The following is a 454,548-nucleotide window of genomic DNA, read 5'->3' on the forward strand; positions in this document are numbered from 1 at the left end:
TCGGACTCGGGGTACTACTGGCTCCGCCAGGGGCAGGTCGTCCGAACGCGCGGCGCCAACGGTCCAGCAGCGTAGGGGGCTTCGTCAGCGGGAGCGGCTCGTCGGGGGTGTTCTCGGGGTGGGGCGGGTCGTGCGTCATGGACGGTTCTCCGGAGAAAGGGTGGGAGGGCGTGCGGGTCACCGCGGAGATCAGATGGAGTTCGGGCGGCTGCCGCCTCGTCCACAGGTGTGGACGCTCGCGCGCTGCGCGGGGCGGTGGCCGGCGGGCCGGGTGACCGGAAGGGTTCCGGTCACCCGGCAGCGGTTGCGGTCAGCCGCCGTCCCGATCGGTCTCGGCTGGGGCTTCGAGTTCGGCCCGGAGGATGTCCATCACCTCGGTCAGCCGCTTGCTGCCGATCGTCAGCCCTTTGGCCTCAACCGCCGTTCGGACGACGACCCGGGTGAGCTTGCCCTGCTCAGCGGCCGCAGCCCGGCCGATCTCCACGAGTACCTCAAGCGGGGCGCCGGGCGGACGGCCACCGCGCGGCTTGCCCTCCGCAGCCTGGGAAGGCGATTCCGGCGACTGGCCGGATACAGCGATCGGCAGCCCAGTGATCCGACCGGGCTGAACCACTAGGTCGGCAGGCCGAACGCCCTCGGCCGGAGCCTCGGCAGACGGGCCAACCGCGGTGGCCGGCGCCTTGGCGGGGTGGACGGATGTGGTGGCCGGTAGTTGCGGCACGTGCGCTGAATCGGGGTCCGGATGGCCGGCAGCAGGCTGTGTGACGAGTTCGTGGATCTGCCGCATCAACACGCCGAAGGCCACCATCGCGGCGGCCGGGGGAACCGCGGCGACCACGTAGTCGAGCAACGGCACGCTACCGATGTCGCGAGTGCCGGTCACCCCGGCCACGTTGAGCCCGATGGAGCCGACTGAACCGATGGCGGTGACGCCGATGGCCCATTTGTCCTTGACGCGGCGCAGGCCCGCACGGAGCATGAGCAGCTCGCCCGCGACGATGAACGCGTCCAGCGTCGCGGGCCACGCCCATCGGCGGGTCGGCGAGTCACGGAGTCCATGCTGGGCGGCGACGTCCGCCAGGTGCGCATACGAGAGCCAGAACGCACCCGCGGTCAGGGCCACGATGACGACGCCGGCCATACGGAGCACGTACTGCTCCACGGTGAGCTTCGTCTTCGCCGGCTGCTCCAGGCCGGGCTGGTCGCCCCGCAGCGGGCGTTGTCGGTGACGGGACACGAGAGGGATCCTCAAGCGGGGTTCTCCTGGGGTAGTAGTGGGGTGCGTCTTTGCCGTCTTGACCGTTGCAGGCACAGGTCAGAGCAGGTACGGCAACCGCCTCTGCCATCCGTCCTGGCGGGTGCCGCCGACGCCGTGTTCCGAGCCGGAACACGACATCGGGGCGTCCTGGCGGGCCTGACCCGGGGTGGACCGTGTCCCGATTCGGGACAGAGGCGTTGCGTCTTCCGTCCCGGAGGGCAGAGCTGTGACCTGCGGCGATACGGCAGGACGGCGCGGGACGGCGCAAGACGGATGCGGGCAGCGTCTTGACGGCAGGCTGCGATTACGGATCGCTGTGCCGTCTTAGCCTCGGTTCCCGTCTTGGCTGCATGCCGTTTGACCTGCGAGATCACGGCAGGGACGGCAAGTACGGCAACAAGAGGAGCAGGGGTTCAGCCTGCGTCGAGACCGCCGGGCGGGGCGTTCACTCAGTGAACGGCAGGTGGTTCACCAGGCGGAGCCGCCTGAGTGTCCACCGGGTGGACGGTGGGGCAGTACCGGCGCCAGGCATCGAGGAACTTGTTGCGCATGTAGCCCTTGCGCTGGGTCCGGTCGGCCATGCGCACGTTGCCGGATTTGATCTCGTACGTGCGCAGCATCCTGCTCAGCTCACGCGCGGCCAGTCCGCCGCGTCCCCACTCCGCCCACGGAGCCTCGGGGTCCTGGCGCAGGTGGTGGAGGAGTTCCTCGGTGGACAGGCTGTCCACCTCGCGCTGGGAGTAGAAGACCCGGCGGATGTCGGCGAGGATCCGCGCACCACTGGGGTGGTCCTCCTCGGCCGCCTCTTCGGCGGCGACCATCCGCACACAGGCGACCCGCGCCAGCCGGGGCCAACGTCCACCGGCCAGGTCGGCGACGATGACCAGAGGCTCCCAGGTGTCGGCGGCGCGGTCCTCGACCGGCATGTCCGGCTCCAGGTTCGCGGCCTCGTCCAGCAGCGGCCTGGCCCACGCGGCGATGCGGTCGCGCAGATCATGCAGGGCCGGGATGTCGCGACGGGAGCGGAAGGGCTTGACCTTCTCGCCCTCGGCCCTCCGCCGCATGCGGATCACGATGGCCCGGTCCATCACCGTGTCGGGCAGGTCACCGATCCCCGCAATGGCCGCCATGGCGAAGGTAGCGAAGCGGTGCGGGGTGTGGTCGTTGCCGACGACCCGGGTGACGTACCGGTTGCGTTGGTGGCCGGCGTTGAGCAGGCCACGCATCTCCTCATTCTTCTCGGCCATCTTCGGGGTGCCGAAGATGGTGTCGGCCTCGTCCACCAGGAGTGTGGGCGGGTTCTCCTCGGTGATCGACCGGAAGATGGCCGCCGGTGTGGTGTTGATGGTGAGCATCGGTTCGTGGACCGTCTCGGTCAGCACATCCAGCAGCCGCGACTTGCCGCACCGCTTCGCCGGCCCCACCACCGCCAGGCGTGGGGCGTGCTGCCAGGCAGGCTGCAAGTGCGTCGCCGCCACCCACAAGGTGATCGCGTCCAGGGCTTCCTGCGAGGGCGGGATCACGAACTGGGCGATCTGCGCACGCAGTTCATCCAGCAGCTTCGAGCCGTGGGTCGGCTCCGCATCGGGTATCGCATCCGGGCCGCTCGGCGTCTCCGCCTCGTCGGCGCTACGGGCGTCCGCATCGCCGCTGAGGTCCGGATCGGCGTCGTCAGCCTGCGTGGCACGCAGGTGGGCGCCGGGCCGGCCGGGGACGGCGGTTGCGGGCCAGGTTGCCTTGGCGGGGGCGGAATAGGACTCGGGGTTCTCGGGTTGCACTCGGCAGCTCCTCGTCTGGCGGTGGCGGGCTCGCACGCCCTTGCCGCCGGGTTGGTTCTTCCAGGGCCGTTCGGGGGTGCTCGGGCCTCCGGCGTTGCACCGCCGGAGGCCCACCCCTTTCTCGCGGGCGCCAGGCCATCGCGAGGGAACACGGACCGTACGTCCACACCCGGCAGCAGTCCAGCGTTTCTGTGTCAGCTCAGCGCAGAACGGGCTGCTATGACTCCCCGCTCTCACGCGGCCAGGCCCGGCAGAGCCAGCAGGTCGGCGGTCACCACCCGGTAGGCGTTGCCCAGCCGCAGCACCTTGCACGGGTACTGGCCGCGCTTCGCCAGCTCGTACCCCTTGCTCCGCCCGAGCCCCAGCGCCCGATTACCCGTCTCCAGGTCAACGGCGGCGGGAAGCTCCAGCAGCTCCTCTCGACTCATGCCCTTCACTCGGCCGGCGAGTTCGTTCTCGCGCATACGCGCTCCATCCATGACTGAGCCCTCGGCGAACACGGCAATCGCGCTCGTCTCCAAGCCATGGAATCAACGTTAGGGAAGTTAATGTGTCCTCATGACACAACACGGTTGGGATGCTGGAGGGGACGAGGACGACGTCCCGGAGTGGGTGGACCAGGTGATGGCAACCGTGGCCGCCGAAGTCCGCAGACGAAGGAAGGAGCTAGGGATGAGCGCCCAGGACCTGGCGGACCGCTGTGAGGAGATCGGGCACCCGATCCCGCGCAACGTGATCGCCAACATGGAATCCGGCCGCCGAGCCAACCTGCCCCTGGTCGACGTCATCGTCCTCGCCGAAGCCCTGCGGACCTACCCGATCTGCCTGCTCTACCCCGTCGGCTACGTCGACCGAGTCCAGCGCCTTCCCCTTCAGCACTCCGAACCGGCCTGGGATGCCATGCGCTGGTTCACCGGTGACAGCGAGGACTTCGGCTTGGAAGACGACATGCTCCGTTCCTTCCGTGCCCACGTCCGCCACCAGCGCGCCGCCCTGGCCGCCCTGAAGGGCGAGAAGCACGAGCGCTGGAAGGCCGAGACGGCACCCAACCGGGCAGAACGCGAGGAAGCCGTACTCGCCCAAGCCGACTACGCAGAAAGGGCGTTGGAAGCCAAGTATCGGCTCCGCAGTGCCCGCGCCTTCATCCGCGAAGACGGCGGCACCCCACCGCACCTGCCACCGGAACTCGCCGACGTCGACCCACCCGAGACCGACCCCAGTACCACCGAGGAGAACGATCTTTGAAGGGTTCCACCCACCGCCGCTGCTGCTGCCGCGACCCCCACACCGGCAAGCCGCTCGGCAAGAAGTGCCCCAAGCTCTCCAGCCGCAAGCACGGCTCGTACTCCATACGCCAGGAACTCCCGCCCCGCGAAGACGGCACCCGCCGTTCCTTCAGCCGCGCCGGCTACGAGTCCCTCAAGGACGCGCAGGCCGACCTCGACCACGTCCGCTCCCTGCTCGCCCTGGCGGAGAAGGACGACCCCGACAGTCTTCAGCGCCTCGTCGACATGCTGGAGGAGGTCGCGGTCGAGAAGGCTCCACTCCCGGCCATCGAGGAGACCCGACGCCGCCTAAGGGCGGGCCTGGCCCTCCGTGGCAGCCTCACCGTCGGTGAGTGGCTCGACCAGTGGTTCGCCGCGAAGAAGCGCCGCAAGACCACGCTCAACGGTTACGCCTCCCACATCCGCGTCCATCTGAAGCCGCGCATCGGCCACGTACGCCTCGACCGCCTCAACGTCGGCCACTTGGTGGAGATGTTCGACGGGATCGCCGACGACAACGAGGTCATCGCGGCCGAGAACGAGGCCCGCCGCGAGCAGATCGCCCGCTGCAAGCCGAGTAAGCCCGGCCGCCCCGTAGGAGCTGAGCAGAAGCTGCTCGCGATCGAGCGGGCCAAGCTGGCGGAGATGAAGCCGTTCCGGAAGATCACCGGCCCGGCATCCCGTCAGGCGATACGCCGAACCTTGCGCGCGGCCCTGAACTCCGCGATCGCCCAGCAGCTCATTACCTTCAACCCGGCGTCCCATGTCGAGTTGGAGTCCGGCAAGCGCCCGAAGCCACTTCTCTGGACCGATGAGCGAGTCCGACGCTGGCGCGCGACGGGCGAGATCCCCGGCCCGGTGATGGTGTGGACCCCGCAGCAGTTCGGCGCCTTCCTCGACGCAGCCGAGGGCGACCGCCTGTACGCGATCTTCCACCTCATGGGTACCCGCGGCCTCCGTCGCGGCGAGGCGGTCGGCCAGGACTGGCACGAGATCGACCTCGACGCCGGCCTCATCACGCCTGCCAAGGAGATCGTGGTGGATGGCTGGGATCCCTACGAATCCGAGCCCAAGACGGACGGCAGCGCCAACACGATCGCGCTCGACAGCACGACCATCATGGAGTTGCGCGATCACAAAGTCCGCCAGGAGAAGGAGCGCGCGCAGTGGGGCGACGCCTGGCAGGACACGGGCAAGGTCTTCACCAAGGAGGACGGCTCCTGGCTCCACCCGGAGACCGTCTCCGAGACTTTCCGCCGCATCCTTGCCACGACCGACCTGCCGCCCATCACCCTGCGGGACCTACGCCACGTCGCCGCGACGCTCACGCACGGAGGTGGCGGCGACATCCACGCGGTAAAGGAAACCCTGCGGCACTCCACCATCGCGCTGACCTCGGACACGTACACGAGCCTGCTCCCCGAGTTGGACCGGGAGATCGCCGAAGCGGCGGCACGTCTCATACCTCGTGCTCGTCAGCCTCGGTGAAAATGCCAGCACGTCACGCCTCGACCGACCGCATGATGTTCACATGAAGGATGAAGGTGCCGAGCGAGTCGTGCTGTTCACGCTGGATCGGGTAACCGAGTGCCTCGTTCTTACGAGATCTGATCGTAAAGAAGCGCGAATCCCGCTGCAGCATCCTCCGTTTGAGGACAGCAGCGCGCTCGCCAGGCTGCACCTTGCAGCAGAGACCCTTGATGCTGTGGTGGCTGAAACGCTCCGCGGAGACTCGATCTACTTCGAGCTTCCTACAGCAACCCGTGTTGAACCGCTCGATGGTCGCCTCATCGTGTACCTCGACCAAAACAAGTGGAGCGAGATCAGTAACGCTCTGCACTCACCGGAAAAGGTCAGCTCCGAGAACCGTCGGGCATCTGCACAGCTACTCCAATGGGTGCAGGACAGGCTCATCGTGTTGCCGGCATCCGCCGGCCATTACGCCGAGACAGGCAAGAGGTTCAGCACCGAGAAGCGCTACGACCTCGCCCTGACCATCCTGCAGCACAGTCGTGGCTGGCAGATGCGAGATCCGCTCCAGGTCAGGCGCGAAGAGATTCAAGATGCTCTGTCCCGGCACACTGACGCCGAAAGTACACGTCAGGCACCCAACGTATTCACCCTCACCCCCGACTCTCTGTACGGCGCAGCACGTGGTTACACGGCCTACGCAGCTCCAGACCGAATGCCTCCGGATCTCACTCTGGCGATGGAGGCGTTCATGAATGCCGCAGTCTCCATCGACACCATGCTGGACAGCGCGCGTGTGGAGCCAGGTCCCGACACTGGTTGGGCAGCCAAGAACCAACACTTCAGCGACTGGCTGGATGGGGAGTCCCGGGATTCACAGCAGAAGAGGAAGACGATCGACGCGTTCCTGTTCGCTGACATCGGCGGTGAGCTGGCCGAGGCCGCGGCTCTGGCAGGAATGCCGGTTACCCAATTCCGCTCATGGGCAGAGAAAAGGGTCATGAGCGACATTCGTGCCCTTCCGTCACTCGGCCTCTTTCGCGAGCTGTTTTATGGCAGGCACATCAACAAGGGCACCAGGTGGCGCCCGAACGACTGCACCGACATGGTGTACCTGTCGTGTGCCGCCGGGTACGCCGACTTCGTCGTCTGCGAGCGGCACATGCGCGAACATCTGGCACACGGCCTGAGACGCGTAGCAAGCTCCACGCAGGTGTTCCGCCACCTCCACGAAGCGGCTGACGCCATCGCAGACCAGCTCGCCCAGTCATGATCGCCTCCTTGTGGCAACGACGCTCGGTATGCCTCCACGCCCTCCCACCTCTCCCGCTCGGCGCACCCGCAGTGTGACGGGCCGCAGCGACTTGAATCAGAAGGCGGCCTCTACGGGGCGATGGGGCGGGAAAGCTGTCGTACGACCAGGTTCTCGATAGCGTCGATGACTGCACGAGTGTCAAGCCTGCCGAGTAGATCAAGGTCGGCAAGCGGACCGCTGCCAGTCACGGTGAGCACTGCCTCGTCATTGACACGAAGGCTCCCGCTGATCGAGTCACCGGAATACCCGGGCAGGCGCACAGTGAACGTTGCCTGGGTGAGGTGCGCCAAGGGAGGACCGAAGTTCGGGTCGATCTTCTCGCACTCGCGGTCTGACACAGCCGATTCGTCGTCTTCACGCCGGTCAATGCGCTGGCTCAGGGTCAAGCGGGCTGCAGCCGCAGCTCTGCTGGCACACAGTTCGACAGAACGCAGTGCTTCCACCGCTCGCTCACTGCAATCGTCATGTCCTCCGGTCTTGCCCAGCTGCCACACCGCCCTGATCAGGTCCCCAAGAACAGGCAGGGTGGGGTGGGTGCGTTCATCATCGAGCAGACCGTGGCCAGGCAGAGCCTGATCTTCGATGGCGGCAAGGTGAAGGTAGGTGCCGTCAGTCCACCAGTCCGGACGGATCTTTGAGGCAGGATCGATGGCGCTCAAGGGATTCCCCACTCGAAGCATGGTCGTCGCCTGGGTGAACGCCACCGCTCCGCTGAGGATGCGTTCACTGGCCCACACGGAGCAGCTGATCGTGGAAAAGGTGCCGTGACACGGCACGATCGCGCCGTGTCTGGACGCGTACACGACCGCGCCCTGAGCTGGCCGCGAAATCGCCGAGAAGGCAGCGAAGCTGATCCCCCGGTCGCGCCCGACAGTTGCCGAACCGTCCGCCCAAACCGCAGCCGATCCGCAGGCCACAGGCACATCCGCTCACGCATCGCTCACGCACGACCCCGAAAACGAAGCAGCGCCCGACCCGACCGTAGCCGACTCGGACGCTGCATTGCAGGTCAGAGGGGGTAACCCCCGCCTACCACCGGTAGGCCCTGTGGGACTCGAACCCACAACCAATGGATTAAAAGTCCACTGCTCTGCCAATTGAGCTAAGGGCCCAGGCGATGTTGCCACCCCGAGCATAGCCGGACACGGCCGCGTCTCCGATCGGGTATCGGTGTCACGGCCGCGTCGGCGGTGGCGTGCGGCGCTCGAACGAGCCCTCGCGCGCCGCAGCACTACGGATCCACCGGGCCGAAGCGCTACGGATCCACCGTCTCCCAGGTGACCGGCGAGACCTGCGGCAGCATGAACAGCACGTACGCGTTCCAGCCGGCGACCAGCTTCGTGTACGCCATCGAAGGCGTCGGCGCCGGCCCGCACTTGACCTTGTAGCCGCGCAGCGAGCCGTCGCCCATCCGCACCAGCACGTCATCGCAGCGGTCGAGGTCAGCGTGCCCGAGGAGTTGAGGGTGAGCAGGTCACCGTTGCCGTCGGGCAGCCCATCCGCCCCCCGTGGTCATGGCGGGCGGGGCTGCCGTGCAGCAGCTTCACCGAGCCGCGCACCTCCCGAGGGCCGCCGACACTCAGCTCACCGCGCGCCGCACCACCTGCCGTAGACCCGGCCCCGGCCGTGCACCCCCTCAAGAGTGGGCTGATCCTACGGCTCCCCGCGCACCCGCCACACAGCAGAGCGCCGTGGCCCGGACAGGACCACGGCGCTCGCCGACACTCACTCAGGATCAGCCGTTGCGCTTCCAGCGCGGCTTGTCCTCGCGGCGCCCGAAGGAGCCGCCACCACGGTGGTCGTCACGACGCCCGTACGGGCGCTCGTGGCCGCCGGAACGGAAGCCGGGCCGGTCGTCACGGCGGTCGCGGTTGAAGGGACGGTCGCTGCCACGGTGACCGCCGCGCTCGTCCCGACGCTCGAAGGAACGCCCACCACGGTCATCCCGACGCTCAAACGAACGCCCACCACGGTCATCCCGACGCTCGAACGAACGCCCACCACGGTCATCCCGACGCTCGAACGAACGCCCACCACGGTCATCCCGACGCTCAAAGGAACGGCCACCGCGGTCATCCCGGCGCTCGAACGAACGCCCGCCACGGTCATCGCGCCGCTCGAAGGAACGGCCACCACGGTCGTCCCGACGGAACCCACCACGGTCACCGCGGTCGCCACGCTCCCCGCGGTCGTCCCGACGCTCGAACCCGCGCTCGCGGTCACGGTCCCGGTTGAACCCACCACGGTCGTCGCGACGCTCGAAGCCACGCCCACCACGGTCACGGTCGAACGAACGCTCGCGGTCGCGGTCCCGGTTGAACCCGCCACGCTCGCCCCGCTCGCCCCGCTCGTCCCGCCGCTCCCGACGCTCGTACGACGCCGAAGCCTCCGCACGGTCGTCACGGACCCGCTCGGCCCGGTCCACGTCCTGCGCCGCCGGCTGCTCGGGCACCGCCACCTCGACGGCCTCCGCCTGCGCCTCGGCCACCGCGGCCTCGGGGTCCTCGCCGCGCTCGCGGGCCACACGGGCCACCAGCCGGTCGGCCTCCTCGCGAAGCTCGGCGGCACGCCGCTGCGCCCGCTCCAGCTGCTTGGTGAGCTGAGCCACCTCACGCTCGGCCTGCTGGGCGGCGTTGCCCGCGGACTCCGCCTGCACCTCGGTCATCGAACGGGCGCCGGTGATCTCGGCGACCTCCGGATCGAAGGCGGCCCCGCCCTGGATGATGTGGCGCGAGGCGTCGACGCCCGCGTCCTCCATCAGCCGGAAGATCTGACGCCGCTGGTGCGGCAGCGACAGCGACACGACCGTGCCCGTACGCCCCGCACGCGCCGTACGGCCCGCCCGGTGCAGGTAGTCCTTGTGGTCACCGGCAGGGTCGACGTTCAACACGAGGTCGATGCCGTCGACGTGAATACCCCGCGCCGCCACATCGGTCGCGACGAGCACATTGACGTACCCGTCCTTGAAGTCGGCCAGCGTCCGCGTCCGCGCGCCCTGCGTCATACCGCCGTGCAGCGCGTCCGCCTTCACACCGGCGTCACGCAGCTGCTCCGCGACCCGGTCGGCACCCAGCTGGGTCCGCACGAAGATGATCGTCCGTCCCTTGCGGGAGGCGATCGCGGCCGTGACCGGCGCCTTGTCCTTCGGCTTCACGATCAGGATGTGGTGCGACATGGTCGTCACCGCGCCCTGCGCCGCGTCGACCTCGTGCAGAACCGGGTCCTTCAGGTACCGGTCGACGAGAGTCTTGATCTCGTTCTCCATGGTCGCGGAGAACAGCATCCGCTGGCCGCCCGGCGGAACCTGGTCCAGCAGCTCGGTGACCTCGGGCAGGAAGCCCAGGTCGGACATCTGGTCGGCCTCGTCGAGCACCGCGACCTCGACGTCCTCCAGGGAGCAGGCGCCACGGTTGATGATGTCGCGGAGACGGCCGGGGGTGGCCACGAGCACATCCACGCCGCGCTCCAGGGCGTAGATCTGGTTCCCCATGGACGTACCGCCGCAGACGACCTTCATCTTCAGGCCGAGCTGGTCGCCGTACGGCTGGAGCGCGTCCGCGACCTGCATCGCGAGCTCACGGGTCGGGGTGAGGATGACCGCACGCGGCCGGTGCTTCTCGGTACGGCCGCCGGACAGACGAGCCAGCGTCGGCAGACCGAACGACAGCGTCTTGCCGGAGCCGGTACGGCCACGGCCCAGGATGTCCTTGCCCGCCAGCGCGTCCGGGATGGTCGCGGCCTGGATCGGGAAGGGGACCGTCACGCCGTTCTGCGCGAGCTTGCGCACGACACCCTCGGGGAGACCGAGGTCCCCGAAGGTGGCCTCGGGAGCGGCGTCCTCGACGGCCGCGTTCTCCGCGTCCTCGGGCACGACGACGTGATCAGTACTGGAAATGGACATGCGTATGCGAAACCTTCCGGAGTCTCGTCGGCACGCGCCCGTCAACTCCGTGATTCGCAATACGACCGCCTCAATGCGGTCAGCCACGGCAAGGGAGAGTACGCGCCACACGGCGCGCTCTGCAGTGGCGCCGGGCAAATGGGATCAAACGATCTACCACCATACGCACCCCCAGCCCCCCAACGCAAACCGACCGCCACCCCTGTAGGCAACGTCACTTGCACCAGCACGCCAACCCCACCCAGCAGGCGCCCCCGATCACCACCCCCCGACACCGCCCCACCGTCACGCCGGCGCCCCCGCAGCCGGCGCCGGCTCCCGCTGAGCGAGCTGCGGCCCCGTCTCCTCATGCGCCGAAGACGACGGCTCGGCCTGCGTCGGAGTCGGCGAGGCGGACGTCGGCTGCACCGTCGGCGTCGGCTCCGGATCCGGCGTCCGCGTGGGCGTCGGCTCAGCCGGACGCGTCGGCTCCGGCTCCTCGCTCTGCCCCGGCCTCTCCGGCCCGCCCGCCGCAGGAGCCGACGCGCTCACCTCCGCCGACGGCGAAACCGAAGCAGACGCCGACTCCCTGGCCCCACCCTTCCCCTCGTCCTTGCCCTTGCGCTTCTCACCGGCCCGCTTGCCGTCATCCGCACGCGCCCCCTGCCCCGACCCGGCACCCGACACCGCCGAACCACCATCGGGCGCCTCACCGCCCCCCTGCCCGGCGGAACGCGACGGCTTCACACCCCCACCTCCGTCGTCATCGCCCACACTCATGCAGCCGGCGGCAGCGGCCACGGCCATGACCGTGACGGCCAGACGGACGGGTACGTACAAGGGGCGCACGGAAGCCACCTCCAAGGGCGGGCGAAGAAGTCAACCTGCCCAACTCCCGCCGCCCACAAGAGGACACGCGCCCCGCACCACCCACTCCCCGGCGCCCGATCACCCATACCCGAGCGCATGCAACCGAGCATCGTCGATCCCGAAGTGATGCGCGATCTCATGCACCACAGTCACCTCGGTCTCCTCGACGACCTCCTCCCGCGTCTCACACATCCGCAACGTCGGCCCCCGATAGATCGTGATCCGATCCGGCAGCACACCGGCATACCACTCCCCGCGATCGGTCAGCGGCGTCCCCTCGTACAGCCCGAGCAGCTCCGGATCATCCGCAGGCGGCTCGTCCTCGACGAACACCGCGACGTTGTCCATCAACCGCGTCAACTCCGGCGGAATCCGGTCCAGCGCCTCGGCAACCAGTTCCTCGAACTCCTCGCGCGTCATCTCCAGCACAGGCCCATTGTCGGGTACGACACAGCCACCAACGAGCCGCCGACAGCCCCGCATATCCACCCCCGCACTTGGGCATACGGGACCAATGGCCCGCGTCCCCGCCGCAGTCATGAAAATCTTCCGCCCCCTCCCCAGGGCCCCGCGCGCCCTCGCCCACCGCTACGCCACCCGCCGCCCCCTCCCCACCCCCGAACTCGTCACCCAGCCCCACCCCTGGACCCGCACCCTCGGACTCGTCACCGTCGTCCTTCTCGGCGCCTGGCTCGGCCTGCTGATCGTCGGCAACGTCCGCGTCCCCGTCGGCCCCATGAACACCACCATGACCCTGCGCCCGTCCCTCACCGGCGGCACAAAGATCAACATCTCCCCGCTCGGCGCCCTCCAACTCGACAGCCACATCGCCCCCGTCCGCCTGGACGTCAACGTCGACCAACTCGACCCCGCCCGCGCCCAAGCCCTCGTGGACCACCCCGAACGCCTCTCCGGCCTCCAGGACGAAGTCACCCAGGACATCACCCACGGCACCCGCGACCTGGCCCTGCGCTCCTGCGTGGCCGTCGTCTCCGGCGCCACCGCCCTGGGCCTCGCCGTCTACCGCCGCCCCCGCCGCGCCCTCGCCGCCGGCGGCCTCGCCCTCACCCTCCTGGCGGCCTCGGGCGGCACGGCATTCGCCACCTGGAACCCCGAGTCCGTCCTGGAACCGAAGTTCTCGGGCCTGCTGTCCTCCGCCCCGTCCCTGGTCGGCAACGCACGCAGCATCGTCACCGAATTCGACGTCTACCAAAAGGAATTGGCCCGCCTGGTCACCAACGTGACCAAGCTCTACGACGCCACCTCCACCCTCCCCGCCTACGCCCCCGACCCGTCCACGATCCGCGTCCTGCACGTCTCCGACATCCACCTCAACCCGGCGAGCTGGAAGATCATCGCCTCGCTCGTCGACCAGTACAAGGTCAACGTGATCGTCGACTCCGGCGACACCATGGACCACGGCACAGCCGCCGAGAACGGCTTCCTGGACCCCATCGAGGACCTCGGCGCCCCCTACGTCTGGGTCCGCGGCAACCACGACTCACGAGTGACCCAGCGCTACCTGGAAGGCCTCAAGAACGTCCACGTCCTGGACGACGGCAAGGCCAAAACCATCGCCGGCCTGCGCTTCGCCGGCATCGGCGACCCCCAGTTCACCCCCGACCGCTCCACCGTCCCCGGCGGCGACGCCGCCAACGAACTGGCAGGCGCCCGCCTGGCCACCTCCCTGCGCGACCAGAAAGCCGCCGGCACCCCCGTCGACGTCGCCATCGCCCACGAACCAGTGGCAGCACGCCACACAGACGGCGAAGTCCCCCTCACCCTCGCCGGCCACGTCCACCACCAGGAAATGGAACTCCTGCCATACGGCACCCGCCTCCGCATCGAAGGCTCCACAGGCGGCAGCGGCCTACGCGCGGTCGAAGGCAAACACCCCGACCCCATCCAGACCTCGATCCTCTACTTCGACCGCGACACCCGCCGCCTCCAGGCCTGGGACGAGATCGAACTCGGCGGCCTCGGCCTCACCACGGCAGAGGTACGCCGCCACCTCGTCGAGGAGAACCAGCCAGGCACACCCGACTCCCCCACCCCGACTCCGAGCCCCTCTCCGTAAACCGTTTTGGCGATACCTCCCGCCATCCCATATGCTTCTCACGTCCCCGACGCGCTGAGAAGCGCCCAGGCGGGCCGATAGCCCTCATCGTCTAGCGGCCTAGGACGCCGCCCTTTCAAGGCGGTAGCACGGGTTCGAATCCCGTTGGGGGCACGCAGTACGGTGTGCGACACTGTCGTACACATCGCTTGGTCCTGTGGAGCAGTTTGGAGTGCTCGCCACCCTGTCAAGGTGGAGGCCGCGGGTTCAAATCCCGTCAGGACCGCAAAGGCTTTACAAAAGGCCTTGACGGCTGGGTAGCTCAGTTGGTACGAGCGTCCGCCTGAAAAGCGGAAGGTCGCCGGTTCGACCCCGGCCCCAGCCACCGTCAGGACAGCCCCTCCGGGATCTCCCAGAGGGGCTGCTTCCATGTGCTCCGCGTCGCGGACCCCGCTCCACCGCCGGAGGCAAAACCGCCGGAGGCAAAAGCGTTCGCCATGGATTTCGCCGGGATGAGATCCTGGATCGCGTATGTCTACGCAGCCTGCCCCCGCCCTCGGCCCCCTCGCCCCCCGTCTGACCGAGCTCTCCCTGCGCGATGCGCATCGGCTCGGTCGGCGGCTCGAAGGTGCGCGCAAGATCCGTAAGCCGGAGGCGCGGGCCGCCGTGCTCGCGGAGATCGAGGCGGAGATCGCCAGGGGTGAGGAGCGTATCGCCGCGCGGCGCACCCGTGTGCCCGCCGTCAGGTATCCCGAGCAGCTGCCCGTCAGTCAGAAGAAGGACGACATCGCGGCCGCGATCCGTGATCACCAGGTGGTGATCGTGGCGGGTGAGACCGGGTCCGGTAAGACGACCCAGATTCCGAAGATCTGTCTTGAGCTCGGGCGTGGTGTGCGCGGCATGATCGGGCACACGCAGCCCCGCCGTATTGCCGCTCGTACGGTCGCGGAGCGGGTGGCCGAGGAGCTGGACACTCCGCTGGGCGAGTCGGTCGGCTGGAAGGTTCGTTTCACCGATCAGGTGAATCCGGACGCCACGTTTATCAAGCTGATGACCGACGGCATCCTGCTCGCCGAGATCCAGACGGATCGTGAGCTGCGTGCCTACGACACGATCATCATCGACGAGGCCCATGAGCGGTCTCTCAACATCGACTTTCTGCTCGGGTATCTGGCCCAGCTGCTGCCGAAGCGGCCGGATCTGAAGGTCGTCATCACGTCGGCGACCATCGATCCCGAGCGTTTCTCCCGGCACTTCGGTGATGCGCCGATCATCGAGGTGAGCGGGCGGACGTATCCGGTGGAGGTGCGCTACCGGCCTCTCCTCGAAGAGGACGGCGATGACGCGGACCGGGATCAGATCACCGCGATCACGGACGCCGTCGAGGAGCTGATGGGTGAGGGGCAGGGCGACATTCTGGTCTTCCTCTCAGGGGAGCGGGAGATCCGGGACACGGCGGACGCCCTGACGAAGAAGCAGTACCGCTTCACCGAAGTCCTGCCGCTCTACGCCCGTCTCTCGCACGCCGAGCAGCATCGTGTCTTCCAGCCGCACACCGGTCGCAGGATCGTTCTGGCGACCAACGTCGCCGAGACCTCCCTCACGGTGCCCGGTATCAAGTACGTCATCGACCCCGGCTTCGCCCGGATCAGCCGCTACAGCCATCGCACGAAGGTCCAGCGGCTGCCGATCGAACCGATCTCCCAGGCCAGTGCCAATCAGCGCAAGGGCCGCTGTGGGCGGACGAGTGACGGAATCTGTATCCGGCTGTACTCGGAGGACGATTTCCTCGCCCGCCCGGAGTTCACGGACGCGGAGATCCTGCGGACGAACCTGGCTTCCGTGATCCTGCAGATGACGGCGGCCGGTCTCGGCGACATCGAGAAGTTCCCGTTCATCGATCCGCCGGATCATCGCAACATCCGTGACGGTGTGCAGCTCCTGCAGGAGCTCGGTGCGCTGGATCCGTCGCAGAAGGACGTGCGCAAGCGGCTGACGGACACCGGTCGCAAGCTGGCTCAGCTGCCGGTCGACCCGCGGCTGGCCCGCATGGTGCTGGAGGCCGACCGGAACGGCTGTGTCCGCGAGGTCATGGTCATAGCGGCCGCGCTCTCCATCCAGGATCCACGGGAGCGTCCCGCCGACAAGCAGACCCAGGCGGACCAGCAGCATGCCCGTTTCAAGGACGAGACGAGCGACTTCCTCGCGTATCTGAATCTCTGGCGGTACATCCGTGAGCAGCAGAAGGAGCGCGGTTCGTCGTCGTTCCGCCGGATGTGCAAGCAGGAGTATCTGAACTTCCTGCGCATTCGCGAATGGCAGGACATTTACTCCCAGCTGCGGACGGTTGCCAAGCAGATGGGCATCCACCTCAACGAGGACGACGCCCCCGCCGACCGTATCCATGTCTCTCTGCTCGCCGGTCTCCTCTCCCACATCGGTATGAAGGATGTGAAGGAGTCCAAGGACTCCGGCGCCGGCGCGCGCAAGGACGGCGGCCGCAACGAGTATCTCGGTGCCCGCAACGCGAAGTTCGCGATCTTCCCGGGTTCGGCCCTGTTCAAGAAGCCCCCGCGCTTCGTGATGTCGGCGGAGCTGGTGGAGACGAGTCGCCTGTGGGCCCGGGTCAACGCGAAGATCGAGCCGGAGTGGGTGGAGCCGCTCGCCGGGCACCTTCTCAAGCGCACGTATTCGGAGCCGCACTGGGAGAAGGACCAGGCGGCTGTGATGGCGTACGAGAAGGTCACGCTGTACGGCGTTCCGATCATCGCGCAGCGCAAGGTCAACTACGGGCGGGTCGATCCGGAGGTCAGCCGCGAGCTGTTCATCCGCAACGCCCTGGTCGAGGGTGACTGGCGCACCCACCACAAGTTCTTCGCGGACAATCGCAAACTCCTCAGTGAGGTCGAGGAGTTGGAGCATCGTGCGCGGCGCCGGGACATCGTCGTGGACGACGAGACGCTGTTCGACTTCTATGACCAGAGGGTGCCCGAACACGTTGTGTCCGGCGCGCACTTCGACTCCTGGTGGAAGCGCAAGCGGCACGAGCAGCCGGACTATCTGGACTTCGAGCGGGAGATGCTCATCCGGGAGTCGGCCGAGGCGGTCACCAAGTCGGACTATCCGGACTCCTGGCGTCAGGGGCCGTTGAAGTTCCGGGTCACGTACCAGTTCGAGCCGGGTGCGGACGCGGACGGTGTCACGGTCCACATCCCTCTTCAGGTGCTGAACCAGGTCACGGACGAGGGTTTCGACTGGCAGATCCCGGGTCTGCGTGAGGAACTGGTGACGGAGCTGATCCGTTCTCTCCCCAAGCCGATCCGCCGCAGTTACGTGCCGGCGCCGAACTATGCGAAGGCGTTCCTGGAGAAGGCGGTGCCTTTGCAGGAGCCGCTGACGGTGACCATGGCGCGGGAGCTGAGGCGCATGGTCGGTGTCCCGTTCACGGCGGACGACTTCGACTGGTCGAAGGTTCCGGATCATCTGCGCATCACGTTCCGGATCGTCGACGAGCGGCGTCGCAAGCTGGCCGAGGACAAGGATCTGGAGGCTTTGAAGCTCCGGCTGAAGCCGAAGGCGCGCAAGGCCCTCTCGCAGGCCGCGGCGGCCACCGCGTCCCGCGAGGGCGGCGAGTCCCTGGAACGCGAGGGTCTGGCCGACTGGACCATCGGCACGCTCACCCGTGTCTTCGAGACCCGGCGGGCCGGCCAGCCGGTGAAGGCGTACCCGGCGCTGGTGGACGACGGGGACACGGTGTCGGTCCGCCTCTTCGACACGGAGGCGGAGCAGGCGCAGGCGATGTGGAAGGGCACGCGTCGGCTGATCCTGCGCAACATCCCGGTGAATCCGGCGAAGTTCGCGTCCGAGAAGCTGACGAACGCCCAGAAGCTGGCCCTGTCGGCCAATCCGCACGGCTCGATCCAGGCGCTCTTCGAGGACTGTGCGATGGCGGCGGCGGACAAGCTGATCGGTGACTTCGGGGGGCCGGCGTGGGACGAGGAGTCGTATCGGAAGCTGTACGACCGGGTGCGGGCCGAGATCGTCGACACGACGGTCCGTACGGTGGCGCAGGTGCAGCAGGTCCTCGCCGCCTGGCAGGCCGCTGAGCGCCGTCTGAAGGCCGTACGCAGCCCTGCGCTGCTCGCGAACCTCACGGACGTACGGAAGCAGCTGGACGCCCTTGTACGGCCCGGTTTCGTGACGGAGGCGGGTCTGCGGCGTCTGCCCGACCTGATGCGGTACCTGATCGCGGTGGACCGTCGGCTGCAGCAGATGCCGACGAACGTCCAGCGCGACACGACCCGCATGGAGAAGGTCCACGAGATGCAGGACGAGTACGCCTGGCTCCTGGAGCAGATGCCGCAGGGCCGTCCGGTCCCGCAGCAGGTTCTGGACGTGCGCTGGATGCTGGAGGAGCTCCGCGTCAGTTACTTCGCCCATGCGCTCGGTACGGCGTACCCGATCTCCGACAAGCGGATCGTGAAGACGATCGACGCGCTGGCGCCGTAACGGGGCGTGTACGTTGGGTGAGTTCGACCAGGGGGCTCACCCTCCTGTACAGTCTCTTCTCGCAGCGCAACGCAAGAATCGCGCAGCGAAACCTGGTCCTGTGGAGCAGTTTGGAGTGCTCGCCACCCTGTCAAGGTGGAGGCCGCGGGTTCAAATCCCGTCAGGACCGCAGCGAAGGAAGAAGGCCCGCACCCCCTGGGGTGCGGGCCTTCTTCGTGTCCGGGGGCCTGGGCCTGGCAACTAGGCCCTGAACGCCCCCGGCGGAGCTCCGCGCCACCTTGACGGAGTCACATTCGCTCGGTACCCAGAACTCAGGGCACCTTTCCGCGTGACCCCCCGGAGGTGGCGTATGGCGGCATCGGCTAGGCACGAGACGCGGGCACTTCTCCGCGCGCACCTGGCGGCCGCCTCCTCGTATCGGCATCTCACCCGCCACTGCCCGATCTGCCATCACCTGTTGCGGCTGGCGATGGCTTCTCCTCCGCGTACCGCTCGGACAGTCCCGGACGAGGTCGTCGAGGACGAGACGCCGTCCACCGCGTGACCGTCGCCGGCGCCAACTGCCGCCTGTCATGGGGGCTCTGGAGCACTCGGCTCCCTGTAGCGCACATAGGCCGGGGGCAACAAGCACTGTGGCATGTGACGGGTGTCACCGCATGAGTTTCTGGAAGTGCGGTACTTACACCCCACCTACAACTGGTCAATTTAATATGTGCAATTGCACCAGCTTCCAGGGGTCGCCCGCCGCGCCCCCGTGACCGTCCAGGGCGCGTCCACAGGAGACCCGACACCCCTCCCCAGAGTCCGACAAGCCCGCCCACAGGAGTGCCGGCCGGCACACGGTCCGCGCACAAAAAAGATCGCGCTGGACCCGGCGGAGTCCAGCGCGATCGACGACGCACCCTTGTTGCGTGCCTGCAGTGCTCTGTTCGGCTTGGGCGTGGGCTCTGTTGGGGCAGAACCCGCGTCGCTTGGAGCTAGGGTTCGGGCGCCGCGGCAGTTGGGGGAACTGCCGGTTTGCCCGGGTTATGCAGTTGTTCAGGCCTCGCTGCGCTGCTGCGGGATGCCCGCCAGCAGAGCGCGGACCTCGGCCTCGCGGTAGCGGCGGTGCCCGCCGAGCGTACGGATGGACGTGAGCTTCCCGGCCTTCGCCCACCGCGTGACCGTCTTGGGGTCGACGCGGAACATGGTGGCGACCTCAGCCGGGGTCAGCAGCGGCTCGGCATCAGGGGTGCGAGCGGTCATGAGCGGCCTCCTCGGGAGAACCGAACCTTCTCGGTTCTTTCCTCTAAATTCTGCACCTTGACCCGCGTTGCCCGAAATGGCGGACGCGAGTCGAGTCGGTTATAGGACGAACGGCTTGTCCTCGGCACTACAACTACACCATCTGTCCAGCCGCGTCGGCCAAACCGATGGAATTGCCCTCCCAGGTGTTCATCAGCGACGGAAGCCGATGGACCATGCCATAGCGGACAGTCACGCCACTGTGACGATCAGTCACAGTGGCGTGCAGGAGTCTCAAGACCCCCCAAAGCGTGCAATGTCGAGAGAGAGCCCTCCCCGGACTCCTTGTCCTATTTTGGCACGAGGAGGGGTTACCGGCGCAAGGGCCGCGTACGTGCGGTCCGTCACGCTTACGCGCGTTGAAGCACTCTTGACGGATACGCCCGGATCGGACCCTACGTCCGTTGTTGACGAGACATCAGGAACCTCAGTGCGAGCACGAAACCCCAAAACGGGCGTCTCGTCAAACGCCAGTTCGTTACGTCACACCGGTTCCGCCCGCCGGCCCCTCGCCCCGGATCACCCGGCGGACCGCTCAGTTCGCCGACCGCCGGTCCCGCACTGCCCGCCAGCGCTCCACGAGCCGCCCGTAGGCCGCCCCCGCGGCCGCCCCGTCACCGTGCCGCAGCGCCTCGATGCCGTCGGCCACATCGGCCGCCGAGTGATCGTCCTCCAGGTCGCCGGCCGACAGGGTGTGCACCAGGCCGCCGTAGTCCAGCTCGACCAGCGAGCGCGGATGGAACTCCTCCAGCCAGCGCCCGACGTCCACCAGGCCGTCGATGAGCGGCCCCTCGTCGATGGCGTCCCTCAGCGTCCTCAGGGCCCGCGCCACCCGCCGCCGGGCCTGCACCATCGGCGTCCGGTAGCGCAGCATCGGCGGGATCTCGGCCGAGCCCTTCTCGAAGCGCCGCTCCTCGTCCGACACCAGCACGAACCAGTGCAGGGGCACCTGCCAGGTCGAGGTGCGGATCCAGGGCCGGGCGTCCGGGTTGCGGGCCAGCCAGCGCTCGTAGTCCTGAGCCGCCTGGCGCCGTACGAGGGGCGGCAGCACCGCGTCCAGGACCGGCTTGGGCAGCTCCTCGCCCAGCTCCCCGAGCGCCTGCCAGCCCCGCAGCCGGGTCCGCCACGGGCACACGCACAGCACCCCGTCGACCTCCAGCACGAAGGCGTCGCTGCTCTCGTGCACCGGCACCGCAATGGGCGGGGTGGGCAGCAAGTCGGCGAGGGAGCGGCGCAGTTCGTCCTGGTACGAGGGGCGGTCGGGGCGGCGGGCGTAGCGGGCCCAGTGATCGCGCTCGGGCTCCGGGAAGGCGGCCAGCGGTTCGTACACGCGCAGATAGGTCGCGTACGGGACGACCACCGAGGACACCTTGGGCACGCCTGCTCTCTCCCCTGCCGTCTGCCGGGAAAACCTGCGGGACCCGCTGACAAACCAGCGGGAAAACTATGCAAATCGTCGCACGGCCTTACTCCAGGAGTAGGTGATCCTGAGCACTGCGGGATGGGTGGGCGCTCGCGGGTCTAATCTCATGCTCACAGCCCCCGCCACCCGTACGGGAGCTCGCTCCGATCGCCGCAACGTACTCAGGAGTCACCACAGTGACCGACGTAACACACGGCGTCCTGCACACCCTCTTCCACTCGGATCAGGGGGGTCATGAGCAGGTCGTGCTCTGCCAGGACCGCGCCAGCGGCCTCAAGGCCGTCATCGCCATCCACTCCACCGCCCTGGGCCCCGCGCTGGGCGGTACGCGCTTCTACCCGTACGCGACCGAGGAGGAGGCCGTCGCCGACGCCCTGAACCTCGCGCGCGGGATGTCGTACAAGAACGCCATGGCCGGGCTCGACCACGGCGGCGGCAAGGCCGTGATCATCGGGGACCCGGACCGGATCAAGACCGAGGAGCTGCTGCTGGCCTACGGCCGGTTCGTGGCCTCGCTGGGCGGTCGCTACGTCACCGCCTGCGACGTCGGCACGTATGTCGCCGACATGGACGTCGTGGCCCGTGAGTGCCGCTGGACGACCGGGCGCTCCCCGGAGAACGGCGGCGCGGGCGACTCCTCCGTGCTCACCGCCTTCGGCGTCTACCAGGGCATGCGGGCCTCCGCCCAGCACCTGTGGGGCGACCCGTCGCTGCGCGGCCGCAAGGTCGGCATCGCCGGTGTCGGCAAGGTCGGCCACCACCTGGTGGAGCACCTGCGGGCGGAGGGCGCCGAGGTCGTCATCACGGACGTGCGCGAGGAGGCCGTGGGCCGGATCCTCGCGGCCCATCCGACGGGCGTGACGGCCGTCGCCGACACCGCGACCCTGATCCGCGTCGAGGACCTCGACATCTACGCCCCGTGCGCGCTCGGCGGGGCCCTGAACGACGACACCGTGCCGGTGCTGACCGCCAGGGTGGTGTGCGGCGCGGCCAACAACCAGCTCGCCCACCCGGGCGTCGAGAAGGACCTCGCCGACCGCGGGATCCTCTACGCGCCCGACTACGTGGTGAACGCCGGCGGTGTCATCCAGGTCGCCGACGAGCTGCACGGCTTCGACTTCGAGCGGTGCAAGGCGAAGGCCGCGAAGATCTACGACACCACGCTGGCCATATTCGCACGTGCGAAGACGGACGGGATTCCGCCGGCCGCCGCGGCCGACCGGATCGCCGAGCAGCGGATGGCGGAGGCGCGCGGGGCACGCTGATCCGCCTGCGTCGCGGGGCCAGCCCGATAACACGGGTTTGGCCGGTACCCGTCGGTGGAAGTTGGAGAGAACTCTCACTTCTACCGGCGGGTCGACCGCCGATAAGTGGTTAAAATCGCGGTTGACCAGCGAGGACAGGGCACCTCGAAGGTCCTGTGCACACGCCTGTGCTGCGGGCGACGTACCGTATGGGCGCGGGCTCAGGTACCGTGGAAGCCCTACGGACCGGCCTCTCCACGGAGAGTCCGTTCCGGATCATGAACGCGTGTCAGACTCTGGGGCCGTCGAGCCCCGTCGTTGAGGGGGTCGAGCCATGGGGCGCGGCCGGGCCAAGGCCAAGCAGACGAAGGTCGCCCGCCAGCTGAAGTACAACAGCGGTGGGACTGACCTCTCACGCCTGGCTGAAGAGCTGGGCGCATCGACATCGAATCAGTCGCCGAACGGCGATCGTTTCGAGGACGATGAGCAGGACGACGACGACCTGTACTCGAAGTACGCCGACCTCTATGGGGACGACGACGAGGATCAGGACGAGGACCCCTCGGAGCAGCGTCGCGGCGCTTGACCTTGCATTGAGCACTCACCCGGTCGGTGACCTCGGTCACCGACCGGGTTCTGTGCTGCCTGCGGGGCTTCAGCTCGCGTAGTCGCCCACCAGGGCCGCGCCCGACTCGTGGTCACCGCGGTCGGTGATCTCGCCGGCGACCCAGGCGTCCACGCCTCGGTCGGCCAGCGTCGCGAGGGCCACGTCCGCGGACTCCTCCGGCACGATCGCGATCATGCCGACGCCCATGTTCAGGGTCTTCTCCAGCTCCAGGCGCTCGACCTGACCGGTCTTGCCGACGAGGTCGAAGATCGGGGCCGGGGTCCAGGTGGAGCGGTCGACGATCGCGTGCAGGGTGTCCGGGATCACCCGGGCCAGGTTGGCCGCGAGGCCGCCGCCGGTGACGTGGCTGAAGGCGTGGACCTCGGTGGTGCGGGTGAGGGCCAGGCAGTCCAGCGAGTAGATCTTGGTCGGCTCCAGCAGCTCCTCGCCGAGGGTGCGGCCGAGCTCGTCGATCCGTGCGTCCAGGGCCAGGCCGGCCTCGTTCAGCAGGACATGGCGGACCAGCGAGTACCCGTTCGAGTGAAGACCGGACGCCGCCATGGCGATCACCGCGTCACCCGTACGGATGCGATCCGGGCCCAGCAGCCGGTCGGCCTCCACGACGCCCGTACCGGCGCCCGCCACGTCGAAGTCGTCCTCGCCCAGCAGACCCGGGTGCTCGGCCGTCTCACCGCCCACCAGGGCGCAGCCGGCCAGCACACAGCCCTCGGCGATGCCCTTGACGATGGCGGCGACCCGCTCGGGGTGGACCTTGCCGACGCAGATGTAGTCGGTCATGAACAGCGGCTCGGCGCCGCACACCACGATGTCGTCCATGACCATGGCGACCAGGTCGTGGCCGATGGTGTCGTAGACGCCCAGCCGGCGCGCGATGTCGACCTTGGTGCCCACACCGTCGGTGGCGGAGGCGAGCAGCGGGCGCTCGTAGCGCTTGAGGGCGGAGGCGTCGAAGAGGCCGGCGAAACCGCCGAGGCCGCCGAGGACCTCGGGGCGCTGGGTCTTCTTCACCCACTCCTTCATCAGCTCGACCGCGCGGTCGCCCGCTTCGATGTCGACGCCCGCGGCTGCGTAGCTGGCACCAGTTGTCTCAGACATGGCTAATGAGAACCTTCGTGTCGTACAGCAGGTATTGCGGGCTGTCTACGGACGGCGGATCGCGTCGGCGGCGGCCGTGGCGGCCGGGCCGGCGGCCAGCTCCGTCTCCAGCAGCTGCTTGCCGAGCAGCTCGGGGTCCGGGAGCTCCATCGGGTACTCGCCGTCGAAGCAGGCGCGGCACAGGTTCGGCTTGGCGATGGTGGTCGCCTCGATCATGCCGTCGATGGAGATGTACGCCAGGGAGTCGGCGCCCAGCGAGGTGCCGATCTCCTCGATCGTCATGCCGTTGGCGATGAGCTCGGCGCGGGTGGCGAAGTCGATGCCGAAGAAGCAGGGCCACTTCACGGGCGGCGAGGAGATCCGGATGTGGACCTCGGCGGCGCCCGCCTCGCGGAGCATGCGGACCAGGGCGCGCTGGGTGTTGCCGCGCACGATCGAGTCGTCGACGACGACCAGACGCTTGCCCTTGATGACTTCCTTCAGCGGGTTCAGCTTCAGGCGGATGCCGAGCTGGCGGATGGTCTGCGAGGGCTGGATGAACGTACGGCCGACGTACGCGTTCTTGACCAGGCCGGCGCCGAAGGGGATGCCGGACGCCTCCGCGTAGCCGATGGCGGCCGGGGTGCCGGACTCCGGAGTCGGTATCACCAGGTCGGCCTCGACCGGGGCTTCCTTGGCCAGGCGGCGGCCCATCTCCACGCGGGAGAGGTAGACGTTGCGGCCGGCGATGTCGGTGTCGGGGCGGGCCAGGTAGACGTACTCGAAGACACAGCCCTTGGGCTTCGCTTCCGCGAATCGGGAGGTGCGCAGGCCGTTCTCGTCGATGGCGACGAACTCGCCCGGCTCGATCTCGCGGACGTAGCTGGCGCCGACGATGTCGAGGGCGGCGGACTCGGACGCGGCGACCCAGCCGCGCTCCAGGCGGCCGAGGACCAGCGGGCGAATGCCCTGCGGGTCGCGGGCGGCGTAGAGGGTGTGCTCGTCCATGAAGACGAGGCTGAAGGCGCCCTTGACCTGCGGGAGGACCTGGTGGGCGGCCTCCTCGATGGTCAGCGGCTTGCCGTCCTCGTCGACCTGGGCCGCGAGCAGCGCGGTCAGCAGGTCGGTGTCGTTGGTGGCCGCCACGCGCGGCGTGCGGCCGCCTTCCTGCTTGGGCAGGTCGGCGACCATCTCCGCGAGCTGGGCGGTGTTGACGAGGTTGCCGTTGTGGCCGAGCGCGATGGAGCCGTGCGCGGTGGCGCGGAACGTCGGCTGGGCGTTCTCCCACACGGAGGCGCCGGTGGTCGAGTAGCGGGCGTGTCCGACCGCGATGTGACCCTGGAGCGAACCGAGCGAGGTCTCGTCGAAGACCTGGGAGACGAGGCCCATGTCCTTGAAGACGAGGATCTGGGAGCCGTTGCTGACCGCGATTCCCGCGGATTCCTGGCCCCGATGCTGGAGGGCGTAGAGCCCGAAGTACGTGAGCTTTGCGACCTCTTCGCCCGGAGCCCAGACACCGAAGACGCCGCATGCGTCCTGGGGGCCTTTCTCGCCGGGGAGCAGATCGTGATTGAGTCGACCGTCACCACGTGGCACGCCACCGAGTGTAGGCGAGATCGACCACTGGTCCGAATTGGGGAATACCTGATCAGCGCTGCCGTAAAGGATCACTCAGCGGCGGTGGCGTTGATGTGCTCGCCGTTTTCGCTGGTCAGGACGAGATTGCGGTGATCCAGTTCGTACTTCACCGTGCCGTCGAAGAGGCCCAGGAGAGTCTTCTCCGTATTCATGAGTGAGGTGTCGCACATCATGCGCGTGGTGGACGCGGTGCCGAGCGTGATACGGCCGTCGCGGACCGTCGCCTCGGCCTTCACCTTGTTGCAGCCGAGGCTGCCGCCGACCTGTCCGGTCTTCTCGTCGAAGGTGAGGTGGGCCTTGCCGTCGGTGTCGGGGCTGGTGATGGTCCACTTCGTGCCGTAGAAGGGGGCCGCCTCCTGCTTGGTGAGGGTGACGCGGTCGCCGTCGGCCGTGGTGAGGGTCAGGCGATCGCTCGTGAGGGAGGCGGTGAGGTCGCCGTCGGAGAGGGTGCGGGCGAGGCTCTCCTCGAAGGCCGGGGGGACGCCCTCGCAGGCCATCTCGGTCGCCCTCATCCGGTCGAAGGTGACGTGGTTGTCCTCGAAGGCGGCTTCGGCGCCGAAGTTGTTGCAGCCGAGGTTGCCCTTGACCTTGCCGCCGTCGGCGATGCGCAGGTAGGCGTCGCCCGGCGCCTTGCTCCTCTTTCCGTCGACGGTGATGTCCTCGACGGCCCAGTGGACGCCCGTCGCGGAGGCCGACACGCCGGCACCGACCGAGTCGCTGCCCGCCTTCTCGCTGCCGCAGGCGACGGCGAGCGGGAGGAGGGTCAGCGCGGTGAGGGCGGCCAGTCGCTGCTTGTCCATGCCGAGTGTGTTCATGCCGGTGGGACGGGAGGGACACGGGACCGGTTCCGCTCGGTTCCGCTTGCCGGCCGTCACGGTTGCGCTTGCCGGCCGTCACCCCATGAGCGGCAGCAGCCCGCCCAGGTCGGCCCGCTCCCCGCTCGCGCTGACCTTGGCCTGCGCGAGGGCCTCCCGCCACCCCGTCCGCCCGGTCGCGAGCCGGATCCAGGTCAGCGGGTCGGTCTCGACGACGTTCGGCGGGGTCCCCCGGGTGTGCCTCGGCCCCTCGACGCACTGCACGACCGCGTACGGCGGGATCCGCACCTCGGTCGAGCCGCCGGGCGCCTTGGCGGCGAGGGCGTCGGCGAGGAGGCGGGTACAGGCGGCGAGGGCCTGACGGTCGTGGGGGATGCCGAGGCCGGGGACGGCCGCGTTCAGGTCGTCGGTATGGACGACGAGCTCGACGGTACGGGTGACCAGGTAGTCGGCGAGGGTCATCGCGCCGGTTCGGGCGGCGAGGAGGCGGTCGCCGGGCGCGTCCGCGAGCCGTTGCCTCAGGCGTTCCTCGGTGCGGGCGTAGAGGGCGTCGAGGTCGGGGCTGGCGGCGGCCAGGTCACGGGTGCCGTCGGCGATGTCACCGGCGCGGGCGGCGGTGGCGAAGGGCCACTCCAGGAGGGTGAGCTCGGCCTTCGCCGGCTCGTCCCGGTCGAGGTTGCGGCTGACGGTCTCCACGGCCATGGTCACGTGCGCGGCCAGGTCCCGTACGGTCCAGCCCGCCAGGCGGGTGGGGAGGGCGAGCTGCTCGTCCGTGAGGGTGCGTACGGCCTGCCGTACGTTCCCGAACTGGGTGAGCACCGCGGCGCGGATCTTGGCGGGGTCGTAGGTACGGGCGCGCTTCTTGGCCGGGGACATGGCGGCAGCCTATGCGGGCTGCGATGTTGTCGTGGGCACCTCGAAGGTCTCGCGGTTGCGGGGGACGCCGATGCCGCGCCAGGTGAAGGGGACGCCGCGGGCGGTGTCCGGGTCGGGGCCGTCCATCAGCTGGAAGTGGAGGTGGGGCTCGGTGGTGTTGCCCGAGTTGCCGCAGCGGGCCAGCGGCTGTCCGGCGGTCACCCGGTCGCCCTCGCGGACGGTGAGCGAGCCGCGTCGCAGGTGGGCGTAGAGCGCGTAGGTGCCGTCGCCGAGGTCGAGGATCAGGTGGTTGCCGACGATCCGCCTGACGCCGGCCAGGTCGCGCACGGACGCCTCCACGGCCATCAGGTACAGCAGCGCGGGCAGCGAGGTGCGGCTGAGGTGGTCGCGCTGGCTGTCGACGGCCCGGACGACGGTGGCGTCGGCCACGGCGAGGAGCGGGGCGCCGAACGCCGGGAAGGCGTCGGCTCGGCGGGCGAGCGGCCACAGCATGCGGAAGCCGGGACGGGTGTCCGGCTCGGGCTCGGCGACGACGTCGATGGCGTAGGTCTGGCCGTAGGCGTGGGTGCCGTGGCTCGGGGTGCGGTCGGCCGGGCTGTTCAGCGCGAGCCAGCGGCCGGTGACGGGCGGGTCGACCTCGACCGGTTCCCGGGCCGCGCGGGGACTGTCCGGTGCGCCGCCCCACCTGTGGGCCACGACGAGGATCAGGTAGGACAGGGCGATCGGCGCGAAGTTCCACCACCAGGGATAGCCCAGGTCCAGTGCGGCGTGGGCGATCACCAGGCCGATGAACGTCAGCTGCAGCAGGCGGTAGACGATCTTGACGAGTTTGCGTGCGGACAACGTTCCCCCAGTTCGGTTCGGTTACGGGCGGGCCGCCGACAGCGCCACCAGCAGCGGTACGACCCGCCCCGGCGGCACCTCGTAGCGGCCGCGGCCGGTCGTGTGGAGCCAGCCGGTGCCGGTGAGCTGGCGCAGGTGGTGGTAGATCTGGCCGGTCGTGCCGATCTCCTCCAGTGCGGCCAGTTCTGCCGCGGTGCGCCGGCCGCCGATGACCTCGCGCAGCAGCCGCAGCCGCACCGGATGGCCGAGCGCCGCGAACGACTCGGCGGCGCCCGCCCAGTCGTCGTCCAGCAGGCCCTCGGTCAGCGCGCCGTGCTGCCACTCGTACTGCTCCCCGGTCGGCAGCCGAACGGCGCCGGTGAACAGCACTCCTCCGTCGGCCGCTTTCAGCTGCGCCAGCTGCTCCTTGAGCCCCTGCAGGGCCCAGAAGTCACCCTCGCCGAGGCGGGGGGCGGTGTGCTGCGCGTTCTCCAGCGCTGCCAGCCGTCGCTCCAGGTCGGCGACGCGTTGCTCGAGTTCCACACCTCGATATTACGGAACTACGTAATTACGTGCAAGCAGAGAATCGCGCGCGGACCGGCGCACGACGAAGCCCCCGCCCGGCGGACCGGACGGGGGCTTCGGGGGTACGGAACTCAGGCGAGCAGCGCCGGGATGGTCTCCTCGTGGGCCTTCCGCAGCTCCTCCAGGGTGAGCGCGAACTCGCCCTGGAGCTCGACACGGTCGCCGTCGACGACACCGATACGGGTGGCCGGCAGGCCCCGCGCACCGCACATGTCGTTGAAGCGGACCTCCTCGGAGCGCGGCACGGCGACGACCGCACGCCCCGCCGACTCGGAGAAGAGGAAGGTGAAGGCGTCGAGCCCGTCCGGAACGATCAGGCGGGCGCCCTTGCCGCCGAGCAGCGCCGACTCGACGACCGCCTGGATCAGGCCGCCGTCGGACAGGTCGTGCGCGGAGTCGATCATGCCGTCGCGAGAGGCGGAGATCAGGATCTCGGCGAGCAGGCGCTCGCGCTCCAGGTCGACCTTGGGCGGCAGCCCACCGAGGTGGTCGTGCACGACCTGCGACCAGGCCGAACCGCCGAACTCCTCACGCGTGTCGCCGAGGAGGTAGAGCAGCTGGCCCTCCTCCTGGAAGGCGACCGGCGTACGGCGCGCCACGTCGTCGATCACGCCCAGGACCGCCACCACCGGCGTGGGGTGGATGGCCGCCTCGCCCGTCTGGTTGTAGAGCGAGACGTTGCCGCCGGTCACCGGCGTGCCGAGCTGCTGGCAGGCGTCCGCCAGTCCGCGCACCGCCTCCGCGAACTGCCACATCACCGCCGGGTCCTCGGGCGAGCCGAAGTTCAGGCAGTCGGAGACCGCGAGCGGCTTGGCGCCGGTCGTGGCGACGTTGCGGTAGGCCTCGGCGAGGGCCAGCTGGGCGCCCGCGTACGGGTCCAGCTTGGCGTACCGGCCGTTGCCGTCGGTCGCGATGGCGACGCCGAGGCCGGTCTCCTCGTCGATGCGGATCATGCCGGAGTCCTCGGGCTGGGCGAGGACGGTATTGCCCTGCACGAAGTGGTCGTACTGCGAGGTGATCCACTTCTTGGAGGCCTGGTTCGGGGAGCCGACCAGCTTCAGGACCTGGTCCTTCAGCTCCTCGCTCGTCTCCGGCCGCGGCAGCTTGTTCGCGTCGTCGGCCTGGAGCTCGTCCTGCCAGGACGGGCGGGCGTACGGGCGCTCGTAGACCGGGCCCTCGTGCGCCACGGTCCGCGGGTCGACGTCGACGATCTTGCCGCCGTGCCAGTAGATCTCCAGGCGGTCGCCGTCGGTGACCTCACCGATGACGGTGGCGATGACATCCCACTTCGCGCAGATCTCCAGGAACCGGTCGACCTTCTCCGGCTCGACGACCGCGCACATGCGCTCCTGCGACTCGCTCATGAGGATCTCCTCGGGCGAGAGCGTCGAGTCACGCAGGGGTACGTCGTCCAGGGTCACGCGCATGCCGCCGGAGCCGTTGGAGGCCAGCTCGGAGGTGGCGCAGGACAGGCCCGCCGCGCCCAGGTCCTGGATGCCGACGACCAGCTTCTCCTTGAACGCCTCCAGGGTGCACTCGATGAGGAGCTTCTCCTGGAAGGGGTCGCCCACCTGGACGGCGGGGCGCTTGGAGGGCTTCGCGTCGTCGAAGGTCTCGGAAGCGAGGATCGACGCGCCGCCGATGCCGTCACCGCCCGTGCGGGCCCCGTACAGGATGACCTTGTTGCCCGCGCCGGAGGCCTTCGCGAGGTGGATGTCCTCGTGCCGCATGACGCCGATGGCACCGGCGTTGACCAGCGGGTTGCCCTGGTAGCAGGAGTCGAAGACGACCTCGCCGCCGATGTTGGGCAGGCCCAGACAGTTGCCGTAGCCGCCGATGCCGGCGACGACGCCGGGCAGGACGCGCTTGGTGTCGGGGTGGTCGGCGGCGCCGAACCGCAGCGGGTCCACGACCGCGACCGGCCGGGCGCCCATCGCGATGATGTCGCGCACGATGCCGCCGACGCCGGTGGCCGCGCCCTGGTAGGGCTCGACGTACGACGGGTGGTTGTGCGACTCGACCTTGAAGGTGACCGCGTAACCCTGGCCGACGTCCACGACACCGGCGTTCTCGCCGATGCCGACGAGCATCGCGTCGGACTCGGGGGCCTTCTCGCCGAACTGGCGCAGGTGCACCTTCGACGACTTGTACGAGCAGTGCTCGGACCACATGACCGAGTACATGGCGAGCTCGGCACCGGTGGGCCGGCGGCCGAGGATCTCGACCACGCGCTCGTACTCGTCCTTCTTCAGGCCGAGTTCGGCCCAGGGCAGCTCGACGTCGGGGGTCGCGGCCGCGTGCTCGACCGTGTCCAGTGGCGTCCGGCTCATGCGTTGACCAGCTTCTTGAGGATCGAGGTGAAGAAGGGGAGGCCGTCGGTGCGGCCGGTGCCGATGAGCGGCTCCACGGCGTGCTCCGGGTGCGGCATCAGGCCTACGACGTTGCCGGCCTCGTTGGTGATGCCGGCGATGTCGTTGAGCGAGCCGTTCGGGTTGAAGTCGAGGTAGCGGAAGGCGACGCGCCCCTCGGCCTCCAGCTTGTCCAGCGTGTACTGGTCGGCCACATAGCGGCCGTCCATGTTCTTCAGCGGGATGTGGATCTCCTGGCCCTGCTCGTAGTCGCTGGTCCAGGCCGTGCCCGCGTTCTCCACCCGCAGCTTCTGGTCGCGGCAGATGAAGTGCAGGTGGTCGTTGCCGAGCATGCCGCCGGGCAGCAGATGGGCCTCGGTGAGGATCTGGAAGCCGTTGCAGATGCCGAGGACCGGAAGGCCGGCCTTCGCCTGCTCGATGACGGTCTCCATCACCGGCGAGAAGCGGGAGATGGCGCCGGCCCGCAGATAGTCGCCGTAGGAGAAACCGCCGGGCAGCACCACGGCGTCGACCTGCTTGAGGTCCTTGTCCTTGTGCCAGAGGGCGACCGGTTCGGCACCCGCGAGGCGGATCGCGCGCTGGGTGTCCCGGTCGTCGAGGCTCCCCGGGAAAGTGACGACGCCGATACGAGCGGTCACTTCACGGCCTCCGCGACTTCCTCCACCTTGACGGTGAAGTCCTCGATCACGGTGTTGGCGAGGAAGGATTCCGCAAGATCGTGGATGCGGGCGAGCGCGGCCTCGTCGACCGGCCCGTCAACTTCCAGTTCGAAACGCTTTCCCTGACGTACGTCGGAGATGCCTTCGAAACCCAGCCGCGGCAGTGCGCGCTGCACCGCCTGGCCCTGGGGGTCGAGGATCTCCGGCTTGAGCATGACGTCGACTACGACGCGTGCCACTGGCACTCCCGGTGTGTGGTGCTGAGCAGGTTCCTTCAGACTACCCGCACAAAATTTCTACGCGAGTAGAGTTGTAGGAACCTACGTGACAGCCGTCACGATGGGGTATCGAGGGGGCGCGTTCACGAAAAGTTACGGGAAAGATCCCCGATCAACCGCAGATAGCTATTGCGCTCGGACACGCGGACAGATTTAGTCGGGCTTCACATTGCATTGCCGGGCACTGTACAAATGAATTGGCAAAAAGCCGAAGACTCGGCACGTCATCCCAGCTGAGCTGTATGAGGTGCCGGACGAAGGGACCGATATTCGTGGCGCAGAAGGTCGTGGTCACTCTCTTTGACGACATCGACGGCTCAGAAGCGGCGGAAACGATCGCCTTCGGACTCGACGGCAAGTCGTACGAGATCGACCTGAATGAAGCCAATGCCAAGAAACTGCGTAAGGCGCTCGCGCCGTACGTGGAGGCCGGCCGCAAGCGGTCGAAGTCAGGCAAGGCGTACAAGCAGACGGAGGTCGCCCCGGACCCGGCGGCCGTCCGGGCCTGGGCCCAGGCCAACAAGCTGGAGGTGCCGGCCCGCGGCCGGATCCCCAAGAAGGTCTACGAGGCGTTCGCCGCTGCGCGGTGACGCAGGCCGGGATGGCGGCTCAGGGCCCGTCAGCGGGCCCTGGGGGCAACCGACTTGCGCTACCCCCCTGCAGATCAGCTAATGTCTGGGGCACGCCGCAGGGCAGGGCCGAAAAGCCCAGCTCGCGGAGGCTTGCGGGTGTAGTTCAGTAGTAGAACATCCCCCTTCCAGGGGGAAGGCGCAGTGTGCAATTCCTGTCACCCGCTCTGCACCGCCGTATGGACCACTGAAGTGGATCAGGTAGGCTGGTGCTCGCGCCGATCGGTGAGAGCCGGTCGGAGGCAATGCGGACGTAGCTCAGTTGGTAGAGCGCAACCTTGCCAAGGTTGAGGTCGCGAGTTCGAGCCTCGTCGTCCGCTCTGGTGAAAAGCCCCGGTCCAGTGGACCGGGGCTTTTTCATGTGCCCCGACCGTCCGCCTGACATTTGTCATGCGGAGAGGTGACAGCGCGCACTGCTTCACGCCTCCGGTTGCCGGGACGCTGGTGTCATGAACACAAGCGAACACGAACACGTGATTGAGGTCACTGACCTGCGGCGTGTGTACGGGGGCGGGTTCGAGGCGGTGCGCGGAATCACGTTCTCCGTGGCCCGCGGGGAGATCTTCGCGCTGCTCGGCACCAACGGCGCGGGCAAGACGTCGACCGTCGAACTGCTGGAGGGACTCGCCCGGCCGGCCGGGGGGCGGGTGCGGGTGCTCGGGCACGATCCCTACGCCGAGCGGGCCGCCGTACGGCCCCGGACCGGGGTGATGTTGCAGGAGGGCGGCTTTCCGTCCGAGCTGACCGTCGCCGAGACCGCGCGGATGTGGGCCGGGTGTGTCAGCGGGGCGCGGCCCGAGGGTGAGGTGCTGGAGCTCGTCGGGCTGGCCGGGAAGAGCGGCGTACGGGTGAAGCAGCTGTCCGGGGGTGAGCGGCGGCGCCTGGACCTGGCGCTCGCGCTGCTCGGGGAGCCCGAGGTGCTGTTCCTGGACGAACCGACGACCGGCCTCGACGCCGAAGGGCGCCGGGACACCTGGGAGTTGGTGCGGGGGCTGCGCGACGCCGGGACGAGCGTGCTGCTCACCACGCACTACCTGGAGGAGGCCGAGGGCCTCGCCGACCGGCTCGCGATCCTGCACGAGGGGCGCATCGCGGCAGCCGGGACACCGGCCGAGGTGACCGCCGCCCAGCCGTCGCGGATCTCCTTCGAGCTGCCCGAGGGCTACTTCCTGGGAGACCTGCCGCCGCTCGCCGAGCTGGGCGTGTCCGGGCACGAGGTCGACGGGCGGGTCGTACGGCTGCGGACGCGGCAGCTGCAACAGGCGGCCACCCGGCTGCTGGTGTGGGCCGAGAGGGCCGGGGTGGAGCTGCGGGGGCTGGATGTGCGGTCGGCCTCGCTGGAGGAGGCGTTCCTGGGGATCGCGCGGGAGGCGTCCGGCGGTTCTGTCGATGCGAAGGAGTACGTGGCATGAGGGGGACGGTGACCACGCCCTTGGGGCGTGTGGCGGCGCTCGGGCGGGCCGAGTTGACGCTGTTCGTGCGGAGCAAGGCCATGATCGTCGCGGCGGTGTTCGTGCCGCTGGTGCTGCCGTTCAGCGTGCGGTCGGTGGTCGAGGACATGGACCTGAAGGAGTCCGGGCTCAGCGTCGGGCTCGTGCTGCTGCCCGGAGCCATCGGGTTCTCGCTGCTCTTCGCGGTGTACTCGGCGCTCGTCAACATCCTCGTAGGGCGGCGCGAGGAGCTCGTCCTGAAGCGGCTGCGCACCGGTGAGGTGCGGGACGTGGAGATCCTCACCGGGGCCGCGCTGCCGGCCGTCACCGTCGGTCTCGTGCAGTCCCTGGTCCTGGCGGTCGGCTGCACCGCGCTGCTCGATCTGCCGGCGCCGAAGGCGCCCCACCTCGCCGTCGTCGGACTGCTTCTGGGGCTGGTGCTGTGCGCGGCCCTGGCCGCCGTCACCTCGGGCTTCACGCGGACCGTGGAGAGCGCCCAGGTGACCGCGCTGCCGCTGGTGATGGTCTCGATGATCGGCTCCGGGATCACCGTCCCCCTGGAGGTGCTGCCCGACCGGGTGGCCTCGGTCTTCGAGCTGTTCCCGCTGTCACCGGTGATCACGCTGGTGCGCGGCGGCTGGACCGGGAACCTGTCGCTGTACGAGGCGATCGGTCCTGTCATGACCGCGCTGGCCTGGACGGCCCTGGGCGTGTTTGCTGTACAGCGGTGGTTCCGCTGGGAACCCAGGCGCTGACATACGGGGAGCGGGGACATGCGCAAGGCGGGGGGCTGGTGGCGGCGCAAGAGCACGCCGGCGAAGTTCGAGACGTACGTCCGGTGGTCGTTCCACTCCCTGGCGGCCGTCGAGGTCCTGCTGGTCGGGCCGTCCGTCGTCGCCGGGGTCGGGGTCGAGCTGGGCGGCTGGGTGTTCCTCACGGTGTGCGTGCACGCGACGCTGTGCTGCCTGACCATCTCGCGGGCGCTGAGCTGGGTGCGCGGCCGACGTGAACAGCCCGTAGGACTGCTGTGGACGCTCGGCGCCGTCAGCGCGGCGGTCGCCACCGCGGCACTCGCCGTCACCCAGTACGGCCCCGGCGGTGAACGCGTCGACTCCGCGGCGGGCGGGATCTTCAGCGTCGTGCTGATCTACGGGGTGGGCGTCCTCGTGATCGGGGTGCGCAGCCGGCGCCGCGTCATCGCGACCGTCGGGAGCTTCGCCCTGGGAGCGGCACTCATGGCGCTCGCCCTGGGTGTGCCTGCTCCCGTCGCCGTGGTCGGTGCGCTGGGGGTGCTGGTCGGCGGCGGGGTCGTCGCCGCCAGCTCCGTCTTCTCGGTCTGGCTGGTGAACGCCGTCTACGAACTCGACGATGCCCGCGACACCCGCGCCCGGCTCGCCGTCGCCGAGGAGCGGCTGCGGTTCGGGCGGGATCTGCACGACGTCATGGGGCGCAATCTGGCTGTCATCGCCTTGAAGAGCGAGCTCGCCGTGCAGTTGGCGCGGCGCGGGCGGCCCGAGGCCGTGGAGCAGATGATCGAGGTGCAGCGGATCGCGCAGGAGTCGCAGCGCGAGGTGCGGGACGTCGTACGCGGCTACCGGGAGGCCGATCTGGGGGTCGAGCTCGCCGGAGCTCAGGGCGTGTTGAGGGCGGCCGGGATCGACTGTGAGGTGACGGCCGAGGACGCGGCCGGGCTGGCCGCCGAGGTGCAGTCGGCGCTGGCGTGGGTTGTGCGGGAGGCGACCACCAATGTGCTGAGGCACGGGGATGCCGGGCGGTGCGGGGTGGCAGTGCGGGTGCTGGAGGGGCGGGTGGTGTTGACGGTGGAGAACGACGGGGCTGCCGGTGCCCCCCACGGGGGTGGGGGCTCCGGGCTGGCGGGGCTGCGGGAGCGGCTCGCGGCGGTGGACGGGACGCTGGAGGCCGGGTGCGTCGGGGAAGGGGTGTTCCGGCTGGTGGCGGAGGTGCCGGTGGTGGGAGCGGGCGTGCGGGGGGTCACCGTATGAACGGCGGTACGACCGGGATGAACGGCGGTGCGACCGGCCCGGTACGGCTGCTGCTCGCCGACGACGAGCATCTGATCCGGGGGGCGCTGGCCACGCTGCTCTCCCTGGAGGACGACCTCCTGATCGTCGCCGAGGCCGCCACCGGGCCGGAGGCGCTGGCGATGGCCCGGGCGCACGAGCCCGACGTGGCCGTGCTGGATCTGCAGATGCCGGGAGCGGACGGTGTGAAGGTCGCCACATCCCTGCGGGCGGAACTGCCCGGCTGCCAGGTGCTGATCGTGACCAGTCATGGACGGCCCGGGCATCTGAAGCGGGCCCTCGCGGCCGGTGTGCGCGGGTTCGTCCCGAAGACCGTCAGCGCTCAGCGGCTCGCGGAGATCATCCGTACCGTGCATGCCGGAAACCGTTACGTCGATCCCGAGTTGGCCGCCGACGCCATCGCCGCCGGGGACTCGCCGCTGACCGCGCGGGAGGCCGAGGTGCTGGAGCTGGCTGCCGACGGGGCGCCCGTCGCGGAGATCGCGGAGCGGGCGGCGCTGTCGCAGGGGACCGTGCGGAACTATCTGTCGTCCGCCGTCTCGAAGCTCGGGGTGGAGAACCGCCATGCGGCAGTGCGTCTCGCACGCGAGCGAGGTTGGGTATAGTTGCTCTCGCGCCACGGCGCACTGCGGACGTAGCTCAGTTGGTAGAGCGCAACCTTGCCAAGGTTGAGGTCGCGAGTTCGAGCCTCGTCGTCCGCTCGGGAAACAAGACCCCGGTCCACTGGACCGGGGTCTTTCTTGTGCTGTCAGCTCCAGCTCGTGCCCGTCAGGCGTTCGTACGCCTCCACGTACTTCGCCCGCGTGGCGTCCACGACCTCCTGCGGCAGCGGTGGCGGGGGCTGCTCGCTCTTCCTGTCCCAGCCGGACTCCGGCGAGGTCAGCCAGTCGCGGACGAACTGCTTGTCGTACGACGGCTGCGCGCGGCCCGGCTCCCACTGGTCAGCCGGCCAGAAGCGGGAGGAGTCCGGGGTGAGGACCTCGTCGGCGATGACGAGCTCGTCGCCCTCGAAGCCGAACTCGAACTTGGTGTCCGCGAGGATGATGCCGCGGTCACGGGCGATGTCCCGGCCCCTGGAGTACACGGCGAGGGTCGCCTGGCGCAGCCGGGCGGCGGTGTCGGCGCCGACCTGACGGGCGACCTCCTCGTAGGAGACGTTCTCGTCATGCTCGCCGACCGCGGCCTTGGTAGCCGGGGTGAAGATCGGGGCGGGAAGTTCCGAACCGTCGACCAGGCCCTCGGGGAGGGCGAGGCCGCAGACGGTGCGGGACTCGTTGTACTCGACCAGGCCGGAGCCGGTGAGGTAGCCGCGGGCCACGGCCTCCACCGGGACCATCTGGAGCGACTTGCACACCAGGGTGCGGCCCGCCCAGTCGGCGGGGGCGCCGGCGGGCAGCTCGGTGCTCAGGACGTGGTTGGGGATCAGATCGGCGGTCTGGTCGAACCACCACAGGGAGAGCTGGGTGAGGATCCGGCCCTTTTCGGGGATCTCGGTCGGCAGCACCCAGTCGAATGCGGAGATGCGGTCGCTGGCGACCATCACGAGGTCGCCCGCCTCGTTCTGGTACAGCTCGCGCACCTTGCCGGTGTGCAGGTGTACCAAGCCCGGAACCTGGATCGGCTCGGGCTTTTCTACGAATCCGGACACGGTTCCTCCCCGTGGTTCTGTCCAAGTGGCTCGATTCTCCCGTATGCCGGAGATCGGTCATGGACGGGGGTGCCCTCAGCAGGGCTCAGTCACGTTTGCAGATGCGGTCCAGGAGGTTGGCGGTGGCGCGCTGGACACGGGCGTCGACGTGGCCCGGGCGGTCCAGTGCCGGGGACCAGGCGAACGTTCCGGACGCGAAGACCAGGGCGCCCGAGGGGGCGCGGTAGAGGGACGTCTCCTGGTGGCGGACGACGCCCTCGCGGTCGGTGTACGGGGAGTGGGCGAGCAGGACGCGCTCCTCGTGCTCGGGCAGCGGGGCGCGCGGGAAGTAGCGGTCGGCCTCGCCCGCCACCAGGCCCGGGATCTCCTCGCCCTCGTGGGCGCCGGTCGCCTCCCACAGCCAGTGGTCGGCGTTGCGGACGATCAGGGGGTGCGGCTCGGGGACGTGGCCCGCGTACTGGATGCCGATCAGTTCCTGCTCCGGGCGGTCGATCTCCCGCCAGAGCACCGGGCGGCCGGGGCCCTTGCGCTTGCGGCAGGTGAGCAGGCGATCGGGGACGCCGGACGGGGAGGGCGCCAACTCGACCTGCCAGTAGAGGGAGTTGGCGGAGAGGAAGACCAGGGAGGTGCCGTTCTCACGGGCGAGTTCCGTGGTGCGGCGCATGTTCGTCGACCAGTACTCGTCATGGCCGGGGAAGACCAGGCCGCGGTAGCGGGTGGGGTCGACATGGCCCGCGTGCAGGTCGCGGGCGTCGGCGTAGGCGAGGTCGTAGCCGTAGCGCTCGGCCCAGCGGATGAAGTCGTAGGCGTGGCCGACGTGGAGGGGCAGGCCCGCGCCGGCGTACGGGCGGTCGAAGGAGACGGTCGTCGCGGCGTCGGCCTCGCCGAGCAGCCGGCCGTCCTCGTCCCAGGCGTGGTAGAGGCTGGCGCCGGTGCGGCCGTCCTCGGGGTAGAGGTTGTAGGCCTGCCAGGTGACGTCGGGGAGGAGCAGGAGCAGGTCCGCGGGGTGGTTGTCGCGGACGGTGAAGGGGATGTGGGAGCGGTAGCCGTCGGCGGTGGTGAGGACGGCCACGTACGCGCCGATGCTCCAGTAGGACGGGATCTGCAGACGCCAGGACAGCCACCAGTGGTGGCAGGAGACCGTGCGGTCGGCCAGGAGCGGCGGGGGCTGCACGATGCCGGAGAGGCGGGGGCTAGTGGTGATCTTGGCGGCGCCGTCGCCGCCGTAGTGGCCGATGCGGTAGACGTCGACACCGAACTCCTGGGGCGGGTCGACCGTGATGTGGAAGTCGACGGCCTCGCCGGGGGCGACCGCGCCGGTGGAGGTGAAGCCCTTGATCTGGCGGTGGACGTCGTCGGCGGACCGGGGGCCGGCGCTTCGCGGGGCCGGGACCCTGGGGGTGTCGGCCGTCGGGGGGTGAGCCTGGCCGTCGACGTACCAGGGGACCACCTGGCCGGTGTCGTCGAAGTACGTCACGTTCCCGCGCAGCCAGGGGACGGGGCCCTGGCCGAAGGGGTCCGTCACGGCGTGCGCGAGTGCTCCCGACTCCCAGCGGCGGATCTGCTCCGACCCCATGGCCCTACCCCTCCCTTGATCCCCCGTGGTTGTGCGTTGAGCGTCGTTTGTGGTGCGCGTGTCCTGTGTGCTTGCGGTTTCTGTCGTGCGATGTGGGCTCTTGTATGTCTGTCGTATGTCGCAAGCCCTTGCCATATGCGCTATCGATCCCAGCACATCACATTGCGCACGCATGCTGTCACTATTCGTTGCGAATTGGCCGAAAGTGGAATCAGGGGTTCCGGCCGCTTACTGCCGTCCGTGGTCAGGAACGGTCGGACAGGGACGTCATTCAGACCAGTCGTACCGGCTTTTCCGGGCGTATCCCCGACTCCAGCAGCCAGGCCCGCAGGGGCGCCGGGTCGCCGTCCTCGATGAGGCTGAGGACTCTGGGGGTCAGGTCGGCGGCTCTCTCGCCCTTGATGAGGAGCGTGGGGCCGTCGAGCCAGTCCAGGCCCGGGGCCGCGCCGGCCGTGTCCATCGCGGCGCAGCACACCATCGCCGTCACGTGGTCGGTGAGCAACTCGCGGCCGGTGCGGGGCGGTTGGAGCGGGAAGAGAGGGAGCGCGCCGGTGTCGAGGAGGGTGGCGCCGGGTGCGGGGGACGCCGTGTGCTCCGCGGGGGTCGCCGCCTCTTCGCGGGCCAGCTCGGCGGTGAGGACTGCGGCGAGAGCGGAGCTGCGTTCGGTTTGCTGGCCGTCGGCGGGGGAGTCCTCGGCCATGGACGCGTAGGGGGGTTTGGGGGGCTTGGGGGGCTTGGAGGAGTTGGAGGGGTTCAGGGGCTGCGTGGGAGGGGTGTCGTGCGGGGTGCTGGGCTGGGCCTCGGTGGCATGCGGGCCGCCGGCCTCAGCACCGGTGGCTTGTGCGTCGGCAGGCCGGGGGGCGTCGGCGTGCGCGTCCGTGGTGCGGGGGCCGGTGGCGGGGGAGGCGGTGGGCTGGGTGCCGTGGGCGGGCGAGGCGGTGGGCTGGGTGCCGTGGGCGGGCGAGGCGGTGGGCTGGGTGCCGTGGGCATCCGGAGCTGCGCCGCCAGTATGCGGAACCGTCGGCTCGGAGCCGTCGGCGTGCGGGGCCGAGGTGTGGGGTAGTGGGGGGTCCGGAGGGGTCGACAGGTGGTCTATGACGCGGGCCAGGGTCGGGCCGTGGGTCTCGGGGCGGGTGTTCTCGGTGGTGCGGCGGACGCCGAGGGTGTCGAGGACGCGGTGGAGGCGGGCCGCGTCGGTGCGCCATTTGCGGTCGACCACCTCCTCCGGGTACTCCGGCCAGTCCACCGGGGACCAGTCCGCACCGGCCTCGGCCGGGCCCCCGTGGAAGAGGCGGGCGGCGAGGAGTGAGGCGGCCTCGTCGACCGCGCCGGGCTCTTCGAGCAGGTCACAGGCGGGGCGCTCACCCAGCCGGGAGGCGAATCCCTCGGCCAGGCGGTCCCGGCGGGACAGCTCGGTGAGGGCGGCGACGACACCCGCGTCCAGCCGGGACGGCCACCGGCCCATCCGCCAGGCCGGCAGTGCGACGCGCGTGAGCAGCCGGTCCCAGCCCGCGTACGCCAGCCCGACCTGTTCCTGGGCGACGATGCGCAGCCCGTAATCCACAGCCTGTGCACGCTCGGCCGCCGCGGCGGCCACGCCCCGCTCCATCTGGGCGGCGTGCTCCCGGCAGCTGCGCAGCAGCAGCCGGGCCACCCAGCCCAGGCCCGCGCACACCGCCCGCGACCCCGGGCAGCGGCCGCGCGTCGAGGCGACGGCCACGGCGGCGTCCAGGCCCCGGACGAAGCGCCGGGCCTGGGCTATGTCCGGGTGAGCGGAAGGTCCCGTACCGGCGACGACCGGGGCGAGGACCGCGCGCAGCTCGCCGACGCGCATCCACCACAGGAACGGGGAGCCGATGACGAGGACGGGGGCGACCGGCGTACGGCGGTGGGCTCCGCGCAGGCCCCCGCCACCGCGCAGGGCGTGGAGCTCGTCGCGGTCCTCGGGCGGGGGCGGGCCGTGGGACAGGTGGGTGCGGTCCTCCAGCCAGCTGTCGCAGTCCGGGGTGAGCGCTATCTCGGACGGGGCGGGGACATCGAGGCGGTCGGCGAGGTCGCGCACCAGCCGGTACAGGTCCGGCGCCTGCTCCTCGGCGATCGGGACCGTCGGGCTGACGGCGGGGCGGGCGCGGGCGACGACCAGGGCGATGCCCGCGGCGGCGAGCAGGACGAGGACGGCGACGGGGGTCACGGCCCAGCGGGCGGCGTCCCAGCCCGGGCCGACGAAGTGGCCGGTGGAAGCACCGGCGAGCAGCACCACGGCCACCGCCGCGGGCAGCAGCGCCACGGCCAGCGCCCGGCTGCGGATGCGCAGCACGGCGAGGGCCCGGGCGCGCGCGGCCTGCGCACCCGCCTCCACACCCATACCGGTCACGGCCGGACCTCACCCCCTCCGCGCTGCCCTGGCTGTCCGGACTGTCCTGGCTTTGCTCACTCCCCCACTGTGGCACCCACCACTGACATCGCAATGCCGGTGGGCCAAGTGCCGGAACGCTTGCGCCGCACCCTAGTTGGGGCTTCGGCCCACGTCAGCCGGATGGGGCATCGGTCACTCGATGGAATGGCTTTGGGGAGAGGTGGATGACGGACAGCGAGGATCAGGCCCCGGATCCTGAGACGGATCCGGGGCCTGCGGGGTTCATCGCGCGGCGGCCGACGGGGGTGTGGACGCGGCCTGGTTATGCGCCCGTCGCCGCCTTCGCGGCGATGTCCGTGCGGTGCTGGGAGCCGTCGAGGCGGATGCGGGCGACGGCCCGGTACGCGCGGTCGCGAGCCTTGGTGAGGTCCTTGCCGGTCGCCGTGACGGACAGGACGCGGCCGCCGGCGCTCACGATCGCGTCGCCGTCGCGCTTGGTGCCGGCGTGCAGGACGTAGGCGTGCGGGGCGTCCTCGGCGGCCACCTCGTCGAGGCCGGTGATCGGGTCGCCGGTGCGCGGGGTGCCGGGGTAGTTGTGCGAGGCGACGACCACGGTGACCGCGGCGTCGTCGCTCCAGCGCAGGGGCTCGATGTCGGCGAGGTTCCCCTTGGCCGCGGCCAGCAGGACGCCGGCCAGCGGGGTCTTCAGACGGGCCAGCACGACCTGGGTCTCGGGGTCGCCGAAGCGGGCGTTGAACTCGATGACCCGCACTCCGCGCGAGGTGATCGCGAGACCGGCGTAGAGGAGACCGGAGAAGGGGGTGCCGCGGCGGCGCATCTCGTCGACGGTGGGCTGGAGGACCGTTTCGAGGACCTCTTCCACCAGCTTCGGGTCCGCCCACGGGAGGGGGGAGTACGCGCCCATGCCGCCGGTGTTCGGGCCCTCGTCCCCGTCGAGCGCCCGCTTGAAGTCCTGGGCGGGCTGGAGCGGGACGACGGTCTCGCCGTCGGTGATGGCGAAGAGGGAGACCTCGGGGCCGTCGAGGTACTCCTCGATGACGACGCGCTCGCAGCCGGCGGCGTGCGCCTTGGCGGCCTCGATGTCGTCGGTGACGACGACGCCCTTGCCGGCGGCGAGACCGTCGTCCTTGACGACGTACGGGGCGCCGAAGGCGTCGAGGGCCTCGGCGACCTCCTCGGGCGTGGTGCAGACGTAGGAGCGGGCGGTCGGGACGCCGGCCGCCGCCATCACGTCCTTCGCGAACGCCTTGGAGCCCTCGAGCTGCGCGGCCTCCCCGGACGGCCCGAAGACCGGGATGCCCGCCTCGCGCACGGCGTCGGCGACCCCGGCGACGAGGGGCGCCTCCGGCCCTACGACCACGAGGTCGGCGCCGAGCTCCGCGGCCAGCGCGGAAACGGCCTTGCCGTCCAGGGCGTCGACCTGATGCAGCTCGGCGACCTCGGCGATGCCGGCGTTGCCGGGGGCGCAGTGCAGCGCGGTGACGTCGGGGTCGAGGGACAGGGAACGGCACAGGGCGTGTTCGCGGGCGCCGCTACCGATGACGAGGACCTTCACGGGGGTCAGCCTAACCGGGTTTTTGTGCGGGGCGATGAGCGGCCGGGGGTTGGTGACCTGTACGTTCCTCCAAGGACCGGCACCGGCCCAGGCCCCGGGCCCCGCTACTCGTTCATGAACTCCTCGACCACCGTCGCCCCCAGCTCCCGCACGATCAGCTCGTGGCCGGACAGGGCCGACTCGTTGAGGTCGGGGTCGTCGTCCTCGGGGATGTCGTCCTCAAGGGCGACCGGGGGCGCGGACGGGGGCGCCGGGGCGGAGGAAGGCCGGGGTGCCGGGGCGGGGGCAGCGCTCGGCGCCGAGGCCCCGGGAGGCGGGGTGGGTGCCGTACGCGTCTGCTGCGGAGGGGCCGGACGCTGGGCGGGCGTACCGCCACCGCCGTAACCGCCGGCGCCGCCACCGCCGTAGGCACCGCCTCCGCCTCCGCCACCGCCGAAGCCGGGGGAGCCGCCGCCCGGCGGGGGAGCCGAGCCACCGCCCGAAGGATCGACGATCGCCTCGATCTTCCACTGGACGTTGAACTGTTCGGCCAACGCCTGTCGCAGGACGTCCTCGCTGCCGCTGCTGGCGAAGTTGTCGCGCGCGCCGGCGTTGACGAAGCCGAGTTGGAGGGTGGTGCCGTCGAAGCCGGCCACCTGGGCGTTCTGGCTGAGCAGGATCCAGGTGAAGCGGCGTCGGTTCTTGACCGCCTCCAGGATGTTCGGCCAGAGCATGCGGGGGTCGAGGCCGCCGCTCGGGGGTGCGTAGGCGGATGCCGGGGCCGCGGTGGGAGCGGGTGCGGTCGCCGCGGGCTGCGGTGCGGGTGCGGGAGCGGAGGCGGGAGCGGGGGCGCCGCTCGACGCGGCCGGGGGCTGGGCGCCGCCGCCCGCCGGGGTTGCCGTGGGCCAGCCGCCGGGCCGTCGGCCACCGCCTGCGGGTGCGGCGGTGGGCCACGCGCCGGGGGCCGAGGCGGACGGCGCCTGCTGGCTCGCGGCGGCGGGAGCGGGCGTGGGGGTGGGGGTGGGAGTCGGGGCCGGGGCCGGGGTGGGCGGCTGGGCGGGCGGCTGGGCGGGCGGAGCCTGGGGAGGCTGCGGCCGCTGACCGCTTTGCGGCGAGTCGCCCGGGGCCGAGGGCGCGGACGGGGCCTGCCCCATGGGCGCACCCTGCCCCGCCGGTACGGCACCGGCAGCCGTACCGCCACCGCCACCGCCCGTCGTATCGCCGGACGGCGCCCCCGCGGCCCGTACGGCAGCCCGGGCCGCGGCGGCCCCGCCACCCGGCGGAACGGGCGCGGCGGCCGCTCCCCCATGAGCGTCGGGACCGGGCACATAGCCCATCGCGGGCATGCCGCCGCCCGCGGAGAAGTTGACGCCCCGCTCCAGCCGGTCGAGGCGGGCCTGCAAGGAACGCTCGTCCCCGTACGCCGCAGGCAGCAGCACGCGCGCGCAGATCAGCTCAAGCTGCAGCCGCGGCGAGGTGGCGCCCCGCATCTCGGTCAGTCCCGCGTTGACGAGGTCGGCGGCCCGGCTCAGCTCGGCGGCGCCGAAGGTGCCGGCCTGGGCCTGCATCCGCTCCAGCACGTCGACCGGGGCGTCGATGAGCCCCTTCTCCGCCGCGTCCGGCACGGCGGCCAGGATCACCAGGTCCCGCAGCCGCTCCAGCAGGTCGGCGACGAACCGCCGGGGATCGTTGCCGCCCTCGATGACACGGTCCACGACCTCGAAGGCGGCGGCGCCGTCACCCGTCGCGAAGGCCTCCACGACGGAGTCCAGCAGCGAACCGTCGGTGTACCCGAGCAGAGAGGTGGCCATGGCATATGTCACACCCTCCTCCCCCGCTCCGGCGAGCAGCTGGTCCATGACGGACATGGAGTCACGCACGGACCCCCCACCCGCGCGCACGACGAGCGGCAGGACGCCGTCCTCGACGGGGATGTTCTCGCGCCCGCACACATCAGCCAGGTAGTCCCGCAGGGTCCCCGGCGGGACCAGCCGGAATGGGTAGTGATGGGTACGCGACCGGATCGTCCCGATGACCTTCTCGGGCTCGGTCGTGGCGAAGATGAACTTCAGATGCTCGGGCGGCTCCTCGACGACCTTCAGCAGGGCGTTGAAGCCGGCCGACGTGACCATGTGGGCCTCGTCGATGATGTAGATCTTGTAGCGGCTGCCGGCAGGACCGAAGAAGGCCTTTTCCCGCAGCTCACGCGCGTCGTCGACACCACCGTGCGACGCCGCGTCGATCTCGATGACGTCGATGGAACCCGGCCCGTTGCGAGCCAGGTCCCGGCAGGACTGGCACTCCCCGCACGGGGTCGGCGTGGGGCCCTTCTCGCAGTTCAGACACCGCGCGAGAATCCGCGCACTGGTCGTCTTGCCGCAGCCGCGCGGCCCGCTGAACAGGTACGCGTGATTGACCCGGTTGTTCCGCAGCGCCTGCTGCAGCGGGTCAGTGACATGCTCCTGCCCGATGACCTCGGCGAACGACTCCGGGCGATAGCGGCGGTACAGCGCGAGAGACGACACGCATACGAGGTTATAGGCGCCCACCGACAACGGGCCCCGCCCGAAGATCCAGCCCCCGGCCCTGCCCCGGTGCACCGGCCCCGGAACCGCCCCGCCATCCCCTCACCCCGGAACGCAAGCGCCCCCCACGCACCCGCCAGAGCCAACCTACCCTTGCTGCCTTCCGGCCCTGGGGGAGTTCAGTCAGATAGCGCCGCGTGAGGGGCTCCGCACAGGTTACCTGATGTCGGCCGGAGGGAACGAGTTCGCGAGCACTCCTCTCGGTCATGTAATGTTTCCGGCGGAGGATTCGCCTAGAGGCCTAGGGCGCACGCTTGGAAAGCGTGTTGGGGGCAACCCCTCACGAGTTCGAATCTCGTATCCTCCGCCAGTGCCTCACCGGGCACGATGTCGAAGGGCCCCACCGCAAGGTGGGGCCCTTCGACGTTGTCCTCAGACCGCGTTGTCCTGGTTTTTGTCCACAGCGGGTGTTTCCGGGGTTCCCCAGATGGCATCGGCGATCTTCCGGGCCACGTCCTTGAGCATGGCGTCCGGCACGTGGAGGTACCGGGCCCGCATGCTCGCGGAGGTGCCCGGCTCCCAGCCCATGATCTGGTCGATCACGCGGGCTGGTACTCCGAGCAGCATGAGCACGGTGGCGGCCGTGTGCCGGGCGTCGTGCAGCCGGCCGTTCCGAACCCCCGCGTCTTCCAGCAGCCGCTTCCAGTCGTGATAGTCCGTGTTCGGGCTCAGCGGGCCACCGAGCGGCTTGGTGAACACGTAGTCCGACTCGGTCCACAGGTCGCCGGCCGCCTTGCGCTCTCGCTTCTGCGTCTCGCGGTGTGCACGGAGCATGGCGACCAGCGGGCCCGGCAGGGGCACGGCGCGGCGGCCCGCTCGGGACTTGGTGTTCTTGGTCTCACGCCGGACCTGCACTTTGCCGGGGCAGTACCCCGGCTTCCGGCCGCACGGCGAAGCTTCCGGGCAGCCGTGCTCGTACCTGGGACGCAGGCGGTTCCGACGCAGCTTCAGGTACTCGTTGTCCAGGTCGACGTCAGACCAGCGCAGTCCGAGCGTCTCGCCCTGGCGCAGTCCGAGGGCGAGAGCGAGCATCCAGCGGGCGCTGTTCCGGCGTTTGTTGGCTTCGAGCAACAGGCACTGAACCTCTTCCACGGAGTACGGCTCTACCTCGGATTCGTCCTCTTCCATCCGGGGCGGTTTCGCCAGTGCGGCGGCGTTCTTCGCCGCGTAGCCGCGCCGTACCGCCTCCCCCAGCGCGGTGCGCGCGGTGCGATGGGCCTGGTGAGCCGTACCGGCCTTGCGCTCCCCGTTCGCCTGCATGCGGCGATACAGGCTCTCCAGGTGCTCGGGCTGCAAGCGGTCAAGGCGGTGCTTGCCGACACCAGGCACGAGGTGAACGCGCACGGCGACCTCGTAGCCGTCGTAGGTGTTCTCGCTGACAGTCGGCTTGGCGATGTTCTCAACCCAGTGCTGAAGCCACTTCTCAACCGTCCACGCCTTGCCCGGCTGTTGCGCCGAACCCGCGTCGCGCTGCTTCTCCAGCTTTTTGACTTCCTCAACCAGGTCATCGCGCGTCTTGCGCGTCAGGTGCCGACGGTAGGGCTCCCCGTTGTCCTTGTAGCCCATCGGCACACGGGCGTGCCATCGGCCATCCGCCCCGAAATAGATCGCGGATTCGCCGTTGGCGCGGCGGGTGCCCTTCTTCTTCTCTGCCACAGGCAGCGCTCCTGTTTCGTGGTGTCGGGATGGGGACCGGGGCGGCGGGCTGTCCTGTCCGGGAGTGCCGCCGCCCCGGGTGTCGTCAAGCGGCGTGTTTGGCCGCGCGGAGACGAGCGACGTAGGCGGCCGGGGCGTCGGCGGGGACGCGGCGGAGACGGCCGACGGGTACGGACTCCAGCTCTCCGGAGCGGATGAGTGCGTAGCACGTAGTCCGGCCGATCCGCAGTCGCCGGGCGGCCTCTTCGACCTTGAGGAGAACCAGTGTCGGGTCGTCGTGTTCAGCGGTCGCGAGGGTGCCGTGTTCGTTCATGCAGGGATCTCCCTGGGGTGAGGAGAGACGGGCCGGGTGGTGGTTGGAGCCTGCGTCTGTCCGAGGTGCGGATTTCTGCGTCACCGCGTCACCTGCGTCACTCAGGCTTGTGACCTGCGGGTTTGGGGTGACGCAGAACGTTGGGGGTGCGTCACCCGTGACACAGGCTGTCCGTCACGCGTGACGCGGGTGACGCGGAGTGACGCAGGCAGCGGCCGTCTGCGTCACGGCCGTATGCCCAGGTCAAGCGTCGTTTTCCGAGACCCCGTGACGCAGGTGACGCAGCGTTTCCCACTTAGGAAAAAAGAGGGGGTGTCTGTGGTGGTGCAGCGCGGCTCAGGACGTGAAGAAGGAGCCGCTTCGCGGCGCGTCCCCGCAGGGCGGCGGCGCCGCCGAACAGCAAGAAGAGCACGCCGGGCCCGGGGTGCTCCTCTTGCTTGTGCCGTCGGACGTGCCGGTCAGAACGACTGCTGCTCGTGCGGGACCGAAGCGGGCGAGCGGGCCATCTCGATATAGCGGCCCTCCCTGGTGCGCCCCGAGTCGATGAGGACACCCCGGGCAGCCAGGGTCGGCTGGAGACGCTTGAGACGGTCGGAGAGGACTTTGCCAGTGGTCGGCCACCCCTTGGGCAGGGGACGGAAGTCCTCGCCCGCGTAGAGACGGGTGAGGCAGTGCAGCCACTCCGTGGAGGTCATCCGCTGCTCTGCGCCCGGCTCAATGTCTGCGGCGTGCCGGAGGACGGTCTGCGCCAACAGGTCGCCCTCAATGACGTCGTCGTTGAGGTCGTCCAGACTGGCCCGGTAGGCAGTGAGCGCCCCAAGGCCGGTAGCCGCGTCGAGCTGCGCGCACAGGTGCGCGAAGTCCGCCATCCGCAGGTCCGTTGGCGTCTCCGCCTCAACCGCACGGACCTTGACCGTCAGGTCCAACAGAGATCCGAGGACGACGGGCAGAACCTCTGCATACTCCGCCCACAGTTCCGCCTCGGTGCGCCGCACGCAGGGCCGCTCCAAACGCAACGGCAGGAGCCGTTCAGCCAGGTCGGGGCGGATGACTCCGACGTCGATACCGGTCAGGAGCAGGGGGCGCCGGTAGCGGGCCCGGAATACGTCCCCGTCGGTGAACAGGGCACGCTTGACGTTCTCGGCTCCGGTCACGATGCAGCACATGGCGTCGGACAGGTCCGGGGTCATGTGCGAGAGGTTGTCCAGCGCCGTGACCCATCCGGCGGCCACGGCCGCAATCAGGTTCTCCTCATCCTTCGGGGCCCGGCGCAGGTCGCCGCTCATCCCTTCGATGATCCTGACGAGCATCCGGCCGCCGGTGGACTTGCCGGCGCCCTGCGGGCCGGTGAGGAACGGGGCAGGGACGGGCACAGACGGTTCGAGGCAGCCGATCAGCCAGGCGATGGCCAGGCACTCGGTCTCGGCGGTGGCGAAGTTGCACAGCCGCAGCAGCAGATCGATGCCCTTGCCGTCGGTGTCCCGGGCGGGCAGGGGAAGTTCGCCGGTGAGCTGGGTGCGCCGCCAGCACACCTCACGCGGATCGGGGATGGCGATGTCCCAGCCGGTGGGGTGGATGCGGACGGACCGTCCGTCGGTGCGGCCCAGGTCCAGCCACGTCGCCCCGTCGAGTCCGGGCGCGACGCGGATGTGCACGGGCTGTACGTCCTCGGTCAGCGCGAGTGCTTCGATCAAGTCCAACGCCTCCTTGAGCGCGGTCCCGTTGAACACGCCGAGTCCGTCCCTGAACAGGCCGACCATGAGTTCCTGGCGGTGGCTGCCGGTCGTGCCCTGGGAGCGGATCGGGCGGGCCACGGGGTGGCCGTTCCGTTGCGCATACACGGTCCCGTCGGCAGTGCGGAAGTAGCGGAAGTGCGCTTGCGCGTAGTCGGTGATGACCTCGCGGGCAGGGTTCTTCTCGTCGTCGGACATGTCACAGTCCCAACGTGGTGCGGGCGTTGGTCCACGCATCGGTGCAGTGGCGGGGGGATTCGCCCTTGGCCTGAGCGGCGGTGAACAGCCGGGAGACGTGGGCGTCGGTGAGGCAGCCGCACCGGCCATGGGTGGACAGCACGGCGAGGAAGGTGCGGTACACGGTGGCGTGGACGGTGCTGCGGGCCTCGGTGATGCGCTGCTCTGCCATGGCGATGCCACGATCGAGGTACGTGGGCATGCGATGCGGGCACTCACCCTGCCCGCCCGTCAGGGGCACTGTGAGCGTCTGTGGCGCCCTGCGGGCCGGGGACGGCTCCTTTACTGCCAGCGTGCGCACAGCGTCTGGGAGAGCGGCCGTGGCGCCGGTTCCAGGCCGGAGCCAACGGGCGTATGCCATAAGGGATTTGATGTCGACGCCGGGCCGGACTGCGTTCGATGACGGCATGGTGCCCCGGTAGATCCAGTGCTCACCCCGCGTCGTCGGCACCGTGCGGGTGGCGGGCAGGGTCTCGCGGGCCCATGCGATGGCAGCCGCGTTGTCCAGGTCGACCACGGTCAGCCCGGCTCCGCCGGGGTGGTAGGCGACGGCCACCGCCTCACGCCACACCGGCGCCCACACGGGCGAGGTGAGGACGTGCGGGTCGGTGGTCGCGGCGGCCCACGCGTGGCACGGCGCGGGGCACCGGCAAGGGCCCGCCGTCTTCATGTTGGGTCGGCCACCGCAAGCGCCGTCCTTGCAGGAACGGCAGTTACCGAACGGAACCTTGCCCCGTCGCAGGGGCAGAACCGGGACACCGGCCTCCGCGAGGTGCAGCGCGGTGCGCAGGTGGTTCCCGTCCGGGTAACTCCCGCCAGCGGGCCGCCGGGCCTTGCAGTCAGGTGTCATGCTGTAGGTCTCCTGTTCTGCTACGTCGGGATTGGGAGACCGTGGGCGGCGGGCTGTCCTTGTCCGGGAGTGCCGCCGCCCACGGGCGTAGCTAGCCGTTGAAGTGGTTGCGCTTGAAGATCGCTTTGCGGATGTGGAACGTGTTGCCGCTCTTGCTGTCGCCGGTGGGCTTGAAGATCTGCACGGCGACGTATCCACCGAAGATCACGGCGGCGAGGGTGATGAGCTGAGTGATCAGCGCCGTGAGGGCGGTGATGAACGTAGTGAGCAGCAGCAGTCCGCCGCACACGGCAAGGAACCCGATGCCCCCGAGGGCGACGTTCACGGCCGCGCGGGAGACGGGAGGCTTGGCCGCGACCGGTTCGGGCTTCGCGGGTTCGAGGGTGTAGCCGGTGACCACGCGGCCGTCCGGCAGGACGATGCTCGCCACCGCCGGGACGGTGCCCGGCTGGACGGGAACGAGCGGCGTCGGCGCGACGGCGGCGCGCGTGATCGGGGTCGGGTGGTGGACTTCCACGGCCCGTTCGGCGGGCGCGTGGCGGACGGGTTCGGGGTACATGCGGAATCCTTTCCGAACGTGGGGCAGGGAGGCTCAGACACCCCCTTACGGGAGTGCTGTGGAGGGGGTTTCAGGGGGTTGACCTGCGGTGCCTCCCTACCTCCCTGAGTGATCATTCGTGCAGGTCAGGGCCAGGGAGGCAGGGCAGGGAGGGGTTCAGGGAGTTCTCCCTGCCTCCCTGCCCCGGGCGGGGTCGGCTCCCTGTCACTCGGCGGCGGAAGCGGAACCGTCGCCGTCGCGGTTGGCGAGGGCGCGGGCGAGGCGGTCGCGGCCCACGACCATGACGCCGTCGGACTTGTAGGGCTCTGCGCCGGTGCCGTCCAGGACGCGCTTGAGGTCGAGGAACGACCACTTGCCGTAGGCATCCGGGTTGAGCACCGCAAGCCGCTTGAGGACGTCCTGGGTGCGTACCCGCGTCGCGTCGCCGACCACGGTGGCGATGTCGGTGAGCGGGTCGCGCTCCTCGCCACGCTCGATGGCGTGCAGGGTGGTGACGCCGTCGCGCAGGGCCTTGGCGCGGTCGGTGATGGCTTCGGCCGCGTCGTCGTCGATGTAGTGCGTGCGCACCGTGATGGAGGACTGTCCGGCCGGGATGGTGATGCCGTCGGAGGCGACGACCAGGGTTCCCCGATCCAGGCCCGGACGCAGCAGGTTCGGCGCGGCCCCACCGTCGACAGCCTTGTCCCCCAGCGCCATACGAGCCTGAGATTCCGTACCCAGCGCGAGCGAAGCCCGCGTGTGGGCGCCCTCGCGCACGAGCTTGGGCAGGTTCTCGTTCGTCGGGTCCTGGGTGCCCTGCCACATCAGGACGTTGACCGCACGCCCCTGGTTGTGGATCTTGCGGACGGCCATGAAGTACCGGGAGTTGGCCTTCGAGCCGCCGTAGGGGCGCTTGTCCTCGTCCTTGGCCGGGCACATGAACGCGACCTGCGCCTCGTCCACCAGCACGATCAGCGGCGGGAACACCGTTCCGGGCGGTGCCTGGATCCGGCGGTTCATCTCGTCAACCGCGCCTTCGACCATCTCGGTCACCTGGATCACGTGCTCATCCGTCGGCCCCTGGATCAGCGTGGTGGCCAGGCCGTCGAACATGGCCCAGTCGCCCACGCCCTTGAGGTCGCCCATCAGGAACTGCACCGACTTGTCCAGCGACAGCCACAGCGCGAGGGAGCGCAGAGCGACGGTCTTGCCCTGATTCGACAGGCCAGTGATGAGCAGATGGCGCTGATACAGGCTCAGCGCTGCCGCGTCGCCGCGCAGGTCCTGACCCCACGGGGCGCGACCCTTGGCGTAGTCGGCGGTCATGGTCTCGTCGGTCACCAGCGGCGACGGGCCGATCGGCTCATCCAACGCGCCGGAATCGGCGATCCACAGCCGGACCGTGCGGGCCGCTTCGGGGATGGTGATGAAAACCTCGTGCTCGTGCCGGGTGAGGTTCTCCGCCAGCTTGCGCCGCCGGTTCTGCACCTCGTTCGTCGACACTCCGGAGGGGAGTGTGACGTCGACCTCGACACCGCATCCGGCGATCCGGATCGGCCCGAGCATGCCCGCGCCGGCGTCGCCCATCTCCTGGATGGCCTTGCGCAAGGCGGGGATGCCCAGGTCGCGCAGGGCCTTGACGACGATGGACGGGGTGATCGGCTCGCCCTCGCCGGAGCGGACGTTGTCCGGCAGCGCCCACTGTGGTGCGGCCTGCTGGTGGGCGCCGACCGACCACAGCCCGAGCAGGGTCACCAGCGGGCCGATGACGACCGCGTACGGCCACACGATCTGCACGATCCGGATCAGCGTGCCAATGAACTCGATGGTGGCCGCCAGCGGGGTGATGACGTCGGTGACGTCGTGGTTGTTGATGGCCATCACGACCCCGAGCGCGACCAGGACGCCGATGCTCATGCCGACGCCGACCCCGACACCCTTGGCCACGTCGAGGGGGGAGTGCAGCAGGTCCATGCGGCGGCGGTGGCGGGCGTCGCGGAAGCGCTGCAACCGCTCCTCCCACTCCTCGGCAACCTCGTAGTTGCCGGTGGCTTCAGCGGCGCGGAGCATCCGTTCGTAGCGGGCGCCGGTCCGGCCGTCCCAGGTGCGGCGGGCCACGATCCGGCCCCCGTTCACGGTGTAGAGGCCGTGCCGGGCGACGGCGCGGGCGGCGGTGCGGGTGCGCTCGTGGGTGACGGCCGTGCGGATGGCGCGACCGGAGCGCACCCACAGCGGCACGGGTGGGACAGGGGCGGGGTCGGGGACCACGGTCAGCGTGGTCACGGTGCCCGCATCGGCGGGAGGTTCGGGGTCCTTGTGGAGGCGTACGACGTTCTCGGACATGCTGGGCGTTCTCCTGACTGCCCCGATTGGGGCGGGAGTTGAGGGAGAGCGCCGGGGTGGTCGGATCCGTGGCAGGGATGGCCCCCCGGCGGCGGGTCAGCGGCCCTGACGGGCCCGGTTCTCGATGTCGCTGAGCTGCGACGGCTCGGTACGCGGGCCGTCGACCCAGCAGAACGGGCCGATACCGGCGGCGGCCGTGAAGACGCGAATCGCAGCCCCGGACGGAGCGTCCGGCAGTGCGTAGACGCGGCCCCCGGCGAGGGAGGCCAGCAGTCGGGCGCCGTGGTGCTCGCACCCGTCGGCGCCGGCGTTGACCGCGTCCAGCACGGTCACCACGACCGGGCCGACACAGGGCGTGGGGTCTTCCGGATGGGCGGCGGGGCAACGGCGTTCCACGCTCACCACCACTTCGACGCCTTCTTAGGCACGATGTGGGGGTGGCCGTTGACCATGTGGTCCACGCACTGCGGGCAGTCCTCGCGGGGCTTGAGGTGGCGGTGTGCGCGCCGGTCGTGGGCGTGCTGCCAGCACTGCGGGCACTCGCCCGGAGGCGTCTCCGTGCGGGCCATGGTCACCACCACCCCGACGACTTCTTGGCGGCCTTGGCCGTCGCGTGCTCGTTGACGATGCGCTGCCGCTCGGTCCGCAGGGCGGTGAGTTCGGCGGTGAGCCGGATCTGGGCGGCGTTCCAGACGTTCTCCAGCGCGCGTTCGGCGCGACCGGTGCTCTTACCGCGCACGACCCGGTAGGAGCCGCCGGCCAGAGCGCCGACGACCTTGCGCCGCTCTGCGCTGTTCAGCGGCCACATCTCCTCGTTCTGCACCGCTTCGAGCATGCGTTCCGTCTTCTGGATCTCACGGTCCAGACGGCGGGTGTTGGGTTTGCCCATGGTCAACCTCTCGTGGAAAAGGCGCCGTTGAGGCGTGTGTTCAGGGGGCGGGCCGTCGGGGCCCGTCACGTCATGCACCAACCGGAGTCACAGCCGGAGTCCCATTCGTCGAACGGCAGGGTGTCCACGCCGTCCGGGATGGCCTTGCGTAGCGGCCGGTTGAACCGGGTCAGCCAGACGTGGTCTTTGCCGAGTTCGTCGCGGCGGCGGTTGAGGAGTTCTTCGAGCTGGCACGCGCGCTCGAACAGCTCGGGTTCGTTGCGGCGCATGTCGTGCCAGGTCTCTGGGCGGTGGAACGGGCAGAACCAGCACGACGATTTCGGCGGCACCGGCAACCCGGCTTCACGGATGATGCGGGCGCAGTCGATACGGCGGATGCCGCGTTCCAGCAGCGGGTATTCGATGCGCTCGTGCGGCTCGCAGCGCCGCTTGTTCGCCCGGTCGATCTCGTCGAGACTGATGCCGATCCCGACCGTGGCCGGTGCGTCCTTGCTCGCCCCACGGCGTTTGAGTTCGTCCCCGACGACCTTGATTTTGAACTGCGCCGTGCACGATCGGGTGCCGGGGGCCCCGTTGGACATCCGCACCGGGATCTTCAGCGACCGCGAGCCCTCCCGGGTGAGGTCCTGATACAGCGTGCGGACCTCACCCGAGCGCTTCATCACCCGGTCCAGCACGACCAGTTCAAGGCCGTGAGCTTGGGCGTAGGGGATGGCGTACTGGCGCAGGTAGGCGAGGGTGCCGGGGTGTTCGGAGTCGTCCCCGACGTTCGCCATGAGGAACGTGCGATAGTCCAGCTCGCCCCTGGCCGCGAGGACCAGGGCCGCCATGGACTGCACGCCCCCGCCGAAGCTGAACGACTTCACCGGCGTGGTGCCGACGCTACTCATGCCGCCACCCGCTTCCACGCGGCCCGCAGGCGGACCTCGGATGCGGAGTGGCCAGCCGCGCGGAAGCGCGTAGCCATCTCACGGTAGGACAGGGCCGGGGTCTCGCTGTGCCGGATCTCGTCGACCAGCGCGTCAAGGGCCGCGTCGGTGAGCGCGGGCGCCGTCTCCAGCGCCGCGACCGGCTCCACAGGACCCCAGACCGGGAGTTCCCAGCGGGGTGTGACGCCGGGCGTGACGCACCTCGTCACGCTGGTCAGCGCCCTGCCGGTGTCCTCGCCCTGCCGTGCCGTCTCCAGCGTCGACCATGCCCCCGCGAGGGTCTTGGCGGTCTTGGCCTGGACGCGTGCGACGCGGGCGCCGGAGTGCGTCACGGCCGTCAGCCGGGTCTCCTCAGTGTCGGCCTCAGCGCGCAACCGGGCGCGGGCCACGGCCGCCTCGTCGCGGGCCTCCTGCTGGATACCCCGGATCGCGTCCAGTGCGAACGGGGTGAGCGCGGTGCGCTCCCACAGCCCGTGCACCAGCCACAGGGCCTTGGCTGCGATCGGCAGCCACGCCACGGCCAGCCAGGCCCCGGCGGATGCCTCAGCGGTCAGGGCGTGCGCCACCAGGACGCCGGAGGCGACCAGGCCGAAGAACCAGCCGACGCCGGTCACCACGCGGTTGTGGTCGCCCTGGGCTGCGAGGCGGCGTTCGTAGGCGAGGGTGGCCAGCCAGCCGCCGTCGATGCCGAGCCCGACCACCAGAGCGACCGGCCACGGCACCGCCGTGCCGAGCCACATCACGACAACGGCCAGGGTGAGCACCATGGACACCGCCGTCATCGCGACGGCGGGAAGGACGGTCTTGGCCTTCACGCCGCTTCCCCCGTCCCCGACCGGCGGTCGCGCACGGCACGCAGGAACGGCACGGTGCGGGTGAGGGCGTCGGCGTACAGGGCGTCCCAACCGGCGATGTCGTCACCGGCCTCCGCCTCCGTACGCAGGTCGGCGAGGATGTCACGGGCCGCGTCCTCACGGGCGGCACGCTCGGCGTCCGTCTCAAACTCCAGCGGGCCCCGGAACAGGTCGACGTCGATGCCGAGCGCCAGTTCCGCAAACTCGATGTCGCCGTGCGCCTCCTGGCCAGCGACGAAAGTGCGCATACGCATGGTGGATCTCTCCTCTTGGAACGTCGGGAAGGGCGCGGGGCGATCGGCTGTCCTGTCCGGGAGTGCGACCGCCCCGCGAAGAACGGGGGTCAGACGGTGGCGGTGATGAGCGCGGCGACCAGCAGCCACAGGTGATGGAAGGACTGGTCAAGCGCGTAGGCGCCGGTGCCGATGTGCGGGTTGTCGTCGCGGCCGGCGCGCGGGGCACCGAGCCGGTAGACCTCGCCCTTGCCGGTCACCCGGGCCAGCCACGCCAGCGTGGTGCGCCGGTCGGCCCACCAGTGCGTGACGGCGTCAACGCCGAGCCCGGCGACGATGCCGAGCACCGACAGGCGCAGATCCAGCAGCCAGACGACCGGCAGCAGGACGGCGACCTTGGTGGCGGTGAGAGTGGCGACGTGCCGGGCGTCCGCGAGGCGGCCGACCCAGCCGGGACGGCCCTTGTGCGCGGACTGGTGCGAGGTCTGCACCCAGTGATCCCCCACGCTGTGGGCGACGTACAGGGCGATGAACACGGCGGCGAAGACGGCAGAAGCCATCGGGGCAACTCCTGATTCGAGGTGGAAGGGCCAGCGATGGTTCAGCCGTTGCGGACGCGGCCGGAGACGGTGTTGGCGGACACGCTCAGGTGCCGGGCGTTAGAAAGGCGGACGTCGCCGGAGACGCTGTGGGCACTGATGTGCCCGGACGCGCCGTTGGTGGCCTGCACCTCGATGTCCCCGGACGTGGTGGCCAAGGTGGCGGCGTGGCCGTCGTACAGGTCGATGCCAATGTCACCGGAGACCGACTGCGCGGTGATCTGCTCGGTGACGCGGCCGACGTGGATGTCGCCGGAGGTGGTGTTGGCCCGCAGCTCCCGCACTCCGTCGGCGTCCAGGTCACCGGACACGGAACGGAACTCGATCCGGTCGACGTAGCCGAAGACTTCGGCGTCGGCGGACTGCGAGACGACCGCGAGGGAGGAGTGCGGGGGCAGGCACACCGTGGCCTCGATCGGGCTGACGGTCTGCATGCCGTTCATGCCGCCGGAGACGACGCGGCCGTTGATGATGGTCACGCCCGTCATCGAGCCGTAGACCGTGCCGACGTTCTGCACGATGTGGTTGCCGTGACGGCTCTGCACCATCACGTTGCCGGGCATCTCCGGCACCTCGATGCCGAACGCCTGCCCGTTCTGCGTACTGCGGGCCCGGTTGACGGCGTCGGCCGCCGGACCGGTGGCGTCGTCGGTGCGCAGCACCACGCGGGCGGCGGTCAGACTGTCGAGCACCTGGACGCGGACGCTGCCGACCGGCAGCGAGAGGCCCAGCACGATCGGGCCGGAGGTCTCGGAGACGAAAACGCGCTCGGTCATGGATGAACCCCTTGACTGTGTCGGGATGGAGACCGGACGCGGCGGGCTGTCCTTGTCCGGGAGTGCCGCCGCGTCGGGCATGGGGCCGAAACCGCGGGAAGCGGCAGGGCAAGTGCCCCGGCAAGGGAGTCGAACCCTGCCTACGACCATCGGGGCGGTGATGTGGTGTCTCCTTCGGGAGCGTGCTCCCGTTCCAGGCGTATGGAGACGTGAGACCTCTCGGTCTCAGCCCTCCGGTTGACCAGGGATCCGGGTCCCTCGGCCCGCTCTGTCCCGGGCCCCTTGTGGTGCACCTCAGCCGCCCGAAAGCGGCTGAGAACGGCGCTGCAACGGCAGCACCTGCACTCTTGCACTCATGTGCAGGAGTGACATGTACGAGAGTGCCCAACTCATGTACATGAGTCAACCCGCCGCGCGAAATTCGTGCGACGGGCCAGGGCTCAGGGGGCGGGCTGCTCAGTCGCCCGCAGGGATCCGGTACTCCAAAACGAACTGGTCAGCGGCCATGAAGGTGTCGCAGACCTCGACAACCCGACCCGCTTCAGATTCCGCGTTCCGAGTCAGGTGGATGATGGGCGAACCGGGGCTCAGACTCAGGGCGGCAACCTCCTGCTTCGTTGCCAGACGGACGCGGACCGTCTCCGTCAGCTCTTTCAGCGTGTGCCCGTGCTCCTCCAGCCGGGCGTAGATGCCACCCCCACCGGGGTTCTCTTCGAACAGTTCGGGGATGTCCTTGGCGATGTCCCACGGGAGGTAGGAGGTGGCTTCCTCCGTCGGGGTGCCGTCGCTGAAGTAGAGGCGGCGCCGTGCCAGCACCTTCTCACCGACCGGAACCGACAGCCTCTTTGCGATCTCTTCCGGCGCCTCGATAGGCCCGACGTACAGGACACTGACGCTCGGCGTACTGCCCGCCTGCTCCGCCTCAGCGAGGTACGCAGCCTTACCCGCCGTCCGGTGCGACCGCCGGAACCGGTCCGAGGACTTGCGGCTGACCGGAGGGCGCCTCTTCACGTAAGACCCCTTGCCGTGCCGCGTCTCGATGAGGCCTGTAGCGCGCAGCTCGGCGAACGCCTTGCGAACCGTTCCCTGGGACGCGGCGTACTTCTTCATGAGGTCGGCTTCACTGGGTACCTGGTCCCCCGGGGCCAGGATCTTTTCCTTGATCTGCTGGACCAGGTCGTCAGCGATCTGTAGGTACTTTGGTTTCCCCGAGTCTCGGGAAGACGTGGGCATGTCCTTCTGTTCCTCCTAAGCTCCTGTACATAAGCAACGCTACCCGGAGGGCGCGTCAATGCCGCTTCACTCGGTTTCGGTCGCGGGCGTGGTCGTACGTGATGACGGCCGTGTCCTGGCTATTCGGCGCGCGGACAACGGCACCTGGGAACCTCCCGGCGGGGTCCTTGAGCTGGACGAACGTCCGGAGGACGGTGCCGTGCGGGAGGTGCTGGAAGAGACCGGCGTTCGCGTCTCGGTGGAGCGTCTGACGGGCGTCTACAAGAACATGACCCGGGGCGTCGTCGCCCTTGTCTTCCGATGCCGGCCGGTCGGCGGTGTGGAGCGCACGTCCACCGAGTCGACCGCCGTTGAATGGCTAACCCCTGAAGAAGTCGAGAAGTGGATGGGCGAGGTCTACGCCGTGCGCGTCCTGGATGCGCTCGATGCCTCCGCTCCCCATGTACGAGCGCACGACGGCCGCCACCTGATTGAGACGGCTCCGCCGCAGGCCTGATCAACGCGACCTTGTCAGGCCCTAGCCATAGGTCGAGACTCGTTCCGTGGTTCGACAGCTGGTGAGCTTCACCAAACCGCGGTTCATCCCCCGGGATACCCCACAGCTATCCCTCGAGGTATCCCCAGGATGGGTCTCCGGGATAGCTGATCGGGATAAAGACGATGTAAGGAACGGGCTCTAGGCCGGCTCAGTCGTCGGGCAACAGCCACTCGTCGTCTTCGAGCTTCGGGCTCACGATGCTCTCGCCGTTGGACAACAACACGCGGAACCTCAGGTGCTTGCGTTCCTCGGGGTCCGTCAGCCGTCCCGTAGGCAGGTAGAACGGGTGCGTCACGCCATCGAGGGCGGGAACGACCGGGGGTTCGTCATGACCCGCATGGAACCTCTTGCCCTTGACCAGCTCCGGGTTCTTGGACTTGTACCACCGGGGATACGCCACCAGCTCGATGCGCTCGACCTTCACGGGGGTCGTTCCGGCGTTGCGGAACCGCAGGATGAACATGTAGTCGCTCGCCTCGGGGTTCCGCTCGGTACCCGTCCGCACGCCGGCCCGGAAGAGCGACACCTTCACCTTGGGACGGACACGGCGGTACGTCAGGGCCGTGAAGATGACGTTCGTGGCTGCCGCACCCGCAGCAGCGATAGCGATACCCCGGGCCACCCAGTCGGGTTCCATGGCTACTCCTCCTCGCCGCTACCTCGTTCCGCTTCGATGTGGCTCATTCTCTGCTCCACCAGCCTCCTATTCTCTTCCATGAGCAGCACCGCGTCTTCTACCCCCTTGTTGAACGATGCGACTTTTCGCTGAAGCCTCCGCCCTGACATCCATCGGGAACGCTTCCGGTATCCGTTCGCAAGCCTGACCTCGATGGCGTAGCTCTGGATGTTCGGCAGGATAAGATCAGGCCCCTTTATCTCCCACCACAGTCCGCCGAACGGGGTGAGATCCTTCTCCAGAGCATCATGTTGGAAGTCGTAGATTTCCGGACTAGCCGATGAGCCCACTCTGAACAAGGCGCCGAAGCTGCGCGTGCGCCGGAGCTTCGACATCACAAGAACCCTGCGAACCTTGGTTTCTGTGGGGCTCTTGCTCTTGACGTGAACATAGAAGCCGAAGGGGCGTGACGGTTCCCCCGTGATGGGGTTTATGTCTGGGTCCCCGATCATGGGGCCCCACTTGGCACTGATCTTCAAGCGGGGGTGCAGGCGCCTGTACGTAAGCGCCGAGACAAGCATGTTGGCCCCCGTGAAGAGGGCACTGACAGACGCGATGAGGATCGCTATGACACCCGTGGACATGAGCCAAGGGTGCCCAGCAGCAGGCCCGTTGCCCCCCGACTTGAGGAACCTCAGCGGTTGGCCCTCAAGCGCCCGTACGACCAGGCCGGCTAGCGGCTCCCGCCGTCTGTCTGTCCGTCCCGCAGCTCCCTCTCCTGCTGCTCCATGGCGTCGTCAAGGGTTGGCGCTTGCTCCTGCTGACGTCTTGCGCGGTATGCCTGGTTCACGAGGTACCGGTCCTCAGACGGAGGAAGAGGGACCGGACAAGGCAACGCTTGAGGGCATGGTGGAGCTTCTAGACCTCAAGTGCATTCCCGACGGAGACAAGGATGGGGTCTCAACAAGACCACAGATAGGCTCCGAGAGAACGGCTGCAAGGGGTCGACCAAGACCCTCGAAGACGCTCAGCGCACACGAAAGATCCGCTCCAACCACCAGATCGTTTGTGACGGATCTTGCGGATCAAGGTGAACAGGAGAAGCAATATGAAGGCAATTGAAACGCAGTACGCAGGATGTAGGTTTAGGTCGCGACTGGAAGCCCGTTGGGCCGTTTTCTTCGACGCGCTAGGTATCGAGTGGCACTACGAGCCAGAGGGCTTTGAGACAGCCTATGGCCGCTACCTCCCAGATTTTTGGTTACCAGAATCGAAGGCTTGGATTGAGATCAAGGGCGGGAAGCCCACAAAGCGAGACGTAGCGAGATGTGCTGAAGTAGCACGCGAAGAGTGGGGCAAAGGCCATCGCTTCAGGATCGTGACGGGAGACATCCCACGCTCACTCGTAGTTGCACCCGAAACGGGACCTATGGGAATCATGTGTCTCACATGGACAGCCCTCCCGAAAGGGGATGTCACCTTGCCCGAATTTGGTGCACCTAGAGAATTTGCTCCGATCACTCACATAGGGGATGAAGGGTCTGAGCAAGGTTTCGCAAGGGCGGGGTGGGTGCCGGTACATGAAGACGTTAAGGAACTTACGCAAGCTCTCGCCAAGGCCCGATCAGCACGTTTTGAGCATGGGGAGCGCGGATGAATGGAGAATGACTTACAGGCTCTACGTGGCGGCTCATCGACGGGCGACCAGGGGGAGGGTTTATGACCGCCGAGCAGTGGCCGCAGATTCGTATCTGGCTCTGGGTGGACGAGCATGGGCAACCGCAGGCCCGCGCTTCACCCAGTAGACGGCGTGAAGCACCGCAGCATCGAGCTGCCGCAGAACCCTCACCTAGTCATGCAACTTTTAGGACGAGTGCGGGGTGCCGTCCGTGCTTTGACCGGAATTGACGATGGCGAAGAGGCGCGGCTTGCTCTACGGAAGCAAGTCACAGCAGAACGGGAGCAGCGCTCAGCCGACACAGGCTCCACATCGGGATGGCGCACCACACCGGCCGAGGGAACGCCACCCGCTCAGGAATCGAGTCAAAGCATCCGCACCGTGTCAGGCGGCCTTCCAACGCTCGGCAGGCGTAGCCGCTGACTGCCCTGACTGGCAATTGGGTTGGCGTATTCAAACCCGTACACCAACGGCACAAATTCCGCTCAGGGATTGTTAGAGGTCACGGCCCTGAGAAGCGATAGGCACTTCTTTCCGAAATCGGTCAGGATCCACATCTCTGTATCCGAGCCGTCATCCGGGGGAAGTCTTCCAATACCGTCATCCTTGACCATTCCGGCTGAGGTTAGCCGCGCAATAGAGGCATCCAATACCGCACCAAAGCCAGGAAGTTCGCTGAGGATTTCCGGACGCCTCCACCCTGGCCAGTGCGCCTCTGCGTAGCCCTCGGGCGTCAGCCCAGTGGGCTGGTCAAGTACCTGCATCACCTTGACTTCAGTCGCCTCGATTTCAGCAAGCCCCCTTACATAGATAAACTCGGCATCCACCATGGTCTCATCCCGGACGCCGCGACCAAGGCACCTACCCAGTGCAATGATCTTCTCCTCAAGGGGCGTCTGCATCGCGGCCTGAACGGTTTCTGACATGAGGGTCAGCAGCTCGGGGCTGGTCTCAATTGTGTGAACCATCCGGTCTAGCGAAACTCCCGCTTCATCCGATCCAGCCGAAAGAGCGCTTAGCGCGCGCTGCTCCCGAATCGCGCGAACCTTGTCAAAGGCTCGGACAAGGTAGGGATCGATGAATTCTTTGGCGACCCCTGCGGCTACCCCAGCCACAGGGTCAGCCGCTCCGACTGCTCCCACCAGCGCGCCCGTAGCTGCCTTGACGGACGTCTCGCTCGAAGATTTGGACGGACCCGATCTTTGTGTGTCGTCGCTCACACGGGCGATCTTAAGCGGATCCACACGGCGCCGGGCCCCACTTGCCGAAGCTCATGCAACAGACCGTCCGGGCTATCGCAAGGCAGGCTCACTACCTGCCGACTCCGCTGGTCGAGGCTTGGCCGTGAGGGCAGCCGTGTGGACTACTGCCAACCGCACGGCTCTGTACGCGCGCCGCTGTGCAATCGCTGTGACACCACTACTGGCCTGGTTGGCGACCCCAAGTACGCCGGCGGGCGGAGAGCCGTACAGCCATAAGCCCCTCGGAGTGGTTCTCGAAGCAGTTTCCGTTTCGTTTATCATCGTATACGGCCGTCCTAAAGCGTCTGAACCCAGTGCGCGCGATTTCCGTATTGCGCTGGACGCAGAGGAAACGCCCAGATCACGCTAGGACAAGCACTAACTAACAAACCCGCCCTCGCGTCGATGTATCCGCTCACCCTTTGCGCGGAAGCGCTAGAAATTCGTGAACCAAATCAGCGAAATCCTTGTTTGCCATCATGGCGTGATGAATATCTACAGCCTCACCAAAACCGACCGGTATCTTCAGAAGCCATTCCAGCTCACTTGCTCTCAAGTCCCTACGTGTTACCCATACGGGAACCGGTTCCTCCCACCTCCAAAGTTCGCACTTACCTCCACGAGCCCACATCCTCGATATGATGGCCGCCTCATAAGCCCCGCGATAGATCTCACGGAAATCTCCATGCGCGATTTCGTGCGCAATCTTTCGCACGCTTTGCTGAGTTCCGCGAAAATATTCGGTCACGCGATCGGCATTATCATCACTGGACCACCCAAGATCAATAAGCGCTTGCCCAAATACGTCCGCACCTACTTCGTCGATACCGGCCCTCCAAGCCGCAAGGAAGTGCTGGTAGGCAGAGTTGAGAACTTCAGGCTCACCATCAAGCTGAACTTCGCTGAACTCGCCCGTACTAGTCAATGAAATGTAGTTGATCGCAATACTGCGAGTTCCCGAGATGCCAGCCTGTCCGACAGCTTCCCAATAGGCGCTATCGAGATCAACGACTTTCATGGAGCGCCTTTTCAACTCTCCGAGCATGCATAACCTAATCACCCGCTCCGAGACCACGTGAACGTCATATGCGGACCGAAACAGCGAAGAGTAGAACGCTCGTACGACATTCCTGTAGACATTGCGGCCCTGATCAGAGAATTGCGCAAGGGTAGCTGCACACAACTCCGCCTCCGGATGAGGCGCCGACGTTGACCCCCGACCCCGTCCCAGAGCTTTCCTGACGTTTTTAGGCATAAGTCCTAAGTGTCGCCATCGCTCCAATTGGTATGGACTTACCGCGTAACCGCGCCTGGCCAGGGCGGCGATGATCTGCACGTCGGCTCGACTGACGGCACCTCTCGGCATGACCCGAGTTTAGAACCCCGCGAAGGTTATCTGTGGAGTTCTTCGAGCCCTCCTTCAATGGCTGTGGCAGCCCAGCACGGGGCCGGGTTGCCAGATGGAGGGGATGTCACATGCTCGACTGCTGCTCTGACCGAGGTCCGACGGACTCGGAGGCAGGTGCAAAGAAGGCGTCAAGCCCGAGGGAGCCTCAGCTCACTGGGTGCCCGGCGAGGCTGTCCCACCACATCGAATCTCGAAGGGAACGATTCAGGCGTCGGATGGGCATGCTGATGCGATCCGCTGCCGACGAAGCGGTTCGGATGGCAGTCAAGGTGCTCTGCGGCGGACTGGGGCTACTTGCGGCCTACGTGTGGACCCACCGCTGACCACTCGGGCACTCATGCGCGGAAAGCCAGGGCCCTGAACCGCCGCTCGTTGTCCTGGTCTTTGTCCAGCGCGCTGACGTCCGCCACCGTTCACTGCCGTACGCGCACACCGTCTGACCTGCTCCGCGAACCCCTACGTACGCCCCCGTACGGCCGCGCGGACAGTTGGAAAGCGTGTTGGGGGCAACCCCTCACGAGTTCGAATCTCGTATCCTCCGCCAGTGCCTCACCGGGCACGATGTCGAAGGGCTTCACCGCTTGCGGTGGAGCCCTTCGGCGTTGTCCGTCTCAGTTTCCGTCTCCGTTGGATTTTTCTTCCCCCTGGCACGTCGGGCACCACACCGTCGTCCGGCCGCCCACCCGGGAGCGGCGCAGCGGGGTGTGGCAGCGGGGGCAGTGGGGGTTGGGGGTGTCGCGGTGGCCGGTGAGCCAGGTGGGGTGTGGGGGGACTCGGCCGGCGGTGACCGCGGGGCGGAGGGTGCGGCGCATCTGGGTGTACAGGCGGCGGCGTTCGGGCTCGGTGAGCGCGTTCGCCGGGGTGGTGGGACGTAGCCCCGCCCGCCAGAGGATCTCGTCGGCCAGGAGGTTGCCGAGGCCGGCCAGGACCGACTGGTCGATCAGGACCGCCTTGACGCGGCCCCGGTGGGACGCGAGCGCGGTCTCGAACTCCTCGCGGTCCACCGTGAGGGCGTCGGGGCCTTGGTTCCGCAGCAGACGTGCGACGTCGGAGTGGTTCTCGGCCAGCCACAGGCCCTGGAGTTTGCGCTGGTCGCGGTAGCGGAGCTGGCGGTCGCGGGCGACGGTGAAGAGGACGCGGTCGTGGGGGTCGGCCGCGTCGTCGGGGTGGGCGCAGAGCAGTCGGCCGGTCATGCCGAAGTGCAGGGCGAGGGTGGGGCCGCCGGTGTGGGCGAGCAGCCACTTGCCCTGCCGCTCGGCCCGGGTGATGCGCCGACCCTCCAGCGCGTCCCGCAGCCGGGGCGCGCTCACGCCGTGCAGTACGCCCGTGTCACGCACGTCGACCCGTCGGATGACCCTGCCCTGCGCGCAGGACTGGAGCACGTTCCGGAAACCCTCGACGTCTGGCAGCTCAGGCATGGCGGACCGCCTTCAGGAGGGGGAGGCATATATTGGCCGGCTGGGGTTGGCGGGGATTCGCGTGTATTTGCGTGTATTTGGTGTTTGCCCCGGTTTGGGGGGCATTCACCCCACGGGCCCCGCTCAGCGCCTCTTGAACTCCACCGGCCCCGCGTTCATCTGCACGGTCCCGTCGACGTGCAGGACCGGTCGGCGTTCCGTCATGCGGCCGCTGTAGGCCTCGACGTGGTGGATGGCCGCTCCGTCGGGGACCGTGAAGTCGACCAGGGCGATGGCCACCCAGTAACGGGTCGACGTGTTCTCGAAGAGCGGCACGGTGACGGTGGAGCCGCGCCCGTCGGTGACGACGACCTTCGCGCCGAAGCTGCGGAAGGACCCGAAGCCGTTGCTCACGGCGCTGTAGGCGCAGAGGAGGACGTAGCCCTGCTCGTCGGGGCGCACGATACGGACCGTTTCGCAGCCCGGGACGCGGGCGTCGCCGTCGAGGTGGATGTACGGCGGCTTCTTCAGCGAGCCGAGGTTCTTGTAGTAGACGACCTCGGCGCCGTCGCCCTTGTGCCGGGGGCCGGACTTCACGACGCTGCCGGGTGCCTTCTCGCCGCGTATCGCCTGGGAGGCCGGCACGAACAGGGCGTAGAGGTCGAGGTCGGCGCCTCGTCTGCGGCGCTGGTCGCTGCCGCCGTCCCACTCCAGGGTCGCCGTGACCACCAGCTCGCGGTCCGCCTTGTCCAGGCTCATCGAGACCTGGCTGCCCTTGTCGAGACTGATCGTGCCGAGCGGGGGCTTGCGCGGGCTCATGGGGGGTGGAGTGGGGGCCGCCGTCGTCTGTGGCGGGACAGACCGGCCGGGCTGCTCCGGCCGCGCAGACTGCTTCGGCCCCTCGGGCACATCCATCACAGCCACCGCCTCCGTCACAGCCCCCACCTCCGCCACCGTCTCCGCCTCCGCCACCTCTATGCCGAAGTCGGTGGCGAGTCCGGCCAGGCCGTCGGCGTAGCCCTGGCCGATGGCGCGCAGCTTCCAGGTCTCGCCCCTGCGGTAGAGCTCCAGGAGGAGCACGGCGCGTTCGCCGCCGGTGAGGGCGGGCGGGCGGAAGTCGACGGGGGCGGCGCCGAGTTGGGCGGCGCGGACCAGTACGTCCTGCACGTCGCGGAAGGTGCGGCTCGCGTCGTCGGGATCGCAGCTGCCGACCAGGACGACCCGGTCCACGTCCGCGGGAAGCGCGGCCGGGTTCATCTCGATGCGCTCGGGATCCGAGGTGTCGGCGGCGAGGTGCCGGACCGCGCCGGACTCGGCGGACGGCTGGTTGTAGAAGACCAGGTCGTCGTCGGACCTGACCTTGCCGTCCGCCGCCACCAACAGGGCGCTGAGGTCGACGGTGCCGCCCGCGGTGTGCAGTTCGGCGACGAGCGGCCCGGAGCCCACCACGATGTTCCCGCCCTTGCTGAGCTCCGGCATGCCGCCCCACCCCTCGAAAACCCCCGACGATGTCCCACCACCCTGCCACTCAGCGCGGCTCCCGCACCACCGCCGTCTCCCCAGCCGCAACGCTGACCGATCCCGGCAGCGCCTTGCCCGTCAGCAGTTCGGTGGCGTCCGGCGCGACCGCGACATGGGCGGGCCGGTCGGTGTGGTTGATCAGGAAGAGGTAGTCGGCGTCCGGACCGCGCCGCAGTACCGCCTCCACACCCTGTGGAGTACTCCGTACCGGCCGCACCCCCGCCTCCGTGCGGACGCGGTCCAGCAGACCGGCCAGCGTCGCCGGGTCCGGGAGCGTGGCCAGATACCAGGTCACGCCCGTGCCGTGGCGGTGGCGGGTCACCGCCGGTATGCCGGCCAGCGGGCCGGTCGTGTACGCGGCGATCGACTCGGCGCCGCACAGGCGCACCCGCTCCGACCAGAGGGTCCCCGTACCGCCTCCGCTCAGGCCCACCGACTCCCCCGGCAGCAGCGGGAACAGCTCGTCCGTCCGGATGCCCAGCGCCTCCCGGAACGCGCCCGGGTAACCGCCCAGCCGGACATGGCAGTTCTCGTCGACGGCGCCGCTGTGGAAGCCGACGGCCAGGGTGCCGCCGCGCTCCGCGAAACCCCGCAGGTTCGCCGCGCCCTCGTCGTCGACCAGGTACACGCTGGGGGCGAGGACCAGACGGTAGGCGGACAGATCCGCGTCCGGGCGTACGAAGTCCACCGCGACGCCCGCGCGCCACAGCGGCTCGTACCAGGCGCGGACCAGGTCCTGGAAGCGCAGCTCGGCGCTCGGCTGGGAGGGGAGTTCCATGGCCCAACGGGCGTTCCAGTCCCAGACGATGGCCACCTCGGCCGTACCGACGCTGCCCCGCACCTCCGCGAGCGCCCGCAGATCCGCGCCCAGTCGCACCACGTCACGCCAGATCTGGCTGTCGGTACCGGCGTGCGGGAGCATCGCCGAGTGCCACTGTTCGGCGCCCGCCTTCGCCGCCCGCCACTGGAAGTAGGCGATGCCGTCCGCGCCCCGGGCCACATGGGCCAGGGCGTTCCGCCGGAGCTCGCCGGGGCCCTTCGCCCTGTTCACCGGCTGCCAGTTCACGGCGCCCGTCGAGTGCTCCATCAGCAGCCAGGGGCCGCCCGCGAGGGAGCGGACCAGGTCGCCGCTGAGCGCGATGTCGATCTCCGACTCGGGGTCGGTCGACTGGAGGTAGTGGTCGTTGGAGACGATGTCCAGCTTCGGGGCCCAGCGCCAGTAGTCCAGCGCGTCGAAGTTGTGCATCACCATGAAGTTGGTGGTGGCGGGGGTCTGGGGGGCCGCCTCCAGCAGCACCCGGCGCTCCGCCTCGTACAGGGACAGCAGCTCGTCGCTGCAGAAGCGGCGCCAGTCCAGGCGGTGGGTGGGGTTCGGAACGGCGCCGGTGGCGCGGGGCGGGAGGATCTCGTCCCAGTCGTAGTACGACTGGCTCCAAAACCGCGTGCCCCACGCCTCGTTCAGCGTCGCCAGGTCGTCCCCGTACCTGGCCCGGAGCCACACCCGGAACGCCCTCGCGCTCTCGTCGCAGTAGCACTCCGCGTTGTGGCAGCCGTACTCGTTGTGGACGTGCCACATCACGACCGCCGGATGGTCCGCGTACCGGTCGGCCAGCGCCCGCGCCATCCGCAGGGCGGCCGCGCGGTAGGCGGGGCTGGACGGGCAGAACGTCTGGCGGCTGCCGTACGACAGTCTCCTGCCGTCCCTGTCCACGGGCAGCGCCTCGGGGTGGGCGCGGAAGAACCACGCCGGGGGCGCCGCCGTCGGGGTCGCGAGGTCGGCGGCGATGCCGTGGGCGTGCAGCAGGTCGAGGACGCGGTCCAGCAGGGAGAAGTCGTACGCGCCCTCCTCGGGCTCCAGCAGCGCCCAGGAGAAGATGCCGACGCTGACCATGCTGACCCCGGCCTCGCGCATCAGGCGCATGTCCTCGGCCCAGACCTCCTCGGGCCACTGCTCGGGGTTGTAGTCGCCGCCGTAGGCGATGCCGGGGACCTTCAGTTCCCGCTTCATCGGGCGGCCCCCGACGACAGCAGGCGGCGTGTCGTCTCCACGCCCCACGCGTCCAGGGACAGCAGGCGGTCGCTGGACGCCATCAGACCGCCGGTCGCCTCGACATGCGCGGCCCACCGCTCGCGGGTCTCCACCGCCGGACGGGCCATCAGGCAGTCGGGGTCGTTGATCCAGAGGCGGCCGTGCTGCCACTGGCGGCCGGCGCCCGTGAACTCGGCCGGGTCCTGGCCGGGCTGGCTGTAGTCGTCGGCCTCGGGGCGGCGGTGCGGGGCCGTGTCGGGGCTGACCCGCATCGCGTCGAACAGGCCGAGGGACGCCAGCAGGGGCGCCCCGCAGCCCAGCAGGTAGGCGTCCGCGCCGATCGCCTCGCGGATCAGGGCGATGCCCGCCCGGTACGCCGTCAGCGCGTCCACATGGGCGTCGTGCCGTACGCCGTCCAGGGCGCCCGCGTACAGGAAGTCGACCTTGAAGTAGTCGTAGCCCTCGGCGCGCAGCGTCCGGAAGACCTCGGTCAGATACGCCGCCGCCTCCGGGTGCGTGGTGTCCAGGACGCGCAGGTCGTGGCCCCAGTTGCGGCCGGCGTGCGCGAAGCCGCCCGCGGGGTCGCGGACCAGCCAGTCGGGGTGCTCGGCGGCCAGGTCGCTCGCCGGGTCGACCAGGAAGGGGGCCGTCCAGATGCCGGCCCGGCGGCCCCGCGCGCGGATGGCGTCCGCGATGCCCGCGCGGGAGCGGAAGCGGCCGGAGAGGGTGAGCCAGTCGCCGAGCGCCTTCTGGTAGCCGTCGTCGATCTGGACGACGTCGATGGGCAGGTCGAGGGTGTCCATCGCACGGAGGTTCTCGTGGATGTCGTCCTCGGTGACGGCGGTGAAGTACTCGTACCAGGAGCACCAGACGGTCGGTGCCGGGCGGGGGACCGGCAGCGCGAGGCTGTCGGCCCAGTCGCCCAGCACCGACTGGATGCTCGTACCCGTCCACTCCCGCACCGGGCCGTCGGCGCTCACGTCCGCCCGCCCGTCCCGTACGGCCAGGCGGATCGACGGCACCTCGCGCGTCGGGTCGACGGCCGCCCACAGGCGGACCGGTGAGCCGTCGCCGGGGTCGAGCGCGAGCAGGCCCTCGCCCTGGAAGGTGCCCTCCGGGACGGTGACGCCCGGGCGGTAACAGACCGTCGCCCAGTTGTCGTCGGTCGGGCGGTAGGGCTTGTCGCCGAGGGCGTAGGCGCCGCTGGGGCTCCAGGACTGCCAGCCCTCCTCGTGGACGCGGGCACTGGCCTCGTCCACGGGCACGGAGGCGACGGGGGTGAAGGGGTGGTGCACGGTGGTTCTCTTTCGGACGGGGCCGAGGTCAGCCCTTGTTGGCGCCGAGCGTGAGGCCGCTGACGAACTGGCGCTGGAGCAGGAAGTACACGATCAGGACCGGGACCGCGGTGATCAGGGCGCCGGCGGCGATCAGGTTGGGATCGGTGAAGTACTGCCCGGAGAGGTTGTTCAGCGCCGACGTGATCGGCATGTTCTCGCCGGTGGAGATGAGGACCAGGGCCCAGAAGAAGTCGTTGTAGATCCAGATGGAGAGCAGGGTCGCCAGGGCCGCCATCGCCGGTTTGCACAGCGGCAGGGTGATCTGCCAGTACAGCCGCCACACCGAGGCGCCGTCGACCAGGGCGGCCTCGGTCAGCTCGTGCGGGAGCATCTTCATGTAGTTGCTCAGCACGAAGGCGCAGAAGCCGGACTGGAACGCCACGTGGATGAGGACCAGGCCGAGCGCGGAGTCGTACAGCTTGCCGCTCATCGTGATGCCGGGCAGGTCGACGAGCAGGTACAGGCGGTACAGCGGGGTGATGATGACCTGCTGGGGGAGCAGGTTGCCGGCGGTGAAGACCAGGAGCAGGAACAGGTTGACGCGGAAGTCGAAGCGGCTGACGTAGAAGGCGACCATCGACGACAGGAACAGCGTCAGCAGCACGGCCGGCACCGCGATCAGCATGGTGTTGCCGAAGTAGTGCGTCATGTCCGACTGCGTGAACGCGTTCGTGAAGTTCTCGAAGGTCAGCGTGTCGGGCCAGGAGACGTAGCCCTTCTCGGACGTCTCGGAGTACGGGCGCAGGGCCGCGTAGACGGCCCAGAGCAGCGGGGCGAGCCAGGCCAGCGCCATGGACGCGAGGAAGACGTGCAGCAGAATCCGGGCCGGGCGGACGGGGGTGCGCTTCTTGACTGCGAGGGCCGTGCTCATGCGCGCCGCTCCTTCCGGAAGGTGGCCACCAGGTACGGGATGATCACGGCGAGGGAGATCAGCAGCAGGACGACGGCGATGGCGGAGCCGTAACCGATGCGGCTGGACTCGCCGATGATGTTGTTGGTGACCAGGATCGACAGCAGCTCGGTGCCCTCGGCGCCCTTGTTGAAGACGAAGACCAGGTCGAAGGCGCGCAGGGCCTCGATGATGGTGACGACCAGGACGATGGTGTTGGTGGGGCGCAGGGTGGGGAAGATGACGTTCTTGAACGTCTGCCACTCGCCCGCCCCGTCCAGGGCGGACGCCTCCCGCAGCGCGGGGTCGACGCCCTTCAGGCCGGCCAGGTACAGGATCATCATGTAGCCGGTGTGGCGCCAGGAGGCGGCGATGAGGATCGCCCAGAGGTTGAGGTCGGGGTCGCCGATCCAGTCGATGTACTTGCCGGGCTCGTTGGCCCCGATGAGGCTGTTGATCAGGCCGGTGTCGGGGTTGTAGACGAGCTGCCAGACGAAGCCGATGACGGCCATCGACAGCACGACCGGCAGGAAGAACGCGGTCTGGTAGACGCGGCTGAAGCGGATCTTCTTGTCCAGCTGCACGGCCAGGAACAGGCCCAGCGGCGTCGGGATCAGGATCAGGACCACGAACCAGACGACGTTGTGCTCGACGGCCGGCCAGAACTGCGGGTTGTTGGTGAACAGTTCACGGAAGTTGTCCAGCCCGACCCACTTGATGGCGTCGAAGCCGATACCGTCCCAGGTGGTGAAGGCCAGCGCGATCGAGGCGAGGGCGGTGACCCAGACGAGGGCCACGTGCAGGATCGTCGGCAGCCCGGCCATCAGGCCGAGGGTGAGCCGGTCGCGGCGGGTCAGCAGGCGCCTGTGCCCCTGCGGGACCCGCTTGGTGTCCGATGCGGTGCCCGGAGGCGGCACGGCGGCCGCCTCCGGGGACTTCGTAGGGGTGTTGGTCGTCATCTGGATCAGCCGGACGCGAAGATCGTCTTCTTCTGGCGCTCGATCGACGAGAGCAGGCTGTCGATCTGCTTGGGGTCGCGGATGAACTTCTGCAGCGCGGGCTGCATCACCGTGGAGGTGAAGTCCGGCCGGCTGTCGCGGTCCATGAACTGGGTCAGGGACTTGGCGCCGGAGATCATCTCGTACGCCTTCTTCTGCAGCGGGCTGTACGAGGAGGTGTCGGCCTTGGTGGAGGCCGCGACGACGTTCGGGTCGGACTTGAGGTAGCTCTCCTCGGCGGCCGGGGAGCCCAGGTACTGGAGCAGCTTGACGGCACCGGCCTTGTTCTTCGGGGCCTTGGAGAGCATGAAGCCGTCGGTGGGCGCCTCCACGGTGTCCTGGCCGTAGGCCGGGTCGATCTCCGGGAAGGCGAAGAAGTCGAGGTCCTCGCGGTCGGCGGCGTTGGTGAACTGCTGGCCCACGAAGGTGCCCAGCAGATACATGCCGGCCTTCTTCGACGCCAGCGTCTGGGCGGCGTCCTGCCAGGTGCGGCCCACGGCGCCGTCCTGGTGGTAGGGCAGGATCTCGGCCCACAGGTCGAAGACCTTGCGCACCTTGGCGTCGGTCCAGGAGGCCTTGCCGGCCATCAGCTCGACGTGGAAGTCGTAGCCGTTGGTCCGGAAGTTGATCTGGTCGAAGGTGCCGAGCGCGGGCCAGGCGTCCTTGTCGCCGAAGGCGATCGGGACGAGCCCGTCCTTCTTCATCCGCTTGCACAGGGCGACGAAGTCGTCCCACGTGGTGGGAACTTCGTAGCCCTTCTCCTGGAAGACGCTCTTGCGGTAGAAGAGCGCCCACGGGTAGGTGTACAGCGGCACGAAGTAGTACTTGCCGTCCTCGCCCTTGCTGAGCTTGTGCATCGCGTCGGGGAAGTTGCCCCCGATGGTCTTCCACACGTCGTCGATCGGCGTGGCCAGTCCCTTGGCCGCGAAGAACTGCATGCGGTAGCCGGCGAACCAGTTGAACACGTCGTCCGGCGTGCCCTGCAGATACGAGTTGATCTGCTCCTGGAAGGTGTTGTGGTCCTTGGTGTTCACGTCGACCGTGAGCCCGGACTCCTTCTTGAACGCCGCGTAGATGTCGGCGAACGCCTTCTTCGGCACCGCGTCCGACGCGTTGGACCCGACCGTGACGGTCTTCGGGTCACTCGCCGTGCCGCTGCCGCCACAGGCACTGAGCAGCGGGACACCGGCGCCGAGAACCGCGGCGCCGCCGATGCCGCGCAGCAGGGTGCGGCGGCTGGCGGAGGGGAGGGAGAGGCCCGAGGGGGAGGTGTGGTGCATCTGCGGCTCCTGAAGGCAGGGAACGGCCGGGGCGGTGACGTGATCTAGTCCCACGTAATCGACCAGAAACCAACTTGACCGAACACGGTGGCGCAATAACAGCCGCATGTCAGGTCATGCGTCAAGAGATGTCGATCGCCGTTTCGGAAACGTGACCGATATCTCGAACGGATGTGCAGAAGTTGAGATGATCGAAGTCGGGTACGGCGACGTGATCGCGCCGCTACCTTTCCGCCATGACGACATCGAGTACGCCCGCACCCGTGCCCTCCGTGGCCCTGCGCGGCCGTTCCGGCGCGCTGTGGCTGGAGGACGGATCACTGGTGCTGGAGCAGGACGGGGTGCGAAGACGCATACCGCTGCCGGCCGTGCAGGAGGTCCGTACGACGGACGGCCCGCGCGGCGTGGCCGTGGTGCTGACGGCCCCCGAGGGGACGAGCCCCACGGTCTACCGCCTCGCCCACCGCAGAGCCTTGGAGGTGGCGGTCTTCAGCGCCACCGTGAACGCCGCGCTGCCGGTGCGGGAGCACCGGGACGGGGCCGAGCTGGTCGTGGTGGAGCCGGCGGAGCCGGCCCGTACGGCGTTCTGGGCGTCCGGCGACTTCCAGCTGTGGGCCGTGATCGGGCTCGTGGGCACGGCCTGGCTGGCCGGCCTGGTGACCCTGGCCGCCCACGGCGACCTCATCGGCGTCCTCCTCTGGGTCCTCGGCACGAAGCCGCTGTTCATCGGCCTCCTCCTGTACGCCCTCTCCGCCATCGCGCTGTACGACCGCGCGATCCTGCGCCGCCGGGGCGTCACCGTCCTCGCGACGTACTCGCACCTCGCGGGCAAGAAGCGGCTGTACGGGTTCACGGACCTGGACGGCGTGGTCCGCCACTGCGAGCCGGACAGCGCGGCCGAGCCGGTCGGCACCGACCCCAGGCGTGTGCAGGTCTCCTACGACCCGCGCAACCCGGACCGGGTCAAGGCCCGGCTCCCCTTGCGCACCTGGGTGCTGCGGACCCTCGGCGTGCTCGTCTTCGGCACGCTCTTCCTCTACGCCGGGCTCTACATGGTCCCGTACCAGCTGATCCAGGTGCTCTTCTGACAGGCGATCGCCAATGCGCGAGGCCGGTCGCCTACCGGACGGTCACGCTCCTGGTCACACTCACCTGGTCGATCTCCGACGTCCGCACCGTCACCTTCATCTCCCAGGTCCCGGCGACGGGCAGGCTGACGAAGCTGTTGCCCCAGTAGCCGCCCTTGTCGGCGAGCTGGGCGTCGAGGGGGCCGATCTGCCGGTCCCGGAGGGTGAAGGACAGACGCAGCTCGGGCACGATGGCGATGCCGCCGTCGGGGCCGTAGACGAGGGCCTCGACCGAGTTGTCGCCGACCCGGCCCGGGTCGAGGGTGATCTGCACCTTGCCACGGCCGCCGGGGGTGCCGACGTCGAACGGGACCGTGGTGACGGACGCCCCGACCACCGCGGGCGCCCCCGCCGCCGCCTCGGCCTGCGCCCGGCCCGGCAGGGTGCTGGTGAGGACCGTGGTGACCGCCAGCACGGCGGCGCCGACGGCGACTTCGGCGAGGACGGAGCGGCGCAGGGCGCGGCGGACGGCAGGGTGGGGCGCATGGTCGTCGTCCGCCGACGCGGCAGCCTTGGCCGCCTCGGGCAGGGGCGGGCCGCCGACCGGTTCCGGGACCTTCTCCCGTACGACCGTCCCGGCGTCGACCGTCGCCAGCCGCGCCGTCCAGCGGCGGGACACCGCCGCCGCCCCCAGGAGCAGGGCCACCGCGGCCAGCTTGAGGAGCAGGAGCCTGCCGTACGTCGTGCCGGTGAGCGCGTCCCAGGAGCCGAGGCCGCGCCAGGACTGGTAGACGCCGGTGACGACCAGGACCGTCACGGAGGCGAAGGCGAGGCGGGAGAAGCGGGTGACCGTGGCCGGGGTCGGGTGGGCCCGGTACAGCGTGCCGAGCAGGGCCGTGAGGCCGCCCAGCCAGACCGCGGTGGCCAGCAGGTGCAGGGCCGAGGACGTCATCGCCGCGGGGACCTGGATGCCGGCGGAGGCGTGCTCGCCGGCGGCCCAGGTCAGGGCGAGGCCCACGGCGAGGGCGGCGCCTGCCCAGCCGGGGGGCTGACGGCGCCGCGACAGCCGTACGAGATGGACCGCGATCACCAGCAGGAGGGCCAGGCGGGCCAGCAGGACCGCGCCCGGGCGGCTGGTCAGCGTGCGGGTGAGGGAGTCGACGCCGAGGGACCCCAGGGGCCCCTCACCCGTCTCGTACGAGGCGCGCAGCACCAGCAGGGCGAGCGTGGCGGCGAGGAGGGTCCACCAGCCGGCCCTCAGCAGCCTGGCGAGCGCGGGGGTGTCCGGCGGGCGGCAGACCGCCATGAACGTCGCCGTGCCGATGAGCAGCGCGGCGGCGAGATAGGCCAGGTAGCGGGCGATGTTGTAGAGGCCCTTGGTCGCCGGGTCCTCGGTGGGGCCGGTGTCCACGGTGGCCGTGGTCAGGGAACGTTTGCCGACGGAGAAGGTGAAGGCTCCCGACACCGGGTGGCTGTCGGCCGACACCACCCGCCAGGCGACGGTGTACGTCCCCTGGGCGAGCTTCGCGGGCAACGTCACCCGGGCCGTGTCGCCGCCGCCCCGCCCATGCTGCGGCTCGCCCGTGCGCAGGCGGCGGCCGTCCGGGTCCAGGACGCGGAAGGAGTCGTCGAGCAGACCGACGGACTCCGTGAAGGTCAGGGTGAGGTGGCGGGGGGCCGACTTGAGGAGGCTTCCGTCCTCGGGGTCGGTGGCGCGGAGGGCGGCGTGGGCCGACGCGGGGACCGTGCCACCGAGAAGGAGCAGGACCAGCAGGGGGCCCAGCAGCACCAGCCGTTGAAGTCGCCGCCGCGAGCGGACTCGGCACCGCGATTGTGGTCGGTCATCGCACCCCACGTCAGTCACATCTCCGTCGTCGGACTTGCCGCCTCGCAGTTACGTACGGATCCGAAGCGTTCCACGCTCACCCGCACACCTCGAACCAGAGCAGCTTCCCGGCCCGACGAACGAAGGTTCCCCTCGCCGAGGGACACGCGCCCCAGCAGTCGGCGTATTGCTGTAGGAACCGGAGCCCGCGCCCCCTGTCGACGTGCGTCGGGGCGAGCGGGACGTGGTCGTGGGGTGGTCGGCCGAAGGGAGCGGGAATGCGGGGGTGGCTGTCCCAGACCCCGACGCGCAGACGTCCGTCGGCGAGCGCGGTGAGACGGAGCGATGCGGGGCCGTTGGTGTGCAGGTACGTGTTCGTCACCATCTCGGAGGTCAACAGCTCGACAGCTTCGACGATTTCGGGTCTGCCGTGGCTGGCGAGCACCGACCGTACGGTCATACGTGCGACCCGTGCCGCGCGGGGGCCGTGGGGCAATGAGTCTGCAATTGCCCCGTGTGGGTTACAAGAGCGCCGCGTCGCGGCCCGGAAGGAGGCGCCTTGCCACCCACCAACAACCCCACCCTCCGCCAACGGCGTCTCGGCGCCGAACTGCGCAAACTCCGCGAGCGTGCCGGGTTCGCCGTGACCGAAGCCGCGCACCTCGGGGTCAACCAGGGGCGCGTCAGCATGATCGAAACCGGACGTAGCCCCGTCAGCGCCGATCTTGTCCGAGCTGTGGCGTCCGCCTACGACTGCTCGGACGAAGCACTCATTGACGCCTTGGCAGCGATGACCGGACGCCGGGCGCGAGGCTGGTGGGAGGAGTACCGCGAGCATGTACCCGCCGCACTCGTCGACCTGGCCGAACTGGAGCATCACGCGTCCGCGCTGCGCGTGGCACTCGTCATCCACATCCCGGCGCTCCTGCAAACCACCGACCATGCACGAGCCCTCTTCCGGTCAGTGGTGCCGCCGATGCGGCAGTACGAAATCGAGCACCGCCTCACGCACCGCATCAAGCGGCAGGGCCTTCTGCATCGGGCGGATCCGCCCCCGTACACAGCGACCATCCACGAGACGGCGCTCCGCATGGACTTCGGCGGCCCTGTCGTCACCCGTGGTCAGCTCAAGCACCTGATCGACATGAGCGAACTGCCCCACGTCACGGTCCGGGTGATCCCTTTCGGCACGGACCGTTTCCCCACCACCGGCCAGTCCTTCGACTACATCGAGGGATCTGTCCCTCAGCTCGACACGGTCCAGCTGGACTCACACCACGGCGCCTGCGAATTCCTCGATGCTGAAGCACAGTTGAGCAAGTACAGGGCCGTACTGGACCGCATGGAGTCCTGTGCGCTCGACACCGCCAAGACGCGCGACTTCATCCACCATCGCATCCAGGACCTGTGAGGGAACCACCATGCAGACGCTCCACTGGCAGAAGTCCACCTACAGCGGCGACGGCTCGAACTGCGTCGAGATAGCCACCACCCCCACCACCATCCACATACGCGACTCCAAGAACCCCACCGGCCCGCACCTCACCCTCCCGCCCACCGCCTGGGCGCACTTCCTCTCGCACACGGCGGCCATGAGGCGGTAATGCAGTACCGCGGCCAGGCCGGCGGCAAGGCCGACCGCCAGGTTCCTGCCGAACCCCAGGCTGCCGCGCCGCAGCTCCCAGGCGACCGTGACCGCTGCGACGATGGCGAGGAAGGCGACATCGTCCACGCTCACCACCCGTTCGGTGGTCCACCGGAGCAGACACGAGATCAGCATCAGTGAGCCGATCGCACAACAGGCCAGCGCCGCCGTGCGGAGCAGTCGGCGGGCGAACGGAGCGCGGGCCCGCGCCCAGGACGCGGCGAACTCCTTGACGTCGTCGCCCACGACGTCCTGGGGCGTGCGGCCTGCGGCCACCGCGACCTCCAGATGAGCGGAGAGTTCGTCGAGCATCTCCCGGACCGATGCGTCGTCGATGCCCCGGTACTCCCAGTTGCTGCGGCAGACCGCGAGTATCTGCTGGTTCGTCATGGTGCGCTGGTCCGTCACGGTGCGCTTCCCCCTGTAGATTCCCTGTCGTTCAGAACCCGCTCCACACACCCGCTGAAGGCGTGCCATACGTCCCGGCCGCCGGCCAGTTCGGCGCCTCCCGCTTCGGTCAGGCGGTAGTACTTGCGTGGAGCGCCACCGCTGGCCGACGGGGCGCGGTACGAGGAGACGAGCCCCTCCCGCTCCAGCCGGGCAAGCAACGGATAGATACTGCCTTCGCTCACGAGGTCGAGTCCGTTGTCGGCGAGTGCCGCCACGAACTCGAAGCCGTAGCGCGGCCGTTCGGCGATCAGCGAGAGCAGGACTCGACGGCGTGGACAGGCGCCGGCCTCCGGTCACCACGTCGGCCGAGCCGACACCCCGCCGTCCACCACCAGGTCGTGCCCCGTCACCCACGACGCCAGCCCCGACGCCAGGAACACACACGCGTCCCCCACGTCCTCCGGCCGCCCCAGCCTCCCCGTCGGCGCCGCTCGTTCCCACCTCCGCACCCCCTCCGGCCACGCCTCCTCCAGCCCCTGCCGGTCGATCAGGCCCGGCGAGACCGTGTTGACGCGGATGCCGAAGGGGCCGTACTCCAGGGCGGCCGAGCGGGCGTGCATCACCACCGCCGCCTTGGAGGCGGAGTAGTGGGCGTGCAGGGGTGCGGGGCGGGTCGCCTCGATGGAGGCGATGTGGGTCACCGAACCGCCGTCGGGCTGCTCTCGCATGATCTCGGCCGCCGCCTGCGTGCAGGCGAACACGCTCGACAGGTTCGTGTCCACGACCGCCCGCCAGTCCGCCGCGGTCATGCCGCCCAGCTCCTGCGTCGGCTGCACGCCCGCGTTGTTGACCAGCGCGGTCAGGCGCCCGCCACCCCACTCGGCGGCCTCGGCGACCAGCCGTCGGCACGCGTCCTCGTCGGTCAGGTCGGCCTGCAGGACGACGGCCCGGCCGCCCAGCTCCCGGATACCCCCCTCGGCTTCGGCCGCCGCCCGCACCGCTGTACGGCAGTGCAGCACCACCGCCGCCCCCTCCTCGGCGAACCGCACCGCGATCCCCCGCCCGATGCCGCCGCCCGCGCCCGTGACCAGGGCGACCTGTCCTTCGAGGAGTCCGCTCATGGGCGGCACAGTTGCGCGATCCGGGCGGCTTCGGAGGGATAGCGCGCCGTCAGTTCGGCCAGGTCGCCGTGCTCGTAGCCCTCGTAGGTGAAGCCCGGCGCCATCGTGCAGCCGAAGAAGGTCCAGGACCCGCCCCGCACCACCCGCGCGCCCATCCACGTTCCGGCGGGAACGGTGAACTGGATGTGCTGGCCGTCCAGCAGGCGGGGGCCGAGGACCGCGGTGCGGGACGTGCCGTCGGGGGCGAGGAGCAGGAGTTCCAGGGGGTCGCCGAGGTAGAAGTGCCAGATCTCGTCGGACGGCAGGCGGTGCAGGGCCGAGAAGTCGTCCGAGGTGAGCAGGACGACTATCGCGGAGCCCTGCGGCCGGCCGTCGGGCAGCTCGGGCCCCGCCCAGGTGCGGCGGAACAGCCCGCCCTCGCGCGGGATCGGCTCCAGTGCGTAGTGCGCGACGAGGTCTTCAGGGGTCACGCCGGGAAGGCTACCTCCCGGGGGAGGAAGGCCAGTTGGGCGTTCTTCTGCGGGATGTACACGTCCGGGAGGTCGACCTCCGGCAGCACGACCGCCGGGCCCGCCGTGAAGCCCTGCCGGAGGAAGCGGGCGACGGCCTTCTCGTTGCGCACGTCCGGGTCGACCACGACCCGCTGCCGGTCCAGTACGAGGAAGACGTACGACGTGATGACCGTCAGGAGCGCCGAGGTCCAGCCGGGCCGCGCGCCCTCGGGGCCGGCCGGTGCGAGCAGCAGGTGGACGCCGATGTCGCCGGGTCGGACGTCGTAGCACTCGCTGACGCGGTCGGCCTCCGGCTCGTAGGTCTGGAGGAGCGCGACCGGGTCGGCGTCCCGCAGGACCAGGAAGGCGTGATGGGTGTCGAGGGTGGCCATGTGGGCGTAGATCTCGGCGACCTGGTCCCGGGTCAGGCCGTTCATGCCCCAGAAGGAGGCCCGTTCCTCGCTGACCCAGCCGTGCACCACCTCGGCGTCGGCGTGCGGGTCGAGGGGCAGGATGCGGACGGTGCCGAAGCCGTCGACGGCCTGTGCGTGGACGGGCGCACGGTCGGTTTCGCCGGCGGAAGCACGCACGGCCGTGGGCAGCTCAGACATCGGACTCCTTCTCGAACTGGGTGAAGTCGGTGACGACGGGGACCAGGTCTCCCTCCAGCCACAGAGGGAGCTGGTCGCGGTGGTGGGGTGAACCGGGGACTCCGCAGGCGCCGAGCGGCACCACCCAGAGGCTGGCCTCGCGGTCGGCCAGGTCCCAGACGTAACGGGCGGACGGGCCGCGCGCGCTCAGGTCGGTGAGGCCGGGGACCGCGGAGGTGCACAGCACGCAGTCGTGGTCGCCGGAGAGACTCGGTTCGTCGTAGGACGTGGTCGGGAGCGCACGCCAGGGGGCCAGGCGGTGGGTGTCGCCCCAGGTGCCGGTGGGCGGCTGCGCGGCCACCTCCTCGACCGCCGCGCGGACGGTCTCGGCCCGGTCGATGCCGTACAACTCCTCGGCGCTCAGCAGGTGTTCGAGGGCGAAGCCGATGCGCGGGAGCAGGGCCAGCCAGGGGAGGAGGACCTCCGGGTAGGCGGGCGCGACGGACAGCGCGGCGAAGGCCGGGTGCGCGGCGAGTCGTCGTACGACCGCGCTGCGCACCGCCGCGTACAGGGCCGCGGCCTCGCTGGTGGCGTCCATGCGGCGGTCCCAGGCGAGGAGGATCCGCCGGATGCGGGCGGCCTCGGGGGTGAGGGTGCCGATGGCGCTCAGGAGGTCCAGCAGGGGGGCCGCGGAGGCCAGTTGGGTGTCCATGTGGATCGCCGGCATGTCGGCGGCCGTCCAGTGGTCCTTCTCCCCCAGCAGGGCCGTGATGCGGTCGGCGCGGTGCGGCGGGGCGAACTCGACGCCGAGGGGGGTGGCGAGGCCGCGCTGGTTGGCCATGGCGGCGATGCCGTCGGTGAGGCCGCCGCGGGGCGGCTCGTGCCAGCCCTGCCAGTCGTGCCCGGGCTCCCAGGCGGGCACGAGCCGGGTGCGGTTGGCCGCGGAGCGCACCGGCACCCGTCCGGCGACCCGGTGCAGCAGGCCGCCCTCGGTGTCGGCGGCCTGGAGGACGTTGACGGGCTCGGCCCACAGGTCGACGGCACGGTCGACGTCGGCGACCCGGCGGGCGCGCAGGAGCGGGAGGAGCGCGCTGAAGCCCAGGTCGGCGGTGACGCGGGGTGGGTAGCGCAGGGTGATGGCGAGGGGTGGGGCGTCGGCGTCGGGAGCGTCGGGGAGGGCATCGGTCAGCCCACTGGAGAAACCTTCCGGCAGCCCCTCGGGGCCTCCGATGATCACCGGTCCCCGTGCCGTCTCGATCACCTCGACCTCGACCGGCTCCTCCCCCGCCACCTCCACGACCTCCGTGTGCCGCGCGGCGCGCCGCCACACCCCGTCCGGGTCCAGGGCCTCCACCCCGGCCCCCGTGCGCCGCAACCGCTCCCGATACAGGTCCTGGTAGTCGGCCATGGCGTTGGTGATGGCCCAGGCGACCGTGCCGGTGTGGCCGAAGTGGGCGATGCCCGGGACGCCCGGGACGGCGAGGCCGACGACGTCGAACTCCGGGCAGGAGAGGTGGATCTGCTGGTAGACGCCGGGCTCCTCGATGAAGCGGTGCGGGTCCCCGGCGATGATCGCGTGCCCGGTGCCGGTCCGCTCCCCGCTCACCAGCCAGCCGTTGCTGCCGGAGGTGCCGGGCCCGTCGGTGGCGAACAGCCCGACCGCGTCGGCGCCGAGATGCCGTACGACCTGCTCGCGCCAGAGCTTGGCCGGGAAGCCCGCGAAGAGGATGTGGACGCCGAGCCAGACGCCGAGCGGCGTCCAGGGCTCCCAGCGGCCGGGGACAAGGCCGGTCCGGGCGAACTCCGGTGTGCGGGCGGCCCCCTCGGCCAGCCCCTCGTTCACCCCGTCGACGTACGCCCGCACCCAGGCCGCCGTCTCCGCGTCCTGCCCCTCCAGCTCGGCGAAGCAACGTCTCGCCGTGTCGTCGAGGCGGGCCCGTCTGACGAACCGGTCCCAGGGCAGGGCCTCGGCGCCGAGGAAGGACGCGGACGTGCCCTGCGCACGGTGCCGTTCGACCTCCAGCTGCCAGGCCCGGTCGAGGGCGGTGACGCGGCCCTGCACACGGGCGAGTTCCCTCGCCCCGTCCGCGCGGAGATGCGGGATGCCCCAGGCATCGCGGAAGATCTCGCCGGTCACCTGTGTCCCTCCTTTGCTTTAGGTTAGGCTGTCCTAAGTCATTGGTGCGGGAATCGTACGCGAAGGGTGAAGACGCGATGGGGCAGGGGCACGGCTGGGAAGGCGCGGTCCTGAAGCTGCTGCGCGCGAAGGACTTCGTGTTGACGGTGACGGGTGCCGAGGACGTCACCGAGCACTACCGCCGGGTCCACCTCACGGACGGCGGCATGCTGGCGGCGACCGGCGTCCACCCGACCATGTGGGTGCGCCTGTGGTTCGACAACGCGGGCAAGCCCCACCAGCGCGCCTACACCCTGGTCGACCCGGACCCGGCGGCCGGCACCTTCAGCCTGGAGTTCGCCCTGCACGAGGGGTGCGCCAGCGACTGGGCGCGGGCGGCCAAGCCCGGCGACACCATCGAGGCGACCATCCACGGCACCGGCTTCACCGACCCCGACCCCGCCCCCTCCCACGTCTTCGCCGTCGCCGACCCGGCCTCCCTCCCCGCGCTCAACTCCCTGCTCACCGCCCTGGGCCCGGCCCCGGCGACGGTGTGGTTCGAGGGCGAGCGGGACGGCCTGCCCTTCCGCACCGACCCCGCCCGCCACGACATACGGACCCTGCCGAGGCACGACGCCGGCGCCCACCTCGTCGCCGAGGTGAAAGAGGCCCTGCCTGACCTCCTCGACGGCACCCCCGACCCGTACGTCTGGATCGCCTGCGACACGGCGACGACCCGGGCCCTCACCTCGTACGTCCGCAAGGAGCTGGGACTGCCGAAGCAGCGGGTGAACGCGCTGGGGTACTGGCGGGCCTGAACCGGCCGGGCGCCCGGCCCGCCGTGCGCACAGCCCTGCCTGAGCGCAGCCCTCCGTGCGCGCAACCCTCCCTGCGCGCCGCCGCACTACCCCTCCCCCCGGCCCGCGCGCGGCCCGGCCCGCGGCGCGGCATGATCGGGCCATGGACGTCACCCTTCACCTCGCCCAGGATCCGGAAGCCGACGCGCTCCTCGGAAGGTCTCCGCTCGCCGCGCTGGTCGGCATGCTGCTGGACCAGCAGGTGCCGATGGAGTGGGCGTTCAAGGGACCCCGGACCATCGCGGACCGGCTCGGCGCGGACGACCTGGACGCCCACGACATCGCCGCCCAGGACCCGGAGGCGTTCTCGGCGCTGCTGTCGCAGAAGCCGGCCGTGCACCGCTACCCCGGGTCCATGGCCAAGCGGATCCAGCAGCTCTGCCAGTACCTCGTCGAGCACTACGACGGTGACGCCGAGCTCGTCTGGAAGGGCGTCGACGACGGCCGGGAGCTGCTGCGCCGGCTGGAGGAACTGCCCGGGTTCGGCAGGCAGAAGGCGCAGATCTTCCTCGCGCTGCTGGGCAAGCAGCTGGGCGTACGGCCCAAGGGCTGGCAGGAGGCCGCCGGTTCCTACGGCGAACCGAAGTCCTTCCGCTCCGTCGCCGACATCACCGGGCCGGAGTCGCTGGCCAAGGTGCGGGCGCACAAGCAGGAGATGAAGGCGGCCGCCAAGGCGGCGAAGGCGGCCCGGAAGTAGCGTCAGCCGAGTGGCCCGCCCCGAATGGCGGGCCGGGCGGCCTCGTTCGCAGCATGGACCATGAGCGAGGCACCGACCGGCTCACCCTGGGGCCGGGACTACGACGACCGCCGGGTGCACTCCGGCCGCCCGCCCGGGCCCGGGATGTCCCACCCGCCCGGGCCGGGGCCGGCCCATGAGCCCGAGCCGGCCCTTGAGGGCCCCCTGCACGCCCTGTCCCGCGCCGCCTGGCAGGTCGTCCTGGCCACCGGCGCCGCCTCCCTCGTCCTGGGCGTCCTGGTCCTGGTCCGGCCGGGCGCCTCCCTCTTCGCCGCCGGTGTCCTCTTCGGCCTCTACCTGCTGGTCAGCGGCGCCTTCCAGCTGGCCGCCGCCTTCGGCACGCACCGGACGACCTCGCTGCGCGTGCTGGCCTTCGTCAGCGGCTCCCTGTCGGTCCTCCTCGGCCTGTTCTGCTTCCGCCGCCCGATGCAGTCGGTGCTGCTGCTCGCCCTGTGGATCGGCATCGGCTGGCTCATCCGCGGCATCACGCAGACCCTGGCCGCCGCCTCCGACGTCTCCATGCCGGCCCGCGGCTGGCAGCTCCTCCTCGGTGTCGTCACCTTCGTCGGCGGCATCGTGCTGATCGACGCCCCGATCCAGTCGGTCACGGCGCTCACGCTGGTCGGCGGATGGTGGCTGGTGGCGGTCGGCGCCGTCGAGATCGTCACCGGAGCGCGGATACGAGGGCGGGCCCGCCAGGTCCCGCACGAACTGTGACACCCCCCGCGCTCCGGTACGCCGTGCGGGCGGATCTGCCGCCCGGCGCGATGAAGGCCGTACGCCCGCCGGGGAGATGACTTTCCGTGAGTACCGCACGAAGCCGTGTCCGCAGCCGCGCCTGGCTGCGCGTCCTCGTGCTGCTGCTCGCCCTGCTCGTACCGGGCGCACACGCCCAGGCGCACGCCCTGCCCGTGGCGGCCGGTGTCGTCGGCGAGGTCGCCGAGTACGACGTCCTCGACACGGCCGTACGGCCACCTGCCCGCGCCGACCGGCGCAGCACCGTACGGCTGCGACCGGGCCCGGTGCCGCAGCCGCCACCCGGGGTCCCGGTGTGCCCGGCCCGCCCCGTGCCGCCCCGGGCGCCGTACGTCCCGCACATCCTGCGCACTGTGGTCCTGCGCTGCTGACAGACCCCGCGACGAGGTCCGCCAGTACGAGACAAGGAGCACAGCCATGCCCACTGATCCCTACGCCGTTCTGCGTGCCCTGCTGCGCGCGGAGGCCGTGCGCAACTCGCCGAAGCCGCAGGTGCGGAAGGACAAGCCGCAGCAGCCCGCGCAGGAACGCCGGCGCGGCTGACTTCGCCGCGGCGGAGGCGGGGCCCCTGCCGGACCCACCGCCTCCGCCGCGCCGTCCCGCATTGTCCACAGCCTGTGCATACCGGCCCGCGGGTACGTCCTTCCGGGTCTGCGCCACGCGGAAGACACCGACCTCTTTCGGGCGAACGGGGCGCGCGGTCTGCGGGAGGGGGTCGCGGAGCGCCCCGTCCGCCGCCGCGGCCCGCCGCTCCGGCGTCCGTTCGGGCCCGTTCCGGCTTCCGATCGGGGTCCAGTTCCCTCGCCCGTCACCGGTTCGCCCCGCTTTGTCGCAGCTTTTCCAACGCCGCACTCCGTCTCCATGGCTGCGCCCGGAACGTCTTGACCGGTAGGCTTTCCGTGTGATCTTCAAGCGCATCGGAAACGGCCGGCCGTACCCCGACCACGGCCGGGAAAGCACCCGGCAGTGGGCGGACGTCGCGCCGCGCCCGGTCCGCCTCGATCAGCTCGTGACGACCAAGGGCCAGCTCGATCTGGAAACCCTGCTGGCCGAGGACTCGACGTTCTACGGCGACCTCTTCGCGCACGTCGTGAAGTGGCAGGGCGACCTGTATCTGGAGGACGGCCTCCACCGCGCGGTGCGCGCGGCGCTGCAGCAGCGCCAGGTGCTGCACGCGAGAGTCCTGGAACTGGACTGACCCCGGGCTAACGCACTCGGGCGTCAACCAGTTGGCCCTTTCGGGTCGGACTGAGCGGGTCGAATGATCATCTAGTAGGCATCACCGCCCGGGCGCACTACGCTGCGCCCATGAGCATGCTGACTCCCCCGGGCATGGGCGGCCAATACCGGATCAAGGGGGACAAGTACCCGCGGATGCGCCCTCCCCGGCGGCGCGGGAGGCTCGTCGTCCTCGCGGTCGCCTCCGCTGCCGTACTCGGCATGATCGGCTGGGGCACACTGCAGCTCATCGACGTCTTCACCGGCGGCGGCAGAAAGGCTTCGGCAGCCGGCCCGAAGGTTGACTGCGGGACCGGGGCCACTCCCTCGGCCACCTCCCCGGCGGCGCTGCCCAAGCCGGGCGGGATCACCGTCAACGTCTTCAACGCCACGACCCGCAGCGGACTCGCCAAGCAGACCGCGGACGAGCTGAAGAAGCGCGGCTTCAAGATCGGTGACGTGGGGAACGCGGACAAGAAGTTCGACAAGAAGGTCAAGGGCACCGGGATACTGCTCGGCCCGGCCGCGTCCTTGAACACCTCACTGCCCGTCCTCGCCACCCAGCTCACCGCCGCCGAGCTCCGCACCGACGCCGCCCGCAAGGGCGCGGACGTCGACCTGATCCTCGGCAACGGCTTCAAGGAGCTGACGAAGAAGGCGGACGCCGACAAGGCACTGACCGCGCTGGCCGAGCCGAAGCCGACGGCCACTTCTTCGAAGAGCTGCTGAGAAGCGCCCCGTCAGGGGCGCTCAGGGGAGCGGGGCGGTATCGATACGCGGCTCAGCCGCGTGGGCGCCACCAGCCACAACGGACCGGCAGCCGCCGCACGTCCCTACGGCGCTGAAGCGCTATGCCGCCCGCGCGTTACTCGGCCGCGCCGTAAAGGCGATCCCCCGCGTCCCCCAGCCCCGGCACGATGTACCCGAGCTCATTCAGGTGGTCGTCCACGGCCGCCGTCACCACCGTCACCGGCGTCCCCGCCAGCTCCCGCTCCATCAGCTCGACCCCCTCGGGGGCAGCGAGCAGCACGACGGCGGTCACGTCGTCGGCCCCGCGCTTGATCAGCTCCTGGATCGCCGCGACCAGCGTGCCACCGGTGGCGAGCATCGGGTCCAGGACGTACACCTGACGGCCGGAGAGGTCCTCGGGCATGCGCGTGGCGTACGTGGAGGCCTCAAGCGTCTCCTCGTTGCGGATCATGCCCAGGAAGCCCACCTCGGCGGTCGGCAGCAGCCGGACCATGCCGTCCAGCATGCCGAGGCCGGCGCGCAGGATCGGCACCACCAGCGGGCGGGGGTGGGAGAGCTTGACGCCGGTGGTGGTGGCGACCGGCGTCCGGATGTCGACCGCTTCGGTGCGCACGTCCCGCGTGGCCTCGTAGGCGAGCAGGGTGACCAGCTCGTCGGCGAGCCGACGGAAGGTCGCGGAGTCGGTGCGCTGGTCGCGCAGCGTGGTGAGCTTGTGGGCGACCAGAGGGTGGTCGACGACGTGGAGACGCATGTCCACAACAGTAACGGTGCTCGCGTCCCCCTCGCGCTGGCATCAAACCGCCCATCGGAGGGAAAGTGGGAGGGACGTACCGGGGGTGGTGAGCCTATGCCTGATCCTGAGTCCCCAGAGGATCCCACGCAGGACACGCCGGAGGAGACCGACGCCGCGCGCCGTCGGCGCCGGGCCCAGTTCCTGCGGGATCTCGCCGAGGCCCGCGAACTGCGGGACCGCGTCCAGCCGCGCCGCGCCAAGGTGGCCCGCCTGCGCCACGCGATGCGTATGCGAACGTTCCGCTGGTAGGGCGAGGTGCCGGGGAAGATCACGGTCCTCGGCCGCGTTGCAGCGGTGGACGTGCGTGGACACCTGGAAAAGCCGCGTACGATCCGCACGTGGCGGCAACGACTGTGCTGGTGAGTCCTTCACGGACATGCTCGCGGAGCCCCTGGGGCCGACGCGATCAAAACTGCCGGACACAGGGAGCCGAAGACGTCCCCTGAACGCATTGTTTCTGCCACGATTCCGAGTGGGTGGGGCTCGGACCCGAAACCGTCCCGCCCAAACCTCCGCCGGGGGGACCCCCAACCGGCACGCCTATGACCAGTGGGAGAGTCACGGTGTACTTCGCCGCACTGCTCGCGCGCACCGAAGACGGGTGGGAAGCGAGCGACACAGAGCTCGACGATGTGGAGACCCTGTCGGATCTGGCCGACCTGGCCCGTGAAGCCTCACCCGAGGACGACACGGTGCTCGTGCTCATCGAGCAGGAGGACGCGTGGTTCGGCGTCGTCCGCGTCGACGGCGAGGACGACCCTCGTATCTACGTCTCGGACGCCGCCGCCGCTGCCCGCAGCAGCTACGGCGAGATCCTGCTCACCGACGAGTTGCTCGGCCGGGAACCCGGCGACGACGGCCCCGACCTGGACGCCCTCGACCTCGACGGCACGGAGGAGCCGGACGGCGACTCCGACGACGACGAGGACGGCGGTACCGCCGAGGCGGTCCCGCACAGCCCCGTCGGCGACGCCGAGATCCTCGACGACCTCGGCGTCAGCGAGAAGGAGCTGAAGGCCCTGGACGCCGACGACGCGCTCAACGCGATCGCCGAGGCCCTGGGCGCCTCGGAGGTGCTGGAGACCGTCCGCTGACCCCGTTCGAGAGGGGGCCGGCGCCCGAGATGCCCGACCCCGTACGCGACCGCTGGCGAGCCGCGATGCGGCTCGCCCTGGCCGAGGCCGAACTGGCCGTCCGGGGCGGGGACGTCCCCGTCGGCGCCGTCGTGCTGTCCGCGGACGGTACGACCGTGCTCGGCGCCGGCCACAACGAGCGCGAGGCGACCGGCGACCCGACCGGCCATGCCGAGGTGCTCGCGATCCGCAGGGCCGCGGCGAAGGCCGGCGAGTGGCGGCTGTCCGGCTGCACGCTCGTCGTCACGCTGGAGCCCTGCACCATGTGCGCGGGCGCCATCGTGCAGTCCCGTGTGGACCGGGTCGTCTACGGCGCCCGCGACGAGAAGGCCGGCGCGGCCGGCTCCCTGTGGGACGTCATACGCGACCGGCGGCTCAACCACCGGCCCGAGGTGATCGAGGGCGTTCTCGCCGACGAGTGCGCCCGGCTCCTCACGGACTTCTTCCGCACCCGGTGAATACCGATTTCGGAGCAGGGCCCACCGTGCTGTAAGGTCTCCCTCGGTAGCGTGTCCGAGCGGCCGAAGGAGCTCGCCTCGAAAGCGAGTGTGGCGCAAGTCACCGAGGGTTCAAATCCCTCCGCTACCGCTCAGGAGAGTGGCCCCCGACCTGCTTTCGCAGGTCGGGGGCCACTGTCGTTTCCGGGGCCGGGCGGGACGTGGCCTTCGCCGAGGGTGCCTCGCGTGTCCGTAGCGGTACCACGCCCCGCCCCATGGCGGCCCTCCGCGACCTCGCGCGAACCGGCCACGCTCGCCGGCTTCTCGATCTCGGAATCCGAGAATCCGTGAGCCTCGCAGATCCGTGCAGTGCAAGGACATGATCCTTTCGGCGTTCCCCCGCTCGGCGAATTATTTCCGCAGACGCCGCAGACACGAGACAGCGGAATCCAGGGGGAAACAGACACATGGAAAAGATTCAGCCACTCGACCGGATCGGTTCTGCCGTCGGGCGGGTCCTGATGATCTCCGGCATGGCGTGCAGCGTACTGCTGGCCGTGAACAGCGACGAGGTAATTCGGAATGAATCCCTCCGCTCGGATCAGGCGTCAGTCGCCGTCCTTGACCCCGGATGGGACTGACCGGTCCAGCGTCCATTCGCATTTCACGAATGCCCCGCGGCGGAAAACACCGCCGCCCTGCACACGCCCGAGGAGACAGACAGATGACCGTGACCCCCGTCCACCCGGCCGAGGCCACTACCGGCCCGGAGATAGAGCTGCGCAGCCGCATCACGGTTGAGCTCGTCGACCACGCCGCCAGCGACATCGGCGTGGTCCGTGCCGCGCGAGTGTCCACCGCCGGCGAGCGCGCCCACCGCGAGGAGCGCGGCGACGACTACATCGGTGGACTCATCCGGTACCTGATGCGCAGCCGCCACGGCAGCCCGTTCGAGCACAACTACATGACGTTCCTCGTCAACGCGCCGATCTTCACGATCCGGCACATGATGCGACACCGCACCTGGTCCTTCAACGAGGAGAGCGCCCGCTACAAGGACCTGGAATCGGTCTTCTACGTACCGGACAGCGACCGGCTGCTGAAGCAGGAGGGCAAGCCGGGCCACTACCAGTACGTCCCCGGCACCGAGGAGGACCACGAGTTGGTCACCACCTCGGCAAGCACCGCCTACCGGGCCGCCTTCCGCGAGTACCAGCGCATGCTCGACGCCGGCATCGCCCGCGAGCTGGCCCGCACCGTGCTCCCGGTGGCCACGTACTCGACCGTGTACGCGACGTGCAACGCCCGCTCGCTGATGCACTTCCTGTCGCTGCGCACCAACCGCGCCGACGCCACGTACGTGTCCCACCCGCAGCGCGAGGTGGAGATCGTGGCCGAGCAGATGGAGAGCGAGTTCGCCCGCCTCATGCCTCTCACCCACGCCGCCTACGAGAGTTACGGGCGCGTCAGCCCCTGATCTTCCCGGAGGAGGACGCATGCGTATCACCGTGTACGCCGGATCGGCACTGGGCAACCGGCCGATCTACCGGGAGGCAACGGAACAGTTCACCCGCGAGGTGGTCCGCGCGGGCCACGAGATCGTCTACGGCGGCGGTGCCGTCGGGCTCATGGGCGTGGTGGCCGACACCGCGCTCGCCGAGGGCGGCCGGGTCACCGGCGTCATGCCCCGGTCACTGGTGGACGCCGAGGTCGCGCACCGCCGTCTCACCGAGTTGCACGTCGTGGATTCGATGCACGAGCGAAAGCAGCTGATGGCGGATCTGGGCGATTGTTTCGTCGCCCTTCCCGGCGGTGTCGGGACCGTCGAGGAAATCCTCGAGGTATGGGCCTGGCTGGTGCTCGGACACCACCAGAAGCCGGTGACCCTGCTGAACGTCGGGGGCTATTGGGACCGTCTCGTCCGCATGTCCCAGCGGATGGCGATGAGCGGATTCCTGCGGCCCGAGGAAGAGGGCTCCCTGCTGCCCATCGCGAATTCCGCGGAACTCTTCACCGCGCTCGGCCAGTGGAAGCCCCCGCCACCGCGCTGGGGATGAAAACGGAGTGAATAGGAGTGGAATAAGTGACAGTCAATACGGCCGATTCGCCGGTGACCGTCCTTGACGGATACGTCCCCGTCATCGATCTCAGCGGTGCCCGCTCGGGGGACCCACAGCGTCGCGTCGAGGTCGCCAGGACCATCGACGAGGTGTGCCGCACCAGCGGCTTCCTGGTCGTGGTCGGCCACGGAGTGCCCGAGAGTGTGATCTCGGAGATGTACCGGGCCACCCGCGAGTTCTTCGCGCTGCCGATCGAGGAGAAGAACAAGCTGCTGGCCGACCCCGCCGACCCGCTGATGCGCGGATTCGGGCGGAAGGGCAGCCTGGCGGCCTCCAACGCGGACGCCTCCGTCCCGCAGGAGCGCGCCCTGCCGGACATCTCCGAGACGTACACCTACAACCGGCTGGGCGAGCCGACGGCCGTCGACGCGCTCCCCGCGGACGCCGACCCGCGGCTGCGGACCGCCAACCGCTGGCCGGAACTGCCGGGCTTCTCCGAGGCGTACCGCGCCTACTACGCGGCCATGGAGACGCTCGCCACCGAGATCATGCGGCTGTTCGCGCTCGGCCTGAACCTGCCGGAGCACTGGTTCGACGACAAGATCGACCAGCACATGACCAACCTGACGGCGAACTACTACCCGCCGCAGCCGGTCGCCCCGCTGCCCGGCCAGCTCCGCAAGGGCGTCCACAGCGACTGGGGCAGCCTCACGATCCTCTACCAGGACGAGGCCCCCGGCGGCCTCCAGGTCCTGGACCGGGCCAACGACACCTGGCTGGACGTCCCCGTCGTCGAGGGCTCGTTCGTGATCAACATCGGCGACCTCATGGCGCGCTGGACCAACGAGGCATGGGTCTCCACCGTCCACCGGGTCACCAACCCCAGCCGCGCACAGGCCCACACCGAGCGGTACTCGATGCCGTTCTTCCACCAGCCCAACTACGACGCGCTCATCGAGTGCATCCCCACGTGCACCGGGCCGGACAACCCGCCGAAGTACGCACCCGTGCGCTCGGGCGAGTACATCACCGGCAAGTTCCGCCGCGCCTACGGCGACTGACCAGGCGTCATCCACAGTAGAGACAGGAAGTCATGGAGCAGAGCACACCTGCGCCGACACAGCGAAAGGGGTTCCGGGAGGCCCTCGGGCTGCCGGATCTGACCGGTAACCGCCGGTTCCTCACAGCGAACATCATCGACAGTCTGGGCAACGGACTCGTCCTGGCCTTCACCGTCGTCTTCTTCGTCAAGACGACCTCCTTGCCCCTGGTGGAGATCGGCGCGGCGCTGACCCTGGGCCGCCTGCTCTGCCTGCCGGTCCCTGTCCTGGTCGGCCCGCTGCTGGACCGCTTCGGGTCCCGGGCGGTCGTCGCCATCGGCAACGTCGTGTCCTGTGTGGGCTTCCTGGGGTGCCTCTTCTCCAGCCAGGCATGGCACATCGTGATCGCCCAACTGCTCGTCCAGACCGGCTCCAACGTCTACTGGACGTGCAGCCGTGACCTGGTCGTGCTCGCCGCAAAGGACGGCGAGCGCACCCGGTGGTTCGGCCTCATCGGCTCGCTGCGCAACATCGGCGGCGGGTTCGGCGCGGCGGCCGCGGCCATCGCCCTGGCCGTCGCCGACACCGCCGGCCTGCGGGGCGTGGTCCTGGGCAGCTCGCTGGCGTTCCTCGTCGCGAGCTGGCTGATCGCGAGCTGGAAGCCCGCCGGGTCCGACGCGGCCGCCGTCGGCGGGAAGTCGGTGGGCCGGTCCGCGCAGGACCGCCCCTCCGGTGGCTACCTGGACGTCCTCAAGGACGGCGCGTACATGCGGCTCGTGGCCGCCAACCTGTCCTTCGTCTTCGCGGCCATGGTCCTGCCGGTGCTGCTGGCCGTCTACGTCACCGAGGCACTGGACACCGGCGCCTGGATCGCGGGCGCCCTGGTCGTCCTCAACATGATCCTGGTCGCCCTGGTCAACACGGTGGTCACTCGCTGGACGGAGAACCGTCGGCCGGCCCGGGTGCTGGCGCTGGCCGCCGTGACCAACGCCGTGGCCTTCGCGATCTTCGGCGCCCTGGCCGTGCTGCCGTCCTGGGCCGTGGTGGCCGGTCTGATCCTGGCCACCCTGGTCTACACGGTCGCCGAGGTGGTGGGCACCCCGCCGTCCAACGTGCTGAGCGTGTCGCTGGCGCAGGAGCACATCCGGGGCCGTTACCTGGCCGCCTTCCAGCTCTCCTGGACCATCGGCGGCGCGCTGGCGCCCGTCGTGCTCACCGCCCTGCTCGACGTCGGCCCTGTCTGGCCATGGGTGTTCCTGGCCGTGGCGAGCGTGCTGGCGGTGCCGCTGAGCCTGGGCCTGCGGGAGCCCTCCGCCGAGCCGGAACCGGCGCCGGCAGCGGCGAACTGACCGCGCTCACCGGACCCGCCCACCGGATCCCCGGGCCGCCCGGCCCGACCGCCCCGCCTCCATCCCACGAACGTCAACACGAGGAACGGCTCATGAGGAAAGTTCTGATCATCGAGGTACTCGGCACCGCGGGCGAGGACCTGCTCGACGCCGCGCAGGAACTCGGCGTGGAGGCGATCGTCGCCACCCACGAGGACGTCTACGAGGACTACAGCCCCGAGGTCAAGGCGAAGATCTCCGAGGTGGTCTTCACCGACTTCTCCGACCAGGACAAGGCGGTGGAGCAGCTCACCGAGTACGCGCGCGAAGCCGGGGTGAACGGCGTGGTGGCCTGCTGGGAGTTCCTCTCCCCGGTCGTCACCCGGCTCGCCGCGGCCCTGGGCCTGCCGGGCCACCGGGTCGACCTCGCCGACGCCTGCCGCAACAAGCGACTGATGGCCGAGGTGTTCGGCGAGGCCGGCGTCCCCGCACCGCGGACGCTGACCGCACACTCCCTGGCCGAGGCCGAGGCCACGATCCGAGACAGCGGCCTGGAATACCCGGTGGTCGTCAAGCCCGCCGAGAACGCCGGTTCGGTCGGCGTCTCGGTCGTCCACTCGGCGGCCGAGCTCCAGGAGGCGTTCGAGTCGGCCGGGGCCTGGCCGGTGGAGTTCCCGCACGGCATCCCGCTCGACACCACCGTGCTCATCCAGGAGTACCTCGGGGGCAAGGAGTTCAGCGTGGAGTCCGCGGTCCACCGCGGGACCATCCACCACCTGGCCGTGACCGAGAAGTTCACCACCGACGACGCCGCCCGGGCCGAGACCGGGCACACCGTGCCCGCCGCGCTGGCCCCCGCAGCCCGGGAGGCCGTACTGGACACGGTGGAGAAGGCCCTGAAGGCCCTGGGCTTCACCGACGGCATCGCCCACCTCGAACTGAAGCTGCTGCCCGAGGGCGTCGCGAAGGTCATCGAGGTCGGCGCCCGCCCGCCGGGCGACCACATCATGAAGCTCGTCCGCCATGCGCTCGGCGTCAGCGAGCCCCGCGCGTACCTCCAGATAGCCCTCGGCGACACGCCGGACCTCACCCCCACCCACGACGGCGCCGCCGCGATCCGGTTCTTCACCCCGCCCCGGGCCGGCATCTTCAAGGGCCTGCACGGGCTGCCCGAGGACCCGGCCGTCATCGAGACGGTCCTGTACCGGGAGCCCGGCGACGAGTTGAAGGACGCCCGCGACAACCTCGCCCGGGTCGGCCAGGTCATCCTGCGCGCCGACTCCGCCGAAGAGGTCAACCGGCTGGCCGACGCGCTGCTCACGGCCGTCACGGTCGAGGTCGAGTGATGAGACGGATCGCGTTCCTCCGCTCCATCGAGGTGCAGCAGGCCGCCCCCTACCTGGACGCGCTGCGGGACCTCCCGGACGGAGCCGAGGCCAGGCTCTTCTACACCGACGGCCACTGCGGCCCGGAGGACTTCCCCGGCACCGCCGAGCGCCTGAAGCCCGACATCACCCCGGACGAACTGGCCGATCGGCTGCTCGAATGGGGCGCCGACGGGGTGATCTCGCTGTCCATCCCGGACGAGCACGCGATGCGGGACGCCCTGGTGAAGGAGCTGCTGGCCGACGCGGGCGTGCCGGTGGTGATGACCGGTGCCGACGCCACGCACCTGCTCTCCGACAAGTGGGAGACCAAGCGGCTCCTCACGGAGCACGACCTGGTCACCCCTGAGGGCCTGCTGATCGACGGCGACCTGCTCAACAGCCGGGCCCTGCCCGTCCCCGCCTACGCCACCTTCCTGCGGTGGAAGGCCGCACAGCTCGGCTACCCGGTGCTGTGCAAGCCGCTGTGGGACTGCATGGGCAACGGGATCTCCTTCCTGGCCGGTCCCGAGGACCTCGACCGGTACCTGCTCAACCCGCACGACGGCAACGTGGTCATGGAGCGCTGCGTCAGCGGAGACCTGTGCTCGGTGGAGATCCTCGGCCGGCCCGGCGACTACCTCGTCCAGCCCCTGTGCTGGATGGGCCCGGCCGGCGGCGAACCGGAGTTCGCCTTCGGACAGCTGCGCTACTCGGCTCCGCGGCCCGCCGCCGACGCCGCCTTCGCCCCGGTCGCGGAGCGACTCACGAAGCTCTGCACCCGGCTCGGCGTCCACGGCGCCGTGGACGTGGACATGATCTACAGCGGGGGCACCTACCACATCCTGGAGATCAATCCCCGGGTGTCGGGCGCCACTTCGCTGTCGATCGCGGGCTCCTCGGTGAACACGTACGCCCAGCTGGTGAAGTTGCTCGACGGCACCTGGAGTGCGGCACAGGCCGCGGCCTCGGCCCACCGCCGGCTGGCCTTCCAGTTCCCGGTCGCCGAGCTGACCGCCGAACGGCTGGCGGCGGCCCGGGCCCGGCTGAACGTGGTCCGCGCCAACGACTTCCACATCGGCGGCCGCACCCACCCCAACATGCTCATCACCTGCGAGTTCGCCGATGCCCCGGCACTGGGCGCGGCACTTGACGGACTCCAGGCCCAGCACGGCCTCACCACCCCCGACGTGATCGCCGGGATCAAGGAGCTGACCGCCCGCGCCCTGGCGGAGCGGCAGGAGGAGGCCCACCGTGTGGCGTGAGCGGCTGGGGCTGCGCTGGACCGTCCACGGGAACGGCTCGGCGCCGCTGCCCGGCGCCTCGGTCATGCCCCACGAGCGGCTCAGCTGGTCCCGGACCGCGGGCATCGGAGCGCAGCACGTGGTGGCCATGTTCGGCGCCACCTTCGTCTTCCCCATCGTCATGGGCCTGGACCCGAACCTGGCCATCCTGATGTCCGGGGTGTCCACCGCGCTGTTCCTGCTGGTGGTCCGGGGCAGGGTGCCCAGCTACCTGGGTACCAGCGCCGCCTTCGTCGGGGCGGTGGCCGCGATCCGGGAGGCCGGTGGCGGCAGCGCCCTGGTCACCGGCGCGATCATGGTGTCGGGCCTGGTCCTGGCCCTGGCCGGGCTGCTGGTGCACCGGGCCGGCGCCACACTCGTCCACAGGCTCTTCCCCCCGGTTGTGTCCGGTGCCGTGGTGCTGCTGATCGGCTTCAATCTGGCGCCGGTGGTGGCGGAGATCTACTGGCCGCAGGACCAGTGGGTGGCCCTGCTGACCATGGCGGTGGTGCTGGCCGGCGGAGTACTGCTGCGCGGCTTCTGGGGCCGGATCTCGGTCCTTCTGGGCCTGGTCTTCGGCTTCGCCCTGTCCTGGGTGCTCGACCGGATCAGCGGCCCGCTGACCGGACCGGACGCCACCGGCAAGGTCAGCGAGCACTTCCGGGTGGACTTCGACCCGGTCGCCGCGGCCGACTGGTTCGGCCTGCCCTCGCTGCACGCACCGGCGTTCTCCACCTCGGCGGTCCTGCTGGCCCTGCCCGCGGTGATCGCGCTGGTCGCCGAGAACACCGGGCATGTGAAGGCCGTGGCCGAGATGACCCGGAGCGACCTGGACGGCTCGCTCGGTCGTGCCCTGGCCGCCGACGGGCTGGCCACCGCCCTCTCGGCGAGCGCCGGCGGCTCGCCCACCACCACCTTCGCCGAGAACATCGGGGTGATGGCCGCAACCCGGGTGTACTCCACCGCCGCCTACTGGGTGGCGGCCGGCACCGCAGTCCTGCTGGGCCTGTGCCCGAAGTTCGGCGCACTGGTGGCCGCGACGCCCGGCGGGGTGCTCGGCGGCATCACCGTAGTGCTGTACGGCATGATCGGGCTGCTCGGGGCGAACATCTGGGTGAAGAACAAGGTGGACTTCACCGAACCGGTGAACCTCGTGCCGACGGCCGCCGGAATCGTCGTCGGCATCGGTGGGGTCACCCTGGACGTCACGGACAGCTTCTCGCTGTCGGGGATCACCCTGGGCACCCTGGTCGTGCTGCTGGGCCACCACCTGCTGCGGCGCGGCTCGGGGGCTCCCGCACCTTCCGGCGACGACGTCAAAGAGCAGAGGAAGCAATTCGTATGAGCATCCATCAGGCGGCAGTGACCCCGTCCGGCGCGCGGCTGCGCTGGGTCGAACTGCCCGGCGCCGACCCGGTCCGTGTGTATGTGCACGGCCTGGGCGCGATGGCCTCGGCGTACTACGCCCGGACCGTGGCCCACCCGTCGCTGGCGGGCCACCGCTCCCTGCTGGTCGACATGCTCGGCTTCGGCCTCAGCGACCGCCCGGCGGACTTCGACTACAGCCTGGAGTCGCACGCCGACACGCTGGCCGTCGCCCTGCGTTCGGCCGGGGTGGCCCGGGCCGACGTCATCGGGCACAGCATGGGTGGCGCGGTGGCCATCGTGCTGGCCGAACGGCATCCGGAGCTGGTGGGCCGACTGGTGGTGGCGGAACCCAACCTGGACCCCATCGCCCCCGCCCGCAAGCCCGGCAGCAGCGGCATCGGCACCTACTCCGAGGCCGAGTTCCTCGACCGCGGCTTCGCGGAGACCCTCGACCGGGTGGACCCCGGCTGGGCGATGACCATGCGGCTCGCCGATCCGCTGGCCCTGCACCGCAGCGCGGTCCGGCTGGCCGCGGCGACCGTGCCGACCATGCGGGAGATGCTGACCGGGCTGCCCGTACCGCGCACCCTGCTCTACGGGGAGCGGGGCGAGGCCCCGGGCCGCGAGGAGGAACTGGCCGCTGCCGGCGTGCGGGTGCGGGAGATTCCGGACGCCGGGCACAACATCATGCTCGACCAGCCGGAGGCGTTTGTACGGGCCACCGTCGAGGCCTTGACGCAACCGGCGGACAGGCCCTGAGCGGGTCCGGCGAAGTCAGGTGCGCTTCGGCGGCGCCACAAAGGGACGCGGGGCTGTATGGATGTGCGGCGGAGCCGCTGGCCGACACCGCCGGCGCAGCGCTCAGGCCCCGCTCCTGGCCAGCTGGTAGCCGAGTTGGAACCGGGTTTCCACGCCCAGTTCCTCCTTCATGCGGGCCAGATGGGAGGCGTAGGTGCGCTGGCTCAGACCGATCCGCTTGGCGATGACGGCATCGCTTTCGCCCTCGATCAGACCACGCACGATCATCTGCCGCAGCTGGCCGGTGATCTCCACCGACCGCTCCGGGGTCCGCTGGCCGGTGAACTCCGTGGCCCGCTGCCAACTGCGGTCGAAGATGTCCGCCAGGAACCCGACGACCGCCGGCTCCCGCACCATCACCGCCTTGTTGCGGTCGGCGGAGGCGGGCAGGAAGGCGGTCCTGCGGTCGACGATGATCAGCCGTTCGAAGAACTCGTCCAGCGTTCGCACCTGGGCGCCGAGCCGGGTCATCTCCTCGACGAACTCCCGGGTGGGGCCCGCGTGCCAGGCCGTGTGCTGGTACAGGGTCCGCACGGAGACGCCCCGGGAGAGCGCCGCCCGCACGTTCGCCCGCACCGCGTTCAGGGTGTTGGCCGGGCGGCCCCCGCCGGGCTGAGCAGTGATCAGCTCCTGGGTGCAGTAACTGACCGCGTCGTCCACACAGGCGCTGATCAGCGCCTTGCCCTGGAGGTACGCCACGGAGTCGCCCTCCACGACCGGAGTGGTGTTCCCCTGGAACTCCGCGATCAGCGGGGACAGCGCCTCGGACAGGTCGCCGGCCTGTTCCAGCAGTTGGAGTGCCGCCGTCCGCCAGGTGGCCCCCAGCCGTGCCTCGGCCAGTTTGGGGTCCACCGGGACCAGTCGGCCCGGTTCGGTCTTGCTCTCCACGAGCAGACCGAGGGCGACCAGCCGGTCCAGGACGTCCGGGGGAGCGTCCCCTGGGGGGCGTCCCCCACGCAGACAGGCCGCGTACAGCTCACGGGCGGACGCGGTAAGAGCGGGGAATCCGGGGGCCGCCCCAGCGGTCGAGGGCAGCGGTGCGATCTCCGGCATACCAGTTACCTCTAATCCTACGAATGAATCAGGCACATCATTCCGGCCCACCGCCCGAACGCTAGGTGTTAAGTCGATCACGTTCAGAAGTCTGCTGACCTCCAGAAACCGGTCGATTCGGGACAACAGCCCCCACCGTCGACATCTTTCCGACCCTTCCCTCTTCGAAAGTGAGGCATCCCCATGGCCGCGAACCCCACGACTCGCGCCTATCTCGCGGGCAACCCGCCCGCGGAGTCCCTCGCCCTGCAGTGCGCCTCCGACGAGTTGCTGCGCTCCGCGCTCGGCGAGGGCTACCTGACCCGGCCGGCCTTCCTGGACCGGACGGTCGCCGAGGACCTCGGCGACCGGCTCAGCCGGCTCTACGACATCCTGCTCTCGCTGCCGGCCCGCCTGTACGACGGTGACATCCGGGCCCTCGCGGCCGCTGTCGGCTGGTCGCCCCTGCAGATCGAGACGGTCCTGCGGCCCGACGGCACCCCGCGCCGGGTCCCGCGCATGGCCCGCTCCGACCTCTACCAGGAGGCGGACGGCTTCAAGCTGCTGGAGCTGAACGTCGGCAGCCCTCTCGGCGGGTTCGACACCCAGTTGATGAACCACGCCATGCTGCGCCACCCGCACGTGGCCGAGTTCGTCGCGCGGGAGGGCCTCGACCACATCGACACCCTCCGGCTCCTGGTGGAGATGTGGCACGAGGAGTTCCCGGAGGTGGACTTCGACGCCCGCCCCGTGGTCGCCCTCGTCGACTGGCCCAACAGCTTCCCCACCCTCGAACCGCGCCTGAAGGTGATGGCAGGGATGCTGGACGCGCACGGCATCGAGGCGATCCCGTGCCACGCCGGCCAGGTCGAGGACCGCCCCGACGGCCTCTACGTGCACGGCCGGCGCATCGATCTGGTGCACCGCTGGTTCGTCATCGAGGACCTGCTGGGAGGCGACGACACCGAGCTGGCCGCCCCCGTCCTCCGGGCGGCCGAGGAGGGCCGGGTACACCTCTTCGCTCCGCTGGAGGTCGAGCTCTACGGCAGCAAGGGCTGCCTGGCCCTGCTCAGCGACGAGGCCAACCGGCAGCACTTCGACGCCGCCGAGCTCGCCCTGGTCGAATCCTTCCTCCCTTGGACGCGGATGCTGCGCGAGGGCAAGGTCGACGCCCCGGACGGCGAGCGGGTGAACCTGCTCGACCACGTCCTGGCGCACCGCGAGGAGCTGGTCATCAAGGCCACCGCCTCACACGGCGGCCTCGACGTGCTCGCCGGCTGGCGCACACCGGCCGACGAGTGGCGGGCGAAGGCGGAGCAGGCCCTCGGCGGTCCGTACATCGTCCAGCGCCGGGTACGCCCGGTGACCGAGGAGTTCCCGGTCGGCGACGGCTCCGGCCGCACCGAGCCGGTGGTCCTCAACTGGGGCGTGTTCCTTGCCGGTCACGGCTATGGCGGCTCCTTCATCCGCGGGATCGCCGACCCGGAGGCCGGCGTGGTAAGCCTCGCCAACGGCGCCCGGTTCACCACCAGTTTCCACACCCAGGCGTAAAGCTGTGCCGCACGACAGACCCCTTTGATTGCGTTTGTGCAGGTCAGAGGGGTCTGATCGGATGGAGCCCAGGGGAGCGGAACCCCTGACATCCCCTCTTGCCGCGCGTCACGCCGTTGATCTCCCCGAGAGGCGCGAAGGCTACACTCACCGCTGGCAGCAGGGGCCTCTTTCGGCCCTTTCGACTCATTCGGCACAGCAGCCACAGGGGAGGCCGCGATGGCGGTGAATTCGAAGAAGGTCGCCGTCTACGTGCTCGTGGTCTTCGTGCTCTACGTGATCATCACTGACCCGAAGGGGGCCGCCGGCTACGTCGAGATAGGGTTCGAGGGCATATCGGACGCAGCCAAGGCCATCGGTGACTTCATGACGTGGATCGCCGACGGAGGCGGCAGCTAGGGCCTGCCCCAGGGAGTACCCATGATCCGCCACTTGGTCCTCTTCAAGCTCAACGATGGCGTCGAGCGCGACGACCCGCGGGTCGTGGAGGGCGTCGAGGCCTTCCGCTCGCTCGACGGGAAGATCCCCGAGATCCGGCACTGGGAGCTCGGCTGGAACATCAGCGACCGCCCCATCGCCTACGACTTCGCCATCAACTCCGCCTTCGAGGACGCAGCCGCCCTACGCACCTATGTGGAGCACCCCGAGCACCAGGCGGGCGTCGCCCTGTGGCGGGAGTTCTCCACCTGGGTGATCGCCGACTACGAATTCTGAACCTCGGCACTCCCTCGGCACGCCCGGACCCACCCGTAGCCCTCCGCCGGAACGGCGGGGGGCTTTCGCGTGTCTTGCGCACCGATTCGTCCCCAACACGGAATTATGCGGTACTTGAACACAATGAACTGTCTTGTGATGCTATGACCGCTTTTGACGGATGAGTTGACGGATCACGAGGTGGAGTTGACCGTGCCGGCCAGTACTGCGCCTCAAGCCTCGACACAGGAGGAGTCCCCCACGCCCACGCCGCCCCGCAGCCGCGGCGCGGACACCCGAGCCCTCACCCAGGTGCTCTTCGGCGAGCTCAAGCAGCTGCAGCCGGGCACGCCGGAGCACAACCGCGTGCGCGGGGCACTCATCGAGGCCAACCTCCCGCTCGTGCGCTACGCGGCCGCCCGCTTTCGCTCCCGCAACGAGCCCATGGAGGACGTGATCCAGGTCGGCACCATCGGGCTCATCAACGCCATCGACCGCTTCGACCCGGACCGGGGCGTGCAGTTCCCCACGTTCGCGATGCCGACCGTCGTCGGCGAGATCAAGCGGTACTTCCGGGACAACGTCCGCACGGTCCACGTCCCGCGCCGGCTGCACGAGCTGTGGGTCCAGGTCAACAGCGCCACCGAGGACCTGACCACCGCCTTCGGGCGGACCCCGACGACCGCCGAGATCGCCGAGCGGCTGCGCATCACCGAGGACGAGGTGCTGTCCTGCATCGAGGCCGGGCGGTCGTACCACGCCACCTCACTGGAGGCCGCGCAGGAGGGCGACGGGCTGCCCGGACTGCTGGACCGGCTGGGCTACGAGGACCCGGCCCTGGACGGCGTGGAGCACCGGGATCTGGTCCGGCACCTGCTGGTGCAGCTCCCCGAACGCGAACAGAGAATCCTTCTCCTGCGCTACTACAGCAACCTCACCCAGTCGCAAATCAGTGCGGAACTCGGGGTCTCCCAGATGCACGTTTCGAGGCTACTCGCGCGTAGCTTCCAGCGGCTGCGTTCGGCGAACCGGATCGACGCGTAACCGCAAACAGGAGCGACCGGTAACCGGCGCGAGCGAATCCCTCACCAGGGCGGATCCCGACAGTTCTGCCCCGAAAGACCGTCAGACCCCCTTTATCCAGGGCGGATTCAGGTCTCACATGTCGACATGTCACTACAGCGTGTTGCCGACATGTGACATTCTTCGGGAAGCGCGTTTGCCGCGGCTTCGGCTCCGGTATTCAGGTGAAGGCTGGCGTTCCTCGATCCGGAGCGTTCGCCGCGACCGTCCCGCGACCCAAAGGGGGTGGCATGTCCGCAGACCAGGGCAGCTCGAAGGTGCTCACGCTCACGAAGAGCGAGTCCGCGCCCGACGCCGCGCTCGACGACGTTACGGCCCTTGAGGCCCTCCCGGCCCCGGCCCTGCCGGCCGCTGACGTCCCCGCCTTGCCGGCTTCGGCGAACATCGACACCCGCACCCTGTCCCGCTCCCTGTTCCTGCGGCTCGCCGCCCTGGACGAGAACAGCCCCGAGCGCGCCTACGTCCGGGACACCCTGATCGAGCTCAACCTCCCCCTCGTGCGCTACGCGGCGGCCCGTTTCCGCTCGCGCAACGAACCGATGGAGGACATCGTCCAGGTCGGCACCATCGGCCTGATCAAGGCGATCGACCGCTTTGACTGCGAACGGGGCGTGGAGTTCCCGACGTTCGCGATGCCGACGGTGGTCGGCGAGATCAAGCGGTTCTTCCGCGACACGTCCTGGTCGGTGCGCGTCCCGCGCCGCCTCCAGGAGCTGCGCCTGGCCCTCACCAAGGCCAGCGACGAGCTCTCCCAGAAGCTGGACCGCTCGCCGACGGTGATCGAACTCGCCACCGTGCTGGGGGTGTCCGAGGAGGACGTCGTCGACGGCCTCGCGGTCGGCAACGCCTACACGGCCTCCTCGCTGGACTCCCCGGCCCCGGAGGACGACGGCGGCGAGGGCTCCCTGGCCGACCGGCTCGGCTACGAGGACAGCGCCCTGGAGGGCGTGGAGTACCGCGAGTCACTGAAGCCGCTGCTGGCCAAACTCCCGCCCCGCGAGCGGCGCATCATCATGCTGCGCTTCTTCGCCAACATGACCCAGTCGCAGATCGGCGAGGAGGTCGGCATCTCCCAGATGCACGTCTCCCGGCTGCTGACCCGGACGCTGGCGCAGCTGCGCGAGGGCCTCATCTCCGACTGACCCCTTCCGGCCCCTTCATAATTGACGGAGCGTCAGCCACCATGGCCGGATGCTTCGCTCACCGTGGACGACCTGGACACATGGCCGTCGGTGCGCCCTGATCGGCGCGTCGGCGGCCGTCGTCTGCCTGGGCGGCGTACTGGCCGCATGCGGGGGCGGCGGCGGTGGTGACGGGTACGTCGCGACGGGGGCCGCGGGTGGGCCGCCGCGGGTGTCCGGTACGGCCGTTGCGCCGACCGGCGAGGTGACGCTGGTGCCGCTCGACGAATCGACCGGCGGCGAGGGCTCGGACTTGGGCGGTACGGCTCGGAGCAACGCCCGCGGACGGTACGGGAGTCAGGCGCCGGCCTCCCCCGAGCGGACGGCACGCGCCGCGCCACGCCCGAGCCGGGCCGTCGGACCCGCGGCGACACCCACCCCCACCGACTCATCCGCGCCGCCCAGGAGTTCACCCGCGCCTTCCGCGCCCTCCGCGCCGCCGTCGCCCGCCGCGCCCGCGCAGCTGACCGTGAGCGAGCCCGCGCGGGAACCCACCGACCAGCGCTGGTGCGAGAAGGTGACCGTCGCCTTCCACAACTCCGGGGGCACAGCCGTGCGTTCGGGCACCGTCACCTTCGGCACCCACATCATCGGCGCGCTCGGCATCGACTGGGCGACGGTCGAGTCGACGCACGAGCTCCCGGCGCCGATCGGGGCCGGCGCACGCGAGGAGAGGACCTGGACGGTGTGCGTCGAGGCGTGGCGGGTGCCGCTGGGCATGCACATCGAGACGCGGGACGTCTCCGTGCGGTGGGAGCAGTGACCGTACGGCCTACTTGAGCGCCAGCCAGGCCACCGCCGCCACGACCGCGACCACGGCGATCACGCCGACGATCAGGCCGATGCGCGGGCCGGAGGAGGCCTGCTGCTGCCGGCCCTGCGGAGCCTCGTCGACGAACGCGCGGAACATCTGGGTGCTGCCTGCGGGGTCGTGGTTGCCCTGGGGGCCCTGGGTGTTAGCCATGCCTGGAGACCCTAGCGAATCCGCTCGTTCGGCCCAAGTGGGGGCTCCGGCCCCGCACAGGGGCACACAGAACCCCCTCCACCTGCACATTTACGGTCGCAATACTTGCCTTTGCCAAGTTTTTGCGGCGCTCCCGATCCATTTTGTTTGCCTGTAACAACCAAGCGCTTCTATGGTTGCCCTAAGCAACAAACCGCGGAGGTGTGATGGCCGAGCAGGCGCAGTACGAGGAGCTGGTACGTCAGTTCAGCGCCTTCGGTGCCGTGAAGCGGGAGATGGGGCGGGTTCTGCCGTCCGACTGCCCCGCCGGCTCCGCCGCCGTACTGACGTTGCTGAACAGCCACGGCGACATGCGCATCAGCAAGCTCGCGGAACTGCTGGCCGTGGACATGTCGGTCACCAGTCGCCATGTCGCCCATCTCGTCGAGCGCGGCTGGATCGAGCGGTCCGCCGACCCCGCGGACAAGCGCTCACGCATCCTGCGCCTCACGCCCGCGGGCGTGGCGCAGGTGGACAGCCTGTCCCGGTGCACCACGCGGATGCTCGCCGAGCGCCTGAGCGACTGGACCGACGACGAGGTCGCACAGCTCACCCGGCTCATGGCACGGCTGAGGTCGTCCTTCGACGAGCAGTCCCCCCGTACACCCGCGACCACCCAGTAGGAAAAGGAAGCCCATGGCAACGACCACACCAGCCGGTGTGCGGGCCCACGCCAAGCACTCGGGGGGCCCGTCCGGCGGCGCCCCGATGTCGCACCGGCAGATCATGGAAGCGCTGACCGGGCTGCTGCTCGGCATGTTCGTGGCGATCCTGTCGTCGACGATCGTCTCCAATGCCCTGCCCGACATCATCAAGGACCTCGGCGGCGGCCAGAGCGCCTACACCTGGGTGGTCACCGCCTCGCTGCTGGCGATGACCGCGTCCACCCCGCTGTGGGGCAAGCTCGCCGACCTCTTCTCCAAGAAGCTGCTGATCCAGCTGGCCCTCGTCGTCTTCGTGGCGGGTTCCGCGCTGGCCGGTCTGTCGCAGAACGCCGGGATGCTCATCGCGTTCCGCGCGGTGCAGGGCATCGGCATGGGCGGCCTGTCCTCGCTGGCCCAGATCATCCTCGCGGCGATGATCTCCCCGCGTGAGCGCGGCCGGTACAACGGCTACCTCGGCGCGACCTTCGCCACCGCGATGGTCGGCGGCCCGCTGATCGGCGGTGTCATCACCGACACCGACTGGCTGGGCTGGCGCTGGTGCTTCTACGTCGGCGTGCCCTTCGCCGTGATCGCGCTCATCGTGCTCCAGCGCACCCTGCACCTCCCGGTCGTCAAGCGGAAGGTCAAGGTCGACTGGGCGGGCGCCTTCTTCATCACCGCCGCGGTCTGCCTGCTGCTGATCTGGGTGACCTTCGCCGGTGACAAGTACGACTGGCTGTCCTGGCAGACGTACGCCATGACCGGCGGCGCGCTCGCGCTGCTGCTGGTCTTCGTGCTCGTCGAGTCCAGGGCGAGCGAGCCGATCATCCCGCTGCGTCTGTTCCGCAACCGCACCATCACCCTCGCCTCGCTGGCCTCCCTGTTCGTCGGCGTCGCGATGTTCGCGGGCACGATCTTCTTCAGCCAGTACTTCCAGCTGGCCCGGGACAAGTCGCCGACCATGTCCGGCGTCATGACGATCCCGATGATCGTCGGCCTGTTCGTGTCGTCGACCGTCTCCGGCCGGGTCATCACCCGCACCGGCCGCTGGAAGGCATGGCTGATCGCCGGCGGTGTGCTGGTGACCGCGGGCCTCGGGCTGCTGGGCACGATCCGCTACGACACCGAGTACTGGCGCGTGGCGATCTTCATGGCCCTGCTGGGTCTCGGCGTCGGCATGATGATGCAGAACCTGGTCCTGGCCACGCAGAACCAGGTCGCCCCGACCGACCTCGGTGTGGCCAGCTCGGTGGTGACCTTCTTCCGCTCCCTCGGCGGCGCCATGGGCGTCTCGGCGCTGGGCGCGGTCCTCAGCCACCGGATCACCGACTACGCCGAGGACGGGCTGACCAAGCTCGGTGTGCGGGGCTCGTCGGGCCACGGGGAGATCCCCGACCTCGACGCGCTGCCGGCGCCGGTGCGCACGGTCATCGAGAGCGCGTACGGCCACGGCGTCGCGGACGTCTTCCTGTACTCCGCGCCGATCGCCTTCCTCGCCCTCGTGTTCGCCCTGTTCATCAAGGAGGTCCCGTTGAAGACCAAGGGCGCCCTGGCCCAGGCCGCCGAGTCCGCGGCGCCGGAGGCCGCCGAGGCTCCGGCCCGGGTCGCCGCGCAGGAACGGGTCCCGAGCTGGGCCGACACCTCCGCCGAGACCGAGGCCGCCCCCGAGGGCAACCAGCGGCTCGCCGCCGTCGCCACGGTGGCCCGGGCCGGGGAGCCGTCCGGCGGAGCGTCCGGCGGCGTCCCGGTGCGCGGCTTCGTCCGCGGTGCCGAGAGCGCGCCCGTGCCGCAGGCGGCGGTCACGTTGATCTCGCTGGCCGGGCGGCAGCTCGGCCGGTCCGTGGCGCAGGCCGACGGCGCGTACGCCGTGGACGCGCCGGGCGCGGGCTCCTACGTCCTGATCGCCTCCGCCGACGGTTTCCAGCCGCAGGCGTCCACGATCGTCGTCGGCGGTGACGAGCCGGTGGCGTACGACATCCTGCTCAGCGGCACCAGCGGACTGAGCGGTGTGGTGCGCACGGCGCAGGGCGCGCTGCCGGTCAAGGACGCGATGGTGATCGTCACCGATGTCCGCGGGGATCTGCTGGCCACCGCCGCCACCGGTGAGCAGGGCGAGTTCTCCTTCGCCGAGCTGGTGCCGGGTGCCGTGACGGTCGCGGTGAACGCCGCCGGGTACCGGCCGCGCGCCCTGCCCGTCGAGATCGGCGGCACCGGGGTCACCCGGATCGAGGTCGACCTGGAGGCCGGAGCCCAGGTCCAGGGCGTCGTACGGGCGCCGCACGGGCCGCTGGCCGACGCCCGCGTGACCCTGGTCGACGCGGCGGGCAACGTCGTCGGCACGGCCACCACCGGCGCGGACGGGGCGTACGCCTTCACCGACCTGGACGGCGGCGAGTACACGGTCATCGCGACGGGCTACCCGCCGGTGGCCACCGCCCTGACCGTCAGCGGTCGCGGCGTCGACGACCACGACATCGAACTCGCCCACCCCGGCGAGTAGTTAGAACCCCGGCCCGTGGCGGGAGGCGCGCTCTGAGCGGAGGTGCGCCCCGCCACGGGCCGGTCTCAATCGAGGAGCTTTGTGAGATGGGACTGACCGCGAGGATCCGTACCCGGGACGGATGGGCCGTGTCGCACGCGGTCGTCACGGTGACCGACATGACCGGAGCACAGGTGCTGCGCGTGGAGGCGGACGCGGAGGGAGCCGTACGGGACGCGAATCCGCTGCCCCCGGGGGCGTACACCGTCATCGTCACCGCCGTCGGCTACGCGCCCGCCGCCGCGAGCGCCATCGTCACCGCGAGCGGCCGGGCCGAGGTCGGCACGGTGACGCTGGCCCGGCAGGGCGGCACCGAACTGCCGCCGCCGGGGCCGTGGACCGTCGACCCGGCGCACTCCAGCGTGGCCGCCGTCGCCCAGCACCTGGGCATCTCCAGCGTGCACGGCCGGTTCACCCAGTTCTCGGGCGCCATCGAGATCGCCCCGGACGATGTCACCAAGTCCCGGGTGGAGGCGGTGATCCGGGCCGACTCGATCGACACGGGGAACGGGATGCGGGACGGGCATCTGAAGTCGCCGGACTTCCTGGACGTCGAGCGCTACCCCGAGATCGCCTACCGGTCGACGGGGATCACGGCCGCCGCGGGCTCGGACCGCTGGACCGTGCACGGAGAGCTGGGCATGCACGGCGTCGTACGGCCGGTGGACCTGGACCTGGCCTACCTCGGCACCGGCGCCGACCCGTGGGGCGGGACGCGGGCGGCGTTCCGGGCGACGACGGAACTGCACCGGGACGACTTCGCGATGAACTACAACCAGGTCGTCCAGGCGGGCATCGCGGCCATCGGTACGACGCTCAAGGTGGAGCTGGACATCCAGGCGGTGCAGGGGGAGTCCCTGCCGCCCGGCCTCTAGGCTGAGGCCATGGCACCGAACATCGCGACCAACACGCGCGTTTCGCTCGAAGAGCTGCTGGACTTCGTACGGCCCCGGCATCGCGCCATCCTGCTGACCCGGCGCGCGGACGGCAGCCCGCAGGCCTCGCCGTTGACCTGCGGGGTCGACGACTCGGGGCGGATCGTGGTCTCCACGTATCCCGAGCGGGCCAAGACGCGCAACGCCAAGCGGGATCCGCGGGTGAGTGTCCTGGTCATCAGCGATGACTGGAACGGACCCTGGGTTCAGATCGACGGGACGGCCGAGGTCGTCGACTCGCCGGAGTCCGTCGAGCCGCTGGTCGAGTACTACCGGAACATCGCCGGGGAGCATCCGGACTGGGACGAGTACCGGGAGGCGATGGTGAAGCAGGGCAAGTCGATCATCCGGGTCACGCCGGAGCGGTGGGGGCCGGTGGCCACCGGTGGGTTCCCTGCGCGGCTGGTTCAGGGGGACTGACTCTTCTCGACCATCGCCTCGATGCCCGCCACCAGCAGGTCCAGGGCGAACTCGAAGTCCCGCTCCCACATCTCCTCGACCGTGTCGCCGCCGCGGGCCGCCATGAGGTCCGCCGAGCCCTGGACCATGTCGGCGGCTTCCGGGGACTGGGTCACCACGCTCATGGCGTGGTGGAAGTAGCCGTCCGGGGTCATGCCGAACACCGCGCTGCGGGCGATGAAATGGCCCTCGATCGTGCCGAAGCCGTACACGAACTGGAAGACGGCCGAGATGGCGGCCACCAGACCGTGCGTCGGCAGCCCGGTCCTACGGATGATCCGCTGCACGACCCGGGAGAAGGCCAGGCTGTTCGGGCCGATGTTGACGTAGGTCCCGATCAGCGGCGACAGCCACGGGTGGCGGACCAGCAGCGCGCGGTATCCGCGGGCCAGCGCGCGCAGCTGGTCGCGCCAGTCCTCGCCGTTCTCCGGGTCGGGCAGGGCCAGTTCGCCGAAGGCGGCGTCGAGGGCGAGTTCGAGGAGGTCGTCCTTGGTGTCGACGTACCAGTAGACGGACATCGCGGTCACGTTCAGCTCGGCCGCCAGCCGCCGCATGGAGAACTTGGCCAGCCCTTCGGCGTCCAGCAGCCGGACGGTCACTTCCGTGATGCGGTCCCGGTCGAGCCCGGAGGGCTGTCCCCCGCCGCGTCCGCCCCGCCGGGCCCTGTCCTCCAGCCAGACGCTGGTACGCGCCGCCCGTCCGGCTGCCCTCACCATGGCGCACCTTCCTCGACTCCGTTGACTGATCAGGTTGCTAGGTCTCAGGCGAAGTCTGCCCTCTCCGCCCGCCGCAGCAACGCAGCGGCGACCAACCCCCCGAGCAACACGGCCACCGCCCCCACCAACTGACTGGTCGCCAGCCCCGAAGAGAACGCGTCCAGGATCCGCTCCTTCTCGGCGGAGCCGTCCGCCGAGGACAGGGCCGCCGGCAACGAACTCGCCGCCACCGGAATCAACGCCGCGAACCGCGAGTTGAGCACCGCGCCCAGCACGGCGACCCCCAGCCCGTTCCCGAACTCGGCCAGCGTGCCGTTGATCCCGGCCCCCACCCCCGCCTTCTCCGGCGGAATCGCACTCATGATCGCGTGGGCCATGGCCGGGTTGGCGATCGCGCAGCCCACCCCGATCAGCACCAGCCCGAGCAGTGTCCCGGCATAACCGCCGGAGGCGAGCGTGGCGATGGACACCAGGCCGAGCGACATCAGCACCATGCCCGACGCGATCGACACGGGCGTCCCCAGCTTCGCCGTCCACTTCGCCGACAGCCCCGAGAAGTTCAGCACCACGACGGACAGGGCCAGCGGAGCAGTGCGCAGACCCGCCTCCAGCGGGCCGTATCCGAGCACGAACTGCAGGTGCTGCGTGAGCAGGAACAGCGCCCCGCCCATCCCGAAGACGATCAGCACGGCACCCGCGACCGCGCCCGTGAAGCGCCGGTCCCTGAAGAAGTGCATGTCGAGCATGGGGTACGGGATACGGCTCTCCCAGTACGCGAACGCGGCCAGCACCGCCACCGCCACGGCCGCCGTGAGCAGTACCCGGCCCGACGTCCAGCCGTGCTCGGGCCCGGAGATGATGGCGTACACCAGCGAGCTCATACCGATGGTGGACAGGAGGGCCCCCAGCAGGTCGGGGCGGTCGCCGCGGGGGTTCTTCGACTCGGGCACGAGGGCCACGACCGCCACCAGGCCGAGCGCCACCACCGGCAGGTTGATCAGGAAGATCGCGCCCCACCAGAAGTGGTCGAGCATGACACCGCCGACCAGCGGACCGGTCGCGAAGCCGAGGGCGTTGACCGCGCTCCAGATGCCGATCGCCTTGGGCTGCTCCGCCGGGGAGAAGATCTGCATCGCCACGGCGAGGGTCGTGGTCAGCAGCAGCGCGCCGCCGACTCCCATGCCGGCCCGCGCGGCGATCAACTGGCCGGTGGAGTCCGCCAGTCCGGCGACCAGCGAGCCCACGCCGAACAGGGCCAGGCCGGCCAGCAGCATCTTCTTACGGCCGTAGCGGTCGGCGGCGCTGCCCGCCGTGAGCAGCAGGCCGGACTGCACGAGCGAGTAGGCGTTGATCATCCACTGGATGTCGGAGGTGGCCGCGTCCAGCTCGCGGGTGAGCGAGGGGATGGCCACGTTCAGGACAGTGTTGTCGAGCAGCACGGTGAGCTGGGCGAGACAGATGACACCGAGGATCAGCCAGCGCTGGGGGTGGCCCTGGGCCGGGGGCGGGGCCTGAGCGGCCGGGCCCTGACCGGCCGGGCCCTCACCGGCCTGGGACTGTTCCTGGGGGGACGTCGTCATGCTGTACACCGTAGAACAGTTCCCATACGGCGTACAACGCGGTTATGGGAAGGGGCGGTGGCGTGGGCCACCGCCCCTTCTCGGGAGACCGTCAGCTGTCGCTCTTGGGCTGCGTCAGGTCGTAGAAGGTGGTGCCGTCCACGGTCACCGACTCGAAGTTCTCCTGGACCCAGGAGCTGATCTGCGAGGAGGTGCCGCTGCTGCTGCCGCCCATGCCACCGCCGCTGCCGCTCGCGATGAAGTAGTGGATCTCGCCTTCCGCCACGTACTTCTTGAACTCGGCCGGCGTCGGGGACGGGTCGGTGCCGTTGAAGCCGCCGATCGCCATGACCGGTTCACCGGTGGAGAGCTGGTAGCTCGCGGCGTTCTGGGCGCCGATGGCCGCGGCGGCCCAGGTGTAGTCGCTCGCGTTCTTCTCCAGCAGCTCCTTGGCCTCGTCGCCGACGCTGGCGCCGTTGAGCAGACCGCCCATGCCGCCGGCGCCGCCCGTGCGGCCGCCTTCGCCGGTCTGGCCACCGCCGGGCATGCCCCCGCCGGGGAGCGTGCCGTTGGCACCCGGGAAGCCGTTGCCGTTCTGCTGGTTCTGGCCGCCCTGCGGGTTCTGGCCCTGGGTGTTGCCGTTGCCGTTCTGCTGACCCGGCATACCGCCGCCCGGGAAGCCTCCGCCACCGGGACCGCCCCCGCCGCCCGGACCACCGCGTCCGCCCGAGACCGCCGGACCCGCGGTGACGATCGAGCCGGTGTGGCCCTCGTTCACCGTGGTGAGGGTGTACGCGGTCGGGCCGGCCAGCGCGGCGACGAGGCCCAGGCCGACGACGCCCATGGTCAGTTGACGCCCGAGCTTGGTGACGAAGATCAGGCCGAGCGCGGCGGCGAGGCCGCCGACCAGGACCAGCCACTTCAGCCAGGGCAGGTAGTCGGAGGAGCGGTTGAACAGGACGTAGCCCCAGGCCGCGGTGGCCGTCATCGCGCCGGCCAGGGTGAGCGACGCCCAGACCTTGTCCCGCCTCTCCCAGAGCAGCGCCGCGCCCATGCCGATCAGCGGGGCGATGTAGGGGGCGAGGGCCACCGTGTAGTACTCGTGGAAGATGCCCTGCATGTAGCTGAAGACCAGCATGGTCGTGACCAGCGCGCCGCCCCAGACGAGGAACGCTCCGCGTGTCACGGACGTACGACGGGCCTTGCGGGTGGCTACCAGGCCCGCGACCAGCAGGATCAGTGCGGCCGGGATCAGCCAGGAGATCTGGCCGCCGATGCTGGAGCTGAACAGCCGGTCCCAGCCGGTCTCGCCCCAGTTGCCGCCGCCGTTGCCGCCACCGCCGCCGACGCTGCCGGTCTCCTCGCCGTTGAGCCGGCCGAGGCCGTTGTAGCCGAAGGTCAGCTCCAGGAAGGAGTTGTTCTGCGAGCCGCCGATGTACGGGCGGGATGAGGCGGGCCACAGCTCGACGATCGCGACCCACCAGCCGCCGGAGACGACGATCGCGGCCAGGCCCGCGGCCAGCTGGCCGATCCGCTTCTTGACACTCACCGGGGCGCAGACGCCGTAGACGAGGGCGAGCGCCGGCAGGATCAGGAAGGCCTGGAGGGTCTTGGCGAGGAAGGCGAAGCCGATGGCCGCACCGGCCCACACCAGCCACTTCGTACGGCCGTCCTCCAGGCCCCGGATGACGAAGTAGCAGGCCACGGCCATCAGCAGGGCCAGCATCGCGTCCGGGTTGTTGAACCGGAACATCAGCGCCGCGACGGGGGTGAGCGCGAGCACCGCCCCCGCGATCAGGCCGGCCGCGGGGCTGAACCGGCGGCGGACGGCCGCGTAGACGACGGTGACCGTGCCGACGCCCATGAGGACCTCGGGGAGCAGGATCGCCCACGAGCTGAGGCCGAAGAGCCGCACCGACAGGGCCATCGGCCACAGGGCGGCCGGGGGCTTGTCGACGGTGATGGCGCCCGCCGCGTCCAGCGAGCCGAAGAAGAAGGCCTTCCAGGACTGGCTGCCGGCCTGGACGGCCGCCGAGTAGAAGGAGTTGGCGTAACCGGAGGCGCTCAGGTTGTGGAGGTAGAGGAGGAAGGTGGCGAGCAGGAGGCCGAGGAAGGCCGGGCGCACCCAGCGCGGGTCCTCGGGTCGGCCGCGCCACAGCCGCCGTGCGAAGGGCTGCTTGGGTTCACCGGAGCCGGGGGCGGGTGCGACGGGCTCCGGTGGGGGAGCCGCCGGGGGCGGGCCCCATGTGGTGGGACTCGTACCTCTGGGGTGAGTGGTCTCTTCGTAGTGGGTGGTCATCGGAAGTCCCTCGGGTCGGTGTCGTGCGGGCGCACCGGCTGCAGCTGCACGGTGGCGTCCCGCCAGGTGCCGTCCGCGGCGTGCTGCGCCACGGGGCGCTGCGGCAGCGGCGGGTAGGTCTGCTGGTCGAAGGTCCGGGCCTGGTCGAAGGTCCGGGCCTGGTCGAAGGCCCGGGTCTGGTCGAAGGTCCGGGTCGAGTGCGTCGGCGAGGACGGATCGTGGGAGGCGATCACCATCGAGTCGGTGTCGCGTCGGTCCGGGAACACCCACGCCCGGAAGAGCAGGAAGCGCAGCACGGTCGCCGCGAGGTTGGCGGCGATCAGGACCGCCAGTTCGGTGGAGTGGGCGGGGTCGCTGCTGGCCGCGTTCAGGGCGGCGAGCGAGCCGCTGGTCAGGACGAGGCCGATGCCGAAGACGACCAGGCCCTGCGCCTGGTGCCGGACGGCGCCGCTACGGCCGCGCACCCCGAAGGTGAGGCGCCGGTTGGCCGCCGTGTTGGCGATCGCGGAGACCAGCAGGGCGAGCGCGTTGGCGGTCTGCGAGCCGGTGAAGACGCGGAAGCCGCTGTAGAGGAGGAGGTAGAACAGGGTGGACAGGCCGCCGACGACGCAGAAGCCGACGAGCTGGCGGGCCAGGCCCCTGGGTACGTCCTTGATCTCGCGGTCGCGCGGGTCGTCGCCGAAGGGGCGGGTGAGCCGGTCGAGTGGCAGCGAGCCGCCGGCCAGGGCCTTGCCGACCCGCCACACGCCCTTGAGGTCGTCGGTCGCCGTCTTCACGATGTGCACCGTGGAGTTCGGGTCGTCGACCCAGTCGACCGGGACCTCGTGGATCCGCAGTCCCGCCCGCTCGGCGAGCACCAGCATCTCGGTGTCGAAGAACCAGCCGGTGTCCTCCACCAGCGGCAGCAGCACCTGGGCGACGTCCCGGCGTATCGCCTTGAAGCCGCACTGGGCGTCCGAGAAGCGGGCCTGGAGCGAGCCGCGCAGGATGAGGTTGTACGAGCGGCTGATGAACTCCCGCTTGGCGCCGCGCACCACGCGCGAACTGCGGCTGAGCCGGGAGCCGATCGCGAGGTCCGAGTGGCCGGAGATCAGCGGCGCCACCAGGGGCAGCAGAGCGTTGAGGTCGGTGGACAGGTCCACGTCCATGTAGGCGAGGATCGGGGCGTTTGAGGCGGACCAGACGGTCCGCAGTGCCCGGCCGCGGCCCTTCTGCTCCAGCCGGAAGGACCTGACCTCCGGGATCTCCGCCGCCAGCCGCGACGCCACCTGGGGGGTGGTGTCCGTCGACGCGTTGTCCGCGATCGTGATGCGGAACGCGTACGGGAAGGTGCGCTTGAGGTGATCATGCAGTCTCAGCACACACGGCTGGAGGTCCTTCTCCTCGTTGTAGACGGGGATCACTACGTCCAGGACAGGCGTACCGGCGTCTCCGGCCGGGAGGTGCTCCCGCGCCGGCAGGGTGCCGGGAGAAGAGTCGGTTCGCATGGGACCGACTTTCGTCAGGCGCCCTGTTCCGCCCATGTGGTGACGCTGTGCTGTGCCTGTGAGTGCTGTTGCCGGCTCATTTCGGGGCTCGGCGGCGCGGGGAGCGCCGGCAGATGCACCGTGAACACGGTCCGCCCGGGCACGCTGTCGACGGTCACGGCACCGCCGTGCGCGGTGGCCACGGCCTGCACGATCGCCAGTCCGAGGCCGGTCGAGCCGGTGGCACGGGAGCGCGCGGAGTCGCCGCGCGCGAACCGTTCGAAGACGTGCGGGAGCAGTTCCGGTGGGATGCCGGGGCCGTTGTCCTCGACGTCCACGCACAGCCAGGGGCCACGCGGTTGGACACGGGCGGTGACCGTCGTCCCGGGTGGGGTGTGGTTGCGGGCGTTGCCGAGCAGGTTGACGAGGACCTGTTGCAGCCGTGCCGCGTCCGCCGCCACGAGGGCCGGTTCGTCGGGCAGGTCGAGGCGCCAGTTGTGGTCCATGCCGGCCGCCCGGGCGTCGCTGATGGTGTCCACGACGAGCGGGACGAGGTCGGTCTGCTCGAACTGGAGGGGGCGGCCGGCGTCGAGCCGGGCGAGCAGGAGGAGATCCTCGACGAGGAGGGTCATGCGCCCGGCCTCGGACTCGATACGCCCGAGGGCGTGTTTGGTGTCCGGCCCGACCTCTTCCCTGCCGCGTCTGGTCAGTTCGGCGTACCCGCGGATGGAGGCGAGGGGGGTGCGCAGCTCATGGCTGGCGTCGGCCACGAACTGGCGTACCCGCATCTCGCTCTGCTGGCGGGAGTGCAGGGCGGCATGGACGTGGTCCAGCATGCGATTGAGCGCGGCGCCGACCTGGCCGACCTCGGTGTGCGGGTCCGTCTCGGACTCGGGGACGCGTTCGCTGAGGTTCACCTCGCCGGTGTGCAGGGGGAGTTCGGAGACACGGGTGGCGGTGGCGGCGACGCGGCGCAGGGGGCGGGTGGCCACGCCGACGATGACGGTGCCGGCGATACCGGCGGCCACCAGGGCGGCGGCGGTGACGCTGGCTTCGATGATGACGAGGGTGTTGAGCGTGCTGTCGACCTCGTCGGTGGGCAGGGCGACGTAGTAGCTGTTGCCGTTGAAGGCGGTCCGGTACTCCACCCGGTATTCACCGAGGCCGGGGATGTCGACCGTGTGCTGCTCGCCGTCCTGGGCGACGGTGTTGAGCGCGGTGCGCGCGGCCTCGCTGAGGTCCTTGGCCTTCATGCCGCTGATGTCGGTGTTGTCGTCCGACTTCACACCGACCTTGGCGTTGGTGATGGTGCCGTTCTGGACCTGGGCGATGACCGTCCCCGCCTCCGAGCGCGGGCCCCGCTCGACGAACGCGCTGAGGTCGAGGGTCGGGGCGCTCTTGTCGTCGTCGGCCTTGGGGTCACCGCCGGGAGGCTTGCCGAACCCGCTCGCCCGCCCGGCGACATCGCTCAGCTTGGCGCCCAGCTGCTCGTAGAGATGCGAACGCAGGGCCAGCGTCGTCACCGTACCGATCACCGCGCACACCACGGCGATCAGCACCACGGACGCGACGACGAGCCGCGTCCGCAGGGTGCGCGGCTGCCCCACCCGCCGCTGCCGCTTCTGCGCACGCGGCCGTCGTCGCCCGCTCATGACGCGGCGGGCTTGATCAGGTAACCGGCCCCACGCCGGGTGTGGATCATCGGCTCGCGCCCGGCGTCGATCTTCCGGCGCAGGTAGGAGATGTAGAGCTCGACGACATTGGCCTGCCCGCCGAAGTCGTACGACCACACGCGGTCGAGAATCTGGGCCTTGCTGAGCACGCGCCGCGGATTGCGCATCAGGAAGCGCAGCAGCTCGAACTCGGTGGCGGTGAGGTGGATGGACTCCCCGGCCCGCGAGACTTCATGGCTGTCCTCGTCGAGCGTCAGATCGCCGACGACCAGCACGGAGTCGGACCGCCGGTCGGCGGCACCGGAACGCCGGATGAGCCCGCGCAGCCGGGCGACGACCTCCTCCAGGCTGAACGGCTTGGTGACGTAGTCGTCCCCGCCCGCGGTAAGCCCGGCGATACGGTCCTCCACGGCGTCCTTGGCCGTCAGGAACAGCACCGGCACGTCCGGCAGCTCCCGCCGCAGCCGCCCGAGGACGGCCAGCCCGTCCATGTCCGGCAGCATCATGTCCAGGACGACGGCGTCGGGCCGGAACTCCCGCGCGGCCTGGATGGCACCGGTGCCATCCCCCGCGCTCCGGATCTGCCAGCCCTCATAGCGAAGGGCCATGGACAGCAGTTCGGTGATCGACAGCTCGTCGTCCACCACAAGCACTCGGACGGGGCTCCCGTCCGGCCTCAGCAGTTCGGTGCGCCCCTGGGGCGAGGTCGTGGTCATAGTGGACACCTTGTCGGCGTCCTCTTAGAGCGCGCTTTCCCCAACCTGTGATTTTCCTGAGAAACGCACAGGAGGCTCTCAGGCAACGCCTGGGAAGTCCTTGGCCGACGATGCCACCGGTCTGCGGTAACGGGTCCTCCTGGGGTACGCCCCTGGTCAGGCAGCCGTACTGCCGACCATGAGGATCTTGATGGCGATGCTGCTGCCGTCGATCTCGTAGGTGGCTCTGTACGCACCGACGCGCAGCCGCCTCAGCTTGCTGGTGCATCGAGACTCCTCGGGATGTCGAGTTCCGCCCAGACGGTCTTGCCCACGGTGAGCTTCTCGACTGCCCACCGATCGGCGTACGTGCGGACGAGGAGGAGCCCGCGGCCGAACTGTTCGTCCGGGGTGGTGGTACGGGCGGTCGGGAATCGTTCACCCCTCGGGTCGCTGACGGCCACCCGGAGCGCGGCGCCGCTGAGGGACGTCTCGACGCGGAACAGACGGTCCCGAAGACAGCCGTGCAGTAAGGCGTTCGTGCACAACTCGCTTGCCAGGAGGGCTACGTCATCGGCGAGGGCGGGATGGCCCCAGTCGACGGCGAGTTGGGCGACGTGTCTGCGGGCGAGGGGGATGTTGCGGGGGTACGGGGTGTAGCTGACGGTGTCGTAGCGGTCGTAGGCCTTGGCCGTGCCTTTGACTTTGCGGTTTCCGGGAGGGCAGGAATCGGTCACGGGATCCTCCGGTGGGCTGGTGGGGGGTTGGGGTGGCTCCGCCGTGTGGGCAGCACGGTGCACTTCCGCCAACTGGTGCCGCTTGGTGGGCGATTGAGTACCCACGGTAGGCACATATAGGGTGCGGCAGCAATCGAACGTCGGCAGAAAATTCTCTGCCGAAGTTGTGAGGTGCTCGCAGGGGGCTACAGACTGAGGCGTCTCACTAAGGGGGATCGCTGTATGGGCAACAACCCTGACCGCGGACGGACCATCACGACCGTGCTCGGACGCAGGCTCGGCGGAGAGCTGCTGCAGATGCGGGAGGCGTGCGGTCTACGGCAGATGCATGCCGCCGAGGCGCTGACGGCGTCCGTCACGAAGGTGGCGAAGATCGAGCGCGGGCAGGTGCCGATGCGCGATCCCGACGTCAGGGCACTGTGTCACCTGTACGGCCAGAGCGACGAGGCCGTGATCGGCAAGCTGCTGGCGCTCGCGAAGGCGGACCGTGAGCGGCGCAAGGCGCACGGCTGGTGGAACCAGTACCCACAGTTGCAGGCGATGGTCGAGTACGTCGCACTCGAGGACATCGCCACCAACATCCGCACCTGGCAACTAGCCATCGTCCCAGGCCTGTTGCAGACGGCGGATTATGCGCGGGCGCTCGCCGTCGGCAACGGTCACTGGGAGGACCCGGACGAGATCGAGCCGTTCGTCGAGTCCCGGATGGCCCGACAGGCACGGCTGGACGGCGAGAATCCCCTGGAGCTCTGGGCGGTCGTCCACGAAGCGGCCCTGCGTCAGCTGGTCGGTGGGCGGGACGTCATGCGGGCGCAGTTGGAGCACCTACTGGATTTGGCACGGCGACCGAATGTGAAGCTGCAGGTGCTTCCGTATCTCGCGGGTGCCCATCCAGGCATGACCAGTGCCTTCACCATCGTGTCGTTCACCGAACCCGGCGCGCTCGACGTGGTCCACGTGGATACCGCCTCGTCGACCCTCTGGTTGGAGAGCAATACTGATGCCGACCACCACAACGGGCTCTTCGATCGCCTCACGCGGCTGAGCCTCGCGCAGCGCAACTCGGTCAGACTGATCGACGGGATCCTGAAGGAGATGTAGTCGGCGTGCCCGCATACGAGTTCGTCAGGTCCACCTACAGCGGCGGCAACGCCGGCCAGGAGTGCGTCGAGGTCGCCCGCAACGTCCCCGGCACCGTCGCCGTCCGAGACTCCAAGGACGCGGACGGACCGATACTCCAGCTCACGCAGGGAAGCTGGACGGCCTTCCTTCGTTCAGTCTCACATCACGGCTGAACGCCACCCGGCGAGACCGTCTCGCAGGGCCCAGCGGTCGGGGTGCTCCCCCGCTCGAACCCATTGCTGTGCTCGACCTTGGCGATGTGCAACGAGTAGCGCTCGTACCAGTGCGCACGCCCCTGCGCCTTGGCCGCGCGGTGCTCCGCATGGTCGCGCCACTGCTCGATCCCGGCGAGGTCCCTGAAGTAGGCGACCGTGATCGCGAGACCGCCGGGGGTGCGGGCGGAGTCCTCGCCGAGGAAGCCGGGGATCTCCTTGACGAGTTCGCCCATGCGCTGGGCGGTCGCGCCGTATCCGCCATCACTCTCGGTGCGCAGGGAGGTGAACACGACGGCGTAGTACGGAGGTTCGTGAGCAGGAACGGGGACAGGGGCGACAGGCGCAATGGATTGATCGCTCATGTCACCTACAGTCGGCTCCCGCACCACACGGCGTCCAGGTCCCTTGCCGAAAGGGATCCCGGAGGGATCCAACTCTTTACTGTCACCACCCCATCTGCCTGCCGTGCGCAGGTCTACCGGAAGGGGATGTTGAGCCAGTGGCTGCCGGGGTCGGACAGCAGAATCCGGTGAACGCTGACCATGTCCTCGTACCAGCTGCCGAATTTCTCGTTGTCGCGGCGGCGCAGACCCCCGCGGGCCAGGCAAGAGGCCCGGTGAACCGGCGGTGAGCCGTCGCTGCCGACGGCCCGAACGAAGCAGTGGGAAGTTGCTGCCACGTGCAGCCCGAAGTCGACACGAACACGATCGCAGCCAGCACCTCACGCGCTGCTGACGCTCCGTCACTTTCGCCGTGTTGCGTGATAGCCGTCAGCATCGAGATACTTCCGCCTAAAGGTGAACGGACCGGGAAATGAGGCGGTTTCTCTTCCCGACGGGGCATATCGGATTGTGTGCGGCGTTCCGACCGCAACCGCGAGAGCGACGGCGTCCTGGCCAGCGAGTTGGGAAAGAAAAGGCTGGACGGGCGACTTTACAGGGATATACTTTCATCCGTCTCCGGCGTGCAGAAGAAGGGGAATATGCGACGCGGCCAGTTTCGTTGACGCGCAATCACTGTGTGTATCCTCGTCAACTCGCCTATCGCATCTGCGTCGCCAGAGCACGACATTTTCAACCGTGACGACATGACCAGTCGTTGGATATATCGGTAGGAAAGATGAGGGGGAAACCATGAAGCGCACCATTGCCGTTGCCGTCGGCGCGCTGTCTCTGGCCGCTTCCGGCGTGATCGGCTTCAGCGCCGTCGCACAGGCGGAATCCGACCAGCGCGACACACGCGCCGGCAAGTTCACTCTGTATGAGCACGATGACTTCGAGGGCCGCCAGTGGAGCTTCTATCCGGACAACAACTGCTGGAAACCGAGTGGCTCCTGGGCGAGTTCGATGAAAAACGGCTCGGACCGGTGGGTGTGGCTCTACAGCGGGGAGCGCTGCACCGGCGACGCGGGCTACGGTGCGAGGCCTCACACCACGGACGATGACCTGACGGACAACGACTGGGACAACAGGACGAGGACTGTCAGGTAGCCTCCGGGCCGAGTGATCAACGCCCACGTCTCACCATGAAGGGCGCGGAAGTCGATTCGAGTCGTAGCGATGTAAGGCGGGGTGTGGTGCCTGCACCAGTGCTGCACCCTGCACGGTGTGAGTAGAGCACGAGGAGTACAGCGTGTCCGTTCGGCTCTGGGGTGCGGCCCTGCTGCTCGCGGTCGCGGCCGTGGGGTGTTCCACGTCGGGGTCGGATTCGCCGTCCGGGCCGCAGCAGGCAGGCGGCGGCTGGGAAAGCGGGACCGTTCCGCTGCCGGGCAAGGAGGCGCGGGAAATCACCGTGCCGTTCGATGAGTACAACATCTCCCCGGCGGACGCCATACGGATTGACACGGCTGAGGACTCCCTGGTCGGCGAGTGCATGCGGGAGCGGGGCATGAAGTGGACAGTGGCGCCGCTTCCCCCCGAGCGCGATATCGCCCCGCCCAATCGCCGCCGCTACGGCGTGGTTGAGCCGGACGCCGCCCGGGTCTTCGGCTTCCACAACCCGCAGGACAGACCATCCGTAGTCCGGCGCAACAAGGAACTCGACACCCGGGGCCGCAAGATCTCGCCCGAGGTTCGGCGGGCCGCGTACGGCGACGAGTCCAAGCCCGGCCCCGGCGGCTGTCTCAAGAAGGCCCGGGATCAGATGATGAAGGGGGCACCAAAGATCAACGTGTCCCTCTTCAACAAACGCAGCGGGCAGACTTTCGAGGCTTCCCAGCGCGATGCGAAGGTCGAGCGTGTCTTCCGCTCCTGGAGCGCCTGCATGAAGGAAGCAGGCTTCCGCTACAAGGATCCGCTGGCTGCCGCCACCGACGAGCGGTGGGGAACGGACCAGCCCTCCCGCAAGGAGATCCGTACGGCCCAGGCGGATGTGCGGTGCAACGAGAAGACGGACCTCACGGCCATCTGGATGGCGGCGGAGAAACGTATCCAGGACGACGTCATTCGCGAGCATCCCAAGGAATTTCGGGCGCTGAAGGTGACCAAGGACGTACAGCTCAAGGCAGCCCGCCGCATCCTCGGCTGACGACAAAAGACCTGACGGACAGCGGCTTCGACAGCAAGACGAGCTCGGTCAAGCTGAGCTGGGTCATCCCGACGCATCCGGATTCGAGATCGGCGTCCGGCCTGAACCACGGGCGCGGCCGTCGGCCCGCTCCGCGATCCAGCCCGCCATCGCCCGTACGCCGAGGAACGTGTACGTGCCGGGTACGGGGTCCAGGTAGAGGGCGAAGTCCTCGCCGCTGAACGGCTCGGCGGGGAAGCTCACTCCGGCACCCGCGTACGACGTGGCCAGCACGTTGAAGCCGTCGACGAGGAACAGCGTAGAAGCGCGAGTCGATCTCCTCCTGCGGCGCGTCGGTGGCACGGTCCGGGACCGTCTTGCGTCCGGTCGCTCCTGGAAACACAACCACGTCCGCGACGATGAGGGCCGCCGTGCCTCCCAGTCGGGCGATGCGGGTTCAGCTGAAGACGCCGGTCAGAACAACCCGTCCTGCACACTCCCCTCCCGTGCCCGGAAGTCCCGCACGGGCACAGCCAATTCACCGTCCCCACTGACCCCACTGACCCCACCGCCCGCACCCGTCGGCACCAGTTCCCACCCCCTCATCAGCCGCGTATCGAGCACGACGACCCCGCCACCCGTCTCCACATGGAGATCCGGCCCCGCAGCCGCCACCAACCGCCCGCTCACCGCCCCGCCCGCGACAAGCTCGGTCACCTCCCCGACCGCGGCCGGCAGCTCCGCCAGCCCAAACACCCGGCCGTGGTCGACCGGTTGGCAGGGCTCGCGGGTGAGGGACTCCGGCCAGTCGGGCAGGGCAACCGCCCTGGCGTGCAGGTCCGCCACCTCGGCCGCCCGCTCCGCTTCCGAGCGCGGCAGCGATGACCGCACCGCCCGCTTGGCGCCGTACGGAATCCGGTCCGGCACCCGTAGTGCCGCCCGCAACAGTTCCTCGGCGCGCCGGGCCGCCATCAACGGGCCGGCGCCCAGCCAGCTGAAGCAGACCGCCCCCTGTTCCAGCAGCCGGGCCGAGCCCCGCTCAAGGGCAGTGATGCCGACCTTGGTTATCCCGGGGCCGAACCACGCCAGATATACGTGGTACGGGCGCGGATCGTCCGCGATCGTGTCCGCGGCCACCGAATGCGCCCGGTCCAGCCGCGCACACTCCTCGCACCGCGCCCCCGTACTCCGCCCCGGCACGACCGCCCGCACCGGACACGCATGCCCCCGTGCCCCCACGCATGTCCGCACGCCCCCTTCCGCGACCCCGAAGGCCACCCGTTTCCCCCAGGTCAGCGCGGAGCGCCGACCTCCGTCCCACACCAGCTCAGGGCCGGCCGCCGACCATCGCAGCCCCGAGCATCTCCATGCCTGTGCCATCGCTCTTCGAGCCTAGGGGCTGCCACTGACAACGCCGCCGACAACGCCCCTTCAGTGACCGACTCGGCCGTCTCAACCGGCTTCCGCGGCAGCCGGCTCCGGCTCTCCCGCCACGGGCACCACACCGGACGACGCCACCGCGCCCGCACCCCGGCCCCGCCCCGCCAGCCGGCACCCCCAGCAGTCCGCATGCCCTCCCCGCGCCGCCAGGTCACGCGCCCCCATCCGCCACTCACCGCGCGGCCGGACGGCCGGAGGCTTGCCCCATCCGGTCAGGTGCAGGGCCCAGGTGACGAGGACGCTCGCCGCCAGGATCACCAGCCCGCCGCCGATCAGCGCGCCCGAGACGATGCATATCCCCGCCCCCAGCACGGCGGAGCCGATGGTCGCGATGGCGGTTCCGGTCCACCCCGCGACCGTGTGCCCCTCGTCATACTGGCTCACGTGCCCACCTCCCGAGAATCCCTCACTTCGTAAGAAGTTTAGAGGCTAAATCTCTCATCAGCTAAGGTAATCAGGAAAATGCCAGCCACGCCGCGCCCCACCGCCACCCCCGCCCAGGCGCTGGAGGCGATGGACTCCCTCATCGCGGCCCACCTGCTCGGCCAGCAGGAGATGGCCCAGCGGCTGGGCCTGAACATCACCGACCTGCTCTGTTTCGCCTGCGTCCTGAAGGCCGGCGAGAACCTGCTCACGGCGGGCGACCTCGCGGAGCACGCCCACGTCACGACCGGCGCGATGACCGGCATCCTCAACCGCCTGGAACGCGCCGGCTTCATCACCCGCCGCCCGGACCCGGCCGACCGCCGCCGCGTCCGCGTGGCCGCCGTCCCGGCCGCCGTCTCCCGCGTCGAGGCCCTCTACGGCCCCTACTACGGCCGCCTGAACGACCTTTTCGCGTCCTACTCCGCCGACGAGATCGCCGTACTCACCGACTGGTTCACGCGCACGACGGGCCTCGCCCAGGCCTATATCGACGAACTGCGCGAGAAGGAGGACCAGAAGGACAGCAGGAAGGACAGCAGGAAGGACACGGACAGCAAGACCGCCAAGAGCCGTGCGAAGAACAAGAACCAGGCCTGATCACCGGCGGCCGACGACCCGCGCGTCCTCCCGGGCGTCGTAGTCCGCGCGCGCCCGCTCGACCTCGGCCAGATTGACCGACCACTCCGAGAGCGCGGCGAACAACGGCGCCAGGCTGCGCCCCAGTTCGCTGATCTCGTACTCCACGCGCGGCGGGACCTCGGGGTGATAGGTGCGCACGACCAGCCCGTCCCGCTCCAGCTGCCGCAGCCGCTGCGTCAGTACCTTCGGCGTGATCGTGGCGATACGGCGCTCCAGTTCGACGAAGCGCTGACGGCCGTACTCGTGAAGTGCCCACAGGATCGGGGTCGTCCAGCGGCTGAAGACGATGTCGACGACGGGGGCGATCGGGCAGGCGCTCTCGGGATCACCGCCGCGCGGGGCCCGCTTCCCTGTGTCCTCCGTCACAACTACCCCTGTTCGCCAATACTTTCCTCTAGGTACCTACTACCCCCACAACAGTAGCGTCGCCGTACGAGATCCGCACTCGGAACGGAGACCGATGATGATCGTGGTGACCGGAGCAACCGGCAATGTGGGGCGGCCACTTGTGCGCGCCCTCGTCGAGTCTGGCGAGCAGGTGACTGCGGTCTCCCGCCGGATCTCCGCAGGAGATGTGCCGGCCGGAGCCCGCCCTCACCGTGCCGACCTGACCGAGCCCGAGCGCCTGAAGCCCGCCCTCGACGGAGCCAAGGCCCTGTTCGTGCTGACCTCCGGCGACTTCCTGGCGGTCGGCGGCGACCTCGGTGCGGTCCTGGATGCCGTACGAACCTCGGACGTGCGGCGCGTGGTCCTGCTGTCGTCGCAGGGCGTCGGCACCGGGGACCACCCCTCGGCCCTGGAGGACGCCGTCCAAGCATCCGGCCTGGAGTGGACGATGCTGCGCCCGGGCGGCTTCCACTCCAACGCCCTCCAGTGGGCCGACATGATCCGCGCGCGGCGAGAGGTCGCCGCTCCCTTCGGCGACGTGGCCCTGCCGACCGTCGACCCGGACGACATCGCGCAGGTCGCGGCCGTGGCGCTGCGCGAGCCGGGGCACCAGGGCGAGGTCTACGAGCTGACCGGCCCGGCGCCCGTCTCGCCCCGGCAGCAGACGGCCGCGATCGGGGACGCCCTGGGCGAGGCGGTCCGCTTCGTCGAACTGACCCGCACGGCGGCCCGGGAGCGGATGCTGGCGTTCATGCCGGAGCCGGTCGTCGAGAGCACGCTCGACATGCTGGGGGCTCCACCGGCCGCGTTGCGGCGGGTGAGCCCGGACGTGGAACGCGTCCTCGGCCGGCCGGCCCGTACCTTCGCGGACTGGGCGGCACGCAATGTCAGTGACTTCGCATAGCCCTCCGTCCAGGATCCTGACCTGACCGGCCCCCGGCAACACCCCTTTGTCACCCGCCTGTTGATGTCCTGTCGATTGCCCAGGTGAGGGCGGTGAGGATCTTGCGAAGCGTCGGTTCGGCCGCGGCCACGGCGGTAAAGTCCCCGGCATGAACGCTCGGCTGACACTGCTCAGCACGGTGGCCCCCGGTGTCGCGGAAAGCGAGGTCTTCCGGCTGGCCCTGCACCATGCGGTGGGCGAGCTGGGTGCTCTGGGCGGGATGGTTCATCTGCGGGGGCCGATGTCCGCGCTGCGTCTGGTCTCGGCGGCCGGGCTCCCGTCCGGCCTCACCCGGCCCTGGGAGATCATCGACGAGGAGGGCCCGCTGGCCCCGGCCCGTGCGCTGCACGAGGGCAACGGCGTGTGGGTTCCACTGAGTTCGACCAAGACGGCCGAGACCTCCGAGACCGCCGAGACCGCCGAGGCGGCCGAGACGGCCGACTCACCGGCCGCCGGCTGGCCAGGCACCGGCCTCGCCGCACTGCCGCTGCACAGCGGCGACCGCAGCACCGGCGCCCTCACCGTCCTGATGGGCGACGGAGGCGAACCGAGTCCCGGGCACTGGGAGTTCCTCCGCGCCGTCACCGCCTGGACCGAGGACCGTATGGTCCAGGCACCGCCACCGACCGAGCCCTGGCTGCCCGCGCAGCCGGAGCAGAACGGCGAGCGCCTGCGGCAGGCGCTGAAGGAGCTCAGCGTCGGCTCCTGGGACTGGAACATCCGCACCGGCGAGCTGATCTGGGACGAGGCGTCCCTGGAGCTCTACGGCACCCGCCCCGAGCACTTCACCGGCAAGGTCGACAGCTGGATGAGGATCGTCCACCCGGACGACCTGGCGGCGGCGCTGGCCGCGACGGACCGGGCGATCCGCAGCGGCGGCGTCTACGAGACCGAGTACCGGGTGCGCAAACCCGACGGCACCTGGGGCTGGACGCAGGCCCGCGGCCGGGTGACGTACGACGACAACGGCGAGCCCCAGCGGATGATCGGCGTGGGCTGGGACAGCAACAAGCCCCGCTCCGCCCGTGACGCGCTCGGCCGCGCCCTGCGCCATATGAGCGACGGCTTCCTCGCGATGGACGACGACTGGCGGATCACCTTCGCCAACCTGGAGGCCGAACGCACCCTGGGCTTCTCCGAGGCGGAGCTGATCGGCCGGCTGCTGTGGGACCTGCCCGCCGCCGAGCAGGTGCCCGGCCTGGAGATCCGCTGCCGGCAGGCCGCCGCCGCGGAGAAGTCGGTCAGCTTCGACGTACGGCTGCCGAACGGCCGCCTGTGCCACCTCCGGCTGGTCCCGGGCCCCGACGGCCGCACGATCTACTTCACCGACGTCACCGAGAAGCGGCGGCTGGAGGAGGAACGCAGGTGCGCGGAGCGCGCCGCCGCCGAACGGGCGACCCGGATAGCGGCGTTGACGACGGCGCTCGCCAAGGCGACGACCTCGAAGGACGTGGTACACGCGGTCGCCCGCGGGGTGCTGCCGCCGTTCGAGGCGACGGGCCTGGTGGTGCAGGCCGTGGAGGGCGACCGGCTGCACACCGTCGGATCCGTCGGCTACCCGGACGACGTCCTCACCCTGCTCGACGGCCGCGAACGCACCCGGTCCAGCCCGCTGTGGGACGCGATCCTGGCCGGCGCTCCGCTGTTCATGTCCTCCCCGCAGGAGTTCGCGGCCCGCTACCCCGAGCTGGCCGACCTGCCGGCCCGGGCCGGCAAGCAGGCCTGGGCGCTGCTGCCGCTGACGGCCTCGGGCCACACCTTCGGCATCTGCGCGGTCACCTTCGACCACCCGCGCCGCCTCACCGACGAGGAACGCACCCTCCTGACCGCGACCAGCGCCCTGGTCGCCCAGGCCCTGGAACGGGCCCGCCTCTTCGACGCCGAACACACCCGGTCCCGCGAACTCCAGCGCAGCCTGCTCCCCCGGGACCTGCCCGACCTCCCCGCGTGCACGGCCGCCGCCCGCTACCTCCCGGCAGGGCAGGGCATGGACGTGGGAGGCGACTGGTACGACATCATCCCGCTGTCGGGCGGCCAGGTGGCCCTCGTCGTCGGCGACGTCATGGGCCACGGCCTGCCGGAGGCGGCGACGATGGGCCGTCTGCGCACGGCGGTCCACACCCTGGCCGACCTCGAACTGCCGCCCGACGAGATCATGAGCCACCTCAACGACATCGTCGGCGCCATGGGCGAGGAGTCGTACGTGACGTGTCTGTACGCTCTCTACGACTCCACCACCCGCGTCTGCACGATATCCAGGGCCGGCCACCCGCCCCCGGCCCTGCTCCACCCCGACGGCACGGTGGTGTTCCCCTCCCTCTCGGCCGACCCGCCCCTGGGCGCGGCGGCACCCCCCTTCGAGACCACCGAGATACCGGTCCCCGAGGGCAGTGTGCTGGTGCTGTACACCGACGGCCTGGTGGAGTCGTCGAAGCGCGAGATGGACGAGGGCATGGCGGCACTGGCCGACGTACTCCGCGCATCTCACGCGGACGGCACGGCGGCGGACCTGGAGCACCTCTGCGAGCGGGTCACCTCCGCCCTCCTCCCCGCCGACCACCAGGCGGCCGACGACGCGGCCTTCCTGCTGGCCCGCCTGCACGCCCTGCCCACCTCCCACATCGCCTCCTGGCCCCTCCCCGACGACCCCAGGGCAGCGGGCCTGGCCCGCGGCCTCATCCGCGACCAGCTCGCGGCCTGGGGCCTGCAGGCACTGACCGCCACGACCGAGCTGCTGGCGAGCGAACTGGTCGGAAACGTCATCCGGCACGCCAGGGGCCCACTCCGCCTCCGGCTCCTCCATGGCGCCGACCTGATCTGCGAGGTCTTCGACGGAAGCCTGACGATGCCGCGGATACGCCGCGCGACGGAGACGGACGAGGGGGGCCGGGGACTACAGCTGGTCAGCGCGCTGTCGCAACGGTGGGGGACGCGGTACACCCCCACGGGTAAGTGCATCTGGACGGAACAGGCTCTGCACCCGCCGGAGCAGGGGCACGATGGACCGGCGGCCGACCCGCTGGAGCGCATGTTCCTGGGCATGGCGGGCCCGGGGGACGACTTCGACGGCGACCTGGACGCGCTGACGTTCTGGGACCAGGAGTTGTAGGGGCGGCGGTTGACGGTACAACGACGGGGAGGCCCGGAATCGGTCCGCGCCCCCTACGCGGCACCCACGGTCAGGGAGTAGTCCACGGCAACGGAGAAGTCCTGTGCCTGACCGCGAATCGCCAGTGTGTGCTTCCCGCGTTCCAACGGGGGCAACTGGACCCACAGGCCGCACCCGGTGGCAGCGAAGCGTTCGTCCGTGCCCGTGACGGGGTTGCCGGCGACGCCCTGCACGGAGATCGCCTCTCCTCGGATGATTTCCGAGTCGACCTTCTCGCCGTCCAGGACTGCGGAGCCCTTGGCCGTGCTCATGAAGTCGGCGCAGTCCGCCGGGTCACTCATCAGGTTCACCAGGGGCACCGCGACAGGAACCCCGGCAGGGATGCCGCACGTGCGCTCGACCCGAGTGCCGAAGGTGCCCGCCAGGAACCACACGTCCTGCGGCTGGTTGCGCGCGCACTCGCTGCCGTCCTCGTCAGCGACCGGGTTGGTCCGCTCGGGTTCCGACATCGCCCAGGTCCACCACCGGCTCTGCAGATCCGCGGGAGAGAGCCGGGCTTGCGCCGACGCCGGTGCGGCCGAGCCGGGCGCTGCCGACGCCTGCTCCGTCTCCGTCTCCGCCGAGCCCTCCGACCCCCCGGACGGGCTGCCCCCGCATCCCACCAGTGCCGCCAACGCCATGGTGACGAGTGCCGCTCCGCCGGTCCTGACCTTCATGGCTGCCCCTTGCCCCTCCCGTGCCGCACGAATGCCACGACCCCCCGGTCGCCGTGCGGTATGCGCGGCCACCCTATCCGCGAACCACCTTCTTCCGGACCGGCCGGTGACGCTCGTGATCGCGGATCCCTGGAGGCCGTCGTTGCCGCCGTCATCGCCATCACTCGGAGCAGGACCGCCTCCGGTCATCACATGGCGTGAGTGCCGGACAGGATGGCCACGGACCAGTGCACATCAGTGCCGTCAACCTTCACGGACAGGTGCTTCTGTTCGCTGGGCTCGGTGTGGACGCGGCCGATGGTGACCGGGTCACCGCATGTGATCTCGGAAGGGTCTGAATCTGGAAAGCCGCCGGTTCCAACTTGAAGGGGACAGGGCAGGGCCTCGTCTTCACCACGAAGAACGGCACCCCCATCGAGTCCCTGTAGCCGTCTGATCGGCTCCCCATCCGTGCCTCTGCCAAAGTCCTCTCTGCGTCAATGAGTAGGTCCCTATAGGCTTGCGTTTGCCGGTCGATCACAGGATCCAACTCTTCCCGCAGCGCGGTCAGCTCCTCCAAGGCCCGCTCTTGCTCCTCTACTGCTGCGTTGAGCTTTTCCATCACCTCCTCCCGCCCGCTAGTGTTGCTGTCGCGGAGAAAGTCTAGGACAGTTTCGAGCTGACCAGCAGCAACGTCAATTCTCCCATTTAGAACGTTCACTTGCGACTGCATGGAGAGGATCTCTGGATCCGTGAACCTAAAAAGGAGCTCGAATACCGCCTTCCGCTTTGGCTCGTAGTAACTGTCTCGACTGTCCGCGATATCCCTATTGATGGCATACTGTGGAACATATACGAACTTGAAAATATCACCAAAAGTAACACGACTTCCAGGCTTACTGCTTCTACTTTTCTGAGCAGCGGCGCGAACGTCGTCGGGGAATCCGAGCTTTTCGAGGAGGAAGCTATTGAAGCTGGACTCTCCGTCTCCTACGGAGTGGTCGGGGAGCCTTTCCCCAGTAGTCAAATCAGTTACTCGTACGTTCTTGCTCTTCTTTGCGTCCAGGCTGCGCACGATGAGGAACTGCTCTTTGCCGATACTGACGTCGATGGCGACATCGTGAACAGCTTCTGTTGCTACCGGTGCGAGCCGCGCCTCCCCTGCCGCGAACCCGTACTTGATGAGTTCAAGTAGAGTGGTTTTTCCCACTCCTGTGGGCCCCTCAAGCACCGTCAGGTCGGATCCGAACTCGTATCGAACCTGCCCCTCAGTGGTGTACAGAGAGAGTTCATTGATTCGAAAGTTCAGGGTCATTTGATTACCTGCCGATGCGGACGATCCATCAGGGTTTCGAGGCGCTGGTAGATGAGGTCTTTAAGGGCATTCCCAGTCTTGCCTGCTGACGCAGCGGCGATTGCTTCACTACGCTCGCTCAGCGCCCTCCAGTCGCGGGTCTTACTCATCTGCTCTGCGAGGCGCCGGCCCTCCTTGGTCGGAGCCAGAGCAACACTCCCTTTTCTCCCCTTGGTATACCGTAAAAGCCCACGACCCACCAAGGCGCCAATCACTGCATAGTATCGATCATCCCACGGCCCATATTTATAGCGCATCATCGGCGCTTCAACTTCTGTGGGGGCAGCTAGTTCCTCAGGGGAAAGATTAAGGCGACGATCAGATGCTGAGAGATCGTCAAGAACCTGCGCCGCCAAGGCTGGGTACCGAAGCAGAAAGTCCAATTTGGCAAGCTTCGTCAGACCATCAAGTTTCCCCGCATGTCCGGCCGCCTTGGATACTGCGTCTACGAGAAGAAGAACACGCGCCTGGTGATAGGCGAGGTCTTCTCTAAGTAATGCGAGCTTCAGATCATCGTAAGCAGAAGTCATGCCGCGCTCCCGCGGTTCTCTTCGCGGAGCCTGTCGAATTCCTCTGCCACATCGAATCGATCGCTGAACCATACCTGGCAAGCATTAGCGAGCTCACTGATTCCCCCAAGCAAGAGATCAGGATCCATCCCAGCAGGAATCCTCTCGGCGGGAATGGAGTCAAGTTCATCTTGTAGAAGGCGCCAGAACTCAAATCCCCAGATAGCTTGTGCACGTAGCGATGGAGTGTCAACCTTGTCACTCACTCGCAAGAGCAACCGCCGCAGTCTCTCGCGGTCGGCGAGCGCTGTGGGATCACCGGTTAGGCGGTCACGCCAATAACGCTGGTAATCCTTCCGCAGTTGCTCGCCGCGCTCAATACTGTTATCTGAGCACTGCCCCCTTTTCATTTTGATGGCCGCTCGACTCAACCTCACAGGAGACCCAAGGGACTCGTACGCGACAGGATTCGCGACGGCAGTCATGACGACGAGGTCGATATCCTGCATCGTGACTATGCGACCGGAGAGCTCCCTCTCCTTGTCAGCCGGCGTAGGCGGCCCTCCTCCGTTCACGAAGGCGAGCACTGGTGAAATGACTGCGTTGACTCGCGGTCCAGCGGCGCGCATACGGGTGTGGAAAATTCCGTAAACGGCATTCCATACGGATTCACAGGGTACGTCGTAACCCAGGTAATCCACGACGGGTTTCGCAAATTTACTCGGAGCAAGAAAACCAATATCCGCTCGCCTGGTCAAGCCGTGACGGATGTCCAACATAGAGAGGAAGCGCGCAACTTCCTCTTTTTGAGCTTCAGCGGATATCTCCTTGACATCCCCGTTTTTCCATTCAGGTGGGAGATGTTTTTCGCCGTGCGTATGAATAGCCGTGCGTAGTTTCGCAACCAACGTGGCATGTTCACCATTGACAGTGATCTGCTTGTCAGACAGTCGCATCTCACGAAGAGATTTGGTTACCGCCTCAAGGTCCTGAGGATCGCCGCTTAGGAGACCACCACTAGTTGCCAACCTGCAGGTCGGCTTCTCCTTCAGCGCCCGCCATCGCAGGAACAGGTGCGCCAGGCCGCCCTCATCGGCGAGCTGGTTCACGGTTCTGTACGCATCCATGGATGCGTCTCTGTGTTTGGCGGAGACGAGCTCTGCGGCGCCGCCTCGCATCGCAACCCAATCCTCGTGATACTCACAAAGGATTCGTCTGTCCTCGTCGTCGCTCAAGCGCTTGTTCGGCCCAAGGGCATCGAGGTAGAGCTGCAGGCCATCCGCAGCAGCCATCGCAGCCTGCCAGTCATAGCGGTCATGAGTGTTGGCCCCCGAGTCATCAGGTTGGGGTTCAGTGACCACCAGTTCTGCGGCCGTCGCCTCGGACTGCTCTGACGACTCTGACAACGCGCCCCCACACTGTCTCGGAGTAACAGTGGGTAGATCTTGGCACGCGACATAGCACAGGCGCAGCAGTCCGTGCGAAGACGACCTTGGATCAATCTGCAAGAGCATCTGTTCGGTGACCGCGCATCAAGCGGGTGCTGCGGATGCGATCAGCCGAGGTAGGGCCGCTCCCGGTGTTCCAGGAAGTGACGGATCCGGAGCCGCTGCGTGTGGTGCATCGGCAGCTGATCGATCTCCTCCGGCTGGATGAACCGCAGCTCCGTTGACTCGTCCGAGATCGCGAGCCGGCCCCCGACCACGCGGGCGGTGAAGCAGACGTTGAACTGCCTGCGCACTTCACCGTCCGAGTAGGCGATGACGTGGCGAGGGTCGGTGTACGTGCCCACGAGCCCGGTGATCTCTACGTCCAGTCCGGTTTCTTCCTTCACCTCGCGGACGGCCGTTCCTGGGAGTGAGTCGGTCATTTCCATGCCGCCGCCTGGCAGCGCCCACAGATCGTTATCCCTGCGGCGTTGAAGGAGTACGCGCCCTTCGTCGTCGGTGACCACGGCGGAGGCGGCGACCACCAGGCTGTTCGGCTCCGGTGCCGCTGGGTCGTTGTAGTACTCGGTCCGTGCCATAGTCACCCTTCTCGTATCGGCGTCGCGGTTTCCCACACCGCGTCGAAGCTGCTGGCGTAGGTGTCGAACATGCCGCCCTTCCCGCTGCGTCGGAGATGCCACACGGGAGCGCCGTAGGCGTTCACTCCCCAGACATGAGCATTGACCAGTGCTTGGTCATCCGCACGATAGATCGAGTTGTAGAGCGTGGTGGCATGGGTGCGCACCTCGATGCCAGGTACCCCGGCAAGCGGGCGGTAGTGCATGAGGGCGAGTCGGCAACGGGACTCGATCCCGTGGCCGAACCTCTCCTCCGCGCCGCGCTGTTGGACGTTCGCACTGTCCGGGTCGCCGATCGCGATACGGACCGCACACCCGTCGTCCGCTCGCTGTCGCAACAAGTCGTTGAGCCGCGGGTACGCCTCGTGCAGGAAGACGGCGGCGTACACCAACACGTCGATGTGCTCCTGAGCCTGGGTCAGCATGTCCACGAAGGTGGACACGGGGACGTCCGCCCGCTGGTCGTAGAGAGCCACAAGTTCCGGACTGACGGCGCGGGCAGGGCGTGCCTGCCGGAGCGCGGGCCATAGAGCGTGCACGTCTTCTCCAAGTATTTCCGCTGCCAGCATGGCCGTGGCACGGCGCGGCGTACGCCCCAGATTGACCCATCGCTCAACGGACTTGGGATCGACTTCGACCTTGCCCGCAAGGGCGGCGTACGTCCAACCGCCGGCCGCCATGGCAGCACGTAACCTCTCGTTCGGCATCCCAATCTCTCCTAACACTCAGGGACGGCACTAGGGACGTTCTACCCGACGCGGGACGTCCCGAAGTGGGGTTTGTCGGTGGTTCCGACGTCCTGGTGGGCGACGGGATGCTCGTCCGCATGGCGAGCAACCAGCAGACCAGGCCAGGCATCGGTGAACTGGCGAAAGACACTGCCAGTGGACGAATCGGCGTCGTCATGGGTGAGGTCGGCGCCCGGGTGCAGATAAGGCCCATCGGTGGCGGCGTCGAGTGGGACGCTCGGCCGGACGACGTGGTGGCACTGACAGCGCGCGAGGAACTGAGCGCCCGCCTTTCCATCAGGAACGGCAACAGCCGGGACGGGCTGTGATGCGCGCCATCGGCCGGTACGCGGGGGTTCTGTTCATCATCATGATCAGCGGGTCCTGTGACCTGGTGATCGGCATGGCCCTCGGTATCGGCCAGTAGACCGGTCGCCCCGAACGGGGTGCCACCTTCCTTGGGCTCCCCCTCCCCGTTCGGGGTCGGCCTTCCATTCCCCGGTCGTCATAGGCCGTGCCTCGGCGACCGATGCGGGCGCAAGTGCCAGAGCACAGCGACACTCAAGGAGTATTCGCATGACGGCAACGGCCAACGACCAGAGGACCGGCCGCGCGGTGGCTGGTGAGGAGCTGTTCGACAGCCTCACCCACTTCGTGATCGTCCACAACGGGCAGTCCCGCGAGCGGGCTGAGCGGATCGCGGACCAGGCGGTGGCCTTCGTGGTCACCGCTGCGAGCGCCACCGTCCCCATGGTCCCTTCGGACGACGTGGACCTCGGCCTGCACGCGCTCATCCTGCACACGAAGGAGTACGCGGAGCTGTGCGAGCGGTACGCGGGCCGCTTCCTCCACCACAACCCGAAGCCCGGCGGCGGGCCCCGCGACCCTGAGAAGGTCATTACCTCGGCGCGAGCCATGAAGGCGGCCGGGTTCATGGTCTTCGATGACTTGTGGACCGTGGACGGCAGGAACCTCGCGCAGTGCGACTCGGACTGTGGCCGTCCGTACGGTCAGGCGTAGCACACGACAGCAGCGACGCGGCCGGCCTCGACTCGTGGTCGGCCGCGTTCGCCCGGAAGGAGAAGCGAGTTGCCCGGCTCAACGCCTGAACTGCCGATCGTGGTGCTCGACGCGCTCATGCCCACGGCTCAGCGCCTGGTCCTCAATCGTCGGGGTTCCATGGTCTGGGAGGTGGAGGGTCCTCGGGGCCACCACGCTGTGAAAGTCGGCTATCCGATCGAAGCCACGGCCGACTGGCCCGCCCAGCCCTGGACTGCTCTTGCGCCTGCGCGCGAGGGTGTTGTGCTGTATCGCCTCGGCTTCACTGACTTCGCGTACGGCGAGTGGGAAGACGGGACGTGGAACTTCCAGCCATGGCGCGAAGGGCCGGACCTGTACCAACTGTGGGAGCCGTGCCGTAGGCCAGACTCCTCCATCGCACCGCACACCAGCGTGGCGCTGGGCTGCGTCGAGGCGCTGGCCGAACTCCATGCCAAGGGCTGGGCACACGGTGACGTACAGCCCGCCCACTTCATCGTCGGGCCGGAGCGGACGCACCTCATCGACCTCGCCCTTGCGCGGGGCGGACACGTGCCTGAGAGCTACGACTTCCCGTTCCGCGGCTGCCTCGTCCACTACGAGGCACCGGAGATCGCCCGGAGCGTACTCGACACCGGAGAGGCCGAGCCGACGCCGGAAGCGGACATCTACGCACTCGGTGCTTCCCTGCTGATCTCAGCCACGGGCTGGCGGGCGGTCGAGTATCCGGATGGCGCTCCGCGCCCTGTGCAGCGAGAGGCCGTGGCGAACGGTCGGCGTCGGCCAGTGAGGGCTCCTGATGAGCTAGGCGATTTGATCGACGCGATGCTCAGCCATGCTCCCGAGGATCGGCCCACCATCTACGAGGTGGGTAAGGCCCTGAGCTGATCCCGAAGCCTCGGTTCATCCGGCGCCTCTCGCGCGGCTGAATCCAACTACAAAAGACCGGACCACCGCTCAGCCTGGACAGCAATGCGGGGTGGTCCGGTCACGGAAGCCCTGATCAGGACCCCGGTGCCGATGGTATCGGGGTGGTTGGCATGCTCGAACGTGGGTGCGGCTGCGACAACCCCGGCCTCTTGTTGTCGAGTCAGAGGGGATGACTGTTGCAGTTCGGCCAATTGAAGCCCAGCTCGGACCTGAGCCACCGAAAGTCAGCCACGATGGCGGGGGTGCCGACTGAGCACCCGTCACGTGTGTTTCCAGCAACCCCCTACCAACCTCAGCCACGCTTCCTTCATGCGTCACGGCCCTCGTCTCCATCCCGGCCTGGACGTTGTCGACTTGGCCGCCTGACGCCTGGGCTCTGCCTGCGCCTCGACGGTCATCCGGCTGTGGAGCGTGGCCGGTTGGGCGGCGTGGCCGCACTTGGTCGGTCTCGGCCTGGTCCTGGTGCTCGGAGTGGTCGAGTTGCTTCCTGGTCCAGCTGTCCGCCTTGGCGATGCTGCGCGCTGAGCGGCGGGGGGCCGCCGGAGCGGTGGCGGAGACATGGAGCGGTGGCGGCCACGGGCCGCCAGCGCGCGCGGCCCGCCGCAGGCGGGCCGCCTTGATCCAGTAAAGAAAGTCTGCACAGCTCCGGCGCCCTGGGCTCGTGGCCGGTCGCGGGGCCATGCGCTGACCTCGCCTTACCATCCGTTCCGCTACTTCGAAGCCGCTATGACCTGTTATGGCCGTATTAATGGCCATTGGTTCTGACGGTCGGCGGAACTTATCCACAGCCTGGGGGCTGCACAGTTCTCGTGATGAGCAAGGGCAGCACCCGCCACCCGGCGTTATGAATTCTGTATGCACTGGTCTGCGAGATGAGGGCCACGGTGGCAAGACTCCGGCGCGAAACCAGCGAGATGCGGCAGGAAGTGTTCCAGCTCAGGGCTGCGGCTGCTGGGCCTTCTTCAGGGCCTCGACTTCCCGGCGCAATTCCTGGTGCGCCGCGCTGAGTTCGCGAACCTCGTCGCGCAATGCGATGAGCACTTCGGTGAGGGATGGCTCGGCGGCTTCGGGGCTGCCAGCCTCCCCCTCGCGGGAAATGCCGTACGCAATCTTCGCGCCTCCGGACACTCCATCGCCGGGCTTCCCCTCTCCGGCCTCATCGCCCGACTCGCCTCGACCCTTCTTCGCCAGGTACCAGGCCGGCTGGGGCTGCGCTGGTCGGACGTGGACCTTCACGAAGGTGTGCGCACCGTTCGGCAGGCCCTACAGCGCGTCGGCGGCGAACTGCTGATCGTCACGCCGAAGACTCAGCGGTCGGCCCGTCGTGTGGCCCTGCCCTCTGCGTGCGTGACGGCGCTCCGTGCTCAGCGCGCCCAGCAGATCGCCGACCGGAAAGCCGCCGGTTCCAACTGGAAGGGGACAGGGCAGGGCCTCGTCTTCACCACGAAGAACGGCACCCCCATCGAGCCGCGCAACCTGAACCGGTCCTTCGAGGCGCTGTGCGTCCGCGCCGGAGTCCGTAAGGTCCGCTTCCATGACCTGCGCCACACGTGCGCGTCCCTGCTTCACGAACAGGGCGCCGACGCCCGCATGATCATGGAAGTCCTGGGCCACAGCTCGATCCGCGTGACCATGGACATCTACACGTTCGTACGGCTCGACTCCCAGCGCTCCGCCTTTGATCGCGTCGGCGACGCGCTGAGGGCTGACGGCAACGATCCGGACGATGATGACGGCGCGGCCGGTGCCCCTGTAGCCGTCTGATCGGCTCCCCATCCGCCCTCTGAGGCGGTTGCCGTCAAACACGGCCGTCAAGGCAAAAGCCAGAGGCCCTGTAGATCACTCCACAGGGCCTCTGGTCTGCTGTGCACTCGGCAGGATTCGAACCTGCAACCTTCTGATCCGTAGTCAGATGCTCTATCCGTTAAGCTACGAGTGCTTGTTCTGTTTTCCCGCCGCTCCCGGCCCTTCCGGCCCGCTCGCGGCGACAGGAAGAACATTACATGACTGCCGCCGCCATGTGAAATCCGTTTGCCGCACCCCTTGTGACCTGCGGAAACGCCCCGAGGAGCCCGCGCAAACAGCGAAGCCCCGGTCCAGTGACCGGGGCTTCGTGATCAAGCGCGGAGGCGGAGGGATTTGAACCCTCGATGGGCTTTAAGGCCCAAACCGCATTAGCAGTGCGGCGCCATAGACCGGACTAGGCGACGCCTCCAGCACAGCCGCTCGCGCGAGCGCGAGTGGTGCGTGCAGATGATGACACAGTCGAGCGCGGTGTCACCAATCGCCCCCCACGGTACTAGGCGGGGAGGCCGCAGGGCAAAGCCCTTCTCCGGCGTGGGCGCGGGCGCAACGTCCGAGGGTGCGCGGCGTTAGTCAGGTCATGTTGCAGGTCAACCGTTCCGCCCGTGCCGCCCGTGCCGCTCGTGCCCCTCGGGGGCGAAATCTGCGGCGGGTTCTCTTCGCCGCCGCCGGTTCCGTCGTCGCCGGCACGTCCCTCGCCGCCGTGCCCGCACCGGCCGCGGCGCTGCCCGCCCTCACACCGCCGTCCCTCACACCGCCGTCCCTGACGCCGCCGTCCCTCCAGGGCCCGGGCCGGTCCGGTGATCACCTCACCGTGACCGTGCGGAACGGCGGTGGCGGCGGGCCGGACCGGACGTACGAGCTGTACTGCCATCCGGGCGGCGGCGATCACCCGGACGTGGGCGGGGCCTGTGCCGCGCTGGAGCGAGGCACCCGGTGGGGCGAGGACGCCTTCGCTCCGGTACCCGAGGGCAGCTTCTGCACCATGCAGTACGGCGGGCCGGCCACCGCGCATGTCACGGGGACCTGGGCCGGGCGCCCCGTGAACGCGCGGTACGACCGCACGGACGGGTGTCAGATCGCCCGGTGGGACCGGCTCGTACCGCTCCTTCCCGACCTGCGGCAGAAGGGGCAGTCGTGATCCATGCCCCCGTTCGTCGGGGAAGCAGGGGGTCCGGTACGTGTTCGTACAGGCTTTCCAAGGGGGAAGCACCGGCTCCGTAAAGGTCCCGCGAAGGTCTCGCGAAGCCGGAAGGAAGCTGGCAGGGAGCTGGAAGGACGTAGGCACAGGCGGTCATACGTTCTGGGTCACTTCGTCGTGCGACCTCCCTCTCATCCGGCGTCGCGAGCGCAACCCCAGCCCTTAGACTCCCTCGCGTGACACGCCGCGGGCCGGTTGGCAAGATGGCCCGAGCGGTCGGCAAGGTGCGGTAACAGGGAGGAAGCGTCTCGTGAGCAGCAGGCCATCCCGAGGCGCTGCTCGCCTCGCAGCCATACTCGACGCGCTTCCCGATGCGTTGGTGCTGGTCAACGCCAATGGGACCGTCGTCAACGCCAACACCATCGCGCTGGAGACCTTCGAAGCGCCCGGGACCGCGTTGGTCGGGCGCGGGCTGCTCGATCTGCTGCCGCACTTCGACTCCAAGCTGATCCCCGGATCCATGCGGCGGCCCGACCACATGGACCCGCAGGGGCGGACCAAGCCGACCCGGATGATGGCCCGGCGGACGGACGGCAGCGAGTTCCCGGTCGAGGTCACGTCCGCGAATCTTGAGAACGGGCAACAGGCCTACGACGGCTACGGCTACAGCGGTGACGAGCTGCTCATGCTCGTCGTACGGGATCTGACCGGGACCGTCGACACCGAGGCCGAGCTGGCGCGTTCGCAGCGGCAGACCGAGATGATCCTGCGGGCCGCATCGGAAGGCGTCGTCGGGACCGACACCGACGGGCGGATCGTGCTCGTCAATCCGGCCGCCGCTCAGATACTGGGTTACCGGGCCAGCGACCTGGGCGGGCGGGAGCTGCACACGCTCGTGCTGCACTCCCGTGCCGACGGGTCTCCCTTCCCGTACGAGGAGTCTCCGCTCGCCGACACCCTGCGCTCGGGGCGCAAGCACCGGGTGCGTGGGCAGGTGCTGTGGTCCAAGTCGGGCGACAAGGTGTCCGTCGACCTGACGACCGCGCCCGTTCGCGACGGTGAGCAGCTCGTCGGCGCCGTGATGACCTTCACCGACCGTAGGCCCTACGACGCCCTCGCCGAGGAGAAGGCCGCCGCGGAGCAGCGGCACGAGGAGGAGCTGGAGCGGCTCGCCGAGGAGCACGCCTCCGAGCTGACCGCCCTGCGGCAGAAGCATGTGACGGAACTCGAGGAGCTCAAGGAGCGGCACGAGGAGGAGCTCGCCGCGGGCGAGGAGCGGTACGCCGCGCTCGGGGAGCGGGAGAAGGACCGGTACGAGGCCCTCGCCGGACGGCACGAACAGCTGCTGACCCTGCTCGGGCGTTCGCTGCGCGGTCCGCTCGACGAACTTCGCCGTGAGCTGTCCGCGCTCGCCGCGGATGACGCGGGGCAGCTGTGGCCCGAGGCCAATCAGGTGCTGCATCACCTGTCGGCCGGTTACTCGCGCATCACGACTCTGATCGACAACGTCCTCCAGTACCAGCGCCTCGACTCGGGTGGCGACGGGATCACCCGTACGAAGGTGATGCTCGACGCCGTCGTCGCCGCCGGTGTCGACGGGGCCGTCGAGCTCATCGGGCCGGGGCGGGTGCAGTTCGCCGTGCACGCCCCGCCCATCGAGGCGGAGGTCGACCCGCAGAGCCTCGCCACCGCGCTCGCGCATCTCGTCGCGGATGTCGCCGGCGTCGACGCGACCGGCAACTCGCCCGTGTCGGCGGGCGGTTACCTGGACAACACCGTCGTCGTCGCGGCGGCCCAGCGCGGTGAGGTCGTACGGATCGAGGTGCGCGGGCCGTACGCCGGGGGAGACCCGGTGCACGAGCCGATCGTGCGCGGGATCGTGCGGGCCCACGGCGGTGTGCTGCAGACGCACGAGGTGCCGGGGATGAGCGGGAACGCGTACGTCCTCGAAGTGCCCATCGGGGGTGGGGCCGGGGCCGTGCCCGCCGCTCCCCCTGCGGCCGAGGCCGGTGACGGGACCGAGGGTGCCGCCGTGACCGACGTGACCGCCGAGCAGGGTGCCGGTGGCGGGCGGCGGCGGGCCAGGCGGTCGTCCGTCGACGCCTTCCTGGACAGCGACGCGCCCGATGCCGACGCCGAGGGCGGCACCGCGGCCGGTGATGCCGAGGGTGGTGCGGTGCCTACCGGGCGGCGGCGCAGGCGCGCGCCCGCGCCCGAGCTCACCCAGGGAGACGCCGGAGCCGAGGGCTCCGGCGGTACCGGACGGCGGCGTGGACGGCCGGCCGAGAGCAGCGGGGACGGGGTCGCCGAGGGCGCCGTCGTCACGGCCGCCGAGCATGCGGCGGGGACCGCGGCCGCCGGGAACGGCCTGGGCGGGACCGTACCGCCGCAGGGCGTGCCCGCGCCGCCCAGTGGGCGCCGTGCCCGGCGCGACGGCGGGGAGCAGCACGCTCTGCCGCCCGCGTTGCCCGCGGCCGGTGAGGCCGCCCAGCCTGTTCCCGGGGCCGGTACGGCCGCCTCGGGCGAGACTCCTCAGCCGACCGGGCGTCGTCGGCGTGCCCTGGCCACCGCCGCCGAGCGCGGTGCCGCGCAGGCCCAGGAGGCGGGCCCCCGTCAGGTGTTCGCGCTGCCGCCGGCCGAGGCGGACCGGACGGTCGACGCGACCGAGGAGCAGGGCGGGGCCGAGCCGGCTTCCACCGCCGCTCCGGCGGCAACTGCGGGTGCGGGTGCGGCAGCGCCGGGGACTCCCGTGACTCCGGGTGCTCCGGTTCCGGTGCAGGCTCAGGTTCCCGGCCAGGGGGCCCCGGGTGACGTGCTCGCCGACGAGGGCCGGCACGATGCCGTGCCGCACGACCAGGCCGGGGACCACACCCCGCCGCAGCCGCATCCCACCAGCGCGCCGACCGGCCGCCGCCGACGGGCCGTGGCCCAGCCGCCTGCGGAAGCCGCCGGGACTCCTGCGCAGGGGGTGCCCGCACAGGCTGCCGCTGGTCCGGGTGCTGCGGGTGCTCAGAGTGCTCCGGGTGCTCCGGGTGCTCCGGGTGCTCCGGGTGCTCCTGCGCAGGCGACTCCGGGGCAGGGCGTCCAGGTGGCCGTCCCTGGTCAGGCCGTGCCCGGTCAGGCCGTGCCCGCGGGGGCGGTTCCCGTGCAGGCGGTTCCGGCTGGGCAGGTGGCTCCAGGGCAGCCGGTTCCGGGACAGCAGGGTCAGCCCCAGCCTGTGCCTGGACAGTCTGTGCCTGGACAGCCGATGCCCGGACAGCCCGCCCAGGCCGCTGCGCCGACCCAGCCCGCACCGACCCCCGCCGTCCCGGGCCAGGCCCTCCCCGCCGAGGCGGCCCCCGGTCAGGCCGTCCCCGCGCAGGGCACCCCGGCGCAGGGGACCCCGGCCCAGGGCGTTCCGGCCCCGCAGCCGTGGCCGGCGGCCGACGGCACGCCCGGCGCCGGGACAGCCGTACCGGCCGGTGGCGCTGCCGCCACGCCCGTACCGCCGACCCCGAGCGCCCCCCAGCAGGCCCAGCCTCAGCAACCGGCGCAGCCCCAGCCGGCCCAGGGCACCCCGGCTCCGGGGACGCCCCTGCCTCCCGAAGCCGCGGCGGCGGGCGCGGCCGGCCAGCAGCAGCGTGCGGCCCAGCCCCTGCCCGCGGAAGCCGCGGCCCCCGCCGCTCCCGCCGCTCCCGGTGTCCCGGCCGCGCCCGTCGACCCGAACTCCACCCAGGGCCGGGCGATCAGTGTGCGGACATTGGGGCAGGGCGTGCCGTTCACGCGACAGGCGGCTCAGGTGCAGCAGCCCGCGCTGCCGTCGGCCACGCCTCCCCCGCACCAGACCGGCGGCGGTGGACGGCGCCGCAAGCTGGGTACGCCGCCCGACCCCGCCACGCGGACGGGTGCCTCGGCGGAGCAGGCGGCGCGCCCGCATCCGCCGGCCGAGCAGCCGGTGCCGGCACAGCCACAGCCGCAGCCGTCGCTCGGCGGGCAGGCCCAGCCGTCGCTGGCCGGGCAGTCGCGGCTGGCTCCGATGACCGAGGGCGCCGGGCGGTCGTACGCCATAGGCGCGCCGGACGAGAACGCCGCCGAGGGACCCGAGCCGCTGGACGGGCCGGGCGGTGCCGTCGAGGTCGCCGACACCCCGCGTCCGCAGCCGATGGACGACGAGCTGCCGCCGGAGCCGCTCGACAACCCGCGTCGGCTGCTGGTGTGGCCGGCGCCGGACGTCACCACGCAGCAGGCGCTCAGCGATCGTGGCTACCGTCCCGTCATCGTGCACTCGCGCGAGGAGGTCGACGCACAGATCGCGGCGTTCCCGGCCGCGCTGTTCGTCGACCCGCTGACCGGGCCGATCACCCGGACCGCGCTGCAGTCGCTGCGGCAGGCGGCGGTGGCCGCCGAGGTACCGGTGATGGTGACGGCCGGGCTCGGACAGGCCTCGCGGGAGGCGGCCTACGGCGCCGATCCCGCCGTACTACTGAAGGCGCTCGCCCCGCGGGACAGTGAGCAGCACCCGCCCCGCGTGCTGCTCATCGAGGAGCACGCGGAGATCGCGCTGGCGCTGACCGCGACGTTGGAGCGGCGCGGGATGCAGGTGGCGCGGGCCGCGAGTGATGCCGACGCGGTGACGCTGGCGGGCGACTTCCGGCCGAACCTGGTCGTGATGGACCTGATGCAGGTGCACCGCCGCCGGGCCGGGATCGTGGACTGGCTGCGCGCGAACGGGCAGCTCAACCGCACCCCGCTCGTCGTCTACACCGCCGCCGTCGACCAGGCCGACCTGCCGCGGCTGGCGTCGGGTGAGACGGTGCTGTTCCTCGCCGAGCGGTCCACCAGCGCCGAGGTGCAGTCGCGGATCGTGGACCTGCTGGCGCGGATCGGGACCAACTGACGCCGGCCCCGGGGACGCACGTCAGGGCGCGATGATCCGGCGCGCCGCCTCCTTGATCGAGGCGCGCAGCCGGTCGCGGTCGGGGTCCTCGCCGCCGACCAGGATGCGGCTCATCTGCGGCACGACGGTGGCCCAGTTGGCTATCGCGACCAGCAGGAACAGCAGGTCCTGGGCCGGGATCGCGTCGGTGATGACGCCGCGGTCCTGGCCGTCCCGGACCGCGGCGACCTTGTGGGCGTAGTGGTCCTGGCGCTCGGTCTCGTCGGGCAGTTCGGTGAAGCCGTACTGGATGCCCTCCCAGTAGAGGAGGCGCAGCAGTTCGGGGTGGGCGGCGTGGTAGTCCATCAGCCGGTCCAGCCAGCCCTCGATGTCGTCCGGGTCGACGGGGACGGCCGCCGCGAGGTCGACCATGCACCGGCCGAGGACCTTGGAGAACAGCTCCGCCTTGTTGCCGAAGTAGGCGTAGATGAGCTGCTTGTTGGCCTTGGCCTCGGCCGCGATGCGGTCGATACGGGCGCCGGCGATGCCGTAGCGGGCGAACTCGGCGACGGCCGCGTCGAAGATGCGGGCCTTGGTGGCCTCGGGGTCCCTTACTCCCATGGGATCAGGGTAGCGGGTAAGTAACCAACTGTTTGGTTGACAGAGAATTCGGCGGCGGAGCAGACTGTCGACCGTGCCAACCAACCAGTTAGTTGCTAGAGCGGGCTCGAAGGAGTCCGGGTTCGAAGGAGTTCCTCCGCTCATGCCGTCGACCACCACAGCTCACCGTCTCCGGGCGTCGGCCCCTCGGACGGAGACGTCCCGCCTCTTCCTTCCCCTCGTCGCCCTCTGCTCCGCCGTCACGGCCGCCAACATCTATCTCGCGGCCCCGCTGCTCTCGGTCATCGCGCGCGACTTCGGCACCGCTCCCTCGGCCGTCGCCTGGATCGCCTCGGTCGCGCAGTTCGGGTACGCCGCCGGTCTGCTCTTCTTCGCCCCGCTCGGCGACCGCGTGAGCCGCCGTCCGCTGGTCGCCGTCCTCTCGCTGGCCACGACGGCGGCCCTGGCCGTCGCCGCCGCGGCGTCCGGGACCACCGCGCTCGCGGCCGCCGTCCTCGTCGCCTCCGCCGCGACCGTCGTCCCGCAGCTGCTGGTCCCGCTCGTCGCCGAACGCGCCCCCGCCGACCGCCGCGCCCGCCATGTCGCCGCCGTCATCGCCGGACTGTTCACCGGCATCGTCGCGGCTCGCGTCCTCGGCGGCCTCGCCGGACAGGCCTTCGGCTGGCGGTGGGTGTTCCTGGGCGCGGCCGTCCTCACCGGCGTACTCGGCCTGCTGACCGCCGCCGCCCTGCCCGCCGAACGTCCCCGCCCCACCGGCGGCGGCCTCGGCGGTCTCCTCTCGGGCCTCACCGCGATGCCGGGCCTGGTGCGCCGCTCCCCTGACCTGTGGCGCGCCTGCATACGGCAGGCCGGCATGTACGGCGCCTGGAGCGCCCTGTGGACCTCGCTGACCCTGCTGCTGACGGGGCAGCCCTACGCCCTGTCGACCGCGACCGCCGGGCTCTTCGGCCTCTTCGGGCTTACGGCGAGTGCCGTGGCACCGCTCGCGGGCGGCCTGGTCGACCGCTTCGGCGCCGCCAGGGTCGTACGGTCCGCGTATCTGCTGGCCGCCGTGTCCGTGCCGCTCTTCTGGCTGGGCGGGCAGGTGATGGTCGCGCTGTTCGTGGCCGCCGTCGTCATCCACGCCGCCCTGGTCGCGTCCCATGTCGCCAACCAGACCCTCGCCCTGACGACCACGTCCTCCCCCGCGACCGCCAACAGTGCCTACGTCGTCGCCGGTTTCGCGGGCGGCGCCACCGCTTCGGCCCTGGCGGGCTTCGCCTTCGGGCAGTGGGGGTGGGGCGGGGTTGTCGCGGTCGCGGGGGTGTGGCTGGTGCTGGGGTGGGGGCTTACTGGCGTACGGCGGTGAGCCGTGCGGTAGTGAGTCGTGCGGTAGTGAGTCGTGCAGTAGCGAGCCGTGCAGCGCTGAGTCGTACAGCAGTGATTCGTACGGCAGTGTTCGTATGGCGGTGAGTCCCACAGCGGTGAGCCGTACGGCGGTGAGTCCCACAGCCGTGAGCCGTACGGCGGTGAGTCCCACAGCCGTGAGCCGTACAGCGCTGAGCCGTACAGCGTGAAGGCGTCGGTGGCCGGGACGAGTCCACCCCGTCCCGGCCGCCGTACACCTCTCAGAGCTTGGTGACGTCCAGGCCGCCCTCCGCGTACTGCTTGCGCAGCACCTTCTTGTCGAACTTGCCGACGCTGGTCTTCGGCACCGCCGGGATGACCGTCCAGCGCTCCGGGAGCTGCCACTTGGCGATCTTGCCCTCGTCGGCGAGGAAGGCGCGCAGGGTCTCGAAGTCGGCGGTGGCGCCCTCCTTGAGGACGACCGTGGCCAGCGGGCGCTCGCCCCACTTGTCGTCGGGGACGGCGACCACGGCGGCCTCGGCGACGTCCGGGTGGGACATCAGGGCGTTCTCCAGCTCGACCGAGGAGATCCACTCGCCGCCGGACTTGATGACGTCCTTGGCGCGGTCGGTGAGGGTGAGGAAGCCGTCGGGGGAGATGATGCCGACGTCGCCGGTCTTCAGCCAGCCGTCCTCGCTGAACTTGTCGGCGGGGCGCAGCGGTTCGCCGTCGGGGCCGTTGTAGTAGGCGCCCGCGATCCAGGGGCCCCGCACCTCCAGCTCGCCGGCCGACTCGCCGTCCCAGGGGAGGCGCTCGCCGCCGGGGCCGGTGAGGCGGGCCTCGACTCCCGCCGGGAAACGGCCCTGCGTGAGGCGGTACGCGAACTCCTCCGCCGTACCGACCGCGTGGGCCGGCGGGCGGGCGACCGTGCCGAGCGGGGAGGTCTCCGTCATGCCCCAGGCGTGGCAGACCCGCATGCCCAGCTTGTCGAACGCCTCCATGAGCGAGGGCGGGCAGGCCGAGCCGCCGATCGTCACCTGGACGAGGGTGGAGACGTCCCGGGGCTTGGCGGTGAGCTCGGCGAGCAGGCCCTGCCAGATGGTGGGCACGGCCGCCGCGTGGGTCGGCTTCTCGCCCTCGATCATCTCGGCGAGGGGCGCGGGCTGGAGGAAGCGGTCCGGCATCAGCATGTTGACGCCGGTCATGAAGGTGGCGTGCGGCAGGCCCCAGGCGTTGACGTGGAACTGGGGGACCACGATCAGCGATGTGTCCTGGTCGGTCAGACCCATCGACTGGGTCATGTTGACCTGCATGGAGTGCAGATAGACCGAGCGGTGGGAGTAGACGACACCCTTCGGGTCGCCCGTGGTGCCGGAGGTGTAGCACATCGAGGCGGCCTGCCGCTCGTCCAGCTCCGGCCAGTCGTACGTGGTCGGCTTGCCGGCGATCAGTTCCTCGTACTCGTGCACCTGGGCGGAGGCGTCCGCGAGGAGGGAACGGTCACCCGGCCCCGACACCACCACGTGCTCGACCGTCTTGAGGTGCGGGAGCAGCGGGGCGAGCAGGGGGAGGAGGGAACCGTTGGCGATGACGACCCGGTCGGCCGCGTGGTTGACGATCCAGGCCAGCTGCTCGGCCGGGAGGCGCAGGTTGAGGGTGTGCAGGATCGCGCCCATGGAGGGGATCGCGAAGTAGGCCTCGACGTGCTCGGCGTTGTTCCACATCAGGGTCGCGACCCGCTCGTCGCCGGTCACGCCCAGGTCCTCACGCAGGGCGTGTGCCAGCTGGGCCGCACGTGCACCGACCTCGGCGAAGGAACGGCGGTGCGGCTCGGCCTCGCCGGTCCAGGTGGTGACCTGCGATGTGCCGTGGATCGTCGACCCGTGGGTCAGGATCCTGGAGATCAGCAGCGGTACGTCCTGCATGGTGCTCAGCACGGCGTCCTCCCGGGGCGACATTGCCTACGCGGTAGTAAGGGCTGCGGAGATTCTGCGCGCATACCGCGCGGTATGTCACTAGGGTCGGCCGATCGATCATGTCACGTTGCGTTCATGCGGTTGTGCCGGTAACGGAGCCGTGCCTCCCCGCTAACGGACCAGCCCCAGCTCAGGGTCCTCGCGCAGCTTCCCGAGGGCTCGTGACACGGCCGACTTCACCGTGCCGACGGACACCCCGAGCACCTCGGCCGTCTGGACCTCACTGAGGTCCTCGTAGTACCGCAGGACGACCATCGCCCGCTGCCGTGCCGGTAGCCGCATGATCGCCCGCCACATGGCGTCGTGCAGCGCCTGCCGCTCCGCGGGGTCGTCGTCCTGGCTGGGTACGGGCTCCGGCTCGGGCAGCTCGTCGCAGGCGAACTCGTCCACCTTGCGCTTGCGCCACTGCGAGGTCCGGGTGTTCAGCAGCGCCCTGCGCACATAGCCGTCGAGCGCGCGATGGTCCTCGATGCGCTCCCAGGCGACGTATGTCTTCGTGAGCGCGGTCTGCAGCAGGTCCTCGGCGTCGCTCGGGTTCGCGGTGAGCGACCGGGCGGTACGCAGCAGCACCGGCTGGCGGGCCCGCACATACGACGTGAAGGAGGGGTACGTCGCGTTCGGGAAGGTCTGCCTCGCTGATGTAGCGGCGTCGGAAGCGCTGGTGCAGACGGGTGTGGTCATGGCTCCACGCTATGAGCGGCCCCTGCCTCGGCGGATCGGCCGCAGGTGCCGAAGCAGCGTCCGCCTCAGGTTGTAGGGGTGGGGCTGACTCCACCTCCTGAAGGTGGACGAGCGAGGGACACCTCATGCGGGATTACCCCTGGGGGTCACCCATCGGCACGGCAGGGTCAGGGCCGTCCGGCGGTGGGAGGGTCAGGGCCGTCCGGCGGTGGCAGACCCCGGGCCGTCCGGCGGTGGCAGACCCCGGGCATCCATCGGCGGGAGGCCCAGGTCACCACCCACCGGCGGGAAGGCCCAGGCGCCGCCCACCAGCGGGAAGGCCCAGGTCACCGCCCGCCAGCGGAATGGCCGTGGTCGCCCACCGGTGGGAAGGCCCGGTCGCCACCCACCACCGGCGACGAGGCCCAGGTCACCACCCACCAGCGGGAGGTCCGCGGTCACCCACCAGCGCTAAGGTCCCGGCCCCACCAACCGGCGGCAGGACCAGCTGTCCCGCCCGCGACAAGGCCCAGGTCACCCGTCGGCAGTAAGGACCAGCCCCGACGTCGGCACCCCCGTGCCCGCCGTCACCAGCACCCGGGCTGCCCCGGCTATCTGGTTCACGGACGTCCCCCACACCTGCTTCACCCCCTCCGCGATGCCGTTCATCCCGTGCAGATACGCCTCGCCCAGCTGCCCTCCGTGGGTGTTGAGCGGCAGCCGCTCCGCGGCGACGAAGTCTCCGGCCTCCCCCTTTCCGCAGAACCCGAACTCCTCCAACTGCATCAGTACGAACGGCGTGAAGTGGTCGTACAGGATCCCCACGTCGATCTCCCCCGGCCCCAGCCCCGCCGTCCGCCACAGTTGCCGCGCCACCACGGCCATCTCCGGCAGGCCGGTGAGGTCGTCCCGGTAGAAGCTCGTCATCTGCTCCTGCCCGCGGCCGGCGCCCTGGGCCGCCGCCGCTATGACGGCCGGCGGGTGGGGCAGGTCGCGGGCCCGGTCGATGGACGTGACGACGAGCGCCTGGCCGCCGTCCGTCTCCTGGCAGCAGTCCAGCAGCCGCAGCGGCTCGACGATCCAGCGCGAGGCCGCGTGGTCGGCGAGGGTGATGGGTCTGCCGTGGAAGTACGCGGCCGGGTTGGTCGCCGCGTACCTGCGGTCCATGACCGCCACATGCCCGAACACCTCCGGCGTCAGCCCGTACGTGTACAGATACCGCTGGGCCGCCATCGCCACCCACGACGCGGGCGTGAGCAGCCCGAACGGCAGCGACCAGCCGAGCGCCACGCCCTCCGCCGACGGCTCCCGATGCTGCACTCCCGAGCCGAAGCGCCGCCCCGACCGCTCGTTGAACGCCCGGTAGCAGACCACCACCTCGGCGACCCCCGTCGCCACGGCGAGCGCCGCCTGCTGGACGGTCGCGCAGGCCGCCCCGCCGCCGTAGTGGACACGGGAGAAGAAGGACAGCTCTCCCATCCCGCAGGCCTGGGCCACGGTGATCTCCGGGCTGGTGTCCATCGTGAACGTCACCATCCCGTCCACGTCCCCGGGCGTCAGCCCCGCGTCGTCCAGCGCGGCCCGCACCGCCTCCACGGCCAGCCGGAGCTCGCTGCGGCCCGAGTCCTTGGAGAACTCGGTGGCCCCGACCCCGACGATCGCCGCCCGCCCGGCGAGGGCGTCCCGCGCACGGACGCTCATGCCGGGCCCGCCGACGGGACTGTGGCCGTCGTCCCCGCCGGGACGGTGACCGTCACCGTGCCGGTCACATGTCTGCCGATGCTGTTCGCGCCGACCACCCGTACCGTCGCCGTGTCGTCGTCGACCTCCTCGACCGTGCCCCTGAGCACCATGGTGTCTCCCGGGTAGTTGGGCGCCCCGAGCCGTATGGCCACCCTGCGCAGTACGGCCGTCGGTCCGAAGTGATCGGTGATGTAGCGGCCGACCAGGCCGTTCGTCGTCAGGATGTTCATGAAGATGTCGGGGGAGCCCTTCTGGCGGGCCAGCTCCGCGTCGTGGTGCACGTCCTGGTAGTCGCGCGAGGCGATGGCACCGGCGACGATCAGTGTGCGGGTGATCTCCAGCTCCAGCGGCGGCAGTTCGTCCCCGGCGTTCATACCGTCTCCTCCCGGACCCGCCAGATCGGCAGCACCAACTCCTCGTCGTACTCCTGGAATCCGAGTCGCACCGGCAGTCCGATCCGGACCTTGTCGTACGGCACTCCGGCTACGTTGCCGATCATCCGCACGCCTTCCGCCAGCTCGATCAAGCCGACCGCGTAAGGAGGGTCGAAGGCCGGGAACGGCGGGTGGTGCATCACGACGTACGAATAGACCGTGCCCTCGCCGCTCGCCTCGACCGTGTCCCAGTCCAGGCCGCCGCAGGCGTTGCAGCCGGGCAGCCAGGGGTGGCGCAGGGCGCCGCAGCCGGTGCAGCGCTGGATGAGCAGTCTGTGCTGCCGGACGCCCTCCCAGAAGCCGGCGTTGTCGCGGTTCACGACGGGGCGCGGGCGAGAGGGCTGCTTCCGCGCGCCTGGCCGACCTGCCTGACGCCGGGGTGCGTACTTGAGGATGCGGAAGCGGTGAGTGCCCGCGAGGTCGGGGCCGGCGCGGATGTCCATGCGGGTCGTGACGAAGTAGCCCGTGCCGAGCTTCGTCGTCTTCTTCTCCGACACCGACTCGATCACCGAGTCGAAGGAGATCTCGTCCCCGGGCCGCAGGGGCCGTAGATAGTCCTGCTCGCAGTCCGTGGCGACCACCGAGGTGTACCCCGCCTCGTCGAGCAGACCGAGCAGCTCCTCGTACGTCTGGGTGCGTCCCGTATGGCCGGAGAGGCCGCCCATGGTCCACGCCTGGAGCATGGTGGGCGGGGCGATCGCGTCCGGTCCCGAGTACGCCGGGTTGGTGTCGCCCATGGCCTCGCACCAGTGCCGGATCATGGGCGCGTTGACGGGGTCCTTGCCCACGCCGGCTACAGCGGCCGGCCGGCCCTCATAGGCCTTCAGCCGTGTCTCCAGCTCGTCGATCGCTTCCCTGTCATGGCTCAGCCCCAGCTCGTACTTCACCGTCGCCCCCTCGTCCTCATCGCCCCACGGCGCATCGCGCTGACACTTCTGGTACACCGCGACCGCCGATCCGGTTCCCACGAGTTCGGGGCCAGCCGCTGCACTGCCACGAAGCCCCTACGAAGGTTTCTGACTGTCCGTCAGATAGCGCACGCTGTCAAGGCCGCCCGGAGACGCCTGAAAACGCCTGCGCGGCGGCACCGAAGTACCGCCGCGCAGACGCGTTACACCCCACAAAGCACACCCACACAAAGCACACCCACACAGAGCACACCCACACAGATCGAGAGGGCCGGTGCATGAGCACCGGGGCACCGACCCTCTCAGCTCACCTCAGCTCACCACCACAGCGGCGTGAAGTGGACGGCCGCGTTGTCGTCGCCCTGGTTGACGGACGTGGACGCGGAGCCGTTGACCTGGGCCGTGCTGCTCCGGTTCGAGGGCGGCGGCGAGCGGAATGGCGGAGACCGCGGCGATGACGCGGGCGGTACGGATGCTTGCCATGTCGTTCCTCCAGAACAGGTACGCCCAGGCTCCCCGCCGGGCGCACACGTGGTGCATGAAGCACTGCTCGTTCCAAGGCAGTTGGTCGACCGCCCCGGAGTCGTACACGACGTCGCGAGATCAGAGTTGCCCACCGAATCCCCGGCGAACCACCCTGGAAGCCGCTATTCGCCCTGAAGCGTGATGACTAGTCGATAAACCATTTTCGTCACTTCCAGCCCCCGGACCCGGGTAGCGCGAAGAGCTCCACCCAAGCCCCACCAGGGGCGAAGCACCCGCCGCAGACTTCCGGACCCATCCCCCCCCGACCCGCGAATCACCGACGGAGCACCCGAGTGCCCCTTTCCTTTTTCGAACATTCGTACGAACATAGAGGCATGGCCACCACCGACCGGCAGGCCACGACGCTGGCCCTCGCACACGCCCTGTCAGCCGCCGAACGCGGACTGGCCGTCATCCCCCTGTCCCGGACGAAGCTCCCGGCCCTGCGCTCCCCGCACCGCGACGACCCCGCTCCCGCCCCCTGCCACGGCGAGTGCGGGCGCTTCGGGCACGGGGTCTACGACGCCTCCACCGACCCGGCCCGCATCCGCGAACTCTTCGCGGCCGCCCCCTGGGCGACGGGCTACGGCATCGCGTGCGGACTGCCCCCGCACCACCTGATCGGCATCGACCTCGACACCAAATCCGGTACGGACTCCTCGGCCGCCCTGCGCGTACTGGCCCTTCGCCACCTGTTCACGATTCCGCCGACGGTGGTCGTCCTGACCCCGAGCGGCGGCCGCCACCTCTGGCTGACCGGCCCGCCCGACGTCGTCGTCCCCAACTCGGCGGGACGTCTCGCACCCGGCATCGACATCCGAGGAGCCGGTGGCTACCTCGTGGGCCCCGGCTCCCGCACCGACCACGGCGTGTACAGCACCGCTCCCGGCACCTCCCACATCGCCCCCGCGCCCTGTCCGCGCGCCCTCCTGCGCCTGCTCCTCCCCCCACCGCGCACCCACCACCCCACGCCCCCGTCGACCGGCGGACACGGGCAGGGGCTCGTCCAGTTCGTGCTCGCCGCCCACGAGGGTCAGCGCAACACCCGTCTGTTCTGGGCGGCCTGCCGCGCCTACGAGGACGGCATCGGCCCCGCCCTCGTCGAGCCCCTCGTCGAGGCGGCCCTCAACACCGGCCTGACCGAACGCGAGGCCCGCGCGACGATCGCGTCGGCGGCGCGGATGATGGGGCACCGGCCCTGACGGGGACCGGCCCGGCGTCCGACAGGCCTCGAAATTCAGGGGAGATCGATGCACCGCCGCCCTAGGGTGCCGACCATGTCGCTGACCCGCCTCGTCCTCATGTCCGGCCGCTCGATCGACCTCTCCGAGCTGTGGCTCTCCTCGACGTACGGCGGGATGCTGGAGGGCTACCCGTGCAAGCTGGTCAACGAGATGAAGATCAAGGGCCTCCTGCGCGCCGCCGAAGAGGCCCACCCCGCCACGCCGGTGCACCTCGTCCCGCCGCCCCGCGACTACCCCGACCAGTACGCCGGCGCGTTCGGACCGGTCGAGGTGATGCCCGCGGTGGCCTGCGTCGGCGCCTTCCGCTCCACGGCCCTCGACCGCGACCACGACCCGATCCTGTACCGCTCCGCCCTCACGATCATCTGGTTCCAGCCCACCCCGCACGTGCCGTCGGGATGCGACGCGGAGGAGGCGCTGCGGGAGGTTCCGTGGGAGGAGCTGGCTCGGGACTACGAGCTCTAAATACGGCCCGTGGCGGGAAACAGCGGCAAAACACGAAAAGTGGAGGGAAAAACGGCTTCGCGCGCAGGCAAGCAGGTATGCCAGGGTCGGTCGATGAGCGTTTCCCAACGTGAGCTGCTGCGCGGCAGTTCGACCTCACCTGGGCGTTGTCGAGTACCACCTTGACCGGCTCCGGCCCGAGGAGTTCCTCTGGGAACCGGCACCGCACTGATGGACGGTACGCCGGGCCGCCGACGGCACCTGGGTGCCGGACTGGGCCGAGACCGAGCCCGACCCCGTCCGGGTGCCGACCATCGCCTGGGTGAGCCGGCACATCGGCTTCTGGTGGAGCGTGGCCGCCGACCATCTGCGGGGCCGCCCGCCCAGGGAACGGACCGACATCACCTGGCCGGGCGGCGGAGAGGCCACTGTCGCCTGGCTGCGCGGCCTCCGTGTGGACTGGCTGGCGGCGCTGGGCCGACTCGACAACACGGACCTGGACGCCACGGCGCCGTTCCCCTTGGCCGAACGACCCCCAGTACACCGTCACCCACATGATCGGCTGGGTGAACGCCGAGCTGATGAAGAATGTCGCGGAGATCGGACAGCTGAGGCTGCTGCGGACACAGCGATCGGCACGCTGATCCTCACCACCGACGCTGGGTGAAGGGGCATTCCCGCGAGATGTCCCATCCGGCAAAGGGCGCCAAAATGGACAGCAGGGCAGTAGGGCAGTAGCTGCTGTTCGCTCTGGATCGGAGACGCCATGACGGACCTCAAGCTGGAGCAAAAGCGCTCGCTGTCGCGCCTTGAGGCGGCCGATCAGCTCGAGGCCCTCGCGACGGCGCTACGGCAAGGCGGGGATGCCGAACTCGCACTCGATCCATGGAAGCTGAGCCTGCGGATCCCCGCCGACCTGCGCGGCGAAATCGAGGTCGAGGTCAGTGAGGGCGAGATCGAGCTGGAGATCGAGTTCAAGTGGCCGACCGCATCGGCCGCCGGGACGTCGCCGGAGGCGGCAGCAGGGGCGGAGAAGACCGGGGACAGGCGGAAGAGCGCGGCTTCCCGTCCCAGGCGAACCGGCACCGGCGGAGGCAGAACGGCCAAGCGGACCGCCGCAAAGAAGTAAACGCCACGAAGTCCTGAGACGTGCCAGGAAGGGGCGCCGGAAACCCGGGCACCCCTTCTCACCTGGCCTTATGTCGCCTGACAAGCGGTGGGTGTGGGATTTGAACCCACGGTGACTCGCGCCACGACGGTTTTCAAGACCGTTCCCTTAGGCCGCTCGGGCAACCCACCTCGGCCCCGGCCCACCTGGGGCGGAGCGGCTACAGCCTACCGGCCTCCGGCGTCACGCGGGGGCCGTGGTCCGCACGGGGCCCACACCGCCGCACGACCCCCACGGGCCGCCACAGTCCAAAGGGGGTCTTGACCGAACCACAGGGAGGCCTGAACCAATCTCAGAGCGGCACGCCCGTGGGGTCCTTCACCTTGGGCAACTCCCGCATGGTGCGAACCGGTGAGAGGAGTACCGGGAAGACGCTCAGTGTCATGCCGGCTGCCCCGATCCACAACGTGGCCGTTGCCCCGAACACAGAACCCGAGGCCCCACCCACGACTCCGCCCACAGGAATGCCGCCCCAGGACACGAAGCGAGCTGTCGCACTCATCCGACCCAGAAGGCGGTCCGGTGTGAGGGCCTGTTGAAAGCTTGCTTGAGCCACGAAGCGGACGACTCCGCCCAGCGAAAGGGCCGCGAGTCCGAGCGCAGCCACATACACACTCCACCCCGGTCGCGCCAAGGGCATCAGAACTGTCAGCGGGCAGGTGACGAGTGACGCCAGCCAGATGACCGGACCTTGTCCGATCAAGTTCGAGACTTTGGTGGCCAACAGTGCACCCAGTAAGGCACCGCAGCCCATGCCCGACAGAATGAGCCCGATGCCGAAGGATTCAAGCCCTGCCTCCCTTTCCAAGAAGACCAGCAACATGGTCTGATACATAATCAGGAAGAGGTTGAATACCGCGTCGCCCAGCATGATCGCGCGCAGGGCGGAATTCCTGAGAACGAACTTCAGCCCCTCCTTGATGTCCCGCCCCAGTCGAGAGCCCTCGCTCGGCTCCGGCGTCTGTTCACGCTTGCGGATACGGATGGCCAGGAGACCGGACATGGCCATTCCGGCGGAACTCGCCAAGAGCGTCACCGGGGCTCCGACCCAGCCGATCAGTGGCCCTGCCACCGCCGGCCCGCCGATACTGGTCACCGAGCGTATTGCCGAGAGCTTCGAGTTCCCTTCCACAAGATTTGCGCGTCCCACCAAGTGCGGTAGATAGCTGACGTACGCGACATCGAAAAAGACGGTCAGCACTCCGTGAGTCAATGCGGCGGCGCAGAGCAACCAGATCGTCAGGACGTCTGCCCACCACGCCAGCGGTACCGTCAAAAGGACCAGCGCCCTTGAAAAGTCGGCTCCTATCATCACCGATCGCTTGCGCATACGGTCCACCCACGCGCCCGCCGGCAGCCCGACCAGGAGGGATCCTGCCGTGGTCATCGCGGTCAGCAGTCCGACCTGGAACTCATCGGCCTTCAAAGCCACGATGGCGACGAGAGGCAACGCCAGAAAAATGATGCGGTCGCCCAGCTGGCCGAGCGCGGTGGCGGCGAACAGACGCCCGAAGTCCGGATCGCGTAAGAGGCCGAGCCGGGACGGAATCGACATTCGGGTCACCTTTCTGTCGCTGCTACGGGCGGTCGACTGCGAATTCGTAAACCACTTCCCGGCGCGCGTCCGGAATGACGATGTCGGCGGTTTCCACCGGACGTCCGTCGGTGTCGTAGATGGTCCGCTCGATATGGAGCACCAGGTCTCCGACACTGATCCCCAAAAGGTTGGCCTGGGGCTGGGTGGCACGAGCGGGGCGCGGCAGCTCGACCACGGTCTCGACGACCACGCCGATCGAGCGCATACGCTCGACCACTCCCTTTCCCGCTAGGGGGCCCATTTCCGGCAGGACGATCGGCGTTCCGTCCGTGATGGCCATCGGCTCCCAGGACGCGGAAAGCTGGACGGGCTGGCCGTCGGCGAGGAACTCGTAATGGGTGTTGGCGCAGAGACCTCCGGGGCTGATGGCGAGCCGCTCGGCGATTGCCTCAGGTGCGGGGACGCGCACCTGGCTGTGGGAATCCCAGGCGTTGGCCCTGCCCCGCTCCGTTGGTGTGCCGATGCCGGAGGAAGCCCGGCGTTCGCGGTGCCGGGAACGGACTATCCGCAGACGCTCGCGCGGCACACGGACGTAGGTGCCCGACCCCGCCCGGCCTTCGAGAAGGCCCTCGGCGATCAAACGGTCCACGGCCCTCTGCATGACGTTGCGCCCGACCCCGTACTCCTGGGCGAGTCGTACGCGCGACGGCAGCCGCTCCCCGATCTGCCACTCTCCCGCGAGAATCCGTACGCGCAGCACGTCGGCCACGGCAAGGTACGGCGCCTCTCGGGGCATGTGGACTCTCCGGTTGCTCTGCTGCACGGCCGCGGGTGATTCCAGGCGGCGTTGGCAAGCTACTGCAGCGGACGAAAGCTACTGGAGTAGAAATACGTTCGGTGCTTGGCAGCGGAACAGAGCAGCGGAACAGAGCGGACTTGTCGCTCAGGACTCCCCACTCAGGACTCGTCGCTCAAGCGGACTCCGTTGGTGGCGGTGTCGAAAACCGGCCGGTACTTGTGCCATTCCGCGTCCGGCGCGGAGAGGTAGATCACGTACTGCGTGCCGTCGGCGCTCGCGAAAGCCAGTTCCGCCGCCCGGTACTTACGCGCCCGGCCGTCGAAGGTGAACTCCCAGTACCCGGCGGGCCGTCCGCGGAAAGTCGTCGCGGCCATCCTCACCCGTTCATAGCCGGGATTGTCGCGACGGGTCTGCTCCTCCTCCGTCTCCCGCCAGTGCCGTACGGGATCCGTGCCCGCGAACTCGACGACGTTGACCCGCAGGCCCACCAGTTCCGACGGGTCGATGTAGACGAGCTCACCACCGGGCAGCGTCTTCCTGCTCCAGCCGTCCCGCACGGGCACGGAGAGGCCGCTGCCCACCTTCTGGAGGTGGTATCCGGCGGGGAGCGGCGGCGGGGTCGTGGTGCTGGGAGAGGGGGTGGCGGCGTCGGCCCCGGACGCCTGCGTACGCCGCTGGTCCGCCCTGCCGTCGAGCCACCACAGGGTGCCGCCCGCCAGGCAGGCGGTGAGGGTCACCGCCAGGGCCGACAGCAGTACCGTACGGCGGCGGTTGCCGCTGCTGTTCCGTCCGGAAGGGGCGGGCTCGCCGGCACGCTCCGGCCGTGTGGGCGGATCGACGCGGGCGGTTCGGGTGCCGGCCACCTCGCCCAGGCGGCGCTCGACCTCGTGCACGTCCATGCGCCGGCCGGGGTCCTTGACCAGCAGCCCGTCGATCACCGGGGTCAGGTCCCCGGCGTTGCGCGGAGGCTCGTAGGGGTCGGTGACGATGGAGTACGCGGTCTCGATCGGGGTGTCGCGGCGGAACGCGTCCCGCCCCTCGACCGCCTGGTACAGCGTCGCCCCGAGGGCCCACAGATCACTGGCGGGGCCGGGCTCGGTGTCTGCGCTCCGGAGGCGTTCGGGCGCCAGGTAGCAGATGGAGCCGATCAGCTCGCCGGGCTTGGTCAGTGACGACGTTCCCGACTCCATGGCGATCCCGAAGTCGGTGAGGACGATCCGCCCGTCGTCGCCGAGCAGGACGTTGGCGGGTTTGACGTCCCGGTGCAGAACCCCGGCACTGTGGGCGGCGCGCAGGGCCGCGGCCATGGCACAGCCGATCCGGGCGGCTTCGGCGGGCGGCAGCGCACCCCGCCGCTTCAGGACGTCGCTCAGTGTGACGGAGGGTATGTACTCCATGACGATGCAGGGCAGGCCCTCGTCGTCGAGCACGTCGTGCACCACGATCACGTTCGGGTGGGTGATCCGGGCGGCGCTGCGGGCCTCGCGGCGGGTGCGCTCGTAGAGGGTGCGGATCTCGTCGTCCTGCAGGTGGGGCGGGATGTGCAGCTTCTTCAGAGCAACGTGGCGGCCCAGCAGCTTGTCCTCGGCCCGCCACACGGTGCCCATGCCGCCGCTGCCCACCCGCTCCACCAGCAGGTACCGGTCGGCGACGAGCCGCCCAAGATCGGACACCGCGAGACCGTCCCCTTCTCTGTGTCCCTGTCGCGTGGTGCTTCCCATTCGCGAACAGTCGAGGTCGAGAAGGCACGATAGTCCATCCGAGTGGATCGACACGGTAACCGGTCGCTCAACGGCCGTCGGCGCGCCTTCCACTGGTCCCCGCAAGGCGGGGACCAGTGGAAGGGGGACCAGAGGAAGAGAGGGGCACGCGCGCGTCGGGTCCGCTCTTGTCGGAGTGCGAGGTACGCGCGCGTGGCCGGTGGCGTCAGCTGTCGCCCGTACGTGAGCCCAGGGTGAGTTCGACCGTGCGGGACTGGCCGTCCCGTTCGTAGGTGATCGTGACCCTGTCGCCGGGCTTGTGGGTCCAGATCTCGCCGATCAGGGTGGGGCCGGAGTCGATCACCCTGTCGTCGAGCTTGGTGATGACATCACCGGGCTTCAGACCCGCCTTGGCTGCGGGGCCGCCCGCCTCCACCGCGTCCGAGCCTCCGGCGCCCTGCTCGATGATCTTCGCGCCGTCGGTGGTGTCCTCCAGGGAGACGGACGCACCGATCTTGGCGTAGACCGGCTTGCCGGTCTTGATCAGCTGCTTGGCGACGTACTCGGCCTGGTTGATCGGAATGGCGAAGCCGAGGCCGATCGAGCCGGACTGGCTGGTGCCGCCCAGGCCGTTGGCGGCGGACTGGATCGCGGAGTTGATGCCGATGACGTTGCCCTGCGCGTCCAGCAGCGGGCCGCCGGAGTTGCCGGGGTTGATCGAGGCGTCCGTCTGCAGGGCGCTCATGTAGGAGGCGTTGCTGCCGGTGCCGTCGCTGGAGGCCACCGGGCGGTTCTTGGCGCTGATGATGCCCGTGGTGACCGTGTTGGAGAGACCGAAGGGGGCGCCGATCGCGATCGTGGAGTCGCCGACCGCCACCTTGTCGGAGTCGCCGAGCGTCAGCGGCTTGAGGTCCGAGGGGGCGTCCTTGAGCTTGATGACCGCCACGTCGTAGCCCTGCGCGTGGCCGACGACCTCCGCGTCGTACTTCTTGCCGCTCGGGAAGGTCGCCGTGAGCTTGCCGCCGTCGACCGCGTCGGCCACCACATGGTTGTTGGTGACGATGTGGCCCTCGGTATCGAAGACGAAGCCGGTGCCGGTGCCGCCCTCGCCGCTGCTGCTCTCCGCCTGGATCGTGACGGTGCTGGGCAGCGCCTTGGCGGCCACGCCCGCGACCGTGCCCGGGTCGCGCTTGATGTCGCCCCCGCTGTCGGCGGCGGAGACGGTCGTCGAGGAAGTGGTGTCCTCGTTCTTGGCCAGGGTGTAGCCGAGGCCGCCGCCCAGGCCGCCCGCGACCAGCGCGGCGACGAGGACCGCGGCGAGCAGACCGCCGCGCCCGCGGCCGGACTTCGGCGCCGGCTGCTGGTAGGTGGCACCCCAGCCGGATCCCGCACCGGCACCGCCCGCACCGAAACCGGCACCGCCTGCGGCGGCACCGTGGTCCCCGTACGGCGGTGTGCCGGGCGGCGGCGGGGGCGGCCAGGAGGCGTCGGGGGCCGAGCCCTGGGCGGCCGGCGGCTGAGCCCCGTTCGCGGCCCCCTGGTGGGCGATCGGCGGGGCGGCGATCGGCTGGGCGGCGATCGGCTCGGCGGCGGTCTGCTGGTCGGCCGTCGGCTGGGCGGCGATCGGCTCGGCGGCGATCGGCTGGGGCTCAGGGGAGGCCGGCGGCTGGACTCCGTTCGCGGACGGCTGAGACCCGTTGGAGGCCGCCGGTGCGGCGTACGGCTGGGTGCCGTTCGAGTTCGCCGGCGTGCCGTTCGGCACCGGCGGGGGTGGGGCGGTGGGGGCGGCACCGCCCTCGTGAGCCGGGTGCTCCTGGGACGCCGGAGCAGCGGGAGCATCCACCGGCACGGGGGGTGCGGACGGGGCCGGGGGTACCGCGGCGCCCTCGTTCTCGGTGCTCACAGCTTCTCTCCTCGATCCACGGCTGTTGTCTTCGGTCGCACTCGGTCACGCCCGTTCACGCTTGTCCACGGCCGGTGCGCTCAGCTGTACATGCGCTTTGTGCATGCCTTTTTGTATGCCGTCAGCTTTTCCCACGGGCCGTCAGAGCACCATAAGCGGTGGCTGTGGGTCCGCGGCCACTCTTTATATAGGTCATGTGTGACTAAACGGGCGCAATCCCAGAGCCCTCACGACTCCTCCCGGTCGCACGTCTACCCACGCGCGGTGGCACCATGACGCGGTGACCCACGCACGGCAGCACCAGATCCAAGTCGTCGCCCACCGCGGAGCCTCCGAAGACGCTCCCGAGCACACCCTGGCCGCGTACAAGAAGGCGATCGAGGACGGTGCGGACGCCCTCGAATGCGACGTACGCCTCACCGCGGACGGCCATCTCGTCTGCGTTCACGACCGCCGCGTCAACCGTACGTCCAACGGCCGCGGCGCGGTCTCGGCCCTGGAACTCGCCGAGCTCGCCGCCCTGGACTTCGGCTCCCGCAAGAACCGCGACTCGTGGAAGAACCGCGCCGAGGAGCCGGACTGGGAGTTCCGGCCGGAGGACCCCGAGGACACCTCGGTCCTCACTCTGGAGCGGCTGCTGAAGCTCGTCGCCGACGCGGGGCGGCGCGTGGAGCTGGCGATCGAGACCAAGCACCCGACACGCTGGGCCGGGCAGGTCGAGGAGCGGCTGCTGCTCCTGCTGAAGCGGTTCGGGCTCGACGCACCCGCCTCGGCCGCCACGTCACCGGTGCGCGTCATGAGCTTCTCGGCCCGCTCGCTGCATCGCGTGCGTGCCGCCTCGCCGACGCTTCCGACGGTCTATCTGATGCAGTTCGTCTCACCCCGGCTGCGGGACGGACGGCTGCCGGCGGGCGTCCGTATCGCGGGCCCCTCCATCCGGATCGTGCGCAGTCACCCGGCCTATGTGGAGCGCCTGAAGCGGGCCGGCCACCAGGTGCACGTCTGGACCGTCAACGAGCCCGAGGACGTCGACCTCTGCGTCGAGCTGGGCGTCGACGCCATCATCACCAACCGCCCGCGCGCGGTGCTCCAGCAGCTCGGCCGCTGACCCGCGCGCGTCCCGAAGCAGACCCCGCACGACCCGCGCGCCCCCAGGCAAACCGCGCACCGGAAAACCCCCTAAACCTCACCAACCCCTGTCCGACCTCTTGACCCGGCAACCCCTCCAACCCCATCCTCCACTCTCGGCCACACCATCGAATTCCAGCCATCTCGATTACGGGGAGTGCTCCGGCGCGTTCGGTCCGTATTCGATCGTTGCGAATGCGTCCCCGGGCGTTGATTGGCCGGTTTCCGGTACAGGCCAATGGGGCATCCACACCGTGGCGTGGGGCAAAGGAGGTCTCGGGGGTGGCGTTGGTGGTGGCACAGGAGGTGCCCACGTCGTCGAGCATGGCCGTACCCCATGGCCCTGCGGGCGTGGGGGAAGCGAGACACCGTATGCGCTCTCAGTTGCGCATGGGTGGCGTTGCGGAATCGGTCATCGACGACGCCGTACTGATTCTTTCCGAACTCTTGAGCAACGCGTGCAAACACGGCCGACCACTGGGTGACGCGCTGGCCGGGGACGGCGACGTGCGGGCCGCCTGGCGTGTGGACGCGAGCGGCAGGCTCACGGTGGAGGTGACGGACGGCGGCGGGCCCACCCGCCCTGCTCCGGCCACGCCCTCGGTCACCGCGCACGGCGGCCGCGGGCTGAACATCATCACCGCCCTGGCCGACGACTGGGGCGTACGGGACGACGCCCGGGGCGAGGTCACCGTCTGGGTGGTGGTCCACGGGGACGTTCATGATCCGGACGCCGGGCACCGCCGCGACGACTTCGCTACGCGCGTCGCAGCGCCGACGGTGGGCGCGATACCCGGCCTCGACTTCGCGGACGCCTTCGACGACCTGGACTGAGAGTGCCGGGTCCGGCAGCGGGTCCGCAGGCGGCCCGGACCGCTCGGCTCCCGGCACGACCCGGTGGGTTGTCCACAGGCTCCCGCCGGTCATGGCGTGAACGGCTAGGCTCGCGCCCGTACGAGACGAGCCGTAACCGGGAGACACCCACGATGGCCAAGAAGCGACCCCAGACCAAGGCCAAGCGCCCGCAGCTCAGCGATGGAGCCCGCGCCGCAGGCGCTCATGGAGACGTTCCGGTTGTCGGCGCACGCGAGCCCTGCCCCTGCGGCAGCGGCCGCCGCTACAAGGCCTGCCACGGCCGGGCCGCCGCCCAGGCGGTGACCGAGCTGGTCCAGCGCCCGTTCGAGGGACTGCCGGGCGAGTGCGACTGGGTGGCCCTGCGCGAGCTCGTGCCTGCCGCCACCGTCGAGCTGACCCTGAAGGGCGGTCTCCCGGAGGGCGTCCCGTCCGTCACGCTGGCCACCGTCCTGCCGATGGCCTGGCCGGCCCTGCGCCGCGACGACGGCTCGGTGCTGCTCGGCCTGCAGAACGACACGGCGTCGGGTGACATCAGCCGCGACCTCGCCGACACCCTCCAGCAGGCCCTCACCGCACAGCCCGGCACACCGGTCCAGGGCCGCCGCGCCCCGGCCGACGGTCCGCGGCTGCAGGATCTGCTCGACCCGGATGGCACGTTCGAGCCAGTTGTGCACAAGGGCTTCGAGTTCTGGGTCCCGGACCCGGAGAACGCCACTCCGGAGGTGGCCGCCTCCCTGGAGCGGGCCAACGCCGCGGCCATCCCGACCGTGAAGCTGACCGGCGTGGACGCCGCCTACTGGTGCGAGACGTCGGACAAGAACCACCTGCGCTGGGTCATGCCGCACCCCGAGGAGCAGCTTCTGGACGCCCTCGCCCGCCTGCACGCGGCGGGGAGGTCGAACCTCGGCGAGGGCACCCGGCTCGTCGGTTCCTTCCGGGCGCACGGCCTCACGGTGCCGGTCTGGGACCTGCCGAGCGGCGTCGGCGCGGAGGACGTGGAGAAGCCGGCCGCCGAGTTCGCCGAGCGCCTCGCCGCGGCCCTGGCCACCGACGCTCCGCTCACCGCGGACGAGCGTCGCGCGCGTGGCGGTCTGACCAACCGGCAGGTCACGCTCAGCTGACGCGGGAGGCGGGGATCGGGTTCGGCTGACCGACCGTTCAGCCGAACCGGCCCCGTTCGGGAGTGGTGAGTCCGATCACAACTCCCATGCGGAGCAAGGGAATCCGTGACTGGAAAGCCCGGATCGAATTTGCGAACCGCCGATCTCTTGTTACCGTTCCAGTAGCCCGGTTGCTGGTGCATCCCCCGTCGCCAGCAACCGGGTCTTTTCCTGTGCGGGTCCCTTTACGGAACGACCCCGCATGTCAACTGCCGGTAGGCGCCCCGGAATTGCTCACGAGGAGTTGCTCGCGGACCGCAGCAGCAGCGCCCCGCGCCCGGCCCGCTCGGCGAACTCCGCGACCGCCGTGTAGGCGTCCCTGTCGCCCCGCACCCGCTCCCGGGGCGTCTCGCACGTCCCCGGCTCGTCATCGGCGGCCACGACGCAGCGCATCTGCAACGTGCGTCCGCCTGGCCCCATGAGGCTCAGTACGGAGTCCAGCGCACCGCCGGTCGCGTTGCGGAAGTAGGAGCGCGCCCACGTCTCGTCGCCCTGGGTGAGGACACAGGTCTGCGCCTCGACGCCCTCCGGCGAGGTGAGCTCCGGACCGCACCGGACGGCGGTGGCCAGGCCCAGGTCGAGCAGCAGCGGGGAGCCGGTGGGCTCGGCGGAGGACGCCTTGGCGTCGGGGGAGGACGCCTTGGCGTCGGCGGCGGAAGGACGTACCGAAGGGCGCACGGCCGTACGGGACGTATGCCCGGAGGCGCGCTCCTCGTCGTCCGCCGGTCCCGCCGACGCCACGGCCAGCGGCAGCGCGACCGCGCATGCCACGCCGCCGGCGAGGGCGAGCAGACGGACTCTTGAAGAGCTTGGACGGCGGGTCTGAGCGTGACGCGGCATACAGCGGAAGATAACGACCACGCACGCGTGCGCCGTTCCACGCGCGCCGGAGACCCCTAGAACTCGGGCGCGCTCACACCCGTACGAGTGAGGGCCTCGACCACGGCGTCGACCACCGCCTCCACATCCGGCACCCACGGGGAGGCCGAGCCGGGCAGCGGGGCGCACTGCCAGCTGATGGTGCCCTGGCCCGTCTCCGACGGCGGCAGGGCGATGTAGCCGCCCTCCCCGTGGAAGCGGAGGGAGCCGGGGACGAAGTCCTTGGCGTAGAGCAGCTCGCCCAGCTGTTCCATGGAGTACGGCTTCACCAGGATCGCCCAGCGGGCGGGCGAGGCGACGACCGGGCCGAGGCGCATGCCCATGCGGTCGAGTGCGGTGAGGGCGTGAGCGGCCGGCAGGGCGGGGAGGCTGACCGCGCAGGGGGCCTGGCCGCCGGTGGCGAGGATGATCGGCGCCGTGGGCCGGTTGGTCCACCACCAGCGCACCATGCGCTCGTCGGTGGTGGCCGCGAGGAGTCCGGGATCGAAGGGGTGCGCGCCGGGCACCGTGCACTCCGGGTTGGGGCAGCCGCAGCGGGAGTGCCCCTGCGATTGCGTCGTCACGCCCGGGAGTACCGGCCAGCGCCATTCCGTAGCGAAGGTCAGGGCCGCGCTGATCAATTCAGGCTGCCCGTCGCCGCGCAGGAGCCTGCGTCGCCTTCCGAGGATCTCGCGCATGAGCGCTCGTTCCTTTCCGTTGCACCGCTGGCAACACCGTGGTCCACATCACACCATGTGTCGATCACTTCACTGTGCGTACCTGTTGGCGCATCACACCCCTGCCACGAGCAAGGGGAACCCCTATGGGCCGAGCGTTGGCTGCTTCCGCGGCAGCCTCGTCCATACTGCATCCATCAAAAGCATGGGCGTGGCGTGGGGTGGCGAAGTCTGGCGTTCTGCCGTCCCGCGTATTTCTCTTCGCCTCCGCCACGGGAGGATGGGGCACGGCCGTCGGTGGCTAAGACGCCCGGGTCCGTCACCAGGTTCCGGGTGGTCGTCAACCACCCCTGGCCTTCACCGAGTACGTACCCATCACGACCGCTGTGACGCTCCGTCGAGCGAAACCAGTCGACCGCAATACCCCGTTCCCCGAGGCAGTTTTAAGCCAACTTTGCCTTAACGCAAGAGGTCTACGCCGAGTGCTCCGGTTACCCACGGACACCAGGAATCCCGGCAGGACAATGCTGGACATCCCCTCACGAGTGCGTGTACATGTGGAGACACTGCTAGCGGCGCAGAATGACATGGGGGTTTGCGATGCTTTTGAGCAATACGCACCGGTCGGAAAGCCGGACGCCATGAACGCCCCTCACCCTCCGAAAGTGGCCGGAATCGATTCAACGGTTCCTTCGCCCGCACACACTGTCGCGCCCGCGCACGCGGCCTCGGGTACCTCGGCGGTCCCGCCACCAAACGCACCCGGGGTGCTGCTTCAGGACCGTCTCGCCGGCTGGGTCTCGGACCTCACGACCCTCCACGAACTCACCGAACGCCTGGCCCGCACCGACGCCCTCCCCGAAGCCCTCCAGGAACTGCTGCGCGCCGGAGCCGCCCTCGTGGGCGCCCGGCGCGGTCTCGTCGTACTGGAACCCACCGACGGCCTGGGCCCCGACACCACCATCGGCCTCGGCCTCGCCCGGGCCGACCTCGGTCACATGGAGACCGTGCCGCGCAGCTCCCTGTCGTACGGCAGGATCCTCGACGGACTGCCGGGCTGCGACGGTGAGATCGCCCAGCCGGACCTGTTCGCCGAGGACGGCCTCGACCCCCGCCACCGCGAGGTGGCCGCCCGCCTCGGCTACGCCGCCAGCTACGCCCTCCCCCTGTCCACCAGGACGGCCGGCCGCCTCGGCGCCGCCGTGTGGCTGTACGACGAGCCCGCCGAACCCAGCGAGCGCCGACGCCACCTCGTCGGTCTGTACGTCCGCTACGCCGCCGAACACCTCGCCCGGCTCCTCGAAGTCGAGCGCACGCGCGCGTGCATGCGGACGATGGCCGAGGAGCTGCTCCCCTCCCGCCTGCCCCGCATGGCCGGCGTCCAGCTCGCCGCCCGGCACCGCACCGGCCCGCGCGGGGGCGGCGACTGGTACGACGCGCTGCCCCTGCCCGACGCCGCGCTCGGCCTGGCGGTCGGCTCGGTGACCGGCTCCGGGCCCAGCGCGGTCGCCGCGATGGGACGGCTGAGGGCGTCACTGCGGGCGTACGCCGTCATGGAGGGCGAGGACCCGGTCGCGGTCCTGTCCGATCTGGAACTGCTGCTCAGACTCACCGAGCCCGCCCGCTCCGCCACCGCCCTGTTCGCCTACTGCGAGCCCGCTCTGCGCAAGATCACCCTCGCCGGTGCCGGACACACCCCGCCGCTGCTGATCGGCGAGCGGCGCACGGAGTACGTGGAGACCTCCGTGTCCGCGCCGCTGGGCATGCTGGCCTGCTGGGAGGCGCCGAGCGTGGAGCTGACGGCCGAAGCCGGAGAGACGGTTCTGCTCTACACCGACGGGCTGCTGCACCGCACCGGCGACCCCACCGACCGCGCCTTCGCCCGGCTGCACTCGGCGGCGGCCGGGGTGCCGAGGGCCCTGCGGCGAGATCCGGACGCGGTCGTCGACCATGTCCTGCGGACGGTCCTGCCGGACGGGCGGGACCGGGCGGACAGCGAGGAGGACGTCGTACTGCTGGCGGCTCGGTTCGAGTGAGGCGGACATAACAGGTTCGGTGCCGTCGGCATAGCAGCTCGCCGTAACAGTCATTCTGGCCCTGAGCCCCCTTCTGTACGACCGTACGATGGAGGGGGTCCAGTGCCGTATCGAGGAGGATGACCGTGGCCGACGAGCTCACCCCGGCAGCAACTGATCCTGCTGCTACCGCAGCGGGCCCGGAAGAGAGCGCCGAAGAGCCCATCAAGCAGCGCAAGAACGGCCTGTACCCGGGCGTGTCCGACGAGCTCGCCGAGAACATGAAGTCCGGCTGGGCCGACACGGAGCTGCGCGACCTGGCGCCGATCCCCCAGGCCGGCGAGACCGCCGCGCGGCGCTCCGCGCTCTCGGCGCGCTTCCCGGGTGAGCGTCTGGTGATCCCCGCGGGCAACCTGAAGGTCCGCTCGAACGACACCGAATACCCCTTCCGGGCGTCGGTCGAGTACGCGTACCTCACCGGCAACCAGACCGAGGACGGCGTGCTCGTGCTGGAGCCCGTCGCGGGCGGCCACGAGGCCACGATCTACCTCCTGCCCCGCTCCGACCGGGAGAACGGCGAGTTCTGGCTGTCCGGCCAGGGCGAGCTGTGGGTCGGCCGCCGGCACTCGCTCACCGAGGCGGAGAAGCTGTACGGCATCCCCGCGTCCGACGTGCGCGAGCTGGCCGGCAAGCTGCGCGAGGCGACGGGCCCCGTGCGGGTCGTCCGCGGCTACGACGCCGGCATCGAGGCCGCGCTGACCGACAAGGTCACCGCCGAGCGCGACGAGGAGCTGCGTGTCTTCCTCTCCGAGGCGCGGCTGATCAAGGACGAGTTCGAGATCGGCGAGCTGCAGAAGGCCGTCGACTCGACCGTGCGCGGCTTCGAGGACGTGGTGAAGGTCCTCGACAAGGCCGAGGCGACCTCCGAGCGCTACATCGAGGGCACGTTCTTCCTCCGCGCGCGGGTGGAGGGCAACGATGTCGGCTACGGCTCCATCTGCGCGGCCGGCCCGCACGCCTGCACGCTGCACTGGGTACGCAACGACGGGCCGGTGCGCTCGGGTGATCTGCTGCTGCTCGACGCGGGCGTCGAGACGCACACGTACTACACCGCCGACGTCACCCGCACGCTGCCGATCAACGGCCGCTACAGCGAGATCCAGAAGAAGATCTACGACGCCGTGTACGACGCCCAGGAGGCCGGTATCGCGGCCGTGCAGCCGGGTGCGAAGTACCGGGACTTCCATGACGCGGCGCAGCGGGTGCTCGCCGAGCGGCTCGTCGAGTGGGGGCTCGTCGAGGGGCCGGTCGAGCGGGTGCTGGAGCTCGGGCTGCAGCGGCGGTGGACGCTGCACGGGACCGGGCACATGCTCGGGATGGACGTGCACGACTGTGCGGCCGCGCGGACCGAGACGTACGTGGAGGGCGTGCTGGAGCCCGGCATGGTGCTGACCGTCGAGCCGGGGCTGTACTTCCAGGCCGACGACCTGACCGTGCCGGAGGAGTACCGGGGCATCGGCGTGCGGATCGAGGACGACATTCTGGTGACGGAGGACGGGAACCGGAACATGAGCGCCGGGCTGCCTCGGCGGTCGGACGAGGTCGAGAGCTGGATGGCCGCTCTGAAGGGCTGACGTCGGATTGATGGCCGGGTACCGAAGGGGTACCCGGCCATCGTCGCGGTCTGGGGGTGGTGTGTGGCCGGTCGCGCAGTTTCCCGCGTCCCTGGCGGCGTCGGGGTGGACCTGCATCTGGATGCCGACGCCGGTGACGGGCGTCGTGCGGGGCTGGAGCGTGCCCTGCGCGATGCCGTTCGGGACGGGCGGCTCGCCCCTGGCGCTCGGCTGCCCGCCACCCGTCGGCTCGCGGACGAGCTCGGCGTCTCGCGGAACACCGTCAAGGCCGCTTACGACCAGCTCGTCGCCGAGGGGTACCTGACCGCGCGGCAGGGGTCCGGTACGCGGGTCGCCTCGCTGCCTCCCGTCGACGCCGAGCCGCCGGAGGCCGCCGCACGCGCGCGTGAGCCGCGTTTCGATCTGCGGCCGGGGAGCCCGGACGTGGGGGCGTTCCCGGCGGCTGCCTGGTTGCGGGCGCTGCGGCGGGCGATCGCCACGGCGCCCTCGCTGGCGTACGACTACGGCGATCCGCGCGGGCGTATCGAGCTGCGGACCGCGCTCTCGGGGTACCTGGGGCGGGCGCGTGGGGTGATCGCGCCGCCGGAGCGGATCGTGATCACCTCCGGGTATGTGCAGGGTCTGGCGCTGCTCACGCGCGTGCTGGAGGGCGGGGCCGTCGCCATGGAGGATCCGGGGCTGCCCTTCCACCGCGAGGTCGTGCGGCGCAACGGGGGCGTCGTCGTGCCCGTGCGTGTCGACGAACGGGGAGCGCGCGCCGAGGAGTTGGGGGACTGTACGGCCGTGGTCGTGACGCCCGCGCATCAGTACCCGACCGGTGTGACGCTCCACCCCGAGCGGCGGCGGGCGCTCGGCGACTGGGCACGCGCGCGTGGCGGGCTGATCGTCGAGGACGACTACGACGGGGAGTTCCGCTACGACCGCCAGCCCGTCGGGGCGTTGCAAGGGATGGCGCCGGGGCAGGTGGTGTATCTGGGGACCGCCTCGAAGACGCTCGGGCCCGCGCTGCGGCTCGGCTGGATGGTGCTGCCGCCGCACCTGGTCGACGCCGTCGCCGACGCCAAGCTGCACAGCGACCATCACACCGAGTCCATCGGGCAGTTGGCGCTCGCCGAGCTGATCGACAGCCATGCGTACGACCGGCATGTGCGGGCGTGCCGACTGCGGTACCGGCGGCGCCGGGATCAGCTGCTGGACCGGCTGGGAGCGCGTCGGCAGGTGCGCGGGATCGCGGCCGGGCTGCACGCGCTGGTGGAGGTCGACGACGAGGCGCGGGTGCTGGCGCGGGCGGAGGCGGAAGGGCTCGCGGTGGGGCGTCTGGGGGAGCACTGGCATGCGCCGGAGGGCGGGCAAGGGCGGCGGCAGGGGCTTGTCGTGGGGTACGGGACGCCTCGGGAGCGGGTGTATCCGCAGGCCTTGGCGGCGCTGGGGAAGGTGCTGGACGGGGCCTGAACTGGGCCCACTGAGGTGGAGGCCTGAACTGGGCCACTGAGACGCCCGTAATTGGGCCACTGAGATGCCTGTGTATTGGGCCTGTCGAGTGGCCCATGGCGGCTCTAGCGTCGTCGGCATGACAACCCGCCTCCTCCCGCCCGCAGGCCCGCGACGCGTCCTGGCGTCGGCCCAGTTGGCCAACTCGATCGGTGACGGCGCCTACTACGTGACCTCGGCGCTGTACTTCACCCATGTCGTCGGCCTCGCACCCGCGCGGGTGGGGCTCGGGCTGACCGTCGCATGGGCGGTCGGCTCGCTGGCGGGGGTGCCGCTCGGGCGGCTCGCCGACCGGCGCGGGCCACGGGGCACGGCGGTGCTGCTCGCGCTGGCGACGGCGCTGGCGGTGGCCTCCTTCCTCGTCGTCCGTGGCTTCGTGCCGTTCGTCGTGGCCGCGTGCGCGTACGCGACCGCCCAGTCGGGGCTGGCCGCCGCCCGGCAGGCGCTCCTGGCCGGGCTGGTGTCCGCCGGGGAGCGCACCGGGCTGCTCGCGTATCTGCAGTCCACTCTAAACGCGGGGCTGGCGGTGGGGGCGGCGCTGGGCGGGCTGGCGCTGAACGCCGGTACGCGGGAGGCGTATCTCGGCGTGTTCGCGTTGGACGCGGTGAGCTTCGTCGTGTGTGCCGGGGTGCTGACGAGGCTGCCGGTGGTGGCGCCCGGGCCCGTGCGGACCCATGACGCCCTCGGCGTCCTGCGTGACCGCCCGTACGCCCTGGTCACCCTGCTCAACACCGTCCTGCTGCTGCGGATGCCGCTGCTCAGCCTCGGGCTGCCGCTGTGGATCGCCGAGCGGACGGACGCGCCGGCGTGGTCGGTCTCCGCGCTGTTCGTGCTCAACACCGGGGCGGTGATGGCCTTCCAGGTGCGCTTGGCGGGCGGCGTCACCGGGCTTTCGTCGGCCACGCGCGCGGTGCGGTGGTCGGGGTGGCTGATGCTGGCGGCGTGCGCGGTGTTCGCGCTGTCGGCGGGAGCCTCACCGTGGGTGGCCGCCGGGGTGCTGGTGGCCGGGGCCGTGCTTCAGGTCGTTGCCGAGATGGGGCAGTCGGCGGGGTCCTGGCTGCTGTCCTTCGAGCTGGCTCCGGCGGATCGGGTGGGTGAGTACCAGGGGTTCTTCGGGACGGGGGTGACCGTGGCGCGGACGCTGGGGCCGCTCGTGCTGACCTCGCTGCTGGTGGGGTGGGGGACGCCGGGCTGGCTGCTGCTGGGCGCCTTGACGCTGGCCGCGTCGTACGCCATGGGGCCGGCGGCGAGGTGGGCCGCCGGCACCCGGGTGCGGCACGAGCTCACGCAGCCCGTGCTCGCGAACTGAGCGGCGCCGGAAGCGAGTCCAGGAACAGCGCCCCCGCGAGCAGTCCCGCACTCCCCCGCGGGCTCCACGCGCGCGCGTGCAGGTCGGCGTCGAGGGCGGCCAGTGCCGCCGCGCCCGCCTCGGTGGCCGTACCGCCCGCCGCCAGGACCCCGCGGGCGCCCGCCTGGACGTGCCGCAGGCCGAGTGGGCCTGCGGTGTGGAGGAGTTCGGTGTCCTGGAGGGTGGACATCACGGTGAGCAGGGCGTCCAGGCGGGCCTGCTCCTCCGTGGCGCCGGCCGAGCGGGCGATGGCCAGCGCGTCCAACGCCCGCCGTACGTGCGGGAATCCGGCCCGGGCCTCGCCCCGGGCGCCGGCGGCGCCGTACTTGGCGGACACCGAGGAGCCCCGGGACGGCCTGCGCGGGGCGCGCTTGTCGGTGTGCGCGGCGATCCGCTTGGCGGTCGCGGCGACGTCCCGCGCACCGGCCCGGGGGTCGAGCGCCGTCGCGGCGACCAGCAGGCCGAGCGCCCACAGCGCGCCCCGGTGCCCGCCGCCCGCGAGACGCACCGAGTGCTCGGTGCACCTGCCGATCGCGCCGAGTTCCGTACGGAGCCCGGGCGTCGGCTCGCCCGTGCGCCAAGCGACGGCGGCCATCGCCGCGAGGCCCGGCGTGAGCGCCTTGGCCGACCAGCGCAGCATGCGGTGGTCCCGGTGGGTGATGCGGGCGCCGAGGTCGCGGGGGTCGGGCAGGCCCGGCTTGGGAGCCAGGGCCAGCTGCCCGGTCAGCGCGGTCACGGCCGCCCGGGCCAGCGCCTCGTCCTCGCGGCTGCTCATGGCCGTAACCCCTACGAGGAGGCCGAGGCCGACGGGGCGTCGCTGGGCGGGGTACCGGTCGGCGCGCCACTCGGCGGCGTACCGCCCTCGCCACCGCCCTCCCCACCACCGCCGCTGCCCGCGCCGGTGTTCTCGGCGTCGGGGTCGATGCCGAGGGTGAGGAAGCCCTTGTAGCCCTGGGACGGGTCGGCCTTCTTGACCGGCTTGAGGGTCAGCAGGCCGCTGGAGGCGCCGCCGCCGTCGTACACCATGTCGTTGTCGAGGGTGGTGTAGCTGCCGGAGTGCTTGAGTAGGGCTCCAGCGTGAAGATCTCCTGGGCGATCCCGTCGTCGAAGAAGAGGCGTTGTCGTCGGCGGTCGAGCCGTCCTCGCTCTCCGCGGGCGCGGAGCCGCCGGGGTTGGCCGTGGTGTAGCCGGAGTAGTAGCCCCAGGCGTCGCAGTGCCAGATCTCCACGGCCGCGCCGGGGACCGGGGTGCAGCCGTCGGTGGCGTCGACGACGGTCAGGCGCAGCGTCAGCGGGACGCCGCTCTTGCCCTCGGTGATGTCCTTTCTCACCAGGGCGCCGTCGAGGTAGTAGGGGCTTCGGTGACGCTCGACATCAGCGTCATACAGGCGCCGGAGCTTTCCGAGGCGGTCGAGGTGGCCGTCGTGGCGGTGTCGTTGGTGGTCGTTCCGGTGTCGGCGGTGGTCGTTCCCGTGTCGGCGGTGGTCGTTCCCGTGTCGGCGAAGGCCGCCTGGTAACGGGCGACGGCGAGCCCGCCCGCCGCGACCGTGCCTCCGGTCACCGCGATGGCGCGGCGCCGGGTGATCGACCTGTCCCTGTGGTTTGTCGGCCTGTCCCTGTGGTTTCCCGTCATGGCCAGGAAATCAGGGACGTCGGCCATCAGCAGCTTGGGATGGCGCTGTGCGGTGCCTGTGAGTCCTCAGGAAGCTGAAGCCGGCAGCGCTACACCGCCACCAGCGGTGCGTCCTCCCGCCACTTGAGGATCTTGTCGAAGCTCACCACGGCCCCGCTCCGGCCCGGCTTGTTGCCGATCTGGACGTGGTCGGCGAGTTGCTCGATGAGACACAGTCCCCGGCCGTGCTCGGCCTCGGTCGCCGCCGGGCGGGGCGCGCGGTGCGGGGCGGTGAAGCCGGGGCCCGAGTCGGCGACCTCGATGTGGCACTTCTCGCCGTCCAGGTACGCCGTGACACGGTACGCCTCGCAGGTGCCGTCGGGTGCGGTGTCGCCGCCGTGTTCGACGGCGTTCGCGCAGGCCTCGCTGAGGGCCACGGAGAGGTCGTACGACACGTCCGGGTCGACGCCCGCGGTCTCCATGGTGCCGAGCAGCAAGCGCCGGGCGAGCGGCACGCTCGCGGCTTCCCGCCGCAGATGGAGTGACCACCAGATGCTCATGCTCCAGCCTCCTGGCCGCGGCTCGACATACCGTTACGTATTGCCCCGAGTGCCCGGGTGTAAGCACATCATTGACGTGATGCCGCCCATATGGCCGATGCGCCCACACGGGAATCGGTGTATGTGGGGGCGACCCACACCAGAGGGCGACCTTCCGGTCGTACGCCCCCTATGCCCCATACACACTTGAACGCCCGTACCTCATCTTGCGGACCTGCCGTATGGCGGTCATAAGGCCAGTGGGATGATGAGCCCGCCATGACTGCCCCCCACCCGCGCACGGTGCGCTCCGGAAGGGATCTGCGGATCTTGCGGGCCGCGGTGTTCGCCGCGGTCTGCGTCGTGCTGGCCGCGGTCGGCCATGTGCTGGGCTCCTGCGCCCCGATCCCGCTGTGGACGCTGGGCGCGGGCTTCCTCGGGGCCCTTGTGGTCACGGTGCCGCTGGCCGGACGCGAGCGCTCGCTGGCCGGGATCGGGGCGCTGCTCGCGGTCGGTCAGACCGTCCTGCACACGCTGTTCGGGCTGGGGCAGCACGGGACGGCCGCCGGGGCGTCCTCCGCCGCCACGGCCGACGCCACGCTCGTGCAGCAGGCCGCGCGCCTGGTGTGCGGGACCACCGCGGCGGCGATCAGCCCGGCCCAGGCCCAGCGCATCCTCACCGAGGCGCGACTGGGCCCGGCCACGGGAGCACACGCCTCCCACCAGTCGGCGGACGCCGCGTCCGCCGCCCCTGACTCCATCGCGTCACTGCTGCCGTCCCTGCCCATGGTGCTCGCCCACGTTCTCGCGGCGGTCGTCGCGGGATGGCTGCTGCGGCGCGGGGACATGGCCCTGCTGCGGATCGTCGAGATGTCCGCGCTGTCGGCGCACTCGGTCGCCGAGGGGGCGTCCGTACGATCCCTGCGCGGGGCGCTCGCGCTGGTGCGCGCCCTGCGTGCCGGGCTGCCGGGCGCGCCCGAGGCGGGCCCGCGTTTCCTGCGCACCGTGCCGCCCGCGCGGCCCGGGCCCCGCACCCTCGCACTCCAGCACACGGTGATCAGGCGCGGCCCGCCGGCCGGTGCCGCACTCGTCCTCGCCGCCTGACGCGACGCGACCTCCACTCCACTGCGTGGGATGAGGGCCGCCGTCGTGCGGCACGCGCGCGTACCCGGGTCCTCCGATCGATGGGCGCCTGTTTCCCGCCCGCCCGATCGAGGCTGATCGGGCCGGATCCGGCCTGATCCGGCCTGATCGGGCACCCCTGCGCACGCGTACTCCTCTTCACCACCGGAATTCCCGAATCTCACTCACAGTGGAGTGCTCAGCATGAAGGTCTCTCGCATCGCCGCCGCCGGCACCCTCGCCGGCACGGCCGTGCTCGCCTTGTCCGTCCCCGCCTTCGCCCACGTCAGCGTGCAGCCCGAGGGAACGGCCGCCAAGGGCGGCTACGCGGTCGTCGACTTCAAGGTGCCCAACGAGCGCGACAACGCCTCGACCACCAAGCTTGAGGTGACCTTCCCGACCGACCACCCGCTGGCCTCCGCGATGCCGGAGCCCGTCAACGGCTGGGAGATCAAGGTCACCAAGTCCGAGCTGGACAAGCCGATCGAGATGCACGGCGAGAAGATCACCGAGGCCGTCTCCAAGATCACCTGGACCGCCACCGGCGACGGCATCAAGGCGGGCTTCTTCCAGAAGTTCCCGGTCGCCATCGGCCAGCTCCCCGAGGACACGGACGAACTGGTTTTCAAGGCGATCCAGACGTACTCCAACAAGGAGGTCGTGCGCTGGATCGAGGTGCCGCAGGACGGCCAGGAGGAGCCGGAGAACCCGGCGCCGGTGCTCGAACTGTCCGCCGCCGAAGAGGGCCACCACGGCTCGTCGTCGTCCGAGGAGGCCGACGACTCCGAGGACGCCCAGGCCGCCTCCGCCAAGACCTCCACCACCGAACCCGCCGACAGCAGCGACACCACCGCCCGGGTCCTGGGCGTGGTCGGCATCGTCGTCGGCGCGCTGGGCGTGGCCTACGGCGTGCTCGCCGGCCGTCGGCGCACCAACGCCTGACGCCTCTTAGGCGCACGGCGCGCGCCGGGGCACGCCCCCGGTGCGCGCCGGAGCACTCACAACTGGGAAATTTCTATGCGCAAGAAGACCTTCGCCGCGGCCGCCCTGCTCGCCGCCGCCACCCTGACCCTCTCCGCCTGTGGCAGCGGTGACGACGGCAAGCAGCCCGTCACCGTGGTCTCCGAGGAGGCCGGCTCGGACAAGGCCGCCATCGTCCTCGACAAGCCGTTCGAGAAGCCGGACCTGGTCCTGACCGACACGAACGGCAAGAAGTACGACCTCCGCAAGGAGACCCAGGGCAAGCCGACGCTGATCTACTTCGGCTACACCAACTGCCCCGACGTCTGCCCGCTGACGATGAACAACATCGCCGTCGCCAAGAAGCAGCTGCCCAAGGCGCAGCAGGACGAGCTGCGCGTCGTGTTCGTCACCACCGACCCGGAGCGCGACACCGCGTCCGCCCTCGGCAAGTGGCTCAAGGGCATCGACCCGCAGGTCGTCGGCCTGACCGGTGACTTCGACACCATCCAGGCAGGCGCCCGCACCCTCGGCATCTCCATCGAGCCGCCGCACAAGGACAAGAACGGCAAGATGGTCTCCACCCATGGCACCCAGGTCGTCGCGTTCTCCCCGAAGACCGACAAGGGGTACGTCCTCTACACCGAGGACGCCCAGGTCGACGACTACACCAAGGACCTCCCCAAGCTGATCAAGGGGGCGAAGCCGTGAGGCGGTTGGCCCCGGTGACCGCGGTGCTGGCCGGAGCACTAGTCCTGGCGGGCTGCGGGACCGACTCCGGCTCGGGCTCCGGCTCCGGCTCCGGCTCCGGCTCGGGCTCCGGCACGGGTTCGGGCTCCGGTGATTCCCGGGCCGAACTGTCCGTCAGCGGCGCCTACATGCCGCAGCCCGTCTCCGACTCCATGGCGGCCGGCTTCCTGACGGTCACCAACAAGGGCGGTACGAAGGACGAGTTGACCTCCGTCACCAGCGACATCGGCGAGGTCACCGCCCACGAGACCGTCGGTTCGTCGATGCGGGAGGTCAAGGACCTCGACGTCCCCGCGCACGGTCAGCTCGTGTTCAAGAGCGGCGGCAGCCATCTGATGTTCGAGAAGCTGAAGCGGAAGCCGAAGCAGGGCGAGAAGGTGACCGTCAAGCTCCACTTCACCGAGTCCGGCACGGTCACGGTCGAGATGCCGGTGAAGTCCGCGACGTACAGCCCGAAGACCGGACACTGAGGGAGAGACCGCCTTGACCCAGACCATCGCCCCCCGCGTCCGGACCCTGGTGCTGCTGCTCCTGGCCGCCACCGGCCTGCTTCTCGCCGGTGCCGGGCCGGTCTCCGCGCACGCCGCGCTGACCGGCAGCGACCCCCGGCAGGGGGTGGTGGTCGACAAGGCCCCGGCACAGGTCTCGCTGACCTTCTCCGAAAAGGTCGCCCTGTCCGACGACTCCCTGCGCGTCCTCGACCCCAAGGGCAAGCGCGTCGACCGCGGCGACCCCGCCAACGTCAGCGGCACGACGTACGCCGTGAAACTCCACAGCGGCCTGCCCGACGGCACCTACACCGTCACCTACCAGGTGGTGTCCGAGGACAGCCATCCCGTCGCCGGCGCCTACACCTTCTCCATCGGCGCGCCCTCGCAGACCACCGTCTCCGTCTCCGGCCAGACGGCGGGCGGGGGGATCGTCGGCACGCTCTACGGGATCGGGCGGTATGTGTCGTACGCCGGCTTCATCCTCCTGGTCGGCGGCGCCGCCTTCGTGCTCGCCTGCTGGCAGCGCGGGGCCGGCGTGCGGGCGGTCCAGCGGTTCGTCGTCTCCGGATGGCTGGCCCTGACCGCCGCCACGCTCACGCTGTTGCTCATGCGGGGCTCGTACACCAGCACCGGCAAGGTCGGCGACATCTTCGACCTGGACCTGCTCGGGCAGGTGCTGCAGACCAAGACGGGCGCGGCGCTGGTCTCCCGGCTGCTGCTGCTCGCCGCCGCGGCGCTGTTCATCGCGGTGCTGTTCGGGGCCTACGACAAGCGCGAGGACGACGAGAAGCGCGACCTGACCTTCGGGCTCGCGATCGGCGGAACCGTCGTGGCGGCGGGGCTCGCGGCGAGCTGGGCGATGTCCGAGCACGCCTCGACCGGGCTCCAGGCCGGGATCGCGATGCCGGTCGACGTCGTCCATCTGATGGCCGTCGCCGGCTGGCTCGGCGGGCTCGCCGCCCTGCTCGTCGCCCTCTTCCGGGCGCCCGCGGACACACCGGTCGAGGCGTCTGCCGTACGGCGGTTCTCGCGCGTCGCATTCGGCAGCGTGCTGGCGCTGGTCGCGACCGGGATCTACCAGTCGTGGCGGCAGCTCGGGTCGTGGTCGGCGTTCACCGGCACGCGGTACGGGCAGCTGCTGCTGGTCAAGATCGGGCTCGTGGTGCTGCTGGTCGGGATCGCGTGGGTCTCACGGCGGTGGACTGCGCGGCTGGTGGACACGGCCGTGGTGAAGAAGGCGGACGCCGCCGACGAGGGTGAGACGGAGGCAGGTGACGGCGAGAAGGAGCACGCCGCCGCCCGGACCGGTACCTCCGCCTCCGGCGAGAAGGCCGCCTCGACTCCCGTCTCCGGCAAGAAGGGCGGCGACTCCGAGCGCGCCGCCCAGCTCGCCCGGCAGCAGGCCGCCATCGACACGGCACGGCGGAAGCAGCAGCGGGACGCCGACCCCAACCGGTTCGGACTGCGCCGCTCGGTGCTCGCGGAGGCGGGCGTCGCCGTCGTCCTGCTCGCCGTCACCACCATGCTGACGTCGACCGAGCCGGGGCGTACGGAGGAGCAGGCCAGGGCGGCCTCGTCCGCCTCCGCCGACGCGTCGGCGGCCGGGGCGCTGACCCTGGACATGTCCTTCGACACCGGCGGCGAGGACGGCAAGGGCGTCGTACGGCTCGACCTCGATCCCGCGCGCGTGGGCGGCAACGAGATGCATGTCTACGTGCAGCGGCCCAACGGCCGCGCCTTCGACATCCCCGAGGTGAAGATCGCCTTCACCCTGGAGTCCCAGGACATCGGGCCGCTGCCCGTAGTCCCCGACCACATCGCCACCGGACACTGGTCGGCGAGCGGGGTCCAGATCCCGATGGCGGGCGAGTGGAAGATCGCCGTGACCGTGCGGACCTCCGACATCGACCAGACCACTGTTTCCAAGAACGCGCAGATCGGCTGAACCCCACCATGGCTGACCAGTCCATTCCGGAGGCCCGTACGCCCGCGACGCCACGTGATGGCGAGACGCCGCTCAACGGCGAGACGGCACCCCATGGCGAGACGCCGCTCCATGGTGAGACGGCACTTAATGGCGGCGTTCGCGAAAGCTCCTCCCACAAGGAGGGCATCTCGCGGCGGCGGCTGCTCGGGACCGCCGGTGCCACCGGGCTGGTGCTCGGTGCGGCCGGCGGGGCCGTCGGATACGCCGCCCGGCCGGCCGAGGCGACGCCGCTCTCCTCGCTGGGCGCCGATCAGGTGATGTTTCACGGGAAACATCAGCCCGGCATCCTCCAGGGCCTCCAGGCACGCGGCCACCTCATCGCCTTCGACCTGGCGGCGGGCGCGGGCCGCAAGGAGGCGGCGGCACTGCTGCGCCGCTGGTCGGAGACGGCACGGCGGCTGATGGCGGGCGAGCCGGCACAGCAGGACGACACGGATGTCGCCCGGGACGCCGGGCCGTCGTCGCTGACGATCACCTTCGGCTTCGGGCACAGCTTCTTCGCCCGGACCGGCCTGGAGAAGCAGCGCCCTGTCGCCCTGGACCCGCTGCCCGACTTCTCCTCCGACCAGCTCGACAAGGCACGCAGCAATGGCGACCTGTGGGTGCAGATCGGCGCCCATGACGCGCTGGTCGCCTTCCACGCCCTGCGCGCGATCCAGAAGGACGCGGGTCAGGCCGCCAAGGTGCGGTGGCAGATGAACGGCTTCAACCGCTCGCCTGGGGCCACCGCGCACCCGATGACGGCTCGCAACCTGATGGGCCAGATGGACGGCACCCGCAATCCGAAGCCGACGGACGCCGACTTCGCCGAGCGCGTCTTCGTGCCGGAGTCCGGCTCCAAGGACCCGGCCTGGATGGCGAACGGCTCCTACGCCGTCGTACGCCGCATCCGCATGCTTCTCGACGACTGGGAGCAGCTCTCGGTCAAGGAGCAGGAGGACGTCATCGGACGCCGCAAGTCCGACGGGGCGCCGCTGTCCGGGGGCACCGAGACGACCGAGATGGACCTGGAGAAGACGGACAAGGCCGGGAATCTGGTCGTTCCCCTCAACGCCCATGCGCGCATCACCCGGCCCGACCAGAACGGCGGGGCGGCGATGCTGCGACGCCCGTTCTCGTACCACGACGGCATCGACGCGGACGGCGTGCCCGACGCGGGGCTGCTCTTCATCTGCTGGCAGGCCGACCCGCTGCGCGGCTTCGTCACCGTCCAGCGCAAGCTCGATCGCGGTGACGCGCTGTCGAAGTTCATCCGGCACGAGGCGAGCGGGCTGTTCGCGGTGCCGGGTGGGGCGGCGGAGGGCGAGTACGTGGGGCAGCGACTGCTGGAGGGATGACCGCGACGGCGGGCTCATCCCTTGCGGCGGCCGGGTGACATGTGCGCCCCGCCTTTCGCAAGGCCCATTAGGGTGAGGTCATGCCAGCGAGCTATGCCTATCTCGGCCCCGAGGGCACCTTCACCGAAGTCGCCCTGCGCACGCTTCCCGAGGCCGCGACCCGGGAGCTGATCCCCTACGTGTCCGTGCAGTCCGCGCTCGACGCGGTACGCGTCGGCGAGGCCGAGGCCGCGTTCGTGCCGATCGAGAACTCCGTCGAGGGCGGCATCACGACCACGCTCGACGAGCTCGTCGCGGGCGCGCCGCTGATGATCTACCGCGAGGTGCTGCTGTCGATCACCTTCGCGCTGCTGGTCAGGCCCGGCACCCGGCTCTCGGACATCAAGACGGTCTCGGCGCACCCGGCCGCCCAGCCGCAGGTGCGCAACTGGCTGCGGAAGAACCTCCCCGACGCCCACTGGGAGTCGGCCGCCTCGAACGCGGACGCCGCGCGCCTGGTCCAGGAGGGCCAGTACGACGCCGCCTTCGCCGGTGAGTTCGCGGCCGCCCGGTACGGCCTGGAGGCCCTGGAGACCGGCATCCACGACGCCGAGAACGCCCAGACCCGGTTCGTTCTGGTGGGCCGGCCCGCCCGGCCCGCGGCCCCGACCGGCGCGGACAAGACCTCCGTCGTGCTGTGGCAGCGCGACGACCACCCCGGCGGGCTGCGCGACCTCCTCGGCGAGTTCGCCACGCGCGGCATCAACCTGATGCTGCTGCAGTCCCGGCCGACCGGCGCGGGCATCGGCAACTACTGCTTCTGCGTCGACGCCGAGGGACATATCTCCGACCGCCGCGTGGCCGAGGCGCTGACGGGGCTGAAGCGGATCTGTCTGGAGGTGCGGTTCCTGGGGTCGTATCCGCGCGCGGACATGAAGCCGGGGGGTGTGCAGCCGCCGCGTCCGGGGACGTCGGACGAGGAGTTCGTGTCGGCGGCGGACTGGGTGGCGCGGTGCCAGGACGGGCGGTTCTGAGCGGCGGTGTTCGCCGGCCCGCAGGCGGTGGCTTTCCGCCAGTCCTATCAGCTGATTGTCGTTATCCACAGGGGTTATCCACAGGTCCCCTTCTCGACCTGGGGACAAGTCGACAAGCAAGCGTGACCCTGTCGACAAATCCGTCTCCAGACCCCTTCGGTGTCCACCATCACGCAAGTCACCCTTCGTCCACTCTTTTCCTTTGAGTAATCCTTTGGGGCGACCGCTTTCCACTCGAAAGTAGGGCTGAAGAGCGTTTGTCCTGGGAATCCTCCAGTTGCTCGACAGGTTGCGGAGTGATCAATTCCGAAGTCCACAGTCCATCCACACAGCCTGTGGATAACTCTTGGCGGGCTGGGGATCACTGTGGACAACCGAGGCCCAAGTCCCGTTCTCCACAAGGGAATCGAGTCAACCGGCCGCCTCGCACCTTACCCGTCCCAGGTAGTGAGACGCCTTTTATTGACACGTTTCGCAATTCCCCCATAACGGCACGTAAGCCTCAGTTCGGAATAGTGAGTCGTGGGCTGTCACCCCGCCCCGGTAGCCTTGAGCGCGTGATTGACCTTCGCCTGCTCCGTGAGGACCCCGACCGAGTGCGCGCCTCGCAGCGCGCCCGTGGAGAGGACGTCGCGCTCGTCGACGCCCTCCTGTCTGCCGACGAGCGGCGCAGGTCGTCCGGCGTCCGCTTCGACGAGCTCCGTGCCGAGCAGAAGCAGCTCGGCAAGCTCATCCCCAAGGCCTCCGGTGACGAGAAGGCCGAGCTGCTGAAGAAGGCGAGCCAGCTGGCCGCCGACGTCAAGGCGGCCGACGCCGAGCGCGACGCGGCCGACGCCGAGACCCAGGAGCTGCTCCTCCAGCTCGGCAACCTCGTGCACCCCGACGTCCCGGTCGGCGGCGAGGAGGACTTCGTCACGCTGGAGACGCACGGCGAGATCCGCGACTTCGCGGCCGAGGGCTTCCAGCCGAAGGACCACCTGGAGCTCGGCACGCTCCTCGGCGCGATCGACGTCGAGCGCGGCGCGAAGGTCTCCGGCTCGCGCTTCTACTTCCTCACCGGTGTCGGCGCCCTGCTGGAGCTGGCCCTGGTCAACGCCGCGATGGCCCAGGCCACGGCGGCCGGCTTCACTCCGATGCTGACCCCGGCGCTGGTCCGCCCCCAGTCCATGGCGGGCACCGGCTTCCTCGGCCAGGCCGCCCAGGACGTCTACCACCTCGACAAGGACGACCTCTACCTGGTCGGCACCTCCGAGGTCCCGCTCGCGGCGTACCACATGGACGAGATCATCGACGCCGAGAAGCTCCCCCTGCGCTACGCGGGCTTCTCCCCCTGCTTCCGCCGCGAGGCCGGCTCGCACGGCAAGGACACGCGGGGCATCTTCCGTGTGCACCAGTTCGACAAGGTCGAGATGTTCTCCTACGTCGCTCCCGAGGACTCGCAGGCCGAGCACCAGCGTCTGCTGGAGTGGGAGAAGCAGTGGCTGACCTCGCTGGAGCTGCCGTTCCGCGTCATCGACGTCGCCTCGGCCGACCTCGGCTCCTCGGCCGCCCGCAAGTTCGACTGCGAGGCCTGGATCCCGACGCAGGGCAAGTACCGCGAGCTGACCTCGACCTCGGACTGCACCGAGTTCCAGTCCCGCCGTCTGTCGATCCGCGTCCGTGACGGCAAGCAGGTCAAGCCGCTGGCAACGCTCAACGGCACGCTGTGCGCCGTACCGCGCACGATCGTGGCGATCCTGGAGAACCACCAGCAGGCCGACGGCTCCGTCCGGGTCCCCGAGGTGCTGCGCCCGTACCTGGGCGGCCGGGAGGTCCTGGAGCCGGTCGCGAAGTGAGCGCCGATTTTCCGTACAGACTGATCGCGACCGACCTCGACGGAACGCTCCTGCGCTCCGACGAGTCGGTCTCGCAGCGCACCCGTGACGCCCTCACCGCGGCCACCGCGGCGGGCGCCGCGCACATCGTCGTGACGGGCCGCGCGGTCCCCTGGACGCGGCACATCCTCGACGACCTCGGCTACCGGGGTCTCGCGGTGTGCGGCCAGGGCGCGCAGGTGTACGACGCCGGCGAGCACCGCCTGCTGACGTCGGTGACCCTGGACCGCCAGCTGGCGGGCGTGGCGCTGGCCAAGATCGAGGCGGAGGTCGGGCCGCTGTTCCTGGCGGCGAGCCGCGACGGCCTGGACGGCGACGTCCTGGTGGGCCCCGGCTACGCGGTGACGGGCACGCTCCCGTCGACCCCGTTCACGGACGCCTCGGATCTGTGGACCGCCCCGCTGAACAAGATCTACATACAGCATCCGGAGCTGTCGGACGACGAGTTGGCGGAGGCCGCACGGCAGGCCGCGGGCGGTTTCGTCACGGTAGCGATGGCGGGCGAGGGCATCGTGGAGCTGCTGCCGCTGGGCCTGTCGAAGGCGACGGGCTTGTCCCTGGCCGCCCGCAGACTCGGCCTGAAGGCCGCGGACACCATCGCCTTCGGCGACATGCCCAACGACATCCCGATGTTCGCCTGGGCAGCCCGGGGCGTGGCCATGGCCAACGCCCACGAGGAGCTCAAGACGGTGGCGGACGAGGTGACGTCCTCCAACGAGGAGGACGGAATCGCGGTCGTGCTGGAGCGTCTGCTGGGCTGAGGCAGCCTTGCAGCCGCGGACCGTGCGTGGCTGGTCGCGCAGTTCCCCGCGTCCCTTTCAGGTGGGCACAGTCGCGTTCGCAGCCAACCTCTGCTTGCAGCGCCGGCGCCTTCCGAAGGCACCCCAAGCCCTGCAGTACGGCCATGCCAAAGTGGCAACGTCTCGCGGAGGATGCACGGATCGAACGTGCGCGAGCCTTTCAGACCCGACCACGGCTGCATGTGATCAAACACAGTGCAGACCGGTGCCTTACCACTCGGCCAATCCTCCGGGTGGGCGGCCCACGCGAGAGCGACATCGCGTGCTCGAAGCGGCCGCCCCGGGCAGCACCCCGTGCGGTACGGACTCGACGGAGGGGTAGCGATTACTCCGGAGTCCGCCGCCGGCTGCCCTGTCGGGAGCTCGACGTACTGCCGTGCATGGACATCGTCGAGCTCCTCTCCCAGAATGTGGCGCCGAACTCACCGTCCGGCGGTGTGGACACAACCACTGTGCCGGTACGGCGAGTTGGGCGCCACCGATTAAAACCAAGGCCAAAGTCTGCGGCTACCGGCGGCGCCACCTGCGCCGACGCCCCTTGCTGAAGAACCACCCCGCAGGCGGTTCGTCCGAGCGCCACGGCTGCGGCTCCGGCTTCTCCCGGCGCCAGCGCGCGGCCAGCATCCGGGCGCGGGCGGACGGTTCGGAGGTCTCGGCCGACCGTATGAAGTCCTCGTCCAGGACGACGTCGTCCCAGGCGTCCTCGCCGGACCGCGCGTGACCGTGGTGGTGCGACGACTCGTCTGCCATCCCCGTTCCTCCCAGCCTTCCGCCCCGTGCATCCTCCCTTTGCCCAGTGTGCCCGGGCAGAGGTGAAGCCCCCGTCAAGAGCGGGCCCGTGCGAAGGCCCGCTCCCTCACTCCTCTCCGGCCAGCGTCAGCGACCGCAGCTTCTGACCCGCGTACCAGGTGGCGAGGACGGTGACCACCGTCAGCAGCACCGTCGCCGTGGGCAGTGCGACGTCCGACGTGACCATGTCCCCGCCGGCGACCTTCTGCGCCACGGCCAGCGACCACTGCTGGACGCTGAGGGTGCGCGCGCCTTCCACGAGGGAGCCGAACAGGGCCTCCCAGACGAGCGCGTAGACGAGCCCGAAGACCACCGCGTGCCGCGACACCGTGCCAAGCAGCAGGAAGATCGCCGCGTAGGCGATGGAGGCGACCAGTGCGGCCACCGTGTAGGCGACGGCGATCTGCTGGCCGTTGCCGTTGAGGATGAAGCCGGCGATGAAGGTCGGCAGCGCCGAGAAGACCATCGTCACGGCGATCGCCACGATCAGTTTGGTGAAGATGATCGTCGGCCGTTTCACCGGCTTGGACAGCAGGTACACCACCGAGCCGTCGTCGATCTCCGGTCCGATCGCGCCGGTTCCCGCGATGACGCCGATGATCGGCACCATCGTGGCGAGGGCGAGGCCGCCCAGCAGGTCGGAGGCCGTCTGGTCGTCCGCGCCGGCGAGGCCGCGTACGGCCACGGCGATCACGATCAGCAGCAGGGGCAGGGCGCCGAGGATGAGGGCCCGGCGACGGCCGAGCAGGGCTCGGTAGGTGAGTCGGGCGACTGTGGGGTCGTACATCTTCGGCCTCCTACGCCGCGACCAGATACGAGAAGACGGACTCGAGGGACTCGTCGGACGGCGAGACCGTGAGCAGACGGATGCCGTGGTCACGCGCCACCTTCGGCAGCAGGGCCGTGAAGCGGCCGAAGTCGACGGCCTGGATGTGCAGCGCGCCCTCGGCGAGGTCGACCTCGATGCCGGACGTCGACGGGTCGGCGATCAGCGCGGCCGCGAGGGCGCGGTCGTCGCTGGAGCGCACCAGGTAGCGGTGCGGGCGGTCGGTCATCAGACGGCGGATCTTGCGGAAGTCGCCGCTGGCCGCATGCCGTCCGGCGACCACGACCTCGATGTGCCAGGCGAGTTGCTCGACCTCCTCCAGGATGTGCGAGGAGAACAGCACGGTACGGCCCTCGTCGCCCATGCGTCGCAGCAGATCCATGAGCTGCATGCGCTGGCGCGGGTCCATGCCGTTGAAGGGCTCGTCGAGCAGGAGCACAGACGGGTCGTGGACCAGGGCGCTCGCCATCTTCACGCGCTGCCGCATGCCCTTCGAGTACGTCGAGATCTTGCGGTCCTGCGCGTACTCCATCTCCACCGTGGCCAGCGCCTTCTGGGCCGCCTTGGCGCCCAGGCCGTGCAACTCGGCGTTGGCGACGACGAATTCGCGGCCGGTGAGGAAGTCGTACATCGCCTCGTGCTCGGGGACGATGCCGATGTGCTGGTAGATCGCCTCGTTGCGCCAGACCGGCTGTCCGTCGAGGGTGACGGTGCCGGTGGAGGGGGCGAGGAAGCCGCCCATCATGTTGATGAGGGTGGACTTTCCGGCGCCGTTGGGGCCGAGGAGGCCGGTGACGCCGGGGCCGATCGTCATGGTGATGTCGTTGACGGCGACCACGTTGCCGAACCAGCGGGAGACGTGGTCGATCTGGAGCGTGGTCACAGTCCCACCTTCTTGTAGCGGCGCATCAGGAGGCCGTAGCTGGCGGCGATCAGGCCGAGGACGGCGAGGAGGTAGACCAGGCCTTCGCCGTTGCCGGGGCCGACGCCGCCGGGGAAGGCCGAGCTCGCGCCGAGGAACGCCGACTGCAGGCCGTCGATCAGCGTGATCGGCGAGAACAGGCCGATCCAGGCGATGGCGGCGCTGCTGCCCCCGCCGTCACCGAGGGACTGGGCGTCGGCGATGGCCTGGAGCGTGGAGACCGCGCCGTAGGAGATGGTCATGACGGCGATCACGGCCGCGATGCCGAAGCCACGGCGCGGGGTGACGGACGCGATGACCAGGCCGATACCGGCGAAGAGCAGCGAGAGCAGAGCCACCGAGACGAGTCCCTGTGCGAATCCCTTGGTCTGGTCGGCGAAGTCGAGCTTGGCCAGCAGCGCGCCCACATAGAGCACCAGCAGCGGGGCCGCGGTGAGGATGAACAGCGCGGAGGCCAGCGCGGCGAACTTCGCCCGTACGTAGTCGGCGGTCTCGATGGGCCGCGAGAAGTACAGCGGTACGGTCTTGAAGCGCAGGTCGCGCGAGACGGACTGGGGTGCCTGCGAGGCGACGTACAGGCTGATCACGGCCTGCATGATGATCGCGTAGCGCGTGTAGTCGACGGGCAGGTCCTTGGCCTTGGTGGCGACCGCGACGGCCACCATGATGGCCGCGGGCACGCACATCACCACGAACAGCAGCATCGGCAGCACCTTGGACTTCACCGAGCGGCCGAGGCCGTAGGCGCCGCGCAGGGACTGCGAGTAGAGGGAGCGGGTGGCGTAGGAGCGGCCGAGGCGGGGGCCGTCGTAGGTGCGGTAGCCGATGTTGTGGATGCGGGTCTGGTCACCCGACGACGTGACGGGTGTCCGCATGGGCTGCTCAACTGCCATGGCCGACCGTCTCCTTCCGCTGTGCGTCGGTGCTCTGCTCGCTGTTGGTGAAGACCTCTGCGATGTGGTGCCTGCGCTGTTCCATGCGCACCAGGCCGAGTCCGAGGTCGGCGACCACGTCCCGCACCAGGTCGTAGGTCTCCTCGCCCTGCGCCGTGAGCAGCAGGATGTGGCCGGCGCCGGGGAGGCCGCCGCTGCCGTCGAGGACGTCCACCCCGCGCGCGTGGAGCGCCTCGCGCACCGCGCGGGTGCCGTCCGGGTGCTCGTCGGTGTCGGTGACCTCGATCGCGAGCGTGGTCGTGGTCTGGGTGAAGTCGGTGGTGGAGCTGGAGCGCAGGAGCTTGCCGCCGTCGATGACGACGACGTGGTCGCAGGTGCGTTCCAGTTCGCCCAGGAGGTGGGAGGTGACCAGGACCGAGATGCCGAAGTCGGTGTGGATGCGGCGGATCAGGCCGAGCATCTCGTCGCGGCCGACCGGGTCGAGGCCGTTGGTCGGCTCGTCCAGCAAGACCAGCTGCGGGTCGTGCACCAGGGCCTGCGCCAGCTTCACGCGCTGCTTCATGCCGGTCGAGTAGCCGCCGATGGGTCGGTAGCGCTCCTCGTACAGACCGACGTGGCGCAGGGTGTCCGCGGTGCGCTCGCGCGCGGCGGTGGGCGGCAGGCCGGACATGCGGGCCATGTGCACGACGAACTCGGTGGCCGAGACGTCGGGCGGCAGGCAGTCGTGCTCCGGCATGTACCCGACCCGCTCACGGATGGCGGCGCCCTTGGTGGCGACATCGAGTCCGAGCACTTCGGCACGGCCCTCGGTGGCGGGGGACAGACCCAGCAGGATCTTGATCAGTGTGGACTTGCCGGCTCCATTGGCTCCGACGAGTCCGGTCACACCGGGCCCGACGTCCACGGAGAGCCGGTCAAGCGCGGTCACCCTGGGGAACCGCTTGCTCAGGCTTTCGGTCGCGATCACAGTCACGCTTCGAAGGTAGTGACGCGGACCACGCCGGTCGTCACCCCGCAGAGCTGTATTGAGGTCAGACTCCAGATGTACGGGACCCTAGGGGTCACCCTGAGGTCGAACAACGCGGCCCTGGTTTTCCACATCGGCCGGCTTTTCCACAGCCCCGCGGCAGCGCTATTGACGCAGCCTCTAACAACTGTCACATTCGCCAGTGTCAAGTTACGGGCACGTACCGCAGTCGACGTGGACAGGTGGGGCGGTGGCATGACTTCAGCGGTGACACGCGAGCTCTCCGCAGAGTTGCAGGGGTTCAGGGCGGTCCAGCGGCTGGCGTACGAGTGCGCGGAGGCCGTGGCGGCGAGGCTGGAGCCGGGCATCACCGAGCGCGAGGCGGCGCGCATGCAGCGCGCATGGCTGTGCGAGCGCGGTGTCCGGGACTGGTTTCATCTTCCCTTCGCCTGGTTCGGGGACCGCACGGCGTTCGTGAACTTCCGCGTGCCGCTGCAGTTCTTCCCCACGGGCCGCCGGCTGGAGCCGGGGATGCCGTTCATCCTGGACATGGCCCCGGTGTACGACGGCTACACGGCCGACATCGGCTACTCGGGCTCCCTCGGCATCAACCCCGTACAGGACAGGCTGCTGGCCGACCTGGAGGCGCACCGGGAGCTGATCCTGCGCGAGGTGCGCGAGCGGCGGCCGCTGCGGGAGATCTACGAGGACGTGGACCGGCTCATGGTCCGCCAGGGCTATGCCAACCGGCACCGCGCCTATCCCTTCGGCGTGATCGCGCACAAGGTCGACCGGGTCAGGCAGCGCCGCTGGTCACCGCATGTGTTCGGGTTCGGCACACAGTCCCTGAAGGGCCTGGCGAGCGACGCGCTGCACGGTCACCGCGAGGGCTGGTCCCCGCTGTGGTCGCCGTACCGATTCTCCGACCACCCGCCGCGGCCGGGCCTGTGGGCGGTCGAACCGCACCTGGGCTTCCGGGGTACGGGGGCCAAGTTCGAGGAGATCCTGGTCGTCACCGACTCCACGGATCCCGAGGAGAGCGCCTTCTGGCTGGACGACGATCTGCCGCATGTGCGGCGCTGGGCGGAGGAGAAGTGACGGTGCCGGTGACTCTTCAGGGCGCGCGCGAGCGCCGGGTGCGGACCGGTGGGGTCGAGCTGTGCGTCGCCGAGCTGGGCGATCCCGGCCAGCCGACGGTGGTCCTGGTGCACGGCTATCCGGACAGCAAGGAGGTGTGGTCCGAGGTCGCGCCGCGGCTGGCGGACCGCTTCCATGTCGTGCTGTACGACGTCCGGGGCCACGGCCGGTCGACCGCGCCGAAGCCGCTGCGCGGCGGGTTCACGCTGGAGAAGCTGACGGACGACTTCCTGGCGGTCGCGGACGCGGTCAGCCCGGACCGGCCGGTGCATGTGGTGGGGCACGACTGGGGCTCGGTGCAGTCCTGGGAGTTCGCCACGGTCAAGCGCACCGAGGGCCGGATCGCCTCCTTCACCTCGATGTCCGGCCCGTCCCTGGACCACCTCGGTCACTGGATCAACAAGCGTCTCAAGCGCCCCACCCCACGCCGGGTCGGTCAGCTGCTCGGCCAGGGCGCCAAATCCTGGTACGTGTACGCGCTGCACACGCCCGTGCTGCCGGAACTGGCCTGGCGCGGCCCTCTCGGCAAACGCTGGCCGAGGATGCTGGAGCGCTTCGAGCAGGTGCCCGGCGGCACCTACCCGACCTCGTCGCTGCCGACGGACGCCGCGCACGGCGCGTGGCTGTACCGCGACAACGTACGGGCCCGGCTGCGCCATCCGCGCACGGACGCGTACGCGCACGCGCCCGTGCAGCTCATCACGCCTCTCGGTGACGCGTTTCTGTCGGAGCGGCTCTACGACGAACTGGAGTCATGGGTCCCGCAGTTGACCCGCCGCACGCTCCCGGCGAAGCACTGGATCCCGCGCACCCGCCCCGACCAACTGGTGGACTGGATCACGGAGTTCGTGACGTCCGTGGAAGGCGGACGGCCGGACGGGGTGACGGCGAGCGGGAAGTACGCCGACCGCTTCGGCGGGCAGCTCATCCTGGTCACCGGCGCCGGCAGCGGTATCGGGCGGGCGACGGCGTACGCGTTCGCCGAGGCCGGCGCGCGCGTGGTGGCCGTCGACCGGGACGCCGAGGCCGCGGCCCGCACCGCGCAGATGTCCCGGCTGATCGGCGCCCCCGAGGCCTGGGCGGAGACGGTCGACGTCTCCGACGAGCAGGCCATGGAGAAGCTCGCCGAGAAGGTCGCCACCGAGTACGGCGTGGTGGACGTCCTGGTGAACAACGCCGGGATCGGCCTGTCCGGCTCCTTCTTCGACACCACCCCGGAGGACTGGAAGAAGGTCCTCGACGTCAATCTGTGGGGCGTCATCCACGGCTGCCGGCTCTTCGGCAGGCAGATGGCCGAGCGCGGGCAGGGCGGCCATATCGTCAACACCGCGTCGGCGGCGGCGTACCAGCCCTCAAAGGCGCTGCCCGCCTACAGCACCTCCAAGGCGGCCGTACTGATGCTGAGCGAGTGCCTGCGGGCGGAGCTCGCCGACCAGGGCATCGGTGTCACCGCGATATGCCCCGGCTTCGTCAACACCAACATCACCTCGACCGCGCGCTTCGCCGGAGTCGACGCCGAGGAGGAGAAGCGGCGGCAGAAGAAGACCGCGCGGCTGTACGGGCTGCGGAACTATCCGCCGGAGAAGGTCGCCGACGCCATCCTGCGGGCGGTGGTGCGGGGCGATGCCGTCGTTCCGGTGACGCCTGAGGCGCGGGGGGCGTATCTGATGTCCAGGTTCACGCCGAAGGCGCTGCGCAGGATCGCGCGGCTGGAGCCGCCGCTGTGAGCCACGGAGATCAGGAAGATCACGGAGGGGCGTGACCGTGGAGCGGGACAAGGGCAGCAGCGGAACTCGGGCGCGAGGCAGGGGAGAAGGCGCGACCGAGAAGCGCGGTGGGGTCAGCCGCGTGGCCGAGGACCCGGCTTCGCCCGCCTACCGGATCGAGGACCTCGCCCATCTCAGCGGCGCCACCGTCCGCACCATCCGCGCCTACCAGGACCGAGGCCTGCTCCCCCGCCCCGAGCGCCGTGGCCGCGCCAACGTCTACTCGGACGTCCACCTCGTCCGCCTGCGTCAGATCGCCGACCTCCTCGACCGCGGCTACACCCTGGCCTCCGTCAAGGAGCTCCTGGAGGCCTGGGACGCCGGTCGCGGCCTGGGTGGGGTGCTCGGGCTGGTCGCCGAGGTGGACGGGCCGTGGACCGACGAGGAGGCGGTACGCATCTCGCGTGCCGAGCTGGACGAACGGTTCGGCGGCACCCCGGACGACGCGGCGGTGGCCGAGGCCGTGGAGCTCGGCGTATTGGAGCAAGTCCCCGGCGACGAGGACTCCTTCGTCGTACCGAGCCCACAAGAGCTCGCCGTGGCAGTCGAGTTGCACGCCGCCGGAGTCCCTCTCTCCGCGATCTCCGACCACCTACGGGAGTTGAGGGGCCAGGTCGAGCACATCGCTGCCCGTTTCCTGGAGTTCACCACCGAGCATGTATTCGCTCGCTATCTCGGCGGACCGCTCCATCGGACGGACGCCGACGCGGCCGAGGCGGCCTCTCTCGTACGACGGCTGCGCCCACTCGCCCAGCAGACCGTCGACGCGGAACTCGCCCGCGCCATGCGCCTGTTGGCCGTCCGGCATCTGCGTCAGCACCTGGGCGCCGACGAGTCGCCGGAGCCTCGGAATCGGACGCGGAACGTGTCCATCCCCGCCGAGACAATGCAAGCCGTGGAGAGCCTGGTTGGCCCGGAGCAGGCTGCGACGTTCATCGCACTGTCGGCTGAACGGGAGGTACGGGCAAGGACCTTGGACCAGCTCGCCTCAAGTCACAGACCGTCAAATGATGTTGACGAAACCCTTTGAGCCGATGGCTCGTTGTCCACAGATTCGCCAATTCCCCTGTGGATAACCGCACTTGCTTGTGGATCAAACATCGGTTGCGAAATCGTTCGCGTGATTCCTGTCGCTCCCGGCAGGCTGGTGTCATGGACGAAAGACGCACCGTGAAGGTGTCGAAGTACCTCTCGAAGCACCTGCGCCACCAGCCCGAGCGGATCGGGCTCACGCTCGACGAAGGCGGCTGGGTCGAGCTCGACACTCTGATCGCCGCCGCGGCCGTGCATGGCTTCCGGTTCACCCGAGAAGAGCTGGACCAGGTGGTCGCCGCCAACGACAAGCAGCGCTTCGCGATCGAAGGCACCCGGATCCGCGCCAGCCAGGGCCACAGCATCGACGTCGATCTCGGGCTTCCCCCTGCGACACCGCCGCCGTATCTCTACCACGGCACTGTGGCCCGCAACCTGGACGCGATCCGCAGGGACGGCCTCAAGCCCATGAGCAGGCACGACGTGCACCTCTCGCCCGACCGCGAGACCGCGACCCGGGTCGGCGCCCGGCGCGGCCGCCCGGTGGTGCTCTCCGTGGACTCCGGTGCCATGCATCGCGACGGCCATGTCTTCCACGTGAGCGCGAACGGGGTGTGGCTGACGAAGGCGGTGCCGCCCGAGTATCTGCGCTTCCCCGAGTCGCGCTGACCGCCCGTTCGCGCTGACGACCCATTCGCACTGACCGTCCATTCCGCACTGACCGCACATTCGCGCCGACCGCCCATCCGCGCCGACCGTCCATCCGCGCCGACCGTCCATCCGTGCCGACCGTCCATCCGACATGATCAGTGGTATGGACCAATTGCCCACCGCCGAAGCCGCTGTCACTGCGCTACGCGCCATCGCCGCCGAGTACGCACGCGAGATGGAGGTGAGCCATGACATCGGCGCCGACCAGACCTCCCGCCGCACCGCCGCGGGCATCGGCGTCACCACGGACCCGGACGGCTCGCTGCCCCATGAGGCCTACGTCGAGCTGGGCGGCCTGCCACGCGTGAGTGTGCGGCTCTACCCGGAGGACGACGCGCTGATCACCGTGGAGGGCGTCGAGTGCCCCGACGTCCGACGGAACGACGTGCCCGCCTTTGTCCGCTCCCTCTTCGACGGCCTCGCCTATGTCAAGGCACGCCGCTTCCCGCCGGGCTACTTCCTGATCGTGCCGCTCCCGGGCGACCGGACGCACCGTGAGTACATGCCCTTGATCCACCTCAGTCCGTGGCTGAGCAGCCGCGTGCGGTGACTGTTTCACGTGAAACCCGTCCGGCCGCATAGGCTCGGCATATGAGTCTGCGCCTGAGCACCGTGATCCTCCCGTACCGTCGCTGGTCCGAGGGAGGCCGCGAGGCGTGGGGACGCGCGGAGCAGCTCGGCTTCCACGCCGCGTACACCTACGACCACCTGTCCTGGCGCAACTTCCGGGACGGGCCGTGGTTCGGTGCCGTGCCGACGCTGACCGCCGCCGCGGCCATCACCGACCGTCTGCGGCTGGGCACGCTGGTGACCTCGCCGAACTTTCGCCATCCGGTGCCCTACGCCAAGGAGCTGATCTCCCTCGACGACATCTCCGGCGGGCGCTTCACACTCGGCGTCGGCGCGGGCGGCTCGGGCTTCGACGCCACCGTGCTCGGCCAGGAACCGTGGACGCCGCGCGAGCGGGCCGACCGGTTCGCCGAATTCGTCCAGCTTCTGGACCGGCTGCTGTCCGAGGACTCGGTGTCGTACGAGGGCGACTACTACTCGGCGCACGAGGCGCGCGGCATCCCGGGCTGTGTGCAGCGCCCCCGGCTGCCCTTCGCGGTTGCCGCGACCGGGCCGCGCGGGCTGCGGCTCGCGGCGCGGTACGGGCAGGCGTGGGTGACCACGGGCGACCCGAAGCTGTACGAGAACGGCACTCCTGAACAGTCGGTTCAAGCCATTCGTGGACAGGCGGAGAAGCTGGCCGACGCCTGCGCCGAGATCGGCCGGGACGTTGCCGCGCTCGACAAGATCCTCCTCACCGGGTTCACCCCGGACCGGGGCCGTCCGCTGGAGTCCCTCGACGCGTTCGTCGACTTCGCGGGACGCCACCAGGAACTGGGGTTCACCGAGATCGTGGTCCACTGGCCGATCCCCGACTCGGACTTCGCCGCCGACGAGAAGGTCTTCGAGCAGATCGCCATGGAGGCGTCGGCGCAGCTGCGGTGAACAGCGACGTCCGCAACGGCGCTGGTGAGGGCGGTGCCGACGGCGTCCTCAAGGGCGAGATCTCCTCAGGCACCGCCTCAGATGTGCGGACTCCCGCACGGCCGTGCAGGCATATGCGGGAGAATGACCGGGTGACCTCAGCGACTCGACAGCCCGAGACCCCGGCTTCCTCCAAGCTCTCGACTTCGCTCGAGCAGGGAGAAACCCCCACCGTCCGCCCCCGGCTCATCGCCACCGACCTGGACGGCACCCTGCTGCGGGACGACAAGTCGGTCTCCCCCCGCACGGTCGCCGCGCTGGCCGCCGCCGAGGAGGCGGGCATCGAGGTCTTCTTCGTCACCGGCCGCCCGGCTCGCTGGATGGACGTCGTCAGCGACCACGTCCACGGTCACGGCCTGGCGATCTGCGGCAACGGCGCCGCCGTGGTCGACCTGCACGGCGGCCCCGGCTCCCACCGGTTCGTGAAGGTGCGGGAGCTGGCGCGGGAGAACGCGCTGGACGCCGTACGGCTGCTGCGTGACGCGGCGCCGGGCACGATGTACGCGGTGGAGCAGACGTACGGCTTCCACCAGGAGCCGGACTATCCCAAGCTGCACATGGAGACACCGGACGAGCTCGCGTCGGCCGAGGACCTCCTGGCCGCGGACGGCCCCGGTGCCGGCGAGCCGGTGCTCAAGATCCTCGCCTACCACCACACCCTCGATCCCGACGCCTTCCTCACCCTCGCCCGCCTCGCCATCGGCGACCGCGCCAATGTCACCCGCTCCAGCCCCAGCGCTCTGCTGGAGATCAGCGGCCCCGGCGTCTCCAAGGCCAGCACGCTCGCCCTGTGCTGCGCCGAGCGCGGAATCTCGAACGAGGAGGTCGTGGCCTTCGGGGACATGCCGAACGACGTGGAAATGCTGACGTGGGCGGGCCGGTCGTACGCGATGGGCAATGCCCACCCGGATGTCATCGCCGCCGCGTCGGGGCGGACGGTCGCCAACAACGAGGACGGTGTGGCGGTCGTGATCGAGGAGCTGTTGGCCGAGCGGTGCTAGAGCCCGCGACGCCGGCATGATCCGCCGGACAGGCCCTGGGCCTACCCGAGCCGCACCCCCCGCGCCGTCAGCCACGGCACCGGATCCACCGCCGAGCCCATCTCCGGAGTGACCCGCACCTCGAAGTGGAGGTGCGGCCCGGTGGAGTTGCCGGTCGTGCCCGACTGGCCGATCCACTGCCCGGTGTCGACCCGCTCGTCCTGGTCGACGGCGACGGAGGCGAGATGGGCGTACTGCGTGTAGTAGCCGCCCGCGTGCCGGACGACGACCTCCATGCCGAAGGCGCCCGCGCACGCCACCTTGACCACGCGCCCGTCCCCGACCGCCCGCACCGGCGTGCCGATCGGCACGGCGAAGTCCTGCCCGGTGTGCCGGTTCGCCCACCGCAGCCCGCCGCTGCCGAACGCCGCGGACAGCGCGTACGACTCCACGGGGGCGACCCACGCGCTCGGGAAGTCCTTCTTCGACTGGTCGAGCCGGACAGCACCAGGGCAGGAGCCTGCGGCCACGGCAGCATCGGCCTTCCCCTGCAACTGCCATCGCGCCTGTTCGAGCTTCTGCTCGATACCCTTCTTCAGCTCGGCGAGCTCGGCATTGCGTTTCTCCAGGCCCTGCCAGGCCGCCGCGGCCTTGGCCTCGTCCGCGGCGAGCCGTTTCTCGGCGCGGCGGCTCTTCTCGATGGCGTTGTTGACGACAAGGCTCGTCTGCGACAGGACATGCTGACCGCGCATCAGCTGGTCCGGGCTCTTGGCCAGGAGGATCTGCGCGGTGAGCGGCATCCCGCCGCCGCTGCGGTACTGGGCGCGCGCGATCCGGCCCAGGTCCTCGTGCAGGACGCCGATCTCCCGCCGCTCGCGGTCGAGCAGCGCCTCGATCCGCTGTGCCTCCGCCCGCTGCACCTCGGCCTCCTGCCGCCCCTCCTCGTAGCGCTGTGTCGCCAGAGCGGCGTCCTCGTACAGCTGCACCACCTGCCCGCTGAGGGCGGAGTCGCCGCCGGTTCCGGTGCCGTTGCGGCTCGGGGTGCCCTTGCCGTCGCCCATGGCGTGGGCGGGCCGGGCCATGGGCACGACGAGCGCGCACAACAGCGCCGGAACGACCAGGAGACGACGGCGACGTGAACGCATGTCAGCGATCGTGGCCCGTGGAGCGGGTCGCGGTCCTGTTCAGGTCGTACGCCTGGGGGACGTGTTGCTGCGGACGGGTCAGTACGGATGTTGACGCGAGCGGCGGCGGCACTGCGCCGGCACTACGACGCCGCCACCAGCAGATCCGCCTGCTCCTCCCGCTTCACCATCTCCCGCAGCGGCCCGTCCGCAGCGGTCAGCTCCGCGAACGTCCCCCGCTGCACCACACGCCCCTCCGCCAGGACGACCACCTCGTCCACGGCCTCCAGGCCGGCCAGTCGATGGGTGATGAGCAGTGTCGTACGGCCCTCGGTGGCGGCCAGCAGGTCGGCGGTGAGGGCGTCTGCGGTGGGCAGATCGAGATGCTCGGCGGGCTCGTCGAGGAGGAGGACGGGGAAGTCGGCGAGCAGTGCGCGGGCCAGCGCGAGCCGCTGCCGCTGTCCGCCCGAGAGCCGGGCCCCGTGCTCGCCCACGAGCGTGTCCAGGCCGTCGGGCAGGCTGTCGGCCCAGTCGAGCAGGCGGGCCCGCCTGAGCGCGTCGCGCAGTTCGGCCTCGGTGGCGTCCTTCTTGGCAAGGAGCAGGTTCTCGCGCACGGAGCTGTCGAAGAGGTGCGCGTCCTGCGCGCACAGCCCGACGAGCCGCCGTACGTCGTCGCCGTCCAGGGCGTTCGCGTTCACGCCTCCAAGCGTGTACGAGCCCGCGTCCACGTCCAGGAAGCGCAGCAGCACCTGCGCCAGGGTCGTCTTGCCGGAGCCGGACGGGCCGACGACAGCGATCCGGCGGCCCTCCTCCAGGGTCAGGTCCACGCCGGCGAGCGCGTCCCGGTCCTGACCTGCGTGGCGTGCGGTCAGGGCCTTCACCGCGACCGGGAAGGGCGACACGGGCGCCTGCCGGGGCCGCTCCGGTTCCCGTACGGGCTCGGGCGTGTCCAGCACCTCGTACACGCGCTCAGCGCTCTTGCGCACCCGCTGCCGGTACTGCACGGCGAGCGGCAGCCCCAGGACGGCCTCGAAGGCGGCCAGCGGGGTGAGCACGACGACGGCCGTCGTCACGCCGCCCAGCCGCCCGTCGGCGACCGCCTGGGCACCCACGAGGGCGGTGGCGGCAACGGTGAGCCCGGAGATCAGCGCGGTGAGTCCGTCGCCGAGCGCGGTGGCGGTGGCGGCCCGTGAGGCGATCCGGGTGAGCGTCCCGTCGGCCCGCCGCGCTTCGGCCGTACGGCTGGGCAGGGCACCGGCCACGGTCAGCTCCGCGGTGCCGGTGAGCAGATCCGTCACACGGGTCGCGAGCGCTCCGCGGGCCGGGGCCAGCCTGTGCTCGGCGCGTCGGGCGACCGCACCCGTGACGAGCGGGACTCCGGCCCCGGCCGCCAGCAGACCGACCGCCAGCACGGCACCGGCCTCGGGCAGCAGCCAGGCGGTGAATCCGACGGCGCCGGCGGACACGACGGTCGCGGAAGCGGCGGGGAGCAGCCACCGAAGCCAGTAGTCCTGCAGCGCGTCCACGTCGGTGACGAGCCGCGAGAGCAGATCACCCCGGCGGGTACGGCGCAGTCCGGCGGGCGCCAGCCGCTCCAGGCGCCGGTACACGGCGACCCGGGTGTCGGCCAGCATCCGCAGCACCGCGTCGTGCGACACGAGCCGCTCGGCGTACCGGAACACGGCCCGTCCAATGCCGAAGGCCCGCGTCGCCGTCACGGCCACCATCAGATACAGCACGGGCGGCTGCTGCGAGGCCCGCGAGATGAGCCAGCCGGAGGTGGCCATGAGCCCGACGGCACTGCCGAGCGCGAGGCTCCCGAGCAGCAGCGCGAGGGCGAGGCGACCACGCCGGGCACCGGACATCGCGCGGACGCGGGCGAGGACACCACGTGCGTCGGTCGTGATCGGCACGGACTCGGCATCGTGGGCAACGGAACCGCCGTGCACGCCGGGCTCGATCACACGGCCGACGGACGCCTTGTGCACGTCCTCCGCCGGCACGGGCGCCGCGGCTTCCGCGAGCCGCACCACCCGATCCGCCACCCCCAGCAACGCCGGCCGATGCACCACCAGCAGCACCGTCCGCCCCACCGCCAGCCTCCGTACGGCCTCCACGACCTCGGCCTCGGTGGCCCCGTCGAGCGCGGCCGTCGGCTCGTCGAGCAGCAGCACGGGCCGGTCAGCGAGAAACGCCCGGGCCAGCGCGAGCCGCTGCCGCTGCCCCGCGGACAGCCCGGCCCCGTCCTCACCCAGCACGGTGTCGACACCCTGGGGCAACGCGTCCACGAACTCCAGCGCCCCGGCGTCCGCCAACGCCCGTCGCACGGCAGCGTCATCGGCCTCAGGACGGGCCAGCCGTACGTTCTCGGCGATCGTCCCGGCATACAGGTGCGGCCGCTGCGGCACCCAGGCGATACGCGAGCGCCACTCCTCCAGATCGAGTTCGGCGAGATCGACTCCCCCGACCAGGGCTCGCCCCTCGGTCGGGCACACGAACCCCAACAGGACGTTGAGCAGCGTCGACTTGCCCGCACCGCTCGGCCCGACAAGCGCGACCGTCTCGCCGGGCTCGACGACGAAGGAGGCATTCGAGACGGCGTCGGCGGACCGTCCGGGGTAGCGGACCGAGACCCCCTCGAACGACACCGCCCCCGTCGGCACCGCCGCGCTCCCCGACGCCGGCACCGAAGTCTCCAGAACCTCGAAGATCTCCTCGGCCGCGGACAGCCCCTCGGCCGCCGCGTGATACTGCGCGCCCACCTGACGCAATGGCAGATATGCCTCGGGCGCCAGCACAAGGACGACCAGGCCGTCGTACAGATGCATCTCGCCGTGGACGAGCCGCATGCCGATCGTCACGGCGACCAGCGCCACCGAGAGCGTCGAGAGCAGCTCCAGAGCGAAGGACGAGATGAAGGCGATCCTCAGGGTCCGCATGGTCGCCCTGCGGTACTCGCCGGTGATCCGCCGGATCGACTCGGCCTGCGCCTTCGCCCGCCCGAACACCTTCAGGGTCGGCAGCCCGGCGACCACGTCCAGGAAGTGCCCGGACAGTCGGGACAGCAGCCGCCATTGACGGTCCATATGAGACTGCGTGGCCCAGCCGATCAGCATCATGAAGATCGGGATGAGCGGCAGGGTGCCGACGATGATGGCCGCCGAGACCCAGTCCTCGGTCACGATCCGCGCCAGCACTGCCACCGGCACGACCACCGCGAGCCCCAACTGCGGCAGATAGCGCGAGAAGTAGTCGTCGAGGGCGTCGACTCCGCGCGTGGCGAGGGCGACCAGCGATCCGGTCCGCTGTCCGCTCAGCCAGCCGGGTCCCAGCTCGGCCGCCCGGTCGAGCAGCCGCCCGCGCAGTTCCGACTTCACCGCCGCGCTCGCGCGGTGGGCGGCGAGCTCGGTAAGCCATGCGACCAGGGCGCGACCGATCGCGACGACGACCAACAGCAGTAGGGGAGTGCGGAGTTCAGCAGCGGACATCCCGTGCTGGAATGCACCCACCACGACCTCGGCGACGAGCATCGCCTGCGCGATGACCAGCCCCGCACCGACGGCACCCAGGCCGACGACCGCGATCAGAAAGAGGCGAGTGGCGCGGGCGTATCGGAGAAGACGCGGATCGATCGGTTTCACGTGAAACATGCCCTTCGGTCCAGGGCGGGGTGTTTCACGTGAAACATCGTCAAACACCCCACCCGCAGTGGACTCAGTGCGTGGCCCCCGCAGCGGCATCCGCGGCGATGTGCTGCGTGCCGATCCGCTTGCGGAACACCCAGTAGGTCCAGCCCTGGTAGAGCATGACGACCGGTGTGGCGATCACCGCGCACCAAGTCATGATCTTCAGGGTGTAGGGGCTCGACGAGGCGTTGGTGACCGTGAGGCTCCACTCGTCATTGAGCGAGGACGGCATGACGTTCGGGAAGAGCGTCAGGAAGAGCATCGCCACGGCGGCCACGATGGTCACGCCCGAGAAGGCGAACGACCATCCCTCGCGCCCGGCCTGGTTCGCAAGCAGAGCCACCACCAGCGCGGCCACGGCCACCACGAGCGCGACCAGACTCCGACCGTCGCCGTTCTCGATCTGCGTCCAGAGCAGGAAGAGCAGCGCCAGCCCAGCGGCGGCGAGACCGACCCACAGGGCCAGAGTCCGCGCCCGCTCCCGGATCTCGCCGACGGTCTTGAGCGCGGTGAACACCGCCCCATGGAAGGTGAACAGCGTCAGCGTCACCAGACCGCCGAGCAGCGCATACGGGTTGAGCAGGTCCAGCACACCGCCGACGTACTCATGGCTCTGGTCGAGCTTCACGCCCCGCACGATGTTGCCGAAGGCCACGCCCCACAGGAACGCCGGAATCAGCGAGCACCAGAAGATCGCATGCTCCCAGTTGCGCTGCCAGTTCTCCTCGGGCCGCTTGGCCCGGTACTCGAAGGCGACGCCCCGGACGATCAGGCAGACCAGGATGAGAAGCAGAGGCAGGTAAAACCCGGAGAAGAGCGTGGCGTACCACTCGGGGAAGGCGGCGAAGGTGGCGCCGCCGGCCGAGAGCAGCCACACCTCGTTGCCGTCCCAGACGGGGCCGATGGTGTTGATCAGCACCCGACGCTCGGGACGGTTCCGGGCGAGCAGCTTGGTGAGGACGCCGACCCCGAAGTCGAAGCCCTCCAGGAAGAAGTAGCCGATCCACAGGACGGCGATCAGGACGAACCAGACGTCGTGAAGTTCCATGACTGTGCAGCTCCCTCGGCCTAGTACGAGAAGGCCATCGGCTTGTCGGCGTCACGGGAGTCGCCGCCGATCTTCGTGGGCGGGTTCAGGTCGGCCTCGGTGAGCTCGGGCGGGCCGGCCTTGACGTACTTCACGAGCAGCTTCACCTCGACGACGGCGAGGATCGCGTAGAGCGCGGTGAAGACGATCATCGAGGTGAGGATTTCGCCCTGGGAGACACCGGGGGAGACCGCGTCCCGAGTGCGCAGGACGCCGTAGACGACCCACGGCTGGCGGCCCATCTCGGTGAAGATCCAGCCCCAGGAGTTGGCGATCAGCGGGAAGGCCAGGGTCCAGATCGCGATGCGCCAGTACCACTTCGTCAGCTTCGGACCGAGCGCCTTCTTCGGGAAGAGGACCAGATGCGGCACCTCGTCGTCACCGACCCTCAGGTGCTGCGGCAACATGAACTTCTTGCGGGTCAGCCACAGCCCGATCAGGCCGATGGTGAACGACGCCATGCCGAAGCCGATCATCCAGCGGAAGCCCCAGTAGGCGACGGGGATGTTGGGCCGGTAGTCGCCGGGCCCGTACTTCTCCTGCTCGGCCTTGTTGACGTCGTTGATGCCGGGGACGTACGAGGTGAAGTCGTCCTTGGCCAGGAAGGACAGCAGGCCCGGGATCTCGATCGCGACCTTGTTGTGGCCCTTGTCGACGTCGCCGACGGCGAAGACCGAGAAGGGCGCGGGCTTCTCGCCGTCCCACAGCGCCTCGGCCGCGGCCATCTTCATCGGCTGCTGCTCGTACATGATCTTGCCGAGGACGTCGCCACTGATCGCGGTGAGCATGCCGCCGATGACCACGGTGACCAGACCGAGCCGCAGCGAGGTCTTCATGTCGCGGATGTGCTTCTTGCGGAGCAGGTGGAAGGCGGAGATGCCGACCATGAACGCGCCACCGGTCAGGAAGGCCGCCGAGAGGGTGTGGAAGGCCTGGGCGAGCGCGGTGTTCTGGGTCAGCACGAGCCAGAAATCGGTGAGCTCGGCCCGCCCCTTCGCCTCGTTGATCCGGTAGCCGACCGGGTGCTGCATCCACGAGTTGGCCGCGAGGATGAAGTAGGCCGACAGGATCGTGCCGATGGAGACCATCCATATGCAGGCCAGGTGGATCTTCTTCGGCAGCTTGTCCCAGCCGAAGATCCACAGACCGATGAAGGTGGACTCGAAGAAGAAGGCGATCAGAGCCTCGAAGGCGAGCGGAGCGCCGAAGACGTCACCGACGAAGCGGGAGTAGTCGGACCAGTTCATACCGAACTGGAACTCCTGCACGATGCCGGTGACCACACCCATCGCGATGTTGATCAGGAAGAGCTTGCCCCAGAACTTTGTCGCCCTGAGGTATTTCTCCTTCTCCGTGCGCACCCAGGCGGTCTGCAGACCGGCCGTGAGGGCGGCAAGCGAGATCGTGAGGGGGACGAACAGAAAGTGGTAGACGGTCGTGATGCCGAACTGCCAGCGCGCCAGAGTCTCCGGCGCCAAAGCCAGGTCCACGTCGCCGCTCCTTAACTACGCTTGTGAAAGCGTTCACATTCACAAGCAATTATGCAGCACGCCTTTTCGGGCTTCGAAGGGGGGTCCCCCTTGCCTCAACCCCTTGGCCGCGACCTTCAACATATTGTTGAATCTGCGGCATGCAGACACAGACACCGCTACAACTACGGATCTCCTGGCCCGCGGGACACCTCACCGCGACCCTCGACGACACCCCGACCACGCAGGCCCTGGTCAAGGCCCTGCCCCTCGTCTCCACCGCCCGCACCTGGGGCGAGGAGGTCTACTTCGACACGGGCGTCGCCGTTCCACGTGAAACCAACGCCCGGCAGGTCGTCGATCCGGGCACGGTCGCCTTCTGGACGGACGGCGACGCGCTCGCCCTCCCCTATGGGCCCACGCCGATCTCGCGAGGCGACGAGTGCCGCCTCGCGAGTCCGTGCAATGTCCTGGGCCACCTCGACGGCGACCCCCGCCTGCTGGCGACGGTGCGCGACGGCGACCCCGTGCGCGTGGAACTGGTAGACGCCTGACCGCGCGCGGAGAACTCGCAGACGCCTGACCGCGCGCGGAGAACCCGTAGACGCCTGACCGCGCCCGCGGAGCCCTAGAGCTCCTTCCGGAAGCCTTCCACCACCTTCAGGAAGATGTCGTTCGCCTCGACCTCCCCGACCGTGACCCGCACACCCTCGCCCGGGAACGGCCGGATCACCACGCCCGCCTGCTCACACGCCTGAGCGAAGGCGACCGTGCGCTCCCCCAGCCGCAGCCACACGAAGTTGGCCTGGGTCTCGGGCACCGTCCAGCCCTGAGCGCGCAGCCCGTCGACCACGCGGTTGCGCTCGCACACCAACGAACCGACCCTGCCGAGCAGTTCGTCCTCGGCGCGCAGCGAGGCGATGGCCGCGTCCTGCGCGAGCTGGCTCACGCCGAAGGGCACGGCCGTCTTGCGCAGCGCCGCCGCGACCGGCTCATGGGCGATGGCGAAGCCGACACGAAGACCGGCGAGGCCGTAGGCCTTGGAGAACGTCCGCAGGACACAGACGTTCGGGCGCTCGCGGTAGATCTCCACACCGTCCGGCACCTCAGGGTCGCGAATGAACTCGCGGTACGCCTCGTCGAGCACCACCAGCACATCGCCGGGCACCCGGTCCAGGAACCGCTCCAGCTCGGCCCGCTTCACGACCGTGCCCGTCGGGTTGTTGGGGTTGCAGACGAAAATCAGCCGGGTCCGGTCGGTGATGGCGGCGGCCATCGCGTCCAGGTCGTGCACATCACCCGGCGTCAGCGGCACCTTCACGGACGTCGCACCGCTGATCTGCGTGATGATCGGGTACGCCTCGAAGGACCGCCAGGCGTAGATGACCTCGTCGCCGGGTCCGGCGGTGGCCTGCAGCAGCTGCTGGGCGACGCCGACCGAGCCGGTGCCGGTGGCCAGGTGGGAGGCCGGCACACCGAAGCGCTCGGACAGCTCGTTCATCAGCGCCGTGCACATCATGTCCGGGTACCGGTTGAAGGAGGCGGCAGCCGCGGTCACGGTCTCCATCACGCCGGGCAGCGGCGGATAGGGGTTCTCGTTGGAGGACAGCTTGTAGGCCACCGGGCCACCGGCCGCGGCGGGCTTGCCCGGCTTGTAGGTGGGGATACCCTCCAGCTCGGCGCGCAGCTTGGGGCTCGTCTCGCTCACCGCAGTCCTCCTCGCGACCACCGGCGGCCCATCACCACCGCCGGCTCCAATACTCCTCACCTTATGAGGATTCGGCGTCGATGCGTACAGGTGCGACGCCCCCGGCTTCAGGCCCCTTCTGTCACACCAGCATCAGGGGCATCGCTGTACGAAGGTGTACGAATTGGGGGGCGCGTCACACATATATCTATGCGCCGGTGGTTCACGCCGTGGCGCGCATCCCTCGTGAAGGTGAGTTGAGACCTCTTCGAAACATCGGACAGTTGGCAGGCCCATGCGTGCCGACAAGTCACGTCCTACCATTGGATCGTTCAACTACCTTGTTTTCAAAGGGATTTGACGCCTGATGACCTTGCAGAAACGTGCCTGTCAACGGCTGCATATGCGTCCGCACTACCCCACCGCATGAGCCCTACTATCGGCTCGCCATGACAGCAGCAGGGAAGCACCAGGTGAGCCGCGCGGAAACCTCACGTCGAGGCAGTCGGCCCGGCCGGGCGGGCATCAGAGACGTGGCCGCCGCCGCCGGGGTCTCCATCACGACCGTCTCCGATGCCCTCAACGGCAAGGGCCGGCTCCCCGACGCCACCCGACGCCATGTCCGCGAGGTCGCCGACCGGCTGGGCTACCGGCCCTCGGCCGCCGCCCGCACGCTCCGTACCGGCAAGTCCGGCCTCATCGGCCTGACGGTGACGACTTACGGGGATGAACCTTTCACCTTCACCGAGTTCGCGTACTTCGCCGAGATGGCCCGCGCGGCCACCTCGGCCGCGCTCGCCCGCGGCTACGCCCTGGTGATCCTCCCCGCGACCTCGCGCCATGACGTCTGGTCGAACGTCGCCCTCGACGGCACGGTCGTCATCGACCCGTCCGACCAGGACCCGGTCGTCAGCGAACTGGTCCGGCAGGGCCTGCCGGTCGTCTCCGACGGCCGCCCGGCCGGCTCGCTCCCCGTCACCGCCTGGGTCGACAACGACCACGAGGCCGCCGTCCTCGGCATTCTCGACCACCTGGCCGACGCGGGTGCCCGCCGGATCGGACTGCTGACGGGCACCACGACGGACACGTACACCCATCTGTCCACGACCGCGTACCTGCGCTGGTGCGAGCGGGTCGGCCAGGACCCGGTGTACGAGGCCTACCCGGCGCACGATCCGTGCGCCGGGGCCGTCGCCGCCGACCGGCTGCTCGCCCGCCCCGACCGCCCCGACGCGGTCTACGGCCTGTTCGACCCGAACGGCACCGACCTGCTCGCCGCCGCCCGCCGCTACGGCCTGCGCGTACCGGACGACCTGCTTCTGGTCTGCTGCAGCGAGTCCACCGTGTACGCCAACACAGAGCCGCCCATCACCACGCTCTCCCTGAAGCCGCGCCGCATCGGCACGGCCGTGGTCCAGCTCCTCATCGACGCGATCGAAGGAGTCGAGTCGGACCGGCCGGTCGAGCAGGTGATACCGACCGAGCTGATCGTGCGTACCTCGTCCCAGCGACGCCCGCCGCGTACGACGGTCAGCCCGCCTCGGTCTCCCGAGGAGCGGTAGAAGCAGGTCGGGGAGCGGCAGCAGCAGGTCGAGGAGGGACCGGAGCGGAGTCATCGGACGGTCGAAGCCCTGCCCAATCGGGGCGAAAGCCGCGGTGGACAGGAGTCCTGCTCCGATTCACCACCCCTGGGTCATCACATGGCGCGATCGGCATTCCTATGATGGGCCCACGACACCGCGGGCCGCTGCGACCAGGCAGTCCGATGCGGTGCAGCTGCGGCGCGATGGTGGAGGGGTCTGATGACTCAGGGGGCCGGTCAGGGACCCGAGGTGGAGCGGACGGCGACGTTGCGCGACTTCCGGGTGCCCGCGTACGTCCACGAGACCGGTCCGTACGGCCACAGCACGCACCCGGGCGAGGTCGCCCCGCCTCGCGAGGAGGTTTACCCCGAGGGGTACACACCGACCCAGCGCGACCTGCCGGTCATCAACCGCGGTGACACGGTCCAGGTGCACGTCGACCCCGCCGCCGCGCCGGCCCCCCAGTCGGTGGGCGGTCCCGGCCCGCTGTTCGTCGTCGGCGATGTGCACGGCTATCTCGACGAGCTGGTGGCCGCCCTCCAGGAGAAGGGGCTCATCGACTCGGCGGGGAACTGGTGCGCCGGCACCGCCCGGCTGTGGTTCCTCGGTGACTTCACCGACCGCGGCCCGGACGGCATCGGCGTCATCGACCTCGTGATGCGGCTGTCCGCCGAGGCCGCCGCGGCCGGCGGCTACTGCAAGGCCCTGATGGGCAACCACGAGCTGCTGCTGATCGGCGCCAAGCGGTTCGGCGACACCCCCGTCAACTCCGGCGCGGGCACCGCCACCTTCCAGGCGGCCTGGCTGCTCAACGGCGGTCAGAAGACCGACATGGACCGCCTCCAGGACCACCACCTGCAGTGGATGTCCCGGCTGGACGCCATGGAGCAGGTCGACGGCCATCTGCTCGTGCACTCGGACACCACCGCCTATCTCGACTACGGCGACTCGATCGAGGCGGTCAACGACACCGTCCGCGAGACGCTCACGCGCAATGACGCCGACGAAGTCTGGGATCTGTTCCGGAAGTTCACCAAGCGCTTCTCCTTCCGCGACGAGGGCGGCGCCGACCATGTGCGTTCGCTGCTCGATACGTACGGCGGCACCCGCATCGTTCACGGCCACAGCCCCATTCCGTATCTGCTGGGCGAGGTCGGCTCCGAGGACGGCGAGGACAGCACCGGGCCCCTGGTCGAGGGACCGCATGTCTACGCCGACGGCCTCGCCATCGCGATGGACGGCGGCGTGACCATGGCCGGAAAGCTGCTGGTCCAGCAACTTCCCCTGGATATCTGAACGTTCACCGGGCAGACGTCCCCGTATGACGCAGTGACGGAAGACGGCGCAGGCCAGGGCCCAATTTTGGCAAACCCCCTGTCACCGTGTGCCGTCACCGCTCTACCATCGGCTTATCCGTAGCAGGCTCCCCTCCGTTTCTGCCCGACGGCTCGTTGGCATGCGAGCCCCAAGCCCTACGGAGCATCGGGGGATGCACATGAACAGCGTTCCGCAGCACCTGCACAGCGAGGACCGCCAGGAGTACGAGCGGATCCTCGATGAGGCGCTGCGCTCCGCACCACACCGCCCGGAGCTGGCCGCTGTCGGACAGCGGCTCAACGCCGAACAGCTGCGCACCATGGCGCTCAACGCCACCGCACTCATCACGGCGGCCGCGGCGACCGAGTACCAGCACTACGTGAAGGTCCGCGAGGAACTGCGTCAACCGGCGCCGTCCACCCCGTCGTCCGCCCGCGAATCCGGCTCGGCCGAGTCGGGCTCGGGTGCGATGGGGCTCGCCACCACCATGGGAGAAGTCGCCGAGACAGCCGGCCCTGGCGTCACCGCCGTCGTCGCCGTCCTGGCACCCGTCCTCGCGGGCACCGCCGCGGCGATCTTCCTCCTCGTCGGTTACATCCTGAAGATGTTCGACCCCGAGCCGGCGTTCGCCCAGACGATGCTCACCACCGGATGGGTGTTCGGTGCCATCGCCGCGGCCGCGATCCTGGTCGCCGCCGTCGGCCTCCTGCTCACCGCCCTGCGCAACCGGCCCGCGTTGGACGCCGGGCCGTACGGCGAACTGAGCGAGGAGGTGGCCCGGGCCAGGGAAGCCTGGCGGGATGCCCTGCTGGAGCGCGGGATTCTGCCCTTCCTACGGGAGGCGCTCGCCGACCCCGGCACGGCGTCGGCACTGCACCACACGCCTCCATCGGCACCGGCCGGCCGTATCCCGCACCTCGGCTACGGCCGCCCGGGTTTCAGCAGCCCGGACGACGGAGCCTCCCCGGGCCCGCGCCCCAGCTTCACCAGCCCGGACTACACCAGCCCCGAATTCGGGGGGCCGGAACACCAGCCGGAGTGAGGCCGGCCGCAGTCGCCCCTCGGCTTGCACCCCACCGTGAGGAGGCCTCCACCAGGGGTCCCTCCTCCTCGGTGGAGCCCCGGGGAACCTCCCGGGGAGGCGCAAGCCGAAGACCGGGCCCTGGCATCTTTCGTACGGTGCTACAGGCGCCGGATGATCTGCGCCTCCACGCGTTCCACCAGCGTCCGGCTGAAGGCGTGCACGAGGGACAGATGGAACAGGGCCGGCGCCAGGGGTGCCCATCGATGCACACGGTCCTCCCGCAGCAGGTACTTGACCACGGGAGCCGGCCGGAAGGGCACGTACTCGATGGTCTGGTGCTCCCACCGGTCGGCGACGCCCCGGCTCATCCGCTCCTGGAGATCCGAGCTCTTCAGTTCCTTGAGCCTGGCGTGGAAGTGCGCGCTCCAGTGGCGTTTGTCGATGTCCAGCACGAACGCGAGCAGTTCGAGCGTGTACTCGTGCGGCTCCAGGGACAGTTCCTCCCGCATGCCCCGACGGGCCACCGCGTGCAGCTCTGGTGCACTCCGCCCGGAGGAGTCGATGTGCCGTGACAAGCCTTCGTTGACGGAGGAGTTCCACACGCCCGGCGCCATGCGTACCCGGTCGCTGCGCTGACTCACCACCAGCATGTCGTCGGCGGTGACCACCGCGATGTTGACCGCGAAGCTGCACTGGAGGAAGTCCGGCGCCTGAAGCGGCCTCTCCGGATCCAGGTAGCGGGAACGGGGAGTCGTGCCGTCGGGAAGCCGGCGGTCGAGCTGCTGAGCGGCCAGGAACGTGTAGTAGTCCGTTGCGCGCAGCCGCAGATGGACCTCGGGCGTCTCGTCCAGAGCGGTACGGGAGATGTCGACCGACTCGACCGCGTAGCGCGGTCCGTTCCACAAAGGGGTGCGCCCCTCGGCCCGCAGCCGCTCACTCTCCTCGACGATCTCCTCGCGCCAGCCGGCCATGTCCGACGGCAACTCCACCTCGCCGTCGAGCACATGCACGTACACCGCCTCCGGGGGTATCGGCTTGTCGCCGTCTCCCTCGACGATCAGCGCCGACGTCTGCAGCGGCCCCAGCGAGAACGTGCGCCAGGCGGGCCCGGACTCCTCCCTGCGCCCCAGGCTGCGCAACGCACTGGCCGACCGCCTGCGCAGCCGGTACCAGACGTCCTGAAGGGGCTGTTGGAACAGCACCGCGAACAGCATGCCGATGAAGGCGCCCACCACTCCGTTGGTGACATCGATCCCACTCACACGAGAGACACTAGAGATCTTGATCCGACCGAGCGGCGTCGTGCTCTTTCCGTGACCGGACGGGGGACTTACCGCGCGCACCGGGCAGGGGCGCCGTCGTATGCGTGGCCCCCCTGCCCGGTCGGTACTCCGCTCAGTCGGCGAGCGGCAGATACACCCGGTTGCCCGCCGCCGCGAACTCCTTCGACTTCTGCGCCATACCTTCCTCGATCTCCTCCTGACTGCCGCCGTGCTGCCGGCGGATGTCCTGGGAGATCTTCATCGAGCAGAACTTCGGCCCGCACATGGAGCAGAAGTGAGCCGTCTTGGCGGGCTCGGCCGGGAGGGTCTCGTCATGGAATTCCCGTGCCGTGTCCGGGTCCAGGGCGAGGTTGAACTGGTCCTCCCACCGGAACTCGAAGCGGGCGTCGGACAGGGCGTCGTCCCACTCCTGCGCACCGGGGTGCCCCTTGGCGAGATCGGCCGCGTGGGCGGCGATCTTGTAGGTGATGACGCCGGTCTTGACGTCGTCACGGTTGGGCAGGCCCAGGTGCTCCTTGGGCGTGACGTAGCAGAGCATGGCCGTGCCCCACCAGGCGATCATCGCGGCACCGATGCCGGAGGTGATGTGGTCGTACGCCGGGGCGACGTCGGTCGTCAGCGGGCCGAGCGTATAGAACGGAGCTTCATCGCAGATCTCCTGCTGAAGGTCGATGTTCTCCTTGATCTTGTGCATCGGGACGTGTCCCGGGCCCTCGATCATGGTCTGTACGTTGAAACGCTTCGCGATCCGGTTGAGTTCCCCGAGGGTCTTCAACTCCGCGAACTGCGCCTCGTCGTTGGCGTCCGCGATCGAACCCGGCCGCAGGCCGTCGCCCAGCGAGTATGTGACGTCGTACGCCGCGAGGATCTCGCAGAGCTCCTCGAAGTTCTCGTACAGGAAGCTCTCCTTGTGGTGCGCCAGGCACCACGCGGCCATGATCGAGCCGCCGCGCGAGACAATGCCGGTCTTGCGGTTGGCGGTGAGCGGCACATACGGCAGGCGCACGCCCGCGTGGACCGTCATGTAGTCCACGCCCTGTTCGGCCTGTTCGATGACCGTGTCCTTGTAGATCTCCCAAGTCAGTTCCTCGGCCTTGCCGTCGACCTTCTCCAGCGCCTGGTAGAGCGGCACCGTGCCGATCGGCACAGGGGAGTTGCGCAGCACCCACTCGCGCGTGGTGTGGATGTTGCGGCCGGTGGACAAGTCCATGACCGTGTCGGCGCCCCAGCGGGTCGCCCAGGTCATCTTCTCCACCTCCTCCTCGATGGAGGAGGTGACGGCGGAGTTGCCGATGTTCGCGTTGACCTTCACCAGGAACCGCTTGCCGATGATCATCGGCTCGATCTCCGGGTGGTTGACGTTGGCGGGAAGCACCGCCCGGCCCGCGGCGATCTCGTCGCGGACCACTTCGGGAGAGACGTTCTCCCGGACGGCCACGAACTCCATCTCGGGGGTGATCTCACCGCGGCGCGCGTAGGCGAGCTGCGTGACCGCCTTGCCGTCACGGCTGCGACGGGGCTGGCGCGGTCGTCCGGGGAAGACCGCGTCGAGGTTGCGCAGGCCGCCGCGTGGCGAGGTGTGCTTGATCCCGTCGTCCTCGGGACGGACGGGACGGCCCGCGTACTCCTCGGTGTCGCCGCGGGCGACGATCCAGTTCTCCCGCAGCGGAGCCAGGCCCCTGCGGACGTCTGTCTCGACCAGTGGATCGGTGTACGGGCCCGACGTGTCGTACAGCGTGACCGACTGCCCGTTGGTGAGGTGCACCTGTCGGACCGGCACCCGAATGTCGGGGCGTGAACCCTCGACATACGCCTTGTGCCAGCCGATGGACTTCCCGGCCTCCTGGGACTTGATGTCCTGGACGGAGGCAGGCGTGCGTGCGTCCCTGTTGGTCATGAGACCTACTCCCTACGCCGGCATTACCCGGTAACAGGTTCGGCGGTCGACGCAGCGGCTTCCGTCCGCCGACGTTTCGTGTGAAACATCACTCGTGATGGGTGATGTTTCATGTGAAACATCGCTGGGACGGAGGTCAGCGCCCTCTCAGCCCGGTGCTCCGAGCTCCCGCGTGTACAAAGGTGCCTCCACGCTAGCGTCAATTCTGGCGCGGTGAACAGGGGGCCCCGGTCGTTCTTGCGATGATCGGTCGGTGACCACGACGCATGAACCTCCGTACCCACCGCCCGAGCCGCCCGGCGGATCCGGCCCCGGAAACGGCTTCGGAAGCGGCCCCGCGCGGGGCAACGGCCGTACCGACGGCCGCGGTTCGGTGATTCCCGGAGCCAGATACGAGGGTGGGTACGGCCGTGCTCCGGGAGGCGGCCAGGACGGTCACGCGGCTGGATCCGGCGGCTGGCACGAACACGGTCCCAGCTCCGGCGGGAGCCGGGAGCACGGGAGCGGGCCCGGTGGCGGGCACGACCGTGAGCCCGCCCCCGGAGGCATGCACGACCACGGCCCCGAGTCCGGCGGCTCACCGGCGCAGGGACCAGATCCGGGTGGCGGGCACGGTCACGATTCAGGCGGCGGTCATGGACACGGTCCCGGATCCGGCGGCCGGCACGGCGGCGACAGCGGTGGCGGGCACGGACACTCGCACAGTCATGCCCACGGTCCGGCCGCCCCTGTCTCCCAGCACCTGCGCAAGGTCATCGCGGCGGTCCTGATCCCGTTCGCCGCGGCGGTGGTGGTGGGGCTCGCGGTGCTGTGGCCGGGCGGTGCCCCGCCGCACGAGCGCACCGGGGTCGGCTTCGACCGGCAGACGCAGCACGCCACGGTCACCGAGGTGGTCGAGGTGAGCTGCAAGACCGCCGGCGCCTCGGGAGTGCCCCCGACCGGCGACACCTCCACCGCCGAGGGTTCCGCCGCCGTGCAGCGGGAGAACGGCACCTGCAAGAAGGCGACGATCCGCGTCGACACCGGCAAGGACAAGGGCCGTACGTTCACGGAGATCGTGCAGCCCGACCAGTCGCGGCAGTTGCACGAGGGCCAGGAGGTCGTGGTCGCCTACGAGCCCTCCGCGCCCAAGGACCTGCAGTACTCGGTCACCGACGTGAACCGGCGTGTTCCGTTGGGGGTGCTGGCCGGCATCTTCGCACTCGCCGTCGTGCTCGTCGGGCGGATGCGGGGCGTCATGGCGCTGGTCTCGCTGGCCATCAGCTTCCTGGTGCTGAACTTCTTCATCCTGCCCGCGATCCTGCAGGGCTCGAACCCGCTGGTCGTGGCGGTAGTGGGGTCGAGCGCGATCATGCTGATCGCCCTCTATCTGTGCCACGGCCTCTCGGCCCGTACGTCGGTGGCGGTGCTCGGCACGCTGATCTCACTGCTGCTGATCGGCGTTCTCGGCTCGGCCTTCATCGACTGGGCCGCGCTCACCGGCAACACCGACGACAACACAGGCCTCATCCACGGGCTGTATCCGTCGATCGACATGAGCGGTCTGCTGCTCGCGGGCGTCATCATCGGTTCGCTCGGCGTCCTCGACGACGTGACGGTGACCCAGACGTCCGCGGTCTGGGAGCTGCACGAGGCCAACCCGACGATGGGCTGGCGCGGGCTGTACCGGGCGGGCATCCGTATCGGCCGTGACCACATCGCGTCCGTCGTCAACACGCTCGTCCTGGCCTATGCGGGCGCCGCACTGCCGTTGCTGCTGCTCTTCTCGATCGCGCAGAGCAGCGTCGGCACGGTCGCCAACAGTGAGCTGGTGGCGGAGGAGATCGTGCGCACGCTGGTCGGCTCCATCGGCCTGGTCGCCTCGGTGCCGGTCACGACGGCTCTCGCGGCCCTGGTGGTCTCGGCCGACCGGCCGGGGAAGGGGGCGGTGCCGGCGGGCACCCAGCCGGTCCCTGCGGGCGCACAGCCGACCGCGGGGCGCGGCGGGCGGGGGCGACGGCGGAAGCGGTGACGGGGATCCGGCCGCGACACATGCGGTGACATGCCTTCGGCAGCGCCGGAAGCGGTGGCAGGCACCCGACAGCGCCGGAGGGGGTGGCAGGCACCCGGCCGCGACGAATGCGGTGGCAGGCACCCGACGGCGGCGCAAGCGGTGACAGGCCCCGCCCGCGACGGAAGCGGTGATGGATCCGGCCGCGATGGAAGACACGGATCCAGCCGCGACCTCACGCGGCCAACCTCACCCATCCGGCGCAACGGGGCACGCCCGGCGCAGAAGAAGCGTTCCCGCACGCCCCCAGAGCGCGGGGCAAAGCGTTACGCCACCCACCTCGCTGCCGTGACGCATCACCCCGCGCTCTGCTCCTCCGCCAGGATGCGGTCCAGGGCCTCGTCGAGGTGGGCGTCGAAGTCGGCGAGCGCGCCCTCCTGCCCCAGCGGCACCAGCTTGTCGGTGCGGTCGAGGAAAGCCACCAGCGGCGCCACCGAGGAGCGGAACAGGGCCTGATCCGCTCCGACCTGCAGGCGGATCAGGACGTCGCCCAGCGTGTCGGAGCCGGCCGGCGAGACCCGCACGTCTCCCTCCCCGCATGGTCGGCCCACGCCATCGACCAGCAGTTCGCGGCCGAAGGCCCAGGTCACCGGGGCATCGCCGGGCAGGTGGAAGGTGAGTCGGACGGCGTAGGGATCACAGGTCTCGTAGCGCAGCTCCACCGGGATGCGGAAGGAGAGCTCCTCGGAGACGAGAAAGCTCATCATGACCTCTGCCTGTACGGAATCGCGCATCGCCTACCCCGTCGTTTGCCGTCGACTGGCCGGGAACGGACCCCGACACTGGTGGAATCTTGCTGAACGTACACGAGAGATCACAAGGAGTGAGTTTTCAGATACTGATAGAGATCGCCAGCGACCCCAGGAGCCGACCGACCTCCTCCTGCAGCTGTCGTGCCGCTGACATCAGACGGTCGGCCTGATGGGCGGGCAGTGAGATGGCCATCGTCCCGGCCGTGGTGCCGACGGTGATCGGAATCGCCGCGCACACCGTGCCGAGCGCGTATTCCTGACGTTCGGTCACCGGCTCCATGCGACGGGTCCGTTCGAGGCGTCGCAGCAGGGTGCGGCTGTCGCGCACGGTGTAGGGGGTGATGGACTGCACCGGATGGCGGTCGAGGTGGTCCCGACGGGCCTCCTCGTCCAGCTGGGACAGCAGGCACTGACCGATGGCGTGCGCATGGCCGGTCTCACGGAAGTCGGCCCATTCCTCGACCGCCGGATTGCCCGGGGTGTCGGAGACACACATGACCTCGATCTCGCCGTCGCGGTACTGGGCGTAGTAAACCGGGACACCGATGGCATCACGCCATTGGGCGAGCGCGTCGGCAACCGTGCTGCGACGTTTCTGCTGGGCTCCGCTGCTGCCCAGCCGAACGGCCGCGTCACCGAGGAAGAACAGCCCTTTGTCGCGGCGCAGATAGCCCTCGTGCACCAGGGTGCGCAGGAGGTGGTACGCGGTCGGCAGTGCGAGGCCCGTCTCGCGGGCCAGTTGCTTGGCGGGGGCGCCGTACGGGTGCTCGGCGACACATTCCAGCAGGCGCATGGCGCGCTGGACGGATCCGATGAGTGTCGTGGAGTGCGGCTGCTCGCGGGTGGTGGGGGAGGCCTGTCGCGGTACTTGGGGTACGGCGGAGCTGGGCCGTTCGCGGGGTGCGTGGGGGTCTGAGGGTGCGGTGTCAACCGTGGCCAAGGGTTACTCCCGAAGCGCGAGGGGGGCATCCCGTGCCGGGAAACACGGGAGGGGGTGTACGCCGCTCGCGGGGTCGTCCCCGCGTCGATTTCCGGACTCTATTCGTCCGCCACCGCTTGCAGACGCCCTGTCCGGAAAACTTCCCTCGCCCGAGGGAACCGGTGATTCCTGTTACCGGCCGCCGGTCCCCACGGCCCTCACCAGTCGCTGCGCGACGACGAACTCGATGTGAACTTCCGTACGACGTAAATCAGTCCACCGACCAGCGCCACGAAGACCAGCACCTTGAAGAGCAGTCCGATGACGAACCCGACGACGCTGGCGATCAGCCCGCCGAACACCACCAGGGCGATGACAGGCACCGCGATCCACTTCACCCACCACGGCAGTCCCGCGAAGATCTCACGCATCGCCCTCGTCCTTACTTCTCCGCCCGTCGCTGCGGGTCCTGATCCGATCCTTCGGAATCTGCTGATTCACTGCACTCGATGCTAGGACCGGCAGGTGCCCCGGCGGGGGCCTCGCAGCCCTTGTCCTCCCCTGATCGATCCCCTAGGGAACCCCGAGGCCAAAGGTCAGCTTTCCGGCGGAGAGAACACCACGAGCACCCGCAGGTCCTCGCTGATGTGGTGGAACTTGTGGGCGACTCCGGCCGGCACGTACACCACGCTGCCCCGCGCGACCTGCGTGGTCTCCATGCCCACGGTGATGTGCGCGCGGCCGCTCACAACGAAGTAGACCTCGTCCTGGTTGTGCGGCTTCTGTGGATCGTGCTCACCGGCGTTGAGCGCGTACAGACCGACCGACATGTTCCGCTCTCGCAGAAACTGCAGGTAGGCGCCCTCATTGGCGGCGCGCTCCGCCTCCAGTTCATCCAGCCGGAATGACTTCATCGCTGTCGTCCGCCCTTGTCACAGTGCTCATGGCCGATTTCGTCTGCCACGATCAGACACATGATGAATTTCGTAGTCAAGACGATCGCCAACGCGGGCGCCCTGGCGGTGGCCGTCTGGCTGATAGACAAGATCACCCTGACCGGTGACAGCACGGGCAAGAAGATCGGCACCCTGCTCCTCGTCGCGCTGATCTTCGGTCTGGTGAACTTCGTGGTCAAGCCGATCGTGAAGCTCCTGAGCCTGCCGCTGCTCATCCTGACGCTCGGCCTGTTCACCCTGGTCGTCAACGCGCTGATGCTGCTGCTGACCTCGTGGCTCGCCGACAAGGTCGACCTGAGCTTCCACGTCGAGGGCTTCTGGACCGCCGTCCTCGGCGGCCTGATCATCTCGATCGTCTCGTGGGCACTCAACGTTGTCCTGCCCGACGGGGACTGAGCGCCCGATGACCTACCGCGTCTGTTTCGTCTGCACCGGCAACATCTGCCGCTCCCCGATGGCCGAGTCCGTCTTCCGCGCGCGCGTCGTGGAAGCCGGGCTCGACGGCCTGGTCGAGGTCGACAGCGCCGGCACCGGCGGCTGGCACGAGGGTGACCCGGCCGACCCACGCACCGTGTCCGTCCTCGAGGAGCACGGCTACGACAGCGGCCACACGGCGCGGCAGTTCCAGCCGTCCTGGTTCGCCCGCCTCGACCTCGTCATCGCGCTCGACTCCGGCCACCTCAAGGCCCTGCGCCGCCTCGCGCCCTCGCCGCAGGACGCGGCCAAGGTGCGGCTGCTGCGTTCCTACGATCCCGCCGCGGGCGACGACCTCGACGTGCCGGACCCGTACTACGGCGGCAGGGACGGCTTCGAGGAGTGCCTCGAGATGGTGGAGGCGGCCGGCGCGGGCCTCATCGCGGCGGTCCGCGAACAGGTGGAGGGACAGGCGGCATGAGCGGTACGAATGCGCAAGGACTGTCTTCTTCGCAGGGGCCGGCTCCTTCGGAGGGACTGCCTCCTTCGCCGGGGCTGTCTTCTTCGCAGGGGCCGGCTTCCGGTGGCGGCGACGGGACGCGCGCGGTGCGGGCCGGACTGCCCGAGCCGGTCAAGCACGAGCCGGCCCTGCCGGGTCCGGTGTTCGCCGCCCACTACCACCTGCCGGGCGAGCCCACGGGGCCGTACAACTACGGCCGGGACGAGAACCCGACCTGGACGCACCTGGAGCGGGCCATCGGCGAGCTGGAGGCGCCGGGGGAGGACGGCGCCGAGACGCTGGTCTTCGCCTCGGGCATGGCCGCCATCTCCTCGGTGCTCTTCTCCCAGCTGCGCGCCGGGGACGCGGTCGTCCTGCCCAGTGACGGCTACCAGGCGCTGCCTCTGACACGCGCGCAGCTGGAGGCGTACGGCATCGAGGTGCGCACCGCGCCGACCGGCGGGGACGCCCAGCTCGGCGTCCTGGACGGGGCGAAGCTGCTGTGGATCGAGACGCCGTCGAACCCCAGCCTCGACGTGTGCGACATCCGGCGCCTCGTCGAGGAGGCCCACGCGCGTGGTGCCCTCGTCGCCGTCGACAACACGCTCGCGACGCCGCTCGGGCAGCGCCCGCTGGAGCTCGGCGCCGACTTCTCGGTGGCCAGCGGCACCAAGCAGCTGACGGGACATGGCGACCTGCTGCTGGGATACGTCACCGGCCGCGACGCCGAGGCCATGGCCGCCGTACGTCGCTGGCGCAAGATCGTCGGTGCGATCCCGGGGCCCATGGAGGCCTGGCTCGCGCACCGTTCCATCGCCACGCTCCAGCTGCGTGTGGAGCGGCAGAACGCCAACGCCCTGGCGGTCGCCGAAGCCCTGCGGGACTGGCCCGAGGAGCTCGGGGTGCGCTATCCCGGCCTGCCGGGCGACCCCTCTTACAAGATCGCCTCGCAGCAGATGCGGCGCTTCGGATGCGTGGTGTCCTTCACGCTGCCCACGCGCGCGCGTGCCGAGCGTTTCCTGCACGCCCTGCGGCTCGTCGACGACGCGACCAGTTTCGGCGGAGTGCGCTCCACGGCGGAGCGGCGTGGACGCTGGGGCGGCGACGCCGTACCGGAGGGCTTCATCCGCATGTCGGTCGGTGCCGAGGATCCCGACGACCTGGTGGCGGATGTGCTGCGTGCGCTGGACGAATCGGCTCAGTGACCGGGTACGCGCCTGCGCCCGTCATGTCCGGCTACGTCGAACGGACGGTCCGAGCCTCCCCCCTCGTGGCTCGGACCGTCCTCGGTTCCGCGCGCGAAGAACCGCGCGAACAAGGCTAGTTGACTCTCTGTCAGTGTCCAATCACAGTAGCGACAGCGACCTATCGACATATTTATAGTTGGGCCCTGCCCTGGGGGTGGGGAGAAGGGCGGGAAAGGGGAGGGTGTGGGATGGATCTGGCCTTGTTGCGCACCTTTGTGACCGTGCACCGGGCCGGCTCCTTCACCCGTGCCGCCGCGCTGCTCGGACTGTCGCAGCCGGCCGTGACCTCGCAGATACGCACCCTGGAGCAGCAGCTGGGCCGCCCCCTGTTCCTGCGGCAGGCCCGCGGAGTGACACCGACGACCATCGGCGACGAACTCGCCCACAAGGCCGCGCCGCATCTCGACGCCCTGGTGGAGATCGCCGAGACGGGTCTCGACGACGAGTCCTCCTTACGGTCCCTGCACCTCGCCGGCCCTCCTGAGTTCACCGCCGAACGGGCGCTGCCCGCTCTCATCGAGCTGACCGGCGAGGACGGCCAGGGCTTCGCGCTGCGCGCGTCCTTCGGCACCGCCGAGGAAACCCTGGAGGGGCTGGCCGCCGGGCATCACGATCTGGCCATCAGTACGGCCCGCCCGCGCGGCCCGCTGCTCACGGCGACTCCGCTCTGCGACGAGGAGCTTGTCCTCGTGGCCGCTCCGCGCTGGGCCGACCAGATCGGCCCGGAGAAGCCGCACCGCAGGGCGGCGCACCCGCTGGAGGACATCCCGGTGGTCGAGGTGCACGAGTCCCTGCCGTTCGTCTCCCGTTACTGGGCTTCGGTCTATGACTCCCGTCCTGCCGCTCCGGGCACCGTGATCGTCCCCGACCTGCGCGCGGTCCTCGCCTGCGCGGTGGCGGGGGCGGGGCTGGCCGTGCTGCCCCGCTACCTGTGCGCGTCCGCCCTGGAACGCGGCGATGTCGTCACCCTGCACGATCCGCCAGTGCCTCCGCTTCGGACGTACTTCCTGGTGGTCCGCACCGGCACGCTGGCGATGCCGCACATCGCGCGGGCCCATGAGTGGTTGCTGAGAACGGCCTGCGACTGGGCCTGACGAGCGGCTTCCGACCGGGCCTGACGAGCTCCTCCGCACTGGGGCTGACGCGCTCCTCCTCGCTGGGGCCGAGGAGCGGACCCCGACTGGGGCTGACAAGCGGCCTTCCACCGGTCCTGACCAGGCCATCCGCAGCCATCACACCGTGAGCTCGACCGGTGACGTTTCGCGATGTTTCACGTGGAACCAGCCGGGCCACATTTCTCCCATGACCGTCCGACCCGTGGTCAAGCGCACCGCCCGCGCCGTTCTCCTGGACGGCGACGATCTGATCCTGATCAAGCGCACCAAGCCCGGCATGGATCCCTATTGGCTCACTCCCGGTGGCGGGGTCGAGCCGACGGACACGACTGTGGTCGACGCCCTGCACCGCGAGGTGTACGAGGAGCTCGGCGCCAAGATCACCGACGTGGTGCCCTGCTTCGTCGACACCGTCGAGCACATAGGCGAGGACGGCGGAGCGACCGGTGTGAAAGTGCAGCACTTCTTCGTCTGCCACCTGGAGTCCATGGACCCGTCCTTGCGGCATGGGCCCGAGGTGGAGGAACCCATCGGCGAGTACGAGATCGTGCGGGTGCCGTTCACCCGGGTCGGGATCGCCTCCGTGCATCTCGTGCCGCTGTCGCTGCGGCACTATCTCGACGGGAACATCGAAGGTGTCCGCGCCATGCACGCTCCCGACCTGGGGTGACAGCCGGCCGGAAGAACTCCCGGCGAGGAGGTCAGCCCTCGGCGGCGACGAGCTCCTCCACCGAGTCATGGCGTATGCGGTCGGACGGAATGCCGATGTCCCTCAGCGCGTCCACACCGCTGCGGATCATGCCGGGCGGTCCGGAGACGTAGGCGTCGTACTCGTTCCAGGGCCCGTACTCGCGAATGGCGTCGGGAAGCTGGAGCAGTCCATGCCGGTCCACCACCGGGCGGACCTCCAGCCAGGGGTGGGCCTGCTGGAGCCTGAGCATCGTGTCGATGTCGTAAAGGTCATGGTTGGAGCGGGCGCCGTAGAAGACCTCGACCGGTCGCCGCTCGCCGTGCTCGGCGACGTCCTCCACCATTGCCTTGATGGGCGCTATGCCGGTGCCTCCGCCCACGCAGAGCAGACCGCTGTCGGTGGTGTGGTCCACGGTCATCGAGCCGGCGGGCGGACCGAGCCGGATGATGTCCCCCGGCCGGGCGCGGTGCACCAACGCGTTGGAGACCCAGCCCGCTGGCACGGCCTTCACATGGAACGTCAGCAGGCCGTCGGAGCGGGGCGCCGAGGCGAAGGAGTAGTGCCGCCAGATCCGCGGCCACCAGGGTGTCTCCAGGCTTGTGTACTGCCCGGCGAGGAAGGGGTAGGGCTGGTCGGGCCGGACGGTGAGGACCGCGACGTCGGAGGTCCTGAGTTCGTGGGAGACGACCTCCGCGTACCACCAGGCGGGGGCGCGCAGTTCATCCGCTGCCGCCGCGTCGATCATGACCTGGGAGATCGTCGTGTACGCCCGTACCCAGGCGGCCTCCGTCTCCCCGTCCCAGACGCTGGAGGCGTACTTGCTCAGCGCGCCGATGAGGCACTCGCCGACCGCCGGGTAGTGCTCGGCCCGGGTGCCGTACTTCCGGTGGCCGCGGCCGAGGTTCTGCAGATAGTCGACGAGGACAGGGGTGTTGTCGATGTGCTCGGCCGCGGTGAGCAGCGCTTTCAGCAGCCGGTCGCGCTGGGTGTCCATCGCGGCCGGGAACAGGGAGCGCAGGTCGGGGTGGCGTACGAAGAGCAGCGCGTAGAAGTACGAGGTCACCTTGTCGGCCACGGGGGCGACCTCGGACATCGTCCGGCGGATCAGGACGGCGTCCGGAGAGGCTGCCGGGGCCGGAGCAGGGCGCTGGGCGGGCACCCGCAGCTGGGCGGGGGGCGGTGCGAGCGGGGCGAGTCCTGATGTCTCCGGCCGTGCCGTCGTGGCCTGCGGGGAGGAGGCGGGCCGTGCTTGGCCTGCGGTCGGGGCGGGGGCGGGCGGCGACAGAGCGGGCGATATGTGGCTCGGGGCGGACATGGCGGGGGCCGATAGGGCAGTCGGTGCCCCTTGCTCCGCAGTCGGCGCCCCTTGCTCCGTGGTCGGTGCCCCTCGTCCCGGGCTCGGTGCCTCTCGTTCCTGGGTCGCCAGCTCCTGGGTCGCCGGCTCCGGGGCCGTTGCGCCGTCGCCCGTGTGGTGCGCGCCGTCGGGGCCGGCCGTCGTGCCGGGATGTGTGCCGTCGTGCTGGGCCGGCGGGGCCGCGGCGTTGCCCGTCGCCGTCCTGCCGACCGGGCGCATCGCGGCAAGGCGTCGCCCGTCGGCCGCCTCCTGTTCGCTGCCCGGAGTCGTCACCGGCTTCTTGCGCGGCGTGAACCAGCCGCCCCCGCCGCCGGAAGTGCCGTTGTCGGCCGACGTGGTGGTCGGAGCGTCCATGGTGTGCCTCGCCTCGAACATCTTTCGGTCGGTCTACGCACTTCCTCGATCGGAAGGTGCCTGATTCCCCCGCGACGGCTTGCTTTCCCAGTTCGTTGCCGCGACCCGATACGGCCATTCAACCCGTATTCACACTCGTTACGGACATGTAAGGCAAGAGTGTGACATTGGCCGCAGTGCCCTCACCGCAGCATCCCACCGCGCGTGGGCGCCTCTGCCGCATACCCGAGAATGCGGGTCTTCGATCTCTCCGTCCCGTTAGGCTGCATTACCTTGCGCTCGATCCGAGTTGGGAGTGTGCATCACAGCTCGGACACGAACCGGAGTCGACCATACCGGCCGCTGCCCCGATCACAAGTCCCCCCTTCCCCCCTTACGAATTGGGCGAGGGCCGAACGAGCAATTCCTTCAATTACCCGGCGTTGCGCACCAATTCATAGGCTTCCCACAGATCCATCCCCATATAAGAGTGGGTGGAGAGCCCGGCCAGATGGCGGTCCGCGTTGACCGCGACGGAGACCGGGACGGCGCCGAACAGGTCCTTGTCCGACAGTGAGTCGCCATAGGCAATGCAATCGGCCCGCGTCACACCGAACTCCTCACAAAGCCGGTCGGCGATCCGGACCTTGGCCGCGGCGCTGAGAACTCCCGCGGGGTCCACAGGCTGGGCGAACGGTACGGCCGGAAAGCGGGAACCGTAGGCCGCGTGCGCGCCCCAGCCTGTCAGTCGCTCCACGAAGAAGGAGGGCGAGAGCGATACGACGGCGCAGTAGTCGCCCTGTCCCCTGATCTCCGCCCAGACCTCACGGATCCGGGCCAGCCAAGGAGCGCCCTCGAAGGCGGCCGTCACATGGGCCTCGGTGAGATCCGCCCAGAGCGCGTGCACCCGCGTCGCATACTCCGGAGGCCCGATCAGCCCCGCCGAGATCTCCCGGTCGAGCGCCACCGTCTGCGCTTCCAGTCCGAGTTGCCGCGAGATCTCCACGGGGGCGGAAGTGCCGTGCAGGAGCGTGCCGTCGAGGTCGAAGAGGTGGAGTCTCGTCATGGGCCATGAGGCTAATGGGCCCTGCTGTCGGCCCCTTTGCCGGAGATCGGAAACGGTTCGACGATCGCCACGCATCTCGGCGAGCATTCGCCGACCGACTTGATGGACGCTCTGTGTTCGTCCATGTTTCACGTGAAACACCCGGCGTCTGTCGGCATGCTGTGCCGGATCGACCATGACATGGCCAAAAGCTCGTACGTCTACCCGGAAACGGCTGGACGACCAGGGCAGTCGTCAGACAGCCTGACCTGCGTGCCGACTCCTTCCCTCGCCGCTCTGCCCATCCGCCGTCTGACGCATCGCGACGTCACCGCCTGCGCCGACTTGTCCGAGGATCGGGGCTGGCCCCGTGAGGAACACAAATGGGGGTTCCTCCTCACCGCCGGGAAGGGTTACGGCATCGACGACCCGGACGGTGGGCTCGTCAGCGCCTGTGTCGTCACCGAGTACGGACCTCAGCACCGCCCCGATCTGGGGGCCATCGGCATGGTCCTGGTCGCCGGGCGGCATTCCCGCCAGGGCATCGGACGCCGGCTGATGCGTCACGTCCTCTCCGCGATGGGCCCGACACCGCTGACGCTGCATGCCACGCCGTACGGCCGACCGCTCTATGAGGAACTCGGCTTCAAGGTCACCGGCCGGGCGGAGATGCTGCGCGGGCACTTCACGCCCGGCACCTCGGGGTCCGCAGTCGCCACACGTGCGGCCACCGCCGAGGATCTCAGCATGATCCTCCGGCTCGACGAGGAGGTGTTCGGCGCCGATCGCACGCACATCATCACGCGGCTGCCCGCCTTCGCCGACCAACTGCGCGTCGCCGAGGAGAACGGGCGGATCATCGGATACGCGGGTGCCTGGCCCAACATGGACACACAGGTCGTGGGCCCGCTGATCGCCCGCGACACGGAGACCGCGAAGGCACTCATCGCCTCCCTGGCCGCCCACACCGACCGCCCGTTGCGCACCGACATCGACGTACGCCACGAGGAGCTGCTGACCTGGGCGAAGGAGCGCGGTCTGGTCTCCGTCGCCTTCAACGCCGTCATGACGCACGGCATCTCGGAACTGCCCGGTGACTGGACGCGGCGGTTCGCTCCGCTGACGGTGGCGGCGGGCTGAGGCGCTTCAGGGGAAACGCCGGTCCCTTGGGGGACCGGCGTCTTCCTCGTCGATATGGACGTGTCGTCAGGCGAGTGCCTCGACCGCAGCCGCCGCGAACTGGTGGTCCTGCTCCGGCGCACCGCCGCCGACACCGATCGCGCCGATCAGTCGGCCGTCTCGATGGATCGGCACGCCTCCCGCGATGAACAGCAGCGGCCGATCGAGCGCGGTGGGCAGCGTGTGGAAGGGGCCACCGGGCTGTACGGCGTCGACGAGATCGGCGGTGGGGGTGTCGAGCTGGAGTGCCGTGTAGGCCTTGCGGGTGCTGGTCTCCCCGGCGATCAGCACGGCTCGGTCGTTCCGCCGGAACGCGAGCAGATGGCCTCCGGCGTCCAGGACCGTGACGCTGACCGTCACCCCGGCGGCCTCGGCGGCCCGGTGGGCGGCGGCGACGAGGACGTCGGCGTCCTGGATGGTCAGAGGGGTGACGGCGGTGGCGGTGCTCATGGTGGGGGTTCTCCTTACGGTGTGGTGCTGAGGTGGACGGCGAAGTGACGGGGGACTGTCACGGAGCCGGATGTGCGGGGGCGGCCCTGACCCCGCACCGGGCTCGGCTCAGTGGTGTACAGCGGTTCGCTGCTCGGCGGGCGTGGTGCCGCTGACGACGGTGCTGGGTGCTGCGCCGTCGCGGCGCTCCAGTGCGGCCGAGAGGAATGCGAGCAGCAGCGCGGCCGCGGCGAGGGCGGCGCCGACCCAGTTGGGGGACGTGTAGCCGAAACCGGTCGCGATGACGAGGCCGCCGAGCCAGGCGGCCAGTGCGTTGCCCAGGTTGAAGGCGCCAATGTTCACGGCCGAGGCCAGCGTCGGGGCGCCGTGTGCCTGGTCGAGGACGCGCTTCTGCAGCGGGGGGACGGTGGCGAAGCCCAGGGCACCGATCAGCGCGATGGTGACGGCCGCGAGGACCTTGTTGTGTGCCGTCAGCGTGAAGAGGGCGAGCACGACGGCGAGGGCACCCAGGGAGACGTACAGCAGGGGCATCAGCGCGCGGTCGGCGTACTTGCCACCGATCAGGTTGCCGCCGACCATGCCGAGTCCGAAGAGGACCAGCAGCCAGGTGACGGAGCCATCGGCGAAGCCGGCGACATGGGTCATCATCGGCGCGATGTAGGTGATGGCCGCGAAGACGCCGCCGAAGCCGAGGACCGTCATCGCCATGGCGAGCAGGACCTGGGCGTTCTTGAAGGCGGCCAGCTCATGGCGCAGGTGGACGCCCTGGGGCTTGGGCATGTCGGGGACAAGCTTGGCGATCCCGGCCAGGCCTACGACCCCGAGGGCGGCGACGATGCCGAAGGTGACGCGCCAGCCGGCGGACTGCCCGACGAACGTGCCCAGCGGGACGCCGACGACATTGGCGACGGTCAGGCCGGTGAACATCATCGCGATGGCTCCGGCCTTCTTGTCCGGGGCGACGAGGTCGGCCGCGACGACCGAGCCGATGCCGAAGAAGGCACCGTGGGCGAGCGAGGCGATCACCCGGCCGATCAGCATCACGGTGAAGGCGGGGGCGAGAGCGGACAGCAGGTTGCCGGCGATGAACAGGACCATCAGCAGCATCAGCATCCGCTTGCGAGGGACCTTGGTGCCGAGCACGGTCATCAGGGGAGCGCCGAGGACCACGCCGAGCGCGTAGCCGGTGACGAGCAGCCCGGCGGTGGGGATGGAGACCCCGAAGTCGCCCGCGACCTCGGGCAGCAAGCCCATGATCACGAACTCGGTCGTTCCGATTCCGAAGGCCCCGATCGCGAGGGCCAGAAGCGCGAGAGGCATGAAGGGGGTACACCTTCCCAAAGATTGCAGGAGCGCTTAGCGACTCCTGACAATACTTGCGCACGCGTCATACTTGCAAGCGCGGGCTATTGTGACCCTGCTCTACCTGGCTTCAGCCCGCTCCGGAACGGAGGAAACCCCATGACCGCCACGGACCCCGCGCTCACCGCCCTCGCCCAGGGCTGGTGCGCCCTCTCCCTGCTGCACGGCAGGATCGAGACGCACATCGAGCGCGCCCTGCAGGCCGAGCACGATCTGAGCGTGCGCGAGTACTCCCTGCTCGACGTGCTCAGCCGCCAGCACGACGGCGAGGGCGGCCACCTGCAGATGAAGCAGGTCGCCAATGCGGTCGTCCTCAGCCAGAGCGCCACCACCCGACTGGTCACCCGCCTGGAAGACCGCGGCCTACTCTCCCGCTACCTCTGCCCCACCGACCGCCGCGGCATCTACACCGACGTCACCGAAGCGGGCCTCGAACTCCTCCAAGAAGCTCGCCCCACCAACGAGGCCGCCCTGCGCGAGGCCCTCGACGAGGCCGCGAAGAATCCCGAACTGGCCCCGCTGGTCAGGGCCGTGGAGTCGCTGCCTACGCCCGCATAGGGTGCGAGCATGGGAGATCTTGAGATACGAGCAGCCGTCGCCGATGACGTCCCCGCGATCGTTGCCATGCTCGCGGACGACCCCCTGGGCGCCCAGCGCGAGTCACCGGACGACCTGACCCCTTACCTGGCCGCGCTGGAGCGGCTCAGCAACGACCCGAACCAGCATCTGGTCGTCGCCGTCCGTGAGGGCCGCGTCGTAGGCACGCTCCAGCTCACGGTCATTCCCGGCCTGTCACGGCGCGGCTCCACCAGATCGATCATCGAAGCCGTACGTATCCACGCCGACGAGCGCGGCAGCGGCCTCGGTACTCAGCTCATCGAGTGGGCGATCGCCGAATCCCGGCACCAGAACTGCCAGCTGGTGCAGCTGACCTCCGACAGCACCCGTACGGATGCCCACCGCTTCTATGAGCGGCTGGGCTTCACGGCTTCGCACGTGGGCTTCAAGCTCCAGCTGTGACCCGGCGGAGCGCCTGTTTCACGTGAAACAGGCGCTCCGCGGACAGTCAGAGCGAGTCGCTCCCCCGCCATCCGTCGGGATCCACACCGCCCGGCACGGCAGCCCCCTCGTCGTACGGCTGACGCGTGAAGACGAACGACCCGAGGTCCAGATGGTCCACCGTCCCATCCGGGCGTCGTACGGCTGTCAGAAGCTCGCCGGCGTAGTAGCCCTCCAGCCCCGTCCATGTGCCGTCACCGTTGGCCCGGAACCGCGAACGGCGGCCCTTGCCGGACAACGGCTCCAGCGAGACGAGTCCGTCGGCCGTCAGACGCAGGGCGAAGGCATACGTCCCCCAGTACCACTGGCCCGCCAACTCCAGGGCGGCGTCGTCGACTTGGGGCATCGGCCGCCAGGGCTCGGGAATCCGCGGCTCGGCCTCGGCCACGATGCGGACGAGGTCGGCCGCGACCGCGGAGACCAGCGGACCAGAGGTGCAGTTGGCCAGCACCACGGCCGCGACGTCGTCCTCCACGCTGATGGCCAGACTCGCCAGGAAGCCCGGCAGCGACCCGCCGTGCCCCACAAGGAGCCGTCCTTCTCGGTGCTGGATCTGCATACCGAGGCCGTACGCCGCACCATCCGCCACATCGGCAGCCTCGGGCGGCGCCGCAGGCGTTCGCATCTCCCTCACGGTGTCGGCGCGCAGCACCCGGTCGTCGCCCTTGGCCAGGAAGACGGCGAACCGCGCCAGGTCGGCCGTCGTGGACCACAGCTGGCCGGCGGGTGCCATCCTGCCGAGGTCCTCGACCGGCTCGGGAAGCATCACGTCGGCCCAGGGATGCACCGCCCAGCCTCCGGCGTGCGGCGCCTGCGGTCGCGTACCTGTGCGGTTCAGGCCCAGCGGTTCGAGCACTTCACGCCGGAGTACGTCCTCCCACGGAGCCCCGCGCAGCTTCTCGACCAGCGCGCCCAGCAGTGTGTAGCCCGGATTCGAGTAGTGGAACCGGCGGCCGGAAGGGTGCAGGAAGGGCTGCTCACCCAGTACGTCGGACAGCTCGGGCCGTAGCGATCCAGCGGTCCGCTCCCACCAGGGTCCCGGCGACTCGGCCGCCAACCCACTGGTGTGCGCAAGCAGTTCGGCGATGGTGGCCTCCCCCGCGCCGGTCCCCGAAAGATGCTTCTCGAGCGGGTCACCGAGCTCGAGCAGGCCCTCGTCGCGCAGCCGCAGGACAAGAACGGCGGTGAAGGTCTTGGTGATCGAACCGATGCGGTACTGCACGGTCTCGTCCGGCGCGTGACCGCCCACCGAGGTACGCGAACCGTGCCACACCGTCCGTCCGTCCCGCACGACCGCGGCGACTAGGGAGGGCGCACGCCCTTCGGCCTGGGCCACAGCGATCCGATGCAGCAGCGCCCGGCTCGTGGCGGGAAGCAGCTGTTCCTGAGATGTCGTCATGGCCCCAGTCCACCCGGTGGACTCTCGGGAGTCGAGCGCATATCCCCCCGGTGGGATGGATCAGGTCTGCGCCATGTCCACGAACCGCGAGTAGTGGCCCTGGAAGGCGACGGTGATCGTGGCCGTCGGACCGTTACGGTGCTTGGCCACGATCAGATCGGCCTCGCCCGCCCGGGGCGACTCCTTCTCATAGGCGTCCTCGCGGTGCAGCAGGATGACCATGTCGGCGTCCTGCTCGATGGACCCGGACTCACGCAGGTCGGAGACCATCGGCTTCTTGTCCGTACGCTGCTCGGGACCACGGTTCAGCTGGGAGAGCGCGATGACCGGGATCTCCAGTTCCTTGGCGAGCAGCTTGAGGTTACGGGACATGTCCGAGACCTCCTGCTGACGGCTCTCGGCGCGCTTGGAGCCGCCGGACTGCATCAGCTGGAGGTAGTCGATGACGACGAGCTTGAGGTCGTTGCGCTGCTTCAGGCGGCGGCATTTGGCGCGGATCTCCATCATCGACAGGTTCGGGGAGTCGTCGATGTAGAGCGGGGCGGCCGAGACGTCCGGCATCCGGCGGGCCAGTCGCGTCCAGTCCTCGTCGGTCATCGTGCCCGAGCGCATGTGGTGCAGGGCGACCCGGGCCTCGGCGGACAGCAGTCGCATGGCGATCTCGTTGCGGCCCATTTCGAGGGAGAAGATGACGCTCGGCAGGTTGTGCTTGATCGACGCGGCTCTGGCGAAGTCCAGCGCGAGGGTCGACTTACCCATGGCGGGACGCGCGGCGATGACGATCATCTGGCCCGGGTGCAGGCCGTTGGTGAGCGAGTCGAAGTCCGTGAACCCGGTGGGAACTCCAGTCATCTCGCCGCTGCGCGAGCCGATCGCCTCGATCTCGTCGAGGGCGCCCTCCATGATGTCGCCGAGCGGCAGATAGTCCTCACTGGTGCGCTGCTCGGTGACCGCGTAGATCTCGGCCTGGGCGCGGTTGACGATCTCGTCGACATCGTCGTCGGCCGCGTATCCCATCTGCGTGATGCGGGTGCCGGCCTCCACCAGGCGGCGCAGCACGGCGCGCTCATGGACGATCTCTGCGTAGTACTCGGCGTTCGCCGCCGTCGGCACCGTCTGGACGAGGGTGTGGAGATACGAGGCGCCGCCGACCTTGTTGATCTCACCGCGCTTGGTGAGCTCGGCGGCGATGGTGATCGGGTCGGCCGGCTCGCCCTTGGCGTAGACGTCGAGGATCGCCTGGAAGATCGTCTCGTGCGCGGGCTTGTAGAAGTCGTGGCCCTTGAGGACCTCGACGACGTCCGCGATGGCGTCCTTGGAAAGGAGCATGCCACCGAGGACGGACTGCTCGGCGTCGAGGTCCTGCGGCGGTACCCGCTCGAAGGCCGAACCACCACCGTCCCACTCGCCGTTTTCCCGGCCTCGATCATGCTGCTCGTCGCGACCTCGGCCACCGTCGCTGCGTCGACGGGAGGCGGGCAGACGATCACTGGGACCGCTGTCGGCCCACGGGTCGTCCAAGGGCTCGGAAATGCTCACCGAGCCACCTCCTCCCGTCCGCCGAGCGGACCTCGCCGTGCCCCTCTGTTCTACGGCACGCCACTGACAAATGAGACGCCCAGCTCCGGTTCAGGCTCGTCGGTTTTCTGACGGTTTCACGACCGACGGACGGAGTGGGCGCCGGACAACGGTAGGCCCGCAGGCACCGTCAGCCAATCTGGTTATCCACAGGCCATGTGGACGACGGCCCGGATGCTGTGGAGAAGTCCGCAAAACCTGTGCACGACGCGGTGGACAGCCCTGTGAACAAGCCCTGGGCGATTGCCAGAAAACTCGCTTGACCTGCATCTTTGCCATCCACTGGCTGTGCAGAAGAAAAACTTCCCCAGTCGGACCAAGATCGCTTCGAACGGTGCTCGGAAGCACACAGCACGAGACGACAAGTAAGGGTCAGTACCTGATTGCATCTCTTACCTGTGGACGGTTAGATTGGTGGCCATGACACAGGCTCCCGCGACCCCCAAGGCCGCCCGGCGACAGCACGACCGAGAGATCGTCGCACTGGCCGTACCGGCCTTCGGCGCCCTCGTCGCCGAGCCCCTCTTCGTCATGGCCGACAGCGCGATCGTCGGCCATCTCGGCACCGCACAGCTTGCCGGTCTCGGGGTGGCCTCGGCCCTCCTCATGACGGCCGTCAGCGTCTTCGTCTTCCTCGCCTACGCGACCACGGCGGCCGTTGCCCGTCGTGTCGGCGCCGGTGATCTCCCGGCCGCCATCCGCCAGGGCATGGACGGCATCTGGCTGGCCCTCCTCCTCGGCGCCGCCGTAGTCGCGGTCGTCCTGCCCACTGCGCCGTTCCTCATAGAACTCTTCGGCGCCTCGGCCACTGCGGCTCCCTATGCGACCACCTATTTGCGGATCTCGGCACTCGGCATCCCGGCCATGCTCGTCGTACTCGCCGCCACCGGCGTCCTGCGCGGACTCCAGGACACCCGGACGCCGCTGTACGTCGCCGTCGCCGGCTTCGTCGCCAATGCCGCCCTCAATGTGGGCCTCGTCTACGGCGCCGACCTCGGCATCGCGGGTTCGGCGTGGGGCACCGTCATCGCTCAGTGCGGCATGGCCGCGGCCTATCTCGTGGTCGTCGTCCGGGGAGCCCAGGAGCACGGCGCCTCCCTCCGCCCCGACGCGGCCGGGATCAAAGCCTCAGCGCAAGCGGGAGTACCACTGCTGGTCCGCACTCTCTCCCTGCGCGCGATCCTGATGATCGCCACGGCCGTCGCGGCTCGGCTCGGAGACGCCGACATCGCGGCGCACCAGATCATCCTGTCGCTGTGGAGCCTGCTCGCCTTCGCGATGGATGCCATCGCCATCGCAGGGCAGGCCATCATCGGGCGGTACCTCGGTGCAGGCGATACCGAGGGCGCCCGGGCCGCCTGCCGCCGCATGGTGGAGTGGGGCATAGCGGTGGGCGTCGTACTGGCCCTGCTCGTGGTGATAACCCGGTCCTTCTTCCTGCCGTTGTTCACCAGCGACACGGTCGTCCAGGACACGGCCCTGCCGGCTCTGATCATGGTCGCGCTCTCCCAGCCGATCTGTGGAGTCGTGTTCGTCCTGGACGGCGTCTTGATGGGAGCGGGCGACGGCCCCTACCTCGCCTGGGCCATGGTGCTCACGCTGGCGGTGTTCACTCCGGTGGCCCTACTGGTTCCGGCGGTCGGCGGCGGCCTCACCGCGATCTGGGCCGCCATGACGCTGATGATGACGGTGCGCATGCTCACTCTCTGGCTGCGCACTCGCTCGGGCCACTGGATCGTCACGGGCGCGACGCGCTGACTGTTTCACGTGAAACACGCCGTTTCACGTGAAACGGACCCGATCCACTCTCTGCATCAGCGAACTCTGCATCAGCGAAGGGGCCGCACCCGGACGGGTACGACCCCTTCATTCAGCTGTTCAAGCCGAGCGCAGCGATCAGGCCGCGACAACCTCGATGTTGACCTTGGCGGCAACCTCGGGGTGCAGACGCACGGACGTCTCGTGGGCGCCCAGGGTCTTGATCGGCGCACCGAGCTCGATGCGGCGCTTGTCGACCTCGGGGCCACCGGCAGCCTTGATCGCGGAGGCGATGTCGGCCGGGGTGACGGAACCGAAGAGGCGACCGGCGTCGCCGGAGCGGACGGCCAGACGGACCTTGACCGCCTCGAGCTGGCCCTTGATCTGGTTGGCCTGCTCGATGGTCTGGATCTCGTGGATCTTGCGAGCACGACGGATCTGCTCGACGTCCTTCTCGCCACCCTTGGTCCAGCGGATCGCGAACTTCCGCGGGATGAGGTAGTTGCGAGCGTAACCGTCCTTGACGTCGACGACGTCGCCCGCGGCACCGAGGCCGGAGACCTCGTGGGTGAGGATGATCTTCATGAGTCGGTCACCCTTCCCTTATCGCGCGGTGGACGTGTAGGGCAGCAGCGCCATCTCACGGCTGTTCTTGACGGCCGTGGCGACGTCACGCTGGTGCTGCGTGCAGTTGCCGGTCACGCGGCGGGCACGGATCTTGCCGCGGTCGGAAATGAACTTCCGCAGCATGTTCGTGTCCTTGTAGTCCACGTACGTGACCTTGTCCTTGCAGAAAGCGCAGACCTTCTTCTTCGGCTTGCGCACAGGCGGCTTCGCCATGGTGTTTCTCCTGTGTGATCAAGAAGTTTGGGTAACGACCCACCCTCGACCAGGACCGCCCCGAAGGGCGGGAGCCCAGGTCTAGAAGGGGGGCTCGTCCGAGTAGCCGCCACCGCCGCCGGAGCCACCGCCCCAGCCGCCGCCACCGCCCTGCTGGCCACCGGCGGGAGCGCCGGTCGCCCACGGGTCGTCGGCCGGAGCGCCGCCGCCCTGCTGGCCGCCGCCACCGGGGCCACCGCCCCAGCCGCCGCCACCCTGGCCGCCACCGCCGCCGTAACCGCCCTGGCCACCGCGGCCGGCGGTCTTGGTGACCTTGGCCGTGGCGTTGCGCAGGCTGGCGCCGACTTCCTCGACGTCCAGCTCGTAGACCGTGCGCTTGACGCCCTCACGGTCCTCGTAGGACCGCTGCTTCAGCCGGCCCTGCACGATGACGCGCATGCCTCGCTGGAGCGACTCAGCGACGTTCTCCGCCGCCTGGCGCCAGACCGAGCAGGTGAGGAAGAGGCTCTCGCCGTCCTTCCACTCGTTCGTCTGGCGGTCGAAGGTGCGGGGAGTGGACGCGACACGGAACTTCGCGACCGCCGCACCGGAAGGGGTGAAGCGCAGCTCGGGGTCATCGACAAGATTGCCGACGACCGTGATGACGGTCTCGCCTGCCATGGGGGAACCTCTCGGCGGGTTTGCTGCTGGCTGCTTGTGCTGCTACTCGATGCCCGAGATCAGCTGAGCGGGAGAGCTCAGTGGGTCTCGGGACGGAGGACCTTGGTCCGGAGGACCGACTCGTTCAGGTTCATCTGGCGGTCGAGCTCCTTGACGACCGCAGGCTCGGCCTGCAGGTCGATGACCGAGTAGATGCCCTCAGGCTTCTTCTTGATCTCGTACGCGAGACGACGACGGCCCCAGGTGTCGACCTTCTCGACCTTGCCGTTGCCCTCACGGACGACGGAGAGGAAGTTCTCGATCAGGGGGGCGACAGCGCGCTCCTCCAGATCGGGGTCGAGGATGACCATCACCTCGTAGTGACGCATGTGGAACCCACCTCCTTTGGACTCAGCGGCCACGGTCGTTCCGTGGCAGGAGGGTTGTGATGCGTACGCAACGGTATCGGCCGCCACTGACAATCGGGGGCCGGCTGGCGGTTTCCCCTGCGTGGACTGGGCGGACTCCCTGGCATGGCCTGGGCAGACACCGGTGCAGACGGTACAGAGTACCCGCACACGTGCTTCCGGTTGAAATCAGCCCGGGGAGCCCGCCACTCTGTACACATCGGGTGTGTATGGCGCTACGATGCGCCGCCTTCCGCAGGAGGTGCCATATGGCACAGGCAATGCGACCCAACACCGTCGGAGGCCTCTTCGCCACGGACGGAAAGCCCCACCCCCTCCAGGACACCCTGCTCGCGGTGACCCTGGTGCTGGGCATCACATCCTTCGTCGTGGCCCTCATCGACGACGACCTGCACTTGCTCAGCTCCTGGACCGGCCTGGTGGGCATCCTCACCGGCGCCTACGGCCAGTGGATCTCGGAAACGACCCGTGAGCGCTTCGGCCTGATCCTGGGCCTCGGCGCCGCCGGTGTCGGCTTCTTCCTCGGCATGGCGCACGGCGGTCTCTTCGGCGGGGTCTTCGGCTGACGCCAGGGACACCATCCCCCGAACACACACAGAACACCGCCTCGAACGGAACCGAACACCTCGGCGGCCCACAGGCCGGGGCGAAGCTTCCGTACGCCCAGTCGGGGTGCTCCGAAGGCGCAGTAGGCTTCGGCGCGAGAGCCGGAGCCCCTGTACCCATGGGGACACACCAGCCCGAGGAGCGCCCCGAATGAGCCTGACCCTGAGGACGATCAGTCGCGAGCAGCATCTGGCATACATCCAGAGCCTGCCGTCGGCGAGCCACATGCAGGTCCCGGCCTGGGCGGACGTGAAGGCGGAGTGGCGCTCGGAGAGCCTCGGCTGGTTCGACAAGAGCGGTGAACTGGTCGGCGTGGGTCTCGTCCTCTACCGGCAGCTGCCCAAGATCAAGCGCTACCTCGCCTATCTGCCCGAGGGCCCGGTCATCAACTGGTTCGCGCCAAATCTGACCGACTGGCTGGAACCGATGCTCGCGCACCTCAAGCACCAGGGCGCCTTCTCCGTGAAGATGGGCCCGCCGGTGATCATCCGGCGCTGGGAGGCCTCCTCCATCAAGGCGGGTATCCAGAACCCGGACGTGAAGCGGCTGCGGGACATCGAGGCCGACTTCATCGAGCCGCGCGCATTCGAGGTCGCCGACAAGCTCCGTCGTATGGGCTGGCAGCAGGGCGAGGACGGGGGCGCCGGCTTCGGCGACGTCCAGCCGCGCTACGTCTACCAGGTGCCGCTGGCGAACCGGTCCCTGGAAGAGGTCCACAAGAACTTCAACCAGCTGTGGCGGCGCAACATCAAGAAGGCCGAGAAGGCCGGCGTCGAGGTCGTCCAGGGCGGCTACCAGGACCTCGCGGAATGGCAGCGGCTGTACGAGATCACGGCCGTGCGCGACCACTTCCGGCCGCGCCCGCTGTCGTACTTCCAGCGCATGTGGACGGCCCTCAACACCGAGGACCCCAACCGCATGCGGCTGTACTTCGCCCGCCACAACGGGGTGAATCTCTCGGCGGCGACGATGCTGATCGTCGGCGGGCACGTCTGGTACTCCTACGGCGCTTCCGACAACATCGGCCGTGAGGTCCGGCCCTCGAACGCGATGCAGTGGCGGATGCTGCGTGACGCCTACGCGCTCGGCGCGACCGTCTACGACCTGCGCGGCATCTCCGACTCGCTGGACGAGACCGATCACCTCTTCGGCCTGATCCAGTTCAAGGTGGGCACGGGCGGCCAGGCCGCCGAGTACCTCGGCGAGTGGGACTTCCCGTTGAACAAGCTGCTCCACAAGGCGCTCGACATCTACATGTCGCGTCGCTGACCTCGCGTTCCCTGCTTCGATACCGTCAACTGCTGCACCGTCGATAGCTTCCATATCTCTGATACACCGCAGCCACGAGAAAGGTTCCAGGTCCGGCCATGGCGCTCACGCTCTACGTCGACACCGCGCGCTGGCGGGCGCACCACAAGCACGTGCAGGAGCAGTTCCCGGGACTCGTCCCGGTCTGCAAGGGCAACGGCTACGGGTTCGGGCACGAGCGGCTGGCGGAGGAGGCCACGCGCCTGGGCGCCGACGTCCTCGCCGTCGGCACGACGTACGAGGCCGCGCGCATCAAGGACTGGTTCGGCGGTGATCTGCTGGTGCTGACGCCGTACCGGCGCGGCGAGGAGCCGGTGCCGCTGCCCGACCGGGTCATCCGCTCGGTGTCGTCGGTGGACGGCGTGTACGGCCTCGTCGGCGCCCGCGTCGTCATCGAGGTGATGTCGTCGATGAAGCGGCACGGCGTGAGCGAGCGCGACCTTCCGCAGCTGCACGCGGCCATCGAGAACGTCCGGCTCGAGGGCTTCGCCATCCACCTGCCGCTGGACCGCACCGACGGCTCGGACGCCGTCGAGGAGGTCATCGGCTGGATGGACCGCCTGCGTGCGGCCCGGCTGCCGCTGCACACGATGTTCGTCAGCCACCTCAAGGCCGAGGAACTCGCCCGCCTGCAGCAGCAGTTCCCGCAGACCCGTTTCCGCGCCCGCATCGGCACCCGGCTGTGGCTGGGGGACCACGAGGCCACCGAGTACCGCGGCGCGGTCCTGGACGTCACGCGCGTCTCCAAGGGCGACCGTTTCGGATACCGGCAGCAGAAGGCGGCCTCCGACGGCTTCCTGGTGGTCGTGGCGGGCGGTACGTCGCACGGGGTGGGCCTGGAGGCCCCCAAGGCCCTGCACGGCGTCATGCCGCGCGCCAAGGGCGTCGCCCGGGCCGGGCTCGCCACGGTCAACCGGAACCTTTCTCCCTTCGTGTGGGGCGGCAAGCAGCGCTGGTTCGCGGAACCGCCGCACATGCAGGTCTCGATCCTGTTCGTCCCCGCGGACGCCCCCGAGCCGAAGGTCGGCGACGAGTTGGTCGCCCATCTGCGGCACACCACCACGCAGTTCGACCGGCTCGTCGACCGCTGAGCGCCCGCCGCTCGGCAACGCCGTAACAGCGAAAGGCCGTACCCGGAGGACGTTCCGGGTACGGCCTTCTGCGTGCGCCCTATCAGCCCTGTTCGCTCAGAGCGAACCTTCGGCTGGGCCCCGGCTGCCCCACTCCACCTGCGGCCCGTCGAAGTGCGCCGCGTGCCGTGGTGGATGGGCCGCGGAGCCGATCACGAACACATCTTCCGCCCGGTCGAGGACACCGCCCGAGGGGTCGTCGTCGCCGGCCCGGCGCACCGGATCCCGTTCCGGCATCAGGATGTCCCGTACGACGAGGGCGCACAGGTACAGCGTCCCCAGCAGGTGCACACCGATGGCCCAGTGGTAACCGTCGGCCGGCAGCCCCTTGTGAGCGTCTCCGCTGGTCGTGTACGCGAGGTACATCCAGATCCCGAGGAAGTACGCCACCTCGCACGCCTGCCAGATGAGGAAGTCCCGCCACCTCGGCCGGGCCAGCACGGCCAGAGGCACGAGCCACAGGACGTACTGCGGCGAGTAGACCTTGTTGGTGACGATGAAGGCCGCGACGATCAGGAAGGCCAGCTGGGCGAGGCGCGGGCGTCGCGGTGCGGTGAGCGTGAGCGCGGCGATACCGGCACAGCACAGCAGCATCAGCAACGTGGCAAGTGTGTTGACGGTCTCGGTGCTCAGCGGGTCGCCGGAGTTCTGGGCCATGATCAGCCAGAAGGAGCCGAAGTCGACGCCGCGCTCCTGGCTGAACCGGTAGAACTGGGACCACCCGTCCCAGGCGAGGAGCATCACCGGAAGGTTCACGACCAGCCAGGCGACGACCGTGCCGCCCAGCGCCTTCCCGAAGTCCCGCCACTTGCCCGCGCGCCAGCACAGCACGAACAACGGGCCGAGCAGGAAGACGGGATACAGCTTCGCGGCCGTGGCGAGCCCCAGCAGGACACCGAAGGCGAGCGAGCGGCCGCGGGACCACATCAGCATTGCTGCGGCCGTCAGGGCGACGGCCAGCAGGTCCCAGTTGATGGTCGCGGTCAGCGCGAACGCAGGCGCCAGGGCAACCAGCAGGGCGTCCCAGGGGCGCCGGGCGTGCGTGCGGGCCACGCAGACGGCGATGACGGCCGCACAGACCATCAGCATCCCGGCGTTGACCATCCAGTACCACTGCTCCTGGTCCTGGATGCTGCCGGTACCCGGCGTGAGCCAGGAGGCGACCTCCATGAACACGCCGGTCAGCACCGGGTATTCGAGGTACTCCATGTCGCCGGGAAGCTTGTCGAAGTAGGGCACGAGCCCGTCGGCAAAGCCACGCCCCTGGTAAAGGTGCGGGATGTCCGAGTAGCAGGCATGGGTGTACTGCGAGCTGGCGCCGAAGAACCAGGCGCCGTTGTAGCAGGGTGCCTTCTGCACCAGACCGAGGGCGAACATCCCGATCGCCACGAGCGCGACGATCCGCACGGGAGTCCACCAGGACGTCCCGAGCAGGGCGCGCCGTCCGATGGGGCCACCGATCAGCTCACTCCCGCGCGCGGCAACCTCGTCCTCCTGGGTCGGCCGCACCGGGTCCGGCTCGTGCACGCTCGTGGGCGTCGTCTCTGCACTGGGCATGGGGCACATCCTGCCGTACGTGTCTGAGAACGGTGCGAGGACGATGGGGGTGCGACGCGCCGAGTGTTTCACGTGAAACCGACGTTTCACGTGAAACAACCTGCCGTAGGAGGCGCGGCCAGGGATCAAGCAGGTGGTGAGCCGGCCGAGCGGCAGGGACTGAGCAGCCGTACAAGCGGCAAAGGCCGGTGGCCGGCACCCACGTCGTAGGTGCCGGCCACCGGCCTTCCGCGTCGGGCGAACCCGCCCGTCAGCCTGACGGTCCGCCGAAGATGCCGCCGTTGCCGTTGGCATTGCCTCCGGTGTTGTCCGTCTCCGTCCCGGTGGGCGTCGGCGAGGAGGTCACGCCCCCGTCCGTGCCCGCCGTGTCGGCCCCGCCGTTTGTGTTGCACTGCCAGCCGAAGGTGCAGGACTCACTGGGCGTGGGCGACGGGGAGACTTCCGTCTCACTGGGCGATGCGCTCGGCGACGGGGACGCCGACTCGCTCGGCTCCGGCGTGAAGGACGGCGTCGGCGACGGCGCGCCCACCGCGTCATGGATCTCGCCGATCTCCTCGGCCTCCGGGAAGCCGGGGTCGCTCTTGCCCTCGAGCGCAACCTTCATGTACTCGGTCCATAGCTCGGTGGGGATGTCACCACCGTGGATGGAGTCCTTGCCGGCCGTGCCGTTCATGGAGAGCAGCCTGTGGTCCTTCGGGTTCTCCCGGAACATCGCGACCGCGGTCGAGAGCTGCTGGGTGTAGCCGACGAACCAGGCCGACTTGTTCTCATCGGTGGTACCGGTCTTGCCGGCCGCCGCGCGGCCCAGGGCCTTGGCGTTCTGAGCAGTGCCGTTCTCGATGACGTTCTCAAGGACGTCCGTGACGTTGTTCGCCACGTTCTCCGGCATCGCCTGGCTGACCTTCGGCTTCGTGAAGCCGGAGAGCGGCTGGCCGTCCTTCTTGACCTCAAGGACCGAGTACGGGTCGGTGTGCTTGCCGGACGCGGCGAAGGTCGCGTAGGCGTCTGCCATGCGGATCGCGCTGGGGGTCGACGTGCCGAGCGCGAAGGACGGGTTGAGCGTCGCGAAGCTGTCCTTCAGGATGCCGGAAGCCTGCGCGACGTCCCGCACCTTCGACATCCCGACGTCCCAGCCAAGCTGCACGAACGGCGTGTTGATGGACTGCTCCATCGCCTTGCGCAGAGTGATGTAGCCCCATGGACGCGGGCTCTCATTGCGCTGCAGGAAGACATTGTCGTCCTTGTCCAGGACATAGCTGCCGTCCTGGTTCCTGACCTTGAGCTTGTCGTTGCCGTTGTACTTGCTCATCGGCGACAGCGGGCCGTTGCTGTTGTACGTGCCGTGCTCCATGGCCGCGGCCAGCACGAACGGCTTCCACGTCGAACCGACGGGGACACCCGAAGTGTCCGCGTTGTTGGTGAAGTGGTTGTTCTCGTAGCCGGCGCCGCCGTAAAGGGCGACGATCGCACCGTCATTCGGCTTCACCGACGCGGCACCGAACTGGACGTGCTTGTCCAGCTCGCGATTCTCCGGGTCCAGTCGCTCCTTCTCGATCTTCTTGACGGCCTTGGTCAGGGCTTCGACCTTGTCCTTCTCGAAGGTCGTGTAGATCTGGTAACCACCCTGGTCGAACTCGGTCTGTGAGACGTTCGAGTGGTTGAGGACATACCTCTTGGCCGTGTCGACCAGGTAGCTGATCTGGCCGGTCATGCCCTTGGTCGCCTTGAGGCCCTGAGGCTTGGGGTACTCCTTGATGGCCTCCTGGTACTGGGCCTCCGTGAGACGGCCGTCCTTGCGCATCTCATTGAGGATCCAGCTCCAGCGCTCCTCGGAACGCTCGCGGTTCGCCTGAGGAGTCGCCGACTTGTCGAGGTTCTCGTTGCCCGCGGGGTCGTAGTACGTCGGGCCCTTGAGCAGCGCGGCGAGGAAGGCACACTCGCTCGGCGTGAGCTTGACCGCGTCCTTGCCGTAGTAGGTCTGGGCGGCGGCCTGAATGCCGTACGCGCCACGGCCGTAGTACGAGGTGTTGAGGTACCCCTGGAGGATCTCGTCCTTCGTGAGTTCGCCACCCACCTTTATGGAGATGAACAGCTCCTTGAACTTCCGGGAGAGCGTCTGCTCCTGGCTCAGGTAGGTGTTCTTGACGAACTGCTGGGTGATGGTCGAACCGCCCTGCGTGTCACCGCCTCGGGCCATGTTGGCCAACGCTCGGGCGATGCCCATGGGGTCGATGCCGGAGTCGTCGTAGAAGGTCTTGTTCTCGGCAGAGATCACCGCGTAGCGCATGGCCTTCGGGATCTTGTCGATCGTGATGTTCTGCCGGTTCTGGCCGCTGCCCGTGGCGACCATCTGAGTGCCGTCTTTCCAGTAGTAGACGTTGTTCTCAGACTTGGCGGCCGCGTCCTCCTTGGGGATGCCGACCATTGCGTATCCGATGCCCGCGACGGCCACCAGACTGCCGAAGAAGCCGATGAACAGGCCGGCGACCAGCCGCCACGACGGCACCCAGCGCGCTGCGCCGTACTTGCCCGCGCGCGGATAGTCGATGAACCGCTTGCTGGAGGGCGGGGCCGCGCGCCCTCTGCCCCGGCCGGGACCGTTCGGCCCGCCGGGCGCGGCACGGCGGCCGCCCCGGCCCGGGTCGGCCGCTCTGCGGCGGCTGCCCGTACCTCTCTGGGCCGCGCGTCGTGCCTCGGCGCGGCCGCCATAGGCACGTTCCTCGCCTCCCGAACCGTAGGAACCCGACTCATACGAGTCGGAAGGAGATCCGGTGGCGCCTCGCGGTGCCGCTCGGCGGCCGGAGGACGAGCCGGCCTGGCCGCGTCGGGCCGCGGCACGTCCGCCTCCCTGCGGCTGCGGCGGTTTGCGACGGTGCTCGCTCATCGAACGACTACTCCTCGGGCAGGCGCACCCCTGGGCGCCTGGCAACGGCGGCTGATTTCCGGTCCCCCCGAAGTACGGATGCGGTCGGTTCCGCATTCACCCGTACTGCACCAAGGACGACGACGCCCTCAGGTGTCACTCGGTTCCCGGTGGTGTGCATGGCGCACAGACTACGCACCGCCAAAGCCCGCCTAGCAACCGAACTTCACCCCAAATCAGGCAACTCGCTCCACATGAATCGTTGATGTGATCCCGTTCACCGTTCCTCCACTTGTCGCGTCCGGAAGGTCGTTCTATCGTCGTGATGTATCGAGTCGATACATCAGCGCGAGATACGACGAGGAGGCGAGGGGATGAGCCGACGTTCGGGGATCCTCGAGTTCGCCGTACTCGGACTGCTCCGCGAGTCCCCGATGCACGGCTATGAGCTGCGCAAACGACTCAATACGTCGCTGGGCGTCTTCCGCGCCTTCAGCTACGGCACGCTCTATCCCTGCCTCAAGACGCTGGTCGCCAACGGCTGGTTGATCGAGGAACCAGGGCACACCGCCGAGGACGCGCTCGCCGCACCGCTTGCGGGGCGCCGCGCCAAGATCGTCTATCGATTGACGGCGGAAGGTAAGGAGCACTTCGAGGAACTGCTCTCGCAGACCGGCCCCGACGCGTACGAGGACGAGCACTTCGCTGCCCGATTTGCCTTCTTCGGACGCACACCACAGGACGTGCGCATGCGCGTACTGGAGGGCCGCCGCAGCCGGCTGGAGGAGCGCCTGGAGAAGATGCGCGCCTCACTGGCCCGCACCCGGGAGCGCCTCGACGACTACACGCTTGAGCTCCAGCGCCACGGGATGGAGTCCGTGGAGCGCGAAGTGCGCTGGCTGAACGAGCTCATCGAGAGCGAGCGGGCCGGGCGGGATCTGAGAGGTTCCGCCTCCGGGGAGCCCGACTCGCAGGACACCACATCTGGAGCGCCGGGCGGCCTGCCCCGGCCGGGGGACGCCTCCCGGCCGGATACGCCCGACGACACCGCCACGTGAGATCCACTCGGACCTCACTCGTACACACAGGGAGCAACCGGAATGGGTTCGGTTCGCGTAGCCATCGTCGGCGTGGGCAACTGCGCCGCCTCGCTGGTTCAGGGAGTCGAGTACTACAAGGACGCCGACCCGGCGTCCAAGGTCCCCGGCCTGATGCACGTGCAGTTCGGCGACTATCACGTCCGTGACGTCGAGTTCGTCGCCGCGTTCGATGTCGACGCGAAGAAGGTCGGCCTCGACCTCGCGGACGCGATCGGCGCCAGCGAGAACAACACGATCAAGATCTGCGATGTCCCGCGCACCGGCGTGACCGTCCAGCGCGGCCACACCCTCGACGGTCTCGGCAAGTACTACCGCGAGACCATCGAGGAGTCCGCCGAGGCCCCGGTCGACATCGTCCAGGTCCTCAAGGACAAGCAGGTCGACGTCCTCGTCTGCTACCTGCCCGTGGGCTCCGAGGACGCGGCGAAGTACTACGCCCAGTGCGCCATCGACGCCAAGGTCGCCTTCGTCAACGCCCTGCCGGTCTTCATCGCCGGTACGAAGGAGTGGGCGGACAAGTTCACCGAGGCAGGCGTCCCGATCGTCGGCGACGACATCAAGTCGCAGGTCGGCGCCACCATCACGCACCGCGTCATGGCGAAGCTGTTCGAGGACCGCGGTGTCGTCCTGGACCGCACGATGCAGCTGAACGTCGGCGGCAACATGGACTTCAAGAACATGCTCGAGCGTGACCGCCTGGAGTCCAAGAAGATCTCCAAGACGCAGGCCGTCACTTCCCAGATCCCCGACCGGGAGCTCGGCGAGAAGAACGTCCACATCGGCCCGTCCGACTACGTCGCCTGGCTCGACGACCGCAAGTGGGCCTACGTCCGCCTCGAAGGCCGCGCCTTCGGTGACGTCCCGCTGAACCTGGAGTACAAGCTCGAGGTCTGGGACTCCCCGAACTCCGCCGGCGTCATCATCGACGCCCTGCGCGCCGCGAAGATCGCCAAGGACCGCGGCATCGGCGGCCCGATCCTGTCCGCGTCCTCGTACTTCATGAAGTCCCCGCCGGTCCAGTACTTCGACGACGAGGCCCGCGAGAACGTCGAGAAGTTCATCAAGGGTGAAGTCGAGCGATAGCGAGACCAGTTGCGGCGCGCTGAGCACAGTGCGCCGCACCGGAACGCTCCTGCCAGAGCTGCCGAGGGTCCCCGGGTTGTACCGCCCGGGGACCCTCCCCATATGTGAGGCTGGGGCCCATGTCCGTCGTACGCGACCTGCGGGTCCTGCTGCGCTTTGGGAACTTCCGACGCCTGCTCGCCGTACGCCTGCTCTCACAGGGCGCCGACGGCGTCTACCAGACCGCGCTCGCCACGTACGTCGTCTTCTCCCCGGAGAAGCAGACCTCAGCCGCCGCGATCGCCTCCGCAATGGCGGTACTGCTCCTGCCGTACTCCCTGGTGGGCCCTTTCTCCGGCGTCCTGCTGGACCGCTGGCGCCGCCGTCAGGTCCTTCTGTACGGCGGTCTGCTGCGCACCGTACTGGCCTCGGCGACGGCCGTCCTGATCCTCACCCCGGTCCCCGACTGGCTCTTCTACGTCTCCGCCCTGTGCGTCACCGCCGTCAACCGCTTCGTCCTGTCCGGCCTGTCCGCCGCACTGCCACGCGTGGTCGACGAGGAGCGGCTCGTGATCGCCAACTCCGTTTCCCCGACCGCAGGGACGCTCACCGCGATCGCAGGTGGCGGTCTGGCCTTTGTCGTACGGCTGGTGATCTCGGACTCCGACGCCGCCGTGGTGCTCCTGGCAGCCGTGCTCTATCTGTGCGCGGGCCTGGCGTCGCTGCGCATGTCACGGGAACTGCTGGGCCCCGACCTCGAGTTGGTGCAGCCACGCCTCGCGGCGGCCCTCTCCGGCACCGCGCGTGACCTGGTGGCAGGCGTACGGCATCTCGCCACGCCGCCGCGTCGACAGGCTGCCTGGGCGCTGTTCGCGATGACCCTGATGCGGTTCTGCTACGGCGCTTTGCTGGTGATGCTGCTGATGCTCTGCCGGTACGCCTTCTCCACGAACACCGAGGACGGACTCGCGCTGCTGGGCCTGGCGTTGGGGGTCTCCGGCGCCGGCTTCTTCGCGGCGGCCGTGGCGACCCCCTGGGCGGCGGGACGGTTCGGCGCCGGCCGCTGGATCGTCGCGTGTGCGGCGGCTGCCGCTGTCCTGGAGCCCGCCCTCGGCCTTCCGTTCGCCACAGCTCCCATGCTGGCCGCGGCGTTCGTCCTGGGCCTGACGACGCAGGGGGCGAAGATCGCGACGGACACGATCGTGCAGACGTCGGTCGAGGACGGCTTCCGCGGCCGGATCTTCTCCGTCTACGACGTGCTGTTCAACGTCGCCTTCGTCGGTGCCGCCGGAGTCGCCGCCCTGATACTGCCGCCGGACGGCCGTTCGACGCCGCTTGTCGTCACAGTCGCCGTTATCTACGCAGCAGTTGCTGCGGCTATGGCCCGCTTTGAACGTCGGTGAGTGTCACATCAGGGCTACAGAGGCAGTCCTGCCTACAGAGTTGTCAGTGGGGCCCGATAGCTTACGTGCGTCTTATATCGCGCATTGTTCGCGATCACGCATCCATGTTCTAGGGGGACCCCCAAGTGACAACTCCGCCGCCCCAGGGCAACCCGTTCGCCCAGGGCCAGAACCCGTACGCCCAGGGCCAGCAGCCCTACGGCCAGCCCCAGGGTCAGGCCCCGTACCCGCCCCAGGGTGGCTACCCGCAGCAGCCGGGACAGCCCGGGTTCCCCCAGCAGGGCGCGGCGCCGTACGCGCCGGTTCCGCCGGAGCGGCCGAAGCGTGGAATCAAGCAGTACCTGCGCATGGGCGCCATCGCTCTCGGCCTCATCTTCGTTGCCGTCGGTTGGTACATCGGGAACGACGACACCAAGAAGCTGGCTGTCGGCGACTGCCTGACCAACAACGGGACCGACACCTCCGTTGAGATCGAGCAGCTGGACTGCAGCGACGCCAAGGCCGACTACAAGGTGCTCAAGAAGGACGGCACCACGAGCGTGTCCACGCTCGCCTGCCAGTCGGTCAAGGGAACGACCGCTGCCATCGAGTGGACGGAAGGCAGCGACTCGTTCGTCCTCTGCCTGGGAGACAACAAGTAGAGCCTGCACATACGAGGGGCGGTGTTTCACGTGAAACACCGCCCCTCGGGCGTCCGGGCCCGGTCATGTTTCACGTGAAACATGACCCCGCCCTCACAGCCGCCTCAGGCCTGTCCGGCCCACCACTCCTTGAGCGCCGCCACCGCCTCGTCGCGCTCCATCGGCCCGTTCTCCAGCCTCAGCTCCAGCATGTGCTTGTACGCGCGGCCGATGACCGGGCCAGGCCCGACGCCGAGGACCTCCATGATCTCGTTTCCGTCGAGGTCGGGGCGGATGGCGTCCAGTTCCTCCTGCTCCTGGAGCTGGGCGATCCGCTGCTCCAGGCCGTCGTAGGCACGGGACAGCGCGGCCGCCTTGCGCTTGTTCCGCGTGGTGCAGTCCGAGCGCGTCAGCTTGTGGAGGCGGTCGAGGAGCGGCCCTGCGTCACGGACGTAACGGCGAACGGCGGAGTCCGTCCACTCTCCGGTGCCGTATCCGTGGAAGCGCAGATGAAGCTCGACCAGACGAGAGACGTCCTTCACCAGCTCGTTGGAGTACTTGAGCGCCGCCATACGCTTCTTCGTCATCTTCGCGCCGACCACCTCGTGGTGGTGGAACGAGACCCGGCCATCCTTCTCGAAGCGACGGGTGCGCGGCTTGCCGATGTCGTGCAGCAGCGCGGCCAGCCGGAGGGTCAGATCCGGGCCGTCCTCCTCCAGCGCCATCGCCTGCTCCAGGACGATCAGCGTGTGCTCGTAGACATCCTTGTGCCGGTGGTGCTCGTCGCTCTCCAGCCGGAGGGCCGGCAGCTCGGGCAGCACATGCCCGGCAAGCCCGGTGTCGACGAGCAGCGTCAGGCCCTTGCGCGGGTGATCGGAGAGGACCAGCTTGTTCAGCTCGTCCCGCACCCGCTCCGCCGAGACGATCTCGATGCGGCCGGCCATCTCCTTCATGGCCGTCACCACCTCGGGAGCCACCTCGAAGTCGAGCTGTGCCGCGAAGCGCGCCGCCCGCATCATCCGCAGCGGGTCGTCCGAGAAGGACTCCTCCGGCGTACCCGGGGTCCGCAGCGCTCGCGCCGCGAGGTCCTCCAGTCCGCCGTGCGGATCGATGAACTCCTTCTCCGGCAGCGCGACGGCCATCGCGTTCACCGTGAAGTCGCGTCGGACGAGGTCCTCCTCGATGGAGTCGCCGTACGAGACCTCGGGCTTGCGTGAGGTCCGGTCGTACGACTCCGACCGGTAGGTCGTGACCTCGATCTGGTAGCCGCCCTTCTGGGCCCCGACCGTGCCGAAGGCGATGCCGACCTCCCACACGGCGTCCGCCCACGGACGCACGATCTTCAGTACGTCCTCGGGGCGGGCGTCGGTCGTGAAGTCCAGGTCGTTGCCGAGCCGACCGAGCAGCGCATCCCGGACCGACCCGCCGACCAGGGCGAGTGAGAACCCGGCCTCCTGGAAGCGGCGGGCGAGGTCGTCGGCGACAGGCGCGACCCGCAGCAGTTCACTCACCGCGCGGTGCTGCACCTGGCTCAGGACACTGGGCTCTTCTTCGTTGGCGTTCGGCACAACAGAAGAGGGTACGTGGCCCCGGCGACCGTCAGCTCCTCCATTAAACGTGCACACTCCGCGCACAGACGGCTACGCCGATACGGGCACAAGGGCTGCCCTTGCGACGCACGGGAGCGCTCCTTCTTATACCCATACATAGGGGACAGGTCGACGGCTGGAGCCGATCTTGTGGCGCACTCCGCGGCACTTCCCCTCAGCGCGCATCGTTACCATGCGTGGACGCACATTCCGACGACCACTGACGACGACAAGGGACGGACGAGCGCGTGGCCGAGGCGGCAGACTTCCAGGGAATGAGTCCCTCACCTGCCCGCCGGTGGCTGCGGCGCACCGGAGCTCTGCTCGCCGGGGCGCCTCTGCTGGCCGGCCTGCTCCAGCTGCCCACGGCCGCCCCCAGCCACGCCGCCGCGCAGGACTCCGTGAAGGCCGCCGGCTCGGACACGGTGGCCGTCGCCGTGGACTCGCTCACCCCCGCGGTCCCCGGTGAAGACGACACGCTGACCGTGTCCGGCACAGTGACCAACAAGGGCAAGCAGGCGGTCACCGACGCGCAGGTGGACCTGCGCGTGGGCCCTCCCCTGAACAGGCGCTCCGACATCGACACGGTCGCCAAGCGCACGGACTACCAGGAGGGCCTCGACGGAACCCCGGTGGGCGGGAAGTACGTCAAGGAGTTCTCCAAGCTCACCCCGGGCGTCACCCAGCGTTTCAGCATCTCCGTGCCGGTCGACAAGCTGGACCTCGGCGGCGACGGCATCTACCAGTTCGCCGTCTCCCTGTCCGGTGAGACGTCCGCGCAGCCGTGGGACCACGTGCTCGGCATCCAGCGGACGTTTCTGCCATGGCAGCCCGACGAGGCCGACACAAAGACCCGGACGACGGTTCTGTGGCCGCTCGTCTCCACCGCCCACATGACGGCGCAGACGGGGTCGAACGAGTCGCAGACGCCGGTCTTCCATGACGACGACCTCGCCAAGGAGATCGCCCCGGGCGGCCGTCTGCAGCAGCTCGTGTCGCTGGGCAAGGAACTCGACGTCACCTGGGTGATCGACCCCGACCTGCTGGCCTCCGTGGACGCGATGACGGAGAACTACCGCATCCAGGGCGAGGGCGACACGACCACGGCGGGCACCCACCAGGCGGTCGCCAACCAGTGGCTGGCCGAGCTGCAGAAGGCGGTGCAGGACAAGGAGGTCGTCGCCCTGCCCTTCAGCGATCCCGACCTGGCTTCCCTGGCCCACAACGGCACGAACGTCAACGGTTCGCTGAGTCACCTCAAGGAGGCCACCGACGTCGCCAGCGACACGGTCGACTCGATCCTCCATGTGAAGCCGACCACCGAGTTCGCCTGGCCCGTGAACGGCGCCGTCGACCCGTCCATCGTCAAGGTCGCCACCTCCGCCGGTGCGGACAAGGTGATCGCCCGCAGCGACAGCCTGGTGGAGACGGGCGGCCTCCCCTACACGCCGTCCGCGGCCCGCCCCATCGGCGGCGGCACGACGGCGGTCGTCGCCGACGCACGGCTGTCGACGCTCTTCGAGCGCAACCTGACCCGGGCATCGAGCTCGACGCTCGCTGTGCAGAGGTTCCTCGCGCAGAGCCTGGCCCTCAACCTCCAGGCAGACAAGCAGCGCAGCATCGTCGTCGCCCCGCAGCGGATGCCGACGGCGAGCCAGGCCCGGACGATGGCCGAAGCAGTGACGGCCCTTCAGGGCAGCACGTGGTCCCAGTCCCAGGAACTCACGGCCGCGGCAACGGCCAAGCCCGACGCCGGCGCCACCACGAAGGTGCCGCCGGCGTCCAGGTACCCCTCGTCGCTGCGCAAGCAGGAGCTGCCGCGATCGGCCTTCGAGCAGATCGCGAGCACGCAGAACAAGCTCGACCACTTCAAGGTGATCCTCACCAACCAGTCGCGGGTGGTGACGCCCTTCGGGCGGGCTATGAACCGCGAGATGTCCACCTCGTGGCGGGGCCGCTCCGCGGAGGCGGCCGACTACCGCAACAGTGTCGAGGCGTACATCGACTCCCTGGCCAGCCAGGTCACGCTGATCGACAAGTCGGAGACCAAGCTCTCCGGACGCAGTGCCTTGATCCCGGTGACCGTGCAGAACAACCTGGTCCAGGGCGTCGAGCACCTGGTGCTGAGGCTCACCTCCACCAGCCCGAGGCGCCTCGAGATCGACGGCGAGGCCTTCTCCGAGCAGCGCGTCGCGGTCTCCGGCGGACACAGCCAGACGGTGAAGTTCACCACGTCGGCTCAGGCCAACGGACAGGCCGAGGTGATCGCCCAGCTGTACACGGAGGACGGCCAGCCGTACGGCACGCCCGTCAGGTTCGACGTGAAGGTCACCGAGTTCACGGCCACCGTGATGCTGGTCATCGGCGGTGGGTTCCTCCTGCTCGTTCTCGCCGGATTCCGTATGTACACGCAGCGCAAGCGGGCGGCGGCCCGTGAGGCCGGGGCGAACGGCTCCCAGGGGGCGGGCGAGGACGACGGCGACACGGAGAACCCGGAAGGCCCCGAGGACCGTCTCACGCCCGAGGACATCCTCGAGGAGGAGTCCGGCACCGGAACCCGGGCAGACGCTGGGGAGCAGCCGAGTGACCCTACACCGGACACCGCAGCGGAAAGCGCCGACCCGTCCGGCACGGGTGAGAGAGTGGACCGTTGAGCGATGTCGTGGCCGGTGGGCCCGGGACGATGAGGTGGGGTAACCATGAACGCGCCGTACGACGGTGACCGCGGCCAGGCCGCGGGCAGCTCGGGGCACCCCGAAGGCCCGCCGCCCGAGCACGGCCAGGTACCGCCGCAGCCGGCGGACATGTACCTCCAGGACGCCTACGACCAGGACCCCTACCGGGCACAGGACCTCTCCGCCCAGGACCCGGTCGCCGAGGCGCTCTACGACCGTGCCGCCCACCCGCCGCCCCCTCCGGGCACGTACCAGCAGCAGCCGTTGTACGCCCAGCCTCCCCAGTCGCCGTACGCCCCCGACCCGAACGTGTGGGCCCAGACCCCGGCTCCCGAGCCGGACGGCGCGACCCAGTACCTGCCGTACGGCGACGACCCCCGGACGACCCAGTACGTGGGCGTCGACGACCTCGTCACGCACTCCGCCGAGGAGCGCCAAGGACACGACGCCTTCGCACACCTCTTCCGCGACCAGCAGCAGGGAAGCGGCCACCCCCAGTATCAGCCGCCGATGGTTCCGGGGCCTTCCCCGGCACCGGTCGAGGGCCAGTACCCGGCGCCGACGCCACCGCCCGCGGACGAGGCCCCTGCCGCGACACCCGCTCCCGCCCCGGCGGCTCCGGCGAAGAAGGGCGGACGGGGCGGCGGTCTGCTGAAGTCCAGCGCGGTGATGGCGGCGGGGACGATGGTCTCCCGCCTCACCGGGTTCATCCGGTCCGCGATGATCGTCTCGGCGCTCGGCCTCGGTCTGCTGGGCGAGTCCTTTCAGGTGGCGTACCAGCTGCCGACGATGATCTACATCCTGACCGTGGGCGGCGGCCTGAACTCCGTGTTCGTCCCTCAGCTCGTCCGCTCCATGAAGGAGGACGAGGACGGCGGTGAGGCGTACGCCAACCGGCTGCTGACCCTGGTCATGGTGATCCTCGGCGGCCTCACGGTGCTCGCCATGTTCGCCGCACCGCTGCTGGTCCGGGCGTTGTCGACCCCGCTGGCCAACAACCCCGCGGCCAACGACACCGCCGTCACCTTCACCCGGTACTTCCTGCCCTCGATCTTCTTCATGGGCATCCACGTGGTGATGGGGCAGATCCTCAACGCCCGCGGCCGCTTCGGCGCGATGATGTGGACGCCGGTCCTGAACAACCTCGTGATCATCGTGACGCTCGGCGCGTTCCTGTGGGTGTACGGCACTGCCGAGCACTCCGGCATGAAGGTCACGAACATTCCGCCCGAGGGTCTTCGGCTGCTCGGCGTCGGCGTCCTGCTCGGCCTCGTCGTCCAGGCCCTGGCGATGATCCCCTATCTGCGCGAGACCGGGTTCAAGCTGCGGCTGCGCTTCGACTGGAGGGGCCACGGCCTGGGCAAGGCCGCGATGCTCGCCAAGTGGACGATCTTCTTCGTCCTGGCCAACCAGGCTGGCGCCCTCGTCGTGACCCAGCTGGCCACCGCCGCGATCACGGACTCCGGCGGCATCGAGGGCATCGGCTACAGCGCCTACGCCAACGCCCAGCTCATCTGGGGCCTCCCGCAGGCCATCATCACCGTCTCCCTGATGGCCGCGCTGCTGCCCCGGATCTCCCGCTCGGCAGCAGAGGACGACACGGGCGCCGTGCGCGACGACATCTCCCAGGGCTTGCGCACCACAGCGGTCGCGATCGTGCCGCTCGCCTTCGGCTTCCTGTCGCTCGGCATCCCGATGTGCACGCTGATGTTCGGCTCCTCGGGCACCAGCGAGGCGACCAACATGGGCTACATGCTGATGGCCTTCGGGCTCGGCCTCATCCCGTACTCCGTGCAGTATGTGGTGCTGCGCGCGTTCTACGCCTACGAGGACACCCGCACCCCCTTCTACAACACGGTCATCGTGGCAGCCGGAAACGCGGCCGCCTCCGCCGTCTGCTACTTGGTACTCCCGGCCCGCTGGGCCGTGGTCGGCATGGCCGCCTCTTACGGCCTGGCCTACGCGATCGGCGTGGGCGTCGCCTGGCGCCGGCTGCGCAAGAAGCTGGGCGGCGACCTCGACGGCACCCGGGTGCTGCGGACGTACGCCAGACTCGGTATCGCCTCGGTGCCCGCGGCGCTGCTGAGCGGTGCGGCCTGCTACGGGGTCTCCAAGACCCTCGGTCAGGGCGTGCTCGGCTCCTTCGCCGCCCTGCTGGCCGGCGGAGCCGTGCTGCTCGGGGTCTTCTTCGTCGCCGCCCGCCGGATGCGCATCGAGGAGCTGAACTCGCTGGTCGGCATGGTCCGCGGGCGTCTGGGTCGCTGAGGCGGGGGTACGCGCACAACCATCGTCCGCCGCCGTGTGTCGTGCATAGCGGCGGACTGTGGGCACAATTGGTTTCGGCGTCGGACGGCGCGCACTGAGTCGGACGGCGCGCAACGGATGGGGAGGCAGGAACGACGGTGGCGGAACGGAGCACGGCTGCCGTCGACGTGGCAGACAACAGCGGCGACGAGTCGCTGACCGCTCAGGCGGACCAGTCCACGGCCGACGGGGTGGCCAAGAATCGGGAGCGGGACACGGACATCGACGAGGCACAGGGGAGTGGCGGGACCGAAGGTCCCGGAAAGGCCTCACCGCCCGAGCTGCACAGCGGCCACAAGCTCGCCAGACGCTACCGGCTCGAGGAGTGCGTCACCCGTCTGGACGGTTTCAGCAGCTGGCGTGCGGTCGACGAGAAGCTCCGTCGTGCCGTCGGCGTCCACATCCTGCCCGCGGACCACGCGCGGGCCCGTTCCGTGCTGGCCGCGGCCCGCTCCTCCGCGCTGCTCGGCGACCCCCGCTTCGTCCAGGTGCTCGACGCCGTCGAGGAGAACGACCTCGTCTACGTCGTCCACGAATGGCTCCCCGATGCCACCGAACTGACCACGCTCCTCGCCTCCGGCCCGCTGGAGGTGTACGACGCCTACCAGATGGTCAGCCAGGTGTCCGCCGCCATGGCCGCCGCCCACCGCGAGGGCCTCGCCCATCTCCGCCTCAACCCGAACGCCGTACTGCGCACCTCGACCGGCCAGTGGCGCATCCGCGGCCTCGCGGTGAACGCCGCGCTGCGCGGCATCAGTTCGGACACGCCCCAGCGCACCGACACGGAGGCCATCGGCGCACTGCTGTACGCCGCGCTCACCCAGCGCTGGCCATACGAGAACGACGCCTACGGCCTCTCCGGACTGCCCAAGGACGTCGGTCTGATCGCTCCGGACCAGGTGCGCGCCGGCGTTCACCGCGGCCTGTCCGAGCTCACCATGCGCGCGCTGGCCAACGACGGCGCGACCGCCTCCCGTCACGAGTCCGCTTGCACCACGCCGGAAGAGCTGGTGAAGGCGATCGGCGAGATGCCGCGCATCCGCCCGCCGGAGCCCGCGTACACGGCCCCGCCGGAGTATCAGCGCACGACGTACCAGCAGGGCACGTACGGACGTCAGACGCCGCACCCGGGCGTCACCCAGCCGGTACCGGCCCCGCCGCCCCCGCTGCAGAGCCGCACGGGCAGGGCGCTGAAGTGGGGCGTCTCGGCCCTCCTGATCGCCGCTCTGGGCCTTGGCAGCTGGCAACTGGCGGACGCGCTCATGGACCAGGGCAACAACTCCGACGACACGAACCAGACGCAGACGACGGACGACAGCGACAAGAACAACGGCAAGACCAAGCCGGTCCAGCAGATCAAGATCGAAGACGCGCGGGAGTTCGTCGCGAAGGGCGGAGCCCAGGCGCCCGAGGACGTGGCCAAGACGTACGACGGTGACAGCTCGACGTACTGGCGCACCAAGAGCTTCGTCGACGGGCCGGACATGAACCCCGCCTACAAGCCGGGTGTCGGCATCGTCTACGACCTCGGATCGGCTCGCACGGTGTCGGCCGCGTCGATAAGGCTGCTGTACCCCGGCGGCCACACAACCGTCACGCTCTACGCGGCTGACTCCCTGACGCCGTCGTCGCTGGACTCGATGGAGAAGATCGGCACCGTCACGACGAACGGCACCAGTGCGACGGTGAAGGCCACCAAGCCGGTGAAGACCCAGTACGTTCTCGTGTGGCTCACCGCGCTGCCCTACGCGGACGGAGACCAGTACAGCGGCTCCGGGTTCAAGCAGGCCATCACCGACCTGAAGTTCACCGGCTAGAGCTCACCACATCCAAGGGGGAGGGGGTCCGATGGCAGACGGCACCGCACACCGCGACGCGAGCGACCGGGACCTCCTGGCCCGCCATGTGGAGGGTGACCCCGACGCCTTCGGTGAGCTCGTACGGCGCCACCGTGACCGGCTGTGGGCGGTGGCCCTGCGGACGCTCGGCGACCGCGAGGAGGCCGCTGACGCCGTCCAGGACGCCCTAGTCTCCGCCTACCGGGCCGCCCACACCTTCCGGGGCCAGTCGGCCGTCACGACGTGGCTGCACCGCATCACCGTGAACGCCTGCCTGGACCGCGCCCGCAAGGCTGCCTCCCGCAAGACATCTCCGGTCGATGACACCGAGCGGCTTGAGCAGCTGCTGGAGCCGCACGAGTCGGCCTCGGCACCGGCCGAACGCAACGATCTGCACCGCCAGCTGCTGGAAGCACTCGGCACGCTTCCGCCCGATCAGCGGGCGGCGCTCGTCCTGGTGGACATGCAGGCGTACCCGGTCGCGGAAGCTGCCCGGATCCTCGATGTGCCGACCGGCACGGTCAAGAGCCGATGTGCACGCGGCAGAGCCAGACTCCTGCCCCTCCTCACCCATCTGCGGCCGGAAAGCACCGGCGACGGCAAGGATCCCGGCGAGCGACGGAACCGGACGCAGGGGACATCCGTCCCACCGGCAGCGGATCCGCGTGCTACGGATCCACGTGAGACCGGCTCGAGTGATTCAGCTGCAGTGAAGGGCGGAGGTGGGCGAGCGTGACATCCACGACGGACACGGCCGGGCACCCGGACGTCGCCGAGATCTCCGACCTCACCGAAGGACTTCTCTCCCCGTCCAGGACCGCCGACGTACAGCGGCATCTGGCCGAGTGCGAGCTGTGCGCGGACGTCCACGCATCGCTGGAGGAGATCCGGGGACTGCTCGGCACGCTGCCCGGCCCGCCGCGTATGCCCGCCGACGTCGCGGGGCGCATCGACGCTGCACTCGCCGCAGAGGCTCTCCTCAACGCCACGGCGCCTGATGACATCGACGCCCCGACGCTCGCCGGCACAGCCCGCTCGATCTCCGACGCGGACGACAGCGTGCATGTTTCACGTGAAACATCGGCAGCCGCAGACCGTCCGGCAGGCCACGCCCGCTCCTCCACCACCGGCCCAGGCCGCAAGAACCGCAAGAAGGCCGGCCGACGCAAGGTCGCCGTCCTGAGCGCCGCGTTCACGGCCGCCGCCTTGGGCCTCGGCTCCGTGCTCCTGACCTCGCTGATGGGTGGCTCAGGGGCCGGTCCCACGGCTGGCGGAGGGCAGACCGCCGCCGACACGTTCTCCGCGGCGAAGCTGGAGAAGCAGGTCACCGATCTCCTCGCCAAGAGCGACAGCTCCCCAGGCGGCACCCGCAAGCCGGAACGCAGCATGGGCATGGAAGGCGGAGCTGACACCAAGAGCCCTCAGGTCTTCCGCAAGGTCACTGTGCCCGAATGCGTCCAGAAGGGCATCGGCCGCAACGAGGCGACGCTCGCCGCCGAGGAAGGCATCTACAAGGGCAAGCACGCTCTGCTCGTCGTTCTGCTCGATGCCTCCGACGTCACCAAGGTCAACGTCTACGTCATGGACGCGACCTGTGTGAAGCACCCGTCGTCCGCAACGGCCAAAGTCCTCCTGAAGGAGTCCTACGCGCGTCCCTGAGGAACCGGCGGTTTGTCGCCCTGCGGCGCGGCAACCCCATACGGTGTGGCGTCACCGTGTGCCCGGACACAGTGGGAATGCGGGCCCCTTAGGATCCGTTGGGTGGGGTGAGTGTTCTGACAGGGGCTCCCCCGGTCCGACGACGCAGTCCAGAGACGAGGAATCAAGCCGTGAGCGACGTCCGTAACGTGATCATCATCGGCTCCGGGCCCGCCGGCTACACGGCGGCGCTCTACACCGCGCGCGCGTCGCTGAAGCCGCTTGTGTTCGAGGGTGCTGTCACCGCCGGTGGTGCACTCATGAACACCACCGAGGTGGAGAACTTCCCTGGCTTCCAGGACGGCATCATGGGCCCCGAGCTCATGGACAACATGCGCGCCCAGGCCGAGCGCTTCGGAGCCGAGCTCGTCCCGGACGACATCGTCAACGTCGACCTGAGCGGTGAGATCAAGACCGTCACCGACACCGCGGGCACCGTCCACCGGGCGAAGGCCGTCATCATCGCCACGGGCTCGCAGCACCGTAAGCTCGGTCTGCCGAACGAGGACGCGCTCTCCGGACGCGGTGTCTCCTGGTGCGCCACCTGCGACGGCTTCTTCTTCAAGGACCAGGACATCGCCGTCATCGGCGGCGGCGACACCGCGATGGAGGAGGCCACCTTCCTCTCGCGCTTCGCCAAGTCGGTGACGATCGTCCACCGCCGGGACACCCTGCGCGCCTCCAAGGCGATGCAGGACCGCGCCTTCGCCGACCCGAAGATCAAGTTCGTCTGGGACAGCGAGGTGGCCGAGATCCAGGGCGACCAGAAGCTCTCCGGACTGAAGCTGCGCAACGTCAAGACCGGCGAGCTTTCGGACCTGGCGGTCACCGGCCTCTTCATCGCGATCGGCCACGACCCACGGACCGAGCTGTTCAAGGGCCAGCTGGAGCTGGACGAGGAGGGCTACCTCCAGGTCGATGCCCCCTCCACGCGCACCAACGTGACCGGTGTCTTCGGCGCCGGCGACGTGGTGGACCACACCTACCGCCAGGCGATCACAGCGGCCGGCACCGGCTGCTCCGCGGCCCTCGACGCCGAGCGCTTCCTCGCCGCCCTCGCGGACGAGGAGCAGGCCGAGCCCGAGAAGACCTCTGTCTGACCCCCATCCCGCCCCACGCACCAACAGTTAAGGAGCCCGCCGTGGCCGGCACCCTGAAGAATGTGACCGACGACTCCTTCGAGCAGGACGTCCTCAAGAGCGACAAGCCTGTCCTGGTGGACTTCTGGGCCGCCTGGTGCGGACCGTGCCGCCAGATCGCTCCGTCCCTCGAGGCGATTGCCGCCGAGTACGGCGACAAGATCGAGGTCGTCAAGCTGAACATCGACGAGAACCCGGGTACGGCCGCCAAGTACGGCGTCATGTCCATCCCGACGCTGAACGTCTACCAGAACGGCGAGGTTGCCAAGACCATCGTCGGCGCGAAGCCGAAGGCCGCGATCGTCCGCGACCTTGAGGACTTCATCGCCGAGTGACGTTTCACGTGAAACACGAATGGGCCAACCCCCTCGGGTTGGCCCATTCGCTTTTGAGCGACTATCCACTCCAGAGCGGCAACTCGTCTTAGAGCGGCCTCAGCGCAGGTTCCTTCTGTACGGCCCCCAGCAGCCGGTCGATCGCCATCTCCACGTCTTCCTTCCACGACAGCGTGGTCCGCAGCTCCAGCCGTAGGCGTGGAGAGGTGGGGTGAGGGCGAACCGTCTTGAAGCCCACGGCCAGAAGATGGTCAGCGGGCAGAACACACGCAGGCTCCTTCCAGCGCGCGTCTCCAAAGGCCTCAATCGCCTTGAAGCCCCGCCGCAGCAGATCCTTGGCAACCGTCTGGACCATCACTCGGCCCAGCCCCTGGCCCTGATAACCCGGCATGATGAACGCGGTCATCAGCTGCACGGCGTCCGGTGAGACGGGGCTCGTGGGGAACGCCGTGGAGCGAGGGACGTACGCCGGAGGCGCGTAGAGCACAAAGCCCACCGGTACGTCATCGACGTAGACAACCCGGCCGCAGGAGCCCCAGTCCAGCAGGACAGCAGAGATCCAGGCTTCCTTCTCCAGGGCGGCCGTGCCGGCTTTTACCGCGGCTTCACCGCTGACCGGGTCCAACTCCCAGAAGACACACGCGCGGCAGCGCTTGGGAAGGTCCTGAAGGTTGTCCAGCGTGAGCGGTACGAGCCGACGCCCCATGAAGGCTGTTCCTCGCTTCCTTCGCCCGCGGCGTCGCGAGCGGCTGTCAGGGCGCTTCGTTCCCTGAGCAGGCTGCCGACGAACCCGCCGATCGCGCCCAGCCCAAGACCTGCGCTCACCAGTCCGGTGCGGCTCACCGTTCGCATGGACCCCGCCTCCCCTTAGAGGTCACCAGGTGGATGCGCCATACCCGAACGCATCGTATCCACGATGTGATTCCATCGATACCGCCAGAAAGCAAAAGAGCGGGCCGAGTTCCGGACACTCCGGACACGGCCCGCTCAGCCTGGGCCGGGGATCAGCCCCGGCCTGCCAGGCCTCAGGCTTCCGTCTCCTCCGCGTCCTCGTCCAGAAGACTCTTCTGGAGAGCCAGCTTCTCGCCCGGGGCGAGCGTGCTGAGGATCCGCTCAAGGTCCTCCGGGGAGGCGAATTCGACGGTGATCTTGCCCTTCTTCTGACCCAGTTCGACCTTCACCCGCGTGTCGAATCGGTCCGAAAGACGGGTCGCGAGCTCGGACAGCGCGGGGGACGGCACCGAGCCGGCCCGCGGCCCCCTTGAACGCTGGGTCTTCTGCGGTCGGGAACCCATCAAGGTCACGATCTCTTCGACAGACCGGACCGAGAGCCCCTCGGCCACCACTCGGTAGGCCAGCCGCTCCTGCTCCTCCGGGTCCTCGACGGAGAGAAGCGCCCGGGCATGCCCGGCGGAGAGCACCCCGGCGGCCACCCGGTTCTGGACCTTGGGCGAGAGCTTCAGCAGGCGCAGGGTGTTGGAGACCTGCGGCCGGGAACGGCCGATCCGGTCCGCCAACTGGTCATGCGTGCAGTTGAAGTCCTTCAGCAGCTGATCGTAGGCCGCGGCCTCTTCGATCGGGTTCAGCTGAGCGCGGTGCAGGTTCTCCAGGAGCGCATCCAGGAGGAGCTTCTCGTCGTCGGTGGCCCGCACAATCGCCGGGATCGCCTCAAGGCCGGCTTCACGGCAGGCCCGCCAGCGCCGCTCGCCCATGATCAGCTCGTACCGGGAGGGGCCGATCTGCCGTACGACGATCGGCTGAAGGAGACCGACCTCCTTGATGGAGGTGACGAGCTCCTGCAGCGCGTCCTCGTCGAAGACCTCGCGCGGCTGTCGCGGGTTCGGTGTGATCGCTTCGAGGGGGATCTCCGCGAAGTGGGCGCCCATGGGAGATGCGGGCGCCTCCGCGGGGCCGTTCAGCGACGGCTCCTCGGTTTCACGTGAAACAGGCGGCAGTGTGGCTACCTTCGCCGCAGCCACCCCCCGGTCGGTCAGCACCGGGACAGCGGCCGGGGACGGAGAAGCGCCCCCCACTGCGGCCGGGGGCATCGTCTTCTCCGTCGGGGCAGCAGGGATCAGTGCGCCGAGACCACGGCCCAAACCCCTCCGTCGCTCGCTCACTGGATCCCCTCCACCATGCTCGGGTTGCTCTGGGCGCCGATGTGGGCGTGCGTCGGGTCATAACTGACTCCCACACCCTTCAGCGCGATTTCTCGTGCCGCCTCAAGATAGGACAGGGCACCGCTCGATCCTGGATCGTAGGTCAGCACCGTCTGCCCATAGCTAGGCGCCTCGGAGATACGGACCGAGCGAGGAATGCTCGTCCGCAGTACCTCGTCGCCGAAGTGGCTGCGCACCTCGTCCGCAACCTGGGATGCAAGCCGCGTCCGACCGTCGTACATGGTGAGCAGGATTGTCGATACATGCAGGGCGGGGTTGAGGTGCCCCCGCACCAGGTCGACGTTGCGCAGCAGTTGGCCCAGGCCCTCCAGCGCGTAGTACTCGCACTGGATCGGGATCAGGACCTCCTGCCCGGCCACCAGCGCGTTGACCGTCAGCAGTCCGAGCGAGGGCGGGCAGTCGATGAGGATGTAGTCCAGCGGCTGCTCGTAGGCCTGGATCGCCCGCTGAAGTCGGCTTTCGCGGGCCACCAGGGACACCAGCTCGATCTCCGCACCGGCGAGATCGATCGTGGCAGGAGCACAGAAGAGGCCCTCGACATCGGGGACCGGCTGGACGACTTCCGCGAGCGGCTTGCTCTCGACCAACACGTCATAGATCGAAGGGACTTCGGCGTGATGGTCGATCCCCAGAGCAGTGGACGCGTTGCCCTGCGGGTCGAGATCGATGACCAGCACACGGCCGCCATGAAGAGCCAGCGACGCGGCAAGGTTGACGGTCGTCGTCGTCTTACCCACGCCCCCCTTCTGATTGGCGACCACCATGACGCGGGTCTGCTCGGGCCGTGGCAGGCCCTCGCCGGCGCGGCCTAGAGCCTCCACCGCCAGTTGGGCAGCACGACCGATGGGAGTGTCGTCCATCGGGGGCGGTGTTTCACGTGAAACATCCTCCCCCATCGACTCGGTACGGGGGCCGGGGACCGGATCGGTCATCGGTCCCGCGATGTTGGCGTCGGACCGCAAGGATTCACTCTCCTCGACTTCAGGCTCGCAATGAACAGAGCCTCCCATGTCTTCGGGGTCGTGAACCAGTGAGGCCTGGTGTTCTGTGGAGAAATCCACCTCTGTGGAAAACTCCGTGCCCCTCAAGGGGGACGCAGTGTCATCGAAGGGACCCTCTCCGAGAGAGCCGAGAGGCTTTCGGTCGCGAGGTTCGGCCGCAGCCCGGCCGCGACTGATGATGCCGTGCAGCAGTGAGCGACGTTTCACGTGAAACACGATGCACAGCAGCCGTGGCCGAACTGCCGCGACACTCCGACCTGCGTGGGTTTGGCAGCTTGTGTGGAGTACGTCTCGTCGTCAGGACGGATCAGCGGCGACGGCGTGCTCGACCCGTCCGGGCCGCCTTCGCCCGCTTCGCCGCAAAGCGCACACCACCCGGGCTCTCCCCGACTTCCACCCGCACGACCGTCGACAGCGGATCCACGACGCCCTCACCCACATGCAGGATCGACGTCTCCACCGCACCCAGCTTGCTCAGGGCGGCGGCCGCGCTCTTCAGCTCCTCTTCGGCGGTATCGCCCTTGAGGGCGAGCATCTCACCGTAGGGACGCAGCAGCGGGATGCCCCAGGTGGCCAACCGGTCCAGCGGTGCCACCGCACGGGCGGTCACGACATGCACCGGCTGCAGCTTCCCCATGACCTCTTCGGCGCGACCACGGACGACCGTCACATGATCCAGCCCCAGCAGCTCCACAACCTCCGTCAGGAAGTTCGTACGCCGCAGCAGGGGCTCCAGCAGCGTGATCTTCAGGTCCTCCCGGACGAGCGCCAGGGGAATGCCGGGCAGGCCGGCACCCGAGCCGACATCGCATACCGTCACCCCCTCGGGAACGACCTCGGAGAGCACCGCACAGTTCAGCAGATGTCGCTCCCACAGGCGGGGCACTTCTCGCGGGCCGATCAGGCCACGCTGCACACCCGCCTCGGCGAGCAGTTCGGCGTAGCGGACCGCATCAGCGAAGCGATCACCGAACACCTCACGTGCCTGCTCGGGCGCAGGGGGGAGCTCCGCTGCCTCCGTCACGGGGACCGTCCTTCCGTACCGCGCCGGCGCACCGAGCGCCGACACCAGAACCACCAGAACTATCAGGCTGACAAAGTTCGGCCCCGCCTGCGGGCAGACGGGGCCGGGGGAATGTTCGGGCCGATCAGGCGGGAAGCACAACGACGAACCGCTGCGGCTCCTCGCCCTCGGACTCGCTCCGCAGGCCCGCGGCCTTGACCGCGTCGTGCACGACCTTGCGCTCGAACGGAGTCATCGGCTTCAGCTTCACGGGCTCGCCGGAGCTCTTGACCTCAGCGGCAGCCTTGGCGCCCAGTTCGGAGAGCTCGGCGCGCTTCTTGGCGCGGTAGCCGGCGATGTCCAGCATCAGGCGGCTGCGGTCCCCGGTCTCCCGGTGCACGGCCAGGCGCGTGAGCTCCTGAAGCGCCTCCAGCACCTCGCCGTCACGCCCGACCAGCTTCTGCAGGTCTCGGCTGCCCGTGTCGCTGATGATCGAGACAGCGGCGCGGTCGGCCTCGACGTCCATGTCGATGTCGCCGTCGAGGTCGGCGATGTCGAGCAGACCCTCGAGGTAGTCCGCCGCGATCTCGCCCTCCTGCTCCAGGCGGGTCAGGGTGTCTGCACCCTCGGCGGCGGCGGAGGTGGTGCCTTCCGTCACGGGATGGGCTCCTTCTTACTTCTTGGACGGGGACTTGGGGCGCTGCGGACCGCCCTTGCGCTGCCCGGACTGGGCCTTGCTGCGGGCGCCGCTGCCGGGCTTCGGCCCGGCCTTCTTGGCAGCGCCGGGCTTGGCGTCCTCGGGCTTGGCGTCCTCGGGCTCGTCGGACTTCTTCAGCGACATCGGCTCGCCGGCCTGCTTCGCGCCGCCGGACTGACGCTGGGACTTGCTCTGACGCTTCGGCTGCTGACGCTTGGGGGCGGCAGCGGTGGTCGGCGTGCCGTCCTCGGTCATGGTGGCCACAGCGCCCTCGCTCTTGGCCACGGTGCCGTCGGCCTGCGCGGCGAGACCCGCCTTGCTCAGGCCGTTGATGAACTTGCGCTCGTACTCGTTACGGTCACGGCCCTTAGCGACGATCGCCTTGATGATGACGCGCTCGCTACGCTTGCGGGCCTTGCCGTGGTGCGTGACGTGCTTGGTGAGACGCTCCAGGTACGCGGCCTGAGCCTTGGAACCCGGGGTCGGGTTGTTGTGGATGACGTACATCTGCTGGCCCATGGTCCACACGTTGGTGGTCAGCCAGTAGACCAGGACACCGACCGGGAAGTTGATACCGAAGACGGCGAACATGATCGGGAAGATGTACATCAGCATCTTCTGCTGCTGCATGAACGGCGTCTTCACCGTGGTGTCGACGTTCTTCGTCATCAGCTGGCGCTGTGTGTAGAACTGCGACGCCGACATCAGGATGATCATGATCGCCGTGACGATGCGGACCGTGGTGATCGAGGCGTCGAGCGCCGCGGCGTCCGCGGCACTGTCCGTGAAGGTCGCGGCCAGCGGGGCGCCGAAGATGTGCGCCTGCTGCGCACTGGCCAGCAGCCGCTCGTTGATCACGCCAACGGTCTCGTTGTTCGCGATGCTGTTGAGCACGTGGTACAGAGCGAAGAAGAAGGGCGACTGCGCCAGGATGGGAAGGCACGAGGAGAGCGGGTTGGTGCCCGTCTCCTTGTACAGCTTCATCATCTCTTCGGACTGACGCTGCTTGTCGTTCTTGTAGCGCTCCTGGATCTTCTTCATCTCCGGCTGGAGCGTCTGCATGGCCCGCGTCGCCTTGATCTGCTTCACGAAGAGCGGGATCAGGCAGATACGGATCAGGATCACCAGAGACACGATGGACAGGCCCCAGGCCCACCCGGTGTTATCGCCGAAGAGGGCGCCGTACACCTTGTGGAACTGGACGATGACCCAGGAGACGGGTGTCGTGATGAAGCTGAAGAGGCTGGCAATCGTGTCCACTAATCATGCTCCTTGGGCATGGGACGGGGTCTCTGCGGCCGGGCTCGAAGAAACATTCTCTTCGGTGGCCGTTTCGGCGGCGAAGGGCCCGCCCTTGCGTGCGCGCAAAGCGTTGCGCAGCATCTCGTGCCACCGTGGGCGCTTGCGCGGCGGGACATGATCCACGCCACCCAGCGACCACGGGTTGCACCGCAGGATGCGCCAGGCGGTGAGCGCCGTGCCCTTGATCGCACCGTGCCGGTCGATGGCCGTATAGCCGTAGTGCGAACACGACGGGTAGTACTTGCACACCGGCCCCAGCAGTGGACTGATCGTCCACTGGTACAGCTTGATCAGAGCCAGCAGCGGGTACTTCATCGCGCGCCCCCTCCCAGCAGCCGCTGCAGAGCGGCATCCAGGTCTCGGGCCAGCTGTGCATGGTCGGCGTCACCCGCACCGGGCAGCGCTCGTACGACTACCAGGCTACCGGGGGGAAACAGGTCGACTCGATCGCGCATCAGATGGCGAAGCCTGCGCTTCACCTTGTTGCGTACGACCGCGCCGCCCACGGCCTTGCTCACGACGAAACCCGCACGCGTCGGGGGAGCGCTCTCCCCAGGCGCGTGCGGGTCCGTGGCACCGCTACGAAGATGGACGACGAGGTGCTGGCGTCCTGCCCTGCGTCCTCGTCGTACCGCGGTCGCGAAGTCCTCGCGCCGCCTCAGCCGGTTCTCGGTGGGCAGCACGACGTCATGACCTGACCGGGATCAGGCGGACAGACGGGCGCGACCCTTGCTACGGCGGGACGCGAGAATCGCGCGGCCGGCACGGGTGCGCATACGCAGCCGGAAGCCGTGGGTCTTCGCGCGACGACGGTTGTTCGGCTGGAAGGTGCGCTTGCTCACTCGGGGGCTCCAGAAAAATTCGGTAGTGGCGGGGTGCCGTCCTGGCTGTCACCGTGCGCCCACGAGTAGCTCGCAGTTACGCCCGAGTGCACCGCTTCCCGATCACCTGACGCGATCTGTGCCCATCGGAGGCAGGCGGCAGCAGCCATCGACAACTCGACCTGGTTACGGTACGCGCGGCTACGCCATCCGGTCAAACCGAAGGTCACGGAGAGACACTATCCACAGGCTGGGGACAACAACTTGAACCGCACCCGCCGCCCTGACTACCGTGACTGAACTCCGATTCGTTCCCTTGTCCCCCTGATTCGGGCTCCACCCGATTTGAAATCCCGACCCGTCCCACATCACACGTTCGTGGGACCCGTGAGAGAGCGTGCCCTGTGGCTGACGTACCTGCCGATCTTGCCGCAGTGTGGCCACGAGTGCTGGAGCAACTCCTCGGTGAGGGCCGCGGCCAGGGGGTCGAGGCGAAGGACGAGCACTGGATCCGGCGCTGCCAGCCGCTCGCGCTGGTCGCCGACACCGCCCTGCTCGCCGTACCGAACGAGTTCGCGAAGGGCGTACTGGAAGGCCGCCTGGCCCCGATCGTCAGCGAGACCCTGAGCCGCGAGTGCGGCCGGCCGATCCGCATCGCGATCACCGTCGACGACTCCGCCGGCGAGCCCCCGGCCCCGCCGGTGCCTCCCTCCCCCAAGCTCTCGACCTCGTTCGAGCAGGGGGGACCCCCATCGCCCCAGCCGCGCTACGAGGAGCCCGAGCTCCCCTCGTACGAGGGCTATGGCCGCCACCGCGGCGACGACCACCTGCCCGGCACCTCCGCCGACCCGCTGCCCACCGCCCGCCCGGCCTACCCGGGCGAGTACCAGCGCCCCGAGCCCGGCCCCGGCAGCTGGCCGCGCCCGACCCAGGACGAGTACGGCTGGCAGCAGCAGCGCCTCGGCTTCCCCGAGCGCGACCCGTACGCCTCGCCGTCGCAGGAGCCGTACAGCCAGGACTCGTACTCCCAGGAGCCGTACGGCTCGCCTTCCCAGGACTACCGCCCGCAGCCGATGGAGCGGCCGTCGTACGACGGGCACCGCCCCGACTATGAGCAGCACCGCCCCGACTACGAACCGAAGCGGCCGGACTACGACCAGCCACGCGCCGACTACGACCGGGACGCCCGCCGCGACCTGCCCGAGCCGCCCCCCGGTTCCGGGCATGTCCACCGCGGCGGCCCGGTGGGCGCGAACCTGCCGACCACCGGCGCCCCCGGCCCGCTGGCCGCGCAGCCCGCGCCGGCGTCCGGCCCCGGCGAACCCACCGCGCGTCTGAACCCGAAGTACCTCTTCGACACGTTCGTCATCGGCGCCTCCAACCGCTTCGCGCACGCGGCCGCGGTCGCCGTCGCCGAGGCACCGGCGAAGGCCTACAACCCTCTCTTCATCTACGGGGAGTCGGGGCTCGGCAAGACGCACCTGCTGCACGCGATCGGGCACTACGCGCGCAGCCTCTACCCGGGCACCCGCGTGCGGTATGTGAGCTCGGAGGAGTTCACCAACGAGTTCATCAACTCCATCCGCGACGGCAAGGGCGACAGCTTCCGCAAGCGCTACCGCGAGATGGACATCCTGCTCGTCGACGACATCCAGTTCCTGGCGGACAAGGAGTCGACGCAGGAGGAGTTTTTCCACACCTTCAACACGCTCCACAACGCGAACAAGCAGATCGTGCTCTCCAGCGACCGGCCGCCGAAGCAGCTGGTGACGCTGGAGGACCGGCTGCGGAACCGTTTCGAGTGGGGTCTGATCACCGACGTCCAGCCGCCCGAGCTGGAGACGCGCATCGCGATCCTGCGCAAGAAGGCGGTGCAGGAGCAGCTCAACGCACCGCCGGAGGTGCTGGAGTTCATCGCCTCCCGTATCTCGCGCAACATCCGCGAACTGGAGGGCGCGCTGATCCGGGTGACGGCGTTCGCGTCGCTCAACCGGCAGCCGGTGGACCTGGGCCTGACGGAGATCGTCCTGAAGGACCTCATCCCCGGTGGAGAGGACTCCGCGCCGGAGATCACCTCGACGGCGATCATGGGCGCTACGGCCGACTACTTCGGCCTCACGGTCGAGGACCTGTGCGGCACCTCGCGCGGCCGCGCGCTGGTGACCGCCCGCCAGATCGCCATGTACCTGTGCCGGGAGCTCACGGACCTGTCGCTGCCGAAGATCGGCGCGCTGTTCGGCGGCCGCGACCACACCACGGTCATGCACGCGGACCGCAAGATCCGCAATCTGATGGCCGAGCGGCGCTCCATCTACAACCAGGTCACCGAGCTGACCAACCGCATCAAGAACGGCTGACACAGCCGGCCGGCGGAGCCGGTCGTACGGCGCTGAGGGCGCCCCCGGAGGAGGTTCCAGGGGCGCCCTTCGTCATGTCGCGGTCGTCGGCTGTTCGAATACTTGCCGGGTTACGGCCACTCTCCACAGATTCGGCGACTTTCTCCCGTCCACAGCCTGGGGACTGGGAAGTTGTCCATACGGTGTCCACAGGGGGGCCTGTTGAAAGACGATCAGACCAGGTCAGCTGCATGTGGATTCGTGGACGAACGATCTCCACAGTCTGTGGACAGAACGGTGATCCACAGGCTGTGCATCAAGTTGTCCACCGGCAACCCACAGGCTGAGGCCCGTTGTCCCCAATGATCCCCGGCTTCTCCACACCGCTGTCCACTGTTCGGCAACATGACGCGCCTTCTCACCGGGGCGAGTGAAAGGCGTCACACAAAGGTGCCTGGTTGGGCTGTGGGAAAGGTGGGTAAAGCTGGGGACGGCGCTGGGGAGAAGTCGCCTCAGGCTGTGCATGGGGTGTGCAGAACTTTCTGTTCTCCACAGAGACACCCGGTTGTCCACTGCTTCCACCCACAGGCCCAGTGGACAAAATCTCCGCTCTGAGCTGGGCAAACGTGGTTATCCACGGTATCCACAGGCCCTACTACTACTCCCAACCAGAGAGAGCGGGGAATTCGTTTCGAAGCGGGGCCTGTGCACAACTCGCCGTCCGGCTCCCGGCTGCCCCTCGTCACGACTTGACCCCGAGAGGCACCTACTGTCAGTGCGGTGCGTCAGACTGGTCCCCGGTGTCCTTCCCCTCACCGGGGCTCACGACACCGAGTCAGACGACGAAGGCGAAGCAGGGCGCGAACGCCGGCAACAGCAGGAGGCGGCTTACGGTGAAGATCCGGGTGGAACGCGACGTACTCGCGGAGGCAGTGGCCTGGGCGGCGCGCAGCCTCCCGGCCCGTCCGCCGGCGCCTGTCCTCGCCGGCCTCCTGCTCAAGGCCGACGAAGGTCAGCTGAGCCTGTCCAGCTTCGACTACGAGGTCTCCGCGCGGGTGAGTGTCGAGGCGGAGGTCGAGGAGGAGGGCACGGTCCTCGTCTCCGGCCGTCTCCTCGCGGACATCTCCCGCGCTCTCCCCAACCGTCCGGTGGAGATTTCCACAGACGGTGTACGAGCGACGGTGGTCTGCGGCTCCTCGCGGTTCACACTCCACACCCTGCCTGTGGAGGAGTACCCGGCGCTCCCGCAGATGCCGAACGCGACCGGCACGGTCCCCGGCGAGGTCTTCTCCTCCGCCGTGCAGCAGGTGGCCATCGCCGCCGGCCGTGACGACACGCTGCCCGTCCTCACCGGTGTGCGCATCGAGATCGAGGGCGACACGGTGACGCTGGCGTCCACCGACCGCTACCGCTTCGCGGTCCGCGAGTTCCTGTGGAAGCCGGAGAACCCGGAGGCCTCCGCGGTCGCGCTGGTGCCCGCCAAGACGCTTCTGGACACCGCCAAGGCGCTGACCAGCGGCGACAGCGTCACCCTGGCCCTGTCGGGCTCGGGTGCGGGTGAGGGCCTGATCGGTTTCGAGGGCGCGGGCCGGCGTACGACGACCCGTCTGCTGGAGGGCGACCTCCCGAAGTACCGCACGCTGTTCCCGACGGAGTTCAACAGCGTCGCCGTGATCGAGACCGCCCCCTTCGTGGAGGCCGTCAAGCGTGTGGCCCTGGTCGCCGAGCGGAACACCCCGGTGCGGCTGAGCTTCGAGCAGGGCGTGCTGATCCTGGAGGCCGGCTCCAGCGACGACGCACAGGCTGTGGAAAGGGTCGACGCCCAGCTGGAGGGCGACGACATCTCGATCGCCTTCAACCCGACGTTCCTGCTGGACGGCCTGAGCGCCATCGACTCCCCGGTGGCCCAGCTGTCCTTCACGACGTCCACGAAGCCGGCGCTGCTGAGCGGCAAGCCGGCGGTGGACGCGGAGGCGGACGAGGCCTACAAGTACCTGATCATGCCTGTCCGCCTGAGCGGCTGAGCAGCCGACAGTTGTCCACAGGCCGTGGAGCAGTGATCCCCGGCCTGTGGGAGAACCGCAGGTGAGGGTCTACGTCTGAGCGCGTATGCCCACGGATGTGCGCGTGCGTCCGGGTTTAGGCTCGTACGTGGGTACGAAGGTGCCACACACGCCACAGCAACCTAAGGAACAACTGATGGAGCTCGGTCTCGTCGGCCTCGGCAAAATGGGCGGCAACATGCGCGAGCGGATCCGCCGCGCGGGCCACACCGTCGTCGGATACGACCGCAACCCGGACCTCGCGGATGTCCACAGCCTGGAAGAGCTTGTGGGCAAGCTCTCGGGCCCGCGCGTGGTGTGGGTGATGGTCCCGGCCGGTGCCCCGACCCAGTCGACCATCGACGAGCTCGCCGAGCTGCTGGAGCCCGGTGACGTCGTGGTGGACGGCGGGAACTCCCGTTGGACGGACGACGAGAAGCACGCCGAGCAGTTGGCCGCCAAGGGCATCGGCTTCGTCGACTGCGGTGTCTCGGGCGGCGTCTGGGGCCTGGAGAACGGCTATGCGCTGATGTACGGCGGCGACGCGGAGAACGTGGCCAAGGTACAGCCGATTTTCGACGCCCTGAAGCCCGAGGGCGACTTCGGTTCGGTGCACGCCGGCAAGGTCGGCGCGGGGCACTTCGCGAAGATGGTCCACAACGGCATCGAGTACGCGATGATGCAGGCTTACGCCGAGGGCTGGGAGCTGCTGGAGAAGGTCGACTCCGTGACCGACGTCCGGGAGGTCTTCCGTTCCTGGCAGGAGGGCACGGTCATCCGTTCCTGGCTGCTGGACCTCGCGGTGAACGCCCTCGACGAGGACGAGCACCTGGACAGGCTGAAGGGTTTTGCACAGGACTCCGGCGAGGGACGCTGGACTGTGGAAGCCGCCATCGACCACGCGGTGCCGCTGCCGGCGATCACCGCGTCGCTGTTCGCGCGGTTCGCCTCCCGCCAGGAGGACTCTCCGCAGATGAAGATGATCGCGGCGCTGCGGAACCAGTTCGGCGGCCACGCGGTCGAGAAGAAGTAGCCCATCGAGACGAGAACAAGTAATCCACACCCTGGGGATGCCGGCCCGGCACCTTCAGGAGTGGCCCAGTTGTCCACAGCTGGGGACGGTTGAACCACAGGTTGGGGGAGGTCGGCGAACGACCATGCACGTCACGCATCTGTCGCTGGCCGACTTCCGCTCGTACGCCCGGGTCGAAGTTCCGCTGGACCCGGGCGTCACCGCCTTCGTCGGCCCCAACGGCCAGGGCAAGACGAACCTCGTCGAGGCCGTCGGCTATCTCGCCACCCTCGGCAGCCACCGCGTCGCCTCCGACGCCCCGCTGGTGCGCATGGGCGCGGAGCGGGCGATCATCAGGGCGCAGGTGCGGCAGGGCGACCGGCAGCAGCTGATCGAGCTGGAGCTGAACCCCGGCAAGGCGAACCGAGCCCGTATCAACAGATCCTCGCAGGTCAGACCACGTGACGTGCTCGGCATCGTGCGGACCGTCCTGTTCGCCCCGGAGGACCTGGCGCTGGTCAAGGGCGACCCCGGCGAGCGCCGCCGTTTCCTCGACGAGCTGATCACCGCCCGCTCCCCGCGGATGGCGGGCGTCCGCTCCGACTACGAGCGGGTCCTCAAGCAGCGCAACACCCTCCTCAAGACGGCCGCGCTGGCCCGCCGCCATGGCGGCCGCACGATGGACCTGTCCACCCTCGACGTGTGGGACCAGCATCTCGCGCGCGCGGGCGCCGAGTTGCTCGCCCAGCGCCTCGACCTGGTCGCGGCGATCCAGCCGCTGGCCGACAAGGCGTACGAGCAACTGGCCCCCGGCGGCGGCCCCGTCGCCCTGGACTACAAGCCGTCGGCGCCCGGCGAGGCGCACACGCGCGAGGACCTCTTCGAGCAGCTCATGGCGGCGCTCGCCGATGCCCGCAAGCAGGAGATCGAGCGTGGCGTCACCCTCGTAGGACCTCATCGGGACGATTTGGTTCTCAAACTCGGTCAGTTGCCCGCCAAGGGGTACGCCTCGCACGGCGAGTCCTGGTCCTACGCACTGGCGCTGCGTCTGGCGTCGTACGACCTCCTGCGGGCCGAGGGCAACGAACCGGTGCTGGTCCTCGACGACGTCTTCGCGGAGCTGGACGCCCGACGCCGCGAGCGGCTGGCCGAGTTGGTCGCGCCCGGCGAGCAGGTCCTGGTGACCGCCGCGGTCGATGACGACGTACCGGGTGTGCTGTCGGGGGCGCGGTACGCGGTGTCCGAGGGGACGGTGGAGCGCGTATGAGCGACAGCACCTCCGGGAGCCCCTCCGAGAACGCCCCCAGGAAGACCCCGGAACCTTCCGGCGTGGACCTGGCACGCGTGGCGCTGCGGGCGGCCAAGGAGCAGGCCCGCGCGCGTGGGGACGCGGCGCGGCAGAAGAAGCAGGCGCGGCGCGGGGGCCTGCGCTCCGGCGCGCGGGCGGACGGCCGCGACCCCATGGCGCTCGGCGCCGCCATCAACCGCTTGATCACCGAGCGGGGTTGGGAGACCCCAGCCGCGGTGGGCGGTGTGATGGGCCGCTGGCCGCAGATCGTCGGCGACGACGTCGCCAAGCACTGTGTACCCGAGAAGTACGACGAGGACGAGCGGATCCTGGTCGTGCGCTGCGACTCGACGGCATGGGCGACGAACCTGCGGCTGCTCGCCCCGACGCTGGTCGCCCGCCTCAACGAGGACCTCGGCCATGGCGCGGTGCGGCAGATCAAGGTGCAGGGCCCCGGCGGTCCTGCCCGCCGGTTCGGCCCTCTGCGTGCTCCCGGCAGCACCGGGCCCGGCGACACCTACGGGTGACCGGACCGGTCGGCTGCAGCAGCGCCCGGCGCCCGGTCCGCCCTCCGGCGCATCGTGTGACCTGCGTTACTGCAGCGGGCGAGCCGCGCCTGCCGAGCCGTCGCCACGGCGGTCTCTCCAGTCCCGTCGGCCACAGGTGAGCGACATCACATCAGCAGTCGTCGGCGGTCCCGGCGTACCGGCGCTGACCTCCCCGTCGTACAACCGCACGCGGTTGCGAATCACTACCTGACTCCGAAGTAGCCAAGGGTTGACGGCCGGAAGCGCTGAGTGGCTCCCTGAGCCTCTTGGAGCCCCCATCCGTATATCGGGAGTCGGCCGAGCCGGGTTCAGGGCGGCACATGAGGACTCAGGTACCGGCAAACCCCCATCACTGTCGGCGCAACCGGTAGACTGGAGGCCAATCCCGCCCCAATCGTGGGGACCGTCCGGGAAAAGCTGAGCAACGCTGATCAAGGCTTACCAACGCAACATGCCGCAGCCGCTCCGGCAACCCGCCGACGAGCCTGGCTCGTGCTGTGCCAGAAAGGGCGCTTCGTGGCCGATTCCGGCAACCCCAACGAGAACATCCCGTCCACCGACGCCGGCGCCAACGGCGCGGTGACCTCGTCGAACGGCGAGGTCACCGCCTCGTACGACGCCAGCGCCATCACCGTCCTCGAGGGTCTGGACGCGGTCCGCAAGCGACCCGGTATGTACATCGGCTCGACCGGTGAGCGAGGCCTGCACCACCTCGTGTACGAGGTCGTCGACAACTCCGTCGACGAGGCGCTGGCCGGGCACGCGGACACGATCGAGGTCACGATCCTCGCCGACGGCGGTGTCCGCGTCGTCGACAACGGCCGTGGCATCCCGGTGGGCATCGTCCCGTCCGAGGGCAAGCCGGCCGTCGAGGTCGTGCTGACCGTGCTGCACGCGGGCGGCAAGTTCGGCGGCGGCGGCTACGCGGTCTCCGGTGGTCTGCACGGCGTGGGTGTCTCCGTCGTGAACGCGCTGTCCTCGAAGGTCGCCGTCGAGGTGAAGACCGACGGCCACCGCTGGACGCAGGACTACAAGATGGGCGTCCCCACGGCGCCGCTCGCCAAGCACGAGGCCACCGAGGAGACCGGTACGTCGGTCACCTTCTGGGCGGACGGCGACATCTTCGAGACCACCGACTACTCCTTCGAGACGCTCTCCCGGCGCTTCCAGGAGATGGCGTTCCTCAACAAGGGTCTGACGATCAAGCTCACCGACGAGCGCGAGTCGGCGAAGGCCACTTCCGGGGCGGACGAGGCGGGCGCGGACGAGACCGCCGAGGTCAAGACCGTCACGTACCACTACGAGGGCGGCATCGTCGACTTCGTGAAGTACCTCAACTCCCGCAAGGGAGACGCGGTGCACCCGTCGGTGATCGACCTGGAGGCCGAGGACAAGGACAAGAGCCTCTCCCTCGAAGTCGCGATGCAGTGGAACAGCGGTTACAGCGAGGGCGTGTACTCCTTCGCCAACATCATCCACACGCACGAGGGCGGTACGCACGAAGAGGGCTTCCGCGCGGCGCTCACCAACCTGATCAACAAGTACGCGCGCGACAAGAAGCTGCTGCGGGAGAAGGACGACAACCTCACGGGTGACGACATCCGCGAGGGTCTGACCGCGATCATCTCGGTGAAGCTGAGCGAGCCGCAGTTCGAGGGCCAGACGAAGACCAAGCTGGGCAACACGGAGGCGAAGACCTTCGTGCAGAAGGCGGTCTACGAGCACCTCAACGACTGGCTGGACCGCAACCCGAACGAGGCGGCGGACATCGTCCGCAAGGGCATCCAGGCGGCCACCGCGCGCGTGGCGGCCCGCAAGGCCCGTGACCTGACGCGTCGTAAGGGCCTGCTGGAGACGGCGTCCCTGCCGGGCAAGCTCTCCGACTGCCAGTCGAACGACCCCACCAAGTGCGAGATCTTCATCGTCGAGGGTGACTCCGCCGGCGGTTCGGCCAAGTCCGGCCGCAACCCCGAGTACCAGGCGATCCTCCCGATCCGAGGCAAGATCCTCAACGTCGAGAAGGCGCGGATCGACAAGATCCTGCAGAACCAGGAGATCCAGGCGCTGATCTCCGCCTTCGGCACGGGCGTGCACGAGGACTTCGACATCGAGAAGCTCCGCTATCACAAGATCATCCTGATGGCGGACGCCGACGTCGACGGCCAGCACATCAGCACCCTGCTGCTGACCTTCCTGTTCCGCTTCATGCGGCCGCTGGTCGAGGCCGGGCACGTGTACCTCTCCCGTCCCCCGCTGTACAAGATCAAGTGGGGCCGGGACGACATCGAGTACGCCTACTCGGACCGCGAGCGCGACGCGCTGATCGAGATGGGCCGTCAGCGCGGCAAGCGTGTCCGCGAGGACTCCATCCAGCGCTTCAAGGGTCTCGGCGAGATGAACGCCGAGGAGCTGCGCGTGACCACGATGGACCAGGAGCACCGCGTCCTCGGCCAGGTCACCCTCGACGACGCCGCCCAGGCCGACGACCTGTTCTCGGTCCTGATGGGTGAGGACGTCGAGGCCCGCCGCCAGTTCATCCAGCGCAACGCCAAGGACGTCCGCTTCCTCGACATCTGAGTCGGTCTCAGCTGACCGCACCAGGAAGGACCTTCACCAGCAATGACCGACGAGAACACTCCCGTCACTCCTGACGAGGGACAGATCCTGCGTGTCGAGCCCGTCGGGCTCGAGACGGAGATGCAGCGCTCGTACCTCGACTACGCGATGTCCGTCATCGTCTCGCGTGCGCTGCCCGACGTCCGCGACGGCCTCAAGCCCGTCCACCGCCGCGTCCTGTACGCCATGTACGACGGCGGCTACCGCCCCGAGCGCGGCTTCTACAAGTGCGCCCGGGTGGTCGGCGACGTCATGGGTAACTACCACCCGCACGGCGACAGTTCGATCTACGACGCGCTGGTCCGCCTCGCGCAGCCGTGGTCCATGCGGATGCCGCTGGTCGACTCCAACGGCAACTTCGGCTCTCCGGGCAACGACCCGGCGGCGGCCATGCGCTACACCGAGTGCAAGATGGCGCCGCTGTCGATGGAGATGGTCCGTGACATCGACGAGGAGACCGTCGACTTCACGGACAACTACGACGGCCGCTCCCAGGAGCCGACCGTCCTGCCGGCCCGCTTCCCGAACCTGCTGATCAACGGCTCGGCCGGTATCGCGGTCGGCATGGCGACCAACATCCCGCCGCACAACCTGCGCGAGGTCGCGGCCGGTGCCCAGTGGTACCTGGAGAACCCCGAGGTCTCGCACGAGGAGCTGCTGGACGCGCTCATGGAGCGCATCAAGGGCCCCGACTTCCCGACCGGCGCCCTGGTGGTCGGCCGTAAGGGCATCGAGGAGGCCTACCGCACGGGCCGCGGCTCCATCACCATGCGCGCGGTCGTCGAGGTCGAGGAGATCCAGAACCGCCAGTGCCTGGTGGTCACGGAGCTGCCCTACCAGGTCAACCCCGACAACCTCGCGCAGAAGATCGCCGACCTGGTGAAGGACGGCAAGATCGGCGGCATCGCGGACGTCCGCGACGAGACGTCGTCCCGCACGGGTCAGCGCCTGGTCATCGTGCTGAAGAGGGACGCGGTCGCCAAGGTCGTCCTGAACAACCTCTACAAGCACACGGACCTGCAGACCAACTTCGGCGCCAACATGCTGGCGCTGGTCGACGGCGTCCCGCGCACCCTCTCCCTGGACGCGTTCATCCGCCACTGGGTGACGCATCAGATCGAGGTCATCGTCCGCCGTACGCGCTTCCGCCTGCGCAAGGCAGAGGAGCGGGCGCACATCCTGCGCGGTCTGCTGAAGGCCCTGGACGCGATCGACGAGGTCATCGCGCTGATCCGGCGCAGCGACACCGTCGACATCGCGCGTACGGGCCTGATGGACCTCCTGGAGATCGACGAGATCCAGGCCAACGCCATCCTCGAGATGCAGCTGCGCCGACTGGCCGCCCTGGAGCGCCAGAAGATCATCCAGGAGCATGACGAACTCCAGGCGAAGATCACCGAGTACAACGAGATCCTCGCCTCGCCGGTCCGCCAGCGCGGCATCGTCAGCGCGGAGCTCGCCGCGATCGTCGAGAAGTACGGCGACGACCGCCAGACCAAGCTGATCCCCTACGACGGCGACATGTCCATCGAGGACCTCATCGCCGAAGAGGACATCGTGGTCACCGTCACCCGCGGCGGCTACGTCAAGCGCACGAAGACGGACGACTACCGGGCGCAGAAGCGCGGCGGCAAGGGCGTACGCGGCGCGAAGCTGAAGGAAGACGACATCGTCGACCACTTCTTCGTCTCGACGACGCACCACTGGCTGCTGTTCTTCACCAACAAGGGCCGGGTGTACCGAGCGAAGGCGTACGAGCTTCCCGACGCCGGCCGTGACGCGCGCGGGCAGCACGTCGCGAACCTCCTCGCCTTCCAGCCGGACGAGGCGATCGCCGAGATCCTCGCGATCCGCGACTACGAGGCGGCGCCGTATCTGGTGCTCGCCACGAAGGCGGGTCTGGTGAAGAAGACGCCTCTGAAGGATTACGATTCGCCGCGCTCCGGCGGTGTCATCGCGATCAACCTCCGTGAAATGGACGACGGTTCCGACGACGAACTGATCGGCGCCGAGCTCGTTTCGGCCGACGACGATCTGCTTCTGATCAGCAAGAAGGCGCAGTCGATCAGGTTCACGGCCACGGACGAGTCGCTGCGTCCCATGGGCCGCGCCACGTCGGGTGTCAAGGGCATGAGCTTCCGTGAGGGAGACGAGCTGCTCTCGATGAATGTTGTTCGACCCGGTACGTTCGTGTTCACTGCCACCGACGGCGGGTACGCGAAGCGGACCGCCGTCGACGAGTACCGCGTCCAGGGTCGCGGTGGCCTCGGTATCAAGGCCGCCAAGATCGTCGAGGACCGCGGCTCGCTCGTTGGCGCGCTGGTGGTCGAGGAGACCGACGAGATCCTCGCCATCACGCTGGGCGGCGGTGTGATTCGTACGCGAGTCAACGAGATCAGGGAGACGGGCCGTGACACCATGGGCGTCCAACTGATCAACCTGGGCAAGCGCGATGCCGTGGTCGGTATCGCTCGTAACGCCGAGGCGGGACGCGAGGCGGAGGAGGTCGACGGCGACGTGGCCGTCGACGAGACCGCCGAGGGTGCCGCGACCACCGGCACGGACGAGGGTGAGGCACCCTCGGCCGAGTAGCACGAGGAGTGAGTCATCGTGAGCGGAGCCACGGGCGCCGGATCGTCCGGTACCTCGACCGGTCCCACGGCCGGTAAGGACACCGACGGCGGCGGCCGTGGCTCCGCCGCGGGTGCGACAGATTCGCACACGACCCAGCTGAAGGCGATCAAGTCGCCTCCGAAGGACTCACCCTCGCCCGACACACCTGGATCCCAGGGGGGAACCGTGACGGACACCCGAGGCCCGCAGACCCAGCATTACGCGGCCGGCGCGGGCTCGGCTGCCCCGGGCGCCCAGCCGCAGCCCGCGCCGACCGGGGCGCAGCAGGCGGCCCCCGCCACGTCGATGTCGCCCCTGCCCGGGGAACGGCCGCAGCAGTCCGCAGGGCCCTACCACCCGCCGCAGGCCTACCAGACGCCCGCTCCGGCGAGCGCCGCGGTACGCCGGCCGCGCACCGGCGCGGGGGCACGCACCACGCCCCGAACCCGTAAGGCCCGGCTGCGCGTGGCCAAGGCCGATCCCTGGTCAGTGATGAAGGTCAGTTTCCTGCTCTCCATCGCGCTGGGCATCTGCACGATCGTCGCGGCCGCCGTCCTGTGGATGGTCATGGACGCGATGGGCGTCTTCTCGACGGTCGGCGGCACGATCTCCGAGGCGACCGGCTCCAACGAGTCGAACGGCTTCGACCTGCAGTCCTTCCTGTCGCTGCCGCACGTGCTGATGTTCACGTCGATCATCGCGGTCATCGACGTCGTCCTCGCGACGGCGCTGGCGACCCTCGGCGCGTTCATCTACAACCTCTCCGCCGGGTTCGTGGGCGGCGTCGAGCTGACGCTGGCCGAGGACGAGTGACCTGCTGTTGAACCGCGGCTGACGGTCCCCCGACAACGGATTTTGGGACTACCCCGGTCGTGCGCTAATCTTCAGGAGTCAGCGCGCGGGACATTCACCGCAGAGCGCGGCGGGGCTATAGCTCAGTTGGTTAGAGCGCATCCCTGATAAGGATGAGGCCACAGGTTCAAATCCTGTTAGCCCCACAGCGAAAAGACCCCCGGTCCACAGGACCGGGGGTCTTTTGACATCGCCGGTGGACACCGACAGGCGGGGCCGCGTCAGGTGGCGTGGTTCGGGCCGTGGAGTGGTTCGGGCCGCGGAGTGGATCGGGTCGTGGAGTGGTTCGGAAGGCCGACCGGTCAGCCGCTGCGTGGCCTCCCGCTGAGCGCTGCAAGCGCCTGCTTTCGAAGCCCCGGTAGGCCTAGGCTGTCCGGATGACCTTGGAATGGGAACAGGTAATCGTTCACTCGGTGGATCCGGTGGCCTTGGGGCAGTGGTGGGCTGAGGCTCTTGGGTGGGTTGTGGTCTATTCCTCCGATGAGGAGTTCGAGATCCGCCCGGAGCCGGATCGCCTGCCAGGGTTGGACTTCGTCCGGATCGATGAGAGTAAGAAGGCCAAGAGCCGGCTGCATCTCGACTTCAGGCCAGATGACCAGGCCGCCGAGGTGGCTCGCCTGGAGGCTCATGGCGCGAAGCGTGTCGACATCGGCCAGGGTGACCAGTCGTGGGTCGTCATGGCAGACCCCGAAGGCAACGAGTTCTGCATTCTTGGCCAACGGCGTCAGTGAGAACCCCTCCACCGGGATAACCCCTCCACCGGGAGCCTCACGGAGCCCGGTTGTCAGTGCCGGATGAGAGCCTGACGGCATGATCGTCGAACGGGCATACGCGCATGTCGCCGAGGGCGAGCTGGGGGAAGGGAGCCCTTGGCCGTGGTCGGTGCCGTGCGTGCGGCAGCTGCTGGATGACGGCCTGAAGTTCACCGCGCCGGTGACGTTCCTGGTGGGGGAGAACGGCTCGGGCAAGTCGACCCTCGTCGAGGCCCTGGCGGAGGGGTTCGGGCTGGACTCCTGGGGCGGATCCGCGGGCTACCGGTATGCCAGTGCGCGCGAGCCTTCCGCTCTGGGCGGCCGCATGAGGTTCGAGGCGACGGCAGCCGGCCGCCGTATGCTGCGCGGGCCGCGCACGCGCCGCAGAGGCTTCTTCCTGCGGGCGGAGACCGCGCTGGACGCGCTGGGCCGGGAACGGGAGACGGGAAGGCTGTCCGGGGCCGTGGACGAGATGAGCCACGGGGAGGGCTTCCTGATGGCCTTCCGGGAGCGGTTCCAGGAGCCGGGGCTGTACGTCATGGACGAGCCCGAGGCCGCGCTGTCCTTCGCTTCCTGCCTTCAACTCGTCGGGCTGCTGCATGAACTGGGGCGTTCCGGCGCGCAGATCATCTGCGCCACGCACTCACCTGTGCTGACGGCGCTGCCCGGCGCCGAGATCATCGAGGTGGGCGACCATGGAATGCGTCCCGTGGAGTGGCGGGATCTGGAACTCGTCGACCACTGGCGGCGTTACCTCAACGACCCGTGGGCCTATCTCCGGCACGTCGTCCGAGCGGGATGAGCTCCGCCGAGGGTCCGTCGTCATGAGCGGTGCTGTGTACGCAAGCTCGCGGTGACGGTGCGGGGCCGGCAAAAGAGGGTTACGGCATGGGGTGTGCCCCGGATTCAGCGCTGGTGCGGGACCAGGGGCTGGGCCGGGGAAGCGGCGGAGAGGCACTCGCCGGGGGCCGAGGCGGACGTGGCCGCCTCCGTGTCCGTGAGCGGGCGGTGCCGGCAGCCGGGGGTCTTGCCGTGGGCCTCGGCGCGGATGCGCTGCTTCATCGTGGGAGGCAGTGACCTGGTGTAGGACCAGGCCCAGTGGGCCATCGCGGGCACCGGTGCCGTCAGCTGCGCGCCGCGGTCGCCGTCGTCGCTGTCGCTGTTGCGCGCCGCGCCGGTGTGCGGTACGGCCGCGGCGGCGGTCGGCGTGAGGAATCCGAGCGTGGTGCACAGCGCGAGGAAGGCGGTGACGATGGTGGTCCACAGGTTCATGACCTTGTTCCGGGTCATGGCCCCTCACTTTCGGGTTGGGCGATTTGCGTACTTTCCTCATGATGTGTATGAGGGCCGAGAAATCATGGACCGACGCCCGTGGCGCGTCGATCTTCAGATGAACAGCACTCGAATGGGTGCATGAAGCCCGAAAAGTGCAGGAAAGCCCAGGAAGGTAGAGGAAGGGGAGAAAAGTCACCCTCTGTCGAGGTGTGATCACCCTCCGATCGGAGCGGCCGGCTCCGCTCCTACTGCGGTCCATCAGACGGAAGTTGACCTCCGACGCAGGTCACCGATCGATATCGGTCGGTGTGTATAGTCGGGCGCCAGAGGTCCCCTACGTCAAGGAAAGACGAGGTCGCGCGGTGAAGAAGCTTCTCCTGGTCGCACTGGCCGCCATCGGCGGGCTCCTCGTGTACCGCCAGATCCAGGCGGATCGCGCCGAGCAGGATCTGTGGACGGAGGCGACTGACTCCGTGCCCACGGGTTCGTGAGTCACCCCAGCGGATTCTGAACAGACCCCGGCCGCCTCGCGGTCGGGGTTTTGTGTGCCCGGGCCCGTGGAGTGTCGTGGTTTCCGGTTGCGGGAGCGGCCCGGAGGCCTTAGCGCCGGAAGTTTCGGACGGTCGTACGGATTGCGTGGGTGACGCGTGGCCGGGCTGGGCAGGATGGGCGACGGTCCCATGGTCCGGCGACGACGAGGGGTGGCACGTGATGAGGCGGCGGCGTACGGCGCGGTGGCGCGGCGCGAAGGAGCGGCGCTGTCATCCCTCGGCACGCGCGCGTGCGGCCGTCGTAGGGGCGCTGCTGCTGGGTACGACGGCTGTTCTGCCGGGCCGGCCGGCGCTCGCGGCCGACACGCCGAGCCCCTACGCCTTCGCCCCCGACGCCCGGCCCGTCACGGGCGCGGCGAGCGCCAAGGATGCCGCCCTCCTCACGCCCGGCGCCACGTACAAGAGCTCCCTGCGGAGCGGCGGAAAGACCTACTACCGCCTCAGCCTCGACGCCACCTCTGACGCGTACGTCTCCGCGACCGCCATCCCCGCCCCCGGCAGCACCGCCTCGGACGGCGACGGCATCAAGGTGACCGTGCAGGGCCCCGACGACCGTGACTGCTCCCGCGACACCGAGACCTTCGGTGTCGCCCACAGCCCACGCCCGATCGTGGCGTGGGGCGCGCGCGAGGTCTCCGCCCACCGCTCCTACTGCCGGCGGGGCGGCACCTATTACGTGATCGTCGAGCGCGTGGGGACGGCGAACGCCACGTGGGACACCTGGGACCTGGAGCTCTTCGCCACCTCGGAGCCTCATCTGAAGCAGGCCGGCGCGACCCGCGCCCCCGAGGCCTGGAACTCCGCCTCGCCGACCCCCCTCACCGGCGAGGTCGTGCGCCGGGAAGGCGGCGCGGGCTTCGCCTCGGCGGTATCCGTCGGACAGGGCGTCTGGAGTTCCGACATCGCGCCCGGTGGGACGCTCTTTTACAAGGTGCCGCTCAACTGGGGCCGACAGTTGTACGCCACCGCCGAACTGGACAGCTCGAACAGCGGCGCCGGCTCCACGGCCGGCGCGCTGAACCTGTCCCTCTACAACCCTGCGCGCGGCCTCATCGACGACGTGAGCGCCCACTACAACGGCAGGCAGAAGGCCGCCGCCGAACTCCGCCCCCTGCCGCCCGTCGCCTACGAGAACCGGTACGACGGCCTCGCCCGATACAGCCGTATGCGGTTCGCCGGTTCCTACTACCTCGTGGTGCACCTCTCCGCCGAAGTGGCCGAGACGTACGGCGACGGGCCTTTTCGGCTGACGTTGCGCGTGCGGATGGAGGGCGCGACGGAGGCCGGTCCGGGTTACGCGGGGGAGTCCGAGCCCAGGGGCGTCTTCGAGGTTGCGGCAGGTGACCTGGGGGTGGCTGCGGGGGGCCAGGGCGGAGAAGGCGGGGGCGACGGGGGCACTGCGATGACCGTGCTCGCGGTGAGCGGGATCGGCGCGGGAACCGTGCTGCTGGGGGCGCTGGGGGTGTGGACCGTCGTGGCGCGGCGGAGGCTTCGGGCCTGGTAGGCGGGCGGTGGCCGGCATTGGGGTTCGAGGGGCGGCGCGATGTCCGGATTCGGGGGCAGGCGGCTCCGCCGCTGTAGGTGGCGTGGTGGGTGCTGGGCGGGCTCAGGGGTAGCTGGCGCTGGGCGGGCTCAGAGGTAGCTGGCGCTGGGTGGGGTCAGGCGTGGCGGGCGCTGGGATGTGGTTGGGCTTGAGGGCTTGGGCGCCGCAGCGAGCTCAGATGTGGGCCAGCGCCCAGAAACCCACGGCGTAGCAGGCCAGGGCCAGCAGCAGGAGCGGCACTGCCACCTTGGCGGGCGGTCCCGGGCGGCGTGCGCGGTCGCGGGCGGAGCGTCGGGCGGCGCGGTGGCCGCCGCGGCGGTGCGGCTGCGAAACCCGCGGTGCCGAAGGTGGAACCTGCGGGCTCTGAGCGGTGTACGAAGCAGTAGAGGCATCGACGCGATGGTCCGGCACCGGCGTCGGTGGCTGGGTCGGGTACTGCGGTGCGTGTGCTTGAGGGGAGGACAGGACGTGCGTGTTGTCGTAGGGGGAGGCGGGGGCGGGGGGACGGTTCGCGCCCTGTGGCTGGCCTGTCTGTCTCTGTTCCTGTGTCTGCCTTGGGGGTGGCGCCTGTGGTCGGGGTGGATGTGGCGCGTGCGAATGCGGCGGGGGTGTTGGGGTCTGAGGGGAGGAGGCGGTGGCCTGAGGCGGTGGCGGTGGCGGCGGCAGATGGAAGCTGCCGGTGTCCGACATGCTCGGAGGCTGGCGCATATGCGGTGCGGATGTGGACTCGGACGATGTGACGTCCGGGGCCGGGGCCGGCCCTGCCACGCCCTGGCGCGGATCGCTCGGGGCGGTGCCCGATCCGGTGCCTCGCAGAGCAGAGCCGGTGGCGGTCGCCACCGACCCGGTAGCTGTCGGCGCAGAGCGATTGTCACCCGGCAAGAAGCCGGTGCCCGTTGTCACAGAGCCGGTGTCAGCACTCCCCGCCGAGCCCGAGCCCGAGCCCGGGCCGAACTGCCGGGAGTCACCCCTGCTCTCCTCAAGCCCAGGCGCCGGTTTGAGCGGCCCGCCCGGCCCGAACCCTGGTGGCAGCGGCCCGATCTGGTCGAAGATCTCGATCAACTCGTCGTCGGGGCCGGGTTCCGGCAGCAGCTCGGCGGCCGAGGCAAGGGCCTTGCGCGCTCCCGTGGCCGTGCGGAACCGCGCGTGAGGATCCGGCTGCAGCAGCGAGGCCACGACCTGCCACAGCGGGTCGGGAATGCCCTTGGGAGCCCTGGGCGTTCCGTGCTCGGTGAAGTACTGGACGAGCGCCTTGGCGTCCGGTTTGGCGCCCTCCAGCAGATACAGCGCGACCAGCCCTACGGCGAACAGGTCGGCGGGGAAGTCCGGTTCCGCGCCCATCAGTTGCTCCGGCGCGAGGTAACCGGGCGTTCCCACCACGAGGTTGGTCTCGGTCAGGCGGGGCTCGCCCAGCCGCATGGCGATGCCGAAGTCGGACAGACGCAGTCGCGGGCGGCCTGTGCCGGTGGCTTCGAGAAGCACGTTGGCGGGCTTGATGTCGCGGTGGACGACACCCTCCGCGTGCACCGCGGCCAGCCCGGCGAGGAGCTGGTCGAGGAGCGTGCAGACGAAGGAGGGCGGCAAGGGGCCGTAGTCCCCGATGAGATGGACCAGCGAACCGCCGGCCACCAGGTCCATGGTGAACAGGACCTTGTCGTCGTCGGCGGCCCAGCTGGCGGGCGCGAGCACATGGGGGTGATCGATCCGCAGGGCCTGCTCGCGGACGAACCGCAGCAGCGAGTGCGCGTCGCTCTGCTGCAGCACCTTGGCGGCCACATACCGGCGGCGGCGGTGGTCCCAGGCACGCCAGACGGCGCCGACGCCGCCGCGTCCGATCGGGTCGACCAGTTCGTACCGGCCGGCGAAGACCTCACCCATGGCTGTGCGTCGCTCCTCCCCCTCCGCTTTCCCCCTTGCTTCCCCCTCGACGAGCGATACGACTCCCCCTCGCTCACTCCCCTTCGCGGTTCCCCCTGGCATTTCCTCGGTAAGAGACCCGCCCCCGTCGGGATCTCACCGTGACGGCCAGGCCACCCGCGTGACCTCGCCAGTGGGCCGCACGCCCCCGTGTCCCCCCCCACGACCTTGGCCGTCGGCCCGGCTGCCGAACCCCCTTCGGTGACCGGGCCTCGGGTTCAGTTCTGGTGGGACTGGTAGTGCGCGACCGCGTCGGAGGTGCGGCCCGCGCCGTACACCCGGAGGAACTCTGCCAGTTCCGGGTGGCTGGGGGCGAGGGTGTCCGCGGCCTCGAGGATGTCTCCGGCGGCCGCCACCGAGCGCAGCAGCGACTGAATCTCACGGACCACCCGCTTGACCGTGGGCGCTCCCGAACTGCTCGTCGTCTGTGTGGTGTTGCTGAGCACCGACCCCCCCTGCGACTTCTTGATCTCCTCCATGCGATCGGTGGCCTCGGCGGCGCTCACGCTGCCGTCCGCGACCTGCCCCGCCAGGTCCTGCAGCAGCTGCACCCGCTGGACCACGGCGGGATTGCCGATCTTCGCCCGCTGGCCGCTCATCAGCTGCGACAGCATCGGTGCGGACAGTCCCAGTACCCCCGCGAGACGAGCCTGGTTGAGACCAAGATCGTCGATGAGCTTACGGAAGAGCGCCCCCAGCGGCTCTCCGTACCAGTTCCGCTGCAGTTCCCGCGCTCTTGCGGTCGCTTCCTGCTGTGCGGCGTCCATTGCGTCTCCCCATCGCTTCCCCAAAAACCGCGGTTCGCTGTAGCGAACCACGCCGAGCATCTTACGGAGAGTGGTCGTTCATCGGGACCCCTAATCTTTTTGCGAGATACCGGGGGCGACCCGGTACTCTGGTCTGCGACGCCCGCCGGAGTGTGGTTCTTCCGGTCGGACGCTCCTCTTCGGGGCCTTAGCTCAGTTGGTAGAGCGCTGTCTTTGCATGGCAGATGTCAGGGGTTCGACTCCCCTAGGCTCCACACCTCGGACCGGTCAGACGCCCTCGCGGGCCTCTGGCCGGTTTTCGTATGCCCTGATCGCCCTAAGGGCGCCACTGGAGTGACCTGCGTCACGTCGCAGGGAGAGGGTGCCGTTGCGGATGTTTGCGCAAATTTGGCGGTGGCGTGAAGTCCGGGTGGTGGTTGCGCAGGCGGCCGACGCGACGCCGGGGTGGCGCGCTCCAGTGGGGAGACCTTGTGTGAGCTGGCGAGAAAGCGATCAGGTAATCAGATGGATGCGCTCCGTCAAGAAAGCGTGTGCGGGCCTTGCACACACAGGCCGTTGCAAACGTCATCGTGGGCGGAGGGCGTAAACAGGCCCCGTTCCGAGGCCGCCGGGGGTGTTCCACGTGAAACATCGCCGTGGGGCGGGAGACCTCAAGTCTCCCGCCCCACGGCGTAGTTCGACGTGCAGGCCGTCACCGGCCTTCACATCACGGGCCCTCGTCGCGCCGGGCCGCTTCCTCCTCGGCCTCCTTCTCCTCGACCTCGGGGTCGAGGACCGACTGGCCGGTGCCGTCCACCGAGGTGAGACGGCCCGACTCAGGGACCTCGGTCGCGGCGGGAGGCTCGACCAACCAGTCCGGGTTGGCCTGCTTGTCCCACCACTTCCAGGCGGCGAAAGCACCGCCCGCCAGAGCGCCGAGCACCGCCAGCGTCTTCACGGCACGGCCGGCCTTGGCGCGCCGCTGATGCTTACGGGCCAGCTTCTGGATCTCCTTCGGCGAAATCTGACCGCGCAACGCGGCCAGCGCGGCGGCACCGCGCGCGGCGGCCTCGCCCTTGACTGGCCCGGCCGCGGCCATCGCCTGCTCAATCCTCGGCCGGGAATAGTCGGCAGCCTGCCGGGCTGCCTGCCGGGCTGCCTGGCGGGTACGGGCGGCGGCCTCATGAGCGGCCTGGTCGACCTTCGGCGGCACATGCGAACGCGCCTGAACCAGGCGCGGCGCGACATGCGTGCCGTACTGCAGGCGGGCCTGCGCGCGGGCCTGCTCGGTGGCCAGCGACACCTTCGGCGCGAGCCGTACGCGTGCCTCGTGTGCGTAGTGGGCGGCCCTGTCCTTGGCGGTGTCGGCGTAGGGCGCCACCACTTCCGCGGCGTGCAGCACGCTGCCCTTCGCCGAGCCGGTCGCGGCGCGCACGCTGTCGATGCGGGTCACGGGTTCCTCCTCCTCGGTGGCGTACGGTATTTCGACTTTCCACCCTTTTACGGATCATGCCTGTCCGACCGCTCCGCGGCATATGAAGACAGGCATATGGGTGCCGATGGAGTTGATCGAGTGCAATAGCGGATCAATGCGGGGCAACGGGAGCTTGTCGTCGACAATGCCACGGATCGGCGCGCCGCGCCCCCCGTCCCGTGACTACTCGAGCAGTTTTCTGCAAGGGGATCGGCCCAGCCGCACACCGATGAACGAGCGTCGGGCGACGTACGCCGCCGTCCATGCGAGGATCGGGGGGTCACAGGAAGACAACGGAAGGCAGATCGTGGCTGAGCAGCTCTACGCCACCCTGAAGACCAACCACGGCGACATTGAGGTCCGGCTCCTCCCGAACCACGCGCCGGAGACGGTCAGGAACTTCGTCGAGCTCGCCAAGGGCGAGCGTGAGTGGACGAACCCCGCCACCGGCGAGAAGTCCACGGCCAAGCTCTACGACGGCACGGTCTTCCACCGGGTCATCAGCGGCTTCATGATCCAGGGCGGTGACCCGCTGGGCAACGGCACCGGCGGTCCCGGCTACCAGTTCAAGGACGAGTTCCACCCGGACCTCTCCTTCGACAAGCCCTACCTGCTGGCCATGGCCAACGCCGGACCGGGCACCAACGGCTCGCAGTTCTTCATCACCGTCTCCCCGACGACGTGGCTGAACCGCAAGCACACCATCTTCGGTGAGGTCATCGACGGCGCCAGCCAGAAGGTCGTCGACTCCATCGCGACCACCCAGACCAACCCGCGCACCGACCGCCCGCTCAACGACGTCGTCATCGAGTCGGTCGTCATCGAGGAACGCCAGGGCTGAGCCCGATACCTCCCGCAGGGAACCAAACGCCCCGCTCATCCGTAAGGATGAGCGGGGCGATGCGTGAGGCGTGCATCGCGTACGACGACCTAGGGGACCCCATGGACCAGCCGGCAGGCAGCTCGCAGGACGCACAGAGCCTGCCCGTCTGCTACCGCCACCCGGACCGCGAGACCGGCATCAGCTGCACCCGCTGCGAGCGGCCGATCTGCCCGGAATGCATGGTCAGCGCGTCCGTCGGCTTCCAGTGCCCCGAATGCGTGCGCAACGGCTCCGGCACCGGACACGCCCCCAGCGCCTCCCGCCCCCGCACCCTCGCCGGCGGCACCGTCACCACCGACCCCCGCCTCGTGACCAAGGTCCTGATCGGCATCTGCCTCGCCGTGTTCCTGGCCCAGCTGTCGATGGGCGACCCCTTCACCGACCGCTTCGACCTCATGGGACGCGCCTACGTGTCGGAACTCGGTGACTTCGAAGGCGTCGCGGAGGGCCAGTGGTACCGGCTGCTGACGTCGATGTTCCTGCACGGCAGCTACATCCACATCCTGTTCAACATGCTCAGCCTGTGGTGGATCGGCGGTCCTCTCGAAGCCGCTCTCGGCCGGATCCGCTACATCGCGCTCTATGTCGTCTCCGGCCTCGCGGGCAGCGCGCTCACCTATCTCATCGCGGCCCAGAACCAGTCCTCGCTCGGCGCCTCCGGTGCCATCTTCGGGCTCTTCGGCGCCACCGCGGTGCTCATGCGCCGACTCCAGTACGACATGCGCCCGGTCATCGCCCTGCTCGTGATCAACCTGATCTTCACCTTCGGCCTGGCGCAGATCGCCTGGCAGGCGCACATCGGCGGCCTGGTCGCGGGTGTGCTCGTCGGCTACGCCATGGTCCACGCCCCGCGCGAGCACCGCACCCTCGTGCAGTACGGAACCTGCGCGCTCGTACTGGCCGCCGTAGTGCTCTTGACGCTGCTCAGGACGGCTCAGCTCACCTGACGTACCCGGTTGTCCACAGCGTGTGGCGGATCTTGTGCACGCTGTGCGGGAACAACTGTGCCCCCTGTCACTGACCCGTGTTTCCGCAGGTCAGGCAGGGGGCGAACAAGTTTTCGGGAGTCGGTGTCGACCGGTAGTTCCGTCACACCGGCGTCAACGCTCGGCGGGTTATCCACAGATCGTCTTTCTTTTTCAACACTGTGGAAAACGGCTGTGGATAACTCAGTGGATAGCCCTGGGCAGAGCTGAGTTCACCACGACGGAACCGCCTCTTCGCCCGCTACTTCCACTGTGTGGAGACGCCGAATCCGGCGGCGATGAAGCCGAAGCCCACGACGATGTTCCAGTTGCCCAGCGCGTCGATGGGCAGTGAACCGTCGGTCACATAGAAGACGACGATCCAGGCGAGGCCGATGAGGAACATGGCCAGCATCACGGGGGCCACCCAGGCGCGGCTGTTCAGCTTGATGGCGGTCGCCTGCTTCGACGACGGCGGCGTGTAGTCGGCCTTCTTGCGGATACGTGACTTCGGCACGAGGGTCTCTCCTGTCGATGCGCTGCGTGGCCGCGCAGGGAACTGTGGCTGGCTCGGGGCAGCGTACAAGGGGACTCTGATTGCTCCCCCGGGCGTCCGTTAGCGTAGTGCTTCCGTGGCGCTGAAGGAGATAAGGGTACGTTGAGCAATTCTGCCGACTCTCCCGGGACGGGATCCAGTCCTGTCCGCAACCGCTTCCGGCCGGTGCGGGTGCTGACCGCGGCTGTCTTCGCTCTCGCGGGTCTCATTTTCTTCACCAGTTTCAATACGGCCAAGGGCACCAATATCCGTACGGATGCCTCGCTCCTGAAGCTTTCGGACCTCATCCAGGAGCGCAGCCACGAGAACCGCGAGCTCAACGAGTCCAATGCGGCGCTGCGCGGTGACGTCGAGGCGCTGGCCGAGCGGGACGACGGCAGTACCAAGGCCGAGGACGACAAGCTGGCGGCGCTGGAGAAGAGCGCGGGCACCCAGAAGCTGACGGGCGAGGCGATCACCGTCACCCTCAATGACGCCCCGCCGGACGCGACCGCCAAGCTTCCGGGTTATCCCGAGCCGCAGCCGGACTACCTGGTCATCCATCAGCAGGATCTCCAGGCGGTGGTCAACGCGCTGTGGGAGAGCGGTGCCAAGGGGATCAAGGTCATGGACCAGCGGCTGATCTCCACCAGCGCCGTGCGGTGCGTGGGCAACACGCTGATCCTGCAGGGCCGGGTCTACTCACCGCCGTACAAGATCACGGCGGTCGGTGATCCGGAGAAGATGCAGAAGGCGCTCGCGGCGTCTCGGGCGATCCAGAACTACATGGTGTACGTCAATGTCTACGGCCTCGGCTGGAAAGTGACCGAGGACGGGACGGTGACTCTGCCGGGCTACTCGGGCACAGTGGATCTGCAGTACGCCAAGCCCGTGGAGTGAGTCTTCTCTGGAGCTGCCGGTGCGTGTCGTCGTCAGGACCGTCAGCGAACTGTTCATCACCGCCGGCACCGTGATCGTTCTTTTCGTCGTCTATGTGCTCTTCTGGACCGGCGTGAAGGCCGACAACGTCATGGACGACCAGATCGACCAGTTGCAGGAGCAGTGGGCACAGGGAGCCGTACGGCCGACGGCTCCGGCAGCGGGGGGCGCCGTGAGCCCGGGGGAGAGCGCCGACGCGAGCCCGCCGGAGCCCGCTCCCTACACCGCGGACGAACCCTTCGCGATCATGTACATCCCGCGCCTTGGTTTCACGTGGAACAAGCCGGTCCTCGAAGGCACCGCCACCAAGACCCTCAAGAAGGGCCTCGGCCACTACGCGAACACCGCCCAGCTCGGCCAGAAGGGCAACTTCTCGGTTGCCGGTCATCGGCGGACGTACGGCGATCCGTTCAAGGACTTCCCGAGGCTGCGGCCGGGCGATGCGGTGGTGCTGACGGACGGAACGACCTGGTTCACGTATCGGATCGACAAAGGCCCCTACAAAACGCTGCCCACGGACATTGAGGTGATCGACCCTGTGCCACGTAAGTCGGGGTACACACGTGAAGGCCGCTATCTGACCCTGACCACGTGCGATCCGGAGTGGGGGCACAGTCATCGGTTGATCGTGTGGGCACATCTGGACTCCACACAGCCTGTGGAGGCCGGGAAACCGGAGGCGTTGCGCCGTTAGTCTGTTGGCTGTACGGCGTGAGTCTGGTGCCGTGGTGCGACGGAAGGGACGGCATGTACGGCTGGATCTGGCGGCATCTGCCGGGGAACGCGTGGGTGAAGGCGCTGATTTCACTCGCGCTGGTCGTGGCCGTGGTCTACGTCCTCTTCAACTACGTCTTCCCGTGGGCCGAACCGCTGCTGCCCTTCAACGATGTGACGGTGGACAACCAGTGAGCGCGCGCATTCTCGTCGTGGACAACTACGACAGCTTCGTCTTCAACCTGGTTCAGTACCTGTACCAGCTGGGCGCCGAGTGCGAGGTGCTGCGCAACGACGAGGTGTCGACGGCACACGCCCAGGACGGCTTCGACGGTGTGCTGCTGTCGCCGGGACCGGGGACGCCCGAGGAGGCCGGGGTCTGCATCGAGATGGTGCGCCACTGTGCGGCGACCGGGGTGCCCGTTTTCGGCGTCTGCCTGGGGATGCAGTCGATGCAGGTGGCGTACGGCGGTGTCGTGGACCGTGCGCCTGAGCTGCTGCACGGCAAGACGTCGTTGGTCGAGCACGAGGGCAAGGGCGTCTTCGCGGGTCTGCCGACGCCGTTCACGGCGACGCGCTACCACTCGCTGGCCGCCGAGCCGGCGACCGTGCCGGCCGAGCTGGAGGTCACGGCCCGCACGCACGACGGCATCATCATGGGCCTGCGCCACCGTGAACTGCCGGTCGAGGGTGTGCAGTTCCACCCCGAGTCGGTGCTGACCGAGCACGGGCACCGGATGCTGGCCAACTGGCTGGTGGAGTGTGGCGACCAGGGCGCGGTGGCGAGGTCGGCGGGGCTCGCCCCGGTGGTGGGCAGGGCCACGGCGTGACCGCGCTGCGCCCCGAGCGCGAGTCCGGCGCCGCTTACGGGGACTCCTTCACGGAGTCCTACGGCGACGTCGGCGACCAGGGCACCTCGTACGGGCAGGAGCCGTACGAGGCGTCCGGTGCGCTTGGGGAGTGGCACGGCGCGGCGGGCTACGTCGCTCAAGGGCAGGGCAACGACGGCTACGGCACGAGCGACGGGTACGGCGGAGAGGGGTACGCGGAGCCGTACATACCCCCCGTGGACGACGAGACCGTGGCGCTGCGGATACCGGATCCACCCGCAGGCGAGTCCATAGCGGCGTCTGCCGCCTCCTCAGCCCCTTCCGCCACAGGAACCACCGGAACCACCACCGGCGGCCGTGCGGCCCGTAGAAAGGCCGCCAAGCGGCGTCACGGGCGTCATGGGGGCTCCCGTCGGGCGGCGGAGGCCGTCGACAGCGACTCGGAGGCGTCCCAGGCCCCCCTGTCGCGTGTGGAGGCCCGCAGACAGGCCCGGGCGCGCAAGCCCAGCCCCGGGGTGTTCGCCAGCCGGGCGATCGGGGAGGTGTTCATCACCACCGGTGTGCTGATGCTGCTGTTCGTGAGCTACCAGCTGTGGTGGACGAACGTCCGGGCGCATGCGCAGGCGGACAAGGAGGCGAGCAGCCTCCAGGAGGACTGGGCGAGCGGCAAGCGCAACCCGGGGGTCTTCGAGCCGGGGCAGGGCTTCGCCATCCTCCACATCCCGAAGCTGGACGTCGTCGTCCCGATCGCGGAGGGCATCAGCAACAAGAAGGTGCTCGACCGGGGCATGGTGGGTCACTACGGCGAGGGCAAGCTGAAGACGGCGATGCCGGATGCCAAGACCGGCAACTTCGGGCTGGCCGGGCATCGCAACACTCATGGTGAGCCGTTCCGGTACATCAACCGGCTCTCCCAGGGTGACGCGATCGTCGTGGAGACGCAGGACAAGTACTTCGTGTACAAGATGGCGTCGATCCTGCCGGTGACGTCGCCGAGCAACGTGAGTGTGCTGGATCCGATTCCGCCGGGGTCGGGCTTCACCAAGCCGGGCCGCTACATCACGCTCACCACGTGTACTCCGGAGTTCACCAGCAAGTACCGGTTGATCGTCTGGGGCAAGATGGTCGAGGAACGGCCGCGCAGCAAGGGCAAGCCGGATGCGCTCGTCAGTTAAGGGCAGATGAATAGTGGCAGCGACCACCGACGGCACGGAAGAGCACACGGCGGCGCCCGCGTCACGGCGCCCCCCGGCACGCCGTCGCGGCATGGGCCGGATCGCGATGGCGGTCAGCGTCTTCGGCGAACTCCTCATCACGGCGGGTCTGGTGCTGGGCCTGTTCGTCGTCTACTCGCTGTGGTGGACGAATGTCCTCGCCGACCGCGCGGCGGACAAGCAGGCCGACAAGGTCCGTGACATCTGGGCCCACCAGGACGACGGCTCCGGCCGCCCGGCCACGTTCGACTCCAAGGACGGCATCGGCTTCCTGCATGTGCCCGCGATGAGTGGCGACGAGATCCTCGTCGAGAAGGGCACGACGTCGAAGATCCTCAACGACGGCGTCGCCGGCTACTACACCGACCCGGTCAAGGCGACCCTGCCCACGTCCGGCAAGAAGGGCAACTTCTCTCTCGCCGCCCATCGGGACGGGCATGGCGCGGAGTTCCACAACATCCACAAGATCGAGAAGGGCGACCCGATCGTCTTCGAGACGAAGGACAAGTGGTACGTCTACAAGGTCTACGCCCTCCTTCCCGAGACCTCGAAGTACAACGTGAAGGTCCTGTCCGCCATCCCGAAGGAGTCGGGCAAGACCAAGGCGGGCCACTACATCACCCTGACGACCTGCACGCCGGTGTACACGAGCCGGTACCGCTACATCGTGTGGGGCGAGCTGGAGCGGGTGGAGAAGGTGGACAAGGAGCGGACGCCGCCGGAGGAGCTGCGCGGCTGACGGATCGGTCCGGCCAAAAGAAAAGTCCCGGAACCTTTCAGGTTCCGGGACTTTTGCGTGGCGTAGGGACTCAGTCCTCCGTGCGGGCGGACGTTCCCGTCACGCCGCCGAAGATCCCGCCGTTGTTGCCGCCCCCGTTGTTGCCGCCTCCGTTGTTGCCGCCGAAACTGAGGGTGGTCAGCGTGACCTGGGTGTTCGCCGGGTCGTCGACGTCCTGGCCGGCCTTCGGGTCCTGGTCGGAGACGAAAGCGGTGTCGCTCTGGTCGCTGCCGTCGGCGAACTGGATGTTGGTGAAGCCGTTCGCCTGCAGGATCTGCTTGGCCTGGCCCACCGTCTGACCGACGACGTTCGGCACCTTGGTCTTCTGCTGGGCCTGCTTGCCGATCTGGATGGTCACCGTGGAGTTCTTCTCGGCCTGGCTGCCCGCCTCCGGCGAGGTCGAGATGACCTTGCCGACCTGGTTCGGGTCCTGCGTCTCCACTTCGACGCAGTTGCCGACGAGGTTGTTGGCCGTCATCTGGGCCTTCGCCTCGTCACAGGACTTGCCGAGGACGTCCGGAACGGTGGACTTCTCCTTCTCCTTGGCGACGGTGAGGGTGATCGTCGAGCCCTTCTCCTGCTCGGTGTCGCCCTTGGGATCCTGGCTGATGACAATCCCTGGAGTCCGGTCGGACTCCTGGGCCTTCTGATCGACCTCGAAGCCCTTGTCCTCAAGCTCGGCCTTGGCCTTCTCGAAGGTCAGGCCCTCGACATCCGGCACCGTCTCCTTCGGGGCGCCGGTCGACACCACGATGTTGACCGTGGAGCCCTTGTCGACCTTGGTGGGGGCGTCAGGGTCCTGGTCGCAGATCTTGCCCTTGGGCTGGTCCTCGCACTCCTTCGGCGTGACCGTTCCTATTTTGAGCTCGGCGTTGTCGAGAAGCGTCCTGGCGCTTTTCTCGTTCTCGCCGATGAGGTTCGGCACGGCGACCTGGTTGTTGCTCACGCCCTTGCTGTCGAACACCCACTTGCCGATCAGGACCGCGCCCACGAGGACCAGCACAGCGGCGACGACCAGCAGGATGGTCGAGGTGTTGGACTTCTTCTGCCGGCGCCGGTCGACGCGGTCGTCGTAGCCGAAGCCGCCCTCGTCGGGGTTCATGGGCGGCAGCATCGACGTGGCGCCCGCGTCCGTGGCGCGCAGGGCCGTGGTCGGCTGGTCGTCGGGGTAGCCGCCGTAGCCCACCGAGCCCATGGCGGCCGTGGCGGCGACGGGCTGGCCGTCGAGGCAGGCCTCGATGTCGGCGCGCATCTCGTCGGCCGACTGGTAGCGGTAGTTCGGGTCCTTGACCAGGGCCTTCAGTACGATCGCGTCCATTTCGGGCGTGATCTCGGGGTCGAAGACCGACGGGGGCTGTGCCTCTTCCCGCACGTGCTGGTACGCGACCGCGACCGGGGAGTCGCCGACGAAGGGCGGGCGGACCGTGAGCAGCTCGTAGAGGAGGCAGCCGGTCGAGTACAGGTCGGACCGGGCGTCCACCTGCTCGCCCTTGGCCTGCTCCGGTGAGAGGTACTGCGCGGTGCCGATGACGGCGGCGGTCTGCGTCATCGTCATGCCGGAGTCGCCCATGGCGCGGGCGATGCCGAAGTCCATCACCTTGACCTGGCCGTTGCGCGTCAGCATGACGTTCGCGGGCTTGATGTCGCGGTGGACGATGCCGTTGCGGTGGGCGTACTCCAGGCCCTGGAGGATGCCGATGGTCATCTCCATGGCGCGCTCCGGGAGCAGCTTGCGGCCGCTGTGCAGGAGCTCACGGAGTGTGGAGCCGTCGACGTACTCCATGACGATGTACGGGATCGACACGTTGTCGATGTAGTCCTCGCCCGTGTCGTAGACCGCCACGATCGCGGGATGGTTGAGCGAGGCGGCCGACTGGGCCTCCCGGCGGAACCGGGCCTGGAAGGACGGGTCGCGCGCGAGGTCCGCGCGCAGCGTCTTCACCGCCACGGTGCGGCCGAGGCGGGTGTCATGCGCGAGGTAGACCTCCGCCATGCCACCACGACCGAGCACCTGGCCCAGTTCGTACCGGCCGCCGAGGCGACGCGGCTCTTCCATAAGCTACCTACCAGCCCTCTCCGTCGGTCCCGCCTTCACCCTTGTGGGTTCGGCGGTGTGCCGTCCGGGCATACCGTACCCGGCTCATCTTGTGTGACCTGGCCAAGCCCGTAACCCGATACAGGACCGGTATCGCAACGTGCACCGATGTGAAGGGGACGTGAGCGGGGTCACTTCTTGTCGTTGATGACCGCCTCCATGACCTTCTTCGCGATGGGGGCCGCGAGGCCGCCGCCGGAGATGTCGTCGCGGTTGGCGTTCTCGTCCTCGACCACGACCGCGACCGCGACCGGCGCGCTGCCGTCACTGAGCTTGGCGTAGGAGATGAACCAGGCGTACGGCTTCTCGCTGTTGTCGACACCGTGCTGGGCGGTACCGGTCTTGCCGCCGACGGTGACGCCGTCCATCTGTGCGCTCTTGCCGGTACCGTCCTGCACGACCGTCTCCATCATCGACTGCAGGATCTGAGCGTTCTCCGGCGTCAGCGGCTGGCTCAGTTCTTCCGGCTTGGTCGTCTCGATGGGGTCGAAGTTCGGCGCCTGCAGTTCGTCCACCATGTACGGCTTCATCAGCTTGCCGTCGTTGGCGACGGCCGACGCGACCATCGCCATCTGGAGCGGGGTGGCGGCGGTGTTGAACTGGCCGATGGAGGACAGCGCGGTCTGCGAGGGGTTCATGTCGTTGGAGAAGACCGACGCGTTGGAGCGGACCGGCGTGAACTGCTCCGAGGTGAAGCCGAACTGCTTGGCCGTCTCCAACATGTCGTCGTTGCCGAGGTCCGATCCGATCTTGCCGAAGACGGTGTTGCAGGAGTACTGCAGGGCGACCCTCAGCGTCGCGTTCTTGCAGGGGATGTTGCCCTCGTTCGGCAGCTCGGTGGTGGTGCCCTCCATGACCCAGGGGTCCGGCGACTTGGTCTTTTCGTCCGCGCTCTTGTACAGGCCGTGCTCCAGCGCGGCGGCCGCGGTCACGACCTTGAAGGTGGAGCCGGGTGGGTAGACCTCACGCAGCGCCCGGTTGAGCATCGGGTCGTCCGGGTTGTTCTTCTTCTGGAGCTTCTGCCAGGCCTTGGTGTCCGTGCTCGTGGAGTTACCGGCGAACGACGAGGGGTCATACGACGGGTAGGACGCCAGGGCCAGGATCTTGCCGGTGGACGGCTCCAGTGCCACGACGGCACCCTTGCCGCGTTCCTTGAGGCCGTTGTACGCCGCCTTCTGGGCAGCGGCGTTCAGGGTGGTGACGACGTTGCCGCCCTGCTGGTCCTTGCCGGTGATCATGTCCAGGGTGTTGCGGAAGAACAACCGGTCATCGTTGCCGGTGAGGATGCCGTCCTCGATGGACTCCAGCTGGGTGGCGCCGAAGGCCTGGGACGCGTATCCCGTGACGGGCGCCCACATAGGCCCGTTCTTGTAGGTGCGCTTCCACTTGAAGTCGCTGCCCGTGGTCTCCACGGAGCCGGTGATCGGATTGCCGCCGACGATGATGTCGCCGCGTGGCTGGGCGTATCGCTCGATGGAGATACGGCGGTTGTTCACGTTGTCCTGCAGCGCGTCCGCCTTGACGTACTGGAGCCAATTGTCGCGGATGAGCAGGGTGAGGATGAGCAGTCCGCAGAAGATCGCGATTCGGCGCAGGGGCTTGTTCACGGGCGGACCACCTGGGTCATCTCGGCGTCGGGGTTGGAAACGGGGGCCGGGGCCGGGCGGCGTGCGGTGTCGCTGATGCGCAGCAGGATGCCGATGAGGGCCCAGTTGGCGATGACGGAGGAGCCACCGGCCGCGAGGAACGGCATGGTCATACCGGTCAGCGGGATCAGTCCCATGACGCCGCCGGCGACGACGAAGATCTGCAGGGCGAAGGCGCCGGACAGGCCGACCGCGAACAGCTTGCCGAAGGGGTCGCGGGCCGCGAGTGCGGTCCGTACGCCGCGCTCGATGATCAGGCCGTACAGCAGCAGCATCGCCATGACACCGGCCAGCCCGAGTTCCTCGCCGAAGGTGGAGAAGATGAAGTCGGAGTTGGCGGCGAAGCCGATGAGGTCGGAGTTGCCCTGGCCGAGTCCGGTGCCCATGACGCCGCCGGAGCCGAACGACATGATCGACTGGCCGATCTGCTCGCAGGCGCCGGAGGTCTTGTAGCAGCTCCAGGGGTCGAGCCAGGCGTCCACACGGGCCTGCACATGGCTGGCGAACGAGGCGACGCCGACGGCACCGGCAGCCGACATCAGCAGACCGATCACGATCCAGCTGGTCCGTTCGGTGGCGACGTACAGCATGACCACGAACATGCCGAAGAACAGCAGCGACGTACCGAGGTCGTTCTCGAAGATGAGGATGAGCAGGCTGACGGCCCAGATCGTGATGATCGGGCCGAGGTCACGGCCCCGCGGCAGGTAAAGGCCCATGAAGCGACGGCTGGCCAGGGCCAGGGCGTCGCGCTTCACCATCAGGTAGCCGGAGAAGAAGATGCCAATGATGATCTTCGCGAACTCGCCTGGCTGGATGGAGAAACCGGCGACGCTGATCCAGATCTTGGCGCCGAACACGTCGGCGCCGAGCCCCGGGACCAGCGGCAGGAGCAGCAGCACCAGCGCGGCCACCATCGAGATATAGGTGTAGCGCTGCAGGATGCGGTGGTCCTTGAGGAAGACCAGGACCACGACGAACAGGGCGAGCCCCACGGCCGAGTACATCAGCTGGTTGGGTGCGGACGGGCTGAAGACGCCGTAGAGGTTCTCCGCGAGCTGCTGGAGCCGCTGCGACTGGTCCAGGCGCCAGATGACGACCAGCCCCAGCCCGTTCAGCAGCGTCGCGATCGGCAGCAGCAGCGGGTCTGCGTACGGGGCGAACTTCCGTACGACTAGATGGCCGATGGCCGCGAGCAGGCCGAGCCCGAGGCCGTAGCCCGCGAGGCCGGCCGGCACTTCGTCGTTGATCGCCAACCCCACGTTGGCGTAGGCGAACACCGGAATGACAACCGCGAACACCAGCAGCGCCAGCTCGGTGTTGCGCCGGCTGGGCGCGCCGATGGCGCCGATCGTGGACGTGTGGTGCGTCGGCGAGTTCGTAGTACTGCTCATCGTGTGACGGGGCCTCTCACGGCTTGCCTACTGCGTACCGCAGTTCGAGACGACCTTCTGCTCTTCCTCCGAGAGAGTGGGGCCGGGGTTGGGCGTCGCAGTCGGTGTCGGGGAGGTGGAGGTGGACGGGTCGGGGGACTTGGACGCCGACGGGTTCGGTGTCGGTGTCGCCTTGGACGTGAGGGAGGTACGGGTGGTTCCCGTGGTGCCTCCGGCCTCGCCCTCGCCCGTCTTGGAGTTCTGCTCGCTCTCGGCGGCCTGCCGCTCGGTCCGCTTCTTGCACGCGGAGGCCTGCACGGCGAGTTCCTCGATCTTCGCCTGGGCGTCCTTCAGACCGCCCTCGGCGATGGTCGCCTCGACCAGCTTCTGCTGGTAGGGCGGCAGGTACTTGAGTTCGATCTCGGGGTGGTCCTTCTCCACCTTCGACAACGAGACCCAGGCCAGGTCCTGGCTGATCCCCCGGTACAGGGCGACGTGTTCCTCGTTGGCGCCGACGTAGTACTGGGTCTGCGTCCAGCGCCAGCCGCCGTACAGGCCGCCGCCGATCACCGCGAGCGCGAGCGTGATGTAGAAGGATCTCTTCAGCCACTGGCGGCCCTTGCGGGGCTTGACGAAGTCGTCGTCGGTGTAGTCGCCGAAGCTGCCGGCCGGGATGTAGCCGGTGGTGTCGCCGGAGCCGGGCGGGCCGAACTCGCCGCCGCCCTGTCCGGGCACCTGGCGGCCGAGCCCGGAGGCGCGTCCGGCCGGGGTCTGCATGATGCCGTTGTCGTGCAGGTGGTTCTGGTTCTCGGCGACGGCGCCGACCACGACCGGGGTGTCGTGCAGCTGTCCGGCGAGGGTGTCGCCGGTGTCGAGGTCGAGGACGTCGGCGACGATGACGGTGATGTTGTCGGGGCCGCCGCCGCGCAGCGCCAGCTCGATGAGCTGCTGCACGGTCTCCTGCGGGCCCTGGTAGCTGGCGAGGGTGTCCTCCAGGGTCTGGTGGGACACGACGCCGGAGAGGCCGTCGGAGCAGATCAGGTACCGGTCGCCGGCGCGGACTTCGCGGATCGACAGGTCGGGCTCGACGTGGTCGCCGCTGCCCAGTGCGCGCATGAGGAGCGACCGCTGCGGGTGCGTCGTCGCCTCTTCCTCGGTGATGCGGCCCTCGTCGACCAGGCGCTGCACCCAGGTGTGGTCCTGTGTGATCTGGGTGAGGACGCCGTCGCGGAGCAGGTACGCGCGCGAGTCGCCGACGTGGACGAGGCCGAGGCGCTGACCGGTCCACAGCAGGGCCGTGAGCGTGGTGCCCATGCCTTCGAGCTGGGGGTCGTCCTCGACCATGGAGCGCAGCTGGTCGTTGGCGCGCTGTACGGCCGTACCGAGCGAGGTGAGGATGTCGGAGCCGGGGACGTCGTCGTCGAGGGCGACGATCGTCGAGATGGCCTCCGACGAGGCGACCTCGCCCGCGGCGGCGCCGCCCATGCCGTCGGCGATCGCGAGCAGTCGGGGACCGGCGTATCCGGAGTCCTCGTTGCCCTCCCGGATCATGCCTTTGTGCGATCCGGCGGCGAAGCGCAGTGACAGACTCATGCGCACCTCGCCTGTCGGCTCCGGGTACATCCGCACGGTGCCCACCCTCCGGTCGGGAGCGCGCCGGGGCCCGTCGTGCGGTCCACCGCTGCGTGCTCGCTCCGCTCGCTCATTGTCGTACTACTTCCGCAGCTCGATGACGGTCTTGCCGATGCGGATCGGCGCGCCCAGCGGAATCGGTGTGGGGGTCGTCAGCCGCGTTCGGTCGAGGTACGTGCCGTTGGTGGAGCCCAGGTCCTCGACGATCCACTGGCCGTCGCGGTCCGGGTAGATCCTGGCATGCCGGCTTGAGGCGTAGTCGTCGTCCAGCACGATCGTGCTGTCGTGCGCCCGGCCCAGGGTGATGGTCTGGCCCTGGAGCGCGACGGTGGTGCCGGTGAGCGTGCCCTCGGACACGACCAGCTTGGTGGGGGCGTTACGGCGCTGGCGGCCGCCGCCCTGCTGGCCGCGCTGCTGCGGAGGCGCCGCCTGACGGGCGGCCTGCTGGGGCCGTGCGGCCTCGCGGCGCGACCCGCGCTGGGTGACGCGCGTACCGAACAGGTCGCTGCGGATGACCTGCACGGCCACGATCACGAACAGCCACAGGACGGCCAGGAAACCCAGCCGCATGACCGTGAGGGTCAGCTCTGACATTGCCCCCGCTTCACCCTTCGGCTTGCCTATAGATAACGGTGGTGCTGCCCACGACGATCCGCGAGCCGTCGCGGAGCGTAGCGCGGGTGGTGTGCTGCCCGTCCACCACGATGCCGTTGGTGGAGCCGAGATCCTGGATCGTCGAGGGCGTTCCGGTCCGGATCTCGCAGTGCCGGCGGGAGACGCCGGGGTCGTCGATCCGCACGTCGGCCTCGGTGCTGCGGCCCAGCACCAGCGTGGCGCGGGAGATCTGATGGCGGGTGCCGTTGATCTCGATCCAGTAGCGGGTGCGCCCGCCGGCCGCGGGGGCCGGGGGACGCTGGCCGCCCGCGGGCTGCGGGTAGCCGTAGCCGCCGGGGCGACCGCCGGGCGGCGGCGCGGCGGGCATGGGCGGCATGGGCGGGGCGCCCGCGGGCGCGGCGGCCGGCGGATAGCCGTAGCCACCGGGCCGCCCGGCCGGGGCGGCGGGTGCGGGTGCCTGCTGGCCCTGCTGGTCGGTGGAGCCGGCGAGCGTACGGCTGCGCACGCGGTACAGGCCGGTGTCGAGGTCCTCGGCCTTCTCCAGGTGGACCCTGATCGGGCCCATGAAGGTGTAGCGCTGCTGCTTGGCGTAGTCGCGGACCATGCCGGCGAGCTCGTCGCCGAGCTGGCCGGAGTAGGGGCTCAGGCGCTCGTAGTCCGGCGCGCTCAGCTCCACGATGAAGTCGTTGGGGACGACCGTACGGTCGCGGTTCCAGATGGTGGCGTTGTTGTCGCACTCGCGCTGGAGCGCTCCCGCGATCTCGACGGGCTGGACCTCGGACTTGAACACCTTGGCGAAGGTGCCGTTGACCAGACCTTCGAGACGCTGCTCGAACTTCTTCAGGACTCCCATGGGGCACCTCCTCCGTCGCCTGCTTCGTCCTGCACCCCGCCGGGCGGGTACTGCCTTACCTGGTACTGCTTACTGATCGTATCCACGCGCCGGTCAATCGGCTGGTTCCCCCTGTCGGCCCGGTCGACGGGTGTCGACGCCCTCGAAGTTCCCTCTGGAGCTCCGCTTCGAACTCCTCGGGTGCACAGTCCTGCCATGGATCGTAGAGGCGGCCGAAGACCAGTGTCCCGCACCTGACTGTGGACCCCGACCGGCTCCTGGGGAGATCGGTGCTACCGGTACGAGGTTGATACGTGAACCGGTCCTCGTCGATACGGAGCGGAGGGCGCCGCGGGTTCGGGCGGCGCCGGGCGGACGGCGCCGACTGCGCTGGTGGGCGGCTGCCTGGCCATAAGGGATGTGAACCCACCCTGGACGGCGTGCTAATGTTCTGGGTGTCGGAAGGCGCCAGGCCCCAAGGGGCAGAGAGCCGGAGGACACACCCAATGCGCGGGTGGCGGAATAGGCAGACGCGCTGGATTCAGGTTCCAGTGCCCGCAAGGGCGTGGGGGTTCAACTCCCCCCTCGCGCACCCTCGAAGAGGCGGCATCGTAATCAACGATGCCGCCTCTTCTGTTGTGTTCGCCACCTTGGCCGGCCCGGTACGGCGTCGTCCGGCGCCCGTGCCCTGTGATGAAGCTCTCAGGTCACGGCAGGGCTCAGCCGGCCGCGATGACCGTGGCGAGGGTCACTGCGGCGGGCAGGGCCTGCGCGAAGAGGATGCGGCGGTTGGCGGTGGCCGCGCCGTAGACGCCCGCGACGAGGATGCAGGACAGGAAGAAGATCTGGACGCGGTGACCGGTCGGGTCGTCGGCGATCAGACCCCAGACCAGGCCCGCGGCCAGGAAGCCGTTGTAGAGGCCCTGGTTGGCGGCCAGCGCCGCGGTGGAGCGGGCCAGCTCGGCGTCGAAGCCGGAGAAGCGGCGGCCCGGGCCGCGCTGCCACAGGAACATCTCCAGGACCAGGATGTAGGCGTGCAGCAGCGCCATGAGGGCGACGAGGACGACAGAGATCAGATGCATGCGGTGATTGTGTCGGGGCGGGACGTGGGGGCGACCGGGGGTGGGCTGCCTGCGGCCGTGGGGCGGTTCTTGGGCAGCCGGTCGGTCTTTCGGCTGAGCGGCTCGGTTCGAGAGCCGTGAACGGTGGCCGTTCGGCCGAGGTGGCCGCTGTCGCCTCGGCGCGAGATTGGAGCTCCCCTTCCCCAGGAGCCCACCGATGCCACCCGAGTCACTCTCCTTCGTCGCCGGAGTCCGGCCCGGCGCTTCCGTCCTGGCCCCCGCACGGCACGAGCCCCAGCTTCTCCAGGGCGGCCGTGAGTCGTCCGGCCGGGGCCCACGCGCACGTGTCCGTGTGCGCCGGGACGTGCTGTTCTGGCTCGGCTGCGCGGGGTTCGCGCTGTCGCTGGCCCTGGTCACGACCCTCACCCCGCACCGGATCTGGGGCGCCTGTGCCGCCGTCGGGTACGCCGTCGCGGCGGAGCTCGCCCGTCGGGCGCCGCGCGCCTGGAGCGGGCGCAGTGCCGTCGCCGCGCTGCTCGGAGCCGTCGTTGTCCCGCTGGCGCTGATGGTCGCGGCGGGTGCCGCGCAGGCGGAGGTGCACGTCGTCGAGCGCTCGGGCGGACTGCTGCTGCACTCCGGCAGCCCGTACCTGCCGCATCCGGCCGGCGTCGACGACTACAACCCCTATCTGCCCGGCATGGCGCTGTTCGGGATACCTCACGCGCTGTTCGGCGGAACGCCGCTCGCGGATGCCCGCGTGTGGTTCTGCGCGGCGTTCCTGGGGGCCATGCTGGTCGCCGCGCGGGGATCGGGCCGTCACTTCCTCGGGCGGGGTGGCACTTGGGGCACGGCGCACGGGGCGCCGAGGGCGAGCGCGGTGCTGTTCCTCGCGGCCTTTCCGGCCGTCGCGCTGCCGCTGGCCGTCGGCGGGGTCGACCTTCCGGTGATCGGGCTGATGTGCCTGGGTCTTGCCCTGGCGGGCCGGGGCGGCTCCGGTACGGCGGCCGGGCTCGCGATGGGGGCCGCGGCCGCGCTGAAGTGGACGGCGTGGCCGCTGCTGCCGGTGGGGCTGGTGCTGCTCGCGGTGACGGCGGGGCGGCGGGCGGGCCGTGCGGGCCGTGGTGGTCGCCGTGCTGGTGGCGGCGTTGGCCGTGGTGCCGGTCGCCCTCGCCGATCCGCACGCCTTCGTCGAGCACGTGGTGCTCTTCCCGCTCGGTGAGGGCGGGGCGCGTTCGCCGGCGGCCAGCCCGCTGCCCGGGTACCTGCTGGCCACGTACGTTCCCGGCGGCCACGTCCTCGCCATGGCCGCCCTCGCTGCCGCCGCCGTCGGCGTTGCGGTGTCGTTGGCGGTACGGCCGCCGCGGACCGTGGTCGCCGCGGCTGACCGGCTGGCGCTCGGGCTGGGGCTGGGGATGTGTCTGATCCCGGCGACGCGGTTCGGGTACCTGGTCTATCCGCTGGTTCTGGCCGCCTGGTTCCGGCGTGCGGAGCTTGTGACGGCTGCTCGTCGGGTCGGGCGGTCGTTGGTGGTCGGTCGTGGCTGAGGGGTGGCGGGGCGGGCGTTGCCGGGGAGTGCCCGGGCGTTCGGGCGCGGTGCCGGCCCGGGTCACCGCGCTCGCGGTGGCCGGCCTGGTCGTGGCGCTGTGCCTGCCGTCGGTGGGACAGCAGGCGGCGGGGGATGCGCCGAGGATCCCGAGGATCTCGACCGGTGTTCCGGATCGGGGAGGCGGCGACTCCCCGTGAGGGGTCGGGACCGACTGCCCGTGAGGGGTTGTGACCGGCTCCTTGTGAGGCGTCGGGATCGACTACCCGTGATGACCGGCTCCCCCTGCGGCGTCGTGACCGACGCCCAGGCACGCGCGCGTGCGGCTCGGGCCGTTGAAACGGGACCCACGCGCGCGTGCGGCCACCCTGCCGCGCTACGCCGCGAGCCGCTGGGTCAGCTGCCTCGCCTTCGAGGCGGCCTCGTCGAGGGCGCGCTCGCGGGAGGCCTCGAAGAGGGGGACCAGGCCGGCCATCTCCGGGTTGGCCGGGGCCATCGTGAGCTCGGGGACGATGAAGTCGACGTCAGCGCCGAGGAAGTCGGCCAGGACCGCCGACAGGTAGTTCTGCACGTACTCGTAGCCCTCGCGCGGAGTGCCCGGCCCATAGGCGCCGCCGCGGCTGGCGACGACGGTGATCGGGGTGCCCTTGACCGACTGGGTGTCGCCCGCCGTACGGCCGAACAGGACCACGTTGTCCAGCCAGGCCTTCAGCGTGGACGGGATCGTCAGGTTGTACATCGGGGCGCCGATCAGCACGGCGTCCGCGCGCTCCAGCTCCTTGATCAGCTTCACCCGCTCGGCGAAGGCGGCCGACTGCTCCGGCGTGTGCGTGGCCGGATCGGAGAAGCCGGCGGTGTGGGCGTGGGCGGTGATGTGCGGCACGGGGTTGGTGGCGAGGTCGCGGTGGATGACCGTGCCCTCTGGGTGCTCTTGCAGCCAGGCCCGGCGGAAGGCGTCGGTGACGGCGCGGGAGGAGGAGGCGTCGGTCGGGAAGACCGAGGAGTCGATGTGCAGGAGCGTTGCCATGGGGTTCTCCGGGTTCTCCGAAGGGACGGGAGCGGGCAGGGACAGCTGCCCGCAGGGACTGAAACTTTGTACCTGACTATGGATAACACAGTCACTTACTTTTTTTCATTCCCCTACGGCAACGCAGTACCCTGAAGGGCATGGCGGGTGAGCGGAGTCACGACGTAGCGGCGTGCAAGCGGGTCGACGGCGGCATCAGCCGGGTCTTCCAGCTGCTCGGAAAGCGCTGGACCGGCCCGATCGTGTCCGTCCTGGTCACGGGGCCCGCGTACTTCGTCTCCCTGCGCCGGGCGATTCCCGGCATCAGTGAGCGCATGCTCTCCGACCGGCTGACCGAACTCGCCGCCGCCGGACTGGTCGAACGCGAGGTGCACGAGGGCCCGCCGCTGCGGGTCGTGTACCGGCTGACGGAGGCGGGGGCCGCGCTGGAGCCCGCGCTGACCGAGCTGGGTGAGTGGGCGAAGAAGTATCTGCCGGACGACGAGCGGCCCGAGGGCTGCTGAGCCGTCGAGGGGCGTGGGCTCCCAGGGCCCGGTCGAGGGGCCGTGGGGCTCCCAGAGCCCGGTCGACGGACCGTGGGCTGCGATTTCCACAACCGGGGAGTTGTCCACAGGGTCTGACGCGTTTCGGCCCCCGGTTGTACCGTCGGCACGAGTTGATGTTCGTGCGTGAGCGGGGGAGGCGGTCGCGATGACCGAGGTCGGTGCACAGGCTGCGGCGGAGGCGGCCGTGGCGGTGTCGGAGGCGCCGTCGGTGTCCGTGGCGCCGTCGGTGTCCGTGGCGCGTCGGCTGCCCTGGGTGCGCGGCTTCGCCGAGTGGCCCGGTGGCGGCTCGCCCAAGGAGGAGGGCAAGGCACTGCGCGGGCAGGTGCCGCGGGACGAGCACGCGCTCTTCGACCTCGACGCCGCCCGCCCCGACGCCGTGGCCGCCGTCGAGGAGTCCAACCTCGGCCGGCTCCCCGAGCTCACTCCGATACGGGTGGGCCGGATGGCCGCGACGCCCTTCGCCTTTCTGCGCGGCTCGGCGGGACTCATGGCGTACGACCTCGCCCGCACCCCCGTGACCCGGATCCGCGCCCAGATCTGCGGCGACGCGCACGCGGCGAACTTCGGTCTGTACGGCGACGCGCGCGGCGGACTGGTCATCGATCTGAACGACTTCGACGAGACGCTGTACGGCCCCTGGGAGTGGGACCTCAAGCGGCTCGCCACCTCGCTCGTGCTCGCGGGCCGGGAGGCGGGCGCGGACGAGGACGCGTGCCGCAAGGCGGCGCACGACGCGGCCGGTGCCTACCGGCGCACGATGCGGTTGCTGGCCAGGCTCCCGGTGCTGGACGCGTGGAACGCGATCGCGGACGAGGAGCTGGTCTCCCACACCGACGCCCATGACCTGCTGGGCACGCTGGAGCGGGTCTCGGAGAAGGCGCGGGCCAACACCAGCGGGCGCTTCGCGGCGAAGTCGACGGAGCCGACTGAGGACGGCGGCCGCCGCTTCGTCGACGCCCCGCCGGTCCTGCGCCGCGTCCCGGACGCGGAGGCGGCAGCCGTGGCGGCGGCGCTGGAGCACTACGTCACCACGCTCTCCGAGGACCGCCACCCCCTGCTGGCCCGGCACGCGGTGCACGACGTGGCCTTCCGCGTGGTGGGCACCGGCAGCGTCGGCACCCGCTCGTATGTCGTCCTGCTCCTGGACCACCGGGGCGAGTCGCTGGTCCTGCAGGTGAAGGAGGCCCGCCCCTCGGCCCTCGTCCCGCACCTGGTGACGGCCGGCTTCGAGGCGCCGCAGGTGGAGCACGAAGGGCGGCGCGTGGTCCTCGGCCAGAAGCGGATGCAGGTGGTCAGCGACATCCTGCTGGGCTGGACGACGGTCGACGGACGGCCCTTCCAGGTACGCCAGTTCCGCAACCGAAAGGGCAGCGTCGACCCCGCCGCGCTGGCCGCCGACCAGATAGACGACTACGCCCGCATGACCGGCGCCCTCCTGGCCCGCGCCCACTCGCACAGCGTCGACCCCCGCCTGATCTCCGGCTACTGCGGCAAGAACGAGGAACTGGACGAGGCGATCGCCACGTTCGCGGTCACCTACGCCGACCGCACGGAGGCCGACCACTCCGCGCTGGTGGCGGCGGTGCGGGCGGGGCGGGTCGCGGCGGAGATGGGGGTCTGAGAGGCGGGCCGCCCGCTCCGGGCTCTCAGCGGCGCCGGCGTCGGCAGGGCCCCGGCCGGCGGGTGGCCTACGCTGGTCGGGTGACGACGCCGGAAGCTGAGCAGTCCCAGGCCGAGCCCGCTGGTGCGGGGACGCCGGGCGGTGCCGAGGTGCCCGCCGGTGGAGCTGAGCAGGGTGGTGAGGCGCAGGTGACCGCCGAGGACGATGGGCGTCCCCCCTTCTCCGGCGAGGCCGAGAATGTGGGGGAGGGACGGCCCGAGGCGCGGCTGGAGCGAGCCGTGCGGGCCGCCGAGCAGGCGCTGATCGAGTACGAGATCGCGGTGGAGACCTTCCGCGTCGAGGTGGACAACTTCTCCCGGCTGCACCACCAGAAACTCGGCCCGATGTACGCCCGGCTCGACGAGCTGGACGCGCAGATCGCCGAGGCCACGGCGGCTCGTACCGGCGACCCCGAGGACATCCGCAAGGCCGACGAGGCACGCGCCCGGGTGATGCCGATGCCCGGTGTCGAAGAGCTGTTCCATGGCTGGATGGACGGTGAGGGGCTGTTCCCGGAGGCCGCGGCGATGCTCACGGACCAGCCGGTCCAGCCGCCGCAGCGGGTACGCCCCAGCGACGAGGCCCGCAAGCTCTACCGCGAGCTGGCCCGCAAGGCCCACCCCGACCTCGCCCAGGAGGAGGCCGAGCGGCGGCGGCGTGAGGAGTTCATCACCCGCGTCAACGCCGCCTACGCCCGGGGCGACGAGGCGCTGCTGCGGGAACTGGCCGAGGAGTGGGCCGCGGGACCCGTGCCCAAGGAGCAGGGCCCCACTCCCGCCGAGGAGCTCTACGCCCGCCTCGAATGGCTCGCCCAGCGCAAGGAGATGCTCACCCTGGTCGCGAAGGAACTGGAGGAGAGCGCGATCGGCGCGATGCTCCGCCTGGCGCCGGAGGACCCGGACCGCCTCCTCGACGAGATCGCCGAACAGCTCCTGGCCCAGGTCGCGGAGCGCGAGGCGGAGCTGGCGGCTCTGCTCGGCTGAGCCGGCGGACCCACGCTCCCCTCAGCGGCCCCTGCCGCCCCCGCACCGGTCAGGTAGCGTCGGAGTCATGAACTTCGGAACTGCCGTGCCCACAGTCGAGGTCACCGACCTCAAGGACGACGACTTCCTCCTGGACGTCCGCGAGGACGACGAGTGGCAGGCCGGCCACGCCGAAGGCGCCCTGCACATCCCGATCAGCGAGTTCGTCGCCCGCTACGGCGAGCTGACCGAGGCCGCCCCGCAGGACGCCCGCGTCCATGTGATCTGCCGCTCCGGCGGGCGTTCCGCCCAGGTCACGATGTACCTGGTCCAGCAGGGCATCGACGCCGTGAACGTCGACGGCGGCATGCAGGTCTGGGCGGCGGCGGGACGTCCTGTGGTGAACGACGAGGGGCAGCCCGGGTACGTCCTGTAGGGCCGCCGGGCTCTTTGCCGGTCAGACCGGCCGGTCACCCTGGCCGGTCACCCCAGGGGATGCGCCGCCAGCAGCTCCCCCAGCGCCTCCTCGTGTGCCGCCGCCGGGCCGAGCGCCAGCTCCAGGTGCTTGGCCCAGGCGTGGTAGCGGTGCAGCGGATAGTCGACATCGGCGCCGAAGCCGCCGTGTAGATGCTGGGCGCTCTGCACGATCCGCCGTACGCCCTCCGAGGCCCAGATCTTGGCCACGGCCACGTCCCCGGCGGCGGGCAGCGCCCCCGCTGCCCCCGAGGTGATCCGCCAGGCGGCCTGCCACAGCGTGGCCTCCATCGCGCGCAGGTCGATGTAGCGGTCGGCGCACTGCACGGCGACCGCCTGGAACGTGGCGATCGGATGCCCGAACTGCTCCCGCTTGCTCGCGTACTGCGAGGTCATCGCCAGCACCCGCTCGCCCAGTCCGAGCGCCAGCGCACACGTCCCCGTGGCCAGCAGCTCCCGCAGCCACTCCCACGCGCCCTCGGCGTCGATGACGTCCCGTGCCGAAAGGCGCACCGACTCCAGCCGCAGCTCCCCCAGCCGCTCCCCGCTCGTCGAGAACTGCTCGCCGAGACCGACGCCCTGCGCACCGGGCGGCACCAGGGCCAGGACGGTCCGGTCGGCGGCCGTACGGGCCGGCACGACGACGAGATCGGCGTCGTACGCCCACGGCACCGCGGTCTGCACCCCGTCCAGGACCCAGTGGTCACCGTCCTGGCGAGCGGTCACCGCGAGTTCGGCCGGGTCGTGGCCGGTGCGGCCGTGCGCGGCGACCGTCAGTACGACCTCCCCGCGCCCGGCCCGCGCGAGCAGCTCGGCCTTGAGGTCTGCCCCGCCGTACGCCTGGACGGCCGCCGTCGCCGCGCTGCTCTCCAGCAGCGGCACTCGTGCCAGCACCTTCGCCGACTCGCGCAGCACCAGGCACAGCGCGACGGCGTCCAGGCCCGCCCCGCCGTGTTCCTCCGCGAGCAGCAGGCTCAGCAGGTCCGCGTCCGCGAGCCGCCGCCACAGCGGGCGGTCGAAGTCCTCGGCGACGGCGCCCGGCGTGAGCGCGGGAGAGGGCACCGCGTCCGGCGCGACCCCGGCGAACACCCCGCGCGCCGCCTCGGCCGCCGCCTGCTGCTCCTCGGTGAAGGTGAAGTCCACGGTCCCTGCCCTTCCACACGCACGGCCATCCGACGTATCTGACGGAGCGTCAAGATAGAACAGGTTCTAGAAGAAGGGAATGGTCCTCGTAGGACGCCCGTAACGTCTCCCTGGGCCCCCGTAAGGTGTGGACAACGGCGGCCCGACAGGGGCTGTGCCCGGCGGGTGGGCCTGAGTACCGTTCCCGTGCGAGCGCTGAGGGAAGACAAACGGAATCGGGGACGGGGCAGCATGGACGCGTACGACGCAGGCTCGACCGCCCGCCCTGGGCCGGACGAGGAGCCGCAGCACGCCGCGTCCGCCGTCGCGCCCCCGCCCGCCCCGCCGTCCCCGGAACCCCGCACCGGTGTGGCCGCCCTCTCGATGCGCTACCAGATCGGCGCCGCCCTCGCCCTCGCGGTCGTGGCGATCGCCGTCTGTGTCCACATAGGCATGGTCTTCCTGCACGTCGCCCCGCCGAACACGGTCACCAAGCAGCACGGCAAGGCGATCGACGACTGGATATACCCGGAGTTCGAACAGAACTGGAAGCTGTTCGCCCCCAACCCGCTGCAGCAGAACATCGCGGTCCAGGTCCGCGCCGAGATCGGCACCGCCGACGGCGGCACCCGCACCACCGGCTGGTACGACCTGTCCGCCCAGGACGGCCGGGCCATCGACGGCAATCTGCTCCCCAGCCACACCCAGCAGAACGAGCTGCGCCGGGCCTGGGACTTCTTCGTCGCCACGCACGACGCCCAGAACCGTCCCGTGGGCCTGCGCGGCGCCCTGTCCGAGACCTATCTGCGGCACATAGTGGAGCTGCGCCTCGACCGCGCCGACGCGGCCGGCGAGGGCGGCGTCGTCGAACGCGTCCAGGTCCGCTCCCGCACCACCCCTGTGCCCCCGCCGAAGTGGAGCGACGAGCAGGTCTCCGACAAGCCGACCTACCGTGTGCTGCCCTGGTGGTGGGTCCCGACGGACGGGACGGACCGTGCGAACGGGACCGACCCTGCGGGCGCGAGTGAGGGAGGCGCCCGGTGAACCGCTTCAGCCTCGCTGTCTCCACGGGCATCGCCCGTGTCACCGAGTCCGCCCTCGGCCCGTATCAGACGGCAGTGATCCGTATCGGCTTCACCGCGACCTGGCTGCTGTTCCTGCTGCGCGAGTTCCCGCACCGCCACGAGCTCTACGGCCCCGAAGGACCCTGGGACTTCGACCTGGCCCAGCAGCTGATCGGGACGAACGGCTCCTTCACCGCTCTGATCTGGTCGAGCAGCGGGCTGTGGTTCGAGGCCGTGTACGCCTTCGCCGTCCTGACCAGCGTGCTGCTGCTGCTCGGCTGGCGCACCCGCACGATGTCCGTGCTGTTCATGGTCGGCGTGCTCTCGCTGCAGAACCGCTCCATCTTCATGGGCGACGGCGGCGACAACGTCCTGCACCTGATGTGCGTCTACCTCGTCTTCACGCGCTGCGGCCAGGTCTGGTCGCTGGACGAGCGCCGGGCACGGCTCGCGGGCGAGGAACACGCGCGTGGCGAGCGCGTCGGGCCGGACCGGGTCGGCCCGGCCCTGTGGAGCGTGCTCGGGTTCGCGCTGGCCGCGGCCACCGTCGCCGGCCGCCTCGACGGCGACCTGACCGTGCCGGTGATCCTGTGGGGCGTCTGGCTGGGGCTGGGCGTGTGGTGGATCGTGGGCCGACTCGCGCGGACCGCCCAGCCGCGCATCCTGCTCGACGTCGTCGGCAACATCGTGCACAACGGCGCCCTGCTCGTGATCATGGCCGAGGCCTGTCTGATCTACGCCACCGCCGGCTGGTACAAGATCCAGGGCTCCCGCTGGCAGGACGGCACCGCCGTCTACTACCCGCTGCACCTCGACTACTTCTCACCCTGGCCCGCCCTCGCCGACCTGCTGTCGTCCAGCGGCGCCATGGTGCTGCTCATCACCTACGGCACGGTCGCGGTGCAGGTCGCCTTCCCCTTCACCCTGTTCAACCGGCGGGTCAAGAACGTCCTGCTGGCCGCGATGATCACCGAGCACGCCGTGATCGCGGTCGTCCTCGGCCTGCCGTTCTTCTCGCTGGCGATGATCGCGGCGGACGCGGTCTTCCTGCCGACGTCGTTCCTGCGCCGCCTGGGCGGCTGGGCGGCACGCGCGCGTGCACGCCTGTCCCGGCTGGTGACCCGGCGCGGTGACGACCGTACGCCACCCCCCGAGCCGCGCACCCCGGAGAACCCCGAGCAGGCGCACGTAGGCTTCACGGCATGACCCTGACCTCCTGGAACCGGCTCGCCGACACCTGCGTGCTGCTCGACGGCTTCCACGCCCTCAAGCACGCGGTGCGCTTCGGCGCCGAGGTCCCGGTGGCGGTCGCCGTCGACCGGGAGGCCGCGCTCGCCCTCGCCGAGGAACTGGCCCCGGACGTACGGAAGACGCTGGACGCGCTCCTGACCGAGGTCCCCGAGCCGACGTACGCCTCTCTCGTGCCGCGCCCGCACCCCACCGCGGTGGCGGCCCTGGCGGTACGTCCGTCCCGCGCGGCCAACCTGGAGAAGCTGGCGCACACCCCCCGCACCGCCCCGGTCGTGGTCCTCGACAACCCGCGCAACCTCGGCAATGCGGGCGCCGTGATCCGCCTGGCCGCCGGCTTCGGCGCGACCGGCGTGGTCACCACCGGCACCCTCGACCCCTGGCATCCCACGGTCGTACGCGGCGGAGCGGGCCTGCACTTCGCGACGGCCGTGGAGCGGCTGGACGTGGCGGAGCTGCCGCCCGGGCCGGTCTTCGCGCTGGACCCGGAGGGCGACGACATCCGGGGCATCGAGCTCCCGGACGACGCCGTCCTCGCGTTCGGGTCGGAGCGCAGCGGTCTGTCCGCCGAACTACGCGCGCGTGCCGACCATTTGGTGGCCCTGCCGATGCGTCCCCAGGTCTCCAGCTACAACCTGGCGACGAGTGTGGCGATGACGCTCTACCACTGGAGCCTCGGCGGCGTCTAGGCTTCCCGGCGCACCTCGACGACCCGGAACCGGTTCGCGACGAACGCCCCGTCGCACAGCGCCGAGTTGGCCGCCGGGTTGCCACCCGAACCATGGAAGTCGGAGAACGCGGCGGTCTGGTTGACGTACACCCCGCCCGTGAGGTTCAGCGACAGCTGGGCCGCCTCCTCCAGGCACACCTCCTGTACGGCCTGCTCGACCTCCTCGTCGGTGGTGTACGCGCCGACCGTCATCGCGCCCTTCTCGCGCACGGTCCGCCGCAGCAGCTCCACCGCGTCCGCGGCCGAGTCGACGGCGACGGCGAAGGACACCGGCCCGAAGCACTCGCTCATATAGGCGGCCTCGTCGTCCGGCTTGGCCCCGTCCAGCTTCACGATCACGGGCGTGCGCACGACCGCGTCCGGGAACTCGGGGTTGGCGATCTCGCGGGAGGCGAGGGCGACTTCGCCGAGCCCGGCGGCAGCCTCCAGGCGGGCCTTGACGCCCGGGTTGACGATCGCGCCGAGCAGGGCGTTCGCGCGGGCGTCGTCGCCGAGGAGGCCGTCGACCGAGCGGGCGAGGTCGGACACGACCTCGTCGAAGGTGCGGGGGCCCTCCTCGGTGCGGATGCCGTCCCGCGGGATGAGGAGGTTCTGCGGGGTGGTGCACATCTGGCCGCTGTACAGCGACAGGGAGAAGGCCAGGTTGGACAGCATCCCCTTGTAGTTGTCGGTGGAGTGGACGATCACCGTGTTGACGCCGGCCTTCTCGGTGTAGACCTGCGCCTGGCGGGCGTTGGCCTCCAGCCAGTCGCCGAACACCGTCGAGCCGGTGTAGTCGATGATCCGGATCTCCGGGCGGGTGGCCAGGGTCTTGGCGATGCCCTCGCCGGGCCGCTCGGCGGCCAGCGCGACCAGGTTCGGGTCGAAGCCCGCCTCGGCGAGCACCTGGCGCGCGACCTGGACGGTGAGCGCGAGCGGCAGCACCGCGCGCGGGTGGGGCTTGACCAGGACCGCGTTGCCGGTGGCCAGGGAGGCGAACAGGCCCGGGTAGCCGTTCCAGGTCGGGAAGGTGTTGCAGCCGATGACCAGGGCGATCCCGCGCGGGACCGGCGTGAACCGCTTGTTCATCGCCAGCGGGTCGCGCTTGCCCTGCGGCTTGGTCCACTCCGCCGTGTCGGGGGTGCGGACCTGCTCGACGTACGCGTACGCCACCGCTTCCAGGCCGCGGTCCTGCGCATGCGGGCCGCCCGCCTGGAACGCCATCATGAAGGCCTGGCCGGAGGTGTGCATGACCGCGTGCGCGAACTCGTGCGTGCGGTCGCTGATCCGCTTGAGGATCTCCAGGCAGACCACCGCGCGCATCTCCGCGCCCGCGTCCCGCCACGCGCGCTGACCGGACTTCATGGCGGCCAGCAGCACGTCGATGTCCGCGTGCGGGTACTCGACGCCCAGCTCGATGCCGTACGGGGAGACCTCGCCGCCCACCCAGTCGTCCGTGCCGGGCTGGCCGAGGTCGAGGCGGCCTCCCAGGAGGGCGTCGAAGGCGGCCTTGCCCGCCGCGGCGTCCAGGCTGCCGTTCTCGCCGTAGGCCTTGGGGTGCTCGGGGTGCGGCGACCAGTACGCGCGCGTGCGGATCGCTTCCAGCGCCTGGTCGAGGGTCGGCCGGTGCTTGGCGATCAGCTCGTGGGCGGTCAGTTCGGCGGCCATGCGGGACCAACTCCTCGTTTCCAGAGCTCTCCGTTGAGCTCATGACCTGGGCAGAAACATGGGCAGGAACAGGCAGTCAGAGTTAGAGTAACCGAACGATCGGTCGGTTCAAGGGGGTCCGCCGCATCTGTGGAAAACCCCGTGCGGGAGGATCGCGCCCATGACAGCACTCGACCTCAGCAGCCCCGTGGCCGTCGTCGGCACCGGCACCATGGGCCAGGGCATCGCCCAGGTCGCGCTGGTCGCGGGCCATCCCGTACGCCTGTACGACGCCGTTCCCGGCCGCGCTCAGGACGTGGCCGACGCGATCGGCGCCCGCCTCGACCGGCTCGTCGAGAAGGACCGCCTCACCGGCGCCGACCGCGACGCGGCCCGCGCCCGGCTGCACCCCGCCGAGACCCTCGCCGAGCTCGCCGACTGCGCCCTCGTCGTCGAGGCCGTGCTGGAGCGCCTCGACGTCAAGCAGGAGCTGTTCCGCGAGCTGGAGGACGTCGTCCGCGAGGACTGCCTGCTCGCCACGAACACCTCGTCCCTGTCCGTCACGGCGATCGGCGGCGCCCTCGCCCATCCCGGCCGCTTCGTCGGCCTGCACTTCTTCAACCCCGCACCGCTGCTGCCGCTGGTCGAGGTCGTCTCCGGGTTCGCCACCGACGTCACCTCCGCCACGCGCGCGTACGAGACGGCACGCGCCTGGGGCAAGACACCGGTCGCCTGCGCCGACACCCCCGGCTTCATCGTCAACCGCATCGCCCGGCCCTTCTACGCCGAGGCCTTCGCGGTCTACGAGGCGCAAGGAGCCGACCCGGCCACCATCGACGCCGTCCTGCGCGAGTGCGGCGGCTTCAGGATGGGCGCGTTCGAGCTCACCGACCTCATCGGGCAGGACGTCAACGAGTCCGTCACGCACTCCGTGTGGCAGTCCTTCTTCCAGGACGTGCGCTTCACGCCCTCGCTGGCCCAGCGCCGCCTGGTCGAGTCCGGCCGGCTCGGCCGCAAGAGCGGGCACGGCTGGTACGACTACGCCGAAGGCGCGGACCGGCCGGAGCCGCACACCGCGGAGAAGGCCCGGCCGCCCGCCTACGTCGTCGCCGAGGGCGACCTGGGCCCGGCCTCCGAGCTGCTCGGCCTGATCCGCGAGGCGGGCATCCAGGTCCGTGAGGAGGACGAGGACCACGGCACCCGCCTGGTGCTGCCCGGCGGGGGCCAGCTGGCGCTCGCCGACGGGCAGACCTCGGTCGAGTTCCGGGACGTCGTCTACTTCGACCTCGCCCTCGACTACCGCCGGGCCACCCGGATCGCCCTGTCCGCCTCCCAGGACACCTCCGCGCAGACCCTCGCCGAGGCCACCGGACTCTTCCAGGCGCTCGGCAAGGACGTCAGCGTCATCGGCGACGTCCCCGGCATGATCGTCGCCCGCACGGTCGCCCGGATCGTCGACCTCGCGCACGACGCCGTCGCCAAGGGCGTGGCCACCGAGGAGGACATCGACACCGCGATGCGGCTGGGCGTCAACTACCCGCTCGGGCCCTTCGAGTGGAGCCGCCGGCTCGGCCGCAACTGGGCGTACGCCCTCCTCGACGACCTGCACCTGCGCGACCCCTCGGGGCGCTACGCGCCGTCGCTCGCGCTGTACCGCCACGCGTACGCCACCGACAAGCGCGAGGGCAGCACCTCATGACCCGGGAGGGCAGCACCCAATGACGACCGCCAAGCGCGACACGTACACGCCCGAGACGCTGCTCTCCGTCGCCGTGCGGGTCTTCAACGAGCGCGGCTACGACGGCACCTCCATGGAGCACCTGTCGAAGGCGGCCGGCATCTCCAAGTCGTCGATCTACCACCACGTCACGGGCAAGGAGGAGCTGCTGCGCCGCGCCGTCAGCCGGGCGCTCGACGGCCTCTTCGGGATCCTCGGCGAGGAGCACGCGCGCGTGGGGCACGCCGCCGACCGTCTGGAGTACGTCGTGCGGCGCATGGTCGAGGTGCTCATAACCGAGCTGCCCTATGTGACGCTGCTGCTGCGCGTGCGCGGCAACACCGAGACCGAGCGATGGGCGCTGGAGCGGCGCCGCGACTTCGACCACCGGGTCGCCGAACTGCTGAAGGCGGCCGCCGCCGACGGGGAGGTGCGCGCCGACGTGGAGGTGCGGCTGGCGACCCGGCTCGTCTTCGGGATGATCAACTCGATCGTGGAGTGGTACCGGCCGGACGGGCGGGGCATGAGCGAGCGCGAGGTCGCCGACACGGTGGTGCGGCTGGTCTTCGGGGGGCTGCGGCAGGCGGGCTGACCGTCGGCGGTCGTGGCGGCGGCTGTCGCGGCGTCGGCGGTCGTGGCGTCGGCTGTCGCGGCGGCGGCTGAGTACGCGCGCGTGGCCGGATGAGTACGCCGCCCGATGGTCCGGGGCGGTGCCGGCTGGTGGGCTGGGACGCATGATCTCCGACGACATGGCGTCCGGCGCCGACGATCCGCGGTGGTGGCGGGCGCCTTTCGTGGCCACGCTGGTCGGGCTGCCGGTCCTCGCGTGGGAGTACGCCCTGTGGGGCGCGAACACCGCTGCCGTCCTCGGGGGCGTGGTCTGCTGGGCGCTCGTCCTGCTCGCGCTCGCCTGGGCGCTGCCGCATCGCCGGTCGGCACGGATGCTGCGGGGCACCGCGGCCGTGGCCGGTGTGGTGTGCGTGTGCCTGCCGCTGCTGGTCGTGGTGCTGATGGCCATGGCGATGGCCTCGGGCTGACGCCCGGGGGGCAAGGCTCAGCCCTGCGGCTCCAGGTCCTCCTCCTCGAACACCAGCAGCGTGCGCGTGCTGAGCACCTCGGGGATCGCCTGGAGCCGGGTGAGGACCAGCTCGCGCAGCGCCCTGTTGTCGGGCGTGTGCACCAGGAGCAGTACGTCGAAGTCGCCGCCCACCAGGGCGATGTGCGAGGCCCCGGGAAGCTGTCTGAGCTGCTCGCGCACCGTGCGCCAGGAGTTCTGGACGATCTTCAGGGTGATGTACGCGGACGTCCCGTGGCCCGCCCGCTCGTGGTTGACGCGGGCGCCGAAGCCGCGGATGACGCCGTCCTCGACGAGACGGTTGATGCGGGCGTAGGCGTTGGCGCGCGAGACATGGACCCGCTCGGCGACCGACCGTATCGACGCACGGCCGTCCGCCTGGAGCATCTGCAGGATGTCCTGATCAATGGCGTCGAGCGGGCGCGGGGGTGGAAGGGGGGCGTTGCCGTCCGGGCTCTCGGCCATTTGTTCAGGCGTCATGTCCCCCCACCTTCCTCCCGTGGACGTACTGCGTTCATTGGAGGCTGTGGAGAACCGTTTGTCCACAGCCTGAGGGGGCCTGTAGCCAAAATGTGCCGACGACCGAACAATCGGTAGGTGAGGCGCGTCACTGAAGCTGCGCCTCCCGTAGCCGCTCCCACGAGGAGGTGCCGTCATGACGGTCATGGAGCAGCGAGGCGGGTACCGGCCATCGCCGCCGCCCGCCTGGCAGCCCCGCATGGACCCCGCGCCGCTGCTGCCCGACGCGGAGCCCTACCGCGTCCTCGGCACCGAGGCCGCCGCGAAGGCCGACCCGGACCTGCTGCGCCGGCTCTACGCCGAGCTGGTGCGGGGCCGTCGGTACAACGTGCAGGCGACCGCGCTCACCAAGCAGGGCCGCCTCGCCGTCTACCCGTCCAGCACCGGCCAGGAGGCCTGCGAGGTCGCCGCCGCGCTGGCCCTTCAGGAGCGTGACTGGCTCTTCCCCAGCTACCGCGACACCCTCGCCGCCGTCGCCCGGGGCGTGGACCCCGTCGAGGCGCTGACCCTGCTGCGCGGCGACTGGCACACCGGCTACGACCCCTACGAGCACCGGGTGGCCCCCCTGTGCACGCCGCTCGCCACCCAGCTGCCGCACGCCGTCGGCCTCGCGCACGCCGCCCGCCTCAAGGGCGACGACGTGGTCGCGCTCGCCATGGTCGGCGACGGCGGCTCCAGCGAGGGCGACTTCCACGAGGCGCTGAACTTCGCCGCCGTATGGCAGGCGCCGGTCGTCTTCCTGGTCCAGAACAACGGCTTCGCGATCTCCGTCCCGCTCGCCAAGCAGACCGCGGCCCCGTCGCTGGCCCACAAGGCCGTCGGCTACGGCATGCCCGGCCGCCTGGTCGACGGCAACGACGCGGCCGCCGTGCACGAGGTGCTGAGCGACGCCGTCCGGCACGCGCGCGCGGGCGGCGGTCCGACGCTGATCGAGGCGATCACCTACCGCATCGACGCCCACACCAACGCCGACGACGCCACCCGCTACCGCGGCGACTCCGAGGTGGAGACCTGGCGCGGGCACGACCCGATCGCGCTCCTGGAGCACGAGCTGACCGAGCGCGGCCTGCTCGACGAGGACGGCAAGCAGGCCGCCCGGGACGCAGCCGAGGCGATGGCCGCCGACCTGCGCGAGCGCATGAACCAGGACCCGGTGCTCGACCCGATGGACCTGTTCGCCCATGTGTACGCCGAGCCGACCCCGCAACTGCGCGAACAGCAGGACCAGTTGCGGGCCGAGCTCGAAGCCGAGTCGGAAGGGTCGCACCGATGACCACCGTCGCCGTCAAGCCGGCCACCATGGCGCAGGCCCTCACCCGCGCGCTGCGCGACGCCATGGCCGCCGACCCCGCCGTGCACGTCATGGGCGAGGACGTCGGCACCCTCGGCGGCGTCTTCCGCGTCACCGACGGCCTCGCCAAGGAGTTCGGCGACGACCGCTGCACGGACACCCCGCTGGCCGAGGCGGGCATCCTCGGCACGGCCGTCGGCATGGCGATGTACGGCCTGCGCCCGGTCGTGGAGATGCAGTTCGACGCGTTCGCCTACCCGGCGTTCGAGCAGCTCATCTCGCACGTCTCGCGCATGCGCAACCGCACCCGCGGCAAGATGCCGCTCCCGATCACCATCCGCGTCCCCTACGGCGGCGGCATCGGCGGCGTCGAGCACCACAGTGACTCCTCCGAGGCCTACTACATGGCCACTCCGGGGCTCCATGTCGTCACACCCGCGACCGTCGCCGACGCCTACGGGCTGCTGCGCGCCGCCATCGCCTCCGACGACCCCGTCGTCTTCCTGGAACCCAAGCGGCTGTACTGGTCGAAGGACTCCTGGAACCCGGAGGACCCCCAGAGCGTTGAACCGATCGGCCGCGCGGTGGTGCGGCGCTCGGGGAGGAGCGCCACGCTCATCACGTACGGCCCGTCGGTGCCCGTCTGCCTCGAAGCCGCCGAGGCGGCGCGGGAGGAGGGGTGGGACCTGGAAGTCGTCGACCTGCGCTCGCTGGTGCCGTTCGACGACGAGACGGTCAGCGCCTCGGTACGGCGGACCGGGCGGGCGGTCGTCGTACACGAGTCGGGCGGGTTCGGCGGACCGGGAGGGGAGATCGCGGCCCGGGTCACGGAGCGCTGCTTCCACCATCTGGAGGCGCCGGTGCTGCGCGTGGCCGGGTTCGACATCCCCTATCCGCCGCCGATGCTGGAGCGTCACCACCTGCCCGGCGTGGACCGGATCCTGGACGCCGTGGGGCGTCTGCAGTGGGAGGCCGAGAGCTGATGGCACAGGTGCTCGAGTTCAAACTCCCCGACCTCGGGGAGGGGCTCACCGAGGCGGAGATCGTGCGCTGGCTGGTGGAGGTCGGCGACGTCGTCGCCGTCGACCAGCCGGTCGTCGAGGTCGAGACGGCCAAGGCGATGGTCGACATCCCCTGTCCCTACGCCGGTGTGGTCACCGCCCGCTTCGGCGAGGAGGGCACGGAGCTGCCCGTCGGGGCGCCGCTGCTGACGGTCGCGGTGGGGGCGCCCGCCGCCGGCGGACCGGCAGCGGGCCCGCGTGAGGGCACGGCCGGGGGCGCGGCCGGGAGTGCGGCCACCTCCGGCGGTACGACCGAGGGCTCCGGGAACGTGCTGGTGGGATACGGCACCTCCGAGGCCCCCTCACGGCGGCGCAGGGTACGGCCGGCGGCTCCGGTGCGGCCGCAGGCGGCCGGTCCCGCGCCCGCCACCGCACCCACCGGCCCCGACCGGACCGGCGCCCGCAACGGCAACCACGAGGGCCCCGTTCCGGTGATCTCCCCCCTGGTGCGCCGCCTCGCCCGCGAGCACGGCCTGGACCTGCGGGAGTTGCACGGTTCCGGACCCGACGGGCTGATCCTGCGGGCGGATGTGGAGTACGCGCTGCGGGCCGCCTCCGTGCAGGAGCGCGCGGCCAAGGCACCGGCGGTCACCCCGGCACCGGCTCCCCCCGCCCACGCCAAGGCCGCCCCCGAAGGCATCCGCACCCCCCTCAAGGGCATCCGCGGCGCCGTGGCCGACAAGCTCTCCCGCAGCCGGCGGGAGATCCCGGACGCGACCTGCTGGGTGGACGCCGACGCGACCGAGCTCATGCGGGCCCGAGCCGCCATGAACGCCGCCGGCGGGCCGAAGATCTCCCTGCTCGCCCTGCTGGCCCGAATCTGCACCGCCGCCCTGGCCCGGTTCCCCGAGCTCAACTCCATGGTCGACATGGAGGCCCGGGAGATCGTCCAGCTCGACCATGTGCACCTCGGGTTCGCCGCGCAGACCGAGCGGGGACTGGTCGTCCCGGTCGTGCGGGACGCGCACGCACGGGACGCGGAGTCGCTGACCGCGGAGTTCGCCCGGCTGACCGAGGCGGCCCGCGCGGGCACCCTCACGCCCGCGGAACTCACCGGCGGGACCTTCACGTTGAACAACTACGGCGTGTTCGGCGTCGACGGCTCCACGCCGATCATCAACCACCCCGAGGCCGCGATGCTGGGCGTCGGCCGCATCATCCCCAAGCCCTGGGTGCACGAGGGAGAGCTGGCGGTGCGGCAGGTCGTCGAGCTCTCGCTCACCTTCGACCACCGGGTCTGCGACGGCGGCACGGCGGGCGGCTTCCTGCGGTACGTCGCGGACTGCGTGGAACAGCCGGCGGTGCTGCTGCGCACGCTGTGACACACCCACCGCGGCCCACCCACCGCGGCCCACTGCCTCCAGCGCGTTCCCTGTGATCGTGGAGGCACGCATACTCGGGGGGTGACCGAGTTCCGACCGCCGGGCGCGCAGGGCGCCGCCGATCCCGGGGGCGACGCCGCGTACGACGCCGTCGTGCTCGCCGGCGGCGGCGCGCGGCGGCTCGGCGGCGTGGACAAGCCCGGGGTGCGCGTGGGCGGTCGGGCGCTGCTCGACCGGGTGCTCGCCGCCTGCGCGGGCGCCCGGACCACCGTCGTCGTCGCCGACCCCCGGCCCACCGCGCGGCCGGTGACCTGGGCGCGCGAGGAACCGCCCGGCGGCGGCCCGGTCGCCGCCCTGGACGCCGGGCTGCGGCACACCACGGCGGACCAGGTCGTGGTCCTCTCGGCAGACCTGCCCTTCCTCGACGAGGGCACGGTACGGCGGCTGCTGGCCGCCCTGCGCACGAGCGGGGCCGACGGCGCGCTGCTCACCGACCCCGGTGGCCGTGACCAGCCGCTCGTCGCCGCCTACCGCGCGCCCACGCTGCGCCGCGTGCTGAATGCGCTCGCCGAGGAACACGACGGCCTCACCGGCCTCCCCCTGCGCCGGCTGACCGGCGCGCTCGAACTCACCCGCGTCCCCGACCCCGTCGCGTCCTTCGACTGCGACACCTGGGACGACATCGCGACCGCCAGGGCACGTATCAGGGAGCATGGGCACGTGTTGGATGAATGGATCTCCGCAGTCAAGGACGAACTGGGCATCGACCTCGATGTCGACACCAAGGTGCTGCTGGACCTCGCCCGCGACGCCGCCCACGGCGTGGCACGGCCCGCGGCCCCGCTGACCACCTTCCTCGTCGGGTACGCGGCAGCGCAGGCCAAGGGAGGCGAAACAGGGCCCGAAGCCGTCGCCGAGGCGTCCCGCAAGGCCGCCGCCCTCGCCCTGCGCTGGGCCGAGGAGGCCGCCGCCGCCAAGTCGGACGCGGCCCCCGACGCCACGCCCGACACCCGCCCGGACGCCGAATGACCGCCCGCGGCATCCAGGCGGACGAGGACGCCGAGGACCTCGACGTCGAGGAGGTGCTCGCTCTCGTGAAGGAAGACAACGGCCACCCCACCCCCGGCGACCACGTGCCCGCACCCACCCCGCACGCCCCCCGCCAGCCGGACCGCCACCACAAGGCCACCCCCTGGCCCGAGGCCCGCGAGATCGCCGCCCGCGCCGCCCGTACGTCCGCCCGGTCCGCCCACCGCGCTCCCGTCTCCGTGCCGCTCGACGCCGCCCTCGGCCTCGCCCTGGCCGCTCCCCTCACCGCCCTCACCGACCTGCCCTCCTTCGACACCTCGGCGATGGACGGCTGGGCGGTCGCGGGCCCCGGCCCCTGGGCCGTACGCGACGAGGGCGTCCTCGCCGGGCACGCCGAGCCCGAGCCGCTCACCGACGGCGAGGCCGTCCGCATCGCCACCGGCGCCCGCATCCCCCCCGACACCACGGCCATCCTCCGCAGCGAGCACGGCCGCACCGACAGCAAGGACCGCCTGCACCCCACCCGGGAGATCGAGCCCGGCCAGGACATCCGCCCACGCGGCCAGGAGTGCCGTAGCGGCGATCAACTGCTCGCCGTCGGCACCCTCGTGACCCCGGCCGTGCTCGGTCTGGCCGCGGCCGCCGGATACGACACCGTCACCGTCGTACCCCGCCCCCGTGTCGAAGTCCTCGTCCTCGGCGACGAGTTGCTCACCGAGGGGCTACCGCATGACGGTCTGATCCGTGACGCCCTGGGCCCGATGCTGCCGCCCTGGCTGCGCGCACTCGGTGCCGAGGTCACCGCCGTACGCCGGCTCGGTGACGACGCCAAGGCCCTGCACCAGGCCCTCACCAGCTCCGACGCCGACCTGATCGTTACAACCGGGGGCACCGCGGCCGGCCCCGTCGACCACGTCCACCCCACCCTCGACCGGATCGGGGCCGAACTCCTCGTGGACGGCGTCAAGGTGCGGCCCGGTCACCCCATGCTGCTGGCGCGCATCAAGGAGAACCAGTACCTCGTCGGTCTGCCCGGCAACCCCCTCGCCGCCGTCTCCGGCCTGCTCACGCTCGCCGAGCCTCTGCTGCGCACCCTCGCCGCCCGACCGGCCCCGGAGCCGTACACGCTGCCCCTGAAGGAGGCGGCGCACGGGCATCCGTACGACACCCGGCTCATCCCCGTCGTGCTGCGCGGGGACCATGCCGTGCCGCTGCACTACCACGGCCCGGCGATGCTGCGCGGGATGGCGGCGGCCGACGCCGTCGCCGTCGTACCACCGGGCGGTGCCCGCGCCGGTCAGGAGACCGAACTGCTCGATCTGCCCTGGGCGACCGCCGGCATCGAGGTGTGTTTCACGTGAAACTTCCGGGCCAGGACGCGATCGCTCGTCAGGCGGAGGAGCGCGTCGCGACCTATCGGGTGAAGCTCCCGAAGAAGATCGTGGAGCACCCGTTCCGTCAGGTCGCCAAGCGGGTCCTGATTGCTCTGACGCTGCTCGTGACGACCGCTTTGATCGTCTACGCCGACCACGAGGGCTACAACGACAGCTCCGACGGTTCCGTCGACCTCCTCGACGCCTTCTACTACGCGACCGTCAGCCTCTCCACCACCGGATACGGCGACATCACCCCGGTCAGTGATGCCGCCCGGCTCACCAACATCTTCGTCATCACGCCCATGCGTGTGCTGTTCCTGATCATCCTGGTCGGCACCACGCTGGAGGTCCTCACCGAGCGGACCCGGGAGGAATGGCGTCTGAACCGCTGGAGGTCCACCTTGCGTGACCACACCGTCGTCGTCGGATTCGGCACGAAGGGGCGTTCGGCGATCCAGACCGTCTGTGCGACCGGCCTCCGGAAGGACCAGGTCGTCGTGGTCGACCCGAGTTCCAAGGTGGTCGACGCGGCGGTCGCCGACGGATACGCCGGTGTCGTGGGCGACGCGACGCGCAGCGAGGTGCTGAAGCGGGCCGAGGTGCACAAGGCGCGGAAGATCATCATCGCGACCCAGCGGGACGACACCGCCGTCCTGGTGACGCTGACGGCCCGGCAGCTCAACCGCGGTGCGAAGATCGTGGCCGCGGTGCGCGAGGAGGAGAACGCGCCGCTGCTGAAACAGTCCGGCGCCGACGCGGTCATCACCAGCGCCAGCGCGGCCGGCCGGCTGCTCGGCCTCTCCGTGCTCAGCCCCGCCGCCGGCATGGTCCTGGAGGACCTGATCCAGCAGGGCAGTGGGCTCGACATCGTCGAACGGCCGATCATAAAGGCCGAGGTGGGCAAGACCCCGCGCCAGACGGACGACCTGGTGATCAGCGTCGTACGCGGGCACCGGGTGCTCGGATACGACGATCCGGACGTCGGGACATTGCAGTTGACGGACCGGCTCATCACCATCGTGCGGGCGACGCCCAGCAGTCAGGTGGCGCCCGACGAGCGGCGTCTGCCTCCGGGCATGAAGCCCATCTGACGTCCCGAGGAGGTCATCCGTCGTCCCCGGGGGGTCATCTGACCTCCCCGGGGACGACGGCCTTCTGGCACTCGGCCCGGCTACTTGCGGTTGTACAGCCGCATCGTGATCGGCCCGAAGACCAGCACGAACAGGCCTGCCCAGCCCAGTGACCAGGCGATCTCGTCCGCCGGCCACTGACCCGCCATCAACTCGCGGACGGCCGAGGACAGATGGGTGATCGGGCTGTTGTTGACGAACGCCTGCAGCCAGCCCGGCATGGTCTTCGGGTCGACGAAGACGTTGGACAGGAAGGTGAGCGGGAAGATCACCATCATGCTGACGCCCATCACCGACTTCTCGCTGCGCAGCATCAGCCCGAACATCGTCCAGATCCACGAGAACGCGAACGAGAAGACGATCAGCAGCGCGATCCCGGCGACCACACCGCCGAACCCGCCGTCCGGGCGGTAGCCCAGGATGATGCCGACGGTGAGCATCACGACGGACGCGATCGTGTAGCGCAGGGCGTCGCCGAGCAGATAGCCGACCATCGTCGACGGCCGCCAGATGGGCAGCGACCGGAAGCGGTCGAAGACGCCCTTCTCGATATCGGTGTTCACCGAGACACCGGTGTACATCGTGATCATCACGACCGACATCACGAGAATGCCCGGCAGCAGGAACTGGATGTACTCCTTCGGCGACCCGGCCAGCGCGCCCCCGAACAGGTACGTGTACATCAGCACCATCATGATCGGGAACGCGGTGACGTCGAAGAGCTGCTCCGGCACATGTTTGATCTTCAGGACCGCCCGCCAGCCGAAGGTCAGTGAGGCCGACCACGCGCTGGGGCGCGGCGGCCGCTCCTTGGCGATGAGCAGCGCGGCCAGTGACTCGGTGCTGACCGGTGCGAGGTCCCTGCCCTCGGTGGTCGTCGCGGTGCTCATGCCGCCACCTCGTCCTTCTTGTCGTCGGCGTCGCGGGAGTCGTGCGTGTCGTGTCCGGTGAGGGCGAGGAACACCTCGTCCAGGCTGGGCTGGCCCAGCGAGAAGTTGTCGACGGTGATGCCGGCGCGGGCGAGTTCGTTCAGTGCGCGGGCGGCCTGCTCGGCCGCGGTGTCGTCGCTCGCCGCCGTACCCAGGCGGGCCGTCAGGGCCACGGGGTCGGGCTCCGGCTGCACATGCGCGTCGAGGGCACGGACCAGCAGGTCCGCCGCGAGGGACCGCTGCGCCGGATCGCGCAGCCGCAGATGTACGGAGCCTGCGCCGACGGACGCCTTGAGCTCGCCCTTGGTGCCCTCGGCGATGACCTTGCCGCGGTCGATGACGGCGATCCGGGACGCCAGCTGGTCGGCCTCGTCCAGGTACTGCGTGGTCAGCAGCACGGTGGTGCCCTGGGCGACGACCGCGCGCACGATGTCCCACACCTGGTTGCGGCTGCGCGGATCCAGGCCGGTCGTCGGCTCGTCGAGGAAGAGCAGGTCGGGGGTGTTCAGGATGGAGGCGGCGATGTCGATACGGCGCCGCATGCCGCCGGAGTAGTTCTTGACCTGCTTTCCGGCCGCCTCCGCCAGCCCGAAGGCCTCCAGGAGCTGCCCGGCACGCTCACGCGCCGCGTGCTTGCCGTGTCCGAGGAGCCGGCCCAGCAGGACCAGGTTCTCGGTGCCGGTCAGGTCCTCGTCCACGGACGCGTACTGGCCGGTGAGGCTCACCAGGCTGCGCACCTGGTCGGCCTCGCGGACGACGTCGTGACCGAAGACGTGGGCCTCGCCGCCGTCGGGTCGTAGCAGGGTGGCGAGCATCTTCACCGTGGTGGTCTTGCCGGCGCCGTTCGGGCCGAGGACGCCGTAGACCGTGCCGGCCGGAACGGAGAGATCGACTCCGTCGACGGCCCGGGTCTCGCCGAACGTCTTCACCAGACCCGCGGTCTCGATGGCCAGGCCGGAGGTGTGCTGGCTCATGGTGAGGTGTCCTTCCGCGTGCTTGGGCTACGCATGGGGAGACCTTCACGGTCGCGCAAACTCATCGGTCGCGCACAGGGATTTCTCGCGGGATCCGTCAAGGGACGGAGCGGAATCCGTCAAGGGACGGAGCGGAATCCGTCAAGGGACGGAGCGGAATCCGTCAAGGGACGGAGGGCAAGGGGACGGGCGTCGAGGAGTAGCGTCCTGCCCATGCATGCGATCACGATTCCCGAACCTGGTGGGCCTGAGGCGCTGGTGTGGGACGAGGTCCCCGATCCCGTGCCCGGTGAGGGCGAGGTACTGGTCGAGGTGGCGGCCGGGGCCGTCAACCGCGCCGACCTGCTACAGCGGCAGGGCTTCTACGACCCGCCGCCCGGCGCCTCCCCCTACCCAGGCCTGGAGTGCTCCGGCCGGATCGCCGAGGTCGGCCCCGGTGTCTCCGGCTGGGCCGTCGGCGACGAGGTGTGCGCGCTGCTCGCGGGCGGCGGCTACGCCGAGAAGGTCGCCGTACCGGCCGGCCAGCTGCTGCCCGTGCCCAAGAGCGTGAGCCTCACACAGGCCGCCGCCCTGCCCGAGGTGGTCTGCACGGTCTGGTCGAACGTCTTCATGGTCGCCCACCTGCGCCCCGGCGAGACCCTGCTCGTGCACGGCGGCTCCAGCGGCATCGGCACCATGGCCATCCAGCTCGCCAAGGCCGTCGGTGCCAAGGTCGCCGTGACGGCGGGCACTCAGGACAAGCTCGACCGGTGCGCCGAGCTGGGCGCCGACATCCTGATCAACTACCGGGAGCAGGACTTCGTCGACGAGGTCAAGAAGGCCACCGACGGCGCCGGTGCCGACGTGATCCTCGACAACATGGGCGCCAAGTACCTGGACCCCAACGTCCGGGCCCTCGCCGTCAACGGCCGTCTCGCCATCATCGGCATGCAGGGCGGCGTCAAGGGCGAGCTCAACATCGGCGCGCTCCTGGCCAAGCGCGGCGCCATCACCGCGACCTCACTGCGCGCCCGCCCGCTCACCGAGAAGGCGGCGATCGTCGCGGCCGTACGCGAGCATGTGTGGCCGCTGCTGGAGGCCGGTCACGTACGTCCGGTCGTCGACCGGGAGATCCCGATGCCCGACGCTGCCGAGGCCCACCGGGTGGTGGGGGAGAGCGGGCACGTCGGCAAGGTCCTCCTCGTCACGCCGTAGGGGGCTCAGGGGGAGGTACGGCCTAGCCGCGCCGCAGCCGCAGCCCGACGAAGGCAAGGCCCAGGCCGAGCCCGACGAGCACCAGCCCGGTGCCGAGGGGCAGGACCTGCAGCACGGGCTCGGTCGGGCCCTCGGCGTGGGTGGCGGGCTGCCGTACGGGCCGGGCCGGCACGGCGGAGGCGTGCTGGGTGGGGTCACCGGAGGCGTCCGGACTCTCGTACGCACCGCCGCCGTCGTCCTCGCCCGCCGCCTCCTCCTCCGGCAACCCCGAGCCGTCACCCTCCTCGGCGTCCTCACCGCCGTCCGGCCTCTTCTGCGCCGCCTCCTCGTCCTCCAGCGGAGGCTTCCCCCGACCCGGCCGCTCCCGCCCCTCCCCCGCCTTGCTCCCGGCCCGGGACGGCCGCCCGGAGGGGCTGGGAGAGGAGGCGGCGGGCCCGTGGGCGGAGGAGGCGGGGGACGCCTTGGGCTCCTCGGACGCGGCGGAGGATGCGGAGGGCGCTGCGGAGGTGGTCGCGGAGGCGCTGGGGGCATGCGACCCGGCCACGGCACTGGCGGACGCCTCGGTGTCGGTCCCGGGTTCCGTCGAGGGGACGGCCGCCTGTGTGGACAGCGGCGACTCCATGGGCGCGGTGGAAGCCGTCGGCGTTCCGGTGGAGCCGGTGGGTGCTCCGGTCGGGCCCGTACCAGGCGGGCTCTCGACGCCGTACGACGCCCCGGCCCCGCACACTCCGATGATCAGCCCCACCACCAACAGGAACAGCGTCCCCACCGCCCGCGAGGCCTGCGGGCCCCGCCGGGATCGCCCACGGCGCAGATCCGGTAGGGACCGCCGACCCCGCAGGTCGGGCACGGACCGCCGATCGCGCAGACCCGGCAGGAACCGCCGCCCCCGCAGAGACGGCGGAACCCTCAGAGTGCGCGGAGCCGGCAGCCCCTGAAGCACACGCAGAGACCGCCGACCCCGCAACACCCCCGGCCCCGCCCCGACCCCGCTCGCGGCGCTTGGTCGGGGGGAGGCAGGTGGTCCGCCTATGGCGCTTGGTCGGGGGGAGGCAGGCGGTCCGCCTACGTCGCCCAACCGTGAGGAGTCGGCAGGCCCGCTCACGCCGCCCAACCATGAGGAGTCGGCAGGCCCGCTCACGCCGCCCAACCATGAGGAGCCGGCAGGCCCGCTCACGCCGCCCAACCATGAGGCGGCGGCAAGCCCGCCCACGTCCCCCGGTCGGCCCAGGATCACCGCACCCCGCACGACGCCCCCGGCGGCAGCCGTCGGCGTCGGCCACGACAAGGTGCGCGGGGCACCGCGAGTCGCACGCGGTCGCCCCCGCAGCCCCCGCCGCACCCCCAGCCATGAAGTCATGGAACCACCCTCACCGCACCCCCCATCCCCGGCATTCCGGACTGAGCCACCCGACCGAATCCGGCGCACAATCCGGGTATGTCGATACGACACGGGCTGCTGGCGCTCCTGGAACCGGGTGCCCGCCCCGGCTCACGGCTGCGCGCCGAGTTCCAGACGCGTACGGGCGGGGCCTGGCCGCTGGACGTCGGCCAGGTCCATACGGCTCTCGGCGGGCTGGAGCGGGACGGCCTGGTCGTCCAGGACGGCGTGGACGAGGCGGGGCGGGTGCTGTACGCGCTGACGGAGGCGGGCCGCGTCGAGCTGCGGGCCTGGTTCGCGCGGCCGGTGGAGCGTGCGGCCCCGCCTTGCGACGAACTGGCGATCAAGCTGGTGATGGCGGTCGGGGCGCCCGGCGTCGACGTACGGGAGGTCCTGGAGACCCAGCGTCGGCAGGTGGCCGAGGCACTGCACGGTTATGTGCGGCGGCGGGCCGAGGCGCTGGCGCGGGCGCACGAGCACCCCGAGGAGCTGGCCCGGCTGCTCGTCCTGGAGCAGCTCGTCTTCCAGGCCGAGGCGGAGAGCCGCTGGCTCGACATCTGCGAGGCCCGCCTGCTGCGGCTCACCCGGTCCGAACGGGCCGAAGCCGCCGAGGGCTGACGGAAACTCCCGAGGCGTAAACGGTGGATCTCTCCCCAACGGGGGCACCACGATGATGAGCTGTACGGGTGCGAGAGAATGGCGGCATGGAGATGCCGAGGAACGAAAGGCCGTCCGAGAACCCCCAGATCCTGGTCGTGGGCCAGGACGGGATGGCGCTCACCGGCGGCAACGGAGACGAGGACTCCCGCGAGGTTCCGGTGACGGAGATGGTCGAGCAGCCGGCGAAGGTCATGCGCATCGGCAGCATGATCAAGCAGCTGCTCGAAGAAGTGCGCGCCGCTCCCCTGGACGAGGCGAGCCGGGTCCGGCTGAAGGAGATCCACGCCAGCTCGGTGAAGGAGCTGGAGGACGGTCTGGCCCCGGAGCTCGTAGAGGAGCTGGAGCGGCTCTCCCTGCCGTTCACGGACGAGGCGACCCCGAGCGACGCGGAACTGCGTATCGCGCAGGCCCAGTTGGTCGGCTGGCTGGAGGGCCTCTTCCACGGCATCCAGACCACGCTTTTCGCCCAGCAGATGGCCGCCCGGGCCCAGTTGGAGCAGATGCGCCGCGCCCTCCCGCCGGGCGTCGGCGGTCATGAGGACGGCGAACACCGCCAGGGCGGCCGCTCGGGCGGACCGTACTTGTAGGACACCCGCCACATGTAGGACACCCGCCACATGTAGGACACCCGCCACATGTAGGACACCCGCCACATGTAGGACACCCGCCACATGTAGGTCACCCGCCACATGTAGGTCACCCGCCACATGTAGGACACGCGCTCTTGTAGGGCATCCGCTCTTGTAGGACATCCGCTTCTCACCCGAAGGGCCCGGCAGCCGACGCTGCCGGGCCCTTTCAAGTCGCGGTCATCGCGGCCATCGCGGTCACCGCGGTCGTCACTGGGGGTTGCCCGTCGAGACCTCGAACGTGATCTCCGGCGGGTCGTCCGGGTCGAAGTCCTCCGTACGGGCCTTGGGCGACTGCCGCAGGACGGTGCCCTGGCCGTATGTGTTCTCGTCCACGTCGACCTTCTTGTACTCCCACCCGGCGGCCTTGAGGCATTCGAGGACCGACGGCCAGTACTTGAAGGTGAAGTCCGGCACCTGCACCTTGTCGGGGTCGAGGTAGGACTCCTGCGGCTCGGTGCACTCGGTCGTCTCGATCGTCTTCGTGCTGTCGCCCTCGCGGTAGCCCGCCGCCTTCGTCACCGTCGGGGTGCTGTCCCCGCCCGCGTCCTCGTCGGTGCCCCCGCCGTTCAGCGTCAGCGCCGCGATCAGGCCGCCGACCGCGACGATGGACACGATGATCGAGGCGATGATCACCGGCCGGTTGTTCCTGCCGCCGCCCGAGGGGCCCTGCGGCTGGGGAGAGATGGTGTACGGCGGCGGCGTCGGGTGGCCCGGCTGCGGGGAGTACGCGGCCGGCGCCGGCGTCTGGTAGCCCGGCTGCTGCGGGTAGCCGTACGCCGGTGAGGGCATCGACGGCGGCGGGGTGCCGTACGGGTTCGGCGCCGGGGCCGGCTGGTACGGCGTCTGTACGGGGCCCGAGGGCGGGGGCGTCTGACCGACCGGCGGGAACACCGCGGAGCCGACGCCCTGCCCGCTCTGCGACTGCGCGCCCGGCACGATGCTCGGCGGAGCCGCCTGGAAGGACGCCGCCACGCGCAGGCACTCGGCGCGCATGGCCTCGGCGCTCGGGAAACGCTCGTTCGGGTTCTTCTTCAGCGCGCGGGCGACCAGCGCGTCCACGGCCGGCGGCAGCGCCCGGTTGATCGAGGACGGAGCCAGCGGCTCCTCCTGCACATGCGCGTACGCGATCGCCAGCGGCGAGTCCGCCTCGAACGGCAGCCGGCCGGTGACGAGCTGGAACAGCATGATGCCGACCGAGTAGAGGTCGGAGCGGGCGTCCACGCCGCGGCCCAGCGCCTGTTCCGGCGAGAGGTACTGCGGGGTGCCGACCACCATGCCGGTCTGTGTCATCGACGTCACACCGGACTGCATGGCGCGCGCGATGCCGAAGTCCATCACCTTGACGACGCCGCGCTTGGTCATCATCACGTTGCCCGGCTTGATGTCCCGGTGGACCAGCCCCATCTCGTGGCTGATCTCCAGCGCCGCGAGCACATCGGCGGTGATCTTCAGCGCCTTGTCGGCGGGCATCGCGCCGAACTGCCGTACGTCCTCGTCGAAGACCGAGCTGAGCGGGCGGCCCTCGACGTACTCCATGACGATGTACGGCGTCGTCATGCCGTCCACCTCGTCCTCGCCGGTGTCGAAGACCGAGACGACGTTGGTGTGCGTGAGCTTGGCCACGGCCTGGGCCTCGCGCCGGAAGCGCTCGCGGAACGCCTGCTCGCGGCCGAGCTCGGTGTGCAGCGTCTTGACGGCGACCTGGCGGTCGAGCACCGAGTCGTACGCGAGATGCACCGAGGCCATGCCGCCCTGGCCGAGCAAGTCGCGCAGCTGATAGCGGCCGCCGGCGAGCGCCCGCCCCGCGTAGCGGCCCTGTGCGCCGTCCTGGCTCATCTTCTGCGTCCCCCGTGGCCTCTCCGGCGCCTGTGAGTGCCGTGGATCGTGATCCCGAATGATCCAATGCGCTATTTCCCGGCCAAGTCTGCCCCACGGCACTGACAGGTCAAGCGCGGTGCCCGTTCCGTGACCGTACGCGAAAGAAGCGTCGCGGAAGCGTTACCGGGGGCGTACGGCCGGTACACAGAATTTGCACGAGAGGACGGGGTAGCGGTTTGATGGCCGGTCCGTCTCCGTCCGGTTGGGGCGACCGTCTCGGACCGACGGCATGCGCGGAGGCTGTAGCGTGGCCGACGGAGACCGTAACAACACCGCGCGCACCGCGGGCAGAAACGACGGCGAGGACTGATGGCACAGCAGCAGCGCGCTCAGGGCCCGTCCGACCCCGAGGCGGCTGGCGGCGGTATGTCAGACGCGCCGGAGATGTGGGGTAATGGCGGGCTTGTCGGGGACGGCCGTTATCGGCTGACCCGCAGACTCGGCCGGGGCGGCATGGCCGAGGTGTTCGCGGCCGAGGACGTGCGCCTCGGACGTACCGTGGCGGTCAAGCTGCTGCGCTCCGACCTCGCCGAGGACCCGGTGTCCAAGGCCCGCTTCACGCGCGAGGCCCAGTCGGTGGCCGGCCTCAACCACCACGCGATCGTCGCCGTGTACGACTCCGGCGAGGACGTCGTGGGCGCCCACTCCGTGCCGTACATCGTCATGGAACTGGTCGAGGGCCGCACCATCCGCGACCTCCTCATCAACGCCGAGGCGCCCGGCCCCGAGCAGGCCCTGATCATCGTCTCCGGCGTCCTTGAGGCGCTCGCCTACTCGCACCAGCACGGCATCGTGCACCGCGACATCAAGCCGGCCAACGTCATCATCACCCACAACGGCGCCGTGAAGGTGATGGACTTCGGCATCGCCCGCGCCCTGCACGGCGCGCAGTCGACGATGACGCAGACCGGCATGGTCATGGGCACCCCGCAGTACCTGTCGCCCGAGCAGGCGCTCGGCAAGGCGGTCGACCACCGCTCCGACCTGTACGCGACGGGCTGCCTGCTGTACGAACTCCTCGCGCTGCGCCCGCCGTTCACCGGCGAGACCCCGCTGTCGGTGGTCTACCAGCACGTCCAGGACATCCCGACACCCCCGTCCGAGGTCTCCGACGGCGCGCCGCCGGAGCTCGACGGCCTCGTCATGCGCTCGCTCGCCAAGGAGCCGGACGACCGGTTCCAGACGGCCGAGGAGATGCGCGGCCTCGTCCAGTACGGCCTGCAGATGCTGTACGACCAGGGCGGCCACACCGGCACCTGGAACACCGGCCCGGTGACCGTGCACGAGGGCCGGCACACCCCGGCGGCGGGCTTCGCGCACACGACCGTCATGGGGCATCCCGGCGACGCCGGCGCCGGTACGACGCAGATCCCGCAGCCGATCCTGCCCACCGGGTACGGCGGCGGGGACGACGGTGGCTTCGAGGGCCACGGCAACAAGGGCAGCGGCCGTGGCAAGCTGTGGATCCTCGCCGTCCTCGCGGTGATCGCCATCGCGGCGGGTGTCGCGCTGGCGCTGAACAACGGCAACGGCACCAAGGGCGGCTCCGACACCACGCAGTCGCCGACCACCTCGCAGACCAAGGACGAGGACAAGGCCAGCGAGACGCCGAGCGACGAGGCGACCGAGGAGCCGACCGACGACTACACGGACGACGGCACCGGCACGGGCACCGACCCGGACTACTCGCCCACGCCCGAACCGTCGTACGAGCCGACCGAGACGGCCACGCAGGGGCCCACCGAGACACCGACCACGGCCGAGCCGACGGAGGAGCCGACCGAGGAGCCGACGGAGGAGCCGACGGAGGACCCGACCACGCCGCCGACCCTGCCGACGGCGCCCACGGACGGCACCGGCGGCTGACCGGTCCGCCGCACCGTCCCGCCGCGAAACGCCGAAAGACCCCCACGCGCGCGTGCGACCCGGAAACGGGCTGCACGCGCGTGTGCTGTTTTTACGCTGTTCACGGCGAAATTCTTGATCGTCTTCCGCGTGGCCGGAATCCGCCCACGCGATCTCCTCCTCGGTGACTCTTCCCGTGACCTGGGTCACCGATATAACGTGCCGTTGTTCCGGCCCCCTGCAAGGCTGTGACCAGGACTTGTTCCGGACTTTGGCGATTTACTTGGAAATCCAAGCAAAATCGCAGGTCAGGAGGGGTTTCACAGAAATGTGGAGCACTGGGTAACGTGCCTTTTGCAGGGCGCTCGCCGGGGCACCTGTCACGCCTGTCCCCATCGAGCCGCACCCCACCCCGTGCGTCCGAGGGCCGCAGGTGAGCCGCACTGGCGCCCGGCGAACCCGGGAGCCGGACCGACGGAGGAGCACACGTGACCGTGGAGAGCACTGCCGCGCGCAAGCCGCGACGCAGCGCCGGTACCAAGAGCACGGCCGGCAAGACCACAGCCGCAAAGAAATCGCCAGGCACGGACCCCGAGCTCGTACAGCTGCTGACGCCCGAGGGCAGGCGCGTCAAGAGCGCCCAGTACGACAGGTACGTCGCCGGCATCACCCCCGAAGAGCTTCGCGGGCTCTACCGCGACATGGTGCTCACCCGCCGCTTCGACGCCGAGGCCACCTCCCTGCAGCGCCAGGGCGAGCTGGGCCTGTGGGCGTCGCTGCTCGGCCAGGAGGCCGCCCAGATCGGCTCCGGCCGGGCCACCCGCGAGGACGACTACGTCTTCCCCACCTACCGTGAGCATGGCGTCGCCTGGTGCCGTGGGGTCGACCCGACCAACCTGCTGGGCATGTTCCGCGGCGTGAACAACGGCGGCTGGGACCCGAACAGCAACAACTTCCACCTCTACACGATCGTCATCGGCTCCCAGACGCTGCACGCCACGGGCTATGCGATGGGCGTGGCCAAGGACGGCGCGGACAGCGCGGTGATCGCCTACTTCGGCGACGGCGCCTCCAGCCAGGGCGACGTGGCGGAATCGTTCACCTTCTCCGCGGTCTACAACGCCCCCGTGGTGTTCTTCTGCCAGAACAACCAGTGGGCGATCTCCGAGCCGACCGAGAAGCAGACCCGCGTGCCGCTCTACCAGCGCGCACAGGGCTTCGGCTTCCCCGGCGTCCGCGTCGACGGCAACGACGTCCTGGCGTGCCTCGCCGTGACGAAGTGGGCGCTGGAGCGCGCCCGCGGCGGCGAGGGACCGACGCTGGTCGAGGCGTACACGTACCGCATGGGCGCCCACACCACCTCCGACGACCCCACCCGCTACCGGGGTGACGAGGAGCGCCTGGCCTGGGAGGCGAAGGACCCGATCCTGCGCCTTCGCCGCTACCTGGAGGCTTCAAACCACGCGGACGAGGGATTCTTCGCGGAACTGGAGGCCGAGAGCGAGGCGTTGGGCAAACGAGTGCGCGAGGCGGTCCGCGCCATGCCGGACCCGGACCACTTCGCCATCTTCGAGAACGTGTACGCGGACGGGCATGCGCTCGTCGACGAGGAGCGCGCCCAGTTCGCCGCCTACCAGGCGTCGTTCGCGGACGTAGAGGGGGCCTGACATGGCAGCGGAGACAGTCAAGGCTGTGACATCGAAGAGCATGGCTCTGGCCAAGGCGATCAACGAGTCGCTGCGCCGCGCCCTGGACACCGACCCCAAGGTCCTCGTCATGGGCGAGGACGTCGGCAAGCTCGGCGGCGTCTTCCGTGTGACGGACGGCCTCCAGAAGGACTTCGGCGAGAGCCGGGTCATCGATACCCCGCTCGCGGAGTCGGGCATCGTCGGCACCGCGATCGGCCTGGCCCTGCGCGGTTACCGCCCGGTCGTGGAGATCCAGTTCGACGGCTTCGTCTTCCCGGCGTACGACCAGATCGTCACGCAGCTGGCGAAGATGCACGCCCGCTCGCTGGGCAAGGTCAAGCTCCCGGTCGTCGTCCGCATCCCCTACGGCGGCGGCATCGGCGCGGTCGAGCACCACTCGGAGTCCCCCGAGGCACTCTTCGCGCACGTGGCGGGCCTGAAGATCGTCAGCCCCTCCAACGCGTCGGACGCGTACTGGATGATGCAGCAGGCCATCCAGAGCGACGACCCGGTGATCTTCTTCGAGCCCAAGCGGCGCTACTGGGACAAGGGCGAGGTCAACACCGAAGCCATCCCGGGCCCGCTGCACAAGGCGAAGGTCGTCCGCGAGGGCACGGACCTCACCCTGGCCGCGTACGGCCCGATGGTGAAGCTCTGCCAGGAGGTCGCCGACGCGGCCGCCGAGGAGGGCAGGAACCTGGAGGTCCTGGACCTGCGCTCGGTCTCTCCGATCGACTTCGACTCCATCCAGGCCTCCGTCGAGAAGACCCGCCGCCTGGTCGTGGTCCACGAGGCACCGGTGTTCTTCGGCTCCGGCGCGGAGATCGCCGCCCGGATCACGGAGCGCTGCTTCTACCACCTGGAGGCCCCGGTGCTGCGGGTGGGCGGTTACCACGCCCCCTATCCGCCGGCGCGCCTGGAGGAGGAGTACCTGCCGGGCCTGGACCGGGTGCTCGACGCCGTCGACCGTGCCCTGGCGTACTGAGGAGAGGGTCGTGACGACGATGACGGAAGCGTCCGTGCGCGAGTTCAAGATGCCCGACGTGGGCGAGGGACTCACCGAGGCCGAGATCCTCAAGTGGTACGTCCAGCCGGGCGACACGGTCACCGACGGGCAGGTGGTGTGCGAGGTCGAGACGGCCAAGGCGGCCGTCGAGCTCCCCATCCCGTACGACGGGGTGGTCCGCGAGCTGCACTTCCCCGAGGGCACCACGGTGGACGTCGGTACGGCGATCATCGCGGTGGACGTGGCGGGCGGGACGGCGGCTGCCGCCGAGGCGCCGGCCGCTCCGGCCCAGGCTCCGCAGGAGGAGGCCAAGCCGCAGGGCCGCCAGCCGGTGCTGGTGGGCTACGGCGTGGCCGCCTCCTCGACCAAGCGCCGCCCGCGCAAGGGCGCGGAGACCCCGCGCCAGGAGCCCTCGACGGCGGCCCAGGCACTGCAGTCCGAGCTGAACGGGCACGGTCCCGCGGCTGTGGAAAAGTCCCGCCCGCTGGCGAAGCCGCCGGTGCGCAAGCTCGCGAAGGACCTGGGCGTCGACCTGGCCACGGTGACTCCCACCGGCCCCGACGGCATCATCACGCGCGAGGACGTCCACGCGGCGGCGGCCCCGTCGGCCCCGGCCGCCGAGCCGGTGCCCCAGGCCGCCCCGGCCGCCGCTCAGGCCGCCGCCCCGGCGCCGGTGGCCACGTACGACACCGCCCGTGAGACCCGTGTCCCCGTGAAGGGCGTCCGCAAGGCGACTGCGGCGGCGATGGTCGGCTCGGCGTTCACGGCCCCGCATGTCACGGAGTTCGTGACGGTGGACGTGACCCGCACGATGAAGCTGGTCGAGGAGCTCAAGGAGGACAAGGAGTTCGCGGGCCTGCGCGTGAACCCCCTGCTGCTGATCGCCAAGGCCCTGCTGGTCGCGATCAGGCGCAACCCGGACATCAACGCGTCCTGGGACGAGGCCAACCAGGAGATCGTGCAGAAGCACTACGTCAACCTGGGCATCGCGGCGGCGACCCCGCGTGGCCTGATCGTCCCGAACATCAAGGACGCCCACGCCAAGACGCTCCCGCAACTGGCCGAGGCGCTCGGTGAGTTGGTGGCGACGGCACGGGAGGGCAAGACCAGCCCCGCCGCGATGCAGGGCGGCACGGTCACCATCACCAACGTCGGCGTCTTCGGCGTCGACACCGGCACCCCGATCCTCAACCCCGGCGAGTCCGCGATCCTCGCGGTCGGCGCGATCAAGCTCCAGCCGTGGGTGCACAAGGGCAAGGTGAAGCCGCGTCAGGTCACGACCCTGGCGCTCAGCTTCGACCACCGCTTGGTGGACGGCGAGTTGGGCTCCAAGGTGCTGGCCGATGTGGCGGCGATCCTGGAGCAGCCGAAGCGGCTGATCACCTGGGCGTGAACCGAGGACGGCCCCCGCATCGAGCGGGGGCCGTCGTGGTTTCCGGTCGGATCAGTCGCGCTGTGCGCCCTGCGGCAGGGTGCGCAGCTGCATCGTGCTCGCCGAGCTGGAGCCGAAGGCGTAGTCCATCAGCTTCGCGGCGTCCGTGAAGCGGTACTGGTCGTTGAGGAGGACGCCGATGACGGTCTTGCCGTCGCGGGTCCCGGCGAAGACCAGGCAGGGCCCGGCCGGGGTGTTGGTGCCCGTCTTCACGCCGATCGCGCCGCTGTAGGAGCCCAGCAGCTTGTTGGTGTTGTACCAGGTGTAGGTGCGGGTGCCGCCGGTGCTCGTCGTCGCGTACTGCACCGTCTTCTGCTTCTTCACGATGCCCGCGAACGTCGTGTACTTCATCGCGCTGTGCGTGAGCTTGGCGAGGTCGCGCGGCGTCGTGTAGTTCGTGTTCTGCGTCGAGTTGCCGTCGAACGAGTCGAAGTGGGTGTTCGTCAGGCCGAGGGCGTCGGCCTTGGTGTTCATCTTGCTGATGAAGGACTTGGTGCGCGCCGAGACGGTCGTACCGGTGCCGAAGGTGTCGGCGAGGGCCATCGCGGCGTCGCAGCCGGACGGCAGCATCAGCGCGTGCAGCAGCTGGCGGATGGTGACCTTGTCACCGGTCTTCAGGTCCGCGGTGCTCGCGCCCTTGGCGGCGACGTAGTCCCGGTAGGCCTGCTTGATGGTGATCTTCCGGTCGAGGTTCAGATCGGGGGTGCTCAGCACGACCCGGGCCGTCATGATCTTGGTGGTGCTCGCCATGGGCCGCTTGGTGTCGGCGTACTTGCTGTAGAGCGTGGAGCCCGTCGCGCTGTTGAGCATGAACGCGCCCTTGGCGCTGACCGTGGGGGCGGTCGCTGCCTGGGCGGGCGCGGACAGGGCGCCGCCCGCGACCAGCGCGCCGGTGGTGGCGACCACGGCGGCGGCTCGGCGGATACGTACGCCCTTGATGCCGGTTATCACTATGAACGCTCCGAATGTGCGAAATGCCCCGGTAGGCATCTGCGATGTGGAGGGGGGAGGCGCTCAGGAGACTCGCAAGGAACAAGAAGGGTTGTACGACGGACGGAAGTAATTTCATGTGACGAGGGCGACCACTGCGTGAGTGGTCGCCCTCCGACAGTAGAACGCGAGCGTCAGCTGATCTTGGCGTAGCCGTAGTTGATGAGCTTCTTCACGTCCTCCGTGCGCTTCGCCTCGTTGGGGGCGGTGAGGACGGTGCCCATCACCGACTCGCCGTTCTTGGTGGCGGCGAAGACGAGGCAGTACTTGGCCTCGGTGCCCGAGCCGGTCTTGACACCGAGCGTGCCGTTCCAGCCGAGCAGCAGGTTGGTGTTCTTCCACTCCGCCATCGTGCGGATGGAGCCGGTCTTCGTGATCGTCTTCGCCGTGTACTTCTTCGTCTTCACGACGGTCTTGAAGGTCGAGCTCTTCATCGCGCTGCGGGCGAGCTTCGTCAGGTCGCGCGGCGTCGAGTGGTTGGCGCCGTTGCTTATGCCGTCGAACGAGTCGAAGTGCGTGTTCGTCATGCCAAGGCTCTTGGCCATGGTGTTCATCTTGCCGATGAACTTCTTGGTGCGGGCCGCGACCGTCGAGCCGGAACCGAACTTGTCGGCGAGGGTCATCGCGGCGTCGCAGCCCGACTTGAGCATCATCCCGTACAGCAGCTGACGAACCGTGACCTTGTCACCGACGATCAGGCCGGCCGACGACGCGCCCTTGGAGACGATGTAGTCGCTGACGGCGCCCTTGATCGTGACCTTGGCGTCGAGGTTCAGGTTCGGCTGCGAGAGCACGACCTTCGCGGTCATGATCTTCGTGGTCGAGGCGGTGAGCCTCTTCGTGTCAGCGGACTTGGTGAAGAGCGTCTTGCCGTTCGTGCCGTTCATCAGGAAGGCACCCTTGGAGCTGATGGTGGGTGCCGTCGCGGCCTGCGCGGGTGCCGCGGTGAGGGCTCCGGTGGCGAGCACTGCGCCGGTGGTCACGGCGGCGGCTGCGGCTCTGCGGAGACGGAGGCCCTTGGTGGCGGTTATCAACTGAAATACCCCGATTGTGTCGAATGCCCCTGAGTGCGGCCGACTTGATGGTCGAGACAGATGGGCCGCACATGTGTGACACGTAACTAGCACAGAAGGTTGTGCGGCAAGTGTGACAGGTCTTCACGTCCGCATAATGGACGCATCGTGTCATGCGTACGTGTTGTATCTAAGCTGTGCGCATGCCTTCCGCTCCGCCCGCACCCGTGAAGCAGCAGTCGTTGAAGCAGCCCCCCGCGGCCGACCGCGTCTACACCCACGTCAAACAGGGCGTCCTGGAGCGTCGTTACGAGGGCGGGACGCTGCTCACCGAGGGCGAGCTCGCCGAGGCCGTCGGGGTCTCGCGCACCCCGGTCCGCGAGGCGCTGCTGCGGCTGGAGGTCGAGGGGCTGATCAAGCTCTATCCCAAGAAGGGCGCGCTGGTCCTGCCGGTCTCCGCGCAGGAGATCAAGGACGTGGTGGAGACACGGCTGCTGGTCGAGGAGCACGCGGCCCGCAAGGCCGTCCCCGCACCGGCCGGGCTCATCGCGCGGCTTGAGGAACTGCTCGCCCAGCAGAAGGCGCAGGCAGCCGCCGGTGACCTCGCCGGGGCCGCCGTCACCGACCGCTGCTTCCACGCGGAGATCGTCCGCAGCGGCGGGAACGAGATCCTGTCGCGGCTCTACGACCAACTGCGCGACCGGCAACTGCGCATGGGCGTCGCCGTCCTGCACTCCCACCCCGACCGGATCGCCAAGACCCTCGCCGAGCACGAGGAGATCCTTCAGGCCCTGCGCTCCGGGGACGCCGAGGCGGCCGTCGGGCTGGTCCACCGACACATCGACTGGTTCTCGCATCTCGCGCGAGGTGAGGAGCGATGAGGGCCACCGCGGTGCCCGGCGATCCTCCGGGCGGCCGGCGCGCCGTCGCCGTCTGGGGCATCGGCGTCTCGGTCTACTTCGTCGCCGTCATCTTCCGTACGTCCCTCGGGGTCGCCGGCCTCGACGCGGCGGACCGCTTCGACGTGAACGCCTCGGCCCTGTCGACGTTCTCGATCCTCCAGCTGCTCGTGTACGCGGGCATGCAGATACCCGTCGGCCTGCTGGTCGACCGGCTCGGCACCAAGAAGGTGCTGACCCTGGGCGTGGTGCTGTTCACGGCGGGCCAACTGGGCTTCGCCTTCTCGCCGTCGTACGGCATGGCCCTCGCCTCGCGCGCCCTGCTGGGCTGCGGTGACGCGATGACGTTCATCAGCGTGCTGCGGCTCGGCGGCCGGTGGTTCCCGGCCCGGCGTGGTCCGCTGATCGCCCAGCTGGCGGGGCTGGCGGGCATGGCGGGCAACCTCGTGTCCACGCTGGTGCTGGCACGGCTGCTGCACGGGGTGGGCTGGACGGCGGCGTTCGCGGGCAGCGCGGCGTTGGGTGTCGTCGTGCTGGTGCTGTTGGTGCTGTTCCTGAAGGACCATCCGGAGGGGCACGAGCCGGAGCCGGTGCCGCACCTGGGCGCGGCGTACGTACGACGCCAGATCGCCGCGTCCTGGCGGGAGCCGGGCACGCGGCTGGGTCTGTGGGTGCACTTCACGACGCAGTTCCCGGCGATGGTGTTCCTGCTGCTGTGGGGGCTGCCGTTCCTGGTGGAGGCGCAGGGGCTGTCGCGCGCGACGGCCGGTGAGCTGCTCACCCTCGTCGTCCTGTCGAACATGGTCGTGGGCCTGGTCTACGGCCAGATCGTCGCCCGGCGCCACGAGGCACGGCTGCCGCTGGCGCTGGGGACCGTGGGGGCGACGGCCGTGCTGTGGGCGACGACGCTGGCCTGGCCCGGTGAGACGGCGCCGATGTGGCTGCTGATCGTGCTGTGCGCGGTGCTCGGGGCGTGCGGTCCGGCCTCGATGATCGGCTTCGACTTCGCGCGGCCGGCGAATCCGCCGGAGCGTCAGGGGACGGCGTCCGGGATCACCAACATGGGCGGGTTCGTCGCCTCGATGACGACGCTGTTCGCGGTCGGCGTGCTGCTGGACGCGACCGGCGACGACTACACCGTCGCCTTCTCGGCGGTGTTCTTCCTCCAGGCGCTGGGTGTCAGCCAGATCCTGCGGCTGCGCGGGCGGGCGGCGCGCCGGGAGCGGGAACGGCTGGTCGCCAGCCGGGTGGAGACCGTGCACGTCCCCGCCTGAGTCAGCGGGCCGGAACCAGGGTGAGGTAGGCGAGTCCCAGGACTCCGCGGTAGCTCATCCACTGGGCGCGATGGCGGTCGAGGCGCTCGCGCGTCTCGGCCGCGAGCGGGTGGCCCGGGTGTTCGGCCAGCCACACCTCGACGTCCGCCTGGTACGCCGACTCGAACTCCTCCCACTCGTCCAGGCTCGCCGTCTCGGTCCTCCCCCAAGCTCTCGGCTTCGCTCGAGCAGGGGGGACCCCCATCGGGCGGAAACCGGCGGCCACGGTGAGATCGAGCAGCGTCGCGAGGTCGTGGTGGTCCGTGGCCGAGGCTCCCGGCCACATGCCGGAAAGCTCGGCGGGGGTCGGGGTGCGCTGCCAGAAGCCCTCCCCCAGCAGCACGCGCCCGCCGTCGGTGACGAGGCGGCGCAGTTCGCGGAGGGCCTCGGTGGTGTGGTGGGGCGGCTGGGCCGTGCTCAGGGCCTGGCTCGCTCCGACGCACAGGACCAGGTCGGCGGGGCCGCGGGAGGTTCCGACGGCGGACTCCTCGACGAACCGGGCCCGTTGCGTCAGCCCTCTCGCCTCGGCGTTGCGGCGGCCCCGGGCGAGGTCCTCGGCGTTGACGTCGATGCCTGTGCCCGTCGCCTCGGGCGCGGCGGCCAGGATGCGCAGCATCAACTCGCCCCAGCCGCACCCGATGTCGAGCACGGTGGTGGGGTTCGTCCGGGTGAGGCGCTGGACGAGGCCGTGCGCCCGGGTTTCGGACAGCGGGCCGTGGAAGGTGAGTCGGGTCAGGCGTGGGGGACCGCCGATTGCGGTGTGGGTGTCGGTCACGGCGGGACGTTAGCCGTGTGTGGGAAGTGGGCGACAGTGGATTTCGCCCCTGCCGCCCCCGCCGCCCCTGCCGGCCGTCGCTACGGCGTCACCGTGAAGTTGCGCAGGATCGCCGCCGTCAGACCGAGGTCGCCCTCCGCCTTCACCCGGTCCGCCACCGCCTCCGGCGTGACGCGGCCGCAGGCCAGGCGGACGTAGGTTTCCCAGTCGAGGGTGAGGGTGGCGGCGGGCCCCAGGGCGGGGGCCGTTTCGAGGGTGCCGCGGCCCTGGATGTCGATGCGGATCGTGCGGAGGAACTCGATCGGGCCGTGGACGTCGAAGACGATCGCCGAGCTGCGGGGCGCGTCGGCCTTCGTGGCGATGACGTCGGGCAGCTTGGCGAGCAGGACGTCACGGGCCACGTGCGCGCCGGGGGAGTCGAGGTTGCCGGGGCGGCCGAGGGCGGTGCGCAGGTCCTGCTCGTGCACCCATACGTCGAAGGCGTGGTTGCGCATCGACTCTTCCAGGGTGAGCTCCGCGCCGAGCGGGCCGCGCACCTTGGTGCCGGGGTCGCGGGACTCGTTCCGCAGCTGGCGGTTGCGGCGGATGACCGTGTACTCCAGCTCGGACGTCATCTCCGGCGCCGTGTGGTGGCGGCGGACGTCGACCTGCATCTCCATGTAGCGCTGGTGGTCGTTGGTGACGTGGAAGAGGTCGCGGGGCAGCGTGTGGATGGGGCGCGGGTCGCCGAGCATCTCGCAGTCCAGGCCGATGACGTGGGAGACGACGTCACGGACCGACCAGCCGGGACACGGGGTGCGCCGGTTCCACTCGCCCTCCACCAGGGGCGTCACCAGCTCGGATATCGCTTCGATGGAGTGGGTCCAGGCGTCGGCGTAGGGCTGGAGGGTGGGATGCAGACTCACGGAACGGGACCCCTCGGCGGTTGGTACGTCGGTACGCGGGCAGGTTGTGGCGGCGTTGCCAGTGGGAGGCGGCTGCTGTCGGCGGGTGTCTCGGAACGCTAAGTTACGCTGCTGTGAGGCACCCCGGCAGTGCTTTCGTGTGACGATCGTAGGCCCGCGGGGAAGCCATTGTGGACCGCTCGATTGCCAGGACGGTGGTAGTGTGCGCGCCTCTCTGCTCCAGATCGACGTCAACGAGGGCGAATCGGTCGAATCGCGTCGGCTGAGGGTCGCCTCGCTGGTACGGGAACAGGCCAGGGCGGATTTGGTCGTGCTGCCCGAGCTGTGGACCACCGGGGCGTTCGCCTACGAGGACTTCGGCAGCGAGGCCGAGCCGCTCGAAGGGCCGACGTACGACGCGATGGCCAAGGCCGCCAGCGACGCGGGCGTGTGGCTGCACGCGGGCTCGATCCCCGAGCGCACGGCATCCGACAGCGGCTCCGCCGCGGGCGACGGGCCGCTCTACAACACCTCTCTCGTCTTCTCCCCCTCCGGTGATCTGGCCGCCGTGTACCGAAAGATCCATCGGTTCGGCTTCGACAAGGGCGAGGCGGTGCTGATGGGCGCGGGGCAGGAACTGGTGACGGTTCGTCTGCCCTCGACCACCCTGGGCGTGGCCACCTGTTACGACCTCCGTTTCCCCGAGTTGTTCCGCGGTCTCGTCGACGCCGGCGCCGAGACCCTGGTCGTTCCGGCGGGCTGGCCGGAGCGCCGCCGGGCGCACTGGACGCTGCTGGCTCAGGCGCGGGCGGTGGAGAACCAGGCGTTCGTGCTCGCCTGTGGAACGGCCGGCACGCACGCGGGAGTTCCACAGGCCGGTCACTCGATCGTGGTGGATCCGTGGGGCGAGGTGCTGGCGCAGGCCGGCGCCGGGGAGCAGGTCCTCACGGTGGAGTTCGACCCGGGGAAGGTCGCGGTGACGCGCGAGCAGTTCCCGGCGCTGAAGGACCGGGTGCTGGGGCTCGGGACCCCTCGACGATGACCAGCGAGACCGACCCCGCCGGCCGTCAGCCGCAGGGTGCCGTCCACCACCGGCAGCGCCTCCGCCGCGGCACGGGACCCGGCCTCCAGGGCACGCCCGTCCGTCCGCAGCACCGCTAGGGCCCGTCTGACCCTAGGAGTCCCCCCGCTCCTTCTCCGCCAGGTGGATCACACACACCGTGACGGCGATCAGCAGCGCCGGGTCCGCGTCGTCCCGGACGACGTCCACGCCGTACGTCTCCAGCACATGCAGCCACCGGCGGGAGACGACGGCCAGCAGTTCGCCGTCGTATTCGATGGCGAACTCCCGGTCGAGGATCTTGCCGCTGACGTCGAGTTCCGTGCTGCCGTCGGCCAGGGACACCCGGTAGTGGTTGCGCAGCAGGGACAGCCGCTTGCGGCGGATCGTCGCGAGCGGTCGGCCGTCCCGCTCGATCACCATCGTGTCGCGCAGGGCGAACATCTTCTGGTGGATGTCGATGAGGACACGCCCCTGCGTGTCCTTCAGCTCGAAGGTGTCCCGCAGCCGCATCGCCTTGCCGTCGATGAGGAACACCTTGTTGCCCCGGTCGTCCTCGATCCAGTAGTCGTCACCGAAGCCGAGGAGCCGGTCGCGTACGAGGAATCTCATGGCACGAGGGATTCCCCGCCGCCCGGCCCGAAACGCCGTCTGTAGGCCGACGGGCTGAGTCCGGTCTCGCGGCGCAGGCGGGCGCGCAGGTTCGCCGCGGTGCCGAGTCCGCTGCGCGCCGCCACCACGTCCAGCCGTTCCTCCCCGCGCTCGATCAGCCGGCACGCCAGGGCCACCCGCTCTCCCGTCAGCCAGGCCAGCGGCGTCGTCCCGAGCTGCGCCCGGAAGCGGCGGTGCAGAGTGGCCGGCGACACCGCCGCCCGCGCCGCCAGGCCGGCCACCGTCAACGGTCCGCCCAGCCGTTCCTGCGCCCAGGCCAGCAGCGGGGCCAGCGACTCGTCCGGCACGTCCGGGACCGGCCGCTCCACGAACTGCCGCTGGCCGCCGTCGCGGTGGGCGGCGAAGACGAGCCGCCGGGAGACGTGGTTGGCGATCTCGGCGCCGTGGTCACGCCGTACGACGTGCAGGCCCAGGTCCAGTGCGGACGCGCTCCCGGAGGCCGTCAGGATGTCACCGTCGTCGACGAACAGGACGTCCGGCTCCAGACGGACCTGGGGGAAGCGGGCCCGGAAGGCCTCGGCCCACATCCAGTGGCACGCCGCGCGCCGCCCGTCCAGCAGCCCGGCCTCCGCGATCGTGAACGCCCCCGAGCAGAAGCCGAGCAGACGGGCGCCACGCGCGTGTGCCCGGCGTACGACGTCCAGCACCTCGGGGGAGCGGGGGGCCTCGGCGTCCGGCCGGTTCGGCACGATCAGCGTCTGCGCCTCCTCGGCGGCCTCCAGACCGGCCACCCCGGTCAGTGTGAACAGGCCGTCCCGCATCCGCGTCAGCGGCTCGGCGGCGCACAGCCGGAAGTCGTACAGCTCCCGGCCAAGTTCGGGGCGGCGCAGGCCGAAGACCTCGATGGCGCAGCTCATCTCGAAGGGGTTGGAGTTCTCGTCGACGACGAGGACCACGCGATGCGGCTGCTGAGAGGATCGTTGCGGCATATGCGATTTCTAGCACTCGTGCGGTGCCCGCACCACGGCCGACGATGAGCCCATGGAACCCATCTCGCTGTCCGACGCCCTCGACTCCTTCACCGACCGGTGGAGCCCCCGCATCGTCACCGCCGTCAACGACTACGACGTACGCATCGCGAAGGTCGAGGGAGAACACCTCTGGCACGTGCACGACCACACCGACGAGTTCTTCCTCGTCCTGGAGGGCGAGCTGCACATCTTCCTGCGGGAGCCCGCCGGGGAACGCACGGTCGTCCTTGCGAAGGGCAGCGTCTTCACCGTCCCGCGCGGCACCGAGCACAAGCCGTACGCCCCCGTCCCCACCGCCCTGCTCCTCTTCGAACCCACCGGCACCCTCACCGTCGGCGACCGCCACGACGACGTACCCGACCATGTGGACGCCACCACGGGGCACGCGCTGACGTGACTGTCGGTGCCGGGTGGCACGCTTGAGCCATGACCGACTCATCCCCGGCCCCGACCCCCCGTCGCGTCCGCGTCCGCGCCCCCGAGCTGATCGGCAAGGGCGGCTGGCTGAACACGGCCGGCCGCCCGTACGGCCTCGCCGACCTGCGGGGGCGCATCGTGATCCTCGACTTCTGGACGTTCTGCTGCATCAACTGCCTGCATGTCCTGGACGAGCTCAGGGAGCTGGAGGACAAGCACCGGGACACCGTGGTCGTCATCGGGGTGCACTCGCCGAAGTTCGTGCACGAGGCCGACCACCGGGCGGTGGTGGACGCCGTGGAGCGGTACGGCGTCGAGCATCCCGTCCTCGACGACCCCGAGCTCGCCACCTGGAAGCAGTACGCGGTGCGGGCATGGCCGACGCTGGTCGTGATCGACCCGGAGGGGTATGTCGTCGCGCAGCACGCCGGTGAGGGGCATGTGCACGCCATCGAGCGGCTCGTCAGCGAGCTGGAGGCCGAGCACGAGGCCAAGGGCACCCTGCGGCGCGGTGACGGGCCGTACGTGGCGCCGGAGCCGGAGCCCACGGTGCTGCGGTTCCCGGGCAAGGCCCTGCTGCTGCCGTCCGGCAACTTCCTGGTCAGTGACACCACTCGGCATCAGCTGGTCGAGTTGGCGGGCGACGGGGAGACGGTCGTGCGGCGGATCGGCCAGGGCAGCCGTGGCAGCACCGACGGTTACGCGGACCGGGCCCGGTTCCAGGAACCGCAGGGGCTGGCTCTGCTGCCGGACGGGACAGTGGCGGTCGCCGACACGGTCAACCACCTGATCCGGCGCTTCGATCCGGCGACGGGCAGGACCACAACCCTTGCCGGTACCGGCTTCCAGTGGATGCAGGGGCAGGCCACGTCAGGTCCCGGAAGGGACGTCAGTCTCTCCTCGCCCTGGGATGTGGCCTGGTGGAACGGCAGGCTCTGGATCGCCATGGCCGGCGTCCACCAGCTCTGGGCCTACGACCCCGCCGACGGCACCGTCTCCGTCATGGCCGGCACGACGAACGAGGGCATCGTCGACGGCCCCGCCCCCGAGGCCTGGTTCGCCCAGCCGTCGGGCCTCGCGGCGACCCCCGAGCGGTTGTGGCTGGCCGACTCGGAGACCAGTGCCCTGCGCTGGATCGACCTCGACGGCACCGTCCACACCGCCGTGGGCACCGGCCTGTTCGACTTCGGGCACCGCGACGGGCGGGCCGAAGAGGCCCTGCTTCAGCACCCGTTGGGCGTCACCGCACTCCCCGACGGCTCGATCGCCGTCAGCGACACCTACAACCACGCCCTGCGCCGCTACGACCCCGCGACCGGCGAGGTCACCACCCTGGCCACGGACCTGCGGGAGCCGTCGGACGCGGTGCTCGACGGCGACGACATCGTGGTGGTGGAGTCGGCCCGGCACCGGCTGACCAGGCTGCGCCTGCCGGAAGAGGCCGTACGCGTCGCGGCGGTCGCCCACCGCACCCAGCGCGCCGCCACCGAAGTCGCGCCCGGCAAGCTCCAGTTGGACGTGATCTTCCAGGCCCCGGCGGGCCAGAAGCTCGACACCCTCCCCCACGCTCGAACCGACTCGCGCGGGGGCACCCCCATCGGCCCCTCGACCCGCCTCCTGGTCTCCGCCACCCCGCCCGAGCTGCTGCTCTCCGGCGAGGGCGCGGACACGGACCTCTCCCGCACCCTGGAGCTGAACCCGGCTGTCGCCGAAGGCGTCCTGCATGTCTCCGCGATGGCCGCCTCATGTGACGACGACCCAGCGAACGAGTACCCGGCCTGCCATGTCCACCAGCAGGACTGGGGCGTCCCCGTCCGTCTCACGGCCGGGGGCGCCCCTCGCCTTCCGCTGGTGCTCGCCGGGATGGACGGCGCGATGGACAGCGGTACGGAGTCTCAGACGCCGTAACCGTCGCTGTATCCGTCCCGCCGATGGTGGTGGTGCGTCTCGTCGTTGATGACCGGCGTCGTGGGCGGCACCACCACGCGCCTGCGCCGGGCGATGCTGCTGAACGTCGTGGTGCCGATCAGACCCACGATCATCAGGATGATCCCGACCAGGTCGAGATTGACACCCTCCATCTCCCAGTCGGTCGCGAACGTGAGGATGGCTCCCACGGCGATGAGGATGATGCACCCGCCGAGGCCCATGAGTTGTCGCCTCCCTGTCCGGTGGTTCCGGTCGGAGGCGGGTACCCATACCCCGGCGGACTACCCCTCCAGGAACGCCACCAGCGAGTTCGCCAGCAGATGCGGGTCGTCCGTGCCGCACAGTTCGCGGGCGCTGTGCATGGACAGGATGGCCACGCCGATGTCGACGGTCTTGATGCCGTGCCGGGCCGCGGTGATCGGGCCGATCGTCGTGCCGCAGGGCATCGAGTTGTTGGAGACGAAGGACTGGAAGGGCACGTCCGCCTTCTCGCAGGCCGCCGCCCACACCGCCCGGCCCGAACCGTCGGTCGCGTAGCGGTTGTTGACGTTCACCTTCAGGATCGGGCCGCCGTTGACGCGCGGGTGGTGCGTCGGGTCGTGGCGCTCCGCGTAGTTGGGGTGGACCGCGTGGCCCGTGTCGGAGGACAGACAGACCGTGGCGGCGAAGGCCCGCGCCCGGTCCTCGTACGACCCCCCGCGCGCGAACACCGAGCGCTCCAGGACACTGCCCAGCAGCGGCCCGTCGGCACCGGTGTCGCTCTGCGAGCCGTTCTCCTCGTGGTCGAAGGCGGCGAGGACCGGGATGCAGGGCAGTCCGGCACCGGAGCCCGCCACCGCGGCCAGCGCCGCCGCGCCCGCGTGCACGGACAGCAGGTTGTCCATGCGCGGGCCCGCGACCAGCTCCTTGTCCCGGCCCAGATAGGCCGGTGCCTCCACGGAGTGGACCATCAGGTCCCAGCCGGTGACCTCGCCGGCCGCGATCCCCGAGGTCTCCTCCAGGAAGGCGATCAGATCGCCGTCGCGCACGTCGTCGCCCAGGCCCCAGATGGGCTGCAGATGGCGCTGCTTGTCGAGCTTGAGCCCCTCCGCCGACACGGAACGGTCCAGGTGGATCGCGAGTTGGGGAACCCGCAGCAGCGGACGGTCCACGTTCACCAGCCGCGTCGTGCCGTCCCGCAGCGTGAGGCGGCCCGCCAGGCCCAGGTCGCGGTCGAGCCAGGAGTTGAGCAGGGGCCCGCCGTAGATCTCCACGGCCACCTGCCGCCAGCCGTGCGCCCCGCTGTCGGGCAGCGGCTTGACCCGCAGGTTCGGGGAGTCGGTGTGCGCACCGACGATCCGGAACGGCGTGTGGGGGACCGCGCCCTCGGGGACGTACCAGGCCACGATCGCGCCACCGCGCAGCACGTACTTGCCGCCGCTCGACCCGTCCCAGGCGTCCGTCTCCGCGACCTGCCTGAAGCCGGCCTTTTCCAGCCGCTCGGCGGTGTTCGCCACGGCGTGGTACGGCGACGGGCTCGCCGCCAGGAAGGACATGAGGTCGTCGGTGTGGCCGCGGTCGAAGCGGGGGGGTTCGCTCATGGGGTTCACCTTAACGACGTACGAGGGCCCGCTCCCGGTCAAGGGGAGCGGGCCCTCGTAAGGGCGATGTGGATTGTCCGTGAGTGACTGGAACGGGTGGCTGGAACGAGCGGTTAGAACGCCGCCTCGTCCAGCTCCATCAGGTCCAGCTCGACGCCCTCGGCGAGCTTGCGCGCACCGGTCACGCCCGGCAGGACGTTGGCCGCGAAGAACTTCGCCGCCGCGATCTTGCCCTGGTAGAACGCCTTGTCCTTCGAGGAGGCCGTCTGCAGCTTCTCCGCGGCGACCGCGGCGCCCTTGAGGAGCAGGTAGCCGACGACGACGTCACCGGAGGCCATGAGCAGTCGGGTGGTGTTCAGGCCCACCTTGTAGATGTTCTTGACGTCCTGCTCGGTGGCCGCGAGGTCGGTCAGCATCAGACCGACGATCGCCTCCAGCTCCACGGCCGCCTTCGCGAGGTGCTCGCGGGCGGTGGCCAGCTCCTCGCCGCCCGTGCCGAGCGCCAGGAACTTCTTGATGTCCTCGGCGAGCGAGTTCAGCGCGGCGCCCTGGTTGCGGACGATCTTCCGGAAGAAGAAGTCCTGGCCCTGGATCGCGGTCGTGCCCTCGTAGAGGGTGTCGATCTTGGCGTCGCGGATGTACTGCTCGATCGGGTACTCCTGCAGGAAGCCGGAGCCGCCGAAGGTCTGCAGCGACTGGGCGAGCTGCTCGTAGCCCTTCTCGGAGCCGTAGCCCTTCACGATCGGCAGGAGCAGGTCGTTCAGCGCGTGCTCGGCCTTCGCGTCCTCGCCGGCGGCCTCCTTGACGGCGATCGCGTCCTGGACGGAGGCGGTGTAGAGCACCAGCGAGCGCATGCCCTCCGCGTACGCCTTCTGCGTCATCAGCGAGCGGCGCACGTCCGGGTGGTGGGTGATGGTGACCTTGGGCGCGGTCTTGTCCATGAAGTTCGCCAGGTCCGGGCCCTGGACGCGCTCCTTGGCGTACTCCAGCGCGTTCAGGTAGCCGGTCGACAGCGTGGAGATCGCCTTCGTGCCGACCATCATGCGGGCGAACTCGATGATCCGGAACATCTGGCGGATGCCGTCGTGCTTGTCGCCGATCAGCCAGCCCTTGGCCGGGTGCTGGTCGCCGAAGGTCATCTCGCAGGTGTTGGAGGCCTTCAGGCCCATCTTGTGCTCGACGTTCGTGGCGTAGACGCCGTTGCGCTCGCCCAGCTCGCCGGTCTCGAAGTCGAAGAGGTACTTCGGGACGAGGAAGAGCGACAGCCCCTTGGTGCCGGGGCCGGCGCCCTCGGGACGGGCGAGGACGTAGTGGAGGATGTTCTCCGTCATGTCGTGCTCACCGGAGGTGATGAAGCGCTTGACGCCCTCGATGTGCCAGGAGCCGTCCTCCTGCTGGACCGCCTTGGTGCGGCCGGCGCCCACGTCCGAGCCGGCGTCCGGCTCGGTGAGGACCATGGTCGAGCCCCACTGCTTCTCGACGGCGATCTGGGCGATCTTCTTCTGGACCTCGTTGCCCTCGTCGTAGAGGATCCCGGCGAAGGCCGGGCCGGAGGAGTACATCCACACGGCCGGGTTCGAGCCCAGGATCAGCTCCGCGTACGACCAGATCAGCGACGGGGGAGCGGTCGTGCCGCCGATTGCCTCGGGCAGGCCCAGGCGCCAGTACTCGGAGTCCATGAAGGCCTGGTAGCTCTTCTTGAAGGACGTCGGCACCGGCGCGGTGTTCGTCTCGGGGTCGAATACCGGCGGGTTGCGGTCGGCGTCCGTGAAGGACTCGGCCAGCTCGTTCTCGGCGAGGCGGGTGAGCTCCTCGAGGATGCTCTTCGCGGTCTCGGTGTCCATCTCCTCGAACGGGCCGGTGCCATACAGCTTGTCGCGTCCCAGTACTTCGAAGAGGTTGAACTCGATGTCGCGGAGATTCGACTTGTAGTGCCCCATGGCGACGGCTCCGTAGAGAGATCGGCGAGGCACTTGGATCCTCGCGCTAGTTCACGTACCAACAAGTAGCTACGATGATGCTACCCGTCAGTAATAAGACGCAACCCCGATCCCGACATCTGTGACGGGTCACACCGGAACCGTCAGCGTCGCCGTGTAGCCCTCCTCCGTGTCCCCCTTCATGATCGCCAGCTGCTGTTCGTGGCCGTCGCTGAAGATGCCGTCCGTCTCCAGGGAGAGGCTGCTCAGGTTGCGCACGCTCGCGTCGTAGCCGTCCGTGGCGTACACCGTGTCGCAGACGTCCTTCGGGAAGGCGAGCTGCGAGGTGTTCGTGATGGAGGTGGCCGCCGTGGCGTCGGCCAGGCTGCCGTAGACCTCGAAGTGGATGTGCGGCCAGCGGCCGGAGTAGCAGCCGGGGAAGACGCTCCTGAAGGTGACCTGGCCCTTCTCGTCGGTCTCCTGGACACCGCGCAGATAGTTCTCCTCCGTGACGCCCCCGGAGTACAGGGAGTAGTTGCCCTCGCGGTCGCAGTGCCACAGGTAGACGGCGGCGCCCTGCTTCGGCGTGCCGCAGCCGGACGCGGCGTCCACGACCGTCAGCGTGACGGTCAGCGGCACGCCCTCGGCGGTGCCGCCCGCGGAGTCGCCGAAGCTCTTGGTGATGTCGCTGCGGACGACCCCGCTCTCCTTCAGGACGTTCACGCCGTTCGAGCCGTCGCCGGGGAAGGGGCCGGCGGTCTCTTCGGGGATGGTCGCGCACTCGGCGGACGAGGAGGAGCCGTTGGAAGCGGCGGCCGAGGAGGAGGACGAGGGGGACGGGGAGGTCGCCGCGGTCTCCTCCTGCGAGCTGCATCCCACCAGCGGGACCAGGCTCGCGCCCGCCATCAGGCGGATCATGCGGCGGCGGGCGAGGACGGGAAGGTCGTAAGAGAGGCCTCTGTCGTGCTCGTGGACCTCGTCGTCGTGGTGTCGGCGCATGGCTGTCCCTCTCTCGGTGCGGGGCCGTTTCCGGAACTCCCTCGGCAGGACAGACGCTATGAGCGGCAGCTGTGCGAAACCAGGACGGTGGCTGTCAAGTCGCTGTCGGTTTGCCAGGGCACCCGTACCGGCCCGCCGGGCCGGCCGCTCTCGGTACGCTTGCGCCCATGTACGGATACGGCCAGCCCATGGATGGCGGTGCTGCACAGCAGCAGTACGCCCCGCCGCAGCAGCCCGGCGGCGTCGGCGGGTACGGCCAGCAGCCGCCGCTCTACCCCGAGCCGTCCCCGCCCTCGCTCGCGGACGCGGTGCGGGCCTTCACCACCGGGCAGATGTCCGCCGAGGACTTCCAGCAGGTCTTCGCCACGTCGAAGGTCTACTGCCCGCGCGGTGACAACCCCGGCTTCCTCGCCCTGCACAACACCCAGCAGCCGGTGATCCCGATGTTCACCTCGCTGAAGGAGCTGCGCCGGTACGCGGGCAAGGAGTCCAAGTACTTCGTCATCACCGGCGCCGAGGTGATCGACCTGCTGCCGACCGGCTACGGCTTCGTCCTGGACATGGAGGGCGAGCACCGGATGGTCTTCGACGCGAAGGCCGTGGAGCAGATGGTCGAGTTCGCGATGCGCCGGATGTACGGCTGACCTCAGCGGGCCAGCCGCAGGGCCAGTCCGTCGAGGACGACCTCCAGGCCGTAGGTGAACTTCTCGTCGCGGAGGGCTGCGGGGTCGAAGGCGGCAGTCTCGGCCTCGGCGTAGGAGGCGACGAGGTGGGCGTGGCCGGCGGCGGCCTGCTGGGCCGCGGGCATGAGACGGGCGATGAAGTCGGCCTCGGTCTCACCGGAGCGGGCGACCGTGCTCAGCCAGGCGGCCTCCGTGGTGCTGATGCCCATGACGTACGACAGCACGGTCTCGATCGCGCGCTCGGGCTCGGGGAACCCCGCAGCCGTGAACAGGGCGGCCAGCTGCTCGTTGAAGGACATCAGGTTGGGGCCGAGGTAGGCCAGCCCCGCCTGGCCGAGGACCGAGGACAGCCAGGGATGCCGTAGCGCCGTCGTGCGGAAGGAACGGGCCGCCTCGCCGACGGCCGCGCGCCAGTCGGGGCCGTCCGCGGGCGGTACGTGGATCTCGGCTGCGACCTCGTCGACGGCCAGCTCCATCAGCTCGTCCTTGGTGGCGACGTGCCGGTAGAGGGAGGCGGCGCCGGCGTTCAGCCGGGTGGCGAGCTTGCGCATGCTCAGTGCCTCGACGCCCTCGGCGTCCAGCATGGCGATCGCCTCGCGCACGATCGTGGCGCGGCTGAGCGTGGGCTGGTCGGGTTCGCGCTGGGGGCGGGCCCAGACGGAGGGGATGGGGCTCGGCTTCGTCGTCATCGGAGCTCCTTCTCGTACGGCCTCGTGTGCGGCTCTTGTACGGCCTCTTGCGGCCCGACCTGCTGCGTACGGCGTTCGCATTCAGCGTACAGGAATCACTGCTTGCGAACACCGTTCCGGTATGCGTACAGTGTTCGCATCGAAGGAACGGTGTTCACGAAGCCGGAGGGGAACGTCATGGACGCCTTGGAAACCCGTAATCCACGCCGCTGGTGGATCCTGATCGTGCTCTGCCTGAGCACGCTGGTGCTGGTCGTCGACAGCATGGCGCTGACCGTCGCGGTGCCCGTGATGACCGAGGACCTCGGGGCGAGCGCCCAGCAGACCCAGTGGATCCTGGACTCCTACATCCTGGTCTTCGCCGGTCTCCTGCTCACCTCCGGCAGCCTCGGCGACCGGTTCGGGCGCCGGAAGGTGATGCTGATCGGGCTCCTGCTGTTCGGAGCGGCCTCACTGGCGGCGACCTGGTGCACGAGTCCCGGCGAGGTGATCGCCGTACGTGTCGCGATGGGGGTCGGCGGGGCGCTGATCATGCCGTCCACCCTCTCGATCCTCATCACCGTCTTCGACGAGGAGGAGCGCGGCAAGGCGATGGCGGCCTGGAGCTCGGTGTCCATGCTCGGCCTCGTCGGCAGCCCCGTGCTGGGCGGTGTCCTGATCGACCACTTCTCCTGGCAGTCGATCTTCTTCATCAACGTGCCGGTCGTGGCGCTCGCGATCGTCGCCGGTCTGACGCTGATGCCGGAGTCCAAGGCCCCCTGGCAGAAGGCCGACCCGCTGGGCGCGGTGCTGTCGGCGGCCGGTATGACCGCCCTGGTCTGGTGGATCATCGAGCTCCCGCAGCACGGGGCGCTGGGCGGCCGCTCCACGGTCACCCTGGTGGTGGCGCTCGCCTCCCTGGTCGGCTTTGTGATCTGGGAGAACGTCACCAAGGCCCCCATGGTCCCGCTGGTCCTGTTCAGGCACCGCAACTTCAGCGGCGGCTCGCTCTCCCTGGCCCTCGTCCAGATCGGCAACGGCGGTCTGCTGCTGGTCCTCACCCAGTACCTGCAGTTCGTGCTGGGCTACTCGCCGATCAAGGCGGGCCTGGCCTTCCTGCCGCTGGCGGTCACGGCCCTGCTCGGCAACGGCGTGGGCGTCAAGCTCGCCGCCAAGTACGGCAACCGGTGGGTGATCCTCGCGGGGATGCTCGTGATGGTGGCCTGCTTCGCCCTGCTGACCACCGTCTCGGCGGACTCCGGCTTCACCGTCCCGGCGGTCGCCCTCGGCCTCCTCGGTCTCGGCGCGGGCCTCGCGATGCCGGCCGCGGTCGGTGCGCTGATGGGCACCATCCCCGAGGACAAGGCGGGCGTCGGCTCGGCCCTGAACGACACCATCCAGCAGGCCGGTACCGCGCTGGGCATCGCGATCCTGGGCTCGCTGCTGTCGAGCGGCTTCGCGGACCGGATGCCCGAGGGGGTGCGGGGCGAGGCGAAGCACTCGATCGCCGGGGCGGTGGCCGACGGCGACGCCGGTCTGGTCGCGGCGGCCCGCGAGGCCTTCATCGCCTCGATGTCCACCACCTTCACGGTCAGCGCGATCGGTGTCCTGGCGGCGGCGCTGCTGGCCACGCTGGTGATGCGGGACGACCGGCGGAAGCCGGAGGCGGCGGACCGCACCCCCGAGGGGGACCGTACGCCCGAGGAGCGGCCGGAAGCGGTCGTCTGACCCCGCAGGCCCAGCTCGTCCTGGGAGGCTGGGCCCCTCCCCACACACCGGGTCCTCACGACGAAGGCCGGCACCCCCCGCGGGTGCCGGCCTTCGGCTGTGTCCGGAGGGAATGCCCTCCGGGCTTCTCGTGTTGGGGTGGCTAGAAGTTCAATGCTCAACTAAACTGGCCGCACAAGGAGGTACCGACATGCCTGCAGTGACCGTCGAGAACCCGTTGACGCTGCCCCGTGTCGCCGCGCCCGCGGAGGCCGTGGCCCGTCCCGTGCTCGCCGTCACGACCGCGCCGAGCGGTTTCGAGGGCGAGGGCTTCCCGGTGCGCCGGGCGTTCGCGGGGATCAACTACCGCTACCTGGACCCGTTCATCATGATGGACCAGATGGGCGAGGTGGAGTACGCGCCGGGCGAGCCCAAGGGCACCCCCTGGCACCCGCACCGCGGCTTCGAGACCGTCACCTACATCATCGACGGGATCTTCGACCACCAGGACTCCAACGGCGGTGGCGGCACCATCACCAACGGCGACACCCAGTGGATGACGGCCGGCTCCGGCCTGCTGCACATCGAGGCGCCGCCGGAGTCCCTCGTCATGTCCGGCGGTCTCTTCCACGGTCTGCAGCTGTGGGTGAACCTCCCGGCCCGGGACAAGATGATGGCGCCCCGCTACCAGGACATCCGCGGCGGCAACGTCCAGCTGCTCACCTCCCCCGACGGCGGCGCGCTGCTGCGCGTCATCGCGGGCGAGCTGGACGGCCACCAGGGCCCCGGTATCACCCACACCCCGATCACGATGATCCACGCGACCCTCGCCGCGGGCGCGGAGATCACCCTGCCGTGGCGCGAGGACTTCAACGGCCTCGCCTACGTCCTGGCCGGGCGGGGCGCGGTGGGCGCGGAGCGCCGGCCGGTCCACCTCGGACAGACGGCGGTCTTCGGCAACGGCGGCTCGCTGACCGTCCGCGCGGACGAGAAGCAGGACGCGCACACGCCGGACCTGGAGGTCGTGCTGCTCGGCGGACAGCCCATCCGGGAGCCGATGGCGCACTACGGCCCCTTCGTGATGAACACGCGGGAAGAACTCCAGCAGGCCTTCGAGGACTTCCAGAAGGGCCGGCTCGGGACGATCCCGGCCGTGCACGGCATGACCGCGGGCGGACCGGCCGGGGCCTGACCCCTGCCGTACTGCGACCGGGCCCGGAGCCGCGACGCGATCGTCGCGGCTCCGGGCCTTTCGCCTCCCGTCACCCGGCCGGTCCGCCCGCACACGACAGCACGGCCCCGTTCATGATCCGCTGGAACCGTGCAGGCCCCCACCCCGCTGCTCCCCGACCCCGTCCGGCGGCTCGCCGCCTGGTGCGCCGTGGTGCTCCTCGTCGCCGGGGTCGTCTACGTCGGGATCCGGCTGGCCGACGAGTTCCGTACGGCCGTCGTGCCCGTGCTGCTCGCGCTGCTCGGGACGGCGTTGCTCGGGCCGCTGCACCGGCGGCTGGTGAAGGCCAAGGTGAACCGGTCCCTGGCCGCCGGGCTCACCTGCGTCGCTGTCGTGGCCGTCGTCGGCGGGGCCGTGTACATCGTGGCCGCCGCGATCGTCGCCAGCGGTGACGAGATCGTCGCCTCGCTCAAGCAGGCGGCCCAGGATCTCGCCGACCACTTCGGGGCCGCCGGGACGTCGTTGGACGACGTCGCCTCCAACGCCAGGGAACTGCTCAGCAAGTTCGGCGGGACGGCCGCCTCCGGGGTCATCAGCGGCGTGAGCGTCGTGGGCGAGAGCATCGCCATGGCCGTACTCGCGCTGCTGCTGGTCTTCTTCTTCCTGCGGGACTCCGACCGGGCGGCCGACACCTTGCGGTCCGTCGTCCCCGGCGGGAACGGCGATCTCGCGGAGGCCATGGCCCGGCGGGCGTTCCGGGCCGTCGAGGGGTTCATGCGGGGGACGACCCTCATCGCCCTCATCGACGCCATCTGCATCACCGTCGGGCTGCTCGTCCTCGACGTTCCGGGCGCCGTCGGGCTCGGGGCGCTCGTCTTCGTCCTGGCCTACATCCCCTATCTCGGCGCCTTCATCTCGGGAGCCGTCGCCGTGCTGGTCGCGCTCGCCGAGCGGGGGTTCGTCATCGCGCTGTGGGCGCTCGGCGTGGTGCTCGCCGTGCAGGTGCTGGAAGGGCATGTGCTGCAGCCCGTGATCCAGAGCCGGACCGTGCAGATGCACCCGGCCGTGGTCATGGTGGCGATCACCGCGGGGGCGTCCGTGGCGGGCATCCTCGGCATGCTGCTCGCCGTGCCCCTCACCGCCGCCGCCTTCGGCGTCGCACACGAACTGCGGGAGCGTTACGCGAACTCGGCGCCCACCGGCCCGCCCGAGCCTCCCGGTCCGTCGGCGCCCCCGGCACCGTCGGCGCCCTTGGACTCGTAGAGCTCGAACCAGATGCTCTTGCCCTCCCCGCGAGGGTCCACGCCCCAGGCGTCCGCCAGCAGCTCGATCAGCATCAGGCCCCGCCCGGACGACGCCAGTTCCCCGGGCCGGCGCTTGTGCGGCAGGTCGTCGCTGGTGTCCGTCACCTCCACACGCATCCGGCGGTCCCCCGGCTCGCCCCGCACCTCGGCGAGGAGCAGGGCGTCCGCGTCGGTGTGGACGAGGACGTTCGTGAGCATCTCTGACAGGAGCAGGACCGCCGAGTCCACCTGGTCCTCGGACCCCCAGTCGTGCAGCAGCTCCCGCAGGTGCTGACGGGCCACCGCGACCCGCTCCGGTTCGGCCTGCGCGACCGACAGCATGGTGCGGCGGACCGTCGGCCGGACGGCGACCGTGTCGCCGCAGCCGCACCCCTCCCCCTGCCGGCACAGCAGCAGCACCGCTATGTCGTCCTCGCGCCGGTCGGCGAGCGGGCCGGTGGTGTGGTGCGAGGACGGGCCGTGCACGGCCTGCACGAGGGCGTCGGCAAGCTCCTCCAGGTCGCCGTCGTGCTCCTCCAGGATCGTGCGGATGCGCTTCCAGCCGGTCTCCAGGTCGTGGCCGCCGGTCTCGATCAGGCCGTCCGTGCAGATCAGCATCGTTTCGCCGGGTTCCAGGGTGATCCTGGTCGTCGGGTAGTCGGCGTCCGGGTCGATGCCCAGCGGGAGACCGCCGGCCGTCGGGCGGGCCAGCACCGTGCCGTCGGTCATGCGGATCGCCGGGTCGGGGTGGCCGGCGCGGGCGATGTCCAGCAGGCCGGTCGTGGGGTCGACCTCGACGTACAGGCAGGTCGCGAAGCGCAGGTCGGAGGGGTCCTCGTCGACGGAGCCGAACGTCATCCCGTGCAGGAAGCGGGAGGCACGGGAGAGGACGGCGTCGGGCCGGTGGCCCTCGGAGGCGTAGGCGCGCAGCGCGATGCGGAGCTGGCCCATCAGGCCCGCCGCGCGGACGTCATGGCCCTGGACGTCACCGATGACCAGGGCGAAGCGGCCGTTGGGCAGCGGGATCATGTCGTACCAGTCGCCGCCGACCTGGAGCCCGCCGCCGGTCGGGACATAGCGCGCGGCGACGCTCATGCCCGGTATCTCCGGGCCCAGCTTGGGCAGCATCGAGCGCTGGAGGCCGTCCGTCAGTTCCTGTGCGGACTCGGTGGCCTCGGCGCGGGAGAGGGCCTGGGCGAGCATGCGGGCGACCGTCGTCAGCACGGACCGCTCGTCGGGCGTGAACGCGACCGGATAGGCGAAGGCCGCCATCCAGGCGCCCATCGTGCGGCCGGCCACGGTCAGCGGCAGGAACGCCCAGGACTGTCGGTTGAAGTGCGCGGCGAGCGGCCAGGTGACCGGATAGCGGTCCTTGTACTGCTCGGGTGAGGAGAGGTAGACGGCACGGCCGGTGCGCACGACCTCCGCGGCCGGGTAGTCCGTGTCCAGCGCCATGTGCGAGAAGGGGCTCTCGTCGCCGGGCTGGTGGCCGTGGTGGCCGATGATCGTCAGGCGGTCGCCCGTGACGCCGAACACCGCGAGGCCGTCCGGGGAGAAGCCCGGCATCGACAGGCCGGCCGCGACCCGCAGTACCTCCGCCGTCGACCGCGCCTCGGCCAGTGCCCGGCCCGCGTCCAGCAGGAACGCCTCCCGCGAGCGCCGCCAGTCGCCGGTGACCGCCGTACGCCCGGCGGGGGTGCCCGGCGTCGGTTCGGTGACCTCCTGGAGGGAGCCCGTCACCTCGTACGACCGTTTCTTGCGATCGAAGGAGGCGTGGAAGCGGCTGCGGCCCACCCGGACGACCCGGCCCCGCTCGTCCATGATCCGCACCCGCACCTCGCCGAGGGTGCCCTCGGCGACCGCGAGCTGGATCACTCCGCTGATCTCGTTCCAGTCGACCGGATGCAGCCGTGCGCGCACCTGGGCCTGGCTCAGGGTGCTCTGCTCGGCGGGCAGCCCGAGCAGCCGTGCCGCCTCCGCGTCGACCGTGACCAGTCCGGTGGCGGTGTTCCAGTGCCACAGTCCGGTCGCGAGGGCGGCGAGAACCTCCCCCACGGCGGGCAGGGCCTCACCAGTGCGCATTGCCCTACTTTAAGAACAGGTGATCGCACACTGCCACCGAAGCTGTATGGGGCATCCGGTCCGGAGGGAGCCCATGGGCGCGGGGAAATGGTGGGGAGGCGATCTTGGGGTCCCCGGTAGGCTTGGGGGAAGTTTCACGTGAAACACGCCCCCCGATCCGCGAAGACTGGATGAACGACGATGCATCGGTACAGGTCCCACACCTGCGGCGAGCTCCGCTCCTCTGACGTCGGCACCGACGTCCGGCTGAGTGGCTGGCTGCACAATCGGCGCGACCTGGGCGGCATCCTCTTCATCGATCTGCGCGACCACTACGGCATCACGCAGCTCGTCGCCCGTCCCGGCACGCCCGCGTACGAGGCTCTCGACAAGCTGTCCAAGGAGTCGACCCTCCGCGTCGACGGCAAGGTCGTCTCCCGCGGCGCCGAGAACATCAACCCCGACCTGCCCACCGGCGAGATCGAGGTGGAGGTCGGCGAGGTCGAGCTGCTCGGCGCGGCCGCCCCGCTGCCGTTCACGATCAACACCGAGGACGGGGTCAACGAGGAGCGGCGCCTGGAGTACCGCTTCCTGGACCTGCGCCGCGAGCGCATGCACCGCAACATCATGCTGCGTACGGCGGTCATCTCGGCGATCCGCCACAAGATGACGGCGCTCGGCTTCAACGAGATGGCGACGCCGATCCTGTCCGCGACCTCCCCCGAGGGCGCCCGCGACTTCGTCGTCCCCTCCCGCCTGCACCCGGGCAAGTTCTACGCCCTTCCCCAGGCGCCGCAGCAGTTCAAGCAGCTGCTGATGATCTCGGGCTTCGACCGCTACTTCCAGATCGCGCCCTGCTTCCGTGACGAGGACGCGCGCGCGGACCGCTCGCCGGGCGAGTTCTACCAGCTCGACATCGAGATGAGCTTCGTCGAGCAGGAGGACGTCTTCCAGCCCGTCGAGAAGCTGATGACGGAGCTGTTCGAGGAGTTCGGCGGCGGCCGCCACGTCACGTCCCCCTTCCCGCGGATCCCGTTCCGCGAGGCGATGCTGAAGTACGGCTCCGACAAGCCGGACCTGCGCGCCCAGCTGGAGCTCGTCGACATCACCGACATCTTCGAGAACAGCGAGTTCAAGGCGTTCGCCGGCAAGCACGTGCGCGCGCTGCCCGTTCCGGCCGTCCAGGACCAGCCCCGCAAGTTCTTCGACCAGCTCGGCGAGTTCGCGATCTCGCTGGGCGCCAAGGGCCTGGCCTGGGTGCGGGTCGCCGAGGACGGTTCGCTGACCGGCCCGATCGCCAAGTTCCTCACCGAGGAGAACATCAAGGTCCTCACCGAGCGTCTCGGTCTGGAGGCCGGCCACGCCGTGTTCTTCGGCGCGGGCGAGTTCGACGAGGTCTCGAAGATCATGGGCGCCGTGCGGGTGGAGGCCGCCAAGCGGGCCGGGCACTTCGAGGAGGGCGTCTTCCGGTTCTGCTGGATCGTCGACTTCCCGATGTACGAGAAGGACGAGGAGACCGGCGCGATCGACTTCTCCCACAACCCCTTCTCGATGCCGCAGGGCGGTCTGGAGGCCCTGGAGACCCAGGACCCGCTGGACATCCTGGGCTGGCAGTACGACATCGTCTGCAACGGCGTCGAGCTGTCCTCCGGCGCGATCCGGAACCACGAGCCGGAGATCATGCTCAAGGCATTCGAGATCGCCGGGTACGACCGTGAGACGGTCGAGGAGAAGTTCGCCGGCATGCTGCGCGCCTTCCGCTTCGGCGCCCCGCCGCACGGCGGCATCGCGCCGGGCGTGGACCGCATCGTGATGCTGCTGGCCGACGAGCCGAACATCCGCGAGACCATCGCCTTCCCGCTCAACGGCAACGCCCAGGACCTGATGATGGGCGCGCCGACGGAGCTGGAGGAGGCGCGGCTGAAGGAGCTGCACCTGTCGGTGCGCAAGCCGCAGCCGAAGTAGATCCCGGCACTGGAGTGGCTCGGAACCGGCGTCGGTTCCGAGCCACTTTCGTTCACGGCGCTCATGCAGGGCTCTCACCCAGCTCTTACCCATGCTCCTGACCGGCGCCGTCCCTGACTTCCCTGCCCATGACGGGAAACCAGACGGCCGAAGGGCCGAAAAAGAAGTCGTCGGTCTCGGAGGCGCCGGGGACGCCGGAGGTGGCCTGGCTGAAGGAGTACGAGCCGGTGCCGATCGCTCCCGAGGCGCGGGCCCGGGATCACCGTCACCGACCCCGCCCGGCGCTTGTCGCCGAGCGTCTCGCAGGGTGCCGTCACTCCTCCGCCGGCGGCCTGAGCGCCTCCTCCTCCAACAGCCGCTCCGCGATGTCGTCCGCCCAGGCCCGGGTCCAGCGGCGCAGTGCCGTGACCGACTCCTCGTCCAGGCCCCGGGCGGTGAACTCCCGGTCGTCCAGGAGCTCCGTGGCCTCCAGGCGGGAGAGGAGGTCGGCCAGGTCGAGTTCGTCCCAGGCGTGGCGGCGGCCCAGTTCCTCCAGGTCGGGGAAGGTCCAGTGGGCCGCGGCGGCGTGGACGTCGATCAGGTCGCGGGCTGCGCCTCGGTCGGCCAGGGCGCGGACCTTGGTGCCGATGAGGTCGTCGAGGGCGAGCGCCGGGCCCAGCTCCGTCATGACCGGTGGGCGCCAGAAGGTCTCCTTGAGGAGGTCGACCGTACGTTCCTCGTCCGTGTCGGGGTCCGTCACCAGCAGGCGGGCGGCGAGCGGGTCGGTCTCCAGCGGGCGCACCCGCCAGCCGCGTTCCGTCAGGCTGTAGCGGACCATGGCCGCGATCTGGTCCATGGGCTCGGGGTTCTCGGTCGCCAGCTCCAGCGGCGCCTTTCCCGGCGCCTCCTGGGTCAGGCCGTGTGCCCGGACCGCGCAGTCGCCGGCCAGGACGAGCGGGTAGCGGGCGCCGGCCGTGACGATGTCGGTCAGCAGATGGCTGGGCGAGGGCATGATGCCCCGATTATCGCGGTCGGGCCCCGTGGGCGGCCCGTCAACATGCGGCCGTACAGGTGCGGTTCACCGACCGGCCGAGCCGAGGCGGGTGGCCTCGGCTCGGCCGACGGGACCGGGCGGGTGGAGGTGCGGCGGGTTACTTCGCCACGAACACGGCGGGTTACTTCGCCACGAACTGCGTGAGGATCGCCTGCACCTCGTAGATGTCGACCCCCTTGGTGAACGTCTTCTGGATGGGCGTCGCCGACCCCGAGAGCCAGATCTTCAGCTCGGCGTCCAGGTCGAAGGTGCCGGCGGTCTCGACCGCGAAGTGCGTGATGCTGCGGTACGGGATGGAGTGGTACTCCACCTTCTTGCCGGTGATGCCCTGCTTGTCGACCAGGATCAGTCGGCGGTCGGTGAACAGGATGGTGTCGCGTATCAGCAGATAGGCGGCGTGCACCTGCTCACCGTTGCCCAGCAGACGCGCGTAGTCCTGCTGCGCCTGCCCCTGATCGATGCTGTGTGCGTTCCCGAACAGTGCCATGGATGGATCCCCCCACGCATTGGCTTGGATGTCTGGTCATGTCCCAGTAAGTCACTGGCTTCACATGATCTTCGCAATGTATAGCGCCTTGGGGGTTGCCCCGCATAGAGGCGAACGGCCGCGGAAGTGATCAGGTGTCGTACGTACCGTCCCAGGGCGCGCCGAAGCCCAGGTGGTCGGGGTAGAGCTCGGCCCAGGGCTCCCCGTCGTCCTCTCCGGTCACCAGGCCGAACAGCACGCCGTCGACGGTGAGTTGGAAGGGCCGGACGGAGATGTCCGTGTAGGTGCGCCGGGGGAGGCTGCGCAGCATGGTCGCCAGGTGGGCACGGGCGCGGGCGAGGACCGAGTCGGGGCCGTGCGGGGCGCGCTGCTGCTCGGCCCAGGTGCCGGCACACCAGATCTCCGAGTCGCGGTAGGTGCCGTCGGCGTCGAAGGTGTGCAGGACCGAGTAGAGGCGTTTGTGCTCTTCCCAGCCGGCGCCGAGGTCGAATCCCTTGGGAAAGGCGTAGGTGACCGATCCCATGAACTGCCCGTCCGCGTAACGGCCGATCGCCTCGGTACGGCCGTGCGGCTCGTAGGCGATCGGGATGACCTCAGGGACTGCCATGGCGGAAACCATACGGTCGTGGTGGGGGGCATGGTGGCGGCAGGGTGGGATCGATGCCAACCGGATGGGCAACATCCGCGTGATGTCCTCAACTTGGGCACCGATCGGCCAAGAGTTTCACGGCAACCTTTCCGATCTCCGCGACCACAGACCCTTCGGAAGCCCGCCCACGCGGGCTCGCTCGCCGGTGCGCGAGCCTCACCGAAGCACGTAAGGACTCATTCGTGGCAACCCCTTCCCACCGCCGTTCCCTCCGCAAGCGCCGCACCGTCGTGGTCACCGCCGCCGCCGTCGCGGCGGCCGGCATCGGTGCCGGTGTCCTCGTGATGAACGCGAACGCCGGGGTGGTCGACCTCTACCACCAGACGCTGCCCGCGAAGGACGGCTGGGCGGCCGCCGGCTCGGGTACGACGGGCGGCTCGAAGGCCGACTCCGCGCATGTGTACACCGTCAGCACCCGTGCGCAGCTGGTGAAGGCGCTGGGCTCGGTCTCCGACACCACCCCGCGGATCATCAAGGTCAAGGGCACCATCGACGCCAACACCAGCGACGCCGGCAAGGCGTTGACCTGCGCCGACTACGCCTCCGGCACCGGCTACTCGCTGTCCGCCTACCTCAAGGCCTACGACCCGGCCACCTGGGGCGAGAAGGCGCCGTCGGGCACGCAGGAGAACGCCCGTAAGGCCGCCGCGGAGAAGCAGAAGAAGAACATCGTCTTCCGGGTGCCGGCCAACACCACCATCGTGGGCGTCCCCGGCACGAACGCCGGCATCAAGGGCGGCAGCCTGCAGGTGCAGAACGTCAAGAACGTCATCATCCGCAATCTGACCTTCTCCGCCACCGAGGACTGCTTCCCGCAGTGGGACCCGACGGACGGCTCGGCCGGCGAGTGGAACTCCAACTACGACTCGGTGACCCTGCGCGGCGCGACGAACGTCTGGGCCGACCACAACGCGTTCACGGACGCGCCCCGCTTCGACGCGTCCCTGAAGACGTACTTCGGCCGCAAGTACCAGTTCCACGACGGCGCCCTCGACATCACCAACGGCTCCGACCTGGTGACCGTCGAGCGCAACGTGTTCGACTGCCACGACAAGACGATGCTGATCGGCAGCAGCGACTCCGACAGCAGCGGCAAGCTGCGGGTCACCATCCACCACAACGTGTGGAAGGGCATCGTCCAGCGCGCCCCGCTGGCCCGCATCGGGCAGATCCACCTCTTCAACAACCTCTACGACACGACCACGCTGAACGGCTACGCGCCGAAGTACAGCATCGACTCCCGTGCCAAGGCCCAGGTCGTCGCCGAGCACAACGCCTGGAAGCTGCCGTCCGGCGCCAAGGTCGCCAAGCTGCTGAGCGGTGACGGCACCGGCTCCGTCGCCGGCAGCGGCAACCTCGTCAACGGCACGGCGACCGACATCGTGGCCGCCTACAACGCCGGGAGCTCGAAGAAGATCAAGACGACGGTGAACTGGACGCCGACGCTCACGGCGGGGCTCCAGACGTCCGCGAAGAACCTGGCGGCCGAGCTGGCGAAGACGGCCGGCCCCGGGGTGCTCTCCTGACACCCGTGCCGGTCAACCGCGGCGGCGCCACCAGCGGCGGGGGCGTTCAGCGGGTGCGGAGGGGGTGGTCGGCGCGGTGGTGCGCAGGGAGTCCCGGATCTGGTCGAACGTCGCCACGCGGTGGCGGCCGAAGCCGTGGTCGTCGGGTGGGAGGGTCACGCCCGCGCAGACCAGCTTGAAGCCGTCGCCCTCCTGGGGCAGACCCAGGAAGACCGGGGCGCCCACGCAGCCCTCGGGGAGTTCGCCGCCCCAGCGGACGCTCTCGTCCGTGGCACGGGCCAGGGCGCCCACCGCGACCATCTGGCTCCGCTCCCCGCCCTCGCCCACGTCATGGCCGAGGACGTACGCCCGCATCGGGTCGCCGCCGATGCGGGCGATGTCCTGTGCGCGGGCCGCGATGCCGTCGGTTATCTCGTCGGTGGTCCAGGTCCAGCCCTTGCGCCGGGCGTATGCGTGCAGACCGGCGGCGGGCTGCACGGCCACACCGACGTCGTCGAGGTGTGTCCAGCCGTCCGCGAAGTCGGTCATCAGCAGCTTGCCGGCCGTGGGGGCTGGATCGCCCAGCTGGGGGCGGAGCGTCACCTCGGCGAGGTCCATGCGGGTCGGTTCGGCGGCCGTGACCAGATACTGCCGGACCAGCTCGGTGTCGCCGTCGTGGCCCACCAGGTCGTTGAACCAGAAGGCCGTCGCGTACGGCCCCGGGCGGTGGGCGCGCTGGAAGGGCAGGGTCGCGCGGGCGGCGTGGGCCAGGATCGCGTCGACGGTGGCCTGTTCGAGGCCCGGCAGATCGGACATGAGCAGGGAGCCTAATCGGCCGAGGGAGCTTTGATCCCGCGGGTTTCCTCGGCTCTCCGTCACACATCCGCCGCGCCCGGCGTCAGGGAGGCAGTGGACCCGCCGCACGGCACGGAACGTGCGGTACCGACTGCACCCGACCAGGAGTTCTCATGCGGATCGCGTACGTCGTCGTCACCCTCGTCGCCGCCCTGATGGCCGGCTTCTCAGGTGCCGTGCTGCTCCTGCGCGCCCAGTGGATCGTGAAGACGCTCAATGACTACGGAGTGCCCCGGTCGTGGTGGACCTGGCTGGGGCTGGCGAAGGCCACCGGCGCCGTGGGGCTGGTGGTCGGGCTGTTCGTGCCGGTGATCGGGGTGCTGGCGGGGGTGGGGCTGGTGCTCTACTTCCTCGGGGCGGCCGTGACCGTGGCCAGGGCCGGGTGGTACTCCCACATTCCGTTCCCGCTGGTCTACGCGGCGCCGGTGGTCGGCGCCCTGGCGCTCGCGTACGCGAGCTGACCGGCGGACGCACCCGGGCCCGGGGACCAGTCGTCCGAGACTGGTCCCCGGGCCCGGGTGCGTGCGTGTGTGCTCGTGCGTGCGTGTGTGCGGCTCGTGCTACGCCGTCGAACGCTCTACTCCGACTCGCCGCCGAAGCGCTCCTTGTAGGCCTCCAGGTCTTCGTCCGTGAGCTTGGCGAAGAGGACCGGGGGGACCGTGAAGGGGGTGCCGGCGGGGACCGCGTCCAGGGACTTGGCCTCGTCCGCGCTCACCCAGGTCGCCGTGTCGTCCTTCAGGGAGAACGCCTGGCGCATGGCGGCCGCCGTCGTCGGGATGAACGGCTCCGAGACCACCGCGTACAGGTGGATCAGGTTCATCGCCGTACGGAGGGTGAGGGCGGCGCCGTCCTTGTCGGTCTTGATCTCCAGCCAGGGGGCCTTCTCTTCGAGGTAGGAGTTGCCCGCGGACCACAGGGCGCGCAGCGCCGCGGCGGCCTTGCGGAACTGGAGGGCCTCCATGTGCTGCTCGTACTCGGCGAGAAGCTCGGCGATCTGCTCGCCCAGCCGCGCCTCCGCCTCGCCGGGCTCGGCGCCGGCCGGTACCTCCTCGCCGAAGCGCTTCTTGGAGAAGGACAGGACACGGTTGACGAAGTTGCCGAGCGTGTCGGCGAGGTCCTTGTTGACCGTCGCCGTGAAGTGCTCCCAGGTGAAGGACGAGTCGTCCGACTCGGGCGCGTTGGCGATGAGGAAGTAGCGCCAGTAGTCGGCGGGGAGGATCTCCAGCGCCTGGTCGGTGAAGACACCGCGCTTCTGGGAGGTGGAGAACTTACCGCCGTAGTACGTCAGCCAGTTGAAGGCCTTGACGAAGTCGACCTTCTTCCACGGCTCGCGGATGCCGAGCTCGGTGGCCGGGAACATCACGGTGTGGAAGGGGACGTTGTCCTTCGCCATGAACTGGGTGTAACGGACGTCGGTGTCCACGTCGTACCACCACGACTTCCAGTCGCGGTTCTCCGGGTCCTGGTCCGACCATTCCTTGGTCGCGCCGAGGTACTCGATCGGCGCGTCGAACCAGACGTAGAAGACCTTGCCCTCGGCCGCCAGCTCCGGCCAGGTGTCCGCCGGGACGGGGACGCCCCAGTCCAGGTCACGGGTGATCGCGCGGTCGTGCAGGCCCTCGGTCAGCCACTTGTGGGCGATGGAGGACGCCAGGTGCGGCCATACGCCGTCGTGCCGGGCGACCCACTCCATGACCTCGCGCTGGAGCTTGGACTGGAGGAGGAAGAGGTGCTTGGTCTCGCGGACCTCCAGGTCGGTGGAGCCGGAGATCGCCGAGCGCGGGTTGATCAGGTCGGTCGGGTCGAGTACGCGCGTGCAGTTCTCGCACTGGTCGCCGCGGGCCTTGTCGTAGCCGCAGTGGGGGCAGGTGCCCTCGACGTAGCGGTCCGGGAGGAAGCGGCCGTCGGCGGGCGAGTACACCTGGCGGATGGCGCGCTCTTCGATGAAGCCGTTCTCGTGGAGCTTGCGGGCGAAGTGCTGGGTGATCTCGACGTTCTGGGGGCTGGAGCTGCGGCCGAAGTAGTCGAAGGCCAGCGCGAAGCCGTCGTAGACCGCCTTCTGGGCGTCGTGCGCCTGCGCGCAGAAGTCCGCCACGGGCAGGCCCTGCTCCTTCGCCGCCAGCTCGGCCGGGGTGCCGTGCTCGTCCGTCGCGCAGATGTAGAGGACGTCGTGGCCGCGCTGGCGGAGGTACCTGGAGTACACGTCCGCCGGGAGCATGGACCCCACCATGTTGCCCAGGTGCTTGATTCCGTTGATGTACGGAAGGGCGCTGGTGATGAGGTGTCGAGCCATCGCGGGCTGCTCCCAAGTCGCTACGTGGGGTGACGGGCGCCGGGTTTCGGGGCGTCTGTCGTTGTTTTTTCGAACCTTGGAATCGTAGCCGACATGGGTGGGCCGCCCGCTTCCCGTTTTAGCGGGTGAGAAGCGGGCGGCCGGGTTTCGTGGGGGTGAGTGCTGCGGGTGTTACGGGCGCCAGTTCGCCAGGATGCCCTCGTAGAGCTGCTTGTCGGTCAGCTCCAGTGGGGTCTCGCCTGCCATGAAGTGGGCGGTGTTGTCCGTCTTGAGCTTGCGGAGGTAGTCGAAGGCCTTCTGGTCGGGGTCACCGAAGGCGACGAAGCAGAAGAACACGGAGGGGTGGTTCTTCGCGGCCACGGTGAGGGCGTGGGTGGCCGGGGTCTTGGCGTCGGGGGCGCCGTCGGTCTGGAAGATCACCAGGGCGTGGGTGTCGGGGGACGTCTTGTGGTGGTGGGTGATGACTTCCTCGACGGCCACGTGGTAGCTGGTACGGCCCATGCGGCCGAGGCTCGCGTGGAGCTCGTCGATCTTGTTCTCGTGGTCGGTGAGGGTGAGGTCGGCGGTGCCGTCGAGTTCCGTGGAGAAGAAGACGACGTGGACCGTGGGGTTGGCGGTCTCGGGGTCGAGGTGGGCGGCGAGGGCGAGGGTCTGGTCGCCGAGGGCCTGGGCGGAGCCGTCCTTGTAGTACGGCCGCATGGACGCGGAGCGGTCCAGGACGAGGTAGACCTTGGCTCGGGTGCCGGTGAGGTTGTGCTTCTTCAGGGCGGTGGCGGCGGCGCGGTGCGCTGTGCGCAGGGTTCGGGGGATAGGGGGAGCGGGGTTGGCTTCGGGGGTGGGTTCCGTGGCCGGTTCGGGAGTGGCCTCGGCTTCGCCTTCGGCCTTTGTGTTCCCACCCGCACCACCCGTGCGGGTTTCGTCGTCGGGTGCGGGTGGCCCCTGTGGGGTGTTCTCGCCGTCGGCGGCTGCGGGCTCGTTGGGGGTCGGTTCCGTGGCCGGTTCGGGAGTGGGCTCGGCGGTCACCGGCTCAGGGGCGGGCTCCTCGGCGGCCGGGGTCTCCGTGATGGGTTCCTCGGCGGCGGGCTGCTCCGCCACCGGCGTCTCCGTGACCGGCTCCTCGGTCACCGGCTCCTCGGCGACCGGCGTCTCCGTGACCGGCTCCTCGGCGACCGGCGTCTCCGTGACCGGCTGCTCCGCCACCGGCGTCTCCGTGACCGGCTCCTCCGCGGCGGGCTGCTCCGCCACCGGTGTCTCCGTGACCGGCTCCTCCGCGGCGGGCTGCTCCGCCACCGGTGTCTCCGTGACCGGCTCCTCCGCCACCGGCGTCTCCGCGGCGGGTTCCTCCGTCGTCGGCGGTTCCGTCGGCTCTGCGGGCTTGGGGACCGTGATGTTGTCGAAGGCGGCCGCGACCAGTTCGTGTTCTTCCTGTTCGGTCCGGTCCGACTCCGTCGGTTCCGTCCGCTCCGCCTGCTCGGGCACGGTCGGCTTCGCCGGCTCCGATGCCCGCGGTTCCGGCACCTGTGCGGTGGCCGGCGGCTGGGGCTCCGGGGTCGGGGAGGGGACCGTGGGCTGCGGTTCCGGCGAAGGAGTCACACCCTCTGCCTCGGCGGTACGCCCCTTGCGTGACCGGCCGAACGCGTTCCGCAGGAGAGTGAGAATGCCCATGTGCGCAACCCTTCGCGTGAGTTGATGCCCGTCGATCCCTGGCCAGGACGGACACGTAAGGTTAGCGGCCCCGGGTGGCGATCTTGGGGAGGGGCTGGCACGGCGGCCCAGGTACGTCAAGGGCTCCATCGCGCCGACTCCGGCCGCGTCCTCAACTCACGTACATCTACTTCTGGTTCACCTGTAGTTCATGCAGTCGCCCCACTCCCGCACAAACGTGCCCCTACCGTCCCCCACGCTGCACTCAAGGGGAAGCAGGGAGAAAGACACACCATGCGCATTCCGTTGCCGATCATCAGAACGAACAGTGACTCGCACCCTGGGGGCCGGGCCGCCCTGACCTGCCGGTTCCGGTGTGGTGACGCCTGTTTCCACGAGGTGCCCAATACCACCACGAACCCGTACGTAGGGGACGTAATCGCCGAAGCCGTCAGCCGCCGTACGACGCTGCGCGCCGCCGCCGTCGTCACCGCGGCCGCCGCCGTGGGCGCCTCCGCCACCGTCGCCGCGCCGAAGGCGGGCGCCGCCGAGGCCGCCGCCGCGACCGAGCGGACCGGCACCTTCGGCCGCGGCGCCCGTGGCCTGCGCTTCACGCCCGTCGCGCCCAACACGCACGACACCGTGACCATCCCGGACGGCTACGCGCAGAACATCGTCATCCGCTGGGGCGAGCCCATCCTGCGCGGCGCGCCCGCGTTCGACCCGGACAACCAGACCGGCGAGGCGCAGTCCAAGCAGTTCGGGTACAACAACGACTTCCTCGCCCTGCTCCCGCTGCCGGGCGAGCGGAACCGGCAGATCCTCGTCGCCAACCACGAGTACACCGATGAAGTGCTCATGTTCCGTGGCTACGACGCCGACAACCCCACCCGGCAGCAGGTCGAGGTCGCCTGGGCCGCGCACGGGCTGTCCGCCGTCGTGGTGGAAGGGGACCGCAGGAGCGGGAAGCTGACCGCCGTGCCGCGGCACCCGCTCAACCGGCGGGTCACGGCCACGACGGAGTTCAAGGTCACCGGCCCGGCCGCCGGCTCCGACCTGCTGAAGACCTCCGCCGACCCGAGCGGCACCAAGGTCCTCGGCACCCTGAACAACTGCTCCGGCGGTGTCACCCCGTGGGGCACCACCCTGCACGGCGAGGAGAACTTCAACCAGTACTTCGCCAACGCCACCCGTACGACCGACAAGCGGTACGGACTGGGCACGGGCGCGAGCGAGCGCAAGTGGGAGCGGTTCGACAAGCGGTTCGACGTGGCACAGGAGCCGAACGAGCCGCACCGGTTCGGGTACGTCGTCGAGCTCGACCCGTACGACCCCACCTCCAAGCCCCGCAAGCACACCGCGCTCGGCCGCTTCAAGCACGAGGGCGCGACCGTGCGGCTGACCGAGGACGGGCGGCCCGTCGTCTACTCCGGGGACGACGAGCGCTTCGACTACTTCTACAAGTTCGTCGGCAGCAAGCGGATGAAGAAGGGGTCCTCGCGGGCGGTGCGGGAGCACAATCTCTCGCTGCTCGACGAGGGGACGCTCTACGTCGCCAAGCTCACCGGCGACTCCCCGGCCATCGAGATCGACGGGAGCGGGAAGCTGCCCGCCGACGGCGAGTTCGACGGCAGCGGAGAGTGGATCCCGCTGGCCACCGCCACGGCCGACGGCGCCGTCTCGCACGTCGAGGGCATGACGGCGGACGAGGTGTTCGTCTTCACCCGCATCGCTGGTGACAAGGTCGGCGCGACGAAGATGGACCGGCCCGAGGACATCGAGCCGAACCCGCACACCGGCAAGGTGTACGTCGCCCTCACCAACAACTCCAACCGCGGCAAGAGCGGCTACGCCGGCGTCGACGAGGCCAACCCGCGCATCGGCAACAAGCACGGCCAGGTCCTGGAGCTGACCGAGCGCTGGAACCGCGCCGACAGCAAGAAGTTCGCCTGGTCGCTGTTCCTGGTGGCCGGCGACCCGAACGACCCGGCCACCTACTTCGCCGGGTTCCCGAAGGAGGACGTCTCCCCGATCTCCTGCCCGGACAACGTCGCCTTCGACTCCTACGGCAACCTGTGGATCTCCACCGACGGCAACGCCCTCGGCTTCCACGACGGCCTCTTCGGTGTCGCTACGCGCGGTGAACGGCGTGGTGAGCTGAAGCAGTTCCTGAGCATGCCGAAGGGCGCGGAGACCTGCGGCCCGGTCATCCAGGACCGCCGGGTGCTCGTCGCGGTGCAGCACCCGGGCGAGATCGACGGTGCGACGGCCGAGAAGCCGCTGAGCAACTGGCCCGAGGGCCCCGGCAAGCTCAACCGCCCGGCGGTCGTGGCGGTGTGGCGCAAGGACGGCTGCGACATCGGCGCCTGAGCCGGCAGCGACCGGTGACGGTGCTACGGGAGTGCTGGGACCGGCGGCTGCCGCTCGCCGTCGCGTTCCAGCCACTCCCGGTAGGCCGGTGCCTGCCGCGCCGCCTCCCAGTACGCCTCCTCCAGGGCGGGGTAGACGCCGTCCAGGTCCGTCTCCGTACGGGCCGCGAGGAGCAGCCGTACGCCGAGGGGGTCGCCGCGCAGGCGCCGTACCGCCATGGTGGGGGTGTCGGCGTGGGTCGGCTGGCAGACGGTGACCACCTCGCCGGTGGCCACCAGGGCGTCGGCCGTGTAGTAGTCGCCGTGCAGGACGTGCGGGTTGACGCCGGCCGTGCGGAACATCCGCTGGACGGCGTCCCACTCGCCGTCGACCGTGGGGTCGATCATCCAGCGGTCGTCGGCCAGGTCGCGCAGGTCGACCTCCGGTTTCGCCGCCGCCGGGTGATCGGCGGGCAGTGACACGAACTGCGGCTCGCGTTCCATCAGCACGCGCAGCCGAAGCTCCGGTGGGATGCGCAGGGGGTAGCCCTCCACCTCGTGCACGAAGGCGACGTCCAGCTGGCCGTCGGCGACCATGCGCAGCAGGGCGTTGGGGGAGACGTTCATATGGAGGGTCGGGTCCTGGCCGTGGCCGCGCAGCCGGCGCAGCCAGCCCGCCAGGGCCTTGCTGGCCGTCGAGCCGACGCGCAGCTGCGGGCCGCCCGCCGCGGCTGCCCTCGCCTCGGTGACCAGGGCACGCATATCGGCCACCAGGGGGCGGGCGCGGCTGAGGACGAGGCGGCCCAGCGGGGTGGGGCGGCAGCCGGATCTCGCGCGCAGGAACAGCGCGCCGCCCAGTTCCTGCTCGATCCGCCGCAGTTGGGTGCTGAGCGACGGCTGGGCGACGCCCAGTTGGCGCGCGGCCCGGTGCAGACTGCCGGTGTCGGCTATGGCGCACAGCGCGCGGAGGTGCCTCACCTCAAGTTCCATGCCCTTGGAGACTAAAGCGGAACCAAAGGTTTCACCAGCCGCACAAACCCCCTCGGAAGCCGGTCAATCCGGGCACCGATAGGACCGCGCTATCGCCGGTTGCCATCATCACAGCCGCCGCACAGGGGCCGAAACTCACGTGTTGAACGACTCACCCCCCACCTAGGAGTCCTTCGATGCGTATGCGCATGTCCCTGTCCGCCCGTACGGCGGCGGTCCTCACCCTCAGTCTGGCAACGGCCGGGCTGGGCACGGCGGTTCCCGCCGCCGCCGCTCCCGTCCACGCCGGCTACGTCGCCAAGTCCGCCGACTCCGAGGCAAGCCGGGCCTTCTTCCAGGCCGTCCTGGAGTCGGTCGCCGAGAAGCGCGCCGCGAACCCGAAGGCCGCCGCGGCCGTCACGGTCGTGTACGACGCCTCCCGCGCGCCCACCTTCCGCGCCCAGATAGCCCGCAGCACCGAGATATGGAACGGCTCGGTGTCGAACGTCAAGCTGCAGGAGGGCTCCAACGCCGACTTCACCTACCGTGAGGGCAACGACCCGCGTGGCTCCTACGCCTCCACCGACGGGCACGGCAACGGCTACATCTTCCTCGACTACCAGCAGAACCAGGAGTACGACTCCACGCGGGTGACCGCGCACGAGACCGGCCATGTGCTCGGGCTGCCCGACCACTACGAGGGGCCGTGCAGTGAGCTGATGTCGGGCGGCGGGCCCGGCCCGTCGTGCACGAACGCGATTCCGGACGCCAACGAGCGGGCCAGGGTCGAGCGGCTGTGGGCGAACGGGTTCGCTGCCGCGATGGACAAGGCGCTGCACAAGGCCGCGCGCTAGCGCGCCGTTCTCAAGGACCCACCCCCCACATGGCGCGGTCGCCCTCCTGCACAGGGCGGCCGCGCCGGCGTGTGGTCCGCCCAAGAGCTCGGGTGGTGTGTCGTGGTGGGCGGCTGCGGGTTGTGGGTGGCTGGTCGTGCAGTTCCCCGCGCCCCTTCGAGGTTGGCTTCAGTGCGGGGAAGCGATTGCTCGTGCCGCCGCTACCTCTTGCCGTAGTGGCTCCAGGACGCTCTCCGGTGAGCCTGTGAGGTCCGTGCGGACCGCGTAGAGGGTCTCGGCCTCCCGCAGGCCCTCCGCCAACTCCTTCAGCTGACGCGCCACCTGCGCCACCTCGCCCGCCGACGGCGGAGCCGCCCCGTGTTTCACGCGGACCCGTGCCGCGGTCGTCGCGTCCACGATGCGCTCCACGGCGACGACCAGCGGCCACCACGCCGCCGCCCGGCGTCCGGTGGGCGGCGGCTCGGTCAGGGCGCGCTGGAACTCCGTACGGATGGCGGAGAGGTCCCGGTAGAGGCGGCGCCGCATGCGGGCGCGGGCCGGCGGGTCGACGGCGTCCGGTCCGAAGGCGCCCTCCACATAGCGCGCGGTGTCGTCCACCGCGTCGGCGAGCCGGTCGCCGACCCGCGTGTGCCAGCTCTCCGGCCACAGCAGATAACCGGCGACGAGCGCGATCGCGCAGCCCAGGAGGGAGTCGACCAGGCGAGGCAGCAGCAGCGCGGTGCCCGCGCGGTTCAGGACGTCCGACAGGAGCAGGATGACGGGGGTGATGGCGGCCGTCTGGTAGCCGTAGCCGCGCGGGGTGAAGGCCGGGATCAGCGGCGCGAGCAGCAGCATCGCCGGTACGTCCCACCAGCCGCGCGGCACCTCCGCGAGCACCGCCGCCGCGATGACCAGGCCGGCGACCGTGCCGAGGGCGCGCAGCAGGGCGCGGGAGAAGACGGAGCCGAAGTCGGGCTTGAGGACGAAGGTGATGGTGAGGGCGACCCAGTAGGAGCGGGGGACCTGGACGAGGGAGACCAGCGCCTGGGCCAGCCCGATGCACAGGGCGAGGCGCAGGCCGTAGCGCCAGGAGGCGGCGGAGAGGGCGACGCTGCGGGTGGCGCGGGCGGCGCGGATGCCGAGCGTGGCCGGCCGGCCGAGGCGGTCGTCGATGCCGCGGGGGTCGACGTCCGGTGCGGTGACGACCTCGGCGGTGTGGCGCAGGGCGTGGTCGACCGCGCGGGCGGTCTGGGTCGTCGGGCTGGGCAGCCTCAGCCCGGCCGGTCCCGGGGAGCCGGTCTCCACGGCCTCGGCGAGGCGCCGTACGGCCTCCGGGAGCTCGGGCGGGAGGGGGCTGCCGCTGAGGTGTGCGGCGGGGGCGGCCTCCACGACCGGGGTGATGGCGTTCAACTGGGCGAGCAGCCGGGTCAGTTCGGGGCTGCGGCCGTGGTGGCGGGCGCGGTGGGCGAGGACGGTGTCGTACGACTGGTTCAGGGACTGGGTGACGGCGTGCCGGGCGTCGTCGTAGGCCTGGGTGCTGTCGCTGCCGCAGGCCGCCAGCAACTCGGCGACCGCCCGGTAGGTGCCGGCCACCGCGACGCGTTCGGGGACCCCGGACCGCAGCGGCCAGGCGAGCAGCGCGAGGAGCAGGACGAGCAGCCCGCCGCCGGACATCAGCAGCGGCGCGAGCCACCACTCGCCCGGCATCGGCAGGCCCGCGCCGACCACGCAGGTCAGCAGCAGCACCAGCCCCGACGCGGAGGCGACCGCGCCGATCGTCGAGATCATCCCGGAGATCAGCGCGACACCGGTGACGGCGGCGACGGCGACCCAGCCGTGGCCGTGCACCAGGGACCCCAGGGTGATGCCCACGGCGCCGAAGAGCTGGGGGATCGCGATGGTGGGGATGCGGACGCGGTAGGCGGTGGCGGTGTCGCTGATGACGCCGTTGAGGGCGCCCATGGAGGCGAGGGCGCCGTAGGCGGGGCGGTCGGCGGCGAGGCCGAGGGCCAGCGGGAGGGCCATCGCGATCGCGGCGCGGACCACGGCCGGCCGGTTGACGGGGGCCTGCTGGGCCCGGAGGTTCCTGACCAGCCAGTCGGGGGGCGTGAGGCTGACGGGGAACTCGCGGGGCATGCGCCCATTATGGGCGGCCTTGTTCACCTGCTCGGCGCTGGTGGAGCGTGACGTCGACGAGCAGGGCGCGGTGGTCGGTGCCGGTCAGGTCGAGGAAGCGGGCGGTGCGGGCGGAGAGGTCGGCGGACAGGAGCACATGGTCGATCTGCACGCCGAACGTCGGTGCGGTGCGGGCCGGCCAGCTGGGCGTGCGGTCGTGGCCGGTGAGCCGGGCGGCGTCGCGCAGGCCGGTGTCGAGGATGCGGCGGAAGGCGGCGTGGTCCTGGGAGGCGTTGAAGTCGCCGGCGAGGACGAGGGGCGTCCGGTCGTGCTCGGCGGCGAAGTCGTGCAGCGCGTCGAGTTCCCGCCGCCAGAGGCCGATCTGGCCCGGGAGCGGCGGCATGGGGTGCGCGAGCTGCAGCCGTACGGCGTGTCCGCGGACGTCGGCGACGGCGCCGGGCATGGCCATGGTGCCGGCGACCGCGCCCGCGGGCCGGAGCGGGAAGCGGCTGAGGACGACCGAGCCCGCCGAGCCGCCGGCGATCCGGGCGGCCCGGTGCGGATAGTCGCCGGCGAGGGCACTGGTGAGGGTGGCGTCGCAGGTGTACTCGCACTCCTGGACGAACACGAGGTCCGGCCGCTCGCGGCGGACGGCGGCCACCAGGGAGTCGGTCGCGTGCCCGAACTCGACGTTCGAGGTCAGCACGCGCAAGGAGACGAGCGCGGGCCCGTCCGGCCTACCGGTCTTCCCGTACGGCTCGATGTACCAGGCCAGCAGCCCCAGCAGGCCGACGGCCCACACGGCGCCGGTCCACCAGCGCGAGAACAGGGCGAGCAGCAGCCCGCCTCCGGTGGGCACCAGCAGCCACGGCAGGAAGGCGAGGAACTGCGGGACGGGGGTGATGCCGTCGGTGTCGGCGACACGGCAGCCGACGACCGCGCTGACGCCGAGGAACAGCAGGGCGGCCGACCAGGTGCCGAGCCGCCGTCGCATCACGGCCCCGAGACTACGGGTGCGTGTCGACCCGCGCCAGGAACTCCCCCAGCGCCTCGTTGAACTCGCCCGGCCGCTCCAGGTTCGGCATATGGGCCGCCCTCTCGATCACCCGCAGTGTCGAGTCCGGGAGGGCCGCGTGCATGGCCTCGGCGTCGGAGACGGGGGTGAAGGTGTCGTCCGCGCCCACGACGACCAGGGCGGGGACCGAGACGCGGGTCAGCAGGTCGCGGTAGTCGGGGCGTTCGGCGCGGCCGCGCAGGGCCGCCGCGGCGCCCTCCGGCGGGGTCGCCGTCATCATGCCGTGGACGTGGGCCTTGACCTCGGCGTCCGCGTACGGCGCGACCATCTTCTCCAGCACCTCGTCGGCGTATCCGCGCATGCCCTCGCGCAGCAGCCGGTCCGCCATGTCGCCCCGTGCCTTCCCGCCCTCGGGCGTCTCCGCCGCCGGGAAGGTGTCCGCGAGGACCAGGCCCCGGATGCGGTGGGGGAAGCGCTCGTAGGCCTCCATGACGATCTGGCCGCCCATCGACAGGCCCGCCAGCACGAAGGTCTCCACCTTCAGGTCGTCCAGCAGGGCGTCGATGTCGCCGGCGAAGACGGAGAGCGGTGTGACGCCGGGGACGACCGGGGAGGCGCCGTAGCCGCGCAGGTCGGGGGCGATCACTCGGCGTTGGTGGGAGAACGCCTCGATCTGCGGGGCCCACATCGTGCGGTCGAAGGGGTGGCCGTGGACGAGGACAAGGGGGGCCGCAGCGGTATCGGCGCCTTTGTCCTCGTATGCGAGGAAGGGGGTCATGTGGACGACCCTAGATCGGCCCAACTCCTCGGTGCAATAAGATCTTTGCCCTCGGTGCAATGTCAGGAGGACGCTCGTGCAGGACTACCGGCGCCTCGCCGACCGCATAGCCGACGACATCACCGCCGGGCGGCTCAGGCCCGGTGAACGGCTGCCTCCCCAGCGGGTGTTCGCGCGGCGGCGCGGGATCGCCGGGTCGACGGCGGGGCGGGTGTACGCCGAACTCGTACGGCGGGGACTGGTCGTCGGCGAGGTCGGCCGCGGGACCTTCGTCCGGGCGGCGGCGCAACCCGGGCGGAGCGGGCGCTCGCTCACCGAGGCCGCGACCGCCGCCGCCGTGAACCTGGAGCTCAACTACCCTGCCGTGCCCGGACAGTCGGAACTCCTCGCCCCCGCCCTCGCGCCCCTTCTCCGCCCCGACGTCCTCACCGAGGCCCTGCACCCGGCCGCCGCCACCGGCACGCCCGCGGCCCGGGAGGCGGTGGCCGCCCTCCTCGCCACCGCGGGCTGGCGCCCCGAACCCGACCGGTTCCTGTTCACCGGCAACGCCCGCCAGGCCATCGCCGCCACCCTCGCCTCCCTGGTCCGCCCCGGCGGACGCGTCGGTGTCGAACCGCTGACGTATCCCCTGGTCAAGGAGATCGCCGCCCGCCTCGGCATCACCCTGGTCCCGCTGGCGGCGGACGAGGACGGGGTCTGGCCGGAGTCCGTCGCAGCCCTCCACCGCAGTGCCCCGCTGTCCGCGCTCTACCTCCAGCCGACCCTGCACAATCCGACGTCCCGGACGATGAGCGCGGACCGCCGAGTGCACCTCGCCGCCGCCGTGAACGCCCTGAACATCCCCGTCGTCGAGGACCGCATCTGGTCCTTCCTCACGGACGACGACCCCCTCGCCGTCCACGCCCCGGACCTCACCCACGTCGTCGACGGCCTCTCCAAGCGCGTCGCCCCAGGACTCACCGTGGGCTTCGTCGCCGTACCCCGGCAGCGGGTCGAGACGGTGGCGGCGGCCGTGCGGTCGGGTGGCTGGAGCGCGGGACGGTTCGCCGTGGAGGCGGCCGTGCGGTGGACCGGGGACGGGACGGTGGAGCGGCTGGTCGCGGCGAAGCGGGCCGATGCGGCGGCCAGGCAGCGGATCCTCGGCGAGGAGCTGCGCGGATTCGCCGTACGGTCCGATCCGCGCGCCTACTTCGCCTGGTGGGAGCTGCCCGCCCCATGGCGAGCGGACACCTTCACGGCCGCCGCGGCCGAACACGGGATCGCCGTGACCCCGGGCCCTGCCTTCACCGTCGATCCGAACTGCACGCCGGATGCCGTCAGGCTCGGGCTCGGGTCGGTTTCGGAGTCGGGTCTGCGGTGGGCGTTGGGGATGCTTGTCGGTGTTGTGCGAGCGGTTGGGTGAGGCGGCAGAGGGGGGCGACTGCCAGGCCGAGGACACTTTCGCCGCCGTGGCGGCTGGGCGCGGGGTCGCCGTGAGGCCGGGGCCCCGCCTTCACCGTCGATCCGAACCGCACGCCGGATGCCGTCAGGCTCGGGCTCGGGTCGGTTTCGGAGTCGGGTCTGCGGTGGGCGTTGGGGATGCTTGTCGGTGTTGTGCGAGCAGTTGGGTGAGGCGGCAGAGGAGGGCTACTGCCAGGCCGAGGACGATGAGCAGCCAGGACACCGTGCGCAGGGTGGCGGTCAGGGCGTCGTAGACCGCGCCCGCGGCCGGGCGATGGGCCGCCTCGGTCAGGTCGGCCAGGGTGAGCTGGCGGCCGATCGCCACCGCGAGGAGCAGGAACGCGCCGCCGAGGGCCGTGCCCAGCGCGGTCGCCGTGACCGCGCGGCGGCGGCAGGCGGCGACGGCGATGCCCGTCGCGGCGAGGACGGCGGCCGAGACGGGCAGCCAGAAACCGGCGACTTCGAGCACGTCGTATCCCTTCCTGAGCCGGTCCAGCTCGTGCGCCGGGAGCACGGCGACCTCGGTGTGCTCGACCGGGATGCGGTGCGCCAACGGGACGTGGTCGTCGGCGAGGTGGCGTTTGACCTGCGCGGTGACCGGGGCCAGGTCGACGGTGACCGGGCGGTCGCGCCCGTCGTGGAGGGCGCTCAGCACCGCGTCGTGGATCGCCCTGTTGCTCGCGTCCCACGCCGTGTGGAAGGCCTCGCTCCGGGTGAACGAGCGCACCGCGTCGTACACGAAGGGACGCAGGGTGCCCTGCTCGTCACGGGTGCCGAGCCCGGGGTCGAGCCGTGGGGCCACCTCGTGCAGGATCCCGGCCCCGACGGTGTCCGCCACCGCGCCCTGCACGGCCGGATCGGCGGCCAGCGGCGCCATCGCGGTGACGTAGCGGCCCGTGTCGGCGAGCCCGTACGTCACCCAGGCCGCCAGCGCGCCGAACGGCACGAGGAGGCACGACAGGGCGATCAGCGCTGCCGACAGGGCGTTCCGCAGACGGGTGGGCACCTCTTCAGGCAAGGGTCACGGGGGTGGATGTGCCAGCCGCGTGACTGCATACGGCCGCACGATTCCGCTCTCCGGTGGAGCGTTCACCCGAACGGGTGTCTCATGGATCCAGGGCGTGTTCGTGGGTGGATGAAGGGGAATGGGGCGGCCCCGGCGCCAGTGGCGGCCGGGGCCGATCCGTGCTCGCCCCTCACCTGATCCGGTGGCCCTGGGCGTCCTCGTGGGTGTAGTAGCGGTAGAACAGCACCGCGAAGAAGCCCGCGCCGATCACGGCGCCCATGATCGCGGACCGGAGCACGGTCACGTCGGCCTGGCTGTACAGGAACCCGAACGCGCTGCCCGTGAAGGCGAACCACAGCAGTGCGTGCACCTCGCGGATCGTGCGCGAGGCGACCCAGCGCACGGCGATGTACAGCAGCGTGAACGCGGCCGCGGTGACGAAGCCGAAGAGCAGGTTCCAGCCGGTGATCTCGCCGCCGGAGCGCCGGTTGGCCGCGGCCCAGTAGCCGTAGAGGAGCCCGAGGACGATCGGTACGGCGACGCTCGCGACGCGGTGCGTCCGCGCGCTGAAGACGTCGGGCAGGCCACGCGCGCCGGTCGTCGTGTCCGTGGCGCTCGGCGCGCCCGTGGGGCCCGTCCTTCCGGCCCGTCCGCCGGGCGCGGGTGCCGCATGAGCCATGAGAGCTCTCCTCTCTCCTCGCCCCCGCCATCCAGCGCACACCTGAGACCGTCGGCCGGCAAGTCGGCGGCGGCCCCGGGCACGGCCACGGGAACCCCGGGTACCCGGATGCGGCTGAACCAACGGCGTGTTTCGCTGAAGCCCATGAGGGCCGTAAGCGACGGTGAAGCCGGCCCGCAGGACGACGTGCGCCGACCGCAGCTGCTGCGCGTGCGCGGTCGCAGTGTCGCCTGGGTGCCGCCGCTGCTGCTGCTCGTCGGCATCGTCCTGGTCGACTTCCGGACCAGCAGCGACTTCCGGATCCTCTCCTGGATCGTGCTGGTCCCCGGCATCGCCGCCGCGATCTGCGGAGTGTGGGGCACGGCCGTGTTCGCGGTGCTCGCGCCGGTCACGTACATCGCCGCGGACGCCGTCCTGCCGCACGAGTACCAGGCCGGCCTGCCCGACCTCGTCCTCGCCGGCATCGGCGGCGTCCTCGCCACGCTGGCCTGCGTGGTCCGGGTGCGCGGTGAGCGGCGCATGCTGCACATGGAGGACGTCGCCGCCACCATCCGCCGCACCGTGCTGCGCCCGCTGCCGCCGGGCTGGGGCGGCCTCGACCACGCGGCTGTGTATCTCGCGGCCGACAGCGAGGCCCGCGTCGGCGGCGACTTCTACGACATCCAGACCGGCCTGCACGGCACCCGCGTGATCCTCGGCGACGTCCAGGGCAAGGGGCTGGCGGCCGTGGAGGCGGCGGCCGCGCTGCTCGGCACCTTCCGTGAGGCCGCCTACCACGAGCCGGACCTGACGACGGTCGCCGTACGTCTGGAGGTGCGCATGCAGCGGCACATCCGGATGCGCACGGCCCTCGGCGGCGAGGACGGCGACCGGTTCGCCACCGCCGTCCTGCTGGGCTTCCCGCAGGAGCAGCCGGACGCGATGGACGCCGTCGTCCTCGGCCACGAGTCCCCGCTCGTCGTCGGCCCCGACGGCGTACGGTCGCTGCTGCCCGCCCACGGCCTCCCCCTCGGCCTCGGGGAACTCGCCCCCACCGACGGCCCGCCGCCCGTGCGCCGGGTGCCCCTCGCGCCCGGCGAGACGCTGCTGCTGACCACGGACGGGGTGACCGAGGCCCGGGACGGCGACGGCGTCTTCTACCCGCTCGCCACCGAGGTCGCCGAGGCCGTCGCCGCCGACCCGGGCATCGCGCAGCCCCGGCGCCTGGTCGCCTTCGTCCGGGAGAGCACGCTGCGGCACTGCGGCGGGCATCTCGCCGACGACACCACGGTGTTCGCGGTACGGCGGCGGGCCGGCCGGGGGAATGGGGAGGGAAACGGACGTTTGCAGCCCTGAGATCCCCTCTTTGCAGCCGCAGCGGTTACGGTGCTGCCGTACGTGATCGACGGGGGATGGGGAGGGACCGATGCCCGGAACCGTGCTGCTGCTGGCCGCCGCCCCGGCGGGCAGGGGCTGTCTGGTGGACGCCGCCTCCGTGCTCCCGGTGCTCGCCGCGGTCGCGCCGCCGGTGCTGTCCGGCACGGACACGGCGAACGTCGTGGAACTCGCCGACCCGCTGGAACCGCAGGCCGTCCTCACCCGGCTGCGCGCCGCCGCGATCGCCCCGGGCCCGCTCACCGTCTTCGTCACCGGCCAGCTGCAACTGGACCGCCGCCAGCACCTGCCCCACCTCGCGCTGGCCCGGACGACCCCGCCGACCGTCCGCTACACCGGCTTCCCCTGGCACTGGATCCGCGAGGAACTGCGCCTTCGCGCACCGGGCTCGACGACCCTCGTCCTCGACCTGCACGCCGACACCGAGACCTGGGAGTGGCTGCGCGCCCATCCCCTGGACTCGGGGCGCAACAACGCGGTCTACGGCCGTATCGCCCCGCCGCCGAACCGCCGTACGGTGGCGGCTCCGGCGTACATGAAGGCCGTCGCGACCCTGCTGCGCAGCGGCCACCGCCCGCCCCTCGACCAGCTCCACCAGCAGGCGCTGGCACGGATCTCACCCGAGGGCGGCATGGGCATCGACATCGTGCTCACGGCCCAGAGCGGTACGCAGATCCCGCCGCAGGGTCCCGCACCGGCCTTGCCGCCTCCGCTTCCGGGGAGTGCTGTGCCGGTCGAGGCTGTACCGGTCGGGGCCGTGTCGGTCGAGGTGTCAGAGCGTGCGCAGGCCGTGCCGCAGCCGCCGGAGCGTCCCCTGCCGAGCCCGGTGCCGGAACCCACGCTGGTTCTGCTGCCGGCGCCCCCGCAAGGTCCCGCGCAGATCCCTGCACCCGGCCCTGCGCCCAGCCCCGCCCCCGGTGCTCCCCCGATTCCCGCGCACAGCCCCGCTCAGGGCTCCGCTCAGACCCCGGCGCAAAGCCCCGCTCAGGGCTCCGCTCAGAGCCCCGCTCAGGGCCCCGCGCCGGTCGACCCGCACGCTGCCATCGCCGCTGCCGTGGAGGGCGGCCGGCACGGTGAGGCCGAGGCGTTGGCCGCTCACTTCGAGCAGGTCGCCCTGCGTGCCCTCGGGCCCGCGTCGGAGGAGGCCCTGCACTGGATCGAGGTCCGCGCGGATCTGGCGATGCTGGCGGGGGACGCGGTGCGCAGCTGCCGCACCTGGCTGACGGTCGCCTCGGCCCGGCTCTCCGCGGGACAGGCGCCGGACGCGCCCGCGGTCGAGGCGGCGGTGGACCGGGCCCACCACCAGTGGGGGCAGATCAAGGACGCCGCCCCCGCACGTGAACTCGGCCCCGTGCTCGCGGAGCTACGGGGCCGAGTGCCGGGACGACGGCGGGGCGCTCTGGAGAACGTCCTTCAGCAGCTGAAGCAGCTGCAGACAGGGGTCACTTCGTGAAGATGAAGTACTTCCAGGCGCCGTATGTCGTCGTGTTGACGTTGTCGCCCGACTTCGTGTCGATGTAGGAGGAGCGGAGCCGGAAGCGGACGCCGGTGGGCGGGGTGCCGTCCAGGACGACCGAGTCCTTGCCGTAGGAGTCGAGCGCGAAGTACTCGGTGTCCGTGGTGTGCCAGGCGCCGTCGGAGTAGGCCTGGACCTGGAACTGGTACTTGCGGCCCGGGTACGGCGTCATCGTGGTGTTGTAGACCGGGTCCTTGGACTGGCGGAAGTAGTAGTACGTCGCGTTCCAGGCGGTGGCCGTCTTGTAGGCGCCGCTCAGCGACGTCGAGATCTTCACCTTGGTGTAGACGGTGTTGGTCACCGTCTTCGCCGCGTACCGCGTGTCGCCCGTGAACTTCGCGCTGACCTTGGTGTCGCGGGTGAGGTGGACGGTCGCGGACAGGTTGCCGCTGGAGTCGGCCGTGCCCTTCTTCACGAGCGCGTTGGGCTTGTCGGAGCCGTACGGGTCGGCCCAGATCTCCACTGTGCGGTTCTTGTACGTGGTGCCGAGGTGCGCGGTGAAGGTGACGTAGCTGCCGTAGCCGTACGTCTTGAGGTTGTTGTCCAGCGTGAGGGTGGTCGCTGTCTTGGCCACGGACACCGAGTCCGAGGCCGTGGCGCCCGCGTGGTCCGCGTCGCCCGCGTACGTGACGGTGTACTTGACCGTGCCGCCGGCCGGCGGGGTGTCCGTGAAGGAATACGAGCCGTCCGCGGCGACGTTCGCCGTGCCGAGCGCCTTGCCGCTCGGGGACTCGTCGTCGGTACGGGTGACGGAGACCGTGGTGCCCGCCGGGAACGCGGCCGAGGAGGTCAGCGTGCCGGTGAGGGTGAGGGGCTTGGCGCGGGTGGCGGTGGCGGGGGCGTTGACCGTGAGGGTGCTGGACGTCTTCGTCGGGTCGTCGTGGACGTGCAGCGCGTAGCCGTCACCGGCGGTGCGGGACACCGCGAACAGCTTGCTCGCGTCCGGCGCCCAGGCGAGCCCGCGCGCGGTGAGCTGGTCGGAGCCGAGGTCGTACTCCTTCAGCGGGAGCGTGGTGCCCGGCTTGAAGACGTGGACGTCCGGCTCGTCCGTGGAGCTGGTGCCCGCCGCGACGTCGCCGTTCGGGGCGATGTCCACCGCGTTCGGGTACGGGTTGGTGGGGTACGTCCCGTCCTTGGACAGGTCCGTGAGCTTGTAGACGGCCTGGTAGTACGGGAAGCCGCTGGCCGTGACGACGTCCTTGCCGTCGGGCGTGACGGCCAGGTCCATCAGGTTGCCGCCGCCCGTGTCGCCGGGGTCGAAGGCGTGCGCGGTCTCGCTCGGCGTGCCCGAGGAGACGTCGTAGACCGCGAGGACGACCGGGCTCTGGTCGGGGGCGCCCGCGACCAGGGTGCCCGGGGCGCCGGCGGAGGCGTCCAGGATCGGGGCCGAGTACCAGGCGTTGGTGGGCGCCTGGTTCAGGGTGACGACCGGGTCGGTGCCGCTCAGGTCGAGGGAGCCGATGTTGCCCTGGGCGGCGCCGCCGTAGCCGAACCAGATCTTGCCGCCGGTCTCGGCGAGGTAGCGGGGGTCGGCGGTGCCGGTGGAGTAGCGGTGGGCCTCGGTCGCGGTCGCCGTGTCGATGGCCACGATCGCGTCGGCGTCGCCCACGGCCGCGTACACCGTGCCCGAGTCCGGCGACAACTCCAGGCCACGCACGCCGGGCAGCGAGCCGACGGTGCCGACGACCGCGCCCGCGTAGTCGGTGACGACGACCTGGCCTGCGGTCGGGTCGCTGATGAAGACCCGCTGGTGGACCCCGTCGACGACCATGTCGCCGGTCGACTTCAGGGGAAGGGACGTGCTGGAGTCGGCCGCGGCCGGCCCGGCGCCGGTCGCGACCAGGGCGACCGAGCTGAACAGGACCGCGAGCGCTGTCGCGGCAGGGAGAGTGCGTCTGCGCACGGTTTCGAACCCCCCGGAACGAAAGAAGCGAGAAGGGCGGCCGCGGCAGAAGAGGCCACGCGCGCCGCCGTGAGTGATCGAAGGCTAGGTCATGGCGCTGACAGCGGGGTGAAACGGTGCTTAAGAGGCGGGTGTGAACATGGAAGCCCCCGGCGGGACAGGGGGGAGTGTCCTCGCCGGGGCGGTTCGGGGTGGGGCGCGGGAAGTTGGCCAGGCCCCACTTGTTGTCGTCGCGCGCGTTGGAGTTCCACAGGGCGTCGCGCGGCGTCTTGGCCATGTTCTCCATGGTGACCAGGGCGGGCGTGTCCCACTTGCCGGTGCCCGGGTCCAGCCGGGCCGATTTCAATTAAGCCGCCGACCCACCCCCCACCCCCAGCCGTGTTGGCCCCTGACCAGGGCAATCAATTCAGTGGGAACCGGGGAATCGATTTACGCATCTCCTTTGTCAGGACAATTAAATTCCATGATCATTTCTGATTTGTCCGTCGGCTGCGTGGAGGTACGTACGCATGGGCCGTCCCGAAAGACCCCTGGACCCGGCGGCCGGTCCCGTCGCCCGGTTCGCCCACGACCTCCGCGAGGTGCGCAAGGCCGCGGGCAGCCCCTCGTACCGGCGCATGGCCGAGGCGGCCGGCTTCTCCGCGACAACGCTGTCGCAGGCCGCGGCCGGCGAGCGGCTGCCGTCCCTGGCCGTCGCCCAGGGGTACGTCAGGGCCTGCGGCGGCGACCCCGCCGAGTGGGAGGTCCGCTGGAAGGAGGCGGAGGCGGCGGTCGCCGAGGCGGTGCGCGAGGAGCCCGCGGACAGCGCACCGCCGTACCGGGGCCTGGCCCGCTTCGAGCCCGCCGACCGGCATCTGTTCTTCGGCCGGGACCGCATGGTCGAGGAGCTGCACCGACTGGTGTGCGACCACCGGTTCGCGGTGCTGTTCGGGGCGTCCGGCAGCGGCAAGTCCTCGCTGCTGCGGGCCGGGCTGATCCCCGCCCTGCGCGAGGAGATCGCCCGCCGCAGCCGCCCGGCGGTGCTGCGGGTGCTCACCCCGGGCGCGCGGCCCGCGCAGACGTACGGCCACCTGCTGGCCCCCGCCGAGGACGAGCCGGAGAGCTGGGTGGTGGTCGACCAGTTCGAGGAGGCCTTCACCCTGTGCCGGGACCGCGAGGAACGGGCCCGCTTCATCGACCTGCTGCTCACCGCCCGCGATCCGGACAGCCGGCTGCGGGTGCTGGTCAGCGTACGGGCCGACTTCTACGCCCGCTGCTCCGAGCACCGGGGCCTGGCGGACGCGCTGACCGGTGCCGGGCTGCTGCTCGGACCGATGACGGCCGACGAACTGCGGGCGGCGGTGACCAAGCCGGCGCAGGCCGCCGGACTGCTGGTGGAGCGGGAGCTGACCGCGCGGATCGTCGGGGAGGTCGTCGACCAGCCCGGCGGGCTGCCCATGCTCTCGCACGCGCTGCTGGAGACCTGGCGGCGGCGCAAGGGCCGGGTGCTCACCCTGGCCGCGTACCAGGCGGCCGGCGGGGTGCGCGGCGCGATCGCGGCGACGGCGGAGGAGGTGTACGAGCAGCTGACCGAGGCCCAGGCGCGCACCGCCCGGCATCTGCTGCTGCGGCTGGTCGAGCCGGGCCGGGGCACCCCCGACACCCGGCGCCCGCTGACCCGCGCCGATCTCGCCGAGTGGACCGACCCGGAGGTGCCGCAGGTGGTCGAGCGGCTGGCCCGCGCCCGGCTGCTCACCGCCGACGAGGACGGCGTCCAGCTCGCCCACGAGGCCCTGATCACCTGCTGGCCGCGGCTGTCCGGCTGGCTGGAGGAGGACCGCGAGCGGCTGCGCCACCACCGGCACCTGACCGAGGCCGCCCGCGCCTGGCTGGAGCACGACCGGGATCCCGGCGGGCTGTACCGGGGCAGCAGGCTGGAGCGCGCGCGGGAGATGTTCGCGGACGACGACGGCATGCTGACCGCGCCGGAACGGGAGTTCCTCGCCGCGGCGGTCGAGGCGCGGGCGGCGGAACAGCGGGCCGCCGCGCGCACGGCCCGCAGGTCCCGGGTGCTGGTCACGGCCCTGTCCGCGGTCCTGGCGGTGGCACTGCTGGTGAGCCTGGCGGCGTGGAGCCAGCACCGCGACAACGAGCGCCAGCGCACCGACACCGCCGCCCGCCGTATCGCCGCCGTCGCCGACTCGCTGCGCACCACCGACCCGCGCACCGCGATGCTGCTGGGCGTCGCCGCCTGGCGCGTCTCCCCGCTCCCCGAGTCCCGCCGGGCCCTGCTCGGCGCCCTCGCCCAGCCCGAGCAGGACACGTTCACCGACCCGGCCCCCGGCGACAGCCCCCGCCGCTTCCTCACTCCGGACGGCCGCACCCTGCTCAGCGTCGAGGACCGCACCTGGCGGACGTACGACGTGGCCACGCACCGCCGCACCGGCTCGGGCCGGCTGCCGGTCGGCGGCGACCAGGTGGGCGCGGTCTCCCCCGACGCAAGGGTCGTGGCGGTGAGCGGTGCGGACGGCATCCGCCTGTGGAACACGGCCACCGGACGCTGGACCGGCGGGCCGTGGCCGGCGTTCTCCGACGTCGGCATCGCGGGCGAGTCCTATCTGGTGACCGGCGCCGACGACGAACGGGCCCGTGTGCGCTCCCTCACCGACGGCCGGCCGCTGTTCGAGAGCGCCGCGGCCGGCAGCGCGGACCTGTCCCCCGACGCCCGCGCCGTCGCCGTCTGCCCCACCGGCCGCCAGGGCGCCACCCCCCAGGTGTGGGACATCGCCGGCCACCGCACCCTGCCCGGTGACTGGACGCGCGACAAGGAGGCGTGCGCCGACAACGACGCTCTGCTGGCCATGGGCGACGGACAGCGGCTGGCCGCCGTCACCCCGGCCGGCATGCGCGTCTGGGACACCGGCACCGGGAAGCAGCTGGCCGACCTCACCGTCCCGGGCGTCGAGTACACCGCCTTCAGCCGGGACGGGAGGTTTCTGGCGGCGGCCGACGGCACGGAGATCAAGGTGTGGCGGCTGTCGTCCCCCGACGCGCCGGTGTTCCGGCACTCCCTCAACAACCAGTACGTGTACGGCGGCCTCGCCTGGGACCCCGAGCGCCCCGTCCTGCGCTACCTGGAGGCCGGTACGGTCCACTCCCTGGACGTGGCGACGGCGGTGACGCCGGCCTGGCAGGACGACAACGCCCTGTCCGGCGTCCGGCTCGCCCCCGACGGCCGCACCCTCGCCACCGCCGAACGCACCGGCACCGGCACGGGTGCCGGCTACCGCTTCCAGCTGCGCGACATCCACGACAGGGCGAGTGCCGTACGGACGCTGCCCTCGCCGCCGCTCCCCACCGCTCGGAAGGGCACCGACCCGGTGATACCCGCCGACACCCTCGCCCTGACGGCGTTCAGCCCGGACGGCGGCCTGTTCGCGTACGGCGTCTCGGCGCCGGGCCGGGAGGCGGCCCCGCAGCGGATCACCATCTGGGACGTCCGCCGCAGCAGGGTCCGGGCCACCCTGGACCTGGCCTCCGCCGACTCCTCCGGGGCGGTCATCGGCCTCGCCCTGGGCTCCGGCGGCCGCACGCTGTACGCCGTGCGCACACCCGGCATCGGCGAGCTGCGCGACGAGGTGTGGGACACGGCGGGCCACCGCCGCGTCTCCGTGGTGACCGGTCTGGACAGCAGCCACCTGGCCGTCCGCCCCGACGGCGCACTGCTGGTCGGCGACAACCGCACCGCGCGCCTCCCACACGGCACGGTGACCGGGAAGGACCTCGTCCAGGGCGACCAGATCGGCGCCCTCGCCTTCAGCGGGGACGGCGCACGGCTGGCGGTGGGCGACGGGACCGGCCGGGTCGCGCTGTGGGACGGGGAGCTGCGGCACAAGGCCGGGGTCCTGCGGAGCGTCTTTCCGGCCCGGCTCGGCGACATCCCGGAGGGCGTCGGCGCGCTGGCCCTCAGCCCCGACGGCCGCACGCTCGCCGTGGGCGGCACGTCGGGAACGCTCCAGCTGTGGGACGTGGCCACCCAGCAGCCGCTGGGCGGACCTCTGCCGACGCCGGGCGAGGAGATCGACTCGGTGGCGTTCAGCGAGGACAGCGGCACGGTGTACGCGGCCGGGACGCACGTCCCCCTCCAGCGGTACGTCGTCGATCCCGAGCGGGTGGTGGAGCGGGTGTGCGCCCGGGTGGGCGGGACGCTGACGCGGGGGCAGTGGCGGACGTACGCGGGGGATGTGCCGTACCGGCAGGTGTGCGGGCACTGAATTGTTTGCCCTGATGAGAGGGGGTGCCGATCAACTCTCCGGCTGCCAGCCTCGGGGGAGCCGTGGCGCGGGCAACCTCCTCCGCTCGCGTCACGGCATGATCGCCCGGGCTTCGCGCCGAGCGAAGGCGGCCGGTCGTGGCGCGGAGTTCTAGGGCGCGGCCCGAACCGTGCCCTGGGTCTGTACGGCGTCCCTGACCTGGTACGCCGGCCCTGGGTCCGCCGCCCGGGCCGGGCCCGCGTTCGCCGCCAGGATGAGTGTCGCCACGGCCACCACGGCGGCGGCGACGCCTCGTGTATAACGCTCGGTGGTGCTGGTGCGTTCGAGCACGGCGACCTCTCACAGCTCTCAGCAGCAATGTATTAAGCGCGTTTAATACACGGTTTAACCTAGGGGTCGTCCAAGCCGAACGGCAAGGGTGCAGGGGGAGTTGGGGGCCATGGCCGAGCGTGACGACCCGGGGACCATCGGACGCCGCGTACAGCGGTTACGGGTCGAACGCGGGCTGACCCAGCGGCAGGTGGCCGAACCGGCCTACACGCCCGCGTACATCTCCACACTGGAGGCCGGCCGGGTGCGGCCCTCCGACGACGCGCTGAGGCATCTCGCCGAGCGGCTCGGCGTCGGGTTCGAGGAGCTGGCGACCGGGCGCCCGGCCCGCCTCGCCACCGATCTGCGCCTCAGGCTGACCGAGGCACAGCGCACGCTGGCCACCGGGGAGGCCGAGGCGGCGGCGGAGCAGTACGCCGCCCTGCTCGCCGAGGCGCGCGAGCACCAGCTCGTCGAGGCGGAGGCCGACGCGCTGCTCGGACTCGGCGAGTGCGGCATCGACACGGGCGAACTGACCGCGGCCCGGCGCTGCTTCGAGCAGGCCGAGCAGGTGCTCACCGCAGCCGATGCCCCGCTGCCCGCCCGCGTCCCCGCCCTGCGCGGACGCGCCGTCTCGCACTACCTCGCCGGTGAACTGCGCTACGCCGTCTACCTGCTGGAGTCCACCCTCGACGAGCTGAACCGCGGCGGACTGCACGACCCCGACGCCCTCCTCCTGCTCTACGCCAGCGTCATCGGCCCCTACATGGACATGGGCGCCCAGGCCCGCGCCGCCCAGGCCGCCGAGTACGCCCTCGCCCTCGCCCCGCAGGCCGGCGATCCCGCCCTGGTGGCCCGCATGCACCGCTCGGTCGCCCGCACCCTCCTCGCCGAAGGGCGGATCGCCGAGGCCGACGTCTCCCTCGCCAAGGCCGCCGAGCTGTACCGGCAGCTCCAGATCCGTACCGAACTCGCCAACTGCCACTGGATGCGCGGCTACGTCCACGCCCAGAACGGCGACCTGGAGAGCGCCGAGGTGGAACTGCGCGAGGCGCGGGCCATGCTCACCGCCCAGCGCGCCGCCCTCTACACCAGCCAGGTCGTCGTCGAACTCGCCGACGTACTGCACCGGCGCGGCAAGTCCGACGAGGCCGCCGCCCTCCTGCACGAGGTGCTCAGCGACCTCAGCCCCGAACGCGGCGCCCTGCACTCCGCCGCCGCCCACCGCCTCCTCGGCATCATCGCCGAGGACGCCCGCGACACCGAGACCGCCGAGGAGCACTACGTCCGCGCCCTCAGCCTGCTGGAGCGCGCGGGCGCGGCCGGCGACCTGGCCGACCTGTGCCGGCTGCTCGGCGATCTGCTGCGCCGCACCGGCCGGGTGGAGGCGGCGCTGGACGCGTACCGCACGGGGCTGGGACACCGTACGGCCCCCGGCACCACCACCCTCGGACCCGCACCCGCACAGCCTCCTCTGTGAGGAACCCGAGGCTGCGCACAGGCCGCACCGGCTGGCTTGCGCGAGGGCATCTCGGGGACATGACCGGCGGACGAGGACAGGCGCGTGGAGAACCAGCGGACGGTGGCCGACGGGCTGCGGATCGCCGTACGCGCGCTCGTGTACGCCGTATTCGGGGGCGCCGCGCTCCTCGCCATCGCCACGGTCGTCTAGGTCCTCGGCCCCCTGCTCGCCCTCGGCCTCTACACCCCGCCCGTCGCCGCCTGGTGGACCGTCTTCACGGCGATCGCGGTGCAGGGCGTGCCCTTCCTGCTGCTCGGGACGGTCGTCTCGGCGGCGATCGGGGCGTTCGTGCCGGAGCGGGTCTTCAGCCGGCTGCTGCCCCGCAGCCAGGCCCTCGCCGTGCCCGTCGCCGGGGCGGCCGGGGTCGTCCTGCCGGGGTGCGAGTGCGCGTCCGTGCCGGTGGCTCAGAGCCTCATGCGGCGCGGCGTCGCTCCCGCCGCCGCCCGCGCCTTCCTGCTCTCCGCACCGGCCGTCAACCCGGTCGTGCCGGTGGCCACGTCCGTCGCCTTCCCCGGGCAGCCGGAGATGGTCCTCGCCCGCGCGGTCGCCTCGCTGGCCACGGCGGTGACGATGGGCCGGCTGTGGGCCCGGTTCGGCCGCGAGGAGTGGCTGCGGCCACCCGAGCGGCACGCCGGTCCGACCGCTTCCGGCCTGCGCGCCTTCACCGCCGGGCTCCAGCACGACTTCCTGCACGCGGGCGGCTTCCTCGTGCTCGGCGCGGCGGCCGCCGCGACCTTCGACATCGCCGTACCGCGCTCGGTGCTGGACCTGTTCACCGGCTCGCCCTGGCTGTCGGTGCCGCTCCTGGCGCTGCTGGCGGTCGTCCTGTGCGTGTGCAGCGAGGCGGACGCGTTCGTCGCGGCCTCGCTGAGCGGGTTCTCGCCGACCGCGCGCCTGGCGTTCATGGTGGTCGGGCCGATGGTGGACCTGAAGCTGATCGCCCTCCAGGCGGGCACCTTCGGCCGCTCCTTCGCCCTGCGGTTCTCGTCCGTCACCTGGGCCGTGGCCGTGGCGAGCAGCGCGCTGGCGGGGTGGTGGCCGCTGTGAGGTGCTACGGACCGGCGGCGCTGCTGCTTCTGACCGGTGCGGCGATCCTGCGGATCTCCCTGTTCAGCGAGCTGTACCTGCGGTACGTACAGCCGGCGCTGCGGCCGTACCTGGTGGTGTCCGGCCTCGTCCTCGTCGCGCTGGCGGTGGCGGCGGCGGTCGTACGACTACGGGGACGACGGGGACGACGGGAGGGGCCGCAGGACGGCGGCCACAGCCACCACCCCCGTATCGCCTGGCTCCTCGCCCTTCTCCTCTTCCCGCCCCCGGCCCTCGGCTCCTACAGCGCCGAGCGGGAGGCGGCGCAGCGGGCGGCGCGAGGGGTCGGGACCTTCCCCGCGCTGCCGGCCGGGGACCCCCTGCGGCTGACGCTGGCCGAGTTCAGCTCCCGGGCGGTCTACGACAGCGGGCGATCGCTGTCGGGCCGCACGGTCCGGCTCACCGGCTTCGTCACCCGCGACGACGACGGCACCTGGTACGTCACCCGTCTCCTCGTGGCCTGCTGCGCCGCCGACGGCCACCACCGGCGAGGTCGAGATCCGGGGCGCCGAGGCCCCGCCCGTCGACACCTGGGTCGCCGTCACCGGCATCTGGCGGCACAAGGGCGCGCTCGGCTCGGACGGGGCCGGGCCGCCCGTCCTGGACGCCGTGTCGGTACGGCGGACCGCGCAGCCGGCGAACCCGTACGAGAAGCGGTGGACGCGGCAGTGGCCGTGGCCGTCGTGGGGTTTCGCAGGGCAGGCCACGGGTAGTCGGGCGTCGTCCGGGGCGGGCGGTGAGATGGCCGCCCTGCCCTTGGCGGAAGCAGGCCGCACTCGGTGTGAGGAGGCTGCCGTGCGTCCCAGGGACGATCAACGAAGTGGGCGAGGGCTCGACCGAGCCGACGCCGCAGACGCGATCGCCGAGGGCGTACGCGGTGTCGGGCCCGGTGAGATCCCGGCGCGGCTCTGCGATGTCGCCGTCGAACTGCTGCCCGTGACCGGCGCCAGCGTGTCGTTGCAGAGCGACGGCATGCCGGTCCAGTTGGGCGCGAGCAGCGCGCAGGCCGCGTATGTGACCGAGATCCAGGCCACCCTGGGCGACGGTCCCTGCCAGTCCGCCGCGGAGAGCGGCACCCCCGTGCTGGCCTGCGACCTGACGACCGGGCGGGACGCGCAACGCTGGCCGGTCTTCGCGCAGCAGGCCACGGCCGCCGGAGTGCGGGCGGTCTACTCGATGCCGCTCGGCAACGACACGGTGTGCGTGGGCACGCTGGACCTCTACCGTGACACGCCCGGCGATCTCAACAGCCGGGAACTGCACATGGCGCGGCTGATGGCCGGAATGATGACCGTGGCGCTGATGGCGCTGCCCCACGCCGAGGAGGCGGGCGAGCCGGGGGACGAACGGTGGCTGAGCGGTCTGGCCGCCGACCACGACCATGTCTACCAGGCCACCGGCATGATCATGGCCCAGCTGGGCGTCGCCACGGACGAGGCGCTGGCCCGGCTGCGCGCGCACGCGTTCGCGCACGGGCGTACGGCCCTGGACGTGGCCCATGACGTCGTGGCCCACCGCCTGCGGCTCGACCAGGATTAGGCCGTACGGGCTGCCTAAGATCGTCGACCATGGACATAGCGGTGTTGCTCTTCGTACTGGTCGGCCTCTGGGCCGTCCTGACCATCCAGGGCCGGGTCTCCCAGGCCGACCGGCGAGTCGCCCGGGTCGAGCGCAAACTCGACCTGATCCTCGACCACTTGGGGCTGCGGCACGAGGACCCCCGGATGGGCGAGGTCGTGGCGCTGCTGCGGGACGGCAAGAAGATCCAGGCGATCAAGGTCTACCGGGAGATCACCGGCGCGGGCCTGAAGGAGGCCAAGGACGCGGTCGAGGCCATGGCCTAGCGGCCGGCTGTCCGGGGTCAGATCTCCCTGCGGCCCTGCTTCCTGACCTCCGCCAGCCGCTGGGCGCCCACTTCCACGGCCGCCCGGGTGGCGTCGGCCGGTACGTCGCCCAGACCGCCGTTGGTGAGCGCGATCGCGTCGTCGCCCACGCGGACTGCGGCGACATGGAGGGTGAGCGTGGGCGCCTCCTCGTACTCGGAGACGGCGCTGAGGACGATGTGCAGCCCCTGCCGGGCGTCCCCGACCTCCGGCATCTCGACCTCGCTCACCTTGACGGTCATCGCCCCGCCGCGCGCGTCCGCCGTGAACTCGCCGCACTTGTCCGGCAGGCCGGCGAGCCACGCCAGCGTCCGGTCCATGTCCTCGGTCCGATGGGCCACGATCTGGTAGCGGAGCTGGGCCTCGTTCCACTCGTCGTCCAGACCGACCGACGCGCGCGTACGGGCGTCGGGGCCGAAGAGCTCCTCCGCGTACAGGGCGTCGAGCAGCCGCCGGCAGTCGGCCGACTCGGTGCTCGCCTTGAGCATGGAGTCCCGCCAGGTGGCGAAGCCCTTCGTGGCCACCCAGGGTTCCCCGAGATCGGCCTCACTGATGAGGGCGGCCCGCGCCTGGGCCTCGGTGAGCGTGGGGGCGGCGGCGGGAGTCTGCGGCGCGGTGGCGCTGGCCGCGGCGGAGTCCGGGGACCGGACGGCCGAGGTTGCCTGGTCCAGCCCGGCGACGGAACAGCCGGACGCGCTCAGCAAGGTCGCTGCCGAGAGCGTCGAGGCGATGACGGTGCGGGCCGGGGGACGGGGCATCGCGAGCCTCCTGTGCTGGCGTCAAGGGCACGCCCAAGATCGGGTACGTGTTCCTAAAGCACCACCACAGGAGTACGACCACCAGCGCGCCGGTCCGTCCGGGTGACGGCCCCGCTACCGCCCGGAGCTACTGGGCTCCGCCGACGTACCCGATGAAGGCGACGTAAGCCTCCGGCGAGAGCGTGAGTGTGCCGACCTCGGGGTCCTTGGAGTCACGGACGGCTACGCAGGGGGTGAGGTCGGCGACCTCGACGCATTCGCCGCCCGAACTGCCGCTGTACGAGGACTTGCGCCAGGCGACTGAGCCGAGCGGAGCGCACTCGACGCAGTCGCCGCCGGTGCTGCCGCTGTAGGACGACTTACGCCACTTCAGCTCCATAGCGTTCCTCCATCACGCGTGCGATCAGTGCCGCTGATTCCTTCGGCGAGAGGGCCTCCGCCTGAAGGCGAGCGTAACCGACGGAACGCTCCCTGATTACTGCGGGATTGGCCGTCATGTGCCCCTGGTCGTAGCTCTCGCTGTAGAACAGGTCGGGGTGATCGTCGAAGCGCAGGAGAGTGAAGGAGCCCATCGCCCCGGAGTGCTGTCCGACCGAGAACGGCAGCACTTGGACGTGCACCGACTGGTTGTCCTGGAAGCTCAACAGATGGGCGAGTTGCTCGCGCATGACCTCCCGTCCGCCGATCTCCCGATACAACACCGCCTCGTCCAGTACGACCCATAGCGAGGGCGGCTGTTCGCGCTCCAGGATGCGCTGCCGTTCCATCCGTGCCGCCACCATCTCGTCGAGCGTGTCGGTGTGGTCCACCTCCATCACCGCCTGTGCGTACGTCTTGGTCTGCAGCAGCCCGTACACCAGCTGGCACTGGTACGTGGAGATGTACGTCGCCTTCGCCTCCATGTCGGCGAACGGCTGGAACCACGTCGGCAACTGGCTGCGCAGCACCAGCCCCACCAACCGCGAGAACATCCCGTCCGTCACCAGCGCCGCATCCACCCGCTCGGCGAAATCCCGCGTCGGCACCTTCAGCGTGGTCTCGATCTGGCCGATCAGCGACCCCGAGCAGAACAGAACCGAGCCCAACTGCTTCAACGTCAGCCCCGCTTCCTCCCGTTTCCTCCTCAGCTCGTAGCCGAAGTAGTCCAACGGAGAGGCCGTGGGATCGAGTTGGCGAATGTGAACCAAGGCGTAACACCCCCAAGTCCGGTCTGTAGCTGAGCGTAACCACATGACTTCACGCTGGTGACGGGAACCGGAAAAATCACTGGGCCGCCCGGCCCGCCCCCTGTTACCGTCGCCCCATGCAGCGCGCCAATCCGTCTCTCACGACGACGCCGGACCCCGTCCCGGCGCGCTGACACCTGAGCGAATCTTCAAGCCCCGGGGCGAGTGCCCCGGGGTTTTGTCGTGGGTGCTCGTCCGTATCCCTGGAGGAGCAGCCATGCACGACCACCGCCGCCTCGGCCGCGAACTCGACCTCTTCGACACCGACCCCCTGATGGGCGCGGGCCTGCCGTACTGGCTGCCGGACGGGGCGATCGTCCGGCACGTACTGGAGGAGTACATCCGCGAGGTGGAACGCGAGGCGGGCTACCGGCACGTGTACTCACCCGTGCTCGGCAAGCGCGAGCTGTACGAGATCTCCGGGCACTGGTCCCACTACAGCGACGACATGTTCCCGCCGATGGAGCTCGGTGCGGAGCAGGTCGTCCTGCGCCCGAGCCTGTGCCCGCACCACGCCCTGATCTACCGCTCCCGCTCGCACAGCTACCGCGAACTGCCCTTCCGCATGGCCGAGTTGGGCGGCATGTACCGCTCCGAGCTGTCCGGCGTGCTCGGCGGCCTCACCCGGGTCCGCGCCATCCAGCTCAACGACGCCCATATCTTCTGCACCCTGGAGCAGGCCGTCGAGGAGGCCCGCGCCGCCCTGCACCTCATCGCCCGCGCCTACGCCGACCTCGGCATCCGCGCCGCCCGCCACCGCCTCTCCCTCCCGGGCGGCGGCGACAAGGGCAAGTACGTCGCCGACCCCGCGCTGTGGCGCCGGGCCACCGCGCTGCTCCGCGAGGTCCTCGACGGCTCCGGCATCGCGTACGAGGCCGCCGAGGGCGAGGCGGCGTTCTACGGCCCCAAGATCGACGTCCAGATCGCCGACCCGGCGGGCCGCGAGGCGACCCTCTCCACCGTCCAGATCGACTTCCACCAGCCCGAACGCTTCGACCTGCACTACATCGGCCCCGACGGCGCCAAACACCGCCCGGTCATGGTCCACCGCAGCATCATCGGCAGCGTGGAGCGGGCCGTCGCGCACCTCATCGAGCAGCACGGCGGCGCCTTCCCGGCCTGGCTGGCCCCCGTGCAGCTGGTCATCCTCCCCGTGTCGGACACACAGCTCGACCAGGCGGGGAACCTGCTGCGCCGGGCCCTCGGCCAGGGCCTGCGCGCCGAACTCGCCGGCCCCGAGCACGGCAGCCTCGGCGCCCGCGTCCGCGCGGCCCGCCTCGTGCCGTACCAGGCGGTGATCGGGGAGCGGGAGGCCGAGGCGGGCGGCGACGCGGCGGCCGTACGGCTGCGGGACGGGCGTCGGCCCGGCACCGTGTCCGGCGCGGAACTCCTCGCCCGGATCGCCGAGCGCGTCGCCGCGCGCGGTACCGGGCTGTGGGGCGATGAGTGACGCCGTAGGGTCACTTACGTAGGGCTTGCTGCCCCCGCGCGAAAGGAGCCTCGCCGTGCCGAACGACGGTCAGCCCATCCCGGTGATCATCGACTGCGACACCGGCGTCGACGACGCGCTCGCGCTGCTGTTCGCCGTACGCCACCCCGGGCTCGACCTGCGCGCCGTGACCTGCGTGGCCGGGAACACGGACGTGGACGGCGTCGTACGCAACACCCTGACCGTCCTGGAGCAGGCCGGCGCCCCCGACATCCCCGTCGCCCGGGGTGCCGGACGCCCGCTGATCGAGCCCGCGCGCTCGGCGCGGCACGTGCACGGCGAGGACGGCATGGGCGACATCGGCCTGCCCGCCCCGACCCGCGCCCCGGCCGACGTGGACGCGGTGACGCTGCTGCGCCGCGAGATCCTGGCGTCCCCGCGCCCGGTGACCCTCATTCCCACCGCGCCCCTCACCAACATCGCCCTGCTGCTGCGCACGCACCCGGAGGTGACCCGCAACATCGAGCGGATCGTGTTCATGGGCGGCGCCGTGGCCTGCGGGAACGCCACGCCGGTCGCGGAGTTCAACGTGTGGCACGACCCGGAGGCGGCCGCGATCCTGCTGACGGCCGAGGTGCACATCACCATGTACGGCCTGGACGTCTTCCAGCAGGTCGTCGTGCCCGGGGCGGACGTACGCCGCCTGCGGGCCAGCGCGGAGCCCGGCGCCCGGCTCGCCGGCGAGCTGCTGTCCCACCGCCCGGCCACGCCGGACGTCGGCGCCGACTCCGAGGCCGGCGGCATCGGCGACGCGGGCGCGGTCTGCACGGTCGTGGACCCGGCGGGCGTCACCACCCGCCTGCTGCCCGTGGAGGTCTCCCTGACCCCGGGCCCCACCCGCGGGCAGACGATCGTCGACCGCCGCCCCCGCCTCGGCGAGTCCGAACTGCACACCGGCACCCGCGACCAGCGGCTGGTGGACGTGGCCCTGGACGTGGACGTGGAACGCTTCGTGAAGCTGTACCTGGGGACGGTGGAGAGCGTCTGACGGCTCGTCATCGACGACAGGGGCCCGGGGTGATCACCCCGGGCCCCTTCTCATGCCGTTGTTCAGGAACGCCCGGCCGCGCGCCGCCGCTTCGTCGCCACCATGAGCGCCGCGCCGCCCGCCAGGAGCACCGCCGCGCCGATGGCGATCGGGCCGGTCGCGCTGCTGCCGCCGGTCTTGGCGAGGTCACCGCCGCCGCCGTTCGGGGAGGGCGCCGGGATGCCGGTCGACTCGGAGGCCTCCGGGGTCGGCGACTCGGTCGACGGGGTCTCCGTGGCCGGGGTCTCGGCCGGCGGCGTCGTCTCCTCCGCCGGGGTCGACGGCTCCTCCGACGGCGGCTCGGAAGGCTCCGCGGGCGGGGTGGTCGGCGGCTCCTCGGTCGCCGGAGGCTCGGTCGTGCAGTCCTTCGTGCCGCCGTTCCAGGCCGCGATCAGCTTGTCCTTGATGACCGGGCGGTCCGGGCCCTTGGGCAGGTCGCCGTGGACGAAGCCGTCGTTGGCGTCGAGCTTGCCGTCGAACTTGACCGCGCCCCGGTACAGGTCGATCTGCGCGAAGCAGCCCGCATCCGGGACGGCGATGTCGAGGGAGTCGGTGTGGCCGGGCTTGACCGTGACCGTGTCGAAGTCGACGAAGACCTGCTCGCCGGAGGTGGCGAACGTCGGCCCGTGGGCGAGGTAGGAGGCGAGCGAGGCGGTGCAGGTCGTGGCGTCCGGGGCGGTGCGGACCTTGATGTGGACCTTGCCGTCGTCGGTGACCTTCAGGCTCTGGTCGTCGACGCGGACGGAGTCCTGGAAGTTCGTGCCGTCGAGCGAGAACTGGCAGCGGTCGGTGGCCGTCTCCGTGCCGGCACCGGTACCGGGCTGGTAGGTGCCGCCGTGCTTCCAGCCGTCACCGCCGGGCGTGCCGGTGGCCCAGGCGCCGGAGGCGGAGGCGACGGTGGCCGCGCAGAGGGCGAGCGACGCGGCGCCCGTCCCCAGCAGGCGTCGCGTGGTGACACGTCTCGCTGTCAACATGCGTATCCCATCTTGGCGTGTACATGCTAAATGCATGGATGTGCAGGGGTGAGGGGCGCAGAACACCCTCATGGTCGAAGAAACGCCGGGCTCATTGGTCACATGCGCCACAGCGTGAGCACATGGTGGGTCCCTTGGCAGAACCCTGTCAACCTGCGGTAACGCGCCGGGAGTTCATCCGTCATCACAATTCCGCCACGTCAGGAACACATCGGGAAGCAACTACTCCGGGCGCCTCAGATGTTCACGTTTCCGGCGATGTGGACAGAGTTCTCGTTGTCGCCCGAACGTACCGGAGCATCGAAGAGGAGTCCGCGTGCCCGACCTCTCCTCCAGGAACCCCGACTGGTGGCGCCAGGCCGTCATCTACCAGGTCTATCCCCGCAGCTTCGCCGACGGCGACGGTGACGGCCTCGGTGACCTGAAGGGCGTCGCACAGCGCCTGCACCACCTCGCCGCCCTCGGCGTGGACGCCCTGTGGCTCAGCCCCTTCTACCCCTCCGAACTGGCCGACGGCGACTACGACGTCGCCGACTACCGCGCCGTCGACCCCCGCCTCGGCAGCCTCGACGACTTCGACGCCATGGCCGCCGAGGCCCACCGCCTCGGCCTGAAGGTGATCGTCGACCTGGTCCCCAACCACACCTCCCACCAGCACGTCTGGTTCCAGGAGGCGCTGCGGGCCGGCCCCGGCTCCCCGGCCCGCGACCGCTATGTCTTCCGCGACGGCCGCGGCCCGCACGGCGAACTCCCGCCCACCGACTGGCAGTCCGTCTTCGGCGGCAGCGCCTGGCGCCGGGTCCCCGACGGCCAGTGGTACCTGCACCTGTTCACCCCCCAACAGCCCGACCTGAACTGGGAGAACGAGGAGGTCCGCGCCGACTTCCGCACCACCTTGCGCTTCTGGGCCGACCGCGGCGTCGACGGCTTCCGCGTCGACGTCGCCCACGCCCTCGCCAAGGACCTGAGCGAGCCGCTGCGCGACCTCGGCGCCCCGGAGCTGAGCCGCGAGGACGCCCTCCCGCAGTTCCCGCCCGGCACCCACCCCTTCTACGACCGCGACGAGGTCCACGAGATCTACCGCGACTGGCGCAAGATCCTCGATGCCTACCGCCCGCCCCGGATGGCCGTCGCCGAGGCCTGGGTGACCCCGGCCGCCCGCCGCGCCCTGTACGCCCGCCCGGACGAACTGGGCCAGGCCTTCAACTTCGAGTACCTCCAGGCCGGCTGGGACGCGGCGGAACTCCGCCAGATCATCACCGACTCCCTGGCCACCGCCCGCTCGGCCGGTGCCTCCGCCACCTGGGTGCTGTCCAACCACGACGTCGTACGGCACACCTCCCGCCTGATGCTTCCGCCCGGCACCGACGACAACGCCTGGCTGCTCTCCGGCGGCCGGGCACCGGCCGTCGACGAGTCCGCGGGCCTGCGCCGCGCCCGCGCCGCGACCCTCCTCATGCTGGCGCTGCCCGGTTCGTCGTACGTCTACCAGGGCGAGGAACTCGGCCTGCCAGAGGTCGCCGACCTGCCCTTCGAGGTCCTCCAGGACCCGATCTGGGAACAGACGGGCCGCGTCCGCAAGGGCCGTGACGGCTGCCGGGTGCCGCTGCCGTGGACGAGGACGGGACCCTCGTACGGCTTCGGCGCGGGCGGGGCGTGGCTGCCGCAGCCACCGTCCTTCGCGCGGTACGCCGTCGAGGCCCAGGACGGCTTCGAGGGCTCCACCCTGGAGCTCTACCGCAGGGCCCTGCGCCTGCGCCGCAAACTGCTGGCGGGGGAGGAACTGGAGTGGGTACCGGACACCCCACCGGGCCTGCTGCACTTCACCCGCTCGGACGGCTGGCGATGCGTGACCAACCTCTCCACCAGGGCGGTCGAACTCCCCCCGGGCGAGGTACTGATCGCCAGCGCCCCGCTGGAGGACGGCCTGCTGGGGCCGGACACGACGGTGTGGCTGGCGTAGGCGTCCGGGGCGGAGCGTCCGGCGACGAGACGGCCGAAGGCCCGCCCCCGAGGGGGGCGGGCCGGGGGCGGCGTACGCAGGCTCCGCGAAGGGATGTCCGCAGGGCCGTGTGTCAGCGCTCGGCGCCCTTCCGGAAGGCCGAGCGGGCCCACAGGTGGCCCAGCAGGCCGATGCCGGTGCACCAGGCCAGGGAGATCCAGGCGTCGTTGCCGATTTCCGTGCCGAGCAGGAGGCCGCGCAGCGTCTCGTTGACCGGGGTGAAGGGCTGGTACTCGGCGAACCAGCGCAGACCGGTCGGCATCGAGTCGGTGGTGACGAACGCGCTGCCCAGGAAGGGCAGGTAGACCAGCGGCATCGGCGCGTTGCTCGCGGACTCGACCGTCTTGGCGACCAGGCCCATCGCGGCCGACAGCCAGCTCAGCGAGAAGGCCAGGAAGAGCAGCAGGCCCAGGGCGGCGGCCCATTCGACGGCCGTGGCGTCCGGGCGGAAACCGATGGCGTAGGACACCCCGGTCACCAGGGCGAGGATGAAGAGGACCTGGACCATGTTGGCGAGGACGTGCCCGGTCAGCACGGAGCTGCGGGAAATGGCCATCGTGCGGAAGCGGTTGATGATGCCTTCCGTCATGTCGGTGCACACCGACACCGCGACGGTGATCGTGCCCGACACCACGGCCATCAGGACGACGCCCGGAACCACGTAGTTGGTGTACGCGTCGCGGTCTCCGGCGCCGAGGCCGATGCCGCCGCCGATCGCGCCGCCGAAGACGTACACGAACAGCAGCAGCATCAGCACCGGGAGCATGACGATCTGGACCGTCATGGCCGGATAGCGCTGGATGCGTTTGAGGTTGCGGCGCAGCATGGTCATCGCGTCGCGGAAGGCGTGGGAGCGGGCGGTGGACGGGGTGGGGGCAGTGGCGGTGGCGGTGGTCATCGGAGATCCCCTCAGGTAGCGGTAGCGGTAGCGGTAGCCGTGGTGGCGGTCAGGCGGCGACGGACTTGCGGGGCGTCTCGGTCAGCGTGAGGAACACGTCGTCGAGGTCGGGCGTGTGCACGGTCAGCGACTCGGCCTGGACCCGCGCCGCGTCCAGGAGGTCGAGGACCGCGCGGACGGTGGCGGGCGTGCCGTCGCCGGGGATGTGCAGGGCGAGGTTCTCCGGGTCGCGGGAGGCGACGTCGAACACCGCGGCGGCCGCGTCGAGTTGCCGCTCGTCGGCGAACCGGAGCCGGAGGTGGCTGCCCGGGATGCGGCGCTTGAGCTCCTCCGCGGTGCCCTCGGCGACCAGCCGGCCGCCGTTCAGCACGGCGATGCGGTCGGCGAGCTGGTCGGCTTCCTCCAGGTACTGCGTGGTGAGGAGGATCGTGATGCCGCGGTCCTCGACCAGGCCCCGGATCAGCTGCCACAGCGTGCGGCGGCTGCGCGGGTCGAGGCCGGTGGTCGGCTCGTCGAGGAAGATGATGCGCGGCTCACCGACCAGCGTCATCGCGAGGTCGAGCTTGCGGCGCATACCGCCGGAGAAGGTGGCGGCGGTCTTCTTCGCCTCCGCCGTCAGATCGAAGCGGTCCAGCAGCTCCGCGGCCCGGCGACGGCCCTCGTGGCGCGGGAGGTGATGCAGGTCCGCCATCAGCAGGAGATTCTCCTCGGCGGTCAGCAGCCCGTCCACCGCGGCGAACTGGCCGGTCACACCGATCGACCGGCGTACGTCGTCGGCCTGCCGGGTCAGGTCGTACCCGCCGACCTGTGCCCGGCCGCCGTCGGCGCGGATCAGCGTGGACAGGATCTGGACGGTCGTGGTCTTGCCGGCGCCGTTCGGCCCGAGCAGGGCGAAGACGGAGGCCTCGGGGATGCGCAGGTCGATGCCGTCGAGGACCAGCTTCTCCCCGAACGACTTGCGCAGGCCCTCTGCGTGGATGGCGGACATGGTCTCCCCCTGGGGTGAGGTGTGGGTTGCCGTACTGGCTGTCGTCCTGGCTGCCGTCCCGCCTGTCGCCTTCACCTGTCGTCTTGCTTGGGCCGGGCGACTTGTACGGTGTTCAACTCCGACGACTTGAACACCGTAAAACCCCACTTGCACGGTGTGCAAGTCCTTTGGGTCACGAACTTTTACGGCGTGCAAGAGACGGTTACGCTGGCCGCATGGCGCGAGAGACCCTGAACCGTGAACAGATCGTCCGGGCGGCGATCGAGCTGCTGGACGCGGAAGGCATCGAAGGCCTGAGCATGCGCAAGCTCGGCCAGCGGTTGGGGTCGGCGGCGACGGCCATGTACTGGCACGTCGGCAACAAGGAGAACCTGCTGGTGCTCGCGGCCGACGAGGTGTGGAGCGAGGTCCGGCTGCCGGACGTCGCGACGGTGGGATGGCGGACGGCGGCGCGCGAGCTGATGTACGCCGCACGCGAGCTGTGCGACCGGCACAGCTGGCTGGTCCGCGTGATCACCTCGTACGCCGCCGCCGGCGAGGGCCTCGCCCGCTTCCAGGAGCGCGCGTACGAGACCTTCGAGGCGGCCGGGTTCCGGGACGCGGACCTCGACTGGGCCGTGAGCACCCCCTTCATGTTCGTGACGGGGCTGGCCATCATGAGCTCGTCCGACGCCGCCGAGGTCAAGAAGCGGGCGGAGCAGGACGCTGCCGCGCAGCCCGAGCAGGAGGCCCAGGCCGTCGCCCAGATGAACGCGCTCGCGGCGAAGTACCCACGGCTGGGCGCCAGCATGGCGGCGCAGGCGCAGCGCGGGCAGGGCTTTGTGGAGCAGGTCGACGAGGTCTTCGCGTTCGGCGTGGAGACGATCCTGGACGGGTTGACGGCACGGCTGGCGGGGCGTTCGGGGGCGTCTGAGTGAGAGGTGGGGGTGGCTCGTGGGGTGGGCCGGGCGGTTGCGGTCCGGGTGGGGCGGGGGCTGGGGTGGGGGCTGGTGTTGTCGTGCAGGTGGATGGCCTCGCGGTGACGTGGGCGCGGCTGGGCGTGTAGGAGCAGCGGGCGGTGCTCGGAGGCCGTCTGAGTGAGAGGTGGGGGGCGCTCGCGTGGCGAACGGGGCGGTGCGGCCCCGCTGCCTGAGGATCCGGACGCGTGGCACGCACCTTCGAAGAGCTGGTCGCCATGCAGCATGCGGCGGACCAGGCGCACAACAGGGTGGAGGAGCTGCGGGACCACTACGGTCCCCCCGCCCACACTCCCTGGTCCCAGCCCCAGACCGACACCTACGAGACCGCCTGGCGGGCCTGGCGTGAGCTCGCCCGCGACATCCAGGCCGCGGTGACCGAGTACGCGAAGGAGCAGGGCACCGCGCGCAGCGAGGTCGAGGCGGACGTGAAGAAGGCCGCCCGGCACGCGGCGCCCGAGGCGGACGAGTGACATCGCCGTCCCCGCGGCCCGTACGGCCGAACAGCGCGCGTCAGCCGCGGGGCGGGCCGCGAGAATCGCAGGCATGGTGTTGCCGACCTGCGTGTGAGGAGCTCCGCCGACGATGAGCACATCCTGGAAGACGACGATATTCGGATCGCTGGCCGTGGCGGGCGTGTTGGTCATGTCCGGGATGGCATACGGCGGTGAGGGCCCGGCCGGCGGCGATCTGTGGGCGGCCGCGACCATCGAGCCCGGGCGGGAGGGGATCGTCGAGGTCGGCGGGTACGAGGGAGCGCCGCTCGGGGCGGGTTCCGTGCTGACCCTGACGGCGCCGGCGAACGCCAGGGTGACGGGCACGCCGTTCGCCGCGGGCGGGTACCGGGGCTCGGTGGCACTGGGCGGCGGCAGCGGGACGTACACGTTCACAGGCGCGCCCGGTGCGGACGGCAAGCCGACGCCGGGGGCCTGGACGGGCCGTACCTTCCCCTTCGTCCTGTCGGTCAGCCGGGACGCCGAGCCCGGCACCCGTCTCCCCGACTGCACCCTGGTCCTCAAGGACGCCAAGGGCACCGTCCGGCAGTGGGGCACCTGCACCGTGACGGTCGGACTGCCCGCCCCGACCCTGTCCCACCCCCAGTCGGGCGTCCCGCTCGGCGCGTTGCCGAAGGCATCGGGGACGGCCTACCCGGGCGCCCAGATCACGGTCCGCGACGCGCGGGAGGAAGAGGTCTGCACGACCACCACGGCACCCGCCGGCACCTGGTCCTGCACCCCCGCCCTGCCCCTCCCACCCGGCCCGGGCCGCCTCCAGGCGACGGCGACGCTGAACGGCGTCAGCGCGACGAGCGAGCAGATCGACATCACCGTGGAGGCAAGCGCCGGGGCGCAGCCGGACACGGTGTCGGACAGCGGGGGCGGCCGGCTTTAGTGCCGCCTCCTGGGCGTATGGACGTTTTGCCGTACTCCCTGCGCCTTCTGCGGCTGGAGGTCAGTGGGTTCAAGCCAACGTCGCCCCGGAACCGCCCAGCACTCTTGACGGCCCTCACACCCTTCGGAAGCGTCGCGTGCAAGAAAGCGCAACCGACTTGATCCGGGAGGGCTTCGTGGACCTACAGTTCATCGGGATCGACCCGAACACCGGGGGCGAGGGGTCGCCGACGGCGTGGGTGGAAGAGAAGACGGCTGACCTGGTCCTCCAGGGCGTAAAGGCCGAGGAAGCGCTGGAGGCACTGGTCAGCGGTACGGAGTGGGTCGCCGGGCACGCGGTGGGGATTCCCGCCCACGAGACGGTGATCCGCATCCCCGCCCGCATGGTGCCGATCCTGAGGGAGGCGTGCGATGTCGCAGAGCGGCGTGCCGAGCTTCGCTGAGCTGCTGGCCGGTACGCGCCGCAGCGCGGTGCATCTGGAGATGCGCGACGCGTACGGCGTCGGTGACGAAGCCGAGGAGTTCGAGCAGTTCAAGCAGACCGGCCACGTCGATCTCGACCCGACGGCGCAGTGGTGGCCCGGTTGGCTGGGCATGGTGCGGGAGGCCGTTGGCCGTGGCGTGGTGATGCGACGGGCCCGGATCGTTTCCGAGCCCGTGACGGACTACATCCGGTGGGAGCACGCCGCCACCCCGCTGAACGTTGAGGCGGGCGAGCTGGTGCGCTGGCTGCCCCGTAGGCGGGCCGTGGACATCGCCCTGCCGGGAGCCGACTTCTGGCTGTTCGACGACCGTCTGGTGCAGTTCAACATCTTCACGGGGGACGGCGATTGGGCGGATCCGCCCAAGGAGTTCAGCGAGGACCCCGCCGTGGTCAAGCTGTGCTCCGACGCGTTCGAGGCCGTATGGGAGCGTGCCGTCGACCACGAGCAGTACACCGTCTGACCCGCACCTCACCCCATGCCCGCCTCCCCTTCGTCCAGCGCTCAAGCAGCCCGTGAAGCGCTCGCCGTACGCCTGACGCACCTGCGCAAGGACGCCGGCCTCACCGGGAAGGAACTGTCCGCCCGGTGCGGCTGGCACCCCGCGAAGACCACCCGCATCCAAAAGGGCGAGGTACAGCCCACCGACGTGGACATCCGCGCCTGGTGCGCTGCCTGTGACGCCGCCGACCAGGCCGACGACCTGATCGCCACGGCCCGAGCCGTCGACTTGATGTACGTGGAGTGGCGCAGGAACCACCGGACGGGCATGCGCAAGACTCAGGAGGACTTCTACGACCTCTACGCGCAAACCGGCGTCACACGCGCGTACGTCTCCAACGTCGTGCCTGGCTTCTTCCAGACTCCCGCCTACGCCACAGCCCTGATGGGGGCCATAACCGACTTCCAGGGCACCCCCAACGACGTCTCCGAGGCCGTCGCCGCCCGCGTCGCCCGGAGCCGGTTTCTGTACGAGGGCGGACACCGGTTCGTCGTGCTGATGGAGGAGTGCGTCCTGCGCTACCGGGTCGGCGACGCCGAGACGATGGCCGGACAGCTGAGGCATCTGCTGACCGTGATGCCGCTTCCTTCCGTCTCCCTGGGCATCATCCCCTTCACTGCGAAACGGACCATGTGGCCGCTGGAGGCGTTCTACCTCCATGACGCCACACGCAGCGTCGTGGAAACCCTCACCGCCGAGGTCAACGTCGTACAGCCGCGTGAACTCGCCGACTACCGCAAGGCGTTCGGGGAGCTGACCAAGATGGCCGTCCACGGCAACGCCGCCCGTGCATTGATCAACGCGGCGATCGGCTCCCTCGGATGATATTGCGCAATTCTCCGCAATTTCGTTGAGGTGAAACTCCGGCTCTCCGTACGGTCGTTGGCGTCGCCGGGCAGGTCTAGGCTCCCCCTCGGCGGCAGGAGGAGAGTCCCGCCCGTATTCCCCATGGCGGGCGGGGCGTCCCAACCCCGAGGAGACGACCCCGTGAGCGTCACGCCCAGACCCACTCCGCACGGAAGCCGACCTGGCGCTGGCGGATGCACGCACGGAAGACATACGCGCACCGAGGAAGACCCCGCCCGGTGTGCCCAAGGGCAGCCCTGGGCGATACGGCGCCCGCTCGTGTCCCCCAAGGTGGGCCGGCGCCGCTCCAGATCCGCTGTCGGGAACCGACACAGCGGGTCTGCTCAAGACCTCTCGCTCCGGGTGAGCGGGAGCAAGCCGAGAGAACAGGAGTGCACGATGCCTGAGAACGCCGTCATGCAGCCCGCCGAGGATGGACTGATCGTCTCCCGGAAGTTTATCGCCGCAGCCCGCTCCCGTGTCGACCAGCCGTCCGACGGCGGCTCGACCGGTGTCTCCGACTCCAACGACTGAGCGGAGCCGACAGAAGTGACCGCCTTCTCACAGGTGGTCGAACGCCTCGGTGGGGACTTCCCCACCGAGGCCTTCGGCCGGACTTATCGCACCTGGCGCGGCGTCGGCGACTTCTCATCCATCCTGACGTGGGACGACCTCAACACCGTCATCGGCCGGGGACGCCTGGAACCGCCTCGCCTCCGACTGCACCGCGACGGGGAACTCATCCCGCCGCAGCGCTACGCCACCACCGTCACAACCCGCAGAAACGTGTTGTGGCAGCGCATCCAGCCCGCGCGGCTGCACGGCCAACTCCATGACGGTGCCTCGCTGGTCCTGGACGCCGTGGATGAACTCCACCAGCCCGCCGAACGCTTGGCGCAGGCCCTCGAAGGCGTCCTTCGGGGGCGGGTCCAGATCAACGTGTACGCCTCCTGGACCCCGACGGAGGGCTTCGGTACCCACTGGGACGATCACGACGTCATCGTTGTCCAACTGGAAGGGGCCAAGCGGTGGCGTCTGTACGGACCGACCCGTATCAACCCGCTCCATCGGGACACTGAAGCTCCGGAGCCTCCGGCAGACGAGCCCCTCGAAGAAGTCGTCCTGCGCGCCGGCGACATGCTCTACCTGCCCCGGGGCTGGTGGCACGCGGTGGCGACCACCGAGGGCCGCTCCCTGCACCTGACGTGCGGCCTCCAGACCACGACCGGCGTGGATCTGCTGGGCTGGCTCTCGGACCGGTTACGGACCTCCGAGACCGTACGTGCGCAGCTGCCCGTCTTCGCCCCGCCGCAGGAACAGGCCGCCTACCTCGAACTCCTCCGCAACGAAGTCACGGACGCCCTCCACGAGGGTGCGATCGCAGACTTCCTCAGCGCGCGAGATGGCATCGAATCGGGTCGTCCCATGCCGTCACTGCCGTTCCTCGACGCCGTACCGGCGCGCGAGGACCTGCATGTCCGGCTCACCACCGCCCGAGCCCAGCTCACCGACAACGATCAGGGCCAGGTCATGCTCGTTGCCGGCGGTGAAGAGTGGACGTTCGCCCCGTCGGTACGCGCTGTGCTGTCCCCGCTCCTCGACGGCTCCTCGGCGCTGCTGGGGCACCTCGCGGACGCGAGCGGTCTCACCGTCGGACAGGTCGCCGGGCTCATCACCGAACTGGTCAACGCCAACGTTGCGGCGGTAAGCGAGCCATGAACCCCGACCTCGCCCTGGGGACGTACCGGTGCCGGGACGTCCCGCAGGCGGCCATCCACGCGGTCGCCTGCGGGGCATCCTGGATCGACACCGCCCCCAACTATCACCACGGCCGCGCCCAGGCCCATCTCCAACCCGTGTTCGCCGGGAACCGGGATCTGCGGGTCTCGACGAAGGTCGGCTTCTTCACCCCCGACATCGCGACAGCCGCCGGCGACGCCGGAGTCCTCACACCGGCCGAAGCCGATTCAGGCCATTGCCTTACTCACCGCTACGTCGCCTGGCAGAGCCGCCGCAACGCCGCGGAGCTGGGCCACACGCCGGACCTCGTCTTCGTCCACAACCCCGAACAAGCCGCCCGACCTCACGACGCCATCGCCAGCGCCTTCACCGCTCTCGAAGTCGAAGCCCGCGCTGGACGGATCGGCGGCTACGGCGTCGCCACCTGGACCGGGTTCGAAGGCGCGTTCAGCGTCGCTGACCTTCTCGACATCGCCACCCGTTGCGGAGGCCCCGGCCATCACCTGGCCGCCGTCCAGCTCCCTGTCTCGCTGGTCATGCTCAAACCGGTCGCGCAGGCCCTGGGCGGCATCGGCCCGCTCGCCGAGGCGATCGCGGCTGGCCTGGACACATTTGCTTCCGCCCCTTTGCATGGCGGAGAGCTCCCCTCCATGGTCACCGACGAACTCGTCCACCTCATTGACCCGGGCTCCACCCCGGCCGACGCCGCACTGCGTGTCACCGCGTCCGCCCCAGGGGTGAAACGCATCCTCCTGGGATCCGGGCGTGCGCAACACTGGGAGGCCGCCCAGCGCGCCCTCGCTCTGCCTCCGCTCTCGGACAAGACCCTGCACGAGGTGATCGATGTTCTCGGCGCCTGACCACGCCACCGCCCAGCGCATGCGTACCGCCAGGGCTTTCGTGTGCACCACCCTCACCCTGACCGACCTCGCCGAGAAACCCGTCTGGGGCTACGCCGGCCGGACCCTCTCCGGCGCCGTAACAAGCGCGCAGGGCACCGGCTGGCTCCGAGTCGTCGCGGAGCGCCTCGACACGGCGCACGGGAAACTCTGGGACGGCCCCAAGACCGCCCAGCAGCTGCTTCCTCCCGAGATCCCCCGCCCCGTCCTCCACCATGTCCACGACTGGGAGGCCGCCGACTGGGCCTACCGGGCGGAGCTGTATCAGCACACGGACGCCACTGTCGTCTCCCGCACACCGGTCCTCGAACACGGTCCGGCCCTCCCTGATGCATGGTGGGCGCAGCTGCGGACGGCACTCGACTCCCTTGCGGAAGCCCCCACCGAACGCATCGCGGTACGCGAGGAGTACATCCGCCGAGCCGTTCCCCGATACACGGGTCGGGACGTCGATGAGATCGAATGGTGCACCGCTCACGGCGATTTCCACTGGTCAAACCTCGGCGGGCCCGACCTCACCATCCTCGACTGGGAGGGGCTGGGGCCGAGCCCCGGTCGCCTTCGACGCCGCCCAGCTTTATCTCTACTCTCTCCACGCCCCCGCCACGGCAGCACGAGTGCGGGAGACTCTCACACACATCCTCGACACACCGGCCGCACGCGTGGCAGTACTGACCGTCTGCGCCCAGGTGATCCAGGCCGCCGACCGCACGCCGTTCTACCAAGAGCTGATGGGTCCGGTGAAGGAGTACCTGGACGCGACATACAAAAGGCGGACATCAAGTGCCTAACCCCCCGACCCTCGGCGCACGATCGCACGGCATGAGGGCAGGCACCGACTCGTACAGGGCGTCGGTGGAGATCAGATGCTGGGAGGTGCAACGGCGGGGTTGATCTGGCCTCTGCGTATTGCTTGGAGGAGGTGGGTGAGTGGGGCGCGGGTGGTGGTGAGGATCGTGGCGGGGTCGTCGGACTCGCGGAGGTGGAGGGTGGTGGGAGTGCCGGCCGCGAGTTCGACGCAGGTGTTGCCCTCGCCTCCGCCGGAGAACGTGGACTTCTGCCAGAGGATGGCCTGAGTCATGTGGGCGCCTCACAGTTCCTTCGTGATGCGGTGGATGAAGTCCCGTGACGCCGTGGGGTCCAGCGACGCCTTCTCCACCTTACGGAAGAGTGTTCGCAGCCGTTTCAACTGTGCTTCTGCATCAATGAACATGATTCCGATGGGGGCGTCACGGAGCCCAGTGTCCAGTTGGGGCACCGGACCTCCCATGTACACCATTGAGGCGTCGGCGCCGGCGAAGCCGTCCTGATCGGTCGGAATGACACGTACGGTGACGTGTCCTCGCTCGATCTGGTCCAGGATCAGGCGGAGTTGGGCCAGGGACGTCTGGCGGTCGGCCACGCGGATACGAAGGGCGAACTCGTGCACGATTGTCTCGTACGGGGTCGGGCTGTCACCTTCGATGACGGCACGTCGCCTCATCCGGTGTTCAACCCGTGGCGCCAGTTCGCTCTCAGGCAGCTCCGGACGCATGTATCCGAAGACAGCGCGTGCGTAGTCCGGGGTCTGGAGGAGCCCGGGAACATGGGTGATTACGACTTCCTGCAGGAACGTCGCATGATGCTCCGCCTCTGCCACGTCCAAGTTCACCTGCGGTAGGACTCCTCTGTACTCGTCCCACCAGCCCCGCGTGCGGTCGGTTGCGATGGCCACCAGGGCATCGATCAGCTCCTGGTCTGTGCAGGCGCAGTGAGCTGCCAGCCTGCGCAGCCGCTCCTCGCTGATCGCGGAACTGCCGGCTTCGATCTGACTCATGTGCGCCGAGCTCGACCCTAGGAGCGCGGCCACCTCCTTGGCCGGCTTCCCCGCTGCTTCCCGGAGTTTGCGCAGCTCTGAGCCCAGGCGTACCTGTCGTGCTGTGGGCTGGCTCCGCATGGTCATCCGAGTAACTGCCTCTCTGGGACTCCACGTTCGGATGTCAGATTACGCGAGGCAGTTGCGCGGGTAGTAATTTCTACCCTACGTTCAGTGATGCGGCGCACACGCTACGGAACGCAGAGCTCGGAAGCGCACCGCTCCGTCCTGCTATGACGGCTGCGGCAATGACACCGGCCCGGAAATCAACTCCCCTCCCCTCGAAGGAGCAGACGCATGCCCGAAACAGAAGCCACCGAAGCCTGGGAGTACTCCCTCTCCATCCCCCACGACCCCCGAGCCGTCACAGTCTGTCGCCGAACCCTCCGCCTGATCCTGACCATGCACGGACTCATCCGCCTCGCTGACACCGCCGAACTCCTCGCGGCGGAGCTGATCTCCAACGCCGTACTCCACACGAAGGGCCCCGCCATCCTCCGAGTCCGCTGGTCGGCCGGTGTCCTGCGTATCGGTGCCTGGGATGCGGATCCCGAACCGCCCGATCCGACTCGCGAGTTGCCCCTCCTGGACGACACCGAGCACGGCCGTGGCCTCGCCCTCGTACGGGCCTGCGCCGACCTGTGGGGCTGGCAGCCGCTGGCGAGGAACGGGAGTCGGGGCAAGTACGTGTGGTGTGACCTCGTCGCGGCGTAGTTCGTTGATCACTTCGTATGGAAACGGGGTGCGGATGGTCAGTTCGTCGCACGAGGGTCTGCATCAGCTCTGCATCCCGATTCCCGAACCACGCGAGTTCGCGGTCCTCAACGCGGACCTGACGGAGATCGAGCCGGTCGAGCGACGTGTGGACACGCTGTTGCAGGCGGAGACGGACGAAGGGACGTACCTGCTGGTCGTCGAGTCCCAAGGGAAGCGGGACGACGACAAGCGAAGCAGGGCGTATTACCTCTCGTATCTGTACGCGAAATATCGCTGGGAGCCGGTGCTGATCGTCCTCACCCAGAGCAAGTCCACCGCGCGCTGGGCGGCACAGCCGATCCGTCTGGGCCTGCCCGGTTGGCACTCGCTCACCGTACGACCGTTGGTGCTGGGCCCGGAGAACGTGCCGCTCATTGCCGATGAGGCGGAAGCCAAACGGGATGTGTTCCTCGCAGCGTTCTCGTCGAGTCATGCCTGGTCGATGCCCGGGCGAGGCAGATCTGGAAGGAGCTGATGATGCCGGTGAACTACTTCTTCCGGCATGAGGTCGCCGAGAAGGTCCGTGAAGAAGGCCGGGAAGAGGGCATCGAGCAGGAACGCGTCTCGATGATCCTCCGGATCCTCGACTGGCGCGGCATCCCGGTCCCGGATGCCGTTCGTGACCGGGTGAAGGCCTGTTCCGACTTGGATCAGCTCGAGGTCTGGGCCGAGCGGGCGGTCCACGCGACGATCGTGGAGGATCTGTTCGTCGACGACTGAGTCCGACTCGACGGCCGGACACACGGAACAACCCCCGTACCGCAGTCGCTGCCCGGCCGTGCGCCGGGGCCGTTCAGTAGCGCACTGCCCTGCCCACCTCTGCCCGCACCTCCCCGCCCAGGTCACGGGTGCTGCGTGCGGTGCCCTTCTCCGTGCCGCCCGCCGGTACGTCCGGCACGGTTGCCACGGTCGCGTCGAGCAGGTTGCCGTCCGCGTCGCGGAAGTCGACCTGTACGGCGAAGGACTTCGTCGAGCCGGTCGTGTTCCGCGCGGTGATCTCCACCTCGGTGCGGCCGTCCCCGTCGGTCGTCGGCTCGCCCAGCCGGACCGCGTCCTTGGCGTCGACGCCGCCCTTGATGTCGTCCAGCCGGCGGCCCGCCTCCGCTGTCGCCGAGGCGAAGGCGGACGCCGCCCTGCTCGCCACCGAGGAGGGCGTGTCCTCGTCGGTGCAGGACGTCAGGGTGGCGGCGACCACTGCGGCGGTCGTCGTGAGGATCGCGGCGGTCGTCCACCGCGTACGGTGACCGGGCATGGCGCCTCCAGCGGGTGCGTTCCGGCGCGCGTCGGAACCTGTGCGTCCGGGTTCCTCCAGTGAAGATCCGTACGCCTGCGCCCGCAGCCCGGACATCACTCGATCGGCCTTTCTCCCCTGGTGGCCGCCTCCCGGCGCGCGGATGGTCGTACCGACCGCAGAACACGACCGCGGAACACGCGAGAAGTGGGGTACGGCAGCCATGAGCCAGCAGCAGCCGCATGCGAGCGACGCGGCCCACAGCCCCCGTGGATCCCAGGCGACCCGGCCGCCCTCCGCCGAGGCCGGGCCGCCCTCCGCCGCACCCCGCGCCGGGGGACACCGGTCCGCGCCGTCCGCCGCCGGCTGGGCCACCGGCGGGCTCGTCTTCGCCGGTGTGCTGATGCTGGTGAACGGGCTCCTGGCCGTCCTCCAGGGCGTCTCCGCGATCGCCGAGGACGAGGTCTACGCCCGTATCGGCGACTACGTCTTCAAGGCCGGCCTCACCGCGTGGGGCGTCATCCTGCTCGCCCTCGGCGTCGTGGTCGCCGCGGTCGGCTACGGCATCCTCAGGGGCGAGTGGTGGGCCCGGATCGCCGGCATCTTCGTGGCGTCCCTCAGCATGGTCGCCCACTTCCTGTTCCTGCCGTACACGCCCGTCTGGTCGGTGATCATGGTGGGGATCAACTTCTTCGTGATCCTCGCGCTCGCCACGGCCCCGGACGCGCCCCGCGCTTCCCGGCGCGGTTCGCGGTAACGCCTCAGCGGCTCGGTGATCACGTAACCGGCGGGCGGGGCAGCCCCCGGGCTCCGTCGTCAGGGAGCTGCCCCTTCCCCTTCCGCAGCCGGGTTCAGACGTGCCCCAGGCCGCCGCCGCCGAAGGATCCGCTGGAACCGGGCAGCCAGCGTTTGCGGTGCTGGTCCTTGCCCCGCTTGGTGGCCGCGTGGTGCAGCTCGTGCGGCAGGAGCCGTTCCCCGCCCTGCGAGTGCGGCATTTCGTCCGGTTCCCTCATCTCCCGGATCTCATGGACCGGGCCGGTGTCCGGCAGATGCGGCTGCTCATCGGGCTTGGGCCGGGGCAGCTCCTTGTCACGGACCCGCATGCCGAGCTGCACGGCCCAGATCAGGGCGCCGGCGATGAACAGGCCACCCACAAAGGCGCCGACCACGTTGAGTACTTCTCCCGACGTGGCCGCTATTACAAACGTCGCCGTACTCATGCCTCAATTATCACAGAAATGGACGAATAGGCTCCTGCTGGGACCCGTCCGAACCCGGTTCCCGCTCGTCTACGCGCGTTCCTCGCCGGCCGGCCCGGCGGCCTCCAGCTCGGTGAAAAGGGTCAGCTGCAGGGCTCCGGGTGCTTCGAGACGGGAGTTCAGGGAGTTCCAGGGCGTGCGGGTGGGTTCCGCCAGGACCTCGGCTCCGGCAGCCGCCAGTCTGGCCGTGGTGGCCCGGGAGTCGTCCACCTGGAAGGCGACCCGGACATGGCCGGCCACCCGTCGGCCCACCTCGACCTCGTCGATGAACTCGGCGTGGTTCGGATCGGTCAGCTCCAGCGTCGCCCGGCCGGCGTCGAGGATCGTGACCCGGCCGTCGGGGGAGGAGAACGCCCCGCGCTCCGGCAGGCCGAGCACGTCCCGGTAGAAGCGCAGCGCCTCGTCGTAGTCGGCCGCCGTGACCACCAGACGGAGCTCGCGTACGGGGGATTCGCTCGGTGCGTCGGACATGTTCGGCTCCTCGGAGTCGGCGGCTGTGGGCAACCTGCGGTCATGACTCGTGAACCTCGGCTCCTGGTCCGGTGATTCCCGGCCGACCCGGCTCCGGAGACGTACGGCGGAGCCAGAACGTGACGACGACCCGAACTGCTCGGCATGGCTTGGAGTTGACCGGGAGCACGGTTCACACACCGAATTGTTGCCCAGTCAATTTACGCCCCAGTTTGTGTTCTTCACGCCCTGTGCAGGAGGTGATATTCGGGGTGTTCCGTAATAGATTACTCATGAGAGAGAGAAGGTGAAGAACATGCTGAGGTACACAACCCCGACTGTGGTCCGACTAGGACGGATCGAGGAACTCACCGGGCAGCTACGCCGCGGCGTTCCCGACCTCTTCGCTCACGGCAACATCCTGTGACGGACCGTCGGCCCGGCCCCTCACCTGCTGCGTCCCGCGGCCCGGGAGGGGCCATGGCGTCCAGCGTGGTCAACACCTCCGTGGCGTCGGGTGGTTGTTTTTCCTTTCAATGGTTGAGCCATCGTCTTCTTTTTGTCGGGCCGCCCGTGTTCCGTCCATCACTGGAATTCGTCCAGAGAATTACGGAGGCAACTGCCGAGGCGCGACACGAAATCCTCGCCCGCGTTCTCGGAGACCTGCCCGCGGAACTGTCCGGCTGTGTCGCCACACCGCACCGCACCCTCATATTCCGCGGGCTGTGCAGCCCCGACCAGATATTCCACCGAAGGACGGACGGCAACATCTCCTGGTCCACGGACCCGAGAGACCTCCTCGACACCCGCTTCGGCCTGACGGACCTCGACCGCGAGACGCTGTGGCGCAGTTGCCGAGGCGAGGACGCCTTCCTCTACCCGGGCCTCGGACCCCTGCTGCGCCCCGGCCAGTTCGTCACCCTGGGCCCCCGCTCCACCCACACCGGGACCTACGACCGCGCCACCCCCCTCGACCTCCCGCGCCACACCCCCCTGCGCGCGTACGCCCGCCTCACCTACGAGCTGCTGCTGGAGGAGACCCGCCGCTGCACGGGCCTCGGCCGCGTCGGCATCCTCCTGTCCGGCGGCGTCGACTCCGCCACCGTCCTGGCGGCGCTCACCGACCACGGCGTGGACGTGACGGCCTACCACATGGGAACCGACGACCCCTCGGCCGACGAGTCCGCCTACGTCCGCCAGGTGTGCCGGCACCTCGACGTGCCGCTGGTCACCATCGACCGCGTCACCGACGACGAGGACTACTTCCCCACGACCCGTGACCTGCCCCACCCCTTCAACCACGTCTGGCTGCGCACCCTGGAACGCCTCGCCGACCGCATCGCGGCCGACGGCATACGGTTCGTGGTGTCCGGCCTGGAAGGGGACACGCTGTTCGGCCCGCTGCGCTACGGGCTGCACGACATCCTCGCCGCGGACGTACCGCCGTACGAGAAGTGGCGCATGCTGCGCGGGCTGCTCGGCACCCGCTGGGAGCTGAGCCGGCTGCTGCGCAGCGCGCGGCCCGCCTACTCCCTGTACGCCGACCCGGAGGCCCTCGCGGAGACGGAACTCGGCAGCGACTTCCTCGTCCCGCATCCGGACGCCGCACCCGAGCCGTACGACCTGGACTACGAGCCCCAGGAGAACACCCTGAACCTCGCCCTGTGGCGGCCGCGCGGCATCCACCTGGGCAAACCGCTCGGCGGCCGGTCGCTGCGCTGCCTCGCGGCCCGGCTGCCCGACGCCTACCGCCTGATCCCGCACGCCGGGCGCACCATCGACAAACCGGTGCTGCGGCTGGCCGCCGCCCACCGGCTGCCGCCCGACGTGTGGCGGCACTACGGCCGGACCTGGCTCGGCTCCCCCGACGAGACCTGGTGCCTGCGCCACCCCGACGCCCTGGACCGCGTCCTCGGCGCCCCGGACGCCCGGCTGACCGCCCTGGGCGTGGTCGACCCGCACCGGCTCGGCGAGGTGCTCGCCGACCCGCGGGCGCTGCGCCGCAACGCCGAGAACCTGCTCTGTTCCGCGATGGTCGAGCTCTTCCTGCGCGACCTGGAAGCACGATGTCGACCGGTGTCCACGGCCGACGACCGGAGGTGACCCGCATGCCGCTGCTCCGCCTGACCGACCAGACCACCTTCGATCCCGCCGACGGCACGGGACTGCTCCTCGACGGCGCCGAAGGCACGTACTACGAGCTGAACCCCGTGGCCACGCTCATGCTCCAGGCCGCGCTCCGCTACGACAGCACCGACGAGGTCGTACGACACCTGGGCGAGCGCATCGACGCCACCGACGCGGTGCTGCGCGAGGGCCTGACCACGCTGACCGGCAGGCTCACCGAGTCCCACCTCGCCGAACCGGCGCCATGAAGAGCCTGAAGAACCCCACCGCCGACTGGGAGTTCCTGCTCTGGGACCCCGGCCCGCCACCGCCCCGCCCGCCCCGGTGGGCCCGGCTGCTCGCCGCCGCCCGCACCGTCCGGGCCGCCCGCCTGCTCAGACGGCGCGGCTGGCCCGCGGCCCAGCATCGGCTGCGCACCCTGCGACCGGCCGTACGGGACGTCCCCGCACCGCCGGAGGCGATCCGCGTCGCCCGCCGCGAGGTGCTGTCCTGCCTCACGGCCCTGCGCCTGGCCGACCCGGACGCGCTGTGCCTGCCGCGGTCGTACGCCCTCGCGACGTACTTCACGACCCTCGGCCTGCCGGTCCAGATCGTCGTGGCGCGGCAGCGCTCGTCGATCGGCGGGCGGTTCGCCTGCCACGCCTGGGCCGAGCTGTACGGGGAGGTGCTCGCGGACATCCCCGGCGTGCGGACCGGCTTCACGGTGCTCCAGCGGTTCGGGTCGGAGCATGTGCGCGGCGTCGACACGGAGGTGCCGGAGCGCCGTACGGCCGAGGGGCTCGGCGACGGGAGGGCCGTATGACCGATGCCCCGGCACGCACCGGAGCGCAGGAGATCCGCCGGGTGCTGCGCGGCCACGGCCGCCGGATCTGCGGGGCCGCGGCGCTGGCCCTGACGGGCTCCGCGCTCGCCCTCGCCCAGCCCCTGGTGGTCAAGCGGGTCATCGAGGCGGCGGGCACGGGCGGGCCGACGGGCGGGGCCGTCGGACTGCTGGTCGGGCTCTTCCTCGCGCAGGCCGCCGTGCAGGGGCTGGCCCGCTATGTGCTGGCCCGCACCGGCGAGGGCGTCGTCCTCGGCCTGCGCCTGGACATGATCGCCCATCTCCTGCGGCTGCCCATGCGGACGTACGACCGCCGCCGCACCGGCGATCTGATCTCCCGCACGAGCGCCGACAGCACCGCCCTGCGGCTGCTCGTCTCCGAGGGCTTCACGGACGCCGTCACCGGCAGCATCGGGCTCGTCGGAGTGGTTGTCCTGATGGTGTGGCTGGACTGGGTGCTGTTCCTGCTGGTGCTGGCCGTGATCGCGGTCGGCTCGCTTGCGGTGGCGTCGGTGCTGCGCGGCATCGAACGCGCCTCGCTGCGCGCCCAGCAGGCCACGGGCGCGATGACCGCGGAGCTGGAGCGGGCGCTGGGCGCCATCCGCACCGTGCGCGCCAGCCGCGCCGAGGAGCGCGAGACGCTGCGCATCGGGGCCGAGGCCCGGTCGGCGTACGCCCAGAGCGTGCGGGTCGGTGCCCTGGACGCGGTGGTCGCGCCGGCGGTGATGCTCACCATCAACGGCTCGTTCCTGCTGGTGCTGCTGATCGGCGGCATGCGGGCGGCGGGGCGGGACGGCTCGGCGGCCTCGGTGGCCGAACTCGCCGCGTTCCTGCTCTACATGCTGTATCTGATGGCCCCGGTCGCGGCCGTCTTCCAGGCGCTGAGCACCATGCGCCAGGGCCTGGGCGCGCTGCGGCGCATCACCGAGGTCCTGGACCTGCCACCGGAGCCGGAGGCGGAACCGCAACCGGTGACGGTCCCGAAGCGCTCGGCAGCCGCCGCCCCCGTACTGGAGTTCCAGCACGTCCGCTTCGGCTACGACCCCGCCCGCCCGGTCCTGTACGACGTCTCCTTCACCGTCCCCCCGCACGGCCACGTCGCCCTGATCGGCAGCTCCGGCGCCGGCAAGTCCACGGTCTTCGCGCTGGCCGAGCGCTTCTACGACCCCGACGCCGGCCGCGTCCTGTTCGAGGGCCGGGACGTGCGCACCCTGGACCGGGCCGCGCACCGCGCCCGGATCGGCCTGGTCGAGCAGCACGCGCCGGTGCTGTACGGCACGCTGCGCGAGAACCTCCTGTACGCCGCGCCCGACGCGGACCCGGCCGACCTGGCGAGGGTGATCGAACTGGCCCAGCTGACGGAGCTGGTGGCCCGCTCACCGCACGGTCTGGACACGGAGGCGGGCGAACGGGGCATGTCCCTCTCCGGCGGCGAACGCCAGCGCGTCGCCCTGGCCCGCGCCCTGCTCACCCACCCCGCCCTGCTGCTCCTCGACGAACCCACGGCCCACCTGGACGCGGCCAACGAGGCGGCGCTGCGCCGCTCGATCCGCCGGATCACCGAGGAGTGCGCCCTGCTGGTGATCGCCCACCGCTCCTCCACGATCCGCGCCGCCGACGCCGTCGTGGTCCTGGACGCCGGCCGGATCGCCGCCACCGGCACCCACGACGAACTGCTGGCGAGCAGCGATCACTACCGCCGTCTGTCCCAGGCCGGGGTCGCGGCGCACCGGTGAACGGCGGTGGGGCCGGGCCCCACCGCCTGCCGGCCGGTCAGCCCTTGCCGAGCAGCTTGTTCATCTCCGCGATCTCGGCGGTCTGGGCGGTGATGACGGCGTCGGCCAGCTTCCTGGCCGGCCCGTACCGGCCCTGCTCCTTCTCGGTGCCGGCCATCTCCACCGCGCCCTCGTGGTGCTCGATCATCATGGTCAGGAACATGGTGTCGAAGTCCTTGCCGGACGCCTTCTTCAGCTTGTCCATGTCCTCGGTGTCCATCATCCCGGGCATGTCCGAGCCGTCCGAGCCTCCGGAGTGACCACCGGAGTGACCGCCGGAGTGGTCCATGCCGGGCATGGACGAGGGCACGTCCTCGCCCCAGGACTCCAGCCAGCCGGACATCGTTTCGATCTCCGGGTCCTGGGCCTTCTCGATGCGGGAGGCGAGGTCCTTGACCTCGGCGGAAGAGGCCTGGGTCGCAGCCATCCCCGCCATCTCAAGGGCCTGCTGGTGGTGCGGGATCATGCCCTGCGCGAAGGACACGTCCTGGTCGTTGTGGGCTTCGGCGGTGGCGTCGGCGCTCGCCGAGGCCGACGTCCGCGCGCCGGAGCCGGTGTCGGAGCCGTTCCCGCCGCAGGCGGCGAGAACGAGGGCGGCGGCGGTGGCCGTCGCGGCCAGGGCGGCGCGACGCATGAGAGTACGCGTGCTGGTCATGCTGAGAACTCCTGCGAAGGATGTGGGTCACCGCGCCCATGAGGGCGTGGCACGGGCATGGCTGAGCGCCGTGCGCCCGCGACGGGGTCCGCGACGGGTTCCGTGACGGGGACGGCTCGGCCTTGTCCTAGGTCCGCAGGATCTGCAGTTCGGCCAGCGAGGGAGGGGCGCGCCCGCCGTCGGGCGCGACGGCCACGGAACGGTCGTCGAGGTCGCCCGTGACGGCCGTGTCGGCCGGATCGAGGGCCAGGGCCGGCAGCACGGGGCCCGCGCCGACGGCACCGGAGGCGCAGGTCGGGTCGGCGTGCCGGGCGTGTCCGCCGCCGGAGTCCGCGCTGTGGCAGACGGCCTCGTCGGTCATGGCCGTCATAGCCGTCAGGGCCGTCACATGGGCGCTCATGGGGCGCTCGTGCGCGTGGTGGGACGGGGCCGCGACCGCGTTGCCGGGGCCGAGCGCGTGCATCCCGAACAGTCCGGCGAGCAGCCCGAGCACCAGAAGCACCCGCCACGACCCCGGCATCCGGAGCGGCAGCGCACGGTGGTGCTGTGCACGGGCTGTCACGCCCTCATCGTACGTAGGCCGCCCCGGGCGGGTTCACCAGGCGTCAGAAGTTCGAGATCACGCTCGTCAGGACCTCCCTGATCGTCTCGGGATGCTCCCGGGCGTCATAGGCCCGGCCGCCGCTGGTGGTGGCGATCTGCTCCAGCACGCTCTTGCCGCTCGCGTCGGCCTCGTCCGCCTTGGAGCCGTAGGCGATGGTGAAGACCCGGACGCGCTCACCGGCTCCGCCGACCTTCTTCAGCACGTCCTGGAGCTCGGTGGGGTCGGCGGGCACCCCTTCGTTGCGGCCGTCGGTGAGCAGGACCACCGCGTTGATCGCGGAGGGGTCGTAGTCGGCGCGCATCGTGTCCACCGCCGCGATGGTCGTGCCGTACAGCCCCGTGGCCCCGTCCGGCACCAGCCCCTCCACCTCGGCGGTCAGCTGCTCGCGCCGGGTGTCGGCGGACTTGCCGGGCACGGGCCGGGCCATGGGGCCGATCGGCACCAGCTGCCGGTAGTGGTGCTCGTCGTCGGCGTACGGCGCGCTGGAGAACCGCCACAGTCCGACCTCGTCGGTGTCGGCGAACTCGTCGAACAGCGCGGCCTTCGCGTTCTTCAGCAGCTCCATCTTGGTCTCCCCGGAGCCCGGCACGTCCTCGTTCATCGACGTGGAGGTGTCGATCACCACCAGGACATGGGCCCGTCGCCGCAGCGCCGGCCAGACTTCGAGGAGCCGGTCGAGCACGGCGCCCTGCGGGGGGTAGAAGTCCTTCAGCGGGGTGTCGGGGAGGGCGCCGTTGCCCTGGTTGACGAGGTCGGGTGCCTTGTTCTCGTGGGTGCGGTAGCCGTACGGCGCGAAGTGCTTGTGGTGCACCTCGGGATCGTGCAGGTGGGCGAGGAAGTCCGCGGAAACCTTTCGCTGTGCCGGGTTCATGTTGTTGAGCTGCACATAGGGGTGGTCGCTGACCGGGGTGCCGTCCTCCGGGTAGAAGGACACGAGCGGTGTGGTCGGCCGGTCGGTCCGCGCGCAGCCCTCCTCCTCGCTGAGCGCCCCGCACGGATAGCCGTTGTTGTAGGCCACGACCGAGTTCTCCTCGACCGTGACGGCGGAGATGTAGTCCAGCGCCGCCTCGGCGCCGCCGGAGTCGTCGGCCGCGCGCAGGTTCTTGAGGAAGGTCAGCGTCGTGTCGCCGTAGTGGACCGCGGACTTCTCGATCTGCCGGACGAAGTCCTGGTTGGCCGGCTTCTCCAGGTCGGCGGCGGAGAGCTCGCCACTGGTGTCCGTCACCGCGTAGAAGGCCCCCACGGTGGCGTTCAGCCCCGAGGTCGAGTAACTGGGGTTGGTCTTGCCCAGCTTGAGCGGCCCCCACTGCTCCTGCTGCCGGTCCCGCCAGAAGTCCCGGGAGTTCTTCGCCCACTGGGCGAGGTCCTTCCAGCCGACCGTGCTCTCCGGCCAGCCCAGCGCCTCGGCCATCTTCTTGGGCATCGCGATGGTCAGCGGGCTCTTCACGATCGCCGGCGCCGACGCCGGGAACAGGCCCGCGGTCTTGTCGTCCGCGCGGGCGCGGGCGAGCGCCAGCCAGTCACTGCTGGCCGGCGACCACACGTGGGGCTCGTCGCCCTCGCCCCAGCCCTCGGCCAGACGCTCCATCCCGGTGCCGGAGTTGACGTCGAAGACCGTGACCCGGACACAGGACTTGCCGCTCAGGCGCGGGCCGTAGTCCTCGGCGGCCCGGCGCAGTTCCTCCGAGAGGTCGACCGAGGCGGCGATGCGCAGGGTGGTGTTCTCCTCCTGGCAGCGCGGCAGCCCCGCGTCCTCCGTGTCCTTGCCGCAGCTGCTGATGACCCATCCGCCGCCGGCGAACACCACGACGGCCAGTGCCGCGGCGGCCCACTTGTGCCAGCGTCCGGGCTGGGCGGGCGGCGGTGGCGGTGGCGGTGGCGGTGGCGGTGGCGTCTTCGAGCCGCCCTGACGCCGGGACCCGTCCTGTGCACCGGACCCCTGGGAGTTCCCCTGCTTGTTCTCCGCGGGGAGCGGCCCCTGGGCCCGGGAGAACTTGGCGAGGACGGAACGGGCGAAGTTGGCCGCGTTGGCGGCGGCCCGCTCCTGGGCGCCGGAGGCGTCGGAGGCACCCTTGCCGCCGTCCGCCAGGTCACTGATGCCCCGGATGATGAGGGTGTCCAGGCCCGCGACATGCCCGGCCTGGGCGGCGCCGGCGCCCTCCATCTCGATGGCGGCGGCGTCGTTGTAGTGCTGCTTGATCCAGTCCCGGAGCGCGGAGTCGCGGCTGTCGAGGAGGACGTCACCGGCGGCGATGGGCTTGGTGTGGACCCGCTGCTTGCGGCGCAGCTCGTACTCGGCGGACAGCGCGGCCTGGAGCAGCCGGTACGCCGGCAGATAGGAGGTGGGGCGGGCCTGGAAGGACGTACCGTTCGCCCGGGCGCCGTGGATCGCGTACACCTTGCTGGCGACGACGACGTCCCCGAGGCGTATGTCGTCCTTCAGCGAGCCGGCTATGCCCACGAAGAGCTGGGCCTTGGGGCGGAACAGCTGGTGGCCCTGCATGGCGACCGCCGCGGCGGAGTCGTTGCCCTCGCCGGTCCGGGCGAGCGCGACCTGCCACCGGGTGTTCTTCAGGTGTCCGTGGAAGAAGAGCGTGCCGTCGTCATGGTGGACTTCCCTGCCATTGACGATGAGCTTCCGTACGGCTTCGTACTCCACGCGGAGCGCCGTCAGGATCACCACGGTGGGAGAAGTGTCTGTCACGTGACCAACCGAACCTCGACTCCGGCCTTTCCGTACAGGGCGTGCTGCACACGGTAACCGCGCAGGCCACGGGCGTACCCAAGTTCACCAAGCCTGACGCCTGTTGAGCCGGAATCGTGACGGTGCCGCCCCGTTCGTGCACGGGCCGGTCCGTCCGCGAGGAGGCGGTACGGACCGGCCGGGCCGGAGTGCGCCAGGTCGTTACGGCGTCACCTGACTGCCGCCGAAGGTCACGACGAGACGCCCGTCCGAGGCGAAGGACCAGCCGAGGGCACCGGAGTAGGAGGAGCAGCGGGAGCCGTTCGAGCCGGACCAGAACTGGTTCGAGCCGTCGGCGTCGCCGATGATCCGGTCGTTCGTGCCGCTGCCGCTGCGGCACGAGGTGTTGTTGCGGAACACCGAGGTGCCGGCGTCGAAGCTGAAGTTGCGCTGGACGTTGTCGATGCTGACGTTGTCCGACACCGTCATCGAGCCCGGGTTGCTGTTGTAGGTGAACCCGTGCTTGCCGTTCTTGTAGGCGATGCTGCGCTTGACGACATGGTTGACGGGGATGTCCTCGCCGCCAAGCTTGTAGCCGTTGCGGTCACCGTTGCCGGCCTGGGAGCCGTCGCTGAGGGTGCCGTTGGCGTAGGCGAGGGAGTCCTCGATGGTCACCGGGCCGATGGCCCCGGTGTCGGACTTGGTGTAGAGGTCCCAGCCGTCGTCGATGTTGTTGTGCGCCACGGTGTTGCGGAAGACGTTCCCGTTGCCGGTGGTGAGCTTCGCGGCGAAGCCGTCGGCGTCCTCACCGTCGGAGTCTGCGTTGTCGTGCGACTCGGCGCTCACGATGAGGTTGTTGGACGGCCACTGGTCCTTGGGCGTGGTGGAGGCGATCCGCCCGAGCTGGAGTCCCGTGTCGCGGTTGAAGCGCGTCACCGTGCGCTCGATGACGTTGTTGCTGCCGCCGACGTAGATGCCGTTGTCCCCGGCCCGCTCGACGACGAGGCCGTTGACGTGCCAGTAGGACCCCATCACCTGCAGCCCGCGGTTCGACGAACTCTCGCTCTGCGCCGAGAAGTTCAGCACCGGCCGCTCGCCCGGGTAGGCGGACAGCTTGGTCCGGGCACTCGACGTGCCGTTGTTGCCCACCGGGATGGTGACGGTCGACGAGTAGTTGTACGTCCCTCCGCGCATGTAGATCGTGCCGCCGGCGGCGATTCGGCCGATCGCGGAGGTGAGGGTGGTGGGCGCGGACTGCGTGCCGGCCGCGCCGTCGGTGCCGTTCGGCGCCACGTACAGCACCGGCCCCGTCGGCTGCGGGGTGGTGCCGCCGCTCGTCTCGACGTCCACGTAGTCGACGTTGGGCAGCCCGGCCGAGGTGGTCGGGTTGAGCCGGACGGTGTTGCCGCCCGCCTGGAGCGGCACGCTGAGCGTCTTCGTCGCCCAGGTCGACCAGGCGCCGGTGCCCTCGAAGGACGCCGAGGCGACCGTCGAGCCGTTCACGACGACGTTCGCGGCCCGTGCGGTGGTGGTGCCGTTGGCGAAGCGGATGTTCAGGGTCGCGGTGCCCGCCGCGGCGGCGCTCACCGTGAACTGGGCATAGCCGCCGGTGGAGTTGGTGCCGTTGCAGAACCCGCTGCCGGAGAAGCCGGTCCAGTCGGAGTCGATGGTGCCGGTGCAGACCGCCGGGGCGGTCTCGGCCTCGTAGCGGGTGGTCGCGGCCTCGGCGGTGGTGCCGGTGAGCGCGACGAGGGTGCCGGTCAGGAGGGCGACGGAGGCGATGACGGGCCTGACGGGCCCGACCGGTCTGGCTGCTCTCAGGTGCATGGGGCTGACCCCTTTCTGTTGCGGCTCGGGTGTGGCAACGTGGCGGGGTTCCACAGTGTGAACGGGCCGCGTGGCCAGACACCTCATTCAGGCAGGGAAAGCGCTTTCTCTGGACCGTAGAGGGCTGTCGTATACGCGTCAATAGGCGTGTGCATGATCGCTGTTCACGACCATGAACAAATGGATGGCCGAGAACCCGCGAACGGCTTTGCCATCTCTTTACAACCCGCCCCGCTGCCGCGTCGTCTCTCCGCTCGACCCGTCACCCAGCCCGCCGCGTACACGTACGGCAGTACCGGCCGGCCGACGAAAGAGAGCGACTCGATGCGCCGAACAGTCCTCAGCGCCCTGGCCCTTACCTGCACCGCCCTGCTGGCGAGCACCACCCCCGCGTTCGCCGACGGGGCCTCCCCGACCTCGGTCCCCAGCCCGGCGCCCAGCGCCCCCTCGGCCACCGCCGTCCCCGCCCCCAGCGCCGAACCGAGCACCGCGCCCACCCGCGAGGCATCCGCCGTGCCCTCGCCGTCCGCCGAACCGACCCGGGCGCCGGACGGCGGCCAGGTCTCCGTCGTACCGTCCGGGGCGCCCGACACCGGAGTCACACCGTCGGCCTCGGAATCCGGGACGGCGCAGGGCGCGCTGATCGGCGGGGGAGCCGCCGCGGTGCTCCTCACCGCGGGCACGGTCTTCGTCGTACGGCGTCGGCGGGCGAACGGGGCATGACGCCGCTCTCCAGGCGCGCCTTCGCCACGGCGGGGCTGTCCCTGCTGGTGGCGGGGTGCGCGGGCCAGGGAGCCGGACAGCAGGACACGGCCGCATCCTCGTCGAGAACCGGGGGCACGGCCGCCGGAGCGGAGAGTCCGGTGGGCGCGGACGGCATGCCCCCGCGGCGGTCGCGCTCGGGATCCGCGGACTCCGCGCGCGCCCTCGGCCGTTCGGTCCCGGTCCGGCTGGAGATCCCCGCCATCGGTGTCGACACCCCGGTCATGCGGCTGGGCCTGGCGGCGGACGGCACCGTGCAGGTGCCGCCGGTCACGGCCGACGACCGGGCGGGCTGGTACCGGCACTCACCTACGCCCGGCCAGGTCGGCCCGTCGGTCATCCTCGGCCATGTCACGGTGGGCGCCCACGGGGACGGCGTGTTCCGCGACCTCGCCCGGCTGCACCGGGGCGACCGGATCGTGGCGCGCCGGGAGGACGGCTCGTCGGCACGGTTCGCCGTCACCGTCGTACGGACCGTCGCCAAGGCGGACTTTCCGGCGGACGACGTGTACGGGGACGTGGGCCGGCCGGAGTTGCGGCTGATCACCTGCGGAGGGCCGCGCAGCGGCGACGAGTACCGCGACAACGTGATCGTCTTCGCCGCGCTGAGCCCCACGACGCCCTGAGCCCCCGCCCGCACGCGCAGTCACGGCACGGAACCGGTGCCGGGCCCACGGAACGTACGCCGACGGCCCGGCATCCTCCCCCACGAGTGCCGTGCGCGCTTCCTCCCGACCCACCACGACCATGGAGAGCGTTGAAACGGTCCCGAGACAAGGCGGCGTCCGAGCTGTTCACCGCCCTGTACCCACGCCTCGCCGGCTGGTGCCGCCGTCTGGTCGACGACGACGAGACGGCCCACGAGATCGCCTCCGAGGCGTTCACCAGGCTGTGGGCCCGCTGGAGTCGGGTGGAGGAACCGCGTGGCTTCCTCTACGTCACCGCGGCGAACCTGGTCCGGGACCACTGGCGCAAGCTGGAGCGCGAGCGCAGGGCGATGCGCCGGGCCACGACGGAGGCGGTGGTCAACTCCCGCACCGAACAGGCGGATCCGTCCGTCCGCCTGCTCGTCCAGTCACTGCCGGAACGACTGCGCACCCCGATCCTCCTCCACTACTACGCTGACATGCCGATCCGGGAGGTGTCCGCGCTGACCGGACGCAAGGAAGGAACCGTCAAGGCCGACCTCCACGCGGCCCGCGAACTGCTCCGCGTCCACCTGAGGAGAAGCCTTGACCACACGCTTTGACGACGACGACCTGGACGACGCGGACGGCCTGGAGTTCGCCGCCGACGACCCCCTGGCGGTCATCCTCCGGCCGCCTTCCGAGCGCCTCGCTCCCCCGGCCGGCCGCTACGAGGCGATCCGCCGTACGGCATCGCGCCGCCGCCTGCTGCGGACGGCGGCCGGGGTGGGCATGACGTGCGCCGTGGCGCTGCTCGTCGCGCTGCCGCTGCGCCTGGGGGCCTCCGAGGCGCCGACGTCTCCCACGCCCCCGCTGGCACCTGCGCCCACGAGCGGCCCTACGACGCCTGCCGCTCCGTCAGCGCCGCCGACGCCGAGCCCTTCGGCGCCGTCGACCCGGTCGGCGCCGACGAGCCGGTCGGTGTCGCCTACGCCGACGGTGCCGCCCGGGACCGCCGGTGCCGACTCCTCCGCGAGGCCGCGTGCGGAGGAGGGCGGGGCGGCGGGTGACGGCCGGGTGGCGGGCGGTTCGGCGGTTCCCACGCCTGCGGCGTCGTCCACGCCGACGTCCATGCCCAGGTCTGCGCCGGCGTCTGCGCCGACGTCTGCGCCCACGTCTGCGCCCACGTCTACGTCGACCGGTGCTGTCCGGCCGTAGGAAAGTGGCGCGAATCCGACGTTGCCAAGGTGTCTTGTGGGGCGCAGCCTGAGCGTTATGGGAGCGCTCCCATAGTTGCTCGCATAAGCGCCCCCATGGCGTCGCACCCCCACATCCCCCCACTGTGCGAAGAAAGAGGGAGACCGTGCTGCACCGAGAGTCATGTCACGTCCCGCAAGCTTGTCATGACCACGCCATGCATCGCTCCGGGTGGCGGCGGGCGCCCCGCCCGGCGCTCCTCCTGAGCGTGCTGGCCGCACTGCTTCTCTGCCTGATCCCCGGGAGCGGCACCGCCGCCGCCCACGGCTCGGTCGTCGACCCGGCGTCCCGCAACTACGGCTGCTGGCTGCGCTGGGGCAACGACTTCCAGAACCCGGCCATGGCACAGCAGGACCCCATGTGCTGGCAGGCATGGCAGGACAATCCCAACGCCATGTGGAACTGGAACGGCCTGTACCGCAACGGCTCCGCGGGCAACTTCCAGGCGGTCATCCCCGACGGCCAGCTGTGCAGCGGGGGCCGGACGGAGGGCGGACGCTACAACTCCCTCGACGCCGTGGGCGCCTGGAAGACCACGGACGTCGCGAGCAACTTCACCGTCCGGCTGTACGACCAGGCCAGCCATGGCGCGGACTACTTCCTGGTGTACGTCACCCGGCAGGGCTTCGACCCCACGACCCAGCCGCTGCGCTGGAGCGACCTCCAGCTGGTCGCCCGCACCGGTAAGTACGCTCCCAGCCAGAACTACTCGATCGACGTGAGTACGTCGGGCCTCAGCGGCCGGCACGTCGTCTACACGATCTGGCAGGCGTCGCACATGGACCAGACGTACTTCCTGTGCAGCGATGTGAACTTCCGCTGAGCGGCTGGTCCTTGGCGGATGCGGTGGGTCGGCGAAGCCGCTGCTTCGGGCACCGAGGGTTGCGTGGCCGCCGCCGACCCACCGCGATCACTCAGTCAAGGCAACGCATGTCACGCACGTCAGTGCATGTAAACGCATGTCAGCGAACGTCAGCGAACGTCAGCGCACATCGACGAAGTCGCCGGCCGTCCTGACCGCTGGAGTGGTGGCCGTGCCGGCGAAGTTCCAGCGCCAGTAGCCGTCGCGGTTGGCGGTGACGCCCGTCCTCAACTTGCCCGCGCCGTCGGTCTTGACGGTCTTGACGGTGGTGTAGGTGCTGCTGTCCTTCGGGCGGAACTGGAGCTGTACGGACTGATAGGTGTAGCCCGCGTAGACGTAACGGTCCCAGTTGGCCCGGGCGAGCTTGCCCGTGACCGTGATCGTCTTGCCCTTGGCGACCGGCTCGGGTGAGGCGTCGACGTTGAGTGTGGAGCGCCGCTTCACCGGATGGGTGCCGTAGACGTCGCTGTAGAGGTCCCCGTCCTTGGAGGACAGCTGGACGTACACGTTCCAGGGCCCGGCAAGGGTGTTGCGGGGCAGGTCGATGTCCCTTTCGAGCTGGACCGTGAGCTTGCAGGTGGACGTGGTGGTGCTGCTGGCCGTGCACGAGGGGACGCCGTGGTACGACCAGTAGTCGTCCCCCTTCTCCCGCTCGATCTGCAGAAACGCGCCGTCCTTGCTGATCCCCGAGTCGTCGGAGGCGGTCACCGAGATGGTGAAGGACTCCGTCCGGGAGATACCGAAGACGATGCTCTTGCCACCGTTCACGGAGACCTTCTTGATCTCCACACCGGTCTCCGCGGCATGCGCGGGCGCGACGGTGAGAGCGGAGCCGCAAAGGGCGAGGGCGCCGGTGAGAACGGCGCCTATGGATGCTGAACGCATGAATCCCCACATTGTCGAGCCGGCCCACGATCCTGGATCCCCCCCTGGTCGCGGGCGCGGCGGGTGGCGTGAGGATACGGCACGGGATCTTGCGGTGTCGCGGGGCGGCGGAGGTGCCCGGCAGGCGGTCGTCGCCGCCATGGACGTCAGGCGGTCCGGGGGACGATGCTCACCGCGCGGTAGTCATAGCCGTCCTGCTTGAAGCCGGGGGCTTCCCAGTCGAGGTCCACGCGCTGCCCGGGTGACAGCGTGCGGAACCCTGCCGCCTGGATGTCGGAGAAATGGCCGAAGCATCCGCCGGGTGTCTCGGGGCAGTCGAGGACGCCCCAGCCTTCCTCCTCGTGCCATTCACGGACCGTCGCAGTCACCATGCGGCAACCTTACGGAAGTGTGGTCGCTGAGCTCGGCGGACGGCTCACTCCCGACGTGGGGAGGCGAGCCAGCGATCGTCCTCGAACTCGGCAGGTACGTCGTCCTCCCACGGATCGATCCCGCGACGCTCCAGCTCGTCGAACCAACGGTCCCGCTGCGACTCCGGCAGACGTCGTCCGCACCAGGGGCAGAAGCCGATGGTGATGCTCGCTGTGCCGCCGTCATGGATGATCAGCCCGTACTCCTGGAACCTGGCGCTGAAGCGGATCAGCGCGTCCGGGCAGGAGAAGAGGTCGTCGTGCTGGTCACAGCGCATGTTCACGCGGCTGTTCATCGCTTCGCAGGGTGGGCGGCCGACACCTTCGCCACGGCCGTGCCGCACCCCGCCGAGGACGCCGCCGACCTCGACCCGAAAGCCTGGCGTGAAGGCATGCTGCTGGGCAACCGGCTGAACCAAGGAACTGCCCCCCTGGGAGGAGCCGGGGCAGGACTTCCTCGAAGGCATCATCGCGGCGACGGCGAAGCCGGTGGTGTCCTGAGACCCGCCCGGCTCGCAAACGACAGGGCCTAGTGGTGCCAGGCACGCCCGCCGGTGTTGTGGATGAACCGCTGCAGGACCTTGAGGGTGGTCAGGTACTCCTCGTCGGAAATGCCCGCGTGCCGTTCCGCCCACAGCTCGTCCTGAAGGGCCGCCGCCTTGTCATACGCGGCCCTTCCGTCGGCCGTGATGCCCAGGCGTCCCTCGGCGTCCTCGGTGATCCAGCCGTGGGCGATGGTCCGGGTGATCTCCGACTCCATGGCTTCGGGGCCCGCGTCGAGGTAGTTAGCGAGGAGGCCGGACACCTCGTCGCGGGTCTTGACGGTCTCGGCGCGTGCGACCTGCGCGAGAACCCACCACTGCGGCTGGGTCATGCCGATCCCGGCGAGGGCGGCCCGCGTGCGGGTGACGACGGCCTTGTAGGCCGCCCAACTCCAGTAGCCGATGGGCTGCCGGATCAGTTCGGCGTCGCTGTGCGAGTACTCCATGGCCTGTCTCTCCATCTTCGCTAGAGCTGGCTCGACGAGAGCGACCGTAGAAGCTCAACTGAACTTGAGGTCAAGGTTGTTGGCCCAGTGAGTCCCGCATGGCGGCGCGCGGATGCCGCAAGGCGGTGTCGTACGGGATGTGGGTGTCTGCCTCACCTCGCAGACGCTGGGTGGCGCCACCAGAAGCACCTCGTACCTGGCGGCGTAGGTCGCGATACCGGTGGTCAGGGGTACGGGCGGCGCAGGGCACTGTGCTCAAATACGCGGGCGGGGAGTGGCCGAAAAAGGAGGGGCACTGTGGGGTCGGCGGGGCGCAGGGTGATGCGGATCGTGGTTTGGCTGCTGATCGGTGCCGTGGCTCTCGGCGCCGGGGTGGCGATGGCCTTCGAGGTGCGGGGAGCGCTGGAGCGGGAGCGGGAGTTCCGTGCCGCGCCCAAGTGCGTCTCCGTCCCGGTGAAGGCGTCGTCGTGCCTGTGGGAGCAGGAGTTCACTGTCCGGAAGGTCGAGACGCACAGCGGAAGAAGGAGGGGCGGGTCACCGGAGGCGGAGTTGTTGCTGCCTTCCGGCCGGCCGTGGGAAGTGACGTTCCGGCGAACCGATCCGGTCATGTCGGACATGGAGCCGGGCGACAAGGTCATCGGCCTGATCTGGTACGGGCGGGTCGTCGAGGTACGGGACGCCGACGGACGGCGGCAGCAGACGTCGGCCGGGCCGGTGGGGTGGCCCGATGACCGCCTCGGTGGTGCGTTCGCCTGTGTGTCGTTCGGCCTGACCGCCCTCGTCGGAGGGGTGTGGGCACTCCTCGCGCGGGGCGATCGGCGTCGCGCGGCAGCGGCGACCGTCGTGCGGTGGCACGGCGTCGGCATGGCTGCCGCGGCCCTCCTGACGCTCTGGGTGCGGGTGGCCAACGACTGGCCGATATGGGCGATCCCGGCGATCTGGGGGCCGCTCGCGCTGCTCCTCCTGGCCTCCATGGTGGCCTTCGTCATCGCCGCCCTGCGCGGCGACCTGGTCGACGACGCCCCGTCCACCCCCCAGGTGTCTCCGTCGTCGGCGGCCTGGCCCGGCGGTACGGCGGCGGGGGCCGGGAGCGGTCAGTCCTGATTCCCGGGGGCCGTGCGCCGGCCGCCGGACGCTGACGCCGGACGCCGTCGGCCCGTGCGGCGCCGGAGTCAGTGTGCCGCGAACTGCACCCGCGTCGGCTGCAGCACGTCCGGCCGTATCGCCACCCCGTCGACCGTCAGCGCCTCACCGTAGATGTCGGTGATCCGGATCGCCCCGCCACACCCGCCCCCCTGCTCGGAGAGGAAGTAGTTGTACTCCGTGCGCGGCAGCTGTCGCCAGCCGTTCCCCTCCCGGACCTCCAGCCGTGCCACCGGGTTTCGGTGCCCGACGACCTGGATGCCGCACCAGTGGGAGCTGGAGCCGGTCTTGTAGCGGATCGAGAGGGGGTCGGCGGAGCCGGGGCTCAGCAGTGTCCAGGTGATCGGGACCTGGCCCGCCGAAGGGGCGGCGAGTTCGGCGAAGGCCTCGGGGCTGAGGTCGAGCTGGCCGGGGGCGCAGGGGAGCGGGCATTCGTTGGTGATGCGGACCGTGACCGAGGCCCCGCCCGCCGCGCGGACACGTACGTACGCCCCGCACGCCTTGGCCGTCTCGTAGTCGGTGTGGTTCATCGCCGCGGTCATGACGTCGTCGGTCGGGCCGTACAGGCAGGCGCCGTCGCCGTTGCCGGTGTCATAGAAGGTGGCGACTCCCTCGTAGGTGACCTGGGGGCGGACCCGTCCCGCCAACGGCGCCGAGGCCGAGGCCGGCTGCGGGGCGCGGGCGGACGACGGGGGCGCGGAGGGTGTGCCCGTGGGCGGGGGCGGGGTGGTCTTGGCAGCCGTGGGGGTGGCAGCCGGCGTCGACGGCTTCGGCTTCGGACGCGGGTCTCGTGTCGTCGGCGCGGGTGTCGACCGCGCGTCGGCGACGGGGGTGGGTGTGGCATGCCCGGCCGTGGGCTCGGAATCGGGGCGCAGGGCCGTGAGCACGGTCGCGGCCAGCGCCACGGCAGCCACGGTGGCCACGGCGACCAGGGCGGTGCGGCGCTTGGAGTGGGGGCCGCGGTGGGATCCGGGGTGGCGGGGGCTACGGCTGGGCCTGCGGCTGGACCTGCGGTTGGGTGGGGATGCCACGAATGAGTCCTTACGCGGTTCGGCAGAAGCAGAGCACGTCGGTCTGGTGAGGCTCCCGTTCAGGGGGCCTCCTGCGTGTCAGTGGTCGCCGGGGCCGGAAAGGTTGCCGGGGGTGGGAGGGGAGGAGGGGGAGAGGGGAACGGTGGGGGCAGGAGGAGGGACAGCGGGTCGTTTGGCAGCGATTGACAGCAACCGGTTGTCAGACACGCCACCCCGCAGCACTCCTGATTCTTTCGAAAACTGGTCATACCCCTTGACCCGGCCTTCCTCGCCGCCGCAAGATCTGCCCGCCCCCTCCACCTCCAGCAGTACAACCCTGCTGTCGCCCGTCAGTCCTCCCGCACCTCCGCCCGTCGGACAACCGGTTGCCACAAGGAGCCGCCATGACCTCGCCTCTCTCCCGCCGATCCACCCTCCAGGCCGCCGGTGTCCTCGCCGTCGCCGGTCTCGCGAACAGCGTCGCCGGTACCGCCCAGGCCGCCACCGCCACCTCCGCCGCCACCTCGGACGAGACAGCGCGGGACATCGTTGTCACCCATCCCGCCCTCCCCTCCGTCCCGGTCAACAACTCCTTCACCGTCAAGGTCCGGCGCGTCGGCGGCAGTTGGCAGAGAGTCGGCGTCCACCTCGCCAAGCTCGCGCTGATCGACCCCGTCACCGGCAGCAACAGGGCCCAGAACTCCTCCTGGGCCGCCTTCGACTTCTCCGGCACCGTCGAGGTCGAGGTCACCTACAACCCGGGTGGCGCCGGGAAGTTCCGGGTCCGGCCGGACTCGTACGGCATCACCCCCGAGGTGCTCGGCAGCACCGCGCGGTTCACCCTGGACCGGCCCCGCAACGTCGTCGTCCAGGTCGACGACAAGATCTTCGACTGCCTGCACCTGCTCGCGAACCCCGTCGAGCAGATCCCGCCCGCCGAGGGCGACAAGCACGTCATGTACTTCGGACCCGGGCTGCACACCACCCCCGACCGGTTGCTGAAGGTGCCCAGCAACACCACCGTCTACCTGGCCCCCGGCGCGGTCCTCACCTCACAGGTGATCTTCGAGAACGTGGAGAACTCCCGGCTGACCGGCCGTGGCGTGCTCTACAACTCGCCCAATGGGGCGCTCTTCGTCCGCAAGACCGAGAACGTCACGATCGACGGCGTCACGATCCTCAACCCCCGATACGAGAACATCAGGGTCGCCGAGTCGCAGAACCTCACCATCAAGAACCTGCGCGCCTTCAGCCACCAGGGCTGGGGTGACGGCATCCAGCTCTACTGCTCCGAGAACGTCACGATCGACGGCTGCTTCCTGCGTACGTCCGACGACTCCATCGCCCTCTACACCCACCGCTGGGACTTCTACGGCGACACCCGCAACATCACGGTCCGGAACTGCTCCCTGTGGGCCGACGTCGCCCACCCCATCAACATCGGTGTGCACGGGAACTCCGACACCCCCGAGATGCTGGAGAACCTCAACTTCGAGAACATCGACATCCTCGACCACCGTGAGCCGCAGGTGACCTACCAGGGCGCCATCGCGTTCATGGTCGGCGACAGCAACCTCGTCCGGGACGTGCGGTTCGACAACATCCGGGTCGAGGACTTCCGCTGGGGCCAGCTCGTCCACATGCGGGTCGAGTACAACCCGAAGTACAACACCTCGGCCGGCCGCGGCATCGAGTCCGTCTACATCAAGGACCTCGGCTACAACGGCAAGAACGCCGACCTCTCGGTGATGATGGGCCTCGGCGAGGACCGTCTCGTCAAGGACGTCACCTTCGAGAACCTGCGCGTCAACGGCAGGGTGATCGCCGACAGCACGGGCAAGCCGAGGTGGTACCTGGCCTCCGACGGCGTGCCCATGCTGGTCAACGAGTACGTGCAGAACCTGCGGTTCCTGACCACCGAGGAGGCCGCTGCGCTGTAGTCGTCGTATTCGTCGTAGTCGTCGTATTCGTCGGCGGCTGGTCCGTCCGTTCCTTCGGCCCGGACGTCACGCCTCCTGCGTGGCGTCGATCTCGGCGATCAGGGCCTCGATGCGGGTCCTGATCTCGTCGCGGATCGGGCGGACGGCCTCGACGCCCTTGCCCGCCGGGTCTTCGAGGGCCCAGTCGAGGTACTTCTTGCCGGGGAAGATCGGGCAGGCGTCGCCGCAGCCCATGGTGATGACGTAGTCGGATGCCTGGACGGCTTCGGTGGTGAGGATCTTCGGCTTGGCCTCGGAGATGTCGACGCCGACTTCCTTCATGGCCTCGACGGCGGCCGGGTTGACCTGGTCGCCCGGGACGGAGCCGGCGGAGCGGACCTCGATCCGGTCGCCCGCGAGGTGGGAGAGGAATCCGGCGGCCATCTGGGAGCGGCCTGCGTTGTGGACGCAGACGAACAGCACGCTGGCGAGGGGAGCGACGGGCATGGGGTCTTCCTTCACGAAGTGATCAACAGCGGGTGCGGTGTGCGGTGCGGTGTGGGGTGCGGTGTGGGGTGGGGGCGGTGGTTCAGGCGGGCACGGGGGGCTGCAGGCCGGCGATGCGGGCCTCGATGGTGGCGCGGATGGCCCGCACGGTGGCGGCGACCGGCGCGCGGCGCCCGCTGTGGCCGGGACCTGCGCGGTGTACGGCTCCACCCGGCCGGCCGGGGAGTGCAGCGGCGGACATGGTGAGACCCTTCCGACGGGCCTATAGGTCAGCCCCGGCTGGTATCAGCAGCAGCTGGTATCAGCTTCGGGTGATGTGACAGTATCAGCCCATGATGACGTCAGTCGACGCTGACCTGATCCGGGTGCTGGCCGACCCGCTCAGGCTCCAGATCGTGACCCTGCTCGCCAAAGAGACGCTGTGCACCACCCACCTGGTGGAGGAGACCGGCGCCCGCCAGACCAACCTCTCCAACCACCTGAGAGTGCTGCGCGAGGCCGGGGTCGTCGAGACCGAGCCGTGCGGGCGCTTCACGTACTACAAGCTCAAGCCGGACGTCATCGCCTCGCTCGCCGGTCGGTTCGCCGATCTGGCCGAGTCCGCCCGCGCCGCCGCCGACAACAAGAGGGCCTGCCCGTGACCCGCACCGAAGCATCCGCGACCGCCGAGGAGTCCTCGGTCGTCGCGAAGCTGTCGACGCTCGACCGTTTCCTCGCTGTCTGGATCCTCGCCGCGATGGCCGTCGGTCTCGGCCTGGGGCGCGCCATCCCCGGCCTGAACGACGCCCTGGCGAGGGTCGAGATCGGCGGCATCTCGCTGCCGATCGCGATCGGCCTGCTGGTCATGATGTATCCGGTCCTGGCCAAGGTCCGCTACGACAAGCTCGACGCCGTCACCGGCGACAAGAAGCTCATGGTCTCGTCGCTGGTCATCAACTGGATCGTCGGACCGGCCGTGATGTTCGCGCTGGCGTGGATCTTCCTGCCGGACCTGCCCGAGTACCGCACCGGCCTGATCATCGTCGGGCTCGCCCGCTGTATCGCCATGGTCATCATCTGGAACGACCTGGCCTGCGGCGACCGTGAGGCGGCGGCCGTACTGGTGGCGCTGAACTCGGTCTTCCAGGTGCTGGCGTTCGGCCTGCTGGGCTGGTTCTACCTCGACCTGCTGCCCGGCTGGCTGAACCTGGGCGACGGCGAACACCTGGACATCTCCATGGGGAAGATCGCCCTGAACGTCGTCATCTTCCTCGGCATCCCGCTGCTGGCCGGCTTCCTCACCCGCCGCATCGGCGAGCGGAAGCTGAGCCGCGAGAGGTACGAGGCCGACTTCCTGCCGAGGATCGGCCCCTGGGCGCTCTACGGTCTGCTGTTCACGATCGTCATCCTCTTCGCCCTGCAAGGGAAGACGATCACCTCGCAGCCCCTGGACGTGGCTCGCATCGCGCTGCCGCTGCTGGTGTACTTCGCGGTGATGTGGTTCGGCACGTTCGCCCTCGGCAAGGTCATCGGCCTGGCCTACGACCGCACCGCGACGCTGGCCTTCACGGCGGCCGGCAACAACTTCGAGCTCGCGATCGCGGTGGCCATCGCCACCTTCGGCGTCACCTCGGGACAGGCCCTGTCCGGTGTGGTCGGACCGCTGATCGAGGTGCCGGTCCTGGTGGCGCTGGTTTACGTCTCGCTGGCCTGGCGGCGGAAGTTCAGCGCCGGCCGGCAGCTGACGGCCGCCCGGCAGGAGGGCTGAGGCACTGCCCGGACGGAACCGGCGATCGGGGCGCAGTCACCGCGGTCGGCGCCTGCGCCCGGCCGGTGCCGATCGGCCGTCTGCGCCGTACGCGAGTGATCGGCGGCGGCCCGGCGCGGGCTCGCCGCCGACTGCGGCCGCTCGGCCGGTGGTGACCGGGTCGGCCCGGACTCCGCCCCCCTGAGGGGCGTCGGGCGCCCCGCGCGGTCAGCGGTCCGTGAGGCCGGCCGGGTACTCGGCCGGCGGGCTCAGGCCGCGGTCGACGCGGTCGTCAGCAGTCGGCCCATCGCGGCGAGCACGGAGGGCTCGACGCGGTAGTACACCCAGGTTCCGCGCCGCTCGGAGGTGAGCAGGCCGGCCTCCTTGAGCTTCTTCAGATGGTGGGAGACGGTCGGCTGGGAGACGCCGACGTCGGAGATGTCGCACACGCAGGCCTCGCCGCCCTCGTGGGAGGCGACCGCGGAGAACAGCCGCAGCCGCACCGGGTCCCCGAGCGCCTTGAACATCCGCGCGGCCGTGTCGGCCTCCTCCGCGGTGAACGGGCGCTCGGTGAGCGGCGGACAGCACGGCGCCACGCCCTGGGCGTCGGATTCGAGCAGCGGCAGCACCTTCGTGTTCGACATGCATCTATGTTGACACATGTCGAACCAGGCCGACCAGTGGCCACTGTTTCGATGAATGTCTATGTTGACGTACGTCGATACAGGTGCCATGCTGGGCCGCCCAAGCCATCGACAGACGTCGAAACACGCAAGGAGCCGCCGTGAACGCGCCCGCCACCACCGAGCTGCCCGTCGTCGTGATCGGAGCCGGTCCCGCCGGCCTGGCCGCCGCCGCCCACCTCGTCGACCGGGGCATCGAACCCCTCGTCCTGGAAGCCGGCCCGGCCGCCGGGGCGGCGGTGCGCGAGTGGTCGCACGTCCGGCTGTTCTCCACCTGGGGCGAAGTGGTGGACCCGGTCGCCGAGAAGCTGCTCGCGCCGACCGGCTGGACGCGGCCCGACCCGGCGGCCTACCCGTCCGGCGGCGACTGGGCCGAGCAGTACCTCAAGCCCTTGGCCGACGTCCTCGGCGACCGAGTGCGCACCGGCGCCCGCGTCACCGGCGTCTCCCGCGCGGGCCGGGACCGGGTGGTCGACGCGGACCGCGACGCCCAGCCCTTCGTCGTGCACGTCGCCCACGCCGACGGCCGTGAGGAGCGCCTGTTCGCCCGCGCCGTCATCGACGCCTCCGGCACCTGGAGCACGCCCGGCCCGGCCGGCGGCAGCGGCCTGCCCGCCCTCGGCGAGCGCGCGGCCGCCGACTGCGTCACCTACCGCGTCCCGGACCTGAAGGACCCGGCCGTCCGGGCCCGGTACGCGGGCAGGCGCACCGCCGTCATCGGCTCCGGCGCCTCCGCCTTCACCGCGCTCGCCTCCCTCGCCGACCTGGCCCAGGCACCGGACGGCGCCGGTACGAAGGCGGTGTGGATCCTGCGCCGGGGCATCTCCGGTGCCACCTTCGGCGGCGGAGAAGCCGACCAGCTGCCCGCCCGCGGCGCCCTGGGGCTCGCCGCGAAGGCAGCCGTCGACGAGGGCCACGCGGACGCGGTCACCGGCTTCCGCACCGACGCCGTCGAGCGCACCGGCGACGGGCGCCTGGTCCTGGTGGGCGAGGACGGCTGCCGTCTCGACCCCGTGGACGAGGTCATCGTGCTGACCGGCTTCCGCCCCGACCTGTCCTTCCTGTCCGAGCTCCGCCTCGCCCTGGACGAGCGCCTGCAGGCCCCGGTCGGGCTCGCCCCGCTGATCGACCCCAACCAGCACTCCTGCGGCACCGTCTACCCGCACGGCCACCGCGAGCTCTCCCACCCCGAACAGGGCGTCTACCTCGTCGGCATGAAGTCCTACGGCCGCGCCCCGACGTTCCTGGCCCTGACCGGCTACGAGCAGGTCCGCTCCGTAGTCGCCGCCATCGCCGGCGACCTCGCCTCCGCCGACCGGGTCGAACTCACCCTCCCCGAAACGGGCGTGTGCGGCGGCGCCGGCCTCTTCGACGCCCCGGCCGCCGACCAGGCCGACGGCGGCTGCTGCGCCGCCCCGGCGCCCCAGCTCGTCCAGCTCGGCGCCCCGGCCGCCGCACCGGCTCCCGCCGCACCGGCACCGGCGGGCGGCGGCTGCGGCTCCTGACCGACCGCCCCCCATAGTCCTGGCGGCCGACCTCCCGGCCGATCCGTACTGCGTTCTCAGTACCGACGATTGTCGGCAGCCGCACGACGACACGGCACCCCCGCTCCCGAGAGCCTGGGCAGACGTTCGAGTCCCAGATGTGGAGACCCCCTGCCGTGGCTGATTTCCTGTATCGAGTGGGCCGTCTGGCCTTCCGGCGGCGCTGGTACGTCGCCCTGGTCTGGGCGGCCGTCCTGGCCGCCGTCGGGTTGGGTGCCCTCAGGTCCCCGGGAGCTTCCGACGAGGGGTTCTCCATGCCGGGCATCGAGTCCCAGAAGGCGTTCGACCTGATGGAGGAGCGCTTCCCGGGGGCGACGGCCGACGGCGCGACCGCGCGGATCGTGTTCGTCGCGCCGGCCGGTGAGAAGGTGACCGCCGCCGAGAACAGGAAGGCCGTCGAGGACGCCGTGGCCGAGCTGGGCCAGGGCTCCCAGGTGGCGTCCGTCGCCGACCCGTTCCGGGCGAAGGCGGTCAGCGCGGACGGTACGACCGCGTTCGCGACCGTCAGCTACAAGGTCGGGGCCAACGACCTCACCGACACCGGCAGGACGCACCTGGAGCGGGCGATCGACACGGCCCGGGACGCCGGGCTGACCGTCGAGGCCGGCGGGAACGCGCTGTCCGAGGCCGGCGGGGCGGGCGGGCTCGCCGAGGTGATCGGTATGGCGGTGGCCGCGGTGGTACTGCTCGTCACCTTCGGTTCACTGGCCGCCGCCGGGCTGCCGCTGCTGACCGCCGTCGTCGGCGTCGGCGTCAGCATGGCCACCATCCTGGCCCTGTCCGGCGCCCTCGGCCTGTCCGCCACGACCGGCACCCTCGCCATGATGCTGGGCCTCGCCGTCGGCATCGACTACGCCCTGTTCGTGGCCTCCCGCTACCGGGAGGAGCGCGGCCACGGCCGTACGCCGCAGGAGGCGGCCGGGCTGGCCGTCGGCACCGCCGGGTCGGCGGTCGTGTTCGCCGGGCTCACCGTCGTCATAGCGCTGGCCGGGCTGTCGGTGGTCGGCATCCCGATGCTCACCAAGATGGGCCTGGCCGCGGCCGGCGCGGTCGTCGTCGCCGTACTGATCGCGCTGACGCTGGTCCCGGCGTTCCTCGGCTTCTGGCCGAACGCCGTGCTCACACGCAAGGCCCGCCGCAGCGGCCGTATCGAGAAGAGCGGCAAGGACAACGGCGGCACCCGCTGGGCCCGGCTCGTGCTGCGGCGGCCCCTGCCCGTGCTGCTCCTCGGCGTGCTGGGCCTCGGGGCGCTCGCGGTGCCGATGACGGAGCTCCAGCTGGGCATGCCCGGCGACGAGGCCAAGTCGACCTCCACCACCGAGCGCCGGGCCTACGACGCGCTCGCCGACGCCTTCGGGCCGGGCTTCAACGGGCCGCTGACCGTCGTCGTGGACGCCAAGGACGACGCGGACCCCAAGGGCGCCGTCACGACGATCTCCGACGAGATCGGCGGCACGAAGGGGGTCGTGTCCGTCTCCCCGGCCCGCTTCAACGACGCCGGTGACACCGCCGTCTTCTCGGTCGTGCCCGCCACCGCGCCGACCGACGAGAAGACCAAGGACCTGGTGACCACCATCCGGGACGAGCGCAGCGGGGTCGAGGCCCGGACCGGGGCGACCTTCGAGGTCACCGGTACCACCGCGATGAACATCGACATCGCCGACAAGGTGCAGGCCGCGCTGGTCCCGTATCTGATCGTCGTGGTCGGGCTGGCCGTCGTCCTGCTGCTCGTGGTCTTCCGGTCGCTGCTCGTCCCGCTGAAGGCGGCCCTCGGCTTCCTGCTGTCGGTGCTGGCCTCCCTCGGCGCGGTCGTCGTGGTCTTCCAGCAGGGGCACGGCGCCGAGCTCCTCGGCGTCGAGCAGACCGGGCCGATCATGAGCCTGATGCCGATCTTCCTGGTGGGCATCGTCTTCGGGCTCGCCATGGACTACGAGGTCTTCCTGGTCTCCCGGATGAGGGAGGCGTACGTCCACGGCGAGGGGCCCCGCCGGGCGGTGGTCTCCGGGTTCCGGCACAGCGCCCGGGTGGTCGTGGCCGCCGCGCTGATCATGATCGCGGTCTTCGCCGGGTTCGTCGGGGAGAGCGACTCCATGATCAAGATGATCGGGTTCGGCCTCGCCTCCGCCGTACTGTTGGACGCCTTCGTGGTCCGGATGGCGATCGTGCCCGCCGTCCTCGCCCTGCTCGGCGACAAGGCCTGGTGGCTGCCGAAGTGGCTGGACCGGATCCTGCCCCGCGTCGACGTGGAGGGCGAGGCGCTCAGCCGCCGGCCGGAGACGGATCCGGCCCCGGACGCCCCGGCCGGCCTGGAACCCGCGCGCACCTGATCCGGTCGCCCGCCCTCACCGGGGCCGCCCGTGGCGAAGGACACGGTCGGCCCTTCGGTCGTTCCCCCGCCCGTCGACCACCATGGACCCCAGCCCACCGACCGGAGAGCCGATGTCCGAGAGCCCCATGCCCGAGAGCCCGCTGAGCATGAGCCGGGAGCGGCGCTACGCGGATCGCCTGGAGGACTTCGGGGACCGCCACCCCTTCGTCGTCGATCTGGCGATCGTCCTGGCGCTGATGGGCTGCGTGACCCTGGGCAGCTCGCTCACCCTGCCCGGCGCCGAGATGCCGGACCAGGGCGAGGCCGGCGTCGCCCTCGTGTTCGTGGCCTGCCTCGCCCTGCTCAAGCACCGCACCCACCCGCGCACGACCGTCGTGGTCACCACGGCGTGCACGACGATCGCGGTCGTACAGGGCTACCTGCTCACCCCGCTGCTGCTGGCCCCGATCATGGCCGCGCTCTACTGGCTGGCCACCCTCACCGACCGGAGGACCACCCGCGTCCACGGCCTGGCCACCATGGTTGCGGTGATCGTCGCGGCGGTCTTCTCCGACTCCATGGAGCACCTCTCGCTGCTGATCAGGACGATCGGCCCGGTCTTCTGGCTGCTGATGCCGCTCGCCGCCGGCAAGATGACCCAGCTGCGGCGCGCCTACCTGAAGTCGGTGCAGGCCCGCGCCGAGTACGCCGAGCGGACCCGGGAGGAGGAGGCACGCCTGCGCGTCACCGAGGAGCGCATGCGGATCGCCCGAGAACTGCACGACGTCGTCGCCCACCACCTGGCCCTGGCCAACGCCCAGGCCGGCACGGCCGCCCACCTGGCGCTCACCAGTCCGCAGCAGACCCAGAAGATCCTCACCGACCTGACCGGCACCACCTCCTCCGCGCTGCGCGAGCTGAAGGCCACGCTGGGGCTGCTGCGGCAGAACGACGACCCGGACTCCGCACCGCTGGAGCCGTCGCCCGGGCTCGCCCGCCTGCCCGAGCTGGTCTCGGCGTGCGCGTCGGCGGGGGTCGCCGTCACCGTCACCACGGAGGGGGTGCCGCAGCCGCTGTCCCCCGGGGTGGACCTGACCGCGTTCCGCATCGTGCAGGAGGCCCTCACCAACGTCACCAAGCACGCCGCCACCGAAGCCGCCCACGTACGGCTCACCTACTCCGGCACCCGGCTGCTGATCACGGTCAGCAACGACGGCGCCGCCGCCGCCCCCGCCCCCGGGACCGCGCAGTGCCGTGGCTTCGGCGTCATGGGCATGCGCGAACGCGCCCAGTCCATCGGCGGCGAACTGCACGCGGGACCCCGCCCCGACGGCGGCTTCGAGGTCACCACCGCCCTGCCGCTCCAGCCGCACGCCGCCGAGGAGAACGCGGCGCCCTGAGCGCGGGTGGGCCCGGGCCTGAGCCCGTACGGCGGCTCGGTGGGCGTCTCGTGGACCTCGCCACCGCCCTGCGGGCCCGCACCGCCACGCCCGCCTGGCAGGACTTCGCCGACGGGTGGAAGGGCACGATCGAGCCGGGCAAGGTCGCGGACCTGTGCGTCCTGGACCGCCCGCTGCTCGACCGCGATCCGCACGAGATCACCGACGCGCAGGTGGACCTCACCGTGTTCGACGGCCGCGTGGTCCACGAACGCTGAACCGCGCGGCCGGTCGGGAGACTCAGTCGGAGGTGATGTTCACCGTGACCGAGCCGTAGGCGTAGGCGTGGCGCGCGTCGCCGTAGTACTGGACGGTGTACTGGACATTGCCCTTGGCCTTCGGCCGGTCGGTGTAGCTGAACGTGCCGTCCGCGGCGACGTTCGCGGAGCCGATCATCGTGCCCTCGCCCGCCAGGGGGTCGTCGATCCGCCAGATGTCGACGGTGCTGCCCGTGCCGAACCCGACCGGCGCGACGAGCTTCCCGGTGAGGGTGAGGTTCTGGTTGCGGGGCGAGGAGGCGGGTGCCTGCACGGTGACGGTGGTGTCGACCCGCGGGTGGTCCAGGACCCGCAGCGTCAGGGACGAGGAGCCGCTGGTCTCGGTGACGGCGAAGATCCGGCCGGCGTCCGGGGTCCAGGCCAGACCGGCGGTCACCAGGGTGGTGTTGTCGTACTCGGAGGGCTCGGGGAAGTCCCAGTCCGCGTAGGACGTGGAGGTGCCCTGCGGGAACAGCTGGACGTCGGACCAGGAAGGCCCGTACACGCCCGCGGCGATCGTGCCGTCGGGGGCGATGGCCACCGAGTTGGGGGACCAGCTGGTGCTGTAGATGCCGTCGTCCGCCAGGTCGGTGGTGCGCAGGGCCTGGTGGTAGTGGGCCGCGGCGCAGGCGATGACGACCTGCCGGCCGTCCGGCGTCAGGGCGAGGTCCTGCAGGCTCTGGCATCCGTCCGGGCCCGGATCGGTGCGCCTGGCCTGGGTGTCGGCCCGACCGTTGCTCACGTCGTACACGGCCACGGTGGCGTAGTTGCCGTCGGACTCGGCGGCGACGAGGGTGTCCGGGTCCTGGGGCGTGGCGGCCAGGCGGGGCGAGCCGCGGAAGGTGTCGAGGCCCTGGTCCCGGGTGACGACCGGCTGTGCGCCGCTCAGGTCCAGGGAGCCGAGGGCGCCGCGCCAGGTGTCGAGGCTGTAGCCGAACCAGATCTTCCCTCCGGCGAGCGCCAGGGAGGTCGGACCGGCGTAGGCGCCCGCGCCGGTGCCGGTGTCGTAGCGGGCCGTCTCCTGCAGGGTGGCGGTGTCGATCGCGGCGATCGCGCCGGCGTCGCGCAGTGCCACGTACAGCGTCCGGGAGTCGTCGGAGAGCGCCATGCCCCAGGCCCCGGCCGCACCGCTGATCTGCTTCACGACCTGGCCCGTGTAGTCCGTCACCAGGACGCTGCCGCCGAACGGGTCGCTGAGAAAGACCCGCTGATGAGCCGCGTCGACGGCGATGTCCCGATACGAGCTGATCGGCAGTGCGGCACTGGTGTCCGCGGTGGCCGTGGACGTGCCGAGGCCGAGCAACGAGAGGCTCAGGGCAGCACAGAGTGCTGCCCGTTGTGCCAACTGTCTTATGCGCACGTGGTCGGTCGCTTCCTTCAGTAGGACGTCTGGAGGTGAGCTCCGCCCTGCCGTTCATGATCGACAGGCGGCACTTGTCCAGCGCACGGGAACGGCTGGACGTCACACCCCACTCGCGTCCACCGAGTGGTGCGCGCACCGACGGCGGTGCGGCGCGTCAGAGGCCGAACTCCTGGGCGGGCAGGCCGAGTACGGAGCACGCCTCGCGCAGGACCTGCTCCTCGGCGGGCGCGATGTATCCGTCCGCACCCGCGACGACGAAGCCGGTCTGGACGACCGCTCTGGCCTCCGTCGGCTTCTTCGCGGCCTTGGCGATCTCCTGCAGCGCCTCGGCCTTGCCCTGCTGGAAGTTGAACGCCAGCTGGTCGACGTGCTTGTTGAAGCGCTGGCGCAGCTGCTCGGGCGGGAAGTTCTGCAGGACGTCGTTGTGCAGGACCAGCGACTCCACGTGCTGCCGCTCGGCCGGGTCGACATTCCCGTCGGCGGCGGCGACCAGGGCGCACATGGCCATGCTGGCGTCCCGGTAGGCGCCGCTCTTCAGCTCCGTCTTCAGGGAGGTGAGCTGCGACTTGAGCGTGTTCACCAGCTGTGCCTTCGAGCCCCCGGCGGAGCCCCCGCCCGGTCGACCGTGTCCGCCGTGTCCGCCGTGTCCGCCCTGGCCACCGGCGCCCCGCATGCCCTGGGCCTGCTGCTGCAGACCCTTCGCCTGGTCCTTGATCCGATCCCACATCGCCATGCGTGCCACCTCGGGTTCAGCCCATGTCGTTCGGTCGTCCCCCTGGCAACTCCGCACGGCCCCCGAAAAGTTCCATGAGCACCGGACCGGCACCCCGATGGGCGTACGCCGGTCCCCGCCTCAGCCCTCTCGCTCCTCCTGCGGCGGCGGGGCCGTCGTGGCCCGGGGGATCACATGGGTGGGCAGGACGATGTGCCGTTTGTGGTCGGCGTCCGGGTCGTTGATGAGGCACAGGGCCAGTTCGCCGGCCTCGCGGCCGATGTCCGCGGGTGACTGGGCCACCGTGGACAGGTCGAACCAGTCGGCGATGGGCTGGTCGTCGAAGCCGAGGACGGAGACGCGTTCGGGCACCGGGATCTGTGTCTTGCGCAGGGTCCAGATGGCGGCGACGGCGACCTCGTCCTGTTCGGCGAAGACGGCGGTGGGCGGCTCGCGCAGGCTCAGCAGCCGGCCGATCGCCTCGGCGGCGCCGCGCTTGTCGCCGGGCTCGGTGGCGACCACCAGGTCGTCGTCGAGCGGGAGACCCGCTTCGGTGAGCGCCTGCTGGTAGCCGATCAGCCGTTCGTTGGAGCTGAACGAGAAGCCGCTGGCGCCGATGGTCTGCACGAAGGCGATCCGGCGGTGGCCGAGGTTGAGCAGGTGCCGGGTGCCGTGCAGGGCTCCGGCGACGTCGTCGACGTAGATGCTGGGGCGTCCCTCGACATGCTGGCTGACGTAGACGACCGGCATCCCGAGGTTGTCCAGGCTCGCCGTCTCCTCGTCGGTGAGGTCGAAGCAGAACACCAGCAGCGCGTCGGCGTTGCGCCGGGCCGGGAGGCGCTCGAAGAACGAGGTGCGCTCTGCCAGGTCGGGGATGACGTAGACGTTCAGTTCCATGCCCGCGGCCCGCAGCAGCGGGGCCAGGCTGGACAGGGCGGTTCCCATGAACCACGACTGGAGCGTGGGCACGAGCACCGCCACGTTGCCGGTCCTGCCCGTGACAAGGCTTGCGGCCTGCCGGGACACGGCGAAGTTCAGCTCGCGCGCGGCCTGCTCGACGCGGGCGCGCACCTCCGGGGAGACGGTGGACAGACCGCGCAGGGTGCGCGAGACGGTGGATGTGGAGACCCCTGCCCGTTCGGCTACGTCGGCCATCGTGGGGTGCCGCTGAGCTGGTGGCATGAGCGGACGGTAGCACAGGAGACACGGACTTCGGGGCAGTTCGTGACAGCGTTTTCATGCACCGTAAACCATCTGCTGCCCCGCATTACCGCGCGGTAACGCATTGACTTCGAGCAAATGTGCCCCCTAGCTTGCAAGCGTTGTCACGCCAAGGTCATGCACCAGCCTGCTGGGCCCTTCATAAGGGCTTTGACCTGTGGGTTTCGTTCACGAACACGCGTGACAACGCGGTCTCGCAACAGGGGCAGACGACCACGTACGACCACGTACGACCAGGAGACACCGTGAAGACCACAACCACCAGAGCGTTTCAGTGGGTGGGCATGCTCGCCGTCGGCGCCCTCCTCACCGCCTGCGGCGCGTCCGACGAGGGCGCGGCCGGACAGGCCGGGCCAGGGACCTTCGAGGGCCGCGGCCCCATCACCTACGTGGCCGGCAAGGACACCACCGGCTCGGTCCAGCCGATGCTCGACCGCTGGAACAAGCTGCACCCGAAGGAGAAGGTCACCTTCATCCAGCTGCCCACGGACGCGGACGCGCAGCGCCAGCAGATGATCCAGAACGCGGAGACGAAGTCCGACGCCTATACGGTGCTCTCCCTCGACGTCGTGTGGACGTCGGAGTTCGCCGCCCACCAGTGGATCGACAGGCTGCCCGAGAAGCGGTTCCCGCTGGAGAAGATGCTGAAGCCGGTCGTGGAGACGGCCAAGTACCGCGACGGCCTCTACGCGGTCCCGGCCAGCTCCGACGGCGGAATGCTCTACTACCGCACCGACCTGCTGAAGAAGGCCGGCATCAGCGAGCCGCCCACGACCTGGGCCGGGATGAAGGCCGACTGCGCCAAGGTGAAGAAGCTCCCCGAGGCCAGGGGTATGTCCTGCTACGCCGGCCAGTTCCAGAAGTACGAGGGCCTGACCGTCAACTTCTCCGAGGCCGTGAACTCCGCCGGCGGCGTCGTCACCGACCGGAACGGCAAGCCGGACGTCGACACGGCGGCGGCGAAGAAGGGCCTGGACTTCCTCGTCGACTCCGTCAAGGACGGCACGATCCCGAAGGACGGCATCACCTACCTGGAGGAGGACGGCCGCCAGGCGTTCCAGTCCGGCAAGCTGATCTTCCACCGCAACTGGCCGTACGTGTACTCCCTGGCCGGCAAGAGCGACATCAAGGGCAAGTACGCCGTCGCGCCGCTGCCCGGCCTGGACGGCCCCGGCTCCTCCAGCCTGGGCGGCCACAACCTGGCCCTGTCGTCCTTCGCGAAGAACAAGGCCACGGCCCTGGACTTCATGAAGTTCTTCAGCAACGAGGAGAACACCGCCACGTTCCTGAAGGACGCCTCCCTCGCCCCGCCGTACGCCTCCCTGTACGACGACAAGGCGCTGGTCGAGCAGTACCCGTACCTGCCGGTGCTCAAGGAGTCCATCCTGCGCGCCGTGCCCCGCCCGCGCGTCGTGCAGTACGGCGATGTGACCTCGGCGGTCCAGCAGGAGGCGTACGCCGCCCTGAGCGGCGCCAAGACCAGCGCTCAGGCGCTGAAGGACCTGCAGGAAGCCCTGCAGAAGTCCACCGGGCAGTGAGGGGCGGGGCCATGGCCGACACCAAGGTTCCACCCCCCGCCACCGCGGTGCGCCGGGAGCCCGCCGAGCCGGCGGACCGCCCCAGGCCCCGCAGGCAGCCCCGCGCGACCGCGGGCTCGGCGCGGATGGCCGCCCTGCTGGTCTCCCCGACACTGCTGGTGCTGACGGTCGTCGTGCTCTACCCGACGCTCATGGCGCTGCACGAGTCGCTGTACGGCCCGAAGGGCCTGGACCCGGAGACCGGGTTCATCCGCGCCACCGAGCCGTTCGTCGGGCTGCGCAACTACGCCGACATCTTCGGCGAGGCAGGGGAGAGGTTCTGGAACGCCTTCTGGAACACCACCTTCTTCACCGTCGTCACGGTCGCCCTGGAGACGCTGATCGGGGTGGCGATGGCCCTGATCATGCACAAGGCGTTCCGTGGCCGGGGCCTGGTCCGGGCCGGGATCCTGGTGCCGTGGGCGGTGCCGACGGCCATCTCCGGTCTGCTGTGGCGATGGATCTTCAACAGTGACGGCATCGCCAACGCGCTGATCGGCCATCAGGTCCTGTGGACCACCGAGGGCTTCCACGCCAAGGTCGCGGTCATCGTCGCCGAGGTGTGGAAGACGGCGCCCTTCATCGGGCTGCTGGTGCTGGCCGGGCTTCAGGTGATCCCCAAGGAGGTCTACGAGGCCGCCCGCATGGACGGAGCCGGCCCGCCGCGCCAGTTCTGGCACATCACCCTGCCCCTGGTGAAGCCCGCGCTGCTGGTGGCGATGCTGTTCCGCTGCATGGACGCGCTGCGCATGTTCGACCTGCCCTACATCCTCGTCGGCGCCCAGAAGCACTCGGTGGAGACCCTGTCGATGCTCGCGCAGAACGAGGCGTCCAACGTCCGC

413 protein-coding genes, 17 tRNA genes, 1 other RNA gene and 9 pseudogenes (1 of these 440 cut by a window edge) are annotated in these 454,548 nt (G+C 70.0%); 229 read left to right on the top strand and 211 right to left on the bottom strand.

Features of this window, described 5'->3' with window-relative positions; all coding sequences use genetic code 11:
* Nucleotides 1–310 precede the first annotated feature (310 nt).
* The 3 genes from AQI70_RS05685 to AQI70_RS05695 all read right to left on the bottom strand — a co-directional run bounded on the left by AQI70_RS05685 (nt 311) and on the right by AQI70_RS05695 (nt 3,500).
* Nucleotides 311–1,237, bottom strand: a complete 927-nt coding sequence (locus AQI70_RS05685) for a DUF2637 domain-containing protein (RefSeq protein ID WP_062146438.1) — start codon at nt 1,235–1,237, stop codon at nt 311–313.
* A gap of 470 nt (nt 1,238–1,707) precedes the next feature.
* Nucleotides 1,708–3,036: a DUF3631 domain-containing protein gene (locus AQI70_RS05690; RefSeq protein ID WP_062145174.1), complete on the bottom strand. Its 1,329-nt coding sequence runs from the start codon at nt 3,034–3,036 to the stop codon at nt 1,708–1,710.
* A gap of 233 nt (nt 3,037–3,269) precedes the next feature.
* Entirely contained in the window at nt 3,270–3,500 is a 231-nt protein-coding gene (locus AQI70_RS05695; RefSeq protein WP_062145181.1) for a hypothetical protein, read from the bottom strand.
* Nucleotides 3,501–3,594: 94 nt separating this feature from the next.
* Between AQI70_RS05695 and AQI70_RS05700 the strand changes: the two genes are divergently transcribed.
* From AQI70_RS05700 to AQI70_RS05710, 3 genes are read left to right on the top strand one after another with little or no spacing between them, the layout of a single operon-like run.
* Nucleotides 3,595–4,281 (top strand): helix-turn-helix domain-containing protein, encoded by a 687-nt coding sequence (locus AQI70_RS05700; protein ID WP_062145183.1) that lies wholly within the window; start codon nt 3,595–3,597, stop codon nt 4,279–4,281.
* A complete protein-coding gene (locus AQI70_RS05705; RefSeq protein WP_062145185.1) occupies nt 4,278–5,789 on the top strand; it encodes a site-specific integrase in 1,512 nt (503 codons plus the stop codon). The genes AQI70_RS05700 and AQI70_RS05705 overlap by 4 nt, the downstream gene beginning before the upstream one ends.
* 43 nt (nt 5,790–5,832) lie before the next feature.
* Nucleotides 5,833–7,044, top strand: coding sequence for a hypothetical protein (locus AQI70_RS05710; RefSeq protein WP_062145187.1), 1,212 nt, complete (start codon nt 5,833–5,835; stop codon nt 7,042–7,044).
* 110 nt (nt 7,045–7,154) lie between these two features.
* Here the strand turns inward: AQI70_RS05710 and AQI70_RS38980 are convergent, their stop codons facing one another.
* The 5 genes from AQI70_RS38980 to AQI70_RS05735 form a co-directional block, all read right to left on the bottom strand.
* The gene (locus tag AQI70_RS38980; RefSeq protein WP_159042617.1) at nt 7,155–7,790 is read right to left on the bottom strand and encodes a hypothetical protein; all 636 of its coding nucleotides are present in this window, start codon (nt 7,788–7,790) and stop codon (nt 7,155–7,157) included.
* 335 nt (nt 7,791–8,125) lie between these two features.
* Nucleotides 8,126–8,198, bottom strand: a tRNA-Lys gene (locus AQI70_RS05720).
* A 143-nt stretch (nt 8,199–8,341) separates the two neighbouring features.
* Nucleotides 8,342–8,503, bottom strand: coding sequence for a hypothetical protein (locus tag AQI70_RS38985; RefSeq protein WP_208607300.1), 162 nt, complete (start codon nt 8,501–8,503; stop codon nt 8,342–8,344).
* Nucleotides 8,504–8,821: 318 nt separating this feature from the next.
* Nucleotides 8,822–10,987, bottom strand: a complete 2,166-nt coding sequence (locus tag AQI70_RS05725; RefSeq protein ID WP_062145191.1) for a DEAD/DEAH box helicase — start codon at nt 10,985–10,987, stop codon at nt 8,822–8,824.
* A 927-nt stretch (nt 10,988–11,914) separates the two neighbouring features.
* A complete protein-coding gene (locus tag AQI70_RS05735) occupies nt 11,915–12,265 on the bottom strand; it encodes a metallopeptidase family protein (protein ID WP_003999986.1) in 351 nt (116 codons plus the stop codon).
* An 85-nt stretch (nt 12,266–12,350) separates the two neighbouring features.
* Between AQI70_RS05735 and AQI70_RS05740 the strand changes: the two genes are divergently transcribed.
* From AQI70_RS05740 to AQI70_RS37050, 7 genes are all read left to right on the top strand, one after another.
* On the top strand, nt 12,351–13,913 hold the full coding sequence (locus tag AQI70_RS05740; protein WP_062145193.1) for a metallophosphoesterase family protein: 1,563 nt from the start codon (nt 12,351–12,353) through the stop codon (nt 13,911–13,913).
* Nucleotides 13,914–13,993: 80 nt separating this feature from the next.
* Nucleotides 13,994–14,066: transfer RNA gene (locus AQI70_RS05745), tRNA-Glu, on the top strand.
* Between the two features lie 37 nt (nt 14,067–14,103).
* Nucleotides 14,104–14,178: transfer RNA gene (locus AQI70_RS05750), tRNA-Asp, on the top strand.
* 25 nt (nt 14,179–14,203) lie between these two features.
* Nucleotides 14,204–14,277: transfer RNA gene (locus AQI70_RS05755), tRNA-Phe, on the top strand.
* 146 nt (nt 14,278–14,423) lie between these two features.
* On the top strand, nt 14,424–18,401 hold the full coding sequence (hrpA, locus tag AQI70_RS05760) for an ATP-dependent RNA helicase HrpA (protein ID WP_062145195.1): 3,978 nt from the start codon (nt 14,424–14,426) through the stop codon (nt 18,399–18,401).
* Between the two features lie 94 nt (nt 18,402–18,495).
* Nucleotides 18,496–18,570 (top strand) — tRNA-Asp (locus AQI70_RS05765).
* 180 nt (nt 18,571–18,750) lie between these two features.
* Entirely contained in the window at nt 18,751–18,945 is a 195-nt protein-coding gene (locus AQI70_RS37050) for a DUF6274 family protein (RefSeq protein WP_078504169.1), read from the top strand.
* Between the two features lie 494 nt (nt 18,946–19,439).
* Here the strand turns inward: AQI70_RS37050 and bldC are convergent, their stop codons facing one another.
* Together bldC and AQI70_RS05775 are read right to left on the bottom strand one after the other, a co-directional pair.
* Nucleotides 19,440–19,646 carry a developmental transcriptional regulator BldC gene (gene bldC / locus AQI70_RS05770; RefSeq protein WP_003949541.1) on the bottom strand — a complete coding sequence of 69 codons (207 nt, stop codon included), beginning with the start codon at nt 19,644–19,646 and terminating at the stop codon, nt 19,440–19,442.
* Nucleotides 19,647–20,220: 574 nt separating this feature from the next.
* Entirely contained in the window at nt 20,221–21,063 is an 843-nt protein-coding gene (locus AQI70_RS05775) for a DUF8083 family protein (RefSeq protein WP_062145197.1), read from the bottom strand.
* A gap of 221 nt (nt 21,064–21,284) precedes the next feature.
* Between AQI70_RS05775 and AQI70_RS05780 the strand changes: the two genes are divergently transcribed.
* Nucleotides 21,285–22,373, top strand: a complete 1,089-nt coding sequence (locus AQI70_RS05780) for a Leu/Phe/Val dehydrogenase (protein ID WP_062145199.1) — start codon at nt 21,285–21,287, stop codon at nt 22,371–22,373.
* Between the two features lie 313 nt (nt 22,374–22,686).
* A complete protein-coding gene (locus AQI70_RS05785) occupies nt 22,687–22,938 on the top strand; it encodes a DUF3073 domain-containing protein (RefSeq protein WP_003999979.1) in 252 nt (83 codons plus the stop codon).
* Between the two features lie 69 nt (nt 22,939–23,007).
* Here the strand turns inward: AQI70_RS05785 and purM are convergent, their stop codons facing one another.
* The 9 genes from purM to purS all read right to left on the bottom strand — a co-directional run bounded on the left by purM (nt 23,008) and on the right by purS (nt 32,057).
* A complete protein-coding gene (gene purM / locus AQI70_RS05790; protein ID WP_062145201.1) occupies nt 23,008–24,075 on the bottom strand; it encodes a phosphoribosylformylglycinamidine cyclo-ligase in 1,068 nt (355 codons plus the stop codon).
* 45 nt (nt 24,076–24,120) lie between these two features.
* Nucleotides 24,121–25,650 carry an amidophosphoribosyltransferase gene (gene purF / locus AQI70_RS05795; RefSeq protein WP_062145203.1) on the bottom strand — a complete coding sequence of 510 codons (1,530 nt, stop codon included), beginning with the start codon at nt 25,648–25,650 and terminating at the stop codon, nt 24,121–24,123.
* Between the two features lie 71 nt (nt 25,651–25,721).
* Complete coding sequence (locus tag AQI70_RS05800; RefSeq protein WP_062146442.1) at nt 25,722–26,492, bottom strand: META domain-containing protein; 771 nt, start codon at nt 26,490–26,492, stop codon at nt 25,722–25,724.
* A gap of 93 nt (nt 26,493–26,585) precedes the next feature.
* A complete protein-coding gene (locus AQI70_RS05805; RefSeq protein ID WP_062145205.1) occupies nt 26,586–27,383 on the bottom strand; it encodes a maleylpyruvate isomerase family mycothiol-dependent enzyme in 798 nt (265 codons plus the stop codon).
* A gap of 9 nt (nt 27,384–27,392) precedes the next feature.
* On the bottom strand, nt 27,393–28,226 hold the full coding sequence (locus tag AQI70_RS05810) for a M23 family metallopeptidase (RefSeq protein ID WP_062145206.1): 834 nt from the start codon (nt 28,224–28,226) through the stop codon (nt 27,393–27,395).
* 21 nt (nt 28,227–28,247) lie between these two features.
* Nucleotides 28,248–28,748: an ArsR/SmtB family transcription factor gene (locus tag AQI70_RS05815; protein WP_062145208.1), complete on the bottom strand. Its 501-nt coding sequence runs from the start codon at nt 28,746–28,748 to the stop codon at nt 28,248–28,250.
* Nucleotides 28,749–28,861: 113 nt separating this feature from the next.
* On the bottom strand, nt 28,862–31,120 hold the full coding sequence (gene purL, locus AQI70_RS05820; RefSeq protein WP_062145210.1) for a phosphoribosylformylglycinamidine synthase subunit PurL: 2,259 nt from the start codon (nt 31,118–31,120) through the stop codon (nt 28,862–28,864).
* Nucleotides 31,117–31,797, bottom strand: coding sequence for a phosphoribosylformylglycinamidine synthase subunit PurQ (gene purQ / locus AQI70_RS05825; RefSeq protein WP_062145212.1), 681 nt, complete (start codon nt 31,795–31,797; stop codon nt 31,117–31,119). The genes purL and purQ overlap by 4 nt, the downstream gene beginning before the upstream one ends.
* Nucleotides 31,794–32,057, bottom strand: coding sequence for a phosphoribosylformylglycinamidine synthase subunit PurS (purS, locus tag AQI70_RS05830; RefSeq protein ID WP_003999970.1), 264 nt, complete (start codon nt 32,055–32,057; stop codon nt 31,794–31,796). The genes purQ and purS overlap by 4 nt, the downstream gene beginning before the upstream one ends.
* Before the next feature lie 311 nt (nt 32,058–32,368).
* Here purS and AQI70_RS05835 point away from each other — a divergent pair, with 311 nt between their 5' ends.
* The 8 genes from AQI70_RS05835 (at nt 32,369) to AQI70_RS05870 (ending at nt 36,898) form a co-directional block, all read left to right on the top strand.
* The gene (locus AQI70_RS05835) at nt 32,369–32,686 is read left to right on the top strand and encodes a histone-like nucleoid-structuring protein Lsr2 (RefSeq protein ID WP_003999969.1); all 318 of its coding nucleotides are present in this window, start codon (nt 32,369–32,371) and stop codon (nt 32,684–32,686) included.
* Between the two features lie 134 nt (nt 32,687–32,820).
* A tRNA-Gly gene (locus tag AQI70_RS05840) sits at nt 32,821–32,892 on the top strand.
* A gap of 80 nt (nt 32,893–32,972) precedes the next feature.
* Nucleotides 32,973–33,045: transfer RNA gene (locus tag AQI70_RS05845), tRNA-Gly, on the top strand.
* Nucleotides 33,046–33,174: 129 nt separating this feature from the next.
* The gene (locus AQI70_RS05850; protein WP_062145214.1) at nt 33,175–34,137 is read left to right on the top strand and encodes an ABC transporter ATP-binding protein; all 963 of its coding nucleotides are present in this window, start codon (nt 33,175–33,177) and stop codon (nt 34,135–34,137) included.
* Nucleotides 34,134–34,910, top strand: a complete 777-nt coding sequence (locus AQI70_RS05855; protein WP_062145216.1) for an ABC transporter permease — start codon at nt 34,134–34,136, stop codon at nt 34,908–34,910. The genes AQI70_RS05850 and AQI70_RS05855 overlap by 4 nt, the downstream gene beginning before the upstream one ends.
* A gap of 18 nt (nt 34,911–34,928) precedes the next feature.
* Nucleotides 34,929–36,158 (top strand): sensor histidine kinase, encoded by a 1,230-nt coding sequence (locus AQI70_RS05860; protein ID WP_062145218.1) that lies wholly within the window; start codon nt 34,929–34,931, stop codon nt 36,156–36,158.
* Nucleotides 36,155–36,802: a response regulator transcription factor gene (locus AQI70_RS05865; protein WP_244181487.1), complete on the top strand. Its 648-nt coding sequence runs from the start codon at nt 36,155–36,157 to the stop codon at nt 36,800–36,802. Before AQI70_RS05860 ends, AQI70_RS05865 begins: the two co-directional genes overlap by 4 nt.
* 23 nt (nt 36,803–36,825) lie before the next feature.
* Nucleotides 36,826–36,898, top strand: a tRNA-Gly gene (locus AQI70_RS05870).
* 47 nt (nt 36,899–36,945) lie between these two features.
* Here AQI70_RS05870 and AQI70_RS05875 read toward each other — a convergent pair.
* The 6 genes from AQI70_RS05875 to ffs form a co-directional block, all read right to left on the bottom strand.
* Nucleotides 36,946–37,845 (bottom strand): phosphoribosylaminoimidazolesuccinocarboxamide synthase, encoded by a 900-nt coding sequence (locus tag AQI70_RS05875; protein ID WP_062145220.1) that lies wholly within the window; start codon nt 37,843–37,845, stop codon nt 36,946–36,948.
* A gap of 85 nt (nt 37,846–37,930) precedes the next feature.
* A complete protein-coding gene (locus AQI70_RS05880) occupies nt 37,931–39,421 on the bottom strand; it encodes a N,N-dimethylformamidase beta subunit family domain-containing protein (protein WP_062145222.1) in 1,491 nt (496 codons plus the stop codon).
* A 271-nt stretch (nt 39,422–39,692) separates the two neighbouring features.
* Nucleotides 39,693–41,795, bottom strand: coding sequence for a hypothetical protein (locus tag AQI70_RS05885; protein WP_208607302.1), 2,103 nt, complete (start codon nt 41,793–41,795; stop codon nt 39,693–39,695).
* Nucleotides 41,796–42,099: 304 nt separating this feature from the next.
* The gene (gene purD / locus AQI70_RS05890) at nt 42,100–43,353 is read right to left on the bottom strand and encodes a phosphoribosylamine--glycine ligase (RefSeq protein ID WP_062145224.1); all 1,254 of its coding nucleotides are present in this window, start codon (nt 43,351–43,353) and stop codon (nt 42,100–42,102) included.
* Nucleotides 43,354–43,457: 104 nt separating this feature from the next.
* Entirely contained in the window at nt 43,458–45,857 is a 2,400-nt protein-coding gene (locus tag AQI70_RS05895) for a DNA polymerase III subunit gamma and tau (RefSeq protein ID WP_062145226.1), read from the bottom strand.
* 111 nt (nt 45,858–45,968) lie between these two features.
* An RNA gene (gene ffs, locus AQI70_RS05900) (signal recognition particle sRNA small type) lies at nt 45,969–46,067 on the bottom strand.
* A gap of 72 nt (nt 46,068–46,139) precedes the next feature.
* Between ffs and AQI70_RS05905 the strand changes: the two genes are divergently transcribed.
* Nucleotides 46,140–46,227, top strand: a tRNA-Ser gene (locus AQI70_RS05905).
* Nucleotides 46,228–46,289: 62 nt separating this feature from the next.
* Here AQI70_RS05905 and AQI70_RS05910 read toward each other — a convergent pair.
* From AQI70_RS05910 to AQI70_RS05980, 15 genes are all read right to left on the bottom strand, one after another.
* The gene (locus tag AQI70_RS05910; protein WP_062145228.1) at nt 46,290–47,573 is read right to left on the bottom strand and encodes a tyrosine-type recombinase/integrase; all 1,284 of its coding nucleotides are present in this window, start codon (nt 47,571–47,573) and stop codon (nt 46,290–46,292) included.
* Nucleotides 47,574–47,658: 85 nt separating this feature from the next.
* Nucleotides 47,659–47,886 carry a helix-turn-helix domain-containing protein gene (locus AQI70_RS05915; RefSeq protein ID WP_062145230.1) on the bottom strand — a complete coding sequence of 76 codons (228 nt, stop codon included), beginning with the start codon at nt 47,884–47,886 and terminating at the stop codon, nt 47,659–47,661.
* A gap of 458 nt (nt 47,887–48,344) precedes the next feature.
* The gene (locus AQI70_RS05920; protein ID WP_062145231.1) at nt 48,345–49,817 is read right to left on the bottom strand and encodes a hypothetical protein; all 1,473 of its coding nucleotides are present in this window, start codon (nt 49,815–49,817) and stop codon (nt 48,345–48,347) included.
* A 1-nt stretch (nt 49,818) separates the two neighbouring features.
* Entirely contained in the window at nt 49,819–50,706 is an 888-nt protein-coding gene (locus AQI70_RS05925; RefSeq protein WP_208607303.1) for a bifunctional DNA primase/polymerase, read from the bottom strand.
* Between the two features lie 91 nt (nt 50,707–50,797).
* Nucleotides 50,798–51,265, bottom strand: a complete 468-nt coding sequence (locus AQI70_RS05930) for a hypothetical protein (protein ID WP_062145233.1) — start codon at nt 51,263–51,265, stop codon at nt 50,798–50,800.
* Between the two features lie 204 nt (nt 51,266–51,469).
* Nucleotides 51,470–53,587, bottom strand: coding sequence for an FtsK/SpoIIIE domain-containing protein (locus AQI70_RS05935; protein ID WP_062145235.1), 2,118 nt, complete (start codon nt 53,585–53,587; stop codon nt 51,470–51,472).
* Nucleotides 53,588–53,683: 96 nt separating this feature from the next.
* Nucleotides 53,684–53,983, bottom strand: coding sequence for a hypothetical protein (locus AQI70_RS05940; protein ID WP_244181489.1), 300 nt, complete (start codon nt 53,981–53,983; stop codon nt 53,684–53,686).
* A 2-nt stretch (nt 53,984–53,985) separates the two neighbouring features.
* A complete protein-coding gene (locus AQI70_RS05945; protein ID WP_208607304.1) occupies nt 53,986–54,156 on the bottom strand; it encodes a pRL2-8 in 171 nt (56 codons plus the stop codon).
* Between the two features lie 2 nt (nt 54,157–54,158).
* On the bottom strand, nt 54,159–54,476 hold the full coding sequence (locus AQI70_RS05950) for a hypothetical protein (RefSeq protein WP_062145237.1): 318 nt from the start codon (nt 54,474–54,476) through the stop codon (nt 54,159–54,161).
* Between the two features lie 65 nt (nt 54,477–54,541).
* Nucleotides 54,542–55,306, bottom strand: a complete 765-nt coding sequence (locus AQI70_RS05955; protein WP_244181491.1) for a phosphoadenosine phosphosulfate reductase — start codon at nt 55,304–55,306, stop codon at nt 54,542–54,544.
* 56 nt (nt 55,307–55,362) lie between these two features.
* Complete coding sequence (locus AQI70_RS05960; protein ID WP_062145239.1) at nt 55,363–56,220, bottom strand: hypothetical protein; 858 nt, start codon at nt 56,218–56,220, stop codon at nt 55,363–55,365.
* Nucleotides 56,217–56,507, bottom strand: a complete 291-nt coding sequence (locus AQI70_RS05965) for a hypothetical protein (RefSeq protein WP_062146453.1) — start codon at nt 56,505–56,507, stop codon at nt 56,217–56,219. The genes AQI70_RS05960 and AQI70_RS05965 overlap by 4 nt, the downstream gene beginning before the upstream one ends.
* A gap of 95 nt (nt 56,508–56,602) precedes the next feature.
* The gene (locus tag AQI70_RS05970; RefSeq protein WP_062145241.1) at nt 56,603–57,052 is read right to left on the bottom strand and encodes a DUF3307 domain-containing protein; all 450 of its coding nucleotides are present in this window, start codon (nt 57,050–57,052) and stop codon (nt 56,603–56,605) included.
* A 41-nt stretch (nt 57,053–57,093) separates the two neighbouring features.
* On the bottom strand, nt 57,094–57,867 hold the full coding sequence (locus tag AQI70_RS05975; protein WP_062145243.1) for a DUF4097 family beta strand repeat-containing protein: 774 nt from the start codon (nt 57,865–57,867) through the stop codon (nt 57,094–57,096).
* 456 nt (nt 57,868–58,323) lie between these two features.
* Nucleotides 58,324–59,100 carry a GntR family transcriptional regulator gene (locus tag AQI70_RS05980; RefSeq protein ID WP_062145244.1) on the bottom strand — a complete coding sequence of 259 codons (777 nt, stop codon included), beginning with the start codon at nt 59,098–59,100 and terminating at the stop codon, nt 58,324–58,326.
* A gap of 58 nt (nt 59,101–59,158) precedes the next feature.
* On the opposite strand from AQI70_RS05980, the gene AQI70_RS05985 reads away from it, so the two are divergent.
* On the top strand, nt 59,159–59,596 hold the full coding sequence (locus AQI70_RS05985; protein ID WP_062145247.1) for an NUDIX hydrolase: 438 nt from the start codon (nt 59,159–59,161) through the stop codon (nt 59,594–59,596).
* 190 nt (nt 59,597–59,786) lie between these two features.
* Here the strand turns inward: AQI70_RS05985 and AQI70_RS05990 are convergent, their stop codons facing one another.
* The 11 genes from AQI70_RS05990 to AQI70_RS06035 form a co-directional block, all read right to left on the bottom strand.
* The gene (locus AQI70_RS05990; protein ID WP_062145249.1) at nt 59,787–60,275 is read right to left on the bottom strand and encodes a hypothetical protein; all 489 of its coding nucleotides are present in this window, start codon (nt 60,273–60,275) and stop codon (nt 59,787–59,789) included.
* 2 nt (nt 60,276–60,277) lie between these two features.
* Nucleotides 60,278–60,898 (bottom strand): hypothetical protein, encoded by a 621-nt coding sequence (locus tag AQI70_RS05995; RefSeq protein WP_062145251.1) that lies wholly within the window; start codon nt 60,896–60,898, stop codon nt 60,278–60,280.
* Nucleotides 60,899–62,417: 1,519 nt separating this feature from the next.
* On the bottom strand, nt 62,418–63,152 hold the full coding sequence (locus AQI70_RS06000; RefSeq protein WP_159042619.1) for a hypothetical protein: 735 nt from the start codon (nt 63,150–63,152) through the stop codon (nt 62,418–62,420).
* A gap of 436 nt (nt 63,153–63,588) precedes the next feature.
* The gene (locus tag AQI70_RS38995; RefSeq protein ID WP_159042620.1) at nt 63,589–64,191 is read right to left on the bottom strand and encodes a hypothetical protein; all 603 of its coding nucleotides are present in this window, start codon (nt 64,189–64,191) and stop codon (nt 63,589–63,591) included.
* 1,001 nt (nt 64,192–65,192) lie between these two features.
* Nucleotides 65,193–65,999, bottom strand: a complete 807-nt coding sequence (locus AQI70_RS06005) for an Fpg/Nei family DNA glycosylase (RefSeq protein WP_062145253.1) — start codon at nt 65,997–65,999, stop codon at nt 65,193–65,195.
* 123 nt (nt 66,000–66,122) lie between these two features.
* Nucleotides 66,123–67,457, bottom strand: coding sequence for a TerD family protein (locus AQI70_RS06010; RefSeq protein WP_062145254.1), 1,335 nt, complete (start codon nt 67,455–67,457; stop codon nt 66,123–66,125).
* Between the two features lie 49 nt (nt 67,458–67,506).
* Nucleotides 67,507–69,507: a beta-galactosidase gene (locus AQI70_RS06015; protein WP_062145255.1), complete on the bottom strand. Its 2,001-nt coding sequence runs from the start codon at nt 69,505–69,507 to the stop codon at nt 67,507–67,509.
* Nucleotides 69,504–70,823: a glycoside hydrolase family 36 protein gene (locus tag AQI70_RS06020; protein ID WP_062145256.1), complete on the bottom strand. Its 1,320-nt coding sequence runs from the start codon at nt 70,821–70,823 to the stop codon at nt 69,504–69,506. Before AQI70_RS06020 ends, AQI70_RS06015 begins: the two co-directional genes overlap by 4 nt.
* 28 nt (nt 70,824–70,851) lie before the next feature.
* Nucleotides 70,852–71,736, bottom strand: a complete 885-nt coding sequence (locus tag AQI70_RS06025) for a carbohydrate ABC transporter permease (RefSeq protein ID WP_062145258.1) — start codon at nt 71,734–71,736, stop codon at nt 70,852–70,854.
* Nucleotides 71,733–72,713 carry a carbohydrate ABC transporter permease gene (locus AQI70_RS06030; RefSeq protein ID WP_003999937.1) on the bottom strand — a complete coding sequence of 327 codons (981 nt, stop codon included), beginning with the start codon at nt 72,711–72,713 and terminating at the stop codon, nt 71,733–71,735. Before AQI70_RS06030 ends, AQI70_RS06025 begins: the two co-directional genes overlap by 4 nt.
* A 5-nt stretch (nt 72,714–72,718) precedes the next feature.
* On the bottom strand, nt 72,719–74,032 hold the full coding sequence (locus AQI70_RS06035; RefSeq protein ID WP_062145262.1) for an ABC transporter substrate-binding protein: 1,314 nt from the start codon (nt 74,030–74,032) through the stop codon (nt 72,719–72,721).
* 236 nt (nt 74,033–74,268) lie between these two features.
* Here AQI70_RS06035 and AQI70_RS06040 point away from each other — a divergent pair, with 236 nt between their 5' ends.
* On the top strand, nt 74,269–75,120 hold the full coding sequence (locus tag AQI70_RS06040; protein ID WP_159042621.1) for a DUF3592 domain-containing protein: 852 nt from the start codon (nt 74,269–74,271) through the stop codon (nt 75,118–75,120).
* A gap of 31 nt (nt 75,121–75,151) precedes the next feature.
* Here the strand turns inward: AQI70_RS06040 and AQI70_RS06045 are convergent, their stop codons facing one another.
* A complete protein-coding gene (locus AQI70_RS06045) occupies nt 75,152–76,888 on the bottom strand; it encodes a copper resistance CopC/CopD family protein (RefSeq protein WP_062145266.1) in 1,737 nt (578 codons plus the stop codon).
* 133 nt (nt 76,889–77,021) lie between these two features.
* Complete coding sequence (locus AQI70_RS06050; protein ID WP_341845941.1) at nt 77,022–77,420, bottom strand: ATP-binding protein; 399 nt, start codon at nt 77,418–77,420, stop codon at nt 77,022–77,024.
* Between the two features lie 63 nt (nt 77,421–77,483).
* On the opposite strand from AQI70_RS06050, the gene AQI70_RS06055 reads away from it, so the two are divergent.
* Together AQI70_RS06055 and AQI70_RS37055 are read left to right on the top strand one after the other, a co-directional pair.
* The gene (locus AQI70_RS06055; protein ID WP_062145268.1) at nt 77,484–78,335 is read left to right on the top strand and encodes a helix-turn-helix domain-containing protein; all 852 of its coding nucleotides are present in this window, start codon (nt 77,484–77,486) and stop codon (nt 78,333–78,335) included.
* 10 nt (nt 78,336–78,345) lie between these two features.
* The gene (locus AQI70_RS37055) at nt 78,346–78,528 is read left to right on the top strand and encodes a DUF397 domain-containing protein (protein ID WP_079051165.1); all 183 of its coding nucleotides are present in this window, start codon (nt 78,346–78,348) and stop codon (nt 78,526–78,528) included.
* Nucleotides 78,529–78,973: 445 nt separating this feature from the next.
* On the opposite strand, the gene AQI70_RS37065 is transcribed toward AQI70_RS37055, so the two are convergent.
* The 5 genes from AQI70_RS37065 to AQI70_RS06080 all read right to left on the bottom strand — a co-directional run bounded on the left by AQI70_RS37065 (nt 78,974) and on the right by AQI70_RS06080 (nt 83,298).
* Complete coding sequence (locus tag AQI70_RS37065) at nt 78,974–79,234, bottom strand: PadR family transcriptional regulator (RefSeq protein ID WP_244181493.1); 261 nt, start codon at nt 79,232–79,234, stop codon at nt 78,974–78,976.
* Nucleotides 79,235–79,312: 78 nt separating this feature from the next.
* Nucleotides 79,313–80,080 (bottom strand): SDR family NAD(P)-dependent oxidoreductase, encoded by a 768-nt coding sequence (locus tag AQI70_RS06065; protein WP_062146465.1) that lies wholly within the window; start codon nt 80,078–80,080, stop codon nt 79,313–79,315.
* Nucleotides 80,077–80,550 (bottom strand): cupin domain-containing protein, encoded by a 474-nt coding sequence (locus tag AQI70_RS06070; protein ID WP_062145272.1) that lies wholly within the window; start codon nt 80,548–80,550, stop codon nt 80,077–80,079. Before AQI70_RS06070 ends, AQI70_RS06065 begins: the two co-directional genes overlap by 4 nt.
* Nucleotides 80,547–81,182, bottom strand: coding sequence for a GNAT family N-acetyltransferase (locus AQI70_RS06075; protein WP_062145274.1), 636 nt, complete (start codon nt 81,180–81,182; stop codon nt 80,547–80,549). The genes AQI70_RS06070 and AQI70_RS06075 overlap by 4 nt, the downstream gene beginning before the upstream one ends.
* Nucleotides 81,175–83,298, bottom strand: a complete 2,124-nt coding sequence (locus AQI70_RS06080; RefSeq protein WP_062145276.1) for a penicillin acylase family protein — start codon at nt 83,296–83,298, stop codon at nt 81,175–81,177. The genes AQI70_RS06075 and AQI70_RS06080 overlap by 8 nt, the downstream gene beginning before the upstream one ends.
* A 77-nt stretch (nt 83,299–83,375) precedes the next feature.
* On the opposite strand from AQI70_RS06080, the gene AQI70_RS06085 reads away from it, so the two are divergent.
* From AQI70_RS06085 to AQI70_RS06110, 7 genes are all read left to right on the top strand, one after another.
* Nucleotides 83,376–84,095 carry a siderophore-interacting protein gene (locus AQI70_RS06085; RefSeq protein WP_062145279.1) on the top strand — a complete coding sequence of 240 codons (720 nt, stop codon included), beginning with the start codon at nt 83,376–83,378 and terminating at the stop codon, nt 84,093–84,095.
* Nucleotides 84,096–84,237: 142 nt separating this feature from the next.
* The gene (locus AQI70_RS06090; RefSeq protein ID WP_062145281.1) at nt 84,238–84,831 is read left to right on the top strand and encodes an HhH-GPD-type base excision DNA repair protein; all 594 of its coding nucleotides are present in this window, start codon (nt 84,238–84,240) and stop codon (nt 84,829–84,831) included.
* A 60-nt stretch (nt 84,832–84,891) separates the two neighbouring features.
* Nucleotides 84,892–85,587: an HdeD family acid-resistance protein gene (locus tag AQI70_RS06095; protein ID WP_062146467.1), complete on the top strand. Its 696-nt coding sequence runs from the start codon at nt 84,892–84,894 to the stop codon at nt 85,585–85,587.
* 86 nt (nt 85,588–85,673) lie between these two features.
* A complete protein-coding gene (locus tag AQI70_RS38370; protein WP_062145283.1) occupies nt 85,674–85,997 on the top strand; it encodes a hypothetical protein in 324 nt (107 codons plus the stop codon).
* A 46-nt stretch (nt 85,998–86,043) separates the two neighbouring features.
* Complete coding sequence (locus AQI70_RS40590) at nt 86,044–86,169, top strand: hypothetical protein (RefSeq protein ID WP_279616742.1); 126 nt, start codon at nt 86,044–86,046, stop codon at nt 86,167–86,169.
* Between the two features lie 358 nt (nt 86,170–86,527).
* Entirely contained in the window at nt 86,528–86,824 is a 297-nt protein-coding gene (locus AQI70_RS06105) for a type II toxin-antitoxin system VapB family antitoxin (protein ID WP_003999914.1), read from the top strand.
* A 134-nt stretch (nt 86,825–86,958) separates the two neighbouring features.
* Complete coding sequence (locus AQI70_RS06110; RefSeq protein ID WP_062145286.1) at nt 86,959–87,573, top strand: LytR C-terminal domain-containing protein; 615 nt, start codon at nt 86,959–86,961, stop codon at nt 87,571–87,573.
* A 136-nt stretch (nt 87,574–87,709) separates the two neighbouring features.
* Here the strand turns inward: AQI70_RS06110 and upp are convergent, their stop codons facing one another.
* On the bottom strand, nt 87,710–88,345 hold the full coding sequence (gene upp, locus AQI70_RS06115; RefSeq protein WP_037887664.1) for a uracil phosphoribosyltransferase: 636 nt from the start codon (nt 88,343–88,345) through the stop codon (nt 87,710–87,712).
* 96 nt (nt 88,346–88,441) lie between these two features.
* On the opposite strand from upp, the gene AQI70_RS06120 reads away from it, so the two are divergent.
* The 13 genes from AQI70_RS06120 to AQI70_RS06175 all read left to right on the top strand — a co-directional run bounded on the left by AQI70_RS06120 (nt 88,442) and on the right by AQI70_RS06175 (nt 99,159).
* Nucleotides 88,442–88,636: a hypothetical protein gene (locus AQI70_RS06120; RefSeq protein WP_062145288.1), complete on the top strand. Its 195-nt coding sequence runs from the start codon at nt 88,442–88,444 to the stop codon at nt 88,634–88,636.
* A 314-nt stretch (nt 88,637–88,950) separates the two neighbouring features.
* On the top strand, nt 88,951–89,481 hold the full coding sequence (locus AQI70_RS06125) for a tRNA adenosine deaminase-associated protein (RefSeq protein ID WP_062145289.1): 531 nt from the start codon (nt 88,951–88,953) through the stop codon (nt 89,479–89,481).
* Nucleotides 89,482–89,510: 29 nt separating this feature from the next.
* Nucleotides 89,511–89,978: a tRNA adenosine(34) deaminase TadA gene (gene tadA, locus AQI70_RS06130; RefSeq protein ID WP_062145291.1), complete on the top strand. Its 468-nt coding sequence runs from the start codon at nt 89,511–89,513 to the stop codon at nt 89,976–89,978.
* Nucleotides 89,979–90,023: 45 nt separating this feature from the next.
* Nucleotides 90,024–90,108: transfer RNA gene (locus tag AQI70_RS06135), tRNA-Ser, on the top strand.
* Between the two features lie 316 nt (nt 90,109–90,424).
* Nucleotides 90,425–90,598, top strand: coding sequence for a hypothetical protein (locus tag AQI70_RS39000; RefSeq protein WP_159042622.1), 174 nt, complete (start codon nt 90,425–90,427; stop codon nt 90,596–90,598).
* 83 nt (nt 90,599–90,681) lie between these two features.
* Nucleotides 90,682–91,434 (top strand): FAD-dependent thymidylate synthase, encoded by a 753-nt coding sequence (thyX, locus tag AQI70_RS06140; protein WP_003999901.1) that lies wholly within the window; start codon nt 90,682–90,684, stop codon nt 91,432–91,434.
* Nucleotides 91,435–91,453: 19 nt separating this feature from the next.
* The gene (locus AQI70_RS06145) at nt 91,454–92,014 is read left to right on the top strand and encodes an LOG family protein (RefSeq protein WP_062145294.1); all 561 of its coding nucleotides are present in this window, start codon (nt 91,454–91,456) and stop codon (nt 92,012–92,014) included.
* Nucleotides 92,015–92,040: 26 nt separating this feature from the next.
* Complete coding sequence (locus tag AQI70_RS06150; RefSeq protein WP_244181495.1) at nt 92,041–93,078, top strand: isopenicillin N synthase family dioxygenase; 1,038 nt, start codon at nt 92,041–92,043, stop codon at nt 93,076–93,078.
* A gap of 32 nt (nt 93,079–93,110) precedes the next feature.
* Nucleotides 93,111–94,406, top strand: coding sequence for an MFS transporter (locus AQI70_RS06155; protein WP_062145298.1), 1,296 nt, complete (start codon nt 93,111–93,113; stop codon nt 94,404–94,406).
* Nucleotides 94,407–94,498: 92 nt separating this feature from the next.
* Nucleotides 94,499–95,731, top strand: coding sequence for an ATP-grasp domain-containing protein (locus AQI70_RS06160; protein WP_062145300.1), 1,233 nt, complete (start codon nt 94,499–94,501; stop codon nt 95,729–95,731).
* Entirely contained in the window at nt 95,731–97,014 is a 1,284-nt protein-coding gene (locus AQI70_RS06165; protein ID WP_062145302.1) for an ATP-grasp domain-containing protein, read from the top strand. Before AQI70_RS06160 ends, AQI70_RS06165 begins: the two co-directional genes overlap by 1 nt.
* On the top strand, nt 97,004–98,377 hold the full coding sequence (locus tag AQI70_RS06170) for a uracil-xanthine permease family protein (protein ID WP_062145304.1): 1,374 nt from the start codon (nt 97,004–97,006) through the stop codon (nt 98,375–98,377). The genes AQI70_RS06165 and AQI70_RS06170 overlap by 11 nt, the downstream gene beginning before the upstream one ends.
* A 2-nt stretch (nt 98,378–98,379) precedes the next feature.
* Nucleotides 98,380–99,159 (top strand): alpha/beta fold hydrolase, encoded by a 780-nt coding sequence (locus tag AQI70_RS06175; protein ID WP_167358892.1) that lies wholly within the window; start codon nt 98,380–98,382, stop codon nt 99,157–99,159.
* A 102-nt stretch (nt 99,160–99,261) separates the two neighbouring features.
* On the opposite strand, the gene AQI70_RS06180 is transcribed toward AQI70_RS06175, so the two are convergent.
* Entirely contained in the window at nt 99,262–100,251 is a 990-nt protein-coding gene (locus tag AQI70_RS06180) for a hypothetical protein (RefSeq protein ID WP_062145308.1), read from the bottom strand.
* 183 nt (nt 100,252–100,434) lie between these two features.
* Between AQI70_RS06180 and AQI70_RS06185 the strand changes: the two genes are divergently transcribed.
* The 6 genes from AQI70_RS06185 (at nt 100,435) to AQI70_RS06210 (ending at nt 105,501) form a co-directional block, all read left to right on the top strand.
* Nucleotides 100,435–101,781: a hypothetical protein gene (locus AQI70_RS06185; protein WP_062145310.1), complete on the top strand. Its 1,347-nt coding sequence runs from the start codon at nt 100,435–100,437 to the stop codon at nt 101,779–101,781.
* 219 nt (nt 101,782–102,000) lie between these two features.
* Complete coding sequence (locus tag AQI70_RS06190) at nt 102,001–102,180, top strand: hypothetical protein (protein WP_062145312.1); 180 nt, start codon at nt 102,001–102,003, stop codon at nt 102,178–102,180.
* A gap of 21 nt (nt 102,181–102,201) precedes the next feature.
* Nucleotides 102,202–102,495, top strand: coding sequence for a Dabb family protein (locus AQI70_RS06195; RefSeq protein ID WP_062145314.1), 294 nt, complete (start codon nt 102,202–102,204; stop codon nt 102,493–102,495).
* Between the two features lie 192 nt (nt 102,496–102,687).
* Nucleotides 102,688–103,518 (top strand): RNA polymerase sigma factor SigF, encoded by an 831-nt coding sequence (locus AQI70_RS06200; RefSeq protein WP_200865650.1) that lies wholly within the window; start codon nt 102,688–102,690, stop codon nt 103,516–103,518.
* A 269-nt stretch (nt 103,519–103,787) separates the two neighbouring features.
* Entirely contained in the window at nt 103,788–104,699 is a 912-nt protein-coding gene (locus AQI70_RS06205; RefSeq protein ID WP_062145318.1) for an RNA polymerase sigma factor SigF, read from the top strand.
* 49 nt (nt 104,700–104,748) lie between these two features.
* Entirely contained in the window at nt 104,749–105,501 is a 753-nt protein-coding gene (locus tag AQI70_RS06210; protein WP_062145320.1) for a hypothetical protein, read from the top strand.
* A gap of 9 nt (nt 105,502–105,510) precedes the next feature.
* Here AQI70_RS06210 and AQI70_RS06215 read toward each other — a convergent pair whose 3' ends face one another.
* Nucleotides 105,511–105,702, bottom strand: a complete 192-nt coding sequence (locus AQI70_RS06215; RefSeq protein WP_003999883.1) for a hypothetical protein — start codon at nt 105,700–105,702, stop codon at nt 105,511–105,513.
* A 206-nt stretch (nt 105,703–105,908) separates the two neighbouring features.
* On the opposite strand from AQI70_RS06215, the gene AQI70_RS06220 reads away from it, so the two are divergent.
* The 4 genes from AQI70_RS06220 to AQI70_RS06235 all read left to right on the top strand — a co-directional run bounded on the left by AQI70_RS06220 (nt 105,909) and on the right by AQI70_RS06235 (nt 110,279).
* Nucleotides 105,909–106,364, top strand: a complete 456-nt coding sequence (locus tag AQI70_RS06220) for a MarR family winged helix-turn-helix transcriptional regulator (RefSeq protein WP_037887610.1) — start codon at nt 105,909–105,911, stop codon at nt 106,362–106,364.
* An 85-nt stretch (nt 106,365–106,449) separates the two neighbouring features.
* Nucleotides 106,450–108,885, top strand: coding sequence for an MFS transporter (locus AQI70_RS06225; protein ID WP_062146469.1), 2,436 nt, complete (start codon nt 106,450–106,452; stop codon nt 108,883–108,885).
* Nucleotides 108,886–108,971: 86 nt separating this feature from the next.
* Nucleotides 108,972–109,799 carry a YceI family protein gene (locus AQI70_RS06230; protein ID WP_062145322.1) on the top strand — a complete coding sequence of 276 codons (828 nt, stop codon included), beginning with the start codon at nt 108,972–108,974 and terminating at the stop codon, nt 109,797–109,799.
* A gap of 9 nt (nt 109,800–109,808) precedes the next feature.
* The gene (locus AQI70_RS06235) at nt 109,809–110,279 is read left to right on the top strand and encodes a PPOX class F420-dependent oxidoreductase (protein WP_062145324.1); all 471 of its coding nucleotides are present in this window, start codon (nt 109,809–109,811) and stop codon (nt 110,277–110,279) included.
* On the opposite strand, the gene AQI70_RS06240 is transcribed toward AQI70_RS06235, so the two are convergent.
* The 7 genes from AQI70_RS06240 to AQI70_RS06270 all read right to left on the bottom strand — a co-directional run bounded on the left by AQI70_RS06240 (nt 110,267) and on the right by AQI70_RS06270 (nt 119,463).
* Entirely contained in the window at nt 110,267–111,034 is a 768-nt protein-coding gene (locus AQI70_RS06240; protein ID WP_062145326.1) for a TetR/AcrR family transcriptional regulator, read from the bottom strand. The genes AQI70_RS06235 and AQI70_RS06240 overlap by 13 nt on opposite strands.
* A gap of 44 nt (nt 111,035–111,078) precedes the next feature.
* Complete coding sequence (locus tag AQI70_RS06245; protein WP_062146471.1) at nt 111,079–112,614, bottom strand: MFS transporter; 1,536 nt, start codon at nt 112,612–112,614, stop codon at nt 111,079–111,081.
* Between the two features lie 91 nt (nt 112,615–112,705).
* On the bottom strand, nt 112,706–114,892 hold the full coding sequence (locus AQI70_RS06250; RefSeq protein ID WP_062145328.1) for an ArnT family glycosyltransferase: 2,187 nt from the start codon (nt 114,890–114,892) through the stop codon (nt 112,706–112,708).
* Nucleotides 114,889–116,379, bottom strand: a complete 1,491-nt coding sequence (locus tag AQI70_RS06255; RefSeq protein WP_062145330.1) for a bifunctional glycosyltransferase family 2/GtrA family protein — start codon at nt 116,377–116,379, stop codon at nt 114,889–114,891. Before AQI70_RS06255 ends, AQI70_RS06250 begins: the two co-directional genes overlap by 4 nt.
* 14 nt (nt 116,380–116,393) lie before the next feature.
* On the bottom strand, nt 116,394–118,010 hold the full coding sequence (locus tag AQI70_RS06260) for a sensor histidine kinase (protein WP_062145332.1): 1,617 nt from the start codon (nt 118,008–118,010) through the stop codon (nt 116,394–116,396).
* Nucleotides 118,007–118,747, bottom strand: a complete 741-nt coding sequence (locus AQI70_RS06265) for a response regulator transcription factor (RefSeq protein ID WP_062145334.1) — start codon at nt 118,745–118,747, stop codon at nt 118,007–118,009. Before AQI70_RS06265 ends, AQI70_RS06260 begins: the two co-directional genes overlap by 4 nt.
* Before the next feature lie 251 nt (nt 118,748–118,998).
* Complete coding sequence (locus AQI70_RS06270; protein WP_062145336.1) at nt 118,999–119,463, bottom strand: ATP-binding protein; 465 nt, start codon at nt 119,461–119,463, stop codon at nt 118,999–119,001.
* A gap of 222 nt (nt 119,464–119,685) precedes the next feature.
* On the opposite strand from AQI70_RS06270, the gene AQI70_RS06275 reads away from it, so the two are divergent.
* On the top strand, nt 119,686–120,564 hold the full coding sequence (locus AQI70_RS06275) for a helix-turn-helix domain-containing protein (protein ID WP_062145338.1): 879 nt from the start codon (nt 119,686–119,688) through the stop codon (nt 120,562–120,564).
* A gap of 5 nt (nt 120,565–120,569) precedes the next feature.
* Nucleotides 120,570–120,758 (top strand): DUF397 domain-containing protein, encoded by a 189-nt coding sequence (locus AQI70_RS06280; protein ID WP_062145340.1) that lies wholly within the window; start codon nt 120,570–120,572, stop codon nt 120,756–120,758.
* Here the strand turns inward: AQI70_RS06280 and AQI70_RS06285 are convergent.
* Together AQI70_RS06285 and AQI70_RS39525 are read right to left on the bottom strand one after the other, a co-directional pair.
* Entirely contained in the window at nt 120,749–121,090 is a 342-nt protein-coding gene (locus AQI70_RS06285; RefSeq protein WP_425264603.1) for an antibiotic biosynthesis monooxygenase family protein, read from the bottom strand. The genes AQI70_RS06280 and AQI70_RS06285 overlap by 10 nt on opposite strands.
* Nucleotides 121,091–121,415: 325 nt before the next feature.
* Nucleotides 121,416–121,526 (bottom strand): annotated as a pseudogene (locus AQI70_RS39525) (transposase); the annotation flags it as partial.
* Between the two features lie 407 nt (nt 121,527–121,933).
* On the opposite strand from AQI70_RS39525, the gene AQI70_RS06290 reads away from it, so the two are divergent.
* Together AQI70_RS06290 and AQI70_RS06295 are read left to right on the top strand one after the other, a co-directional pair.
* Nucleotides 121,934–122,290, top strand: coding sequence for a peptidase inhibitor family I36 protein (locus tag AQI70_RS06290; RefSeq protein WP_062145344.1), 357 nt, complete (start codon nt 121,934–121,936; stop codon nt 122,288–122,290).
* Between the two features lie 142 nt (nt 122,291–122,432).
* Nucleotides 122,433–123,326, top strand: a complete 894-nt coding sequence (locus AQI70_RS06295) for a hypothetical protein (RefSeq protein ID WP_062145346.1) — start codon at nt 122,433–122,435, stop codon at nt 123,324–123,326.
* A 63-nt stretch (nt 123,327–123,389) separates the two neighbouring features.
* On the opposite strand, the pseudogene AQI70_RS39745 reads toward AQI70_RS06295, so the two are convergent.
* The 3 genes and pseudogenes from AQI70_RS39745 to AQI70_RS06310 form a co-directional block, all read right to left on the bottom strand.
* Nucleotides 123,390–123,593 (bottom strand): annotated as a pseudogene (locus AQI70_RS39745) (hypothetical protein); the annotation flags it as partial.
* Nucleotides 123,594–123,779: 186 nt separating this feature from the next.
* Nucleotides 123,780–124,685 (bottom strand): DUF2797 domain-containing protein, encoded by a 906-nt coding sequence (locus AQI70_RS06305; RefSeq protein ID WP_079051171.1) that lies wholly within the window; start codon nt 124,683–124,685, stop codon nt 123,780–123,782.
* A 72-nt stretch (nt 124,686–124,757) separates the two neighbouring features.
* Nucleotides 124,758–125,129 (bottom strand): HGxxPAAW family protein, encoded by a 372-nt coding sequence (locus AQI70_RS06310; RefSeq protein WP_062145351.1) that lies wholly within the window; start codon nt 125,127–125,129, stop codon nt 124,758–124,760.
* 78 nt (nt 125,130–125,207) lie between these two features.
* On the opposite strand from AQI70_RS06310, the gene AQI70_RS06315 reads away from it, so the two are divergent.
* A complete protein-coding gene (locus AQI70_RS06315) occupies nt 125,208–125,768 on the top strand; it encodes a MarR family transcriptional regulator (protein ID WP_062145353.1) in 561 nt (186 codons plus the stop codon).
* On the opposite strand, the gene AQI70_RS06320 is transcribed toward AQI70_RS06315, so the two are convergent.
* Nucleotides 125,769–126,176, bottom strand: a complete 408-nt coding sequence (locus AQI70_RS06320; protein ID WP_062145355.1) for a winged helix-turn-helix transcriptional regulator — start codon at nt 126,174–126,176, stop codon at nt 125,769–125,771.
* A 97-nt stretch (nt 126,177–126,273) separates the two neighbouring features.
* Between AQI70_RS06320 and AQI70_RS06325 the strand changes: the two genes are divergently transcribed.
* Together AQI70_RS06325 and AQI70_RS06330 are read left to right on the top strand one after the other, a co-directional pair.
* Nucleotides 126,274–127,101: an NAD(P)H-binding protein gene (locus AQI70_RS06325; protein WP_062146472.1), complete on the top strand. Its 828-nt coding sequence runs from the start codon at nt 126,274–126,276 to the stop codon at nt 127,099–127,101.
* Between the two features lie 148 nt (nt 127,102–127,249).
* On the top strand, nt 127,250–130,249 hold the full coding sequence (locus AQI70_RS06330) for a SpoIIE family protein phosphatase (RefSeq protein WP_062145357.1): 3,000 nt from the start codon (nt 127,250–127,252) through the stop codon (nt 130,247–130,249).
* 53 nt (nt 130,250–130,302) lie between these two features.
* Here AQI70_RS06330 and AQI70_RS06335 read toward each other — a convergent pair whose 3' ends face one another.
* The 6 genes from AQI70_RS06335 to AQI70_RS06355 all read right to left on the bottom strand — a co-directional run bounded on the left by AQI70_RS06335 (nt 130,303) and on the right by AQI70_RS06355 (nt 135,579).
* The gene (locus AQI70_RS06335; protein WP_062145359.1) at nt 130,303–130,965 is read right to left on the bottom strand and encodes a hypothetical protein; all 663 of its coding nucleotides are present in this window, start codon (nt 130,963–130,965) and stop codon (nt 130,303–130,305) included.
* Nucleotides 130,966–131,215: 250 nt separating this feature from the next.
* A complete protein-coding gene (locus AQI70_RS37085) occupies nt 131,216–132,259 on the bottom strand; it encodes an AAA family ATPase (RefSeq protein WP_079051172.1) in 1,044 nt (347 codons plus the stop codon).
* Complete coding sequence (locus AQI70_RS39750) at nt 132,256–132,828, bottom strand: hypothetical protein (RefSeq protein WP_079051173.1); 573 nt, start codon at nt 132,826–132,828, stop codon at nt 132,256–132,258. Before AQI70_RS39750 ends, AQI70_RS37085 begins: the two co-directional genes overlap by 4 nt.
* Entirely contained in the window at nt 132,825–134,213 is a 1,389-nt protein-coding gene (locus AQI70_RS39010) for a hypothetical protein (protein WP_159042624.1), read from the bottom strand. Before AQI70_RS39010 ends, AQI70_RS39750 begins: the two co-directional genes overlap by 4 nt.
* A gap of 149 nt (nt 134,214–134,362) precedes the next feature.
* Nucleotides 134,363–134,833, bottom strand: a complete 471-nt coding sequence (locus AQI70_RS06350) for an NUDIX domain-containing protein (RefSeq protein ID WP_062145365.1) — start codon at nt 134,831–134,833, stop codon at nt 134,363–134,365.
* 2 nt (nt 134,834–134,835) lie between these two features.
* A complete protein-coding gene (locus AQI70_RS06355; protein ID WP_062145367.1) occupies nt 134,836–135,579 on the bottom strand; it encodes a helix-turn-helix domain-containing protein in 744 nt (247 codons plus the stop codon).
* A 107-nt stretch (nt 135,580–135,686) separates the two neighbouring features.
* On the opposite strand from AQI70_RS06355, the gene AQI70_RS06360 reads away from it, so the two are divergent.
* The 3 genes from AQI70_RS06360 (at nt 135,687) to AQI70_RS06370 (ending at nt 137,526) form a co-directional block, all read left to right on the top strand.
* Nucleotides 135,687–135,929 (top strand): hypothetical protein, encoded by a 243-nt coding sequence (locus tag AQI70_RS06360; RefSeq protein WP_062146474.1) that lies wholly within the window; start codon nt 135,687–135,689, stop codon nt 135,927–135,929.
* 247 nt (nt 135,930–136,176) lie between these two features.
* Complete coding sequence (locus tag AQI70_RS06365; RefSeq protein ID WP_062145369.1) at nt 136,177–136,620, top strand: glycine-rich domain-containing protein; 444 nt, start codon at nt 136,177–136,179, stop codon at nt 136,618–136,620.
* Nucleotides 136,621–136,689: 69 nt separating this feature from the next.
* Nucleotides 136,690–137,526 carry a protein kinase domain-containing protein gene (locus AQI70_RS06370; RefSeq protein ID WP_062145371.1) on the top strand — a complete coding sequence of 279 codons (837 nt, stop codon included), beginning with the start codon at nt 136,690–136,692 and terminating at the stop codon, nt 137,524–137,526.
* Nucleotides 137,527–138,504: 978 nt separating this feature from the next.
* Here AQI70_RS06370 and AQI70_RS39540 read toward each other — a convergent pair.
* Complete coding sequence (locus AQI70_RS39540; RefSeq protein WP_167358881.1) at nt 138,505–138,804, bottom strand: hypothetical protein; 300 nt, start codon at nt 138,802–138,804, stop codon at nt 138,505–138,507.
* Between AQI70_RS39540 and AQI70_RS06375 the strand changes: the two genes are divergently transcribed.
* On the top strand, nt 138,793–139,332 hold the full coding sequence (locus AQI70_RS06375; protein WP_244181497.1) for a site-specific integrase: 540 nt from the start codon (nt 138,793–138,795) through the stop codon (nt 139,330–139,332). The two genes, AQI70_RS39540 and AQI70_RS06375, sit on opposite strands and share 12 nt — an antisense overlap.
* A gap of 102 nt (nt 139,333–139,434) precedes the next feature.
* Here the strand turns inward: AQI70_RS06375 and AQI70_RS06380 are convergent.
* Nucleotides 139,435–139,507, bottom strand: a tRNA-Arg gene (locus AQI70_RS06380).
* Nucleotides 139,508–139,692: 185 nt separating this feature from the next.
* Nucleotides 139,693–139,783 (bottom strand) — tRNA-Ser (locus tag AQI70_RS06385).
* Nucleotides 139,784–139,951: 168 nt separating this feature from the next.
* On the opposite strand from AQI70_RS06385, the gene AQI70_RS06390 reads away from it, so the two are divergent.
* Nucleotides 139,952–140,512: an SSI family serine proteinase inhibitor gene (locus tag AQI70_RS06390; protein WP_079051174.1), complete on the top strand. Its 561-nt coding sequence runs from the start codon at nt 139,952–139,954 to the stop codon at nt 140,510–140,512.
* Between the two features lie 310 nt (nt 140,513–140,822).
* Nucleotides 140,823–145,388: a PAS domain-containing protein gene (locus AQI70_RS06395; RefSeq protein WP_079051175.1), complete on the top strand. Its 4,566-nt coding sequence runs from the start codon at nt 140,823–140,825 to the stop codon at nt 145,386–145,388.
* Nucleotides 145,389–145,409: 21 nt separating this feature from the next.
* On the opposite strand, the gene AQI70_RS06400 is transcribed toward AQI70_RS06395, so the two are convergent.
* Nucleotides 145,410–145,988, bottom strand: a complete 579-nt coding sequence (locus AQI70_RS06400) for a TetR/AcrR family transcriptional regulator (RefSeq protein ID WP_062145376.1) — start codon at nt 145,986–145,988, stop codon at nt 145,410–145,412.
* A gap of 142 nt (nt 145,989–146,130) precedes the next feature.
* Here AQI70_RS06400 and AQI70_RS06405 point away from each other — a divergent pair, with 142 nt between their 5' ends.
* Nucleotides 146,131–147,336, top strand: a complete 1,206-nt coding sequence (locus tag AQI70_RS06405) for an MFS transporter (RefSeq protein ID WP_062145381.1) — start codon at nt 146,131–146,133, stop codon at nt 147,334–147,336.
* A 259-nt stretch (nt 147,337–147,595) separates the two neighbouring features.
* Here AQI70_RS06405 and AQI70_RS06410 read toward each other — a convergent pair whose 3' ends face one another.
* The 5 genes from AQI70_RS06410 to AQI70_RS06430 form a co-directional block, all read right to left on the bottom strand.
* Nucleotides 147,596–149,272 (bottom strand): long-chain fatty acid--CoA ligase, encoded by a 1,677-nt coding sequence (locus tag AQI70_RS06410; protein WP_062145383.1) that lies wholly within the window; start codon nt 149,270–149,272, stop codon nt 147,596–147,598.
* Nucleotides 149,273–149,401: 129 nt separating this feature from the next.
* Nucleotides 149,402–149,971 (bottom strand): SigE family RNA polymerase sigma factor, encoded by a 570-nt coding sequence (locus AQI70_RS06415; RefSeq protein ID WP_062145385.1) that lies wholly within the window; start codon nt 149,969–149,971, stop codon nt 149,402–149,404.
* A 513-nt stretch (nt 149,972–150,484) separates the two neighbouring features.
* Nucleotides 150,485–151,651, bottom strand: a complete 1,167-nt coding sequence (locus AQI70_RS06420; protein ID WP_062145389.1) for a lipid-transfer protein — start codon at nt 151,649–151,651, stop codon at nt 150,485–150,487.
* The gene (locus tag AQI70_RS06425) at nt 151,648–152,067 is read right to left on the bottom strand and encodes a MaoC family dehydratase (protein ID WP_062145391.1); all 420 of its coding nucleotides are present in this window, start codon (nt 152,065–152,067) and stop codon (nt 151,648–151,650) included. Before AQI70_RS06425 ends, AQI70_RS06420 begins: the two co-directional genes overlap by 4 nt.
* Nucleotides 152,064–153,014 (bottom strand): bifunctional MaoC family dehydratase N-terminal/OB-fold nucleic acid binding domain-containing protein, encoded by a 951-nt coding sequence (locus AQI70_RS06430; protein ID WP_244181498.1) that lies wholly within the window; start codon nt 153,012–153,014, stop codon nt 152,064–152,066. Before AQI70_RS06430 ends, AQI70_RS06425 begins: the two co-directional genes overlap by 4 nt.
* Before the next feature lie 881 nt (nt 153,015–153,895).
* On the opposite strand from AQI70_RS06430, the gene AQI70_RS06435 reads away from it, so the two are divergent.
* From AQI70_RS06435 to AQI70_RS06450, 4 genes and pseudogenes are all read left to right on the top strand, one after another.
* Nucleotides 153,896–154,762, top strand: a complete 867-nt coding sequence (locus AQI70_RS06435; RefSeq protein ID WP_062145393.1) for a bifunctional DNA primase/polymerase — start codon at nt 153,896–153,898, stop codon at nt 154,760–154,762.
* Between the two features lie 75 nt (nt 154,763–154,837).
* Nucleotides 154,838–155,269 (top strand): hypothetical protein, encoded by a 432-nt coding sequence (locus AQI70_RS06440; RefSeq protein WP_062145394.1) that lies wholly within the window; start codon nt 154,838–154,840, stop codon nt 155,267–155,269.
* A 93-nt stretch (nt 155,270–155,362) separates the two neighbouring features.
* Nucleotides 155,363–155,892 (top strand): annotated as a pseudogene (locus AQI70_RS06445) (DinB family protein).
* Nucleotides 155,893–156,014: 122 nt separating this feature from the next.
* Nucleotides 156,015–156,377, top strand: a complete 363-nt coding sequence (locus AQI70_RS06450; RefSeq protein ID WP_062145396.1) for an amphi-Trp domain-containing protein — start codon at nt 156,015–156,017, stop codon at nt 156,375–156,377.
* An 85-nt stretch (nt 156,378–156,462) separates the two neighbouring features.
* Here the strand turns inward: AQI70_RS06450 and AQI70_RS06455 are convergent.
* The 5 genes from AQI70_RS06455 to AQI70_RS06475 all read right to left on the bottom strand — a co-directional run bounded on the left by AQI70_RS06455 (nt 156,463) and on the right by AQI70_RS06475 (nt 162,355).
* Nucleotides 156,463–156,547 (bottom strand) — tRNA-Ser (locus tag AQI70_RS06455).
* A gap of 161 nt (nt 156,548–156,708) precedes the next feature.
* Nucleotides 156,709–157,971 carry an MFS transporter gene (locus tag AQI70_RS06460; RefSeq protein ID WP_062145398.1) on the bottom strand — a complete coding sequence of 421 codons (1,263 nt, stop codon included), beginning with the start codon at nt 157,969–157,971 and terminating at the stop codon, nt 156,709–156,711.
* A gap of 22 nt (nt 157,972–157,993) precedes the next feature.
* On the bottom strand, nt 157,994–158,749 hold the full coding sequence (locus AQI70_RS06465) for a GntR family transcriptional regulator (protein WP_062145400.1): 756 nt from the start codon (nt 158,747–158,749) through the stop codon (nt 157,994–157,996).
* Between the two features lie 161 nt (nt 158,750–158,910).
* On the bottom strand, nt 158,911–160,425 hold the full coding sequence (locus tag AQI70_RS06470; RefSeq protein ID WP_062145401.1) for a serine/threonine-protein kinase: 1,515 nt from the start codon (nt 160,423–160,425) through the stop codon (nt 158,911–158,913).
* A 253-nt stretch (nt 160,426–160,678) separates the two neighbouring features.
* Nucleotides 160,679–162,355, bottom strand: a complete 1,677-nt coding sequence (locus AQI70_RS06475) for a S1C family serine protease (RefSeq protein WP_062145403.1) — start codon at nt 162,353–162,355, stop codon at nt 160,679–160,681.
* 280 nt (nt 162,356–162,635) lie between these two features.
* Between AQI70_RS06475 and AQI70_RS06480 the strand changes: the two genes are divergently transcribed.
* The 3 genes from AQI70_RS06480 to AQI70_RS06490 all read left to right on the top strand — a co-directional run bounded on the left by AQI70_RS06480 (nt 162,636) and on the right by AQI70_RS06490 (nt 165,459).
* Nucleotides 162,636–163,463, top strand: a complete 828-nt coding sequence (locus tag AQI70_RS06480; protein WP_062145405.1) for a glycerophosphodiester phosphodiesterase — start codon at nt 162,636–162,638, stop codon at nt 163,461–163,463.
* A gap of 215 nt (nt 163,464–163,678) precedes the next feature.
* A complete protein-coding gene (locus AQI70_RS06485) occupies nt 163,679–164,317 on the top strand; it encodes an ATP-binding protein (RefSeq protein WP_062145407.1) in 639 nt (212 codons plus the stop codon).
* A gap of 152 nt (nt 164,318–164,469) precedes the next feature.
* Entirely contained in the window at nt 164,470–165,459 is a 990-nt protein-coding gene (locus tag AQI70_RS06490; protein WP_062145409.1) for a DUF5926 family protein, read from the top strand.
* A 273-nt stretch (nt 165,460–165,732) separates the two neighbouring features.
* Here the strand turns inward: AQI70_RS06490 and AQI70_RS06495 are convergent, their stop codons facing one another.
* Nucleotides 165,733–166,338, bottom strand: coding sequence for a hypothetical protein (locus AQI70_RS06495; RefSeq protein WP_167358884.1), 606 nt, complete (start codon nt 166,336–166,338; stop codon nt 165,733–165,735).
* Between the two features lie 56 nt (nt 166,339–166,394).
* The gene (locus AQI70_RS06500; RefSeq protein ID WP_062145412.1) at nt 166,395–167,054 is read right to left on the bottom strand and encodes a bifunctional DNA primase/polymerase; all 660 of its coding nucleotides are present in this window, start codon (nt 167,052–167,054) and stop codon (nt 166,395–166,397) included.
* 503 nt (nt 167,055–167,557) lie between these two features.
* On the opposite strand from AQI70_RS06500, the gene AQI70_RS06505 reads away from it, so the two are divergent.
* From AQI70_RS06505 to AQI70_RS06520, 4 genes are all read left to right on the top strand, one after another.
* Nucleotides 167,558–169,069: a PP2C family protein-serine/threonine phosphatase gene (locus AQI70_RS06505; protein ID WP_079051177.1), complete on the top strand. Its 1,512-nt coding sequence runs from the start codon at nt 167,558–167,560 to the stop codon at nt 169,067–169,069.
* Between the two features lie 119 nt (nt 169,070–169,188).
* The gene (locus tag AQI70_RS06510; protein WP_062145415.1) at nt 169,189–170,682 is read left to right on the top strand and encodes an aminopeptidase P family protein; all 1,494 of its coding nucleotides are present in this window, start codon (nt 169,189–169,191) and stop codon (nt 170,680–170,682) included.
* 105 nt (nt 170,683–170,787) lie between these two features.
* A complete protein-coding gene (gene pdxR / locus AQI70_RS06515) occupies nt 170,788–172,134 on the top strand; it encodes a MocR-like pyridoxine biosynthesis transcription factor PdxR (protein ID WP_208607305.1) in 1,347 nt (448 codons plus the stop codon).
* Between the two features lie 118 nt (nt 172,135–172,252).
* Nucleotides 172,253–173,482 carry an MFS transporter gene (locus AQI70_RS06520; protein ID WP_062145419.1) on the top strand — a complete coding sequence of 410 codons (1,230 nt, stop codon included), beginning with the start codon at nt 172,253–172,255 and terminating at the stop codon, nt 173,480–173,482.
* Here AQI70_RS06520 and AQI70_RS06525 read toward each other — a convergent pair.
* The 3 genes and pseudogenes from AQI70_RS06525 to AQI70_RS06535 all read right to left on the bottom strand — a co-directional run bounded on the left by AQI70_RS06525 (nt 173,457) and on the right by AQI70_RS06535 (nt 175,692).
* Entirely contained in the window at nt 173,457–174,296 is an 840-nt protein-coding gene (locus tag AQI70_RS06525) for a triphosphoribosyl-dephospho-CoA synthase (protein WP_062145421.1), read from the bottom strand. The genes AQI70_RS06520 and AQI70_RS06525 overlap by 26 nt on opposite strands.
* Before the next feature lie 11 nt (nt 174,297–174,307).
* Nucleotides 174,308–175,153: pseudogene (locus tag AQI70_RS06530) on the bottom strand (peptidase associated/transthyretin-like domain-containing protein).
* 89 nt (nt 175,154–175,242) lie between these two features.
* Nucleotides 175,243–175,692: an ATP-binding protein gene (locus AQI70_RS06535; RefSeq protein ID WP_062145423.1), complete on the bottom strand. Its 450-nt coding sequence runs from the start codon at nt 175,690–175,692 to the stop codon at nt 175,243–175,245.
* 258 nt (nt 175,693–175,950) lie between these two features.
* Between AQI70_RS06535 and AQI70_RS06540 the strand changes: the two genes are divergently transcribed.
* The 9 genes from AQI70_RS06540 to AQI70_RS06580 all read left to right on the top strand — a co-directional run bounded on the left by AQI70_RS06540 (nt 175,951) and on the right by AQI70_RS06580 (nt 185,966).
* Entirely contained in the window at nt 175,951–176,775 is an 825-nt protein-coding gene (locus tag AQI70_RS06540; RefSeq protein WP_062145425.1) for a hypothetical protein, read from the top strand.
* Nucleotides 176,776–176,997: 222 nt separating this feature from the next.
* Nucleotides 176,998–177,735 carry a YcnI family copper-binding membrane protein gene (locus tag AQI70_RS06545; RefSeq protein WP_062146482.1) on the top strand — a complete coding sequence of 246 codons (738 nt, stop codon included), beginning with the start codon at nt 176,998–177,000 and terminating at the stop codon, nt 177,733–177,735.
* Between the two features lie 75 nt (nt 177,736–177,810).
* On the top strand, nt 177,811–178,464 hold the full coding sequence (locus tag AQI70_RS06550; protein WP_062145427.1) for an SCO family protein: 654 nt from the start codon (nt 177,811–177,813) through the stop codon (nt 178,462–178,464).
* Nucleotides 178,461–178,973: a copper chaperone PCu(A)C gene (locus AQI70_RS06555; RefSeq protein WP_062145429.1), complete on the top strand. Its 513-nt coding sequence runs from the start codon at nt 178,461–178,463 to the stop codon at nt 178,971–178,973. Before AQI70_RS06550 ends, AQI70_RS06555 begins: the two co-directional genes overlap by 4 nt.
* 13 nt (nt 178,974–178,986) lie before the next feature.
* A complete protein-coding gene (locus AQI70_RS06560; RefSeq protein WP_062145431.1) occupies nt 178,987–180,939 on the top strand; it encodes a copper resistance CopC/CopD family protein in 1,953 nt (650 codons plus the stop codon).
* A gap of 8 nt (nt 180,940–180,947) precedes the next feature.
* On the top strand, nt 180,948–182,318 hold the full coding sequence (gene efeB, locus AQI70_RS06565; RefSeq protein WP_062145433.1) for an iron uptake transporter deferrochelatase/peroxidase subunit: 1,371 nt from the start codon (nt 180,948–180,950) through the stop codon (nt 182,316–182,318).
* 80 nt (nt 182,319–182,398) lie between these two features.
* Nucleotides 182,399–183,331, top strand: coding sequence for a prephenate dehydratase (pheA, locus tag AQI70_RS06570; RefSeq protein ID WP_062145435.1), 933 nt, complete (start codon nt 182,399–182,401; stop codon nt 183,329–183,331).
* A gap of 557 nt (nt 183,332–183,888) precedes the next feature.
* Nucleotides 183,889–185,166 (top strand): serine--tRNA ligase, encoded by a 1,278-nt coding sequence (gene serS, locus AQI70_RS06575; protein WP_062145436.1) that lies wholly within the window; start codon nt 183,889–183,891, stop codon nt 185,164–185,166.
* Nucleotides 185,163–185,966, top strand: a complete 804-nt coding sequence (locus AQI70_RS06580; protein WP_062145438.1) for an HAD family hydrolase — start codon at nt 185,163–185,165, stop codon at nt 185,964–185,966. The genes serS and AQI70_RS06580 overlap by 4 nt, the downstream gene beginning before the upstream one ends.
* 165 nt (nt 185,967–186,131) lie before the next feature.
* Here AQI70_RS06580 and AQI70_RS39015 read toward each other — a convergent pair.
* From AQI70_RS39015 to AQI70_RS06605, 6 genes are all read right to left on the bottom strand, one after another.
* A tRNA-OTHER gene (locus AQI70_RS39015) sits at nt 186,132–186,236 on the bottom strand.
* A 276-nt stretch (nt 186,237–186,512) separates the two neighbouring features.
* The gene (locus tag AQI70_RS06585; protein WP_062145440.1) at nt 186,513–186,755 is read right to left on the bottom strand and encodes an SGM_3592 family protein; all 243 of its coding nucleotides are present in this window, start codon (nt 186,753–186,755) and stop codon (nt 186,513–186,515) included.
* A gap of 106 nt (nt 186,756–186,861) precedes the next feature.
* Entirely contained in the window at nt 186,862–187,581 is a 720-nt protein-coding gene (locus tag AQI70_RS06590; RefSeq protein ID WP_062145443.1) for an ABC transporter permease subunit, read from the bottom strand.
* Between the two features lie 10 nt (nt 187,582–187,591).
* A complete protein-coding gene (locus tag AQI70_RS06595; RefSeq protein WP_062145444.1) occupies nt 187,592–188,503 on the bottom strand; it encodes an ABC transporter ATP-binding protein in 912 nt (303 codons plus the stop codon).
* Nucleotides 188,500–189,435, bottom strand: coding sequence for a hypothetical protein (locus AQI70_RS06600; protein WP_062145446.1), 936 nt, complete (start codon nt 189,433–189,435; stop codon nt 188,500–188,502). Before AQI70_RS06600 ends, AQI70_RS06595 begins: the two co-directional genes overlap by 4 nt.
* A complete protein-coding gene (locus AQI70_RS06605; protein WP_062145448.1) occupies nt 189,425–190,402 on the bottom strand; it encodes an ABC transporter ATP-binding protein in 978 nt (325 codons plus the stop codon). The genes AQI70_RS06600 and AQI70_RS06605 overlap by 11 nt, the downstream gene beginning before the upstream one ends.
* 255 nt (nt 190,403–190,657) lie before the next feature.
* Here AQI70_RS06605 and AQI70_RS06610 point away from each other — a divergent pair, with 255 nt between their 5' ends.
* The 7 genes from AQI70_RS06610 to AQI70_RS06640 all read left to right on the top strand — a co-directional run bounded on the left by AQI70_RS06610 (nt 190,658) and on the right by AQI70_RS06640 (nt 197,582).
* Nucleotides 190,658–191,500, top strand: a complete 843-nt coding sequence (locus AQI70_RS06610; RefSeq protein WP_062145450.1) for a M24 family metallopeptidase — start codon at nt 190,658–190,660, stop codon at nt 191,498–191,500.
* Between the two features lie 8 nt (nt 191,501–191,508).
* On the top strand, nt 191,509–193,266 hold the full coding sequence (locus AQI70_RS06615; RefSeq protein ID WP_062146484.1) for an SDR family oxidoreductase: 1,758 nt from the start codon (nt 191,509–191,511) through the stop codon (nt 193,264–193,266).
* A 121-nt stretch (nt 193,267–193,387) separates the two neighbouring features.
* The gene (locus tag AQI70_RS06620) at nt 193,388–194,335 is read left to right on the top strand and encodes a MerR family transcriptional regulator (protein WP_062146486.1); all 948 of its coding nucleotides are present in this window, start codon (nt 193,388–193,390) and stop codon (nt 194,333–194,335) included.
* Between the two features lie 122 nt (nt 194,336–194,457).
* Nucleotides 194,458–195,006: an RNA 2'-phosphotransferase gene (locus tag AQI70_RS06625; RefSeq protein ID WP_062145452.1), complete on the top strand. Its 549-nt coding sequence runs from the start codon at nt 194,458–194,460 to the stop codon at nt 195,004–195,006.
* Nucleotides 195,007–195,151: 145 nt separating this feature from the next.
* Nucleotides 195,152–195,598 carry a hypothetical protein gene (locus tag AQI70_RS06630; RefSeq protein WP_079051178.1) on the top strand — a complete coding sequence of 149 codons (447 nt, stop codon included), beginning with the start codon at nt 195,152–195,154 and terminating at the stop codon, nt 195,596–195,598.
* A gap of 41 nt (nt 195,599–195,639) precedes the next feature.
* Complete coding sequence (locus AQI70_RS06635) at nt 195,640–196,542, top strand: LLM class flavin-dependent oxidoreductase (RefSeq protein WP_062145456.1); 903 nt, start codon at nt 195,640–195,642, stop codon at nt 196,540–196,542.
* 113 nt (nt 196,543–196,655) lie between these two features.
* Entirely contained in the window at nt 196,656–197,582 is a 927-nt protein-coding gene (locus tag AQI70_RS06640) for a Cof-type HAD-IIB family hydrolase (protein ID WP_208607323.1), read from the top strand.
* A 41-nt stretch (nt 197,583–197,623) separates the two neighbouring features.
* Here the strand turns inward: AQI70_RS06640 and AQI70_RS06645 are convergent, their stop codons facing one another.
* The 4 genes from AQI70_RS06645 to AQI70_RS06660 form a co-directional block, all read right to left on the bottom strand.
* A complete protein-coding gene (locus tag AQI70_RS06645) occupies nt 197,624–198,706 on the bottom strand; it encodes a peptidoglycan DD-metalloendopeptidase family protein (protein ID WP_062145459.1) in 1,083 nt (360 codons plus the stop codon).
* Between the two features lie 122 nt (nt 198,707–198,828).
* Nucleotides 198,829–202,335, bottom strand: a complete 3,507-nt coding sequence (cydD, locus tag AQI70_RS06650) for a thiol reductant ABC exporter subunit CydD (RefSeq protein WP_244181500.1) — start codon at nt 202,333–202,335, stop codon at nt 198,829–198,831.
* Between the two features lie 64 nt (nt 202,336–202,399).
* Complete coding sequence (gene cydB / locus AQI70_RS06655) at nt 202,400–203,419, bottom strand: cytochrome d ubiquinol oxidase subunit II (RefSeq protein WP_062145461.1); 1,020 nt, start codon at nt 203,417–203,419, stop codon at nt 202,400–202,402.
* Between the two features lie 20 nt (nt 203,420–203,439).
* The gene (locus tag AQI70_RS06660; RefSeq protein ID WP_062145463.1) at nt 203,440–204,948 is read right to left on the bottom strand and encodes a cytochrome ubiquinol oxidase subunit I; all 1,509 of its coding nucleotides are present in this window, start codon (nt 204,946–204,948) and stop codon (nt 203,440–203,442) included.
* Nucleotides 204,949–205,088: 140 nt separating this feature from the next.
* On the opposite strand from AQI70_RS06660, the gene AQI70_RS06665 reads away from it, so the two are divergent.
* Nucleotides 205,089–205,481: a cyclophilin-like fold protein gene (locus tag AQI70_RS06665; RefSeq protein WP_062145465.1), complete on the top strand. Its 393-nt coding sequence runs from the start codon at nt 205,089–205,091 to the stop codon at nt 205,479–205,481.
* A 74-nt stretch (nt 205,482–205,555) separates the two neighbouring features.
* On the opposite strand, the gene hisC is transcribed toward AQI70_RS06665, so the two are convergent.
* A complete protein-coding gene (gene hisC / locus AQI70_RS06670) occupies nt 205,556–206,635 on the bottom strand; it encodes a histidinol-phosphate transaminase (protein WP_062145466.1) in 1,080 nt (359 codons plus the stop codon).
* A gap of 428 nt (nt 206,636–207,063) precedes the next feature.
* On the opposite strand from hisC, the gene AQI70_RS06675 reads away from it, so the two are divergent.
* The 3 genes from AQI70_RS06675 to AQI70_RS06685 all read left to right on the top strand — a co-directional run bounded on the left by AQI70_RS06675 (nt 207,064) and on the right by AQI70_RS06685 (nt 210,556).
* Nucleotides 207,064–208,176: a LacI family DNA-binding transcriptional regulator gene (locus AQI70_RS06675; protein ID WP_079051179.1), complete on the top strand. Its 1,113-nt coding sequence runs from the start codon at nt 207,064–207,066 to the stop codon at nt 208,174–208,176.
* 240 nt (nt 208,177–208,416) lie between these two features.
* Nucleotides 208,417–209,493, top strand: coding sequence for a metallophosphoesterase (locus AQI70_RS06680; protein ID WP_062145471.1), 1,077 nt, complete (start codon nt 208,417–208,419; stop codon nt 209,491–209,493).
* A gap of 193 nt (nt 209,494–209,686) precedes the next feature.
* Nucleotides 209,687–210,556, top strand: coding sequence for a hypothetical protein (locus AQI70_RS06685; protein WP_062145472.1), 870 nt, complete (start codon nt 209,687–209,689; stop codon nt 210,554–210,556).
* A gap of 140 nt (nt 210,557–210,696) precedes the next feature.
* Here AQI70_RS06685 and AQI70_RS06690 read toward each other — a convergent pair whose 3' ends face one another.
* Nucleotides 210,697–211,800 carry a hypothetical protein gene (locus AQI70_RS06690; protein WP_062145474.1) on the bottom strand — a complete coding sequence of 368 codons (1,104 nt, stop codon included), beginning with the start codon at nt 211,798–211,800 and terminating at the stop codon, nt 210,697–210,699.
* A gap of 133 nt (nt 211,801–211,933) precedes the next feature.
* On the bottom strand, nt 211,934–213,718 hold the full coding sequence (gene thiC / locus AQI70_RS06695; protein ID WP_062145476.1) for a phosphomethylpyrimidine synthase ThiC: 1,785 nt from the start codon (nt 213,716–213,718) through the stop codon (nt 211,934–211,936).
* A 547-nt stretch (nt 213,719–214,265) separates the two neighbouring features.
* On the opposite strand from thiC, the gene AQI70_RS06700 reads away from it, so the two are divergent.
* Nucleotides 214,266–215,729: a YibE/F family protein gene (locus tag AQI70_RS06700; protein ID WP_062145478.1), complete on the top strand. Its 1,464-nt coding sequence runs from the start codon at nt 214,266–214,268 to the stop codon at nt 215,727–215,729.
* A 335-nt stretch (nt 215,730–216,064) separates the two neighbouring features.
* Here AQI70_RS06700 and AQI70_RS06705 read toward each other — a convergent pair whose 3' ends face one another.
* The 4 genes from AQI70_RS06705 to AQI70_RS06720 form a co-directional block, all read right to left on the bottom strand.
* On the bottom strand, nt 216,065–216,502 hold the full coding sequence (locus AQI70_RS06705) for an SsgA family sporulation/cell division regulator (protein ID WP_062145480.1): 438 nt from the start codon (nt 216,500–216,502) through the stop codon (nt 216,065–216,067).
* 97 nt (nt 216,503–216,599) lie between these two features.
* Nucleotides 216,600–217,460: an IclR family transcriptional regulator gene (locus AQI70_RS06710; RefSeq protein WP_208607306.1), complete on the bottom strand. Its 861-nt coding sequence runs from the start codon at nt 217,458–217,460 to the stop codon at nt 216,600–216,602.
* A gap of 197 nt (nt 217,461–217,657) precedes the next feature.
* The gene (locus AQI70_RS06715; RefSeq protein WP_030048440.1) at nt 217,658–217,870 is read right to left on the bottom strand and encodes a DUF5326 family protein; all 213 of its coding nucleotides are present in this window, start codon (nt 217,868–217,870) and stop codon (nt 217,658–217,660) included.
* A gap of 165 nt (nt 217,871–218,035) precedes the next feature.
* Nucleotides 218,036–218,353: a cupin domain-containing protein gene (locus AQI70_RS06720; RefSeq protein WP_037887519.1), complete on the bottom strand. Its 318-nt coding sequence runs from the start codon at nt 218,351–218,353 to the stop codon at nt 218,036–218,038.
* 60 nt (nt 218,354–218,413) lie between these two features.
* Here AQI70_RS06720 and AQI70_RS06725 point away from each other — a divergent pair, with 60 nt between their 5' ends.
* The 5 genes from AQI70_RS06725 (at nt 218,414) to AQI70_RS06745 (ending at nt 222,340) form a co-directional block, all read left to right on the top strand.
* Complete coding sequence (locus tag AQI70_RS06725; protein ID WP_062145484.1) at nt 218,414–218,791, top strand: phage holin family protein; 378 nt, start codon at nt 218,414–218,416, stop codon at nt 218,789–218,791.
* A 7-nt stretch (nt 218,792–218,798) separates the two neighbouring features.
* Complete coding sequence (locus tag AQI70_RS06730) at nt 218,799–219,290, top strand: low molecular weight protein-tyrosine-phosphatase (protein WP_062145486.1); 492 nt, start codon at nt 218,799–218,801, stop codon at nt 219,288–219,290.
* Nucleotides 219,287–220,513: a cystathionine gamma-lyase gene (locus AQI70_RS06735; protein ID WP_062145488.1), complete on the top strand. Its 1,227-nt coding sequence runs from the start codon at nt 219,287–219,289 to the stop codon at nt 220,511–220,513. Before AQI70_RS06730 ends, AQI70_RS06735 begins: the two co-directional genes overlap by 4 nt.
* A 230-nt stretch (nt 220,514–220,743) precedes the next feature.
* On the top strand, nt 220,744–221,649 hold the full coding sequence (locus AQI70_RS06740) for a LysR family transcriptional regulator (RefSeq protein ID WP_062145490.1): 906 nt from the start codon (nt 220,744–220,746) through the stop codon (nt 221,647–221,649).
* A 208-nt stretch (nt 221,650–221,857) separates the two neighbouring features.
* Complete coding sequence (locus AQI70_RS06745; protein ID WP_062145492.1) at nt 221,858–222,340, top strand: NUDIX domain-containing protein; 483 nt, start codon at nt 221,858–221,860, stop codon at nt 222,338–222,340.
* A gap of 31 nt (nt 222,341–222,371) precedes the next feature.
* Here the strand turns inward: AQI70_RS06745 and AQI70_RS37105 are convergent, their stop codons facing one another.
* Entirely contained in the window at nt 222,372–224,069 is a 1,698-nt protein-coding gene (locus AQI70_RS37105) for a globin domain-containing protein (RefSeq protein WP_244181502.1), read from the bottom strand.
* Between the two features lie 412 nt (nt 224,070–224,481).
* Nucleotides 224,482–225,114 carry an HAD family hydrolase gene (locus AQI70_RS06755; protein WP_062145496.1) on the bottom strand — a complete coding sequence of 211 codons (633 nt, stop codon included), beginning with the start codon at nt 225,112–225,114 and terminating at the stop codon, nt 224,482–224,484.
* A gap of 252 nt (nt 225,115–225,366) precedes the next feature.
* Between AQI70_RS06755 and AQI70_RS06760 the strand changes: the two genes are divergently transcribed.
* Nucleotides 225,367–226,233, top strand: a complete 867-nt coding sequence (locus AQI70_RS06760; protein WP_062145498.1) for a GNAT family N-acetyltransferase — start codon at nt 225,367–225,369, stop codon at nt 226,231–226,233.
* A 66-nt stretch (nt 226,234–226,299) separates the two neighbouring features.
* On the opposite strand, the gene AQI70_RS06765 is transcribed toward AQI70_RS06760, so the two are convergent.
* Both AQI70_RS06765 and AQI70_RS06770 read right to left on the bottom strand, forming a co-directional pair.
* Nucleotides 226,300–226,722, bottom strand: a complete 423-nt coding sequence (locus AQI70_RS06765) for a GlcG/HbpS family heme-binding protein (protein ID WP_062145500.1) — start codon at nt 226,720–226,722, stop codon at nt 226,300–226,302.
* Between the two features lie 108 nt (nt 226,723–226,830).
* The gene (locus AQI70_RS06770; protein ID WP_062145501.1) at nt 226,831–228,042 is read right to left on the bottom strand and encodes an MFS transporter; all 1,212 of its coding nucleotides are present in this window, start codon (nt 228,040–228,042) and stop codon (nt 226,831–226,833) included.
* Nucleotides 228,043–228,183: 141 nt separating this feature from the next.
* On the opposite strand from AQI70_RS06770, the gene AQI70_RS06775 reads away from it, so the two are divergent.
* Together AQI70_RS06775 and AQI70_RS06780 are read left to right on the top strand one after the other, a co-directional pair.
* Complete coding sequence (locus tag AQI70_RS06775) at nt 228,184–228,642, top strand: MarR family winged helix-turn-helix transcriptional regulator (protein WP_062145503.1); 459 nt, start codon at nt 228,184–228,186, stop codon at nt 228,640–228,642.
* Between the two features lie 9 nt (nt 228,643–228,651).
* The gene (locus AQI70_RS06780) at nt 228,652–229,104 is read left to right on the top strand and encodes a GNAT family N-acetyltransferase (RefSeq protein ID WP_062145505.1); all 453 of its coding nucleotides are present in this window, start codon (nt 228,652–228,654) and stop codon (nt 229,102–229,104) included.
* 46 nt (nt 229,105–229,150) lie between these two features.
* Here AQI70_RS06780 and AQI70_RS06785 read toward each other — a convergent pair whose 3' ends face one another.
* Together AQI70_RS06785 and dnaB are read right to left on the bottom strand one after the other, a co-directional pair.
* The gene (locus AQI70_RS06785; RefSeq protein WP_062145507.1) at nt 229,151–230,542 is read right to left on the bottom strand and encodes a serine hydrolase domain-containing protein; all 1,392 of its coding nucleotides are present in this window, start codon (nt 230,540–230,542) and stop codon (nt 229,151–229,153) included.
* Nucleotides 230,543–230,602: 60 nt separating this feature from the next.
* Entirely contained in the window at nt 230,603–232,081 is a 1,479-nt protein-coding gene (dnaB, locus tag AQI70_RS06790; RefSeq protein WP_062145509.1) for a replicative DNA helicase, read from the bottom strand.
* A gap of 459 nt (nt 232,082–232,540) precedes the next feature.
* Between dnaB and AQI70_RS06795 the strand changes: the two genes are divergently transcribed.
* Entirely contained in the window at nt 232,541–233,878 is a 1,338-nt protein-coding gene (locus AQI70_RS06795) for an MATE family efflux transporter (protein ID WP_062145511.1), read from the top strand.
* 138 nt (nt 233,879–234,016) lie between these two features.
* On the opposite strand, the gene rplI is transcribed toward AQI70_RS06795, so the two are convergent.
* The 4 genes from rplI to rpsF form a co-directional block, all read right to left on the bottom strand.
* Complete coding sequence (gene rplI, locus AQI70_RS06800) at nt 234,017–234,463, bottom strand: 50S ribosomal protein L9 (protein WP_003999738.1); 447 nt, start codon at nt 234,461–234,463, stop codon at nt 234,017–234,019.
* Nucleotides 234,464–234,481: 18 nt separating this feature from the next.
* A complete protein-coding gene (gene rpsR, locus AQI70_RS06805) occupies nt 234,482–234,718 on the bottom strand; it encodes a 30S ribosomal protein S18 (RefSeq protein WP_003949403.1) in 237 nt (78 codons plus the stop codon).
* Between the two features lie 81 nt (nt 234,719–234,799).
* Complete coding sequence (locus AQI70_RS06810) at nt 234,800–235,378, bottom strand: single-stranded DNA-binding protein (RefSeq protein ID WP_062145513.1); 579 nt, start codon at nt 235,376–235,378, stop codon at nt 234,800–234,802.
* Nucleotides 235,379–235,455: 77 nt separating this feature from the next.
* A complete protein-coding gene (gene rpsF / locus AQI70_RS06815; RefSeq protein ID WP_003956532.1) occupies nt 235,456–235,746 on the bottom strand; it encodes a 30S ribosomal protein S6 in 291 nt (96 codons plus the stop codon).
* Between the two features lie 287 nt (nt 235,747–236,033).
* On the opposite strand from rpsF, the gene AQI70_RS06820 reads away from it, so the two are divergent.
* The 3 genes from AQI70_RS06820 to AQI70_RS06830 all read left to right on the top strand — a co-directional run bounded on the left by AQI70_RS06820 (nt 236,034) and on the right by AQI70_RS06830 (nt 238,790).
* Nucleotides 236,034–236,351 (top strand): hypothetical protein, encoded by a 318-nt coding sequence (locus AQI70_RS06820; RefSeq protein WP_062145515.1) that lies wholly within the window; start codon nt 236,034–236,036, stop codon nt 236,349–236,351.
* Nucleotides 236,352–236,541: 190 nt separating this feature from the next.
* The gene (locus tag AQI70_RS06825; protein WP_003999735.1) at nt 236,542–237,660 is read left to right on the top strand and encodes a lipid II:glycine glycyltransferase FemX; all 1,119 of its coding nucleotides are present in this window, start codon (nt 236,542–236,544) and stop codon (nt 237,658–237,660) included.
* 98 nt (nt 237,661–237,758) lie between these two features.
* Nucleotides 237,759–238,790, top strand: coding sequence for an alanine racemase (locus AQI70_RS06830; RefSeq protein WP_062145517.1), 1,032 nt, complete (start codon nt 237,759–237,761; stop codon nt 238,788–238,790).
* Between the two features lie 96 nt (nt 238,791–238,886).
* Here AQI70_RS06830 and AQI70_RS06835 read toward each other — a convergent pair whose 3' ends face one another.
* Both AQI70_RS06835 and AQI70_RS06840 read right to left on the bottom strand, forming a co-directional pair.
* Nucleotides 238,887–240,386 (bottom strand): glycosyltransferase family 87 protein, encoded by a 1,500-nt coding sequence (locus AQI70_RS06835; protein WP_062145519.1) that lies wholly within the window; start codon nt 240,384–240,386, stop codon nt 238,887–238,889.
* Between the two features lie 250 nt (nt 240,387–240,636).
* Nucleotides 240,637–243,270 (bottom strand): transglycosylase domain-containing protein, encoded by a 2,634-nt coding sequence (locus AQI70_RS06840; RefSeq protein ID WP_244181504.1) that lies wholly within the window; start codon nt 243,268–243,270, stop codon nt 240,637–240,639.
* Between the two features lie 353 nt (nt 243,271–243,623).
* On the opposite strand from AQI70_RS06840, the gene AQI70_RS06845 reads away from it, so the two are divergent.
* The 4 genes from AQI70_RS06845 to AQI70_RS06860 all read left to right on the top strand — a co-directional run bounded on the left by AQI70_RS06845 (nt 243,624) and on the right by AQI70_RS06860 (nt 247,455).
* Nucleotides 243,624–244,307, top strand: a complete 684-nt coding sequence (locus AQI70_RS06845) for a PadR family transcriptional regulator (protein WP_062145523.1) — start codon at nt 243,624–243,626, stop codon at nt 244,305–244,307.
* Nucleotides 244,308–244,349: 42 nt separating this feature from the next.
* The gene (locus tag AQI70_RS06850) at nt 244,350–245,432 is read left to right on the top strand and encodes an inositol-3-phosphate synthase (protein WP_062145525.1); all 1,083 of its coding nucleotides are present in this window, start codon (nt 244,350–244,352) and stop codon (nt 245,430–245,432) included.
* 119 nt (nt 245,433–245,551) lie between these two features.
* The gene (locus AQI70_RS06855; protein ID WP_062145526.1) at nt 245,552–246,814 is read left to right on the top strand and encodes an MFS transporter; all 1,263 of its coding nucleotides are present in this window, start codon (nt 245,552–245,554) and stop codon (nt 246,812–246,814) included.
* Nucleotides 246,815–246,939: 125 nt separating this feature from the next.
* Complete coding sequence (locus AQI70_RS06860) at nt 246,940–247,455, top strand: LppU/SCO3897 family protein (RefSeq protein ID WP_062145528.1); 516 nt, start codon at nt 246,940–246,942, stop codon at nt 247,453–247,455.
* A gap of 104 nt (nt 247,456–247,559) precedes the next feature.
* On the opposite strand, the gene AQI70_RS06865 is transcribed toward AQI70_RS06860, so the two are convergent.
* On the bottom strand, nt 247,560–249,002 hold the full coding sequence (locus tag AQI70_RS06865) for a CCA tRNA nucleotidyltransferase (protein ID WP_062145531.1): 1,443 nt from the start codon (nt 249,000–249,002) through the stop codon (nt 247,560–247,562).
* 269 nt (nt 249,003–249,271) lie between these two features.
* Here AQI70_RS06865 and AQI70_RS06870 point away from each other — a divergent pair, with 269 nt between their 5' ends.
* The 7 genes from AQI70_RS06870 (at nt 249,272) to trxA (ending at nt 259,012) form a co-directional block, all read left to right on the top strand.
* Entirely contained in the window at nt 249,272–251,677 is a 2,406-nt protein-coding gene (locus AQI70_RS06870; protein WP_062145533.1) for a DUF6049 family protein, read from the top strand.
* A 45-nt stretch (nt 251,678–251,722) separates the two neighbouring features.
* The gene (murJ, locus tag AQI70_RS06875) at nt 251,723–253,963 is read left to right on the top strand and encodes a murein biosynthesis integral membrane protein MurJ (RefSeq protein WP_062145535.1); all 2,241 of its coding nucleotides are present in this window, start codon (nt 251,723–251,725) and stop codon (nt 253,961–253,963) included.
* A 137-nt stretch (nt 253,964–254,100) separates the two neighbouring features.
* Entirely contained in the window at nt 254,101–255,819 is a 1,719-nt protein-coding gene (locus AQI70_RS06880; RefSeq protein ID WP_062145537.1) for a protein kinase family protein, read from the top strand.
* 31 nt (nt 255,820–255,850) lie between these two features.
* Nucleotides 255,851–256,576, top strand: coding sequence for an RNA polymerase sigma factor SigM (sigM, locus tag AQI70_RS06885; protein ID WP_062145539.1), 726 nt, complete (start codon nt 255,851–255,853; stop codon nt 256,574–256,576).
* Nucleotides 256,573–257,499, top strand: a complete 927-nt coding sequence (locus AQI70_RS06890; protein ID WP_062145541.1) for an anti-sigma factor family protein — start codon at nt 256,573–256,575, stop codon at nt 257,497–257,499. The genes sigM and AQI70_RS06890 overlap by 4 nt, the downstream gene beginning before the upstream one ends.
* 170 nt (nt 257,500–257,669) lie before the next feature.
* Nucleotides 257,670–258,638, top strand: a complete 969-nt coding sequence (gene trxB, locus AQI70_RS06895; protein WP_062145543.1) for a thioredoxin-disulfide reductase — start codon at nt 257,670–257,672, stop codon at nt 258,636–258,638.
* 41 nt (nt 258,639–258,679) lie between these two features.
* A complete protein-coding gene (trxA, locus tag AQI70_RS06900) occupies nt 258,680–259,012 on the top strand; it encodes a thioredoxin (protein WP_003999720.1) in 333 nt (110 codons plus the stop codon).
* An 88-nt stretch (nt 259,013–259,100) separates the two neighbouring features.
* On the opposite strand, the gene AQI70_RS06905 is transcribed toward trxA, so the two are convergent.
* The 9 genes from AQI70_RS06905 to rpmH all read right to left on the bottom strand — a co-directional run bounded on the left by AQI70_RS06905 (nt 259,101) and on the right by rpmH (nt 266,037).
* A complete protein-coding gene (locus tag AQI70_RS06905) occupies nt 259,101–259,718 on the bottom strand; it encodes a GNAT family N-acetyltransferase (protein WP_062145546.1) in 618 nt (205 codons plus the stop codon).
* A 319-nt stretch (nt 259,719–260,037) separates the two neighbouring features.
* Nucleotides 260,038–261,132, bottom strand: a complete 1,095-nt coding sequence (locus AQI70_RS06910; RefSeq protein ID WP_062145547.1) for a ParB/RepB/Spo0J family partition protein — start codon at nt 261,130–261,132, stop codon at nt 260,038–260,040.
* The gene (locus AQI70_RS06915; protein ID WP_079051223.1) at nt 261,129–262,202 is read right to left on the bottom strand and encodes a ParA family protein; all 1,074 of its coding nucleotides are present in this window, start codon (nt 262,200–262,202) and stop codon (nt 261,129–261,131) included. The genes AQI70_RS06910 and AQI70_RS06915 overlap by 4 nt, the downstream gene beginning before the upstream one ends.
* Nucleotides 262,203–262,500: 298 nt before the next feature.
* Nucleotides 262,501–263,217 carry a 16S rRNA (guanine(527)-N(7))-methyltransferase RsmG gene (rsmG, locus tag AQI70_RS06920; protein ID WP_062145551.1) on the bottom strand — a complete coding sequence of 239 codons (717 nt, stop codon included), beginning with the start codon at nt 263,215–263,217 and terminating at the stop codon, nt 262,501–262,503.
* Between the two features lie 124 nt (nt 263,218–263,341).
* Nucleotides 263,342–263,854, bottom strand: coding sequence for a Jag family protein (locus tag AQI70_RS06925; protein WP_062145553.1), 513 nt, complete (start codon nt 263,852–263,854; stop codon nt 263,342–263,344).
* 15 nt (nt 263,855–263,869) lie between these two features.
* Nucleotides 263,870–265,153, bottom strand: a complete 1,284-nt coding sequence (gene yidC, locus AQI70_RS06930; RefSeq protein WP_062145555.1) for a membrane protein insertase YidC — start codon at nt 265,151–265,153, stop codon at nt 263,870–263,872.
* Nucleotides 265,154–265,156: 3 nt separating this feature from the next.
* A complete protein-coding gene (gene yidD, locus AQI70_RS06935) occupies nt 265,157–265,510 on the bottom strand; it encodes a membrane protein insertion efficiency factor YidD (protein WP_062145557.1) in 354 nt (117 codons plus the stop codon).
* Entirely contained in the window at nt 265,507–265,878 is a 372-nt protein-coding gene (gene rnpA / locus AQI70_RS37110) for a ribonuclease P protein component (protein ID WP_079051181.1), read from the bottom strand. Before rnpA ends, yidD begins: the two co-directional genes overlap by 4 nt.
* Nucleotides 265,879–265,899: 21 nt before the next feature.
* The gene (gene rpmH / locus AQI70_RS37115; RefSeq protein ID WP_003956500.1) at nt 265,900–266,037 is read right to left on the bottom strand and encodes a 50S ribosomal protein L34; all 138 of its coding nucleotides are present in this window, start codon (nt 266,035–266,037) and stop codon (nt 265,900–265,902) included.
* Nucleotides 266,038–266,420: 383 nt separating this feature from the next.
* Here rpmH and dnaA point away from each other — a divergent pair, with 383 nt between their 5' ends.
* The 11 genes from dnaA to AQI70_RS06995 all read left to right on the top strand — a co-directional run bounded on the left by dnaA (nt 266,421) and on the right by AQI70_RS06995 (nt 280,877).
* A complete protein-coding gene (dnaA, locus tag AQI70_RS06945) occupies nt 266,421–268,373 on the top strand; it encodes a chromosomal replication initiator protein DnaA (protein WP_062145561.1) in 1,953 nt (650 codons plus the stop codon).
* Nucleotides 268,374–269,245: 872 nt separating this feature from the next.
* A complete protein-coding gene (dnaN, locus tag AQI70_RS06950) occupies nt 269,246–270,376 on the top strand; it encodes a DNA polymerase III subunit beta (RefSeq protein ID WP_062145563.1) in 1,131 nt (376 codons plus the stop codon).
* 175 nt (nt 270,377–270,551) lie between these two features.
* Nucleotides 270,552–271,427 (top strand): phosphogluconate dehydrogenase (NAD(+)-dependent, decarboxylating), encoded by an 876-nt coding sequence (gene gnd / locus AQI70_RS06955; RefSeq protein WP_062145565.1) that lies wholly within the window; start codon nt 270,552–270,554, stop codon nt 271,425–271,427.
* A gap of 124 nt (nt 271,428–271,551) precedes the next feature.
* Entirely contained in the window at nt 271,552–272,673 is a 1,122-nt protein-coding gene (gene recF, locus AQI70_RS06960; protein WP_062145567.1) for a DNA replication/repair protein RecF, read from the top strand.
* A complete protein-coding gene (locus tag AQI70_RS06965) occupies nt 272,670–273,221 on the top strand; it encodes a DciA family protein (RefSeq protein WP_062145569.1) in 552 nt (183 codons plus the stop codon). Before recF ends, AQI70_RS06965 begins: the two co-directional genes overlap by 4 nt.
* 537 nt (nt 273,222–273,758) lie before the next feature.
* A complete protein-coding gene (gene gyrB / locus AQI70_RS06970; RefSeq protein ID WP_208607307.1) occupies nt 273,759–275,819 on the top strand; it encodes a DNA topoisomerase (ATP-hydrolyzing) subunit B in 2,061 nt (686 codons plus the stop codon).
* A gap of 42 nt (nt 275,820–275,861) precedes the next feature.
* Nucleotides 275,862–278,450 carry a DNA gyrase subunit A gene (gene gyrA / locus AQI70_RS06975; protein ID WP_062145573.1) on the top strand — a complete coding sequence of 863 codons (2,589 nt, stop codon included), beginning with the start codon at nt 275,862–275,864 and terminating at the stop codon, nt 278,448–278,450.
* An 18-nt stretch (nt 278,451–278,468) separates the two neighbouring features.
* Nucleotides 278,469–279,284, top strand: a complete 816-nt coding sequence (locus AQI70_RS06980) for a DUF3566 domain-containing protein (protein WP_062145575.1) — start codon at nt 278,469–278,471, stop codon at nt 279,282–279,284.
* A gap of 111 nt (nt 279,285–279,395) precedes the next feature.
* Nucleotides 279,396–279,469 (top strand) — tRNA-Ile (locus tag AQI70_RS06985).
* Nucleotides 279,470–279,700: 231 nt separating this feature from the next.
* A complete protein-coding gene (locus tag AQI70_RS06990) occupies nt 279,701–280,054 on the top strand; it encodes a VOC family protein (RefSeq protein ID WP_062145577.1) in 354 nt (117 codons plus the stop codon).
* Nucleotides 280,055–280,133: 79 nt separating this feature from the next.
* Nucleotides 280,134–280,877, top strand: a complete 744-nt coding sequence (locus tag AQI70_RS06995) for an AAA family ATPase (protein ID WP_062145580.1) — start codon at nt 280,134–280,136, stop codon at nt 280,875–280,877.
* Between the two features lie 104 nt (nt 280,878–280,981).
* Here AQI70_RS06995 and AQI70_RS07000 read toward each other — a convergent pair whose 3' ends face one another.
* The gene (locus AQI70_RS07000) at nt 280,982–281,365 is read right to left on the bottom strand and encodes a DUF6344 domain-containing protein (RefSeq protein WP_062145582.1); all 384 of its coding nucleotides are present in this window, start codon (nt 281,363–281,365) and stop codon (nt 280,982–280,984) included.
* Nucleotides 281,366–281,712: 347 nt separating this feature from the next.
* Here AQI70_RS07000 and AQI70_RS40025 point away from each other — a divergent pair, with 347 nt between their 5' ends.
* Both AQI70_RS40025 and AQI70_RS07005 read left to right on the top strand, forming a co-directional pair.
* Complete coding sequence (locus AQI70_RS40025) at nt 281,713–281,841, top strand: DLW-39 family protein (protein ID WP_003999697.1); 129 nt, start codon at nt 281,713–281,715, stop codon at nt 281,839–281,841.
* Between the two features lie 220 nt (nt 281,842–282,061).
* The gene (locus AQI70_RS07005) at nt 282,062–283,405 is read left to right on the top strand and encodes a hypothetical protein (RefSeq protein WP_062145584.1); all 1,344 of its coding nucleotides are present in this window, start codon (nt 282,062–282,064) and stop codon (nt 283,403–283,405) included.
* 213 nt (nt 283,406–283,618) lie between these two features.
* On the opposite strand, the gene AQI70_RS07010 is transcribed toward AQI70_RS07005, so the two are convergent.
* Both AQI70_RS07010 and AQI70_RS07015 read right to left on the bottom strand, forming a co-directional pair.
* Complete coding sequence (locus AQI70_RS07010; protein ID WP_062145586.1) at nt 283,619–285,322, bottom strand: serine/threonine-protein kinase; 1,704 nt, start codon at nt 285,320–285,322, stop codon at nt 283,619–283,621.
* A 257-nt stretch (nt 285,323–285,579) separates the two neighbouring features.
* The gene (locus AQI70_RS07015; RefSeq protein WP_062145588.1) at nt 285,580–286,128 is read right to left on the bottom strand and encodes a helix-turn-helix domain-containing protein; all 549 of its coding nucleotides are present in this window, start codon (nt 286,126–286,128) and stop codon (nt 285,580–285,582) included.
* 181 nt (nt 286,129–286,309) lie between these two features.
* Here AQI70_RS07015 and AQI70_RS07020 point away from each other — a divergent pair.
* Nucleotides 286,310–286,382, top strand: a tRNA-Ala gene (locus AQI70_RS07020).
* Between the two features lie 452 nt (nt 286,383–286,834).
* Here the strand turns inward: AQI70_RS07020 and AQI70_RS07025 are convergent.
* On the bottom strand, nt 286,835–287,560 hold the full coding sequence (locus tag AQI70_RS07025) for a DUF5324 family protein (protein ID WP_062145590.1): 726 nt from the start codon (nt 287,558–287,560) through the stop codon (nt 286,835–286,837).
* 328 nt (nt 287,561–287,888) lie between these two features.
* Here AQI70_RS07025 and AQI70_RS07030 point away from each other — a divergent pair, with 328 nt between their 5' ends.
* Together AQI70_RS07030 and AQI70_RS07035 are read left to right on the top strand one after the other, a co-directional pair.
* Entirely contained in the window at nt 287,889–288,422 is a 534-nt protein-coding gene (locus AQI70_RS07030) for a peptidylprolyl isomerase (protein WP_003999691.1), read from the top strand.
* A 101-nt stretch (nt 288,423–288,523) separates the two neighbouring features.
* Nucleotides 288,524–289,411, top strand: a complete 888-nt coding sequence (locus AQI70_RS07035; protein WP_062146498.1) for a rhomboid family intramembrane serine protease — start codon at nt 288,524–288,526, stop codon at nt 289,409–289,411.
* 280 nt (nt 289,412–289,691) lie between these two features.
* Here the strand turns inward: AQI70_RS07035 and crgA are convergent, their stop codons facing one another.
* Nucleotides 289,692–289,946, bottom strand: a complete 255-nt coding sequence (gene crgA, locus AQI70_RS07040) for a cell division protein CrgA (RefSeq protein WP_062145592.1) — start codon at nt 289,944–289,946, stop codon at nt 289,692–289,694.
* A gap of 141 nt (nt 289,947–290,087) precedes the next feature.
* On the opposite strand from crgA, the gene AQI70_RS07045 reads away from it, so the two are divergent.
* From AQI70_RS07045 to AQI70_RS07065, 6 genes are read left to right on the top strand one after another with little or no spacing between them, the layout of a single operon-like run.
* Nucleotides 290,088–290,864 carry a DUF881 domain-containing protein gene (locus AQI70_RS07045; RefSeq protein WP_079051183.1) on the top strand — a complete coding sequence of 259 codons (777 nt, stop codon included), beginning with the start codon at nt 290,088–290,090 and terminating at the stop codon, nt 290,862–290,864.
* A 19-nt stretch (nt 290,865–290,883) separates the two neighbouring features.
* The gene (locus tag AQI70_RS07050) at nt 290,884–291,597 is read left to right on the top strand and encodes a class E sortase (RefSeq protein ID WP_062145596.1); all 714 of its coding nucleotides are present in this window, start codon (nt 290,884–290,886) and stop codon (nt 291,595–291,597) included.
* A gap of 17 nt (nt 291,598–291,614) precedes the next feature.
* Nucleotides 291,615–291,812, top strand: coding sequence for a hypothetical protein (locus AQI70_RS38380; protein WP_167358882.1), 198 nt, complete (start codon nt 291,615–291,617; stop codon nt 291,810–291,812).
* Nucleotides 291,809–292,447: an aminodeoxychorismate/anthranilate synthase component II gene (locus tag AQI70_RS07055; protein WP_003999685.1), complete on the top strand. Its 639-nt coding sequence runs from the start codon at nt 291,809–291,811 to the stop codon at nt 292,445–292,447. Before AQI70_RS38380 ends, AQI70_RS07055 begins: the two co-directional genes overlap by 4 nt.
* Nucleotides 292,444–293,622, top strand: coding sequence for a class E sortase (locus AQI70_RS07060; RefSeq protein WP_062145597.1), 1,179 nt, complete (start codon nt 292,444–292,446; stop codon nt 293,620–293,622). Before AQI70_RS07055 ends, AQI70_RS07060 begins: the two co-directional genes overlap by 4 nt.
* A 13-nt stretch (nt 293,623–293,635) precedes the next feature.
* Nucleotides 293,636–294,400 (top strand): class E sortase, encoded by a 765-nt coding sequence (locus AQI70_RS07065; RefSeq protein ID WP_062145599.1) that lies wholly within the window; start codon nt 293,636–293,638, stop codon nt 294,398–294,400.
* Nucleotides 294,401–294,470: 70 nt separating this feature from the next.
* Here the strand turns inward: AQI70_RS07065 and pknB are convergent, their stop codons facing one another.
* The 6 genes from pknB to AQI70_RS07095 all read right to left on the bottom strand — a co-directional run bounded on the left by pknB (nt 294,471) and on the right by AQI70_RS07095 (nt 302,653).
* The gene (gene pknB / locus AQI70_RS07070; RefSeq protein WP_062145601.1) at nt 294,471–296,495 is read right to left on the bottom strand and encodes a Stk1 family PASTA domain-containing Ser/Thr kinase; all 2,025 of its coding nucleotides are present in this window, start codon (nt 296,493–296,495) and stop codon (nt 294,471–294,473) included.
* A gap of 170 nt (nt 296,496–296,665) precedes the next feature.
* The gene (locus AQI70_RS07075; protein WP_003999681.1) at nt 296,666–298,141 is read right to left on the bottom strand and encodes a peptidoglycan D,D-transpeptidase FtsI family protein; all 1,476 of its coding nucleotides are present in this window, start codon (nt 298,139–298,141) and stop codon (nt 296,666–296,668) included.
* On the bottom strand, nt 298,138–299,574 hold the full coding sequence (locus AQI70_RS07080) for an FtsW/RodA/SpoVE family cell cycle protein (protein ID WP_003999680.1): 1,437 nt from the start codon (nt 299,572–299,574) through the stop codon (nt 298,138–298,140). The genes AQI70_RS07075 and AQI70_RS07080 overlap by 4 nt, the downstream gene beginning before the upstream one ends.
* A 27-nt stretch (nt 299,575–299,601) precedes the next feature.
* Nucleotides 299,602–301,176, bottom strand: a complete 1,575-nt coding sequence (locus AQI70_RS07085) for a Stp1/IreP family PP2C-type Ser/Thr phosphatase (RefSeq protein ID WP_208607326.1) — start codon at nt 301,174–301,176, stop codon at nt 299,602–299,604.
* Nucleotides 301,177–301,266: 90 nt separating this feature from the next.
* Nucleotides 301,267–301,779 carry an FHA domain-containing protein FhaB/FipA gene (locus tag AQI70_RS07090; RefSeq protein ID WP_003999678.1) on the bottom strand — a complete coding sequence of 171 codons (513 nt, stop codon included), beginning with the start codon at nt 301,777–301,779 and terminating at the stop codon, nt 301,267–301,269.
* 10 nt (nt 301,780–301,789) lie between these two features.
* On the bottom strand, nt 301,790–302,653 hold the full coding sequence (locus AQI70_RS07095) for an FhaA domain-containing protein (protein WP_062145605.1): 864 nt from the start codon (nt 302,651–302,653) through the stop codon (nt 301,790–301,792).
* A gap of 487 nt (nt 302,654–303,140) precedes the next feature.
* Here AQI70_RS07095 and AQI70_RS07100 point away from each other — a divergent pair.
* Nucleotides 303,141–303,224 (top strand) — tRNA-Leu (locus tag AQI70_RS07100).
* Between the two features lie 127 nt (nt 303,225–303,351).
* Here AQI70_RS07100 and AQI70_RS07105 read toward each other — a convergent pair.
* A complete protein-coding gene (locus AQI70_RS07105) occupies nt 303,352–303,714 on the bottom strand; it encodes a DUF1304 domain-containing protein (RefSeq protein WP_003999656.1) in 363 nt (120 codons plus the stop codon).
* Between the two features lie 196 nt (nt 303,715–303,910).
* On the opposite strand from AQI70_RS07105, the pseudogene AQI70_RS40030 reads away from it, so the two are divergent.
* Nucleotides 303,911–305,237: pseudogene (locus AQI70_RS40030) on the top strand (glycosyltransferase 87 family protein).
* A 375-nt stretch (nt 305,238–305,612) separates the two neighbouring features.
* Here AQI70_RS40030 and AQI70_RS07115 read toward each other — a convergent pair.
* Nucleotides 305,613–306,263: an FMN-dependent NADH-azoreductase gene (locus AQI70_RS07115; protein ID WP_062145607.1), complete on the bottom strand. Its 651-nt coding sequence runs from the start codon at nt 306,261–306,263 to the stop codon at nt 305,613–305,615.
* A 140-nt stretch (nt 306,264–306,403) separates the two neighbouring features.
* On the opposite strand from AQI70_RS07115, the gene AQI70_RS07120 reads away from it, so the two are divergent.
* The 4 genes from AQI70_RS07120 to AQI70_RS07135 all read left to right on the top strand — a co-directional run bounded on the left by AQI70_RS07120 (nt 306,404) and on the right by AQI70_RS07135 (nt 309,866).
* Nucleotides 306,404–306,766: a winged helix-turn-helix transcriptional regulator gene (locus AQI70_RS07120; protein ID WP_062145609.1), complete on the top strand. Its 363-nt coding sequence runs from the start codon at nt 306,404–306,406 to the stop codon at nt 306,764–306,766.
* 187 nt (nt 306,767–306,953) lie between these two features.
* The gene (locus AQI70_RS07125) at nt 306,954–308,429 is read left to right on the top strand and encodes a DUF2252 domain-containing protein (RefSeq protein ID WP_208607308.1); all 1,476 of its coding nucleotides are present in this window, start codon (nt 306,954–306,956) and stop codon (nt 308,427–308,429) included.
* Between the two features lie 80 nt (nt 308,430–308,509).
* Nucleotides 308,510–309,451, top strand: coding sequence for a hypothetical protein (locus tag AQI70_RS07130; RefSeq protein WP_062145611.1), 942 nt, complete (start codon nt 308,510–308,512; stop codon nt 309,449–309,451).
* Between the two features lie 85 nt (nt 309,452–309,536).
* Nucleotides 309,537–309,866, top strand: a complete 330-nt coding sequence (locus AQI70_RS07135) for a rhodanese-like domain-containing protein (RefSeq protein ID WP_062146502.1) — start codon at nt 309,537–309,539, stop codon at nt 309,864–309,866.
* Between the two features lie 47 nt (nt 309,867–309,913).
* Here the strand turns inward: AQI70_RS07135 and AQI70_RS07140 are convergent, their stop codons facing one another.
* The gene (locus tag AQI70_RS07140) at nt 309,914–311,047 is read right to left on the bottom strand and encodes an acyl-CoA dehydrogenase family protein (protein ID WP_062145613.1); all 1,134 of its coding nucleotides are present in this window, start codon (nt 311,045–311,047) and stop codon (nt 309,914–309,916) included.
* Between the two features lie 231 nt (nt 311,048–311,278).
* On the opposite strand from AQI70_RS07140, the gene AQI70_RS07145 reads away from it, so the two are divergent.
* The 3 genes from AQI70_RS07145 to AQI70_RS07155 are packed head-to-tail and all read left to right on the top strand — an operon-like array spanning nt 311,279 to nt 314,027.
* Nucleotides 311,279–312,070, top strand: a complete 792-nt coding sequence (locus AQI70_RS07145) for a DUF5819 family protein (RefSeq protein ID WP_062145615.1) — start codon at nt 311,279–311,281, stop codon at nt 312,068–312,070.
* A complete protein-coding gene (locus tag AQI70_RS07150; protein WP_062145617.1) occupies nt 312,067–313,296 on the top strand; it encodes an HTTM domain-containing protein in 1,230 nt (409 codons plus the stop codon). The genes AQI70_RS07145 and AQI70_RS07150 overlap by 4 nt, the downstream gene beginning before the upstream one ends.
* Entirely contained in the window at nt 313,293–314,027 is a 735-nt protein-coding gene (locus AQI70_RS07155) for a TrmH family RNA methyltransferase (RefSeq protein ID WP_062145619.1), read from the top strand. The genes AQI70_RS07150 and AQI70_RS07155 overlap by 4 nt, the downstream gene beginning before the upstream one ends.
* Here the strand turns inward: AQI70_RS07155 and paaN are convergent.
* The gene (gene paaN, locus AQI70_RS07160; protein WP_062145621.1) at nt 314,024–315,715 is read right to left on the bottom strand and encodes a phenylacetic acid degradation protein PaaN; all 1,692 of its coding nucleotides are present in this window, start codon (nt 315,713–315,715) and stop codon (nt 314,024–314,026) included. The two genes, AQI70_RS07155 and paaN, sit on opposite strands and share 4 nt — an antisense overlap.
* A 160-nt stretch (nt 315,716–315,875) precedes the next feature.
* On the opposite strand from paaN, the gene AQI70_RS07165 reads away from it, so the two are divergent.
* From AQI70_RS07165 to AQI70_RS07175, 3 genes are all read left to right on the top strand, one after another.
* Nucleotides 315,876–317,393: a 3-hydroxyacyl-CoA dehydrogenase gene (locus AQI70_RS07165; protein WP_062145623.1), complete on the top strand. Its 1,518-nt coding sequence runs from the start codon at nt 315,876–315,878 to the stop codon at nt 317,391–317,393.
* A 19-nt stretch (nt 317,394–317,412) separates the two neighbouring features.
* Nucleotides 317,413–318,003, top strand: coding sequence for a TetR/AcrR family transcriptional regulator (locus AQI70_RS07170; protein ID WP_062145625.1), 591 nt, complete (start codon nt 317,413–317,415; stop codon nt 318,001–318,003).
* A gap of 142 nt (nt 318,004–318,145) precedes the next feature.
* Nucleotides 318,146–318,448, top strand: a complete 303-nt coding sequence (locus AQI70_RS07175; RefSeq protein WP_062145627.1) for a hypothetical protein — start codon at nt 318,146–318,148, stop codon at nt 318,446–318,448.
* Nucleotides 318,449–318,465: 17 nt separating this feature from the next.
* Here AQI70_RS07175 and AQI70_RS07180 read toward each other — a convergent pair whose 3' ends face one another.
* Complete coding sequence (locus tag AQI70_RS07180) at nt 318,466–318,951, bottom strand: Lrp/AsnC family transcriptional regulator (RefSeq protein ID WP_062145628.1); 486 nt, start codon at nt 318,949–318,951, stop codon at nt 318,466–318,468.
* A gap of 190 nt (nt 318,952–319,141) precedes the next feature.
* Here AQI70_RS07180 and pdhA (AQI70_RS07185) point away from each other — a divergent pair, with 190 nt between their 5' ends.
* From pdhA (AQI70_RS07185) to AQI70_RS07210, 6 genes are all read left to right on the top strand, one after another.
* Entirely contained in the window at nt 319,142–320,278 is a 1,137-nt protein-coding gene (gene pdhA, locus AQI70_RS07185) for a pyruvate dehydrogenase (acetyl-transferring) E1 component subunit alpha (protein ID WP_062145630.1), read from the top strand.
* A complete protein-coding gene (locus AQI70_RS07190) occupies nt 320,275–321,279 on the top strand; it encodes an alpha-ketoacid dehydrogenase subunit beta (protein WP_062145632.1) in 1,005 nt (334 codons plus the stop codon). Before pdhA (AQI70_RS07185) ends, AQI70_RS07190 begins: the two co-directional genes overlap by 4 nt.
* Nucleotides 321,279–322,679, top strand: a complete 1,401-nt coding sequence (locus AQI70_RS07195) for a dihydrolipoamide acetyltransferase family protein (protein ID WP_062145634.1) — start codon at nt 321,279–321,281, stop codon at nt 322,677–322,679. Before AQI70_RS07190 ends, AQI70_RS07195 begins: the two co-directional genes overlap by 1 nt.
* 81 nt (nt 322,680–322,760) lie before the next feature.
* Complete coding sequence (locus AQI70_RS07200; RefSeq protein ID WP_062145636.1) at nt 322,761–323,708, top strand: NTP transferase domain-containing protein; 948 nt, start codon at nt 322,761–322,763, stop codon at nt 323,706–323,708.
* Nucleotides 323,705–325,069, top strand: a complete 1,365-nt coding sequence (locus tag AQI70_RS07205; RefSeq protein ID WP_062145638.1) for a molybdopterin molybdotransferase MoeA — start codon at nt 323,705–323,707, stop codon at nt 325,067–325,069. Before AQI70_RS07200 ends, AQI70_RS07205 begins: the two co-directional genes overlap by 4 nt.
* Nucleotides 325,066–326,175: a potassium channel family protein gene (locus AQI70_RS07210; RefSeq protein WP_062145640.1), complete on the top strand. Its 1,110-nt coding sequence runs from the start codon at nt 325,066–325,068 to the stop codon at nt 326,173–326,175. The genes AQI70_RS07205 and AQI70_RS07210 overlap by 4 nt, the downstream gene beginning before the upstream one ends.
* Before the next feature lie 80 nt (nt 326,176–326,255).
* Here AQI70_RS07210 and AQI70_RS07215 read toward each other — a convergent pair whose 3' ends face one another.
* Together AQI70_RS07215 and AQI70_RS07220 are read right to left on the bottom strand one after the other, a co-directional pair.
* A complete protein-coding gene (locus tag AQI70_RS07215; RefSeq protein WP_003999634.1) occupies nt 326,256–327,104 on the bottom strand; it encodes an ABC transporter permease in 849 nt (282 codons plus the stop codon).
* Nucleotides 327,101–328,117: an ATP-binding cassette domain-containing protein gene (locus tag AQI70_RS07220; RefSeq protein WP_062145642.1), complete on the bottom strand. Its 1,017-nt coding sequence runs from the start codon at nt 328,115–328,117 to the stop codon at nt 327,101–327,103. The genes AQI70_RS07215 and AQI70_RS07220 overlap by 4 nt, the downstream gene beginning before the upstream one ends.
* Nucleotides 328,118–328,330: 213 nt before the next feature.
* On the opposite strand from AQI70_RS07220, the gene AQI70_RS07225 reads away from it, so the two are divergent.
* Complete coding sequence (locus AQI70_RS07225; RefSeq protein WP_062145644.1) at nt 328,331–329,311, top strand: NAD(P)H-quinone oxidoreductase; 981 nt, start codon at nt 328,331–328,333, stop codon at nt 329,309–329,311.
* Between the two features lie 22 nt (nt 329,312–329,333).
* On the opposite strand, the gene AQI70_RS40595 is transcribed toward AQI70_RS07225, so the two are convergent.
* Nucleotides 329,334–330,080, bottom strand: coding sequence for a hypothetical protein (locus tag AQI70_RS40595; protein ID WP_159042625.1), 747 nt, complete (start codon nt 330,078–330,080; stop codon nt 329,334–329,336).
* Between the two features lie 669 nt (nt 330,081–330,749).
* On the opposite strand from AQI70_RS40595, the gene AQI70_RS07235 reads away from it, so the two are divergent.
* A complete protein-coding gene (locus AQI70_RS07235; protein WP_062145648.1) occupies nt 330,750–331,310 on the top strand; it encodes a PadR family transcriptional regulator in 561 nt (186 codons plus the stop codon).
* An 86-nt stretch (nt 331,311–331,396) separates the two neighbouring features.
* Nucleotides 331,397–331,939 (top strand): bacterial proteasome activator family protein, encoded by a 543-nt coding sequence (locus AQI70_RS07240; protein ID WP_003999629.1) that lies wholly within the window; start codon nt 331,397–331,399, stop codon nt 331,937–331,939.
* A 252-nt stretch (nt 331,940–332,191) separates the two neighbouring features.
* Here AQI70_RS07240 and AQI70_RS07245 read toward each other — a convergent pair whose 3' ends face one another.
* Nucleotides 332,192–333,820: a protein kinase domain-containing protein gene (locus AQI70_RS07245; RefSeq protein WP_062145650.1), complete on the bottom strand. Its 1,629-nt coding sequence runs from the start codon at nt 333,818–333,820 to the stop codon at nt 332,192–332,194.
* A 351-nt stretch (nt 333,821–334,171) separates the two neighbouring features.
* On the opposite strand from AQI70_RS07245, the gene AQI70_RS07250 reads away from it, so the two are divergent.
* The 4 genes from AQI70_RS07250 (at nt 334,172) to AQI70_RS07265 (ending at nt 339,794) form a co-directional block, all read left to right on the top strand.
* Complete coding sequence (locus AQI70_RS07250; RefSeq protein WP_062145652.1) at nt 334,172–335,728, top strand: protein kinase domain-containing protein; 1,557 nt, start codon at nt 334,172–334,174, stop codon at nt 335,726–335,728.
* Nucleotides 335,729–336,195: 467 nt separating this feature from the next.
* The gene (gene pdhA / locus AQI70_RS07255; protein ID WP_062145654.1) at nt 336,196–337,374 is read left to right on the top strand and encodes a pyruvate dehydrogenase (acetyl-transferring) E1 component subunit alpha; all 1,179 of its coding nucleotides are present in this window, start codon (nt 336,196–336,198) and stop codon (nt 337,372–337,374) included.
* Between the two features lies 1 nt (nt 337,375).
* Entirely contained in the window at nt 337,376–338,380 is a 1,005-nt protein-coding gene (locus tag AQI70_RS07260) for an alpha-ketoacid dehydrogenase subunit beta (protein WP_062145656.1), read from the top strand.
* A gap of 10 nt (nt 338,381–338,390) precedes the next feature.
* Nucleotides 338,391–339,794, top strand: a complete 1,404-nt coding sequence (locus AQI70_RS07265; protein WP_062145658.1) for a dihydrolipoamide acetyltransferase family protein — start codon at nt 338,391–338,393, stop codon at nt 339,792–339,794.
* 51 nt (nt 339,795–339,845) lie between these two features.
* Here AQI70_RS07265 and AQI70_RS07270 read toward each other — a convergent pair whose 3' ends face one another.
* Together AQI70_RS07270 and AQI70_RS07275 are read right to left on the bottom strand one after the other, a co-directional pair.
* Nucleotides 339,846–340,823 carry a D-alanyl-D-alanine carboxypeptidase family protein gene (locus tag AQI70_RS07270; RefSeq protein WP_062145660.1) on the bottom strand — a complete coding sequence of 326 codons (978 nt, stop codon included), beginning with the start codon at nt 340,821–340,823 and terminating at the stop codon, nt 339,846–339,848.
* Between the two features lie 134 nt (nt 340,824–340,957).
* Entirely contained in the window at nt 340,958–341,806 is an 849-nt protein-coding gene (locus tag AQI70_RS07275) for a D-alanyl-D-alanine carboxypeptidase family protein (protein ID WP_062145662.1), read from the bottom strand.
* Nucleotides 341,807–342,039: 233 nt separating this feature from the next.
* On the opposite strand from AQI70_RS07275, the gene AQI70_RS07280 reads away from it, so the two are divergent.
* Both AQI70_RS07280 and AQI70_RS07285 read left to right on the top strand, forming a co-directional pair.
* Nucleotides 342,040–342,717: a GntR family transcriptional regulator gene (locus AQI70_RS07280; RefSeq protein ID WP_062146504.1), complete on the top strand. Its 678-nt coding sequence runs from the start codon at nt 342,040–342,042 to the stop codon at nt 342,715–342,717.
* Complete coding sequence (locus AQI70_RS07285) at nt 342,714–344,009, top strand: MFS transporter (RefSeq protein WP_062145663.1); 1,296 nt, start codon at nt 342,714–342,716, stop codon at nt 344,007–344,009. Before AQI70_RS07280 ends, AQI70_RS07285 begins: the two co-directional genes overlap by 4 nt.
* A 1-nt stretch (nt 344,010) precedes the next feature.
* Here AQI70_RS07285 and AQI70_RS07290 read toward each other — a convergent pair whose 3' ends face one another.
* Together AQI70_RS07290 and AQI70_RS07295 are read right to left on the bottom strand one after the other, a co-directional pair.
* The gene (locus tag AQI70_RS07290; protein ID WP_062145665.1) at nt 344,011–344,823 is read right to left on the bottom strand and encodes an SAM-dependent methyltransferase; all 813 of its coding nucleotides are present in this window, start codon (nt 344,821–344,823) and stop codon (nt 344,011–344,013) included.
* Between the two features lie 80 nt (nt 344,824–344,903).
* Entirely contained in the window at nt 344,904–345,728 is an 825-nt protein-coding gene (locus AQI70_RS07295) for a maleylpyruvate isomerase family mycothiol-dependent enzyme (RefSeq protein WP_062145667.1), read from the bottom strand.
* Between the two features lie 202 nt (nt 345,729–345,930).
* Here AQI70_RS07295 and AQI70_RS07300 point away from each other — a divergent pair, with 202 nt between their 5' ends.
* Nucleotides 345,931–346,749 carry a carbon-nitrogen family hydrolase gene (locus tag AQI70_RS07300; RefSeq protein WP_062145669.1) on the top strand — a complete coding sequence of 273 codons (819 nt, stop codon included), beginning with the start codon at nt 345,931–345,933 and terminating at the stop codon, nt 346,747–346,749.
* Entirely contained in the window at nt 346,746–346,868 is a 123-nt protein-coding gene (locus AQI70_RS40600; protein WP_279616743.1) for a hypothetical protein, read from the top strand. The genes AQI70_RS07300 and AQI70_RS40600 overlap by 4 nt, the downstream gene beginning before the upstream one ends.
* A 13-nt stretch (nt 346,869–346,881) precedes the next feature.
* Here AQI70_RS40600 and AQI70_RS07305 read toward each other — a convergent pair whose 3' ends face one another.
* Both AQI70_RS07305 and AQI70_RS07310 read right to left on the bottom strand, forming a co-directional pair.
* A complete protein-coding gene (locus AQI70_RS07305) occupies nt 346,882–347,379 on the bottom strand; it encodes an LURP-one-related/scramblase family protein (protein WP_062145671.1) in 498 nt (165 codons plus the stop codon).
* Nucleotides 347,376–348,368, bottom strand: coding sequence for a GlxA family transcriptional regulator (locus tag AQI70_RS07310; RefSeq protein WP_062145673.1), 993 nt, complete (start codon nt 348,366–348,368; stop codon nt 347,376–347,378). The genes AQI70_RS07305 and AQI70_RS07310 overlap by 4 nt, the downstream gene beginning before the upstream one ends.
* A 52-nt stretch (nt 348,369–348,420) precedes the next feature.
* Here AQI70_RS07310 and AQI70_RS07315 point away from each other — a divergent pair, with 52 nt between their 5' ends.
* Both AQI70_RS07315 and AQI70_RS07320 read left to right on the top strand, forming a co-directional pair.
* Entirely contained in the window at nt 348,421–348,807 is a 387-nt protein-coding gene (locus AQI70_RS07315) for a cupin domain-containing protein (protein ID WP_062145675.1), read from the top strand.
* Nucleotides 348,808–348,836: 29 nt separating this feature from the next.
* Nucleotides 348,837–350,735: a thioredoxin-like domain-containing protein gene (locus AQI70_RS07320; RefSeq protein WP_062145676.1), complete on the top strand. Its 1,899-nt coding sequence runs from the start codon at nt 348,837–348,839 to the stop codon at nt 350,733–350,735.
* Here the strand turns inward: AQI70_RS07320 and AQI70_RS07325 are convergent.
* The 4 genes from AQI70_RS07325 to AQI70_RS07340 form a co-directional block, all read right to left on the bottom strand.
* Nucleotides 350,723–350,977, bottom strand: a complete 255-nt coding sequence (locus tag AQI70_RS07325; RefSeq protein WP_003999613.1) for a DUF6458 family protein — start codon at nt 350,975–350,977, stop codon at nt 350,723–350,725. The genes AQI70_RS07320 and AQI70_RS07325 overlap by 13 nt on opposite strands.
* 60 nt (nt 350,978–351,037) lie before the next feature.
* Nucleotides 351,038–352,336, bottom strand: a complete 1,299-nt coding sequence (locus tag AQI70_RS07330; protein WP_062145679.1) for a M18 family aminopeptidase — start codon at nt 352,334–352,336, stop codon at nt 351,038–351,040.
* Between the two features lie 113 nt (nt 352,337–352,449).
* On the bottom strand, nt 352,450–354,276 hold the full coding sequence (locus AQI70_RS07335; protein ID WP_062145681.1) for an acyl-CoA dehydrogenase: 1,827 nt from the start codon (nt 354,274–354,276) through the stop codon (nt 352,450–352,452).
* Between the two features lie 129 nt (nt 354,277–354,405).
* Nucleotides 354,406–355,254, bottom strand: a complete 849-nt coding sequence (locus AQI70_RS07340) for an intradiol ring-cleavage dioxygenase (RefSeq protein WP_062145683.1) — start codon at nt 355,252–355,254, stop codon at nt 354,406–354,408.
* 167 nt (nt 355,255–355,421) lie between these two features.
* Between AQI70_RS07340 and AQI70_RS07345 the strand changes: the two genes are divergently transcribed.
* Nucleotides 355,422–355,898, top strand: a complete 477-nt coding sequence (locus AQI70_RS07345) for an SseB family protein (RefSeq protein ID WP_003999609.1) — start codon at nt 355,422–355,424, stop codon at nt 355,896–355,898.
* A 2-nt stretch (nt 355,899–355,900) separates the two neighbouring features.
* On the opposite strand, the gene AQI70_RS07350 is transcribed toward AQI70_RS07345, so the two are convergent.
* Nucleotides 355,901–356,626: a TetR/AcrR family transcriptional regulator C-terminal domain-containing protein gene (locus AQI70_RS07350; RefSeq protein WP_062145685.1), complete on the bottom strand. Its 726-nt coding sequence runs from the start codon at nt 356,624–356,626 to the stop codon at nt 355,901–355,903.
* A 177-nt stretch (nt 356,627–356,803) separates the two neighbouring features.
* On the opposite strand from AQI70_RS07350, the gene AQI70_RS07355 reads away from it, so the two are divergent.
* From AQI70_RS07355 to AQI70_RS07365, 3 genes are all read left to right on the top strand, one after another.
* Nucleotides 356,804–358,333: an MFS transporter gene (locus tag AQI70_RS07355; protein ID WP_062146506.1), complete on the top strand. Its 1,530-nt coding sequence runs from the start codon at nt 356,804–356,806 to the stop codon at nt 358,331–358,333.
* Nucleotides 358,334–358,523: 190 nt separating this feature from the next.
* The gene (locus AQI70_RS07360; protein ID WP_062145687.1) at nt 358,524–359,504 is read left to right on the top strand and encodes a pirin family protein; all 981 of its coding nucleotides are present in this window, start codon (nt 358,524–358,526) and stop codon (nt 359,502–359,504) included.
* Nucleotides 359,505–359,633: 129 nt separating this feature from the next.
* Nucleotides 359,634–360,746, top strand: coding sequence for an AI-2E family transporter (locus tag AQI70_RS07365; RefSeq protein ID WP_062145689.1), 1,113 nt, complete (start codon nt 359,634–359,636; stop codon nt 360,744–360,746).
* Here AQI70_RS07365 and AQI70_RS07370 read toward each other — a convergent pair.
* Nucleotides 360,662–362,848, bottom strand: a complete 2,187-nt coding sequence (locus AQI70_RS07370; RefSeq protein WP_062145690.1) for a SpoIIE family protein phosphatase — start codon at nt 362,846–362,848, stop codon at nt 360,662–360,664. The genes AQI70_RS07365 and AQI70_RS07370 overlap by 85 nt on opposite strands.
* Nucleotides 362,849–363,028: 180 nt before the next feature.
* Here AQI70_RS07370 and aspS point away from each other — a divergent pair, with 180 nt between their 5' ends.
* Nucleotides 363,029–364,792: an aspartate--tRNA ligase gene (aspS, locus tag AQI70_RS07375; protein ID WP_062145692.1), complete on the top strand. Its 1,764-nt coding sequence runs from the start codon at nt 363,029–363,031 to the stop codon at nt 364,790–364,792.
* Nucleotides 364,793–365,105: 313 nt separating this feature from the next.
* Here aspS and AQI70_RS07380 read toward each other — a convergent pair whose 3' ends face one another.
* The 3 genes from AQI70_RS07380 to AQI70_RS07390 all read right to left on the bottom strand — a co-directional run bounded on the left by AQI70_RS07380 (nt 365,106) and on the right by AQI70_RS07390 (nt 366,919).
* On the bottom strand, nt 365,106–365,783 hold the full coding sequence (locus AQI70_RS07380; protein WP_062145694.1) for a nucleotidyl transferase AbiEii/AbiGii toxin family protein: 678 nt from the start codon (nt 365,781–365,783) through the stop codon (nt 365,106–365,108).
* Nucleotides 365,784–365,946: 163 nt separating this feature from the next.
* Complete coding sequence (locus AQI70_RS07385) at nt 365,947–366,312, bottom strand: PH domain-containing protein (RefSeq protein WP_003999601.1); 366 nt, start codon at nt 366,310–366,312, stop codon at nt 365,947–365,949.
* 130 nt (nt 366,313–366,442) lie between these two features.
* Entirely contained in the window at nt 366,443–366,919 is a 477-nt protein-coding gene (locus AQI70_RS07390; protein ID WP_062145696.1) for a hypothetical protein, read from the bottom strand.
* A gap of 224 nt (nt 366,920–367,143) precedes the next feature.
* On the opposite strand from AQI70_RS07390, the gene AQI70_RS07395 reads away from it, so the two are divergent.
* Nucleotides 367,144–368,487: a pectate lyase family protein gene (locus AQI70_RS07395; RefSeq protein WP_062145698.1), complete on the top strand. Its 1,344-nt coding sequence runs from the start codon at nt 367,144–367,146 to the stop codon at nt 368,485–368,487.
* A gap of 12 nt (nt 368,488–368,499) precedes the next feature.
* On the opposite strand, the gene AQI70_RS07400 is transcribed toward AQI70_RS07395, so the two are convergent.
* Entirely contained in the window at nt 368,500–369,282 is a 783-nt protein-coding gene (locus AQI70_RS07400) for a hypothetical protein (RefSeq protein WP_062145700.1), read from the bottom strand.
* A 152-nt stretch (nt 369,283–369,434) separates the two neighbouring features.
* Here AQI70_RS07400 and AQI70_RS07405 point away from each other — a divergent pair, with 152 nt between their 5' ends.
* Nucleotides 369,435–369,782 (top strand): DoxX family protein, encoded by a 348-nt coding sequence (locus AQI70_RS07405; protein WP_062145702.1) that lies wholly within the window; start codon nt 369,435–369,437, stop codon nt 369,780–369,782.
* Nucleotides 369,783–369,898: 116 nt separating this feature from the next.
* Here AQI70_RS07405 and metG read toward each other — a convergent pair whose 3' ends face one another.
* Together metG and AQI70_RS07415 are read right to left on the bottom strand one after the other, a co-directional pair.
* Nucleotides 369,899–371,614: a methionine--tRNA ligase gene (gene metG / locus AQI70_RS07410; RefSeq protein ID WP_062145703.1), complete on the bottom strand. Its 1,716-nt coding sequence runs from the start codon at nt 371,612–371,614 to the stop codon at nt 369,899–369,901.
* Nucleotides 371,615–371,785: 171 nt separating this feature from the next.
* Entirely contained in the window at nt 371,786–373,279 is a 1,494-nt protein-coding gene (locus AQI70_RS07415; protein WP_062145705.1) for a VWA domain-containing protein, read from the bottom strand.
* Between the two features lie 273 nt (nt 373,280–373,552).
* On the opposite strand from AQI70_RS07415, the gene AQI70_RS07420 reads away from it, so the two are divergent.
* Nucleotides 373,553–375,628, top strand: coding sequence for a PhoX family protein (locus AQI70_RS07420; protein ID WP_062145707.1), 2,076 nt, complete (start codon nt 373,553–373,555; stop codon nt 375,626–375,628).
* A gap of 23 nt (nt 375,629–375,651) precedes the next feature.
* Here AQI70_RS07420 and AQI70_RS07425 read toward each other — a convergent pair whose 3' ends face one another.
* Nucleotides 375,652–376,596, bottom strand: a complete 945-nt coding sequence (locus AQI70_RS07425; protein WP_003999593.1) for a LysR family transcriptional regulator — start codon at nt 376,594–376,596, stop codon at nt 375,652–375,654.
* A gap of 176 nt (nt 376,597–376,772) precedes the next feature.
* On the opposite strand from AQI70_RS07425, the gene snpA reads away from it, so the two are divergent.
* A complete protein-coding gene (snpA, locus tag AQI70_RS07430; RefSeq protein WP_062145709.1) occupies nt 376,773–377,429 on the top strand; it encodes a snapalysin in 657 nt (218 codons plus the stop codon).
* A gap of 168 nt (nt 377,430–377,597) precedes the next feature.
* Here snpA and AQI70_RS07435 read toward each other — a convergent pair whose 3' ends face one another.
* From AQI70_RS07435 to AQI70_RS07445, 3 genes are read right to left on the bottom strand one after another with little or no spacing between them, the layout of a single operon-like run.
* Nucleotides 377,598–379,544 carry an FUSC family protein gene (locus tag AQI70_RS07435; RefSeq protein ID WP_062145711.1) on the bottom strand — a complete coding sequence of 649 codons (1,947 nt, stop codon included), beginning with the start codon at nt 379,542–379,544 and terminating at the stop codon, nt 377,598–377,600.
* A gap of 7 nt (nt 379,545–379,551) precedes the next feature.
* Nucleotides 379,552–380,517, bottom strand: a complete 966-nt coding sequence (locus AQI70_RS07440; RefSeq protein WP_062145713.1) for an endonuclease/exonuclease/phosphatase family protein — start codon at nt 380,515–380,517, stop codon at nt 379,552–379,554.
* A gap of 13 nt (nt 380,518–380,530) precedes the next feature.
* Entirely contained in the window at nt 380,531–381,316 is a 786-nt protein-coding gene (locus tag AQI70_RS07445; protein WP_062145715.1) for an alpha/beta fold hydrolase, read from the bottom strand.
* A gap of 76 nt (nt 381,317–381,392) precedes the next feature.
* Between AQI70_RS07445 and AQI70_RS07450 the strand changes: the two genes are divergently transcribed.
* Nucleotides 381,393–382,718, top strand: coding sequence for an aminotransferase-like domain-containing protein (locus AQI70_RS07450; protein WP_062145717.1), 1,326 nt, complete (start codon nt 381,393–381,395; stop codon nt 382,716–382,718).
* Nucleotides 382,719–382,841: 123 nt separating this feature from the next.
* Here AQI70_RS07450 and AQI70_RS07455 read toward each other — a convergent pair whose 3' ends face one another.
* Nucleotides 382,842–383,762: a hypothetical protein gene (locus tag AQI70_RS07455; RefSeq protein WP_062145719.1), complete on the bottom strand. Its 921-nt coding sequence runs from the start codon at nt 383,760–383,762 to the stop codon at nt 382,842–382,844.
* A gap of 190 nt (nt 383,763–383,952) precedes the next feature.
* Complete coding sequence (locus AQI70_RS07460) at nt 383,953–384,441, bottom strand: hypothetical protein (protein ID WP_062145721.1); 489 nt, start codon at nt 384,439–384,441, stop codon at nt 383,953–383,955.
* A 144-nt stretch (nt 384,442–384,585) separates the two neighbouring features.
* Between AQI70_RS07460 and AQI70_RS07465 the strand changes: the two genes are divergently transcribed.
* Both AQI70_RS07465 and AQI70_RS07470 read left to right on the top strand, forming a co-directional pair.
* Nucleotides 384,586–385,776 (top strand): PP2C family protein-serine/threonine phosphatase, encoded by a 1,191-nt coding sequence (locus AQI70_RS07465; protein WP_062146511.1) that lies wholly within the window; start codon nt 384,586–384,588, stop codon nt 385,774–385,776.
* Nucleotides 385,777–385,846: 70 nt separating this feature from the next.
* Nucleotides 385,847–387,268: a hypothetical protein gene (locus AQI70_RS07470; protein WP_062145722.1), complete on the top strand. Its 1,422-nt coding sequence runs from the start codon at nt 385,847–385,849 to the stop codon at nt 387,266–387,268.
* Here the strand turns inward: AQI70_RS07470 and AQI70_RS07475 are convergent.
* Nucleotides 387,258–389,234, bottom strand: coding sequence for a hypothetical protein (locus AQI70_RS07475; protein ID WP_062145724.1), 1,977 nt, complete (start codon nt 389,232–389,234; stop codon nt 387,258–387,260). The genes AQI70_RS07470 and AQI70_RS07475 overlap by 11 nt on opposite strands.
* Nucleotides 389,235–389,743: 509 nt before the next feature.
* Here AQI70_RS07475 and AQI70_RS07485 point away from each other — a divergent pair.
* Nucleotides 389,744–393,487 carry an nSTAND1 domain-containing NTPase gene (locus tag AQI70_RS07485; RefSeq protein WP_062145728.1) on the top strand — a complete coding sequence of 1,248 codons (3,744 nt, stop codon included), beginning with the start codon at nt 389,744–389,746 and terminating at the stop codon, nt 393,485–393,487.
* Nucleotides 393,488–393,637: 150 nt separating this feature from the next.
* Here AQI70_RS07485 and AQI70_RS07490 read toward each other — a convergent pair whose 3' ends face one another.
* On the bottom strand, nt 393,638–393,817 hold the full coding sequence (locus tag AQI70_RS07490; protein ID WP_062145730.1) for a hypothetical protein: 180 nt from the start codon (nt 393,815–393,817) through the stop codon (nt 393,638–393,640).
* 109 nt (nt 393,818–393,926) lie between these two features.
* Between AQI70_RS07490 and AQI70_RS07495 the strand changes: the two genes are divergently transcribed.
* The 5 genes and pseudogenes from AQI70_RS07495 (at nt 393,927) to AQI70_RS07515 (ending at nt 398,248) form a co-directional block, all read left to right on the top strand.
* The gene (locus tag AQI70_RS07495) at nt 393,927–395,276 is read left to right on the top strand and encodes a helix-turn-helix domain-containing protein (protein WP_062145732.1); all 1,350 of its coding nucleotides are present in this window, start codon (nt 393,927–393,929) and stop codon (nt 395,274–395,276) included.
* 84 nt (nt 395,277–395,360) lie between these two features.
* A pseudogene (locus tag AQI70_RS07500) lies at nt 395,361–396,365 on the top strand (permease).
* Nucleotides 396,362–397,061, top strand: a pseudogene (locus AQI70_RS07505) (TIGR03943 family putative permease subunit); the annotation flags it as partial. The pseudogenes AQI70_RS07500 and AQI70_RS07505, both read left to right, overlap by 4 nt.
* A 138-nt stretch (nt 397,062–397,199) precedes the next feature.
* Nucleotides 397,200–397,943: a GAF and ANTAR domain-containing protein gene (locus tag AQI70_RS07510; RefSeq protein WP_062146513.1), complete on the top strand. Its 744-nt coding sequence runs from the start codon at nt 397,200–397,202 to the stop codon at nt 397,941–397,943.
* Nucleotides 397,944–397,972: 29 nt separating this feature from the next.
* Entirely contained in the window at nt 397,973–398,248 is a 276-nt protein-coding gene (locus AQI70_RS07515) for a ribosomal protein L7/L12 (protein ID WP_062145734.1), read from the top strand.
* Nucleotides 398,249–398,265: 17 nt separating this feature from the next.
* Here the strand turns inward: AQI70_RS07515 and AQI70_RS07520 are convergent, their stop codons facing one another.
* The 3 genes from AQI70_RS07520 to AQI70_RS07530 form a co-directional block, all read right to left on the bottom strand.
* Nucleotides 398,266–399,045 carry a hypothetical protein gene (locus AQI70_RS07520; protein ID WP_062145736.1) on the bottom strand — a complete coding sequence of 260 codons (780 nt, stop codon included), beginning with the start codon at nt 399,043–399,045 and terminating at the stop codon, nt 398,266–398,268.
* Nucleotides 399,046–399,172: 127 nt separating this feature from the next.
* On the bottom strand, nt 399,173–399,424 hold the full coding sequence (locus tag AQI70_RS07525; RefSeq protein WP_062145738.1) for a DUF397 domain-containing protein: 252 nt from the start codon (nt 399,422–399,424) through the stop codon (nt 399,173–399,175).
* On the bottom strand, nt 399,405–400,232 hold the full coding sequence (locus AQI70_RS07530) for a helix-turn-helix domain-containing protein (RefSeq protein WP_062145739.1): 828 nt from the start codon (nt 400,230–400,232) through the stop codon (nt 399,405–399,407). Before AQI70_RS07530 ends, AQI70_RS07525 begins: the two co-directional genes overlap by 20 nt.
* A 256-nt stretch (nt 400,233–400,488) precedes the next feature.
* Between AQI70_RS07530 and thrS the strand changes: the two genes are divergently transcribed.
* Together thrS and AQI70_RS07540 are read left to right on the top strand one after the other, a co-directional pair.
* Entirely contained in the window at nt 400,489–401,721 is a 1,233-nt protein-coding gene (gene thrS / locus AQI70_RS07535; protein ID WP_062145741.1) for a threonine--tRNA ligase, read from the top strand.
* A 55-nt stretch (nt 401,722–401,776) separates the two neighbouring features.
* Nucleotides 401,777–402,748, top strand: a complete 972-nt coding sequence (locus tag AQI70_RS07540; RefSeq protein ID WP_062145742.1) for a nucleoside hydrolase — start codon at nt 401,777–401,779, stop codon at nt 402,746–402,748.
* A gap of 62 nt (nt 402,749–402,810) precedes the next feature.
* Here the strand turns inward: AQI70_RS07540 and AQI70_RS07545 are convergent, their stop codons facing one another.
* The gene (locus tag AQI70_RS07545) at nt 402,811–403,761 is read right to left on the bottom strand and encodes an LAETG motif-containing sortase-dependent surface protein (RefSeq protein WP_062145744.1); all 951 of its coding nucleotides are present in this window, start codon (nt 403,759–403,761) and stop codon (nt 402,811–402,813) included.
* Nucleotides 403,762–404,077: 316 nt separating this feature from the next.
* On the opposite strand from AQI70_RS07545, the gene AQI70_RS07550 reads away from it, so the two are divergent.
* Nucleotides 404,078–405,724, top strand: coding sequence for a glycoside hydrolase family 13 protein (locus AQI70_RS07550; protein WP_062145746.1), 1,647 nt, complete (start codon nt 404,078–404,080; stop codon nt 405,722–405,724).
* Between the two features lie 112 nt (nt 405,725–405,836).
* Here the strand turns inward: AQI70_RS07550 and AQI70_RS07555 are convergent, their stop codons facing one another.
* Both AQI70_RS07555 and AQI70_RS07560 read right to left on the bottom strand, forming a co-directional pair.
* Nucleotides 405,837–406,661 (bottom strand): ABC transporter permease, encoded by an 825-nt coding sequence (locus tag AQI70_RS07555; RefSeq protein ID WP_062145748.1) that lies wholly within the window; start codon nt 406,659–406,661, stop codon nt 405,837–405,839.
* A gap of 49 nt (nt 406,662–406,710) precedes the next feature.
* Nucleotides 406,711–407,649 (bottom strand): ATP-binding cassette domain-containing protein, encoded by a 939-nt coding sequence (locus AQI70_RS07560; RefSeq protein WP_062145750.1) that lies wholly within the window; start codon nt 407,647–407,649, stop codon nt 406,711–406,713.
* 215 nt (nt 407,650–407,864) lie between these two features.
* Between AQI70_RS07560 and AQI70_RS07565 the strand changes: the two genes are divergently transcribed.
* The 10 genes from AQI70_RS07565 to AQI70_RS40610 all read left to right on the top strand — a co-directional run bounded on the left by AQI70_RS07565 (nt 407,865) and on the right by AQI70_RS40610 (nt 415,256).
* Nucleotides 407,865–408,566, top strand: a complete 702-nt coding sequence (locus AQI70_RS07565) for a TetR/AcrR family transcriptional regulator C-terminal domain-containing protein (RefSeq protein WP_062145752.1) — start codon at nt 407,865–407,867, stop codon at nt 408,564–408,566.
* 227 nt (nt 408,567–408,793) lie between these two features.
* Nucleotides 408,794–409,078: a hypothetical protein gene (locus AQI70_RS07570; protein WP_062145754.1), complete on the top strand. Its 285-nt coding sequence runs from the start codon at nt 408,794–408,796 to the stop codon at nt 409,076–409,078.
* 112 nt (nt 409,079–409,190) lie between these two features.
* Complete coding sequence (locus AQI70_RS07575; protein WP_062145756.1) at nt 409,191–409,997, top strand: LbetaH domain-containing protein; 807 nt, start codon at nt 409,191–409,193, stop codon at nt 409,995–409,997.
* A gap of 175 nt (nt 409,998–410,172) precedes the next feature.
* On the top strand, nt 410,173–410,439 hold the full coding sequence (locus AQI70_RS07580; RefSeq protein WP_062146515.1) for a hypothetical protein: 267 nt from the start codon (nt 410,173–410,175) through the stop codon (nt 410,437–410,439).
* On the top strand, nt 410,408–410,941 hold the full coding sequence (locus AQI70_RS07585; protein WP_062145758.1) for a DUF6879 family protein: 534 nt from the start codon (nt 410,408–410,410) through the stop codon (nt 410,939–410,941). Before AQI70_RS07580 ends, AQI70_RS07585 begins: the two co-directional genes overlap by 32 nt.
* 15 nt (nt 410,942–410,956) lie before the next feature.
* On the top strand, nt 410,957–411,805 hold the full coding sequence (locus AQI70_RS07590) for a helix-turn-helix domain-containing protein (RefSeq protein WP_062145759.1): 849 nt from the start codon (nt 410,957–410,959) through the stop codon (nt 411,803–411,805).
* A gap of 420 nt (nt 411,806–412,225) precedes the next feature.
* A complete protein-coding gene (locus AQI70_RS40605; protein WP_279616744.1) occupies nt 412,226–412,360 on the top strand; it encodes a hypothetical protein in 135 nt (44 codons plus the stop codon).
* Nucleotides 412,361–412,375: 15 nt separating this feature from the next.
* Complete coding sequence (locus tag AQI70_RS07595; RefSeq protein ID WP_062145761.1) at nt 412,376–413,545, top strand: cupin domain-containing protein; 1,170 nt, start codon at nt 412,376–412,378, stop codon at nt 413,543–413,545.
* On the top strand, nt 413,542–414,426 hold the full coding sequence (locus tag AQI70_RS07600) for an aldo/keto reductase (RefSeq protein WP_062145763.1): 885 nt from the start codon (nt 413,542–413,544) through the stop codon (nt 414,424–414,426). Before AQI70_RS07595 ends, AQI70_RS07600 begins: the two co-directional genes overlap by 4 nt.
* A 701-nt stretch (nt 414,427–415,127) precedes the next feature.
* The gene (locus AQI70_RS40610; RefSeq protein WP_279616745.1) at nt 415,128–415,256 is read left to right on the top strand and encodes a hypothetical protein; all 129 of its coding nucleotides are present in this window, start codon (nt 415,128–415,130) and stop codon (nt 415,254–415,256) included.
* Between the two features lie 71 nt (nt 415,257–415,327).
* Here AQI70_RS40610 and AQI70_RS07610 read toward each other — a convergent pair whose 3' ends face one another.
* Both AQI70_RS07610 and AQI70_RS07615 read right to left on the bottom strand, forming a co-directional pair.
* Nucleotides 415,328–415,546 (bottom strand): DUF397 domain-containing protein, encoded by a 219-nt coding sequence (locus tag AQI70_RS07610; protein WP_062145765.1) that lies wholly within the window; start codon nt 415,544–415,546, stop codon nt 415,328–415,330.
* A gap of 9 nt (nt 415,547–415,555) precedes the next feature.
* Nucleotides 415,556–416,407, bottom strand: a complete 852-nt coding sequence (locus AQI70_RS07615) for a helix-turn-helix domain-containing protein (RefSeq protein ID WP_062145767.1) — start codon at nt 416,405–416,407, stop codon at nt 415,556–415,558.
* A 210-nt stretch (nt 416,408–416,617) separates the two neighbouring features.
* Between AQI70_RS07615 and AQI70_RS07620 the strand changes: the two genes are divergently transcribed.
* Together AQI70_RS07620 and AQI70_RS07625 are read left to right on the top strand one after the other, a co-directional pair.
* Nucleotides 416,618–417,034 carry an ATP-binding protein gene (locus AQI70_RS07620; protein WP_062145768.1) on the top strand — a complete coding sequence of 139 codons (417 nt, stop codon included), beginning with the start codon at nt 416,618–416,620 and terminating at the stop codon, nt 417,032–417,034.
* A gap of 34 nt (nt 417,035–417,068) precedes the next feature.
* Nucleotides 417,069–417,796, top strand: a pseudogene (locus AQI70_RS07625) (hypothetical protein).
* Nucleotides 417,797–417,869: 73 nt separating this feature from the next.
* On the opposite strand, the gene AQI70_RS07630 reads toward AQI70_RS07625, so the two are convergent.
* A complete protein-coding gene (locus tag AQI70_RS07630; protein ID WP_062145770.1) occupies nt 417,870–418,328 on the bottom strand; it encodes an FxLYD domain-containing protein in 459 nt (152 codons plus the stop codon).
* Between the two features lie 202 nt (nt 418,329–418,530).
* Here AQI70_RS07630 and AQI70_RS07635 point away from each other — a divergent pair, with 202 nt between their 5' ends.
* Nucleotides 418,531–419,064: a DUF7144 family membrane protein gene (locus tag AQI70_RS07635; protein WP_062145772.1), complete on the top strand. Its 534-nt coding sequence runs from the start codon at nt 418,531–418,533 to the stop codon at nt 419,062–419,064.
* A gap of 94 nt (nt 419,065–419,158) precedes the next feature.
* Here the strand turns inward: AQI70_RS07635 and AQI70_RS07640 are convergent, their stop codons facing one another.
* Both AQI70_RS07640 and AQI70_RS07645 read right to left on the bottom strand, forming a co-directional pair.
* A complete protein-coding gene (locus AQI70_RS07640) occupies nt 419,159–419,527 on the bottom strand; it encodes a DUF6479 family protein (protein WP_062145774.1) in 369 nt (122 codons plus the stop codon).
* Between the two features lie 69 nt (nt 419,528–419,596).
* A complete protein-coding gene (locus AQI70_RS07645) occupies nt 419,597–420,037 on the bottom strand; it encodes a VOC family protein (protein WP_003999561.1) in 441 nt (146 codons plus the stop codon).
* 552 nt (nt 420,038–420,589) lie between these two features.
* Between AQI70_RS07645 and AQI70_RS07650 the strand changes: the two genes are divergently transcribed.
* The 4 genes from AQI70_RS07650 to AQI70_RS07665 are packed head-to-tail and all read left to right on the top strand — an operon-like array spanning nt 420,590 to nt 424,699.
* The gene (locus AQI70_RS07650; protein ID WP_062145776.1) at nt 420,590–422,119 is read left to right on the top strand and encodes an asparagine synthase-related protein; all 1,530 of its coding nucleotides are present in this window, start codon (nt 420,590–420,592) and stop codon (nt 422,117–422,119) included.
* Nucleotides 422,120–422,124: 5 nt separating this feature from the next.
* Nucleotides 422,125–422,391, top strand: coding sequence for a PqqD family peptide modification chaperone (locus AQI70_RS07655; protein WP_159042626.1), 267 nt, complete (start codon nt 422,125–422,127; stop codon nt 422,389–422,391).
* Nucleotides 422,388–422,945, top strand: a complete 558-nt coding sequence (locus AQI70_RS07660) for a lasso peptide biosynthesis B2 protein (RefSeq protein ID WP_062145780.1) — start codon at nt 422,388–422,390, stop codon at nt 422,943–422,945. The genes AQI70_RS07655 and AQI70_RS07660 overlap by 4 nt, the downstream gene beginning before the upstream one ends.
* Entirely contained in the window at nt 422,942–424,699 is a 1,758-nt protein-coding gene (locus AQI70_RS07665; protein ID WP_062145782.1) for an ABC transporter ATP-binding protein, read from the top strand. The genes AQI70_RS07660 and AQI70_RS07665 overlap by 4 nt, the downstream gene beginning before the upstream one ends.
* A 37-nt stretch (nt 424,700–424,736) precedes the next feature.
* Here the strand turns inward: AQI70_RS07665 and AQI70_RS07670 are convergent, their stop codons facing one another.
* The 4 genes from AQI70_RS07670 to AQI70_RS07685 all read right to left on the bottom strand — a co-directional run bounded on the left by AQI70_RS07670 (nt 424,737) and on the right by AQI70_RS07685 (nt 430,507).
* A complete protein-coding gene (locus AQI70_RS07670) occupies nt 424,737–425,393 on the bottom strand; it encodes a DUF305 domain-containing protein (RefSeq protein WP_062145784.1) in 657 nt (218 codons plus the stop codon).
* Nucleotides 425,394–425,520: 127 nt separating this feature from the next.
* Entirely contained in the window at nt 425,521–425,955 is a 435-nt protein-coding gene (locus tag AQI70_RS07675; protein WP_341845946.1) for a DUF6153 family protein, read from the bottom strand.
* Nucleotides 425,956–425,998: 43 nt separating this feature from the next.
* Nucleotides 425,999–428,701, bottom strand: coding sequence for a phosphorylase family protein (locus tag AQI70_RS07680; RefSeq protein WP_079051185.1), 2,703 nt, complete (start codon nt 428,699–428,701; stop codon nt 425,999–426,001).
* Between the two features lie 201 nt (nt 428,702–428,902).
* A complete protein-coding gene (locus AQI70_RS07685) occupies nt 428,903–430,507 on the bottom strand; it encodes a carbohydrate-binding protein (protein WP_062145788.1) in 1,605 nt (534 codons plus the stop codon).
* Between the two features lie 324 nt (nt 430,508–430,831).
* Here AQI70_RS07685 and AQI70_RS07690 point away from each other — a divergent pair, with 324 nt between their 5' ends.
* The 3 genes from AQI70_RS07690 (at nt 430,832) to AQI70_RS07700 (ending at nt 432,518) form a co-directional block, all read left to right on the top strand.
* Nucleotides 430,832–431,230: a hypothetical protein gene (locus AQI70_RS07690; RefSeq protein ID WP_062145790.1), complete on the top strand. Its 399-nt coding sequence runs from the start codon at nt 430,832–430,834 to the stop codon at nt 431,228–431,230.
* Nucleotides 431,227–431,895 (top strand): class F sortase, encoded by a 669-nt coding sequence (locus AQI70_RS07695; protein WP_062145792.1) that lies wholly within the window; start codon nt 431,227–431,229, stop codon nt 431,893–431,895. Before AQI70_RS07690 ends, AQI70_RS07695 begins: the two co-directional genes overlap by 4 nt.
* Before the next feature lie 131 nt (nt 431,896–432,026).
* Nucleotides 432,027–432,518, top strand: a complete 492-nt coding sequence (locus tag AQI70_RS07700; protein WP_062145794.1) for an RNA polymerase sigma factor — start codon at nt 432,027–432,029, stop codon at nt 432,516–432,518.
* 105 nt (nt 432,519–432,623) lie between these two features.
* On the opposite strand, the gene AQI70_RS40750 is transcribed toward AQI70_RS07700, so the two are convergent.
* A complete protein-coding gene (locus tag AQI70_RS40750; RefSeq protein WP_159042627.1) occupies nt 432,624–433,016 on the bottom strand; it encodes a hypothetical protein in 393 nt (130 codons plus the stop codon).
* Between the two features lie 293 nt (nt 433,017–433,309).
* Here AQI70_RS40750 and AQI70_RS07710 point away from each other — a divergent pair, with 293 nt between their 5' ends.
* A complete protein-coding gene (locus AQI70_RS07710) occupies nt 433,310–433,975 on the top strand; it encodes a lytic polysaccharide monooxygenase auxiliary activity family 9 protein (protein ID WP_062145797.1) in 666 nt (221 codons plus the stop codon).
* Between the two features lie 159 nt (nt 433,976–434,134).
* Here the strand turns inward: AQI70_RS07710 and AQI70_RS07715 are convergent, their stop codons facing one another.
* The 4 genes from AQI70_RS07715 to AQI70_RS07730 all read right to left on the bottom strand — a co-directional run bounded on the left by AQI70_RS07715 (nt 434,135) and on the right by AQI70_RS07730 (nt 436,297).
* A complete protein-coding gene (locus AQI70_RS07715; RefSeq protein ID WP_062145799.1) occupies nt 434,135–434,899 on the bottom strand; it encodes a hypothetical protein in 765 nt (254 codons plus the stop codon).
* Nucleotides 434,900–435,045: 146 nt separating this feature from the next.
* The gene (locus AQI70_RS07720; protein ID WP_062145801.1) at nt 435,046–435,270 is read right to left on the bottom strand and encodes a cold-shock protein; all 225 of its coding nucleotides are present in this window, start codon (nt 435,268–435,270) and stop codon (nt 435,046–435,048) included.
* Between the two features lie 44 nt (nt 435,271–435,314).
* Nucleotides 435,315–435,605: a DUF6980 family protein gene (locus AQI70_RS07725; RefSeq protein ID WP_062145803.1), complete on the bottom strand. Its 291-nt coding sequence runs from the start codon at nt 435,603–435,605 to the stop codon at nt 435,315–435,317.
* A 233-nt stretch (nt 435,606–435,838) separates the two neighbouring features.
* A complete protein-coding gene (locus AQI70_RS07730; RefSeq protein WP_062145805.1) occupies nt 435,839–436,297 on the bottom strand; it encodes a MarR family winged helix-turn-helix transcriptional regulator in 459 nt (152 codons plus the stop codon).
* A 321-nt stretch (nt 436,298–436,618) separates the two neighbouring features.
* Between AQI70_RS07730 and AQI70_RS07735 the strand changes: the two genes are divergently transcribed.
* Entirely contained in the window at nt 436,619–437,401 is a 783-nt protein-coding gene (locus AQI70_RS07735; protein ID WP_244181515.1) for a hypothetical protein, read from the top strand.
* Between the two features lie 68 nt (nt 437,402–437,469).
* On the opposite strand, the gene AQI70_RS07740 is transcribed toward AQI70_RS07735, so the two are convergent.
* Nucleotides 437,470–438,471, bottom strand: a complete 1,002-nt coding sequence (locus AQI70_RS07740) for an expansin EXLX1 family cellulose-binding protein (protein ID WP_279616746.1) — start codon at nt 438,469–438,471, stop codon at nt 437,470–437,472.
* 383 nt (nt 438,472–438,854) lie between these two features.
* Here AQI70_RS07740 and AQI70_RS07745 point away from each other — a divergent pair, with 383 nt between their 5' ends.
* The gene (locus tag AQI70_RS07745; protein ID WP_062145807.1) at nt 438,855–440,390 is read left to right on the top strand and encodes a glycosyl hydrolase family 28 protein; all 1,536 of its coding nucleotides are present in this window, start codon (nt 438,855–438,857) and stop codon (nt 440,388–440,390) included.
* A gap of 66 nt (nt 440,391–440,456) precedes the next feature.
* On the opposite strand, the gene AQI70_RS07750 is transcribed toward AQI70_RS07745, so the two are convergent.
* Together AQI70_RS07750 and AQI70_RS39035 are read right to left on the bottom strand one after the other, a co-directional pair.
* Nucleotides 440,457–440,876: an arsenate reductase ArsC gene (locus AQI70_RS07750; RefSeq protein ID WP_062145810.1), complete on the bottom strand. Its 420-nt coding sequence runs from the start codon at nt 440,874–440,876 to the stop codon at nt 440,457–440,459.
* An 82-nt stretch (nt 440,877–440,958) separates the two neighbouring features.
* Nucleotides 440,959–441,117 (bottom strand): hypothetical protein, encoded by a 159-nt coding sequence (locus tag AQI70_RS39035; RefSeq protein WP_159042628.1) that lies wholly within the window; start codon nt 441,115–441,117, stop codon nt 440,959–440,961.
* Nucleotides 441,118–441,208: 91 nt separating this feature from the next.
* On the opposite strand from AQI70_RS39035, the gene AQI70_RS07755 reads away from it, so the two are divergent.
* Both AQI70_RS07755 and arsB read left to right on the top strand, forming a co-directional pair.
* Nucleotides 441,209–441,517 carry an ArsR/SmtB family transcription factor gene (locus tag AQI70_RS07755; RefSeq protein WP_062145811.1) on the top strand — a complete coding sequence of 103 codons (309 nt, stop codon included), beginning with the start codon at nt 441,209–441,211 and terminating at the stop codon, nt 441,515–441,517.
* Complete coding sequence (gene arsB, locus AQI70_RS07760) at nt 441,514–442,623, top strand: ACR3 family arsenite efflux transporter (RefSeq protein WP_062145813.1); 1,110 nt, start codon at nt 441,514–441,516, stop codon at nt 442,621–442,623. The genes AQI70_RS07755 and arsB overlap by 4 nt, the downstream gene beginning before the upstream one ends.
* A 248-nt stretch (nt 442,624–442,871) precedes the next feature.
* Here the strand turns inward: arsB and AQI70_RS07765 are convergent, their stop codons facing one another.
* On the bottom strand, nt 442,872–443,246 hold the full coding sequence (locus AQI70_RS07765) for an ArsR/SmtB family transcription factor (RefSeq protein WP_003999532.1): 375 nt from the start codon (nt 443,244–443,246) through the stop codon (nt 442,872–442,874).
* 140 nt (nt 443,247–443,386) lie between these two features.
* Between AQI70_RS07765 and AQI70_RS07770 the strand changes: the two genes are divergently transcribed.
* The 4 genes and pseudogenes from AQI70_RS07770 to AQI70_RS07785 all read left to right on the top strand — a co-directional run.
* The gene (locus AQI70_RS07770; RefSeq protein ID WP_062145814.1) at nt 443,387–444,790 is read left to right on the top strand and encodes an NAD(P)-binding domain-containing protein; all 1,404 of its coding nucleotides are present in this window, start codon (nt 443,387–443,389) and stop codon (nt 444,788–444,790) included.
* A 155-nt stretch (nt 444,791–444,945) separates the two neighbouring features.
* Complete coding sequence (locus AQI70_RS07775; RefSeq protein ID WP_159042629.1) at nt 444,946–447,156, top strand: MMPL family transporter; 2,211 nt, start codon at nt 444,946–444,948, stop codon at nt 447,154–447,156.
* A 112-nt stretch (nt 447,157–447,268) separates the two neighbouring features.
* Nucleotides 447,269–448,537 carry a sensor histidine kinase gene (locus tag AQI70_RS07780; RefSeq protein WP_079051188.1) on the top strand — a complete coding sequence of 423 codons (1,269 nt, stop codon included), beginning with the start codon at nt 447,269–447,271 and terminating at the stop codon, nt 448,535–448,537.
* 5 nt (nt 448,538–448,542) lie between these two features.
* Nucleotides 448,543–448,794 (top strand): annotated as a pseudogene (locus AQI70_RS07785) (amidohydrolase family protein); the annotation flags it as partial.
* A 22-nt stretch (nt 448,795–448,816) separates the two neighbouring features.
* Here AQI70_RS07785 and AQI70_RS07790 read toward each other — a convergent pair.
* The 3 genes from AQI70_RS07790 to AQI70_RS07800 form a co-directional block, all read right to left on the bottom strand.
* Entirely contained in the window at nt 448,817–450,193 is a 1,377-nt protein-coding gene (locus AQI70_RS07790; RefSeq protein WP_244181517.1) for a beta-propeller fold lactonase family protein, read from the bottom strand.
* A gap of 157 nt (nt 450,194–450,350) precedes the next feature.
* Nucleotides 450,351–450,929 carry a tellurite resistance TerB family protein gene (locus tag AQI70_RS07795; protein ID WP_079051189.1) on the bottom strand — a complete coding sequence of 193 codons (579 nt, stop codon included), beginning with the start codon at nt 450,927–450,929 and terminating at the stop codon, nt 450,351–450,353.
* 120 nt (nt 450,930–451,049) lie between these two features.
* Complete coding sequence (locus AQI70_RS07800; protein ID WP_062145822.1) at nt 451,050–452,063, bottom strand: LacI family DNA-binding transcriptional regulator; 1,014 nt, start codon at nt 452,061–452,063, stop codon at nt 451,050–451,052.
* 311 nt (nt 452,064–452,374) lie between these two features.
* Between AQI70_RS07800 and AQI70_RS07805 the strand changes: the two genes are divergently transcribed.
* Together AQI70_RS07805 and AQI70_RS07810 are read left to right on the top strand one after the other, a co-directional pair.
* Nucleotides 452,375–453,667, top strand: coding sequence for an ABC transporter substrate-binding protein (locus AQI70_RS07805; protein ID WP_244181518.1), 1,293 nt, complete (start codon nt 452,375–452,377; stop codon nt 453,665–453,667).
* An 11-nt stretch (nt 453,668–453,678) separates the two neighbouring features.
* Nucleotides 453,679–454,548: the 5' portion of a carbohydrate ABC transporter permease gene (locus tag AQI70_RS07810; RefSeq protein ID WP_062145825.1), read on the top strand. The gene runs 174 nt beyond the window's last position; 870 of the gene's 1,044 nt are visible here — the first part of the coding sequence; its start codon is at nt 453,679–453,681; the stop codon falls past the right edge of the window.

The sequence above is a fragment of the Streptomyces curacoi genome, from assembly GCF_001513975.1.
GTDB classification, from domain to species: Bacteria; Actinomycetota; Actinomycetes; order Streptomycetales; family Streptomycetaceae; genus Streptomyces; species Streptomyces curacoi.

What these genes read in the sequence shown, in the direction of transcription:
- AQI70_RS07145 (WP_062145615.1), top strand. Translation starts at nt 311,279, where the DNA reads ATGGACGCGTACGACGCAGGCTCGACCGCCCGCCCTGGGCCGGACGAG.
- AQI70_RS37105 (WP_244181502.1), bottom strand. Translation starts at nt 224,069, where the DNA reads ATGGACGCTCCGACCACCACGTCGGCCGACAACGGCACTTCCGGCGGC.
- AQI70_RS07610 (WP_062145765.1), bottom strand. Translation starts at nt 415,546, where the DNA reads ATGACTCAGGCCATCCTCTGGCAGAAGTCCACGTTCTCCGGCGGAGGC.
- AQI70_RS06740 (WP_062145490.1), top strand. Translation starts at nt 220,744, where the DNA reads ATGGATCTGGCCTTGTTGCGCACCTTTGTGACCGTGCACCGGGCCGGC.
- AQI70_RS07085 (WP_208607326.1), bottom strand. Translation starts at nt 301,176, where the DNA reads ATGTACCCGGAGCCGACAGGCGAGGTGCGCATGAGTCTGTCACTGCGC.
- AQI70_RS07095 (WP_062145605.1), bottom strand. Translation starts at nt 302,653, where the DNA reads ATGGGAGTCCTGAAGAAGTTCGAGCAGCGTCTCGAAGGTCTGGTCAAC.
- AQI70_RS07725 (WP_062145803.1), bottom strand. Translation starts at nt 435,605, where the DNA reads ATGAACAGCCGCGTGAACATGCGCTGTGACCAGCACGACGACCTCTTC.
- AQI70_RS06330 (WP_062145357.1), top strand. Translation starts at nt 127,250, where the DNA reads ATGAACGCTCGGCTGACACTGCTCAGCACGGTGGCCCCCGGTGTCGCG.
- AQI70_RS05800 (WP_062146442.1), bottom strand. Translation starts at nt 26,492, where the DNA reads ATGGACAAGCAGCGACTGGCCGCCCTCACCGCGCTGACCCTCCTCCCG.
- AQI70_RS06090 (WP_062145281.1), top strand. Translation starts at nt 84,238, where the DNA reads ATGGACGTCACCCTTCACCTCGCCCAGGATCCGGAAGCCGACGCGCTC.
- AQI70_RS07090 (WP_003999678.1), bottom strand. Translation starts at nt 301,779, where the DNA reads ATGTCAGAGCTGACCCTCACGGTCATGCGGCTGGGTTTCCTGGCCGTC.
- AQI70_RS07405 (WP_062145702.1), top strand. Translation starts at nt 369,435, where the DNA reads ATGCGGATCGCGTACGTCGTCGTCACCCTCGTCGCCGCCCTGATGGCC.
- thiC (WP_062145476.1), bottom strand. Translation starts at nt 213,718, where the DNA reads ATGACCAACAGGGACGCACGCACGCCTGCCTCCGTCCAGGACATCAAG.
- AQI70_RS06275 (WP_062145338.1), top strand. Translation starts at nt 119,686, where the DNA reads ATGGGCAACAACCCTGACCGCGGACGGACCATCACGACCGTGCTCGGA.
- AQI70_RS07170 (WP_062145625.1), top strand. Translation starts at nt 317,413, where the DNA reads ATGACGACCGCCAAGCGCGACACGTACACGCCCGAGACGCTGCTCTCC.
- AQI70_RS07315 (WP_062145675.1), top strand. Translation starts at nt 348,421, where the DNA reads ATGGAACCCATCTCGCTGTCCGACGCCCTCGACTCCTTCACCGACCGG.
- AQI70_RS06245 (WP_062146471.1), bottom strand. Translation starts at nt 112,614, where the DNA reads ATGACGACGTCCCCCCAGGAACAGTCCCAGGCCGGTGAGGGCCCGGCC.
- AQI70_RS07180 (WP_062145628.1), bottom strand. Translation starts at nt 318,951, where the DNA reads ATGGCCGAGAGCCCGGACGGCAACGCCCCCCTTCCACCCCCGCGCCCG.
- AQI70_RS07470 (WP_062145722.1), top strand. Translation starts at nt 385,847, where the DNA reads ATGCCCGGAACCGTGCTGCTGCTGGCCGCCGCCCCGGCGGGCAGGGGC.
- AQI70_RS07345 (WP_003999609.1), top strand. Translation starts at nt 355,422, where the DNA reads ATGTACGGATACGGCCAGCCCATGGATGGCGGTGCTGCACAGCAGCAG.
- AQI70_RS40590 (WP_279616742.1), top strand. Translation starts at nt 86,044, where the DNA reads ATGCCCACTGATCCCTACGCCGTTCTGCGTGCCCTGCTGCGCGCGGAG.
- AQI70_RS06240 (WP_062145326.1), bottom strand. Translation starts at nt 111,034, where the DNA reads ATGGTGAGGGCAGCCGGACGGGCGGCGCGTACCAGCGTCTGGCTGGAG.
- cydD (WP_244181500.1), bottom strand. Translation starts at nt 202,335, where the DNA reads ATGTTTCACGTGAAACCGATCGATCCGCGTCTTCTCCGATACGCCCGC.
- AQI70_RS06065 (WP_062146465.1), bottom strand. Translation starts at nt 80,080, where the DNA reads ATGAGCGGACTCCTCGAAGGACAGGTCGCCCTGGTCACGGGCGCGGGC.
- AQI70_RS07750 (WP_062145810.1), bottom strand. Translation starts at nt 440,876, where the DNA reads ATGCCCGTCGCTCCCCTCGCCAGCGTGCTGTTCGTCTGCGTCCACAAC.
- AQI70_RS07080 (WP_003999680.1), bottom strand. Translation starts at nt 299,574, where the DNA reads ATGAGCAGTACTACGAACTCGCCGACGCACCACACGTCCACGATCGGC.
- AQI70_RS07125 (WP_208607308.1), top strand. Translation starts at nt 306,954, where the DNA reads ATGACCGAGGTCGGTGCACAGGCTGCGGCGGAGGCGGCCGTGGCGGTG.
- AQI70_RS07670 (WP_062145784.1), bottom strand. Translation starts at nt 425,393, where the DNA reads ATGACCAGCACGCGTACTCTCATGCGTCGCGCCGCCCTGGCCGCGACG.
- AQI70_RS06025 (WP_062145258.1), bottom strand. Translation starts at nt 71,736, where the DNA reads ATGAGCACGGCCCTCGCAGTCAAGAAGCGCACCCCCGTCCGCCCGGCC.
- AQI70_RS06085 (WP_062145279.1), top strand. Translation starts at nt 83,376, where the DNA reads ATGGGGCAGGGGCACGGCTGGGAAGGCGCGGTCCTGAAGCTGCTGCGC.
- AQI70_RS05920 (WP_062145231.1), bottom strand. Translation starts at nt 49,817, where the DNA reads ATGTCCGACGACGAGAAGAACCCTGCCCGCGAGGTCATCACCGACTAC.
- AQI70_RS05805 (WP_062145205.1), bottom strand. Translation starts at nt 27,383, where the DNA reads ATGTCCCCGGCCAAGAAGCGCGCCCGTACCTACGACCCCGCCAAGATC.
- AQI70_RS06260 (WP_062145332.1), bottom strand. Translation starts at nt 118,010, where the DNA reads ATGAGCGGGCGACGACGGCCGCGTGCGCAGAAGCGGCAGCGGCGGGTG.
- AQI70_RS07435 (WP_062145711.1), bottom strand. Translation starts at nt 379,544, where the DNA reads ATGCCCCGCGAGTTCCCCGTCAGCCTCACGCCCCCCGACTGGCTGGTC.
- AQI70_RS07465 (WP_062146511.1), top strand. Translation starts at nt 384,586, where the DNA reads ATGAGGGCCGTAAGCGACGGTGAAGCCGGCCCGCAGGACGACGTGCGC.
- AQI70_RS05785 (WP_003999979.1), top strand. Translation starts at nt 22,687, where the DNA reads ATGGGGCGCGGCCGGGCCAAGGCCAAGCAGACGAAGGTCGCCCGCCAG.
- AQI70_RS05710 (WP_062145187.1), top strand. Translation starts at nt 5,833, where the DNA reads ATGAAGGATGAAGGTGCCGAGCGAGTCGTGCTGTTCACGCTGGATCGG.
- AQI70_RS07780 (WP_079051188.1), top strand. Translation starts at nt 447,269, where the DNA reads ATGTCCGAGAGCCCCATGCCCGAGAGCCCGCTGAGCATGAGCCGGGAG.
- AQI70_RS06785 (WP_062145507.1), bottom strand. Translation starts at nt 230,542, where the DNA reads ATGACGACATCTCAGGAACAGCTGCTTCCCGCCACGAGCCGGGCGCTG.
- AQI70_RS07270 (WP_062145660.1), bottom strand. Translation starts at nt 340,823, where the DNA reads ATGCCTACCGGGGCATTTCGCACATTCGGAGCGTTCATAGTGATAACC.
- AQI70_RS38995 (WP_159042620.1), bottom strand. Translation starts at nt 64,191, where the DNA reads ATGAAAGTCGTTGATCTCGATAGCGCCTATTGGGAAGCTGTCGGACAG.
- AQI70_RS07665 (WP_062145782.1), top strand. Translation starts at nt 422,942, where the DNA reads ATGACCGATGCCCCGGCACGCACCGGAGCGCAGGAGATCCGCCGGGTG.
- metG (WP_062145703.1), bottom strand. Translation starts at nt 371,614, where the DNA reads ATGGCTCGACACCTCATCACCAGCGCCCTTCCGTACATCAACGGAATC.
- AQI70_RS07010 (WP_062145586.1), bottom strand. Translation starts at nt 285,322, where the DNA reads ATGGGTGAGGTCTTCGCCGGCCGGTACGAACTGGTCGACCCGATCGGA.
- AQI70_RS39000 (WP_159042622.1), top strand. Translation starts at nt 90,425, where the DNA reads ATGGAAAAGATTCAGCCACTCGACCGGATCGGTTCTGCCGTCGGGCGG.
- AQI70_RS06205 (WP_062145318.1), top strand. Translation starts at nt 103,788, where the DNA reads ATGTCCGCAGACCAGGGCAGCTCGAAGGTGCTCACGCTCACGAAGAGC.
- bldC (WP_003949541.1), bottom strand. Translation starts at nt 19,646, where the DNA reads ATGACCGCTCGCACCCCTGATGCCGAGCCGCTGCTGACCCCGGCTGAG.
- AQI70_RS06415 (WP_062145385.1), bottom strand. Translation starts at nt 149,971, where the DNA reads ATGACCACACCCGTCTGCACCAGCGCTTCCGACGCCGCTACATCAGCG.
- AQI70_RS06265 (WP_062145334.1), bottom strand. Translation starts at nt 118,747, where the DNA reads ATGACCACGACCTCGCCCCAGGGGCGCACCGAACTGCTGAGGCCGGAC.
- AQI70_RS05965 (WP_062146453.1), bottom strand. Translation starts at nt 56,507, where the DNA reads ATGCGCACTTTCGTCGCTGGCCAGGAGGCGCACGGCGACATCGAGTTT.
- AQI70_RS07620 (WP_062145768.1), top strand. Translation starts at nt 416,618, where the DNA reads ATGCCCGAAACAGAAGCCACCGAAGCCTGGGAGTACTCCCTCTCCATC.
- AQI70_RS40605 (WP_279616744.1), top strand. Translation starts at nt 412,226, where the DNA reads ATGCCTGAGAACGCCGTCATGCAGCCCGCCGAGGATGGACTGATCGTC.
- AQI70_RS07755 (WP_062145811.1), top strand. Translation starts at nt 441,209, where the DNA reads ATGATGACGTCAGTCGACGCTGACCTGATCCGGGTGCTGGCCGACCCG.
- AQI70_RS07555 (WP_062145748.1), bottom strand. Translation starts at nt 406,661, where the DNA reads ATGACCACCGCCACCGCCACTGCCCCCACCCCGTCCACCGCCCGCTCC.
- AQI70_RS07310 (WP_062145673.1), bottom strand. Translation starts at nt 348,368, where the DNA reads ATGCCGCAACGATCCTCTCAGCAGCCGCATCGCGTGGTCCTCGTCGTC.
- AQI70_RS06110 (WP_062145286.1), top strand. Translation starts at nt 86,959, where the DNA reads ATGGGCGGCCAATACCGGATCAAGGGGGACAAGTACCCGCGGATGCGC.
- AQI70_RS06855 (WP_062145526.1), top strand. Translation starts at nt 245,552, where the DNA reads ATGTCCGTCGTACGCGACCTGCGGGTCCTGCTGCGCTTTGGGAACTTC.
- AQI70_RS07360 (WP_062145687.1), top strand. Translation starts at nt 358,524, where the DNA reads ATGCCTGCAGTGACCGTCGAGAACCCGTTGACGCTGCCCCGTGTCGCC.
- AQI70_RS07575 (WP_062145756.1), top strand. Translation starts at nt 409,191, where the DNA reads ATGAGCACATCCTGGAAGACGACGATATTCGGATCGCTGGCCGTGGCG.
- AQI70_RS06720 (WP_037887519.1), bottom strand. Translation starts at nt 218,353, where the DNA reads ATGAAGTCATTCCGGCTGGATGAACTGGAGGCGGAGCGCGCCGCCAAT.
- AQI70_RS07640 (WP_062145774.1), bottom strand. Translation starts at nt 419,527, where the DNA reads ATGAGTACGGCGACGTTTGTAATAGCGGCCACGTCGGGAGAAGTACTC.
- AQI70_RS07215 (WP_003999634.1), bottom strand. Translation starts at nt 327,104, where the DNA reads ATGAGCACCGCGACGACCACCGAGGGCAGGGACCTCGCACCGGTCAGC.
- AQI70_RS07190 (WP_062145632.1), top strand. Translation starts at nt 320,275, where the DNA reads ATGACCACCGTCGCCGTCAAGCCGGCCACCATGGCGCAGGCCCTCACC.
- AQI70_RS05950 (WP_062145237.1), bottom strand. Translation starts at nt 54,476, where the DNA reads ATGGGCAAACCCAACACCCGCCGTCTGGACCGTGAGATCCAGAAGACG.
- AQI70_RS06685 (WP_062145472.1), top strand. Translation starts at nt 209,687, where the DNA reads ATGCACATGAACAGCGTTCCGCAGCACCTGCACAGCGAGGACCGCCAG.
- AQI70_RS37050 (WP_078504169.1), top strand. Translation starts at nt 18,751, where the DNA reads ATGGCGGCATCGGCTAGGCACGAGACGCGGGCACTTCTCCGCGCGCAC.
- AQI70_RS07720 (WP_062145801.1), bottom strand. Translation starts at nt 435,270, where the DNA reads ATGGTGACTGCGACGGTCCGTGAATGGCACGAGGAGGAAGGCTGGGGC.
- AQI70_RS07635 (WP_062145772.1), top strand. Translation starts at nt 418,531, where the DNA reads ATGAGCCAGCAGCAGCCGCATGCGAGCGACGCGGCCCACAGCCCCCGT.
- AQI70_RS07660 (WP_062145780.1), top strand. Translation starts at nt 422,388, where the DNA reads ATGAAGAGCCTGAAGAACCCCACCGCCGACTGGGAGTTCCTGCTCTGG.
- thrS (WP_062145741.1), top strand. Translation starts at nt 400,489, where the DNA reads ATGCACGACCACCGCCGCCTCGGCCGCGAACTCGACCTCTTCGACACC.
- AQI70_RS06095 (WP_062146467.1), top strand. Translation starts at nt 84,892, where the DNA reads ATGAGCGAGGCACCGACCGGCTCACCCTGGGGCCGGGACTACGACGAC.
- AQI70_RS06535 (WP_062145423.1), bottom strand. Translation starts at nt 175,692, where the DNA reads ATGAGCATCTGGTGGTCACTCCATCTGCGGCGGGAAGCCGCGAGCGTG.
- AQI70_RS06630 (WP_079051178.1), top strand. Translation starts at nt 195,152, where the DNA reads ATGGACCAATTGCCCACCGCCGAAGCCGCTGTCACTGCGCTACGCGCC.
- AQI70_RS05855 (WP_062145216.1), top strand. Translation starts at nt 34,134, where the DNA reads ATGAGGGGGACGGTGACCACGCCCTTGGGGCGTGTGGCGGCGCTCGGG.
- AQI70_RS06215 (WP_003999883.1), bottom strand. Translation starts at nt 105,702, where the DNA reads ATGGCTAACACCCAGGGCCCCCAGGGCAACCACGACCCCGCAGGCAGC.
- cydB (WP_062145461.1), bottom strand. Translation starts at nt 203,419, where the DNA reads ATGGAACTTCACGACGTCTGGTTCGTCCTGATCGCCGTCCTGTGGATC.
- AQI70_RS06160 (WP_062145300.1), top strand. Translation starts at nt 94,499, where the DNA reads ATGAGGAAAGTTCTGATCATCGAGGTACTCGGCACCGCGGGCGAGGAC.
- AQI70_RS06680 (WP_062145471.1), top strand. Translation starts at nt 208,417, where the DNA reads ATGACTCAGGGGGCCGGTCAGGGACCCGAGGTGGAGCGGACGGCGACG.
- AQI70_RS05945 (WP_208607304.1), bottom strand. Translation starts at nt 54,156, where the DNA reads ATGGCCCGCACGGAGACGCCTCCGGGCGAGTGCCCGCAGTGCTGGCAG.
- AQI70_RS06220 (WP_037887610.1), top strand. Translation starts at nt 105,909, where the DNA reads ATGGCCGAGCAGGCGCAGTACGAGGAGCTGGTACGTCAGTTCAGCGCC.
- AQI70_RS07585 (WP_062145758.1), top strand. Translation starts at nt 410,408, where the DNA reads ATGTCGCAGAGCGGCGTGCCGAGCTTCGCTGAGCTGCTGGCCGGTACG.
- AQI70_RS06610 (WP_062145450.1), top strand. Translation starts at nt 190,658, where the DNA reads ATGACTTCAGCGGTGACACGCGAGCTCTCCGCAGAGTTGCAGGGGTTC.
- gyrA (WP_062145573.1), top strand. Translation starts at nt 275,862, where the DNA reads ATGACCGACGAGAACACTCCCGTCACTCCTGACGAGGGACAGATCCTG.
- AQI70_RS06305 (WP_079051171.1), bottom strand. Translation starts at nt 124,685, where the DNA reads ATGGCACAGGCATGGAGATGCTCGGGGCTGCGATGGTCGGCGGCCGGC.
- AQI70_RS07320 (WP_062145676.1), top strand. Translation starts at nt 348,837, where the DNA reads ATGACCGACTCATCCCCGGCCCCGACCCCCCGTCGCGTCCGCGTCCGC.
- AQI70_RS06255 (WP_062145330.1), bottom strand. Translation starts at nt 116,379, where the DNA reads ATGCGAACCGACTCTTCTCCCGGCACCCTGCCGGCGCGGGAGCACCTC.
- AQI70_RS07285 (WP_062145663.1), top strand. Translation starts at nt 342,714, where the DNA reads ATGAGGGCCACCGCGGTGCCCGGCGATCCTCCGGGCGGCCGGCGCGCC.
- AQI70_RS07590 (WP_062145759.1), top strand. Translation starts at nt 410,957, where the DNA reads ATGCCCGCCTCCCCTTCGTCCAGCGCTCAAGCAGCCCGTGAAGCGCTC.
- AQI70_RS07460 (WP_062145721.1), bottom strand. Translation starts at nt 384,441, where the DNA reads ATGGCTCATGCGGCACCCGCGCCCGGCGGACGGGCCGGAAGGACGGGC.
- AQI70_RS06780 (WP_062145505.1), top strand. Translation starts at nt 228,652, where the DNA reads ATGGGAGATCTTGAGATACGAGCAGCCGTCGCCGATGACGTCCCCGCG.
- AQI70_RS06180 (WP_062145308.1), bottom strand. Translation starts at nt 100,251, where the DNA reads ATGCCGGAGATCGCACCGCTGCCCTCGACCGCTGGGGCGGCCCCCGGA.
- AQI70_RS05955 (WP_244181491.1), bottom strand. Translation starts at nt 55,306, where the DNA reads ATGGCGGCCCTGGTCCTCGCGGCCAGGGGCGAGCTGGACTATCGCACG.
- AQI70_RS06700 (WP_062145478.1), top strand. Translation starts at nt 214,266, where the DNA reads ATGCACGACCACGGCCCCGAGTCCGGCGGCTCACCGGCGCAGGGACCA.
- efeB (WP_062145433.1), top strand. Translation starts at nt 180,948, where the DNA reads ATGGCTGACCAGTCCATTCCGGAGGCCCGTACGCCCGCGACGCCACGT.
- rpsF (WP_003956532.1), bottom strand. Translation starts at nt 235,746, where the DNA reads ATGCGTCACTACGAGGTGATGGTCATCCTCGACCCCGATCTGGAGGAG.
- AQI70_RS06645 (WP_062145459.1), bottom strand. Translation starts at nt 198,706, where the DNA reads ATGCGTTCACGTCGCCGTCGTCTCCTGGTCGTTCCGGCGCTGTTGTGC.
- AQI70_RS06435 (WP_062145393.1), top strand. Translation starts at nt 153,896, where the DNA reads ATGGCCACCACCGACCGGCAGGCCACGACGCTGGCCCTCGCACACGCC.
- AQI70_RS06600 (WP_062145446.1), bottom strand. Translation starts at nt 189,435, where the DNA reads ATGGCAGTTGAGCAGCCCATGCGGACACCCGTCACGTCGTCGGGTGAC.
- AQI70_RS05980 (WP_062145244.1), bottom strand. Translation starts at nt 59,100, where the DNA reads ATGCCCACGTCTTCCCGAGACTCGGGGAAACCAAAGTACCTACAGATC.
- AQI70_RS05985 (WP_062145247.1), top strand. Translation starts at nt 59,159, where the DNA reads ATGCCGCTTCACTCGGTTTCGGTCGCGGGCGTGGTCGTACGTGATGAC.
- AQI70_RS06915 (WP_079051223.1), bottom strand. Translation starts at nt 262,202, where the DNA reads ATGGGAGGCTCTGTTCATTGCGAGCCTGAAGTCGAGGAGAGTGAATCC.
- AQI70_RS06335 (WP_062145359.1), bottom strand. Translation starts at nt 130,965, where the DNA reads ATGAAGGTCAGGACCGGCGGAGCGGCACTCGTCACCATGGCGTTGGCG.
- AQI70_RS07560 (WP_062145750.1), bottom strand. Translation starts at nt 407,649, where the DNA reads ATGTCCGCCATCCACGCAGAGGGCCTGCGCAAGTCGTTCGGGGAGAAG.
- AQI70_RS06795 (WP_062145511.1), top strand. Translation starts at nt 232,541, where the DNA reads ATGACACAGGCTCCCGCGACCCCCAAGGCCGCCCGGCGACAGCACGAC.
- AQI70_RS05700 (WP_062145183.1), top strand. Translation starts at nt 3,595, where the DNA reads ATGACACAACACGGTTGGGATGCTGGAGGGGACGAGGACGACGTCCCG.
- AQI70_RS06425 (WP_062145391.1), bottom strand. Translation starts at nt 152,067, where the DNA reads ATGAACGCCGGGGACGAACTGCCGCCGCTGGAGCTGGAGATCACCCGC.
- AQI70_RS06075 (WP_062145274.1), bottom strand. Translation starts at nt 81,182, where the DNA reads ATGTCTGAGCTGCCCACGGCCGTGCGTGCTTCCGCCGGCGAAACCGAC.
- AQI70_RS06010 (WP_062145254.1), bottom strand. Translation starts at nt 67,457, where the DNA reads ATGCCGGAGCTCAGCAAGGGCGGGAACATCGTGGTGGGCTCCGGGCCG.
- AQI70_RS06850 (WP_062145525.1), top strand. Translation starts at nt 244,350, where the DNA reads ATGGGTTCGGTTCGCGTAGCCATCGTCGGCGTGGGCAACTGCGCCGCC.
- AQI70_RS06165 (WP_062145302.1), top strand. Translation starts at nt 95,731, where the DNA reads ATGAGACGGATCGCGTTCCTCCGCTCCATCGAGGTGCAGCAGGCCGCC.
- AQI70_RS06830 (WP_062145517.1), top strand. Translation starts at nt 237,759, where the DNA reads ATGGCGCTCACGCTCTACGTCGACACCGCGCGCTGGCGGGCGCACCAC.
- tadA (WP_062145291.1), top strand. Translation starts at nt 89,511, where the DNA reads ATGCCCGACCCCGTACGCGACCGCTGGCGAGCCGCGATGCGGCTCGCC.
- AQI70_RS06405 (WP_062145381.1), top strand. Translation starts at nt 146,131, where the DNA reads ATGCCGTCGACCACCACAGCTCACCGTCTCCGGGCGTCGGCCCCTCGG.
- AQI70_RS07195 (WP_062145634.1), top strand. Translation starts at nt 321,279, where the DNA reads ATGGCACAGGTGCTCGAGTTCAAACTCCCCGACCTCGGGGAGGGGCTC.
- AQI70_RS06770 (WP_062145501.1), bottom strand. Translation starts at nt 228,042, where the DNA reads ATGCCTCTCGCGCTTCTGGCCCTCGCGATCGGGGCCTTCGGAATCGGA.
- AQI70_RS07415 (WP_062145705.1), bottom strand. Translation starts at nt 373,279, where the DNA reads ATGGGCATTCTCACTCTCCTGCGGAACGCGTTCGGCCGGTCACGCAAG.
- AQI70_RS05915 (WP_062145230.1), bottom strand. Translation starts at nt 47,886, where the DNA reads ATGAACGAACACGGCACCCTCGCGACCGCTGAACACGACGACCCGACA.
- AQI70_RS06540 (WP_062145425.1), top strand. Translation starts at nt 175,951, where the DNA reads ATGACTGCCCCCCACCCGCGCACGGTGCGCTCCGGAAGGGATCTGCGG.
- AQI70_RS07715 (WP_062145799.1), bottom strand. Translation starts at nt 434,899, where the DNA reads ATGCGTTCAGCATCCATAGGCGCCGTTCTCACCGGCGCCCTCGCCCTT.
- AQI70_RS05695 (WP_062145181.1), bottom strand. Translation starts at nt 3,500, where the DNA reads ATGCGCGAGAACGAACTCGCCGGCCGAGTGAAGGGCATGAGTCGAGAG.
- AQI70_RS07525 (WP_062145738.1), bottom strand. Translation starts at nt 399,424, where the DNA reads ATGGAGCTGAAGTGGCGTAAGTCGTCCTACAGCGGCAGCACCGGCGGC.
- AQI70_RS07710 (WP_062145797.1), top strand. Translation starts at nt 433,310, where the DNA reads ATGCATCGCTCCGGGTGGCGGCGGGCGCCCCGCCCGGCGCTCCTCCTG.
- AQI70_RS07400 (WP_062145700.1), bottom strand. Translation starts at nt 369,282, where the DNA reads ATGTCCGATCTGCCGGGCCTCGAACAGGCCACCGTCGACGCGATCCTG.
- AQI70_RS06155 (WP_062145298.1), top strand. Translation starts at nt 93,111, where the DNA reads ATGGAGCAGAGCACACCTGCGCCGACACAGCGAAAGGGGTTCCGGGAG.
- AQI70_RS05880 (WP_062145222.1), bottom strand. Translation starts at nt 39,421, where the DNA reads ATGGGGTCGGAGCAGATCCGCCGCTGGGAGTCGGGAGCACTCGCGCAC.
- AQI70_RS06635 (WP_062145456.1), top strand. Translation starts at nt 195,640, where the DNA reads ATGAGTCTGCGCCTGAGCACCGTGATCCTCCCGTACCGTCGCTGGTCC.
- AQI70_RS06235 (WP_062145324.1), top strand. Translation starts at nt 109,809, where the DNA reads ATGGCACCGAACATCGCGACCAACACGCGCGTTTCGCTCGAAGAGCTG.
- AQI70_RS07520 (WP_062145736.1), bottom strand. Translation starts at nt 399,045, where the DNA reads ATGCCCCGTCCCCCGGCCCGCACCGTCATCGCCTCGACGCTCTCGGCA.
- AQI70_RS07495 (WP_062145732.1), top strand. Translation starts at nt 393,927, where the DNA reads ATGGCCGAGCGTGACGACCCGGGGACCATCGGACGCCGCGTACAGCGG.
- AQI70_RS07655 (WP_159042626.1), top strand. Translation starts at nt 422,125, where the DNA reads ATGCCGCTGCTCCGCCTGACCGACCAGACCACCTTCGATCCCGCCGAC.
- AQI70_RS07765 (WP_003999532.1), bottom strand. Translation starts at nt 443,246, where the DNA reads ATGTCGAACACGAAGGTGCTGCCGCTGCTCGAATCCGACGCCCAGGGC.
- AQI70_RS06440 (WP_062145394.1), top strand. Translation starts at nt 154,838, where the DNA reads ATGTCGCTGACCCGCCTCGTCCTCATGTCCGGCCGCTCGATCGACCTC.
- AQI70_RS39750 (WP_079051173.1), bottom strand. Translation starts at nt 132,828, where the DNA reads ATGACTTCTGCTTACGATGATCTGAAGCTCGCATTACTTAGAGAAGAC.
- AQI70_RS06460 (WP_062145398.1), bottom strand. Translation starts at nt 157,971, where the DNA reads ATGTCGATTCCGTCCCGGCTCGGCCTCTTACGCGATCCGGACTTCGGG.
- AQI70_RS07350 (WP_062145685.1), bottom strand. Translation starts at nt 356,626, where the DNA reads ATGACGACGAAGCCGAGCCCCATCCCCTCCGTCTGGGCCCGCCCCCAG.
- AQI70_RS06035 (WP_062145262.1), bottom strand. Translation starts at nt 74,032, where the DNA reads ATGCACCACACCTCCCCCTCGGGCCTCTCCCTCCCCTCCGCCAGCCGC.
- AQI70_RS06325 (WP_062146472.1), top strand. Translation starts at nt 126,274, where the DNA reads ATGATCGTGGTGACCGGAGCAACCGGCAATGTGGGGCGGCCACTTGTG.
- AQI70_RS07600 (WP_062145763.1), top strand. Translation starts at nt 413,542, where the DNA reads ATGAACCCCGACCTCGCCCTGGGGACGTACCGGTGCCGGGACGTCCCG.
- AQI70_RS07105 (WP_003999656.1), bottom strand. Translation starts at nt 303,714, where the DNA reads ATGCATCTGATCTCTGTCGTCCTCGTCGCCCTCATGGCGCTGCTGCAC.
- AQI70_RS06465 (WP_062145400.1), bottom strand. Translation starts at nt 158,749, where the DNA reads ATGCCCCGAGAGGCGCCGTACCTTGCCGTGGCCGACGTGCTGCGCGTA.
- AQI70_RS07645 (WP_003999561.1), bottom strand. Translation starts at nt 420,037, where the DNA reads ATGTCCGACGCACCGAGCGAATCCCCCGTACGCGAGCTCCGTCTGGTG.
- AQI70_RS07425 (WP_003999593.1), bottom strand. Translation starts at nt 376,596, where the DNA reads ATGGAACTTGAGGTGAGGCACCTCCGCGCGCTGTGCGCCATAGCCGAC.
- purL (WP_062145210.1), bottom strand. Translation starts at nt 31,120, where the DNA reads ATGAGCCGGACGCCACTGGACACGGTCGAGCACGCGGCCGCGACCCCC.
- AQI70_RS06360 (WP_062146474.1), top strand. Translation starts at nt 135,687, where the DNA reads ATGCTCGTCCGCATGGCGAGCAACCAGCAGACCAGGCCAGGCATCGGT.
- AQI70_RS06715 (WP_030048440.1), bottom strand. Translation starts at nt 217,870, where the DNA reads ATGCGTGAGATCTTCGCGGGACTGCCGTGGTGGGTGAAGTGGATCGCG.
- AQI70_RS06005 (WP_062145253.1), bottom strand. Translation starts at nt 65,999, where the DNA reads ATGCCTGAGCTGCCAGACGTCGAGGGTTTCCGGAACGTGCTCCAGTCC.
- AQI70_RS06510 (WP_062145415.1), top strand. Translation starts at nt 169,189, where the DNA reads ATGACCGTGGCCGACGAGCTCACCCCGGCAGCAACTGATCCTGCTGCT.
- AQI70_RS06490 (WP_062145409.1), top strand. Translation starts at nt 164,470, where the DNA reads ATGGCCAAGAAGCGACCCCAGACCAAGGCCAAGCGCCCGCAGCTCAGC.
- AQI70_RS06250 (WP_062145328.1), bottom strand. Translation starts at nt 114,892, where the DNA reads ATGACCACCCACTACGAAGAGACCACTCACCCCAGAGGTACGAGTCCC.
- AQI70_RS06990 (WP_062145577.1), top strand. Translation starts at nt 279,701, where the DNA reads ATGACCTTGGAATGGGAACAGGTAATCGTTCACTCGGTGGATCCGGTG.
- murJ (WP_062145535.1), top strand. Translation starts at nt 251,723, where the DNA reads ATGAACGCGCCGTACGACGGTGACCGCGGCCAGGCCGCGGGCAGCTCG.
- AQI70_RS07205 (WP_062145638.1), top strand. Translation starts at nt 323,705, where the DNA reads ATGACCGCCCGCGGCATCCAGGCGGACGAGGACGCCGAGGACCTCGAC.
- AQI70_RS07220 (WP_062145642.1), bottom strand. Translation starts at nt 328,117, where the DNA reads ATGAGCCAGCACACCTCCGGCCTGGCCATCGAGACCGCGGGTCTGGTG.
- AQI70_RS07615 (WP_062145767.1), bottom strand. Translation starts at nt 416,407, where the DNA reads ATGACCATGCGGAGCCAGCCCACAGCACGACAGGTACGCCTGGGCTCA.
- AQI70_RS07630 (WP_062145770.1), bottom strand. Translation starts at nt 418,328, where the DNA reads ATGCCCGGTCACCGTACGCGGTGGACGACCGCCGCGATCCTCACGACG.
- AQI70_RS05865 (WP_244181487.1), top strand. Translation starts at nt 36,155, where the DNA reads ATGAACGGCGGTACGACCGGGATGAACGGCGGTGCGACCGGCCCGGTA.
- AQI70_RS07305 (WP_062145671.1), bottom strand. Translation starts at nt 347,379, where the DNA reads ATGAGATTCCTCGTACGCGACCGGCTCCTCGGCTTCGGTGACGACTAC.
- thyX (WP_003999901.1), top strand. Translation starts at nt 90,682, where the DNA reads ATGACCGTGACCCCCGTCCACCCGGCCGAGGCCACTACCGGCCCGGAG.
- AQI70_RS06030 (WP_003999937.1), bottom strand. Translation starts at nt 72,713, where the DNA reads ATGACGACCAACACCCCTACGAAGTCCCCGGAGGCGGCCGCCGTGCCG.
- AQI70_RS37055 (WP_079051165.1), top strand. Translation starts at nt 78,346, where the DNA reads ATGCAGACGCTCCACTGGCAGAAGTCCACCTACAGCGGCGACGGCTCG.
- pdhA (WP_062145630.1), top strand. Translation starts at nt 319,142, where the DNA reads ATGACGGTCATGGAGCAGCGAGGCGGGTACCGGCCATCGCCGCCGCCC.
- AQI70_RS07370 (WP_062145690.1), bottom strand. Translation starts at nt 362,848, where the DNA reads ATGCGCACTGGTGAGGCCCTGCCCGCCGTGGGGGAGGTTCTCGCCGCC.
- AQI70_RS06210 (WP_062145320.1), top strand. Translation starts at nt 104,749, where the DNA reads ATGCTTCGCTCACCGTGGACGACCTGGACACATGGCCGTCGGTGCGCC.
- AQI70_RS06505 (WP_079051177.1), top strand. Translation starts at nt 167,558, where the DNA reads ATGCTGGACATCCCCTCACGAGTGCGTGTACATGTGGAGACACTGCTA.
- AQI70_RS05935 (WP_062145235.1), bottom strand. Translation starts at nt 53,587, where the DNA reads ATGTCCGAGAACGTCGTACGCCTCCACAAGGACCCCGAACCTCCCGCC.
- snpA (WP_062145709.1), top strand. Translation starts at nt 376,773, where the DNA reads ATGCGTATGCGCATGTCCCTGTCCGCCCGTACGGCGGCGGTCCTCACC.
- AQI70_RS06040 (WP_159042621.1), top strand. Translation starts at nt 74,269, where the DNA reads ATGACGACATCGAGTACGCCCGCACCCGTGCCCTCCGTGGCCCTGCGC.
- AQI70_RS07440 (WP_062145713.1), bottom strand. Translation starts at nt 380,517, where the DNA reads ATGCGACGGCGGCTCGGCACCTGGTCGGCCGCCCTGCTGTTCCTCGGC.
- AQI70_RS07340 (WP_062145683.1), bottom strand. Translation starts at nt 355,254, where the DNA reads ATGCGCCGACACCACGACGACGAGGTCCACGAGCACGACAGAGGCCTC.
- yidD (WP_062145557.1), bottom strand. Translation starts at nt 265,510, where the DNA reads ATGAAGTACCCGCTGCTGGCTCTGATCAAGCTGTACCAGTGGACGATC.
- AQI70_RS07280 (WP_062146504.1), top strand. Translation starts at nt 342,040, where the DNA reads ATGCCTTCCGCTCCGCCCGCACCCGTGAAGCAGCAGTCGTTGAAGCAG.
- AQI70_RS07005 (WP_062145584.1), top strand. Translation starts at nt 282,062, where the DNA reads ATGAGGCGGCGGCGTACGGCGCGGTGGCGCGGCGCGAAGGAGCGGCGC.
- AQI70_RS07245 (WP_062145650.1), bottom strand. Translation starts at nt 333,820, where the DNA reads ATGAGCCAGGACGGCGCACAGGGCCGCTACGCGGGGCGGGCGCTCGCC.
- AQI70_RS05740 (WP_062145193.1), top strand. Translation starts at nt 12,351, where the DNA reads ATGGCCCGCGTCCCCGCCGCAGTCATGAAAATCTTCCGCCCCCTCCCC.
- AQI70_RS07795 (WP_079051189.1), bottom strand. Translation starts at nt 450,929, where the DNA reads ATGGCGATGTGGGATCGGATCAAGGACCAGGCGAAGGGTCTGCAGCAG.
- AQI70_RS07445 (WP_062145715.1), bottom strand. Translation starts at nt 381,316, where the DNA reads ATGACCCCCTTCCTCGCATACGAGGACAAAGGCGCCGATACCGCTGCG.
- AQI70_RS06410 (WP_062145383.1), bottom strand. Translation starts at nt 149,272, where the DNA reads ATGTCGCCCCGGGAGGACGCCGTGCTGAGCACCATGCAGGACGTACCG.
- AQI70_RS07485 (WP_062145728.1), top strand. Translation starts at nt 389,744, where the DNA reads ATGGGCCGTCCCGAAAGACCCCTGGACCCGGCGGCCGGTCCCGTCGCC.
- AQI70_RS06355 (WP_062145367.1), bottom strand. Translation starts at nt 135,579, where the DNA reads ATGCCGAACGAGAGGTTACGTGCTGCCATGGCGGCCGGCGGTTGGACG.
- AQI70_RS07330 (WP_062145679.1), bottom strand. Translation starts at nt 352,336, where the DNA reads ATGAGCGAACCCCCCCGCTTCGACCGCGGCCACACCGACGACCTCATG.
- AQI70_RS06755 (WP_062145496.1), bottom strand. Translation starts at nt 225,114, where the DNA reads ATGACGAGACTCCACCTCTTCGACCTCGACGGCACGCTCCTGCACGGC.
- AQI70_RS07335 (WP_062145681.1), bottom strand. Translation starts at nt 354,276, where the DNA reads ATGGGGCACTACAAGTCGAATCTCCGCGACATCGAGTTCAACCTCTTC.
- rpsR (WP_003949403.1), bottom strand. Translation starts at nt 234,718, where the DNA reads ATGGCGAAGCCGCCTGTGCGCAAGCCGAAGAAGAAGGTCTGCGCTTTC.
- AQI70_RS07015 (WP_062145588.1), bottom strand. Translation starts at nt 286,128, where the DNA reads ATGGACGCCGCACAGCAGGAAGCGACCGCAAGAGCGCGGGAACTGCAG.
- AQI70_RS06730 (WP_062145486.1), top strand. Translation starts at nt 218,799, where the DNA reads ATGACCTACCGCGTCTGTTTCGTCTGCACCGGCAACATCTGCCGCTCC.
- AQI70_RS05970 (WP_062145241.1), bottom strand. Translation starts at nt 57,052, where the DNA reads ATGGCTTCTGCCGTCTTCGCCGCCGTGTTCATCGCCCTGTACGTCGCC.
- AQI70_RS06185 (WP_062145310.1), top strand. Translation starts at nt 100,435, where the DNA reads ATGGCCGCGAACCCCACGACTCGCGCCTATCTCGCGGGCAACCCGCCC.
- AQI70_RS06195 (WP_062145314.1), top strand. Translation starts at nt 102,202, where the DNA reads ATGATCCGCCACTTGGTCCTCTTCAAGCTCAACGATGGCGTCGAGCGC.
- AQI70_RS05860 (WP_062145218.1), top strand. Translation starts at nt 34,929, where the DNA reads ATGCGCAAGGCGGGGGGCTGGTGGCGGCGCAAGAGCACGCCGGCGAAG.
- AQI70_RS07730 (WP_062145805.1), bottom strand. Translation starts at nt 436,297, where the DNA reads ATGGAGTACTCGCACAGCGACGCCGAACTGATCCGGCAGCCCATCGGC.
- AQI70_RS37085 (WP_079051172.1), bottom strand. Translation starts at nt 132,259, where the DNA reads ATGACCCTGAACTTTCGAATCAATGAACTCTCTCTGTACACCACTGAG.
- AQI70_RS05930 (WP_062145233.1), bottom strand. Translation starts at nt 51,265, where the DNA reads ATGTACCCCGAACCCGTCCGCCACGCGCCCGCCGAACGGGCCGTGGAA.
- AQI70_RS06120 (WP_062145288.1), top strand. Translation starts at nt 88,442, where the DNA reads ATGCCTGATCCTGAGTCCCCAGAGGATCCCACGCAGGACACGCCGGAG.
- purM (WP_062145201.1), bottom strand. Translation starts at nt 24,075, where the DNA reads ATGTCTGAGACAACTGGTGCCAGCTACGCAGCCGCGGGCGTCGACATC.
- AQI70_RS06225 (WP_062146469.1), top strand. Translation starts at nt 106,450, where the DNA reads ATGTCGCACCGGCAGATCATGGAAGCGCTGACCGGGCTGCTGCTCGGC.
- AQI70_RS06485 (WP_062145407.1), top strand. Translation starts at nt 163,679, where the DNA reads ATGCGTCCCCGGGCGTTGATTGGCCGGTTTCCGGTACAGGCCAATGGG.
- AQI70_RS06315 (WP_062145353.1), top strand. Translation starts at nt 125,208, where the DNA reads ATGCCAGCCACGCCGCGCCCCACCGCCACCCCCGCCCAGGCGCTGGAG.
- AQI70_RS05975 (WP_062145243.1), bottom strand. Translation starts at nt 57,867, where the DNA reads ATGACCGAGCGCGTTTTCGTCTCCGAGACCTCCGGCCCGATCGTGCTG.
- AQI70_RS06775 (WP_062145503.1), top strand. Translation starts at nt 228,184, where the DNA reads ATGACCGCCACGGACCCCGCGCTCACCGCCCTCGCCCAGGGCTGGTGC.
- AQI70_RS07515 (WP_062145734.1), top strand. Translation starts at nt 397,973, where the DNA reads ATGGACATAGCGGTGTTGCTCTTCGTACTGGTCGGCCTCTGGGCCGTC.
- AQI70_RS05990 (WP_062145249.1), bottom strand. Translation starts at nt 60,275, where the DNA reads ATGGAACCCGACTGGGTGGCCCGGGGTATCGCTATCGCTGCTGCGGGT.
- AQI70_RS06550 (WP_062145427.1), top strand. Translation starts at nt 177,811, where the DNA reads ATGCGCAAGAAGACCTTCGCCGCGGCCGCCCTGCTCGCCGCCGCCACC.
- AQI70_RS07240 (WP_003999629.1), top strand. Translation starts at nt 331,397, where the DNA reads ATGGAGATGCCGAGGAACGAAAGGCCGTCCGAGAACCCCCAGATCCTG.
- AQI70_RS06525 (WP_062145421.1), bottom strand. Translation starts at nt 174,296, where the DNA reads ATGAGCAGCCGCGAGGACGAGGCGCTGGCCCGGGCGGCCGTGACCGCG.
- AQI70_RS07565 (WP_062145752.1), top strand. Translation starts at nt 407,865, where the DNA reads ATGGCGCGAGAGACCCTGAACCGTGAACAGATCGTCCGGGCGGCGATC.
- AQI70_RS06995 (WP_062145580.1), top strand. Translation starts at nt 280,134, where the DNA reads ATGATCGTCGAACGGGCATACGCGCATGTCGCCGAGGGCGAGCTGGGG.
- sigM (WP_062145539.1), top strand. Translation starts at nt 255,851, where the DNA reads ATGGCAGACGGCACCGCACACCGCGACGCGAGCGACCGGGACCTCCTG.
- AQI70_RS07420 (WP_062145707.1), top strand. Translation starts at nt 373,553, where the DNA reads ATGCGCATTCCGTTGCCGATCATCAGAACGAACAGTGACTCGCACCCT.
- recF (WP_062145567.1), top strand. Translation starts at nt 271,552, where the DNA reads ATGCACGTCACGCATCTGTCGCTGGCCGACTTCCGCTCGTACGCCCGG.
- AQI70_RS06190 (WP_062145312.1), top strand. Translation starts at nt 102,001, where the DNA reads ATGGCGGTGAATTCGAAGAAGGTCGCCGTCTACGTGCTCGTGGTCTTC.
- AQI70_RS07325 (WP_003999613.1), bottom strand. Translation starts at nt 350,977, where the DNA reads ATGGGCCTCGGCGGGTGCATCATCCTCATCGCCGTGGGAGCCATCCTC.
- AQI70_RS06420 (WP_062145389.1), bottom strand. Translation starts at nt 151,651, where the DNA reads ATGAGCGTCCGTGCGCGGGACGCCCTCGCCGGGCGGGCGGCGATCGTC.
- AQI70_RS07690 (WP_062145790.1), top strand. Translation starts at nt 430,832, where the DNA reads ATGCGCCGAACAGTCCTCAGCGCCCTGGCCCTTACCTGCACCGCCCTG.
- hrpA (WP_062145195.1), top strand. Translation starts at nt 14,424, where the DNA reads ATGTCTACGCAGCCTGCCCCCGCCCTCGGCCCCCTCGCCCCCCGTCTG.
- AQI70_RS06745 (WP_062145492.1), top strand. Translation starts at nt 221,858, where the DNA reads ATGACCGTCCGACCCGTGGTCAAGCGCACCGCCCGCGCCGTTCTCCTG.
- AQI70_RS07165 (WP_062145623.1), top strand. Translation starts at nt 315,876, where the DNA reads ATGACAGCACTCGACCTCAGCAGCCCCGTGGCCGTCGTCGGCACCGGC.
- AQI70_RS06725 (WP_062145484.1), top strand. Translation starts at nt 218,414, where the DNA reads ATGATGAATTTCGTAGTCAAGACGATCGCCAACGCGGGCGCCCTGGCG.
- AQI70_RS06735 (WP_062145488.1), top strand. Translation starts at nt 219,287, where the DNA reads ATGAGCGGTACGAATGCGCAAGGACTGTCTTCTTCGCAGGGGCCGGCT.
- AQI70_RS06845 (WP_062145523.1), top strand. Translation starts at nt 243,624, where the DNA reads ATGAGCCGACGTTCGGGGATCCTCGAGTTCGCCGTACTCGGACTGCTC.
- AQI70_RS05925 (WP_208607303.1), bottom strand. Translation starts at nt 50,706, where the DNA reads ATGACACCTGACTGCAAGGCCCGGCGGCCCGCTGGCGGGAGTTACCCG.
- AQI70_RS07250 (WP_062145652.1), top strand. Translation starts at nt 334,172, where the DNA reads ATGGCACAGCAGCAGCGCGCTCAGGGCCCGTCCGACCCCGAGGCGGCT.
- AQI70_RS06230 (WP_062145322.1), top strand. Translation starts at nt 108,972, where the DNA reads ATGGGACTGACCGCGAGGATCCGTACCCGGGACGGATGGGCCGTGTCG.
- AQI70_RS06585 (WP_062145440.1), bottom strand. Translation starts at nt 186,755, where the DNA reads ATGGCAGACGAGTCGTCGCACCACCACGGTCACGCGCGGTCCGGCGAG.
- AQI70_RS06145 (WP_062145294.1), top strand. Translation starts at nt 91,454, where the DNA reads ATGCGTATCACCGTGTACGCCGGATCGGCACTGGGCAACCGGCCGATC.
- pheA (WP_062145435.1), top strand. Translation starts at nt 182,399, where the DNA reads ATGCCAGCGAGCTATGCCTATCTCGGCCCCGAGGGCACCTTCACCGAA.
- AQI70_RS06765 (WP_062145500.1), bottom strand. Translation starts at nt 226,722, where the DNA reads ATGAGCACCGCCACCGCCGTCACCCCTCTGACCATCCAGGACGCCGAC.
- AQI70_RS07685 (WP_062145788.1), bottom strand. Translation starts at nt 430,507, where the DNA reads ATGCACCTGAGAGCAGCCAGACCGGTCGGGCCCGTCAGGCCCGTCATC.
- AQI70_RS06290 (WP_062145344.1), top strand. Translation starts at nt 121,934, where the DNA reads ATGAAGCGCACCATTGCCGTTGCCGTCGGCGCGCTGTCTCTGGCCGCT.
- AQI70_RS07000 (WP_062145582.1), bottom strand. Translation starts at nt 281,365, where the DNA reads ATGACCCGGAACAAGGTCATGAACCTGTGGACCACCATCGTCACCGCC.
- AQI70_RS06965 (WP_062145569.1), top strand. Translation starts at nt 272,670, where the DNA reads ATGAGCGACAGCACCTCCGGGAGCCCCTCCGAGAACGCCCCCAGGAAG.
- AQI70_RS07390 (WP_062145696.1), bottom strand. Translation starts at nt 366,919, where the DNA reads ATGGCAGTCCCTGAGGTCATCCCGATCGCCTACGAGCCGCACGGCCGT.
- AQI70_RS06810 (WP_062145513.1), bottom strand. Translation starts at nt 235,378, where the DNA reads ATGGCAGGCGAGACCGTCATCACGGTCGTCGGCAATCTTGTCGATGAC.
- AQI70_RS06400 (WP_062145376.1), bottom strand. Translation starts at nt 145,988, where the DNA reads ATGGGAGTAAGGGACCCCGAGGCCACCAAGGCCCGCATCTTCGACGCG.
- AQI70_RS06500 (WP_062145412.1), bottom strand. Translation starts at nt 167,054, where the DNA reads ATGCGCGAGATCCTCGGAAGGCGACGCAGGCTCCTGCGCGGCGACGGG.
- AQI70_RS06495 (WP_167358884.1), bottom strand. Translation starts at nt 166,338, where the DNA reads ATGCCGCGTCACGCTCAGACCCGCCGTCCAAGCTCTTCAAGAGTCCGT.
- AQI70_RS06675 (WP_079051179.1), top strand. Translation starts at nt 207,064, where the DNA reads ATGACAGCAGCAGGGAAGCACCAGGTGAGCCGCGCGGAAACCTCACGT.
- AQI70_RS07380 (WP_062145694.1), bottom strand. Translation starts at nt 365,783, where the DNA reads ATGCCCTCGCCCAGCCATCTGCTGACCGACATCGTCACGGCCGGCGCC.
- AQI70_RS07035 (WP_062146498.1), top strand. Translation starts at nt 288,524, where the DNA reads ATGGACCAGCCGGCAGGCAGCTCGCAGGACGCACAGAGCCTGCCCGTC.
- AQI70_RS06835 (WP_062145519.1), bottom strand. Translation starts at nt 240,386, where the DNA reads ATGCCCAGTGCAGAGACGACGCCCACGAGCGTGCACGAGCCGGACCCG.
- AQI70_RS06350 (WP_062145365.1), bottom strand. Translation starts at nt 134,833, where the DNA reads ATGGCACGGACCGAGTACTACAACGACCCAGCGGCACCGGAGCCGAAC.
- AQI70_RS07235 (WP_062145648.1), top strand. Translation starts at nt 330,750, where the DNA reads ATGTCGATACGACACGGGCTGCTGGCGCTCCTGGAACCGGGTGCCCGC.
- AQI70_RS07800 (WP_062145822.1), bottom strand. Translation starts at nt 452,063, where the DNA reads ATGGCCGACGTAGCCGAACGGGCAGGGGTCTCCACATCCACCGTCTCG.
- AQI70_RS06625 (WP_062145452.1), top strand. Translation starts at nt 194,458, where the DNA reads ATGGACGAAAGACGCACCGTGAAGGTGTCGAAGTACCTCTCGAAGCAC.
- AQI70_RS39035 (WP_159042628.1), bottom strand. Translation starts at nt 441,117, where the DNA reads ATGTCCGCCGCTGCACTCCCCGGCCGGCCGGGTGGAGCCGTACACCGC.
- upp (WP_037887664.1), bottom strand. Translation starts at nt 88,345, where the DNA reads ATGCGTCTCCACGTCGTCGACCACCCTCTGGTCGCCCACAAGCTCACC.
- AQI70_RS06590 (WP_062145443.1), bottom strand. Translation starts at nt 187,581, where the DNA reads ATGTACGACCCCACAGTCGCCCGACTCACCTACCGAGCCCTGCTCGGC.
- AQI70_RS06365 (WP_062145369.1), top strand. Translation starts at nt 136,177, where the DNA reads ATGACGGCAACGGCCAACGACCAGAGGACCGGCCGCGCGGTGGCTGGT.
- AQI70_RS06015 (WP_062145255.1), bottom strand. Translation starts at nt 69,507, where the DNA reads ATGAAGCGGGAACTGAAGGTCCCCGGCATCGCCTACGGCGGCGACTAC.
- AQI70_RS07120 (WP_062145609.1), top strand. Translation starts at nt 306,404, where the DNA reads ATGGCGGGTGAGCGGAGTCACGACGTAGCGGCGTGCAAGCGGGTCGAC.
- AQI70_RS06520 (WP_062145419.1), top strand. Translation starts at nt 172,253, where the DNA reads ATGACAACCCGCCTCCTCCCGCCCGCAGGCCCGCGACGCGTCCTGGCG.
- AQI70_RS06640 (WP_208607323.1), top strand. Translation starts at nt 196,656, where the DNA reads ATGCGGGAGAATGACCGGGTGACCTCAGCGACTCGACAGCCCGAGACC.
- AQI70_RS07745 (WP_062145807.1), top strand. Translation starts at nt 438,855, where the DNA reads ATGACCTCGCCTCTCTCCCGCCGATCCACCCTCCAGGCCGCCGGTGTC.
- AQI70_RS06390 (WP_079051174.1), top strand. Translation starts at nt 139,952, where the DNA reads ATGTTGCAGGTCAACCGTTCCGCCCGTGCCGCCCGTGCCGCTCGTGCC.
- AQI70_RS05725 (WP_062145191.1), bottom strand. Translation starts at nt 10,987, where the DNA reads ATGTCCATTTCCAGTACTGATCACGTCGTCGTGCCCGAGGACGCGGAG.
- AQI70_RS06545 (WP_062146482.1), top strand. Translation starts at nt 176,998, where the DNA reads ATGAAGGTCTCTCGCATCGCCGCCGCCGGCACCCTCGCCGGCACGGCC.
- AQI70_RS07155 (WP_062145619.1), top strand. Translation starts at nt 313,293, where the DNA reads ATGACCCTGACCTCCTGGAACCGGCTCGCCGACACCTGCGTGCTGCTC.
- AQI70_RS06450 (WP_062145396.1), top strand. Translation starts at nt 156,015, where the DNA reads ATGACGGACCTCAAGCTGGAGCAAAAGCGCTCGCTGTCGCGCCTTGAG.
- AQI70_RS06825 (WP_003999735.1), top strand. Translation starts at nt 236,542, where the DNA reads ATGAGCCTGACCCTGAGGACGATCAGTCGCGAGCAGCATCTGGCATAC.
- AQI70_RS06905 (WP_062145546.1), bottom strand. Translation starts at nt 259,718, where the DNA reads ATGGGGCGTCGGCTCGTACCGCTCACGCTGGACAACCTTCAGGACCTT.
- AQI70_RS05995 (WP_062145251.1), bottom strand. Translation starts at nt 60,898, where the DNA reads ATGTCCACGGGTGTCATAGCGATCCTCATCGCGTCTGTCAGTGCCCTC.
- AQI70_RS06840 (WP_244181504.1), bottom strand. Translation starts at nt 243,270, where the DNA reads ATGAGCGAGCACCGTCGCAAACCGCCGCAGCCGCAGGGAGGCGGACGT.
- rplI (WP_003999738.1), bottom strand. Translation starts at nt 234,463, where the DNA reads ATGAAGATCATCCTCACCCACGAGGTCTCCGGCCTCGGTGCCGCGGGC.
- AQI70_RS07545 (WP_062145744.1), bottom strand. Translation starts at nt 403,761, where the DNA reads ATGTTGACAGCGAGACGTGTCACCACGCGACGCCTGCTGGGGACGGGC.
- paaN (WP_062145621.1), bottom strand. Translation starts at nt 315,715, where the DNA reads ATGGCCGCCGAACTGACCGCCCACGAGCTGATCGCCAAGCACCGGCCG.
- AQI70_RS06665 (WP_062145465.1), top strand. Translation starts at nt 205,089, where the DNA reads ATGCAGACACAGACACCGCTACAACTACGGATCTCCTGGCCCGCGGGA.
- aspS (WP_062145692.1), top strand. Translation starts at nt 363,029, where the DNA reads ATGCATCGGTACAGGTCCCACACCTGCGGCGAGCTCCGCTCCTCTGAC.
- pknB (WP_062145601.1), bottom strand. Translation starts at nt 296,495, where the DNA reads ATGGAAGAGCCGCGTCGCCTCGGCGGCCGGTACGAACTGGGCCAGGTG.
- AQI70_RS07225 (WP_062145644.1), top strand. Translation starts at nt 328,331, where the DNA reads ATGCATGCGATCACGATTCCCGAACCTGGTGGGCCTGAGGCGCTGGTG.
- AQI70_RS07385 (WP_003999601.1), bottom strand. Translation starts at nt 366,312, where the DNA reads ATGGCACTGTTCGGGAACGCACACAGCATCGATCAGGGGCAGGCGCAG.
- AQI70_RS07115 (WP_062145607.1), bottom strand. Translation starts at nt 306,263, where the DNA reads ATGGCAACGCTCCTGCACATCGACTCCTCGGTCTTCCCGACCGACGCC.
- AQI70_RS07355 (WP_062146506.1), top strand. Translation starts at nt 356,804, where the DNA reads ATGGACGCCTTGGAAACCCGTAATCCACGCCGCTGGTGGATCCTGATC.
- AQI70_RS40600 (WP_279616743.1), top strand. Translation starts at nt 346,746, where the DNA reads ATGACCAGCGAGACCGACCCCGCCGGCCGTCAGCCGCAGGGTGCCGTC.
- AQI70_RS07735 (WP_244181515.1), top strand. Translation starts at nt 436,619, where the DNA reads ATGCGGATCGTGGTTTGGCTGCTGATCGGTGCCGTGGCTCTCGGCGCC.
- gnd (WP_062145565.1), top strand. Translation starts at nt 270,552, where the DNA reads ATGGAGCTCGGTCTCGTCGGCCTCGGCAAAATGGGCGGCAACATGCGC.
- AQI70_RS07175 (WP_062145627.1), top strand. Translation starts at nt 318,146, where the DNA reads ATGATCTCCGACGACATGGCGTCCGGCGCCGACGATCCGCGGTGGTGG.
- AQI70_RS06705 (WP_062145480.1), bottom strand. Translation starts at nt 216,502, where the DNA reads ATGCGCGATTCCGTACAGGCAGAGGTCATGATGAGCTTTCTCGTCTCC.
- AQI70_RS07260 (WP_062145656.1), top strand. Translation starts at nt 337,376, where the DNA reads ATGGCAGCGGAGACAGTCAAGGCTGTGACATCGAAGAGCATGGCTCTG.
- AQI70_RS05850 (WP_062145214.1), top strand. Translation starts at nt 33,175, where the DNA reads ATGAACACAAGCGAACACGAACACGTGATTGAGGTCACTGACCTGCGG.
- AQI70_RS07695 (WP_062145792.1), top strand. Translation starts at nt 431,227, where the DNA reads ATGACGCCGCTCTCCAGGCGCGCCTTCGCCACGGCGGGGCTGTCCCTG.
- AQI70_RS06820 (WP_062145515.1), top strand. Translation starts at nt 236,034, where the DNA reads ATGGCACAGGCAATGCGACCCAACACCGTCGGAGGCCTCTTCGCCACG.